Origin of the sequence: Niabella soli DSM 19437 (genome assembly GCF_000243115.2) — a bacterium.
GTDB lineage: Bacteria > Bacteroidota > Bacteroidia > Chitinophagales > Chitinophagaceae > Niabella > Niabella soli.
Genome location: NZ_CP007035.1, coordinates 4,036,334 through 4,497,706 on the forward strand (window position 1 = coordinate 4,036,334; position 461,373 = coordinate 4,497,706).

General features: G+C 45.5%; 352 protein-coding genes and 1 tRNA gene (1 of these 353 running past the window's edge). 214 read left to right on the top strand and 139 right to left on the bottom strand.

The genetic code is table 11. From position 1 onward, the window contains the following. Both NIASO_RS16975 and NIASO_RS16980 read right to left on the bottom strand, forming a co-directional pair. Positions 1-1,342, bottom strand: partial view of an aldehyde dehydrogenase gene (locus NIASO_RS16975; protein WP_008587962.1) — the 5' portion only. Its footprint begins 32 nt before the window's first position; 1,342 of the gene's 1,374 nt are visible here — the first part of the coding sequence; it begins with the start codon at positions 1,340-1,342; its stop codon lies off the left edge, out of view. A 131-nt stretch (positions 1,343-1,473) separates the two neighbouring features. Further along, positions 1,474-2,190, bottom strand: coding sequence for a class I SAM-dependent methyltransferase (locus NIASO_RS16980; RefSeq protein WP_008587963.1), 717 nt, complete (start codon positions 2,188-2,190; stop codon positions 1,474-1,476). A 252-nt stretch (positions 2,191-2,442) separates the two neighbouring features. On the opposite strand from NIASO_RS16980, the gene NIASO_RS16985 reads away from it, so the two are divergent. From NIASO_RS16985 to dprA, 4 genes are all read left to right on the top strand, one after another. Then, complete coding sequence (locus tag NIASO_RS16985; protein ID WP_008587965.1) at positions 2,443-3,291, top strand: AraC family transcriptional regulator; 849 nt, start codon at positions 2,443-2,445, stop codon at positions 3,289-3,291. A gap of 79 nt (positions 3,292-3,370) precedes the next feature. Next, positions 3,371-4,699, top strand: coding sequence for an amidohydrolase (locus NIASO_RS16990; RefSeq protein ID WP_008587966.1), 1,329 nt, complete (start codon positions 3,371-3,373; stop codon positions 4,697-4,699). A 174-nt stretch (positions 4,700-4,873) separates the two neighbouring features. After that, a complete protein-coding gene (locus tag NIASO_RS16995; RefSeq protein ID WP_245605200.1) occupies positions 4,874-6,157 on the top strand; it encodes an MFS transporter in 1,284 nt (427 codons plus the stop codon). Between the two features lie 69 nt (positions 6,158-6,226). Continuing rightward, positions 6,227-7,327, top strand: coding sequence for a DNA-processing protein DprA (gene dprA, locus NIASO_RS17000; protein ID WP_008587970.1), 1,101 nt, complete (start codon positions 6,227-6,229; stop codon positions 7,325-7,327). Positions 7,328-7,577: 250 nt separating this feature from the next. On the opposite strand, the gene zwf is transcribed toward dprA, so the two are convergent. Beyond that, entirely contained in the window at positions 7,578-9,107 is a 1,530-nt protein-coding gene (gene zwf, locus NIASO_RS17005) for a glucose-6-phosphate dehydrogenase (RefSeq protein ID WP_008587972.1), read from the bottom strand. A 211-nt stretch (positions 9,108-9,318) separates the two neighbouring features. Between zwf and guaB the strand changes: the two genes are divergently transcribed. Further along, positions 9,319-10,815: an IMP dehydrogenase gene (gene guaB, locus NIASO_RS17010; protein ID WP_008587973.1), complete on the top strand. Its 1,497-nt coding sequence runs from the start codon at positions 9,319-9,321 to the stop codon at positions 10,813-10,815. Positions 10,816-11,190: 375 nt separating this feature from the next. On the opposite strand, the gene NIASO_RS19980 is transcribed toward guaB, so the two are convergent. Together NIASO_RS19980 and NIASO_RS17020 are read right to left on the bottom strand one after the other, a co-directional pair. Beyond that, complete coding sequence (locus NIASO_RS19980; RefSeq protein ID WP_025299089.1) at positions 11,191-11,832, bottom strand: murein L,D-transpeptidase catalytic domain-containing protein; 642 nt, start codon at positions 11,830-11,832, stop codon at positions 11,191-11,193. A 211-nt stretch (positions 11,833-12,043) separates the two neighbouring features. Next, positions 12,044-13,243, bottom strand: coding sequence for a bifunctional 3,4-dihydroxy-2-butanone-4-phosphate synthase/GTP cyclohydrolase II (locus NIASO_RS17020; RefSeq protein WP_008587982.1), 1,200 nt, complete (start codon positions 13,241-13,243; stop codon positions 12,044-12,046). 418 nt (positions 13,244-13,661) lie between these two features. On the opposite strand from NIASO_RS17020, the gene NIASO_RS17025 reads away from it, so the two are divergent. The 8 genes from NIASO_RS17025 (at position 13,662) to rnhA (ending at position 23,421) form a co-directional block, all read left to right on the top strand. After that, positions 13,662-16,967: a TonB-dependent receptor gene (locus tag NIASO_RS17025; protein ID WP_008587983.1), complete on the top strand. Its 3,306-nt coding sequence runs from the start codon at positions 13,662-13,664 to the stop codon at positions 16,965-16,967. Between the two features lie 101 nt (positions 16,968-17,068). Next, complete coding sequence (locus tag NIASO_RS17030) at positions 17,069-17,482, top strand: hypothetical protein (protein ID WP_008587984.1); 414 nt, start codon at positions 17,069-17,071, stop codon at positions 17,480-17,482. 216 nt (positions 17,483-17,698) lie between these two features. Beyond that, on the top strand, positions 17,699-18,808 hold the full coding sequence (locus NIASO_RS17035; RefSeq protein WP_025299090.1) for a hypothetical protein: 1,110 nt from the start codon (positions 17,699-17,701) through the stop codon (positions 18,806-18,808). Between the two features lie 4 nt (positions 18,809-18,812). Continuing rightward, entirely contained in the window at positions 18,813-20,054 is a 1,242-nt protein-coding gene (locus tag NIASO_RS19810; protein WP_008587986.1) for a DUF4280 domain-containing protein, read from the top strand. Positions 20,055-20,118: 64 nt separating this feature from the next. Then, a complete protein-coding gene (locus NIASO_RS17045) occupies positions 20,119-21,063 on the top strand; it encodes an ankyrin repeat domain-containing protein (protein WP_008587987.1) in 945 nt (314 codons plus the stop codon). A gap of 788 nt (positions 21,064-21,851) precedes the next feature. Continuing rightward, entirely contained in the window at positions 21,852-22,409 is a 558-nt protein-coding gene (parS, locus tag NIASO_RS17055) for a type II RES/Xre toxin-antitoxin system antitoxin (protein ID WP_025299091.1), read from the top strand. Between the two features lie 52 nt (positions 22,410-22,461). After that, a complete protein-coding gene (locus NIASO_RS17060) occupies positions 22,462-22,917 on the top strand; it encodes an RES family NAD+ phosphorylase (RefSeq protein WP_008587990.1) in 456 nt (151 codons plus the stop codon). A 42-nt stretch (positions 22,918-22,959) separates the two neighbouring features. After that, positions 22,960-23,421, top strand: a complete 462-nt coding sequence (gene rnhA, locus NIASO_RS17065) for a ribonuclease HI (RefSeq protein ID WP_008587991.1) — start codon at positions 22,960-22,962, stop codon at positions 23,419-23,421. A gap of 72 nt (positions 23,422-23,493) precedes the next feature. Here the strand turns inward: rnhA and NIASO_RS17070 are convergent, their stop codons facing one another. From NIASO_RS17070 to NIASO_RS17090, 5 genes are all read right to left on the bottom strand, one after another. Then, the gene (locus NIASO_RS17070; RefSeq protein ID WP_008587992.1) at positions 23,494-24,927 is read right to left on the bottom strand and encodes an L-serine ammonia-lyase; all 1,434 of its coding nucleotides are present in this window, start codon (positions 24,925-24,927) and stop codon (positions 23,494-23,496) included. A gap of 315 nt (positions 24,928-25,242) precedes the next feature. Beyond that, positions 25,243-25,809 carry an FKBP-type peptidyl-prolyl cis-trans isomerase gene (locus NIASO_RS17075; protein WP_025299092.1) on the bottom strand — a complete coding sequence of 189 codons (567 nt, stop codon included), beginning with the start codon at positions 25,807-25,809 and terminating at the stop codon, positions 25,243-25,245. A gap of 10 nt (positions 25,810-25,819) precedes the next feature. Next, positions 25,820-26,293: an FKBP-type peptidyl-prolyl cis-trans isomerase gene (locus NIASO_RS17080; RefSeq protein WP_008587994.1), complete on the bottom strand. Its 474-nt coding sequence runs from the start codon at positions 26,291-26,293 to the stop codon at positions 25,820-25,822. Between the two features lie 87 nt (positions 26,294-26,380). After that, on the bottom strand, positions 26,381-26,917 hold the full coding sequence (locus tag NIASO_RS17085) for an FKBP-type peptidyl-prolyl cis-trans isomerase (RefSeq protein ID WP_008587995.1): 537 nt from the start codon (positions 26,915-26,917) through the stop codon (positions 26,381-26,383). A 35-nt stretch (positions 26,918-26,952) separates the two neighbouring features. Then, positions 26,953-27,267, bottom strand: a complete 315-nt coding sequence (locus NIASO_RS17090; RefSeq protein ID WP_008587996.1) for a hypothetical protein — start codon at positions 27,265-27,267, stop codon at positions 26,953-26,955. A 206-nt stretch (positions 27,268-27,473) separates the two neighbouring features. Between NIASO_RS17090 and NIASO_RS17095 the strand changes: the two genes are divergently transcribed. Beyond that, the gene (locus NIASO_RS17095) at positions 27,474-28,352 is read left to right on the top strand and encodes a hypothetical protein (RefSeq protein ID WP_008587997.1); all 879 of its coding nucleotides are present in this window, start codon (positions 27,474-27,476) and stop codon (positions 28,350-28,352) included. Positions 28,353-28,740: 388 nt separating this feature from the next. Here NIASO_RS17095 and NIASO_RS17100 read toward each other — a convergent pair whose 3' ends face one another. Beyond that, a complete protein-coding gene (locus tag NIASO_RS17100) occupies positions 28,741-30,201 on the bottom strand; it encodes a S41 family peptidase (protein WP_008587998.1) in 1,461 nt (486 codons plus the stop codon). A 141-nt stretch (positions 30,202-30,342) separates the two neighbouring features. On the opposite strand from NIASO_RS17100, the gene NIASO_RS17105 reads away from it, so the two are divergent. The 6 genes from NIASO_RS17105 to NIASO_RS17130 all read left to right on the top strand — a co-directional run bounded on the left by NIASO_RS17105 (position 30,343) and on the right by NIASO_RS17130 (position 39,015). After that, positions 30,343-32,670 carry an NADP-dependent malic enzyme gene (locus NIASO_RS17105; RefSeq protein ID WP_025299094.1) on the top strand — a complete coding sequence of 776 codons (2,328 nt, stop codon included), beginning with the start codon at positions 30,343-30,345 and terminating at the stop codon, positions 32,668-32,670. A 24-nt stretch (positions 32,671-32,694) separates the two neighbouring features. Then, positions 32,695-33,432: an MlaE family ABC transporter permease gene (locus tag NIASO_RS17110; protein WP_008588000.1), complete on the top strand. Its 738-nt coding sequence runs from the start codon at positions 32,695-32,697 to the stop codon at positions 33,430-33,432. Between the two features lie 18 nt (positions 33,433-33,450). Continuing rightward, positions 33,451-34,344 carry an ABC transporter ATP-binding protein gene (locus NIASO_RS17115; protein WP_008588001.1) on the top strand — a complete coding sequence of 298 codons (894 nt, stop codon included), beginning with the start codon at positions 33,451-33,453 and terminating at the stop codon, positions 34,342-34,344. A gap of 56 nt (positions 34,345-34,400) precedes the next feature. Then, on the top strand, positions 34,401-35,276 hold the full coding sequence (sucD, locus tag NIASO_RS17120; RefSeq protein ID WP_008588002.1) for a succinate--CoA ligase subunit alpha: 876 nt from the start codon (positions 34,401-34,403) through the stop codon (positions 35,274-35,276). A 235-nt stretch (positions 35,277-35,511) separates the two neighbouring features. Next, positions 35,512-35,907 carry a response regulator gene (locus NIASO_RS17125; protein ID WP_008588003.1) on the top strand — a complete coding sequence of 132 codons (396 nt, stop codon included), beginning with the start codon at positions 35,512-35,514 and terminating at the stop codon, positions 35,905-35,907. 183 nt (positions 35,908-36,090) lie between these two features. After that, positions 36,091-39,015: an FAD-binding and (Fe-S)-binding domain-containing protein gene (locus NIASO_RS17130; protein ID WP_008588004.1), complete on the top strand. Its 2,925-nt coding sequence runs from the start codon at positions 36,091-36,093 to the stop codon at positions 39,013-39,015. Between the two features lie 289 nt (positions 39,016-39,304). Here the strand turns inward: NIASO_RS17130 and NIASO_RS17135 are convergent, their stop codons facing one another. Further along, complete coding sequence (locus tag NIASO_RS17135) at positions 39,305-40,210, bottom strand: ribonuclease Z (RefSeq protein WP_008588005.1); 906 nt, start codon at positions 40,208-40,210, stop codon at positions 39,305-39,307. 27 nt (positions 40,211-40,237) lie between these two features. Beyond that, complete coding sequence (locus NIASO_RS17140) at positions 40,238-40,639, bottom strand: STAS domain-containing protein (protein WP_008588007.1); 402 nt, start codon at positions 40,637-40,639, stop codon at positions 40,238-40,240. A 93-nt stretch (positions 40,640-40,732) separates the two neighbouring features. On the opposite strand from NIASO_RS17140, the gene NIASO_RS17145 reads away from it, so the two are divergent. Continuing rightward, positions 40,733-43,264 carry an ATP-dependent Clp protease ATP-binding subunit gene (locus NIASO_RS17145; RefSeq protein WP_008588009.1) on the top strand — a complete coding sequence of 844 codons (2,532 nt, stop codon included), beginning with the start codon at positions 40,733-40,735 and terminating at the stop codon, positions 43,262-43,264. Positions 43,265-43,378: 114 nt separating this feature from the next. Here NIASO_RS17145 and NIASO_RS19815 read toward each other — a convergent pair whose 3' ends face one another. Further along, entirely contained in the window at positions 43,379-44,245 is an 867-nt protein-coding gene (locus NIASO_RS19815; RefSeq protein WP_052356561.1) for a polysaccharide deacetylase family protein, read from the bottom strand. 462 nt (positions 44,246-44,707) lie between these two features. Between NIASO_RS19815 and NIASO_RS17155 the strand changes: the two genes are divergently transcribed. Next, positions 44,708-45,211 (top strand): GNAT family N-acetyltransferase, encoded by a 504-nt coding sequence (locus NIASO_RS17155; protein WP_008588013.1) that lies wholly within the window; start codon positions 44,708-44,710, stop codon positions 45,209-45,211. Between the two features lie 76 nt (positions 45,212-45,287). Then, complete coding sequence (locus NIASO_RS17160) at positions 45,288-45,662, top strand: VOC family protein (RefSeq protein ID WP_008588015.1); 375 nt, start codon at positions 45,288-45,290, stop codon at positions 45,660-45,662. Between the two features lie 86 nt (positions 45,663-45,748). Here the strand turns inward: NIASO_RS17160 and NIASO_RS17165 are convergent, their stop codons facing one another. Genes NIASO_RS17165 through NIASO_RS17175 form a run of 3 tightly spaced genes read right to left on the bottom strand, consistent with a single transcriptional unit; the run spans position 45,749 to position 48,074 of the window. Beyond that, positions 45,749-47,107, bottom strand: coding sequence for a DUF4153 domain-containing protein (locus NIASO_RS17165; RefSeq protein WP_008588018.1), 1,359 nt, complete (start codon positions 47,105-47,107; stop codon positions 45,749-45,751). A gap of 51 nt (positions 47,108-47,158) precedes the next feature. Continuing rightward, positions 47,159-47,446, bottom strand: a complete 288-nt coding sequence (locus tag NIASO_RS17170) for a winged helix-turn-helix domain-containing protein (protein ID WP_008588020.1) — start codon at positions 47,444-47,446, stop codon at positions 47,159-47,161. 13 nt (positions 47,447-47,459) lie between these two features. Next, positions 47,460-48,074 (bottom strand): hypothetical protein, encoded by a 615-nt coding sequence (locus tag NIASO_RS17175; RefSeq protein ID WP_008588021.1) that lies wholly within the window; start codon positions 48,072-48,074, stop codon positions 47,460-47,462. Between the two features lie 284 nt (positions 48,075-48,358). Between NIASO_RS17175 and surE the strand changes: the two genes are divergently transcribed. Beyond that, positions 48,359-49,147, top strand: coding sequence for a 5'/3'-nucleotidase SurE (surE, locus tag NIASO_RS17180; protein ID WP_008588023.1), 789 nt, complete (start codon positions 48,359-48,361; stop codon positions 49,145-49,147). Between the two features lie 127 nt (positions 49,148-49,274). Beyond that, positions 49,275-50,420, top strand: a complete 1,146-nt coding sequence (gene lpxB / locus NIASO_RS17185) for a lipid-A-disaccharide synthase (RefSeq protein ID WP_008588025.1) — start codon at positions 49,275-49,277, stop codon at positions 50,418-50,420. Here lpxB and NIASO_RS20595 read toward each other — a convergent pair. Both NIASO_RS20595 and NIASO_RS17190 read right to left on the bottom strand, forming a co-directional pair. After that, positions 50,406-50,573 (bottom strand): DUF6728 family protein, encoded by a 168-nt coding sequence (locus NIASO_RS20595; RefSeq protein WP_008588028.1) that lies wholly within the window; start codon positions 50,571-50,573, stop codon positions 50,406-50,408. The genes lpxB and NIASO_RS20595 overlap by 15 nt on opposite strands. A 411-nt stretch (positions 50,574-50,984) precedes the next feature. Further along, positions 50,985-51,461, bottom strand: coding sequence for a DinB family protein (locus NIASO_RS17190; protein ID WP_008588030.1), 477 nt, complete (start codon positions 51,459-51,461; stop codon positions 50,985-50,987). Between the two features lie 137 nt (positions 51,462-51,598). Between NIASO_RS17190 and NIASO_RS17195 the strand changes: the two genes are divergently transcribed. Continuing rightward, complete coding sequence (locus tag NIASO_RS17195; protein ID WP_008588032.1) at positions 51,599-53,071, top strand: glycine--tRNA ligase; 1,473 nt, start codon at positions 51,599-51,601, stop codon at positions 53,069-53,071. A gap of 31 nt (positions 53,072-53,102) precedes the next feature. Then, positions 53,103-53,984 (top strand): hypothetical protein, encoded by an 882-nt coding sequence (locus tag NIASO_RS17200; protein WP_008588034.1) that lies wholly within the window; start codon positions 53,103-53,105, stop codon positions 53,982-53,984. Here NIASO_RS17200 and NIASO_RS17205 read toward each other — a convergent pair. The 8 genes from NIASO_RS17205 to NIASO_RS17245 form a co-directional block, all read right to left on the bottom strand. Then, the gene (locus NIASO_RS17205; protein WP_008588035.1) at positions 53,947-54,897 is read right to left on the bottom strand and encodes a sugar phosphate isomerase/epimerase family protein; all 951 of its coding nucleotides are present in this window, start codon (positions 54,895-54,897) and stop codon (positions 53,947-53,949) included. The genes NIASO_RS17200 and NIASO_RS17205 overlap by 38 nt on opposite strands. 105 nt (positions 54,898-55,002) lie before the next feature. Next, positions 55,003-55,503, bottom strand: coding sequence for a PH domain-containing protein (locus NIASO_RS17210; protein ID WP_008588039.1), 501 nt, complete (start codon positions 55,501-55,503; stop codon positions 55,003-55,005). A gap of 12 nt (positions 55,504-55,515) precedes the next feature. Continuing rightward, on the bottom strand, positions 55,516-56,778 hold the full coding sequence (locus NIASO_RS17215; protein ID WP_008588041.1) for an alpha/beta hydrolase: 1,263 nt from the start codon (positions 56,776-56,778) through the stop codon (positions 55,516-55,518). A gap of 9 nt (positions 56,779-56,787) precedes the next feature. Continuing rightward, positions 56,788-57,390: a hypothetical protein gene (locus NIASO_RS17220; RefSeq protein ID WP_008588043.1), complete on the bottom strand. Its 603-nt coding sequence runs from the start codon at positions 57,388-57,390 to the stop codon at positions 56,788-56,790. Then, positions 57,387-57,653, bottom strand: a complete 267-nt coding sequence (locus tag NIASO_RS17225; protein ID WP_025299097.1) for a DUF2089 family protein — start codon at positions 57,651-57,653, stop codon at positions 57,387-57,389. Before NIASO_RS17225 ends, NIASO_RS17220 begins: the two co-directional genes overlap by 4 nt. Positions 57,654-57,962: 309 nt before the next feature. Further along, positions 57,963-58,742: an MBL fold metallo-hydrolase gene (locus NIASO_RS17235; RefSeq protein ID WP_008588050.1), complete on the bottom strand. Its 780-nt coding sequence runs from the start codon at positions 58,740-58,742 to the stop codon at positions 57,963-57,965. Positions 58,743-58,830: 88 nt separating this feature from the next. Further along, the gene (locus NIASO_RS17240; protein WP_008588052.1) at positions 58,831-59,193 is read right to left on the bottom strand and encodes a four helix bundle protein; all 363 of its coding nucleotides are present in this window, start codon (positions 59,191-59,193) and stop codon (positions 58,831-58,833) included. Positions 59,194-59,277: 84 nt separating this feature from the next. Beyond that, the gene (locus tag NIASO_RS17245) at positions 59,278-59,580 is read right to left on the bottom strand and encodes a hypothetical protein (RefSeq protein ID WP_008588054.1); all 303 of its coding nucleotides are present in this window, start codon (positions 59,578-59,580) and stop codon (positions 59,278-59,280) included. 222 nt (positions 59,581-59,802) lie between these two features. Here NIASO_RS17245 and NIASO_RS17250 point away from each other — a divergent pair, with 222 nt between their 5' ends. The 6 genes from NIASO_RS17250 (at position 59,803) to gyrB (ending at position 67,153) form a co-directional block, all read left to right on the top strand. Further along, positions 59,803-61,029, top strand: coding sequence for an HD domain-containing protein (locus NIASO_RS17250; RefSeq protein WP_025299098.1), 1,227 nt, complete (start codon positions 59,803-59,805; stop codon positions 61,027-61,029). Between the two features lie 23 nt (positions 61,030-61,052). Further along, the gene (lpxD, locus tag NIASO_RS17255; protein WP_008588057.1) at positions 61,053-62,099 is read left to right on the top strand and encodes a UDP-3-O-(3-hydroxymyristoyl)glucosamine N-acyltransferase; all 1,047 of its coding nucleotides are present in this window, start codon (positions 61,053-61,055) and stop codon (positions 62,097-62,099) included. A 72-nt stretch (positions 62,100-62,171) separates the two neighbouring features. Further along, positions 62,172-63,575, top strand: coding sequence for a bifunctional UDP-3-O-[3-hydroxymyristoyl] N-acetylglucosamine deacetylase/3-hydroxyacyl-ACP dehydratase (locus NIASO_RS17260; RefSeq protein WP_008588058.1), 1,404 nt, complete (start codon positions 62,172-62,174; stop codon positions 63,573-63,575). Between the two features lie 336 nt (positions 63,576-63,911). Next, the gene (locus NIASO_RS17265) at positions 63,912-64,325 is read left to right on the top strand and encodes a DoxX family protein (RefSeq protein WP_008588061.1); all 414 of its coding nucleotides are present in this window, start codon (positions 63,912-63,914) and stop codon (positions 64,323-64,325) included. 55 nt (positions 64,326-64,380) lie between these two features. Beyond that, a complete protein-coding gene (locus tag NIASO_RS17270; protein ID WP_008588063.1) occupies positions 64,381-64,800 on the top strand; it encodes an SRPBCC family protein in 420 nt (139 codons plus the stop codon). Positions 64,801-65,173: 373 nt separating this feature from the next. Further along, positions 65,174-67,153, top strand: a complete 1,980-nt coding sequence (gene gyrB, locus NIASO_RS17275) for a DNA topoisomerase (ATP-hydrolyzing) subunit B (RefSeq protein WP_008588067.1) — start codon at positions 65,174-65,176, stop codon at positions 67,151-67,153. A gap of 103 nt (positions 67,154-67,256) precedes the next feature. On the opposite strand, the gene NIASO_RS17280 is transcribed toward gyrB, so the two are convergent. From NIASO_RS17280 to NIASO_RS17290, 3 genes are all read right to left on the bottom strand, one after another. After that, a complete protein-coding gene (locus tag NIASO_RS17280) occupies positions 67,257-69,884 on the bottom strand; it encodes a TonB-dependent receptor (protein WP_008588069.1) in 2,628 nt (875 codons plus the stop codon). After that, on the bottom strand, positions 69,884-70,801 hold the full coding sequence (locus NIASO_RS17285; RefSeq protein WP_008588070.1) for a GLPGLI family protein: 918 nt from the start codon (positions 70,799-70,801) through the stop codon (positions 69,884-69,886). The genes NIASO_RS17280 and NIASO_RS17285 overlap by 1 nt, the downstream gene beginning before the upstream one ends. Positions 70,802-71,107: 306 nt before the next feature. Next, the gene (locus NIASO_RS17290; protein ID WP_008588072.1) at positions 71,108-72,259 is read right to left on the bottom strand and encodes a tetratricopeptide repeat protein; all 1,152 of its coding nucleotides are present in this window, start codon (positions 72,257-72,259) and stop codon (positions 71,108-71,110) included. A gap of 127 nt (positions 72,260-72,386) precedes the next feature. On the opposite strand from NIASO_RS17290, the gene NIASO_RS17295 reads away from it, so the two are divergent. The 24 genes from NIASO_RS17295 (at position 72,387) to NIASO_RS17410 (ending at position 105,134) form a co-directional block, all read left to right on the top strand. Then, positions 72,387-72,590 carry a hypothetical protein gene (locus NIASO_RS17295; RefSeq protein ID WP_008588074.1) on the top strand — a complete coding sequence of 68 codons (204 nt, stop codon included), beginning with the start codon at positions 72,387-72,389 and terminating at the stop codon, positions 72,588-72,590. A gap of 225 nt (positions 72,591-72,815) precedes the next feature. Continuing rightward, a complete protein-coding gene (gene pelA / locus NIASO_RS17300; protein WP_008588076.1) occupies positions 72,816-73,973 on the top strand; it encodes a pectate lyase in 1,158 nt (385 codons plus the stop codon). A gap of 134 nt (positions 73,974-74,107) precedes the next feature. Beyond that, positions 74,108-77,344 carry a SusC/RagA family TonB-linked outer membrane protein gene (locus NIASO_RS17305; RefSeq protein WP_008588077.1) on the top strand — a complete coding sequence of 1,079 codons (3,237 nt, stop codon included), beginning with the start codon at positions 74,108-74,110 and terminating at the stop codon, positions 77,342-77,344. Between the two features lie 8 nt (positions 77,345-77,352). Beyond that, positions 77,353-79,200, top strand: a complete 1,848-nt coding sequence (locus tag NIASO_RS17310) for a RagB/SusD family nutrient uptake outer membrane protein (RefSeq protein WP_008588079.1) — start codon at positions 77,353-77,355, stop codon at positions 79,198-79,200. A gap of 17 nt (positions 79,201-79,217) precedes the next feature. After that, the gene (locus NIASO_RS17315) at positions 79,218-80,843 is read left to right on the top strand and encodes a DUF4957 domain-containing protein (RefSeq protein ID WP_008588081.1); all 1,626 of its coding nucleotides are present in this window, start codon (positions 79,218-79,220) and stop codon (positions 80,841-80,843) included. 83 nt (positions 80,844-80,926) lie between these two features. Continuing rightward, on the top strand, positions 80,927-81,679 hold the full coding sequence (locus NIASO_RS17320) for a rhamnogalacturonan acetylesterase (protein ID WP_008588083.1): 753 nt from the start codon (positions 80,927-80,929) through the stop codon (positions 81,677-81,679). Between the two features lie 18 nt (positions 81,680-81,697). Further along, positions 81,698-83,011, top strand: coding sequence for a glycoside hydrolase family 28 protein (locus NIASO_RS17325; protein WP_008588085.1), 1,314 nt, complete (start codon positions 81,698-81,700; stop codon positions 83,009-83,011). Between the two features lie 8 nt (positions 83,012-83,019). Beyond that, positions 83,020-84,366 carry a nucleoside hydrolase-like domain-containing protein gene (locus tag NIASO_RS17330; protein ID WP_008588086.1) on the top strand — a complete coding sequence of 449 codons (1,347 nt, stop codon included), beginning with the start codon at positions 83,020-83,022 and terminating at the stop codon, positions 84,364-84,366. Between the two features lie 146 nt (positions 84,367-84,512). Further along, positions 84,513-85,511, top strand: a complete 999-nt coding sequence (locus NIASO_RS17335) for a pectinesterase family protein (protein WP_025299100.1) — start codon at positions 84,513-84,515, stop codon at positions 85,509-85,511. A 37-nt stretch (positions 85,512-85,548) separates the two neighbouring features. After that, on the top strand, positions 85,549-86,511 hold the full coding sequence (locus NIASO_RS17340) for a pectinesterase family protein (protein WP_008588090.1): 963 nt from the start codon (positions 85,549-85,551) through the stop codon (positions 86,509-86,511). A 51-nt stretch (positions 86,512-86,562) separates the two neighbouring features. Further along, positions 86,563-88,185 (top strand): glycoside hydrolase family 43 protein, encoded by a 1,623-nt coding sequence (locus NIASO_RS17345; RefSeq protein WP_008588092.1) that lies wholly within the window; start codon positions 86,563-86,565, stop codon positions 88,183-88,185. 230 nt (positions 88,186-88,415) lie between these two features. After that, positions 88,416-90,059 (top strand): glycoside hydrolase family 28 protein, encoded by a 1,644-nt coding sequence (locus tag NIASO_RS17350; protein ID WP_008588094.1) that lies wholly within the window; start codon positions 88,416-88,418, stop codon positions 90,057-90,059. Between the two features lie 6 nt (positions 90,060-90,065). Further along, positions 90,066-91,982, top strand: a complete 1,917-nt coding sequence (locus NIASO_RS17355) for a glycoside hydrolase family 88/105 protein (RefSeq protein ID WP_008588095.1) — start codon at positions 90,066-90,068, stop codon at positions 91,980-91,982. Between the two features lie 2 nt (positions 91,983-91,984). Then, positions 91,985-93,505, top strand: a complete 1,521-nt coding sequence (locus tag NIASO_RS17360; RefSeq protein WP_008588097.1) for a tagaturonate reductase — start codon at positions 91,985-91,987, stop codon at positions 93,503-93,505. Between the two features lies 1 nt (position 93,506). Further along, positions 93,507-95,156: a UxaA family hydrolase gene (locus tag NIASO_RS17365; protein ID WP_008588099.1), complete on the top strand. Its 1,650-nt coding sequence runs from the start codon at positions 93,507-93,509 to the stop codon at positions 95,154-95,156. Positions 95,157-95,279: 123 nt separating this feature from the next. Beyond that, positions 95,280-96,695, top strand: coding sequence for a glucuronate isomerase (gene uxaC, locus NIASO_RS17370; RefSeq protein WP_008588100.1), 1,416 nt, complete (start codon positions 95,280-95,282; stop codon positions 96,693-96,695). Between the two features lie 71 nt (positions 96,696-96,766). Beyond that, positions 96,767-97,519, top strand: a complete 753-nt coding sequence (locus tag NIASO_RS17375) for an SDR family oxidoreductase (RefSeq protein ID WP_008588102.1) — start codon at positions 96,767-96,769, stop codon at positions 97,517-97,519. Between the two features lie 51 nt (positions 97,520-97,570). After that, positions 97,571-98,401, top strand: a complete 831-nt coding sequence (gene kduI / locus NIASO_RS17380) for a 5-dehydro-4-deoxy-D-glucuronate isomerase (RefSeq protein ID WP_008588104.1) — start codon at positions 97,571-97,573, stop codon at positions 98,399-98,401. A 101-nt stretch (positions 98,402-98,502) separates the two neighbouring features. After that, positions 98,503-99,528 (top strand): sugar kinase, encoded by a 1,026-nt coding sequence (locus tag NIASO_RS17385; protein WP_008588106.1) that lies wholly within the window; start codon positions 98,503-98,505, stop codon positions 99,526-99,528. Between the two features lie 45 nt (positions 99,529-99,573). After that, complete coding sequence (locus tag NIASO_RS17390; protein ID WP_008588107.1) at positions 99,574-100,026, top strand: YhcH/YjgK/YiaL family protein; 453 nt, start codon at positions 99,574-99,576, stop codon at positions 100,024-100,026. Position 100,027: 1 nt separating this feature from the next. Then, entirely contained in the window at positions 100,028-100,690 is a 663-nt protein-coding gene (locus tag NIASO_RS17395; RefSeq protein WP_008588109.1) for a bifunctional 4-hydroxy-2-oxoglutarate aldolase/2-dehydro-3-deoxy-phosphogluconate aldolase, read from the top strand. Positions 100,691-100,696: 6 nt separating this feature from the next. After that, positions 100,697-102,067, top strand: a complete 1,371-nt coding sequence (locus tag NIASO_RS17400; RefSeq protein ID WP_008588110.1) for an MFS transporter — start codon at positions 100,697-100,699, stop codon at positions 102,065-102,067. Positions 102,068-102,124: 57 nt separating this feature from the next. Next, positions 102,125-102,463, top strand: coding sequence for a cupin domain-containing protein (locus NIASO_RS17405; RefSeq protein ID WP_008588112.1), 339 nt, complete (start codon positions 102,125-102,127; stop codon positions 102,461-102,463). A 40-nt stretch (positions 102,464-102,503) separates the two neighbouring features. After that, complete coding sequence (locus NIASO_RS17410; protein WP_008588114.1) at positions 102,504-105,134, top strand: glycoside hydrolase family 2 protein; 2,631 nt, start codon at positions 102,504-102,506, stop codon at positions 105,132-105,134. 584 nt (positions 105,135-105,718) lie between these two features. On the opposite strand, the gene NIASO_RS17415 is transcribed toward NIASO_RS17410, so the two are convergent. The 6 genes from NIASO_RS17415 to NIASO_RS17440 all read right to left on the bottom strand — a co-directional run bounded on the left by NIASO_RS17415 (position 105,719) and on the right by NIASO_RS17440 (position 112,277). Beyond that, positions 105,719-106,309: an NAD(P)H-dependent oxidoreductase gene (locus NIASO_RS17415; protein WP_008588116.1), complete on the bottom strand. Its 591-nt coding sequence runs from the start codon at positions 106,307-106,309 to the stop codon at positions 105,719-105,721. Positions 106,310-106,383: 74 nt separating this feature from the next. Next, positions 106,384-106,917, bottom strand: a complete 534-nt coding sequence (locus tag NIASO_RS17420) for a Crp/Fnr family transcriptional regulator (protein WP_008588117.1) — start codon at positions 106,915-106,917, stop codon at positions 106,384-106,386. Positions 106,918-106,991: 74 nt separating this feature from the next. Further along, positions 106,992-108,770 carry an AMP-dependent synthetase/ligase gene (locus tag NIASO_RS17425; protein ID WP_008588119.1) on the bottom strand — a complete coding sequence of 593 codons (1,779 nt, stop codon included), beginning with the start codon at positions 108,768-108,770 and terminating at the stop codon, positions 106,992-106,994. Positions 108,771-109,103: 333 nt separating this feature from the next. After that, positions 109,104-110,117 carry a tetratricopeptide repeat protein gene (locus tag NIASO_RS17430; protein ID WP_008588121.1) on the bottom strand — a complete coding sequence of 338 codons (1,014 nt, stop codon included), beginning with the start codon at positions 110,115-110,117 and terminating at the stop codon, positions 109,104-109,106. A 323-nt stretch (positions 110,118-110,440) separates the two neighbouring features. Further along, complete coding sequence (locus NIASO_RS17435) at positions 110,441-111,661, bottom strand: DUF1015 domain-containing protein (protein ID WP_008588123.1); 1,221 nt, start codon at positions 111,659-111,661, stop codon at positions 110,441-110,443. Positions 111,662-111,674: 13 nt separating this feature from the next. Continuing rightward, positions 111,675-112,277, bottom strand: coding sequence for a DUF502 domain-containing protein (locus NIASO_RS17440; RefSeq protein WP_008588125.1), 603 nt, complete (start codon positions 112,275-112,277; stop codon positions 111,675-111,677). Positions 112,278-113,165: 888 nt separating this feature from the next. On the opposite strand from NIASO_RS17440, the gene NIASO_RS17445 reads away from it, so the two are divergent. From NIASO_RS17445 to NIASO_RS17460, 4 genes are read left to right on the top strand one after another with little or no spacing between them, the layout of a single operon-like run. Beyond that, positions 113,166-113,810 carry a TetR/AcrR family transcriptional regulator gene (locus NIASO_RS17445; RefSeq protein WP_008588127.1) on the top strand — a complete coding sequence of 215 codons (645 nt, stop codon included), beginning with the start codon at positions 113,166-113,168 and terminating at the stop codon, positions 113,808-113,810. Next, positions 113,797-115,170 carry a TolC family protein gene (locus NIASO_RS17450; RefSeq protein ID WP_008588129.1) on the top strand — a complete coding sequence of 458 codons (1,374 nt, stop codon included), beginning with the start codon at positions 113,797-113,799 and terminating at the stop codon, positions 115,168-115,170. Before NIASO_RS17445 ends, NIASO_RS17450 begins: the two co-directional genes overlap by 14 nt. A gap of 29 nt (positions 115,171-115,199) precedes the next feature. After that, a complete protein-coding gene (locus NIASO_RS17455) occupies positions 115,200-116,402 on the top strand; it encodes an efflux RND transporter periplasmic adaptor subunit (protein ID WP_008588130.1) in 1,203 nt (400 codons plus the stop codon). 45 nt (positions 116,403-116,447) lie between these two features. Next, on the top strand, positions 116,448-120,137 hold the full coding sequence (locus tag NIASO_RS17460) for an efflux RND transporter permease subunit (RefSeq protein WP_008588132.1): 3,690 nt from the start codon (positions 116,448-116,450) through the stop codon (positions 120,135-120,137). 472 nt (positions 120,138-120,609) lie between these two features. Here NIASO_RS17460 and NIASO_RS20245 read toward each other — a convergent pair whose 3' ends face one another. The 8 genes from NIASO_RS20245 to NIASO_RS17500 all read right to left on the bottom strand — a co-directional run bounded on the left by NIASO_RS20245 (position 120,610) and on the right by NIASO_RS17500 (position 126,464). Beyond that, positions 120,610-120,795 carry a hypothetical protein gene (locus NIASO_RS20245; RefSeq protein WP_008588134.1) on the bottom strand — a complete coding sequence of 62 codons (186 nt, stop codon included), beginning with the start codon at positions 120,793-120,795 and terminating at the stop codon, positions 120,610-120,612. 132 nt (positions 120,796-120,927) lie between these two features. Further along, positions 120,928-121,260: an RNA recognition motif domain-containing protein gene (locus NIASO_RS17470; protein ID WP_008588136.1), complete on the bottom strand. Its 333-nt coding sequence runs from the start codon at positions 121,258-121,260 to the stop codon at positions 120,928-120,930. Positions 121,261-121,465: 205 nt separating this feature from the next. After that, positions 121,466-121,912 carry a 50S ribosomal protein L9 gene (gene rplI, locus NIASO_RS17475; RefSeq protein WP_008588138.1) on the bottom strand — a complete coding sequence of 149 codons (447 nt, stop codon included), beginning with the start codon at positions 121,910-121,912 and terminating at the stop codon, positions 121,466-121,468. A gap of 144 nt (positions 121,913-122,056) precedes the next feature. Further along, positions 122,057-122,320: a 30S ribosomal protein S18 gene (gene rpsR / locus NIASO_RS17480; RefSeq protein ID WP_008588140.1), complete on the bottom strand. Its 264-nt coding sequence runs from the start codon at positions 122,318-122,320 to the stop codon at positions 122,057-122,059. Between the two features lie 3 nt (positions 122,321-122,323). Continuing rightward, positions 122,324-122,680 (bottom strand): 30S ribosomal protein S6, encoded by a 357-nt coding sequence (gene rpsF, locus NIASO_RS17485; RefSeq protein WP_008588143.1) that lies wholly within the window; start codon positions 122,678-122,680, stop codon positions 122,324-122,326. A 400-nt stretch (positions 122,681-123,080) separates the two neighbouring features. Then, the gene (locus NIASO_RS17490) at positions 123,081-123,638 is read right to left on the bottom strand and encodes an REP-associated tyrosine transposase (protein WP_008588145.1); all 558 of its coding nucleotides are present in this window, start codon (positions 123,636-123,638) and stop codon (positions 123,081-123,083) included. A gap of 163 nt (positions 123,639-123,801) precedes the next feature. Next, positions 123,802-125,499: a single-stranded-DNA-specific exonuclease RecJ gene (recJ, locus tag NIASO_RS17495; protein WP_008588147.1), complete on the bottom strand. Its 1,698-nt coding sequence runs from the start codon at positions 125,497-125,499 to the stop codon at positions 123,802-123,804. A gap of 2 nt (positions 125,500-125,501) precedes the next feature. Then, positions 125,502-126,464 (bottom strand): polyprenyl synthetase family protein, encoded by a 963-nt coding sequence (locus NIASO_RS17500; protein ID WP_008588149.1) that lies wholly within the window; start codon positions 126,462-126,464, stop codon positions 125,502-125,504. A 186-nt stretch (positions 126,465-126,650) separates the two neighbouring features. Between NIASO_RS17500 and NIASO_RS17505 the strand changes: the two genes are divergently transcribed. Then, positions 126,651-128,201 carry an OmpA family protein gene (locus NIASO_RS17505; RefSeq protein WP_008588154.1) on the top strand — a complete coding sequence of 517 codons (1,551 nt, stop codon included), beginning with the start codon at positions 126,651-126,653 and terminating at the stop codon, positions 128,199-128,201. A 556-nt stretch (positions 128,202-128,757) separates the two neighbouring features. Here NIASO_RS17505 and NIASO_RS17510 read toward each other — a convergent pair. Together NIASO_RS17510 and gltB are read right to left on the bottom strand one after the other, a co-directional pair. Next, the gene (locus NIASO_RS17510; protein WP_008588156.1) at positions 128,758-130,263 is read right to left on the bottom strand and encodes a glutamate synthase subunit beta; all 1,506 of its coding nucleotides are present in this window, start codon (positions 130,261-130,263) and stop codon (positions 128,758-128,760) included. A 47-nt stretch (positions 130,264-130,310) separates the two neighbouring features. Continuing rightward, positions 130,311-134,828: a glutamate synthase large subunit gene (gltB, locus tag NIASO_RS17515; protein ID WP_008588158.1), complete on the bottom strand. Its 4,518-nt coding sequence runs from the start codon at positions 134,826-134,828 to the stop codon at positions 130,311-130,313. Positions 134,829-135,195: 367 nt separating this feature from the next. Between gltB and NIASO_RS17520 the strand changes: the two genes are divergently transcribed. From NIASO_RS17520 to NIASO_RS17530, 3 genes are read left to right on the top strand one after another with little or no spacing between them, the layout of a single operon-like run. After that, a complete protein-coding gene (locus NIASO_RS17520; RefSeq protein WP_008588160.1) occupies positions 135,196-135,693 on the top strand; it encodes a hypothetical protein in 498 nt (165 codons plus the stop codon). A 12-nt stretch (positions 135,694-135,705) separates the two neighbouring features. Then, positions 135,706-138,438, top strand: a complete 2,733-nt coding sequence (locus NIASO_RS17525; protein ID WP_008588162.1) for a family 78 glycoside hydrolase catalytic domain — start codon at positions 135,706-135,708, stop codon at positions 138,436-138,438. A 33-nt stretch (positions 138,439-138,471) separates the two neighbouring features. Continuing rightward, a complete protein-coding gene (locus NIASO_RS17530; RefSeq protein WP_008588164.1) occupies positions 138,472-138,984 on the top strand; it encodes a gluconokinase in 513 nt (170 codons plus the stop codon). Between the two features lie 296 nt (positions 138,985-139,280). On the opposite strand, the gene NIASO_RS17535 is transcribed toward NIASO_RS17530, so the two are convergent. After that, on the bottom strand, positions 139,281-140,639 hold the full coding sequence (locus NIASO_RS17535; RefSeq protein ID WP_008588167.1) for a M20/M25/M40 family metallo-hydrolase: 1,359 nt from the start codon (positions 140,637-140,639) through the stop codon (positions 139,281-139,283). A gap of 438 nt (positions 140,640-141,077) precedes the next feature. Here NIASO_RS17535 and NIASO_RS17540 point away from each other — a divergent pair, with 438 nt between their 5' ends. The 15 genes from NIASO_RS17540 to NIASO_RS17610 all read left to right on the top strand — a co-directional run bounded on the left by NIASO_RS17540 (position 141,078) and on the right by NIASO_RS17610 (position 166,888). After that, positions 141,078-144,278, top strand: a complete 3,201-nt coding sequence (locus NIASO_RS17540) for a SusC/RagA family TonB-linked outer membrane protein (protein ID WP_008588170.1) — start codon at positions 141,078-141,080, stop codon at positions 144,276-144,278. A 65-nt stretch (positions 144,279-144,343) separates the two neighbouring features. Continuing rightward, positions 144,344-146,248, top strand: a complete 1,905-nt coding sequence (locus NIASO_RS17545) for a RagB/SusD family nutrient uptake outer membrane protein (RefSeq protein WP_025299104.1) — start codon at positions 144,344-144,346, stop codon at positions 146,246-146,248. Between the two features lie 22 nt (positions 146,249-146,270). Continuing rightward, entirely contained in the window at positions 146,271-146,996 is a 726-nt protein-coding gene (locus tag NIASO_RS17550; RefSeq protein WP_008588172.1) for a DUF3823 domain-containing protein, read from the top strand. A gap of 31 nt (positions 146,997-147,027) precedes the next feature. Next, positions 147,028-147,411, top strand: coding sequence for a hypothetical protein (locus NIASO_RS17555; protein ID WP_008588175.1), 384 nt, complete (start codon positions 147,028-147,030; stop codon positions 147,409-147,411). A 167-nt stretch (positions 147,412-147,578) separates the two neighbouring features. Then, complete coding sequence (locus tag NIASO_RS17560; RefSeq protein WP_008588177.1) at positions 147,579-151,097, top strand: VCBS repeat-containing protein; 3,519 nt, start codon at positions 147,579-147,581, stop codon at positions 151,095-151,097. Between the two features lie 92 nt (positions 151,098-151,189). Continuing rightward, positions 151,190-152,506: a vanadium-dependent haloperoxidase gene (locus tag NIASO_RS17565; protein WP_025299106.1), complete on the top strand. Its 1,317-nt coding sequence runs from the start codon at positions 151,190-151,192 to the stop codon at positions 152,504-152,506. 115 nt (positions 152,507-152,621) lie between these two features. Then, positions 152,622-152,999 (top strand): hypothetical protein, encoded by a 378-nt coding sequence (locus NIASO_RS17570; protein ID WP_008588181.1) that lies wholly within the window; start codon positions 152,622-152,624, stop codon positions 152,997-152,999. A 26-nt stretch (positions 153,000-153,025) separates the two neighbouring features. Next, a complete protein-coding gene (locus NIASO_RS17575; RefSeq protein ID WP_008588183.1) occupies positions 153,026-153,436 on the top strand; it encodes a hypothetical protein in 411 nt (136 codons plus the stop codon). Positions 153,437-153,817: 381 nt separating this feature from the next. Continuing rightward, positions 153,818-154,987: a glycoside hydrolase family protein gene (locus NIASO_RS17580; protein WP_008588185.1), complete on the top strand. Its 1,170-nt coding sequence runs from the start codon at positions 153,818-153,820 to the stop codon at positions 154,985-154,987. A gap of 537 nt (positions 154,988-155,524) precedes the next feature. Beyond that, the gene (locus tag NIASO_RS17585) at positions 155,525-158,719 is read left to right on the top strand and encodes a SusC/RagA family TonB-linked outer membrane protein (RefSeq protein WP_008588186.1); all 3,195 of its coding nucleotides are present in this window, start codon (positions 155,525-155,527) and stop codon (positions 158,717-158,719) included. An 11-nt stretch (positions 158,720-158,730) separates the two neighbouring features. After that, positions 158,731-160,689 carry a RagB/SusD family nutrient uptake outer membrane protein gene (locus NIASO_RS17590; RefSeq protein ID WP_008588188.1) on the top strand — a complete coding sequence of 653 codons (1,959 nt, stop codon included), beginning with the start codon at positions 158,731-158,733 and terminating at the stop codon, positions 160,687-160,689. A gap of 36 nt (positions 160,690-160,725) precedes the next feature. Further along, complete coding sequence (locus NIASO_RS17595) at positions 160,726-162,201, top strand: sulfatase family protein (protein ID WP_008588190.1); 1,476 nt, start codon at positions 160,726-160,728, stop codon at positions 162,199-162,201. Positions 162,202-162,239: 38 nt separating this feature from the next. Beyond that, positions 162,240-163,547 carry an alpha-L-fucosidase gene (locus NIASO_RS17600; RefSeq protein WP_008588192.1) on the top strand — a complete coding sequence of 436 codons (1,308 nt, stop codon included), beginning with the start codon at positions 162,240-162,242 and terminating at the stop codon, positions 163,545-163,547. Positions 163,548-163,568: 21 nt separating this feature from the next. Next, complete coding sequence (locus NIASO_RS17605) at positions 163,569-165,170, top strand: sulfatase family protein (RefSeq protein ID WP_025299107.1); 1,602 nt, start codon at positions 163,569-163,571, stop codon at positions 165,168-165,170. 53 nt (positions 165,171-165,223) lie between these two features. Next, a complete protein-coding gene (locus tag NIASO_RS17610; RefSeq protein ID WP_008588196.1) occupies positions 165,224-166,888 on the top strand; it encodes a beta-N-acetylhexosaminidase in 1,665 nt (554 codons plus the stop codon). Here NIASO_RS17610 and NIASO_RS17615 read toward each other — a convergent pair. After that, positions 166,885-167,745 (bottom strand): AraC family transcriptional regulator, encoded by an 861-nt coding sequence (locus NIASO_RS17615; RefSeq protein ID WP_008588199.1) that lies wholly within the window; start codon positions 167,743-167,745, stop codon positions 166,885-166,887. The genes NIASO_RS17610 and NIASO_RS17615 overlap by 4 nt on opposite strands. A 132-nt stretch (positions 167,746-167,877) precedes the next feature. Here NIASO_RS17615 and NIASO_RS17620 point away from each other — a divergent pair, with 132 nt between their 5' ends. Genes NIASO_RS17620 through fucP form a run of 4 tightly spaced genes read left to right on the top strand, consistent with a single transcriptional unit; the run spans position 167,878 to position 171,489 of the window. Then, positions 167,878-168,633, top strand: coding sequence for an SDR family NAD(P)-dependent oxidoreductase (locus tag NIASO_RS17620; protein ID WP_008588201.1), 756 nt, complete (start codon positions 167,878-167,880; stop codon positions 168,631-168,633). A 22-nt stretch (positions 168,634-168,655) separates the two neighbouring features. Then, on the top strand, positions 168,656-169,879 hold the full coding sequence (locus NIASO_RS17625; protein WP_008588203.1) for an enolase C-terminal domain-like protein: 1,224 nt from the start codon (positions 168,656-168,658) through the stop codon (positions 169,877-169,879). 25 nt (positions 169,880-169,904) lie between these two features. Beyond that, the gene (locus NIASO_RS17630) at positions 169,905-170,249 is read left to right on the top strand and encodes an L-rhamnose mutarotase (RefSeq protein ID WP_008588205.1); all 345 of its coding nucleotides are present in this window, start codon (positions 169,905-169,907) and stop codon (positions 170,247-170,249) included. Further along, complete coding sequence (fucP, locus tag NIASO_RS17635) at positions 170,239-171,489, top strand: L-fucose:H+ symporter permease (RefSeq protein ID WP_025299108.1); 1,251 nt, start codon at positions 170,239-170,241, stop codon at positions 171,487-171,489. Before NIASO_RS17630 ends, fucP begins: the two co-directional genes overlap by 11 nt. Here fucP and NIASO_RS17640 read toward each other — a convergent pair. From NIASO_RS17640 to NIASO_RS17650, 3 genes are all read right to left on the bottom strand, one after another. After that, positions 171,444-171,722 carry a GIY-YIG nuclease family protein gene (locus NIASO_RS17640; protein WP_008588209.1) on the bottom strand — a complete coding sequence of 93 codons (279 nt, stop codon included), beginning with the start codon at positions 171,720-171,722 and terminating at the stop codon, positions 171,444-171,446. The two genes, fucP and NIASO_RS17640, sit on opposite strands and share 46 nt — an antisense overlap. Before the next feature lie 66 nt (positions 171,723-171,788). Then, positions 171,789-172,040, bottom strand: coding sequence for a GIY-YIG nuclease family protein (locus NIASO_RS17645; protein ID WP_008588211.1), 252 nt, complete (start codon positions 172,038-172,040; stop codon positions 171,789-171,791). 13 nt (positions 172,041-172,053) lie between these two features. After that, positions 172,054-172,127 (bottom strand) — tRNA-Arg (locus tag NIASO_RS17650). A gap of 383 nt (positions 172,128-172,510) precedes the next feature. On the opposite strand from NIASO_RS17650, the gene NIASO_RS17655 reads away from it, so the two are divergent. The 7 genes from NIASO_RS17655 to NIASO_RS17685 all read left to right on the top strand — a co-directional run bounded on the left by NIASO_RS17655 (position 172,511) and on the right by NIASO_RS17685 (position 178,912). Continuing rightward, the gene (locus NIASO_RS17655) at positions 172,511-173,926 is read left to right on the top strand and encodes an anthranilate synthase component I family protein (RefSeq protein WP_008588213.1); all 1,416 of its coding nucleotides are present in this window, start codon (positions 172,511-172,513) and stop codon (positions 173,924-173,926) included. A gap of 114 nt (positions 173,927-174,040) precedes the next feature. Further along, positions 174,041-174,610: an anthranilate synthase component II gene (locus NIASO_RS17660; protein WP_008588215.1), complete on the top strand. Its 570-nt coding sequence runs from the start codon at positions 174,041-174,043 to the stop codon at positions 174,608-174,610. Between the two features lie 160 nt (positions 174,611-174,770). Continuing rightward, the gene (trpD, locus tag NIASO_RS17665; protein WP_008588217.1) at positions 174,771-175,763 is read left to right on the top strand and encodes an anthranilate phosphoribosyltransferase; all 993 of its coding nucleotides are present in this window, start codon (positions 174,771-174,773) and stop codon (positions 175,761-175,763) included. Positions 175,764-176,010: 247 nt separating this feature from the next. Beyond that, positions 176,011-176,799, top strand: coding sequence for an indole-3-glycerol phosphate synthase TrpC (gene trpC / locus NIASO_RS17670; RefSeq protein ID WP_008588219.1), 789 nt, complete (start codon positions 176,011-176,013; stop codon positions 176,797-176,799). Positions 176,800-176,825: 26 nt separating this feature from the next. Next, positions 176,826-177,431 carry a phosphoribosylanthranilate isomerase gene (locus NIASO_RS17675; RefSeq protein WP_008588221.1) on the top strand — a complete coding sequence of 202 codons (606 nt, stop codon included), beginning with the start codon at positions 176,826-176,828 and terminating at the stop codon, positions 177,429-177,431. A gap of 122 nt (positions 177,432-177,553) precedes the next feature. After that, positions 177,554-178,177 (top strand): GNAT family N-acetyltransferase, encoded by a 624-nt coding sequence (locus NIASO_RS17680; RefSeq protein ID WP_008588223.1) that lies wholly within the window; start codon positions 177,554-177,556, stop codon positions 178,175-178,177. Continuing rightward, positions 178,178-178,912 (top strand): lysophospholipid acyltransferase family protein, encoded by a 735-nt coding sequence (locus tag NIASO_RS17685; RefSeq protein ID WP_008588225.1) that lies wholly within the window; start codon positions 178,178-178,180, stop codon positions 178,910-178,912. Between the two features lie 397 nt (positions 178,913-179,309). Here the strand turns inward: NIASO_RS17685 and NIASO_RS17690 are convergent, their stop codons facing one another. Further along, complete coding sequence (locus tag NIASO_RS17690) at positions 179,310-182,096, bottom strand: putative LPS assembly protein LptD (protein ID WP_008588227.1); 2,787 nt, start codon at positions 182,094-182,096, stop codon at positions 179,310-179,312. Between the two features lie 169 nt (positions 182,097-182,265). On the opposite strand from NIASO_RS17690, the gene NIASO_RS17695 reads away from it, so the two are divergent. The 3 genes from NIASO_RS17695 (at position 182,266) to NIASO_RS17705 (ending at position 186,365) form a co-directional block, all read left to right on the top strand. Beyond that, on the top strand, positions 182,266-183,282 hold the full coding sequence (locus NIASO_RS17695; protein WP_044046348.1) for an N-acetylmuramoyl-L-alanine amidase family protein: 1,017 nt from the start codon (positions 182,266-182,268) through the stop codon (positions 183,280-183,282). A 154-nt stretch (positions 183,283-183,436) separates the two neighbouring features. Further along, positions 183,437-184,420 carry an MlaD family protein gene (locus NIASO_RS17700; protein WP_008588230.1) on the top strand — a complete coding sequence of 328 codons (984 nt, stop codon included), beginning with the start codon at positions 183,437-183,439 and terminating at the stop codon, positions 184,418-184,420. Between the two features lie 19 nt (positions 184,421-184,439). Continuing rightward, positions 184,440-186,365, top strand: coding sequence for an OstA-like protein (locus NIASO_RS17705; protein WP_008588232.1), 1,926 nt, complete (start codon positions 184,440-184,442; stop codon positions 186,363-186,365). Between the two features lie 54 nt (positions 186,366-186,419). Here the strand turns inward: NIASO_RS17705 and NIASO_RS17710 are convergent, their stop codons facing one another. Together NIASO_RS17710 and NIASO_RS17715 are read right to left on the bottom strand one after the other, a co-directional pair. Continuing rightward, positions 186,420-186,893 (bottom strand): methyltransferase family protein, encoded by a 474-nt coding sequence (locus tag NIASO_RS17710; protein ID WP_008588235.1) that lies wholly within the window; start codon positions 186,891-186,893, stop codon positions 186,420-186,422. A gap of 139 nt (positions 186,894-187,032) precedes the next feature. Further along, positions 187,033-187,248: a hypothetical protein gene (locus NIASO_RS17715; protein ID WP_008588237.1), complete on the bottom strand. Its 216-nt coding sequence runs from the start codon at positions 187,246-187,248 to the stop codon at positions 187,033-187,035. Positions 187,249-187,696: 448 nt separating this feature from the next. Between NIASO_RS17715 and NIASO_RS17720 the strand changes: the two genes are divergently transcribed. The 6 genes from NIASO_RS17720 (at position 187,697) to NIASO_RS17745 (ending at position 194,400) form a co-directional block, all read left to right on the top strand. After that, positions 187,697-188,566, top strand: coding sequence for an EcoRV family type II restriction endonuclease (locus NIASO_RS17720; RefSeq protein ID WP_008588239.1), 870 nt, complete (start codon positions 187,697-187,699; stop codon positions 188,564-188,566). Further along, the gene (locus NIASO_RS17725; RefSeq protein ID WP_025299111.1) at positions 188,556-189,482 is read left to right on the top strand and encodes a DNA adenine methylase; all 927 of its coding nucleotides are present in this window, start codon (positions 188,556-188,558) and stop codon (positions 189,480-189,482) included. The genes NIASO_RS17720 and NIASO_RS17725 overlap by 11 nt, the downstream gene beginning before the upstream one ends. Positions 189,483-189,652: 170 nt before the next feature. Further along, entirely contained in the window at positions 189,653-190,846 is a 1,194-nt protein-coding gene (gene trpB / locus NIASO_RS17730) for a tryptophan synthase subunit beta (RefSeq protein ID WP_008588242.1), read from the top strand. Between the two features lie 16 nt (positions 190,847-190,862). Further along, positions 190,863-191,633 carry a tryptophan synthase subunit alpha gene (gene trpA / locus NIASO_RS17735; protein ID WP_008588244.1) on the top strand — a complete coding sequence of 257 codons (771 nt, stop codon included), beginning with the start codon at positions 190,863-190,865 and terminating at the stop codon, positions 191,631-191,633. A 173-nt stretch (positions 191,634-191,806) separates the two neighbouring features. Next, positions 191,807-192,883, top strand: coding sequence for a TlpA disulfide reductase family protein (locus NIASO_RS17740; protein WP_025299113.1), 1,077 nt, complete (start codon positions 191,807-191,809; stop codon positions 192,881-192,883). Positions 192,884-193,200: 317 nt separating this feature from the next. Next, positions 193,201-194,400 carry a carboxypeptidase-like regulatory domain-containing protein gene (locus tag NIASO_RS17745; RefSeq protein WP_008588248.1) on the top strand — a complete coding sequence of 400 codons (1,200 nt, stop codon included), beginning with the start codon at positions 193,201-193,203 and terminating at the stop codon, positions 194,398-194,400. Here NIASO_RS17745 and NIASO_RS17750 read toward each other — a convergent pair. The 7 genes from NIASO_RS17750 to NIASO_RS17780 form a co-directional block, all read right to left on the bottom strand. Then, complete coding sequence (locus NIASO_RS17750; RefSeq protein WP_008588249.1) at positions 194,397-195,026, bottom strand: TMEM175 family protein; 630 nt, start codon at positions 195,024-195,026, stop codon at positions 194,397-194,399. The genes NIASO_RS17745 and NIASO_RS17750 overlap by 4 nt on opposite strands. A 20-nt stretch (positions 195,027-195,046) precedes the next feature. Then, positions 195,047-195,565, bottom strand: a complete 519-nt coding sequence (locus NIASO_RS17755) for an O-acetyl-ADP-ribose deacetylase (protein WP_008588251.1) — start codon at positions 195,563-195,565, stop codon at positions 195,047-195,049. 9 nt (positions 195,566-195,574) lie between these two features. Beyond that, complete coding sequence (locus NIASO_RS17760) at positions 195,575-195,919, bottom strand: tRNA-binding protein (protein WP_008588253.1); 345 nt, start codon at positions 195,917-195,919, stop codon at positions 195,575-195,577. A gap of 25 nt (positions 195,920-195,944) precedes the next feature. Then, positions 195,945-196,412, bottom strand: a complete 468-nt coding sequence (locus NIASO_RS17765) for an SRPBCC family protein (protein WP_008588255.1) — start codon at positions 196,410-196,412, stop codon at positions 195,945-195,947. A 72-nt stretch (positions 196,413-196,484) separates the two neighbouring features. Then, positions 196,485-197,342 carry a hypothetical protein gene (locus tag NIASO_RS17770; RefSeq protein ID WP_008588257.1) on the bottom strand — a complete coding sequence of 286 codons (858 nt, stop codon included), beginning with the start codon at positions 197,340-197,342 and terminating at the stop codon, positions 196,485-196,487. A 54-nt stretch (positions 197,343-197,396) separates the two neighbouring features. Further along, positions 197,397-197,747, bottom strand: coding sequence for an MmcQ/YjbR family DNA-binding protein (locus NIASO_RS17775; protein ID WP_052356563.1), 351 nt, complete (start codon positions 197,745-197,747; stop codon positions 197,397-197,399). A gap of 33 nt (positions 197,748-197,780) precedes the next feature. Next, positions 197,781-198,347: a hypothetical protein gene (locus NIASO_RS17780; RefSeq protein WP_025299116.1), complete on the bottom strand. Its 567-nt coding sequence runs from the start codon at positions 198,345-198,347 to the stop codon at positions 197,781-197,783. 64 nt (positions 198,348-198,411) lie between these two features. Between NIASO_RS17780 and NIASO_RS17785 the strand changes: the two genes are divergently transcribed. The 4 genes from NIASO_RS17785 (at position 198,412) to NIASO_RS17800 (ending at position 204,061) form a co-directional block, all read left to right on the top strand. Further along, a complete protein-coding gene (locus NIASO_RS17785; RefSeq protein ID WP_025299117.1) occupies positions 198,412-199,080 on the top strand; it encodes a YceH family protein in 669 nt (222 codons plus the stop codon). Between the two features lie 177 nt (positions 199,081-199,257). Then, positions 199,258-199,530 carry a hypothetical protein gene (locus NIASO_RS20250; RefSeq protein ID WP_157547265.1) on the top strand — a complete coding sequence of 91 codons (273 nt, stop codon included), beginning with the start codon at positions 199,258-199,260 and terminating at the stop codon, positions 199,528-199,530. Between the two features lie 532 nt (positions 199,531-200,062). Next, positions 200,063-202,339 carry a TonB-dependent receptor gene (locus NIASO_RS20600; RefSeq protein WP_008588268.1) on the top strand — a complete coding sequence of 759 codons (2,277 nt, stop codon included), beginning with the start codon at positions 200,063-200,065 and terminating at the stop codon, positions 202,337-202,339. A 27-nt stretch (positions 202,340-202,366) separates the two neighbouring features. Next, on the top strand, positions 202,367-204,061 hold the full coding sequence (locus NIASO_RS17800; protein WP_008588270.1) for a PepSY domain-containing protein: 1,695 nt from the start codon (positions 202,367-202,369) through the stop codon (positions 204,059-204,061). Positions 204,062-204,268: 207 nt separating this feature from the next. On the opposite strand, the gene secA is transcribed toward NIASO_RS17800, so the two are convergent. Further along, entirely contained in the window at positions 204,269-207,592 is a 3,324-nt protein-coding gene (secA, locus tag NIASO_RS17805; protein WP_008588272.1) for a preprotein translocase subunit SecA, read from the bottom strand. Positions 207,593-207,791: 199 nt separating this feature from the next. On the opposite strand from secA, the gene NIASO_RS17810 reads away from it, so the two are divergent. Both NIASO_RS17810 and NIASO_RS17815 read left to right on the top strand, forming a co-directional pair. Continuing rightward, complete coding sequence (locus NIASO_RS17810; protein ID WP_008588273.1) at positions 207,792-208,697, top strand: lysylphosphatidylglycerol synthase transmembrane domain-containing protein; 906 nt, start codon at positions 207,792-207,794, stop codon at positions 208,695-208,697. Between the two features lies 1 nt (position 208,698). Continuing rightward, positions 208,699-210,648: an LTA synthase family protein gene (locus NIASO_RS17815; RefSeq protein WP_052356567.1), complete on the top strand. Its 1,950-nt coding sequence runs from the start codon at positions 208,699-208,701 to the stop codon at positions 210,646-210,648. Positions 210,649-210,911: 263 nt separating this feature from the next. Here the strand turns inward: NIASO_RS17815 and NIASO_RS17820 are convergent, their stop codons facing one another. The 7 genes from NIASO_RS17820 to NIASO_RS17850 all read right to left on the bottom strand — a co-directional run bounded on the left by NIASO_RS17820 (position 210,912) and on the right by NIASO_RS17850 (position 216,417). Then, complete coding sequence (locus tag NIASO_RS17820; RefSeq protein WP_008588278.1) at positions 210,912-212,660, bottom strand: ArnT family glycosyltransferase; 1,749 nt, start codon at positions 212,658-212,660, stop codon at positions 210,912-210,914. A gap of 120 nt (positions 212,661-212,780) precedes the next feature. Continuing rightward, positions 212,781-213,170: a DUF1634 domain-containing protein gene (locus tag NIASO_RS17825; protein ID WP_008588280.1), complete on the bottom strand. Its 390-nt coding sequence runs from the start codon at positions 213,168-213,170 to the stop codon at positions 212,781-212,783. A gap of 5 nt (positions 213,171-213,175) precedes the next feature. Then, positions 213,176-214,012 (bottom strand): sulfite exporter TauE/SafE family protein, encoded by an 837-nt coding sequence (locus NIASO_RS17830; RefSeq protein WP_008588282.1) that lies wholly within the window; start codon positions 214,010-214,012, stop codon positions 213,176-213,178. 34 nt (positions 214,013-214,046) lie between these two features. Continuing rightward, a complete protein-coding gene (gene fabD, locus NIASO_RS17835) occupies positions 214,047-214,937 on the bottom strand; it encodes an ACP S-malonyltransferase (RefSeq protein WP_008588284.1) in 891 nt (296 codons plus the stop codon). Positions 214,938-214,962: 25 nt separating this feature from the next. Beyond that, positions 214,963-215,559 carry a GTP cyclohydrolase I FolE gene (folE, locus tag NIASO_RS17840; protein WP_008588287.1) on the bottom strand — a complete coding sequence of 199 codons (597 nt, stop codon included), beginning with the start codon at positions 215,557-215,559 and terminating at the stop codon, positions 214,963-214,965. Positions 215,560-215,577: 18 nt separating this feature from the next. After that, positions 215,578-215,985 (bottom strand): 6-pyruvoyl trahydropterin synthase family protein, encoded by a 408-nt coding sequence (locus tag NIASO_RS17845; protein ID WP_008588288.1) that lies wholly within the window; start codon positions 215,983-215,985, stop codon positions 215,578-215,580. Between the two features lie 24 nt (positions 215,986-216,009). Then, positions 216,010-216,417, bottom strand: coding sequence for a 6-pyruvoyl trahydropterin synthase family protein (locus NIASO_RS17850; RefSeq protein ID WP_008588290.1), 408 nt, complete (start codon positions 216,415-216,417; stop codon positions 216,010-216,012). A 122-nt stretch (positions 216,418-216,539) separates the two neighbouring features. On the opposite strand from NIASO_RS17850, the gene mqnB reads away from it, so the two are divergent. Then, the gene (gene mqnB / locus NIASO_RS17855) at positions 216,540-217,193 is read left to right on the top strand and encodes a futalosine hydrolase (protein ID WP_008588291.1); all 654 of its coding nucleotides are present in this window, start codon (positions 216,540-216,542) and stop codon (positions 217,191-217,193) included. Further along, a complete protein-coding gene (locus NIASO_RS17860) occupies positions 217,190-218,005 on the top strand; it encodes a 1,4-dihydroxy-6-naphthoate synthase (protein WP_008588294.1) in 816 nt (271 codons plus the stop codon). The genes mqnB and NIASO_RS17860 overlap by 4 nt, the downstream gene beginning before the upstream one ends. A gap of 66 nt (positions 218,006-218,071) precedes the next feature. Here NIASO_RS17860 and NIASO_RS17865 read toward each other — a convergent pair whose 3' ends face one another. From NIASO_RS17865 to coaBC, 3 genes are all read right to left on the bottom strand, one after another. Next, on the bottom strand, positions 218,072-218,881 hold the full coding sequence (locus NIASO_RS17865; RefSeq protein WP_008588296.1) for an aminotransferase class IV: 810 nt from the start codon (positions 218,879-218,881) through the stop codon (positions 218,072-218,074). Between the two features lie 158 nt (positions 218,882-219,039). After that, positions 219,040-219,432 carry a DUF4296 domain-containing protein gene (locus NIASO_RS17870; protein WP_025299118.1) on the bottom strand — a complete coding sequence of 131 codons (393 nt, stop codon included), beginning with the start codon at positions 219,430-219,432 and terminating at the stop codon, positions 219,040-219,042. Between the two features lie 3 nt (positions 219,433-219,435). Continuing rightward, positions 219,436-220,650, bottom strand: a complete 1,215-nt coding sequence (gene coaBC / locus NIASO_RS17875) for a bifunctional phosphopantothenoylcysteine decarboxylase/phosphopantothenate--cysteine ligase CoaBC (RefSeq protein ID WP_008588299.1) — start codon at positions 220,648-220,650, stop codon at positions 219,436-219,438. 51 nt (positions 220,651-220,701) lie between these two features. Here coaBC and NIASO_RS20260 point away from each other — a divergent pair, with 51 nt between their 5' ends. Beyond that, on the top strand, positions 220,702-220,848 hold the full coding sequence (locus NIASO_RS20260) for a hypothetical protein (RefSeq protein ID WP_008588301.1): 147 nt from the start codon (positions 220,702-220,704) through the stop codon (positions 220,846-220,848). Here the strand turns inward: NIASO_RS20260 and NIASO_RS17880 are convergent. The 5 genes from NIASO_RS17880 to NIASO_RS17900 form a co-directional block, all read right to left on the bottom strand. After that, positions 220,845-221,186 carry a DNA-directed RNA polymerase subunit omega gene (locus NIASO_RS17880; protein ID WP_008588303.1) on the bottom strand — a complete coding sequence of 114 codons (342 nt, stop codon included), beginning with the start codon at positions 221,184-221,186 and terminating at the stop codon, positions 220,845-220,847. The genes NIASO_RS20260 and NIASO_RS17880 overlap by 4 nt on opposite strands. Then, the gene (locus tag NIASO_RS17885; protein ID WP_008588305.1) at positions 221,161-221,979 is read right to left on the bottom strand and encodes an outer membrane protein assembly factor BamD; all 819 of its coding nucleotides are present in this window, start codon (positions 221,977-221,979) and stop codon (positions 221,161-221,163) included. Before NIASO_RS17885 ends, NIASO_RS17880 begins: the two co-directional genes overlap by 26 nt. Positions 221,980-222,079: 100 nt before the next feature. After that, positions 222,080-222,883, bottom strand: coding sequence for a uroporphyrinogen-III synthase (locus tag NIASO_RS17890; RefSeq protein ID WP_008588306.1), 804 nt, complete (start codon positions 222,881-222,883; stop codon positions 222,080-222,082). Between the two features lie 35 nt (positions 222,884-222,918). Further along, on the bottom strand, positions 222,919-224,352 hold the full coding sequence (locus NIASO_RS17895; RefSeq protein WP_008588308.1) for a DUF4271 domain-containing protein: 1,434 nt from the start codon (positions 224,350-224,352) through the stop codon (positions 222,919-222,921). 621 nt (positions 224,353-224,973) lie between these two features. After that, positions 224,974-226,881 carry a S9 family peptidase gene (locus NIASO_RS17900; protein ID WP_025299119.1) on the bottom strand — a complete coding sequence of 636 codons (1,908 nt, stop codon included), beginning with the start codon at positions 226,879-226,881 and terminating at the stop codon, positions 224,974-224,976. Positions 226,882-227,107: 226 nt separating this feature from the next. Between NIASO_RS17900 and hemW the strand changes: the two genes are divergently transcribed. Continuing rightward, complete coding sequence (hemW, locus tag NIASO_RS17905) at positions 227,108-228,229, top strand: radical SAM family heme chaperone HemW (protein ID WP_025299120.1); 1,122 nt, start codon at positions 227,108-227,110, stop codon at positions 228,227-228,229. A 63-nt stretch (positions 228,230-228,292) separates the two neighbouring features. Here hemW and NIASO_RS17910 read toward each other — a convergent pair whose 3' ends face one another. The 8 genes from NIASO_RS17910 to gpmI form a co-directional block, all read right to left on the bottom strand. After that, complete coding sequence (locus NIASO_RS17910) at positions 228,293-229,333, bottom strand: NAD(P)H-dependent glycerol-3-phosphate dehydrogenase (protein ID WP_008588316.1); 1,041 nt, start codon at positions 229,331-229,333, stop codon at positions 228,293-228,295. A 148-nt stretch (positions 229,334-229,481) separates the two neighbouring features. After that, complete coding sequence (locus tag NIASO_RS17915) at positions 229,482-230,240, bottom strand: SDR family NAD(P)-dependent oxidoreductase (RefSeq protein WP_008588317.1); 759 nt, start codon at positions 230,238-230,240, stop codon at positions 229,482-229,484. A 145-nt stretch (positions 230,241-230,385) separates the two neighbouring features. Further along, positions 230,386-231,183 carry an alpha/beta fold hydrolase gene (locus NIASO_RS17920; protein WP_008588320.1) on the bottom strand — a complete coding sequence of 266 codons (798 nt, stop codon included), beginning with the start codon at positions 231,181-231,183 and terminating at the stop codon, positions 230,386-230,388. Next, entirely contained in the window at positions 231,183-232,760 is a 1,578-nt protein-coding gene (lnt, locus tag NIASO_RS17925; RefSeq protein WP_008588322.1) for an apolipoprotein N-acyltransferase, read from the bottom strand. The genes NIASO_RS17920 and lnt overlap by 1 nt, the downstream gene beginning before the upstream one ends. Positions 232,761-232,890: 130 nt before the next feature. Beyond that, positions 232,891-234,696, bottom strand: a complete 1,806-nt coding sequence (gene uvrC, locus NIASO_RS17930; RefSeq protein ID WP_008588323.1) for an excinuclease ABC subunit UvrC — start codon at positions 234,694-234,696, stop codon at positions 232,891-232,893. Further along, a complete protein-coding gene (locus NIASO_RS17935; RefSeq protein WP_008588325.1) occupies positions 234,697-235,701 on the bottom strand; it encodes a PDDEXK nuclease domain-containing protein in 1,005 nt (334 codons plus the stop codon). A 63-nt stretch (positions 235,702-235,764) separates the two neighbouring features. Then, complete coding sequence (locus tag NIASO_RS17940) at positions 235,765-236,253, bottom strand: heme-binding domain-containing protein (RefSeq protein WP_008588327.1); 489 nt, start codon at positions 236,251-236,253, stop codon at positions 235,765-235,767. 117 nt (positions 236,254-236,370) lie between these two features. Next, the gene (gene gpmI, locus NIASO_RS17945; RefSeq protein WP_008588329.1) at positions 236,371-237,915 is read right to left on the bottom strand and encodes a 2,3-bisphosphoglycerate-independent phosphoglycerate mutase; all 1,545 of its coding nucleotides are present in this window, start codon (positions 237,913-237,915) and stop codon (positions 236,371-236,373) included. A 362-nt stretch (positions 237,916-238,277) separates the two neighbouring features. On the opposite strand from gpmI, the gene NIASO_RS17950 reads away from it, so the two are divergent. From NIASO_RS17950 to NIASO_RS17960, 3 genes are all read left to right on the top strand, one after another. Further along, positions 238,278-238,670 (top strand): DUF4783 domain-containing protein, encoded by a 393-nt coding sequence (locus NIASO_RS17950; RefSeq protein ID WP_008588330.1) that lies wholly within the window; start codon positions 238,278-238,280, stop codon positions 238,668-238,670. A 66-nt stretch (positions 238,671-238,736) separates the two neighbouring features. Next, positions 238,737-239,594 carry a carboxylating nicotinate-nucleotide diphosphorylase gene (nadC, locus tag NIASO_RS17955; RefSeq protein ID WP_008588332.1) on the top strand — a complete coding sequence of 286 codons (858 nt, stop codon included), beginning with the start codon at positions 238,737-238,739 and terminating at the stop codon, positions 239,592-239,594. Positions 239,595-239,718: 124 nt separating this feature from the next. Beyond that, the gene (locus NIASO_RS17960; protein ID WP_008588333.1) at positions 239,719-240,063 is read left to right on the top strand and encodes a translation initiation factor; all 345 of its coding nucleotides are present in this window, start codon (positions 239,719-239,721) and stop codon (positions 240,061-240,063) included. 254 nt (positions 240,064-240,317) lie between these two features. On the opposite strand, the gene NIASO_RS17965 is transcribed toward NIASO_RS17960, so the two are convergent. Further along, positions 240,318-241,403, bottom strand: coding sequence for a Fic family protein (locus NIASO_RS17965; RefSeq protein WP_008588335.1), 1,086 nt, complete (start codon positions 241,401-241,403; stop codon positions 240,318-240,320). Positions 241,404-241,723: 320 nt separating this feature from the next. Then, on the bottom strand, positions 241,724-244,498 hold the full coding sequence (gene acnA / locus NIASO_RS17970; protein WP_008588337.1) for an aconitate hydratase AcnA: 2,775 nt from the start codon (positions 244,496-244,498) through the stop codon (positions 241,724-241,726). Between the two features lie 72 nt (positions 244,499-244,570). Between acnA and NIASO_RS17975 the strand changes: the two genes are divergently transcribed. The 4 genes from NIASO_RS17975 (at position 244,571) to NIASO_RS17990 (ending at position 246,985) form a co-directional block, all read left to right on the top strand. Next, entirely contained in the window at positions 244,571-245,146 is a 576-nt protein-coding gene (locus tag NIASO_RS17975; RefSeq protein ID WP_008588338.1) for a Crp/Fnr family transcriptional regulator, read from the top strand. A 63-nt stretch (positions 245,147-245,209) separates the two neighbouring features. Then, a complete protein-coding gene (locus tag NIASO_RS17980) occupies positions 245,210-245,620 on the top strand; it encodes a DUF4267 domain-containing protein (protein WP_008588340.1) in 411 nt (136 codons plus the stop codon). Then, positions 245,607-245,936, top strand: coding sequence for a hypothetical protein (locus NIASO_RS17985; protein ID WP_008588342.1), 330 nt, complete (start codon positions 245,607-245,609; stop codon positions 245,934-245,936). The genes NIASO_RS17980 and NIASO_RS17985 overlap by 14 nt, the downstream gene beginning before the upstream one ends. Before the next feature lie 86 nt (positions 245,937-246,022). Further along, positions 246,023-246,985 (top strand): helix-turn-helix transcriptional regulator, encoded by a 963-nt coding sequence (locus NIASO_RS17990; RefSeq protein WP_008588343.1) that lies wholly within the window; start codon positions 246,023-246,025, stop codon positions 246,983-246,985. A 28-nt stretch (positions 246,986-247,013) separates the two neighbouring features. Here the strand turns inward: NIASO_RS17990 and NIASO_RS17995 are convergent, their stop codons facing one another. The 4 genes from NIASO_RS17995 to NIASO_RS18010 all read right to left on the bottom strand — a co-directional run bounded on the left by NIASO_RS17995 (position 247,014) and on the right by NIASO_RS18010 (position 250,456). Continuing rightward, complete coding sequence (locus NIASO_RS17995; protein ID WP_008588346.1) at positions 247,014-247,508, bottom strand: DinB family protein; 495 nt, start codon at positions 247,506-247,508, stop codon at positions 247,014-247,016. 73 nt (positions 247,509-247,581) lie between these two features. After that, complete coding sequence (ilvA, locus tag NIASO_RS18000; RefSeq protein WP_008588348.1) at positions 247,582-248,814, bottom strand: threonine ammonia-lyase IlvA; 1,233 nt, start codon at positions 248,812-248,814, stop codon at positions 247,582-247,584. 33 nt (positions 248,815-248,847) lie between these two features. Next, a complete protein-coding gene (locus NIASO_RS18005; RefSeq protein WP_008588349.1) occupies positions 248,848-249,666 on the bottom strand; it encodes a hypothetical protein in 819 nt (272 codons plus the stop codon). 76 nt (positions 249,667-249,742) lie between these two features. Then, the gene (locus NIASO_RS18010) at positions 249,743-250,456 is read right to left on the bottom strand and encodes a hypothetical protein (RefSeq protein ID WP_008588351.1); all 714 of its coding nucleotides are present in this window, start codon (positions 250,454-250,456) and stop codon (positions 249,743-249,745) included. A gap of 321 nt (positions 250,457-250,777) precedes the next feature. On the opposite strand from NIASO_RS18010, the gene NIASO_RS18015 reads away from it, so the two are divergent. Further along, positions 250,778-251,104, top strand: coding sequence for a hypothetical protein (locus NIASO_RS18015; RefSeq protein ID WP_008588352.1), 327 nt, complete (start codon positions 250,778-250,780; stop codon positions 251,102-251,104). Positions 251,105-251,109: 5 nt separating this feature from the next. On the opposite strand, the gene NIASO_RS18020 is transcribed toward NIASO_RS18015, so the two are convergent. From NIASO_RS18020 to NIASO_RS18070, 11 genes are all read right to left on the bottom strand, one after another. Then, positions 251,110-252,546: an ATP-binding cassette domain-containing protein gene (locus NIASO_RS18020; RefSeq protein WP_008588354.1), complete on the bottom strand. Its 1,437-nt coding sequence runs from the start codon at positions 252,544-252,546 to the stop codon at positions 251,110-251,112. A gap of 104 nt (positions 252,547-252,650) precedes the next feature. Then, on the bottom strand, positions 252,651-254,132 hold the full coding sequence (gene ilvC / locus NIASO_RS18025) for a ketol-acid reductoisomerase (protein WP_008588356.1): 1,482 nt from the start codon (positions 254,130-254,132) through the stop codon (positions 252,651-252,653). 41 nt (positions 254,133-254,173) lie between these two features. Continuing rightward, the gene (locus NIASO_RS18030; protein WP_008588358.1) at positions 254,174-254,635 is read right to left on the bottom strand and encodes a DinB family protein; all 462 of its coding nucleotides are present in this window, start codon (positions 254,633-254,635) and stop codon (positions 254,174-254,176) included. A gap of 3 nt (positions 254,636-254,638) precedes the next feature. Next, positions 254,639-255,016, bottom strand: coding sequence for a glyoxalase superfamily protein (locus NIASO_RS18035; protein ID WP_008588359.1), 378 nt, complete (start codon positions 255,014-255,016; stop codon positions 254,639-254,641). A gap of 11 nt (positions 255,017-255,027) precedes the next feature. After that, positions 255,028-255,615 carry an acetolactate synthase small subunit gene (gene ilvN, locus NIASO_RS18040; RefSeq protein WP_008588361.1) on the bottom strand — a complete coding sequence of 196 codons (588 nt, stop codon included), beginning with the start codon at positions 255,613-255,615 and terminating at the stop codon, positions 255,028-255,030. 23 nt (positions 255,616-255,638) lie between these two features. Beyond that, positions 255,639-256,220: an O-methyltransferase gene (locus tag NIASO_RS18045; protein ID WP_008588363.1), complete on the bottom strand. Its 582-nt coding sequence runs from the start codon at positions 256,218-256,220 to the stop codon at positions 255,639-255,641. A gap of 49 nt (positions 256,221-256,269) precedes the next feature. After that, positions 256,270-258,048, bottom strand: coding sequence for a biosynthetic-type acetolactate synthase large subunit (gene ilvB, locus NIASO_RS18050; protein ID WP_008588365.1), 1,779 nt, complete (start codon positions 258,046-258,048; stop codon positions 256,270-256,272). Positions 258,049-258,109: 61 nt separating this feature from the next. Beyond that, positions 258,110-258,631, bottom strand: a complete 522-nt coding sequence (locus NIASO_RS18055; RefSeq protein WP_008588367.1) for a DinB family protein — start codon at positions 258,629-258,631, stop codon at positions 258,110-258,112. Between the two features lie 84 nt (positions 258,632-258,715). Beyond that, positions 258,716-260,398: a dihydroxy-acid dehydratase gene (gene ilvD, locus NIASO_RS18060; protein ID WP_008588369.1), complete on the bottom strand. Its 1,683-nt coding sequence runs from the start codon at positions 260,396-260,398 to the stop codon at positions 258,716-258,718. Between the two features lie 50 nt (positions 260,399-260,448). Continuing rightward, the gene (locus NIASO_RS18065) at positions 260,449-261,438 is read right to left on the bottom strand and encodes an isocitrate/isopropylmalate family dehydrogenase (RefSeq protein WP_008588371.1); all 990 of its coding nucleotides are present in this window, start codon (positions 261,436-261,438) and stop codon (positions 260,449-260,451) included. A 20-nt stretch (positions 261,439-261,458) separates the two neighbouring features. Further along, positions 261,459-262,619 (bottom strand): 2-isopropylmalate synthase, encoded by a 1,161-nt coding sequence (locus tag NIASO_RS18070; RefSeq protein ID WP_008588373.1) that lies wholly within the window; start codon positions 262,617-262,619, stop codon positions 261,459-261,461. A gap of 190 nt (positions 262,620-262,809) precedes the next feature. On the opposite strand from NIASO_RS18070, the gene NIASO_RS20375 reads away from it, so the two are divergent. Then, on the top strand, positions 262,810-264,375 hold the full coding sequence (locus NIASO_RS20375; RefSeq protein ID WP_025299123.1) for a hypothetical protein: 1,566 nt from the start codon (positions 262,810-262,812) through the stop codon (positions 264,373-264,375). 36 nt (positions 264,376-264,411) lie between these two features. Here NIASO_RS20375 and NIASO_RS18080 read toward each other — a convergent pair whose 3' ends face one another. Continuing rightward, a complete protein-coding gene (locus NIASO_RS18080) occupies positions 264,412-264,771 on the bottom strand; it encodes a hypothetical protein (protein WP_008588378.1) in 360 nt (119 codons plus the stop codon). A 347-nt stretch (positions 264,772-265,118) separates the two neighbouring features. On the opposite strand from NIASO_RS18080, the gene NIASO_RS18085 reads away from it, so the two are divergent. Further along, positions 265,119-266,540, top strand: coding sequence for a tetratricopeptide repeat protein (locus NIASO_RS18085; protein WP_008588380.1), 1,422 nt, complete (start codon positions 265,119-265,121; stop codon positions 266,538-266,540). A 323-nt stretch (positions 266,541-266,863) separates the two neighbouring features. Here NIASO_RS18085 and NIASO_RS18090 read toward each other — a convergent pair whose 3' ends face one another. The 4 genes from NIASO_RS18090 to NIASO_RS18105 all read right to left on the bottom strand — a co-directional run bounded on the left by NIASO_RS18090 (position 266,864) and on the right by NIASO_RS18105 (position 273,676). After that, a complete protein-coding gene (locus tag NIASO_RS18090) occupies positions 266,864-270,760 on the bottom strand; it encodes an AsmA family protein (RefSeq protein WP_025299125.1) in 3,897 nt (1,298 codons plus the stop codon). Positions 270,761-270,980: 220 nt separating this feature from the next. Next, positions 270,981-273,104 carry a methionine--tRNA ligase gene (gene metG / locus NIASO_RS18095; protein WP_025299126.1) on the bottom strand — a complete coding sequence of 708 codons (2,124 nt, stop codon included), beginning with the start codon at positions 273,102-273,104 and terminating at the stop codon, positions 270,981-270,983. A gap of 123 nt (positions 273,105-273,227) precedes the next feature. Beyond that, complete coding sequence (locus tag NIASO_RS18100; protein ID WP_008588388.1) at positions 273,228-273,467, bottom strand: type II toxin-antitoxin system RelE/ParE family toxin; 240 nt, start codon at positions 273,465-273,467, stop codon at positions 273,228-273,230. Continuing rightward, positions 273,461-273,676 (bottom strand): hypothetical protein, encoded by a 216-nt coding sequence (locus NIASO_RS18105; protein ID WP_008588390.1) that lies wholly within the window; start codon positions 273,674-273,676, stop codon positions 273,461-273,463. Before NIASO_RS18105 ends, NIASO_RS18100 begins: the two co-directional genes overlap by 7 nt. Before the next feature lie 105 nt (positions 273,677-273,781). Here NIASO_RS18105 and NIASO_RS18110 point away from each other — a divergent pair, with 105 nt between their 5' ends. From NIASO_RS18110 to NIASO_RS18120, 3 genes are all read left to right on the top strand, one after another. Continuing rightward, complete coding sequence (locus NIASO_RS18110) at positions 273,782-274,810, top strand: S66 peptidase family protein (RefSeq protein WP_008588392.1); 1,029 nt, start codon at positions 273,782-273,784, stop codon at positions 274,808-274,810. Positions 274,811-274,823: 13 nt separating this feature from the next. Beyond that, positions 274,824-275,738 (top strand): S66 peptidase family protein, encoded by a 915-nt coding sequence (locus NIASO_RS18115; RefSeq protein ID WP_008588393.1) that lies wholly within the window; start codon positions 274,824-274,826, stop codon positions 275,736-275,738. 426 nt (positions 275,739-276,164) lie between these two features. After that, complete coding sequence (locus NIASO_RS18120; protein WP_008588395.1) at positions 276,165-277,412, top strand: dicarboxylate/amino acid:cation symporter; 1,248 nt, start codon at positions 276,165-276,167, stop codon at positions 277,410-277,412. Between the two features lie 69 nt (positions 277,413-277,481). On the opposite strand, the gene NIASO_RS18125 is transcribed toward NIASO_RS18120, so the two are convergent. Continuing rightward, the gene (locus NIASO_RS18125; RefSeq protein WP_008588397.1) at positions 277,482-279,626 is read right to left on the bottom strand and encodes a cation:proton antiporter; all 2,145 of its coding nucleotides are present in this window, start codon (positions 279,624-279,626) and stop codon (positions 277,482-277,484) included. A 433-nt stretch (positions 279,627-280,059) separates the two neighbouring features. Here NIASO_RS18125 and mraZ point away from each other — a divergent pair, with 433 nt between their 5' ends. From mraZ to ftsZ, 13 genes are all read left to right on the top strand, one after another. Then, positions 280,060-280,509, top strand: a complete 450-nt coding sequence (mraZ, locus tag NIASO_RS18135) for a division/cell wall cluster transcriptional repressor MraZ (RefSeq protein ID WP_008588399.1) — start codon at positions 280,060-280,062, stop codon at positions 280,507-280,509. A gap of 37 nt (positions 280,510-280,546) precedes the next feature. Further along, positions 280,547-281,500 carry a 16S rRNA (cytosine(1402)-N(4))-methyltransferase RsmH gene (gene rsmH / locus NIASO_RS18140; RefSeq protein ID WP_008588400.1) on the top strand — a complete coding sequence of 318 codons (954 nt, stop codon included), beginning with the start codon at positions 280,547-280,549 and terminating at the stop codon, positions 281,498-281,500. Between the two features lie 109 nt (positions 281,501-281,609). Continuing rightward, positions 281,610-281,957 (top strand): FtsL-like putative cell division protein, encoded by a 348-nt coding sequence (locus NIASO_RS18145; RefSeq protein WP_008588402.1) that lies wholly within the window; start codon positions 281,610-281,612, stop codon positions 281,955-281,957. A 9-nt stretch (positions 281,958-281,966) separates the two neighbouring features. Further along, positions 281,967-284,099 carry a penicillin-binding protein gene (locus NIASO_RS18150; protein WP_008588404.1) on the top strand — a complete coding sequence of 711 codons (2,133 nt, stop codon included), beginning with the start codon at positions 281,967-281,969 and terminating at the stop codon, positions 284,097-284,099. A gap of 8 nt (positions 284,100-284,107) precedes the next feature. Further along, a complete protein-coding gene (locus NIASO_RS18155; protein WP_008588406.1) occupies positions 284,108-285,568 on the top strand; it encodes a UDP-N-acetylmuramoyl-L-alanyl-D-glutamate--2,6-diaminopimelate ligase in 1,461 nt (486 codons plus the stop codon). 123 nt (positions 285,569-285,691) lie between these two features. Further along, complete coding sequence (gene mraY, locus NIASO_RS18160) at positions 285,692-286,969, top strand: phospho-N-acetylmuramoyl-pentapeptide-transferase (RefSeq protein ID WP_008588408.1); 1,278 nt, start codon at positions 285,692-285,694, stop codon at positions 286,967-286,969. Positions 286,970-286,972: 3 nt separating this feature from the next. After that, positions 286,973-288,310 (top strand): UDP-N-acetylmuramoyl-L-alanine--D-glutamate ligase, encoded by a 1,338-nt coding sequence (murD, locus tag NIASO_RS18165; protein WP_008588410.1) that lies wholly within the window; start codon positions 286,973-286,975, stop codon positions 288,308-288,310. A gap of 15 nt (positions 288,311-288,325) precedes the next feature. Next, positions 288,326-289,663, top strand: coding sequence for an FtsW/RodA/SpoVE family cell cycle protein (locus tag NIASO_RS18170; RefSeq protein ID WP_008588411.1), 1,338 nt, complete (start codon positions 288,326-288,328; stop codon positions 289,661-289,663). Between the two features lie 4 nt (positions 289,664-289,667). Further along, complete coding sequence (murG, locus tag NIASO_RS18175) at positions 289,668-290,744, top strand: undecaprenyldiphospho-muramoylpentapeptide beta-N-acetylglucosaminyltransferase (protein ID WP_008588413.1); 1,077 nt, start codon at positions 289,668-289,670, stop codon at positions 290,742-290,744. A 1-nt stretch (position 290,745) separates the two neighbouring features. After that, positions 290,746-292,149 carry a UDP-N-acetylmuramate--L-alanine ligase gene (murC, locus tag NIASO_RS18180; protein WP_008588415.1) on the top strand — a complete coding sequence of 468 codons (1,404 nt, stop codon included), beginning with the start codon at positions 290,746-290,748 and terminating at the stop codon, positions 292,147-292,149. A gap of 23 nt (positions 292,150-292,172) precedes the next feature. Next, entirely contained in the window at positions 292,173-293,567 is a 1,395-nt protein-coding gene (locus tag NIASO_RS18185; RefSeq protein ID WP_008588417.1) for a cell division protein FtsQ/DivIB, read from the top strand. Between the two features lie 24 nt (positions 293,568-293,591). Next, a complete protein-coding gene (gene ftsA / locus NIASO_RS18190; RefSeq protein ID WP_008588419.1) occupies positions 293,592-294,980 on the top strand; it encodes a cell division protein FtsA in 1,389 nt (462 codons plus the stop codon). A gap of 199 nt (positions 294,981-295,179) precedes the next feature. After that, the gene (ftsZ, locus tag NIASO_RS18195; RefSeq protein ID WP_008588421.1) at positions 295,180-297,066 is read left to right on the top strand and encodes a cell division protein FtsZ; all 1,887 of its coding nucleotides are present in this window, start codon (positions 295,180-295,182) and stop codon (positions 297,064-297,066) included. A gap of 132 nt (positions 297,067-297,198) precedes the next feature. On the opposite strand, the gene NIASO_RS18200 is transcribed toward ftsZ, so the two are convergent. From NIASO_RS18200 to efp, 5 genes are all read right to left on the bottom strand, one after another. Further along, entirely contained in the window at positions 297,199-297,846 is a 648-nt protein-coding gene (locus tag NIASO_RS18200; RefSeq protein WP_008588423.1) for an NADPH-dependent F420 reductase, read from the bottom strand. Between the two features lie 96 nt (positions 297,847-297,942). Beyond that, a complete protein-coding gene (locus NIASO_RS18205) occupies positions 297,943-298,401 on the bottom strand; it encodes a hypothetical protein (protein WP_008588424.1) in 459 nt (152 codons plus the stop codon). Between the two features lie 132 nt (positions 298,402-298,533). After that, positions 298,534-299,874 carry an acetyl-CoA carboxylase biotin carboxylase subunit gene (gene accC, locus NIASO_RS18210; protein ID WP_008588426.1) on the bottom strand — a complete coding sequence of 447 codons (1,341 nt, stop codon included), beginning with the start codon at positions 299,872-299,874 and terminating at the stop codon, positions 298,534-298,536. 114 nt (positions 299,875-299,988) lie between these two features. Next, on the bottom strand, positions 299,989-300,462 hold the full coding sequence (gene accB, locus NIASO_RS18215) for an acetyl-CoA carboxylase biotin carboxyl carrier protein (protein WP_008588427.1): 474 nt from the start codon (positions 300,460-300,462) through the stop codon (positions 299,989-299,991). Positions 300,463-300,657: 195 nt separating this feature from the next. Further along, the gene (gene efp / locus NIASO_RS18220) at positions 300,658-301,224 is read right to left on the bottom strand and encodes an elongation factor P (RefSeq protein ID WP_008588429.1); all 567 of its coding nucleotides are present in this window, start codon (positions 301,222-301,224) and stop codon (positions 300,658-300,660) included. A 369-nt stretch (positions 301,225-301,593) separates the two neighbouring features. On the opposite strand from efp, the gene NIASO_RS18225 reads away from it, so the two are divergent. After that, positions 301,594-302,682, top strand: coding sequence for an outer membrane beta-barrel protein (locus NIASO_RS18225; protein ID WP_008588431.1), 1,089 nt, complete (start codon positions 301,594-301,596; stop codon positions 302,680-302,682). A 490-nt stretch (positions 302,683-303,172) separates the two neighbouring features. On the opposite strand, the gene NIASO_RS18230 is transcribed toward NIASO_RS18225, so the two are convergent. Then, the gene (locus tag NIASO_RS18230) at positions 303,173-303,637 is read right to left on the bottom strand and encodes a GNAT family N-acetyltransferase (RefSeq protein WP_008588433.1); all 465 of its coding nucleotides are present in this window, start codon (positions 303,635-303,637) and stop codon (positions 303,173-303,175) included. Between the two features lie 157 nt (positions 303,638-303,794). On the opposite strand from NIASO_RS18230, the gene NIASO_RS18235 reads away from it, so the two are divergent. The 10 genes from NIASO_RS18235 to NIASO_RS18280 all read left to right on the top strand — a co-directional run bounded on the left by NIASO_RS18235 (position 303,795) and on the right by NIASO_RS18280 (position 316,399). Continuing rightward, the gene (locus tag NIASO_RS18235; protein WP_008588434.1) at positions 303,795-305,639 is read left to right on the top strand and encodes a type VI secretion system Vgr family protein; all 1,845 of its coding nucleotides are present in this window, start codon (positions 303,795-303,797) and stop codon (positions 305,637-305,639) included. A gap of 5 nt (positions 305,640-305,644) precedes the next feature. Further along, entirely contained in the window at positions 305,645-307,057 is a 1,413-nt protein-coding gene (locus NIASO_RS18240) for a hypothetical protein (RefSeq protein WP_008588436.1), read from the top strand. Beyond that, positions 307,057-307,419, top strand: coding sequence for a hypothetical protein (locus NIASO_RS18245; protein WP_008588438.1), 363 nt, complete (start codon positions 307,057-307,059; stop codon positions 307,417-307,419). The genes NIASO_RS18240 and NIASO_RS18245 overlap by 1 nt, the downstream gene beginning before the upstream one ends. A 159-nt stretch (positions 307,420-307,578) precedes the next feature. Further along, a complete protein-coding gene (locus NIASO_RS18250) occupies positions 307,579-308,421 on the top strand; it encodes a hypothetical protein (protein WP_025299130.1) in 843 nt (280 codons plus the stop codon). Next, the gene (locus tag NIASO_RS18255; protein ID WP_008588442.1) at positions 308,414-308,887 is read left to right on the top strand and encodes a DUF4280 domain-containing protein; all 474 of its coding nucleotides are present in this window, start codon (positions 308,414-308,416) and stop codon (positions 308,885-308,887) included. The genes NIASO_RS18250 and NIASO_RS18255 overlap by 8 nt, the downstream gene beginning before the upstream one ends. A 10-nt stretch (positions 308,888-308,897) precedes the next feature. Continuing rightward, positions 308,898-311,108: a M23 family metallopeptidase gene (locus tag NIASO_RS19820; protein WP_008588444.1), complete on the top strand. Its 2,211-nt coding sequence runs from the start codon at positions 308,898-308,900 to the stop codon at positions 311,106-311,108. Then, a complete protein-coding gene (locus NIASO_RS18265; protein WP_008588447.1) occupies positions 311,095-311,988 on the top strand; it encodes a hypothetical protein in 894 nt (297 codons plus the stop codon). The genes NIASO_RS19820 and NIASO_RS18265 overlap by 14 nt, the downstream gene beginning before the upstream one ends. A gap of 19 nt (positions 311,989-312,007) precedes the next feature. After that, entirely contained in the window at positions 312,008-313,555 is a 1,548-nt protein-coding gene (locus NIASO_RS18270) for a YifB family Mg chelatase-like AAA ATPase (protein WP_008588449.1), read from the top strand. Positions 313,556-313,597: 42 nt separating this feature from the next. Further along, positions 313,598-314,521, top strand: a complete 924-nt coding sequence (locus tag NIASO_RS18275; protein WP_008588451.1) for a hypothetical protein — start codon at positions 313,598-313,600, stop codon at positions 314,519-314,521. A 75-nt stretch (positions 314,522-314,596) separates the two neighbouring features. After that, on the top strand, positions 314,597-316,399 hold the full coding sequence (locus NIASO_RS18280; RefSeq protein WP_025299133.1) for an ABC transporter ATP-binding protein: 1,803 nt from the start codon (positions 314,597-314,599) through the stop codon (positions 316,397-316,399). A gap of 116 nt (positions 316,400-316,515) precedes the next feature. Here NIASO_RS18280 and NIASO_RS18285 read toward each other — a convergent pair whose 3' ends face one another. Both NIASO_RS18285 and glmM read right to left on the bottom strand, forming a co-directional pair. Continuing rightward, positions 316,516-317,643, bottom strand: a complete 1,128-nt coding sequence (locus NIASO_RS18285; protein WP_008588454.1) for a cysteine desulfurase family protein — start codon at positions 317,641-317,643, stop codon at positions 316,516-316,518. Between the two features lie 200 nt (positions 317,644-317,843). Continuing rightward, a complete protein-coding gene (gene glmM, locus NIASO_RS18290; protein ID WP_008588456.1) occupies positions 317,844-319,232 on the bottom strand; it encodes a phosphoglucosamine mutase in 1,389 nt (462 codons plus the stop codon). Between the two features lie 603 nt (positions 319,233-319,835). On the opposite strand from glmM, the gene NIASO_RS18295 reads away from it, so the two are divergent. Then, the gene (locus NIASO_RS18295; RefSeq protein WP_008588458.1) at positions 319,836-320,453 is read left to right on the top strand and encodes a phosphatase PAP2 family protein; all 618 of its coding nucleotides are present in this window, start codon (positions 319,836-319,838) and stop codon (positions 320,451-320,453) included. After that, positions 320,453-321,748 (top strand): hemolysin family protein, encoded by a 1,296-nt coding sequence (locus NIASO_RS18300; RefSeq protein WP_008588460.1) that lies wholly within the window; start codon positions 320,453-320,455, stop codon positions 321,746-321,748. The genes NIASO_RS18295 and NIASO_RS18300 overlap by 1 nt, the downstream gene beginning before the upstream one ends. A 204-nt stretch (positions 321,749-321,952) precedes the next feature. Here NIASO_RS18300 and NIASO_RS18305 read toward each other — a convergent pair whose 3' ends face one another. Further along, entirely contained in the window at positions 321,953-322,480 is a 528-nt protein-coding gene (locus NIASO_RS18305) for a DUF6702 family protein (protein WP_008588462.1), read from the bottom strand. A gap of 59 nt (positions 322,481-322,539) precedes the next feature. Here NIASO_RS18305 and NIASO_RS18310 point away from each other — a divergent pair, with 59 nt between their 5' ends. Both NIASO_RS18310 and NIASO_RS18315 read left to right on the top strand, forming a co-directional pair. Beyond that, positions 322,540-323,121, top strand: coding sequence for a HupE/UreJ family protein (locus NIASO_RS18310; protein WP_025299134.1), 582 nt, complete (start codon positions 322,540-322,542; stop codon positions 323,119-323,121). Positions 323,122-323,130: 9 nt separating this feature from the next. Beyond that, complete coding sequence (locus NIASO_RS18315; protein WP_008588466.1) at positions 323,131-325,491, top strand: M1 family metallopeptidase; 2,361 nt, start codon at positions 323,131-323,133, stop codon at positions 325,489-325,491. 360 nt (positions 325,492-325,851) lie between these two features. Here NIASO_RS18315 and NIASO_RS18320 read toward each other — a convergent pair whose 3' ends face one another. The 5 genes from NIASO_RS18320 to NIASO_RS20460 all read right to left on the bottom strand — a co-directional run bounded on the left by NIASO_RS18320 (position 325,852) and on the right by NIASO_RS20460 (position 329,448). Beyond that, positions 325,852-326,730 carry a TraB/GumN family protein gene (locus NIASO_RS18320; protein WP_008588468.1) on the bottom strand — a complete coding sequence of 293 codons (879 nt, stop codon included), beginning with the start codon at positions 326,728-326,730 and terminating at the stop codon, positions 325,852-325,854. A 107-nt stretch (positions 326,731-326,837) separates the two neighbouring features. Continuing rightward, on the bottom strand, positions 326,838-327,704 hold the full coding sequence (locus tag NIASO_RS19825; RefSeq protein ID WP_008588470.1) for a DUF6515 family protein: 867 nt from the start codon (positions 327,702-327,704) through the stop codon (positions 326,838-326,840). Positions 327,705-327,907: 203 nt separating this feature from the next. Next, positions 327,908-328,453 (bottom strand): hypothetical protein, encoded by a 546-nt coding sequence (locus NIASO_RS18330; protein WP_008588472.1) that lies wholly within the window; start codon positions 328,451-328,453, stop codon positions 327,908-327,910. A gap of 63 nt (positions 328,454-328,516) precedes the next feature. Continuing rightward, entirely contained in the window at positions 328,517-328,810 is a 294-nt protein-coding gene (locus NIASO_RS18335; RefSeq protein WP_211139871.1) for a hypothetical protein, read from the bottom strand. Between the two features lie 248 nt (positions 328,811-329,058). Beyond that, positions 329,059-329,448, bottom strand: a complete 390-nt coding sequence (locus NIASO_RS20460; protein WP_008588476.1) for a hypothetical protein — start codon at positions 329,446-329,448, stop codon at positions 329,059-329,061. 627 nt (positions 329,449-330,075) lie between these two features. Here NIASO_RS20460 and NIASO_RS18350 point away from each other — a divergent pair. Next, positions 330,076-330,330 (top strand): hypothetical protein, encoded by a 255-nt coding sequence (locus tag NIASO_RS18350; protein ID WP_008588477.1) that lies wholly within the window; start codon positions 330,076-330,078, stop codon positions 330,328-330,330. 242 nt (positions 330,331-330,572) lie between these two features. Here the strand turns inward: NIASO_RS18350 and NIASO_RS18355 are convergent, their stop codons facing one another. Further along, positions 330,573-331,748, bottom strand: a complete 1,176-nt coding sequence (locus NIASO_RS18355; protein ID WP_008588480.1) for an acetyl-CoA C-acyltransferase — start codon at positions 331,746-331,748, stop codon at positions 330,573-330,575. Positions 331,749-332,081: 333 nt separating this feature from the next. Between NIASO_RS18355 and NIASO_RS18360 the strand changes: the two genes are divergently transcribed. From NIASO_RS18360 to NIASO_RS18380, 5 genes are all read left to right on the top strand, one after another. Then, positions 332,082-332,771 (top strand): DeoR/GlpR family DNA-binding transcription regulator, encoded by a 690-nt coding sequence (locus tag NIASO_RS18360; protein WP_245605201.1) that lies wholly within the window; start codon positions 332,082-332,084, stop codon positions 332,769-332,771. A gap of 22 nt (positions 332,772-332,793) precedes the next feature. Continuing rightward, positions 332,794-336,237: a SusC/RagA family TonB-linked outer membrane protein gene (locus NIASO_RS18365; protein WP_008588485.1), complete on the top strand. Its 3,444-nt coding sequence runs from the start codon at positions 332,794-332,796 to the stop codon at positions 336,235-336,237. A gap of 10 nt (positions 336,238-336,247) precedes the next feature. Further along, positions 336,248-338,089, top strand: a complete 1,842-nt coding sequence (locus tag NIASO_RS18370; RefSeq protein ID WP_008588487.1) for a RagB/SusD family nutrient uptake outer membrane protein — start codon at positions 336,248-336,250, stop codon at positions 338,087-338,089. Positions 338,090-338,238: 149 nt separating this feature from the next. Further along, positions 338,239-341,403 carry a SusC/RagA family TonB-linked outer membrane protein gene (locus NIASO_RS18375; protein WP_008588489.1) on the top strand — a complete coding sequence of 1,055 codons (3,165 nt, stop codon included), beginning with the start codon at positions 338,239-338,241 and terminating at the stop codon, positions 341,401-341,403. 20 nt (positions 341,404-341,423) lie between these two features. Further along, positions 341,424-343,448, top strand: coding sequence for a SusD/RagB family nutrient-binding outer membrane lipoprotein (locus NIASO_RS18380; RefSeq protein ID WP_008588491.1), 2,025 nt, complete (start codon positions 341,424-341,426; stop codon positions 343,446-343,448). Between the two features lie 86 nt (positions 343,449-343,534). Here NIASO_RS18380 and NIASO_RS18385 read toward each other — a convergent pair whose 3' ends face one another. The 3 genes from NIASO_RS18385 to NIASO_RS18395 form a co-directional block, all read right to left on the bottom strand. Continuing rightward, the gene (locus tag NIASO_RS18385; RefSeq protein ID WP_008588493.1) at positions 343,535-346,393 is read right to left on the bottom strand and encodes a DEAD/DEAH box helicase; all 2,859 of its coding nucleotides are present in this window, start codon (positions 346,391-346,393) and stop codon (positions 343,535-343,537) included. Positions 346,394-346,592: 199 nt separating this feature from the next. Further along, on the bottom strand, positions 346,593-347,705 hold the full coding sequence (locus NIASO_RS18390) for a carboxylate-amine ligase (RefSeq protein WP_008588494.1): 1,113 nt from the start codon (positions 347,703-347,705) through the stop codon (positions 346,593-346,595). 122 nt (positions 347,706-347,827) lie between these two features. Then, entirely contained in the window at positions 347,828-348,775 is a 948-nt protein-coding gene (locus NIASO_RS18395; protein ID WP_008588496.1) for an ATP-grasp domain-containing protein, read from the bottom strand. A gap of 259 nt (positions 348,776-349,034) precedes the next feature. On the opposite strand from NIASO_RS18395, the gene NIASO_RS18400 reads away from it, so the two are divergent. The 4 genes from NIASO_RS18400 to NIASO_RS18415 all read left to right on the top strand — a co-directional run bounded on the left by NIASO_RS18400 (position 349,035) and on the right by NIASO_RS18415 (position 356,677). Then, positions 349,035-349,856, top strand: coding sequence for an alpha/beta hydrolase (locus NIASO_RS18400; RefSeq protein ID WP_008588497.1), 822 nt, complete (start codon positions 349,035-349,037; stop codon positions 349,854-349,856). Between the two features lie 295 nt (positions 349,857-350,151). Continuing rightward, the gene (locus NIASO_RS18405) at positions 350,152-352,215 is read left to right on the top strand and encodes a thioredoxin domain-containing protein (RefSeq protein WP_008588499.1); all 2,064 of its coding nucleotides are present in this window, start codon (positions 350,152-350,154) and stop codon (positions 352,213-352,215) included. Continuing rightward, a complete protein-coding gene (locus tag NIASO_RS18410; protein ID WP_008588500.1) occupies positions 352,202-352,768 on the top strand; it encodes a DUF1543 domain-containing protein in 567 nt (188 codons plus the stop codon). Before NIASO_RS18405 ends, NIASO_RS18410 begins: the two co-directional genes overlap by 14 nt. A 564-nt stretch (positions 352,769-353,332) precedes the next feature. Continuing rightward, positions 353,333-356,677 (top strand): vitamin B12-dependent ribonucleotide reductase, encoded by a 3,345-nt coding sequence (locus NIASO_RS18415; protein WP_008588503.1) that lies wholly within the window; start codon positions 353,333-353,335, stop codon positions 356,675-356,677. Positions 356,678-357,250: 573 nt separating this feature from the next. Here NIASO_RS18415 and NIASO_RS18420 read toward each other — a convergent pair. Genes NIASO_RS18420 through NIASO_RS18430 form a run of 3 tightly spaced genes read right to left on the bottom strand, consistent with a single transcriptional unit; the run spans position 357,251 to position 359,418 of the window. After that, positions 357,251-358,192, bottom strand: a complete 942-nt coding sequence (locus NIASO_RS18420) for a hypothetical protein (protein WP_008588504.1) — start codon at positions 358,190-358,192, stop codon at positions 357,251-357,253. Beyond that, positions 358,167-358,871 (bottom strand): hypothetical protein, encoded by a 705-nt coding sequence (locus tag NIASO_RS18425; RefSeq protein ID WP_008588507.1) that lies wholly within the window; start codon positions 358,869-358,871, stop codon positions 358,167-358,169. Before NIASO_RS18425 ends, NIASO_RS18420 begins: the two co-directional genes overlap by 26 nt. Further along, positions 358,864-359,418 carry an RNA polymerase sigma factor gene (locus NIASO_RS18430; protein WP_008588509.1) on the bottom strand — a complete coding sequence of 185 codons (555 nt, stop codon included), beginning with the start codon at positions 359,416-359,418 and terminating at the stop codon, positions 358,864-358,866. Before NIASO_RS18430 ends, NIASO_RS18425 begins: the two co-directional genes overlap by 8 nt. Positions 359,419-359,585: 167 nt before the next feature. On the opposite strand from NIASO_RS18430, the gene NIASO_RS18435 reads away from it, so the two are divergent. Further along, positions 359,586-360,893, top strand: a complete 1,308-nt coding sequence (locus tag NIASO_RS18435) for a sensor histidine kinase (protein ID WP_168128497.1) — start codon at positions 359,586-359,588, stop codon at positions 360,891-360,893. Positions 360,894-360,972: 79 nt separating this feature from the next. On the opposite strand, the gene NIASO_RS18440 is transcribed toward NIASO_RS18435, so the two are convergent. Further along, positions 360,973-361,194, bottom strand: a complete 222-nt coding sequence (locus NIASO_RS18440; RefSeq protein ID WP_008588513.1) for a PspC domain-containing protein — start codon at positions 361,192-361,194, stop codon at positions 360,973-360,975. Positions 361,195-361,324: 130 nt separating this feature from the next. On the opposite strand from NIASO_RS18440, the gene NIASO_RS18445 reads away from it, so the two are divergent. The 4 genes from NIASO_RS18445 to NIASO_RS18465 all read left to right on the top strand — a co-directional run bounded on the left by NIASO_RS18445 (position 361,325) and on the right by NIASO_RS18465 (position 367,060). After that, on the top strand, positions 361,325-362,836 hold the full coding sequence (locus NIASO_RS18445; RefSeq protein ID WP_008588515.1) for a TlpA family protein disulfide reductase: 1,512 nt from the start codon (positions 361,325-361,327) through the stop codon (positions 362,834-362,836). 90 nt (positions 362,837-362,926) lie between these two features. Beyond that, complete coding sequence (locus tag NIASO_RS18450) at positions 362,927-365,200, top strand: aconitate hydratase (protein WP_008588517.1); 2,274 nt, start codon at positions 362,927-362,929, stop codon at positions 365,198-365,200. A gap of 137 nt (positions 365,201-365,337) precedes the next feature. Then, on the top strand, positions 365,338-365,820 hold the full coding sequence (locus NIASO_RS18455) for an energy transducer TonB (RefSeq protein WP_008588519.1): 483 nt from the start codon (positions 365,338-365,340) through the stop codon (positions 365,818-365,820). Between the two features lie 217 nt (positions 365,821-366,037). Continuing rightward, on the top strand, positions 366,038-367,060 hold the full coding sequence (locus tag NIASO_RS18465) for a radical SAM/SPASM domain-containing protein (RefSeq protein WP_008588524.1): 1,023 nt from the start codon (positions 366,038-366,040) through the stop codon (positions 367,058-367,060). 47 nt (positions 367,061-367,107) lie between these two features. Here NIASO_RS18465 and ychF read toward each other — a convergent pair whose 3' ends face one another. Further along, positions 367,108-368,205 carry a redox-regulated ATPase YchF gene (gene ychF, locus NIASO_RS18470; protein WP_008588526.1) on the bottom strand — a complete coding sequence of 366 codons (1,098 nt, stop codon included), beginning with the start codon at positions 368,203-368,205 and terminating at the stop codon, positions 367,108-367,110. Between the two features lie 207 nt (positions 368,206-368,412). Here ychF and NIASO_RS18475 point away from each other — a divergent pair, with 207 nt between their 5' ends. Next, positions 368,413-369,816, top strand: coding sequence for a nucleoside recognition domain-containing protein (locus NIASO_RS18475; RefSeq protein ID WP_008588528.1), 1,404 nt, complete (start codon positions 368,413-368,415; stop codon positions 369,814-369,816). Between the two features lie 397 nt (positions 369,817-370,213). Here the strand turns inward: NIASO_RS18475 and NIASO_RS18480 are convergent, their stop codons facing one another. The 3 genes from NIASO_RS18480 to NIASO_RS18490 all read right to left on the bottom strand — a co-directional run bounded on the left by NIASO_RS18480 (position 370,214) and on the right by NIASO_RS18490 (position 372,658). Further along, a complete protein-coding gene (locus NIASO_RS18480; RefSeq protein WP_008588530.1) occupies positions 370,214-371,128 on the bottom strand; it encodes an extracellular catalytic domain type 1 short-chain-length polyhydroxyalkanoate depolymerase in 915 nt (304 codons plus the stop codon). A gap of 57 nt (positions 371,129-371,185) precedes the next feature. Then, positions 371,186-371,656 carry a hypothetical protein gene (locus tag NIASO_RS18485; RefSeq protein ID WP_008588531.1) on the bottom strand — a complete coding sequence of 157 codons (471 nt, stop codon included), beginning with the start codon at positions 371,654-371,656 and terminating at the stop codon, positions 371,186-371,188. Between the two features lie 117 nt (positions 371,657-371,773). Then, complete coding sequence (locus NIASO_RS18490; protein ID WP_008588535.1) at positions 371,774-372,658, bottom strand: OmpA/MotB family protein; 885 nt, start codon at positions 372,656-372,658, stop codon at positions 371,774-371,776. Positions 372,659-373,131: 473 nt separating this feature from the next. Between NIASO_RS18490 and thrA the strand changes: the two genes are divergently transcribed. The 44 genes from thrA to NIASO_RS18715 all read left to right on the top strand — a co-directional run bounded on the left by thrA (position 373,132) and on the right by NIASO_RS18715 (position 450,232). Then, the gene (gene thrA / locus NIASO_RS18500; RefSeq protein WP_008588536.1) at positions 373,132-375,588 is read left to right on the top strand and encodes a bifunctional aspartate kinase/homoserine dehydrogenase I; all 2,457 of its coding nucleotides are present in this window, start codon (positions 373,132-373,134) and stop codon (positions 375,586-375,588) included. 64 nt (positions 375,589-375,652) lie between these two features. Next, a complete protein-coding gene (locus NIASO_RS18505) occupies positions 375,653-376,579 on the top strand; it encodes a homoserine kinase (protein WP_008588537.1) in 927 nt (308 codons plus the stop codon). A 121-nt stretch (positions 376,580-376,700) separates the two neighbouring features. Continuing rightward, the gene (gene thrC, locus NIASO_RS18510; RefSeq protein ID WP_008588538.1) at positions 376,701-377,996 is read left to right on the top strand and encodes a threonine synthase; all 1,296 of its coding nucleotides are present in this window, start codon (positions 376,701-376,703) and stop codon (positions 377,994-377,996) included. 519 nt (positions 377,997-378,515) lie between these two features. Next, positions 378,516-378,965, top strand: coding sequence for a MaoC family dehydratase (locus NIASO_RS18515; protein ID WP_008588539.1), 450 nt, complete (start codon positions 378,516-378,518; stop codon positions 378,963-378,965). After that, positions 378,958-380,133 (top strand): ABC transporter substrate-binding protein, encoded by a 1,176-nt coding sequence (locus NIASO_RS18520; protein WP_008588540.1) that lies wholly within the window; start codon positions 378,958-378,960, stop codon positions 380,131-380,133. The genes NIASO_RS18515 and NIASO_RS18520 overlap by 8 nt, the downstream gene beginning before the upstream one ends. Next, a complete protein-coding gene (locus NIASO_RS18525; protein ID WP_008588541.1) occupies positions 380,115-381,257 on the top strand; it encodes a CaiB/BaiF CoA transferase family protein in 1,143 nt (380 codons plus the stop codon). Before NIASO_RS18520 ends, NIASO_RS18525 begins: the two co-directional genes overlap by 19 nt. A 1-nt stretch (position 381,258) precedes the next feature. Next, positions 381,259-382,434, top strand: coding sequence for a CaiB/BaiF CoA transferase family protein (locus NIASO_RS18530; protein WP_008588542.1), 1,176 nt, complete (start codon positions 381,259-381,261; stop codon positions 382,432-382,434). A 15-nt stretch (positions 382,435-382,449) separates the two neighbouring features. Beyond that, complete coding sequence (locus NIASO_RS18535; RefSeq protein ID WP_008588543.1) at positions 382,450-383,295, top strand: amidohydrolase family protein; 846 nt, start codon at positions 382,450-382,452, stop codon at positions 383,293-383,295. Position 383,296: 1 nt separating this feature from the next. After that, complete coding sequence (locus tag NIASO_RS18540) at positions 383,297-384,325, top strand: L-rhamnose/proton symporter RhaT (protein WP_025299139.1); 1,029 nt, start codon at positions 383,297-383,299, stop codon at positions 384,323-384,325. A gap of 2 nt (positions 384,326-384,327) precedes the next feature. Beyond that, positions 384,328-385,392, top strand: a complete 1,065-nt coding sequence (locus NIASO_RS18545; protein WP_008588546.1) for a Gfo/Idh/MocA family protein — start codon at positions 384,328-384,330, stop codon at positions 385,390-385,392. A 138-nt stretch (positions 385,393-385,530) separates the two neighbouring features. Further along, positions 385,531-388,269: an alpha-d-galacturonidase gene (locus tag NIASO_RS18550; protein ID WP_008588547.1), complete on the top strand. Its 2,739-nt coding sequence runs from the start codon at positions 385,531-385,533 to the stop codon at positions 388,267-388,269. A 386-nt stretch (positions 388,270-388,655) separates the two neighbouring features. Next, positions 388,656-390,209, top strand: coding sequence for a glycoside hydrolase family 28 protein (locus NIASO_RS18555; RefSeq protein WP_008588548.1), 1,554 nt, complete (start codon positions 388,656-388,658; stop codon positions 390,207-390,209). A 224-nt stretch (positions 390,210-390,433) separates the two neighbouring features. Then, complete coding sequence (locus NIASO_RS18560; RefSeq protein ID WP_008588549.1) at positions 390,434-393,274, top strand: glycoside hydrolase family 95 protein; 2,841 nt, start codon at positions 390,434-390,436, stop codon at positions 393,272-393,274. A gap of 329 nt (positions 393,275-393,603) precedes the next feature. Then, positions 393,604-397,134, top strand: a complete 3,531-nt coding sequence (locus NIASO_RS18565; protein ID WP_008588550.1) for a malectin domain-containing carbohydrate-binding protein — start codon at positions 393,604-393,606, stop codon at positions 397,132-397,134. Positions 397,135-397,147: 13 nt separating this feature from the next. Then, positions 397,148-399,835 (top strand): alpha-L-rhamnosidase, encoded by a 2,688-nt coding sequence (locus NIASO_RS18570; protein WP_008588551.1) that lies wholly within the window; start codon positions 397,148-397,150, stop codon positions 399,833-399,835. Further along, positions 399,835-400,932, top strand: a complete 1,098-nt coding sequence (locus NIASO_RS18575; RefSeq protein ID WP_008588552.1) for a glycoside hydrolase family protein — start codon at positions 399,835-399,837, stop codon at positions 400,930-400,932. Before NIASO_RS18570 ends, NIASO_RS18575 begins: the two co-directional genes overlap by 1 nt. A gap of 37 nt (positions 400,933-400,969) precedes the next feature. Continuing rightward, the gene (locus NIASO_RS18580; protein ID WP_008588553.1) at positions 400,970-403,378 is read left to right on the top strand and encodes a glycoside hydrolase family 2 TIM barrel-domain containing protein; all 2,409 of its coding nucleotides are present in this window, start codon (positions 400,970-400,972) and stop codon (positions 403,376-403,378) included. A gap of 761 nt (positions 403,379-404,139) precedes the next feature. After that, on the top strand, positions 404,140-404,826 hold the full coding sequence (locus NIASO_RS18585; RefSeq protein ID WP_008588554.1) for a DUF3826 domain-containing protein: 687 nt from the start codon (positions 404,140-404,142) through the stop codon (positions 404,824-404,826). A 29-nt stretch (positions 404,827-404,855) separates the two neighbouring features. Further along, the gene (locus NIASO_RS18590; protein ID WP_008588555.1) at positions 404,856-408,197 is read left to right on the top strand and encodes a SusC/RagA family TonB-linked outer membrane protein; all 3,342 of its coding nucleotides are present in this window, start codon (positions 404,856-404,858) and stop codon (positions 408,195-408,197) included. 144 nt (positions 408,198-408,341) lie between these two features. Continuing rightward, a complete protein-coding gene (locus NIASO_RS18595) occupies positions 408,342-410,315 on the top strand; it encodes a RagB/SusD family nutrient uptake outer membrane protein (RefSeq protein ID WP_008588556.1) in 1,974 nt (657 codons plus the stop codon). Positions 410,316-410,388: 73 nt separating this feature from the next. Next, complete coding sequence (locus NIASO_RS18600; protein WP_008588557.1) at positions 410,389-412,020, top strand: pectate lyase family protein; 1,632 nt, start codon at positions 410,389-410,391, stop codon at positions 412,018-412,020. A gap of 156 nt (positions 412,021-412,176) precedes the next feature. Further along, positions 412,177-413,814 carry a pectate lyase family protein gene (locus tag NIASO_RS18605; protein ID WP_008588558.1) on the top strand — a complete coding sequence of 546 codons (1,638 nt, stop codon included), beginning with the start codon at positions 412,177-412,179 and terminating at the stop codon, positions 413,812-413,814. 119 nt (positions 413,815-413,933) lie between these two features. Beyond that, positions 413,934-417,053 carry a DUF6298 domain-containing protein gene (locus tag NIASO_RS18610; protein WP_008588559.1) on the top strand — a complete coding sequence of 1,040 codons (3,120 nt, stop codon included), beginning with the start codon at positions 413,934-413,936 and terminating at the stop codon, positions 417,051-417,053. A 273-nt stretch (positions 417,054-417,326) separates the two neighbouring features. Next, positions 417,327-418,349, top strand: a complete 1,023-nt coding sequence (locus NIASO_RS18615) for a LacI family DNA-binding transcriptional regulator (RefSeq protein WP_008588560.1) — start codon at positions 417,327-417,329, stop codon at positions 418,347-418,349. A 186-nt stretch (positions 418,350-418,535) separates the two neighbouring features. After that, positions 418,536-421,724, top strand: a complete 3,189-nt coding sequence (locus NIASO_RS18620) for a SusC/RagA family TonB-linked outer membrane protein (protein ID WP_008588561.1) — start codon at positions 418,536-418,538, stop codon at positions 421,722-421,724. Between the two features lie 24 nt (positions 421,725-421,748). Next, positions 421,749-423,812 carry a RagB/SusD family nutrient uptake outer membrane protein gene (locus NIASO_RS18625; RefSeq protein ID WP_008588563.1) on the top strand — a complete coding sequence of 688 codons (2,064 nt, stop codon included), beginning with the start codon at positions 421,749-421,751 and terminating at the stop codon, positions 423,810-423,812. 249 nt (positions 423,813-424,061) lie between these two features. Continuing rightward, positions 424,062-425,450 (top strand): glycoside hydrolase family 140 protein, encoded by a 1,389-nt coding sequence (locus NIASO_RS18630; protein ID WP_008588565.1) that lies wholly within the window; start codon positions 424,062-424,064, stop codon positions 425,448-425,450. Positions 425,451-425,609: 159 nt separating this feature from the next. Then, entirely contained in the window at positions 425,610-426,536 is a 927-nt protein-coding gene (locus tag NIASO_RS18635; protein ID WP_025299143.1) for a glycoside hydrolase family 43 protein, read from the top strand. Between the two features lie 85 nt (positions 426,537-426,621). After that, entirely contained in the window at positions 426,622-428,460 is a 1,839-nt protein-coding gene (locus NIASO_RS18640) for a sialidase/neuraminidase family protein (RefSeq protein WP_025299144.1), read from the top strand. Positions 428,461-428,846: 386 nt separating this feature from the next. Further along, entirely contained in the window at positions 428,847-430,262 is a 1,416-nt protein-coding gene (locus NIASO_RS18645) for an L-fucose/L-arabinose isomerase family protein (RefSeq protein WP_008588570.1), read from the top strand. A gap of 50 nt (positions 430,263-430,312) precedes the next feature. Further along, entirely contained in the window at positions 430,313-431,137 is an 825-nt protein-coding gene (locus tag NIASO_RS18650; RefSeq protein ID WP_008588573.1) for a transketolase, read from the top strand. A gap of 114 nt (positions 431,138-431,251) precedes the next feature. Beyond that, positions 431,252-432,220, top strand: a complete 969-nt coding sequence (locus NIASO_RS18655) for a transketolase family protein (protein WP_008588575.1) — start codon at positions 431,252-431,254, stop codon at positions 432,218-432,220. Between the two features lie 45 nt (positions 432,221-432,265). After that, entirely contained in the window at positions 432,266-433,213 is a 948-nt protein-coding gene (locus NIASO_RS18660) for a D-ribose ABC transporter substrate-binding protein (RefSeq protein ID WP_008588576.1), read from the top strand. A 20-nt stretch (positions 433,214-433,233) separates the two neighbouring features. Then, positions 433,234-433,869, top strand: coding sequence for a DUF2291 domain-containing protein (locus NIASO_RS18665; RefSeq protein ID WP_008588579.1), 636 nt, complete (start codon positions 433,234-433,236; stop codon positions 433,867-433,869). Then, complete coding sequence (locus tag NIASO_RS18670) at positions 433,856-435,361, top strand: sugar ABC transporter ATP-binding protein (RefSeq protein ID WP_008588582.1); 1,506 nt, start codon at positions 433,856-433,858, stop codon at positions 435,359-435,361. Before NIASO_RS18665 ends, NIASO_RS18670 begins: the two co-directional genes overlap by 14 nt. Positions 435,362-435,369: 8 nt before the next feature. Next, complete coding sequence (locus tag NIASO_RS18675; protein WP_008588583.1) at positions 435,370-436,350, top strand: ABC transporter permease; 981 nt, start codon at positions 435,370-435,372, stop codon at positions 436,348-436,350. Positions 436,351-436,484: 134 nt separating this feature from the next. Continuing rightward, positions 436,485-437,969 (top strand): FGGY family carbohydrate kinase, encoded by a 1,485-nt coding sequence (locus NIASO_RS18680; RefSeq protein WP_008588586.1) that lies wholly within the window; start codon positions 436,485-436,487, stop codon positions 437,967-437,969. A 10-nt stretch (positions 437,970-437,979) separates the two neighbouring features. Beyond that, positions 437,980-439,512, top strand: a complete 1,533-nt coding sequence (locus tag NIASO_RS18685) for an MGH1-like glycoside hydrolase domain-containing protein (RefSeq protein WP_008588587.1) — start codon at positions 437,980-437,982, stop codon at positions 439,510-439,512. After that, positions 439,509-440,957 carry a sialate O-acetylesterase gene (locus NIASO_RS18690; protein WP_008588588.1) on the top strand — a complete coding sequence of 483 codons (1,449 nt, stop codon included), beginning with the start codon at positions 439,509-439,511 and terminating at the stop codon, positions 440,955-440,957. The genes NIASO_RS18685 and NIASO_RS18690 overlap by 4 nt, the downstream gene beginning before the upstream one ends. A 168-nt stretch (positions 440,958-441,125) precedes the next feature. Then, complete coding sequence (locus NIASO_RS18695; RefSeq protein WP_008588590.1) at positions 441,126-443,894, top strand: glycoside hydrolase family 2 protein; 2,769 nt, start codon at positions 441,126-441,128, stop codon at positions 443,892-443,894. A gap of 9 nt (positions 443,895-443,903) precedes the next feature. Beyond that, complete coding sequence (locus tag NIASO_RS18700) at positions 443,904-446,627, top strand: alpha-L-rhamnosidase (RefSeq protein WP_008588592.1); 2,724 nt, start codon at positions 443,904-443,906, stop codon at positions 446,625-446,627. 7 nt (positions 446,628-446,634) lie between these two features. Continuing rightward, positions 446,635-447,288 carry a DUF3826 domain-containing protein gene (locus NIASO_RS18705; protein ID WP_008588594.1) on the top strand — a complete coding sequence of 218 codons (654 nt, stop codon included), beginning with the start codon at positions 446,635-446,637 and terminating at the stop codon, positions 447,286-447,288. A 252-nt stretch (positions 447,289-447,540) separates the two neighbouring features. Then, entirely contained in the window at positions 447,541-448,659 is a 1,119-nt protein-coding gene (locus tag NIASO_RS18710) for a sialidase family protein (RefSeq protein WP_044046831.1), read from the top strand. A gap of 13 nt (positions 448,660-448,672) precedes the next feature. Next, the gene (locus NIASO_RS18715) at positions 448,673-450,232 is read left to right on the top strand and encodes a sodium:solute symporter (protein ID WP_008588598.1); all 1,560 of its coding nucleotides are present in this window, start codon (positions 448,673-448,675) and stop codon (positions 450,230-450,232) included. 172 nt (positions 450,233-450,404) lie between these two features. Here the strand turns inward: NIASO_RS18715 and NIASO_RS18720 are convergent, their stop codons facing one another. From NIASO_RS18720 to NIASO_RS18735, 4 genes are all read right to left on the bottom strand, one after another. Further along, positions 450,405-451,562 (bottom strand): alpha-hydroxy acid oxidase, encoded by a 1,158-nt coding sequence (locus NIASO_RS18720; protein ID WP_025299145.1) that lies wholly within the window; start codon positions 451,560-451,562, stop codon positions 450,405-450,407. Between the two features lie 246 nt (positions 451,563-451,808). Next, a complete protein-coding gene (locus NIASO_RS18725) occupies positions 451,809-452,678 on the bottom strand; it encodes a sugar phosphate isomerase/epimerase family protein (RefSeq protein ID WP_008588604.1) in 870 nt (289 codons plus the stop codon). 358 nt (positions 452,679-453,036) lie between these two features. After that, positions 453,037-454,434 (bottom strand): alpha/beta hydrolase family protein, encoded by a 1,398-nt coding sequence (locus tag NIASO_RS18730; protein WP_008588606.1) that lies wholly within the window; start codon positions 454,432-454,434, stop codon positions 453,037-453,039. A 106-nt stretch (positions 454,435-454,540) separates the two neighbouring features. Beyond that, on the bottom strand, positions 454,541-455,482 hold the full coding sequence (locus NIASO_RS18735; RefSeq protein ID WP_008582678.1) for a dihydrodipicolinate synthase family protein: 942 nt from the start codon (positions 455,480-455,482) through the stop codon (positions 454,541-454,543). A gap of 845 nt (positions 455,483-456,327) precedes the next feature. Here NIASO_RS18735 and tnpA point away from each other — a divergent pair. Beyond that, entirely contained in the window at positions 456,328-456,789 is a 462-nt protein-coding gene (gene tnpA, locus NIASO_RS18740; RefSeq protein ID WP_008582677.1) for an IS200/IS605 family transposase, read from the top strand. 458 nt (positions 456,790-457,247) lie between these two features. On the opposite strand, the gene NIASO_RS18745 is transcribed toward tnpA, so the two are convergent. Further along, positions 457,248-457,469 carry a hypothetical protein gene (locus NIASO_RS18745; RefSeq protein ID WP_008582676.1) on the bottom strand — a complete coding sequence of 74 codons (222 nt, stop codon included), beginning with the start codon at positions 457,467-457,469 and terminating at the stop codon, positions 457,248-457,250. 206 nt (positions 457,470-457,675) lie between these two features. Here NIASO_RS18745 and NIASO_RS18750 point away from each other — a divergent pair, with 206 nt between their 5' ends. Continuing rightward, positions 457,676-460,171 carry an L-rhamnose mutarotase gene (locus NIASO_RS18750; RefSeq protein ID WP_008582675.1) on the top strand — a complete coding sequence of 832 codons (2,496 nt, stop codon included), beginning with the start codon at positions 457,676-457,678 and terminating at the stop codon, positions 460,169-460,171. Positions 460,172-460,260: 89 nt separating this feature from the next. Continuing rightward, complete coding sequence (locus NIASO_RS18755; RefSeq protein WP_008582674.1) at positions 460,261-461,334, top strand: Gfo/Idh/MocA family protein; 1,074 nt, start codon at positions 460,261-460,263, stop codon at positions 461,332-461,334. The last annotated feature ends 39 nt before the right edge of the window (positions 461,335-461,373 follow it).

Genomic DNA, 461,373 nt, shown 5'->3' on the forward strand with positions numbered 1-461,373 from the left:
CTTTTAGCGGTGGATAGGCGAGGGGAATATCCGGCCACGCCGTTGTTCTTAAAACACTTTTTATATGACTGAAGGTTTCGAAGGAATAGCGCCCGTGATAACGCCCAATGCCGCTGTTGCCGCGGCCTCCAAAGGGAAGGTGCTTGTTCAGGTAGTGCATGCCGGTAGTATTTACGCACCCTCCTCCAAAAGGAACGGCCTGCAACCATTGTGCAGCTTCTTTTTTGTTGTTGGTAAAAATATAAAAGGCTAGCGGGTTCTCGTGTTGCTGCATCATATTCCTGGCTTCTTCATCCGTTGTGTAAGGGATAACCGGGAGCAAAGGCCCAAAGATCTCTTCCCGCATTACAGGGGCGTTCAACGATGGGTTGTCAATAATTGTGGGGGCAATAAATAATTCTTCTTCATTATGCTCGCCACCATGGAGGAGCACTTCGTTTTCCATGAGCTTTTTCAGGCGGCTAAAATGATTGTGGTTGACAATGCGGCCAAAGTCATAACTGGTAATGGGGTTCGGGCCGTAAAACTGTACAATTGTTTCCTTCAGCAAACCGATGAATTCATCTTTTACGGAGGTATGTACCAATAAATAATCGGGCGAAATGCACAATTGCCCGGCATTGGAAAACTTAACGTTCGCAATACGTTTGGCTGCTGTTTTTAATGAGGCGTTTGAGGTAACGATGCAGGGGCTTTTGCCGCCCAGCTCCAGCGTTACCGGCGTTAATTGCGCAGCGGCTTTCTGGTAAATGATCCGGCCCACCGCTGTGCCCCCGGTAAAAAAAACATGATCGTAGCGAAATGCATCCATCAGTTCGGGAATAACCGTAGCGCCTTCTCCCGGAGCGTATAAAATGTATCTAGGGTTAAACGTTTCTCCAATGATGGTGCTCATAACTTTTTCAGTAGCACCGGCCAATTCGCTTGGTTTTAGTACCACACAATTGCCCGCGGCAATGGCGCCGATCAGCGGCATAAAAAGGAGCTGGAACGGGTAGTTCCAGGGGGCAATGATCAATACGACACCTAAGGGCTCGGGGTACAGGAAGCTTTTCCCGGGAAAGTTAATGAGGTTGGTAGGTACGCTTTTCGGCTCCATCCAGTCTTTCAGTTCTTTCAATGTTGCGGCAATTTCAGAAAGTACCATGCCTGTTTCTGTTATCCAAACTTCTTCTTTGCTTTTATGCAGATCTTCAAACAGGGCGGCATTCAACGCTGCTTCATGTTTCAGGATGCTTGCTTTTAATAGCTGTAGTTGTTCCCGCCTGAAATCAAAAGAGCGGGTGGCGCCGGTATTATAAAAACCGCGCAGGGCATTGAGCTGATTGGTGAATCCGGTCATGGTTGATTCCGTTTAGCTTTTGCAGGTATCTGCTGAGCAAATGTCGATAAGATTTTTAAAAGGATCAAAAGAAGCACACTAATTCTATTGGTCTCCCCGTAGCAGCAATAAGCAACGCAAGCAAGGCGCTTTTATTTGAATGCCACAAACGAAGCAAAACAAAGATTTTTATGAAGAATATCCACTGATCTGAAACCCGCTTGTTTAAGCAGATTGGCCTGATACATCACACTCCGGGGACTGTCTTCCTGTTCAATATAAGCAAATACCTGGTCGCGGTAGGTAGCGTCTTTCAATGAAGCCAGGTAATGACCATAACGTTCTTTAAAAAGTAATCCTTGTATCGCCGGGTGCTCCTGCGCCACCAGGTCAAAGATCCAGAGGCTCCCTCCGGGTCTTAACAAATGGTATAAACGGGCAAAAGCGGTTTCCCAATCGACATCATCTCTTAAATGATGGAGGACGGCCGTTGCAATAATAGCATCAAAGCTGTTTTCCTCAAGCGGGATCGTCCTGAAATCGCCTTTTACCGTTTGTACCATGCCGGTAGTTAATGGCTGTATGCGCTCCCGTGCTTTATCCAGCATAGGCTGGCTCAGGTCTGCAAGCGTTATATCAGGATTGGTGATCATTTTGCTTAAGAGCTTCACCGGGTAATTTCCTGCACCGCAACCAATATCCAATATTCTTTTTGGATGCGGATCCATCGCGGCAATGCCATCGGTGATCAGTTCCATTGTAAAGCTGGCATCCAATGTAGTTTGCTGGCCGGTTTCCAGGTTGGAGAAACGCGCCACGTCCTTGTCGAACCGGGCTTCAATTTCCTCGATTGTCGATTTGTTGTGCATCTCTTGTTTATTTAGAAATCAAAAGTAGGCTGCCGATGCTACTTTTGAAATACTATTTTTTGTTACTCCTTAAAGGATGGATACTATTTTTCTTTTGTCACAGCAGCACAGACACATTGAGCATTGCTGCGATTCACTGGGGCTGAGGCTTTCTATAATGAAGAACCTGTGCTTAAAATTGATAGCGGTTAGTGTTCAGAATAATGTTATGCTCAATGAGTAAAGATTGCTGAAATACCGTATCTTTCATAAGTGAGGATAAATGACCCGTTTCCCATTCTTGGAATTAAAGAATTCAATGATCAACAACAGGCTGATGACAGTTTGTTGTACCATGAGCTGCATGGGGAGCGGATCATTGAAAAGCCGCATAAGCATGATTTTTTTATTTTTCTCCTGTTTGAGAAAGGTAGTGGTGTTCACGCTATTGATTTTATTGACTATAAAGTAAAAAACCACCAGATGCACCTGCTTTTTCCAGGCCAGGTGCACAGTTGGCATCTGGGGAAAAACACGTCGGGCTATCAGTTGATGATCAGCCGGCCCATTTTTGAAACCTTTTCGGATTCTCTGAGTTTTTCATTTATCCTGCACCAGCATCACCCGGTCATTGATCTTCCTGGCCAGGTTTTTCAGAAACTATTATATGAATTTCTGGCTGTCAAAGAGGAGTTGAGCCAAAAGCCGGTGCAATGGGGGGTAGTAAACCTCCGGATACGGTTGATAGCTCAGTTTATATACCGGGAAGCCGAGAAAAAATTTAAAGAACTGGAGGTATACCTTACCAAACCTATCTTATATAAATATCACACCCTGGTGGATCTTTATTTTAAAGAACAAAAATCAGTGGCGTTTTATGCAAGCCAACTGCATATAACGCCCAACTATCTTAATATCCTTTGCAAACGGCATTTTCATGTGCCAGCCATGTTCCTGATCCAGAACCGGACGATCCTGGAGGCAAAAAGGCTGATGAAAGCATCCGACCAATCGGTAAAGGAAATCGCCTATGAACTGGGCTTCAGTGACCTTGCCTATTTTTCTAATTTCTTTAAAAGTCAGACGGGGCTGTCGCCCCGTGATTTCCGGGAGCGGTTATAAATCTTACAAGTAATGGAATAAATGCCACATCCGTAGCGTACCGTTGGAGAGGTAATTTTGTATAAAATTTTTACGCTATATGACTCCCAGATCCATTTCCAGGAAGAATTTTATAAAAAACTCCTCTGTACTTTTAGCCGGGGCAGGTTTGCTGGCTACAGGCTCTGCGGGGGCTACCAACGATAAGCCGGTTACAACGGTGGGTAAAACCCTGCTGTTAAAAAATGTGCGGCTGGAAACCGGCTTTGAATATGAAGAAGGAGAAGTGGTGCATACCAAAACCGATCTGTTCCTGGTGGAGATAGCTGAGGGAAAAATAAAAGCAGTGTTACCCAATAAGCCGGACGCCAAAGCCATTGATGCCAGGGGCGCCCTGATGCTTCCGGCGTTTAAGGATATGCATATTCACCTGGACAAAACGTTTTACGGCTTACCCTGGAAGGCGCATTTGAAAAAAAACAGGTCGGTAAAGGATATGATCGCCTTTGAACAAAAAGTGATCCCGGAACTGCTGAAAACTTCTACCGCCCGGTCTGAGCTATTGATAGAATTGTTGCAATCCAAAGGAACCAGTTTTGCCCGGAGCCATGTAAATATAGAACCCACCTCAAAGCTGGATTCCCTGACCCACCTGCAAAAAGCGCTGGAAAATAAAAAGGATTCTTTTGGAGCAGAACTGGTAGCCTTCCCGCAACATGGGATTTTTTATACGGATTCTGCTGCGCTAATGAAAGAGGCGGCGCAGACGAATATTGATTTTATTGGCGGACTGGACCCTGCCACCATCGATGGCAGCATTGAAAAAAGCATGGACTTTGTGGTGCAACTGGCGCTGGATCATAATAAAGGGATCGATATTCATTTGCATGAAGTGGGTGAATCGGGATTGAAAACAGTGGAATACCTGATTCAAAAGGTAAATGAGAACCCGGTATTAAAGGGCAAGACCTTTGTGAGTCACTGTTTTTGCCTGGCTAAGCTGGATCAGTCAAAACTGGAAGCAACTGCGGAAAAGCTGGGCGATGCAAAAATGGGGATTATGTCCACGATTCCCTTTGGAAGCACGATTATGCCTATCCCAACGCTTTATAAATATGGGGTAGATGTACGTGCGGGCAACGACTGTATTATCGACCACTGGAGCACTTTCGGATCGGGAAGCGTGCTGCAAAAGACCAATCTTGCCGCACAGTTATATGGATATCGTACAGAATTTGATCTGTCAAGAATATTAAAGCTGGCTACACATAATATACTCCCGTTGGATGATAAAGGTAACCGGCAATGGCCTGTGGCGGGTGATAAAGCTGACCTGGTACTGGTAGCCGCCAGTTGTTCTGCGGAAGCGGTGTCCCGCATAGCGCCGGTTCAGTCGTTAATTTACAATGGATCTGTTGTGTTTGGATAATTGAATATCCAGGATAATAAAATCTGGTTAAAACTAAGGTGAGATGATACAGCTAATGGCTGTTTCCTACTGTTCAAATAAGAAAAAGCCCTCCGGGGCTTTTTTGTTTTAGTTATAAATTACACAATAAATGGCATAAATCCTGCATCAGGGCGGATTTATCAATAAGTAGTTTTGCAGGTATTTATTGATATGGACAGTGCAACAAACAATATCGCAGCTATTTCTTCTGAGAAGCGGGTTCTGCTCGTAAAAGGGAAAAGAAAACCGCCTCCGGACCTGGCTCATCCGCCGCTTACCCGTGGTACGCTTTGGCTGATGACCATAGCAACCGGAGTTGTGGTGGGGAATAATTATTACAACCAGCCGCTATTGGGGTTAATGGCGAAGGATTTTGGTGTTACCGAAAGCCATATCAGCAGTCTGGCAATGCTAACCCAGCTTGGGTTTGCCTTTGGGCTGTTGCTGATCGTTCCGTTGGGCGATATGGTGAAAAGGAAACGGCTGATCCTTTTTGATTTTCTGTTAATCATTGTTTCGCTGTTGGGTATGACGTTTGCGCCAACCATAGGCTGGTTGTTGGTTGCGGGGTTTATGGTGGGTTTTACTTCGGTACTTCCCCAACTGTTTGTGCCGATGGCGGCCGAGTTGGCCAACCCCGAAAAACGAAGCGCTGCGATTGGAATGGTGATGAGTGGATTGCTGCTGGGTATTTTATTGTCGCGGGTGATAAGTGGATTTGTGGGGGATCTGTGGGGCTGGAAAGCGATGTTTTATATTGCTACGGTTTGCATGGTGGCGCTTGCCGTTCTGGTGGCGGTTAAACTGCCGGAAGTGCCTCCGCATTTTAAAGGCAGCTATCGCTCATTAATGCAATCACTGTTGCAGCTTACCCGGACGCAGCCCGTATTGCGTCTGGCGGCCTTTCGCGGGGCAATGGGCTTTGCAGGATTTAGTGTTTTCTGGACTACTCTTGTCTTTCACCTGGAAAATGCGCCCTTCCATGCAGGGGCCGCTATTGCCGGCTCCTTCGGGATAATAGGAGCCGTGGGCGCGCTGGCCGCTGCTGTAGTGGGCCGGGTGGCAAAAAGCGTGGAGCCATTCCGGATTATTTTATATGCTGTTCTTATGTTAACAGCAAGCTGGGGTATTTTCTATATCGGAGGCTATACCTATATCGGACTGGTCCATGGTGTTATTTTACTTGACCTGGGTTTGCAGTCGATGCACATCATGAACCAGTCGTCATTTTTTTCATTGGGGCTGGGCGCGGCCAACCGGTTAAATACCGTTTATATGGTCAGCTATTTTATGGGCGGCGCTGCCGGCACCTGGCTGGCTGCAAAAGCCTGGAAGTATGCACAATGGGATGGGGTGGTGGCTGCGGGGGTGTTTTTTACCCTGCTGGCATTGGCGGCACATTTATTGTACGGCCGCAAACAGAAAGTGGCGATCTAAACGGGTCCATGTTCGGGTTCTATTGTGCAAAGATGTAATTTCTTTGTATCTTGTTACAAAGATAACCTGATGAAACACCCGTTATATTACCGTATTGCGCTTACGTTGGTGCCCCATATCGGCCCTGTAATAGCCCGTCTTCTATTGCAGCAGTTGTCGCCTGAAGAAATTTTTACGGAGAAGCGATCCGTTTTGGAGCGCATTGAAGGGTTAGGGAAAATGCGCTCGTGCTGCATTAAGCAATTTTCCGATTTTGAAAGAGTGGAAAAAGAGATCGCCTTTATTGAGCAGTATAAGATCAGCCCTTTGTTTATTACTGATGCTGCTTATCCGCAGCGGTTACTGCAGTGCTATGATGCGCCAACAATGCTCTACTACAGGGGTATCGCGGATCTGAATACTTCAAGGATTGTGGCTGTTGTGGGCTCCCGCATGCACACGGATTACGGAAAAGAAATTTGCGGAAAACTGGTAGGCGATCTGGCAGACAGTGGAGTGTTGGTCGTTAGCGGCCTTGCCTATGGGATTGATTCCCTGGCGCATAAGTGTGCGCTTGACGCCCAATTAAATACGGTTGGTGTACTGGCGCACGGACTGGATAAGATCTATCCGCCGGGTCATACCACTATGGCAAAGGAAATGATTGAGCAGGGCGGCTTGCTGACCGAGTTTGAAACAAAAACAAAACCCGACCGGCATAACTTCCCCAGCCGGAATCGTATTGTGGCCGGAATGAGTGATGCTACCATTGTTGTGGAAACGGATGTTAAAGGGGGCAGCATGATCACCGCCGAATTAGCCAATGGGTATAACAAGGATGTTTTTGCATTTCCAGGCCGGGTGGCTGATAAAAAGAGCAGCGGTTGCAATTATCTTATAAAAACCAACCGCGCGAACCTGCTTACCGACGGTAAACAATTGCTGGAAACGATGGGCTGGGCGCCACTGAAAACGAGAACAGCAAAAAGGCAAACGCGGGAGCTGTTTATTAATTTGACATCCGAAGAACAACTGATCATCGACCTGTTAAAGAAAAAAGACAAGGCAGATATTGATGAGATCCATTTAAAATCAGGGTTGAGCAGCAGTACCGTTGCCGTTGCCATGCTGAACCTGGAGCTGCAGAATGTGATCCAGGCGTTGCCGGGGAAAATGTATAAGTTGCTTTAAAACAAAAAAGCTGTTTCAGCCGTGAAGCCGGTAAAACGGGAAGCTCATTTCTAAGGCTTCCCTTATATATAGAAGTTGTTTAAACCTTTGGAAACGGTAATGTTTCCCGCAGATATCTACGCCAATTTTTTGCGCAGATTTTCGCAGAAAATCAATCTGCGAGGATCTGCGGTGTATTCAGTCTGCCTATAATCAGCGGGAAATTAGACATTCCTCAATTTTTTTTTAAAGGCTAAACGGCTTCATGGTTTTATTCCTTTCCTTTTCTTTTCGGCGGCAACGTGATCCAGTTCCTGCCTTCGCGCGCGATCAGTGCTTCGGCATCTTCCGGCCCCCAGGTGCCCGGAGCATAGTTGGGGAAATCAACCGGCGGGCGGTTCTCCCAGGTATCCAGGATGGGCTCAATAACCTCCCAGGCAACTTCCACCTGGTCGCCCCGCATAAACTGTGTAGGGTTGCCCATTAAGGCATCCAGCAATAAGGTTTCGTAAGCCTCCGGCTGCGGTTCGTGATAACTGTCAGCATAGCTGAATACCATGTTTACCGGGTTCAGCGACATCGTTTGTCCCGGGCGCTTAGCCTGGAATAATAAGCGGATATCTTCTTCCGGCTGTATGCTGATGGTAAGGCGGTTGGCACGCCAGGTTTCAGTGGCCTCCGGGGGGAAAGCATATTTGGGCGCTTCCTTAAACTGGATGGTAATGAGCGTGGTTTTTTCAGTCAGGTATTTTCCGGTACGCACATAAAAAGGAACCCCCTGCCAGCGCCAGTTATCGATATAAAATTTAACGGCTGCGAATGTGTCTACGTTTGAGTTGGGTGCCACGCCCTTTTCTTCCCGGTACGCTTTTTCCTGCTGCCCCTGTATCCAGCCGGAGGAGTATTGCCCGCGAACGGCATACCGTTGTACTTCTTCTTTTTTTATTTTGCGGATGGCATTCAATACATCCGATTTTTTATTGCGTATTTCATCGGCTTCAAAGGAAACCGGCGCCTCCATGGCTACCATGCACAATAATTGGAGAATATGGTTCTGCACCATATCGCGCAAAGCGCCCGAGCGTTCGTAATAACCACCCCGGTCTTCCACACCAACAGTTTCCGCCGCGGTGATCTGCACATGGTCAATATAATTCCGGTTCCAGATCGGTTCAAACAAAGCATTGGCGAAGCGCAACGCCAGGATATTTTGCACGGTTTCTTTTCCGAGGTAGTGGTCGATACGGTAGATCTGGCCCTCATCAAAAAGGTTGGTCAGCAATTTATTCAATTCCTGGGCGCTCTTCAGGTCATGTCCAAAGGGCTTTTCCACCACGATGCGCGAGCGGAGGATATCTTTTGCTTTGGTTAATTTGTTCAGGTTGGTTGCAATTTCCGGTACCAGTTGCGGGGCCACAGCCAGGTAAAAAAGCACATGCGCGCTCACCTTCCAGCTAGTTTCATAATTGCTGATTATGGTGGCGATGCCTTCATAATCGGCAGGATTATCCACATCCATCCTTAAGTAGGAAATGCTTTGCGCGAATTTTTCCCAGCTCCCGTTCTGATCATCCTTTCTCCGCGAAAACTCGTTAATACCATTCAGCAGGTGCTCCCGGAATTTTTCATCAGAATAATCGGTTCGCCCTGTTCCCACAATGGCAAATTGCCCGGGCATTAAGCCATCCATCCAAAGATTATAAAGAGCAGGAGTCAATTTACGCTGATTCAGGTCGCCGCTGCCGCCAAATATAAAAATGATGGTAGGCTCCGGCTTTTTAGTATTATAGTTTTTTACCATGATCGTATACGCTGAATTAATAAATACAGTGTACAAAAGTAGGGCTAAAACAAATTGATCAGCTATCTTATCCTATTATTCTGATAGAATAGTGTGCTGACAACGATTGCGTAGAGCCGTAAACATATGTTTGTTATGTAACAGAATTGTAAATCTTCCTCGGGTATCCAAAATTCATCATTTCACATTTTCTTTTCCCTTACCTTTGCACATGGCAACAAGAAAATCTTCTGCAGCTACTGCAAACAATTCCAAGATCGCCTTTGAGGGCTTAACTTTTGATGATGTTTTACTGGTTCCGGCTTATAGCCAGGTGTTACCGCGCGAGGTAGACACCCGTACCCGTCTTACCAAAGACATTACCCTAAATATCCCTATTTTATCAGCAGCAATGGACACCGTTACCGAAGCGGCGCTGGCCACGGCTATTGCGCGGGAAGGCGGCCTGGGCATTTTGCATAAAAATATGTCTATCGAACGGCAGGCAGAACAGGTGCGCAGGGTAAAACGGAGTGAAAGCGGACTGATCCTGGACCCGATTGTGCTGCAGGAAGATGCCGTTATCGGCGATGCCTTACAACTGATGGCAGAAAATAAGATCGGTGGTATCCCTGTGGTAGATAAGAATAAAAAACTAAAGGGCATTTTAACCAACCGGGATCTGCGTTTTGAAGATAACCCCGCGCGCAAGGTGACCGAAGTAATGACCAGTGTGAACCTGATCACCGCACCGGAAGGAACGGATCTGAAAAAAGCCAAGACGATCCTGCGCCAGCACAAAGTGGAAAAATTGCCCGTAGTAGATAAGCAGGGAAAACTGATCGGGTTGATCACGTATCGTGATATCTTACAGGTAACTTCTTTTCCTAATGCCATAAAAGATTCATTTGGGCGATTGCTGGTAGGCGCCGGGGTAGGTATCACCGGCGATGTGCTGGATCGCATTGACGCCTTGCAGCACGTAGGGGTAGATGTAGTGGTGTTAGACAGTGCGCACGGACATACAAAAGGAGTGCTGGATGCGCTTAAAAAAGTAAAAAGAAGTTTTAAGAAATTAAATGTGGTGGCGGGGAATGTGGGCACTGCAGCAGGCGCCATTGCCATGGCCGATGCCGGCGCAGATGCGGTGAAGATCGGTATTGGCCCGGGATCTATCTGCACCACCCGAATTGTTGCAGGTGCGGGTATGCCGCAATTGACGGCGATTATGGAAGCCGCTTCCGGACTGAAAAAGAAAGGTATTCCGCTTATTGCTGACGGGGGTATCCGCTACACGGGTGATCTTGTAAAGGCTTTGGCGGCTGGCGCCGATTGTGCGATGATGGGAAGCATCTTTGCGGGTACAGAAGAAAGCCCGGGTGAAACCATCATTTTTGAAGGCCGTAAATTTAAAGCGTACCGCGGTATGGGATCGCTGGGCGCAATGGCCAAAGGCAGCAGCGACCGTTATTTCCAGGATCCGGAAGATGATGTTAAGAAATTTGTACCCGAGGGTATCGAAGGGCGGGTGGCCTATAAAGGAACATTGAAAGAAGTCATTTACCAATACACCGGTGGCTTACGTGCCGGCATGGGTTATTGCGGCGCCAAAAATATTGCAGCGCTCCAGAATGCAAAATTTGTAAAGATCACCAACGCCGGTATGAACGAAAGCCATCCGCATGATGTGGATGTTACGAAAGAAGCGCCGAACTACTCAAGGAAATAATTTGGGGTGAATAGGTAGTAGTGAGTGGTGAATGGGGCGGTTTCATTGGGCAATATCGTTACACAAGAATTTGGCTACTCCCCTGGGAGCTATCTGTTTATAGCTTCGTTGAATGACATGGGTTCGGGCTCCATAGGTGCCCCGTGTTCGATTTGATTTATACAAACAAGATTTTTCTACAAACGTTGGCTTCTTTGAGGAAGAGAACCGATCTGGTTTCATTGGAGCGACGTGATCCGGGCGAGCAACACCTCTCAATCCTGTTGAGATGAGGTCATTGGTAAACAACGTAGGTATCTCTGCCCCATCGGGGCAGCCGGTCGGTAGCGAATAAGATTACACGGAGTATTGCGGCCCGTTAGGGCCGCATGGTGGCTACCTCGATTCATAAACACTAAGAAGGATGGGGTCCTTCGACGTATCAATAATCTTTTGCAATTTTTTCAGGAAGCCCCTGCTTACCATGGGGCAGCCGTCGCTCTGGCAGATCTCATAAGCTACTTCTGTTTCCGGCACACACTCATAAGCATGCAACACCACATGACGTTCCAATGCGTTATTATTAGTGCTGTCCATACCATACAACGTATATGCAAGCCCGAACCGCCCGTAGTAAGGTTTCCCTATTTTATAATTTCCAAGCGAAGTACACATCCCACCCGGGTTGTTGCTGTATCTTCTTCCTTCCAGCCACTTTTCACCGCATCGCCCGTGGGCAACCAGGCCTGCGCCGATGAGGCTGTCCTTTTTAAGATCATAAACGAAAAAGCGGTTTTTTGAGGACGGTAGTTGCATATCTGCTATGAAAACTACAGTACTATTATAATGCCTTTCGGCAATAATTTTTTTTATTGATGCAAGTCTTACCGCAGTGGGTTTATAGGGCACAATAGCACCTGAAGAAGGTTCCGGAGTTTCTGAATAATGTATAGCCTGAGGTCTTGATATAGCCGATTTATAATAGTAAAAACCACAGGCAAGCAACAGGATGCCAAGAGCGACAATTATTTTATTCATGCAGGAAAGCTATTTACGGATAGACGTAACGGGCTGTGGATTCCATAAATAGTAATTGATTTGGTCGCTAAAAGCGACAGCAGAAGGCTTCGAGACCAAAAGTCTCGAAGAGCATAGCAACATAATGTTGCAGGTAAGTATAACGACGCGAAAAACGTCAGACGTTAAACGTCAAACCAGAGACCTGTAACCAGTAACTTGTAACCGTGCGTTAAAACTCGTGGCCCAGTTTCTCTTTCTTCGTGCGCAGGTATTTTTCGTTATGCTCGTTCGGCGTAATTACAATGGGCACACTTTCCACAATTTCCAACCCGTAGCCGTTCAGGCCGATCCGTTTGCGGGGGTTATTGCTCATCAGGCGCAGCTTGGTTACATTCAGATGCCGTAAGATCTGTGCACCCACGCCATAATCGCGCTCATCCATTTTAAAACCCAGGTGCAGGTTGGCTTCTACGGTATCCATGCCGTTTTCCTGTAATTTGTAAGCCTTCAGTTTGTTCATTAAACCAATGCCGCGGCCTTCCTGGTTCATATAAAGGATAATGCCCTTCCCTTCCTGCTCTACCATTTGCATGGCTTTATGCAACTGGTCGCCGCAATCGCAGCGCAGGGAGCCCAGGATATCACCGGTAAAACAGGAAGAGTGCACCCGTGTGAGTACCGGTTCGTCCTTTTCCCATTCGCCTTTGATCAGGGCCAGGTGCTCGTTATTGCTGTTTTTATCTTTAAAAGCCACCAGGGTAAAATCGCCATATTTGGTAGGCATGTTTACACGTACGATTTCTTCGATCAATGAATCGCGCTTCAGCCGGTATTCGATCAGATCTTTTATACAGATCAATTTCAGGTTGAATTTATTTTTTACCTCGATCAGGTCTGGCAGACGGGCCATGGTACCATCATCATTCATGATCTCTACCAATACAGAACCATAGGGGTAAGGGAAACCCGCCAGGCGGGCGAGGTCCGTAGCCGCTTCCGTATGACCCACACGGCGTAATACGCCGCCTTTTTTAGAGCGGAGAGGGAAAATATGCCCGGGACGGCCCAGATCGTCCGGGTTGGTAAAGGGATTATTCAGCGCCTCAATGGTCTTGGCCCGGTCGGATGCCGAAATACCGGTGCCGCAGCCGTTACCCAACAGGTCAACCGAAATAGTGAAAGCGGTTTCATGCAGTGCCGTATTATTGGTAACCATGGGCGAAAGCTTCAACTCGTCGCAGCGCTCTTCCGGCAACGGGGCACAGATGAGGCCCCGGCCGTTTTTTGCCATAAAATTCACAATTTCAGGTGTTATGGTTGCCGCGGCGGTGATAAAATCCCCCTCATTCTCACGGTCTTCGTCGTCCACTGCTATTACCAATTGCCCATTCTTTATGGCCTCAATAGCCGCTTCTATAGTATCAAACATATAGTTTATAAATATTTATGCAAAGATAACAAATGTGGGGACGTTATAGTTCATGGTCAATGGCTTCATTGCCAGTAGTTCATAGTCAATGGTCAATCAATGAATTATCAATATAAAATATTCAGGGACTATCCGTTCAGATGCTTTTTACCCCAAACAAGAAATGAAAAATAAGAAATAAGGAACGAAAAAGGGATTTGCATCAGGTTAGAAATTTCCATTCCCCAAACCCGATTTACTTTAATATTTCTTATTCAATATTCTTTATTCTACATTCCCCGCCCCTTGTTTTGACACTATTTTATTGACCTGCATCAAGATTCTAATTTGTTAAGGAGCTGGTTACAATTTGTTAACATTGGGAAAGAAAATGTTAAAGTTTATTGCTTTTCTTTGCGCCAATATCAAAATGTAAACTATGATTAAGAAAATTTATTTACTATTAATTTTCGCCCTCTCCTCTACAATTTTAATTAACGCCCAGGTTACCACCAGTAGTATTACAGGTAAAGTAACGGATGCTTCGGGGGCAGGTTTGCCCGGAGCCACTGTAATAGCCACTCATGAACCATCAGGGACTGTTTATAGTGCCACAAGCCGCTCCGGGGGATTGTTTGATCTGCCGGGGTTAAGGATCGGCGGGCCCTATACGGTGAAAGTGTCTTATGTTGGACACAATGAAGAAACGGTTAAGGATATTTCCCTGCTTTTGGGAGAGCCGTTTCAGTTAAATGTGACCCTGACAAATAGTGCCCAGGGGCTTTCAAATGTAACGGTTACTGCTAGCGCCAGAAAAGGGGCTACCCTGAAAACAGGAGCCAGCACTGTTGTAACTACCGCTCAGTTATCTTCATTACCCACAATAAATCGTTCTCTTTCTGATTATACCCGGGTAACACCCCAGGCAAATGGAAATGGATTTGCGGGAAGGGATGGCAGGTATAATAACCTGCAGGTTGACGGTGCTAATCTGAACAACAGCTTTGGTTTGAGCAGTGATTTTACTCCCGGAGGGGGAGCCTCTCCCATATCAGTAGATGCGTTACAGGAGGTTTCTGTAAATATTGCCCCTTTTGATGTACGTCAGTCGGGCTTTACAGGTGCCGGGATCAACGCAGTTACCAAAAGCGGTACGAATACATTTCATGGAACCGCGTATCATTTTTTCAGAAATCAAAACCTGATGGGTAAAAAAATTAATGGGCAGGAACTGACTAAAACGCCGCTGAGCAACAAGATTTATGGGGGAAGTTTAGGCGGGCCTATTATCAAAAATAAATTGTTCTTTTTCGTAAACGCAGAATACGAAACCAGATCCGTTCCGGGAATTACATTTGTAGCTACCGGATCTAATAATTCAGGAACGAAGTCTAATACAAATATTAATGATCTGAAGGCGGTCTCTGATTTTGTTAAAGCTACTTATGGATACGACCCGGGCGTATACGACGGCTTCCCAAATTTTGATTCCAAAAACACGAAGATCCTCGCAAAACTCGACTGGAACATCAACGCAAAACACCGGTTGACTGCTAAATACACCGATTTAAACGGCAGTGATGTTAGCCCGTTAAATGGAAGCAGTGTTCCTCAAAACGGGAATATTTTTGTAACCGGTCAGTCATCATCGTTATCCAGGCTTCCCAATAACCGCTTCAGCACGGGCTCAATGGGATTCTCTAATTCTAATTATGGAACGAATCATATTGTCAGAACCGCTTCATTAGAATTAAACAGCAGGTTTAGTAACAAGATCGCCAACCAATTCATTGCTACCTACACTAAAACGAATGATACAAGAACCGCTCCCGGCGGGATTTTCCCGACAATTGATATTTTCAACGGACAGGGACAGAACTATATCAGCCTGGGTACCGATCCGTTTACCAGGAATAACATACTCGACGGTAAAGTTTTAAATTTTACAGACAACTTTACTTTATATAAAGGGGCGCACACTTTTACCGCCGGCTTGACATATGAATACCAGCAGATCCGTAATATGTTTATGGGTGGTTCGAACAGCCATTACGTATTTGACAGTTTGGGCGCGTTCCTGAACCAGCAGCAACCCCGATATTATGGTTATACCTATTCGCTGGTGCCGGGGGAATCAGCGGTGTACTCTGCAGACCTGCAACTGGGGCAATTGGGTGTATATGTACAGGATGAGTATCGGGTAAATAATAACTTTAAACTTACCTACGGTGTCAGGGTTGATAAGCCGATCTATTTGCAAGACCCTATTGGAAACCCTGCCATCGATGCGCTTTCGCTGCCCGACGCAAACGGAAATATGGTTAATTATAATACCGGTAAATGGCCCACAAGCAAACCCATATTTTCTCCTCGTGTAGGATTTAACTGGGATGTAATGGGTGATAAGTCCCTGGTGGTACGGGGCGGTACCGGTTTGTTTACCGGCAGAATTCCTTTTGTGTTTTTAACAAACATGCCTTCTAACAATGGTATGTATCAGAGCTCGGTTTTCTTTAACACAAAAAGACAACTCGACTCGCTGGGAATTACCAAATTTGATCCCAACCCAGATGCCTATGCATCTAAATTTACAACAACGGCCAGCAATAAGGTTCCGGGAAGTTTTGTTGTAATTGACAAGAACTTTAAATTCCCTTATGTATGGCGTACCAATATTGGCGCCGATAAGCAATTTGGCAATGGGTTTACCGCTACTGCGGATCTGATCTTTACAAAAGACATTAATGCAGTAGTAATGCGGAATCCTAATTTAAAAGCACCTACCAACCAATATACGGGGCCCGATAATCGCTTCTATTACCCCGGAGCAGCACCCACTTATTACAGCGGAATAGGGACGCCTATTGTGTTAGAAAATACAAAGAAAGGATATGCGTTCTCCGCCACCGGACAGATCTCAAAAGCCTTTAGAAATGGATTCTTTGGATCTATTGCCTACACCTATACAAAAGCTGAAGAAGTAAGCCCCAACCCCGGCAGCAGGGCTTCATCCGCCTGGCAGGCAATAGCAAATGTAAACGGGCCCAACGATCAGGTTTTAGGCGCCTCTCAATATGCTATACCCCACCGGATCGTTGCTAACGCATCTTATAAAATTGAATATGCGCAGCATTTTGCCTCTACTTTCTCGTTGGTGTACCAGGGCAGCAACCGGTTCCTGATCAATTACCTGACCTCAGGATCTGTAGTGCGGGATGGTAATGCAGAGTTGATGTACATCTATAAATCCGGGGCTGATGTTCCCTTTGTTCCTTACACGGTAACCGACAAAGATAGTAAAGGCAATGTACTGGCTACAAGAACTTATACGGTAGATGATCAGAGGGCCGCCTATGATAAATATATTGCAAGCAGCAAATACCTCTCAGATAACAAAGGGAAATATGCCGGCAGGTACGGACAGACTGCACCATGGTATCACCAGATCGATTTCCGGTTCCTGCAGGACTTCTTTATTAAAACTTCGGGAGGTACCAAACACAACCTGCAGTTTAGCATGGACATCTTTAACCTGGGCAATTTAATTGCCAATAAGTCAAAGAATTTCGGATACCAGCAAACTACAACTATTACGAATCCGCTGATATATAAGGCTCCTGTTAATCAGGCCCCCACATATACCTGGAGTGAATATAACAAACAACTGGTAACAACCCCGTTCCAGGTAGATTACAATACTAACAATCTTTGGTATATGCAACTTGGGTTGCGGTATACTTTCTAATTACAGAGCGGCAACGTTCTTTTTTAAACCGGCTCCGGCCGGTTTTTTTTGTGCATTGTTGCATCTAATTGAGTTTGCGCGTTCTACGGTATAAATTTCTTATGAAACCCTTCTTTTTATACGCATTGCTTGCCCTCATTGGCACCCTGTTTATTTCATCCTGTAGTAAAGAAAAAGAATTTGGAAAAAGTGCTTATGGCAAATGGGAATTAAAAACGGTTGTGTCTTTTTACCCGGCCCAGTTCAAACAATACGCAACCGGGAACGGCAATTACCTGGAACTCACCCAAACCGGTACATTGAACAGATATGAAAATGGACAGCTCGTTCTCTCCACGCCCTATTCTATACAAAATAAAAAGTTAACCTGCACCCTCAACGGGAAAGGAAGTTACTGGGCGCTGGTATATGATAATACAGAAGAGGAAATCGCCGTTCAAGCTGACACCCTTACTTTGTCAACACCCCGCTGCTGGGCAGACGGTGGTGTTACCACCTATGTTAAAGTTCGTTAATTTTCCCGCAGTAGACCGTTTTATTAACCCATAGAAGAGAGGAGCGGAGGATGCGGAAAGCGCCTTGCTCCGTAAAGCTCCGGGCACTCTGTGTCGCTCCTCTGTTGTCTGTGGTTATATTGCCGGATTTTGCTTTGAACTTTGTAAAAGAATGTCTACTTTTAATAGCGCACCGGCTCGCCTTTAGTTGTTGTGTCGAACCGCCGCCCTGGATAAATGAAAAATACAGCAATCGCTATGCAGGAAAAGTGCCCTCACTGTAAACAATTTTTTCAAATAGATAAAGCTACAAAATGGCTTATTGACCGGGCTGTTCAAAACAATCTGAAGGATATAATAATCAATTGTACTGTTTGCAATAAACAGGTAACGCTGGCGCTTCGGCAACCGGCATCAGGGGCTGCAGATGAGAAAAATAAATACATTGGCCCCTGCAAAATAAATAGTGCAGCAGAGGTGCCCCACAACGATAATAAAACACTACATCCCCCGGAAGTAAACGTAGTTGGCTGGCAGCAACCCAATAGATACCTGGTTACGGTCGCTTCCGCGGTAAATTTCTTGTCGGGCACCATTGCACAAAACGAAAGCGAGTTGCTTTGGGAGGTACACTCCAGCGCAGTTCCTTCCGACCAGATCCTGCTTAAGCAGCTATCTAAAAAAGTGATTGCGCAGGATAGCCAGATGAAAGCATTCTCGACAATCCTCGATATTGCCAATGAGCCGGCTACGGCGTTGCATTTCAGGATCAATGCAGAAGGCTGTTTAACAGCGCTGCTCAATGCCGGAGCCATTCAAAAACAGTGGAACGGTATAAAATTTGCGCAATTACAGGAACATATTTTAAATAACCCCTGGCTGCCGGAAGTGATAAAAGGGTTTGATGAAGAGTATGCGGATTTTTTGAAAAGTGTTCAACGCAATCCATTGTATTACCTTTTCTTTTTGCCCACTGGAAAAATGGAGCGTGATTGCAGGGAACCCCGGTCATTGGGGGCAAACTGGCAGCGGTTATCGCAACTGTTTGCACCCCACTTTGTAGATTTTGCCCCGTATTATACTACTGAAGTGGGGGCCGGGCATGTCGATGTGCATCTTCAAACCAGGGCGGATACCCAGTGGCTGATGCCGGAATTTGAAAAACTATTTCAGGAGAAATATGCTGCGCCAACGCAATTGCCTTTGGCGTATAATTTTTATCTCGAAGGGCAGTACCGGTTTTTGGATAAAGGGTTGTTGCAAAATGGGAAAATCCTGATAAAAGAACAAGCCAATGATCATTTTTTCACAACGAATCAATATACTTTTAACCTGTTAAACGAATAATACCATGGGGCAGCTATATGTACCTGAAGGAACATGGGTGTTGTGCAGTGAAGGTAAAAAGATCGCGCGCATCCAGGTCAGCAGCCAGGCTACCATAAGGATCGATGGTGGCAAACTGGCGGCCACTGAGGCCGACCGTTTTGATGGCAACTTTGTCTGTTTCAAAATGGTAGCAGCCGGTGCGGTTATTGGCGCCGTGGTGGGCGCTGCCGTAGTAGCCAGCGGCGGCAGTTTGCTGGCCGTTGCGGCCGCAGGGGCTGCAGGAGCGGCCGCCGGAGCTGGTGTGGGCGGAATAGTAAGCAGCCTGCCCAGCATCTGCAGCCTGCTTTGCAAACCCTCTGACTGGACGGTGCTGCATCCGGAGGCAAGGTTTAGCGGTAAGCGCGCCTTGTTGCAAAAAGCCACGCTGAGTTGCCTGCTGGGCGGCACCGTGTCTATGAAGCTGCCCAATTACCAGGAAAGTATTGATATGGGACTGCTGGCTGGTGAAAGCGTATATAAAGATCCGGATAAGGGAGAAGCCTCCGATGATACGCCCTATCTTACACAGGATGAAAAAGACATGATCAAAAGCTATCACCGGCTGAGCGATAAAGAAAAACGGGCATTGGGACTAAATCCTAAATTATTTGGCGATCCGTCCGTATCTGATTACCACGCCGATTTATATAAAAAGGATGGGAAATATGTGCTGGTATTCCGTGGTACACAGAGTTTAAAAGATGCGGTAGAAGATGGGAAACAAGGAACAGGGATGAGCTCAGACTATTATAATAAGTCGGTACAGTTGGCTAAAGAAATGAAAAAAACAGGATTATTTACCAGTCAAAATACAATTATTACCGGCCATTCACTGGGTGGTGGCATGGCCGCCACAGCCGGTGGCGCTACCGGTTTTCCTACCTATACCTACAATGCGGCCGGAGTGCATGATGCCACATTGAACCGAAACAATATACGTCGTTCCGATATGCAGCAGGTGCAGGCTTATAATTCTAATAACGATCCGTTGAATCAGGCACAGGATCACCGCGAGATGATCCTGGGAAATATGGGTTGGTTTGGCGGCGGGGTGATGCTTACCGGCGGCCTTCCACGGGCTGCGGGCCAGCGTATGGAACTGGACACAGGTAAGTTCGTATTACAGGGGCAAAGTGGCGGTCATGCGGCTATTAATGCGGTGCGGGTACTAGAACAGGAGGCGAAAAAAAGCGGCGGTCAAACAGTTGTCGCTAAAACACAATAATTAAAAGCCCGTCTATATGATTAAATCTATCATTATCATTTCATTATTCTTAAATGTCGGATGTATGTCAGGTGTAAAACAGGATAACAATAAGGGACCAGTCAGAGAACAGGATAAAATGAAAAAAGACAACCCTCCCGAAAAATTCTTTAAAGGGGAGGATTTAAAAATGGCGACTGCTATTTATAAAAACGATAATCAGACAATAGAGAACCTGGTGAAGCAGGAACATTTTAATGTAAATGGAAGAGGCAGCGTCATTATCCCAAGTTATTCACCCACAGACACCGTTCGGTATACTTATCTGAATTATGCAGTAGTGATCGGGGCCTTGCCCGCTGCAGAAAAGTTATTGCAGTTAGGTGCAGATGTAAATCTCGTTGCTGTTAATGGAGGAGGCTATAATGCCAACATAAATATGGCTTGCAGCAATCGGAATAAAGAGATGATACGGCTCTTGATTCAATCTAAAGAGAACCTGAACCCGGAGTTTTGCGACTCACCGATTAATGATCTGCTAATTGGAAATGCTGATAAAAGTTTAATTGATTTATTGCTGAACAGTGGAGCGAATATAAACTATCAGTCCTACGTTGGCGGCGGAGTGGCTGTTTCAACTGCATTAAATCTGGACAAGTTTGATTTTGTAAATTATTTTCTGGATAAAGGCGCTGATCCTTCTATTAATGAATATTCCGGCACCAGTTTGGCTTTGGAAATACAATCGGAATTAGCCGAAGGCAGACTTGCGGCTAATGGTTTGAAAGAGTATACCCAGCTAAAGGAACGACTGATAAATCAGTTTCATATAAAATTCCCTGTAAAAAGAGAGTATCGAAAAGGGCAGGAAGCTTGTATTAAACGATATGAAAACCTTTCGCAGGCGGATAAGGACTTCCTGGGGAAAGACGAGGCCGAGAGAATAAATTTATATAAAGAAAATCTTTCTAAAAATATTACGATAACCGGCCAGTCGATAGACAGTTTTGAAGCGGCAGGTGTACAATAGTAAATCCAGGTATACAGTGGATAAGGAAGCAACACAATTCATAAGCCGCTGGGGAAAACATAAGGGAGTGGCTGGTTGTATTAAATACATAGTGCGCTACTTTTTGATGGGATTAATAGCGAGCCCGCTGGTATTGACATTGCTCAATAAGGATATTTGGAAACAACTTAAAGAAAGTGGATTGAAGGAGAGTTTCTTGCCTATAGCATTTTTATGCTTGATTTTTTCAATTTTCCCCGCCATTGCCGCGGGCCTTATTATCTGGAATAAGAACAACAGGCGACACAAATTGCTGACGGTAAACGCAGGCAGATACAAAAGTGCAAAAAGACACAAAATCTTAGAAAATGCCAAATGGCTGGCGAAGGATAAAATATGGTACAGGGCGATTGAGCTCAGCATATTTCCTGCTGTGCCTGTTGCAGTACTTTCATTTAGTCTTCTTTTGGTCTATAATGCTCCACCCTACTATTTGTATCCTTTTTTTGCCTGCTGCGCACTGCTGGCTTTCCGGATAATTTATGAAATAATCCGGGTATGTTTGAGACGAGGGAATAATCGCAGGTCGACAGTGCCAGGTATTGTAAAAACAATATTTATAATATTAAGTTCCCTGGTTGTATTATCCTTGTTAAACCTGTTTTTTATTAAAATAAATATTTGAGCATGTGGTGGTACGCTGCAGTTTCGCTGTTGACGTGTTGATTCTAAGCAAAATAAACCGCCCATGATCAATTCCATAACCTCAATCTTCAGGTGTGCATAAAAAAAATTGCAAACCCGGACAAATGGCCGTAATTTTGGGACAAATAAATAAAATGAAATCGCCCAGGCAAAAACGTAAATCTCCTAAAGAGCAACCTGCTAACGTATTGCAGGAGCCTGCTGTGGCCTACGGTATTGCCCAAAGCCGCCAGGTCCGCAATTCATTATCCTTAATGGGCCTGGCAGATATCGCTGCTTATAAAACCATTCAAAGCACAACAGATTTCATCGAACGCATACGGGAGGGGCTTCCCAAAAAGGCACTGGATCATCTTTCTGAAATAGCAGGGCTCACTGATATTGAAATGGCTGGCATCATCCATACTTCTGACCGAACCCTGCGTCGCTACGCTGCTTCGCAAAAACTAAACGCAGAACAATCCGAGCGTATTATAGAACTGGCAAGGTTATATACAAGAGGTGCGGATGTATTTGACGATATCGAATCTTTTAAAATATGGATGGCTACACCCGTTGATGCACTGGGAGGTAAAAAACCTAAAGTTTTTTTAGATACTTCCATGGGCATAGAATTATTAATGGAAGAGCTGGGGCGCATAGAGCAGGGTATTTTTGCATAGGGTCTGCCTCCGGCAATTGCTGATTGAATGAGTAGCCTCTAACGCTAAAGGAATGAAAGTATACCGGATTAGTAAATGTAATTATATTGACGATCTGAGCGGTGCGGGTGCAGCGCGCTTTTCAGGACGCTGGCATTCGAAAGGAACTTATATTTTATATACTGCGGCTTCAGCAGCTCTCGCGATGCTGGAAAGCATCGTGCATATTACGACCCTTGTTAAACCGGAACTTTGCATCGTTTGCCTCGACGTTCCGGAAGAAAAAATACAGACCCTTTCACTTGCGCAACTTCCCAATCAATGGTTTGTAAACCCTTCGCCCGATGTATTGAAAAGCGTGGGCGACAGGTTTGTAAAAGAAGGCATATACCTGATGCTGAAAACGCCTTCTGCCATAATGCCCGAAGAACATAATTACCTGATTAATCCTGCGCACCCTGATTTTAAAAAAATAAAAGTGATGTATAGCCGGCAGATCCGTTTGGATGAGCGGTTATTCAAAAATTAAAGAAGCTTTAAAAATTTCCCGGGCAGCTTTTATCTTTGCCCAATGCAGGGTAATGGCATTACTATTTACACAGATGGTTCCTCCCGCGGCAATCCGGGCCCGGGCGGTTATGGCGTTTTATTAATGTATGGTAAGCATGTAAAAGAATTATCGGGCGGGTTTAAAAAAACGACCAATAACCGGATGGAGCTGCTGGCGGTGATAGAAGGGCTGAAGGCATTAAAAACGGCCGATATCCCCGTTACGATTTATTCCGACAGCCAGTACGTGGTAAATTCCGTTACAAAGGGATGGCTGAATAACTGGATACGGACGGATTTTAAAGGCGGGAAAAAGAATAAAGACCTGTGGACAGCATACCACCAGCTTGCGAAACAATTCCAGATAAAATTTGTTTGGGTAAGGGGTCATGCCGACAACCCGTATAATAACCGTTGTGATATATTGGCCACAACCGCAGCGGATGGAAAACATCTGGTTGTGGATGCGGGGTTCGAGGGGTAAACGCTTAAGGCGCAACGCTCAATACTGATACAAACAACGGACCTGTAACCTGTAACTAGTAACTAGTATCCGTTAGCACTCCGGCAGGCTCAGCGGAACGTGCACGGCCAATCCTCCATCAGCCGTTTCCTTATATTTAAAATTCATATCCTGCGCGGTGTCCCACATCGTTTTTATTACTTCATCCAGGGACACCCGGGCAAAGTCCGGCGTGCTTTGCAAGGCCAGTTGGGAAGCGGTGATCGCCTTAATGGCGCCCATGGTATTGCGTTCAATACAAGGTACCTGCACCAGACCCCCGATCGGGTCGCAGGTCATGCCCAGGTGGTGCTCCATGGCAATTTCAGCCGCCATCATAGCCTGCTTCTGTGAACCGCCAAGCGCTTCCGTCAACGCTGCGGCAGCCATTGAAGAAGATACGCCAATTTCAGCCTGACAACCGCCCATAGCGGCGGAAATGGTTGATTCTTTTTTAAAGATACTTCCGATCTCAGCAGCCGTCATCAGGAATTTATTGATCTTTTCCTGGATATTGGATGCGTCCGAGCAAAAAATAAGGTAATAATGCAATACTGCGGGTATGACGCCGGCGGACCCGTTGGTGGGAGCCGTAACCACACGGCCGAAGGAGGCGTTCTCCTCATTTACCGCCAAGGCAAAACAACTGACCCAATCCAGCGTATAACGAAAGCTGCTGCCGCCATTCCGGATCCCGGCAATCCATTCCTCATAATTAGCGTAAGCTGCGCCGCCGATCAATTTTTTATTTAGCGAGGCTGCCCGTCGTCTTACGTTCAATCCTCCAGGTAAAATACCGGTTTGATGGCACCCCCGGTAAACGCAGTCGCGCATGGCCGCCCATATTTTCTGTAGCCCTTCATTGGTGGCGGCTTCGCTGCGCCAGGCCTGTTCATTTTCATTGACGATCTCGCTGATGCTTAGCCCTGTTTTAATACACCAACGTAACAGATCGTCTGCATTGTCGATGGGAAAAGGCAACAGTACATCATTGTTTAAAACGGTGTTTTCGCCTTCTTCTTTCACAAATCCGCCTCCAATAGAATAATAGGTTTTGGCAATAGCTTCACCATCCTGCAGTGTCGCCAGGAACGTCATTCCGTTAGAATGATAGGGCAGTGTTTCTGTATAAAGAAATTCAATGGCAGCATGCGGATCAAAGGAGATCTCCTGTACGCCTCCAAGCAATAATTTCTTTGTTCCCCGGATCGCAGCAATAGTGGAATCGATCTTGTCCACCGCAAAGCTAACCGGGTCATAGCCACAGAGGCCCAGTTGTACGGCTATATCCGTACCATGGCCCATACCTGTTTTGGCAAGGGATCCGTAAAGTAGTATGCTGAGCTCCCGCACTTTTGCCAACTGCGCGCTGTTTCGTAAAAATGCTAAAAAACGCTCTGCCGCCCGCCAGGGACCCAATGTATGAGAGCTGGAGGGCCCAACACCAATTTTCAACATATCAAAAACCGAGATCGGTTCGTATTGCATAAACAGAATTTTAGAAGCTAAATTACGGTAAAGCAGGGTATTTCACGCGGCGGCGCAGAGGAGCGGTGACGCGGGGGCGCAAAAAAAGGAAATGTTACTTTGATCGTGAAAAGTCAAATGATAAATGTGAGTTGCTCACGTCTATCGTTTCCCGTCTCCCGATATTTGGTGTTGCACGCAAGGACGCAAAGGAGCAAGGACGCAGGAGCATTTTAAAAATGAAGTGTTGCGTTAATCGTGAAATGTCAAACGGCAGACGTGAATCGCTCACGGCTGTCGTTTCTCGTTTTTCGATACGTTACGATTGCCAGATAACTAGTTCCCTACTTTCACCAACTGTATATTAAAATACAACGGCTGGTTGGCCAGCACGCCACCGTTCGGGTTGCAGCCGTAGGCAAGCGAAGACGGAATTATAAGCCGGATCTGCCCGCCCTCTTTAATTTTCGGAAGCCCCTGTTGCCAGCCGGGGATCAATTGGTTTAGCGGAGGAGTGGTCACGCCGTCCGGGTAAGCCGCGTAAGTGGAATCATAGGGGCTCCCATTCATGTAATAGGCAATATATTTCACGGTAAGTGTGCTGCTGCCCGTGGGCGCAGCGCCCGTGCCGGCATTTACAATCTCGTAAAACACGCTGTCTGTATTGCTGGTGGTATCCATTACAAAAGCACTGTCCCGTACCATGGCTTTCATAGTATCCAGTTCGTTGGCAATAGGAACCGGTGTACAGGTTGCCGTATCTTTTTGTTTCAGGCATCCGATCACCAGGATCAGTCCGGCTACAACAATAAAGACAGCAGCATATTTTTTTATCGGGATCATTAAACGCATCGATTGTTCACCCGCTAAATTACAGGAAACATTTTTATTGGAGGTTATCATGCCCCCGGTCTTATTTCGACCTGGCGCCCAGTAATTCTATATAAAAGTACAGCGGCTGATTCGGCGCAATAGGTCCGCTGCCGGTACAACCGTAGGCAAGGGAAGACTGCATGATCAATTTTATCTTGCCTCCTACTTTAATTTTCGGAATGCCAATCTGCCAGCCTTCAATCAGCTCTGATAGCTTAAAGGTAACGTTATTGGCGGCATCGAACTGCTGCCCGTTTGACACCAGCCTTCCTACGTAATTGATAGTAATTGAATCTGTTACTGCCGGCTGTGCCCCCGTGCCCGGGTCTATTATCTGGTATAAAATACCCGTTGCATCCTGTTGAACGGCCATAGCACTGTCTGCCGCAAATTTCTGCATGGCCGGCATTTCCACGGCTACCGGCTGGGGAGTGCAGTTTCCCATATCACTACTTTTTATACAACCAACAACTATAAGGGCTGCAACAACTCCTAAAACGAGCAATTTTCTCATGTGTTTAATAAATTTTATATCAATACCTCCCTGTTATCCAGGCACAGGGTGGGTTTTTGTAGGCGGCTATTATTATTTTCCGGGCAATTAAAAGGACGAAGAAGCCATGCCTTTTAACTGAAAAGTATAAATTAACTGGGAATTTGCAGGTAAATTGGTTCCTGTATTACATCCGTAAGCATTGGAAGAAGGGATGATGATGCTTATGGAACCACCATTCGTAATTTTCGTAAGCGCATAATACACTCCCAAAGGATAGCCTTGTGCTGCATATTCTGATAATTTGTGTGAACCGCTTTGCGTAGTGGCTGAATCGATCAGTGTTCCGTCCAAAAGGTGGGTTTCAAAATGGAATGCCACAAATGAATCTGCGGAGGGTGTGTTAGCGCCGGCGCCGGGGATCAATGCAGGGCTCGATACACCGTAATAGGCACCCGCCTGGTCATCAAATTGGTATTGGCTTGCCTGCCCGCTGGTTTGCAGGAACGCATCAATAACTGCCCGGTCCTGGGTTAAGGTTAATCCATTGGTACACGCGGTAGATTGATTTGTTTTCATACAGGAAGCAAGGGTTACTACAGTTGCCGCAACAGCAATCAAGGGCATTAAAAACTTTTTTTTCATTTGTGATTTTTTATAATAAATTAATTATCAATAAATTATTTTTTCTCTTTACGGGCTAATAATTCTTTGTAATAGTTCTCATTAATGTCCCACTTGTGGTAAGACGAGAAGATGGCCGTAAACGCAACAATGATAATGCCGGCAATTAATAAAATAAGTATTAACGAAGGGTCGGCATTGGCATCCATTGCCGCTCTTTTATACCAGCCACTAAAAAAATTAATAAAAACGGCAATAACCAAAATAAGGCCCAGGGGGGTACTGATTAATATATTTTTTAGTGAACGCTTCTTTTTTAAACGATTGGCCTCCCAATATTTCATAAACGCTTCCTCTTTTTGCGTATACATGGCTCAAAGGTAATAAATCAGCAATTGCATACTATTTTAGGGACGGTAAATTATTTTTATGTGAAAAGGAAAAAGTGAATAGTAAATAGTGAATGGTCAATAGAATCCGGGCCGCCTGATGAACGGGATTTTTGTTCCTGGCCTGGAAACTGTGAATTTTGTAGTTACGACAATTCTTTTTTATATTGCAGTTCAATCGTTTGTTTGTGAAACTATCCCCTTTATTAGCACAATACCTCTTAACCCACAAAGAGTTAAGTTTACCAGGACTAGGCACTTTTCATGCTGAAGCTTACGGCGGTCCCGAAACGGCAACTGTGACCTTTGAACAGCAACCTGTAAGTAAATTTGACGAACGGGTGGTAGCGTATATTTCCGAAGAAACAGGCAAAATGAAAGTGCTGGCTGCTTCAGACCTCGAATCACAACTGGAGGATGCCATGCAATTTCTGAATACAGGGAAGCCTTATCTTTTTGCCGGCATCGGGACCCTGTTGAAAAAATCGGGTGGCATTTATGAGTTTGTGGCCAATACACAAACGGAGCCTCCGAAAAAGAAAGATATTCCTTTTACAGAGAGAAATACCGTGCCGCAATCCTATATCGAGGAAAAGGCAGACAACAGCAAGCCTAAAAGACCCGCCGTTTTTATTCTCATAGCGCTTGTTGTAGTGGCTATCGCCGCCTCTGTTTGGTTTTATTCAAAAACGACAACGCATAAAGAACCCCAGCAGGTTGCTGATACTACCAACCAAGCGGGTACATCACAACCGGAGGCGGAAAAACCTGCTGATGACACTTCAGGTAAAAAGTCTGCTCCGACCCAAACAACCGTTGCTGCAGCATCTCAGGCAACTGCAACGGCTCCCGGGATGATCACCTATATCCTGGAAACCACAAAAGAGCCCCGGGCATCTAAACGTTACAACCAGCTAAAGAAAATAGATTGGCCCGTGGAACTGGAGAAAACCGATTCGCTTCATTATAATATATTAATGAAGCTGAACACCCCGATAGTGGACACCGCCCGTGTGCGGGATTCGCTTACTGTCATTTCGGGGAAGAAAGTAACTATACGGCATTAGATTTTATATAACCGCAAGGGCGCCAGGATGCGAAGAGGTTTGATGCCTCACTAATTTTAGAAGTCCTCTGTGATAATCCGGGTAACCCGTGCGCTATAATAAATGTTGCTTGTTTGTTCTTATGCCCTTTTCTCACAGATTTCACAGACTTCCACAGATTTTTTAAGTTTTCTTTCTGTGAAAATCCGTGAAATCTGTGAGCCAAATAATAAATATTGCTTTTGTATTCGTTTTGCTTTTTCTCACAGGTCCGCAGATTTGCACAGATTTAAAAAACCTTCCTGAAGATCCACGCGATCTGCAGGAGATTTTTCGACCTGCTTCATTATGCTTTTGCTCCCCGCGTGTTTGCTCCTTTGCCCCGATGGCTATCGGGACCGCGTGAAACCTAGCGCTGGAAATGTCTCCGGGTTTCAATTGCTCCTGATATATTTCGCGGATTGATCAACCGGTCGTTGACGAGAACCGGAGCGGAGCCACTGGATATGCCTGTTTGTTTTGATGCCAGTTTGGGAGTGGTCTCCACGGAAAAAGCACCATTATTATTGATCCCCTGAAGCGCTTTGGCCAGGCAGGATTCCGTTACATCGCCCCAATCCTTGTTGAGGCCATCCGCCACCGCCGCATTTACATCCGGCGAAAAGCCATCATAATAATTGCCTTGCCCCAGCGCATTTACACTTTTAAAAGAAACCGGGAAAATGTACCAGTCTCCAACCGGGATATTAAAAAAGCCCACAGCCTTACCCGTGGTTGCAGAGGGGCCCACCAGCTTTATGTTCATAAAAGGTTTCAGGCTGTTGATCAGCAATTCACTGGCAGATGCAGTGCCCTTCGAAACAATGACATACAACGTACTCAGGTTTAAATTTCCTTTTTTATTAAACCGGTCAATTGTATTATATCTGGTATATCTATCATTGAACTGCTCCCGGTTCATCACCTGCCCGTTGCCGCTGTTGTTGACCAGGTAATTCGCCATCAACTGCTCCATCCATACATAACCGCCGCTGTTATAGCGCAGATCCAGGATCAGGTTGGATATGCCTGCGTTGCTAAAACCGGCAAAAGCCGCTGCCAGGTTATTTACAACGGATGCAGAATCTCCCAGGAAGCTGTTATATACCAGGTAGCCTACTTTTCCTGCGGGCTGATTGTAAATGGTATCCATGTAAATGGGCTGTTGCTGGTAAGTGGCAGCATTTAATGTGAGTTGCTGGCTGCTTCCGTCAGGCTTTTTAAACGTGATAGTGGTTTTTGAACTATTGAAAACAGCGGCTACAATTTGTTGAATACTAGCGTCACTGGTGTTGATGGCGGATACCCCCTGTATGGCGGTGATCTGCCAGCCCCTGTGGATGCCCGCAGCAGCGGCCGGCGATAGTTTTTCTACTGATTTTACGCGGAGATCAGTGGACGTCATAAAAAAGATGCCCAGTCCGAAATCGCCTGCAATCCCCTGGCTGATATTATCCCATTCGGACTGTTTAATGGCGAAACTCCAACGGTCCACGTTTCTGATCACATTAGAGGGCAGCACCGTATCCTTACTGTAATTTTTAATATAATTCATCACCGAAAAGTAATTCGCCACCGAATCGAGGCTTGAGAACGGCATGGAATTCATCGTTCCCGGTAATTGCTTATACCATAAATAAATGTCCCTGCTGTAACCGATCGCAGTATCAATAATCGCCTTGGTAATGCCGTCCGCATATTGGATGGAAGCAGGCGTTGTGGGCGTGGACCGGGGCTGAATGCTGTCATTATTATTTTTGCTGCAGGAGCTGATCAACAGAAAACTTAAAAAAGCTACCAGGCAGACGGATTTTACTTTTACAGAAGCCATAAGGTTAATTTATACAAAGATATTATCTCTACAGTCATAAATATAGCGTAAAAAGGCAGCAGTAAAAGATGAAAAGGCACAATACCAAATACTTTATTTTTGCAGCGGAGAAGAACGCTGCAATCGCAAGTACAATACTATATGGCAAAAACTGATTTAAGAAAAGAACTGGCCCTTAATTATCATGCAAAGGGAAGACCGGGAAAAATAGAAGTGGTTCCCACGAAAAAGGCAAAAACCCAGCGGGATCTTTCCCTGGCCTATTCTCCCGGGGTGGCGGCGCCTTGCCTGGAAATAGCAAAACATCCGGAAGCTGTTTATAAATATACGGCCAAAGGAAACCTGGTAGCGGTGATCAGTAATGGCACGGCAGTGCTGGGGCTGGGCAATATCGGCCCCGAGGCCGGCAAGCCGGTGATGGAGGGGAAAGGCGTGTTGTTTAAGATCTTCGCAGATATTGATGTGTTTGATATAGAGATCAATGAAAAAGACCCTAAGAAATTTGTAGAAATTGTAAAGGCGCTGGAGCCCACTTTCGGAGGGATCAACCTGGAAGACATAAAAGCGCCCGAATGCTTTTATATAGAACAGGAGCTCGTAAAACAAATGAATATTCCCGTGATGCATGACGACCAGCACGGGACGGCCATCATTAGTGCGGCTGCTTTATTAAATGCACTGGAGATCCAGAAAAAGAAAATTGAGAAGGTCCGGTTTGTGGTCAGCGGTGCCGGCGCTGCCGCCATGGCCTGCGTACGGTTATACCAGGAACTGGGCGCCCGGCCCGCTAATTTCCTGCTATTTGATAAGGATGGTGTGCTGCATAAGAATCGTGCGGATATTGATGACATGCATCGGCCTTTTGCCAATGCAACAACAGCAATTACGCTTGCGGAGGCAATGAAAGGAGCGGATGTATTTCTGGGGCTAAGCGCCGGGAATATTGTAAGCGGCGCTATGGTTAAAAGCATGGCAAAAAACCCCATTGTTTTCGCTATGGCGAATCCTGATCCTGAGATCTCCTGGGATGAGGCCACTAAAGTGCGCAAAGATATTATAATGGCGACAGGCCGCAGCGATTACCCCAATCAGGTAAATAATGTATTGGGCTTCCCCTATATTTTTCGCGGTGCGCTGGATGTAAGGGCTAAAGTGATCAATACAGAAATGAAGCTGGCCGCTGTTAAAGCGCTGGCCTCGCTGGCAAAAATGCCCGTGCCGGATGCGGTAAATAAGGCCTATAACCAGGACGTGATCGCCTTTGGGCCCGATTATATTATTCCCAAGCCGTTTGATCCGCGACTGTTGCCCGAAGTAGCGCTGGCGGTGGCAAAAGCGGCCGTGGAATCGGGCGTAGCCCATCATCCCATTGAAGATTGGGATCAATATGCCTTAATGCTGGAACGGCGGTTGGGACTGGGTAACCACGTGCTGCGGACCATTGGTGCGCAGGCCCGCCAGAATCCCAAACGGATTGTTTTTGCCGAGGGCGAGAATGTTAAAATATTGAAAGCGGCGCAAATTGTACTGGATGAAGGGATCGGGTTCCCGCTGCTGATCGGCGATAATGAGGAAATAACAAAAATTGCGGCTGAAAATAGTATTGATATATCCGGAATGACGGTCATTAATCCGCGCAGCGAAGCGATGGAGGAAAAACGGAAAGAATACGGCGCGCTTTTTTTCGATATGCGCGCGCGCAAAGGATACACCCGGGATGAGGCCTTTAAGTTAATGAATGAGCGGAATCATTTTGGGTGTATGATGGTGGAGCAGGGCGACGCAGATTGTATGCTGGCCGGCCTGACCAAAAAATACGATGAAGCCATACGTCCGGCACTCCAGATCATTGGAACGGAACCGGGGGTGAATCGTGTAGCAGGGATGTACCTGGTAATGACAAAAAAAGGCCCTTTATTTCTTGCAGACACCACGGTAAATTTCAACCCGAGCGCGGAGGAATTGGCGGAAATAGTGCTGCTGACGGCCCGCGAGGTAAAAGCGTTTAACCTGGTGCCCAAAATTGCCATGCTCAGCTATGCAAATTTTGGAAGCAGTAATTCACCGGAGGCCAAACTGGTATCAAAAGCCCGGGCCCTGGTAAAGGAAAAAATGCCGGACCTGATCGTGGACGGGGAAATGCAGGCGAATATTGCCCTGAATAACGGATTGCTAAAGGAAATGTATCCTTTTAGTGAACTGAGCGGGCATGAGGTGAACACATTAATCTTCCCTAACTTAGCGTCCGGAAATATCGCTTACAATATTCTGCTGGAAATAGGCTCTACAGATGCGGTGGGCCCTATTTTGATGGGTCTGAAAAAGCCGGTGCATTTGCTGCAACTGGGAAGTACGGTGAGCAGTATCGTAAATATGGCGATGATCGCCGTAACAGAAGCGCAGGTGAAATCGCAACAAAAAGACAATAATCCTAAAGAAGGAAAACGGCTATTAAAGAAAAGGCAATAACCTGCATCATCAAAAAATAAACCATTGAAGATATTAAGAGAGTTTGGAGCGTTTATCAGAATGGCCGGCGGTATGTTCCGCAAACCGGAAAATGCCCGGATGTACTGGAAACAGTTTATGTTACAGTGCAATGATATTGGCATCGGTTCGCTGGGTATCATTTGTATCATATCTGTTTTTATTGGGGCGGTATCTACCCTGCAAACGGCTTACCAGTTGGTATCGCCCATCATTCCAAAATCAACTATTGCACAGATCGTTCGGGATACCGTGATCCTGGAGTTTGCGCCTACCTTAAGTTGTATTGTGCTTTGCGGCGTAGTGGGTAGCAAAATAGCCAGTGAACTGGGAAATATGAGGGTAAGCGAACAAATAGATGCCCTGGAAATTATGGGTATTAATACCAAGGGATACCTGGTTTTGCCAAAGATCCTCGCCGGGTTGGTTACCATTCCCCTGCTGATCATGCTGGCCATGATCCTGGGTATCTGGGGCGGACGGCTGGCGGGTACAGCGGCGGGGATCATTGATCCCACTATTTTTGACACGGGTCTGAAGATGGCGTTTAAGCCCTACAATGTTTATTTTGCCTTAATAAAATCAGTAGTATTTGCTTTTATCATTACGGCGATACCGGCCTTTTACGGGTACACGGTAAAAGGCGGCGCCCTGGAAATTGGTCACAGCAGCACAAGAGCGGTAGTTGTGTCCTGCGTATTGCTGTTGTTGGCCGATTACGTATTATCCGCCCTGCTCTTATAACCCGGTAACCTCATTTGTATGATTGAATTGAAAGATCTGAAGAAGAGTTTTGAAGATAAAGCAGTATTGAAGGGGGTCAGTATTGTAATGAATGATGGCAAGTGCAACCTGATCATCGGAAGCAGCGGTAGTGGTAAAACGGTATTGATGAAGTGTATGGTGGGACTGCTGAAGCCTACTTCAGGAAATGTGTTATATGATGGCGCCGATTTTGTGAACCTGAACGATAAGGAGCAAAAGGCTATCCGTGAAAAGATCGGTATGCTGTTCCAGGGAGGGGCTTTGTTCGACAGCCAAACGGTAGAACAGAACGTAATGTTCCCGCTGGATATGTTCACCACCGATAAATATTCAAAAAAAAGAGAGCGGGTAAAACAGGTGCTGGACCGGGTACAACTGAAGGAAGATGCGTATAAAAAATTTCCATCAGAGATTAGCGGCGGTATGCAGAAACGCGTGGCCCTGGCCCGGGCCATTGTGCTCAATCCTAAATATCTTTTTTGCGATGAGCCCAACTCGGGCCTTGACCCGCAGACGTCCATGGTAATTGATAAACTGATTCATGAGATCACCCGGGAATATGATATGACAACAATTGTGAACACCCATGATATGAATAGTGTAATGGAGATCGGCGATCATATCATCTATATGCACCAGGGCGAAAAAGAATGGGAAGGGAATAATAAGGAAATTATATTGAGCGATAACGAAAAATTGAATGGCTTTATTTTCGCCTCTGAGTTTTTGCGCGATGCCAAAGCTATGCGTACCATCCAGGAAACCGGCAAGATCCCTGAAAATGTACAGGGCGGCATTAAAGATGCCATTGAAGAAAAATTTAATATTGATATCGATAAGGACGGGCATATTGGCTCGCCTACCAAGGGAAATGTCCCGCCAAAAGAATAAACAGGGTATAGTGCAAACCCTTAAATTTGCAATTCCAATAAAATAATTTATCAGCTATGGCAGTTTTGGTCAATAAAAATTCTAAGGTACTGGTTCAGGGATTTACCGGCACGGAAGGCACCTTCCACGCTACACAAATGATAGAATACGGTACCAATGTAGTAGGAGGCGTAACACCCGGTAAGGGCGGAAGCACGCACCTGGAGCGCCCGGTTTTTAATACGGTTGCCGAGTGTGTACAGCAAACCGGAGCCAATGTAAGTATCATTTTTGTACCGCCGGCATTTGCGGCAGATGCCATTATGGAAGCGGCTGATGCAGGAATTGAGCTGGTTGTTTGTATTACGGAAGGCATCCCGGTTCAGGATATGGTGGCCGTTAAGAACTTTTTACAAGGCACAAAAACCCGGTTGATCGGGCCTAACTGCCCCGGTGTGATCACTGCTGGTGAGTGTAAAGTAGGTATTATGCCCGGATTTGTATTTAAGCAGGGACGCGTAGGTATTGTTTCAAAATCAGGAACCCTTACCTATGAAGCCGCAGATCAGGTGGCTAAGGCCGGATTGGGTATCAGCACTGCCATCGGTATTGGCGGAGACCCCATCATTGGAACCACCACAAAAGAAGCCGTGGAATTATTTATGCAGGATGACGCAACCGATGCTATCGTAATGATTGGCGAGATCGGTGGGGGCATGGAAGCCGAAGCGGCCAGATGGATAAAAGAAACCGGCAACAAAAAACCTGTAGTGGGTTTTATCGCTGGTCAAACCGCACCTCCCGGTCGTCGTATGGGACATGCCGGCGCTATTGTAGGCGGAGCAGAAGATACGGCGGCTGCTAAAATGAAGATCATGGGTGATTGCGGTATTCACGTAGTAAGCAGCCCGGCGGATATTGGTAAAACAATGGCAGCGATTACTAAAAAATAACTTAAAAAAATGTTGATACGAAAAGCTCCGGTTTGCGGAGCTTTTTTTAATACCGGGCTACAACAGTTTAAAATATCGCTTTTTTAATATACTTTTGACTATCCCTCAGAACACTTAATTGCTTTCGTTGATGTATAAGAAGAAAAAGATATTCCGGCTTTTGAATACTACTTTGGTAATTGCACCGGATTTGAGTAACACGATGATGATATGGCGTTTAGATAACTCTCTATAAATGGAAGCAGGAAAAAAAATATTTATTATTGACGATGATCCGATACACCGGCTTTTGATGAGCAAGCTTTTCGAACGGCAGCCCAAAAGCTGTAAGCTTTCTTTTTTTGAAAATGGTCAGAAAGGGCTTGCCGCTTTGGAAACAATAATTGCAGAAAAAACCGAAGCGCTCCCCGATATTATTCTTCTGGACATAGAAATGCCCTTAATGAACGGCTGGCAGTTTATGGACAAATACAGTGCCTTGCCCGGGGAAATAAAAAAGCAGATACGTGTTTATATGGTTAGCTCTTCCTTTTCCGATCAGGATCAGGAAAGGGTAAAAGACTATCCGGATATACAGGACTATGTGGTAAAACCCCTGCGCATGGAAAAAATTATAGAGCTCCTGGATTGAATCCGGCGCCGCTCCCGGCTTCCGCCGGTGATTGTATCTGACCTGCTTACCCCCTCCGGATAAATATGGGCTGTGCGCTTAAGGGCCTGTACGCATAAAATTTTTCTATTTTTTTGCTGCAGGTGCGAAACTTTTTATAGGCGCAGCACAGATCGTTTATCTTTAATGATCGAAAAAGCAATTATGGATTTTAAAGAACTGGAACAAGGTTTTGCCGGTGAACTTTTTTACGGCAACAATAGCTTGCATCACGCGCAACGGATGGTATACGCCACTGATGCTTCCGTTTACCAGGAACTTCCCTTAGCAGTAGCCCTTCCCAAAACGGAGGAAGATTTGAAGGCATTGATCCGCTTTGCAACGAAAGAGCACATCTCTTTAATACCCCGGGCTGCAGGCACTTCGTTGGCAGGCCAGGTAGTGGGTAACGGGATAGTGGTGGATATCTCAAAATATTTTAAAAAGATCATCGAAATAAATGCCAGTGAACGATGGGTGCACCTGCAACCAGGAATTATCCGGGACGACCTCAATGCTTTTTTGAAACCCTATGGACTGTTTTTTGCCCCGGAGACGTCCACTGCCAGCCGGGCTATGATCGGCGGTATGATCGGTAATAATTCCTGTGGGCTGCATTCCATGGTTTGGGGCGATACCAGGAAGCATTTGCTGGAGGCAAAAGTGTTGCTCAGCGATGGAGAGAAAGCGCTTTTCAGGAATTATAGCGATCAGGAAATTAAAAGTAAGGCCGCGCAGGAAACGCTGGAAGGGGCTATCTACCGGCAACTGGCAGATGTACTGGATAATGAAAATAATAAGACAACGATTAAAAATAATTATCCCAAACGTTCGCTGGCGCGAAGAAATACCGGTTACGCGCTGGACGTTTTGCTGGAAGAACGGGAATCAGGTGATGGCGGCTTTAATCTTTGTAAACTGCTGGCGGGTTCGGAAGGAACGCTGGCTTTTGTAACGGAAGCCAAACTGAACCTGCTTCCCTTGCCGCCTGCCAAAGACGCATTGGTTTGCATTCACTGCTCGTCGCTGGGCGAATCGCTTCACGCAAATAATATTGTTTTGCAGCACGCGCCCATGGCATCGGAACTGGTGGATAAATATATTATGGATTTTACCAAAGGCCATCCAGTGTATCATAATAACCGGTTTTTTATTGAAGGGGAGCCGGAAGCCCTGCTGATGGTAGAATTTATGGAGGATACGGATGAGGCGCTGGATATAAAAACCAACCGGCTGATTGAAGATCTTAAAGAAAAAGGATTAGGCTATGCTTACCCCGTGATCAAAGGCGCTAAAACCAAGCTGGTATGGGATATCCGCAAAGCGGGTTTGGGCCTGATCCGGAATATGCCCGGAGATACCCAGCCGGTGAACCTGATCGAAGACTGCGCAGTGTCGCCGGAAGACCTCCCCGCCTATATTGCGGAGCTGCAACAATTATTGGATCAGTACGGATTGTCCGCATCTTACTATGCCCATGCCGGCGCCGGTGAACTGCATGTGGAACCAATGATCAATTTAAAAACGGCACAGGGAAAAGAAACATTCAGGGACCTGCTGAAAGACACCGTACCCCTGGTTAAAAAATACAACGGGTCTTTAAGTGGCGAGCATGGCGACGGTCGCTTACGCGGGGAATTTATTGCAGCCGCCATGGGGGCCGATGTCTATGCCTTGTTAAAGGGGGTAAAGAATATTTTTGATCCGGAAACCATTTTTAACGCCAATAAAATTGTAGATACGCCCAAAATGAATGAGCAGTTGCGCTATGCCCCGGACCAGCAACAGGTAGCCATTGAAACGCTGTTCGATTATTCCGGTCAGGAAAATATACTGCGGTTAACCGAAAAATGCTCCGGTTCGGGCGATTGCCGGAAATCGCATGTAACAGGCGGTACCATGTGCCCCTCCTATATGGCAACCCTGCAGGAGAAAGATACTACCCGTGCCCGTGCCAATATCTTACGACAGTTTTTGACGAATGCCGGAACGGGCGCGCCCTTTAATCATCCGGAAATAAAAGAAGTGATGGATCTCTGCCTGAGTTGCAAAGCCTGTAAGTCGGAATGCCCGTCCAGCGTGGATATTACCAAATTAAAAGCCGAATTTCTGCAGCATTATTATGACGCGAATGGCGTCCCTTTCCGCTCCCGGCTGATCGCTTCGTTTACCCAATCACAAAGACTGGGAATTAAAATCCCTGGCATTTACAATGCCGTTGTAAAAAATAAATTACTATCCGGTATTATAAAAAAGATCGCGGGATTTGCACCGGGCCGGTCCCTGCCGGAAGTGGGAAAAACCACTTTGCGCAATTGGTTTGAAAAATATCAAAGACAGCAACCGCAGCGCTTTGAACGCAAGGTGTTTTTGTTTTGCGATGAGTTTACCAACTATAATGATGTTGCTATTGGGAAAAGGACCATACAACTTTTAAATGCGCTGGGTTATGGAGTAGTAATACCGCCTCATAAAGAAAGCGGTCGCACCTGGTTGTCAAAAGGATTGGTTCGCAAAGCGAAAGAAATAATCACCGGTAATGTGCAGCAATTATCCGCACTGGTTACGGCCGGTCAGCCGCTGATCGGCATAGAACCCAGTGCCCTGCTCACATTCAGGGATGAAGCGCCTGAGCTAGTGCCCGCGCATTTAAGAAATGAAGCAAAACAATTGGCTGCCCATAGCTTTTTAATTGAGGAGTTTTTAGCAGGGGAGTATGAAAAGGGCGCGATCCGCGAAGAGCAGTTTACCACTGAAAAGCGCATGGTAAAACTGCACGGGCATTGCTATCAGAAATCGTTTGGTATTGTGCCATCAGTTCAGAAGATACTGAGCATCCCTGTAAATTATTATGTGGAGCAGATCCCTTCCGGCTGCTGCGGTATGGCGGGCTCCTTTGGATATGAGAAAGAACATTATTCCCTGTCTATGAAAATAGGAGAGCTGGTCTTGTTGCCCGCTGTTCGCGGTGCGGATGCAGCTACTATTATTGCTGCTTCAGGAACCAGTTGCCGTCACCAGATCAAAGATGGAACGGGGCGCAAAAGCCTGCACCCGGTGGAAGTGTTGTGGGAGGCGCTGAAAAAGTAATGCTTGTTACTTTAATTAAAAAGTAGATTATCTTCCCTCCAAATATTTAACTATTGAATTTCCCTGCTTACCTGCATTTTGGATCGAGTGTGCCGATTGGTTTTTCGATATGCAGTAGCATGAGTTAATTTAAAAGTATTTTTTAGCCGGTAAGGCGGCGAGACGGTAAGTCTTAGGCGATTGAAAACAAAATCTTCCCTCTTTCCGAATTCCCGGCTGCCCTGTATTCCACGGCACAAGAGTGCGACGCAAGGAGGATGATAGCAGCACCGCAGCTCGGCCCATAAATTTAAGGCAGCATATAACAAACGCCTTCCAGCGCCAGTTCCGTATTGGGGAATATTTCCCGGGCCTCTTTTTCAAATTCGTTCAGCTCATCATAGCGGCTGCTAAAATGCCCGATGAGCAATTTTTTTACACCGGCTTTTTTGGCAATGGCGGCTGCCTGTTTGCTGGTGGAGTGAAAACGTTTTATAGCCTGGTCTTTAAAATTTTCTAAATAGGTAGTTTCATGATAGATCATGTCGGCGCCTTTTATATCCGGGATAAAGGATTCATCATATTTGGTATCGGCGCAAAAGGCATAGGTTTTCCCTTTCGGCGCTTCAAAGGTGAGGATCTCGTTTTTGATCAACGTTCCATCAGGCGCTGTGTAATCTTTACCCATCTGTAAATTCTCGAACCAACTGTAATGAATGTTGTGCTCTTTTACCGCATCGGGATTAATGCGGCGGGGTCTTTTCTTTTCCCGGAAAACGAACCCGAAACATTCTATGCGATGGTCCGTTTTAAAACAACTGACTTCCACCTCGCCAACCGTCAGCAAATACCCGGGTTGCTGAATGGCGTGAAAATGTAAGGGGTAGGACAGTTGGGTATCTGCCGCGGCAAACTGTAGTTGCAGTATTTGTTGCAAAGCCGGTGGCGCCACTACATGTAAATCCTGGTACCTACCCAGGAGGGCGAAAGAATTAAGCAGCCCCACCAACCCAAAATAGTGATCACCGTGCAGGTGCGAAATAAAGATGTGTGATATTTTACTGCGGCGTATTTTGTAATTGATCAATTGTATCTGGGTACCTTCGCCACAATCGATCAGGAATTTACGGTTGGGCATTGTTAACACCTGGCTGGTCGGATGCCGGTCGAACGCGGGTACCGCTGAATTATTTCCGAGTATGGTAACGCCAAACATTTTTAAACCTTTTTGGTTTTTATTTGTTTAATCATCCGTGTCGCTGAATTCAATATCTTCGGTGTCTAATAATTCCCTTTCAATTTCTTCCATTTGCACAATATCCCAGGCCTCGCTTTCGGTGGGGGCTATATTCAGCAGGTCGTCCAGTTCATGCTCTGACAAAAATGCGGTAACGTTCTTTTGCAGGTTACAGGAAACAAACGAAGCATTGTTTTCGTAGAATTGTTGCTGTATTTGCAGCAATTTGGCCGCTGCGGCGGCGTCTATCGCTGCCACCTGCTGCAGGTCCAACACCACATTTTTCACATCGTTTTGTAAAAAAGGGAGCAACGCTATTGCCATGCCATCTGTCATAGTAGCAGATAATGCGGGCTCAATTGGCGTGATGACGTGAAATTTCTCTTTGGTATCTATTTTGACCTGCATATAGAGTGAATTTGGGATAAATATGCTTAAATTACAAGTAAATTTACGACCAAATATATTTGTTAATATTGTAAATAAACACTTTAACCGAATATGGATAATAATTTTTCATCTCAGGTAAAAGAAATTATTTCTTACAGCCGTGAGGAGGCCCTAAGGCTGGGGAATGATTTTATTGGCACGGAACACCTGCTGCTCGGATTGATCCGGGAAGGAGACAACACGGCCATCCGGATTCTGAAAAGCTTTAGTGTTGATATTTTTGAACTGCGTAAAGAAATTGAACTGGCCATAAAGGACAAGACCGGTAAAAATATTGCAAACATTAATAGCCTGCCGCTGACCAAACAGGCGGAGAAAGTAATACGGGTAACCGTCCTGGAAGCAAAGGCCTTAAAAAGCAACCAGGTGGAAACGGAGCACCTCATGCTTTCTATTTTGAAGAACAAGGAAAATATCGCAACACAAATCTTAAATCAATTCGACGTGGATTATGATCTGTTCCGGCAGGAGTTAGGCATTGTAAAATCAGGCGGTGAGCCGCGCGCAGAATTTGGTGAGGAAGGCGAAGAGGAATTTGAAGAAGAAAAGAAATATACGCAATCCAAAGGCAGTGCTGCAAAGGGGGCAGCTAAAAGCAAAACACCCGTGCTGGATAATTTTGGCCGGGATGTGACCAAGCTGGCAGAAAGCGGCAACCTGGATCCCATCGTAGGGCGCGAAAAAGAAATCGAACGCGTATCGCAGATCTTGAGCCGTCGTAAAAAGAATAATCCCATCCTGATCGGAGAGCCTGGTGTGGGTAAAACCGCTATTGTGGAAGGGTTGGCGTTGCGTATTGTACAACGGAAAGTGAGCCGGGTGTTGTTCGATAAACGGGTGATTTCGCTGGACCTGGCTTCATTAGTGGCTGGTACAAAATACCGCGGTCAGTTTGAAGAGCGCATGAAGGCCATCATGAACGAGCTGGAGAAGAACCGCGATGTGATCCTGTTTATTGATGAGATGCATACCATTGTGGGCGCAGGCGGTGCGAGTGGTTCGCTGGATGCCAGCAATATTTTTAAACCGGCCCTGGCGCGTGGCGAACTGCAATGCATTGGCGCTTCAACGCTGGATGAATACCGTATGTATATTGAAAAAGACGGAGCGCTGGATCGTCGTTTTCAAAAAGTGATGGTAGACCCGCCCAGCGTGGAAGAAACCATACAGATACTGAACAACATCAAATCTAAATATGAAGATTTTCACAGCGTTACTTATAGCCCCGAAGCTATTGATGCCTGTGTGAAACTGAGCGACCGGTATATTACGGACCGGCTGTTGCCGGACAAGGCCATTGATGTAATGGACGAAGTGGGGGCAAGAGTGCATCTGAAGAATATAAATGTTCCGCAGAATATTGTAGAGCTGGAAAAGAAGATCGAAGATATTAAGGAAGAGAAAAATAAGGTGGTAAAAAGCCAGAAGTTTGAAGAGGCCGCTTCCCTGCGGGATACGGAAAAGAAACTGGCAGAAGACCTGGAGCGCGCGAAAGCCGCATGGGAAGAAGAAAGCAAGCACAAACGCTACCCGATTGATGAAGAGGCCATCGCTGAAGTCATCAATATTATGACGGGCATTCCGGTGCGGAAGATGGTGGAAGCAGAAACCGAGAAGTTGCGTAAGATGTCGGATGATATGAGGGGGATGGTGATTGGCCAGGATGAAGCCATTTCCAAAGTGGTAAAAGCAATACAACGGAACCGGGTGGGATTGAAGGACCCGAAGAAACCGATCGGTACCTTTATTTTCCTGGGACCGACAGGGGTGGGCAAAACAGAACTGGCCCGTTCCCTGGCGCGCTACCTGTTTGACTCGGAAGATGCGTTGATCCGTATTGACATGAGCGAATACATGGAGAAATTTACGGTAAGCCGTTTGATCGGTGCGCCTCCGGGATATGTGGGATATGAAGAAGGCGGACAATTAACCGAAAAAGTACGCCGGAAACCTTATAGTGTAATCCTGCTGGACGAGATCGAAAAAGCGCATCCGGATATTTATAATATTTTATTGCAGGTATTGGATGATGGTGTGCTGACAGATGGGTTAGGTCGTAAGGTCGATTTTAAGAATACGATCATTATCATGACCTCCAACATCGGGGTGCGGCAGTTAAAAGATTTTGGCGCCGGCGTTGGTTTTGCAACTTCTGCAAGAGTGGAAAATGAGGATGAGGAAAATAAAGCGGTGATCGAAAAAGCGCTGAAGCGTACGTTCTCTCCGGAATTTCTGAACCGTATTGATGATGTGATCATCTTCAACAGCCTCACCAAAGAGAATATCTTCAGCATCATCGATATCTCTATGAAAGGCGTATTAAAACGTGTTGAGAATTTAGGGTATGGGTTGGAGCTGAGCGAAGAAGCCAAAAGCTTCCTGGCGGATAAAGGGTATGATCAGCAATTTGGCGCCCGTCCATTACACCGCGCCATCCAGAAATACCTGGAAGATCCGCTGGCTGAGGAAATTCTTAACATGCATGTAAAACCCGGTGATATACTGCTGGTGGATTTTGATAAGGAGAAAGACAAATTGTACTTCACTATCAAAGATGCCAAAGAAAGCCACCAGGAGGCATAGAGAATGATGTAGTAAGAATAGCGCATTTAGAATATAAAAAAACACCCCGTGGTTGCGGGGTGTTTTTTTGCCGTTGGCAAAATAAACCTGTGAGGTCTTTGAGACCTCACAGGTTTATTTTTTGCGGTTCTGCACAGACGGGTAGTGGTCGATGGTTTCAAACACATTGCGGGGGTCCTGTTTCAGGATAGAAATAAATTTACGTAATGAATCGGTGTAAGGTGCCTTGGCGAACATACGGTCGTGCGCCAGCAACACAATGGCGTTGGGCTGGTAGGTATATTCCTGTTCAAATCTTTTGTTGATCTGGTCGGCCATTTCCTGAGCCCCTTGCTTAGGAATACTACCTCTTATGAACTGCCATTCCACATCCCAGCCGATCAGCGTGTAACCGAGTGAATCTAACGCTTTAGCAACGGTTAAAGATGATTTCGGTCCCTGCATTTCACTGCCGGAGGCCCAGGTATTCATACCCGGCAGGCGGGCAATTTTTAATTTTATCTTGAGATCTGTTTGTGCCTTCAGCATGTCGGCAACTGCACTGTCGGGGTTGCTGTAGAAGCGCTTATAATTATCCCTGAAACCATGGGTAGTGCTATGGTTGGCGGTAATAAATTCGGGGTAGCTGTTATTCAGGGAATCTGCGATCCTTCTGCGGTAAGCATCGATGCCCAGATTAAACCCTACCATAAAGAAGGTGGCTTTTACCCCCTCTTCGTGAAATATATTTTTACAATTAATAGTTCCCGGAGGTTGCGGTCCGTCGTCAAATGTGAGAAATATATAGCGTTTGTCTTTCTGATAGGTAATGGGCTTCCCGATATTGGATAAGGCCGCCGCGCTGGAATCGGTTTTTGTGGAATCTTTTCCATCCCCGGTTTTCTTACCGGAGCCATTACAACCTGTATTTCCGATCAGTAAGGCAGCACCTGCCACCATAGCCAGGGATGCATTTCTCAACAAATAAAAAAATCGTAACATAAGGGCATTTATTTCTGACTAAACTATGCCTTTTTTAGCGCATAAAAAAATCTTGCTTTTACGATGAGGTGATTTGTAAGAGCTTGTACAGATCTGAAACGGCTGCATTATTTTTCGCAGGCAGCCAATATAGGCTGCTGAAATGCCCGGCCTATGTTAAATGCCGCTCATTAATAAAAGCGGTTTTATCCTTGTAAAACCCAAAACTTTGAGCAAGCAATTGGGGCAGGGTTTCTTCCTTTATAAATTCGGGGCCTTCTTTCCCAAAATGACGCTATCGGACATATGCTACTTTCTTAAAGTATATTAGACGCCGGGTTGTATTTACAGATTCTAAAAAGCTTCTTAAAGAATCCAAAGCGGCAAAGAATAGGCGTTGTTACACAGATTTTTCTAAAAAGTAAAAGAGGTTATTCATAAATTTAAAGAGTATTAATATTGAAAATATAGCAATTTCTTCGAATGAAAGATTATAATTTAAGAACCGGAACTATAAAGGACCTGGACCAGGTAAGAGATCTTGCGATCAACTCCTGGAGCCGGTTTCAGTATGAACTTATGGAGGAAAACCGGGCACAGTTGCTTAGCGGCATCAACAATGAAAAAACCTACCTCGGCCTTTTTGATACTGCAGACTGTATTGTTTGTGAAACAAAGGACCAGGATATTGTTGGTATGGTATTCCTGGTTTCCAGCGGTCACCCCACTGATATCTATCCGGGGGACTGGTGTTATATCCGTTTTTTGACAGTTAGCCCGGAACATGAGGGTAAAGGCATTGGCAGGTGGCTGACACAAAAATGTTTGGATAAAGCTAAAAGCAGGGGCGAGCATACCATTGCCCTGCATACGTCTGAACTAATGAATAATGCCCGCGCACTTTATGAGAACATGGGTTTTGAAATTGTAAAAGAAATAGCGCCCCGATTCGGGAAACGCTATTGGTTGTACAAACGGGTATTATAATTTAACAATTTAACAATAGACTGCGGTTCATTTAATTTCTAACTTGTAAAAAGAAAGTTAGATAATAAGTTTCGGTATGAAGGATGAAATATTTATAAGCAGGATCGTTCCTAATATTTACTCAAACGACCTTGAAAAAAGTAAAATTTTTTACGGAAGTTTTTTAAATATGAAGATCGTAATGGATCACGGATGGGTAATCACTTTTGCCTCCTTCAAGAATCCGCTGGCACAGGTCAATATTTTAGATAACCAGGGCAAGCCTGCATTAGACAATGCGCGTATCTTTTTATCTGTTGAAGTATCGGATGTCAATAAGATGTACAAAAAGGCAAAAGAAGCCCATATGGAAATAGTATATCCTATTACCGATGAGGCCTGGGGGGTGCGCCGTTTTTTTGTAAAAGATCCCAACGGCGCTACTATAAACCTGGTGGCACATAAAAGTTGATTTATTTTCTTAACACCAGTATCATCAGCACTACAATAGTTGCCATCAGTGTGAAAAGGATAAGCAGGTTCTTTGCTTTCATCGGCTTAGGGTTTTAAAAAAAGGTAATACAGGTGCTGCGATAAAAATGGCTGCCGCAGTTCATCTGATTTAAGACGCATAAAATCGGTATTGGGCAAAAACCCTTTATTATACAGCAACTGTTTATTGTACGGAAGACTGATGGCGTAGTCTTTGTCGAAGGAAGCGGCATGATTGAGATTGTACCGGGTTACGATCCAGCTCCAGTTTACAACTGCGCCAATGATCAGCGTGCCATAGATTACCCACGCCATCCGGTTAAGCAGGTAAATATTGGTTTTTTGCCTCCGGATCTTTAATGCAGTATAAACCAACCCCAATACAGCCAGAAAAAGAAACAGGTATACCCCGATTCTTTTAAGGGTTAACCCATAGCTATCCACATATTGATTGTTCTTTAAAACAACGGTTCCTGCCAGCAGCATATTAAGTACGATCCATATAAAAGCATACGTTTTCAGCGGCCCGCTATTTTTAGAAAAGTTCAACGCACCTTTAAAGAATAACATAATTACTGAAATGGCCATTGCAATTGAGAAGATCAGCAGGTAAACCCGCTCATGCAAAGACTGACTGAGGCTATTTCCGGATGGGTTGCCACGGAATTGCTCTATACTATAAGTAACAATAAAAAAGATTACAAGGAGGTTGAGTGCAATTAAAGAGATCTGTCCGCTTTTTTGATAGAACTGAATATCTGTCGCTTCAGGGTCTGTGGCGGCATTGCTATATGAAGGAGGAAAGGCATCCTGCAAATATTTGTCCTGCTTTAATAACAGGTCGGGCACCCAGTAATGCATAAACGAAAACATCAGGAAGAAACCCATTATTGTTAAAAAAGACAGTTGGAAAAAGTTGACATTCCAGTTAATGAAAAAGAAAGATTGAAATAAATCGCTGCTGGAGGTGTATACAAGAAGGAAGCTGGCAATTAAGGCCGCGGGAACAAGAAAATAATAAAGTATTTTCTTATAAACATCAGCAGACAAACCAGGCCCTGACGGCAGCCATTTGTGTAAAAAAGGAGCCCTGAATAAAAAACTGGCAAAGTTGAGCATGCTTGCAAAAGGAATCAGCAACAGGTTGGTTGCGGGGGCGTATAGTTTGCAGGAGATGATCGCTAATGAGCAGAATATTGCGGCAAACGAAATAAAATCGCCGTACCAGGCAAAGGCGCCCGCTGATAGCAGTAGCGCCGCAGTTGCCGCCCAAAATGGCTTTGAACGGTTAGCCTTTGGTGTTGTTATCAACAGCAACAACCAAAGGGCTATCGAGAAAACGCTCAGATTTAATCCGATTTCCTGGTTGTAAAACAGGATGACAAACAGGACAACGCCCGATAATAAGGCAATAGTTTTTTTCATTGTTTTATTTTTAAAAGTACTTTATATTTCAAAGTTTATGGTTAAAAAAATTTAGTTTAATAATTTGCCCAGGGCATTAATGTGTTGTATAAAAGCTTCCTTACCCGTTTTGGTAACCTTGTACGAGGTTCTGGGTTTTTTGCCAATGAACTCTTTTTTCACTTCAATATGGTTTTTGTTTTCCAGTGCGGTGATATGGCTGGCCAGGTTGCCATCAGTAACGCCCAGGTGTTCCTTCAGTTCGAGGAAATCGACCCAGTTGTTGACAACAAGAACCGACATAATGCCCAGCCGCACCCGGCTTTCAAAATCTTTATTTATCTGATCAATAATACCCATGTCCTGCCAATTGCTATTTGTATTTTTTATACATCAGTAAACCATAAATGATGTGCAATACTCCAAATCCCAATGCCCAGAACACCAGGCCGTATCCGGGAATAAAACTCGCTATCAGGCCCAGGAATACTTCGCAGATCCCCAGGTATTGGATGTCGGAATACGTGTATTTGGATGCATTAATTAAAGCGAGACCATAAAACAAAAGTGTAGCCGGGGCTATCAGACCAAACAGATCGTGATAAAACAGTGCCAGGCAAAACAACCCGCCGGCAGCAAGGGGAAGAAACAACTGCACCAGCAACCGTTGTGTGGTGGAGGTCCATATTTTTAACCCCTGTTTTTTTGTTTTCTGAACGGTTAGCAAAATACCCGCTCCTACTGCGGCAACTAAAATAATTATAGCCAGTATAAGCAGGCGGATTCCCAGATCATAGGTATATCCATAATATCCTTCGCCGGGTAAATAATTGACACCCTGTTGCTGCAATAGTTTGCTGGCGATAAAAGCCCCGATCAGGGCAATGATTCCCGCTGCCACACCCGAAAGTCCATTCAGTGAGATAAAACGCGACGATCGCTCCATCATCTGGCGGATGTGTTGTAAATCATCTTTTGGATTGTTCATTTTAAAAGTGCTTTGAGATACAAAGTAAATGCCAACGGCTTATATTTCAAAATTTATTTTGATGAAGTAGGCCGTAGGGGGTTATGCTGTCGGCCCTCCCCGGGAAACTTCTGGAACCGTTCTCTATTAATTGGAGACCGCCTGTCTGCCGTGTACCATTGGTCAGGATTACAGGAGTGTCTGATTATGGTTTAAGGGTAAATCTTGATCATTTGGTGGGTAATTTTTTATTATAAAAAAACTCGTAAACTGCTTCCTGTCCTTTTCAGTTATTTTTGCATTCTATGTCAGTTAAGCAAGCAAGCAAAAAAGAAAAACCCATCATCCTGATCACAAATGACGACGGCGTTTCTTCTTTGGGAATCAGGAGCCTGGTGGAGGCAATGGACGGGTTGGGCAAAATTGTAGTAGTGGCCCCGGATAAACCACAATCAGGAATGGGGCATGCGATAACCATTGGGCATCCGCTGCGATTGTACGAAGTAGAGCTGTTCGAGGGTGTTAAAGCATACTCCTGCTCCGGCACACCGGTTGACTGTGTAAAGCTGGCGGTTGATAAAATTCTGCACCGCAAACCGGATATCTGCATCAGCGGTATTAATCACGGCTCCAATCACAGCATTAATGTCATTTACTCCGGAACGATGTCGGCCGCTATGGAGGCTGCGATCGAAAGTATTCCCGCGGTTGGTTTTTCATTAATGGATTATGGCGCCGAGCCCGATTTTACAGCCTCCAAACAGTATGCGCGCCTGATCGTGGAAAAAATGCTGCAAAAGAAATTGCCCCGGCACTTTTTATTGAATGTAAATATTCCGAAAGCATCCCCTGATGAATTAAAAGGATACAAGATCTGCAAACAGGCATATGCTAAATACCAGGAGAAATTTATCGAGAGAAAAGATCCGCACGGTCGTAGTTATTACTGGCTCACAGGCGAATTTGTAAATTTTGATAAATCGAAGGATACCGATGTATGGGCCCTTGCCAACGGATATGTAAGCGTGGTGCCGGTAGAATTTGATCTTACGGATTATAGTCTGAAAGAAAAGCTGGAAAAAGACTGGAGGTAGGTAATGTGGAAATTTGAGAATATGAAAATGTGAAAATGGTTCATCGCTGATGGCAAATAGTCTGAATGCTAATGGCTATTGTCTAATAGTGCATCCTTATTAAGCGTTCTGCATCAAAAAGTAAACATTGAGCAACAATAAACACAAATACTATATCATCGCAGGCGAGGCTTCCGGTGATCTGCACGGAGGCAACCTGGTGGCGGCATTAAAAGCATTGGAACCTGATTGCGAAATGCGCGGTTGGGGCGGCGATAAAATGCAGGCAGCGGGGATGGAAGTGGTAAAGCATTACAAGGACCTTGCTTTTATGGGTTTTGCGGAAATAGTGATGAACCTGCGCACCATTCTCCGGAATCTTAGTTTTTGCAAGAAAGATATCTTGGCATTTAAGCCGGATGCGTTGATATTGATAGATTACCCGGGTTTTAATTTGCGCATTGCCCAATGGGCCAAAAGCCAGGGCTTAAAAGTGATCTACTATATTTCACCGCAGGTATGGGCCTGGAAAGAAGGCAGGGTGAAAATGATGAAACGCTGCATTGATAAAATGCTGGTCATTCTTCCGTTTGAAAAAGAATACTACCAGGCTAAATGGAACTGGCAGGTTGATTATGTGGGGCACCCGCTTATTGAAGAGATCGATCAGAAAAAGAAAAAAGGAACGGATCTGGTTATAACAGATGCCAATGGTCAACCCGTTACCCGGCCGGTGATCGCACTGCTTCCCGGCAGCCGCAAACAGGAAATTGAAAAAAAACTGCCGGTAATGCTGGCGGTCAGTACCCATTTTCCCGGTTATCAGTTTGTGGTGGCGCAGGCGCCGGCGGTTGACGATGCCTTTTATGAGCAATTCACTGGGAAATATCCGAATGTAAGTACCGTCAACAACCGCACTTATGATGTATTGCTGCAGGCCACCGCGGCATTGGTTACTTCCGGAACGGCAACGCTGGAAACGGCTTTGTTCGGGGTGCCCGAAGTGGTCTGTTACAAGGGGTCGGCGATCAGCTACCAGATCGCTAAACGGGTGATCAGTATTAAATACATCTCTCTCGTCAATTTGATTATGGATAAGGAAGTGGTGAAAGAACTGATCCAGGATGCTATGAATGAAAAGAATATTATTGCCGAATTACAGGCGCTACTGTTCGATGAACAACGGAAAGAACAATTACAAAAGGACTATGAAAAATTGCACCAGGTTTTGTCTGCGGGAGGCGATGCTTCGCGCCAGGCGGCGGAAATTATTGTTCAATCAGTGGCGCAGTAACGTCTTAACAATAATAATGATAAGGGCGATGATAAAAAGTAAAAGGCTTAGCCGGTTAATTCCGTGCATATAGCCGATCCACTTGCTTTTCGGTGCATTCGGGTCCTTTTTCTTTAAAAATAAATATTGCGCTATTTGATCCCAGATGCCCATTGTTGAAGTGCGTTTGAGATACAAAGATACGTTATTTGGAAGTTGAGTTTCTGGTCCAAAGTTCCGGTTGCAGGTTTCAGGTTCGAGGCGTGTGCGTGCCTAAAATTTTTTAGAGCCGTAGGCTCTCTTTCTTTATGTAAAGCGGTGCTTTAGCGCAGCTTCGTGCATGAAACAATGAGCGAAGTGCCATCGGCACGGTATATTATGTGCCGAACCTACGGTTCTCCATCTACCTTGACAGCTCCTAAAACGGGTTGAAACCCGCTTTTGAAATATCGGCTATGCCTCTTTTTTTAATTTTGATGCATTTTTATCTTTGCAACCGATCTTTCTGTGATTCTGCGCTTCTGTGGCTGATTTTTTCCGTTGTTTTTATTGTATCGTTAACTCCAAACAATGGAGAGATCCCTCTCATACGGGTTGTTGCAAGAGTTTGTTTAGTAATACGATCTGCCCCAGATGATAATAGATATGCTGGATCATTGCGTTAATATTCCTGTAGTTGCTGCCGTAGTTTTTATTGGCAAAGGGCAGGTGCATACGGTCCGCAGGCATTTGTGCTACCAATGCAACAAACCTTTTGGCATCTGTCCATAATCTGGATTTTAACGCTTCCCAATCCTCCGCCGACCGGATCGCCGGGGCATCAAAACTATTTTGGTCATGTATGTCCAGCTCACCGCCTTCCAGCACTTTTATGATGCCGGCAATGTAATAGTTGATATGAAAAGCAAGCGCTGCAATTGTATTGTGCGCCCCCAGCCGGGCAGTGGCCTGCTGCCAGTTCGTATTTTCCAGTTGTGTTTTGAGGCTGGTGGTAGATACCCAGTCTTTGGTAAAGTGCACTTCTTTGAATTGTTGGGCCAGCGCTGAAGCTAAGTTGACCATATCCGGCTGTTTAATTGCTAAAATTACAGACAAAAAACGGTTCAACGTTCCGGATTCCGGCCAGCGGATCCAACCCGTCAATATTTCAACGGGTTAACCTTTCCCCCTGTCAACTTTTCAACCTAAATTTGCGCCCTATGGCAACTACAGATACAAACCGGTTTCAGGCGATTATTTCGCATTGTAAAGAATATGGATTCGTTTTCCCCAGCAGTGAGATCTATGATGGCCTGCAAGCTGTTTATGATTATGGTCAGTGGGGAAGTGAGTTGAAGAAAAATATCAAGGATTATTGGTGGAAATCCATGACCCAGTTGCAGGATAATATCGTTGGTATTGATGCGGCTATTTTTATGCACCCTACCACCTGGAAGGCCAGCGGGCACGTGGATGGTTTTAACGACCCGATGATCGATAACAAAGACAGCAAAAAACGGTACCGGGTGGATCATCTGATCGAATCGCACACGGATCAATTGAAAGCAGACGGGAAAGAGGCGGAGGCGGAAGCGATCATTAGTGCAATGGAAAAAGCAGATGCAGCGGGCGACCTGGCGGCGCTGAAACAGCTCATTGATGACAACAAAATAAAATGCGGCATAAGCGGTACCGCTAACTGGACTGATATCCGTCAGTTCAACCTGATGTTCTCTACTGAGTTTGGCTCTACGGTTTCTTCGGATGAGGAGAACAATAAAGTGTACCTGCGCCCCGAAACAGCACAGGGTATTTTTGTAAACTTTCTGAATGTGCAAAAAACCGGACGTATGAAAATACCTTTTGGTATTGCGCAGATCGGCAAAGCATTCCGCAATGAAATTGTAGCGCGCCAGTTTATCTTCCGCATGCGCGAATTTGAACAGATGGAGATGCAGTTTTTCATCAAACCCGGCACGCAAAAAGAATGGTACGAATACTGGAAGCAGGCGCGATTGAAATGGCACCTGGAGCTGGGCGTGCCGCAAACAGAATACCGCTTTCATGACCACGTAAAACTGGCGCACTATGCGGATGCGGCCTGCGATATTGAATATAATTTCCCGATGGGCTTTAAAGAACTGGAAGGGATCCATAGCCGTACGGATTTTGATTTGCGTAACCACCAGGAATACAGCAAAAAGAAACTACAGTATTTTGATAATGATATTGATCCCGAAACCGGCAAGCCGATCGGCAATTATATTCCCTATGTGATCGAAACGTCTATTGGTTTAGACCGGATGTTTCTGTCGATGATCTGCGCGGCTTACACGGAAGAAGAGCTGGGCACTCCCGAAAAACCAGACAGCCGTGTGGTGCTGAAGTTTCCGGCGAAACTGGCGCCGATCAAACTGGCAGTGTTCCCCTTAACAAAAAAAGACGGCCTGCCCGAAATCGCCCAGGGGATCATGGCAGCGCACCGGGGCGATTTTAAATGTTTTTACGAGGAAAAAGATACTATCGGTAAACGTTACCGCCGTATGGATGCCTTGGGAGTTCCGTTCTGTATTACGGTGGATCATCAAACCAAAGAAGATAATACGGTGACCGTCCGCTATCGCGATAGTATGCAACAGGAGCGGATCGCCATTGATCAGATCGGTGAACTGGTGCGGAAGGCCTTTCAATAGGGGCGCTATCGATTTATGAAACTGATGGCTAATGATTCAGGACAAAATAACGCAGGTCTGGGTAAAACTAACGGGTAGAAAAATCAAACCTGATGCATATTCATGGCTCAATGGGATCATTGGCGATCAGGATATCATCAGCGATAAATATTTTCAGAATATTGCGAGAGCTGAGGGACTCATCCTGGAAACAAATGCACCTCAAAGTGGATTAATAGATGATATTTCTGTGCTGGATTTTTCCCGGGAGGAACTCGAAAAGTTAAATCCCGTCGTAAAAGATTTCTATGAACATACATCTGATTATGATTTTGAGATCTGGAGTGAGTGGATGGGAATATTTAAGCCGTTTGGAAAACTCCTGACTGTTTTATTCAGTAAAAGACTACAGCAATTAAATGTTCCGACAAACGCCCTTGCAGCCGCAAAAGGCCTGAAAAGTGAAATAGTAAAATTAAAGCAGCATAACAAAGTAGTATGGACGATCTGGTATAGAAAAATAAAAAGCACGAATGATGTGATTTATTCCGGTGTTTACACAACTGCATTTGTTCCTTACTTTAATAAAAATCTTTTAAAAGTAGTGTTCCCGCTGCCGAATGGTAATGCCTCTGTAATTATGACTAAAAAAGTACTGGAGGATGGCTCCTTATTGCTAAGTTCAGATGGCAAAAAGTTTGGTGAGAACGGATTTTATTTCTATCTGACTGATAGAAAGCAAAAGCATTGGGCAAAATTCGTAAAAGCTCTGCACGAATGGATTAAAGTTTATGTAGATGAGGAGGGCGTTTTAAGAACCGACCACGACTTTAAGTTTTATGGAATAAACTTTCTGAATCTCCATTATAAAATGACGAAAAAAATACCACACATTTTTATTCCTTCGGAATCTTCTGTTGCTCCCTTGCTTTAATTCCTGCTTTAATCTCCGACAGGAATCCAGGAACACGGGCAACGGGGTCGTAAGCGATCTTTTGATTGTTGCGGACCTGGGGTAATGTCTCAATCGGTAAATAGCCGCGGTAGCCACTTTTACGGACAATTGCCAATATCCGGCCGACATCCGTTTTTACCGAATTTGTGGCGCTGAAAAGACTTTCTTTAAATTGAAAATTAACGGCATAAGGCATTATTTTTTCTACATCTTTATAAGGGTCTGCTGTTACAAAACTGCCGATATCCACTACTACGCCAAACCATTCCGAGTTAACCAATTTCAATAATTGAATGGTCTCATCCGCTGTTTTAAGAAAGTCTGCATGGTTTTGCACCCCTATTAAAATGCCTTTCTTTTTTGCATAGCTTACACATTCTTTTATGCTTTCAGCCATATAGGCGAGAATGCTGTCCCGTTTATTTTCAAAACCCGCGGGCATATTGCCGGAGAAAATACGCACTACCGGGGCGCCCAGCAATTGCGCCACATCGATCCAGTCTTTTACCAACTGTACATCAGCCGCCCTTTTTTGTGGATCAGGATGGGCAAAATCATTTCTTACCCCCGTACCGCTAATATCCAACCCCAGCAAAAAAGCTTTGCGCTTTATGTTATGGATAAATGCATAGGAGGGTTTGTTGGGATACCCGGGAAAATAATAGCCGGTGAGGTCCACCGCATCGAAGTTGTGGACGGCAGCAAATTCAAGAAGCCCTTCCATGCTCATACCGGAGCCGGGATTTTTCAGCTCATCGTTCAGCAATTTGGAAAAAGAATAGGCGTTCAGACTGGTTTTCAGATGGGATTTTCCCGGCCGGTGCTGTACCGGTTGTGCAGGCAGATTATAAACCAATAAGGATAATAAACAGCAAAGCAGGTTCCCTTTCATATGGAGCATGTTTTAACAATGATGTTCCGTAAATTTCGTATATGCTGCTCGTAAAACCCTGTAAAATTGCGAAAACGTTATCAGGATATATTGGCTCCGGCAGCCCTATTGAATACCTTTTAAAAGATGGTATTCCCGTAAAAAACCTTCAGGATCATCCGGGCTGATCATGATCTTTTTTCCATTTTCCAGTTGCAGGTAAACCACTTTATTCCTTGATGTTAAGTACCAGGTCATCATACCAAAATGTTTGTTCGAAAAACGGCCGTAGTACCCAAACATTCCGCCGCTTCCAAAAACCCGCCACGACCAGCGTAGCAGCTTGGGGTCGATGATGGAGGCGCTGGTAACTGTTGCCAGGGGAAATTGTTTTTTACCAAAAGGCCGGCAAACGGATAGCGCCTCATTGTCGATCCCGTAACGGGTTATCGAAAGGCCGTAAGGCATAACGAGCGCCAGGAACGTGACAAAAATCATAAGCAGGATCCGGATAACACCGGCATCTTTGAGGCTCATCCATATGAACGTGAATATGACCACTACCAGAAGTGTGGCAATCAGAGAAATGATCTTTGTCGTTGTATCGAAAGATGCTTTAAATTTCATAAAAGGATCGTTTTATTTTAATATAAAATCAATCATAGTTTTAACCAATGTCGTGTCTACGGGCAGGTCCGGCCTGGCATACGATCTCATATTTTCCTGTTGTCCTCCGGAAATATCTTTTAGCACATGGTTCATGTTCTCAATAATGACCAGCTCGCTTTTAGGCTGTGCTTTTTTAAGATTTTGCGCATCGGCAACCGAGAGCTGCATATCTTTTGTTCCCTGTACAATCAACGCCGGGATCTTCAGTTTTTTGATGGCTGCTTGTGGATCGTATTGCAGCCATGACGCCAGGTAGGGTTGTACACTGGGTCGCAGCAGCGCAAATAATTGGGGGCTCACCTGGTGTACCAAATGCCCGTTCTTCAAGCTGTCTAATCCGCTGTAAGCCTCTTTGCGCAGCGAGTCCGGCAGGTTTGCCAGTTGTTTTTTTAGTACCTGATCTGCTGGCTCCCCTGCCCCGGCAATTGAAATAAACTGATCGGCAAGGCCATTGGCGGCCTCCATGCCTATTAAGGATCCTTCACTGTGCCCGGCAACGATGATCTTTGAAAAGCGGTTATCTTTTTTCAGTAATTCCAGCCATGCCTTTGCGTCATTGATATTGTCTTCAAATCTTCCATCTGCTTCCGGTTTACCCGCGTCCCTGCTTTCGGCAATACCTCTTTTGTCGTAGCGTACCGAGGCAATGCCCGCGGCTGCCAGTGCCCGCGCTAATTGCAGGGTGCAATTGGTTTTTAAACCCGTATTGTTATTGCCATTGCGGTCTGTAGGGCCGCTGCCGGCAATGAATAATACTACCGGGGCTTTTTCTTTTTTTTCGGGCAGGGTCAGGGTGCCCGCTATTTTTCCTGTGGAGGTGGTTAAGGAAATTGGATGTTCCAGCGGGGATGCCTTCTCTGTAAACGGAAGGGTGGGAACGGGCTCTGCTTTCTTTCTTTTAAAAACAAGTGGCAAACTATTACTCATTTGTGTAAACCTGCCGCTGATGCTGTCGCCAGCGAGCATTCCTTTATAAACCGCATGGATATTCTTTAATTCTATTTGCAATTCATTATTGACGAAAGAGGTCCTGGTTGCGGGCAGGCCACTTGCGCCCTGCGCCGGGCTATCCATCGTTGTTGTAAGACTATCGCCGGAGGCCTGAATGTGTAGTACCAGCGGCAGCTTCATGCCACTGTCAACATTCAGATCTCCCTGCCAGTCGCCGGTAACAGATTGACCATGTATTACCGCAGGCAAAATAAAGGTCAGTACTGTGAGTAAGTGTTTCATAAAAACTGTTTATAGTTTAATAAGTTGCGGATACAAAACCAAGCGGTATACGAGCTCCGACAGGACAAGCGCAATTACAAAAAAGACATAATGCACGGGCCTCTTCGCATACATTGCCGTTTTAAAACCATTTATTAAAACGATAATGCTGTATACGATAAAAGGAAGTATAAGCAGGCCCGCTGTTTGTAATTGCAACAGCGCGTCTTTCCCCAATTGGTTCAGCGCCTGGGGGCCTTTTGTTTGAAGAAGGTTGGTTATTTCAGCAACATCAACAAAACAAAAAAAGATTGCGTAGGTAATGATGACGGGCAGCCTGCTAAAAAGCATTGTATTGCACATGTCGATAAAACGCACCCCTTTGTTAAAGATCCGGCCGGCGATGAAAAGCAGCGCGGCAGGCAGCAATACAACAAGGGCATTTGATAATAATAAAAAAAGAAGGGTTTGCTGTTGGATAAAAGTTCCATGAAAAACGCCGTCATTCGCAACATGCAAAAAATAGCTAATGAGCAGCGAGCCTAAAAAGATGAGCAATGCCGCAAGTAATTGCCCCTTATCTGGAATAACGGCTACCGGATTGAAAATATAGTTCCTTTTCTTTTCAGTCATGGTTGCATTTTTTTTATTTTCTCGATCATATCGTCCATCCGGTTGCGCATGGTAGGGTAGCTGGTATTGGCCTGCCGGGCCATTTCTTTAATACTTCCGCTGGCAAGGAAAAAAGCCATGATAAAATCCTGTTCCTCGCGGCTCAGGTTCAGGTACAGGGGCAGCTCATAATCACCATTTACTTCGGTAGGGCAGTTGCCACATTTTAATTGGCTCACTTTAAGCGGTTGCTCACAACTCGGGCAAAAAACGGGAAGCTTCATTTATTAAAAGTAATATTGTTTTTAATAAAAATAAAAAATATTTTAATTTTATTAAAATTTTGAGGTAAAGAGAAAAACCTGATATAAAAATATTTTTCGGCCGGTAAGGAGGTGAGGCGGCAAGGCTGAGGTAATGGGAGAACAAAAGCTTTCGTCTTTCTGGATTCCCGGCTAATCATTAATATGCCATGTTTTGGCAGGCTCAAAAAAAACATCCCGACAAGGCCGGGATGTCCGTTCATTTTTAGTAAATTTTTTAAATCTGGCTGAGAGGAATCGTTGGACCAAATATAAAGTAGTTTTTTATTTCTATAAAGAAATTTTCAAACCATCATACGCCAGGTTGCGCCCGGGAGGAAGCGTCGCTTCAATTTCCTGGTGAAATCCCATCTGGTGCGAAAGATGGGTAAAATAAGTTTGAGGTATTTCCAGTTCACCGGCCAGGGCCAGCGCTTCTTTCAGTGAAAAATGGGACACATGCGGTTCATGACGTAACGCATTTAATACCAGTACTTTTGATCCACGCATCTTTGCTTTCGACCCTTCATCGATCCTGTTGGCATCGGTTATGTAAGTAAAATCGCCAAAGCGGAAACCCAGCACAGGCATGCGCATATGCCAAACCGGGATGGGTTCTATGCGCAGCTCACCCACAACGAAAGAGGTATTTTCATCGATCCGGTTTAAATTAATAGAAGGAACGCCGGCAATCTTTATGGCGCTGAAAGCATAATCAAATTCCTGTTCCACCCGGCGTTGGGTGGCTTCCGTAGCATATACTTCCATAGCACGCTGCTGAAAATAATTATATGCGCGTACATCATCCAGTCCGGCTATATGATCTTTATGCGAATGCGTAAGTACCACCGCATCCAGCTTCTTTACGTCATGCGTCAGCATTTGCTGTCTGAAATCAGGACCGGTATCCACTACTAAGGTTGTGGCAGGAGATTCTATTAAAATGCTTGTGCGCAAGCGTTTGTCTTTTGAATCCGACGACCTGCAAACGACGCAGTCACAGGCAATCATCGGTACGCCCGAACTGGTTCCGGTACCCAGGAATGTTATGGTAAGGGGAGGATAGTTCATGTTTTATGCTTAATGCTGAACGCTTAATGCTGAACGCTTAATACGCAATGCTCGATGCGTTATGCGTTCGGCATTGAGCGTTGAGCGTTTAACGTTCCCTTCTGACAGCTTTTATCAAGTTAATCAATTTTGCTTTTACTTCTTCTAAAAATAAGCTTAGCTTACCGTATGTTTCTTTACTAAGATATTCCAGGTCAAATGCCAGGAGGCTGGTGTACTCTAATTCTTGCAGTGAACCAAAGGAATTGTCTAAAAAATGCGCAAAATCTTTATCAGTATTCCTGCCACAACCTTCAACAAAGTTCAGAGGAATAGAATAGGCTGCTCTTTTCACCTGGGATTTCAAATCGAATTGTTCGGATCCCGGAAAACATATCAAGACCTCCCTGTAAACAAATAAAGTAAGTTTGTGCGCTTTTTCCCAAACATCGTAATTTTTGTAGTGTCTCATTTATATAGGTTTAATAATTACATTGTGCTGAGAAATTACGCTGTCAATCCGGCATATAATACAAAACGCGGAACGCATTAAGCATTATGCGTTTTGCGTTCCGCCTTCCTCGCTTTCCTTCGCATCCATATTGGCAATGACCTCGGCGTACAATTTTTTCTGGTTTTCGTCCAGCAGCTCCTGGTTGATATCCAGTTGCGGTATAATTTCCACCAGGGCATTGATCCGGCCTTCCGTCTGTAAAAATTTGTTCAGCACCACTACTTTTTTATTGTCCAGAATGCAATAACCACTCTGAAAAGTACCCCGTTCATAACGCAATATATAACCGCATTGTTCCGGAATGGCTTCCAGCTTGTCTAAACCGTTTTGTGTGTATTTAATCATTTTCAGCCTAAGAAGATAAGGTGCAAAGATAATGGTGAATAGTCAATGGTGAATGGTGGGGGTATTCGTTTCGCTTGCAGGCAATGCACCTTTCCAGATATTCCTGTGCAACGGAATCAATTCACAACTGCCTATTGACTATTCACCCCTCCCTGCCACTATGAACCATGAACTATAAGCTATGAACAGGGTATTTCGCTATTTTTGCAATCATCTTTTCAAATGAAGACTGTCCGAAAAATAATTAACGATCCTGTTTACGGTTTTATAACGATCGATCATCCGCTGCTTTTAGCTATTATTTCCCACCGGTATTATCAGCGTTTACGCAATATTCATCAGATGGCGTTTGCCCACCTGGTATACCCCGGAGCGGTGCATACCCGGCTGTTACACTCCCTGGGCGCTTACCACCTCATGTGCATCGCCTTGCAGGAGCTCAAAGGAAAAGGAGTGGTCATAACGGATGAAGAGGAACTGGGGGCAAAGATTGCCATATTGCTGCATGATGTGGGCCATGGCCCTTTTTCCCATGCGCTGGAGCACGAATTGATCCCGGGAGTCCATCACGAAAAGTTGTCGCTGGCTATAATGGAGGAATTAAACGAGGAGTTTAACAATAAGTTAGAAACGGCACTGGCTATATTTACAGATCAACATCCCAAGAAGTTCCTGCACCAGTTGGTGTCCGGGCAACTGGATGTGGACCGGATGGACTACCTGAACCGGGATAGTTTTTTTACCGGCGTGGCAGAAGGGGTAATTGGCTACGACCGGATTATAAAAATGTTGTCGGTTTTGAACGGGAGCCTGGTAGTGGAGGAAAAAGCCATTTATTCTATTGAAAAATTCCTGTTAAGCAGGCGGTTAATGTACTGGCAGGTATACCTGCATAAAACGGTGGTGGCGTCTGAGAAGATGCTGGTAATGATTATTCGCCGGGCAAAGGAATTGATCCGAAATGGCGTCCAAGTTACGGCCGCCACGAAGGCGCTGGAGCATTTTTTGCATAGGGGAGCGGTTCCGGGTATGGAGGATAAGCGTCAGTTGCTGCAGGACTTCTGCAATATGGATGATCATGATATGATGGCTACTATAAAAAACTGGTGTTCGCATCCCGACAAAGTTTTGTCCCGGTTGAGCACGGACCTGGTTGAAAGGAGGATCATGCATATCAAATTACAATCCCATCCCTTTGAAGAAAGCTTCCTTTTGCAAAAAAGAAAAGAAGTGGCGGCAACATTAAAGGTGGATGAAGAGGAGGCGGCGTACTTTGTTTTTTGGGGGGAAGCCAGCAACAGGCTTTATAATCCGAAAAATGAAAATATTACGATCCAGTACAAAGATGGCAGCCTTAAAGATATTTCGGCGGTAGACAATGCGCTGATTAACAGCAATACAAGCACGGCCGTTAAAAAATATTACATTTGTTCCTTAAGAATAAGCTAAATAGGTATTTATAATAATAAAATATGACGTTTACAGCAGCGCAGATTGCGGCCATGATCAATGGCGGGGTAGAGGGAGACGAAAATACCTCGGTGGGGAATTTTGGTAAAATTGAAGAAGCCAAAGAAGGGCAGTTGAGTTTCCTGGCGAACCCCAAATACGAAGAATACCTCTATGAAACAAAGGCCAGTATTATCATTATTAATGATAACCTGGAGCTAAAGAAGCCCGTTGCGGCTACGCTTATTCGCGTAAAAGACGCTTATTCTGCGTTTGCGGTATTATTAAGCAAATACCAGGAATTGATGCAGCAACAATTGAAGGGCATCCAGGAACCTTCTTATATTGCAAAAACGGCCACTTGTGGAGCCGACATATTCGTTGGGGCATTTGCTTATATCGGCGAAAATGTATCCATCGGCAACGGGTCTAAAATACATCCGGGCGCTTATATTGGCAATAATGTAACCATTGGAAATAATACCACTATTAACCCGGGGGTAAAGATCCTGTATAATTGCCAGGTGGGTAACAATGTTACCATTCACGCGGGCACTGTTATTGGCAGTGATGGGTTTGGATTTGCGCCCCAGGCCGACGGCACTTTTTCAAAAGTGCCCCAGATCGGCAATGTAGTGATCGAAGATAACGTCGAGATCGGGGCTAATGCTACCATTGACCGGGCTACCATCGGATCAACGATTATTCACGCCGGAGCCAAACTGGATAACCTGATACAAATCGCCCATAACGTAGAAATTGGCAGCAGCACGGTGGTTGCGGCCCAGGCAGGCATCAGCGGCAGCACCAAGGTGGGTAAAGGAGTTATGATCGGCGGGCAGGTAGGTATTGTAGGCCACCTTCATATTGGGGACGGCGCCAAGATCAACGCGCAAAGCGGCGTAAGCAAAGATATCGATCCGGGCAAGGCCGTTACCGGTTCTCCCGCGTATGACTATACTTCTGCGTTGAGAAGCCAGGCCCTGAACCGTAAGCTTCCCGACCTCGAAAAACGGTTAAAAGAGATGGAACAGGAACTGAATCAGCTAAAAAAAAGCCACGAGATATAGCTGTGGATTACTAGCGTTCATTATTGCCCCCCAATAAATTTATAAATATATTTGCGCCCACAATTCAGACAGATGGATAATAATTTCAACCCGGACAAACAACATACATTAAAGCAAACAATAAGCATCAGCGGCACCGGGTTACACACGGGTGTTTTGGCGGATCTTACCCTGAAACCTGCCAACGCAGGATTTGGGGTTCAGTTTCAGCGGGTTGATCTTCCGAATAAACCGGTTATCAAGGCGGATTGCGACCTTGTAACGGATACCAGCCGCGGAACTACCCTGGAAGCCAATGGTGCCAAAGTAAGCACGGTAGAGCACCTGCTGGCCGCCTTGGTAGGAATGGGGCTGGATAATGTGCTGATTGAAATTAACGGACCGGAAATCCCGATCATCGATGGCAGCGCCATGCCTTTTATTGAGCTGATTGAAGAAGCGGGCGTGGAAGAGCAGGATGCTGCTAAATTGTGGTATTCTATTGACGAGAACCTGTACCTTACCGATGAAGAAAAACGGGTGGAGATGGTGATCATGCCGGCCCGGGAATACCAGATCACCACGCTGATCGATTTTAACTCTCCCGTACTGGGCACCCAGCACGCAGAGCTAAAGACCATGAAAAATTTTAAAGAAAAAATATCCACTTCGCGAACCTTTTGCTTCTTGCATGAACTGGAAATGTTATTGCAGCACAACCTGATAAAAGGGGGCGATGTAAATAATGCCATTGTAATTGTTGACAAGCCCATCGGAGATGAAGAGTTAGGGCGCCTGAAAAAGATCTTCAACAAGGATGATATCGAAGTAAAAAGCGGAGGCTATTTAAATAACCTGGAACTGCGTTTCCCGAATGAACCCGCCCGACATAAGCTGCTGGATATTGTGGGCGACCTGGCGTTGATCGGTTATCCCGTGAAAGGAAGAGTGATTGCCAACCGGCCGGGGCACAGTACTAATGTAGAATTTGCCCGCATCATTAAAAAGCATATCAAAGCGAACAAGCACCTGAAAGGAGTGCCCAATTATGATCCTAACGTGCCCCCGGTATACGACCTGAACTATATTGAAAAGACCCTGCCGCATCGCTTCCCGTTTTTGCTGGTGGACAAGATCACCGAACTGACCGATGAACGGATTGTAGGCGTGAAGAACGTAACATTTAATGAATGGTTTTTCCAGGGGCATTTTCCCCAGAACCCGGTAATGCCGGGCGTGCTGCAGATTGAAGCGCTGGCCCAGTGTGGCGGTATCCTGGCGATCAACCTGGCGGGAGAGGGCAAGTATGACACTTATTTTCTGAAAATCGACAACTGCAAATTCAAACAAATGGTGAGGCCGGGCGATACCATGATCCTTAAAATGGAATTATCGGCCCCCATCCGCAGAGGTATTTGTGAGATGCGAGGCACCGTTTATGTGGGCAATAAAGTGGCCACGGAAGCAGACCTGGTGGCCCAGATCGTTAAGCGGTAATGAATTTTAGGCGCGTTTTTTGGTCGGGTAAAGCGAGGAGACCATTAAAAACAAAGCCTTCCTGTGTCCCGCATCCCGATGGCAATCGGGAGCGGATCTTCACCTAGGTGAAGCGCGAATCACACTTTTTTCCTCTGCGAAAATCCGCGATGTTTATTTTTAAAATAAATTAATTCGCTAATCTGCGCAGATCGTTTATACAGCGCTCGTCTGCGAAAATCTGCGGGAACTTTGTCGTAAACCGCCTTTTCAATTGTCGTTTTTACACAAGGATTCTGGAACTATGTTGTTGTAGGTTTGTATCGTTAAACAGATCATAAATCAAAAACAACAACAATGAAAACTACAAAAATTCTTTACTGGACATTTACCGGTATCATCGTATTACTGGACGGTGTGATGCCTGCACTTACCTCAAACACAGAATTGGCCAGGCAGGGGATCAGCCATCTGGGCTATCCTGATTATTTCAGGGTGTTGCTCACGGTCTTTAAAGTAACCGGCGCCTTAATTCTGATCCTGCCCTTCCTTAAAGGGCGTATAAAAGAATGGGCCTATGCGGGATTCACTTTTAATTTTATAAGCGCAGCGGTGTCCCACACAGTGGTTGACGGGTTCGGCGGGCAAGCGCTATTCCCGCTGGTGGCATTGGCTATTCTGGCGGCGTCTTACTTTTATTATCATAAATTACGCAGTACCCAAACCGGACGCAGCGAGCAAACATCCGCGCAATACAGCTTTGGCAGTTGATTTGCTGTTTTAAACCAGGAACCTTAAAAAATAATTTACTCAAAAACAAAGTACAATGGAACCCACAAAAATTACAGTAGCTGCAACGATTAACGCGCCGGTAGCAAAAGTTTGGGAATACTGGACAGAGCCGGAACATATCAGGAAATGGAATAGTGCTTCTGATGACTGGCATACACCCCGCGCCGAAAATGATCTTCGGGTGGGAGGGGCTTTTTCCTCCAGGATGGAAGCACGGGATGGCAGCATGGGCTTCGACTTCGGCGGCATTTATGATGTTGTGCTCCTAAACAAAGAAATCGCTTATACTATGGGCGATGGTCGCAAAGTACAGATCCTTTTTGCCAGTGAAGGTAACCACACTTCCGTTACCGAAACCTTTGAGGCGGAAGCAACCAATCCCATAGAAATGCAGCAGGCCGGCTGGCAGGCCATTATGGATAATTTTAAACGGTATACGGAGGAGCACCGGTAATCAGGCGGAAGTAATTTTATTTTAACGCCGCGATGGCCAGAGCAGCGGTGCTCAATTCGGTGGTTTTGTTGCAGGCGATTGTCAGAAAAAGTACAATACAAATCAGCAGATGGGCTGTTTTCATATGACATTGTTTTAAATTATAATGGCTGTTTTCAGTGAAAAACAACAGTCGGTGAAGCGGCTCACCCGAAGCCTGTTTAAAAAGTTCGTTGAAGTATGGGTTCGATTCGTTGTAATAAGTTGATTATCAATATATATTTTATGACAAAGTGATTGATAAACAAGCAGGTTTCTGATGCAAAAAAACCAGCTTTTTTCCGTAAATTTGTAAGCTACATCGATTAGGATATATTAAATTTTTTTGTACTTTATGAGCGAAGCATTACAAGGACCCGAACCCATGGAAACACCGGCATATGGAGCAGATAGTATCCAGGTACTGGAAGGATTAGAAGCCGTACGCAAACGCCCTGCCATGTACATTGGCGATATTGGGGTGAAGGGATTGCATCACCTCGTATATGAGGTGGTAGATAACTCTATCGATGAGGCTTTAGCAGGCTATTGCAAGAATATAATTGTTACCATTCACGAGGATAACTCTATTTCTGTTGAAGATGATGGCCGGGGTATTCCCACAGGTATCAATCAGAAGCAGGGTGTAAGCGCCCTACAGGTGGCCATGACGATATTGCACGCGGGGGGTAAATTTGATAAGGGATCATACAAAGTATCTGGCGGATTGCATGGAGTAGGGGTGAGTTGTGTAAATGCATTGAGCACGCGCATGCATACCGTGGTTTGCCGCGATGGGAAAATATTTGAGCAGGAATATCATATTGGGGTGCCCGATTATCCCGTGCGGGAGATCGGAACTACTGAAAAGCATGGAACCTTCCAGCAGTTCTGGCCCGATGGCTCTATTTTCATGACCACAGAATACAAGCGGGAGATACTGGAAGGGCGCCTGCGCGAACTGTCTTACCTGAACAAGGGAATTTCCATTAACCTGATCGACAAACGGGAAAAAGACGACAACGGCGCTGAGATCAAAAAGATATTTTACAGTGAAGGCGGTATCGTTGAGTTTGTGGAAATGCTGGATAAAAGCGCCGGCAGGAACGGGCTGATCCCAAACATACTGAGCGTTGACGGGCACGATGAAAACAGTAATGTTGCAGTTGAAGTGGCGCTTACGTATAACGATTCCTTTAATGAGCACATTTATTCCTATGTAAATAATATCAACACCATTGAAGGCGGTACGCATGTAACCGGGTTCAGACAGGCGCTCACCCGGGTTTTTAAAACATACGGAGATAAGAACGGCTTTTTTGAAAAAGCCAAAGTAGCTATTGAAGGGGATGATTTCCGTGAAGGCCTGAGTGCTATCATTTCTGTAAAAGTGCCGGAGCCTCAGTTTGAAGGCCAAACCAAGACCAAGCTGGGTAACAGCGAAGTAAGTGGTGTGGTGCAAACCACGGTGGCCCGCGTGCTGGAAGCATTCCTGGAGGAAAATCCCAAGGATGCAAAAAACATTATTAATAAAGTGATCCTGGCGGCGCAGGCAAGAGCGGCGGCAAGAAAGGCACGGGACCTGGTACAACGTAAATCTGTTTTAAGCGGCGGCGGTTTACCAGGGAAGCTGGCAGATTGTTCCGACAGAGACCCGGGACGCTGTGAGCTGTACCTGGTGGAAGGAGATTCCGCAGGTGGAACAGCCAAACAGGGGCGTGATCGCAGCTTTCAGGCTATTTTGCCTTTAAGGGGTAAGATCCTGAACGTGGAGAAAGCCATGGAGCACAAGATCTATGAGAACGAAGAGATCCGGAATATTTATACAGCGCTGGGCGTAACCGTGGGCACACCGGATGATCCGAAGGCGTTGAACCTTGAAAAACTACGGTATCACAAACTGATCATCATGACGGATGCCGATGTAGACGGAAGTCATATTGCCACGCTGATCCTCACTTTTGTTTACCGGTATATGAAGGAGTTGGTGGAGCAAGGTTATGTATACCTGGCGCAACCGCCATTATACCTGGTAAAAAAAGGAAAAGAAGCGGCCTATGCTTACAATGAAGATCAGCGGAAGGCATTGGTAGAACGTTTAGGCGCCGGACGTGAAGATTCTGTAAATATTCAGCGGTACAAAGGTTTGGGAGAAATGAACGCCGAGCAATTATGGGAAACCACGATGGACCCGGATAGAAGAACGCTGAAACAGGTGACCATTGAAAGCGCCGCTGAAGCAGACCGTGTATTCAGCATGCTGATGGGAGATGAAGTAGCGCCCCGCCGCGAGTTTATTGAAACTAACGCGAAATACGCGAAACTGGATATTTAAACAGGGCTGCGCTAATAACCGGGAAGCCGGAAAAATCGGAAAGGTTTTGTTTTTCCATTACAACTGACTTCCCGCCTCACCGCTTCCCGGCGATGCCAGGTTTTCAGAAATCGAAAGAAGTCATTAGTGAAATCGTTCTGGGCCGGAGATGATAACTGATAGTATTAATGCTATTGGTGCCGACATCAATCATTTCATAGGAACGCACATTTGCAATGTTCGTACAGGCCAGGCGTATCAAAAGGCTTTTTTTCTCAAATTTATATTGGAGATAACTGTCAAGAAAAAGACTGCGGACGGCGGAGCTGCCTCTATGTAAGGATTGGTAATAATTGTTGGTAAAATTAAAGCTGAACCGGTTGAGGGGATAAAGCGTCAGCCCGGAATGCAGGTTCCATTGCCGCACTTCCTGTTGCAGAAAGCCTGTTTGCTCAGATGCCGTGGTGTATTGCATATACTTGCCGTTTATAGTGAATTGCAGCCATTTCAGAACCGTTGGGGTTACCTGCAACCCGGTGGTTTTTACAACGGAAACAACGCGGAATAATTGTTCATTCTGTAATAGCTGCGTTTTAGTTGCAGACAGTGCAGCGTCTACTGCAACAGTTGTATTCAACGCAAAAATATATTTGCTGACCCGGGCCGTTGTGCCTGCAGCCTGACTGTAATTAATAATGGGCAATGCTTTTACCAGGGTCATATTGTTTTGCAGCGTAGTGCTGTACAAAAAATAATTTTTGGTTGGCGCAAAGGTCAGATTAATGGTCGCAAAAAATGCTTCGATCACCCGTTTATAGTCAAAGCCGCCGGAAAAGGTATGCGCGCGGCTCATGAGGTAGGGTGTTTCATAAGAGGCAAAACTCCGGTATCCGGAAATAATAGCGCCCCCATAAATTTGTTGTACCCCCGCGGTTTTGTTGGCAAGCGTATAGTCCAGATAGACTGTATTTTCTTTTCCCGTTTTATATTCCCAATGAAGCGAGGGCTGGAAAACCAGCCGGGTGCCTTTATCCTGATTCGTAGCTACGAAATCATTATAATATCGATAATGCTGCCAGCTTACCGGCACGCCCAGGATCAATTTACTTTTATATCCGTTATATGTAAGCGTGGCTTGCGCAAATAGTTCGTTTTTCCTCCAGTTAACAGCGTTTTCAAACCCTTCAGGAACCGTGGTCTGAGCGCTTTGCTGCGTCAATGTTGCAGCGGATTGCAATTGTTGCGACTGAAGGAACAATCCGGTAGTCAGACCCAATACCCAGTTTTGAAAAACCCGGTTGTAAGCCACCTGGCTGGTGTTGCTGAGGTTTTTCAGTTGTTGATACTGGTTTGTTTGCAGATACGGAATGCTGTCATTCAATACATTTTGCAGAATGCCCGGAGTAAGAATAAGCAACTGCGGGTTAACGGAATAGGCAAAACTATTTTCGTAATTAATAATATGCATTTTCCGGATCATAAGGTATCCGCTGAGTGTGTTACTGAAACGGGTAGTGGTTGCGCTGCTGTTTTGAGTAATGGGCGAATTGCCGGTATAGGTGCTGCCTGAATTGGTGTTATTGTTCCGCGAAAAGTTGGTTGCGGAGCTGAGATAATTTTTTGGGCTATTGATGTCCAGGGCGATATTCAAGTTGAGCGAACCTGCGTTGTACTGCTCCTGGTTCAGTTCTTTGTAAAAGATGCTATCGCTGCCGGGAAGATAATAAGTGGATGTCAGTTGGTGGTTGGTTTGCTGATTTTCTTTGTTGTACGTGGCGTTTATTTTTATTGCTGTGTAGGGAGTTACTTTCAAGAGGTTATTGGCGGAAAATAGTTTGCTCCGGTTATAAAGCACCCTGTCTTTGCTGATGCCCTCCGGCCCCTGTAGTCCGGACACACCGGTTTCGAGTGAATAATCCGACCCCGAATTGTTGAGCTTCGCAGTATTGATCGCCTTATATTTCGTTTTAAAAGCCATGCTTTTAGCTTCCAGGTTATAGGTAGCGGGCAATCCACCACTGGCTTCAATAGTATTCAGAAATTTCAGCTTGCTTTTGTTTTTAAGAAGGATATTAATTGCAGCCCGGTCCGAAGGAACAATTCCATTCAGCATTTTCACATGCTGGTTGTGCTCAATAACCTGAACCTTGTCTACATCGGCAACGTTTATATTTTCTGTAGCGATCGTATACCGGTCATCGAGTAAATTATCTCCTTCGATATAAAACTTATTGATCGCTTTTCCCTGGTATTTTATAACGCCGTTCTCCCCTACTTCTATGCCAGGCAATTTTTGGATGATATCTTTCAGGTGACGATCGTTTCTGTCTGTAAAATGTGCGGCGTCATAACTGAGCGTATCGCCCTTTTGTACAATGGGGCGCTGTTTACCCGTAACAATAACACCAGGGAGGGTATGGACATCTGCAACAGATAGCATCCTGAATTTCAATTGTGCCATTGATGCTGTCAGGATCGTTTGTTGTTTCAAAAAGCCCGCCGCGTTTACTTTGATGGCCAGTGTTTGCGGCCGGAACAGTTCTTTGCTATCGACCAGGAAGTTTCCGTGCAGGTCGGTAGCCGTAAACAGGAGACCGGCATTGTCGCGGAGTCGTACCAGGCTCACGATGGCATCAGGAATGGCCTTGCCCAAGCTGTCCGTTACCGTTCCGGAAATATGCAGGTCATTTTGCTGCGCAACTGCACGAAGCAACAACAAAAGCAGTGGCAGCAGGAACAGGGCTTTTTTCATTAATCGTTTCGCAGATCGATCGGGTTATTTAGTGTAATATCCGATGGATCAGTTTTGCTTTTTCTGACGGACACACTTTTGATCTTAGAAACATCAAAACCATCCAGCGGGCTGCTTTTGGGTTTGGGAATGCCGCTCATTTTCTTTCGATTGGCATCGATAAATGCCTGCGGGTTGCGTTCATAGGCTTCTTCCGCTTTTGCAAAAGCCTCGGAGGTTACGGTTTCGGCATTTGCAGGAAGTCCGAATGGAGGGATCCCCGCATTAAAATCTTCCACCCGGTTTAAGGTATATACAATCTCTCTTTTTTCATCATAGGCTTCCAGGATCAGGCCCGGCAGACCGTTGAGCCGCCGGGGACCAAAACGATAAGGCAGGTCGGCACAGAACCAGGCCGTATAACGCCGCCCGTAACTTTCGCCCGTGGCTTTCTGGCAGATAAAGCCCTGGATCGTTTTTGTAGAATCGGTGACCGACCAATGGATAGCCGGGCGCTTGGCCGGGATAATGAATGCTGTGCCGGCCAGGTTGCGTAGTTCGTCAACGCTGGTTTTGCCGCTTCTTTCTGTAAAAAACTGATTATTTGTGGTTGTTTTTCCTGTAAGCACAACGTCCACATGATCGGGATCGGGCGCCTCCTTAAAGGCTTTTGCCACCTGGCTGTAAGTGGCGGAATCGCTTTCCTTTTTTGTATAGCTTGAGTAAAGACTGCTGCTTTTATCATAATCCAGCTCAAATGTTTCGGTATAAAAATAACTCCGGTGCGCCGTATCTTTCATATAGCTAAAATTATAAATTACCCTGCCCAGTGCGGTTTTAAACGGGGCGCCGGCTTTAGTTTGTGCCGAAAGGGCCGTATGAAGTAACAGCACCGGGGCCACCAAAAAGGTTTTGTTGAATCTTACAGTTTGCCTCATAGTTTTTACTTATTTATCGCAATTATACGAATAATTCGTAATTCTATGAAATTGTATTAGTGTATTAAACCGTTACTAAGTATAAACTTTTATGCACGTGTTTTTATAAAAATGTTGTGCCGTTTTTTTTATAAGCGCAGCTTTTTAGAGCGCATCATTTTACAAAATTCTGTTGGGTCAGATTGATGTGGTACTGCCGGGCAAACTGCTGTTGTGCCCGTAAAAATCTCTTATCCAGGGCCACCCTGTGTTTCCGACTTTCAACTAATATTGATTGGGCTGTTTGCTGGTCGGCCGGGGAGGGGTTTATCTTTTCCGGGGAGGCAAAAATTCCTTAATGTATTGGGTAATGGCTACCTCATCGGGGTCGGAAGGCCGGGGGCACACCACCCGGAACTTCTGGTAGTATACCGCTGCCTTTGCGGGATCATGAAGGTGTTTATCGTATACCTTCCCTGCAAAAAACAGATCGATCGGATCATGGAAAAGATAATAAGCGGTATCATAAAAAGCTACCGCCTGTTTATAGTTCTTCAGAGCAGTGGCGTTATTACTCATTGCCCGCAGGTAGGTGACCGCCGTCTCCTGTATATTTAATTTTAAACATTCGGAAAGCAAAGAATCGCTGGCCTTATAATTCTTCCTGGTGGCATAGGCAAGAGCGGCGCCGTATGCAATACTTTCCGCCATCATATTTTTTAACCCCAGCCATTTATACAGGCTGATGACGCTGTCCGGATTATTGGTATTAAGATAACTGTATAGAAGGCTTATATACGGGAGTGGAGCATCTGCCTCCCTTCGCCGGTATAGTTCCCCCCATTGTATAGCCTCTTTGTACCGTTTTGCATCAAAGCAGAGGGTTATTTTCTGTCCAATGACCGGGTCATAAGTAGTGTCCTGCTTAAGAAAGAGATCAATAAGTTTTTCCGCTTCTGTTTTTCGCTTCTGCACTTTTAAATAAGCGGCCAGGTCGTACACCACCCTGCCTGATGCAGGACTTAGCCTGTAACTTTTTTGTGCATAAGAAACAGCCGAGTCTGTTTGATTCAGACGCGACCACTGCCGGGCGCCGGCCAGCCAGTATTTATAACTGTTGGGCAAAAGCAGCGTTAGGTTTTTATAATAAAATAAAGCACTGTCATAGTTCCGTTGCTGCTCAAAGAGCATTGCCAGGTATAGTTGCGGAACAGGTAGCGCGCGGTCTTTGTGATAGAGCGCAGTAAAAATTGCCCCGGCTTCTTTTGTCTGACCATTGATATAATTAGCATAACCCAGGTCAAAGAGGTATTCTGCGTCGGTATTTGGCGGAATGCTTTTTAAATAGGCTAACGCCTGCTCATTGTCCAGGTCCTGGTAAAAGCGCTGCAATTTCGACCGGTCATAAGAGGTCTGTCCAGGGCAATAAATGTCAAACAGTATGATAATCAATAAAATAAATATGGCATGTAGTTTCATAAATAATAGCTTTTCCAGGTAAATATAACTAAAAAATTAGTTGTACTATTGTTTTCCCGCAGATATTTAAAGGATTCTTTAGATAAAAACCCGTAATTTCATTTTTTTAAATCAAAAATTATTAATTATGGCAGATGCAACTCTTACAGCTTACAATGTGAAAACAAAAGAAAAGAATGTTCCTATCCAGGATGCTGTAATTTCCCGCACGGCTAAAGGCGGATACATCGCAAAAGGACATGATGGTAAAGGAAATAAACTGACTTCTCTTTTAGGTGAGGAAAAAGCGCTGGCCGCAATAAAAGCGGGCAACGCAAAACAAGACTGGTAAAGAATAAATGAATCGATAAAAACCCGCTTCCGGATTAGTCCGGAAGCGGGTTTTCTTTTACACCCAGGCACCCGCCGGCTCCCGTTTTATCATTCTTTGTATGGCAACGATTGCGTAGATTTTTGAGGCGGAGCTATCAATTTATTTTATTTTAGCCGGGATTGCTGCTGGATAATCAGGTGTATAAATCAAACCCGAAGAGTTTATTGCTTAAGCGATTGCCGTATGAAAGGAAAATTGTTTACATTTTTTTGTTTGCTGCTGGCGGGCAGCGTTTATGGTCAGACCGTACAAATCGATCCTGAGCCTTTTGGCGATAATGCGCGGCACTGGTACGGTATTGCCGATAAAAAGAACGTGATCAACGCCAGTCCGGGGAAACCGGCCTATAAGCCCACTGATGTAGCTGCTATTGCCGACAATATATTATTGTTTCAAAAGGATAATGGCGGCTGGCCCAAAAACTATGACATGTTTGCGATACTAACTGATGCGCAGCAAAAAACAGTTGCCGCAGCCAGGCATATCCTGAACACCACTTTTGATAACGGAACGGGTTATACACAGATAAGGGCATTGGCCATAGCGTATGGTGCCACAAAAGAGGGAAAATATAAGGCAGGAGCAGCAAAAGGGTTGCAGTACATCCTGTCGGCCCAATATAATAACGGCGGTTGGCCGCAATATTATCCGCTCGAAAATAATTACAGCCGGTGCATTACCTATAATGACGGCGCTATGGAAGGGATTATGCGCCTGCTGAAAGCGATCAATGATAATGACCCGCTCTATGCGTTTGTTGAAGGAAACCTGCGTGCACGGCTGGCAACGGCTTATGAGAAAGGGATCGATTGTATCCTTAAAACACAAATTGTTGACGGCGGGGTGTTAACCGGCTGGTGCCAGCAATACAATGAGGTAACGCTGCAGCCCGCCTGGGCGCGCAAGTTTGAGCCACCCAGTATCTGTAACGGGGAAAGCGTGGGCCTTACACTTTTTTTAATGAGCATCGATCATCCCGATCAGCGGGTGGTGCATGCCGTGCAAAACGCGGTGCAATGGTTTGAGGCGTCCAAAATATACAATACGCGGGTGCAAACGGTCCGGGCGGAAACAATGAATACGCCCTTCCGGGTTTCAAAAACGGATAGGGTTGTAGTTGTGGACAGCGCGGCGCCGCCCATCTGGACGCGTTATTATGAGTTAAAAACACACCGGCCGTTGTTTTGTAACCGGGATAGTAAAGTGGTGTACAGCCTTGCTGAAGTAGAGCGGGAGCGTCGCGATGGCTATGCCTGGTATACTTATGGGCCCCAAAAGGCATTGGAGCAATATCCTAAATGGCAAAGGAAATGGATGCCAGCGGAAGTTAAAAAGAAATAAACGGAATGACCAAAACCGGCTAATGGCCTTATTTAACGACGATTGCGGGAACAATCCTACTATGCAGTAGTTAAAATTTTTAGACTTGTTTTATGAAACCGATTGCATTATTAAATGGATAAAATAGATGTCATATGAATAAAAATTTCTTATTGCTTTTTATGCTTTTCTTTTTGTGCAGCGGAGCTTTTGCGCAGACGAAAAGTATTAATGGAACGGTGCTGGATGAAACCGGGCAGCCGCTTCAGGGAGTGACCGTTTCGCTGGTAAACTCTTCTGTTGCCACGCAAACGGACGCCAACGGTAAGTTCAAGATCAAGGTACCGGACCCGGGAACTCCCGAACTACGCTTTAGCTCTACAGGATACGTATCCCAAACGGCAATTGCTGTCGGGAACATGACAATCGGTCTCATTAAAGATATTATTGCCGGCGATGAGGTGGTTGTAATCGGTTACGGAACAGCAAAGCGAAAATCATTGGCAGGAGCGATCAGTTCAATTAAAGGCAGTGAATTGGAAAAAGCCCCTGTTGTAAATGTGGCTGAAGCGTTAACAGGGCGCCTGCCGGGCGTAATGGTGACAACCGTTGACGGCGCTCCAGGCGCTGAAATTGTAATCCGGGTACGGGGCGGTGGTTCCATTACACAGGATAATTCACCCCTTTATATTGTGGATGGATTTATTGTTGATAATCTGAATGATATTGCGGCTTCCGACATTGAATCGATTGATGTGTTAAAAGATGCTTCTGCCACGGCTATCTATGGTTCCAGGGGGGCTAATGGTGTTATTATTGTAACAACCAAAAAACCCAAGGCGGGCAGAACGACTATCAATTACAATAATTTTTTCCAGAGCAAGTATATGCCCAGGGAATTAAAAGTACTTTCTCCATATGAATTTGCCTTAATGCAATATGAATACGGGATGGTTAGGGGTACCAGCTCTGATGAGTATAAGAATTTTACGAAATATTTTGGGGAGTATGATGATCTGGAGCTTTATAAATACCAGGCCGGAACCAACTGGCAGCAAAAGTTGTTCGGTGGAGCGATCAGATCCTCTCAACATAATATTTCAATATCCGGCGGCTCAGAAAAAACAAAAGTAAGTTTGGGTGGAACCTATAATAATGATGAAGGGCTGATGTTGAATTCAGGTCAGAAAAGGCTTTATTTTAACTTTAAGCTGAACCATGAATTATATAAAAATCTGAAACTCGACCTGTCTGCCCGCTTCACCAATACCGTAATTGATGGCGCCGGTACCTCGGGTTCTTCCAGTGTGCGCATTTCGGATGGTATTCAAACAAGACCAATAAACGGTTTGGCGGATCAGATCGTGCTTGATCCGATATCGGCATCAGACGGCGAAGATGATTATGATAATTTCCTGAGGAGTATGATAAACCCGGTGGACCTTGCCAAGCAGGATTACCGGCAGCGCGCCAGCCGCGATTTGAGCCTTGGAGCGGCATTAACCTACAATCCGTTAAAGGTGCTGAACCTGCGCTCTGAACTGGCGGCTACGCTGCGCACCGGCAGAAACCTCCGGTACTGGGGGCCACTCACGGGTGAATCGCGCAATATTGGAAATGCACTGCCGTTGGGGGAAATCAGTACGGCCAATTCTGATGCATACCGCTGGGTAAATACGGCTAATTTAAATATTATCAAAAATAAAAAACATGAGTTAACGGCGCTTTTAGGCCAGGAGCTCAACTTTGCCACCGGCCGCAGTTCCACTAACAAGTCAACAAATTTTGAATTAGGCACCTCGCCGGATGTATTATTTGCCAATATGGCGCTTGGAACCCCCTACCTGGTAGAAACCCGGGAACTAAGGGGAGAGAATATGCTTTCGTTTTTTACCCGGGCTAACTATACCTTCATGGGTAAGTACATCTTATTCGCCACCTTAAGGGCCGATGGTTCCAGTAAGTTCGCTCCCGAGAACCGCTGGGGATATTTTCCTTCCGCTGCAGTGGCCTGGAGGGTGATCGATGAGAAATTTATGAAGGACGTGTCTTTTGTAAATGATCTGAAGTTGAGACTGAGCTACGGCCAGTCCGGTAATAACCGTATTACCAATGATGTTTGGCGTTTTTTATTCGGGCCCAGCCAAAACAGAACTTATGGAGTTGGAAATGTGTCTTCACCTTATTACAATTTCATCAATACCTCATTGCCTAATCCAAAACTGCAATGGGAAACCACCGTTTCAAGAAATGCGGGACTGGATTTTTCCCTTTTTAATAATAAACTGAGCGGAACGATTGATGTGTATAAAAACACCATAAAGGGATTGATCATTGATAATGCCATTCCGAAAGATGCCGGTTTTTCCACCCAGTTGATTAACCTGGGGCAAACTTCTAATAAAGGATTTGAAATCGGGTTAAATGCTCCGGTTATTACAAAGAAAGATTTTACCCTGAGCGCCTCCTTTAATATCGGGCGTAATATACCCCGGATCGATAAACTGGATGGTAACGATACCCGGTTCTTTGCCTCTAACTGGGCGGGAACGGATTTAAAAACACAACAGGATTATTTATTGAAAGTAGGAGGTACCATAGGCCAGATTTATGGTTATGTAGCAGATGGATTTTATACTACGGATGATTTTGAATCTTATGATCCGGCAACCAGACAGTATAAGTTAAAAAAAGGTATTCCGGCTGCAACCATTTTAGGCGGCACTATCGGCGTGCGCCCGGGTACCATGAAGCTAAAAGACCTGGATGGTGATGGACAAATTACAGCCGATAAAGACCGACAGGTGATCGGTAATGCCATTGCTAAACACTCCGGCGGCTTCGGATTAAATGCACAATACAAAAATTTTGATCTGAGCACCTTTTTCAATTGGGTATATGGAAATGATATTTACAACACCGGGCGCATCCAGTACAATATGTTGTATCGTACCACTTTGGGCAATATCTCTGACCGGATGAATTCTGACAACCGGTATAAATACATTAATGACCAGGGCCAACTGGTAAGCTCACTGGAGGACCTTGCGGCCCTGAACAAAAATGCAAAAGTATGGTCGCCATTTTCAATGGGCACGGCTTCCCCCGTTATTACAACCGATGCTATTGAAGATGGTTCTTTTCTGCGCCTGACTTTTGTAACGGTGGGTTATACCCTGCCCAGGAAGCTGACCTCCAAAGTGGGTATCTCCACGCTTCGCTTCTTTGGGACCGTTTACAATGCCTTTGTGTTTACCAGTTATACAGGTTACGATCCGGAAGTGTCTACAACCCGTAGCAGCGCATATGCTGCTTTAACACCCGGGGTCGACTATTCGGCCTATCCCAAGAGCAGGACCTTCACTTTCGGTTTAAATCTAAACTTTAAATAATAGCAGCTATGAACAATAAATTACTCATATATACGCTGGCAGTTTTTTGTATTGCCACTGCAGCCAGCTCCTGCAAGAAATTTTTAGATACAGATTCACCTTCGAATTTTACCCAGGAATATATTTATGCCAACCCACAGGAGGCCGTAAAAGGAGTGTATGCAAGCTATGCCTTGTTTAACCAGGATGCCTTCACTTCCCGTTTGTCCGATTCATTTATACCCAATACGGATGTGGAAGTAGGCGGTGTGGGCGCCGCTCCGGATAATTCCCGCCGGGATATCTGGGCGATGGAAACCACCGATGCCAACGGGGATTTGTCAACCGTTTGGGGAAACGGGTATAATGCCATTAACAAAGCAAATATTGCAATTGAAGGGATCGGGCAATCGCCCATGGCTAATGACCCCGATATGAAACAGTTGCTGGGAGAAGCCAAAGCGCTGCGGGCACTATGGTATTACTGGCTGATAAATTATTGGGGCGATATTCCTTTTCGTATAGTACCCAGCCGTGGCGGAGACGATTCAAAGATCTATTTACCCCGTACCGGCCGGGATTCTATTTTAACCTATTTGATCAAAGATCTGATCGGTGTGGAAGGCGGAATGAAGCCGGCGGCAGAATTGCCTTTTGGTGTGGAGCGGATCAGCCGGGAATTTGTTCAGGGCCTTATTGCCCGTTTGGCGTTGTGCCGCGGAGGTTACTGGTTGTACCCCGATATGGTCATGCGCAGAAAAGATGATTATAAAGAATATTATCAGATTGCCCGCGATTATGCCTACAAAGTGGTGCATGATTGGGGCCGTACCCTGAATCCATCCTTTGCTGCGGTGTTTGACAATGAGAGCAAATGGGTGGTGGATAGTAAGTCCGATATATTATATGAAGTGGCCTTTCCGCAAGGGTTTGGAGATGTGGGCTGGAATATAGGGGTAGCGGTGGATGCCGGCGACCATGTTTACGGGTCGGGGTCCACTTATAAACCGTTGAACCCGGCCTATGCGTATAGCTTTGATACGCTGGATACCCGGCTGACCAAAATAGTATCCTTTGTTAAATATGATAAAACATTGACTCAGACGCCTATTGCTGTTACTGCCCTGGGAATAGGAAACTGGAGCCGGCTTTTAATACCCGCCCCTTCGGGCCCTACATCAGCAAAAGGCACCGGGATCAACTGGCCCATTATGCGTCTGTCTGATGTAATGCTGATGCTGGCGGAAGCCGAGAACGAATTGAACGGCGGCCCAACCGGTGAAGCTATTGAAATGCTGAAGACGGTGCGTAAAAGGGCTTTTAACAGTGCCTACTGGCCGGAAAAAGTTGATGCTTATGTGGCGGGCGTTTCTACTGGCAAAGATGCTTTCTTTAATGCACTGGTCAATGAAAGAGCCTGGGAGCTTGGCGGGGAATGTATTCGCCATTATGACCTCATCCGCTGGAATCTTTTTGGTAAGAAGATTGCAGAAACGAAACGGCAACTGGCACAGATGGGAGAGAATACTTTTAACGGGGCCGGCCCCTATGATTATTTGCCCGATTACCTTTATTACCGGGTAAGGGCCGATAAAACCATTGAATGGTATGGGGGTATTTTTAGAAAGGTTGCTGCACCGCCCCCTTTAAAGGATAGCCCGGCTAAAGGGGATAACCCCAATGGCTATACCCGCGTTACCTGGATGCGGGGGTTGTATAATGCCACAACCGCCGGTCCTGCCGACTATATCCTGCGGTCCTGGAGAGGCTATAAGGATGATGCCGGCAATGCCCCTGTACCCTATATCCTGCCGCTGCACAGCTCCACGGTCAGTGATAGCAGAGGAATGTTGAAAAATGAAGGTTATAACTTCTAACCCTAAAATTGTATGAAATGAGAGAAAGATCATTTATTAAATATGTATTGATTTCTACAGCATTCGCCGCAATACTGGTGGCTTCCTGCAATAAAGAATGGAAACCCGAGCTGGCGGGGGACGCCCCCCGGCTGTTCAGGCCTGTTATAAAAGGCAGCCTGGCGGCTCTTGGAAATTATATTGATGTGGCCTGGCAGCAAAGCAAGGAAACAAATAAATACAAGGTAGAGTTAAGTATTGATTCATTTAAGACCGTTGCCAATACTTTAGACGTTACAGATACTACGGCGGCAACGATCGACAGTCTTTTATGGGAACAGCTTTACGAGGTTCGGGTAACAGCCCTGCATCCGACAGATCCTTCCAAAGATTCGCGCCCGGCCGATTTTGGGCAGATCAAAACACCCCGGTTTCCAACAATTGTGGAAACCCCGGCTTCTTCCGATGTGGGCTGGACCAGTATTTTATTTAAATGGAGGAACGAAGGAGACCCGGTAACCACCGTAAAAGTGATCAACCCGGATAATAAGAGCGTTATTAGCACCGTAACATTGTCCGCAACGGATATATCCAACGCGTATCTGTTAATTGATGGATTGAAGCCGGCGACTTCTTATACGGTTGAATTGTATAGCGGAACCAAATTCAGAGGCGGCAACAATTACACAACCAAAGAGCAGCTATCCGGAATAATCCTGGATCTGCAGCGCGTGGATCCGGCTACCGTTAATTTAGGTTCAATTGTGGATACGGTAGCTGCCGGCACTACCATTATTCTGAAAAGGGGCGCCACCTATGAGCTGCCTTCGGCGCTGACGTTTTCAAAATCGCTGGGTATAATGAGCGGATCAGATCCGTTGGTTTCAGCCAAAGCTAAGATTGGAATTACGGGGATCAGCAATTTTAATATAGCAGCGAATGCAAATATTGCAAAGCTGGCATTTACCGACCTGGAACTATATTCAAACGATGCGGCGGGAAAATACCTCTTTAACCCAAGCGGCACAACCGTTAATATTGATGAATTGCTGTTTGATAACTGTATTATTCGCGATGTACGCGGGGTAGGGCGTTTCAGAGGGGCAATTGTAGTTGGCAAGTATACGATTGAGAATTCAATAGTTTACAATATTGGCGGTTACGGTGTAATGACGGTAGATGATGCCACTGCAGCCGTAAACAACTTTACTTTCAATAATTCAACGATCTATAATGCAGATAAATTTGTTGTCAGTAAAAATAATTCCCCGGGAAAAATAATTATAAGTAACAGCACTTTCTATAATGCAGTATTAGCAGGCGCATATATTGTAGATTATAATGGCACAACCCTTTACCCGAAAAGTGGTATCGAATTCAATAATGTTATTTTGGGAAGGGCAAAAGGCAGTACGGCAACACCTCCCGCTTATGATATTTACGGATTCCGTGTTAATACCGCTACGGTTATTTTGTCTTCAGGAAATTATACCACATCCGATTTTGTGTGGAAAACGAGTACATCGGCCATGACGCCCAGCTACACTCCTTATACTAAAACAAGCGCAGATATTTTTACTGCCCCGGATGCGGCAAATTTTCTTATAAAGGATAACGGTTTTCCCGGTAAACAAACTTCCGGAGATCCGCGCTGGAGGCAATAAGCGTGCGCTTTTGTAAGAAACAATTAGCCTTGCAACGACGATAACCGGCAATCAAAAAAAGTAGTATTAGATTTGTAAATAAAATGAATAAAAAAATACGGACAATTCTTATCGCCATTCCGCTGTTGTCATTTTTATTGCCCCCTAAAAAGATAAAGATCTTCCTGGCAGGGGATTCAACAATGTCAGTAAAAGAAACAAAAGCCTACCCTGAAACGGGCTGGGGCATGCCCTTTGTATATTTCTGGGACAGCACGGTGCAGGTGGTGAATCTTGCCAGGAACGGACGGAGCACGTCCTCGTTCCGTAAAGAAGGCTTATGGGATCAGATCATGAAAGACTGCAGTGCGGGCGATTATGTGCTGATCCAGTTTGGGCATAATGATGAAGTGCCTACAAAAAAAACGTATACAACGGAGGCTGAATTTAAAAATAACCTGGAGCGATTTGTGGCTGAAGTGCGGGCAAAAAAAGGACAACCGGTTTTGATCACGCCTGTGGCCAGAAGAAAATTTAATGCGGCAGGGAAAATTGAGGGAACGCATGAAGTGTACTCGGCTATTGTGCGCAGCGTTGCCACTGCGTTAAAGGTGCCGCTGATAGACCTGGATCACCAGGCGCAGGAATTGTATCAGCAATTGGGAGTCGAAAATTCGAAGCTCCTGTTTAACCATTTGCAACCAGGCGAACATCCCAATTATCCCGGGGGGAAAGCGGATGATACGCACTTCAATGAACTGGGGGCCCGCAAAATTGCGGAACGGGTATTGGCAGATATTCGCACCCTGCTGCCGGGCCTGGCGGAGCACATCATAAAACCGGTAACGAAGAAATAGCAATAAAAAATCTGTATCATGAAAACAGGCTGGTGTATCCTCTCTTTTCTTTTCAGTAGTTTCTTTTTTAACCAACTGTATGGCCAGGCAAATTTTTCAGCGCCGGAGCTGCCGCATATCTCCGGTAAAAAATTTAGTATAAAGGATTTTGGCGCAATTGCCAATAACAGTACAGATAATACCGGCGTAATACAACAGGCCATCGATGCGGCTGACAAAGCCGGCGGAGGAACGGTTATCATTCCGCCCGGCATTTATTTATGCGGTCCTTTGCAGTTTAAAAGTAGTCTCAATTTCCGGATTGATTCAGGCGCCGTACTTCGGTTATTGCCTATGGACAGGTACCCTGGCGGCACTAAATCAGGAACGGATTTTATCAGCGGTTCAAAGCTGCACGATGTGGCCATCACCGGCAGCGGCACTATCGATGGGCAGGGCGCTCCGTGGTGGCCGGCCTATAAAGATAAAGGCGTAAAACGTCCCCGGATGATCGCCCTGCAAAATTGTGAGCGGTTATTGATCCGGGGGGTAACCCTTATGAATGCGCCCATGTTTCATATTGCGATCAGCGGAAAAGCTACGAATAATGTTACCGTAGATAAAGTAACGGTTCGGGCACCGGCTTCAGACGATCCGCTGAACCCAAGCCATAATACAGATGCATGTGATGTGTCAGGAAATAAAATACTGATCAAAGATTGCGATATCAGTACCGGGGATGATAACTTCACCTGTGGTGGCGGCACCTCCAACGTGCATATTCAAAATTGTAAATATGGCTATGGTCATGGATTGTCGATAGGCAGTTATACCAAAGGCGGCGTTAGTAATTTTTTGATCGAGGATTGCAGCTTCACCAATACCGAATGCGGCATCCGCATAAAATCGGACCGCGACCGCGGCGGCGTGGTGCAAAACCTTACTTACCGGAATATTAAAATGGAGAATGTGGGGATGCCTATATTGATATACGGCGCTTATATGGCAAAGGAAAAGGAATTCAGGAACCTGCAAAAGATCACACCCGAAATAGCGGCTGGTTATGCCAGGGAACCATTGACGGATTTAACACCCGTATATAAGGATATTACCTTCGAGAATATAACCGCCACCACGCAAAACGGAAAACGTGCGGGGCTCATTTGGGGACTGCCGGAAGCGCCCGCATCCAATATTGTTTTTAAGAAGGTGACCATCACGGCAAGCGCCCCGTTTGGTGTTTTCTTTGCAAACAAGGTGCGGTTTGATGACTGTGCGCTCACCACCAAAGAAGGATTAAACAAAATAGCCACTACCAACGCGGCCGTGGTATTCGAGAGCAGAAAGAGATAAAGGAGTTTATGACAAAACATAAAATATTTTGGACCACGCCAGTTGCTAACGGGCCGGGAACCAGTATCAGGAGATGGGTACTGGCGGGCATTATGGTGTTGTTGGGTGGTCCGGCGCCGGCACAACAGCCTGTTCCTGAAAAACCGCGCCTCCTCATAAGCACAGACATTGGCGGTACCGACCCCGATGATAACCAGTCGATGGCCCATTTCCTGATGTATAGTAATCGGTTTACTACCGAAGGGCTGGTTTCCTCCCCATCCTACGGAAAGGGAAGCAAGCAGGAATTGTTACGTATGATCGATTTGTACGAAAAGGATCTGCCTGCCTTGCAGAAAAATGAAAAGGGATATCCCTCGCCTGCGGCATTGAGAACGGTTTGCAAGCAGGGCAGGCAGGGGCCTGCTCCTTATGCAGGCTATCGTACGGCCACCGAAGGCTCTGACTGGATCATACAGTGCGCCCGGAAGAAAAGCCCGCGATCCTTATGGATACTGGTTTGGGGCGGATTGGATGATTTGGCACAGGCATTACACGACGCCCCGGATATCCGGACAAAAATTAAAGTATACTGGATCGGCGGTCCCAATAAAAAATGGAGCGCCAACAGCTATGCCTATATCGCTGCTAATTTTCCGGATCTGTGGTTTATTGAATGTAACGGATCCTACAATGGCTTTTTTTCCCGTAACAATACGGTTGAAAAATTAACCAATACCAATTATTATGATAATTACATAAAGGGGGCCGGTGCCCTGGGAAAAGATTTTAAAAATTATTATAAAGGACACATAAAAATGGGCGATACCCCTTCCCTGCTGTACCTGATGGATGGTGCGCCCGGTAACCCGTTTAAGGAAAGCTGGGGTGGCAGCTTTACAAAAATTATGCATAGCCCCAGAACGATCTTTAACCGGAATACCACTATCGCTGATACCGTAACGATCTATTCAGTGCTTGAGTTTCATTTCAAAGGGCCGAAAACGAATGTGGGGAGCAACAAGCCTTGTTTTACGATGACGGTTCAGGCGGGTATTGGCGAACAGCAATGGGAAGGTTTTTATCTGGGTGATGGGGCTTATGTTGTCCGGTATTGTCCCAAGCAATCGGAGGTGCTGACCTATAAGATAACTTCCGCTATTCCGGAATTTCCGGAGCAAAGCGGACAATTGGTGGTAGATAACACCTGGCCGGGGAAAGGCGGTCCGGCTGATTACCGGCTGGGGGATAACTGGTATTCGGACCGTGCCGGTTCGAACTTGTTTGATGAGGGCTGGCAGGGGGCTAAAACGGTAAGTAAATGGCGCAACGACGCGCTGCTGGACTGGGCGAAGCGCTGGGCCCGACTTCAATAAAATAGGACCAAAAAATATAAGTAAAAATGACCCATAAAGGAAATTGTTTAACAACACCACGGCAAAAAGCCCGGATATGTACTGCTGTACAAGTGTGCGACGCAAGAAAAAACAATAGGACCATTGCTGCCGGGCTCATACTATTTATGATACTGGCTATAGTGCCGTTTTATAATTTGAAAGCGCAAACCGCAAACCCGCATCAATACAAGTACACGTTTACCGTTGCCAAAGATGGCAGCGGTGATTTTAAATATATACAGGATGCTATTGATGCCATGCGTGTTTACCCGCTGGCGCCGATTACCTTGTATATAAAAAACGGAGTGTATAATGAAAAGATTGAACTGCCTGCCAATAACACGGACGTAACGTTTATTGGCGAAAGCGTGGATAAAACAATCATTTCTTTTGGCGATTATTCCGGGCGGGGGAAGCTGACCACTTTTACTTCTTATACGGCTAAAATATCCGGCAATCGCTTTACAGCGATGAACATTACGTTTGAAAACAATGCCGGGCGGGTAGGGCAGGCAGTGGCATTGTATGTGGATGCAGATAAAGCATTGTTCCTGAACTGTAAATTCCTGGGGAACCAGGATACGATTTTTACAGCCGGTGAAACAGCGCGCCAGCTTTTCCGGAACTGCTATATCGAAGGAACAACGGATTTTATTTTTGGCCCCGCTACTGCAGTGTTCCAGCATTGTACCATTAAAGAAAAATCCAACTCTTATCTTACTGCAGCCAGCACCACACCGGGCAATCGATTCGGTTATATACTGCTGGATTGCAAAGTGATTGCCGACAACGGGGTTAGTAAAATATACCTGGGCCGTCCCTGGCGCGCGCATGCCAAAACCGTATGGATCCGGTGCGAACTCCCTGCAGCCATTGCACCCGCCGGCTGGGAAAACTGGGGGAACCCCGAAAATGAGAAAACGGCCTTCTATGCAGAATATAAGAACACAGGCCCGGGGGCAGTTGCCACCAAACGCGCGGCCTGGAGCAAACAGCTAAGCGATAAGGAAGCCAAAGAGTACAATCTGGAAACAATTTTTGCCGGCTGCAACCCGGCTTTGCCGGGGGAAAAGGATTGGTACCTGCAGCAATTAAAACCATTTACCTGGCCCGCAAAAAACTGAGAAAAAGAATTTTTAAGGCCCTTACCATTTATATAAGATGTTTCGAAAATTACTGTTGATTATTATTGGCTTGTTGATTACCGCCATCAGTTTTGCGTCGAAGCCTGATTTTACAGTGGCCGCGGATGGCAGCGGTGATTTTAAAACCGTGCAGGAGGCAATCAACGCCATCCCTGATCTCAGAAGAACGCAAACAGTTGTATACATTAAAAATGGGGTGTATAAAGAAAAACTTACACTGCCCCCTAATAAAATAAATGTAAAGTTTATGGGCGAGGATGTAGCAAAAGTGATCCTGACCTTTGACGATTATGCCAGCAAGAAGAACCGGTTTGGTGAAGAGATCGGCACCAGTGGTTCGGCATCGTTTTTTATTTATGCGGATAATTTTACGGCGGAGCAGATCACCTTTCAAAATAGCGCAGGCCCGGTAGGGCAGGCAGTTGCGGTGCGGGTGGCGTCTGACAGGGTCCGCTTCATCAACTGCAAATTCCTCGGTTTCCAGGATACATTATATACTTATGGTAATGGAGCGGCAAGCCGGCAATACTATAGAGATTGCTATATAGAAGGAACGACCGATTTTATTTTTGGCGCCGCCACGGCCGTGTTTGACCGCTGCCGGATCTATGGTAAAAAAGGCGGGCAGTATCTTACCGCTGCCAGCACGCCGGATACGTCGAAGTACGGTTATGTGTTTATCGGGTGCGATATTTCCGGTGACGCAGGGAAGGCGTCCTACTACCTGGGCCGCCCCTGGAAACCCTCGGCCCGTACGGTTTTTATAGGGTGCCATCTATCGGATATCATAAAACCGGAAGGTTGGCATAACTGGGGTAAACCGGATGCGGAGCAAACCACGTTCTATGCGGAATATAATAACCGCGGCGCCGGAGCCAACACAGCTAAACGGGTGCAATGGGCGCACCAGCTTACGGAAGCAGCCGCAACGGCTTACCAGGTACAAAATATTTTAGGTGGGTGGGTCGTGGGAGATTAACCGCCCGCCGTACAGGCATTTTTAGGATGATTAAAAAAAGAAGTAGTCGGAATGAAAAAAAATACCCTGATCGTTTGTTGCCTGCTGGCATCGTTATGCTTACGTGCACAGCAACCCTATGTATCGAAAGTATGGGCGCCGGATAACGGGAATGGCACTTATACGAACCCCGTCATTAATGCGGATTATTCGGATCCTGATGCCATACGCGTGGGGGATGACTTTTATTTGATCGCCTCCAGTTTTGATGCGGTGCCGGGCCTGCCGGTATTGCATTCCAAAGACCTGGTGAACTGGACGATCATCGGGCATGCCTTAAAACGTCAGCCTCCTTTTGATGTGTTTGACAAAAATCAGCATGGTAACGGGGTATGGGCACCGGCGATCCGGTATCATAACAATGAGTTTTACATTTATTACCCCGATCCTGATTTTGGTATTTATGTAACCAGGGCGAAAAATATCATGGGCCCCTGGAGTGACCCGGTATTGGTGGAAGGGGGCGCGGGACTTATTGATCCCTGCCCGCTTTGGGATGATGATGGTAAAGCCTACCTGGTGCATGGTTATGCCGGCAGCCGCGCGGGCATCAAAAGCGTTATTGTGGTAAAGGAAATGAATGCTGAAGGAACCAAAACTATTGATGCGGGCGCCATCGTTTTTGATGGGCACCCGCAGGATCCTACAGTAGAAGGCCCCAAGTTTTATAAAAGGAATGGCTATTACTACATTTTTGCTCCTGCCGGCGGAGTGGCTACGGGCTGGCAACTGGTGTTGCGCAGTAAAAACGTGTACGGACCCTATGAGCGGCGTGTGGTGATGGCCCAGGGCAAATCAACAGTGAACGGTCCGCACCAGGGAGCCTGGGTAACCACGCCAACCGGCGAAGATTGGTTTCTGCATTTCCAGGATAAGGGCGCCATTGGCCGTGTGGTGCATTTACAGCCCATGCACTGGAGCAACGATTGGCCGGTGATTGGCAGGGATATAGATAAAGATGGTATTGGCGAGCCGATTGCCACCTTTAAAAAACCGAATGTTGGTAAAACATACCCGGTGCAAACCCCGGCAGAATCGGATGAGTTCAACGACAAAAAAATGGGATTTCAATGGCAATGGCAGGCAAATCCAAAGGCCACCTGGAGTTTCCTGAACCCGGAGGCAGGCGTATTGCGCATGTACGCGCAGGTATTGGCCCCCGAAGCCAAAAGTCTTTGGAACGTCCCGGCTGTTTTATTGCAGAAATTCCCGGGCGATGCGTTTACAGCCACCACTAAAATCCATTTTACACCTAATGAAAAAGTAGTGGGGGAAAAGGCCGGCCTTACCACAATGGCACTGAGTTATAATAACATCGCCATTAAGAAAAAAAAGGACGGGTTATATATTGTATATGGAAAATGTAAGGGAGCTGATAAAGATAATCCCGAAATAGAAACAGAAATTGCCAAAGTAAGCACCGGGGACGTTTATTTCCGGCTGGAATTTAACCGGGATACCACCTGTCGGTTCAGCTATAGCCTGGATGGCGAGCACTTCAAAAAAGCGGGCGACGCCCTGAAGGCGGTTCCCGGCAAATGGATCGGGATCAAGATGGGATTATTCATAACCAGCCCCACAAAAATAAATGACAGCGGCTTTATGGATGTGGATTGGTTCCGGGTAGCGAAATAGTGAAAGATAAGAAGTGAAAAGTACGCGCCTGTCGCTTATTGCTCACGTTTACTTTTCACCTTTAACGGCTCCCGTTCAAGCCCCGGATGGAATATTTTCCTGCGTTGCTGTACTTTCCTATAATGATAACGTTTGCGTAAATAAATCGCTATAATCCGTTCCCTACCATAGTATTTAACGTTAACTTGAGCCACTATCGAAGCTTGTAACTATTGAATAAAAAGTGCCGGATGTTAAAATATTGTCTTTTCTCTTTTTTGTTATTGACCGCATTGAATGCCCGGAGTCAGGCTGTATGGAAGCTTCCGGAGGTTGCTCAGACTAAATTTAGCGGATCGGTTTACCCCATAACCAAATTTGGCGCAGTTCCGGACGGTTATACCTTAAATACCAAAAGCATTCAGGCGGCTATTGATGCCTGTACGGCTAAAGGCGGTGGAGTGGTTGCGGTTCCCCCGGGGTTATGGCTAACGGGGCCTTTGACGTTAAAATCAAATGTAAACCTGAACCTTGCTGCGGGGGCTACCTTATTGTTCACAAAAGATAAAACACAGTATCCCCTGGTAAAGGCCAACTGGGAGGGCTTTGAACAAATGAGGAATCAATCGCCCATTTCTGCGAAAAATGCGGTGAATATCGCCATCACCGGCAACGGGATCATCGATGGGAACGGGGATGCCTGGAGGATGGTGAAAAAAGATAAATTAACCGAATCGCAATGGAAGAACCTGGTGGCTTCCGGCGGGGTGCTGGCTGAAGGCGGCAAAACCTGGATGCCCTCAGAAAGCTATGCAAAAGGGAATGCGATGAAAGACCCGGGCCGCCTGTCGCCTGATAAGGATGCGGCCTTCTATCAATCCGTAAAAGATTTTTTCAGACCCAACCTCGTGGTGCTTACCTCCTGTGATAAAGTGTTGCTGGAAGGCGTCACTTTTCAAAATTCTCCCGCCTGGTGCCTGCATCCGCTGATGAGCAAAAATATTACGGTGCGCAATGTGTTTGTGAAAAACCCCTGGTATGCGCAGAATGGCGATGGCATTGACCTGGAAAGCTGCAGCAATGTGCTGATTGAGAATAGTAAATTTGATGTGGGTGACGACGGGTTATGTATGAAGAGCGGACGTGATGCAGACGGACGGAAGCGGGCTATGCCAACAAAAGATGTAATTATAAGAGGATGTACCGTATATGCGGCGCACGGCGGCTTTGTGGTAGGAAGTGAAATGAGCGGCGGAGTGAATAATGTATATGTAAGCAATTGTACTTTTATCGGATCAGATATCGGGCTGCGTTTTAAAACAACCCGCGGCCGGGGCGGTATTGTTGAGAATATTTTTATAAAAGACATTTTCATGAAGGATATCCCGGGGGATGCGGTGCTGTTCGATATGTACTATATGGCAAAAGACCCGATAGCGCTGGCGGGGGAAAAGCGGGAATTGCCAAAAGTGGAAAAATTGGCGGTTGATGAAACAACGCCTCAATTCAGGAATATTCAAATAAGTAATATTTATGTGAACGGAGCGCAGCGGGCGGTTTTCCTAAGAGGATTGCCGGAAATGGCAGTAAAGAATATCAGCATCAGTAATGCGGTATTCCAGTCGAAGCAGGGTATCGAGATCCAGGAATCCGCTGGCATTCAATTTAAAAATGTGCAGGTATATTCCGGCAATACTAACCCCGTGGTGGATATTATCAACAGCCGGGACATCCGGTTTGATCAGTTTAAGTATAGCAATAACGCCAAAACCCTGTTGCGCCTGAGCGGAAGTGGGGTTGGTAATATTGGATTTCAAAATACCGATTATAAAAACGTAACGAATAAAGTAGAGGCTACCCTGGGAGCATCAGCGGCCGCCGTTTCTTTTAAATAGATCCCTATGCGAAAGTTATTTTTCATTGTATTGATCCTTGTGGCACAGCAACTGCAGGCCCAGGAACCGTCTTATGCGCAGCGTATGGCGCTGACGGCGATGCACCTGTGGCCCGACTCTTTCTCCGTAACACCGGGCAAACCCTCCCGTTGGAGTTATGACCAGGGTGTGATCCTGAAAGGCATTGAAGGCATCTGGTTGCAAACCGGCGATCCTAAATGGTTCAGCTACATTCAGCGTTCCATGGATCATTTTGTAAGCGAGGACGGCGCTATTAAAGATTATAACCCGGAAGCGCATAATATTGATTTTATTAATAACGGTAAATTATTGCTGACGCTATACCGGGTTACGGGAAAGGAAAAATATAAAAAAGCAGTGATGCTGCTGAGAGACCAGTTGCGGACACAGCCCCGTACAAAGGAAGGTGGCTTCTGGCATAAGAAAATATATCCCTGGCAAATGTGGCTGGACGGGCTGTATATGGGACAACCCTTTTACGCGGAGTACGCAAGCGTGTTTGGTGAAGATTCGATTTTTAATGACGTTACCCGCCAGTTTGTGTTAATGGAAAAAAATGCCCGTGATCCTAAAACCGGTCTTTTATATCATGGTTACGATGAATCCCGCAGCCAGCAATGGGCCGACAAGAAAACAGGATTATCGCCCAACTTCTGGGGACGGGCCATGGGCTGGTATGGTATGGCCCTGGTGGATGCCCTGGATTATTTTCCTGAGAACCATCCGGGTAAACAACAGCTCATCGATATATTAAAAAGATTGGCTACCGCTGTTGTAAAAGTACAGGATCCTAAAACCGGGTTGTGGTATGATATTGTGAACCTGCCGGATAAAAAACCGAACTATACGGAATCTTCAGCCTCTGCAATGCTGGTATATACGCTGGCAAAGGGTGTGCGCAAAGGCTACCTTTCTTCTGCTTACCTGGCAAATGCAAAAAAAGGCTTTGAGGGCCTGGTAAAAAATAAACTCAGTGTGGATAATAATGGTTACACCAACCTGGAAGGAACGGTTTCCGTTTCGGGATTGGGCGGTAAACCTTACAGAGATGGTAGCTTTAATTATTACATGAGCGAAAAAGTAGTGCAGAATGATCCTAAAGGCATGGGCGCTTTTATCCTGGCGGCAGATGAGGCAGCCTTAATAAATAATATACCCCTTGGCGCCGGCAAAACAATACTGCTGGATAATTATTTTAATAACGAATGGAAGAAAGGCCCCTTGGGAAAACCCGAATCCTGGCATTATACCTGGAACGACCGTTCTAACGGTGGTTATTCATTTTTAGGCAACATTTTTGAACAATACGGAGCTGAGCTGGCCACGCTAAAAGCCGCGCCTACGGCGGAAAAGTTGAAAAACGCATCGGTATATATTATTGTAGACCCGGACACAGATAAGGAAACCGAACACCCCAACTATATGAACGAAACGGACGCCGGAGCCATAGCGCATTGGGTAGAAGGCGGGGGCGTTCTGGCACTGCTGGCCAATGATGCGGGCAATTGCGATCTGCAGCATTTTAATATTCTCGCAAAGAAGTTCGGAATACAGTTTAATGAGGATAACCAGCTCATGGTTAAGAATAACGACTATGAAATGGGCAGGGTAAATGTACAACAGGGTAATATTATTTTTAAGAATGCTAAAAATGTGTATTTAAAAGAGATTTCTTCTTTGAATCTTTACAAAAATGCTTCGCCAGTGCTGAAATCAGGGAATATGAATATAATGGCCGTTGCCCCCTACGGCAAAGGAATGGTTTTCGCCCTGGGCGATCCCTGGATCTACAATGAATACGTAGACGGAAAGAAGCTGCCCCTTAAATACGAAAATTATAAAGCCGCACAGGATTGGGTGCGCTTCCTTTTAAACAAAGCAAAAATTAAAACTAAGAATTGATAATGCAGCTTTCCAAAACCAGTTTATCAGCAATAAATTCCCAAACCCCAATGGTAATCCCCGGCGAAGAGCTGTTTGGGCTTCCGGAGAAAGTGTTACAGTTTGGAACCGGCGTTTTGCTCAGAGGCTTACCTGATTATTTTATAGACAAGGCAAATAAACAAGGAGTTTTCAATGGCCGGATCGTGATCGTAAAATCGACAGACTCCGGCGGTACTGATGCTTTTGCCACACAGGATGGGCTGTATACACAATGTGTACGGGGCCTGGAAGATGGAAAAGTGGTTGAAGAGTATGTGATCAATGCTGCCGTTAGCCGGGTGCTTTCCGCGAAAACAGAATGGAATAAGATCCTGGAAGTAGCCATTAATCCGGACCTGCAATTGGTGATATCAAACACTACGGAACTGGGCATCGTTTCCAGCAACGATAAGGTAACGGATGCGCCACCGGCATCGTTCCCCGGCAAATTGCTCGTTGTTTTATATGAACGTTTTAAAGCGCTGGGCGGAACGGAGGCCCCCGGACTTGTTATTGTTCCTACGGAACTGATCGTGGATAATGGCAAAAAATTAAAAGCGATCCTGCTGGAGCTGGCGCAGCAAAATAACCTGGGCAATGATTTTATAACCTGGATCGAAAACAAAAATGAATGCTGTAGCTCATTGGTCGATCGTATTGTACCGGGCAAACTGGAAGCGGCCGATGAAAAGGCCACTACTGAACTGTTGGGTTACCAGGACGACCTGAAATTTATGAGCGAAGTCTTTCGCCTCTGGGCAATAGAATCCGGAAGTGAAAAAGCAAAAGAAGTACTATCCTTTGCCCGCGTGGATGAGGGTGTGGTGATCGCTCCTGATATTGAAAAGTTCCGGGAACTGAAACTGCGCTTATTAAACGGTACGCATACCTTGTCCTGCGGCCTGGCCATACTGGCGGGCTTTGAGACCGTTAAAGAAGCCATGGCCGATGAAGCGTTTGAAAATTATATTCAGGAATTAACCAAAAAAGAGATAGCTGTCGTTCTGGAGCAAAAAGGGATCCCCCTGGAGGAATCCTTTGCCTTTGCTGATAAAGTGATCGAACGGTTTAAAAACCCCTATCTCGATCATAAATGGATCAGCATCAGCTTTGCGTTTACGTCAAAAATGAAGATGCGTAACCTGCCGTTGATTCAATCGTTCTATACCAAAAATGCACAGGAAGCAACGGCAATGGCATTGGGCTTTGCCGCTTATCTGTTATTTATGAGAACAGATAAGGAAGGCGATCATTTTGTACATAACAACAACGGAAAGGCGCTTACACTTAATGACGATAAGGCAGCGGTGCTGGCGGCTTTATGGCAGGAAAATGATCCCGAAGCGCTGGTAAGCGCTGCGCTGGCCCAAACGGGGCTGTGGGGTGCGGATCTTAACACGATTCCCGGTTTTGCGGAACAAACTAAATACTGGTTATTAACGTTAATTAAAGATGGGGCTGGCGCCACATTAAATAAATTTGCAGCAATGGAGGTAAAATAAAATGCAAAGAATAGTTTTAAAAGTTCACCCGAAAGATAATGTTATTGTAGCCCTGCAGGACCTTGAGAAAGGCCAGGAGGTTACTTACGATGGTAAATCATACGTTTTGGTTGAGGATATCCCCGCAAAGCATAAGTTTTTTATGAACGACATGCAGGCCGGCGATGAAATCATTATGTATGGCGTGTTGGTTGGCAAAGCCCAGGAGTTCATACCTGCGGGCGGGCGTATGACCACTGCCAATACCAAACATGCCGCCGATCCTTTTGAATACCGGCCCTATCATTACACCTGGACGCCCCCGGATGTTTCCCGGTTCAAAGACCGAACGTTTAACGGCTATCACCGTGCCGACGGAAAGGTAGGAACGGCTAACTACTGGCTGTTCATGCCTACTGTTTTCTGCGAGAACCGGAACCTGGATGTCATCCGCGAAGCGTTGCACAATGAATTAGGCTATGCCGTAACAAGCAAGTATAAAAAATATACCCACCATTTGGTTGAGGCCTTTAAAAATAACGAGGATCTTTCCAACCTGACACTCAATGCACTTCCTGCCGGAGCAGGTAATGATGGAGGGCGTTTATTTAAAAATATAGATGGTATTAAATTCCTGAATCACCAGGGAGGTTGCGGCGGTACCCGCCAGGATGCCGGAACCTTGAGTAAATTACTGGCCGCTTATGCGGATCATCCCAACGTGGCGGGGGTTACGATCCTGAGCCTGGGTTGTCAGAACCTGCAGACCAAACAATTACTGGAAGATATTAAATTAAGAAACCCTTCTTTTGATAAACCGTTGCTGGTTTTTGAACAACAGCAATCACAAAGCGAAGAGCAGTTGGTAAGTGACGCTATTCGCAAAACATTTGAAGGGTTGATTGAAGCAAATAAAATAGAGCGGCAACCCGCTCCGCTGACGGCATTGACAGTAGGTGTTAAATGTGGCGGCAGCGATGGGTTCAGTGGTATCAGCGCCAACCCGGCGGTAGGTTATACCAGCGATCTTTTGGCTGCACTGGGCGCAAAAGTATTGCTGGCGGAATTCCCGGAATTATGCGGGGCAGAACAACAACTGATCGACCGCACCATTGATGAAGCGGCGGCACGTAAATTCATTCACTTAATGACCACTTACAACGACCAGGCCATAAGCGTGGGATCGGGATTTTTCATGAATCCTTCCCCCGGTAATATAAAAGACGGACTGATTACGGATGCTATTAAGAGTACAGGGGCTGCAAAAAAAGGCGGCACCTCACCCGTAGTGGACGTGTTGGATTACACGGAACCGGCTTCCAAACCGGGTTTGAGCCTGGTGTGCACACCGGGTAATGATGTGGAAGCCACCACCGGGAAAGCAGCATCCGGCGCCACACTCATTTTGTTTACAACAGGATTGGGTACGCCTACCGGCAACCCGGTTTGCCCAACCATTAAATTGGCCACTAATTCGTCTCTTGCGCGCAGGATGAGTGATATCATAGATATCAACACCGGAGGTATCATTGATGGAGAAAAAACAATTGAAGAAATGGGCGAAGAAATACTGGAGTATTGCATCAAAGCCGCCAGTGGTGAAGTAATTCCCAAAGCAGTATTATTAAATCAGGATGACTTTATCCCCTGGAAAAGAGGCGTAAGTCTGTAGAAATTTTTATTGAACCGGCTGTAGTGCCGCTAATTGCTCTGTTGGAGCTTGTCCCGCTGAAAGCGGGATCGCACTCCGATAGCTATCGGAATCAGCTACAGCATATAAACCAGTCAGCAGGAAATGAAACAGTTTTTAGACGACAACTTCTTATTGGAAACAAAAACAGCGGAGCGCCTCTTTCACGATTATGCCAAACAGATGCCCATAATCGATTATCACTGCCACCTCCCGCCGCAGCAGATAGCGGAGGACGCGCAATTTAAAAATATTACCCAGGCATGGCTCTATGGCGATCACTATAAGTGGCGGGCTATGCGCACGCATGGAGTTAACGAGCGTTATGTCACCGGCGATGCAACGGATGAAGAGAAATTTCTGAAATGGGCGGAAACGGTTCCGTACACCATGCGGAATCCGCTGTACCATTGGACGCACCTGGAATTGAAACGCTATTTTGGCATTGACGAAATTTTAAACGGAAATACCGGCGCGGCTGTTTACAAAGAAGTTTCTGATAAGATCAGTAGCAAGGAATACAGCGTACGCAACCTGCTGCGCAACATGAATGTGAAAGTGGTTTGTACCACAGATGATCCGGCAGATACACTGGAGTTTCACCAACAGATCAAAGCGGATGGTTTTGAGATACCCGTTTACCCCGCCTTTCGCCCGGATAATGCCATGAATGTTTCGGCACCGGAAACCTTCGCCGCTTATGTTAAAAAGTTAGAAGCAGTGGCGAATGTTTCCATCAGCGATCTGGATACCTACCTCCAGGCTTTAAAGAGCCGCCATGATTTCTTTGCGGAAATGGGTGGTTCGGTATCGGATCACGGACTGGAATATATTGATGCGGCGGATTATACGGAAGCGGAGATCCGAGCTATATTTAGTAAGATCTTTAGCGGTAAGGCGCTGAATGCAGAAGAACAAGTGCAATTCAGATCGGCTATGCTGGTGTGGTTTGCCGAATGGGATCATGAGAAAGGATGGGTACAGCAATACCACGTTGGAGCCTTGCGCAACAACAATTCGCGCCTGCTGGCAAAATTAGGTCCGGATACCGGCTGGGATTCTATCGGGGACTTCCCGCAGGGCAGGGCCTTGTCAAAATTCCTGAACGGACTGGAAAAGAACAACCGTTTGGCAAAAACCATCCTGTATAATCTGAACCCTGCCGACAATGAGTTGTTTGCAACGATGGCGGGTAACTTTAATGATGGTACCGTTGCAGGAAAAGTGCAGTGGGGCTCCGGATGGTGGTTCCTGGATCAGAAGAACGGTATGATCGATCAGATGAACGCTTTATCCAATATGGGACTGATCAGCCATTTTGTGGGGATGCTCACCGATTCCAGGAGCTTTCTTTCGTTCCCGCGGCATGAATATTTCAGAAGAATATTGTGTAATTTGTTTGGAAACGATATCGAAAATGGCGAACTTCCGGGCGATATAGAATGGACGGGAAAAATTGTCCGGGATATCTGTTTTAACAATGCCAACGAATATTTTGGATTTGGGGCAGCGAACAGTTAATAGATAATAGCTCATAGTTCATGGGCTATGAACCATGAACTATAAACAATGAACTATAAATAAAAGAAAGGATGTTTGATCTTACAGGAAAAACGGCTTTGGTTACCGGCGGCAACAAAGGGATTGGAAAGGGAATGGCGCTGGGACTGGCCCGGGCAGGTGCAGATATTATCGTAGCGGCACGCAGTGTAGAAGCGGGTTCTGAAATTGAAACCGAAGTAAAAAAACTGGGCAGAAATTTTAAATACTATAAAATGGACGCTTCGGACCGGGAAAATGTATATGCTTTTATAAAGCAGGTACTGGCGGAAAATGAACGGATCGATATCCTGATCAATAACGCGGGTACCATTATGCGGAAACCGGCGGCCGAGCACCCCGATGCATATTGGGATAGCGTGCTTTCCATTAACCTGGATACGCCTTTTATTTTAGCGCGGGAATTGGGCAGGCACATGATTGGCAATGGGTCGGGCAAGATCATTTTTACCTGCTCCCTGTTAAGTTTCCAGGGCGGTATTAATGTACCCGGCTATGCAGCCAGCAAGGGTGCGTTGAGCAGCCTGGTAAAGGCGTTGGCCAATGAATGGGCATCAAAAGGGGTAAATGTGAACGGCATTGCTCCGGGGTACATTGCTACGGACAATACGCAGGCCCTGCGGGATGATCCCGACCGTAGCAAATCGATCCTGGACCGCATTCCGGCAGCCCGCTGGGGCACCCCGGAAGATTTTGCGGGTCCCGCTGTGTTTTTGGCATCGGATGCCGGCAGTTATGTGCACGGAACGATCCTGACGGTGGACGGTGGATGGATGGGGCGGTAGGAATGTAAAATGTAGCATAAAGAATTAGAAATAATAAATTAGAAATAAGAAATGGAACTACGTTATGAGCACAGTCCGGCGGAAACAAAAACAATGACCACGGAACAGTTGCGCGAAAGTTTTTTAGTAGAGAACCTGATGCAACAGGATAAACTGACATTAGTGTACAGCATTTACGACCGCCTGATCGTGGGAGGCGTAAAACCCGTTGCAAAGGCAGTTGTATTAAAAAATGAAGAGGAATTAAAGTCGGAATTTTTCCTGCAGCGCAGGGAAATGGGGGTGATCAATGTGGGGGGCAATGGCGTTATAACGGTTGATGGTAAAAAATATGCCCTGGGTAAAAAAGATTGCCTGTATATAGGACGGGGTGCAAAAAAAGTAAGCTTTAGCAGCGCCGGGAAAAAAGCTCCCGCGTTGTTTTATATTTTATCCGCGCCGGCTCATAAAGAATATCCCACTACAAAATATACCAAGGAGCAGGCAACGCCGGTGAGCCTGGGCGATATTACAACATCGAACAAAAGAACCATATATAAGTATATTCACGAAGATGGAGTCCAGAGCTGCCAGTTGGTGATGGGACTTACCGTTTTGGAAACAGGTTGCGTATGGAATTCTGTGCCGCCGCATACTCATACCCGTAGAACGGAAATTTATTATTATTTTGACTTGCCGGAAGACCAGCGCCTGTTTCACATGATGGGTGAACCGCAGCAAACGCGCCATATTATCATGAAGAATAACGAAGCGGTTATTTCTCCGCCCTGGAGCATGCACTTCGGTTGCGGCACCTCCAACTATGGATTTATCTGGGGTATGGCAGGAGAGAATAAGCAGTATACGGATATGGATCCCGCGCCGGTACCAACATTGCAATAGTCAATAGTCAATGGTGAATAGTCAATGGTGAATGAAAAACCATTGATTCAAGAACTATTGATTTTCAAATTTTCAAATTATCGAATTTTCAAATTAATTAAATGTCTAAAAAGATTGTTACACTCGGAGAAATAATGTTACGCCTGTCTACTCCCGGCTTTGAACGTTTTGTTCAGGCCGACTCTTTTGATGTTACCTATGGTGGCGGAGAAGCGAACGTGGCGGTGGCGCTTTGCAATTATGGGTTGAACGGATCGTTTGTTTCAAAAGTACCGGACAATGCAATTGGCCAGGCCGCCATCAATCATTTAAGACGCTATGGCGTAAATACCGATTTTGTAGCACGCGGCGGCGAACGTTTGGGGATCTACTTCCTGGAAACCGGTGCTTCCATGCGCGCTTCACAGGTGATCTACGACCGCGCAGGTGCGGCCATTGCGGAAGCGGATGCCGGTGAATTTGATTTTGATAAAATACTGGAAGGGGCAGATTGGTTTCATACTACCGGTATTACACCAGCGCTGAGTGATAAAGCAGCCGCATTAACCGAAGCAGCGTTGAAAGCGGCAAAGGCGAAGGGGATTACCACCAGCATCGATCTGAACTACCGTAAAAAATTATGGAGCAAGGAAAAAGCCCGCGAAGTGATGAGCGAGCTGTGTAAATATGTAGACGTATGCATCGGGAACGAAGAAGATGCGGAAACCACATTGGGTTTTAAGGCAAAAGATACGGATATCACCAAAGGAGAACTGAACCTGGAAGGGTATAAAGATGTGATCCGGCAGATGAAAGAAAAATTCAATTTTAAATACATCGCCTCTTCTTTACGCGAAAGTTATAGCGCCAGTGATAATGGCTGGAGCGCCCTGGTATCGGATGGTTCCGAGTTCTACCATACCAAAAAATATAATGTGCGTATTGTAGACCGTGTAGGCAGTGGCGACAGCTTTGCCAGCGGGTTGATTTATGGCCTGGTTACCGGTATGAGCATGGCGGACGCCGCAGAATTCGGTGTAGCGGCCTCTGCATTAAAGCATACCATACCCGGCGATTTAAATCATGCCACTTTAAGCGATGTAAAAGGACTGATGAAAGGGGATGCCAGCGGACGCGTACAACGCTAACGAATCTTAAATTCCACATTCCTTATTTTACATTTTACATTCCCCATGGTAATAGATACTTTACATAACGCAGCCCGCTACGAAAGCCTGCACCCCTTGTTTAAAAAGGCGTTGGACTATATGCGTCAGACAGACCTTTTAAACACGGCAGCCGGCACTTACAGCGTAGAGGAAAATACGATCAAAGCAATTATATCCGAAGCGCCCGGCAAAAAGCAGGAAACAGCCCTGGAAAAGTTTGAATGCCACAACCGGTTTATTGATATCCAGTATGTGATCAGCGGCACCGAACAGATGGGCTGGAAGCCCCGTCCCGATTGCAAAACACCCAACGGTGATTATAACCCTGAAAAGGATGTGCAGTTTTTTAAAGAGATGCCGGATCTATATTTTACACTGCATCCGGGGCAGTTTGTCATCTTCTTTCCCGAGGATGTGCACGCGCCTATGATTGGCGATGGGATCATTAAAAAATTAGTAATGAAAATAGCTTTATAAGATGGCTGTACAACAAACAATAGATACGATTATTGAACAGGGGATGTTGCCCCTGTATTTTAACGCTGATGAAACCGTAAGCGTGGAGGTATTGCGCGCTTTATATAAAGCAGGCGTAAAAGCGGTTGAATATACCAACAGGGGCGAAGCTGCTTTTTCAAATTTTAAAAGGCTGGTAGAAGTCCGCAATAGCGAAATGAAAGGGTTATTGCTGGGTATCGGAACGGTTAAAAACCGCCAGGATGCCGACAATTATTTTAACGCTGGTGCGGATTTTTTTGTAAGCCCGGGATTTGTTCCGGAAATTGCAGCCTTTGCCATAGAAAAAAATATTTTTTATGCACCAGGTTGCATGACCCCTTCTGAAATAATCGCCGCTGAAAATGCAGGCGTTAAATTCATTAAACTGTTTCCCGGCGATATGCTGGGGCCAAAATACCTGACCACTATTAAAGATATTTTCCCTAAACTGTTATTTATGCCAACAGGCGGTGTTGATACTACAAAGGAAAGTATTGAAAGTTGGTTTAAAGCAGGAGTATGCGCCGTGGGAATGGGAAGCAAACTGGTTAGTAAGCAATTGATGGCAGATAAAAATTATGGGGCTATTGAAACCGCTACCAGTGCTGTTTTGAAAACGATTCACGAAATCAAAAATAATTAATAAAAAATGCAGCAAGCCATAGGAAAATACAGGTGGACCATTTGCGCCTTATTGTTTTTTGCGACAACAGTAAATTATTTGGACCGGCAGGTGTTAAGTTTATTAGCGCCACAGCTATCGCATGAGTTTGGATGGTCCAACAGTGATTATGGAGATATTACAGCGGTTTTCCAGTTTGTATATGCTATTTCAATGCTGTTTGCGGGAAGGCTGGTGGATAAACTCGGCACAAAATGGGGCTATGCATGGGCGCTGATCATATGGTCTATCGGCGCTATTATGCATGCGGAATCTATAAATGTTGGTACAGGGTTGCAATCGATGCTGGGATGGGCAGGCCTGGCTGCGGTACCAGTATCGATCATTGGTTTTATGGCCGCACGTGCCGTATTAGGATTCGGGGAGTCCGGTAACTTTCCCGCCGCTATTAAAGCCACCGCAGAATACTTTCCAAAGAAGGAGCGTTCCCTGGCTACCGGTATTTTTAATTCCGGCTCCAATGTGGGTGCTATTTTAGCGCCGTTGACGGTGCCCTGGATTGCAAAGAACTGGGGTTGGTACACTGCTTTCTTATTTATCGGTGCAATCGGCTTTATCTGGTTACTTTTTTGGTTTTATTTTTATGATACGCCGGCAAAGCAAAAAAGACTTTCTCCGGAAGAACTGGCCTATATCCAAAGTGATGAAGACGTAAAAGTAGACCAGAACGAAAGTTCGCAGGAAGCAACCAAAGTTCCCTGGTTTAAATTGCTGGGATACAAGCAAACCTGGTCTTTCGCCGTGGGCAAATTTCTTACAGACGGGGTATGGTGGTTTTATTTATTCTGGTTGCCTAAATACCTGGAAGCGCAGTATAATATTAAAGGCACCGAACTGGCATTGCCGCTGTTTGTTCTGTACAGCATGACTATGGTAGGCAGCATAGGGGGCGGATGGTTCCCGGTGTATTTTATACGCAAAGGATATCAGGCCTATGATGGCCGTATGAAGGCGATGTTGCTCATTGCGGTCTTCCCATTAGTGGTATTGCTGGCGCAACCCCTGGGGCATATGGGCAGCTACTGGATGCCGGTATTGCTGATCGGCATCGGAGCTTCAGCGCACCAGGCCTGGAGCGCCAATATCTTTACTACGGTTTCTGATATGTTCCCTAAAAAAAGCGTGGCATCCGTTACCGGCATTGGCGGTATGGCTGGTGGCATGGGCGGCGTGTTGATTTCGCTAATAGCCGGAAAATTATTTGATTACTACCATGCGCTGGGTCATATAGAAACCGGATACTCTATCCTGTTTACCTTTTGTGCATTGGCTTATCTGATAGCCTGGGTCATTATGAAAGCGCTGGTGCCAAAGTATAAGCCCATTACTGATTTGTAATACGAATTTGAAATTAATTTATCCCGGTACCTGCCGGGATCTTTTTTAATACTTATTATGACACAACCTGTTTTTTGTAACGACGCATTAATAGAATGGACCGATTTAGGCGAAGGCGTGAAAAGAAAAATAATGACCTGGGATGAACGCATTATGATCGTGAAAGTAGCATTTGAAAAGGGGAGTATCGGAACGGTACATCAGCACATCCACACCCAGATGACCTTTATTGAAAGTGGGCGTTTTGAAGTGGAAATTGACGGGCAGAAACAGTTGCTTTCAAAGGGCGATGTATTCCGTATTCCCGCCAATGCCCTGCACGGCGTGGTTTGTATGGAAGCCGGTGTTTTAATTGATGCGTTCAGTCCCATCCGGGAGGACTTTTTGACCTCCTAGAATATTTTACCGGACGACCGTTTTGTTTTAATTTGCTGTAATGAAACAGCGTTTTTTACTGCTTTACCTTGCCTGCCTGATTGGTTATTATGGAACGGGCCAGGATGTATATGAATTAAATAGCGGATGGAAATGTTATCAAGCCTCCGAACTTGCTGCAACACCCGAACAACTATCTCAAAACTCCTACGCTATCGATTCCTGGATGCCTGCTGTTGTTCCGGGAACGGTGCTCACCACTTTGCTGGAAAACAAAAAGATCCCCGACCCTTTTTACGGGATGAACAATAATAAAATTCCGGATATCTATAATGTAGGGAAGGCCCGGTATACTTATTGGTTCTGTAAAGATTTTAAGGAAGCGATTCCTTCTGGTGACGGACAGGTGTGGTTGAATTTCCGGGGGATCAATTATAGTTGTGAAATTTACCTCAATGGAAAAAAAGTAAACAAGCAAACCTTTAAAGGCATGTTCCTGCGGCAGCGTTATAATATCACAAGGCTTTTAAATAAATCCGGGAACAACCGCCTGGCCGTGATCGTATATCCGCCGGATGCTGTGGGCAATCCTAATGGGGGCCAGGGAGGTGATGGCACGATTGCCAAAAATGTAACGCATCAATATGTTGCCGGGTGGGATTGGATCCAGCCCGTCCGTGACCGGAATACCGGTATCTGGGATAAGGTAACCATTGAGAAAACAAAGGCAGTTATTATTGTCGATCCTTTTGTAAGAACAGAAGTACCCGGCATCCGGAAGCCGGCAGGCGCGCAGGCTCCCGCCTTCATACATACGAGTGCCACCCTTGAAAATGCCAGCGCTGCAACCGTTTCCGGCATTTTAAAATATGAGATCAATCATCAGCAGGTGCGTCAGCGCGTTACCTTAAAGCCCTTTGAAAAAAAGGAAATGCAGCTTCCGGTGATCGAAATTAAAAATCCCAGACTCTGGTGGCCGAATACATATGGCCCTCAAAATCTTTATCCGGCAGCTTTTTCATTTATCAAATCCAATAATGAAATTTCAGATAGCCGCAATGTAGCAGTGGGTATCCGGGAAGTGAAGAATATATGGAACAATCACACACGCAGTATGGAAGTGCGGGTAAATGGTCAGCCGGTTTTTATAAGAGGAGGCAACTGGATCGTATCCGACGAACTGCTGCGGTTTAGTAAGGAGCGATACGATGCCGAGATCCGGTTGCACCGGGATATGGGGCTGAACCTGATCCGGGTTTGGGGCGGCGCCTTAACCGAACGCCCGGAGTTTTATGAAGCCTGTGATCGCTATGGCTTTTTGGTAATGCAGGACTTTTGGGGCTCGGGTGATTGTAATGGCCGTTGGATGGACCCCAAAAAACTGGAGGACCAATGGACACGGCGTAATTACCCCGATGATCATTCGCTGTTTATTGAATCCGCAGCGGACATGATCAGGATGATCCGCAATCATCCTTCACTGGCCATTTGGTGCGGAGGCAATGAAATAGTGCTGGCTCCGGATCTTTTTCATGCGTTGAAGGATTCTTTAATGCCCAAACTGGACGGCACCCGCTGGTTTATCGATTACTCCAACTCCGACAGCATGTCGTACAACGCCATCGGCAATAATGGCGACGGACCTTACGGGATACAGACGCTGCCTTATTTCTGGAACTATCGCACCTGGCCGTTTAATTCCGAAATCGGCTCTGTGGGAATGGGTGATTTTGCTTCTTTAAAAAGATTTATTCCTGAGAACAACCTCGTGATACCTTCCGAAAAAACAGGATCGGAAACCGTAAATGATTCGGTATGGACCTATCATAAATACATTGGCTATGGCAAATTTATTGAAGCCTATGGCGCGCCAAAAAACCTGGAAGATTTTGCCAATAAAGCGCAGTTGGTCAATTATGATCAGTACCGCACGCTGATGGAAGGGTTTATCGGTCATCAGTGGGATTGGTATACCGGTCTCATCATCTGGAAAACACAAAACCCCTGGACGGCCTTGCGGGGGCAGATGTATGATTATTACCTGGATCCCAATGCCTGCCTGTATGGATTGCATACCGCGAACCAGCCGCTGCACGGTATGTTCAGCTTTGGCGATAGCTCCATTTACATCGCCAATAATACCTGGGAGAAAAAAGATAACCTGATGCTGGTGGTAAAAGCATTCAGCATGGAGGGAAAAGAACATTTGATCACACAGGTCTTTTGCGAGGCCATTCCGCAAAATACAAAACGGATCCTATCTGTAAAAGCAGCCATTAAAGCAATGGGTAAAAATGAGGGAATGTTCCTGACGATTCAGTTGCTGGATATGAGCAAGACGATTATTGATGAGAACACCTACTGGCTGCCTGACCAGAGTGGTAACTACTCCGGGCTTAATAAAATGCCTGCGGCGCCCTTAAATATTCAGTGTAAGAAAGCCGGAGCGGGTAAGCTTGAGGTACAGCTTCAAAATCCTGAGAACGCGCCCCTGGCTTTTTTCAATCGGCTTTCAGTTGTTGATCCCAAAACGGGTAAGCGGTTACTGCCTTCGTTTTATAGCGATAATTATGTAACGGTGTTGCCGGGCGCCCGGAAGCTGATTCATATTGATTATCCGAAAGGCCCCCAAGCAGTAGCGGTATCCGTAGCGGGATGGAATGTAAAGGAGCAGTTGATCAGTATAAACTGATGGTAGCACCTGCTCGACATTAAAAAAAACGTATTACTATGTTATTTCACCATCTTTTTATTCAGTCTGTTTGTCAATTCTAAAAACTCCAGAAACGCATATTATAATAACCCGCCATCCATTTTATTAAATACCCACGGGCATGTTGATTGCAAAGGATAGTATTGCCGGAACGATTTATAAGCCGGGCCCGCCCGGATAAACCGGTCGGACGGGCCTGTGGCTCTCTGGTTCTGCTTACGCACAGGTTAACAAGGAACTGAAGTCCCTTGTTAACCTATTAAACCGAGGCTACGCCTCTTGTATGTTCGTGGGTTGGGTGAGTTCTGATCCGGTACAATGACATTCCTTGCGCCACGGAAAGTCAGGGGCTTGTTCATCAGCTCTTCAATCCGGAATTTATTCCGGATTGAAGAGCTGAGCCGAGAATTAAGTACCATCGGCACGCCCCATTTGAATTTGAAAATAATGCCGGGCTGCAGGAACCCTGCCTCTTTTCTCAATTGTCTGCCACCATGCCCAATTGATAGCAATGGGAGCGGGACGCCTAAGCTTATTATGATAATTTTGATGCCGGTTCATTATTAATTTAAAACGGAAAAGCGCTTTTCCAGTTGGATCAGCCATTGTTTTCTTTTCTTATCAGAAGTGGATTTTACCATGCTTAAGTTGATCCACTTCCTGTTTTTATACCCCATTTTCCAAAAGGTACCGGTAATGACGGCTTTGCGGATGGCATTTCCGAAAACGAGCCGGTATAATAAGCCGGGCGTATTCATGGTAGTAATCACCGTAACGCTTTTTATTTTTTTGAAAAGCGGAAGCATCCGGTAGCCGCCTGCACTATATTCATAAGCCACTCCCGGGAAAATGACTTTGTCAATAAACCCTTTTGTCAAGGCAGGCATCAGCTCCCACCATATCGGAAAGATAAAGATCAGATGATCTGCCTGGTCCAGCCTTTTTTTGTATCCGATGACCTGGGAGTCAACAGGCTGCCGCTGTTTAAATGCCCGAAGGTCGTCTGCCGTCATAACAGGGTTAAACCCTTCCTTATCCAGGTGGATCAGGTCGGTTGTGCATTGGGCGCGGGCCAGTCCTTTTATAACTGCTTTCAGAACGGCGTTGCAATAACTGCCTTCATAAGGGTGGTTGAAAATAATGGCTGCGTGCATACTTGTATTTTTTTAATAAGCACAAAGGTGCGCAGGCCGGAACGGCCATACGATAACAATTGTAAAGAAATGCTTCAGCGCCGGTTGCGGATCCTGCTAAGCGATACGGGCGTGATGCCCAGGTAGGAGGCAATATAATGCTGCGGAACACGCTGCAGGATCTCCGGCTGCTGTCGGATCAGTTCTTCGTAGCGTTTTTGAGGATTGTCTTTAATGCGCGAAAGAAACAACTGCTGGTAAAAAATCAATCGGAGAAAGGTATGCTCCTGCACTTCATTCCTTAACACGGAAGAATTGTCTAAAATAAATTGAAAATCCTTTTTTGATATACTGTGGATGACAGAAGGCTCAATGCTTTCCAGGTTAAACAGGCTGGGTTGATTGGTCCGGAAGCTTTCTACAGAAGAAACACCTGCTCCTTCAAAGAAAAATTGGAAGGTAACATCCTTGCCATTATTGTTAAACCATAACCGCAAACAACCCTTTTCAATGTAGTAGGCTGTTTTTGAGAGCTGACCTTCCCGCAATAGCAGGGTTTTTGCCGGGATCTCCCGCCGCTTAAAAAGATGACGGAACGGCTCCCACGCACCATTGATGGCTTTGTTCATAGAAAAAAATTTAAGGATTGCTGACAGGCTAAAACGGGCATATTCTTATGCTGCAGGAACCCGGCGGAAGCCAATTAATCGTATAACTCATCAATTTCTTTCCTGAATTTTTCCAGGATTACTTTTCGTTTCAAACTGAGCTTGGGTGTCATTTCCCCGGTTTCTACGCGCCATTCATCCGGTAACAAATGAAATTTCTTTATTTGTTCCACATGGTTAAAGCCGGTATTATGATAATCGATCACCGACCGGAACAACGCGTGTACCTGATCATTTTTTACGATTTCCTCCTTGGTGCCGATATCAAGCTTTTGCTCCCGCATCCAGTCCATTACTGCCGGAAAGGAAGGGACGATCAGGGCGCTTACAAATTTTTTATCATTGCCAATGACCATGATCTGTTCAATAAATTTGCTTTCCTTCATTTTGTTCTCTATCGGCTGCGGGGCTACATACTTTCCGCCACTGGTTTTCAACAATTCTTTTTTCCGATCGGTGATTTTCAGGTACCGGCCTTCAATCCATTCTCCGATATCGCCGGTGCACAGCCACCCATCCCGTATTACTTCAGCCGTAAGCTCCGGGCGCTTATAATAGCCTTGCATTACACAGGGACTTTTTACCAGTATTTCACCATCTTCGGCGATCATGGTTTCTATACCCTCAATAGCGGGCCCCACCGTGCCTATATAATTGTCTGCCTTCCGGTTAATACAAATCACCGGGCTATGCTCGGTAGGACCGTATCCTTCAAAAACGGGAATACCCGCCGCATTAAAAATGCGCAATATTTTTTCGGGCGCCGCAGCGCCACCGGTGATAATAAACTGGACATTGCCGCCCAGCGCTGCGCGCCATTTGCTGAACACCAGCCTGCGGGCGATGCTCAGCTTTTTATTATACAGCCAGCTCTTGTTCACACGGTTATCATATTGGGTACCCAGGTTCACGCTCCAATAAAACAATGCTCTTTTTATGCCCCGTAATTCTTTGCCCTTGGTCATTATTTTTTCATACACTTTTTCCAGCAAACGCGGTACGGTAGCAAAACCATCGGGTTGCACTTCTCTCAAATTGTCGGCGATGGTATCCATACTTTCTGCGTAATAAATACCAATACCGCTAAACAGATAGATATAAGTAACCGTCTTTTCAAAAATGTGGTTAAGCGGCAGAAAGCTCAGGGCCTTTGTTTGGGGTTGATCCGGAAAAGGAAAACTTTCTTTTGAAAAAAATATATTACTGATAATATTAGCGTGGCTCAGCATCACTCCTTTGGGTGTGCCGGTAGTACCAGAGGTGTAGATGATGGTGGCCGTATGCGTTGGCGTGATAGTTTGTTTTATGGCGGTCAGTTCCTGTTGCTCCGTTTCGCTGAGTGGCGCTATCAATTCCGAATAATGCGTGGCACCATCAATAGGGTCAAACGTGTAAATACCCTGGAGAAAATCATTTTTTACAGACCGCACTTTCTCCAGGAGCTCTTTATTGCTTACAAAAATAAATTTCGCACGGGATTCATTTAAAATAAACTCCAGTTCAAGCGGGTTGGTTGTGGGATAAATGGGAATCAAAATGGCGCCTGTCTGCTGCACTGCCAGGTCAGTAAAGATCCATTCAGGTCTGTTTTGGCTGATGATAGCGATCTTATCGCTACCCTCGGTTGACAGATCATTTCCTGAAACTCCTTTTTTGATCAGGCCTGAAGACAGTTGATCTACAACGATGCTCACCTCCGCCGTTGAATAGGCCCGCCATTGTCCGTTTATTTTGGCATTGAGCATATTCGGTTTCGGAAATTGCTGAAGTTGGTTCTCAATAGCGTCAAATAAACGGAAAGCAGGAAACGTCATTGTTATTCATTTAATGATTCTATAAACAATATAAGCAAAATATCTCTTAAGAACTTTCTAAACTTGTTTTTAACCAAAAGCTGCCCCGCACAGTAGCGAACGAAAAACCCTGTACCGGCATTCCGGTCGGTCGGGCGTTAAGGGTAAAGGCGTTTTCTTAAAGAGCTTAATTCTTAATGGTTCAAAAAACTTTCGATGTGAGGCTTTTTAAAGAACTTTAAAATAAAAAACCACTTCGGGATAGAAGTGGTTCAAAAAATTGATAAATGCAAGGGTTATTATTGAAAAACGCGCTCAGTACTTTGCGCCAGAGACGACATTGATTAGGCCGCCCTATTTATTGGAATATACCTGGCCCGCAGGCATCTTAAATATACGCGAGGTATGAAAGGCGGTGAACTTGTCGTATTCATCCTTATGTGCTGCAGCCCATGCTTCAAAGTTGGGTTGACTGGCAACGGGTCCAAACATCCATTGATTATACGAATCGAAGATGCCGTCCTTCATCAGTTGTTGATGCATTTCAAATAAACGGAAAGGATATTGTTTCGCAAAATTGTTCATCCAGTCCAATACAAACCGGGTGCGGATCATAGCCAGCGTTTCGGGTGTTAACCCCTGGGCGCTGATACCGGATTGCCGGGCAAAGGTTTCCAAAACCGCCTTGGCAAACGGGTTTTTTTCACGCGAAGCCGCTTGCGACAGATCAGAACTGAATAGCTGTTTATAAGAATCCAGCACCATCTGTTTGATACTATTGGATTTGGGATTAAGGCTTTGCATATTCGCATAAATCTCGCCATATAATGCCGCCCAAAGTTTTCCTTCCGGTTGTTTGTAATAGTAAATGGACGCGTTATAATAATTGTCGGCGTAAGAGGGAGCAATCTCCATCCCTTTTTCCCATTGGGAAATGGCAGCCGACCCGTTCTTCATCGCATCCAGTACCTCGCCGTATTCACTATAAAGCGGACCCGCCTTCGGAAATTTGGAGATCCCGGCTTTGTAAACCTTTTCGGCTTCTTTGGCATTTTCTGTTCCGCGATAAAGGGTTCCGGCTAGCTGATAGACTGCTACATCCGCGCTATCCGAATTCAGTACCGGTTTTATTACTTCCAATCCCTTGGCATAATCTTTCTTGTAATAATAAGCAAGCGCCAGGTCTTTTTGAAGGTCGGTGTTGTTTTGATCGGTTTGTACCGCTTTATTTAATACCATAATGGCATTGTCCATATCCCCGGACATCATAAATTTTCGGGCATTTTCACGTACGGTTGCCACATCTTCCTGGCCAAAAGCTATAACGGATCCCATTAGAAAAAGGACCGCAGTAAATACTTGTTTCATCTAGTGTAATTTTAAGTAACTGATTACCAATTTATTCTGACAATATATGAGCTGTTAAGCAAAAAGTGAGCCGAACAGTTGTTTAAAGGACGCAAAATTAAAATAAAGGGTGGTAGCATAACGATTTTTATTTTTTATAACAAAAAATTACCGGGCGGCCGGGGGCATTAATTTCGTTGTTCAGTGCTGCAGTATGATTGAATTTTGAAGTTTTTAACCACATAAGATAGGGTTGACAGATAACAGGAACATAAAGCGCATTAACACTGAGGCCGGCTTGCAAAACAAGCCTTTCCGTCTTCCGGATTCCGGGCCGTCATAACTCAAAACAAATGCGTCAATAACCCGTCCCTTAATTTGGGTTCAAACCAGGTGCTTTTTGGTGGCATTACGGCGCCCCTGTCAGCAATGGCAAATAGTTGCTGAATGCTTACTGGATACAGGCTAAAAGCGACCTGCATTTCACCGTTGTTTACCCGCCGTTCCAGTTCCCCCATTCCCCGGATGCCACCCACAAAGTCAATACGTGTATCTGTTCGCTGGTCTTGAATAGCCAATAGCTTTTTCAGTATATTTTCGGAAAGGATCGATACATCTAACACACCCACCGGATCTTCGGAATAACTGCCGCCGCGGCTTTTAAGCGTGTACCAGTTCCCTTCCAGGTACATGCCAAATTCGTGCGGTGCTTCGGGGGTAACAGCAACAGCACTGGCGGCAACTTCAAAGTCTTCCTGTAAAGCTTTTATGAATGTTGCTGCAGCATAGCCGTTCAGATCTTTCACCACACGGTTATAATCCATAATGGCAAGTTCACTTGCAGGAAAAATGACGGTGAGAAAAAAAGCTGCTTCAGGATGATCCGGCAGCGCTTTGCTTACTTTGGCCGCAGAAGCTGCGCGATGATGGCCGTCTGCAATATAGGTGGCGGGAACCTTGTCTTTAAACAGGCGGGTAATAGTAGTTATAATTTCCGCGGCGTTAACAACCCAAACCGTATGTTGCACACCGTCTGTTGCGGTAAAATCATACGCCGGCTGGTGGTTGGTTTTCCAATCGCTGACCAATAGATCCAGCGCCGCTACATTCTTATAAGCCAGGAACACCTTGCCGGTTTGCGCCCCGATCGTTCGCATATGATCAATGCGGTCCTGTTCCTTTTCCGGCCGGGTAAATTCATGTTTTTTGATCAGCCCGTTTTCATAGTCGGCCACAGAGGAGGCTGCCACCAGACCTGTTTGGCTTCTGCCGTTCCAGGTCAGCCGGTAAATATAATAGCAAGGTTGCGCTTCCTGGAAAAGGCGTCCCTGTTTGATAAAAGCATCCAGGTTTTCCCTGGCTTTTTCATAAACTGCTTTGCTGTGCACCGGCGTGTCTGCGGGCAGGTCTATTTCCGCTTTCGTAATGTGCAGAAATGAGACCGGGTTGTTTTTTGCCAAAGCCCTCGCTTCCCCGCTGCTTAAAACATCATAGGGGGGTGAAGCAAGCTGAGCGGCAATTGCTTTGTCTGGCCGCAGGGCCGAAAACGGTTTGATCGTTATCATAATTCAATTGTAGTTATGCTTTCTTTGTATCCATCTCCACAACACCGCCGGTAACGGTGTATTTCATGGCGTCGCCGGCACTGATATTGTCTATGATTTTTACTTTTGCTCTGGGTAAAATATATAACTGACCCGAAAAAGCGTAAGAATGGGGCACATAAACGCCGATCATATCATCGCCTAAATGAAACTTCTCCATCATTTCGTCGGTAACAAATCCCAACACCCACACATCGCTCCCAAATATATTGGCCAGTACCGGTTGCGTAAATTTTTTCTTATCGCCGGCAAAGGCGCGGAAAAAATCTTTAGCCGAAGTGTAAAGGATCTTAATGCCGGGGGTACGCTCCAGCCAGTGATCCAGAAAATTGAGCAGGGCCTCCATTATGATGGAGCTGCTGACCCATCCGATAAAAAAGATAAAGGCAATAATAATAATAAAGCCCAGACCGGGAATGCCGATAAAAGGCCGCAGGAAATTATCCACCCAGTTAAAAAACAGGTACAGGATGTAAATAGTGAGGGCGATGGGCGCCAGTATAATAAGCCCCTGTATAAAATAACGGAAAAGCTTTTTTACGAAACCATCGTCGTCGCTGTTTTCAATTGATGCCATAGTGGAACAAAAATAAATGGTTTTACTTGCAAACCGGGTTTTCAGGTATTAGGATATTCCCGGGTTCTCACAGATTGCTCAGATTTACACAGATTTTTGAAAGCCCCCGCTGCGTCGTTGCTCCGTTGCGTCGCTGCTGCTAATAATAAACCGGTGTCAATTTTATTAAAATACTTGTGATGCTGATTGACGGATGGGGTATCGCTGCAGGATCAACTTATAGGCCGAGCCGATGGCTCTCTACTTTTAGTTGCGCGCTTTTAACAAGAAACTAAAGTTCCTTGTTAACCCATTAAACCGAGGCTACGCCTCTTCGACGTTTACTGACTGGAGGTTTCAACTAGTTTAATCATATGCTCAATGTGACAGAAAGCCAGAGGCTTGCGTTCTTCAGGTTACTTCGGAATTTATTCCGAAGTAATGAGCCAAATATAGGGGATTGAGTGCCATCGGCACGACCCATTTCGAAAGCAACCCCAGGCCTGCTATTGCTCTTAGCTAACGAGCACCCCACTTGCTTTGATCACAATGAAGGAGAATCCATAAGTCCATTATGATAATTTTGATACCGGTTTATCATAAAAACTAAGCAACTCACAAAATTGCTCAGGTTTACACAGATTTTTGAAAGCCCCCGCTGCGCCGTTGCTCCCTTGCGTCGCTGCGAGAAACCCTTAGCACTTTTGCGTGGAATCAGTGCGCTTTATACCCCATCTCGCACGAAATACATAAAAAAGTAAATACCCGGCTTTCACCGGCAAAATTATGCCGTTCACCGGTATCGATGGGGGCGTCAGGAAGGATCGGGATAACTTCGGTTAAGTTTTTTGAAAATTCCACTCAGGAAACTTTGATTGTGCTAAAAGTTTCCATAGTTTCGCCGCGCAAATGGAAGAAATAAGCGAGCATAAATTACGGATACGGGAACAGGCCCTCCAACTGTTTTTTCAATACGGTACCCGCAGTGTTAGTATGGACGACATTGCGGGGGCTGTGGGCAGCAGTAAAAAAACCATCTACCAGTATTATACAGATAAGGACGACCTGGTGAGCGATGCGATTGAAAACGTACTGCTTGATAATTGCCGGGAATGTGAGTCGGTGATAGCCATTGCTGATAATGCCATTCATGAAGGGTTTCTGGCTATTGATCAAACCTCGCAATTGTTCCGGAGCATGAACCCGGTGCTGATGAATGATCTGAAGAAGTACCATGCTGCGGCCTATAAAAAGTTTATAAACTATAAGGGCGAGTTCATTTATCAGATCATTGTCAATAATATGAAACGGGGGATTGCAGAGGGGCTGTACCGGGAGGATCTGAATATTGAAGTGATGGCGCGCTTTAGAGTGGAAAGTATTATCATACCCTTTCTCCCGGATTTTTATGGCAAAGTGCCCACCGGTCTTTTTGAAGTGCAGCGGGAACTGTTTTATTTCTTCCTCCACGGAATGGCCACCATCAAAGGACAAAAGTTAATAGAAAAATATAAAAAACGTAAACCAAAAAACAGTTCAGATGCAAAAGATTAGGTTGATCGTATTAGCGGCTGCAGGACTGTTTGCACTATACCATGCAAACGCCCAGGACAGCAGTCATTATTTTAGTTTACAGCAGGCATTGGAGTATGGCCGGCAGCATAATGCACAGGTGAAAAATGCTTTGCTGGATATCCAGTTACAGGAGCAGGTAAACCGGGAAGTAACCGGGAGCGCTTATCCGCAGATAAGCGGCCGGGCCGGCATTACTGATAACGTAAAAATTTCCAAGATATTTCTTCCCGCAGGCTCACCCAATTTTTTTGAAGGCAGCAGCACGCCCTTAACTAAAGATACGTACGTTTCGGCAGCGCTTTTTTCTGCACCATGGAGCGGGGTTGCAGGGGTTACGCTTACGCAACTCTTGTTTGACGGACAAGTATTTACCGGCCTTCAGGCGAGAAAAACATTGATCAATTATAAAGAAAAAGCGGCCGATGTAACATTTGAACAAATAAGACTGAACATCGCCAAGATCTATTACCAATTGGTTGTGAGCAAAACGCAATTAGCCCTGATTGACAGCAATCTTTCTTTTGTGCAAAAGAACATTCACGATACCAAAATTATGTATGATAACGGTTTTGCGGAGAATGTGGATATAGATAAGCTGACCGTTACGCAGGCCAACCTGCTATCGCAAAAAAAACAGGTAACCAATGCCACTGCAAATGGTTATTTGGCATTAAAAATGTTAATGGGGATGCCCATGAAGGAGGAGCTGGTACTTACCGATGAGCTTACTGATGACAAATTAAAGGAAGGGATAATTGAAAGTGTTACAGCGTTTGATTATAGCCAGCGAAAAGATTTTCAGGCGGCCGTATTGGGCAGAAAACTGAACGAGTTGGAAATACAACGATATAAATATAGTAAGATTCCTTCCGTTGCGCTGAATGGCTCCTGGGATTATATGACGCAGACCAACAGGATGCCTAAAATGTTTAATGGCACCGCAGAATGGTATCCTGTTAGCTCGTTATCCCTTAATATCAACATCCCTATTTTTAACGGGTTTGCTACGAATGCGAGAATCGCACAGGCAAAAATCAAACTGCAGCAAACGGAAAATCAGATCGATGCGCTTAAATTAACTATTGATCAGGAGCGGGAATCTGCAGTAAATACTTTTAAATCAGCCATCACTGACATGGATTACCAAAAGCAAAACATGCAATTGGCTGAAAAAGTATACAACCAAACTAAAAAGAAGTATGAAACAGGAACGGGGAGCCAGTTGGAGATTGACAACGCACGGGTACAATTGCAGGCTGCTCAAACCAATTACTACACTGCATTGTATAATGCGATCATTGCCAAAGTAGATTTCTTAAAAGCAACAGGTAAACTATAACCGACAAACTAAACAATAAAATAAGTTTTATGAAAAATGTATTGCGCTATTCGCTGCCGTTTATGCTAATCGTTTCATTGGCCGCTTGCGGTGGTGGAAAGGAAAAAGGAAAAGTGGGCGACCTGAAGGCGAAGATCGAAAAGCTGAAAGGAGAGCAGAAAAAAACGAACGATGAATTAGCCTCATTAGAAGCACAATTGGAAAAATTAGAACCCTCTGCTGTAAAAGCAAAGTTCATATCCGTGGCAACCATTGGCAGTGGCAATTTTGATCACTATATAGATCTGCAGGGAAAAATTGATGCAAAGAACAGCGGCTATGTGGCTCCTAAAGGGCAACCGGGCGTAGTAAGGGCGCTTTATGTAAAGCAGGGCGATCGCGTTAGCAAAGGACAACGGCTGGCCAAACTGGATGATGCTGTACAACGCCAGGCGGTAGTGGCTGCAGAAGAGCAGTCAGGCGTTGTAAAAGCGCAGTTGGGTCTTGCGAAAACAACTTACGAGCGATACAAAAATCTTTGGGCAAATAATATTGGCAGTGAAATGAATGTAATAAATGCCAAATCCCAGGTAGATGCTTTAACCAGCCAGTTGCGTGCGGCGGAAGCACAAATACAGCAGGCAAAAGAAGCGCTGAGCTTTACAAATGTGACGGCTGATATCAGCGGTACGATTGACCAGGTGAATGTGCGGGTAGGCGAGATTTTCGCGGGCATGGCCGGAACCGTTCCCCAGATATCTATCGTAAACACGGGTGTTTTAAAACTGGTGGTTAATGTTCCGGAAACCTATATCGATCGGGTAAAACTGGGCACTCCTTTAAAGATCACCCTGCCGGATGCGAATAATAAAGAATTTCCCGGTAAGGCAAGTGTGGTAAGTAAATTGATTGATCCTACCACACGTTCTTTTTATGTAGAAGCAACCGTGCCGCAGGACCCCGCCATCCGCGCCAATCAGTTGGCTAAAGTTCAAATACGGGATTACGCTACTTCCAATGCTATTACCATTCCGGTAAGTACACTGCAAACAGACAACGAGGGCAAATTTGTTTTGGTGGCCGTTAAAGAGGGCAATAACCTGGTGGCACGGAAAAAACGGGTGGTGGTTGGAGAATTGTATCGCGATCAGTTGGAAGTAAAATCCGGTTTAGCCAATGGAGACCAGTTAATCACTGAAGGATTTCAGAGCCTGCATGAAGGGCAGGTGGTGACCACCCAGGCTTCAAATTAAAATTCAATAAGCGGCACGCGAGTGCCTGGCAAATAAAATAACTTTATGAGTGCTTTAGAAAATTTTACTGGAAAGTTTAAGGAGTTCTTCCTTACCAGTTGGGCGGTGAAGAACCGTACCACGGTATACCTGATGATCCTGATGGTTTCCCTTTTTGGCGTGTATAAATTTGTAACCACACCAAAAGAAAGCTTTCCTGATATTGTAATACCGAATGTTTATATATCCACCATCTACGTCGGTAACTCCCCAAAAGATATTGAGAACCTGGTTACCCAACCCATCGAAAAGCAATTGAAGGGGATGACGGGCATAAAGGTTTCCAAAATTACCAGCAGCTCCTTCCAGGATTATTCCATGATATTAGTGGAATTTGGTTCCGATGAAAAAGTAGATGTGGCCGTTCAGAAAGTAAAAGATGCGATCGATAAGGCCAAACAGGACCTGCCTACGGACCTTACCCAGGAACCTACGGCATTGGAAGTAAGTATGTCCGAAATGCCGATCATGTATGTAAACCTGAGCGGGGATATCGATAAGATCCGGCTGAAGGAATATGCAGATAAAATGAAGGACCGCATTGAGGAACTGTCGCAGATCACAAGAGTAGACCTGGTGGGTGCGCCCGAGCGGGAATTTCAGATCAACGTCGATAATGCAAAAATGCAGGCGGCCGGCGTCACTTTTGATGATATTTCCAATGCGGTAAAAGCGGAGAACAATGATATATCCGGCGGCTTGCTGGAGGTAGGGAATATGCGCCGCAACCTGCAGTTAAAAGGACAGTTTAAAACAGCCGGTGATATTGAACAGGTGATCGTCCGGAATAATACCGGTAACCCTATTTATCTGAAAAATATTGCAAACATTAAAGACACTATCAAGGAAACAGATAGTTATGCCCGCCTGGATGGCAAAACGGTACTAACCTTAAATATTATCAAACGAAGCGGGGAGAACCTGATTGAAACCGTTGACGCCGTTAAGGCCATCAGCGAGGATATGAAAAAGACGGTGTTCCCGCAGAATTTGAATGTAACGGTTACCGGTGACCAGAGTATTTCCACAAAAACCTCGTTTAACGACCTGGTGAACTCCATTGTTATCGGCTTTGTGCTGGTGCTAATTATCCTGATGTTCTTTATGGGATTAACCAATGCCTTCTTTGTGGCATTAAGCGTGCCGCTGAGTATGTTTGTGGCATTTGTATTTCTGCCATTGGGTGAATTGTTTATTGGCGGCCATATTACGCTGAACTTTATGGTGCTGTTCGCCTTATTGTTTGGCCTGGGAATCATCGTGGATGACGCCATCGTGGTAATTGAGAACACGCACCGGATCTTTACGGAGGCCAAAGGAAAGCTCGATTCGCAACGTTCGGCCATGGCCGCAGCAGGCGAGGTATTTGTTCCGGTGCTGGCCGGTACCTTAACCACACTGGCCCCCTTCTTCCCGCTATTATTCTGGCCGGGGATCATCGGTAAGTTTATGATCTACCTGCCATTGATGCTGATCTTTACGTTAGCTGCATCCCTGATCGTAGCCTTTTTAATGAACCCGGTATTTGCGGTTGATTTTATGAATCACGCAGAGAACCCGGAACATAAAAAGAAATCCGACGTGTTCCGGTCCCGGCCGTTCATCACGATGGTGATCATCGGTATTTTCTTTGATCTGATCGGATTGGCGTTTTTCAAAAAAGGAAGCACGGCTTTCTTTATAGGCAACCTTAGCTTGTTTTTGGCGTTGCTCACTGTTTTGTACACCTATTTTATTGAAGATTGGATCCATAATTTTCAAAACCGGGCCTTGCCCTGGATCATGGGGCATTATGAAACCTTGCTACGCTGGGCATTGAAGGGCTGGCGGCCGGTATGGCTTTTATTGGGCGCCTTTGGATTGTTGGTCTTTTCATTTATGCTCTTTGGCGCCTCGGCAGGGGCCGGAAGAACCAAAGTGGTATTCTTCCCGTCCTCCGATCCTAATTTTATTTATGTGTACCTGAAATTGCCCAGTGGAACGGATGTGAAATACACAGATTCAATCACCCGCACCCTGGAAGCCAAGGTAAATCAGGCGTTGGATCAGGATCCGTTAAAAGGGAAAAAGAACCACGTGGTAGAAAGCGTTATTGCCAACGTGGCGGTTGGCGCTGCCGATCCCAACAGCGGCGATCGCAGTACGCGTAGCAACCTGGGGCGTATACAGGTGTCGTTTGTGGAGTTTGAGAAGCGGCATGGAGTAGGTACAGCACAGTACCTTACAAAAGTGCGCCAGGCCATTAAAAATATCCCCGGCGCTGAAATATCGGTGGAGCAGGAAAAGAATGGACCTCCTACCGACCCGCCGATCAATATTGAGGTGGCGAGTGAGCAATTTGATAACCTGATTCCTACGGCCGTAAATCTGAAAAATTACCTGGATAGTTTGCAAATACCCGGGGTAGAGGAATTGAAAATGGATGTGGACCTTACCAGTCCGGAAGTAGCGCTGAAAGTGAACCGTGAACGGGCTTTGAGCGAGGGGGTTTCTTCTTACCAGATCGGCATGCAGATACGGACCGCACTCTTTGGAAATGAGGCCAGCAAAATAAAGAACGGGAAAGATGAGTATAAGATCTATGTGCGTAATACGGAGCTGCAAAGAAAGAACCTGACCGACCTGCTCAATATGAACGTGGTATTCCGCGACATGGCTACCGGCAAGGTAAAAAGCGTACCGATCAGTTCCGTTGTGGATGTGGATTATACCAATACATTGGGAAGCGTACAGCGTAAGAACCAAAAGCGGATGATCACGCTGCGCAGTAACGTTCTGGAATCGGAAGGCTATACGCCTACGGCAGTGAACGCGCAGATTAAATCGGCAATCGATAACTTCCATCCAACGGGAGAGGATGTAACGATCAAACAGACCGGTGAAGGCGCACAGCAGGCAGAAACGGGGGCCTTCCTTGGGAACGCATTGCTCATCGCCCTTGGGCTGATCTTATTGATCCTTGTAGCCCAGTTTAACTCCATGAGCAAATCGGTGATCATCCTTACCGAGATCATATTTAGTATCATTGGGGTGCTGTTGGGCTTTACATTCACCGGAATGGCCGTGTCAGTGGTAATGACGGGTGTGGGTATTCTTGGCCTGGCCGGTATCGTAATCAAGAACGGGATCCTCGTAATTGAGTTTGCCGATGAGTTGCGGGCCCGTGGATTAAGAACCCGTGAAGCCGTGATACAGGCCGGTAAAACACGGATCATCCCGGTATTGCTAACGGCTATGGCGGCCATCATGGCGCTGATCCCGCTGGCAGTGGGATTCAATATCAACTTTGTAACAATGTTCTCCGAGCTGAATCCGAAGATCTTCTTTGGGGGGGATAATGTGATGTTCTGGAAGCCGCTGTCCTGGACGATCATCTTTGGTTTGGCCTTTGCGTTTTTCATGACCCTGGTGATGGTGCCCAGCATGTACCTGATCGCTGAGCGCTTGAAACGCCCGATGCGGAAACAATATGGAGGGAAGTGGATTTCTTTTCTGGGGATCCCTCCGTTTACATTGATTTTCGCCTATTTGGCCACCGTAACTACCATGTTAAAGCCACTTCAGAAATTTTATGGCTTTAACAAAAAGGTGATGCAGGTTGCGGCTGTATTAGTGATACCCTTTCTCATATTATTGTTTATCTACTATATAGGAAGCTTTTTCAAGTGGATTAGAAAACGGAGATCTAAGGGATAATCGAATCAGGCTCATCTAAAGCCTTTGAAGGGAATCATGGATAAATTCTCATAAACAGATTGCTTTCGATAACAACCATTAACCTAAGCATAACAAGAATGGTGGCCGCAGTGCCGCCATTCTTTATTTTATATAGAGCCGATAATCCAAAGCCACGTACGAATCATTAGCCGGGAATGCGGAAAGTAATCGTTCAGCGCTTACCGTCTCACCGCATTGCCGGCCGGGAAATATTTTTTAACCACGGCCAAACAAGATGATAATATAAAGCGTCGGGGAACCAGGACCGTAGCGTTTGTTTTATTCCACCGGAACAGCCTGGTGGTAGGCTTGCTGGGATTCCAAATCATTTGGTGTGCCGTGGGTACATCCCTTTATTAGGAAAATGATCGCCGGGACTGTGTTCAAAATTAACTACCTGCCTCGCCCAAAAGCATCAACATCCGGGAAAATCAGTGCTTCAGCGCCTCTGTTATCCAAAATAGCCGGCGCTTACAAAAGGCCGGATGTTATTCTCCTGTTGCTGCGGTATCTGTATTTGGGTAAAAGGTCTTCTGGGCCGGCGTGGCCGATGCCTGGGGGGCAAACAGGAACTAAAGAAGGTGGCCAGAAAGACAAAGATTGCGAGCGTGCGCAAAATGTTGCTAGGTCGTTTCATAAAATCCTTTTTAGAAGAATAAATTTACTCCTTTTTAAAAGAACGGATTTGCATTTTAACGTATTGAATTACCCATAGCAAAAAAAGCTCCTTTGAAAAAGGAGCTTAATAAGTTCAGTAAACATAGCTGAATTAATAACGATCACGGTAGCCACCGCCACCGCCTTTGTAACCGCCGCCGCTGCTGCTTCTTTTCTTGTAGCCGCCGCCGCTGTTACCGCCTTCTTTTGGACGGCTTTCGTTTACAACGATATTTCTTCCATCAACTTCAGTGCCGTTTAATGCTTCAATGGCTGCTTTTGCTTCTTCGTCAGTAGCCATTTCTACAAAACCGAAACCTTTGCTGCGGTTAGTGAATTTGTCTGATACAATTTTTGCTGATGTTACTTCTCCATAGGGAGCAAACAAGTTTTGTAAATCCTGGTCTTTCAGGTTCCAGCTAAGGTTTCCTACGTAAATGTTCATTTTTTTGAATTTTTTGAAAATAAAGAGAGTGCTAAAACAGTACCAAACCCAATGAACATTTATAATATTCAGAAACTTTTTTACTGAAAGAACACCATAATTCTATATCAAATATAGTGCAATTTATGATGAAGCGCATTTTTTTTAAGAAAATAACAAAAAAAACACACCCGGGAGGTGTGTTTTTAAAAACTTCAAAAGCAGGTTATTCTGCAACTACCTCAAAATCTACCTCAGTAGCATGACCGCTACCAAAATCGATAGTAGCTTTGTAAGTGCCTAATTCCTTGATCTCATCGGAAATATGGATCTTCTTACGGTCGATTTCATAACCTTTTTGTTCGCGGATCGCCCGGCTTAACTGCAGGGTGGTAACGCTACCAAATATTTTACCGCTGGTTCCTGTTTTCGCGCCCAGTTTTAAAGGACCTTCTTTCAGTTTGGCAATTACGCTGTTGATCTCAGCCAGCATTGCGGCTTCTTTCTTCCGGGCCTGTTTCAGGCGTTCTTCCAGTTGCTTTTTATTGCTGCCGTTGTTCTCTACCGCTAATTTGCGGGGGATCAGGTAGTTACGGGCATATCCGTTTTTTACGTTTACTACCTCGTTGGCAGCGCCCAAATTATCTACATACTGAATTAAAATTACTTCCATTGTTGTTTTTTTAGTTCCCGGAGCCCAATCGGTGATTGTGACTGTCTGGCACCGCAGCGCCATTAGGGAGGGTTACTAATCGGTTCATAGTCGATAGATCATAGCTCATAGTACTGCTATGAACCATGATCCATCAGCTATTGTCTATTTCAAAAGATCTGCTACATAAGGCAGTAAAGCCATTTGACGGGCTTTTTTAACTGCATCAGAAACACGACGCTGAAATTTGAGGCTGTTTCCTGTTAAACGGCGGGGTAACAATTTACCTTGCTCGTTCAGGAATTTTTTCAGGAACTCTACGTCTTTGTAGTCTACATAGCGGATGCCATATTTTTTAAAGCGACAAAACTTTTTAACACGCTTGTCGGTCTTAATGGCCGTCAGATATTTAATTTCATTCTTTGCCATAAATTAAGCCTCCACTGCTTTTTCGGTTCCTGTTTTAACGCCACTATTCTTTTTTGCATTATACTCAACGGCGAATTTATCGAGTTTAGTGCAGAGATGACGAAGCACAGCTTCATCACGCAGAAGCTGGATCTTCAGCTTCTCATTGAAGTCGGATGGCGCAGTGTATTCCAATACCCAGTACAAACCAGTGGTTTTTTTCTGGATAGGGTACGCCAGTGATTTCAGTCCCCATGGGTTTTCGTGCACGATAGAGCCACCTGCTTCAGTTACCAGACCGGCAAATTTCTTCTGAGCAGCTTTAAACTCATCTTCGCTTAAAACCGGGGTAAAAATCACCATCAATTCATAATTGTTCATTACCCAAATTGTTTTTAAAAAATAAAATAATTACCCCTCAGGGATTCCTAAGGGGCTGCAAAGATAGGCTTTTTGTTTAAAAGTTGATAAATTGACGTGTTGATAAGCCCGTGTCAACTTTTAAACTTATAACTGCTCAACTTTCCGGGGCTCCCGGCTGCGGTGCATTTCCCGGCTTCCGTTCCCGCTGCTGCGGGCTCCGGCATCCCCGCTTTGGCGGGGAGTGCTAAACCCTCCGCATCGGGCAGCCCTTCATCTGTTTATTAAAGCTCTAGCCCTCCCAAGCCTTAAATTGATTGGAAATCAGATTATTGCATCTTTTCCGGCGAAGCCGAAGCTCTCCGAAGCTCTTCGAGACTTGCAGTCTCGAAGCCTTATTCTATCGCTTTTAGCGATAAAACTAAAACAATAAATCTATTTCTATTATCCCTTTCTTACCCTGGTAATCTCCTGCACTGCTGTACAGATAATGCTCCGGAGCCGCAACCAACCCTGCTCTCACCGGATTTTCATGAATATAGTTGAGCTTGGTCTTCAAAAAGGCCTCGGAATAAACCACTTCCGGATGGTTATTACCTGTCCACACTTTAAAGTAGTCGTTGGCATTGGTTCGCTGGGCATAGAAGCCGAATAAATATAAAAGCCAATCCCGCCGGCTTTCCGGCTCTTCCTCAATTGATTTAGTGATGGCCTTGCTGGTATGTGTTTTAAAATCACGCACCACATCACTTAAATTATTCTCCCTTGCCGTCCAGATAAAATGGGCATGATTCGACATGATTACATAAGCGCCTATTTGCAAGCCCTTATTCAACCGGCAGAATCTTAAGCTATTAATGATAATATCACGAAAACGCTGTCGTGTAAAAACATCAACCCAGCCCATGATGGTGAAGGTGAGGAAATGTGTAGCAGACTGATCCCTGATTTTGTGGCCTTCGGCGAATTCATAGCTCATAACATAGGTTTGTTTAAAGGTAATGCAAATAATTGCCAAAGGCAATAAAATAATGCTGCGAAACTGCAAGTTTCGCAGAGCGGCAGCAACATTAATGCTCTTCGAGACTTGTAGTCTCAAAGCTCTATTCTATTGCTTTTAGCGATTAAAACTACCGGCAAATTTACACCTCAGCAAGCCTGATATCCTCCACCCGCAATTGCAGGCTTTTTTGCCCCTGCCATTCGTTTTCGTCAATTTTAAATACAAGGTCAAAAGGATGTCCGCTTTCGATAATCGGTAGTTTGTCTGCCAGGTTAAAGCCAATTCCTGTAAGGGGCACCCCATCCTGTTGTACCACAAAACGCAGGTGTTTTTCCTTTACCACTTTGCTGCCGGCATCTTTAACGTTGCGGGCTATAAAAACGGGAGTCATGTTTTCGGGGCCAAAGGGCTCCATTTGCTTGATAATATTGTAAAAGGCAGGGCTGATGTCTTTGAACTTTATTGCGGCGTCAATCAGCAGTTCGGGGATCAGTTGGTCGTCCGAAATGGTAATAGAAACGATCGCTTCAAATTTTTCACGAAAGGCTTCGATGTTGTCTTTGCTAAGTGTAAGTCCCGCTGCGGCAAAATGGCCCCCATAGGCGATTAAATACTCTCTGCAGGCATGAATGGCTTCATAGAGATTAAAGCCCGGAACACTGCGGGCGCTACCGGCGGCGTAAGCGCCGCTTTCTGTCAGTACAACTGTTGGCCGGTAATGCCGTTCGATCAGCCGTGAGGCAACAATGCCCACTACGCCTTTATGCCAGTGCGGCTGGTACACAACGGTCGATTTTCTTGAGGTCCAGGATGCATTTTGGGCAATCATTTCGAGTGCTTCTTCCGTAATTGCGGCGTCGGCCTCCTTGCGGTCGCTGTTGTCGCTGTGCAGGAGTTCGGCATAGGCTAATGCCTCTTCATAGGTTCCGGCAACAAATAGTTGCACGGCTTTTCTTGCGTCGTCCATACGCCCGGCGGCATTCACCCGCGGTGCGATCATAAACACAAGATTATGTATGTGGAGTGGGAGTTTGGCTCCGCTTAAAAAGGCAAGCGCCTTTATTCCGGGATTGGGTTCTTTATTGGCCACTTCCAGCCCGTGAAAGGCAAGAATGCGGTTTTCTCCCGTAATGGGAACAATATCCGCGGCAATGGCGGTAGCTACCAGGTCGAGGTATTGATAGGAAAAACTCTGGGGTAATCCCAGTTTTTCAACAAGGGCTGTAATCAGTTTAAATCCAACGCCACAGCCGCAAAGTTCTTTGTAAGGGTAGGGGCAGTCCTTTTGCTTAGGGTTTAGTACCGCTACGGCCGCCGGAATTTTTTCATCAGGTAAATGGTGATCGCAGATGATGAAATCAATTTCCAGCGTGTTGGCATAATCGATCAGATCGATTGATTTAATACCGCAATCCAGGGCTACCACCAGCGTAAATCCATTTTCTTTGGCAAAATCGATGCCTGCCTTGCTGATACCATACCCCTCTTTATAACGGTGAGGTATATAAAAATCCAGTTGCTGTGTTTGGGTGCTCAAAAACCGGTACATTACGGCCACGGCTGTGGTCCCATCTACATCGTAATCGCCAAAAACCAGTATTTTTTCACCGGCGCTAAAAGCCTTTAAGAGGCGGTTTACCGCGTGGTCCATATCCTTCATCAGCCATGGGCTGTGCAGGGCCTCCAACTGTGGTCTGAAAAATTCTTTAGCGTTGGTAAAGGTGGTAATTCCCCGTTGGGTTAATATACGGCAAAGAACGGGGTGTATTTTTAATGCATCTCGAAGTGTTTGTACGGCCGCTTCATCGGCAGGTGCAATGTGCCATCTTTTTTCCAAGGTTAGTATTTTCTTTCGGTTACATAATTAACCAGATCAATGAGCCCGCGTTTGTATTCATTATCGGGGCAGGTATCCAGTATATTTAAGGCCTCTTGCTTAAAGGTATACATTTTTTCAATAGCATAGCTGATGCCGCCGGCCTCTTTTACTGTGTCCAGCACCCACTGTACCTTTGCGCGGTCGTTATTATTGTTCTTCACAATAGTAATGATCTTTTGCCGGGTGGATTTGTCAACCTTATTTAAGGTATAGATCAGCGGCAGGGTCATTTTTTTCTCCTTAATATCATTTCCGGTGGGTTTGCCCACATCTTCGCTGGCATAGTCGAACAGATCATCTTTAATCTGAAAAGCGATCCCTGTTTTTTCGCCAAAAAGCCGGGCTTTTTCGGTGGCTTCTTCGTTCTCCGTAACCGACCAGGCACCCGCACTACAGGCGGAAGCCAATAACGAGGCCGTTTTGTTCTTGATAATGTCGTAATAGATTGATTCTTCCAGGTTCAGGGAACGTGCTTTTTCCAACTGCAGCAGCTCTCCTTCAGCCATTTTCTGGATGGCATCCGACATAATTTTCAGCATTCTGTAATCTCCGTGCTCGAGTGAGAGGAGGAGGCCGGTAGCAAACAGATAGTCGCCCACCAGCACGGAAGCTTTATTTTTCCATAAGGCATAAGTGGAAAAAAAGCCTCTTCTTTCATAGGAATCATCCACCACATCATCATGCACCAGGGATCCCGTATGCAAAATTTCAACTAATGATGCCGCCCGGTAAGTAGCCTCTGTGGTAGGGCCAAAGAGCTTTGCCGAAAGGAAAACAAACATGGGTCGCAATTGTTTGCCCTTGCGTTTGACGATATAACGCATAATCCGGTCCAGCAGGGGGGTATTGCTTTTAACGGCCTTTTTAAAACGCTCTTCAAAGTTTTCTAATTCTACCCCTATAAGGGCGGTGGGTAATTGCATTACAAATTAAAATTAGGGGCAAATCTAGCAATTTGCGATGATTAAAGTACTCATTTTTAATCGAAAACGCATGCTGTATTTTAGGAAATTTATTATTTTTTTTGGTTAAAAATTTGTTTATATAAGAAATGGCTTTAAATTTGCTATTCATTTTAGGAAATCGTTTTTAAATCTTAATCCTTAGTTATGACAAGCAAAAAGTACACATTATTGGCAGGTTTAGGCTGCCTGATTGCGTCTACCGGGTTTTCTCAAGTAAGCCCTACGCACCCGTACACTGCGCCACACCCGCTGTACGGTACTTATTCTGTTACTGACTCTAATTATTATTCTGGCAAGCGTTTGCAACAGCATAATGATTTTATGGTTGGTACCAGCGATTATCCCGCTAAACCTAGAGATATGTGGGAGTTAGGTATTAAAGGTGGATCATTTTTGATATTAGGTGATATGCCGGCTAATCCAGCCTCTTTTGGTTTTGGTGGTCATATCCGTAAGTCTTTAGGACATGTGATGTCTCTGAGACTGGAGTATGTTTACGGTGTTGCTAAAGGTGAATCTTACAACAACGTAGGCGGTTGGAACCCCAACTACAAAACTACAGCTCAGGAACTTTCTTTACAGGCATTGTTTAACATCCACAACATCCGTTTCTACAAAGATCATACAAGCATGACTTTGTATGGTATCGCTGGTTTGGGTGTAAATACCTGGAGAGTAAAGTACAATTCAACAGTTAACGTACCCGGTGCAACAAGCTACGATCAACAAAAAGATGTTGTAAAGCAAGTTAGAGATGCGATCGGTGGTAACTATGACGCAAGCTACTATACTACCAACGCCCGTTGGTCTAAAATGTTTGCTGGCCGTTATGGCCCCACTGCTACTGCAGGTTTAGGTATCGCATTCAGACTGAGCGACAGGGTTAACCTGGCTATTGAAGATCGTCTGATCGTTCCGTTTACAGATATGTATGATGGGTACAGCGCTGCATCTTTTGGCAACAAAAACCAGGACTTCGCAAATTACGCATCTATCGGTCTGAACTTCAACCTGGGTAACAAATCAAAAAGAGTTGAGCCTCTGTACTGGTTAAACCCATTGAACTATGCTTACGGCGAGCTGCGTCGTGTTCCTGAGATCATTCTGCCTGATTCTGATGGTGATGGTGTAACGGATCAATTCGACCAAGAACAAACTCCTGCTGGTTGCCCTGTTGACACTCATGGTGTTAGCCGCGATACAGATGGTGACGGCGTTCCTGATTGTAAAGATAAAGAACTGGTTACTCCTACTTACTGTCAGCCAGTTAATGCTGATGGTGTTGGTAAATGCCCTTGTCCGGAAGGATGCGGTGTTCAACCTGCAACTGAGTGTGCTACTTTATTAGGTGCTTTACCTAGCGTACATTTCGCTAACAACTCTAATACTCTTTCTGCTGACGCTCAGTCTAGCTTAGCTACTGTAGCTTCTAAATTAAGAGCTAATCCAAATTGTAAAGTGGTTGTAGTTGGATATTGCGCTGCTACTAAGAAACAACAGCAATTAAGCTGGGATCACGTAAACAAAGTGATCACTCACTTACAAGAAAAAGAAGGCATCAGCGGAGACAGATTTATCTTCTCTTCTGGTCAGGAAGGTGGAGATTGCAACACAGTAGACATCCGTGCTGCTGCTCCTGGAGAAGATGGACCCAACACAGTGGCTCCTCCTCATCCAAATCTTCGCAAAAAATAGTAACTTTTTGCTATAACAAATACAAACCCTCTCGCCTTGGCGAGGGGGTTTTTTGTTGCCCGGAACTTTCGTTTTACAAGAAATCTGTGGCCCGGACGGCTGCTAAAGATAACGGATCATGCCGCACTGCGCCACAGGAATCAATTTGGGAGATTAAATTTGATTATCAATTAGTTGTGGCGTCGGCGAGGACTCGGGATAAGAATAGATCCTGAAGCAAGTTCAGGATGACAGGTTCAACTCCTGCAAGACTTAGCTAATCGCGGAACGTTGATAATGGCACAGATTGGTAAAGGATTTTTGGTCGGAGAACAATAAATCAAAGCGACAGAAAGATAAAAACTTCCTGTGCATCTCGGTTATAATGAACCGGTATCGAAACTCGGCCAGTAATGATACTGATTGTGACATTGGCCATGGTTTGTGTCATGACAAACCACTTGAGATTCGGTATTGTAATAAAATTGATGCCGGCCTATTCTATTATTGATCAATAAGGCTTAGAAGCATAAAAAAAGGGTGGCAGAACCACCCTTTTTGTTGTCGGTAATCTGTTTTATTCGAACGATAATAATACAGATTGTTCTTTTGATTCTAACACGGAATGTCCCATCAAAAACTCATCTACTTTCCGGGCGCATTCGCGGCCCTCACTGATGGCCCACACCACCAGACTCTGCCCTCTGCGCATATCGCCGGCAGCAAAGACCTTGGGGATATTGGTTTTATATTGTTGTTCAGAAGCCTTTATGTTGCCCCTGTTATCCAGCTCCACATCCAGCTCCTGTAAAAGCCCTTCATGTTGAGGATGTACAAATCCCATGGCCAAAAGTGCCAGTTCGCAGGGCATTTCCCTTTCTGATCCCGCTACTTCAACAAATTGCGCCGGTTTGCCGGGTTCCGGGGTTTTCCATTCCAGATCCACCACTACCAGTGATTTGAGGTTTCCATCCGCATCGCCTTTAAATTCCTTAGTGGCGATAGACCAATGACGGCTGGCTCCTTCCTCGTGACTGGTAGTCGTTTTCAGCAACATCGGATAAGAAGGCCAGGGCATGGCTTCCGTACGCTCTTTGGGTGGCATCGGAAGCAACTCAAACTGGGTTACAGAAGCCGCTTTATGCCGGTTGCTGGTGCCAACACAATCGCTACCGGTATCACCGCCGCCAATTACCACCACGTTCTTTCCTGTTGCCAACACCTCTTCTGGAAGAATATTGCTTTCCAGATCTTTATGCGCCAGGAAGTCCTTACCATCCACCCGCTTATTGTTCTGTTTCAAAAAATCCATTGCGAAATGTACGCCTTTAAAAGCCCGCCCCGGAATGGGCAGGTTCCGGGGAACGGTGCTGCCACCGCATAAAACGATCGCATCGTAATTCCGGAGCAGGTCGTGAATGCTAACATTTTTACCAACATTCGCATGGCATTGAAATTCAATACCTTCTTCTTTCATAACCTCGACGCGACGGTCGACCACCCATTTTTCCAACTTAAAGTCGGGGATGCCGTAGCGCAATAGCCCGCCGGGTTTTTCATCCCGCTCAAAAACGGTAACGGCGTGGCCAGCATAGTTCAACTGGGCAGCCGCTGCCAGGCCGGAAGGCCCGCTGCCTACTACGGCCACTTTTTTCCCGGTGCGGACATTCGGCCCTTTTTTTGAAACAAAGCCTTTCTCAAAAGCTATTTCAATAATATGTTTCTCGATCTCCTCAATAGCCACGGGTGGCTGATTGATCCCCAGTACGCAGGCCGATTCGCAGGGGGCCGGACAGATCCTGCCGGTGAATTCAGGGAAATTATTGGTGGATGTAAGAATATCGTATGCTTCCTTATATTCTTTGCGATAAATTGCGTCGTTAAACTCGGGAATTACATTACCCAGCGGACATCCGCTATGACAAAAAGGAACGCCGCAATCCATGCATCGCGCAGCCTGGTTGTTTAATTTATCCTCCGGGAATAATTCTATGAACTCCTTATAATGTTGTACGCGTTCTGCTACTGCTTTTTTCCCCGGAGTCTCTCTTGAAAATTCTAAAAATCCTGTTGGTTTACCCATTTTGAAATTTCTGATTGCTTATTTTAATTTCTGATTTTCTGTTGCAGTTATGCTAATTGTGCTGCTGCCGCTTTTGCCAGCATTATTTTTTTGTATTCAGCAGGGAACACTTTTATAAAGTTCTTTAGCTGGTTATCAAAGTCGTCCAGGATGAATTTGGCTACGGGACTTTTGGTGTATTGATAATGTTTGGATATGAATTCCTGCAGGAACAGGATATCATCATTTTCAACCACCGGGTCCAGTTCCACCATTTCCTTATTACAATTGCCAGCAAACTTCTGGCTGGCATCATATACATAAGCGATACCCCCGCTCATACCGGCGGCAAAATTTCTTCCCGTATCACCAAGAATGATGGCGCGTCCACCGGTCATGTATTCGCAACCGTGGTCGCCTACGCCTTCCGTAACTACTGTTGCTCCGGAGTTGCGGACAGCAAAGCGCTCACCCGCTTTTCCGCGGATAAAGCCCTGGCCGCTGGTAGCTCCATAAAAGGCCACATTGCCAATGATGCTGTTTTCCTCCGCTACAAATCCGGCATTTTTGTCGGGGTAGATGATCAGCTTCGCGCCACTTAATCCTTTACCGAAATAATCATTGGCATCGCCCTCCAATTCTAATGTAATGCCTTTATTACAGAATGCTGCAAAGCTTTGCCCGGCGGTACCTTTCAATTTGATATGAACGGTATCTTCCGGCAGTCCTTCGGAACGATATTTTTTGGTGATCTCGTGCGAAAGAATCGTTCCTGCGGCGCGATCGGTATTTACAATATCGAAGGATGCTTTTACTGCCGCGCCTTTTTCGATGGCCGGTTTGGCTGCTTCCAGGAATTTCCAGTCCAGCACGGATTTCAACCCATGATCCTGTTCTTCTGCATTAAACAAGCCTACATTTTCTTCTTCTTTTTCGCGGTACAGGATCGGCGACAGATCCAGGTTCTTGTATTTCCAGTGATCGATACCTTCCCGTACTTTTAAATCGTTCGACTGTCCGATCATTTCCTCAACGGTTCTGTAACCCAGTTCGGCCATTACTTCCCGCAAATCTTCTGTTAAGAATTTGAAGAAGTTTACGACATGGTCGGGGTTACCGGTGAATCTTTTTCTCAGTTCAGGATCCTGGGTAGCCACACCCACAGGGCAGGTGTTTAAATGACATTTACGCATCATAATACAGCCTTCTACAATCAACGCTGCGGTGGCCACACCCCATTCTTCTGCGCCCAGCATAGCGGCGACAACAATATCGCGGCCGGTGCGCATTTGTCCGTCGGTTTGCAACACCACGCGGCTGCGCAATTTATTTTTTACCAGGGTTTGTTGCGCCTCGGCAACACCTAACTCCCAGGGAAGGCCTGCATGACGAATCGAACTGATAGGAGAGGCGCCTGTGCCACCATCATGACCTGCGATCAACACCACATCGGCCTTGGCTTTGGTAACACCCGCCGCAATAGTGCCTACACCTGCCTTGCTCACCAGCTTTACATTAATGCGTGCATGGCGGTTGGCATTTTTAAGATCGAATATTAACTGGGCCAGGTCTTCGATAGAATAAATATCGTGATGCGGTGGCGGAGAGATCAATCCAACTCCGGGAGTCGCATGACGGGTCTTACCGATCCAGTCGTCTACCTTATCGCCGGGCAACTGTCCGCCCTCGCCGGGTTTTGCACCCTGCGCCATTTTTATCTGTAATTCATCGGCCTCGGTCAGGTACAGACTGGTAACACCAAAGCGGGCGCTGGCCACCTGTTTGATGGCGCTGCGCATACTGTCGCCGTTTTCCAGGCGGGTATAACGTGCTTCATCTTCACCACCTTCACCGGTATTGCTTTTGCCGCCCAGGCGGTTCATGGCAATAGCCAGCGTGGTGTGCGCTTCCCAACTGATAGAACCAAAGCTCATGGCCCCGGTGGCAAAACGTTTGTAGATCTTTTCTGCAGGTTCTACTTCATCAATAGAAATAGGTTTTCTGCTGCGTTTAAAGTCCAGCAGCCCCCTTAATGTTATTGCTTTAGTAGTTTGATCGTTCACCAGCTTGGTGTACTTTTTAAAGATGTTGTAATCGTTCATCTTTGTTGAGTACTGCAGCAGGTGGATCGTTTGCGGGTTAAAGAGATGGGCCTCACCTTTCCGCTTCCATTGGTAAAAACCGCCGGTGGGTAGCTGATCCACGGGGATCGGCTTCTGGCTGAAACCAAAATTGTGTTTTGCCAGCGCCTCACGGGCCAGCTCATCCAGCCCCATACCCTCAATACGGGAAGTGGTCCCGGTAAAATATTTAGATACCACCGCGTTGTTGATGCCGATGATCTCAAATATCTGCGCGCCCTGGTAGGATTGCAGGGTAGAGATGCCCATTTTTGAAAATACCTTTAAGAGCCCGTCACTAATGGCCTTGATATAGTTCTTATATAATGTTTCTAATGGAATATCTGCCTTTATTTTTCCGGCTTCTTTCAGATTGTGGATCGTGGAGAAAGCCATATAGGGATTGATAGCAGTAGCACCGAAGCCTAACAGGCAGGCAAAATGGTGCACTTCCCAAACATCACCGGCTTCTACCACCAAACCCACTTTACCCCGCAGTCCTCTTCGTATTAAATGATGATGAACCGCTGCTATCGCTAACAGGGAAGGGATCGGGGCATGCTGGCTATCAATGGCCCGGTCCTGTAATACCAATACCTCAAATCCATCATTTACCGCATCTTCGGCATAGGCGCAGATACGGTCCAGCCCTTTTTCCAAAGATCCGGGTTTGCCATCCGCCCTGAAATAACATTGCAGGGTCTTGGCCTGGAACGTACCGGTATCAATGCTTCTGAGTGTTTCCAGTTCAAAATTATTCAGTACGGGCTGCTTCAACGCCACCACATGACAATCCATTTCATCTTCGATCAACAGGCTGCCGTTATTCCCGACAAATGTTGCCAGGGACATTACCATACGTTCCCGGATAGGGTCGATAGGCGGGTTGGTTACCTGGGCAAATAATTGTTTAAAATAAGAGCTCAGGTGCTGCGGCTGATCGCTTAAAACAGCCAGCGGCGTATCAACACCCATGGCGCCGATCGGTTCTTTCCCGTGCAGGGCCATCGGTGCAATGATGTTCTCTATGTCTTCAGAAGTATAACCAAAAGCTTTCTGATAGCGAAAGATCTGATCTTCACTCAGGTCAGTGAACATCACCCGCGGCACGGGCAGTTCGTTCAAGCGGATCTTATATTTGTTCAGCCATTCGCCATAAGGTTTTTGTGAGCAGATATCTCTTTTCAGCTCTTCATCGCTAATGATGCGCCCCTGTTCCATGTCCACTACAAACATTTTCCCTGGCTGCAGGCGTCCTTTTTCAATAACAATACTTTGGTCAACCGGCAGTGCGCCTGTTTCAGAAGCCATAATTACGCGACCATCATTGGTAACGCAATAACGCGAAGGCCTTAAACCGTTACGATCGAGGGTAGCGCCAATAATTTTTCCGTCCGTAAACGAAATGGAAGCCGGGCCGTCCCAGGGTTCCATCAAACAGGCATGAAACTCATAGAATGCTTTTTTAACCGGGTCCATATCCTCATTGCCATCCCAAGCTTCGGGGATCAGCATCATCATTACATGTGGAAGGGAGCGGCCGGTAAGCGCCAGCAATTCGATCATATTGTCTAAACAGGCAGAATCGCTCTGGTCGTTGCTTACGATCGGAACCAGCATATCCATTTCTTCTGGTGTGAACAAAGGCGATTCAAAGCCCTGTTCGCCGGCACGCAGCCAGTTCAGGTTTCCCTGTAAAGTATTGATCTCACCGTTATGCGCGATAAAGCGGAAAGGCTGCGCCAATCTCCAGGATGGGAAAGTATTGGTAGCGAAACGGGAATGCACCAGTCCGAAAGCACTTACGGTTCTGTTATCGGTAAGGTCCTTATAATAAGGGCGTACCTGCAAGCTGGTCAACTGTCCTTTATATATAAGGGTGCGGCAGGAAAGGGAATTGATATAAAAACCAATCGGGTCTTTTTTCACCGTATTGGTCGTCATATGCGTGGCATATTTACGCAATACAAATAATTTGCGTTCAAATTCCTCTGCTGTTTTTATTTTATCGGGCCTTTGAAGAAAAACCTGCTCAATATCGGGTTCCACCGCCAGCGCTGAAGAGCCGATCCCATCGGGGTTTACCGGTACATTCCTCCAGCGGATCACTTTCATGCCCATTTTTTCCGCTGCGCGGGTGAAGATATCGCGGCACTCTTCCCGTTTTTTAATATCCTTGGGAAAGAAGATCATGCCCACCGCATACTCTTCAATCGCAGGCAACGTAATGCCCAGTTGCAGGCACTCATCATAAAAAAGCTCATGGGGTATCTGAATCATAATACCCGCGCCATCACCTGTATTGGGCTCGTAGCCGCAGGCACCCCGGTGGTCCATATTCTCTAAAACAGTGAGCGCATCTGAAATGGTCTGGTGGTTTTTATTACCTTTAATATTGGCAACAAAACCAATGCCGCATGCATCACGTTCAAATGAAGGGTCGTATAATCCTTTTCTTTCTGTCATGTTTTTTAAACAAACGGTTTTAATAAAATAAGTTTGGCTTTTCAATACAGAGTGGGCAATCGAGCCATGTAAGTTAATAAAAAATCTGTTAATTTAGACATCCGCGCCTATTAATGAATGAAAAATTGAAAAACTTCAAAAATAAATGGCATTTTATTGATCATTTTAAATGATTGTAGCGCTTCTGTTGCTGCCCTGTTTACCCCCCGGGCAATATTGAAAATCATCGGATAAATGCAAAATTTGTGGGGTTTATTGGCTATTTTTAGTGCGAATTCGATAAGAATAATGACGAAGCCTGCTCAATGCACTATTAAAAAAAATAGTTCAGCGCAATTTGCAATACCTCAGGCATAAATTTCTACCTATGAGTTTTTTTGATTTTCTAAACGGAGCTAATAATAACGGTAAAAAAGCAGCATATGATAAAGCGCCCGGATCCTGGCAGGATACCAGTCTTGAAGCGGAAATGCGGACATTGGCACAGGAATTTTTGAAAAAATATACCGTTCCATACGGGGGGTTGGATTTTTCAACAGAAAGTCTGAAGGTGTTGGATCAATTGCTTGACGATGCCCGCGGGTTTTATGCCGAAATGAGTGGGGAGCAACAACGAAAAATTATTGAAGGCGCAGGGGCTTATATTTTTGAGGTGGCAAGAAAAAATGTGGGGGGTACGTATTATTGGTATCAAAAGCTGGATCAGCCGGTGCTGGTGACCGGTCAGCCTAAATTTGAAGCGGCCATATTAACATTTAAACAAGTGCGGCAACGCCTTGAAAACGGGAAAGATGATAGTATACCTGTTTATTTTGAAAGCTACCTGGAGGGGGTACGGCAACATCGTTCAGCGATTGTCATTTAGTATTTTAAATCAGTGAAAATAAGGACGCGTTTTTTTTATACGATTGTTTTGCTGTGCGCTTTTTCATTGCTGCAGGCACAGGAAATTAAACTAACAAAACTTACCTGCGAGTATGCTGAAACCCCTATGGGTATTGATATTTCCCGGCCGAGGTTGGGCTGGCAATCAATATCAGAAGGTAAAAATAAAACACAGTCGGCCTATGAGATTATGGCGAGCGACCGGCAGGGGATGATTGAAAAAGGACGGGGAACGATATGGAGCACCGGCAAGGTGCAAAGTGATAACAGCATTTGTATAATATTTAATGGCGCCGCGCTAAAATCGTTTACAAAATATTACTGGAAGGTACGAGTGTATGATGAAAAAGGCAAACCTTCTGCCTGGAGCAGTTCCTGGTTTGAAACGGCTATGCTGGCTCCGGCAGACTGGCAGGCCCGCTGGATCACTGACGGGAAGCGGATCCCCGAGCGCGATGAAGATTTTTACAAGGACGACCCGATGCCGGTATTCAGGAAACAGATCCTTGTCAAAAAAGCAATCCGTTCTGCACGTTTATATATCGCCGGCGCGGGTTATTTTGAGGCCTATCTGAATGGGGAAAAAATCGGAACAGACCAATTGGCTCCTGCATGGACTAATTTTGACAAGCGGGTTTTGTACCGGACCTATGATATTACCAATCAGCTAAGACGCGGGGAAAATACCGGAGCTTTATTGCTGGGAAACGGCTGGTACAACCCCCTGCCCCTGCGCTTTTGGGGAAGATACAACCTGAGAGATGTGTTGGCGACCGGGCGCCCAACGGTAAAAGCAGAATACCGGATAACTTATACTGATGGCAGTACGGAAACGGTAATAACGGATGCGTCCTGGAAATGGACCTCAGGTCCCGTGGTGCGGAATAATGTTTACCTGGGCGAAACGTTTGATAATAACCGCGGGATGACCGGCGCCTCCTTACCCGATGTGGGTAATAATGCAATAGTGGTTACTGGCCCAAAAGGCAGATTGGAAGCGGATCTGCAACCTCCTATACGCGTGAAAAGGGTCGCCAAACCCATTGCGGTAAGAGCGGTTGGGAACGGTAAATATGTGGCCGATATGGGTGAAAATTTTGCCGGTGTTGCGCAAATACACGTGAAGGCTCCTAAGGGATCCAGGATAACCCTTCGTTACGGCGAGGATATTAATAAAGACGGGACCGTGAATGGAATGACGGCCGTAGCGGGTCAGATCAAACATGGCAATGGCGGACCCGGCGCGCCGGAGATTGCCTTCCAGGAAGATCATTTTATTGCGGCGGGCAGTGGTATTGAAAGCTGGCATCCGCGCTTTACCTTTCATGTGTTCCGTTATGTGGAAATAACCGGCTGGCCCGGGGTGCCAACAACTGCCGATATTGAGGGGCTGCAAATGAACGCAGACGTTCCGGTTGCCGGTCAGTTTATTTGTTCAAATCCGTTGCTGAACAAGATTCAGGATAATGTGTTGCGTACTTTCAAAAGCAACCTGTTCAGTGTGCAGTCCGATTGTGCTGGTCGTGAAAAATTTGGTTATGGCGGTGACCTTTTTTGTACGCTGGAATCCTTCAGCTATAATTTCGGTATGCATAATTTTTACCGGAAATCCTTGCAGGATTTTGCCGATGATCAGCGACCGTTGGGCGGTATTACAGAAACCGCGCCTTTTGTAGGATTATATGATAAAGGACCGGGGGATCAGTCTGGCCCGCTGGGCTGGCAATTGGGCTATCCCTATCTTATAAAAAAACTATATGAGTTTTATGGGGACAAGGAAGTTATTGAAAGATATTATCCCTCCCTTACCCGGCAGATCCGTTTTTTGATAGACAGCGCGAAAGATAATTTGTATTACCATGATATTAGCGATCATGAGTCGTTGGATGAAAAACCGGAAGCGTTAACGGCATCGCTGTTTTATTATCATCATATGCAACTGATAAAAGAATTTGCCGGATTGCTGGATAAAAAAGAAGATGCGGCCCGGTATGCGGCACTGGAAGAAAAAATAAAAGCAGCGATCGTAAAGAAATTTTATAAGGGTAATGGTGTGTTTGACAATAATACAGAATCGGCCCAGTTGTTTTCGCTATGGTATGCATTGCCGGATGAGAAAGAAAAGCGATTGACAACGCAACAATTGATAAATGCTTTTTCCAAAAAAAACAATCATGTATCCACCGGGATCTTTAGCACCAAAATGTTATTTGATGTGCTGCGTAATATGGATAAAAATGAACTGGCATATACTATCGCCAATCAGCAGGACTTCCCCGGCTGGGGTTATATGGTGGAAAAGGGCGCCACCACTATTTGGGAAACCTGGAAATATTCAGATAATACCTATTCCCAGAATCACCCGATGTTCGGGTCTGTAACGGAATGGTTTTATCGTTCGCTGTTAGGCATTAACAGCACGGCGCCAGGCTTCAAAGCTTTTAGGATCCAACCCCAGCCTGTCAGATCCCTTCAGTTTGCAAAAGGCTATTATGAAACACCCTATGGAAAAATAGGCAGTAACTGGCAATGGAAAAATAATTTGTTTACTCTAACAGTAACGGTGCCAGTGAATACAACCGCTGTAATATGGATGCCCTCAGACGATGCGGGCATTTTGGTAAATGGGAAACGGGGAAAAGATAATCCGGGAACCAGCAGACATTATAAGAAGTACACGGTGGGATCCGGTAGTTATACCTTCTCGAGTAGCCTACATAAATAATTTTTAAATAATTGGCCGTATCTTGAGCAGCCTATGCAGGGTAAGACCATCATTATAATGGGCGTTTCGGGTAGCGGTAAATCTACCATTGGGCAGGCGTTGGCCGATGTGCGCGGTTATAGGTTTATGGATGGGGATGATTTGCATCCGCCAGCAAATATAAAAAAAATGCATGCCGGTATCCCTTTAGCAGATGAAGATCGCTGGGGTTGGCTACATAATATTGCATCCAGGGCATCGGAACTAAACGCGCATAACATAACTGCAGTTATTGCCTGTTCTGCACTAAAAGAAAGTTACCGAAATGTATTGCGCCAGGGGATAAATGATCTTTTATTTTTTTATTTGAAAGGCTCTTTTGAACAGATACACAAATTTCTTGAGTCAAGAAGCATGCATTTTATGCCCATTGATTTATTGAAAAGCCAGTTTGATAGTCTGCAGGAGCCTGCGGCTGATGAGCGGGATTGTATTACCATTCCGGTTACTTCGCCTGAACAGGAATTAAAGGAAATGCAACGGAGTCTTGATCTCAGCGGTTTTTAAGCAGCAAGATAAAAAGGTGCTGTAGTGTTGTCAGAATGACATATTTTCAATAGCACAACCGATCAAAAATCCCAATCCACATCCAACAATAATATATACAATAAGAAGAATGATCTCCTCAGTATTTGATCGGGTTAGTTTAAAGGGGTTAAGCATCTTTGCTTTTGGAAAAAACGACATTGCGGTTTAAAGTTTAGCCGGCGCAAAGATAATAAACGGAAAATTATTGACGGCAATTATTTGGCTTAGTTACACACATACGGGAAAAATAATATTGAACAAACGTAAGCGAGTGTTTATTTTTTTGATGCCGGTTTTACTACAACCGGCAGGCTTTCGTTGCCCTCTGTATTAACTGCCTGCACTGCAAAAAAATAATTGTCTTTTGAGTAAGGAACGGTAATCGATTTGTTTTTGGTGAAAAATTTCTTTTGCCAAACCGGGCTGCTGGTTTCGCGCATCAGTAAATAAAAACCGGAGCTGCTGCCCGTCGCCGGATCATCCCATTGCAGGGTAGTGGAATTTTCCAGGCCTTTCATTATATACCCGGGTTGTTGCGGTTTTGCCGGGGCCCTGGCAAGATTGGCCAGTGTGGCCAGGTTCAGGGCTGTGTTCTTTCTAAGGTATTCAAAGTCCATAAATTCAGGAAGATCACCATACTGGATCCCGTTTTGGGTACGGATATCCTGGTGCTGATGTGTGAAATTCTCATTCATTTCAGTGATGCGTACCGCGGTATATCCTTTCTCTACAAAAGGACTATGATCGCCGCCCCTCAAAAACCGGTCATTCCTGTAAATTAATTTTACGGTCATATTATCAACATACCGTTCGCCCACTTCTTTAAAGTATCGTGCCAGTTGCCGGGCGGCGCCGTCATTTTCCAATCCGTAGGATCTGATCTCCCTGGCAGTTGCAGCCGACAGGGTTGCCGGAATGCCTTCGCTGAAAACCCGCACTTCAGTATTGTTGATAGTATTGGTTTCATTGCTGTTATTGCTGCCAATAATATCATTGTTCAGCAGCGCCTCCAACGGCCAGTTTTGCGTTGCTACTTTACCGGCCATAAATGTAGCGCCCAGCAGTCCCTGCTCTTCGCCGGAAGTAACCACAAAAATAATGGTGGCAGGAAAAGCCTCCCGGCTCATGACACGGGCGCATTCCATAATGGCTGCCACGCCACTTCCATCATCGTTTGCTCCGGGCGCAACCCCCACGGCGTCCATCACATCAGTGCGGCGGCTGTCTAAATGAGCGGTCATCATAAAGATGCGTTTATCTTTTGGTGCAGTTCCTTTTAATACCGCTACAACATTGCCCAGGGTAAGGGACTTGTTTACCCGTTTGCCGTCCGGCTGGTACGTGATGGTATCCAGATAGGCTGATAACCGCCCGCCGGAATTTTTTGCGAACTGCTGCAATTGGTCAAGCACCCATTTTTGAGCTGCCCCGATGCCTTCTTTGGAATTGTTCCGGACACTTAGGGTATGCCTTGTTTTAAATCTGATCAGCGAATGAACATAGCCCTTTAAAGAGTCCGAAGAAACGGCGGCCACCATCTTTTCAATGACGGGGTCTTTACGGATGATCGTTTGGGCGCAGGCAATAGTACCCGTAAAAACAAGGATTGACAGGAGGACAAAACCGCTTTTCATTTCTATGTTTTTAGTATGCTTTGATCTTCATGCAGCTTGGAGTAATCAAAAATAGCGAAAAGCCGGTTGCAATAATGGGGGATTTAGATTCAGATGAATACAGGGCAGACTGCTTCCAGCATTTATCAACCCGGCAATTATTTGAGACAAAATGAGGAAAAATCGAGACAAAATGGCGTTTTATTTTTTGAAAACTGATTTAATATTGTTTTAACAAATAGCGATTAGAATAGTGACGATTGTATTTGCAGCTTCAAATAAATTTTAGGGATAGCAGATCCACGCCTTTAAATCAGGATTAGCAGACGCGCACAGAAGGCCATAAACGAACCTTACAGGTTTGCCGGCAGGGGTATGTGTTCTTACAAGTGAATTGCCGGAGAGGCCGCGTTTTCCCGGAACAGGAAAATAACAATTTCAATTTTTAAATGCCTGAATATGAGTAAATTTCTCGTTAAATTATCACTGACTGTTATAATGATGGTATCCGTTTGCGTTGCCTTTGGTCAAACCAAAACGATTACGGGAACAGTGACGGACTCGGCCGGAGCGCCCTTATCAGGTGCTTCCGTAACCATTAAGGGAACGAGTATTGGAGCCAGTACCAATGCAAACGGAAGGTTTTCATTAAACAGCACCCGCAGCGATGGAACTATTATTGTATCCTACGCGGGTTATAAAACACAAGAGGTTGCTTTTGCAGGGACGGGGGAATTGAAGGTGCAGCTTACCCAGGAAATAAAAGCAGGCGAGGAGGTGATTGTAATCGGGTATGGAACCAGGAAACGGGAAGCAATCAGTGGGTCGGTAGCTTCAATTTCATCAAAAGATATTGGTAATACGCATGCGGGCAGCCAGGTCAGCAATACGCTGGCAGGTAAATTGCCAGGGCTTTCTTTTAGGCAGGCAGATGGAAGACCGGGCGCTGCTGCGGGCCTGCAGATCAGGAATTTTGGTCCGGCTTTATATGTAATAGACGGGGTGCAGTCCGACGAAAACTCCTTTAACAGCTTAAACGGAGAAGATATAGAATCCATTTCTATTCTTAAGGACGCATCTGCTGCTGTATATGGTTTGCGTGGCGCTAATGGCGTGGTATTGGTGACCACCAAAAAAGGAAAGCTGGGTCAAAAATCCACCATCTCTGCTAACCTTTCTTATGGCATTCAGAATATGTTCCGGTTTGCAAAAGTGCTTACCAGCGCCTATGACTATATGCGTTACAAAGCTGAGGGCCAGATAAATTCAGGGACCTCCGGAAATGTTTTTGGAAAAACAGATATTACAGACCAGGAACTGGCGAAATACAAGGCGGATACGGGTTTTAACTACAAGAGCTTTGACTGGCCCTCCTTTATCTTTAAAAAGAACTCTCCGCTAACCAGCGTCAATGTGAACGCGACGGGCGGCAGTGATAAGATCACTTACTACATTTCAGCAAACAATCTTTTTCAAAATTCATTGTTAGGCCGGGAGTATACCTTCAGGCGCTCCAATATCCAATCAAATGTTTCGGCAAAAATTGCCAATGGATTAAAAGTAGGAACGGAGATCTTCGGTAATGATGAATTAACGCAAAACCCCGGCGTGCCGGGTGTGGATGATTATTGGCAGGGGCTTTTTGCTTCTTTAAGAAACCTGCCCACGGAAAGGCCTTATGCCAACGATAACCCCAATTACCTGAACCATATTTCAAATGACGAATCGAACTGGGCCTTTGATGATTTTAAACATTCCGGTAAATACCAGGATGAAATTAAAAGAATACGGATCAACTTAACGGGCGAATACCAGGTGCCTTTTATCCAGGGCCTCACCATCAGCGGATTGTATTCCTATTACTGGCAGAACCAGATGCTGAACAATCATGAGTTTACCTATGATACCTATACCTATGATCCAACTACCGCTCAATATAACCGTACAGGGGGCAGTACGAATCCCTGGCGGGAAAGAAGGCAAACCAATGATTATACCACTTCAACAAATATTAAACTGAATTATAACCGCAAGTTTGGTGAGCACACTATCGAAGCCACTTTGGTAAACGAGCGGATCAATGAGCATTACCTGATGAACTGGATCCATTCGGTTCCGCCATTAAATACATTGGACCTGATCTATTTTTCACAGGCAGATCAATATAATGATGTGGATCAAACGCTGGCGCGGATCGGGTATGTGGGCCGGCTGAACTATAATTATGCAGATAAATATTACCTGGAACTGGCAGGCAGGCGCGACTTGTCCAGCTTGTTTCCTCCGGATCATCGTGTGGGCTATTTCCCTTCCGTTTCCGGTAGCTGGCGGGTTACGCAGGAAAAATTTATTCAGAACCTCCTGGGCGGACGATCAGTGCTTTCCGATCTGAAATTCAGAGGCTCCTATGCGGTGCTGGGGCAGGATGGTCTTACTGTTGCTACCGATAAAAATTCAGGACAGATGGGATATTTTAATCCACTTATACCTTACTTTGCTTATGTGCCGGGCTATACCTATAATGTGGGCAGCGCGGTATTTGGCGGACAATTTACACCAGGTTCAAGAGACAGAGGACTTCCAATTACAAATGTTTCATGGGTAAAATCCAAACTGTTTAACCTGGGTATGGATGTAGCGCTTTTCAATAATAAACTATCTGCTACTTTCGATTATTTCAGACGTGAACAGACCGGCCTCCTGGCTTCAAAATACACAGTGTTGTTGCCCTCGGAAGTTGGATTTAACCTGCCACAGGAGAATCTGAATTCGGAGATCATTACCGGTTATGAAATGTCGGCTACCTACAGGAATAATTTTGGACCGCTAAATTACAGCGTAGCCGCTAATTTCTCTTATGCAAGACCGAAATATGGTGATGTGTATGCACCAAGGTGGAACAACTCTTTAGACCAATATTTCCCGGGTGGGAACAATACGCCGGGGCGTTACAGAAGAGCCGACCAAACCTGGGGCTATATTGCCCTCGGACAGTTTACGTCACAGGATCAGATCAATAATTACCCGGTGGATATTGACGGCAAGGGAAATAAAACGCTGCTTCCCGGCGATCTGATCTATAAGGATCTGAATGGCGATGGTAAAATTGACATTAACGATCAACGCCCGATAGGTACCGGCACCGGTCAGCCACTTTATAATTTTGGATTTAATCTTTCTTTAAACTATAAGAATTTTGATTTCGTGGCTGTTCTCTCGGGCGCAGCCGGTTACACCTGGACCCAACAATGGGAGGCGCTTTGGCCTTTTCAGAATCAGGGCAACCTGAATACGATCTTTACCGACCGTTGGCACCGGGAAGATTTCAGGGACCCCAACAGCCCCTGGATACCGGGCAAATACCCTGCACTCAGATTTTCGGACCAATCGGGACTTAGCAATTACTCCACAACATCCACTTTCTGGACACATAACGTTAAATACCTCAGGGCAAGAACCATTGAACTGGGTTACAGTTTTGCAAGAGATTGGATGCGCAGAGTCGGGGCTACCCGTGGACGGATTTTTGTAAACAGCTATAACCTGTTTTCATTAGATAATTTAAAACAGTACAATGTAGATCCGGAGGTACAGGGCACCAATGGCCTGCAGTATCCTCAAACCCGGAACTTCAATTTTGGTTTTAATCTCACTTTTTAAAGGCCGGATACTGTTGGTACTATTGAATGAAAAATAAATTTAAAATGACTACACAAAATATAAAAATGAGAAGAATATTATTAGGCGCCCTGATGATCATGATAATATTTGCCGCCTGCAAAAGCGATAAAAGCTTTTTGGATGTGCCGCCAATCGGGATTCTTCCGGTGGATCAGTCCTTTAACGATCAACCCACAATAGTTTCCATTTTGGCTGATTTGTACGACCGTGAAAATGACCAGGTAAATACGAATAGCGACCGAAGTGATCTGAATGATTGGGCAAACTTTGTTGATTTTGGCGAAGCCTTTCCGTCGGACGACAACTTAAGCTCTGTTCAAAACACTAATTGGGGTTATGGGCAATGGAGCGCCTGGGACTATGGTTATATCAGGGACCTGAATTTGTTTATTGAGCGGTTAGATTCTTCCAATGCCAGCGGCATTCTGGCCGCTAAACCAAGGTTCAATGCAGAAGCCCGTTTTTTAAGGGCCAGCTATTATTTTGAATTGGTGAAGCGCATGGGCGGGGTACCCCTTATTCTTAAATCGATGTCTTATAACGTGGGTGATGATGTTACGAAACTCCAGGTCCCCAGGAGCAAGGAGTCGGATATTTATGATTTTGTAATTAGCGAAATGGAGGCAATAAAAAATAATTTACCCGATGACGCCACCATTAAAGACCGGGCTACAAAGGCGGCGGCGCTGGCTACAGAAGCCCGTGCAGCCTTGTTCGCCGGATCAATTGCAAAATATGGAGTGAGTACGCCCGGGGTATCGCTGCCCGGAGGCGAAGTGGGTATTCCGCAGTCCATGGCAAACGGCTACTATCAAAAAGCGCTTGCAGCGGCACAGGAAATTATAAGTGCCAATAAGTATAGTTTGTATATGAAAAGGCCGGATGATTTGTCTGTGAACTTTTCGCAACTCTTTACCGATAAGAATGGTAACCCTGAAACTATTTTTATAAAGGATTATAAATTAAAAACCACAAAAACACAGTCTTATACTTTAAGAAATCAGCCCCATTACCAGTCGGAAGAAGCGGGAGAATCGGGCCGGTTGAATCCATCCCTTAACCTGGTAGAATCCTTTGAAAAGCTGGATAACACGTTTGCGCCTATACCCATTACTGATGGAAGCGGCAATCCCATTGTTTATAGTACTCCGATACAGGCTTTCGCGGGAAGAGATGCCCGGCTCGCAGGCACTGTTATGTTGCCGGGTTCTAATTTTAAATATCCTACCGATATTTGGGCGGGACTTATTCTGCCGAATGGCAGTATTTTTAGCGGCAACTCCGCGGGACAATTGTTAACACCTCCCGGGGCAAGTGCTCCTGTGCAGGTAGTAGGGAATGATGGACCGCTTTCACTTAAATTCGTAACACAAACCGGGTTTTATGTAAGAAAATATATGGACCCCGCACCGGGTAGCGGCGGCAGAGGAACGGGTAGTGAGGTTCCTTATATCAGGTACCGGTTTGGCGAGGTCTTGTTAAATGCAGCGGAAGCAGCTTTTGAACTGGGGCAGCCTGACGTGGCAGCAGGGTATATTAACCAGATCCGGAGAAGAGCCGGCTTTACCGTCGATCTTACACCTGCGCAAATCAGTTTTGACCGGATCGTGCACGAGCGCCGGGCCGAGCTTTCCTTTGAAGGACATATTTTGTGGGACATGAAACGCTGGCGTTTGGCCACCACTATGTGGGATGGTGTACCTATGTCGCAGGCTGATCTGCTTTCTAATATCGGGACCTCCACCAAGCGCAATACACAACCTTATGGTTTGTGGCCCTACAAAATTTACAACCCGGGCAATGCCAACAATGGTAAATGGATCTTTAAAATTGTGCTGCCGCAGGCTGTTACTGCCGCCCGGCAGTTCAGGTTGGGCAACTATTATTCTAAGATTGATAATAATATTATTTCCAACAACCCGAAAATAGTGCCCAACCCCAACAACTAATTAAACAATAAAAAATAAACAGATGAAACCATTATCATTTATATGCCTGATTGTGTTGTCAATGTCAGCAATGTATGGTTGTAAGAAATATGATAACACGCCCGCGCCATCCGTCACTTTAACCGGAAGGCTGGTATATAATGGCGATTCTATCGGTGTGGCGGATAACCAGGTACCCCTGCAGCTCTACCAATACGGATTGGGCAAAGTAGGGCCAATCAACCTTACGTTTACGCAAAGCGGCGGCTTTTCTGAGCTTTTATTTGCGGGAAATTATAAGCTGACCATTCCTAGCGGCCAGGGTCCGTTTTTATGGAAAAAGACGGCCGCTGGCAACCCTGATAGTTTATCCGTGACCGTTAACAACAATATGACGGTAGACGTTCCGGTGACGCCCTACTATATGATCCGCAACCCGCAAATTTCAAAATCGGGAACGAATATCGTAGGTACTTTTAAGGCAGAGAAAATTGTTACGGATGCCAATGCCCGCAACATAGAGTTTGTAGCAATTTACCTCAATAAAACCACGTTTGTTTCTAATATTTCGGATCAGATCATGGTAAATGCCGACGGTTCCCCCGCGCAAATGAAGCAAACTACAATAGCCGACCCTAACAATATCAGCCTTTCCGTAGCGATACCAGCGATGCCCGTTACCCAAAACTATGTTTTTGCCCGGATGGGAATAAAGATTGCCGGAGTGGAGGATATGATTTTTTCTCCCGTAACAAAAGTTTCGTTGTAAACGCTATTCAATAACCTGAAAATTTTGTTTTATGAAACATCTATTTGTTGTTGTATTTGTAATTGCAGCATTGGTTGCAAATGGGTCATCTAATTTAAGTTTAAAACAACGGCGTTCCTATGACATAACAATTACCTGTTCAAATAGTACTTATTACCCGGCCGTGTTTTCAATTTCTAATTCGAGCGGATTCTATACTTCGGTAACTGTTCAACCGCATTCCACAAGCAATGCAACGGTTTCTTCGGGCGCCTATTATAACGTTTCAGCTTATGTGGATTACACTCCTAATCCCAATGATCCTAATGGTACCTATAGCTTCTGGTATTATGCAGGAAATCAGTCTTATTACGGCTCTTCAGCTTATTTTTTAAATGTTGATTTTAGCTCTTCACAATCTATTAGTGTTAATTGAAGATTTCAAAAATAATTTCTGTAAATTTTCATCTATAAAGATCATTCCGGCCGGTTACAAACTATTGTACCGGCCTTTTCAGGCCTGTAAGAATAATTGTGTTTAACTTTATTAGCTGTTATTGCTTTAGCCACATGTACTATTTGCTAAATAAAAAGTGCGGAATATTGTTTCTTTTATTTTTGGGTGCTTTGTTTGGCAGCAGGGCCCAGTCTCCATTATTCCGTTTGCTGCCTTCCAAAGAAACGGGTATTACGTTTAATAACCAGCTTACCGAAACAGATAGTCTTAATATTTTAAGCCAGGCCAATATTTACAACGGCAGCGGAGTAGGTATTGGCGATTTTAACCGTGACGGCCTGCCGGATATCTATTTCGCCGCCAATAGGGTGTCGAACAAACTATACCTGAACAAAGGCGGGCTGCATTTTGCCGATATTACCCGGGAATCAGGAACGGAAGGTGCAGGCCGGTGGTGTACGGGCGTGTCTGTAGCCGATATCAATAACGACGGCTGGCCCGATATTTATGTTTGTGCCTCTTTCATGAAAAACGATATACAAAAAAGGACGAATTTATTGTACATCAATCAGGGGCTTAATGCAAAGGGTATTCCGGTGTTTAAAGAATCGGCAAAAGAATACGGCCTTGCTGATACAGGGTTTAGCACACAAGCTTATTTTTTTGATTATGATAGAGATGGCGACCTGGATGTTTACATAGTAACCAATGAGCTGTATGACCCGAAAACACCGATCCGCTTTCGCCCGAAGGTTACGGATGGGTCCGCCCGGAACACGGACCGCCTCTATCGCAATAATGGCAACAATACCTTTACAGATGTGTCAAAGCAAGCGGGTATTACCATTGAAGGGTGGGGGCATGCAGCCAGCATTACTGATATTAACAGGGATGGTTGGCCGGATATTTATGTGTCGAATGATTTTGTTGCCAACGATATCTGTTATATCAATAATAAGGACGGCACTTTTAGCGATCAGTTAAGCAGCTATTTTAAACATACTGCCTGGTATGCCATGGGAACGGATGCCGTGGATATCAATAACGACGGCTACTCGGATCTTATTTCACTGGAAATGCAGCCGGAAGATAATATGCGCAAGAAACGTATGTTTGGCGGTAATGAGTACTATAATTATACCAATGCGGGAAAATACGGATACACCCATCAGTATGTGCATAATGTGCTGCAGTTGAATTCGGGGCCAACGCCATTGGGGCACCCGGTTTTCAGCGATATAGCTTATATGGCGAATGTATACCAGACCGATTGGAGCTGGTGCCCGCTGGTAGCGGATTTTGATAATGATGGCTATCGCGACCTGATCATTACGAACGGCCTTCCCCATGATGTCACGGATCTGGATTATATAACCTATAACAATGGTATCCGGGACGGCAGCGAAAATTTCTCTTTAAAGAATGCAGCATTACTGCCGGTTGTGAATATTCATAATTATGCTTTTAAGAATATTGACGGGCTTAATTTTACCGATAAATCCAAAGACTGGGGATTTACGAATACTTCGTTTTCAAATGGCGCGGCTTATGCTGACCTGGACAATGACGGCGACCTGGATGTTATCATCAATAACCTGAATAGCCCGGCTTTTATTTATGAAAATACGGGTAATAAAAATGCAGGCAATTATTTAACAGCAACACTAAACGGCAATCCCAGAAACAGCCCGGGCATCGGCGCTACCCTGCATTTATACTATGCGGGGAAACAGTTGTATTACGAGCACTATCCTGCGCGGGGCTATCTTTCCACAGATGATGCAAGAGCGCATTTTGGATTGGGAAGTGCAAAGAATGTTGATTCCATCAGGGTACAATGGCCCGATGGAAAGATGCAGGTGTTAAAAAATATCCCCGTTAATCAATCGGTCACAATAGCCTATAAAGACGCGCAGTTACAGGGAAACATACGGGTAACAACCGTATTGGATACTTCATTATTGGTGAACGCCGCCTCCCGTTATGCTATAAAATACAGGCATAATGAAGAAGACTTTGTCGATTATGATATCCAGGTAACCCTGCCGCATAAGTTAAGTCAGTATGGGCCGGGTATTGCCGTGGAGGATATTGATGGTAACGGGTATGATGATTTTTACATTGGCGGAAGTTCGGGCACGCCGGGTATTTTCTTTATGCAAAATGAAAAAGGAAAATTTATTCCGGACAGTTCAAGGCTTCTGAAAAAGGACGATTCCTTATATGAAGATATGGGGGCATTGCTTTTTGATGCCAATAATGATGGCAAACCCGACTTATACCTGGTGAGCGGCAGCTACGAAATTCCACCCGGTAACGTTATTGCTTCCGACCGGCTTTTTATAAATGACGGCTCGGGAAAATTTATCAAGACAACCGGCGCGCTACCTGTGGATACGGCCAATGGCTCCTGTGTGCGCGCAGCGGACTTCGATGGCGATGGCTGGCTCGACCTCTTTGTCGGCGGTCGTAGTGTATCCGGGGCCTACCCGCAGGCGCCCCGGAGTTTTTTATTAAAAAATGATCATGGAAAGTTTGTGGACGTTACGGCAGCCTGTTGTCCGCAACTGAGCAATCTCGGAATGGTTACGGATGCGCTGTTTACCGATTTTGACAATGATGGGAAAACAGATCTTGTGGTGGTGGGGGAATGGATGGCGCCAACTTTTTTAAGGAACACAGGCACTTCTTTTGTACCCGTGTCTACCGGTCTTGAAAAATATAAGGGTTGGTGGAACAGCATTGTGGCGGCTGATTTTGATAATGACGGCGACATGGACTATGTGGCGGGAAACCTGGGACTGAACAGTAATTATAAGGCCTCGGCAAAAGAGCCCATGACGCTGTTGGCAAAGGATATGGATAACAACGGGTCGCTCGATCCGATCGTTTTTTGTTATATGAGGGCTGCGATAACCGATAGCACACGAAAGCCTTTCCCGATGTGCACCAAGGACGATCTTGCAGGGCAGGTGCTGAGCATGAGAAAAAGATACCCCAGTTTTCAAAGTTATGGGGCGGCGTCTATGGACGAACTGTGGCCGGTAAAAGACCGCGCGGGAGCAATACAGTTGCAGGCCACTGAAATGCGCACGATGTATTTTGAAAACGACGGCAAAGGGCATTTTACGGCGAAGCCCTTATGTATGCAGGCACAGGAGGCGCCCGTTTATGGCATGCTGGCAAAAGATGTAAACAATGATGGTAATCCCGATCTTTTACTGACGGGTAACGATTATGGTATGGATCCTTACAGCGGCAGGCATGATGCGTTCAATGGCTTATGTCTTTTGGGCGATGGTGCGGGCTCCTTTACTCCTTTAACGGTGACGGCCAGCGGCTTTTTCGTAAAAGGGGATGGAAAAGGAATTGCTGCAATTCATACTGCCGGTGATGCAGAAGCAATTATAGTTACTCAAAACCAGGATAGCTTATTGCTGTTTGCGGCTAATCCCGTAAAAGCAGCTACTCCAAAAAAATGGATCCATTTATTGCCGGGCGATTTTTCTGCCGCTGTTTTGTTAGACAATGGAAAAACAAGGAAGATGGAATTTTATTATGGCTCCACTTACCTGTCTCAATCCTCAAGATCGCTTCCGGTAGACAGTAATATGCGACAAATAATTATTACCGACTTCAAAGGCGTTAAACGAAAAGTATTGTGAGTAGGGTTGTAACATACAGGAAATTAAATAGGTTACTCCGCATCGTTGTCAACACTTCGGACAAGTTCCTGAAGAGAAAAAATTGTATACAGATGGTGGCCTTACTGGTAACAATGGTTATGGGGTTAGCGGCCCACAGCCAGCCTCAATGGCTGCGAAAGACAGAAGATCCTGAGTATTTGCATCGTGCAGTGAAACTGCTCACAGATATTATGGTGCATGATATTTATTCCCCGCCTGTGGCAAGTCGTACCTATGCTTATGTTAGCGTTGCAGCCTACGAAACGCTGGTGCCTTCCAATAGCAATTATGTTTCGCTTGCCGGCCGGGTGCACGGTTTACAACCCGCGCCAGCGCCCGTTCCTGCTGTGCAATACAGTTTTACCCTTGCGGCAGTACAGGCGATGCTGACAGTAGGCAAATCGATGGTGATATCCGAAGCGGTAATGGATAACTTCCGGCAAACCGTTATTCAAACCATGAAGGCAGATGGAATGCCCGGCAGTGTAATGGATAGCTCGTTGGCGTATGGAAGCCGGGTAGCGGCACATATACTTTCCTGGGCAGCGGCCGATCATTACCTGCAAACACGTTCTTTACCCAAGTATGCGGTGAACAATGCGCCGGGGTATTGGAAGCCCACTCCTCCGGCGTATATTAAAGCGGTGGAACCGCACTGGAACCAGCTCAGACCTTTTTTGATAGACGCGGCGCAATTTAAGCCTTCGCCTCCGCCATCATTTTCAACCGATACCGCCAGCCGTTTTTACAAAGAAGCAAATGCCGTTTATTATGCCGGGAAGGGGCTTACCTCCGAACAAACGGCCATTGCAAGTTTTTGGGATTGCAATCCGTTTAAGGTAAATCTGCGCGGGCACGTGATGTTCGCCACAAAAAAAATATCGCCCGGTGGGCATTGGATCAATATCACGGCGATGGCATGCCGGCAGTTGCAGAAAGATGTGGTAGCTACTGCGGAAGCCTATGCATTTGCGGCCATTGGCATCGCCGATGCATTTATCAGTTGTTGGGATGAGAAATACCGCAGTAATGTTATTCGCCCTGAAACCTATATCAATCAATATATAGATGTTGACTGGCTGCCATTATTGCAAACGCCTCCCTTCCCGGAATATACAAGCGGGCACAGCGTGGTATCGGCCTGCGCCGCAGAAATATTGACTTCGTTATTTGGCGATCATTTTAGCTATGTGGATGCTACAGAAACGGAATTTGATCTGCCGCCCCGCAGGTTTTCATCCTTCCGCCAGGCCGCAGAGGAAGCGGCCATCAGCCGTTTTTACGGAGGTATTCATTATATGCCTTCTATAAAAAACGGGTTGGATGAGGGTACGGCGATAGGGAAGTATGTGGTGGAAAAATTAAATATTAAGCAAGGAACTTTTTAATCGCAGTAACAATACTTGGAGATCCCTCAAAAAAGAGCATAAATGATAATTCTCTCATCTTTTTAACACTAGGGGTATGCTCCGTTTTTTATTACCTTAGCCGAAACGAACTGTTATGATAAAAACGATTATTGCCGTTTTGGTTGTATTCCCCATGTTTTCCCTTGGTCAAAAACTTACAGTAGTAGCGGACGATCCACGAAGCAAGGAGGCGTTTATAAGGCAGCTAAAATATGATGGGTACAAAATAGATAGCATAGATTTCGATTATTCGCTGAATTATTTTGTTACAGGGCAATACAAGCTGGTTGCTTTCAAAAAACCGTATCAAGCGTATGCGACAATAACAGATAAGAAAGGCAAAGAAATAACCCGCTCCAAAGAAGTTAAAACCAATCCCGCCGCCCTCAATGGGTTTAACGCTGCCTATGGTATGGCCAATATGATTATAAAAAGGTATTTGCCTGGGATGCTATCGCAATTAAAGAAATAAGCTGCTTAACAATTAAAACTACATAAATGAGAAAACGATCGAAACTTGCCGCTATCGTAGCGGCAGCATTACTGCTACAGAGTTGCGCAACTATTTTTACCGGATCGCGCCAAAAATTCACTATTGCAAGTACACCCAATGAAGCGAAAATTTCAATCACTAACATTGACCAGAAGGAAGTTTTTACTGGCGTAACGCCCGCTATCGTAAAACTAAAAAAAGGTGCTGGGTTCTTTTACAAAAATGAGTATCTGGTTAAACTTTCCGCTGACGGGTACGAAGAAAAAACAGTACCTATTAAGTTTGGCATTAATGGCTGGTACTTCGGTAATATTTTAATTGGAGGGGCCATTGGGATGGTAATTGTTGACCCAGCTACGGGAGGCATGTGGAAGGCCCGAAAAAGCGATATTAATGAAGAACTAAAAAAAAAGTAACATTATAGCCACCCGAAACGGTGGTTTTTTGTTGACCGAGCTGGAATGAATAAAACCGGACGCTGCGGCTATGGAAACAGGTGTTTTTTACGTTATTTGTCTGCAAGTGCCAAAGCAAAAGAGCATTTACAATGGTGTACGTGCTTGGTTACAAAAGTGATCCGGATTGAACCTTGTTGTGTTTAAGCAACTTTATTGCTTAGTATATAGCCTAATCGTAAAAAATTGATGTTTACTGTTTTGTAATAATTTTTTATTTTTAAAATCTATCTTTATAATTATCAAAGCAGTTACTGTACTCGAACATTCATCCTAAAGGTTCAATGAAAGAGGTCATAGTAAAAAAATCTTACCTTCCGTTCCCAAAAAGAGATTACAGGAATGAGGAAAATTGCTTATGTTTTTGCGTTACTTTTTTTGAATGCTTTGACAGCCGCTGTTAAGGCACAGGATGATCTTGATTTGCAGTCAATGTTGCAGAAGGAGATTAATCCATCCCAGCTATTTCTATCTGATTCGTTTTATACCTGGTGCAGTAGTGTTGTAAAAGGTGAAGATGGGCGATATCATATGTTTTACTCCCGCTGGCCGCATGGCAGCCGGACGCTAGACGATGATTCGCTGAACTATATTTTTAATGGCTTCAGCGGCTGGCTGAAATATTCGGAAATTGCTTACGCTGTTGCCGATCGGGTGGACGGGCCTTACCATTACGTAAAGACTATTTTAAAGGGAAGCGGGGCGCCCGGCGCATGGAACCGGTATACGATGCATAATCCACAAATAAGGAAATTCGGAAATTATTATTACCTGTATTATATCAGTAACGCATTTGATTCCTCATTTCATTTTACTGATAACCGGAAAGTAAGCGGCGATTGGCTACACTGGCTGAAGTATAATTGCACGCAAAAAATTGGCGCGTTGAAGGCTGCCTCTATCAACGATCTTGTTAAGGGCAATTACACGATGATCCCTGAGCCGTTAATGCAGCCGGACAATGTGCATACATTTGAGGTAGCCACCAATCCCAGCGTAACACAGGGTCCGGACGGAAAATATTATATGATATTCAAATCCCGCAAACCCAATGTGGGCAATATGACCATGTGGATGGCGGTAAGCGATGCCCCCGACCGTCCTTTCAAGTTGCTGGGGCAGGTATTCACCGATGCTTCGCTGGCCTGTGAAGACCCTTATCTGTGGTATGATAAAAAAAGAAAACGTTTTTATGCCGTGGTGAAATACTTTTCAAATAATAAGGTATTGGCACCGCAGTTTGGGGCGCTTGCATTAGTTACTTCCGCTGACGGTCTACATTGGCAGGCTGCCAGACACCCGGTCGTGTCTTTAAGAAACCTGAAAATAAAAGGAAAGCCTGCAACAGCATTAGCGCACCTGGAACGACCTTTTGTTTTGCAGGATAAGAACGGAAAGCTGCAAGCTTTGTTTGCTGCCGCATCCGTAAAAGAGCCGTCAAAAGAAAGTACGCCCATTGTTGACTTTGAATATAATAGTTTCAATGTTTGTTTTAAACTGTCCGGGCAGTAGGGGTCAATCCTGGCATTAATTTCTGCTTTTCTGACGGAGGACCGGATACTTCTGATAACTATTTGCTGATCACTTTCAAGATACTTAGTAGCCATCGCAAATAGCAACCACACTGCGTAATATTGGTTGGTATAACGAAACCCTTTTTAGTCAACCCCCCTTTTTCTTTTATATAAAACGCAGGCTGCTTACCGTTTTTTTAAGAATCCAACAAGGGTATAATGCTATTATTTTTCTTGAGCTATTACCTATTTATTCTTTATTTTTTAATTATTGGCTATTTATGATAAAATAGTGTATGTATTGGTACAGATACGAAACGATTGGTATTGAATTTTATTTTCCTTTGTACTGGAATTGATTGATTGCTGCGACGTATTGCCGGAGTTATTGACGTGCCAAAATAGATTGTTCAGCTCGCTAATGGTTGGTTTTTCTGAGTGGGAGTTTTGTGTGGACCATTGTGCTGATTGAAAAAACAAGGTATCTGCTGATTCGCAACGTATTTTATTTAATCACACATACAGTATACAAATTATGGGAAAAGGAAACAAACTGTTGCTCGCTTTTTTAATGCTCCTGAGCACGCTTGCTGTAAGCGCCCAGAATCCGGCAAAGAAAAAGATATCAGGTACTATAAGAGATGAAAGCGGGCAGCCGCTCACCGGTATTACGGTTGCGGAAAAAGGGACCAAAAATACGGTAATGACCGGTGCCGGAGGCGCCTATACCATTGCCATTAAGCCAGAGGCAACTATTGTGGTTACCGGTATTGGTTATGAGACCACAGAGGTCCGGCTCACAACCGATCAAAACGTTCTTGACATCACGTTGAAAAAGGATGTAAAAGGGCTGGAAGACGTGGTTGTTGTGGGGTATGGTTCGCAAAACAAAACCAAAGTAACGGGAGCTGTCAGTACCATAAAAATGGAAGGAGTGCTGGGCGACCGGCCTGTAAGCAATTTGGGTGTTTTATTGCAAGGGGCAAGCCCCGGACTGCAGGTTACCATTAACTCCGGCAAACCCGGAGCCTCTAGTTCCTGGAATATCAGGGGCGGCACAGATTTTGGCAGTGGTACCACTTCAGGAATTAATTCCGGTGGGCCGTTTATCCTGGTGGACAATGTGCCCTATAATGGGCCTACTAATTTGCTGGACCCGAATGATATTGAAACGGTTACTGTGTTAAAAGATGCAGGAGCCGCTGCTATTTATGGCGCCCGGTCGGCGTTTGGAGTTGTATTGATTACAACCAAATCCGGTAAAAAAAATACCAAAACACAGTTTAATTACAGTGATAACTTTGTGATATCGACCCCCATAAATCTTCCTCAGAAAGCTACTCCGCTGCAGCAGGTGCAGGCCTGGATTGATGGTGGGATGGCTTCTGTATACAACGGGAATCAGAATCTGGCCACCTGGACGGAGTTTCTGAAAGAGTATGATGCGGATCCGTCGAAATATCCTTTAGGTTATACCCAGGCGAACGGCGTTTTTTATCAACTTAAAGCAACGGACCCGGTTAAGGATTTATTAGGGAATCATGCCTTTCAGCAAATGCACAACTTTTCCGTAAATGGGGGGACGGAAAAAACAACTTACCGTCTGTCTTTAGGTACGACCAATGAGAACGGTATTCTTGTTCCACAGGCGCACCAGGATAATTTTAGCCGTTATAATATCAAATCTATCGTAACCTCTGATGTGGCTTCCTGGCTGAACATGCAGTTGGATGCGAATTATAGCAGCTCAAATACGCTTGCCCCTTTTTATACCAATGCGTTTGGCAATGCCGTAAATTTACCTTCTGCACTGGCGACGGACTCTATTCCCGGGTTACCCGGAATACTGAATACCGCGAAAAACCAGATTATGGCTACGGCGCCTACAACGACGCGTTATGATGATATACGCATCACCGGACGTGCTGTTATAAAACCTGTAAAAGGAGTTACTATAACCGGAGAGTATACCATTGATAATAACTTTAATAAAGTAACAACCTATGACAAAAAAGTAGGCGGTTTCATAAACCCTTATGGCTATACTGCAGAAACGATCGGGTCTGATAATTTTTCGAAAAGCAATGCGAGCACCCGTTACAATGCGCTGAATGTTTTTGGGAACTATGTAAAGGCAATTGATCGCCATAATTTTACGCTTACAGCAGGCTATAACCAGGAAGAAAATAACTATGAAATTCAATCTACTACGGCATCCGGTATGCTAAGCCCCGATCTGCCTTTTTTATCGGGTACCACCGGGTTAATTCCTTTTAAGGCTTCGGATAATTATCTGGACTATGCTACCCAGGGTTTTTTTGGGAGACTGAATTATGACTTCGGCGGCAAATATTTATTCCAGGTGAATGGCCGTTATGATGGATCTTCTAAATTTCCGAAGGGAAGTCGCTGGGGTTTTTTCCCTTCCGTGTCTGCAGGATGGAGAATAACTGAAGAGGAATTTATGCAGCGGCTGAAGCCCTATTTGAACGAGCTGAAGTTGAGGGCTTCTTATGGTTCCGTAGGAAATCAGAATATTAGTGACTACCAGTTTTTTGCCGGTATGACTTCCTATATCCCCAATTGGTTGTATAATGGCACTCAGGTAGGTACTTTAAACCCCCCGATACTGGTTGGCAATTTTACCTGGGAAACCGTGGCTACTAAGGACTTTGGAGTTGATTTTGGATTTTTAAGGAACCGACTGACGGGTGCATTTGATTGGTATCAGAGAGATACAAAAGATATTCTTACCACCAATCCCACACCCCTTCCCGTGCTATTGGGTACCGGAGCCCCTTTGCAAAATGCCGGATCATTGCGCACAAAAGGATTTGAGATTCAGTTGGGATGGAAAGATAAAATAGGGAAAGTAGGCTACTATATTAATGGAAGTTTATACAATTATAATTCAGTTGTTACCGGAGCCAATAACCCTAAAAATGTTATTACAAATGGTACTTTGTATAACGGCAAGCGCATGGGTGAAATTTGGGGCTATGTTACTGACCGGTTTTATACAACAGATGATTTTGTAGATGGTACATTAAATGCAAACCTGAGAGGAGGTACCTTAAAGCCGGGGATTCCCAAGCAAAACGGGCAGGCGCCTAATCCGGGCGACATTGTTTATAAAGATTTTGACGGAAACGGGGTTATTACCAGTGGCTCCGGCACATTGGATGATCCCGGAGATTACAAAATTATCGGAAACAGTACCCCTCAATATCAATACGGGGTTTCAGGCGGAGTGTCCTATCGGAACGTTGAATTTTCATTCGTAATTACAGGAGTAGGAAAACAGGATATCTGGCAGAATAATACTTTGGCCTTCCCAAACCAATGGTTGACCTATGGCGCCTTGTATTCCAATCAACTGAATTATTGGACGCCTGCTAATACCAATTCTTATTATGGGCGGATTTATACTGATAATGTGAATAGCCCAAACCAGGGGTATAACCAGATTGTGCAGACGAAGTTCTTATATAACGGTGCGTATATGCGTATTCAGAACTTATCATTAAGTTATAGTATTCCGCAGCCGGTAATAACAAAAGCTCATATAAACAAATTGCAGGTATTTGTTAGTGTAGAAAATCCATATACGTTTACCCATATGCCCAAAGGAATGTATCCGGATATTGCGGTGCAGGGATCAACGGCAGGCGGGGGATTAGGATACCCGTTTATGCGTAAAACTTCTTTTGGTGTAAATGTTTCATTTTAAATTATATTGTTATGTTAGGAAATAGATTCAAAATTAGCATAATACTTATCTTTCTTGTTTTTTGTAGTTGTACTAAAAATTTTCTGGATAAAAAGCCGGCCAATCAACTTACGGCGGAAACGGCTTTTGCTACTTATCAGAATTTTCAAACCTATGCATGGGGTTTGTACGATTATTTTGCTGGCTATGGTAATTCAGGGGCAACGATGCCGCCGGCTTTTAACAGCCAGGAAAATGCCAATTCCGATAATATCAGTAGTGGCACCCAGTCTGCCTACGCCAATCAATCTAAATTAGCTCCTTCTGCCGCGGGTGGCAATACCGGTTCTCTGGAGATAGCGCAATGGAATTTTTCTTATGTAAGAAGGGTGAATATTTTGCTGGACAATATTGATCAGTCATCTATGTCGCAGGCCGATAAAGATCACTGGCGCAGTGTGGGATATTTTTTCAGGGCCCTGCGCTATTATGACCTTATTGCTGCCTTTGGCGATGTACCCTGGCTGGAGCACGCGCTGTCAGATACATCCACAAGTGTATTGTTTGGCAGCCGTACTCCGAGAGATGAAGTGGCACAGCATGTACTGGATAATTTAGTATGGGCTGAAAGTCATATTAAACCTGCCGGCGAAGGGGCAAAAACAAATACGATCAACCAGGATTGTGTGCGCTTCCTGCTGTCCAGGTTCGGACTGTTTGAAGGTACGTGGCGAAAATATCATGGATTGACGGGGGCGGATCAATACTTAGAAGCCTGCAAAACCTATTCGCAAAAACTGATCGCATCCTATCCATCTTTGATGAGCAACTATGATGATGTATATAATTCAGAGGATCTTAGCGGCGGTAAACCCGGTATTATCTTATATAAACAATATGTAAATACTATATTCAATAATCCGCAGGTAACCCGTTATACTGCAAGCACCTCATGGAACTGCGAAGTACCAAAAAATGCAGTGGAAAGTTTCCTTTGCACGGACGGAAGACCCGTATCCACCAGTAGTGTGTATAAAGGCGACGATTCTATTTATGCGGCGTTTAAAAACCGGGACCGGCGTTTGTACTATATGGTAGTGCCTCCTTATAGTGTTAAATTCATCAATACATCAGTTACGAACCAGGCGGGGAATTCAGATAACCTATGGGCCTATGACCCCAATCCGGATCATGGCTATTTTATTCATTATATGAACGACTCTATTGCCGGTAATGTAGGGAAAAAACTTCCTGCGCTTTCTCAGACTGTTGACATGAAATCCGGAAATGTGATCCCTAATTTTCCTCATTTTTCCTCTTATACTGTGGCGCTTAGTCATCTTCCCACTGCAGCGGTGGGCATCAGCCAGATGGTTGGTAAACTGGGATATTTTTTCTGGAAGTTTTATAATCGCCTGCCGATGGATGGGAGCTCTAATTATGGAGGTACACAGGACTGTCCGCTCTTCCGGATAGGAGAAGTAATGGTAAACTATGCTGAAGCGATGTGGGAGCTGGGTGCATTTGATCAGGGAATTGCAGATCAAACCATCAATGTATTGCGCAAAAGAGCTAACCCCACCAGTTGGCCCGCTATGAAAATGACAGTGGCGGCTATTGATGGTGGGTTTGATTTAAACAGGGATCCCTCTGTAGATCCGGTTTTATGGGAGATCAGAAGAGAGCGCCGCGTGGAGTTGTTTGGCGATGGATTCCGGTTTAATGATTTAAAACGATGGGGCAAGGGCGCCTATATGAATACCACATTACTTGGGGTTAAAATTTATGACAAAAACAAGATGTATCCCAATATTAAGATCGGGTCAACAACCCTCAACAACACCAATATTTTGATTGATGGCGGAGGGAACTCGGGATATGTAAAAAACCTGCCGGCGCCCATCGGTTGGCTGGATAAATATTACCTGGAACCGATCCCTCTTCAGGAAATAGCAATTAATCCGGATCTTTCTCAGAATCCGGGATGGTAGTAGTGCTATTCATTTATGATTTAAAACATTTATTCTATGCGAAGGTTGTATGTTTATTGTTTACTGCTGCTGCTGGCTGTTAACAGCAGAAAATTATCCGCGCAGGCGCCTCATTCGTCTACCAGTAAACCCAACATCATCATCATCCTGATGGACGATATGGGTTATGGTGATCCTGAATGCTATAATGGCTCCGGCTATCATACACCAAGCATCAACAGGTTGGCGGCAGAAGGCATGCGGTTTACCAACTTTTATGCAGCGCAGGCTACCTGTACGGCATCCAGGGCTGCATTGCTTACGGGGTGTTACCCAAACCGCATAGGAATCTCTGGCGCCATTATGCCGTGGGCAAGTATGGCTTTAAATCCGAAGGAAGAAACGATCGCTTCCCTCCTCAAAAAAAATGGTTATAAAACATCGATGATAGGGAAGTGGCACCTGGGCGCTAAAGCTCCCTATTTACCTATTCATTATGGGTTTGATGAATATTTGGGTTTGCCCTATTCAAATGATATGTGGCCGGTGGATTATGATGGAAAGCCGGTTACAGATCCTGCTAATCCTAAATTCAAATATCCTCCATTGCCTTTACTGGAGGGCGACAAACCTATCAGGTACATCAATACATTAGAAGACCAGGGCGAACTTACAGGCATTTATACGCGCAGAGCTTGCCAGTTCATAAAGAAAAATAAAAAACAACCCTTCTTTTTGTACCTGGCAAATGCAATGGTGCACGTGCCCATTTATGCGTCCAAAAGGTTTTTAGGGAAAAGTGGCGTCGGCCTGTTTGGAGATGTAATGATGGAAGTGGACTGGTCCATTGGCGAGATCATGAAAACATTGAAAGAGGAAGGGTTGGATAAAAATACTTTAGTTGTTTTTACGAGCGATAACGGTCCCTGGCTCACCTTTGGAGATCATGCGGGAAATACCGCCGGATTAAGAGAAGGTAAAGGCACTAGCTGGGATGGCGGCCAGAAAGAGCCCTGTATTATGCATTGGACCGGCACTATTCCTGCCGGAACTATTTGCAGCAATCTGTCTTCAACTATAGATCTGTTACCCACTATTGTAAAACTTACAGGCGCCTCCATGCCTGCCAACAAAATAGATGGGGTGGATATTTCTTCTTTATTGCTGATGAAACCCGGCGCTAACCCCAGGGATGAATTTGCTTATTATTATCACCGGAACAACCTGGAAGGCGTGCGGAAAGGCAACTGGAAGCTGGTGACGCCGCACAGAAGCCAAACCTATAAAACGTATATGCCGGGAAAGAACGGCTACCCCGGCGGCTATGCGGAAGTAAATGTGCCCGGGGCCTTATATGATTTGGCGCATGACCCGGGAGAAACACAGGATGTGCAAAATGCCCACCCCGAATTGATGAAAGAATTGGAAGCGCTGGCAGATAAATACCGTAAAACGTTGGGCGATGATATTACAAAGTCACCCTGTACGGAATGCCGGCCCGCTGCGCAGATTAACAGCGGAGAAAAAAAGTAAAAAGGAATTATACGAATGACTTAGCTAAAAACATTTCAATGAAAAAGAATTTTGTCTTTGCCGCTTTCCTGCTGTCATTATCTGGCGCTCTGTTCGCGCAGAAGCAAAATGCCCAAATGCGCCGCACCGAAACAAAGGAAGTTAAAGATTTTATGGATTTGCGTTTTGGGATGTTTGTGCATTGGGGACCGGTTACGTTGAGGGGAACGGAAATAGGCTGGTCAAGAAATCACCAGGTTCCGCAAAATGATTATGACAGCCTTTATAAAGAGTTTGACCCGGTTCTTTTTAATGCAGATGATTGGGTAAAGACTGCAAAGGAAGCAGGTGTGAAGTATTTAGTGATTACTGCAAAGCACCACGATGGTTTTTGTCTGTGGCCTACTGCTTTTACCGATTATAATATTGCACATACACCGTTTAAGAAAGATGTGGTAGGCGCTTTGGCAAAGGCGTGTAAGCAGCATGGAATTAAATTTTGTATTTATTATACCGTGTTGGATTGGTACGATAAAAATTATCCCCTGCATAACGATGGAAAAGGAGAAGACAAAAATGCGGATATGGGAAAATTTATCTTGTATATGAAAAATCAATTAAAGGAATTAGTTACAAACTATGATCCTTATATGATTTGGTTCGATGGTAATTGGGAAAAGCCCTGGACGCAAGCCGATGGTAAAGAAATCTACGATTATCTCAAACGATTAAACCCACGGTTGATAATCAATAACAGGTTAGGAAAAAATGAGCATGATAAATTAACCGCCGAATCAGTTGGCGACTATGCCACTCCCGAGCAAAAGATTGGTGCTTTGAATATGGACTTTCCATGGGAGTCCTGCATAACCATCTGCAAGCAATGGGCATGGAAACCCAACGATGCTATGAAGCCGTTAAAAGAATGTATTCAAACGTTAGCCTGTACCGCCGGAGGTAATGGAAATTTGTTATTGAATGTTGGTCCAATGCCTGATGGAAGAATGGAGTTGCGTCAGGTAAAAAGATTACAGGAGATGGGCGGCTGGTTGCAGCATTATGGAGAATCTGTTTATGGCACTTTAGGAGGGCCTTATGTCCCGGATTCTGTAATGGCAGCTACGCGTAAACAAAATAGGATATTTATTCATCTATTTAAAAACTTCAGCGGCCAACTGAACCTGGCGGCTGTTCCCAATGTGCAGGTCGTAAAAGCATATTGGCTAAAAGGAATTGCAGTTAAATTTAAGCAGGGCGAGAAGGGTATTACATTAGAATTACCGCAGATCTTGCCAGATGAAAATGACGCGGTCTTAGTGTTGGAAATGAATAAAAATGTAGAGCAGGCCAACATAATAGAAAAATAGAATTCAGCTAAATCTAAACGTATGCACTTATTGAGCGCAAAGGGTTTACATATAAAAAACGCACTGTTACTCTTTTTTGTTTTCGCGACTTTTTTTACCAATGCGCAAACAAAGCGACCGAATATTTTAATCATAGTTTCGGATGATCATGCCTATCAAGCCATCGGAGCTTATGGCTCCCCTTACCACGCTACGCCAAATATTGACCGGCTGGCAGCCCAGGGGGTTACATACGCCAATGCGTTTGTAACGAATTCACTTTGCGGCCCCAGTCGCGCCTGTCTGCTCACCGGGAAATACAGTAATATCAACGGGTTTAAAGATAATTTCTCTCGTTTCGATGCTGCTCAACCTACATTTGCAAGCTATCTTAAGCAAGCCGGTTATCAAACGGCCTGGATAGGTAAATGGCATCTTGAATCGATGCCACAACATTTTGATTATTTCAAAATATTACCAGGGCAGGGATATTATTACAATCCCAACTTTATAGATATGAAAGGTGACACAGCAACCATGCAGGGTTATTGCACCAATGCGATTACTGACCTTACTTTGAATTGGTTGCAACAGCGCGATACGGCAAAACCCTTTTGTATCGTCGTTGGAGAAAAAGCCACACACCGCTCATGGATACCCGATACAGCCGACTTTGGCGCGTTTGATAAAGTGGATTTTCCACTACCGGTTGATTTCTACGATGATTATAAAGACCGCTATGCGGCAAGTGTAAATGACATGAACATCGCACATTCCATGCGTTTGGGTTATGATCTGAAGATGGCTGCCGATACAGGCTTTGGTAAGGATAATTATACGAGATTCACTGTCTCCCAGAAAAGATATTTCGATAAATATTACGATTCAATTTATAGTGATTTTAAGTCGAGGCACCTTTCGGGAAGGGCCCTGGCGGAGTGGAAATACCAGCGCTATATGCGTGACTATTATGCTACAGGGTTAAGCCTTGATCGTAATATTGGCCGCATAGTGGATTACATCGATAAGAACGGGCTGGATAAGAACACCATTGTAATATATACTTCGGATCAGGGAATGTACCTAGGCGAGCATAATTTTTTCGATAAAAGATTCATGTACGAAGAATCGTTTAAAACGCCGTTCATCGTTCGTTACCCGCAACTGATAAAGCCCGGCAGGGAGGATAGCACCCTGGTGATGTTGCTGGACGTTGCGCCTACTTTAGTGCAACTGGCAGGGTTGCAAGTGCCGCCAGATATGCAAGGCAAATCACTAATTCCGGTATTTAAAGGCAATGGGAAGCATTTCCGTTATGAAGTGTTTTATCACTATTACGAATATCCCAACGAACATAATGCGCTGCCACATTTTGGCATACGCACACACCGTTATACACTGATCCGTTTTTATGATCCTAAGAAAAGGCAAAAAAAAATTAATGAGGGGTCGCTGCTGATTAAAGACTACAATCCTAAAGATTACTGGGAATTGTATGACCTGGAAGCAGACCCACATGAAGTACACAATATCTACGGGAAAAATAAAAATTCAGTATTGGTAAAAAAATTAAAAGAAGATTTGAATAGCCTTATAAAAAAATACCACCAGGCAGATGCAGAGACGATCCTGTCCGGGAAGTAGGTGGGCCAATTGTTGCAAGGTATTCGGTAGTTCAAATAATAAAATCTATACAATTGAAACTGTTTGCATCTTTTTTTCTTTTTATCCCGTTTTTTATTCAGGCACAAACGGTTAACCTCATTCCTAAGCCGGCTTTTGTAAAACAGGAAAATGGAACGTTTGTACTTAATGCAGAAACGAAAATTATTGTGAGGGATAACAGGCTTTTTAAAACTGCCAAATTATTCAACGAATACTTAGCGCAGTATTATGGGTTTAAAATTGCTGTAGTTGCCAGGGGAGAAAAAAATACGCAACGGGATATTGTTTTGCAAATGAAAGAAACAGGCAAAAGCAAAGTGCCGGGGGGATATGCGCTTCATCTGACCAGTAAGCAAGTCTCGATCACCGGTAATGATCCCGAAGGGGTGTTTTATGGCGTTCAATCACTTATTCAACTGCTTCCTTTTGAAAAATCCGGAAAGCTGGCATTGCCTTGCGTCAAGGTGATGGATACGCCTCGGTTTGCTTATCGTGGATTAAATATCGATGTTTCGCGCCATTTCTTCGATGTGGCTTTTATAAAAAAATACATTGATCTGATGGCCTTGTACAAAATGAACGTATTTCACTGGCACCTGACCGATGATCAGGGCTGGCGAATTGAAATAAAGAAATATCCTTTGCTTACCCAAACCGGATCCCTAAGGAATGGTACCATTAAAGGGCATTATCCCGGAACGGGCAATGACAACCAGACCTACGGGGGGTACTATACACAGGAGCAAATAAAAGAAGTGGTTGCCTATGCTGCGGCCCGGTATATTACCGTAATACCCGAAATAGAAATGCCGGGGCATAGCAGTGCTGCCATAGCGGCGTATCCTTCATTGAGTTGTTTTCCAAACCGGACAACAGCGATCCCGCTCAATATGGTTGCGCTAAAGACGGTGCAGCAGGCACAGGATGCCGGGCGCAAGAAATTTGTACAGGAAACATGGGGTGTTTTTGATGATGTTTATTGCGCAGGCAAGGATTCGACGTTTATTTTTCTTCAGAATGTATTGGATGAGGTGCTCTCTCTTTTCCCCTCAAAATACATTCATATCGGAGGAGACGAATGCCCTAAAACCGACTGGAAGCAATGCCCGCTGTGCCAGAAAAGAATGAAAGAAAACCATTTGAAAGACGAGCATGCGCTGCAGAGTTATTTTATTCAGCGAATAGAAAAATACCTGAACAGCAAGGGCCGCCAGATTATTGGATGGGACGAGATTTTGGAAGGAGGGCTGGCACCCAATGCAACGGTGATGAGCTGGCGGGGTGAGCAGGGTGGGATAGAAGCTGCAAGACAACATCATAATGTTGTTATGACGCCTTCCAGCTATTGTTATCTGAACAGGTCCGGATTGAGAAATGACGACTCCTTAACCGCTGGCAATTACCTGCCCATTGATAGAGTATATAATTACAACCCGGTTTCGGATTCTTTGACAAATGAGGAGTCAAAATATATTATTGGCGGGCAGGCAAGTTTATGGACGGAATATATTGCGAATCCTGCTAAGGTAGAATACATGATACTTCCCCGTTTAAGCGCGATGAGTGAAGTGCTATGGACGGATATGAAGCATAAGAATTGGGATGATTTTAAGAAAAGGATGTTGCAGGAACAAAAACGGTATGAATGGCTGGGATTAAACTACAATCATAAGATCACGGAAGCGCTGTTGCGCTAAGTATTAATCATTTTGCGGTATTCATTCGGTTGTACATCTTTTAGTTTTTTAAATAGTCGATTGAAATGGGTGATATTGTTGAACCCGCTTTCATAACATATTTGTTTAATGCTTTTTTCACCTTCCGACAAAAGCTTGCAGGCATATCCTATTCTTAGCTCCGCAATAACCTGGCTGTAGCTCTTCCGGGTGCAGGATTTAAAATACCTGCAAAAAGAATTAGTGGTTAGGTTGGCAATAGCCGCAACATCCTTTATATAAATATTTGATTTGAAATGTTGCAACGTGTAGTTGTAAACTTTAGTAATGCGTTCTGATTGGGTAAAGATATTATCGTGGTGATAGGCCGAAGAGATATGAAGGCTTCTTTTGCAGGAGGCTATGCTTATCAAAAGTTCTAATAGCAAAATAACACGCCGGGTATCGGTTGCTGCAATAAGTGTTGTAAGAATGCCTTTGGCTTCAATAGTTTTATTGCCTCTGAACACAAGACCCTTTCTGCTTTTTTCCAATAAGGCGGCAATATATTTGTTCTCCGGTATGGATAAAAAGTCTTTTCCCCAGAAGTCCCCTTTGAATTGTGTTAGCTCGGTATAAGATTTTTCTGGCGATTCCGTGGTGTATTGCGTATCAAATTTCCAATAATGCGGCAGGTAGCTTCCGATAAAAACGAGATCACCCGGTTTGAAATAGTGGACACCATCGCCTGCAAACAGAGTGCCCGATCCTTTTATGACGTGTATCAGTTCAAATTCAGGATGGTAATGCCAGCTATTGTTTTTGTACGACTTGCTATCAGAGCGGGCGCTGAAAGAGATAGCTGGTCCGGATGTGATTTTAAGAAGGATCGGTTTCATGCTATGGCATTAGTTATTCTTTTTAGATATAAAAATAGCATAATCTGGATAAAATAATGTTAGCTATGGAAAAAATTTGAAATCGTTTTGTAAAGAAATTATCTTTCTTTGTAAACGTAAATAAGATTTGCTATGCTTTTATCAGGTAACGTTATTATTGTTACGGGAGGTGCCAGCGGCATTGGACAGGAGTGTGCTAAAGCTTATGTGAAGGAGGGAGCGCAAGTGGCCGTTTTAGACCTTCAGGAAACGGTGCCAGACCGTATGGCCGGAGACGAGCCGGTTTTATATGTACAGTGCGATGTTTCGGACGAAGCGCAGGTTGCTGCCGCTGTGGAAAAAGTGATAGCCCGTTTCGGGAAAATTGATGCGGTGCATAATAACGCGGGTATTGCCAGCCCTTCTAAAACCTTGCACGACACAACCGTCTCAGAATGGCGCCGGTTTATGGATGTCAACCTCTTTAGTATATACTTTACCACAAAATATGCGCTGCCGTACTTAAAGATAACCAAAGGCTGCATCCTTAATACCAGCAGTATGGTGGGTGAAATTGGCCAGGCGCAGCACGCTGCTTATGCTGCAAGCAAAGGGGCGGTGAATGCGCTTACCAAATCAATGGCGCTGGACTATGCTCCAATGGGGATCAGGGTAAATGCAGTTGCCCCGGCAGGTGTGTGGACGCCTGCCTTAAGAAAGTGGGCTACGGAGCAGCCGGATGCGGGCAGTATAGAAACCTACCTGGATGCTATTCACATATTGGGCTACTGCCCCGGAGGCGATGTGGTGGCGGACGCCTGTGTTTTTTTGATATCGGGGAAGGCAAGGTTTATAACGGGGTGTATTATGCCCGTTAGCGGGGGAGCAGAGCTGGGGTATAGAAAATAAAAGAGCTTAGATAGTTATTATTATGATTAAAAGGGTAGCGGTAAAGGACAGGAGATTTGTATTGCAAAATGGCGCGGGCAGCGATGCGGTGCACCGGGATCCTGTTTACTCGTATGCTGTTACAGAACTTATTGACGACAGTGGGGTCAAAGGCTCGGGTTTTGCCTTTACTTTAGGGGCCGGCAATGACCTGGTTTGCAAAGCCGCGGCTTTTTATGCCGAACAACTAAAAGGCCTGGATATTGAAGAAGTAATGGCTGATTTTGGCAGTTGGTTTTACCGGTTTTCCAATGAGCAGCAGTTCCGGTGGCTGGGCCCTCACAAAGGCGTGGTGCATTTAGCCCTGGCATCGGTAACCAATGCCTGCTATGATTTGTGGGCACGGAAGAGAGGGGTGCCGCTTTGGAAATTATTAACAGACTTAAGCCCCGGGCAACTTGTAAATACGCTGGATCTCAGCTATATGGAAGATGAACTGACGAAAGAAGAAGCGTTAGCCATCATCGGCGATGAGCAGAAGACCATGGAAGACAGACTGCCTGTTTTGAGTAAGGGCTATCCGGGGTATGATACTTCTATCGGCTGGTTTAATTATACTGATGATAAAGTAAAAGAAAACTGTAAAAAAGCAGTAGACAATGGTTTTACTGCAATGAAACTGAAAGTGGGTTCCTCCAACCCCGAACGCGATGTACGCAGGGCACATATTGTTAGGGAAGTGGCCGGATGCAATGTGAAGGTAATGCTTGATGCTAACCAGAAATGGAACCTGCCGGAGGCATTAAAAATTTGTAACGCCCTGAAAGATATGGAGCCCTATTGGATTGAAGAGCCTACCCACCCGGATGACCTGTATGCGCATAAAACGCTGGCGGACGCCATCAGGCCTGTAAAGCTGGCCCTGGGAGAGCATGTACCTAATCGTGTGCTCTTTAAAAACTTTCTGCAGGCGAAATGTGCAGGGTTTATGCAGGTGGATGCCGTGAGGGTTGGAGGGGTAAGCGAATTTATTACAGTAAGTCTCTTGTGCAAAAAGTATGGCATACCGGTAGTGCCGCATGTCGGAGACATGGGGCAGCTACATCAGCACCTGGTATTGTTCAATCATATTAAATTAGGACATGAGGCGCTGTTTTTAGAGCACATACCCCATTTGAAACAGTATTTTGTAGAACCTGTACAAATAGAAAAAGGCGTTTATATAACACCACAGGAACCAGGTAGTTCCTGCGATTTAATAGAATAAATTTTTTAATTATTCCGCATTTATTATGAAACGATTTTGCCTCACGCTGGATTTAAAAAATGACCCTGAACTCATTAAAACGTATGAGCACTATCATTCCAGGCAGGCCATCTGGCCGGAGGTCATTGAAGGTATAAAGGCCTGCGGCATATATTCCATGGATATCTATCGTGCTGATACAAGGCTGGCAATGATTTTAGAGGCACAGGATGACTTTGAATTGGACGCGGGATTCGCAAAAATGTCGGAATTGCCCAGGCAAAAAGAATGGGCCGCTCTAATGAACCGGTTCCAGCAAAAGCCGCCTTTTGCAAAACCGGGCGAACATTGGGTGCCTATGCAACAAATTTTTGAACTGTATGGCGAATAAGAGTAAAAGCGCATCCCAATACATGGTACCCTTGCTTATAGTAATGGGGCTGATGTTTTTCTGGAACCTGAGCCGGAACATCAATGATATCTTAATCCCGCATTTAAAACGGGCCTGCCAGTTAACAGACTTCCAGTCTTCTTTGGTACAATCAGCTTTTTTTGGAGCCTATTTTTTATTGGCTATACCGGCCGGTCAGTATATTCATAAAAAAGGGTACCGGGCCGGAATGATTATGGGCTTGCTGATAGCTAGTGTTGGAGCTGCATTGTTTTATCCTGCTGCGGAAACCAGGCATTACCCCGTTTTCCTTGCTGGTTTATTTGTTATGGCCGCGGGTTTTACTTTTCTGGAAGTGACAGCAACACCTTATATCTCCAAATTAGGCAATCCGGATGAGGCTTCCAGCAGGCTGAGCCTGTCCGCAGCCATCGGCTCTGCAGGGGCAACCCTTGCACCTTATATAGGATCGCTTTTGTTATTGCATAAACAGGATATTTCTGAAACAACAATACGGAGCTATTCCCCGGTACAGCTAAAGGTGTTTTTAACATCGGAGGCCAATCTCGTTAAACTGCCCTATCTTTCACTGGCGGCTTTATTTTTAATAGTAGCCGTTGTGTTGCGGTTTATTAAATTGCCGGCAATTAAGGATGAAGCCGCTCATCAATATTCATTTAAAAAAATATTTAGTTACCCGCACACGCTCTTGGGCGTAGTAGGCGTCTTTTGCTATCTTGGTGCTGAAGTAGGAATCGTCAGCTTTTTAATCCGGTATTCCAAATCGTTTCATCTTGCGGGATTGACAGAGCAGAAAGCTGCCTTATTTATTTCGCTGTTTATGGCTTTGGTATTAGCAGGCAGGCTGCTGGGCGCTTATATTTTAAAGAGAATAGCGCCGCCAAAAATGCTCGTTGTTTCAGCAGGTGGAGCTTTGTTGCTTGTGATTTGCGCTATTGCAGTAAACGGATATCCCTCTTTGTTTTTACTGGCGTTTGTGGGGCTCTTTACTTCTATTATGTACCCGGTTATTTTTATCTTAAGTATTAAGGGTTTGGGAAATTATACCAAAACAGCTTCATCGCTGCTTATTATGGGCATCGTAGGAGGCGCACTAATACCGCCACTGATGGGTCTGATTTCTGATAATGTAGGTATCAGGTGGGCTTTTCTTTTTCCTGCGTTGTGTTATGTTTATGTTGTGTATTTTGCTTTGAAGGGGCACCGGGTAAAAGTATAGAATGTCATAGATTTTGCGCTTTTCCATCGTTTAATTTCTTTTTCTCTTTTCTGGGCTTCTTCTTTAGATTCATAGATTTCCGAGAAAACACATTTCCAGTCCTTTGCTCTGGCAGTAAATCCCGAATGGTTGGTCAAATGCTTTTGCAGGCGCTGCCCTAAAAGCCCTGAAGTGAAACCGATATAGAATTTATCGAGTGTAGAGGAATAAAGGATATAAAAGGTGTAAGGCATAGCAAGGAGTTTGTGACCCGGATTGGATTCGAACCAATGACCTTCCCGCCTTAGGGGCGGGATGCGCTATCCAGCGGCTATCAATGCTGCAATGCGTTTAGAGCTTTTCCATCGTTTAATTTCTTTTTCTCTTTTCTGGGCTTCTTCTTTAGATTCATAGATTTCCGAGAAAACACATTTCCAGTCCTTTGCTCTGGCAGTAAATCCCGAATGGTTGGTCAAATGCTTTTGCAGGCGCTGCCCTAAAAGCCCTGAAGTGAAACCGGTATAGAATTTATCGAGTGTAGAGGAATAAAGGATATAAAAGGTGTAAGGCATAGCAAGGAGTTTGTGACCCGGATTGGATTCGAACCAATGACCTACTGCTTAGAAGGCAGTTGCTCTATCCAACTGAGCTACCGGGCCAATTATTTTTTATTGTGAAGTCATTAGTTATTGACCGAACCAATGACCTTCCCGCCTTAGGCGCGGGGTGCTCTATCCTCCCGGTGGCTATCAGGAGAGCCATCGGACCCTGACTCCCAGGGGTGATGGAGGCGCAAATATAGACCAAAAATCCCTTTTTTTGATAAACAAGGCCTTAAACGCGTAAAAAATTTGCTGATTTTATTTTTGGAATTTATATTTGCTGCAAATGAATTTTGTAAAAAACAATAATTGGTGGTGGCATAACAACGCTTTCGGGGTGCTGTAATGCTATTGTCCAGTATTGTAACAATATATTCAAACCCCGGTGCTACCGGGGTTTTTTGTTGATCGCTCTCAAACAGAACAAAGAAATAAAACGGATGAAAAAAATAAAAATTATAACTGAAGTGCAAACAATGCTGGCGGATGTTTTTACGCCCGTGGGCATTTACCTGCGCCTGCGCGACCGTTTTCGCGACACCATCATGCTGGAAAGCGCCGATAATAATGCCACTAACAATAGCTGGTCTTTTATTGGCGTTAATGCTATCGCCGGCATTGAAATGATTTCCGGTGATACGATCGATTGTAAATTGCCGGGCCAGACCGCTGAAAAAATACAGCTTTCCGGATCCCGGAAAATAGCGGAGGTGCTGGCAGGTTTTATGGATCATTTTGAAGTGGAGCCCCACGAACAAAAGGAAGCGCGTTATGCCCAGGGGGTATATGGGTACACCACTTATGACGCCATCCAGTTTTTTGAGACCATCCCCGGCAGCCGTTTTAAAAACAGCGCGGCAGATATTCCTTTATTACGCTATCGGTTGTATCAGTATATCATTGCCATTAATCATTTTAAAGACCAGTTGTTTTTGCTTGAAAATAAAATAGCAACTATTAAAAGCGAAAAAGAAGCGCTGCTGTCGATTTTGAAAGGAAGAGATGTTCCGGTCTATCCGTTTAAAGCTATAGGAGCGGAGGCGTCAAATATGACCGACGAAGAGCATCGCGCTATGGTGCGTAAAGGAATTGCGCATTGCCACCGCGGCGATGTATTCCAGATCGTATTGAGCCGTCGGTTTACCCAGCAATTCAGCGGGGATGAATTCAATGTGTACCGGGCCCTCCGCAGCATCAACCCGTCACCATATCTTTTCTTTTTTGATTATGGCGATTATAAATTAATGGGCTCTTCACCAGAATCGCAATTGATCATCCACCGGGGGAAAGCCACCATACATCCGATAGCCGGCACTATTAAACGCACGGGCGATGATACAACAGATGCCGAGCAGACCCGCATCCTGGAAGCGGATCCGAAGGAAAATGCAGAACATGTAATGCTGGTAGACCTTGCCCGCAACGATCTCAGCCGTGGCTGCAGCGATGTGCACGTAAGCCATTTTAAAGAAGCGCATTACTATTCGCATGTCATCCATTTGGTAAGCGAAGTAAACGGAACCGTTCAGGCGCATACCAATCCTTTTGATCTGTTTGCAAAAACATTTCCGGCGGGCACTTTAAGCGGCGCCCCCAAAATAAAAGCCATGGAGCTGATCAGTTTATTTGAGCCCACCGCACGCAGTTTTTATGGTGGCGCCATCGGCTTTATGGGCTTCGATGGCAGTTGCAACCAGGCGATCATGATCCGCAGCTTTTTAAGTCGTAATAATACTTTAACCCGCCAGGCTGGCGGCGGTATCGTAGCTGCCAGTAATCCCGAAGGCGAGTTGCAGGAAGTGATCAATAAACTCGGCGCTTTAAAAAAGGCCATCGTGGAAGCCGAAAATATTTAATAATTTCTTAATGAGCCCAACAACAGTACATATGGCATCCCCGTTGCGTCGCACTCTTCGGCTGCAGAATATATATCAATCCATTTACGATTCACTAATTCACTATTCACAGATATGAAATTACTCGTTTTTGATAATTACGATTCCTTTACCTACAACCTGGTGCATATGGTGGAAAAGATCCTGCATCAGAAAGTAGAAGTGCACCGTAATGACCAGATCCCTTTGGAAGCTATAAAACAATATGATAAAATAATTTTATCGCCGGGCCCCGGCATCCCCTCGGAATCGGGATTGTTATTACCGCTGATCAAAGAGTATGCAGCTTCCAAATCCGTACTGGGCGTGTGTTTGGGCCAGCAAGCTATTGGCGAAGTGTTTGGCGGGTCGCTGTATAACCTGCCCCATGTCTATCATGGAATTGCCACCAATTGTAAAATCATAAAACGTTCCGGGAACCTTTTTGACGGCATTCCGGACGGGTTTGAGATCGGGCGTTATCATTCATGGGTGGTGGCTCCCGAAAATTTTCCGGCCGACCTGGAAATTACAGCGGTGGATGATAATGATATGATCATGGCACTACGGCATAAACAATATGATGTGCAGGGGGTGCAGTTTCATCCGGAAAGCGTGTTAACCCCACTGGGGGAAACGATCATACGGAATTGGCTGAAGCAGTGAAGAGCCAATAGTTCATAGTCGATAGCTCATGGTACAGCTCCGTAGGAGCGAGATATTTGTAGCCGCATCGCGGCGATACATAGATAGGATCGGGACGATGAAGGGTGCGACGCAACGAAGCTGATAGTAGCATTGCAGCCGGCATAAAAAAATGAAAAAAATGAAAAAAATATTATCGATATTATTTGAGCACAAAACGCTGGACCGGTCGACCGCCCGGGAGGTGTTGGTGAATATTGGCAAAGGGGTTTATAATGAGCACGAAGTAACAGCATTTATGACCGTGTACCTGATGCGCAGCATCACCCTGCAGGAACTGCAAGGGTTCCAGGAAGCACTGCTGGAACTCTGTGTGCCGCTGGATTTTGGCGGAATCGATACCATTGATATTGTAGGCACCGGTGGCGATGGGAAGAATACGTTTAACATTTCCACGCTGTCCTGTTTTATTGTTGCCGGCACAGGACATAAAGTGAGTAAACACGGAAATTATGGCGCTTCCACGGTTAGTGGCGCATCCAACCTGGTGGAATCCCTGGGGTATAAATTTAAGAATGATCAGCAAACCCTGCAGCGCGAACTGGAAGCTGCGGGCATTTGCTTTTTGCATGCCCCGCAGTTTCATCCGGCGCTGAAAAATGTAGGTCCCATTCGCAAAAACCTGGGGCTGCGTACGTTTTTTAATATGCTGGGCCCCCTGGTAAACCCGGCCTTTCCGTCCTTTAGTATTATTGGTGTATACAACCTGGAAATGGCGCGGCTGTACAATTATCTTATGCAACAACAGACAAAGAATTTTGCTATCGTTCACGGACTGGATGGATATGATGAAATTTCATTGACGGGGGATTCCAAAATTATTACAGTTGCCGGGGAGCGTATCTTATCTGCTATGGAGCTGGGTGGCAGGGAAGTAGGTCCGGAATCAATTAAAGGCGGCGATACCGTAGCGGCAGCGGCAAAAATATTTTCGGATATCATACAGGGGAATGGCACGCCGGAACAGGAAGCGGTGGTGCTGGCAAATGCTGCCGTGGCGCTGGAGGTAACGGGTGCCTACCCGGATTATGCAGCGGCATTTGATGCGGCAAAAGAAAGCCTGCGGGCAGGTAAAGCGTATCAATGCTTACAGAAATTAATTGCATTGCAGTAAAAAAGGGGCAATAGTCAATGGGGAATAGTGAATAGGGGCAAGCGCAAAATCGACGAGCTAAAAGAAATGTAAAATAAAGAATATTGAATTTAAAAGGGCGGACAATAGCAATGTAAATTTATGTCAATGCCACTCTTCTTTGTTTGTCTCGTTTTACAACGCCCCGTAGGGGCGTCCGGTTGGTAGAAAAAATGATTAAATAAATTAACAGCGTGCCGTAGTTACGCAACAACAGGTTTTTAAGGGTATGAATATATTAGATACGATCATTGCGCACAAAAGAACAGAAGTGGCCGCACGGAAGCAACAAACAGCGTATAAAATGCTGGAAACAACAGCGGCCTTTCAGTTGCCGGTGCGATCGCTGGCGGCATCACTGCAGCAGCCCGGCAGCACGGGTATTATAGCAGAGTTCAAGCGCAAATCACCCTCCAAAGGATTTATCAATAAAGAGGCAGATGTGGCAACGATCACAGCGGCGTATAGCCGCTTTGGTGCTGCGGCGCTTTCGGTTTTAACCGATGAAAATTTTTTCGGTGGCTCCCAGAAGGATCTTGTTATTGCCCGGGAGCAGGCGATCCCCATTCTGCGAAAAGATTTTATTATTGATGAATACCAGATTGTAGAGGCAAAATCTATAGGGGCTGATATTATATTGCTGATTGCGGCTTGTTTATCTCCGGCCGAGGTAAACCGGTTGGCGAACTTTGCAGCTTCCCTGGGATTGGAAACGATATTGGAACTGCATGCGGAAGAGGAGTTGGGACATATTTGTAGTGCCACCCGGATTGTGGGTATTAATAATCGCGATCTTAAAACTTTTAAGGTAGATATTGACCGGAGTTTGAAAATGGCGGAACAGATTCCCGGCGATCGTATTAAAATTGCAGAAAGCGGCATCGATAAGATTGAAGATATTTTACTGTTCCGTAAAAACGGCTTTAAAGGATTTTTGATCGGTGAATATTTTATGAAACAGGAAAATCCGCCCATGGCATTTGAAAATTTTGTAACCCAATTACAGGCGCAGCAATGAACGCTCCTTTGATAAAAGTTTGTGGGATGACGCAGTTGCAGCAGGTGGCGCAACTGGCAGCGCTGGGCGTAGATTATGCAGGGTTTATTTTTTACCCGGCTTCGCCGAGATATGTTGCAGGAAAAATAGAACCTGCGGCATTAAAGGCGCTGGCCGGTATCAAAAAAGTTGGAGTATTTGTTAACGCAACTGTTGAAACGATACGGGAAACAGTAGCAGCCTACGGACTGGAGGCTGTTCAGTTACATGGGGAGGAGACGCCGGAGTTCATAAGATCATTGAACATAAATGCGAAAATTATTAAAGTGTTCCGCCTAAAAGGAGATGAGGATATTGCAGGTCTGACTGACCCTTTCGAAAAAGAGGCTGCCGCTTTTTTATTCGATACTAAAGCGAAAGAATATGGGGGCACGGGTCAGAAGTTCGACTGGTCGGCCCTGCGCTCGGCTGTCCTGGGAAAATCCTGGTTCCTAAGCGGCGGCATCGGACCAAAAGATATAACAGATTTGAAATCGTTCCTTGCGGATCAGGAAGTGTATGCGCTGGATGTGAACAGCCGGTTTGAAACAGCGCCGGGTATAAAGGATATGGGATTGATTGAAAAGTTTATAAAGGGATTAAAAGGGGAATAGTGTCGCCGAAGGCGACAAAATAATTACGCGAGACTACAAGTCTCGCGCAGCGTCTCTTACGTGCCGTTTTACCGCCTTCCCGGCAAAAAATATCTCTTAGTCGTTAAAGCAATAAACAAAAAATGACAGTAACTGATATTTTTTTAGAAACCTCGAAAGTCTTTTTAAGGCCGGTGCAGCCAGTGGACTACGGGTCCTTTTGGGCATTAACAAGTCTGGATAAAGACATGTGGGAATACTTTTCCCTTAACCTGAGCCTACCGGTACAGTTGGAAAAATGGATCGCAGAGGCGGTACAGGGTAAAAACGCCGGCACCCGTTTGCCGTTTACGATAATTGTAAAAGCCACGGGTTCCGTCGCTGGCAGCAGCAGTATCGGCAATATAGCGTGGTACGATAAACGCGCAGAGATCGGGTGGAGCTGGCTGGCGCCCACATTCCGGGGGACGGGTATTAATTTTCATGCAAAATTCTGTTTATTATATTACGCTTTTGAGGTTATGAACATGGAGCGCGTCGAATTTAAAACCGGCGTGCAGAACCTAAGGGCGAGGCGGGGGTTGGAAAAAGTGGGTGGTGTGGCCGAAGGCGTTTTGCGGAGCCACTCCCTGCTGTGGAACGGCAACCGTAGAACCTCAATCTACTATAGTGTTTTAAAGGATGAATGGGAAGGGTATAAAAAAACTATTTTTGCTGATCTCATGGATTCCTTTAAATGGAGTTCAGCGGCTTCAAATAATGAATGAATGAATATCCTTAAAGAAATTGCGGGCAGGCTGTGCGCGGCATGGGCGCTGGTGACCTTTATTATTACTTTTATCCTTGTACTGCCATTTGCATTGCTTTCCTATTTATTTAAGGAGCCTGCCTCCACGGCCTACTTTATACAAGTGTCGAAAGTGTGGATGCATATCTGGATGTTTATCATCGGGTGCCCGGTAAAAATACGGGGCACTGAAAATTTTCAAGAGGGGATGGGCTATATCGTTACCTGTAATCATAATTCATTGCTCGATATTCCATTGTCTTCGGCCTTTATTCCCGGTCCCAATAAAACGATCGCCAAAAACAGCTTTGCAAAAATTCCCATCTTTGGCTGGTATTATTCCAAAGGCTCGGTATTGGTAGATCGTAAAAGTGAAAAGAGCCGGAAACAAAGTATCGAAAAAATGAAGGCCGTTTTAAAGGCGGGGATGCATATGTGTATTTATCCCGAAGGCACGCGTAACCGCACCAGCGCACCGCTAAAGCCTTTTTATAACGGCGCTTTTAAGCTGGCGGCCGATACCGGTCACCCGGTTATCCCCGGCGTGATCATCGGTACTAAAGAAGCAGTGCCTTTGAACAAACCCTTTTTCTTTTTGCCCCGCACGCTGGAACTGCATTTTTTAAAACCGGTGGAAGTGAGTGGGAAAGGTGCGGCAACGTTAAAGGAAGAAGTGTTTGCTATTATGACCGGTTATTTGCGCGACAGGCAATAGGGAAATGTGAAAAGTCAATGGCCCATGGTCAATAGTCTATGGAAGGAACCTTGAACTTTGAACGCAGAACGCGCAATGCGCAACGCAAGATCCAGAAACCTGTAACCTGGAACGGCAGTTAACGCCAAACGATAAACAATAGACGAAAAACTGTTTCGGAAGCGAGTCCCCAACATTAAACCTTGAACGCTAAACGCGGAATGCGCAATGCTGAACGCATATCCAGAAACCAGCATCCAGTAACCTGAAACCTGGAACAATAGTTAACGATAAACAATAAACGAAAAATCGTTTCGGAAGCGAGTCCCCAACATTAAACCTTGAACGCTAAACGCGGAATGCGCAATGCTGAACGCATATCCAGAAACCAGCATCTAGAAACTAGGAACCAGCAACACTAATAGCTTGGTCCTCCGTTATAGAAGGAGCGGTTGCGGTTGATCTTCAGATCCTGTAATATCCCGGCTTTCGGGCTGATGGTAAAATTGAAATACCGGTAAATGCCCACAGGTGTCACATTTACGGATAACTGCCAGCAGTGCAGGTCCCTGGAAATGGCCATGCTAAAAGTCTGGATCTTGTTGGTAGCAAAATCATAATAGCCGTTTACACTAAAATTCCATTTGGGCGTTAAGTTAAAGCTGCCGCTGAAACTGCTGCTGGAAGTAATGCCATTATATCGCGATGCATAGGAGCCGGTAATGCTGCTGGGCTTTGTATAAGTGAGCGAGTACGAAACGTTTACCGACCATTGGGTATTAAAATCGACAAACTCCGCGGGGTTTTGCTGCATATATTCCAGCAGCCGCTGCCGGTCTCCCTGCAGCATAGGATCATTCATTTGATTGTTAATAGCCTCCTGTCGTTGCTTGGCTTTAGCAGCGTCCTTGGGCTTACTTTGGAAGCTGGTGCTCAAAGATACACTGGCATTGGTCAGGGTACCTATATTGAACCGCCGGCCTTCCCAGGCATAATATTTTGTGGGGGCGCCGTTCGCATCCAGCCGGTAAGGCATTATCGTTCCGTTGGCGCTCAGATTTATTTTATCAAACAGGTTGGTTCTGAAATACATACTGAAAGGAGAAAGCTTCATGGAATCCGCAAACATGTTATAGGAGGAAGTGATCCCGAACCCATCGATCAGCCGCACTTTTTTAAACCCGTTCTCATCTACCTTGGAGCTGGTCACGGTACCATCAGCCGCGGTGTCAGCATCGCTCTGTTTCTTGCCTTTCTTGGCGCGCACTTTCATCTCCAGGTTATTATCCAGCCCAAAATTGATACCCCCAAACTTCCGGGCGGTGAAAATACTTATGGGTGCTGCACCAATGCCGGCCAGTTGGTCGTAGTAATAGACCGATTGCTCCCCGGTTTTTTTATCTGTTACCGTTACCTTTTGGTAATTATCTTTATTCAGATCCGGTGTATAGCTTAAGGCCACCGTTGGCCGTATCACATGCCGTATAAAAGTGTTATTCTTAAATTTATAGGTTCCGTAAAGGGCTGAGTTAAAGCTGATGCCCATGCTCATCTGGTGCCGCAGCGACATAGCATTGCTGGCTACACCTATAACAGTATCTTGTATGAATTCGTATTTCGTTCTACGGTTCATAAAAGTCTGTGAATAAGAAATGGACGGGGAGATCATAACGGCACCGCCTAAAATAGGAGGCAAGGAAAGCGAAATCGGTATGCTTTGGGTGCCGTTGAACTGCAAGGTATCCCACATACGCTGAAATACGCCCCGGTAGCGCCCTTCCCGCCTTAGCTGGGCTTTAACGGAGTCTGAATATTCATAAAAAGGAGCTGCTGTCTGAAAACCCACCTGGTAGCCAATCCCTAACTGTTCGTACCACTTCTTGGGGCCAACAGCCTCTTTTTTCTGCAGCGGGTATAAGGTGTTTACCGTAAATGCGGCATTGGGAAAATTGATCGTCACCAGGCGCGCCGCATTATTCTGGTTGTGGTTGGCGCTCACCGTTAGGGAAAAGGGTTTGTCCTGCCAGGTTTTGGAATAGGTAATGGAGGAACCTGCTGTATTATTAAAATTCATCAGGTTACTGTTGGGAATATTCTCATTATACCGGGTAGAGCTCATATTTACGTTGGCGGAAAAGTTCGTACCCGGCCTTGCCCGGCTGTCGGACGAATGCGCCCAGTTGAGCGTGTAGGTTTTGGTGCTGTAATAATCCGGATCGCCTTTGAAATTACGCTTGGTAGCCTGCAAGCCAAAATTCAGCGAACCCTGGTATTTATAACGTTTCCGGTAGGTGGGCTGTATGTTGCCCGACCAGCTTCCATAGGAATAAATATTGCCATATACCTGAACATCCCAATTATCATTAATTACTTTATAATAACCCAGGCGGGACAGCCCCAACCCCTGCACATCGTTGCGTTCAAAAGAAGGGGATAAGATGCCGGAATGCCGCCCCTGGTACAACGGAAAAATTCCAAAAGGCAAATAAACAGGGATCGGCACGGAGTCAAACTCGGGCCGGATGGCGCCTGTTACCGCTAATTTTTTGTTAATGATTTTTGACTTACGCGCGCGAAAACCGAAATGGGGATGATCCAGGTTACAGGTGGTAAAAAATGTTCCCTGGCTGTACATAGTCCGTTCATCCACCTTTTTTACAATATCAGAATGCACGAACATATCGCCCTGCTGGGTAATGGTTCCCTTGGTGATCCCCTGCTGCGTTTTGAAGTTATACTCCATATGCTCGCTCTTAAACTCGTTATCAGCCTGCTTCATATCAGCATAATCGCTAATTTCTCCTGTGCTGTCCCTGCCGGCTTTGGCAGAGATCATATGTTTCTCCTGGTTTATGGAAATAACAGGTGCCGTTAAGGTCATATCCTGGTATTCGGTTTTCGCCTTCCCGTAAAGATCCATGGTCTTTGAATCCATAAATCCGACAATGGAATCCTGTGCGTAGTATTTAACCGGCCCGCTCAGGGTGTCTTTCGACATTTTTAAAGAAAAGGTGTCTGCTCTTGGCTTTTTAGCCGAATCTGTTGTCAATTTAGAAGAATCGGTTATCTTTATTGTGTCTTTACCAGGCAGCGTATCTTTTATGGATTTTTTCGGAATCGTGTCTTTCATAAAAAAGAACGGGGGGGCATCAACATCAGCCCTTGAATTAATGGCAAAGTTTTTTTTAACGACTATCAATATCATAGCCGTTAGAAACAATACAACAAAATAAAATCTTTTAAATTTGCGCATTAAGGTTTGCTCCAAAGTACGGGCAAATGTATAAATAACATAGTAAAGATTTTGTGAAGCTTCTAAATTAAATATTCTAAATTCAGCGATATTCGTTTTGCTTCCTCAGATTAGATTTAGTATGAAACAGATTTTATCTTCAGCATTGGCATTGTTTTTCTCGGTTGGCTCTTTAGTAAACGTTTCGGCACAGCAAAATGCTCCAACTGCAAAGTCCGGCGCCATTAAAACAATTATAGTAGATGCCGGCCATGGCGGTCCCGATGTGGGCGCCGAGGGCACCCAAACCAACGAAGCAGCTATAACGCTGCAGGTAGCCCGCAAGCTGGCTACTGTAATGCGTACGGAATTAAAAGGGATTAATATTCTTGAAACCCGGACCACATCGGCGTTGCCGGGTGGTTTAACCAACGCAAAAGCGGCCAACCGTTACCGGGCCGATTTTGCAAACCGGAACAACGGGGATCTGTTTATTTCGCTGCACTGCAATTCGGCAGGCAGAAAGCCCGGCGGCTGGTACATACAGCGGGTTATTGGCAGAAAAGCGCACACCAGGACCATTACTGTGGGCAAAGGCCGGCATAAAAAACATAAAAAACAAACCTATTACACTAATATATACGAGGATGTTTGGGTAGAGAATAAAGCCCGCGGAACTGAAACCTATATCTGGGCGGTTGGGAAAAACGATCAGAAGGTAAATTCTATGAAAAATGTCGATGACGAAGACAGTAACTATTACAATGAAGAAACCGGTGGTGGAGCAGATGCCCCTTCCATGCCGGATGCCAATGACCCTGCAGAAAGGGTGCGGATGCTGATCTATGCGCAAAACTATTTCCGGAAGAGCTATTCCCTCGCCAGCCTGGTTGAGAAAAACTTTGTTCAGGACGGCAGGCTGAGCCGTGGCGTTCAGCAACGGAATCATAAAGGCATTTGGGTGTTGCAGGCTACAGGTATGCCCAGTGTACTCGTGGAAATGGGTTTTATCAGTAATAAAGAAGACGAAGCCTTTTTGATGAGCACCGCCGGACAAGACGAGATCGTAAACAGTATTTTAGCCGCCGTGAAAACATATGTTGATAAATACAGCACCGTCAGCCCGGGCTCCCTTGCAATAAATGGCGGGGCTCAATAAGCATTCCCTCCTCGGTTAGCGGGTTCGTATATAAAGAATTAACGATTGCTCTGTATAGTTTTTTACTTAAATAAGCTGATTTTTAATTTTTTCGGTCGTTATTTGCAATATAATTCGAACGGCGCAACCGGGAGCGTTATTTAAACCAATTTTCATGAAGGTATCAAATGAATTGAAAGTGGGCATTATGGCCGTAGTGGCCATAATTGCACTGATTTTCGGGTTCAGGTTTTTAAAAGGAAAGGATGTATTCAACCATAATCCAAAACTATATGCCATTTTTAAATCGGTAGGCGGTCTGGAAAAATCTAACCTCGTAAAAATTAATGGATTGGCGGTAGGATCGGTTTACCAGATCGAACCGGCAGATCCGAATATTACCAATATAAAAGTTACGATCAGCCTTACTCAGGATGTGAATATTCCTGATAATTCGGTGGCGTATATTTCGGGCAGTTTATTGGGCAGCTCAGAAGTGGTGATAGAAAAAGGGACCAGCAAAACATTTCTCAGCGATGGCGGCACGCTTAAAACCCGTGCAGAAGACGGCTTGCTGGGTAATCTTTCTTCGGAAGCCAAACCGCTGATGGGTAAGGTAAAAACAGTAGCAGATTCATTAACGCTTCTGCTTTCGAATGTAAATAATACACTGGACGCACCCACCCAACGCAATCTCCAGGAAGCTATTGCCAACCTGAAGTATACTATTGCGTCGCTAAACCTGGTCCTCACAGGGGTTCAAAAGCCATTGGCCGCATCACTCAGTAACCTGAGCACCTTTACGGAAGCATTAAAAAGAAATAACGGTCAAATAGATACGGTATTAGGCAATGCAAACCGGTTCAGTAAAAATCTTTCGGAGTTGCAGTTGCAGCAAACGATGGATACGTTGAATGCGACGGTTTCCGCGCTGCATCACACCGTAAATCAATTGTCCAACCCCAATGGAAGCATTGGTGCCCTGATGAACGACCGGCAGCTATATAACCGGTTGAGCCAGATCGCGCTAAGCGCCGAAATCCTGCTGGACGACATACGCGTGCACCCCAAGCGATACGTTAATATTTCAGTATTTGGGAAAAAGAACAAGGCTGGCGAGCTGACGGCTCCTGCCATAAAGGATTCCATTCCCAAATAATCACTCACCTTTGTATAAAATGCAACGTCCCATTGGTTTATTAAAATTCGGGTTCGCCTTTTTGTTGCTTAGTGTGGCAACGGTGGTCTTTGGGCAAAAGCCGGTGCCCCCAGGCAGTGGCGGTCCGATTGATATTATCCATGCAGACAGCATTTCGCTCAAAAAAGTAAACGATAGCACCAATCTTACGGTTTTAAAGGGGGCAGTGCTCCTGAAACAGGGCACTACCACTTTTAAATGCGACCGTTGCGAAAAAAATGACCGTGCTAATACATTTGAGGCCTGGGGCAGCGTACATATCATTGATAATGATACCACCCATATTTATGCAGACCATTTACGGTACCTGATCGCAAAACAGATCGCCTACCTGGATAAGAATGTAAAATTAACGGATGGGCAAACAACGTTGACAACGCCTGATTTGACCTACAATATGGCTACCAAGATCGCCACTTATACCAATGGCGGTAAAGTAGTGAATAAAAAAACGGTGATCACCAGCAAGGAAGGCCTTTATTATACAGACATGAAGGATGTGTACTTTAAGAAAAATGTGCTGGTAAATGATCCCGCCTATAAAATAACAACGGATTCCTTGCTGTATAACACGGAAAGCCGGACGGCCCGCTTTATTGCCATGACCAATATTAAAGATAGTGCCAACCGCTCTATTGATACGAAAGACGGCTTTTATGATTTAAAAACCGGCGAAGCACAGTTTGGTCAGCGCCCGTTTATCAATGACGGGAAGGGTACCACGTTAAATGCGGATAATGTTTCGCTAAACAATAATATCGCTAAAGCGGATGGGTCGGCGGTCCTCATCGATACGGTGCGTAAAACCACCGTTATCGGCAATCTTATCTATCAGAACAGGAGCACCGATGCGTTCCTGGCCACGCAAAAACCGCTGATGATCATCAAACAGGGGGCGGATTCCCTTTATGTAACGGCAGATACACTTTTTAGTGCGAAGCTTACGGATCTCTACGTAGTATCGCCTGCATTGGGCGGTGATAGTATAAAAGTAAAAAAGGACACTGCTATCAAAACGGATAGTTTAAACCTGAGCGATAGTATGCAGCGCTATGTACGACCGGTACCGGATGCGAAGGCGCTGGCAGCGGCCATCGAAAAAAATAATTCAGACGCCGTATCAAAAAAGACAATTGTATTGCCTTCTTCAACAGATCCCGATCAGAAGGCCCCGGCGCCTGATATCGTTGCCCTGGCTCCCATAAAAACCATACCAGGTCGTATACAGGAAGAGCCGATACTGCCATCTGTAAAGCCGGTTCCCATAGCCAATGCCGGGGCTTCAGGAAAAAAAGGCCCGCCTTCCGTCAAAACAGAAAAGCCTGTGGCTGCCAACGACAGCACCAACCGGTATTTTGAGGCTTTTCATAACGTAAAAATTTATTCCGATTCGGTGCAGGCCGTTTCCGATAGCCTGTTCTACTCTTTTAAAGACTCTACCTTCCGTTTATACCAACGCCCCGTAATTTGGGGAAAGAACAGTCAGATCACGGGTGACACCATCCTGTTGCATACGAAAAATAAGCAAATGGATCGATTGGAAGCGTTTAAGAATGGCCTGATGATCAATCATGTGGAAGGACAGGCCTATAACCAGATCAAAGGCTCCCGGATCGATGGCTATTTTACCAATGGTTCTATGGATTCGATGCGCGCCAAAGGATCGGTAGAATCGCTATACTTTGTGCAGGATGACGACAGCGCTTTTGTTGGGATTAACGAAGTCACGGCAGATATCCTGGACGCTTATTTTGCGGAAAAAAAGTTGAAGAAGATCGTTTTCAGAAGCGAGGCAAATGCCACTTTCTGGCCCATACGCAGCAAATCGCCGGAAGAGACCCGGTTAAAAGGATTTACCTGGCGGGAAGCGGAACGGCCCAAGACCAAATACGATCTGATGCAATAGGATGGGGCCTTGGGAGGTGTTGTCTGATAAGTCAGTTTTGTCCCGGAATATATTTTATAACCATCTTCTTACCCGTTTCTTGTAAGCCAGGAATTGGTTTCCAAAGGCGCGTTCTAAATACTTTTCTTCCCTTTTGATTACATAGGCCTGGATGATAAAAATCAGCAACGGCACTAAGATCAGGTGCCACCAATTGCCAATAAAACAGACCAGTCCCAGGTACACAAACAGGAGCCCCACATACATGGGATTCCGGGATATTCCATAGATCCCCGTTGTTTGAAGCGAGGTAGCTGCTTTTATCAGCACTACCGTATTCTTTGTTTTGAAAAATGTTGTGAGGCTGCTTGCCAGGAAAAAAAGGGCAGCAATAAAAAGTAAAACCCCTGCTAACCCGGCGGGCTTTGTGTGAAGCATCGCGTCATCAATATTGAATTTTTTTTGCAGGAATACAGCGGCTATAAATATAAGTACATAAAGCAAAGGAGGTGGAATATAAACACCCGGACTATCCTGTTTTACCTTCATAAGATCTGGTTTAAAAAATCGATCAAGACGATCGCAATTACCGGTTTGGGCAGTTTTATTTGATGTGATTAAAATCCTTTAATGGTGCGAACTGCATATAGGCCCCCCTCCGGTTGTTACAAACGCGAATTCAATGCCGTTAATTGGTTGCCCCTTCTGCTTTTTTATCCGTTACGATATAACATTCCCGGCCTTCAATAATTTCAATGTGCCAAACCCATTCTTTAATATTAAAACTGTTGCCGTTCTCGGCCAAATGGGAAATGGCGTCTCCTGTAAAACTTATATTCATATTTATAAAAGCGGAACGGGCATCCTTCGGCTGGTTGATTATATCATCATATACCAGTCTCATTACCCTGCTTTTAAATGTGTTCTATTAAATATACGAAATTTTGGGGCCGATTAAAAATGTATTTTAGTTAAATGTATATATGTTTATGAATCATTTATTTAATTACGGGAGGAAGTGAATAGTGAATGGTGAGGGGTGAATGGACGGAAGTTTATTGCCGAATTATTTCGAATAGTTTAGATGATATCGATCAGAATAAGATTGAATTTTGTAAATGTTATCTGAATAGTTAACTTTGCCGCGTGACCTTTGAACGCCAAATATTTACCTATAAACGTTATTTTCTGGATTTTCTTTTTTTCGATGAAAGGAATTTGATAAGGTAGCTTTTAACAACAGGAGCAGATTTAGTTAGAAAGAAACGAGAATAAATCCATTGATGGCAATGCTATTAAGTATTCCCGGCAACTCAAAAGTGAATATCTTTGATGCCAAACATTGAGCAACAATGACAAAAGATGAATTATTATTAGCCCTGCAAAAAGAAGTTGAAACTTACAATAATGTTATAGCAACAGAAAAGGGCGACTGGATTGTAAAAGGGTTTATTGACATCTATAAAAACGTTTATACCATATCCATTGATACTAAAGTTGTTTCGAAAGTTATGGAGATTTTGTTGATACCAGCCTTTGAAAAATTCGCGCAAAAAAATGACCTGAAACTTGAGCTTCCACCTCAGCAAAATTTTTATCCTGACCTGACTTTTACTTGTAATAAAACAGGCGAACGTTTTGCAGTTGATATTAAAAGCACGTTTAAAGACTCGACAAACAAAATAAAAAGCATGACGTTGGGTGCTTTCACAGGTTATTTTCGCAATCGAAAAAGCACAAAGAATACGTTATACCCTTATGGATCTTATTCTGCACATTTAGTTTTAGGTGTTATCTATTCTCAAATTGAAGAAAACCCAAATGAAAAAACAATCTATTCAATAGATGAACTGGATAAAATTGAATCAGTAATCAAAGACTTCCATTTTTTTGTTCAGCCTAAATACAAAATTGCATCTGCCAGTCCAGGGAGTGGCAACACAAAAAACATAGGCTCTACAAACAGTATTGACAAGTTGATAAAGGGTAATGGTGTGTTTTCAACATTAGGAGAGGAAGTCTATGATGATTATTGGATCTATTTTCTTACAAAAGATATGGCCAAGGCTTTGGAAATTCCACGGCCATACACTAATTTGAAATCATATTTGGAATACAAGCAAAGAGGGATAAACGTACTGGAAGCTCATCAAGAAGAAATTATTAATTTAAGCGAAGAAGACGATTCCCAAATAGAGACAGGAAGCGACAATGACGAATAAAAAAGTAATAGTCCCACCAATTAAAAGCCAAGGCATTAAAACTAAGTTAGTGCCGTGGATAATGGAACTTGCGCCAAAAGCTGAAGGTAAATGGATTGAACCTTTTCTGGGAACTGGCGTTGTCGCTTTTAATTCGGGGTACGAAAAAGCAATTCTTAATGATACAAATCCACATATTATTACTTTCTATAAAGGCATCCAGCAAGGCGAAATAACCGCTCCATTAATGAGGCATTACCTGGAGCAAGAAGGAGAATTATTAAGCAAGGCAGGTGATAACGGATATGATCATTATAGAAAAGTAAGAGCACGATTTAATCAAGAATTTTCGCCTTATGACTTCATTTTCTTGTCCCGTGCTGGGTTTAATGGAATGATGAGGTTTGGGAAAAAGGGGAATTGGAATATTCCTTTTTGTAAAAAGCCAGACCGTTTTGCGCAAGCCTATACAACAAAAATTACAAATCAAGTTTCAACGGTTTCAAAAATTATACAACCTGAGCCAAATTGGATATTTCATAACAAGTCATTTTCGGAAATCATTCCGCTTGCAACCGAACAAGATATTATTTACTGTGACCCCCCCTATTATGGGCGCTATGTTGATTACTATAATGGCTGGACAGAACAGGATGAGAGACTTCTATTTAATCTACTAAGTGAAACCAAAGCAAAATTTATACTTTCTACATGGCATCATAACGACTGGAGAGAGAATGAAATGATTGCAAAATTTTGGAGTAAATTTAATATTGTGACAAAAGACCACTTTTACCATTCGGGTGGCAATATTGAAAATAGAAGAACTATAGTTGAAGCTCTCGTTTGCAATTTCAATGCTGACAATATTCAAGATCACAATCATGGACAAAAAGAAAAAGTCCCGTCTGCACAATTAAGCCTTGAATTAACGTAGAAGAATTATATACCGCTAACAAAGGCTTTCCTTATGTATTTTAATGATTTTTGCGATTTTGTATTTTTCGTTAAGTCAGTGCAGTTTTGCCTAAAATAGCCATTTCTTACAACCATAAACTGCCCGATTTAACGTACCTTTACCCTTCACAAAATCAGCGTATTTAATTAATGGCGATATCTTATAAACAACCGGATGAGCATGGTTATTATGGTGAATTCGGCGGGGCTTTTATCCCGGAAATGTTATACAGGAATGTGGAGGAGCTCCGGGAAAATTATTTAAAAATTATAGAAAGCGCCTCCTTTCAGGAGGAGTATAAACTCCTGCTGTCGGATTATGCCGGCAGGCCCACACCGCTGTATTACGCAGCGCGCTTAAGTGAAAAATATGGCACCAACGTCTATTTAAAGCGCGAAGATCTTTGCCATACCGGTGCGCACAAGGTTAATAATACCATTGGGCAGATACTGGTGGCAGAACGTTTGGGGAAAAAACGGATCATTGCCGAGACCGGAGCCGGTCAGCACGGGGTGGCCACCGCAACCGTTTGTGCGCTAAAAGGACTGGAATGTATCGTTTATATGGGCGAAAAAGACATTGAACGCCAGGCGCCCAATGTGGCCCGCATGAAAATGCTGGGTGCTTCCGTTGTGCCGGCCAAAAGCGGCAGCAAAACACTGAAAGACGCCACCAATGAAGCCATCCGAGACTGGATCAACAATCCAAATGATACTTTTTATATTATCGGAAGTGTGGTGGGGCCGCATCCTTATCCGGATATGGTAGCCCGCTTTCAAAGCGTGATCAGTAAGGAAATACGCGCGCAGCTCCAGGAAAAAACTGGTACAGAATTGCCCACTGCCGTGCTGGCCTGCGTGGGCGGGGGCAGTAATGCGGCGGGCACTTTTTATCATTTCCTGGACGAGCCGTCGGTAGATATTATTGCCGTGGAAGCCGCCGGATGCGGTATTGATACGCATATGAGCGCCGCTGCAACCCAGTTGGGTAAGCCGGGGGTTCTGCATGGAAGCAAAAGTTACCTGATGCAGACCGCAGACGGGCAGGTGGAAGAGCCTTATAGTATTTCGGCCGGACTGGATTATCCGGGCATTGGACCGATGCACGCCAATTTATTTGTGACGGGGCGCGGGCAATTTTTAAATGCTACTGATAAAGAAGCATTGCAGGCGGCCTTTGAACTGGCAAAACTGGAAGGAATTATTCCCGCTTTGGAAAGCGCGCACGCCCTGGCCGCGCTGAATAAGATCTCTTACACAAAGAACGATACCGTTGTGGTTTGCCTCAGCGGGCGTGGGGATAAGGATATGGATACTTATATGCGTGAAATGCAAAATTATTAAAGAGGAGCCGAGAGTTATGTCAAGACTGAAAACGCTTTTTGAAAAGAAGCCAGCAAACGTTTTAAATATTTATTGCACCGCCGGGTACCCGGAATTGGATAGTACCTTATTGATCATGCAGGCATTACAGGAAAACGGTGCTGATATTATTGAATTGGGCATGCCCTATAGTGACCCGCTGGCAGATGGGGAAACGATACAGAACAGCAGCGTTGTGGCTTTGAAGAATGGAATGACTATCGCAAAATTGTTTGAACAGCTAAAAACGATGCGCAGTACCGTTACCATCCCGGTAATTCTTATGGGCAACATAAACCCGGTACTGTTATACGGTTTTGAACGCTTTTGTGCCGACGCGGCGGCTGTTGGGGTAGATGGACTGATCATCCCGGACCTGCCGCCTTATGAGTTTGAAGCGCTTTATAAACCCACCGTGGAACAACAGGGGCTTGATTTTATTTTCCTGGTAACACCTGAAACATCTGCGGAGCGTGTACGGATGCTGGACGGGTTAAGCAGCGGTTTTCTGTACGCGGTGTCCTCTTCTTCCACTACAGGAAAAGATAAGGACTTCGCCGAAGTAGAAGCTTATCTGGAACGACTGAAGGGCTATCACCTCAACAACCCGGTACTGGTTGGGTTTGGCATTAAAGACAAAACCACTTTTTCAAGAGCCGCCAAACATTCCAACGGCGCTATTATCGGTTCGGCCTTTATAAAAGCGTTGGAAGGGAAAACGGATGTTGTAGCGGTTACTAAAGATTTTGTAACAGCAATACTGGATTAATATTTTGCTAAAAAAATGAGGCTGCAATAGGCTTAACCTATCAATAGAGGCAGACAATCAATCACTTGTATTAAATTTTAACCTTAAGGTTTGTTTTGGGATTTTCTTAATGAGAAAAACGAAACAAATAAACCGTAATCTTGTTTTAAGAGAACAAAAATCTATGTATGCGAATGAATAAAATTGGCCTTTTGTTGGTAATGCTTTTCCCGGTTGTGGCACTGGCGCAAAAATTAACGCTTAGCGGAACTATTGAGGGAATGCCCGATAATACCAAGATCATATTATTAGACCTGGAAAAATCATCAGCGATCCTGGCGCAAACGACGTCAAAAAACGGCAGTTTTACTTTGGATAGTAAAGTGGACGGCCCTTCTATTTTGGGGCTGATGGCGGGTGACTCCCTGAAAACAGCGTTATTTCTTGCTAACGATGCTGTGAAGGTAACCGGGAATATGCGGCAGAAGATGGACGACTGGAAGTTTACCGGTTCAAAAACCCAGGATGATTTCTCTGAATTTCAAAACATTTTCGTGCCCAAATTTGAGCGGATTAATCAACTGGGCATCGCGGCACAATCCGGCACCGGTGGTGATAGTGTTACCAATGCGATGAAAACCGTGACCGATGATATTGAGAAAAGTGTGGATGCTTTTATTGCGAAACACCCTGCGTCACCGGTAAGCGCAATGGTATTGCTGTCTACCATCGGTTTTTCCGATGATGTTGCATTGTTGGATAAACGGGCCGGCTCCCTTTCAAAAGAAGTGATGAATACGGGCATTGGCCGTCAGTTGCAAAAGGCAATGGAGGACGCCCATTTTAACGCGGTAGGTACGGTGGCCGCTGATTTTACACAGAAAGATGCAGCAGGTAAAGATGTTTCTTTAGCACAATTCAGGGGAAAATATGTGCTGGTTGATTTTTGGGCCAGTTGGTGCGGACCCTGCCGCCGCGAAAACCCCAACGTGGTAAAAATGTATAACAAATACAAAGGCAAGAACTTTACAGTGCTGGGCATATCATTGGATGAAGAAAAAGATGCATGGCAGCAGGCAATTAAAAAGGACGGCCTGACCTGGACACATGTCAGCGACCTGAAGGGCTGGGAAAATGCCGTTGCGCAGCAATATCGTATTACCGCGATCCCGAGGAATTTTTTGATCGGCCCCGATGGAAAAATACTGGGAAAAGACCTGCGTGGCGAAGAGCTGGAAAATAAGCTGGCCGAAGTTTTGGGGAAGCCTTAACGGCTACCCGCGGGTTTCGCAGCTTTTGGTCTCTTGCAGAACGATGAACGCTCCCGTTTCAACTGTTGATTGTAGTGGCGAAGCTGAAGAGTGCGATCCCGCTTTTGTCCTACATGTGGACACAACTGATCTTTCCGTAGCTGGTGCTAAAATGCCCGGAGGGCATAATGTACATAGCCCGCAGCGTTAGCTGACTCCAAGTATGGCTGATAGTAGCACAAAATCCCGCGACGTGGCAATCGTATATATTTTTGCAAATACAAATATTTTTATCTACGAATTATTCGTAGATAAAAAAGGAATACTATATTTGATCTATGAAATGCGGGTTTACGATCTTATTCCTTTTGTTTTGCTCTTTTGCGTTCCCGCAGCAATCCATAACGGGCGCCGTAGTACCCGAAGAAGGCGGCCAGCCGATAGCCGGGGCCAGCGTCTTTGTTAATAATACTTCCATCGGTACCACCACTAACAATGAAGGGCAATTTCAACTGAATAATATACCTGCGGGAAAATATGACCTGGTGGTTTCCTGTGTAGGGTATGAATCGATCGTGTATGCGCTGCAACCGGGAGCGCCGCCATTAAAAGCACGGTTTGAATTAAAACATAAAATAACAGCACTCGAAAATATAACGGTGGGTGGGTATATAACCGAGACCTGGGCAAAATGGGGCAAGGCATTCTTAGAATCTTTTTTGGGGGTTACTCCGGTTGCCCTGCGGTGTGTGTTGCTGAACAAAGAGGCTTTGCATTTTCGGTTTTATAAAAAACAGAATATGCTGGAAGTGGTTGCCGATGCGCCTTTAGAAATAGAGAACCCGTTATTGGGATACCACCTGCAATATGAGCTCCAGGATTTTCGGATACAATTTAAGGAGCATAGCTCTTATTATGCCGGGTATGTTTTTTTTACCGACCGGAAAAACGCAACCAACCGGTCGATAAAGGCGCGCAGAACAAAAACCTATTACGGGTCCGGGATGCATTTTATGCGGGCCTTGTATGCCGGAAAATTAAAGGAAGAGGGGTTTTTAGTAAGAAGAATGACCCGGGTATATAATACCGAAAAGGAACGGGTGCGTGCATTGTTTAAAAAAGAGATCCGGTTGGGAAAGGATATTACACTGCCCTCAAAGAGCGGTGATCCGTATGATTCGGGCAGCTACTATAAAACAGTGCTGCAACAAAAGGATTATGAAGATGTGTATGCGGCAAAAACAATCAATACAGATAGTGTTTTTGTGCGAAAACAGGGAGCGAACCACCTGGTATTTTGGAAAAATTTTCTTGCAGTTACCTATACGAAAGCGCTGGAAGATCCCGCATACCTCAGCTATATAGCAGAAGGGAGGAAACCCATTCCTCAGCTTTCATTACTGCAATTACCGTTGCAGGAGCCTTTATTGATCGATGCAAATGGCAACTGGTCGCCGACGGACAATATTTTGTCTGCGGGCTACTGGTCCTGGAGCGATAAGGTAGGTACGATGCTGCCCCTGGATTATGAGCCCTAGCGCTTCGTTTTTCTACCTGAAAAAAACACGAATGCGTAGTTTAATTGTATGGCAATGATGACCCCGATGCTCAAATAAGGGCTGATGAAGCAAAGTAATGCTCCGAAAAAATAGAGTGTCTGTGCAATGATGATGCGTTGCCGGATGCCGGGCCCCGCCTGCTTTTTTGTTTCATCAGATACGAAGTTATGCTTGCAGGCATAGGCCCAGTTAATATACAATAGCAATCCCATCAAAAAAATATTCAGCCAATAGATCCCTATGGGGAATTTATAGTTGATATGGTCTCCCAAAAATGCGGTGGAAAAAGGCAGTAAGGTTACAAAAAGTAAAAACAGCAGGTTGATCCAGCTTAAATTACGGTCGCTCTTTTCAATAAGCCTGAATTGCGCTGCATGCCCCGTCCAGAAAATACCGGCAGTCATAAAACTTAAAAAATAAACAAGAAATTTTGGCATCAGTGCAAGAAAGGAATGGGCCAGTTCTTTGTCTGAAGTAAACCCTTCTGCAAGCGGCACCCTGATTTCCAGAACGAGCAGCGTCATGGCTACCCCAAAAACGCCATCACTTATAGCAATAATACGCGCTGTGTCCTGGCCTGCAATTTTGTTGTAGCTGGTCATCATATTGGGAATGGTTTATAATGTTATCTTTTTGCTTCAAGCGCTGTTTTTACCAGGGTTTCATTTTCTTCGTCAAAGCAAACAAAAATCACCTCTTTAATGCCCCTGTTCGTTGCCAGGAACTGCTGCACCGCCGTAACGGCGATGGTTGCGGCTTCTTTTTTGGGATAACCATAAATGCCGGTACTGATATTGGGGAACGCAACGGAGCGGCAATGATGCTGGGCGGCAAGTTCCAGGGAATTGATATAACAGGCATGCAGCCGTTCGGCCTCGCCTTTGAGGCCGCCGTTCCAAACAGGGCCCACCGTGTGGATCACGTACCGCGCGGGTAATTTTCCGGCAGTTGTTATCACCGCCTCGCCGGTTTTGCATCCGCCTTGTTTTGCCACTATTTTTCTGCAGGCTTCCAGTATTTCCGGGCCGCCTGAACGGTGTATGGCGCCATCCACACCTCCTCCTCCCAGCAGGGAAGTATTAGCGGCGTTTACAATAACGTCCGCTGCAACTTTTGTAATATCCCCTTTTATTATCTGTATCATATTGTAGTTTTACCCGATCCTTAAACCATTGGGTACTGCTGCATCGGGCGCCAGTAAGGTGATCGTATTAGCTTCCCCGACCGTACCTAAAATCAAACATTCGCTGAAGAAATTGGCAATTTGTTTGCGGGGAAAATTCAACACAGCAATTACCTGCCTGCCAGGTAAATCTTCGGGTTGGTACAGCTTTGTTATCTGTGCGGAGGATCTGCGGATGCCATAAGCGCCAAAATCAATGGTTAGCTTATAAGCGGGGTTGCGGGCCTCTTTAAAGATTTCCGCGTGGGTAATCGTCCCTACGCGCATTTCTATTTTTGTGAAGTCGGTCCAGTTGATCAGCGGTTCTGTTTCCATAGTTGGAGAATTGATACAAGATTTTTTATTGCAGCCCTTTTGGAAAACGGTCTCCGACTAAATTGAGCCGGATGTCTTTTTCCAATAAGGCTTTCAGCGCCGCTAAAACCAGTGTAAAGCCTTCAGTGGAGTCGCGTACCTGTGCAATAAGCTGAGCTGCATCCCCCTGAAATCCGCTGTTGACAATACTTACAAAGGTTTGATCCTCACCGAGGGCCGTAAACGCCCAGGTTACCTGGCTTTTTTGGGAGTAATTGCCCCATTCAATTTCGATCTTTTTATCGACCTCAATATGTGTAACGTTTACAGTAACGGAATGATTATACATTTCCCAGGTCCACTCAATGGTCTTTCCTTCTTCCAGCCGGCCGCTGCTTTTGGTGAACCATATTTTTGTGGTTATCTCCGGATCAATAAAAGCATCAAAAACTATTGCTACCGGTTTCCGGATCAGCATTGCTGCTGCGGCATAATATTGTTCAGAGTCTTTCATTTGAATAATTTAATTAACAGGAATATAACGAAAGTTAAATTTTTTTATTGAAAGATTATGAGGAATACTACATCAGTCACACGGAATACCAAAAAGGTCCAGCCCGGCTCCCCAGAAAACAGTGAGGGAATCATTGGCCACTTTCTTAAAGATCGTACGCGAAGGGAAAAAATACATGCGTTCATTATTCCTGTCTCCGTCCGTCATAGTAAAATTGTCGGTATAGGTGAAATATAAAGAATCCAGGTCGGCAAAAGTTTTAGTGGGCACGTAATTCATATTGGGATAATCATCTGGTTGTGTTTTCAGCCATTGGGCAATGCTTTTGTCGATCTGCTGATAGTTTTTATTGTAGTGGAGGGGCAGTTGCTGATAGGAGGCCAACAGCGGTTTCCCAATGCCTGCTGTGTCCTGGGGCGCTACTGTCAAAATAACAACATTGCTCATGCACTCGTCAATTGCATATAAAACATCCTGGTAACGGAATTTCTTTATACCGTTGGTGCCATACAGATACATTCCGTTGGGTATTTTTTGCCGGATCGCTTTTTCCAGTTCTTTGTTTTTTTCAATAATATAAGGGCCGGTGGTATCTACTACAATGCAATCCGGGCAAGGCTTGTACAATCCCGGTGCCACAGCATCCGGCTGTGAAGTAAACAAAACGGCAGAGTCTCTGAAGGCGATCGCATTAAAAGCGGAGTCGATGGTATTAGGCGGAAAATTATTGAGCTCTATAGCAATGCCTATGATATGGGGGGAAAGATTGTAAACCGCGAAAATAGCGGTGTCAACCTTTAATGCATCGGGCCTGCGCGCAATAGCAGCATCCTGCTTTTCATCCGTTGTTTTAGCGCTGTCAGATCTGCACGAAAAAATAAGCGATGTCCCTACAATGATTAGCGACATTGCCCGGCGCATTCTCTTCATAATACGGAATTTGATGCAAAATACTGCATTTGGTCAACTATTTGTTTGCTCTGGTCAGATCCCCGTTTTTTTGGGGTACATGATTTCGTTGTAGGCGGATAATAGTGCTTCTGTTACCCATTCCTTTTTTACTTTATCCAAAACAAATGTGGTAGCGCCCTTTGCTCCCCATTTGTTAGGAACGGGATAAATATATTTTTTATCCATTTTACAAAATAATACCTGCTCTGCCGGCGTCAAAAATATATTCGCCGTATTGTCCTTGTTAAGATAGGTTGCAAACATACGCTTACCGGCTACTTTAAAGCCGATGCGCTCGAAATGAGGGTGCTGCTCTGTTCCCGGGAAAGCAAGTGCTAACGCCGTAAACATTTTTTCTGTGATCATACTTTTTTTTGTTTCCATTAATAGCTATTACCGCTACTATCCGTTTTGGTGTTACACAAAATAATGCTGCAATATGTAATAGATCTCATAAAGAATAAAGAAGGCTACCAACCCGTACTGGAATCGTACGCTGCGGCTGCGCATCCCAATAATACACAAAACAATATGCAACAGGTTACGCACAGGGTATTCCCATTGAAGGGTAAAAAAATATTGTTTGCCTTTTAGCAGGGTATCGGCAAAATCGGCAATAAAGATCACGATCAAAAAAGAAAAGAACCATTGCTTTTTGGAGAAGAAATAATCCTGGAAGCCTTTGTATTCGTTGATCGAATCCGGGAAAATAAGCACACAAAACGCATAGTACAGCGCCGTGTAAAGGATCAGGAAAAAATATTCCAGGAAATTCCAGCTTTCCACGCCTTTCAAACGGGCTTCCCACCACCAGAAATGGATGATCAGCAGGAAGGCATAAAACACCCAAAGCAGGTGCAGGGGGTAGGGCTTGGTGAGTTTGTTATGATCAATAAGTTTAACTGTATTCTTTAGCAACTGCGCTACACTAAAGCCCAGTATAATGCTGATCATTGTTCGTACATGGGTGAATGTTTCTTCCATAGTGGTCAAGAGGTTCGTTAAACAGTGTTGTGTCAAAACAAATTTATTTATTTTTATGCGATATATGAACAATGAACCCACAGCAATTAAAACAATACCTGTGCTGGACAGCGAGGAGCTGCGTGTATTAGGCGCATTGATGGAAAAATCCAAAACAACGCCTGAGTATTATCCCATGACCTTAAATGCGCTCACGGCGGCCTGTAATCAAAAGACCGCCCGTAACCCGGTGGTGCAGTTTGAAGAAACAACCGTAACCCTGGCACTGGACCGACTGAAACGGCATGGCCTGGCAGCAACCGTAACGGGTGGCACCAGCAGGGTGGTGAAATACCGGCACACAATAGCCCTGCAGTATTCCTTTACACCAGATGAACTGGCGGTGCTTTGCCTGCTTTTCTTAAGAGGTCCGCTCACCCCCGGTGAGCTCAACAGTAATGCGGGCCGGCTGTATGAGTTTGATGATCTGGCGGAAGTGCAGTCTGTGTTGGAAAAATTAGTTTCATCAACTGCCCCCTATATCCGCCAGCTAACACGGCAGCCGGGGCAAAAAGAAGCCCGCTACATGCATTTATTTGGCGATCCTGCGTTAGTGGACACTTATGTAGCTGAAACAAATGTTCCACCCGTTCAGGCCAACAATAACCTTGAAGAACGGTTAGCTGCGGTAGAACGGGAGCTTGCAGATCTGAAAGTGGCTTTTGAAAAGCTGATGAAAGAATGGACGGGCTAGGGAATGACCGGCATCGGCCTTTTTTTAACGGACGGCAACTTTTTCAATTTATTATCAGTGTATCTTTGCAGCCTTGTGCAGAAAGTGATCGCTGTAATATTATTCATTGTTTTTCTCCTGCAGGCGTTTAGTCAGGGTTTTTACTGTTTAGATTATATTTTCAGAAAAAAGGCCTACATGGCAAAATGTATTAATAAAAGCCGGCCACTGCTGCATTGCGATGGAAAATGCTTACTGATGACAAGGATCCGGGAGCAGGAAAAGAAAGAAGCACAACAGGCCCCTGAGATGAAAATCGCAAAGCAGGAACTTGTCGCATTCCAGCCATCTTCTACAATTGATGCTCCTTTCTTCCAGACTTATCATAGGGTAATCTATCCTCCGGGAGTTGCCAAAAGCCCTGTAAAACGCTCCTATTCTATATTTCACCCACCCTGCACTCTTTCCTGATATCTTTAGTTTATTGCCGGAATGCTGCACGTTATAACCGTCAATGGCGCTGCATGTATTTATCCCTTGGTCGGGGTAGCTCGTCTGTTAGGGCTACTGCAATGCAATGTTGCTCCTCCGGCTGTTTTGGGTTTAACAACTTTATCAGGACGACGGGTCTTGTTTAATAGGCGCGTCATCCCTTACTTCTGTTACGTTAATCGCAAAAAGTCATCCAGCGTTAATGACTTGCAGTGCCAGGTCATTGAGGCGATGACACATTAAAGGATCGTCATTTCGATAAATTCGCCAAAGGAGGATGAAGAGAAATTTCAACCTGAAAGAACGAGATTGCTCCGCTTACTTCTCCCGACTTTCGCGCCGACGAAAGTCGGGATTCGCTCCGTCCAAACGACAATAATATCGATGATTGGTTTTTATGATTTTAAGAGATGTGTCATCCGATAGCTATCGGGATTGAAACGGGAGTGACTCACGGTTTATCATTTGACCTTTCCCGATTCGCAATTAACATAACGCTACCTAATTATACATGAACAAGATTTTTTTATTGCTCTTTTTGCTGCCGGTGCCCGTCACTCTACTGGGGCAACGATTGCTGAAGGGAACTGTATTTGATGCAGATACGAAAGAACCGTTGGGTAACGCCACTGTAACGGCCGGCGGGCATAACTTTCAGCCCGATGCTAATGGCATATTTTATCTTGATGACCGCACTAAGGTATTTGATGTGAGTTGCTCAGGCTACATCAGCGAGCATCTTTTCCCGACACAGTTGTCGGTAGGATTGCAAAAAAAAGTAGCTGCTATGGATGAAGTAGTGGTTACCGGCAGCCGTACCGCCCAGCGGCGCAGCGAAGCGCCGGTTGCTATTACAAGCATCAGCAAACAGGTAATGGAAGATACCAAAGCCCAGCGTATGGACCAGTTACTGAATAAAGTAAGCGGTGTTTTCATGGTCAGCTTGGGCAACGAACAACACGAGATGAGCATTCGCCAGCCGATGACCACAAAGAGCCTCTTTCTTTACCTGGAAGACGGGTTGCCCATCCGCACTACCGGTGTTTATAACCATAATGCGCTGCTGGAGATGAACCTGACTGCCGCGCGCGCTATTGAAGTGATCCGGGGACCTGCTTCTGCCTTATATGGAGCCGAAGCGATAGGAGGCGCTGTTAATGTTATTACCCAGGCGGCCCCTGCGTTTACAAATGGTAGCGTTAGTTTACAATTAAACAACGCCGGCTATAAGCGGGCTGACGTGCAGGCGGGAACCACCGTTGGGAAATGGGGATTTATAGTGAGCGGTTATTATGCTGATAAAACCAATGGCCCTGTCGCATTTAGTGATTTTCATAAAACGGCGCTGACCCTGCGCAGTGACTACCGGCCCAATGCGCATACCACCTGGACGAATACTTTGTCCTGGATCGATTATTATAGTGATATGACGGGAGCGCTTGATAGCATTAAGTTTGCGCGCAGGGATTATAGTTCGTTGCAAACCTTTACTTACCGTAAAGTAACGGCACTAAGGTATAAATCGATGCTTACCCAGCGCTGGAACCCCAACAGCTCAACAACGATTGCGTTGCTTTACCGGAATAATTCGGTAGGTCAGAATCCTGCCTATGCTATTGCAAGCACTCCGGATCCTCAAAAATTCAAAGGGCAGGTCAATGAAAATGCATTCCGCACCAATGCGCTTTTTGCCACGCATAGCCAGCGTTTTAAATGGCTGCAAAGCAGGGTAGCAATAGGGGGAAGTATCGACTTTAGTCCGCAGGATTACTATGCGAAATTTATTTCGGTAAACAAAGATTTGAATACGGGGCAATACAACAGTTACACCACCCCGGCAACGGATTCTTTTCTGAGTAAATATAATACTGGCATTTTGAATATGGCCGGCTATTTTAATTATGAATTGAATCCGTTTAAGCGCCTGAAACTGATCATGGCACTGCGCTATGATGTGTTTAAATATTATTTTATAAATAACCTTCCGGCGTCTGCCAGTGTGCGCACTGCATCAACCGTTACTACGTTCTCAAGAATAACACCCAAGCTGGGGTTAACTTATAATTTTAAAGGCATTGGATTTTATGCCAATTATGCGCAGGGCTATGTGCCGCCGCAATTAACCGACCTGTACAGCAGCGTAAAAGTGGCGCCCTACCTGCTGCCACAGACTTTTTTTAATTACGAAGCAGGTGGTTGGCTGACCTTGCTACAAAATAAATTATATGCAGACTGGAGCATCTACCGGATGGATGGTACAAATGAGATCATTTCAGTGCGGCAGTCAGATAATTCTTATGTCAATGAGAATGCCGGCGCCACGCGGCATACGGGCATTGAGTATGGTGTTACCTATCGCCCGGTTCCCGCACTTTCCATCCGCTTCAGCGGCACCAATGCCAAACATACTTTTATAAAAAATAACATTAAAGGGGTGGATTATAACGGAAAGGAAATGAGTGGGGCACCCCGGTTTACCGGTAATGCGGAAGTTATTTATAAACCTCCTTTTTTAAAAGGGCTGTACCTGAGCGGCGAATGGCAGCACCAGGGACGCTATTTCATGGACGATCTCGACGCCTATCGTTACCAGGGTTTTGATGTTATCAATTTCCGGACGGGCTACCAGTTAAAAAGAGTGGGTGTATGGGTAAATATATTGAACGCGGCTAACCGGTATTATGCAGTGTATGCTTCCAAAAACGCCACTGCATCCGGCGCTGCGGCGTATAGTTATAACCTCGGCGATCCAAGGGAGATCACGTTGGGCATTTCTTACAGGCTTTAATATAGTTCTTTATCAATTTAAATAGTCATGCGAAAAAAAATATATAAATGGCACCGGCGCTGTGCAGTGATCATTGCGCTGCCCGTTGTGTTGTGGGCGCTCAGCGGGTTTATGCATCCTATCATGACCAACATACGCCCAAGGGTGGCAACACAATTGTATGAACCATCACCTATTGATCCTTCACAACTGACCGTTGCGCTCAGCCAAGCCTTGCAAGCCAACGGGATTACAGCGTTTAGCAATGTTCATATTATTCGCATGGGCGGACAGCAATTTTACCAGGTGCTCGTAGATGCTGCGCACAATGATATCCGGTATATAAGCACGGTTTCCGGACGGCAGTTGGCAAACGGTGATCAATTGTATGCACAGTTCCTGGCCCGCAAATTTCTTACCGGCTCCGGAAATACAGTGGCGCCGGAACCACAGGCTTTGTCGGATCATGATTGTTGTATGAGCGCGGCGTTAAATATCCTGAACAGCAAAGGAGCCGCGATACTGAGTGTTGAAAAAGTAAATGATTTTAAAGGGGAGTATAGTTATATCAACCGGTTGCTTCCGGTATATAAAGTAGGTTTTAACCGGCCGGACGGGATCCGTATTTATGTGGAAACAGCTTCCGGAAGCTACGCCTATGCGGTGGATAATAAAAGAGCGGTGTTTGACAAGATCTTTGGATTACTGCATACCTGGAACTGGATGAACGCAATGGGGAAGACGAAATATTTTATAATGGTACTGGTTACGGCGCTGGCATTGCTGACCACGATAATGGGTTTGTATATTTTTTTTACCACCAAATCGAAAAAGGCCGGGAGCCCCGCATCAAAAGCAAGGCGAAGCCACCGGTACACTTCTCTGGCTGCCTCTTTGTTTACGTTGATGTTTAGTTTTAGCGGTGGTTTTCACGCACTAAAAGCCCTTTGGCCGCAGCAGCAGCATTCAGTTGTTGCGCATACGTTTATGCCCACTGGCGTGGATATTGATTTTAGTAAAATGATGGCACTTACTAAAGGTGATAGTATCAGTGGCTTGTCTCTTTGTTCGATCCATAAAAGGAACTACTGGAGGATACAGCTATCTGATAAAAAGAAAGCAGCCAACGGTCGCTCAGATCTTATGAAGAATAAGTCCGTCCGGTATCGCCCGCCTTTGTATGTGGAGGCGGCAAATGGTGTTTTGCTATCAGGTGGTGACAGCTTATATGCACGGTACCTGGCGCAGGCATTTAATCAAAATAAAGGTGCTGCAATTAATCGCGTTTCCCTGGTTACAAAGTTTACCAATGAATATGGGTTCATTAATAAACGGCTGCCCGTATGGCGCGTCTCTTACAATACCAGGGGAAATCAACACCTTTATATTGACACAAAAGCCGGCGTGCTTGCCGCAAGGGTAGACGACAATGATATGGCTGAGGGCTATAGTTTTGCATTGCTGCACAAGCACCATTTTATGGATTGGGCCGGGAAGGCCACCGGGGATGTCAGCACGATGATCGCGGCAGGTCTTCAGGTGCTTCTCGTGATTGTGGGAATATTTTTGTTCATCCGGACAAGAAAAAGAACGCGGATCGGTAATACTACCGCAGCACAAACAAGAGGGCAAACAAAAGCTGAAGGGTCAGCGTCGCGCTTTTATGGCAACTATAACACCCAGGCTGTACAAGCACAGAAACAAAGTAAGGATGATAATTACAGCGGTCATAACCAGCTATAAATCCAATACCAGGCCAAAAAAAGAAGATAGCTGTAATTTTGGCTTTGTGAAAGAAGACATATTAAAACTCTGTTTTATGTGAGCACTGTTGTGCAAAAACCAAATTCCTGAGAATCAGTCTTTCGCGTAAAAGTGGCCACCACAGGCGCTTTTCATAAAAAAGTTAAAAAATCCCCGCTTTTTAGGGCGGGGATTGCAATTTATTGTTTATTCATTTCTGCCGTGGCAATTTTTATATTTTTTGCCGCTTCCGCAAGGACATGGGTCATTCCGCCCCACTTTAGGTCCTACCCGGATCGGTTCCTGTTTTACTGCAGGTTGTTCGGGGTCAAAATAGTCTTTTTCGTTGGCGGCATAATCTTCGCCGGCTGCTTCTATCTGGTCCTTATTTGCGCGCATCTTGCTGAGGTCTGTTCTTTGTTCACGGCCTTCTTTAATTTGCGGCGCCTCTTCCTGTGCGGGAAGGTTGGCCTGCGTAAGGAAAGAGATGATGTCCTTATTTAAAGCCGTGGTCATGTTATTAAATAACTGGAACGCCTCTACTTTATAAATCACCAGCGGATCCTTTTGTTCCAGGTAAGCCGTTTGTACGCTTTGTTTCAGATCATCCATGGCCCGCAAATGCTCTTTCCAGGCATCATCGATCACCGCCAGGGTAATGGATTTTTCCATACTGGATACCAGCTCCCGGCCTTCAGAAGTGATGGTTTTGTCTAGCGGTGCCAGTACATTGATGGTCTTGCGTCCGTCAGTAAACGGAACGATCACGTTTTCGATATGCGCACCCTGTGAAGTACGGATATCGCGGAACACCGGTACGGCCTGGCTTTGCACGCCACCGTTATGATCGGCATAACGGGTAAGTGCCTCGGCATATAGCTGATCCGCCAGCTTGGATGGGTCTGTTGTATGGAAGGTTTCTTCATTAATAGAAGTGTCCATTCCAAAATTTACGATACAGGCCAGCTTAAACCCTTCAAAATCTTCCTGTTCTTTAAAGGAAGTCGCGAGGCTTTCTGCTACAATAGAAAACGCATTGTCGATATCCAGTGATAAACGATCGCCAAATAAGGCGTGATTCCGTTTTTCATAAATAGCATTCCGCTGTTTATTCATTACATCATCATACTCCAGCAAGCGTTTACGGATGCCGAAGTTATTTTCTTCCACTTTCTTTTGCGCACGCTGAATACTGTTACTGATCATGCTGTGCTGGATCACATCGCCTTCTTTATACCCCAGTTTATCCATCATACCGGCAATACGCTCGCTACCAAACATGCGCATCAGGTCGTCCTCCAGTGATACATAGAATAAAGAACTTCCCGGATCACCCTGGCGACCCGCACGACCGCGTAACTGGCGGTCCACCCGGCGGCTTTCATGGCGTTCGGTACCTATAATGGCCAACCCCCCGGCTTCTTTTACGCCAGGCCCCAGTTTGATATCCGTACCACGGCCCGCCATATTGGTGGCGATGGTGATGGCGCCGGCCAGGCCCGCTTCGGCAACGATCTCGGCTTCCCGCGCGTGCTGCTTGGCGTTTAAAACATTATGGGGGATTTTTTTCTGCTGCAGCATCCGGCTCAGTAACTCACTGATCTCAACCGAAGTGGTACCCACCAGCACCGGCCTTCCTTCGCCGCGCAGTTTTTCAATTTCGTCGATAACCGCTTTATATTTCTCGCGCTTGGTTTTATATACCAGATCCTGCATATCCTTACGGATGATCGGAACGTTAGTGGGGATGGTAACTACGTCCAGCTTATAAATGCTCCACAGCTCACCCGCCTCCGTTTCCGCGGTACCGGTCATACCCGACAATTTGTGGTACATCCTGAAATAGTTCTGCAGGGTGATGGTAGCGTAAGTTTGGGTGGCCGCTTCGATCTTCACGTTTTCTTTCGCCTCCAGCGCCTGATGCAACCCATCAGAATAACGGCGGCCTTCCATGATACGGCCGGTCTGCTCATCTACGATCTTGATCGCGCCATCAACAATTACGTACTCATCGTCTTTCTGGAACAGGGCATAGGCCTTCAGCAATTGCTGTACGGAGTGAATGCGGTCGGCTTTTTGCGAATAATCATTTAACAAAGCCTCTTTCTGCTTTAATTTTTCTTCGGCAGCGGCATCGCTTTTTTCAACATCGGCCAATGTAGCACCTATATCGGGCAATACAAAGAAATCAGTGTCTTCCCCTACCTTAGTGATCATGGCCAGCCCTTTTTCGGTCAGATCTACCGAGTTGGTCTTTTCATCGATCTTAAACAGCAGGTCTTCGTCCACTATTTTCATATTGCGCTCTTGCTCCTGCAGGTAATAGTTTTCCGCTTTTTGCATTTTTACTTTTACCCCCGGCTCACTTAAATATTTGATCAGCGGGCTGTATTTTGGCAACCCGCGAAAAGCACGGTATAAATACAAGCCACCTGTTTTGGGATCGTCTTCCCCTTTTTCAAAAAGGCGTTTGGCTTCGTTCAGGTTGTTCCGTACAATGCGCTCCTGTTCCCGGTACAATTGTTCTACCCGGGGTTTGTGAATATGGTATTGCTGCTCATCTGCATGATCCACAGGACCACTAATGATCAGCGGCGTACGGGCATCATCGATCAATACGCTATCCACCTCATCCACCATGGCATAATGATGTTTCCGCTGCACCATTTCAGAAGCATTGTGCACCATATTATCCCGCAGGTAATCAAAACCAAATTCATTATTGGTACCATAGGTGATATCGGCCATATAGGCATTGCGGCGTTCGGCGGAGTTGGGTTGGTGTTTATCGATACAATCCACCCGCAGGCCCAGCCATTCAAACACCGGACCGTTCCACTCCTGGTCGCGACGGGCCAGGTAATCGTTTACGGTAACCACATGCACGCCTTCGCCGGCAAGGGCATTGAGGTAAGCCGGCAGCGTGGAAACCAGCGTTTTACCTTCCCCGGTAGCCATCTCAGCAATTTTGCCCGAATGTAAGACCGAACCACCGATCAACTGTACATCATAATGCACCATGTTCCAGGTGATTTGTCCTCCGGCGGCTTTCCAGGTATTTTTATAGATGGCGTCATCACCATTAATCGTAATATATTCTGCTTTTTGGGCCAGCTCCCGGTCCAGGTCTGTTGCTTTAGATACCATCTCCGGATTGCCGGAAAAACGACGTGCGGTTTCTTTAACAACAGCAAAAGCCTCGGGGAGAATTTCCTCCAGCACCTTCTCAATTTCCTTATCCCGGTCTTTTTTTAATGCATCCACCTGCTGGTAAATAGCATCTTTTTGCAGCAGGTCTTCGTGGGGCAGCTCATCGGCCTGCCGGTTCAGGTCAGCAATTTTACCATCAATTTCGGTAAGCCGTTCGTTGATGCGGCTGCGGAATTCCTGGGTTTTATTACGCAACTCATCATTGCTAATCGACTGGTACTGAATGAAATTTTTGTTGATTTGCTCAACAACAGGCGAAATCTTTTTAACGTCTTTTTCAGATTTGCTGCCGCCAAACATTTTTGATAAGAACTCGAACATATCTTTTGCGTATATTTTTATAAAGTTTGTATCCCTTCAAAAACAGTGCTATACCTGTTTTAAGCCATTTTGACAGCTCTCTACGAGCGGGGTGCAAAGATACGGAACTTTAGGGTTTGTCGTTCGATGTTCAGATCTTTGCATGTGAGCCCTTGACTATTAACTATTAACTAATTAGCGCTAAGTTTGTAGCTAATTTATGGATGGAAATAACGGAAAAAAAGCCTGGTCTGTTTTAAAACCGCTGTTAAAAGTTGGCTTTACCATTCTTGCGCTGTGGCTGGTATACACAAAAGTGGATATTGCTGCATTGCAACGGTTATGGAAGGAGGCCAATCCCTGGTGGCTGGGGCCGGCTGTTACCGCCTTTGTAATTTGCCAATTGGTTACTTCTGTGCGGTTGCTTCATTTTTTCCATAATATAGGATTACCCATCAGCGCGCGCTCCAATTTCCGGTTATACCTTTTGGGGATGTTTTATAATCTTTTTTTGCCCGGGGGGATCGGGGGCGATGGCTATAAGATCATTGTACTAAAACAACGTTATCCTTTCACTACGCGTAAAGAAGTTTTTTCGGCTGTTTTCTTCGACCGCCTGAGTGGCTTGTGGGCGCTATGTTTACTGGTAGCATTATTCAGCACGGTGTTGCCGCGTATTCAGCAATACAGCCGGTGGATCCTGCCGGCAGTAGCGGTGGGTACGGTTATATACTATGGCGTGCTGCGCCGTTTTTTTAAAAAGATAAGCCAGCATTTTGTCAGGATACATTTAATAGCATTGGGTACGCAGTTGCTCCAGTTGGTAACCGTAGCTTTTATTTTAAAAGCCCTGGGATGCTCAGCAAGCTACTGGCCTTATTTTGTCATTTTTCTGGCTTCTTCGCTGGCATCGTTGTTCCCGTTCAGCATAGGGGGATTGGGCGCACGGGAAGTAGTCATTGTTTGGGGGGCCACTACCCTGGGGCTTGATAAAGACCTTGCTGTTTCTATAAGTCTTAGTTTTTATATTATTACCATGACAATGGCGCTTACGGCCATCCCTGTTTTATTCAGAAAAGAACAGGTGCAGCCGGAGGCAGCCAGTGAACAAACGACAAATGCCTGATATGACCAAACGAAAGCATACAATTGAATGGGGCTATTACGCCGTATTGGCTTATCGCCTGGCCCTGGTGCTGCTGCTGTTTTTGATTTGCAGATTCCTCTTCTACTTTTTGAACAAAGGATTATTCCCGGACATTGTTTTGAGCGACTGGGGGAAGCTGCTACAGGGCGGGCTGGTTTTTGATGTGGCCGCGCTCTTTTACTGGAACAGCCTGATGATCGTATTGATGACCGTGCCGGTTCCTTATTCGATCCGGACTGGCAAGGGATATCAAAAATGGGTTCGATGGGTTTTTTATGTGTCTAACGGAGTAGCGTTATTATTAAATGCTATCGATTTTATTTATTATCGCTTTACGCTGAAGCGGACCACCACTACCGTGTTTAACGAATTTTCGCATGAACAGAATACGGGCAGCCTCGCGTTGCATTTTTTGATTACGTACTGGTATGTTGTGCTGTTGTTTGCTGCATTGCTGGTGTTGATGGTGTGGCTGTATAACAGGGTAACGATCCGGGAACGCCGCTGGCCACTTTCGAAACGAACCTATTATATTACGGCGTCATTGGTGTTTATTGCAAGTATTGTATTAGCCATTGGCGGCATTAGGGGCGGGTATAAGCACAGCACGCGTCCCATTACCATAAACGATGCTGGCGAATACGTGAAGCGCCCGCATGAAGTGTATCTTGTGTTGAACACCCCGTTTGTTTTTATACGTACTATTGGCGTTAAACCTTTAAAAGAACTGCATTATTTTTCGGATGCGGAATTGGAGCAAATTTATACGCCGCTGCATTATCCCAAAGACAGTCTGCCTTTTGTCCGAAAGAACGTCGTGGTTATTATTTTAGAGAGTTTTGGTAAGGAATCGATTGGGTTTTACAACAAGGATCTGGATAACGGCACCTATTCGGGATTTACGCCTTTTCTTGATTCGCTGGCGTCGGTGAGCAAGGTTTATTGGAATTCATTTGCCAACGGGCGTAAGTCGATCGAAGCCATTCCTTCGTTATTGGCCAGTATTCCCGGCGGCCAGGATCCGTTTGTATTGACGCCTTTTGTTTCGGACAGCACCAAGAGTTTGCCCCGTTTGCTTGCCGAAAAAGGATATCATACTTCGTTCTTTCATGGCGCGCCTAACGGGTCGATGGGCTTTTTGTCGTATACTAAAATGATCGGCATCGAACATTATTTTGGTAAAAGCGAGTATAATAATGATGCCGATTATGATGGCATCTGGGGCATCTGGGACGAACCTTTTTTCCAGTTTTTTGAACAAAAACTCAGCGGCTTCCCGCAGCCTTTTTTTTCCAGCATATTTTCGGTTTCCTCGCATGACCCGTTTAAAGTGCCGGCGCAATATACCGGTGTCTTTAAAAAAGGGCCGTTGCCGGTTATGGAATGTATCGGGTATACTGATATGGCCTTGCGCAAATTCTTTGCAAAGGCGCAGCAGCAGCCCTGGTTTAAGAATACTTTATTTGTGATTTCTGCGGATCATGCAACAGTTACCTATCACCCGGAATACAAGAATGCCTGGGGCGATTATGCCATCCCCATTCTTTTGTATGCGCCGGGCGACAGCAGTTTCCGCGGTGTGGACCCCGGAGTGATCCAGCAATTGGATGTGATGCCAACGGTACTGGATTACCTGCATTATGATAAACCTTACCTGGCATTTGGCGAAAGCGTATTGCACCGGTCAGGGCCCGGGTTTGCCTACCAGTATTCGGGTGGCTACCGCTGGATCAATGGCACGAACCTGCTTTTCTTTGACGGAAATAAAGCCACGGGTCTGTTTAACTACAAAGCGGACCCGTTGATGAAAAAAGATATCTTCAAAGATTCGGCGCAGTTGGTACCCGGTATGGAACAGCAGCTTAAGGCTTTTATACAGCAGTATAATAACCGTATTATCAGGAATCAGTTGATTGCGCCTGGCAAATAATGATGGCAGGTCGGAACAAAGCTTTCAATTGTTTTTGGAACGTCAATGTCATTACATTAAAAAGTTGCGTTGCTCCGTCAGGAGCCGCGTGTTTATAGCATGTTTGGGGCAGAAGATCAGGGCTCCATCGGAGCCTCGTGTTTTACGCGGCGCCTAACGGAGCCGCCCTCTTAAACGAAAAATCATTCTACAAACACAGTGCTCCTACGGAGCCAAATTGAAAGGGAACAGAATAGGATAAACAAAAAGTTGCAGAATACTCACTACTTCACCTTAATAACATAAAAATTACTCGCGAAATTACCGGGGATAAATCCGTTTACAATAGAGAACAGGAGTCTGTAGGCGCCCGGTTTCTCCGGCGTTGTTACTGGTATCCGGATCCGCATGCTGGCACCCGGCGCCAGGGATTTGTGTGGGATTATGAAATGCTGATCGGAATTGATAAAATTATATTTCTCTATAAAAAATGCGTAATCGATAAAAAGTTTGGGATCAGGCGTGATGGCTGCCGTTCCTTTATTGCTAAGCGTTATCGTTAATAGCAACGTCTGCCCTGGTTGCGCAGTTTCAGGTGCATGCTCCAATGCTATTCTCAAAGGCTGTATACACACATAACGGTCTATCGGCAGTAAACGCCCGGAATTATATTCGTTTTTAATGGTGGTACCTGAACCTGGCAGCAGCTTGTCGTTTTGTGTGTAATACAAAACGGGCTGCCCGTCAAGAAAGCAATCCGTGGCAATATTGAAATGGGTTTTGCGGTAGCCTTTGTCGTTATAGCCGAAGGTTTGCGCATCAGGGTGATAATATTGATACAGGGACGGAAGCGCATAGGAGCTGGCGAAGACAACGGGTGTTTTGCCGGCTGTGGAATAAACCTGGTCTGCCCATGTTTTTGCATAAGAAAACGAACGGAAATGTTCAATAAGATTAGCTGGCCCATCCGGGATAAGAAAAATAATACGTGCCAGCAGGATCAGGCCTATGTTCACGTATGCGATCTTAAAGAAAATGGTTTTGAACCGTTCCGTGCCATTAACCAGCAGCAACAGGAACAAAGCAATATAGGAAACGCCTGCGATCAGCGTCCAGTGCGGTTCTACCGTGTTTTTAAAAGAAGATATCAGAAAGAATCCGATAGTGCCGGCAAACATAAAGACGTGTGCCCGCATCAGCCGGTCTTTTATTTTTAGTTTTCCTATAACGATAAAGAATACCACGGAGGTCAGGGGCCCCCAGATCAATAGCTGGCCCAGCAGGTAGTCGGTGGTAAAGCTGAACTCGTATTGCTTGGCAATGCGTTCCACCAGGTGAAAACGGACGGTGGCCCAGTCGTGATTATACTGCCAGTACAGGTAGGGCAAAAACAATAAGGTCACCAATGCCACGATCAGCCAGAAATATTTATTAAGGAGCAACCGCGGGTTGGAAAGTACTACAAAACCTACCAGCAAAATACCATGGTATTTGCTGTAGAACATCCCGGTTATAGCGATGACCAGCCACAGGCTGTTGCCAAAGTTTTCTTTTTCGAGAAAATACTTATAGCGCCAGAAGAACAGGGCGGCAAAGAAAAACAGGCAGGCATCGGGGGTGGTTATAAAAGCATATACATTTAACACCAGGGTGGCGGCATATACAATGATGAACCATTTTAGTTTTTGCAGATATGCTGGCAGGCCTTTATAAATAAGGCCAATCGTTAGTGTCGATAAAAGGATCGTGCCCAGTCTTGTAAATAGAAATCCATGCCCAAAGCTTTCCCCCAACCGGATGGAAAGGGCCACCATGGGTGGATGATCAAAATAGCTCCATTGCAGTTTTCGAGATAAAAGCCAGTAATAAGCCTCATCACCATCTAAACCCATAAAAGCGGCCTGGATGCAATTGATAACAAACCAGGCAAGCATAAAGCCGAGAAGAATGCGCTGCTCATTTTTGGCGCCCCCGGGGGCTGCAGACCCTCTATTTAGTTCGGCAACGCTACTGCTGCCTGCTGATTCGCTCATATATGCTGATCGGTTTATGCGAAAATACTAAATGAGGCTGATACCGTATTTTAAGGATCGGTTAAGTGTTGACGGCAACGGATCTTTTTGCCACTAACAGGCAAACAATCACTTTCCGTTTTAATGGCTGTAACCCAATATAACGCTTGTAGCAATGATGGCGATAACAATTAAGGTGATGGCCACGTACAAATAATCCTTCTCCGCAAGGAAAGAGAATAAGGACAACACCAACCGCAGGGCGGGGGTTAAAAAAAGGATAATAATGCCTGCAAAGATGATTGACCTGCCGCTGCCGGCTTTCAGGCCTTCAACAATTTCTTTAGCCAATTGCCCCAGGTTTTTGTCCTGTTCAATAAACTGTTCGTAGTGCACGGTTTCATGGGCATGCCGGCTCAAATAAAAGCCACCACCTATCGCAGCTACGGTTAGTGCCAGCAACACGCCGTAACGTAGCAGGTTGCCGATGATCGTTTGTAAAGTTTTATCTGTAAAATTATTTTTTTGCATAAGGATTACATTTTACCAAAAAGACCGTTGTAGATCATATTTATTGCCAACAGCAAAATAAGAATGGCAAAGAAAAGCCGCAATTTTTGAGGGTTAGACCGCAGGAGGATACGGGAGCCGGTCATGGAGCCAAACAACACGCCAATCATTGTAGGCATGCAAATAGCGGGCTGAATATATCCTTTTTGTAAATAGATAACGGTGCTGGCGATGGCGGTAACACCCATCATAAAATTGCTGGTGGTGGTAGATACCTTAAAGGGGATTTTCATGATATTGTCCATGGCAATAACTTTAAAAGCCCCTGATCCAATGCCTAAAAGTCCTGACATCATGCCGGCCAATCCCATCATGCCAAAGCCGCCCAGCACGTTTTTTGTTCCGTATGCGATTGGCTTGCCGTTTTCATCGGGATAACTGCCGTTTAATTTCAGTTTTTGCGCCAGGGGGCTGGAACGGGTCAGCAGATGCTCTTCTTTTTTTCTTAAGGAATTGATAGAAGAGAAGATGAGCGTTAAGCCAAAGAGCACGGCTATTAACGAGCCGGGAGCAATGGAAGCGATCAGGGCTCCTGATACAGCCCCCAGCGTGGTGGCTATTTCAAGGAAAATACCCAGCCGCATATTGGTGATGCCCTCTCTTACATAGGCCGCGGCAGATCCGGAGGAAGTGGCAATTACGGAAACCAGCGCCGCACCAATAGCGTAATGGATATCTACCCCCAGGCCGATCGTTAAAAGCGGAATGATGATGATGCCGCCGCCCAGTCCCGATAAAGAACCGATCGTTCCGGCAGCAAAGGCGCCCGCAAACATGATCAATGTAAATAGCAATACTGTCATCTTCCTTTATTTATTCTACAAAAAAAATGGGGTTTTAACTAACCCCATTTACTTCAACTTCTTTATTTATTTTTTGTATCAGCCCCTGTAACACTTTACCCGGCCCCGCCTCCGTAAATCGGGTTGCGCCATTGGCGATCATTTCCTGTACGCTTTGGGTCCATCGTACCGCACCGGTCAATTGAGCAATAAGGTTGACCTTGATCTCCTCCTTATCCATAACAGGCTTGGCAACCACATTCTGATAGATCGGGCAGGCCGGTTGGTGAAACGATGTTTTTTCAATGGCCGCCTGCAATTCCTTGCGTGCCGGCTCCATCAGCGGGGAATGAAAGGCGCCGCCCACCGGCAATATCAGCGCCCGCTTGGCGCCTGCAGCTTTCATACGCTCCACGGCAATGTTAATGCCGTTTAAGGTGCCGCTGATTACGAGCTGCCCGGGGCAGTTGTAATTGGCAGGAACTACTATTTCACCTGTTTCCTTCTGTATCGCTTTGCAGATCTCTTCAACTTTTTCATCAGGAAGGTTCAGAACAGCCGCCATCGTGGAAGGTTGCAGCTCACAGGCTTTTTGCATGGCATTAGCCCGTACGGCTACCAGTTGCAGTGCATCTTCAAATGCCAGAACGTTATTCGCCACCAGGGCGGAAAACTCACCCAGCGAATGCCCGGCTACCATGTCCGGGTTATTATCTTCCATTGCTTTATAGGCAACGATCGAGTGCAGAAATACCGCCGGCTGTGTGACTTTTGTCTCCTTCAGCTCATCGGCTGTGCCGTTAAACATAATATCGGAAATGCGAAACCCTAATACTTCATTACCCTGCTCAAAAAGTCTTTTTGCAAAAGTGCTGTTTTCATAGTGCTCTTTTCCCATCCCCGTAAACTGCGATCCCTGCCCGGGAAATACCACTGCATGCTTCATATTCACTAAATTTATTTTGGTTGTTTTAACTTAAACGTGCGCTGATCAGTTTCATAAACTCACTCCGGGTGGAATCCTTTTCAAACTCCCCGAAGAATGCCGAGGTGGTCGTTTCCGAGTTTTGCTTCTGCACACCGCGCATCATCATACACAGGTGTTTGGCTTCTATCACCACGGCAACACCCAGCGGGTTCAGCGTTTCTTTAATAGCATTCATAATTTGTACGGTCAGGCGCTCCTGTACCTGCAACCGGTGCGAAAATACATCTACTACCCGCGCTATTTTACTCAAACCGGTGATCCACCCGTTGGGGATATAAGCCACATGCGCTTTTCCAAAAAAAGGCAGCATATGATGTTCGCAAAGACTGTACAGTTCAATATCCTTTACGATGATCATTTCACTTACCTCCTCATGAAATTTGGCGGAATTAATGATGGCATGCGCATCCATATAATACCCCTGGGTAAGCACCTGCATGGCCTTGGCCACCCGCTCGGGCGTTTTCAGCAGGCCTTCACGCTCCGGATCTTCACCGAGGTGCGCAATAACACTTTGGTAGTTCCCGATCAGGGCATTGGTTACCGTTTCATCATATTGTTCTGTTCTTTTATATGCCATGCTCCTGATAATTTAATTTCAAGCCGGATATTCAACAAAATTTCTTGGCGTTTCATACAAACGGATCTGTAAATCATGCTCCGGGTTAATATGCGGCCGCAAAATAGTATAAATAACGATCGCAATATTTTCAGCGGTCGGATTCATCGTTTTAAATACTTCAGTATCCAGGTTCAGGTTGCGATGATCGAACTGTTCTAACACCTCCTTATTTACCAGGGCGCTCAGTTGTTTCATATCCATTACAAACCCTGTTACCGGGTCCACTTCCCCCGTAACTTTTATTTCCAGTTCATAATTATGACCGTGATAATGAGGAAGCGAACATTTGCCAAAAACCTTTTCATTGGTAGCATCATCCCACGCAGGGTTAAATAACCGGTGCGCAGCGTTGAAATGTTCTCTTCTGAAAACAGCGACCTTCATATTGGATAAACGTAAGTAGCAAACTTAACCAAAATACTCCACATAAATTCTTGGGGTTTCATAGAGTTTTATGCAATGTAACAACACGCCCTGGGGTAAATGCGGCGCAAGCTCCTTCCAGATGCCAATGGCCAGGTTCTCGGTACTGCACAATTTCCCTTTCATAAAATCAACATCCTCATTCAGGTTCCTGTGGTCCAACTGCTCTATTACCCGCTCTTTGATCAGCTCACTCAGCTTTTTTACATCATATACAAAACCGGTATCCGGATCTGGATCCCCTTTTATGGTTATATAAAGTTCATAGTTATGGCCATGCCAGTTTTTATTGGCACATTTTCCAAACACCTGCTCATTTTGTTCTTCTGACCAATTGGGATTGAAGAGTTTATGCGCGGCATTAAAATGTTCTATTCGCGTGAGATATACCATAGAGGCTGCAAAATTATCGTTTTTTAAGAAGATAAGGAGCGTTAATTATTTTAAATGAGGCAGCTTTGGTAAATTTGCCGGGCAGCAAACAATCTTTTTGATTGTTTTATTGTTAACGTATTATGAATGTATTAGTTGTAGCAGCAACAAAACTGGAGATCCCGCAGGTGTTGCAATTTTCAAAAAAACAGCCGGCCGTTGATGTTTTAATAACGGGAATCGGGGAAGTAGCTACCACTTATGCGATTACACAGGCACTGGCCAGGAAAAAATATGAGTTGCTGTTGCAGGTAGGGATCGCCGGTAGCTTTTCCAGAATAATGCCCTTAGGATCGGCAGTGGTAGTAGGTGCTGATTGTTTTGGCGACCTGGGTGTGTTTGAAGGGAAAGCGTTTCGTTCCGTTTTCGACCTGGGACTTACCTTGCCGAACGAAAAGCCTTTTAACCAGGGAGCGTTGCAAAATCCTCATAAACGCCTGTTAAAGGATACCGGGCTGCCGGTAGTAAAGGGGGTAACTGTAAACGAGATAACAACAAACAAAAAGACAAGGGATTATTTTGCGGGGAAATTGGAGGCGGTTGTTGAATCGATGGAAGGCGCTGCCTTTCATTATGTGGCGCTTAAAGAAAAAATACCCTTTCTCCAGTTGAGAACGATCTCAAACTATGTGGGGGAACGGGATAAAACAAAATGGAAATTAAAGGAGTCTGTCGACGTGCTGAATAAAACTGCAGAACAGTTCTTAGTACGCCTGACAAAAAAAGTACACGAATGAAATTAAGAATTGGGTTTTCCCCCTGTCCGAATGATACATTTATTTTTGATGCGCTGGTAAATGGTCAAATTGATACGGGGGACCTTGAATTTGAAACGGTATTGGAGGATGTGGAAACGCTTAACCGATGGGCACTGGAAGGGAAACTGGATATTACTAAACTTAGCTTTCCCGCTTACTTTAAAACGGCGGGTCATTATGAGTTGCTCAGGGCCGGCAGTGCGTTAGGAAAAGGGGTGGGGCCATTGCTGATCGCTAATAGCAATAAAAAGTTTGCTGAAGCCGATATAAACAAGGCAAAAATACTGTTACCCGGCATTAACACCACGGCTCATTTATTATTTAGCTTCGCCTACCCCAATGCAAAAAATAAAACCTTTGGTGTTTTTCATGAGATAGAAGATGGGGTAAAAAGCGGCGATGCAGATCTGGGGGTCATTATTCATGAGAACCGCTTTACCTACCAGGACAAAGGACTTTTTAAGGTGACCGACCTGGGAGAATACTGGGAAACAAAGATGAAGGCACCTATTCCACTAGGGGGGATCGTGATAAGAAAAGACCTGGGCAGGGGATTGTATAATGAAGTGAACGCGCTGATAAAAGAAAGCCTCGAGCATTCCTTTACTAATTACCCGGCGATTACCGAATATGTAAAAGAGCATGCCCAGGCGATGAGTGAAACGGTGATGCGCAAGCATATTGACCTTTATGTAAATGACTATAGTCTTGATCTGGGTGCAGACGGCAGTAAAGCGGTGGAAACACTTTCGGGAGTGTACCAGAAAATAGCTGCTGCGAGTGAAGCATAAGGCGCAGGGATAGTTGCGCTGATCCGCTCGTTCTCCGCGATCTATTGCTATAATAAATCATAAACGCTATCCAAAAGGATCCCTGCCTTTTGTGAAAAATTGCCTGCGGGTAAGTGTATCGGCATATATACGATCGTCAAGTTGCTGCACCCGTTGAACACCTCTTAATGCATTGGTAAGAAAAATTTCGTCGGCCTCTTTGAGCATTTCAATAGTACAGGATTGCTCCCGGATTAACGGATCCTGTTCCAGTAAAAAAGACCGGAAAACGCCCGCAATACATCCATCCTGCAAAGGCGGCGTTGCGGTTATTCCATCTTTTATCCAGAACATATTTGAAATGATCGATTCAATAATTTGCCCGCCGGTATTCAGGATCAGGCAGTCGTTCAGGCCCCGTTCGGTGCAATATTGACCCGCCCTGCTGTAAATAAAAGCGCTTGATAATTTCAGGGAGGAATAAGGCGAGGCTTCTTTTTGCAGTTCCCGGTACAGCCCTAATTTCAGGCCGGAGGCTGCCGTTTGTGGTGTGTAAGCGGTTGCCTCGATCAGGTAATGCAAGGCAGTATGCTCAAACAGGGTACCTTCCCCATGCGAAAAGGAAAGGCGCACTCTCGCATTGTTACTGCAATTATTTAAGGCGCATAATTCCAGGATCTGGCCGAATAAAGCATCAAGGGAAACCGGTAATTCATATCGCAACAGCATCAGGCTTTTTTCGATGCGGGCCTTGTGAAATACATGTAAGGGGATCTTCCCGTTAAAAACCCTTATGGTTTCGAAAAAACCATCGCCATAGCGATAACCTTTATTCGCCGCATGAATAACGGGATCAGTTGCCGTTGCAAATTTTCCATTAACACATAAAAAGTTCATAAGGCATTTTACTTGGAATAATTCCACCAAATAGATATACTGGGTTGGCCGCTTTCAAGAATACATACACGTTGAAATACATAAGTTTTTATGTTTCCTGTTTTATGATCAAACGCTGTGTGCCTATGCGGTTTATATTTGGTGATAATGATCATCTGTTATTTGATGGCCTGCGCCGCTCTTGCGGAGTCGGAAGTGTTAGGCCGAAGCCCCTGTTCTTTGGTTTGCCGGCTCTTTATCGAATCCAGCATCGCGATGTAAACATCCGGTCGCTGTTGATAGTAATCAAGACTGTTAAAGAACTCTTTTTTGGTTACTTTGTGCAAGCTGAATATTTTGTTAAGCACTTCCTGGTTAACCGCCGCGCGATTAAGTTGCGGATATTTATAGTATATGTTACTGTTAACGAAATCACTCCCTTTCGCAACATCCCACAATACGGCTTCCATCTTGTCCTGCGGCAAAATTCCTTTTGGGCGCCCGCAGGCGGTCATCAGAAAAAAGCCCACAGATAGCGCCAAAACTCGTTTTATAAAAATAGGTTGCTGCATTTTTTAAACTGTTTGAACTGCATGGTCGTGTAATACCGCGTCAATAATATCCCGCGCAATTTCATTTTTTGATTTTGTATCGAAGGAGTATTTTTCGCCCTTCCCCGAATAGATGGTTATTTTGTTGCTGTCTGCGCCAAATGCAACGCCGTCATTTAAAGAATTCATTATGATGTAATCGGCGTTTTTTTTCCTAAGCTTCTCCAATGCGTTGACTTCCTCGTTATTGGTCTCCAGCGCAAAGCCCACCAATAATTGGTGTGCCGATTTGAGAGCGCCCAGACTGGCAAGAATGTCTTTGGTTTTTACCAGGTTCAGGTCCAGGCCGCCCTCCTGTTTTTTTATTTTAATATCGCTTACCCGGGCAGGCCGGTAATCCGCAACAGCAGCGGCCATTATTGCAATATCGCTTGTTTTAAAATGCTCCAGGCATGCCTGGTACATTTCTTCGGCGGCAATAACGTTTATCACCGTAATGCCCAGCAGGTCCTGTTTCAGGATCTCAGGGGCAGGCCCCAGTACCAGGGTTACATCGGCCCCGCGCCGCCGGCATTCGATGGCGAGCGCATAGCCCATTTTCCCGGAAGAATGATTGCCGATAAAACGCACCGGGTCAATCGCCTCATGCGTTGGGCCGGCAGTGATCAATATTTTTTTCCCGGAGAGATCCTGTTGTTGCCTGGCGGCGAAAAAAGCCTCTATATACCGGATGATCTGCTCCGGTTCTTCCATCCGCCCCTCGCCAATAAGCCCACTGGCCAGTTCGCCATGATGGGGCGCCAACACTATATTGCCAAACGATTTTATAGTTTCGATATTTTTCTTTGTGGCGGGATGTTGCCACATGTCTTCATCCATTGCAGGCGAAACCATCACCGGGCAGGTTGCCGAAAGATACACCGATAACAATAGGTTATCGCAATGCCCGTTTGCCATTTTTGCAAGCGTATTGCAGCTCAGCGGGGCAATAAGCAGCAGATCGGCCCACCGGCCCAATGCCACGTGGTTGGCCCAGGTATTACCGGTGGCCAAATCCGTCAATACTTCTTTTTTTGAAAGAGTAGCAAGGGTGAGCGGTGTAACAAATTCTTTTGCTGCAGGGGTCATGATAACCTGCACTTCGGCTTTTGCTTTCACCAGCAGCCGTACCAGGTGCACTATTTTATACGCCGCAATGCTGCCGCTGACGCCAATGAGTATTTTTTTTCCTGCAAACATTTTTCAAAAATACGCTTTCAATATTGAATATTCATCTCCCCAAAACTGCCAATGAACAAAATCAAAAAATATAAACAACTATTCCCGTCTTCCCGCTTTACCGGCAAAAACGCTTTTAGTAACGGATTAAAAACAAAAAAACCACAGCAAACCATGTTCACTGTGGTAACTATTTATAAAATAATGTATTGCAACTAGCTGAACAATTCGTCCTCTGCTTTACGATAGTAGATCTTATCATCTAAAAATTCCTGGGTAGCCAACAGTGCCGGGTTCGGCATTCTTTCATAAGCCCGGGAAATCTCGATCTGCTCTTTATTTTCGTGAATCTCTTCCAGTGTATCGGTGTGACTGGCAAATTCATCCAGTTTATTATGCAACTCTTCTTTGATGGAAATATTGATCTGATTGGCACGTTTGGCAACAATGGAAATAGACTCGTAAATATTACCCGTCTTGTTTTTTATTTCCTGCAGGCTTTTTGTTTCAACACTGCTGGGGGTGCCTACGCTAAGATGCCTTCTTAATTTGCTCATTATGATTTAATTTTTGTATTTGTGAATTGGAAAGTTCCGAGTATTTCTCAACATCAGCCTTATATTTACTATCTGGGAACCGGTCTAAAAATTCCTGGCATTTGGTAACTACATCGGTAAAACGCTCTGCCTTTTTATCCATAACACTTGCTTCTGCAAATTGATAATAAGCTTTTACAGACTGGAGTTTGTATTCATCTGCATTGCTGGATTCAGGAAAGTTTTCAAGCAAAGTAGCAAAACTTACACCGGCAGCCCGGTAGTAGCCCATGTCGTAATAAAGCTTTGCGCTCTTATAATCTTTAAGTTCTTTTTTCTTCCATAATTCTTCCACAATCCGGTTGGCATCTGCCAGGCGCACGGAATTCGGATGGGTGTTAATAAAGGTCTGCATCGCGCCAATTGCCTTATTGGTATTGGTTTGATCCAATTCCGCTTTTGGAGACTGCAGGTAAAAGAGATAGGCCCTCATGTATTCCATTTCTTCATACTTGGGGCTATTGGGAAAGCTTTCCAGGAAGGTCTTGAAATAGTTTTCCGCCATGGTATAATCCTTCTGGTAATACGCGGCGTACGCATACTTATAATAAATATCCTGGTATTGCGGTGTTGTTTTATAATAGGGGAGAATGTCTTCGTATACCTGCTGGGCTTTCCCGTATTTCTTTTTTGCATAAAAATCCTCCGCCATTTTCAGCTTGTAGGCGGGATCTTTACTTTTTAAAATTTTATTCATGCCGGGCCCGCAGGACGACAAAAAGAACAACGTAAAAATGAATACGAAAAATCTCATAAAGTGTGCAAAGTTAACTATAACCCTGCAAATATTAATAAAAACCTTAGCCACTCAAAAAATGAGTAGTTAAGTTTTTGATAAAGAGGCTGGTGCGGTATTATTTCCCGTGGGATGCCGATAAAAACTGATCCAGCGCCGTGATCATGCTGGGCGTTTTGGGCGAAGGTGCCGTTATAACCGGTTTTAAACCGGCTTTTAGCGCAGCATCCTTGGTGTTGTCTCCAAAAGTGCCGATCACCGTTTTATCCTGCTTAAATTCAGGGAAATTGTCAAACCAGCTTTTAATGCCGCTGGGAGTAAAAAAGCAAAGGACGTCAAATTTTTTGCTTTCAAGCGTCTTTTTTACGTCATTGCTCCTTGTACGGTACATAAAAGCGAGATCAAAAGTGCATTCATGCTGCTTTAACCAGCTTATTATTTCATTATCTTGTTGATTCTCAGAGCAAACGTATAAAAAATTGAGATTCTCTTTGTGTTTATTGATCACATCCAGCAGGCTTTTATTGCTGCCGTCCGCCCCGTAAAAAACTTTTCGTTTGCGGTAAAGGATAAATTTTTGCAGGTACAGCGCAACGGCTTCCGTAATGCAAAAATATTTGGTATCCTGCGAAACGCTTATTTTCATTTCCTCACAGGTTCTAAAGAAATGATCGATAGCGTTCCTGCTGGTGAAAATGACGCCGGTATAAGTAGCAATGCTGATCTTTTGCCGTCTGAAGTCTTTTCCGGAAATAGGTTCCAGCGCAATCAGGGCCTCAAAATCGAGCGTAACATCGTATTTCTTTTCAAGATCGAAATAAGGTGATTTTTCGGTCTTCGGTCTTGGCTGGCTGATGAGTATGTTCTTAACTTTTCCAGCGTCGCGTTTCGAAAGGGGTTTCGTTGCTAAGTTACTTGACATTAAATTTCCTAAATTGGGTGCAAAGGTAAACTATTCTATTTTAAAAAAAGTAAAATAAACTTATAGATAACAAACGCCGGCAATAACTCAAATGCGGCAAAGTACAAAAGAAAATGCAGCAGGTTGATGCGTTTGTTTTTTTGTACCATTTGTACGGTCACCAAAAAGCGATAAAGGAATAAAGCACCCAACATCACCCAGCTCAGGGCCCAGGTGATCGTTTTTATTCCCGTTCCGCCCAATGCCACAATTATAATTACCGGTAGCAGAAAAAGCGTGATGATCTTATTTACCAAAAAAATAAGAAAGATATAGGCATCGGTCAGATTTTGCATATTGAACAGCCAGCCGATGAGTTTTAACAAAAAGAATTTTGCCAGATAGATGAAAGCAATAAAAATCACCGCCACACTAAAGAGCTGCCATATGGGGTAATCTATTTTCTTTAAAGGCAACTGCTGCGACAGTAAGGTGAGATAAAAACCTGCAACCAGTGTAAATAAAATGTTGAATAAAAAAGAGGGTAGCGTATCCTGACTTAATTGTTGCTGCAATTGCCGTTGCTTTAGCGTACGCTTAAAGAACAGCGTGGTAAGGTCCTCAAAATATTTGGAAAAGGAGGTCTTAAAGCCTGCAAACAATAGTAAAATACCTGCCAGGGTATAGAAATAAATCTCTTTTCCGGGATGTGGCGCACGTATGCTATAGGGTGTGATAATGGGCTTTTCGGCCATTGCAAAGTAGGGGTGTTTGGAAAGGATCTTCCAGTAAAGCCTGTAATTATGGATCAACTCGGCCAGTTGCCTGTTCTTTTGCAGGCTATCGGCTATTGCCGCTTTAAGTTTTGCCGAATCGACCGCCTGCGTCGTGTCCTTTCGATGATGGATGGCGATGGAGGGGGTCGTTTTTGACAGCGAGTCCTTTTTTATATGGTGCGGGCGCGCCGTTGCCGGGACCAGTCCTTTTTTTAAGGATGTTGAATCGCGCCGCAACTTATGCGGTTGCGGGCTATCTGCCAGTTTTTTTGCAGTAAGCGAGTCCTGCGGTAATACAGGTTTTGCACGCTTTTTATGAACCGGCTTTACAGCATGTTTTGTTGTATCGTTTTTGGGCAACAACACATTTCTTTTCGTTTCACTGTCTCCGGTTACTTCCTTTTTTTTAGGGGTCGATTTCGTTGCCGTTTTTGATGAAGACTCGCCCGGAACTGCTTTCCGGGTTGCCGGTTTTGTGGTTGATTGACCTTTAGTTGCTTTTTGCGTTGCCGGTTTTGACGATTGTTCTTTTTCTTTAACCGGTTTTTGTGTTACCGTCTTGTTGTCGGTCTGTTTGGCTGCCGGCTTTTTTTGTGCCGGCTTTGCTTTCGGTTTGGCTGTTTGCGAGCGGTGTTTTACACTATCTTTCGTCTGCGCCTGCAAACTGCTTCCAAAAAAGAGGGTACAAAATAATATGATCAATATCCGGGTCAACCTACAATGCCTTTCTGCAAAAATAGTACCCCTGTGTTAATAAAATTGAAAAAGATGCGGGACTGTGGCGTGAACGCATGCAAAGCCGCGAATGCACGAATAATTAGCTATTCGTGCATTCTGTACAACAAAACCGTTGAAATTAATTTTTTTGGCCCGCAGATTTACGCATCCCGGTAGCTATGGCATGTGCGTCAAGATAAAGAACACAATTCAGGCGCTGTAAGCGCCGCGTGTTTATAGTATTCATGATCATCTACGCAACGCATCGGCTCCGTCAGGTGCCGCGTAAACACGGGGCGTCCTACGGAGCCCGAACAAATGCCATTGCGATTGCTATAAACACAACGCTCCTAACGGAGCGGAAATGGCTCAAATACTGGGTATAGTTGCAGTTCCAGCAGATTGAATCTAGCGCTTAGCTTGACGTACATGCGATAGCTATCGGGACCGCTATCGACGCGGCGCGGATTATCCTTCATTCTTCTGCGATATTCTGCTTCCGATAAATCGGAATGCGGGAGACCTTTTGTCCCGCTGATCTGCCGGGATAAGTTTCGTTGTATCCTTAAATCATGCTGCAACGCAGAACAATCGAATTCGTGGCTGTTATTTAGCTTTTCAAAGGGTTTCCTTCAGCCACCCAAAGAATTCGCGCTGCCAGGTAAGTGCGTTTTGCGGTTTTAAAACCCAATGGTTTTCATCGGGGAAATACAGGAATTTACTTTTAATACCTCTTAACTGTGCGGCCTGGAAAGCGCCTTGTCCCTGCTCAATGGGCACGCGATAATCTTTACCTCCCTGAACGATCATAATAGGGGTATCCCAATTGGCTACGAAATTAGAAGGGGATGCTGCATAGGAGCGCTGGGCCGCAGCATTATTCTTTTCCCAATAATAGCCGCCCTTTTCCCAGTTTTCAAACCACAGCTCGTCAGTAGTGCCCGTCATGCTTACAAAATCAAAAACACCGTCGTGGGCAATAAAAGTTTTAAAACGTTTCTGATGCCGTCCTGCCAGTTCAAAAACTGAAAATCCTCCGAAACTGGCGCCCACAGCGCCACGACGGTCCTTATCAACAAAGGGCTCTTTTGAAATATCATCAATAGCGTCCAGGTAGTCCTGGATCACTTTTCCGCCCCAGTCCTTGCTCACTGCTGCATTCCATTCGGTGCCAAAACCCGGCATCCCGCGTCTTGAGGGAACTACTACTATATATCCTTGTGAGGCGATCAGTTGGAAGTTCCAGCGATAAGAAAAGAATTGTGTGGTTGCCGATTGGGGGCCGCCCTGGCAATATAAGAGTGTCGGGTACTTTTTGTTTTTATCAAAATCCGGCGGATAAACGATCCACTCCATCATTTTTTTATTGTCGGCCGTTTTTATCCAGCGGCGCTCAGACTTCACTTTTGCGATGTTCTGATAGGCATCATCGTTTACATGGGTCAGTTGTGTTAAGCTGCCCGTTTTAATGTTGAGCTTATAGACCTCCGCTGCGCGGGAAATGTCTTCTTTTGCTACGATCAGCTCATCACCCGTCTGGGCAACGATTTTATTAATATCAAAATCTCCCTTTGAAAGCTGCTGAATACGGGGCAGCATGCGGGTTAAGCCGATATCATTAACGCTGAACACCTGTTCTGTTCCGTTTACAGGCGCGATAAAGAACAGGGTCTTTCCGTCATTCCCCCAGATAAAGGACGAAACATTGATCTGGTCATTATGGCCGGTAAGGTTTACGGTATTGCCTTTCGTTTGAACCACCAGGTCATTTTTATCCGCTTCATATCCTGGTGTTTTCATTTGCAGCCAGGCCATTTTACCTTCTTTATTAAAAGCAGGAGATACATCATAGCCTTTATTGCTTTCAGTGAGGTTTTTTGTTTTCCCGGTTTCAATATCGTATTCAAAGATGTCGGTATTGGTGCTTACGGCGTAGGCGGTCCCGAATTCTTTTTTCGTAACATAAATGATCTTTTTGCTATCCGGCGACCAGATAAAATCTTCGTCCCCGCCAAAGGGCTGCTGCGGGCAGAAATAGGGTTCATCCGGCATAATATCTTTTTTTTCTCCCGCTTTGCCATTGGCATAGGGTGCAAAAAACACATGGCTGAGGTTCCCGTCGAACCATTGATCCCAATGACGGTAGTTTAGTGAAGTATATACCTGTGCCGTGGTTTTAGTCAGCTCCGGGTAGATGTCTTTTCCCAATACCTTTTTCAGTTTTACATCGGCATTGCTCAGGATATATTTTCCATCCGGGGAAATGCGGTCGTTATCCGTCAGGTTTGCGATATCGGCAACTTCCGTAGCTGCACCGCCGGCTAGCGGGATAGAATAGTTTTTGGAGTCCATTTTGTTCTCCGAGATGTTGGGGGTGCTTACTTTATAAATGAGCGACTTTTTATCTTTGGTAAGCCCGATGGGACTTACTCTTCCCAGTTTTAAAAGTGTTTCAGGAGACAGTGGTTGCTGTGCATTAGTTTGGAGCATAGAAAATGCAAATAGGGTGATCAATAACTTTTTCATCGGAGAAAATTTGCACAAATGTAGTATTCTTTGTGTATGCTTCAAGGCCATAAGCCGGGAAGGCGGCGAGGCGGTGAATCTGAAGCTGCCGAAAAACAAGACCTGTTTAATCATTGCCGGAGACTTTTTAATCTGTGAAAATCAGGGGAATCTGTGAACCCTGATTAGATTCTTTACCCGGATCCATATCATTTAGTTTAATTTTGACCTTTACAAATAATTTGTTTTGGCTGGTATTTATATTCATATTCCCTTTTGCAAACAAGCCTGTAATTACTGCAACTTTCATTTTGCAACTTCTTTACTTCATAAGGAAGAAATGGTAAAAGCCATTGTCGCAGAAGTGCGCCTGGCGGCGACGAATCGCTTTATTAAGCCTGAGCCCATCGAAACGATTTATTTTGGCGGCGGAACTCCCAGTTTACTGGAGGCGGTTGAAATGGAAGCAATACTTCAGGCAATTTATCAACAACATACAATTTCCGAAAATGCAGAAATAACCCTTGAGGCAAACCCCGATGACTTGAATGACGAAAAGCTAAGGGCATGGAAAGCTGCCGGGGTGAACCGGTTGAGTATCGGCATTCAGTCTTTTTTTGAAGAAGACCTGGTATGGATGCATCGCGCGCACAATGTAGCGCAGGCAAAAGAAGGCGTGCAACTAGCGTTGCGCTATTTTGATAATATAACGATCGACCTGATTTACGGCGTACCGGGGCTCACGGACGAACGCTGGCAACAAAACGTGGAAATGGCTCTGGCGTTTGGGGTGCCGCATCTGTCCTGTTATGCGCTTACGGTGGAACCCAAAACGCCCCTGGATAAGATGATCCGGAGGCATGAAAAGAAAGATGTTGATGGAGGCAAACAATCGGATCAGTTTTTATTGTTGATGCACTGGCTGGAGCAGGCAGGTTACGAACATTATGAGATCTCCAACTTTGCAAGACCGGGTTTTCGCAGTCGCCATAACAGCGCCTACTGGAAAGGAGTGCCTTATTTTGGACTGGGACCTTCGGCACATTCCTTTAACGGGAGGGCACGCAGGTGGAATATTGCCAACAATCAAAAATACATCCAGGCAATTGTTGCGGGACAACTGCCTTTTGAGGAAGAGCGGTTAACGCCGGTTCAAAAAACAAATGAGCTGATCATGATTGCCCTGCGGACTGCTGAGGGAATTGACACTACCCGGTTTGCGGAAGATGAAAAACTGCAGGTGCTACAACAAGCCGGTAAATATTTAGCACGTGGATGGTTATTGCAAACGGACTATTTTCTGCGACTGACGAATGAAGGAAAACTATATGCCGATGGGATTTCTGCCGATCTGTTTTTGGAAGCGTAGAGATCCTTCGACTTCGCTACGCTGCACTGAGGATGACGACGTTCTTTTAAAGAATGGATGGTGTTAGATCAAAAATGCTTCAATCTCCTCAAACCCTTTTGCGGGGGAGAGGCCTTCCCAAAGCATGCGATAAATAGTAGTAGCTATCGGCATTTCAGCGCCCACCGATTTATTGATGGAATAAATGCACTTTGATGCATTGTAGCCTTCCGCTACCATTCTTAATTCCAACTGGGTGGCTTGCACGCTATAGCCCTTGCCGATCATGTTGCCAAAGGTACGATTGCGGCTGTGCAAGGAATAGCAGGTTACCAAAAGATCGCCCAGGTAAACAGAGGCCGAATAATTGGCATATTTTTTTTCCGGGGAAGCAGTGTCTGTATGTTCGCCCACTACTATATGTTCCGCGCCCAGTTTACGCAGGAAGCCGGCCATTTCATCTGCGCTGTTAGCAATGTATACGCTTTGAAAATTGTCTCCATAATCCAGGCCATGCGCGATGCCCGCTCCTAAGGCGTAAATATTTTTTAGCACGGACGCGTATTGTACGCCCAAAATATCCGTATTAACCACCGTGTTGATAAAGGGCGATTTGAAATGCTCCGCTATTTTTAAAGCCATTGATTCGTCAATGCCCGAAAAAGTGAGATAAGAAAGTTTTTCCGCAGCAACTTCTTCCGCATGACAGGGGCCTAATACCGCAAAATAGTTTTGCAGGGGAACCTCGAAGTGCTGTTGCAGGTATTCATTCACCAGCATGTTGGCTTCGGGCAAAATTCCTTTTATTGCCGAAAGGATTTTTTTGTTCTTAAAAGCGGTTGGGGGCAGTTCAGCTAAGGTCGTTCCGATATATGCGGAAGGCGTTGCCAGGATGAGCACATCTGATTTATCTGCAACGGAAGCCAGATCAGTGGTAAGATGCAGCGACTGCGTATTCAAAATAGCTGCGGTCAGGTGTTTCGGATTATGATGCCGTTGTTTGATGAACCCGATGGTAGTATCATTACGCAGGCACCAGTTTACCTTATGTCCGTTATCTGTTAAAATTTTAACCAGGGCTGTTGCCCAACTGCCGCTGCCGGCTACTCCGAATTTTATTGCCAAATGCTAACTGTTTTTGAGCACAAAGGTACTTAATGTCAAATTAATTGTAAGGCAGCGTATGAAATCGTGAGCAATGAAAGGAGAAATGAGAGCTTCCGGTGTTTCACTCCCGATAGCTATCGGGATGATCTTTCACGATTCATCGCCATCAGTTCTTAACGGAGTAAAAAGAGTCTGCCTGTTGGGTACAGGTGATCACCAGGTCGTTAATGCAAACGTGATCAGGAAGAGTAGTGCAATAAAAAATGGTTTCAGCAACATCCGCCGCTGCCAGGGGAATCAGGCCCTCATACACTTTATCGGCTGCGATGCGATCTCCTTTGAAACGTACCATTGAAAATTCGGTATCAGCGGCACCGGGATGGATCGCTGTTACTTTAATGTGATAAGGCAGCAGGTCGATGCGCATGGCATGAGAGAGCGCGTCCACCGCATGTTTGGTGGCACAGTACATATTGCCCTGGGCATATACATATTTAGCAGCAGTGGAACCCAGATTAATAATATGCCCTCTTTTGTGCGGAACCATCAGTTGGGAAACGGCCTGTGCCACATAAGCAAAACCTTTAAGATTGGTATCGACCATGGTATCCCAATCGTCTAAGCCGGCTTTATCAAAATCATCTTTTCCTGCAGCCAGTCCCGCATTATTTATTAATACGTCTATTTTTTTCCATTTTCCCGGGAGGGTATTGATGCTGCCAAGAACAGCATCCCGGTTGCGTACATCAAAATGCAAGGGCAAAACGTCTATGTTGTATTGCGCAGCTAGCTCGGCGGCCAGTTGCTCCAGGCGCTCCAGCCTTCTGCCGGTGATGATCACATCATATTGGTTGGCTGCAAATTTGCGGGCGCATGCAGCACCAAAACCCGCCGTGGCTCCCGTGATAAAAACAATTTTATTCATAGCAAATAGATTTAAAGGGGATGATAAAAAAACACTTTTTGGCCGGTAAGGCGGTAAGTTTTAAAAAGTTGAGCGGCAATTTTTCCGGCATCCGGGCTTCCAGGCTTTTGATGGCCCCATTTAGTAATGCAAAGGAACGGATCAACTATTTTAGGCTCATTAAAAAGGCTTCGATAGCAGCATTTGCTGCTGCCGGTTCCTCCAGCATGCCCATATGGCCTGATTGGTGAAGCACATTGATATGGGAAATACGCGGCATGGAAGCTTGTTTCAGAATATCTTCGAAAGAAATGACGTTGTCCTTTTCACCAATAATAAAGAGCACAGGGAGCTCTGTCTTCGAAAACAGGTCGATATGCTCCGGCCGGGCGATCATGGCTTCATAGTAGGCCTTCAGCGCCGCTTTTGAAAAATGGGGCAGCGATTCAGTGAAAGAGGGTATCAATCCGGGATTTTGTTCTTTTGTTGTATCGGAAAAGAGATTCGGTATCGTTGTTTCCAGAAAAGCCCGGGCGCCGTTTTTTTCGATAAAGGCAATGCCTTTCCTCCGGGTTTCTTTTTTGGCTTCGGTGTCTGCCGCTGCCGTGGAATGAAATAAGCCAAAGCCATCCAGTAAATGCGGATATTTTTCAACAAAGGCCATAGTGGCGTAGCCGCCCATGCTGTGGCCGATCAGCACCACCGAATCAAGCTCCTCTTCATCAAGGATCAGTTGCACTGTATCGGCAATACCCTCCATACTTACATCAGCCGTAAGCTCCGAATCACCACTTCCGGGAATATCAGGGATGATCACCTGGTAATTGCGTCGCAGATAGGCCGCCTGGTTCTCCCAAACAGTGCCATCTTCACCAAATCCATGCAGCAATACCACAGGAAGGCCTGCACCTTCTGTTTTATAGCTGATCAGTTTATTGTCAATTGTAATTGTTTTCTTTTCCATCAGGCGGATTTTTTTCTTATCATTTGATAACATAAAAGTAATAAGAATCCGATAGTTAAAAGGGTTATAATTTTCGATAACCAATCACCATGTTTGGTGTAAAAGGTTTCAGTAACAAAAGCAGCCACTGTTTGTTTTAATATGCCTTTTGTGTTCCAGGGTAGTTGTTTTATCACATTCCCAAAAGGGTCGATGAAACAACTGATGCCCGTATTCGCACTGCGTACTACCCATTTCCTGCTTTCAATGGCTCGTAGCCGGGCGTATTGCATATGCTGTTTATAACCCTGTGTGTTGCCCCACCATCCATCATTAGTAATGACTACAATAAGATCTGCCCCCTGGCGATTAAATTTCGACAAATGATCCCCGTAGATACTTTCATAACAAACGGCCGGACTTATGTTAAAAATGTGATTGCTGGTATGCAATACTTTTTCGGTGGTATCAGCCGCGTATCCCCCGCCGGTGCCGCCAAATTTTTCAAAAACCGGCGCCATAAAACTTAAAAAGCCGGGCAGTACCTCCACGCCGGGCACCAGTTTTGATTTATGATAGATCTGTGCGCCGCTGCTATCAAATAGAGCAGCGCTATTATAACCTTCTACAAAAGAACCGTCCGGTAGCGGCACGGCAAACCGGCTTACTTTAGTTGGGAACTGTTTTCTCCCTTCAAGTCCCGTCAGCAGGTTGAGGTTAGGATTGCTCTTCAGAAAAGCCCAAAGGGGGTTCAGGAACATATTCTGTTTCAACTGATCTTCAGCTACTATATAAGGAACGGCCGTTTCGGGCCATACTACCAATGCAGTGTTGACATCTATTGCTTTTTGCGACAAGGAAATTAGTTCATGCAGTTGTTCTTCCTGTTTGCCTGCAACAAACTTATCATTATAAGGATCATAATTCGGTTGCACTGCTACCACATTATATTTATTATGCAGCAGCGTCAGGTTTTGTTTTGCGAGAAGTGACAGCGCCAATGGTATACAAAGCGTAGCCACCCATGCCACTGCCAGTCTAAAATACCCGGCGCTCCGGCCCTCTTCCTGGTATTTCATGAACACATTAAAAACAAGTACATTACTGAGCAGCACCCATAAACTGCCACCCGCGGTGCCGGTATATTCGTACCACTGTACCCAGGTGGGGTGCGCTGCGAATACATTACCCAAAGAAAGCCAGGGCCAGCTCAGGTCCCAGTTCAGATGAATGAACTCGTAGGTCATCCAAAAGGCGATCAGCGCCAGGCCGGACACAACGCGATTGAAATAATTTTTTGTAAAATAATAAGCTATCCAGGGAATACACATCAGCAGGCTGTTTGCCATAAACGCTCCAATGCCGCCCGGCACACTGGCTTCGGCCACCCACCAGGTGGTCAAGACGTTCCAAAGGAGCATTGTGAGGTAAGTATAACCAAAAAAATTCTTCCAGGAATCAGTGTTTTCAGCAACAAAAAACAGGGGGACCCAGGCCACAAATATCAGCAGCGTTAAAGGAGATGTAGGCCAGGCAGCCCAAAGCATAAGGCCTGCGATAACGGATCGGATGAGTCCGGTGTATTTTGTTGCGCTCATTTTTAAAAAGTGTCTTATTTCAAAAATATCTCCTTTTTTGAAATAGGAAGTATCGTTATTTCAATTTATGCTCATTTTTTGAAATAAGGAAGGGTCTTATTTCATTTTTAAGCAATTTTAAGGGGAGTGATCAGGAGTTATTACTAAAATAATTAGTGACTATCTGCGCTTTTGCGTTCCCAATAACGGCGGCCAGTTCATCCAATGTTTTCTCTTTGATATTTTTCACGGATCTGAATTCTTTCAACAATTGATCGGCCGTGTTTTTGCCAATTCCTTTAATGTCCTCCAGCTCGTTCTTAAAAGTGCCTTTGCTTCTTTTTTGCCGGTGAAAAGTGATACCAAAACGGTGCACCTGGTCGCGGATAAAACGGATCAGTTTTAAACTACCACTGTTATAAGGCAATTTTAAAGACTCCTGGTCGCCGGCAAAGAAAAGCTCTTCCACATTTTTTGCCAGCCCCACCAGGGTAATCGTTCCCTGTAATTCCAGCTCTTCAATGGCTTCAAGTGCCGCGCTCAGTTGCCCTTTGCCGCCATCGATGATCACCAGTTGCGGCAGTGATTCTTTTTCCTCCGATAAGCGTTTATAGCGGCGGTACACGGCTTCCTTCATGCTGGCGAAGTCGTTAATGCCCTGCACCGTTTTTACATTAAAATGCCGGTAATCTTTTTTACTGGGCACTCCGTTCCTAAAGCAGACCATTGCCGAAACCGGGTAGCTTCCCTGGAAATTGGAGTTATCAAAGCATTCGATGTGCACCGGCAGTTCGGGCAAATGCAGATCCAGTTGCAGTTGCTCCAAAACCTTTACATGATCTACATTCCGGTTGATCTTGATGCGGTCCTTGTTTTTTATTTCCTCAATAAAATAGTTGGCATTTTTTTCGGAAAGTTCCAACAATTTTTTCCGGTCGCCGGCTTTGGGCACCACCAGTTCCACATCAGCCTCCGGGTATTCTATCTCAAAGGGTACCACAATTTCGGGAACATGGCTATTGAAGGTCATGCGGAGCTGACTGATGGCATAGGCCAGGATCTCTTCCACCGGCTCATCCAGGTGCGTTTCCAGTTTGTTGGTTTGGGTTTGCACGATAGTGCCGTTCCGGACCATCAGGTAATTGACATAGGCGATGGATTTTTCTTTAATAATAGAGAATACATCTTTGTCACCACCTTTAATGCCGGTAACTACTGACCTGGATTGATAGTACTCTTCAAGGTATTCAATTTTCTTCCGAACCTGCTCTGCTTTTTCAAACTCCAGTTGTTCCGCATGTTGTTTCATTTCTTCTTTAAAATAGCGGATCACCGGCGTTAAATTGCCTTTCAGCAGATCACGGATGCGACTGATATTATTTTGATAGTCTGCTGCCGTCTGCAATCCTTCACAGGGCCCTTTGCAATTGCCCAAATGATACTCCAGACATACTTTGAATTTCCCTTTCTCAATATTTTTTGGAGTAAGATTCAGAGAACAGGTACGCATAGGAACCGTACGCTTAATGAATTCCAGCAGCTCCCGCACTTTAAAAACGGAAGTGTAAGGCCCCAAATATTCCGAACCATCGGCAACCGGCTGGCGGGTTAAATAGATGCGCGGGAAGTTTTCATTTTTAATGACGATATAGGGGTAGGATTTACTATCCTTGAGGTTGATATTGTATTTGGGCTGGAATTGTTTGATGAGCGAATTTTCCAGGAAAAAAGCATCGGGCTCACTGTTAACAATGGTGAATTCGATCTTTTCAATACGCTGCACCAGCTCATGCGTTTTGTAAGTGGTAAAGGTTTTATTGAAATAAGAGCTTACCCGTTTGCGCAGGTTTTTGGCCTTGCCCACATAAATGATCTTCCCGGCGTCATCAAAATATTTATAAATGCCCGGCTCCTGTGGTATGGTGGATGCTATGGTTGAAAATGTTTCCTGTGTCATTTAGTTGCTGCCTAATATCGCTTTTACATTTTTTTGTAACTGTTTCTTGTCAGGCAGGTAAAGTTGGTACTTTGAAACAAAAATTTTGTTGGAAATACCCCCCGTCGCAAATTCAACCAGTACTTCGTCTTTCTCGGCTGAAAGAATGATGCCGATGGGTTCATTATCACCTTCAACATTTTCTTCTGTTTTGAAGTAGTTGAGGTAAAGGTTCATTTGCCCGATGTCGCCATGCTCCACTTTTCTTATTTTAAGATCTATCAACACAAAACATTTCAAAATACGATGGTAAAAAACCAGGTCGATGTAATAGTGCTTATTACGAAGGGAGATCTTATATTGGCGAGCTACAAAAGCGAACCCTTTGCCCAATTCAAGCAAAAACAATTGAAGATTATCAATGATCTTTTGTTCAAGGCCTTTTTCCGTCATGCGGTGGCTTTGCGGTATTTTCAAAAAATCCAAAACATACGGATCTTTGATGGCTTCTGTTGGTTCAGAAACAATACGGCCTTTCTCTGAAAGTTGTAAAACTCCTTTTTTGTCTTTGCTCAACGCCAGGCGTTCAAACAGGGAGGAATCAATTTGTCTTTCCAGTTCGCGATAACCCCAATTTTCATGAGCAGCCTGCTTCTCATAAAAACTCCGTGCAGCATCGTCCGAAATGCCCAACAGTGTTACAAAATGTGTCCAACTCAATTTGGCAGGCACTGCCTGCCATTTCTGATAGGTAAGGTAAAAACGCCGCATATCAAGAATATTCCGCCTGCCAAATCCTTTACTGTACCGTTGGGTTAAATCTTTTGAAAGCCTTGCCAGTAGCTCACTTCCGTACTCTGCCCGTTCCTTTCCGCGCTGCTCATATTCCACTATGTGCCTGCCAATTTCCCAATTCGCTTTAATCAATCCGGTGTTTACTGCTTTAAACGCATTTTGTCTCGCCTGTTCAATAGTCAGGCCAATGTTATCAAGTAACTGGTTGTATTTAACTGCTGCTGGTTTCATGGTTATTTATCGCCCCTAGATTTTTGTACTTTTTCAATTAAGAAAACTGAAGTTACGAAAATCCTATTTCTTCGGTCTTACCAGGCTGTCCTTTGGGTACTGCGCTTCCATGGCGGTTTTTGCGGTATTTACCCAGGCATAGATCTCTTGTTTTTCAGCATCGGTCAAAATAGCATCTTTATGGATCCAGGTATAGGATTCCAGCGGCATGTTGTTTTTCTTAACCTGCTCGGCTACTTCATCCAGTTTATGATATTGCTTCCACGCAGGTTGAGTGGTAAAATCATCAAAATTAAAATGCCTTTTGCCATTTCTGATATGATTGTCCAGCAACCAATAAACCGGCTGCACATGGTTATACCAGGGGTACACCGTATTGTTGCTATGGCAATCATAACAGGCTCTTTTTAAGATACTGTTTACCGATGCCGGTATCGGGTATTTAGCAGTAACTGCATTCGGAAAGCTCCCGGAATGCTCATTTTTTGCAGGGCGGATGAACTGAATGCCGATCAATACGATTAAAACAATTAGCAGGATTTTCTTTAACATGAAAAGTCAATGGTGAATGGTGAAAAGTGAATGAACTGATACTGGATGCTTGATACCCGATACCCGATTCAAGCCAGTATCCAGCATCGAGCATCAGGAATCTAATTCAACTCAAAATCAGGATAGTGAATTTCTGTCAACCAAAATATCCCCAGTCATCTCTTTGGGAATCTCCAGCCCCATAAAGGTCAGTATCGTGGGGGCAATATCACCCAGCTTTCCTTCTTTGATCGTTCCTTTCCAGTTGTTGTCGATGATAAATAAAGGGACAGGATTCATAGTGTGCGCCGTATTCGGACTGCCATCTTCATTAACCAGGTAATCGGAGTTGCCATGGTCGGCAGTCAGGAAGATCACATAATCCTGTTTCAAGGCTTCTGTTATGACCTGCTCTACACAATGATCCACCGTTTCGGCAGCTTTTATGGCTGCGGCGAAAACGCCGGTATGGCCCACCATATCTGCGTTCGCAAAATTCAGCACAATAAAATCTGCGGTTTTGTTATGAATTTCCGGCAGGATCGCTTCGGTTAATTCATTCGCGCTCATCTCGGGTTGCAGATCATAAGTGGCTACCTTGGGGGATGGTTTTAAAATGCGGTTTTCGCCTTCAAACGGTTTTTCCCTGCCGCCGCTGAAAAAGAAGGTTACATGCGGGTATTTCTCGGTTTCTGCAATACGGATCTGTTTTAAATTATTGGCTTCAATTACTTCGCCAATGGTTTGTGTAAGATCGTCATTGCGGAATAATACGTGTACATTCTTAAAGGTATGGTCGTACACCGTCATGGTTGCATAATACAACTCCAATGTGTACATGTTATAATCCGGATGATCCTGTTGTGTCAATACTTCTGTGATCTCGCGACAACGATCGGTGCGGAAATTAAAGCAAAGCACCGCATCACCATTTTTGATGGTGGCAACCGGGTTATTGTCGGCGTCTACTATCACGGTCGGTTTTATAAATTCATCCGTGATATCGGCCGCATAACTGTTTTTAATAGCCTCGATGGCTGAAGTTGCAGTGTTGCCTTTCCCGTTTACCAACGCATCATAAGCCAACTGCACGCGCTCCCAACGTTTGTCGCGGTCCATGGCATAATACCGGCCGTCAACGGTTGCAATTTTGCCCACACCGGTGCTATCCAGGTGCTGTTGCAGGTCTTCAATAAAACCCAGTCCGCTTTTGGGATCGGTATCTCGTCCATCTGTAAAGGCATGGATATACACATCGGACAAACCATTGTCCTTACAAATGTTAATTAGCGATTTTAAATGATTAATATGAGAATGCACGCCGCCGTCACTTACCAGGCCCAGCAGGTGCAGGGGTTTGTTGTTTTCTTTAGCGTAGGAAATAGTATTCAGTAACTCGGGGTTGGCAGCGAGCTCACCAGTCCGGATCGCTACGTTAATGCGCTGTAGTTCCTGATAAACAATGCGTCCGGCGCCCAGGTTCAGGTGACCCACTTCCGAATTTCCCATCTGGCCTTCCGGCAATCCTACCAGTTCTCCAAAAGTGGTGAGGGTAGTATTGGGATATTTATTATATAGTGATTTTGTAAAAGGCACATTGGCATTCTGGATGGCATCCGCGGATGCAACTTTTCCGAGCCCCCAGCCGTCCATTATCAGTAAAATCGCTCTTTTTTGTGACATGAATTAGTTTATTTTAAATTACGAAGCAGTAAAGTTAAACATTCTGCATCGATTTAGTTCTTTTATTAGATGCCCGGCTGTAGTGCTACTATTGAGCTTCCTTGCGTCGCACTCGTCAGGGTTCGGTGCATAGCCCGACCAGGGGAAAGTGACTAAGAAGTATTTATCGGCCGGTAAGGCGGTGAAACGGTAAGCTTTGAGCGGTTGAAATCAGGGCCTTTCCGTCTTTCCGAATTCCCGGCTAACGATTAGCACACGCTTTTGGGTTAGCTCCAAAGAAATTTTTCAATATATTCGTGATCAGTACCAATAAAGAAAGAGCAAAAATTGATTCGACCATTAGGAACATAAAAAAATTACAGATGAAATATTTATTACGATTGTCATTTATTGCGTTGATGGCTGTTCTTTCGGTCACGGCCCTGCACGCACAGAGTCTGGATGGCGTTATCAGTGGTTTAAAATCCGGCAATGCCGCCCAGGTGGCCGGTAATGTGGGTAACTCGATGGAGTTTACCGTTGCAGATAAAACCAGCACCTACAACAAAGCAGATGCAGAAAAAGCCTTAAAGGATTTCTTTGGGAAAAATACAGCCAAAGGTTTTGAGCTGAAACACAAAGGCAGTGCCCCTAATGGGAATTATGCTATTGGTACCCTGCAAACATCCGGGGGCAATTACCGGGTGAATATCTTCATGCGTAAAGAAAAAAGCGGCGAAGTGATCAAAGAACTGCGTTTCCAGTTGATCGAGTAAGATTTCTATGAAAATTTAAATGATAAAAACAGCCTCTCTATTCGGGAGGCTGTTTATTTTTACGTTATGGAACAGTTTGATGAAAAATTAGATCATCTGATCAAAGAAGCTTTATTGGAGGACATTGGTGCGGGCGATTATTCCACGCTAAGCTGTATTGATCCGGCGGCAAAAGGCCGGGCGGTTTTAAAAATAAAACAAGACGGCGTATTAGCCGGGGTGCAGGTAGCGGAAAAGATACTGAAATATAAAGAGCCGGATAGTGCGGTTACTTTTTTTATGCAGGATGGCGCTGCCATGAAAGCCGGGGATATTGCTTTTGAAGTGACGGCCCTGGAGCATACGATTTTACAATGCGAGCGGCTGCTGCTGAATTGCATGCAGCGGATGAGCGGCATTGCCACACTCACCCATCAGTATACAGATAAACTGAAAGGCTATAAAACCCGGTTGCTGGACACCCGGAAGACCACGCCCAATTTCCGGTTGCTGGAAAAGGAGGCGGTGCGTATTGGCGGCGGCGTTAATCATCGGTTTGGATTGTATGATATGATCATGCTGAAGGATAATCATATCGACTACGCAGGGGGCATCGAAAAGGCGATCAATAAGGCTTATGATTTTGTACAACAGAATAACCTGGGCATTAAGATCGAAGTGGAAACGCGCAGCATAGCTGATGTGCACAAAGTTTTGGAAACCGGCGCGGGCAAGGTGTTTCGCATCATGCTCGATAATTTTTCACCTGAATTAATGACGGAAGCGGTGAAGATCATCGACGGTCAGTTTGAGACGGAGGCCAGCGGCGGCATTAATTTAGATACCATTGAGACCTATGCGGCAACGGGTGTCGATTATGTAAGCGTGGGGGCATTGATACACCAGGCGCAAAGTGTGGATCTGAGCCTGAAGGCAAAAGTTTAAAGGCTCGTCATTTCGACGGAACGGAGCGTAGCGCAGTGAACGGAGAAATCTCGCTGTTTCAGAATGAGATCCCTCTCTTCGTTCAGGATGACGGTAAAACTTGGGATGACGATAAAATAATACAATGGCAAAAAATAAATCGGATCAGCAGGGGTTTGTGTATAGTACCAATCCTGATTTTAAATTTCAACCGGAAGCAGATCAAAGCGATACTTTACCGCCCGCGCAACAAAGGCTGCGGATACAACTGGAAACAAAGCATCGCGGCGGAAAGACGGCCAGCATCCTAATTGGATTTGTTGGTAAGGAAGAAGATCTGCAGGACCTGGGTAAAAAATTAAAATCGTTTTGCGGTACCGGCGGTTCTGCAAAAGACGGGGAAATTATTATACAGGGCGACCATCGCGATAAGGTATTGCAGTGGCTGTTGAAGAACGGTTATACGCAAACAAAGAAAAGCGGGGGATGAGTAGCTCTAGAGTTTATCTGTAGCTTTTCTGGTAGTACTGTGGCTGGTCCCTCCAATCCCTTTTTATGTCACACCAGGCAATTTGTGGGACAGGGCGACTTAGGGGACGGGCAGTTGCCTGTGTGTATGTACTTGATGGCCTGAGATGCTCAAAGCCCATGATTCTACCATTTATAATTTTGTTGACATTCTTATAAATAAAGAAGCCGACACTATGAGAAAAGCCATTAATTAAAAACTAAAACCTGGCAACTTTATTTATTTTCAAGAATCTTCAATAGCTTTTGATTGAGATATAGCTTTTCTTTTCCGACTTTAACGGATTGGAGAATGCCGTTTTCTTCCAATGCGATTAAATAATTTCCTACCGTTTTAGCGTTTCCGATGTTTTCGTCAACCAGGTTTTGACGTTTTGTATATGGTAACCTGAACAAAATTTCTACTAAATCTTTTGAGTATATTTTTGGTAATTTAGTTTTGATCTTCTTCGCCATTTCATCCATTGCTTTAATGATTTGATTTAGGCGTTCCAATCCTTTTGAAGCGGTTTGCTCAACCATATCCAGCATATATAGGATATAGTCTTCCCAATTTTGATTTTCGGTTACCCCCCGCAATTTTACGTAATAATCGTTTTTGTTTTGAATGATATATTCGCTTAAATATATTGCAGGCACCTCCAGTAACCCGGAAAGCTTTAGATACAGTAACAGCAAAATTCTTCCTGTTCTTCCGTTTCCATCAATAAATGGATGGATTGCTTCGAACTGATAATGTAATAAAGCCATTTTTATTAGGGGGTCAATTTGGTTTTCTTCATTAATAAACTTTTCCAAGTTGGTTAGCTTTTCTCGTATAATTTTTTCTCCATTGGGTGGCGTGTAAATGATTTCTCCTTTGGCATTTGCTAAAGCTGTGCCGGGAGTAACTCTGATAGCAGCATCGTTTTGTTTAATACACTGAACAATTTTGATACAAAGATTTCTAGTTATAAAAGGCCTAATTTTTAGTGCCTTCAGGCCCAACCAAAGTGCTTCTTTATAATTCAGTACTTCTTTTGTAGCGGAGTTTTCAATTTTCTTTTCCGCAACAAATGATTGGTATAGTTCATCGTTTGTTGTTATGATGTTTTCGACCTCAGAACTCGCTTTTGCTTCTTGTAAATATATTGTGTCAAGAAACAGGGTAGGGTTGGGTAGATTCAGTAACGTTCCATTTAGCTGAGCCAATGCACGGCCTGCTGAAATGGTTTTACGTAATATGTTTTTTGTCTCAATATCCGCTTCGGGTGGTAATAGAGGCAAATCATTAAATGGTATTTTGCGATTGAATTTATTCATTGCTTCAAGAGTAAGTTTTGCCCATGTTTTCTTTACAAGTGTAAAAATAGTTAAAAATCGCCCTCGTTTTTTATATTAGGGTAAAGATTACTCTTGTTGGGGTTTTTATTTGGATCGGGATGGTATTTCTTAAAACAACAATACAGGAAAACGGCGGCTGTTTAATCGCTGATAGGATTACTGCAGTTCAAGTGTGTTCCGATGGTTATCGGAACAAGCAAAGCCGATAGTAGCATCCCGAAAGCATTCGGGACTGGGAGCCTAATGTGAATACCTGTGAGGTTTCCTCCACGGCGGACAGGTTCAAAACCTAACAGGTATTAATTATTCCTCAAATACTCCCTTAGCACGTACTGCAATATGCCATCGTTCTTATAATATTCAATTTCAATAGCAGAATCCAGTCGGGCTTTTACTTTAAAATTGGTTACAGCGCCGCCAGGGTGGACGGCTTGCACGTCCAATAGTTTATGTGGCGTAAGATTGTCGGCAAGACCAGTAATGGTGTATGTTTCCGTTCCATCCAAACTCAATGATGCGGCGTTTTGTCCGTCCACAAAAACCAGCGGAGCCACACCCATGCCCACCAGGTTGCTGCGGTGGATGCGTTCGAAACTTTCGGCAATTACGGCCTTTATACCCAGGAGAAAAGTGCCTTTTGCCGCCCAGTCTCGGGAAGAGCCGGAACCATATTCTTTCCCGGCCAGCACAATCAGGGGTGTTTGATCTTCCTGGTAGGCCATCGCCGTATCAAAAACGGTTTTTACTTCGTTCGTAGGGAAGTAGCGGCTAAACCCGCCTTCCTTATCGGCTATTTTATTTTTGATCCGCACATTAGCAAACGTGCCCCGCATCATTACTTCATGATTGCCCCTTCTTGATCCGTAGGAGTTAAAATCAACTTTCTCCACTCCATGTGCCATGAGGTATTGACCCGCAGCGCTTTCGGGCTTAAAGGATCCGGCGGGGGAGATGTGGTCGGTGGTAACCGAATCGCCCAGGTATAATAATACGCGCGCATTTTTAATATCGGCAACCGGGGCCGGGGTTTCCTTCAGGTGCTCAAAGAAAGGCGATTCTTTTATATAGGTGGAGCTACTGCTCCAGTGATAATTTTCACTCAAACTTACTTCCAGTTGCTGCCAGTCGGTAGAGCCATCAAAAATAACATCATAGACTTCCTGGAAATCTTCCTGCTTCACGCATTCATTAATGGTGTTGAGGATCGTTTCCCGGCTGGGCCAGATATCTTTTAAATAAACAGGGTTACCATTGGGATCATATTCCAGCGGGTCTTCCAGCAGGTTAATATCTACCCGGCCCGCCAGTGCATAAGCCACTACCAGCATGGGTGACATCAGGAAATTCATTTTTACCTGCGGGTGTACTCTCGCCTCAAAATTCCGGTTGCCGGAAAGCACGGAAGCTACTACCAGCTCACCTTTTTCCACCGCTTCAGCTATCTGCGCGGGCAGGGGACCCGAGTTTCCAATACAGGAAGTACAACCATAACCCACAGTGTGGAAACGCAACGCATCCAGATCCGTATTTAAACCCGAACGCTCCAGGTACTGCGTCACTACCTTCGAGCCGGGAGCTAAAGAAGTTTTAACCCATGATTTAGTGCGTAAACCCTTTTCTACAGCATTACGTGCCAGCAAGCCCGCGCCTACCATCACGGCAGGGTTGGAGGTATTCGTACAACTGGTGATAGCGGCAATAACGATGCTGCCATCGCTGAGCACATATTCCTGGTTTTTGTGTTTGATGCGTACAGACTGAATAGATTCGGTGGTAACCTCATGTGGGGCGCTGCCTTCCACGGGTACTTTGCCAAAAGTAAATTCCGTTCCGGAGCCGCCTTCGGTTAACCAGGCCGATTCCCTGCGCTCGGTTACAGATTGGTAAACCCGATTATGCTCCTTATTCAAAAGATCGGCAAATTTTGTGGAGAGCTCCTTTACAAGTATTTTATCCTGCGGACGTTTCGGGCCGGAAACAGTGGGGTCCAGTGAGGAAAGATCAAACTCAACCACTGAAGAATATGTGATACTCTCATTCCCCGTGCGCCATAATAAATTTTCCTTGCAATAGGTTTCCACGATTTTTATCTGCTCCGCAGAGCGATTGGTGGAGTGCATGTATTCCAGCGTACGATTGTCGATCGGGAAATAAGTAACCGTGCAGCCAAATTCCGGCGACATATTGGATATAGTAGCGCGATCGGTTACGGTCAGGTGGTCCAGCCCGTCACCAAATACTTCTACAAATTTTCCCACTACACCTTTATCGCGCAATACTTTTGTAATCGAAAGTACCATATCTGTTGCGGTGCACTGGTCGGGAATTTTACCGGTTAATTTTAGTCCGACTACTTCCGGACAGGTAAAAAAGATCGGCTGGCCCAGCATGGCCGCTTCCGCTTCAATACCACCCACACCCCAGCCAATAACGCCGATCCCGTTCACCATGGGCGTGTGCGAATCGGTACCCACCAGGGAATCAGGGAACAGCCATCCATCGCGCTCTATAATGCCTTTGGCGAGGTATTCCAGGTTTACCTGGTGACAGATGCCCATGCCCGGCGGTACCACCGTAAAATTGTTTAATCCTTTTTGCGCCCACTTCAGCAGCTCATACCGCTCTTTGTTCCGCTCGTATTCCAGATCCACATTCCAGTTATAGGAATAGTTAGTGCCAAAATAGTCCACCTGCACGGAGTGATCAATAACCAGGTCTACCGGGATGGCGGGGTTAATCTTTTGCCCGTCCTTGCCATGCCGAACAAATTCGGCTCTTAAAGAGGCCATATCTACTACAGCAGGTACGCCGGTGAAATCCTGCATCAGGATGCGCGCGGGCTTGAAGGGGATATCTTTATCTGCTGGCGCCGGCGACCAGTGGATCAGCGTTTGAACGTGCTCATCGGTAATGCCAAAGCCGTCATAATTACGCAGCACGTTTTCCAACAAAATACGAATGCTAAAAGGAAGGTGGGCAACAGAACCTTCCGGCAGTTCTTTTAAGGAACTGTACTGATGACGTTTGCCATTTATTTCTATTGCTGTCCGGGATTTTGCTTTTGATGTGCTCATGATCTATTGCTTCTATTGAAACAACAAGTTACTACAAAAAAAGGTTTTATTTTGCTGGTAAAAGCTTCTTTTATGCATGATTTGGTAATTGCGGCCATTGGTCGTCTTATAGAGCTGAATGAGGAGGAGAAAATATTTATAAAAACGATCTTTAAAGAAAAAAGCGTAAAAAAAGAGGAGTTCTTTTTAAGAGAGGGTGTTGTTTGCCGGGAAGTGGGTTTTATCATAAAAGGCATGGTACGCTATTACATTAATAAAGGCGGCGAAGAAAAAATTTATGGATTTGGAAAAGAAGGCGATTTTGTTTGTAATAATGAAAGTTTTCTAAGCAGACAGCCTTCCAGTAAAAATATTCAGTATATAGAAGATGGAGTGCTGCTGATGCTTTCTTATGACAACCTGCAATTGTTTTATAAAAAAGTGCGCGGTGGTGAACGTTTTGGCCGCTTAATAGGCGAATATCTTTTTGTAGAAGCGCTTCGCCAGATCACCTCATTGTATACCGATTCTGCAGAAGAACGCTATCTTAATTTTTTACAACTATATCCCGGGTTGCAGCAGCGTATTCCGCAATATTTTATTTCTTCTTTTGTGGGCGTAAAACCGCAATCGCTTAGCCGTATAAGAAAAAGATTGTCGATTAATTAACCTGGGTGCATCATGCCCTCCGGTTATTGCTGTTGCTTTGCATAATAATAAAATAATTATGCAATGAAAACAATTACACAGAAAAGCATTTTTGCACTGACTCTTATTACAGGGTTTACGCTGGTTTTTATCGGTATTCGCTTTTTAATAGCGCCATGGGCCGCTGAGCTGGCTTTTGGCATTCATGTGAATACCGGAGGCGATTATTCCTTTCAGTACATTAAAGGTATACGGGATCTTTTTAGCGGCGTTATTCTTTTGCTGCTGCTTTTTACGAGGCAATACCGGGCGTTGGGGTTGATTCTGCTTAGCAGTATGATGGTCCCCGTTACTGATTTTAGAGTGGTGCTGGCGCATGCTGATTTTGAAACGGCAAAATTGTACCCGCATCTTATTGCCATACTCCTTGGTCTTTGTCTCGGGCTGTATTATTTAGTAAACAATTCAAAAAATAAAAATCATGTGGCTCTTTAATACTGTTTTGATCTTACATTTTCTGTCTTTTCTGACTTTTGCTGCTACACTAGCGGCGCGATTTCCTCAAAAGGAACGGAGACTTTATAGGCATACTCTTTTTCTGGGCATCGCTATATTGGCTACGGGATTGGGTATGGTAGCTATAACATATCCTGCTGTTCAATACAATAAAATTGTTCCAAAGTTGCTTCTTTTTGTTGCCATCAGCATATTGTGCGGTATTTACAATAAAAAGGTTGTACCGGCGGGTGTTTATTATACGATGATTGGGCTGTTGGTGCTGGCAAGTGTTATAGGTGTGGCGCGGTTTTAATGAAACAGGATCCTGTTTGCAGGCCGGCATAGTTGTATTTTTCTTACTTTGAGCTCAAAATACCATAGTGTTTACTATTTTGCATCATGGCCACCGAACCCATAAATAAATTTGATCGTATCGTTTCGATCCTGATCCAGTTACAATCGAAGCGGATCGTAAAAGCCCAGGATCTTGCCGATCGGTTTGATGTAAGCCTGCGCACCATCTACCGGGATATACGCAGTTTACAAACAGCCGGTGTGCCTATTTCCAGCGAAGCAGGAGTAGGCTATGAATTGGTGGAGGGGTACCGGTTGCCTCCTGTTATGTTCACCCGGGAAGAAGCTTCCAGTTTTGTGGCGGCAGAAAAGCTGATGCAGAAATTTATCGACAAGCGCTTGCGGGATCATTTTGTCGCGGCCATTACCAAAATGAAAGCAGTATTGCGTATGGCGGAGAAGGATTGGATCAGCAGTATCGAATCACAAGTGTTGGTGAGAGGCGGGCAACATATTTTTAACGAAAAGGTGCCAGAAGCTTTGTCGGTATTATTTGATAGCCTGGCGCAAAAAGTGCAGTTGGAGATCAGCTATAAAAAACTGGAATCTGATAAAGCGGAAAAGCGACAAATAGAGCCGGTAGGCGTCTTTCATGAAAACAATTTTTGGTATTTAATGGCCTGGTGTCATTTGCGGAGCGACTACCGCCAGTTCCGGACGGATCGCATCCAGGCGATCCGGAAGCTGGATAGCGCTTTTACAAAAGAGCATCCCGAGCTGGAACATTTTTTAACACAACCCAAAGATGGCCCCAGGACGAAAGTGCGCATCGTTGTGGACCTGCAAATAGCAAGATATCTGGACCGCCAAAAAGAACATCATGGCTTTGTAGCGCAAGAAAATACCCCAGAGGGTATTGAAATGACCTTCATGTGCCGCTATGCTGAAAATGATTTTGCGCGCTGGTTCCTTACTTTTGGTGATTATGCTAAAATACTGGAGCCGGAAACGGTGAAGCAAGCCGTGCGAGAGATCCTGGCAAAACAGTTGGAGCATATAGACCGGTGAGGTTTTAGCAACCTCGCAGGTCTGCTTGTCAGGCCTGCCGCTCCCAAAAGAAAGGCGGCTGAATGCCTAAAGCTCTCAGGTATACATAGCCCTGCGCCCGGTGATGGATCTCATTATCTATGAAATAAAGAATATTTTCATAAATAGGGAATTCATATTGGCCGAAAAGCTTGAATGTTTCTGAAAAACCTTCTTCAGGAATCTGGTTAAAATAGCCATGGATCGTTGCTGTTTCCTCGTCCCATTTTTCCAGCAACTCTTTTTTAGTGTTTACAATAATCCCCTCTTCATTGTAGGAGTTGGTATTTCGGCTCACGATGTTTTTTAAGGCCGGACCTCCAATGGCCAGTAATTCTACAACCAATTTTGCAAAAGGGCGCATGCCGCCTACAGAGAATTCAAAAAGCTCTTTTTCGGGAAATGCTTCAATGGTTTTCCGGGTTAGATGACGATGGCCCAGCCAATGCCTTAATAATTGTTCTTTGTTGATTACTGATTCCTGTGTGGTTGTTGCGGTTGTCATAATTTTTGTTTTTGTTTAATAATCCAAAACTAAAACGGGGTGGTGACAACAGGTTGTCAGCAGGAAAAGTATTTTATACCAGGTAACTGAATAAAGTATTGTCCTTATTCAATTCCGTAAATTCTATCTGGCTTTTGGTAAGTCTCCCGATAAAAGGTTCGTAGTCTTCCCGGTTTTTTAATTCAATGCCGATCAGGGCCGGGCCACTTTCCTTATTGGTCTTTTGCATGTATTCAAAACGGGTAATATCATCGTCGGGACCCAGTATGTTGTTCACAAACTCTTTCAGGGCCCCCGGCCGCTGCGCGAAATTGATCAGGAAATAGTGTTTCAATCCTTCGTATTGCAGGCTGCGTTCCTTGATCTCCTGCATGCGGTCGATATCATTATTGCTGCCGCTTACAATGCACACCACATTTTTGCCTTTGATCTGTTCTTTAAGCAGGTCCAATCCTGCTATGGACAGGGCTCCGGCGGGTTCGGCTACTATGGCATCTTTATTATAAAGTTGTAATATAGTAGTACAGATCTTCCCTTCGGGCACCAGCAATACATCGTCCAGGATGCTTTTACAAATAGAAAAAGTCAGATCCCCAACCCGTTTTACGGCAGCGCCATCAACAAAACGGTCAATACTGCTTAGGGCTACCGGATGCCCGGTCTTTAAGGCTTCGGTCATCGATGGGGCGCCCAGGGGCTCCGCACCAATAATTTTTGTTTTGGGGCTGACTGATTTTAGATAGCTACCTACTCCGGCACATAATCCGCCGCCTCCAATGGGTATAATGACGTAATCAATGTCTTTTAGCGCTTCTGTTATTTCCCGCCCCACGGTTCCCTGGCCCTCAATAATTTTTTCATCGTCAAAAGGGTGGATAAAGGTCATTTGGTGCTGGTTGCAATAGGCAATGGCCGCGGCAGCACAATCATCATAAGTATCTCCAACCAACTGAATGGTTATATGGTCCCCGCCAAACATATTGGTTTGCTCCACTTTTTGATTGGGCGTCGTAATGGGCATAAATACCACGCCCTTAATGTTCAGTTGCTGGCAGCTATAAGCAAAGCCCTGGGCATGGTTACCAGCGCTTGCACACACCACGCCTTGCTGTGCCCGTGTTTTGGGCAAAGAGGATATAAGATTATAGGCGCCGCGCAATTTATAAGAACGGACGATCTGCAGGTCTTCCCGTTTGAGATAAACCTTGCAATTGTATTGTTTTGAAAGGTTCTGGTTGTATTGTAAGGGGGTGTGGATTACAATGCCTTTTAATCTTTCTGCTGCTTTTTCAAATTCGATGCTCATACCCCCAAAGGTAGAAAAGGAACGGCAGTTTTTTTAAAGTTTAAAACCAATACCCAGTGTCATGTAAAAAAGGTTTTTACCCGTTTCCCCTTCTAATAAGTTTTGAGGCATTACATAAGAGGGAATTGCGGTAATATAGAATTTCTTTACTACGGCAACCAGCGGAACCGATGCCTCATATGCTAAAATATGGAAGCTACTGTACGTTTGGGTAGTCTGCTGCTGCGATATGGGTTGTCCCAGGAATTTTTTTTGCTCGATATAGGTTTTAGTAAATTTTTGCGTGCCTGCATACAGGTACGCAGAGGGATCAATAGCAAAGGCTACCGGGCTGCCCGCTTTATGGATAATAAAAATATGATCAAGCCCCAAAGTGGCGCCAATATCCGTTTGCCCGCTGCTGAATTTCAGATCACCTCCAACGTTTATATTTACCGCCGTGGAATACGTGGCATTGATACCGGTTTGCGCCTTTAACGCCGACTGGGGCAACTGGGTATTGTCCCGGTACAGGATCTGCGAATAAAAAATGTTCCCGTTAAAATGCCTGGAAGGTTTGAAGCGATATCCGCCTTCTATTATAGTGCCGGCATAAGTGGTGCCCACGGACTTATTTTGGAGGAAAATGAAGTTGCTTTGTATATACAGCCCGTTTTTTAACTGGTATCCGATGTTTGGGAGGAGTGCGCTGCTCCTCAGGCTGTCCGTTCTTCCAAAATAGTGCAGTCTGGACTGAAAATTAACGCCAACGGTTAATTCATTGTGCCGGGTACTATCTGTCTGACTAAAAGCTAATGCGGGCGCTAATAAAAGCCCCCATAGAAGAAGCCTTTTTCTGTTCCGGAGAAGCATATGTAAAAAGTTAGTGTATAAAATTTGCCCTCTTTGAATAAGAGGGCAATTATTACGATATGTCATGTAAGCCGTCTTATTTAGCTTTTACATCGCCGGAAGCACTTACCTTAACGTCTGCGGATGGCTTTACGCTTTTAGCTTTTGCTGCGCCTTTTTTTACAGCTTTTGAAGTTGCCTTGGCAGCGGCGGCTGTTTTATTTGTTGCCGCTTTTGTGCCGGATTTGGCGTCATCTTTCATGGATGTTGCTGTTCCCTTAACCTTTGATCCGTTTGTTTCAACGGTAGCGCCGGTAGCGGTGCTGGTACCTGCTGAAAGGGCTCCCTGCTGCACTGCGGAATTTTGATTTGCATTTTCTGTCGCATGCTCATTGGCATGCGCTGCTGCATTTGTTTGTCCGTTAGCGGATGCTTCAACCGATACCGGGCTTGGGCTGCCGGCATTCGCATTTACATCCGTACTGGTGCTTGTTTGCGCTGCTGCACCTGCGTTTGCTGCATTGCTGGCTGCTGCTGCTGTTTTTTCTACCGCGGTACTTGTGGCCGCTTTTGTTTTTTCCACGGCGTTGGAAGTGGCTGCTGTGGTCTTACCTATTGCCGTTGAAGTGGCCGACGATACTTTTGTTGCCGCATTGGTGGCTGCACTGGCGGCCTTGGCTGCAGTGGCCGCAGAAGATACAGAGCCGCCTACAGATGCTTTAACAGCGGATCCCACGCCTACTTGCGCATGCGCAGCATTGAATGCGAGTATAGAAAATGCTGCCAGGGAAAGTTTCATAATCTTTTTCATAAAAACGGATTTTTGATTTTTTAATTTATTATACTAAAATAATTTTTCAACTACTATGCCAAAATTGGGATGGAAAAATGAAGCCTTCATGAAGCCGGCGCTAATCGCTTAATATCAACTGTGTTTATGGTGCAACCTGCTAAAAGGATTAACAGATTCTTAGCGGATATTTTTTTTCTGTCGTGCGCAGCGCCGGGAAATACAGTGGTGGTCAGGTTTTCATCAAATTTTCATAAATGGGTGGTGTAGCTATTGCAAAAAAAATTACTGAAAACTGTTGCATTCAGAAGGAATGGATCGTCTTTGTATAAAATTGCCAAAATGAAGAAAATACTGACTCTGATCTTGCTGTTTTTAACCATTAGCTGCGGCAAGAACAATGAGACAGATCTTACTGCCTGCGATCAACAAATGATCGCAAAATTCAAAAATGAAGTTACCTGTCCCTATGATCCGCAAATGTCTCGGTTTCTCGGTAAAGGCATGTATAGAGGTCAGTTAGTCTATTTTATTGATATTGTCTGCATTGCCTGTAATACGGCTCCGCCCCCAAAAGTGTACACCTGTTCCGGAGCTGAAATACCGGTTACTAATTTTTATAATACAGTAACGGGAAGAATAAGGGTCGATGCCTGTGGCAATAATTGATGCGATCAGAACGATTCGTTTAAGATCATTTTACCCTGTGCTAATACCAGTTTATGAGTGAGGCATGAAGGTAGCTGCGATTCAAAATGGCCTACATAAATAATGGTGACGCCATTTTTACTGATAAGATCTACCAGGTGATTAAAATATTGGGTTTGCTGCTGGTCCAGCCCCTGGCAGGGCTCATCCAATACTAATAATTGGGGATTTTTTATAATGGTACGCCCCAGGAGCGCCAGGCGCTGTTTGCCCAGCGGAAGTGTTGTTAATAATTCATTCCGCAGATCAAACAGGTCAAGAAATTTTAGTAATTCCTCTAATTGTTGCTTTTGTGCATAACGTAATTGCTGATACTGCCCATTGCTGTCGAAAAAGCCCGAAGCGAGACTTTGGGCAACGGTTGCATTCGCATCAAAATACCAATGCAATTCGGGCGATATAAGCCCGATGCGCTTTTTAATATCCCAAATGCTTTCGCCGCCTCCCCGTTTTACGCCAAATAAGGTAATGTGATTAGCATAAGCCTGTGGATGATCGGCAGTGATCAAACTTAACAGTGTAGATTTTCCGGAACCATTAGGCCCCTGCAACAACCAACGTTCGCCCGCTTTTACCTGCCAGTCAATGTTGGATAATACATATTTTTCATCGTAGCGCACGGCAACATCATGCATCCCGATGATATCGCGCGAGGTGTACTGTGGCGGTGTTACCAGGAAGGAGGGGAGTGGCTTTGCGGGCCTTTCTGTCGTGGACAATACTGCGCCGGCGGGTACTATACGGCCTTCTTTCAAAGTGATAAAATGGGAAATGCATTCCGGCAACCCGGTATCATTGCTGATGAGCAGTAAAGCGCCGCCCGCGGTTGTGTAATTATTTAGAAGTGCATTCAGGTTTGCACGCGATTTGACGTCCAGCCCCGTGTAAGGCTGGTCGATGATCAGCAATTGCGGACGCAGCCACAAGGCTTTGATCAATTGTAGCTTCTTGTGCTCGCCGCTTGATATTTCAAAAAGCTGCTCGTCTAAAACCTCGCGGTAGTTAAGCGTTGTAAGTAACTCCTCCAGGCGCTCTTTGTTTAACCCCTGTTCCTTTCCATATTGCTCCAGTTCATGGGCAACGGTAATAGTATCTTTTCTCTGGTAATGATTATAACGCTGCTGGTAATAAAAGTTTCGATCTCCCTCCAGGTTGGTAAAACGGTACCAGCTTTCTACAAAAAGTACTTCCGCCGGCAGTGGGCTTTGTGGATTAAAATCGATCTTAAGCTGACCGGTGGAGCGAAGTTGTCCGCTGACCGCTTTGCCCAGCGTGGTTTTGCCGGCTCCGCTTTGACCCTGGATCACCCAGCCTTCACCTGCGTTAACGGTAAAGGAAAGGTTGTGCAGCACGGTTTTTAGTCCGTAATGCACGGAGAGGTTTTCTATATTGAGCAATGCCATTTTTACGCGGTTTTTATGGTGCAGAAAAAAATTGCGCGCCGGTGGGCGCGCAATTAAGGAGTAAGACCTATGAGGTTTTTTAAACCTCATAGGTCTGTTTAGCATTACGCGGTTTTAATCGCTTTCATTGCGGTCATTGCCTTGCGCAATTTCCGGCCTACGATCTCTACAGGGTGGTTGCGGATGGCCTCATTGATCTCCACCAGTTCCTGGTTGTCTACGGAGCCGTCTTTGCCTGCGTTGTAATTTTTACCCACCAGGTCGGTATCAACGGTTTTCATGAAATCGGCCAACAGCGGTTTGCACGCCTGGTCGAACAAATAACACCCATATTCCGCAGTGTCGGAAATAACGCGGTTCATTTCAAACAATTTTTTACGTGCAATGGTATTGGCAATTAAAGGCGTTTCGTGCAGCGACTCGTAATAAGCAGATTCGGGTTTGATACCGGCTTCCACCATCGTTTCAAAAGCCAGTTCCACACCTGCTTTAATAAAGGCTACCATCAACGTGTAATTGTCAAAATATTCCTGTTCGCCTATTTTTACGTCGCCGGCCGGTGTTTTTTCAAATGCGGTTTCACCGGTCTCTGCACGCCATTTTAATAAGTTGGCATCGCCATTGGCCCAGTCTTCCATCATTACCCGGCTAAAAGTGCCGCTCATGATGTCATCCTGGTGTTTCTGGAACAGCGGACGCATAATTTTTTTCAGTTCCTCTGAAATCTTGAAGGCTTTGATCTTTGCGGGATTGCTTAAGCGATCCATCATGCCGGTAACACCGCCATGTTTCAGGGCTTCGGTCACTACTTCCACACCATATTGTACCAGCTTGGAAGCATAACCCGGATCAATTCCTTTTTCGATCATTTTATCAAAAGAAAGGATGGAGCCGGTTTGCAGCAGGCCGCATAAGATCGTTTGCTCGCCCATCAGATCCGATTTTACTTCTGCTACAAAAGAAGATCGTAATACCCCTGCGCGGTGTCCACCGGTGCCTACACAATACGCTTTTGCCTGATCAAACCCTTTTCCTTCGGGATCGTTTTCAGGGTGCACAGCAATCAGCGTGGGAACGCCAAAACCGCGTACATATTCGGCTCTTACTTCACTGCCGGGGCTCTTGGGTGCTACCATGATCACGGTAATGTCCTTGCGGATCTGCATGCCTTCTTCAACAATGTTGAAGCCGTGAGAATAAGAAAGGGTAGCGCCCTGTTTCATCAATGGCATCACGGCACTTACCACACTGGTGTGTTGTTTGTCCGGGGTCAGGTTAATCACCAGGTCTGCACCGGGGATCAGCTCATCGTATGTTCCTACAATAAAATTGTTGTCGGTTGCGTTTTTCCAACTGGCTCTTTTTTCTGCTATGGCTTCTTTACGCAAGGCATAAGAAACATCCAGACCACTATCTCTTAAGTTTAAACCCTGGTTCAGGCCCTGTGCGCCGGCACCAACGATTACGATTTTTTTCCCTTTTAGTGCATCCACGCCGTCAGCAAATTCGTCATTGCTCATAAATTCAGCAACGCCTAATTGATTTAATTGCTCTCTTAACGGTAGTGTGTTAAAGTAATTTGCCATTGTTTATTCTTGTTTAAAGTGTTTGTTTTTTTATTTATTAGCTATGCTGCCAATATACGTTTATAATCTTTTATGATCTGGAAATGTGCCGTATCGTGCGCGGCCACCGTTGCCAGCATTTCATCAATCGTGGTAACCGGCACCCCAAACGTGTCAGTAGTATACGGAGTGACCGTTTCAAATTTTTTTTTATCAAGCGCATCTTTTACTGCCTGGGTAAAAGTATCCGATAAAAGGATCAGTTCCTCCAGCTCTTCCTGTGTGGTAGGCGCTGAGGGTTTGGTGCCTTTCCTGTATTTATCCTGCAGGGGAATTACAAAGGCGGTATCTGCACCGGTAACCTTAAATACCAGGCTGTAACCGCTTACGATCAGGTGGCCAAAATTCCAGGCCATACTGTTATTGAATCCTTCGGGTATTCTGTTTAAATCTTCCAGGGAGGTTTCTTTCACCAGGCGGATGGCTTTTTTTCGAATACTATCTATAATATTTAATGTGTACATGAACTATTTTTTGTTGTCATTGATTCTTTCGTTGAAAGAGATCCGGTTATTGAAAGGATCGTTTACAATAAAACTGAGCGCTTCATAGAAGGTTTTTTCCAGTCCCGGCCGGTTGTATTTGTAGTTTTTATTGATCAGTTCCTCATGATAGGCCGCCACTCCTTCACACCATATAAACACATGTGAACCGGGGGTCCCATCGCCATGATGCTCGCTTAAATGCAATACAATGCCGTCGCGTTCCACTTCAAAATACACGGGGGTATTGGGTTCAAACCGGTGCTCCCAGTTGATGGTAAAGCCCAGCCAGTCTACATAAAACTCCACGGCTTTATCGTAGTCGAAGATGCGCAACATGGGGATTACTTTTTCTACTTTCATAACAGATGTATTTACATGCTGAATACAGTAGCGTTCTGGCTCAGGAATTCGTTCTCAATAACTTCTTCCCCCGGTTGCTTTGCCTCGAACTCTTTTATTTTTTTATGGAAACCTTCGCTGTCTTTAATAATGGCTACCCGTGCGCCCCGTACAAATTCGATCAGGCCATAATTTTCAAATACCTTCACCAGTTTGTCGGTCTCCTCCCGGTGACCGGTGCACTCAAATACGGTATAGTCAGTATTGATAGAAACCACGCGGGCTCCGTATTCCCGCAGGATACGCTCCACGTTCATTTTTTCGGTAACCTGGCTGGTAGGTACTTTGTATAATGCCAGTTCCTGCCACACAATTTCATCATTAAGATGGTAATAGGCTTTTAATACCTCCACCTGCTTTTCAATTTGTTTGCAAAGTTTCTTTACCACTTCTTCTGTTTCATCAATAAGGATATTAAACCGGTGGATGCCCGGTATCTCCGATGAAGAGGTGTTCAATGCATCGATATTTATTTTTCTTCTGGAAAAAATAATGGTGATGCGGGCCAGTAATCCAATCTGGTCTTCTGCGTAAACGGTGATCGTATATTGCTGTTTCATTCTTATTGCTTATTTGTAATTTCTTATTTCTTATTTTTTATCGCGATGATGATTCCGGTGGACCAGGCTAGTTTGGTTAGGATAACATCCCTGCGCTGCTCCAGCATTTTTATAAAATCCCCGACTCGTTCGGCATGCCCTTCCGGCCAGTTGGGCTGCGGAAGCATATCATCAATAAAATAAATACCGCCGGGGTTCAATAACGCAACCGTCTCTTCAAACAGGTCGTATTTACCAGGCATGGCATCGGCAAATATAAGGTCGAATGATTCGCCTTTGTAGCTGTTGATCCACTCATAACCATCGGCGCAAACAAATTGTACACGGGTGTCGGGTAACTGTTCCTGTGCTACGGCAAGCAGCAGGCCGTTGTTCTCAACTGTAATCAACTGCGCCCTGTTGTCCATTCCGCTCAGGATCCAGGAAGTGCCCAATCCGGTTCCCGTTCCCAGTTCGAGGATGCGGCCCCCGGGTTTCGATGCTACCAGGGTTTTTAGTAAAGACCCGGTCTGTAAATCAGACGGCATATCAAACCCCAACGCTTTTGTTTTGAGCGCTATTGCGGCATATCGAGCCGGGATATCTTTAACTATATTATCCGTCATTTTTACAAAACTGAGTATTACCTATTCCCCACTCACTATTGACTATTCATTATTTTAACCTGATTTCGGCCACACTACTACCCTGGGGTACCATGGGAAATACGTTATTCTCTTTACCCACCATCACTTCCAGCAAATAGGAACCTTTATGATCGAGCATTGTTTTTAAAGCTGTTTTCAGCTCGGAACGCTGATCGATCGACTGTCCTTCAATTCCGTAGGATTTGGCGAGCATCACAAAATCAGGGCTGGTGATGTTTACAAAGGAATAGCGTTTGTCGTTGAACAACTGCTGCCACTGGCGTACCATTCCCAGGAACTGGTTGTTCAGGATAAGGATCTTTACCTCAGCACCAAATTGCATTATAGTGCCCAGTTCCTGTAAGGTCATCTGGAAGCCACCATCACCTATAATTGCCACTACCGTTCTGTCCGGTGCCCCGTATTTGGCACCAATAGCAGCCGGTAAGCCGAAGCCCATGGTTCCCAGGCCGCCGGAAGTGATATTGCTGCGGGTTTTATTGAATTTTGCATAGCGACAGGCCACCATCTGGTGTTGGCCCACATCGGTAACAACTATAGCATCGCCTTTGGTCAGTTCATTCAACGCGGCTACCACTTCCGCCATCGACATAACATCCCCCCCGGGGTGCATTTCAGGCTCAATGCATTCTTTTAGTTCTTCCTTTGCATATTTTTTAAATTGTTTCTGCCATTTTGAATGGTCCTTTGACTCGATCAGTTTGGTAAGCAAGGGTAGTGTTTCCTTGCAATCACCCCAAACGGCAACCGTGGTTTTTACGTTCTTATCAATTTCCGCAGGATCAATATCCAGGTGGATCACTTTAGCCTGTTTGGCATATTTATCCAGCCGGCCGGTTACGCGATCATCAAATCGCATACCTACCGCAATCAACACGTCACATTCGTTGGTCAGTACATTAGGGCCATAATTCCCGTGCATACCCAGCATACCTACACCCAGCGGATGGTCGGTGGGAAGGGCACTTTCACCCATGATGGTCCAGGCCGCCGGCAGGTTACCTTTTTCAATAAAATTTTTGAATTCTTTTTCCGCCTGCCCCAGGATAATCCCCTGGCCGAAAATAACAAAAGGCTTTTTGGCGCTGTTAATCAGCTTTGCTGCTTCGGCAATATATTCTTTCCGTATGATCGGCTTAGGCCGGTAGCTGCGCACATGGTGGCACTGCTGGTAGCCAGGATATTCAAATTGCTGGATCTGCGCATTTTTGGTAATGTCTACCAATACAGGGCCGGGGCGCCCGCTCCGTGCAATATGGAAGGCTTTTGCCAATACAGATGGAATTTCTGTTGCATCTGTAACCTGGTAGTTCCATTTGGTCACGGGCATGGTTACATTGATTACATCGGTTTCCTGGAAGGCATCCGTGCCTAACAGGTGTGCAAAAACCTGGCCGGTGATGCAAACAATGGGAGTGGAGTCTATTTGCGCATCGGCCAAACCAGTTACCAGGTTGGTGGCGCCGGGACCGCTGGTGGCAAAGGCTACGCCTACTTTTCCGCTGGTGCGGGCAAAGCCCTGTGCCGCGTGTACGCCTCCCTGTTCATGCCGCACCAGGATATGTTCTAACTGATTGGAATAATCATACAGTGCATCGTAAATAGGCATAATAGCGCCGCCGGGATAACCGAAAATGGTAGAAACGCCTTCTGCGATGAGCGCCTCCAGCACCGCCTGGCTTCCCGAAAGGGTGGTTCCTCTTTTTATTACTTTCGGCGCTTTGGCCGGAGCGGGTTTTGTTTTTGCCTGTTTTTTTGCTTTATTTTTTATCTGGATCGTTTCCATATTTTAATTTTTTCTCTTTTTAATGTTATCAGCTGCAGTGCATAACTGAGCTTTAGTTGTGTCACTCACTTGAACTTTCTGTTCTCTGCTGGGCCAGCCGGTAAAAACCCATCAGGTCCGTTGACTGAACGCCGGTAAAGCCAACCTGCCGCAGCAGGGTCACCAATTGCCCCCTGTGGTAGGTGGCGTGGTTGACGACATGCGCAAAGAGCTGATAGTAGGGTATGGAATGGGCTTCCCCGTTCTGTCTTTTAAAATCAAGCGGGGTATATAATAAGGCTTCATCAAACCCTTCAATAAATGTTTGGAACGCTGCCGAAGTTTGTTTCCAAAGCGCTACATGCGCTGCTTTGCTTCCTTCAAAAGCCGTTTGCAGCCACCTGACTTCAGAGCGCTTTTGAAACCGCTCCACCCAGGCATTTTCTGCGCTTATCATATGCAATACCGTATCCCGGATACTGGTAAAGCTGCTGACAACAGTACGGTTCCATTGCTCGTCGGTCAATTGGTCGATCCAGCCGCAGGCAAGGGTATTGGCCCATTCATTAAACGCCGCCAATTCTTTAAAATATTGCTTGGTCATAATTATTTTAGACATTTACCACTTCGCCATAGGGATCACATTTATCTCTCCCTCATTTCCACATTTTCACATTTCCACATTTGTTTAGTCCTCATCTGTTACACATCCCTGAGAAGCATCTTTTACGAGTTTTGCATATTTGTACAGGATCCCCCTGTTTACTTTTAACGGAGGCTTTGTCCAACCGGCCTTACGTTGTGCAATTTCTTCATCAGATACCTTTAGCGTAATCGTATTATTGACAGCGTCAATTTCGATAACATCATCATCATGCACAAAGCCAATTAACCCGCCTTCGTAAGCTTCGGGGTTAATGTGCCCCACCACAAAACCGTGCGTGCCCCCGCTAAAGCGCCCATCGGTGATCAATGCCACGCTTTTGCCCAGGCCGGCGCCAATGATGGCGGAAGTGGGCTTCAGCATTTCGGGCATGCCGGGCGCCCCTTTGGGGCCTTCATTTTTAATAACGACAACATCCCCGGCTTTAACCTTGCCGCTGGAGATACCGGCGATCAGGTTTTTTTCGCCATCAAACACACGGGCAGGTCCGGTGAATTTTTCACCTTCTTTGCCACTGATCTTTGCCACGCTTCCTTTTTCTGCCAGGTTGCCATAAAGGATCTGCAGGTGACCCGTTGCTTTCAGCGGACTTTCCAGCGGATGAATGATGTCCTGTGTTTCAAAATCCAGATCGGGCACTGCTTCCAGGTTTTCTGCAATGGTTTTACCGGTAACCGTCAGGCAACTGCCGTCAATCAATCCTTTTTGCAACAAATATTTCATTACAGCCGGCACGCCGCCTTTTTTATGGAGGTCCTCCATCAGGTACTTCCCGCTGGGTTTAAAATCAGCCAACACCGGAATGCGGTCACTTACCGCCTGGAAATCATCCTGCGTGAGGGGGATATCCACGCTGCGGGCCATGGCCAGCAAATGTAGTACTGCATTCGTGCTGCCGCCCAGTACCATGATCACCGTCATGGCGTTTTCAAAAGCCTGGCGGGTCATGATATCGCGCGGTTTAATATCTTTTTCCAAAAGCAGCCGGATCGCTCTACCGGCGTCTTCACATTCTTTCTTTTTCTCTTCGCTCAGGGCGGGGTTGCTGCTAGAGTAGGGAAGGCTCATGCCCATCGCTTCAATGGCAGAAGCCATAGTGTTAGCGGTGTACATGCCGCCGCAGGCCCCGGCGCCCGGGCAACTTTTTTGAACAATGGCCTTAAAATCGGCTTCATCCAGTTGCCCCGCAATTTTTTGTCCCAGTGCTTCAAAGGCTGAAATAATATTCAGGTCCTGTCCTTTATAATGGCCCGGAGCAATCGTTCCCCCATATACCATGATGGCCGGCCGGTTCAGGCGGCCCATGGCCATTAATGATCCGGGCATGTTTTTATCGCAACCCGGAACGGTGATCAAAGCATCATAATACTGTGCGCCACAAACGGTTTCTATAGAATCAGCAATCACATCACGGCTCACCAGTGAATACCGCATGCCGTCGGTACCGTTGCTCATACCATCACTTACACCAATGGTGTGAAAGGTAAGCCCCACAAGCCCCTGTTGCCATACCCCATCCTTTACGTGCTGCGCAAGGCCGTTCAAATGCATGTTACAGGGATTTCCGTCGTAGCCCATGCTTACAATACCTACCTGCGCTTTTTTCAGATCTTCTTCGGTAAGGCCGATGGCATATAGCTGTGCCTGTGCAGCAGGCTGGGTAGGATCCTGTGTAATCGTCCGGGAGTATTTGTTCAGCTCTGTCATTATTTTTATTTAGGTATTATGTATTAAAATTGAAGCAATAGAAAGGGTCTTTATATAATCGTCGATTTTTGTAACGCCATATTTTCACCCTTGGCAAAACCAGGGATTGATCCCCGGATAAAATCGCTGACCAGATCTCCGATGGTACTGGTGGAATAATTATTTACGATATCTATGTCTTTTGCTACAAAACCATGCAGCAGCGTCCAGTTAACTGCTGTGCGCACAATATGCGCTTCTTCGGGCATATTAAAAAGATTGAGCATCATAGCCACAGAAAGGATGCTTCCAACGGGATTGGCCTGGCTTTTTCCCGGCGCACCGGTGCTGCAACCAAAGGCTGGTCCAAAGAATGAAGTGGTTTCGGTTGCCAAAACACTGGGGATCATTGCCGGTGTGCCGGAGAGGGCGGCTGCCTGGAGAAACAGGTAGTTGCCCGCTGCAGTATCGGTAATGATAATATCAAAATCTGCCGGATGATGTAACAACTTGTTGATCGCGGCCTCTACAGATAGCTGCTCCACCATAATAGTACTATAGGTCTTTTGGAACGCAGCGGTTATTTGCTGCCATGCAGTTGTGACGCCGTCATTTGTGGGCTCAACAATAGTTACTTTTTGCTTTCGGGCGGCTGCCTGTTCAAAAGCCGACTGGGCAATCCGCTGCCGGCTTTTTTCGTCTGCCGCGGCTACGGGCTCCTGGTAGATCAATAAATTAACACCGTCGCTGTATTTGTTTTTTAAAGGCGACAAATGATGGAGGGAATGATAAACCGTAACGGGTTGTGCAATGGCAAATACCTGGAAAGCTTCTTTAATAGCTTTTGCAGCAGTGTCGCTCGAAAACAGCACTGCATCGCTTTGAGCAATGGTGCTTTTGTCGTCCGAAGTAAAATAGGACGGCGGGCTATCCGGCGCCAAACGGCTGATCTCAAAATGATGATCATACTGTTCACCAACAGCGTTCAGGATTTTAACCGCCTGCTCCATCACTTCGGCGGCGGCTCCTGATTCTTCTATGATCGTAATTCTTTTTTTCATGTTATGAAACGGAGTGACGTTTATTGCGCTGTGCTTACTTTGTCTGCCATCTCCCTCAGATCACTGTCCTCTACCTCTTTTTTCGCATCAGCAACATTTAAAAACTGCTGGTACAATTCATCTACCTGGTTGCGGTCGAACTCATAGCCCAGGTTCTTAAAGCGGTAGGCCAATGCACTGCGGCCACTGCGGGCAGTTAATACAATGCGGGAAGTATCTGCGCCAACTTCATGGGGAGCGATAATTTCGTAAGTGGATGATTCTTTAAGAAAGCCATCCTGATGTATGCCTGATGAATGAGAAAAGGCGTTGTCCCCGACGACCGCTTTATTGGGCTGCACCACCATACGCATGGTATCGGCCACATTACGGCTTATCGGCAATAGCTGTGTGGTGTCGATACCGGTATAAAGATCCAGCTCCGGATGCTTTTTAATAGCCATCACCACTTCTTCAAGAGAGGTGTTGCCCGCACGTTCGCCAATTCCGTTAATGGTGCATTCAATCTGGCGGGCCCCGGCAATGGCGCCGGCTATAGAGTTGGCGGTTGCCAGCCCCAGGTCATTATGGCAATGACAGGAGAAGATGGCTTTATCGGCGTTGGATACATTATTTAAAAGGTAGCTGAATTTTTCGGCGTACTGGTGGGGCAGGCAGGAACCGGTGGTATCGGGTATATTTACCACTGTTGCTCCCGCAGCAATAACAGCTTCCACCAGTTGGGCCAGGAATTGCAGATCGGCCCGGCCGGCGTCTTCTGCAAAGAACTCCACATCCGGAACCAGGTTGCGCGCCAGCTTCACCGCGGCAACCGCACGCTCAATTATTTTTTCCCGGGTGGTATTGAATTTATACTTGATATGGTTGTCGGAGGAACCGATGCCGGTATGGATACGCGGTCGCACCGCGGGTTTCAGGGCTTCTGCAGCTACCTCAATGTCTTTTTGTACTGCACGGGTCAGCCCGCAAACAGTGGCATTTTTTACAACGGTAGCGATTTCATTTACCGACGCAAAATCACCAGGGCTTGAAATCGGGAAACCGGCTTCAATGACATCCACTCCAAGAGCTTCGAGTTGGAGCGCCAGTTTCACTTTTTCATCGGTGTTCAGTTTACAACCCGGCACTTGTTCGCCATCTCTTAATGTAGTGTCAAAAATAAAAACCTTGTTATCCGCCATAATTCAATTTATTTAATTTAGAATTGTTATTTTGTCCGCAACCTTCGAAACAGATCATTATATTACATTTAAAAGTAAGAATAGATTTTAAGATTTGAAAGTCAATTTGTTGCGTTTGTTACATTGAATAAATAAGGCTGTTTAATTATAAATAACTGATAGTCAGTGCTAAAAGGAGGTGTAAATTACGATGCCCAGTAGGTCTACAGATGCATTGTTCCAATTAATAAAATCGCTGGAAAAATCTGAAAAGCGGAACCTGAAGCTGTTTGCCGGCCGGAACTCGGGCGCGGAGGCCTTGAAAAGCATGCAATTATTTGATGCGTTGGATAAATTGCCGGAATATGATGAAAAATTGCTTTTAAAAAAAGTGCCCTCTGTAAGCAAACAACAACTATCCAATACAAAGGCATTGTTATATAAACAGATCCTCGGAAGTTTGCGCATCATCCGCGAGGATATGAATGTGGATATGCAACTGCGGGAAATGATGGACAGCGCCCGGATCCTCTTTAACAAGGGGCTGTACCTGCAAACATTGAAGGTCCTCGATAAAATGAAGGAGCTGGCGAGAAACTATCACCAGCTTACTTATTTGCAACAGGCGCTATTTTTTGAAAAAAAAATTGAGGCCTTATTTATTACCCGGAGCATTCAGAACCGTGCGGATGAATTGACGGAAGAATCCAATGCCATATCGGAACAAATTGCAAATGTGAACGTATTGTCCAACCTGGCGCTGCAACTTTACAGTTGGTATATTCAAAACGGTCATGCCCGTAATGAGAACGATATAAAAACCGTAAAATTATTTTTCGAAAAAAGCCTTCCTAAAAATGCAGCGGAGTTAAAGGGTTTTTATGAACAACAATATTACTATCAGAGTTATGCCTGGTATGCCTTTATAAAGCTGGATTTTCTGCTATTTTACCGGTACACCCAAAAATGGGTGGATGCCTTTGCCGCCAACCCGCAAATGATACCGGTAGAAACCACTATGTATGTTAAAGGGGTGCATAACCTGATGAGCGCGCATTTTGATCTGATGAACCGCGATGGACTGGCGGTTTGCATCAACCAATTCAAAAAATTTGTGCAAACGCCTTTGGTTCAGGGCAATAATAATAACCGCATTACCGGGTATGTGTATTTATATACGGCGGTTATTAACCTGCATTTTCTGGAAGGAACCTTTAACCGGGGGCTGAAAATGGTGCCCTACCTGGAAGAAATGCTTATTGCACACGGACAATACCTCGACCGGCACCGGGTGATGGTGTTTTATTATAAGATCGCGTGTCTTTATTTTGGCAGCGGCGATAATAAAAAAACGATCGATTATTTAAATCGGATCATTAACCAGAAAGATGACCTGCGCACCGACCTGCAATGCTATTCCCGGTTGCTGCATTTGATTGCGCATTATGAGTTGGGCAATTTCAATTTACTGGAATATCTCATCAAATCGGTATACCGGTATATGGCCAAAATGGAGAGCCTGAGCAAGGTGGAGGAGGCGATTTTTCATTTTTTAAGAAATGCATTTAAGTTCAACGCCAAAACGATCCGGCCCGAATTTGAAAAATTATTAACAAAGCTGAAACGCTACCAGCATAATCGTCTTGAGGCACGGGCTTTTGCTTACCTGGATGTGATCAGTTGGCTGGAAAGCAAACTCTATGGCATCAATGTACAGGATGTGATCCGCAAAAAGTATTTGCGCGAAACCCGGAGCACAAAAAAAATCGCTCCGTAAGAAGCGATTTTTTCTTTTGTACGAAACCGGTTATTATTATTTAGAATAATTTCTGAGGGTTTCGTTCGGATTAAAGGTAAATCTGTTCAACACCACCTTCTTTTGATAAGGAACAATATAGGTATTCTGCCCCTTTTGATAAGAGATGGAGGTGTTCAAATTAATATAATTATTCGTCGACGTCTCAGGCGTTAACAGCTTATCGCCCCTGAACTGGAATTTGGAACGCAGGGAGAAAGCGTTTAACTGACTGTTAAATGAATTGTCATAATATCCATTTTTGGACTTTTCTTTTCCCCGGTCGAAATTATCAGGAGAAGATTCTTCGGCAGCAAAAGAAAAACCCCCTAAAACCAGGACGAACAATGCGCTAAGCAAGAAGGTTTTTAACATCATAAAAAAAATTTATTAATTAAACTAATACAAAAGTATAACATAATCCTAAAACTGAAAAATTTTAAATTTTATTTAACCTAAGGAAAATAATATTTTACAGATAACTGTTTGATATTGATTTTATTGCATTTTTTTCATTTAATAACATCAAAAATGATTCCAAAATTAACAAAGTGTTGATATTCATTTTTTTACAACTATGCAACAAATAAATGGCCGAAAGCTTCTTATCTAAAAGTTTTGCACATCAGAGGAAAACTTGTAGGTAGAGGCAATAAAAATATTTACCTATATTGAAACAAAATGCGGTTTTTTGTGGTTTTGATAATAAGTAAAAGGAATGGGACATGAGAGAGTATTTTCACCAAAGCGAGGAGCGCAAAGATGATATAGAAGAGTTGTTGCAACGCTATGAAGACCTCAGGAATGGGAATTCCACTTCTTATCTGGAAGAAGAGTCTTTTGAACGGATCATCAACCATTTTGAATCTAAAGAGGCCTTTAAAAAAGCATTGCAGGCTACAGAAATGGCTATCGGGCAGTTCCCGTATTCAGCAGGATTGCTTATAAAAAAGGCAGACCTGGTGTTGAATAACCGGGAATATGACACGGCGCTGGAATTACTGGATAAAGCGGCAATTTTTGACGGCAATAATATTGATATCTATATCCTCAAAACAGAATCGCTGTTGGCGCTGGACCGGCAGGAAGATGCGGTAGCCCTACTGGAAGAAGCGCTTAATCTTTTTGAAGGCGAAGAAAAAGTGGACCTGCTGTTTGAGTTGGCGGATGTATATGATGATTATGAGGATTTTGAAAAAGTGTTCGACTGCCTTAAATGGATCCTGGAACTGGAACCTGCCAATGAAGAAGCGTTATATAAGATCTGCTTTTGGACGGACTATACCGGGAGGAATGCAGAAAGTATCGAACTGCATCAGAAAATAATTAATGAACATCCTTACAGTGAATTGGCCTGGTTTAACCTTGGAGCCGCTTACCAGGGAATAAAATTATATGAAAAAGCAATCGACGCGTATAAATATGCGATCGTTATTGATGAAAAATTTGATTATGCCTACCGCAATATCGGGGATGCATATATACGGCTTAGAAAATACAGGGATGCGATTGAAAACCTCGAACGCGTGCTGGAACTGGCTAAACCGGAGGATGTTATTTACGAGGCTATCGGTTATTGTTACGAAAAACTGAAGAACTATGCGCAGGCCCGGTTTTATTTCCGTAAAGCATCACACCTTAATGAAGACAAAGGCGCATTACTATACAAAATAGCGTTAACGTATTATAAAGAAGACAAGTTCGAGTTATGCGCACGCCAGTTGGAGGCTGCACTGAAAATTAAGAATAATAACTCCGAATATTTACTACTGTTGGGGCAGAGTAAACTGGCCCTGGGGCTCGACAAGGAAGCACTGCAGTATTTTTTAAATGTAGTGCGGCTGCGTCCGAAACAACTGGCGGGCTGGGAAGCGTTATTTATTGGTCTTTACAAGGCGGAATTCTTCGAACAGGGTTTGATGCAGCTTAATAACGCGTTTCTGAGAATGGGGGCAGACAAGCCTTTGTTTCATTATTACAAAGCACTCTTTTATTTTGGGCTGAATCAGCCCAAGCAGGCGCTGATCGAATTTGAGGCGGGGTTGGTTGGGGCGCCGCGTCTTTTAAAAAGAATTCTTGAAGTGGAACCTGAGCTGTTGCAGCGTTCAACGGTCAATGCGCTTATTCTGAAGAATAAAAAGAAATAAGCGGGAGCTAATGTAGAATAAAAAATATTGAATAAGGAATGTAAAAGTAGATCGGGTTTCAGCAATGAAAATTTCTAATCTAGCGGGATGTTCTTTCTCATTTCTTATTCTATATTTCCATAAGCACGAAATCCCTCTCTTCGTTGCCAATGACATATGTTTTTTAGGTTATGAAAACCAATCATTAATATTGTCGTCGTTTCGACGGAACGCAACCTAGTGAAGTGAACGGAAAAATCTCGTTCTTTAATAATGAGATTTACCTTCGGTGAAAAAGTTCTCTTCATCCGCCATTGGCGGACTCATCGAAATGACCAGCGCGCTTAATGCGCCTTAATCCCCTCATGGTTTTTTATTGCCCCTTTAAAATACTTCCGTTGCTTCTTTTTTACCCCCGGTATCCCAACTCCGGATTTGATCCCGCTCAATGTTGTTTTGATCAAAAAGTTAATCGGCGATTTATCCTTTAAACGTTCAAAGAAAACAGGAGAGCTTTTCCCCGCGTTATTCCTTCGCAATATGAAGGTGTTCGCCACCCAGCTAATGATCTTATTCTTTAAACGCTGCTGAGCAGGGTCGTTGCTGTTCATGAGCCGCATCCCCAGCCCCCGGTAGTACATTCGCATCGTTCCCTGTGCGAAATTGTTGTTGCCTTTGGCTGTTAGGTTAAGACTATCCAGGTATCCGCCTGAAACCCCGGCGCCTGCCAGGGGAAGTAACACCGAGTTCCACTGATCCAACTGCATCGGGCCGGTATGCAATTGCATCAGAAAGGGACTAAAGGCATTGGTATAAGATTCCTGCACCTGCAGTCTTGTGTTTAGCGTGCCCAAAACATCTGCGCTGGCATAAATGAGCAGGCTGTCATGCGGCCGGAGATCATAATTTTTGATATGGTAAAAACCGGCGTCAAGATGCTCAACCGGAATGATACCCATTCTTCCTGTTTTGGCATTCACTTCCCGGTATTCTACATATGTATTGGAAAGCTGTACCGAATCGATCGCCAGTTTTACAGGCACTGAAAGGATGAGATCAGTTGGCAGCCGTTTGTATTTCGGAGCGTCGGGCTGTGTTTTATCTTTGACGGATAGCAGCCGGGCCTCGTCAACCTTTATGCCTCCGATCATCAGGATGCTGTCCGTGCCATAAATTGAGGTGTTGATGGGTCCGCCTGTAATAGTGCCGGTTTTTAAACTGAGATAATCGCCAGGGAAAGCTTTTTTCCTCAGGTAAGCAGCAAGGTCCTGGTTCGGACGCAGGTCAAGCGAGTCCGCCTTAAAAAAGCCATTTTTTAAATTCAGCTTATGCCATTGCAACCTGTTTTTAGGTGTTATAAAGATTCCTGAAGTGTTGCTCATGGTTAACCCGGTGCTGGCTTTCAGGATTTCGCCTGCATTGTTTATGGTTTTTGAACTTAGATAGATATTGCCTATCGCGCCAGAATCCAGTTTCAGTATGGAATTGTTCTTCCCCAGGCTGTCAAATACAAGAGGGTTCATGCTGTGAATACTTAGCAAGGTGTTCCAGTTTATTTGATTGTTACCGCTGCTTCTTTCAGCCCGAAGATTGTTTAGCTGTATATCCAGCTTATTGGAATCTGTTGCATATCGTTTCCCGTTGCTGTTATTGATAAACTCAAAGCCGGTGAGGTATGCCTGTACCCGGTCTACATTTAAAACTTGCTCAGGAGTGGACTTAAAATTGAGAAGGTGTAAAAAACTATTTGCGGCCGAACCATCCCATTTAACCGTATTGGTTTCATTCTTTTTATTCACAAACCGGATCGCTACTTTGGGGCGTTCCAACAGGGCATCTCCAAGGGTAAGTACCCTTGATTTTTTTTTCTGTTGTTGTGAAGAAGAGTCTTTCCTGCTGAAAAAGGCCGTTATGCCTGGGTCGGAAAGCCTTAATTTGTTTAGGGTAAGGTCGCCATCCATGATGCGGCTGATATCCGGGACGACCGCAATTTCAGGTATCCTTATCCGGACCGAATCGGGTCCGGATATTTTCTGATAGAAAAAATTTTTGAAATTGCCACGCTCTTTATCATGGATCGTCATTCCTTCTATGGACAAGCGGGTGTCGGGTGCGGTCATTAAAAAATCTTTTCCGGAAAAGGAAAGCCTTTCTATTAATAGCCCCGCTTCTTTTCTTTTATAGATCTTTTCTGCAGCTACGGCGCCTAAAACCGCTGTTATTTCTTTATCGCCTTCATAGATATGCAGGGTTGTATTTTTTGCATCAAGATCTTGAATGCGCAAAAAAAGTGGGGGGGCTTTTTTTTCAGGATGAGGTTGAAGCGCCTTATGGTAGTTGATCGAAGCATTTGCCCAGCTTACACCCGACAAAAGCAAGCTTCGTTTAATGCTGTCCAGGATCAGATCATGGATCACAAGGGTGCGGGCTGCGGCATCCAGCCGGGGGCCTTTTAAATTAAGCGTCGCCGCCCGTATGCCATTGGTGTTATCCATTTTTACATCGCTCAGTTCGGCGGTTACATCGTTCTTTTTGAACAGCGCTTTTGAAAAGGTAAAGCTGCGCACGGAGTTCTGGATGTTTTTTACTTCTTTGGAAGCGGTGAGTTTATCCGGAATGACAGAAAGGCTGGCATTATTTAATTTGAGTGTGGCGCCGCTGTGAAAATTCAATAATATATTGCCGTTCCGGATATTCAGGGCATCAAGGTTCATTACTTTTCCCACATCGCTTAAGGTTTGGAAGATACTTTTTCTGCTGCCATCCTTGCGGTGCGGAACGGCATAAACTATATCCGGATTAATAAATACAGCGCTGCTGGCATTGAATTTATTATCATAAATGAGCGATTCCCAGGAGAGCCCTTTTAGCTCAAATTGCGGCATGCTGAGATCGTTGATCGTTTGGCCATTCTTAAACTCCCGTAACCGGAATTTTGTAAGATAAATAGCATCGTTAAGAAACTGTATGCTGTCAAACGATGTGGCATAACGCCCGTTTTGCAGGGAGGTTTGATAATTGTGCAGGGTCATTATAAATTTGTCCACCTTTACGGGTCGCTCATAGTTCTGGCGCACCTGGAACCCCTGCAGTTCGAAATCATTGTCATTCGAAGTAAAAGTGTTGGCCTTTCCTTTCCGGATCGTATTGATGTTCAGGTATCCATTTTGAACCACCACATACTTAAGCATAATGTCCCCCACGAGCTGCTGGATCAGGTCATCGATCCGCTGAATACGTTTGGTATGTTTTACCGTTTTCTGGTCGGCATCAATATCCAGGTAGATTTTTGGATTAGCCGCAAATGCAGAGTCGGCTTTTATTACCTCGGAATAGAACAGGGTATCAAAATTGATATTGGTAAGACGCAGGCTGTCAAAGTAAACCTTAAAAGCCGTTTTGGAACTATCACCCTTGATGCCGCGTATGGAGCAGCTATCAAATTCCACCCGTTTGTCCTGCAGCGTAATTTTAAAGTTTTTGAAGCTGATCGTATGCCGGTTCCCCGGAAGGGTGAGGTTCTGGTCATGTGTTTGAATAGCGATATCATCCGTGAACAGGATCTTGCCCTGCTTTTTTTTGTGGGCCCCTGCCGTGGTGCTGTCCACACGCAGGCCATCCAGCCGGATATGGATCTTATTCAGAACGAAGGGGGTTTCGTTCGGCCGGGTGTTATCGATAAGCGACAGGGCGCCGTCGTCCAGGAGGAAGCGGTTTATCTTTAATACATTGATCGCATCATTGATTGACTTTGCGATGCGTCCCATTTCCTTTGAAACAGTAAAGTGCTCTTCTATAGTGGAATCGGCAGACCCTTTTTGTCTCGCTGTTTTTATGCGGTGTTGTAATTTGGTAAGGGTTACAGAAGGGGAAAACAGGTGTATAGAATCAATCAGGATCTGTTTACTGAACAACAAGGGTAAAAATCCCTTTGCCTTTACCGTAATCCGTTTTATATTGACGTTATAAACAATGCCGGTCGAACTGTCTGTTGAGTAGAAAACGGCTTTATTGAATTCAAGTTTGTTTTTAATCCAGTTGAATTTGAATTTTTCAACTTTGAGCCGCAGTTTTCCTTTCGACTGCTGCTCTACGATCTGTTCAATTACATCTTCGGCATGTTCGATAAACCAGAAATTAAAAGCAAGAAGGACGGTTGCAAAAATGCCCAGGGCCATCAACCAGGTGTGATACCGCTTCCTTTTAAATTTTAAATTTCCTAAGATGATTTCTTTATCCAAGCCGGGGCTTTTTCTTAAAAATAGCGAAAAATCGCCGAAGGCGGACTATGGACGAAAAGGAAAGGGGCGGTGTCAAAGTAAAGAAACCGTCATATCGACTACAACGAAGTGAAAGGAGATATCTCAAGGTCAATTCATTTCACCGGAGGAGATTCCTCGGCTCCACTACGTTGCGCTCGAAATGACGGCCTCCATATGGGTACTGAAAATAGTTTAAAGCCTAACTGATCGCTGCTCCGTCGGGCGCTTCATCACCAGCCGCTACAAACACGAGCTTACCGGCTGCATCTTCTGCCATCAGGATCATACCATTGCTTTCGATGCCGCGCATTTTCCGCGGAGCCAGGTTGGCTACCACCACTACTTTCTTCCCGGGTAATGCTTCCGGCGAAAAATGCTGCGCGATCCCGGAGACGATCACTCTTTTTTCGAAGCCGAGATCTATTTCGAGTTTTAATAATTTATCCGCTTTTGCTACTTTTTCTGCGCTGAGAATAGTACCGGTGCGCAAGTCTATTTTGGAAAAATCATCGAAGACGATTTCAGGTTTGATCCCGGTAGCTATCGGGACTGCCGTTTGCCGTTTGCCGTCTGTTGCTTCAGGCTTGATAGATGCAACCGGTTCCGGCTGCTGCTCGCTGCCTGCTTTCAGCTTTTCCAGTTGCGCTGCTATCTCCGCGTCCTCAATTTTCCGGAACAATAATTCCGGGGCGCGCAACGTGTATCCTACGCTCAGTAAATTGATTTTACCCGCGTTTTCCCAGTCCAGCATACGTTCCACTACTTTCATCATGTACAGCATTTTTCCTGCAGCGGTGGGAAGGAAAGGGTTGATAAGGATCGCAAGGTTCGCCGTCAATTGTAAGCAAAGATGCAAACAGTTGTCTATTTTTTGCTGGTTACGCTCACGCTCAGGGTTATCCGCCGTTAGGTGTTTCGCCACGATCCAGGGCTCTTTTTCCTGCATGTATTTATTGCCCTTACGCGCCAGGTCGATCACTTCAAACAGGGCATCGCGGAAGCGGAAGTTGTCGAGCGCGGTTTGCACGCGGGCTACAGACTGTTGTATATCCGAGATGATCGCCTTGTCCGTATCATCCAGCGTCGCTGCATGCAACGGAGGCACTTTGCCGCCACAGAGTTTGTGCATGAGCACGAAAGTGCGGTTGACGAAGTTCCCGAAGATCGATACCAGTTCATTGTTATTGCGGTCCTGGAAATCTTTCCAGGTGAAGTCATTGTCCTTGGTTTCAGGGGCATTGCTGCAAAGCACGTAGCGTAGCGCATCTTCGCAGCCCGGGAAATCTTTTACATACTCGTGTACCCATACCGCCCAATTGCGACTGGTAGAAACCTTTTGCCCTTCAATGTTCAGGAATTCATTGGCAGGCACGTTGTCCGGCAGCACAAAATTGCCATGCGCTTTCAGCATGGAAGGGAAGATGATACAGTGGAAAACAATATTGTCCTTACCGATAAAATGGATCAGACGGGTATCTTCTTTGCACCAATAATCTGCCCAGTTTTCGGTTAGTTCTTTTGTGGCCGAAATATAACCGATCGGCGCATCAAACCAAACATACAATACTTTTCCTTCCGCATCCGGCAAAGGCACTTTAATGCCCCAGTTGCTGTCGCGCGTCATGGCACGCGGCTGCAAACCATTGTCCAGCCAGCTTTTGCACTGGCCGTATACATTGGCTTTCCATTCTTTATGGTCTTCCAGTATCCATTGTTTCAGCCAGGGCTCATAGTTTTGCAGGGGGAAATACCAGTGTTTGGTTGTTTTTTTTATGGGAACTGCATCGCTCAGGGTGCTGCGCGGGTTAATCAGTTGCTCCGGTGATAAAGAACTGCCGCATTTTTCGCATTGATCACCATAGGCATTGGGATTACCACATACCGGGCAGGTACCAGTGATATAGCGGTCTGCCAAAAAGGTGTTAGTCTTTTCATCATAAAACTGTTCGGTTTCGCGCTCTTCAAAAAGCCCCTTATCATATAGTTCTTTAAAAAAAGCAGCGGCTGTTTCATGATGGATCTTGTCGGAAGTACGGGCATAAATATCAAAGGAAATGCCCATCTGTGCCATACTTTCTTTGATCTGTGCGTGGTATTTATCCACAATATCCTGTGGGGTAACGCCTTCCTTCATTGCCCGGATGGTGATCGGAACGCCATGTTCATCGCTGCCACCCACAAATTTTACATCCTTTTTTTGCGCCCTTAAGTACCGGGCATATATATCCGCCGGAATATAACATCCCGCCAGGTGCCCGATATGGATCGGTCCGTTGGCATAAGGTAAAGCGGCGGTAATTAATGTTCTTTTGAAATCTTTCATTTGAATGAACCTGAATTTAGCCTGCAAAGGTACGATGAATTAGGCTATCTGCCTTAAGGGTGGGAGTTTGGTCAGTAATATAAAGGTGATCTGCTGGTATGCCGCATACGAACAATACGTATTTCATGCTTCATAATGCGATAGGAATACCCTGAATTTGAACTGTTCAAATGCCCGCCAGTTCCCGTCATTGTTCTTTTTATATTTGTCAGGAGGATGTATTTCCGGGTGTTTGGCTAATGCAATACTGAGATCAATCAATTGATCGCAAACGTTAGCGGCATTTTTCGGAGAATCCTGATAAATGTATTCATAAGCTCTTAAAAGTTCTGTCATGGCCCGCTTGCTCCAAACGGTTACCATTTTCCAGCCTGCTTTTTCAAATCCGCAGCAGTAATAAAATGTCCTTGCTCTATTTCGTCATTACCGGCTTCTAAATCATCATTATATTCTTCCAGGGTCTGTGGTGTCTCTTTAGACTTGTAGCCAATGCCCATTAATTTAAACGTGTGCAGCAGCCATTCCCGCTTTGAGGAATCATTTATATTGTCGAAATTGATTATTAATTCCATAATGACTGTTTGTTAAAGATGTTTAAGAAGCGTTCTCATCCGCCTTGACAAATTTTCCAAATTTTCCTTAAACAGCGTGTCGTACTTTCATTTATCTTAGCCTTTATGAACCGTAAAACCTTTGTCCAGTCTTCTCTTGCCGCCCTGGCGGCTGCCGGACTGCCCACGGCTGCTGTTAAAGCCAGGGCTACAAAGCCGGAGTTACCTGCAAAACTGCCTCCCTTTTTAAAACCGGGTGATATGATCGGCATTACTTCCCCAGCAGGATATATTCTGCGGGAGGGAATCCTGCCGGCGGCCACCTTAATGCAACAGTGGGGGTTTAAAATAAGAGCCGGCGACACCATCGGGAAACGCGATTTTACTTTTGGCGGAACCGATGCGGAGCGACTGAATGATTTTCAGAAAATGCTGGACGATCCGGAAATAAAGGCCATTATGTGCGCCCGGGGGGGATATGGTTCGGTGCGCATTGTGGATGGTATTAACTGGTCTGCATTTAAAGCGAATCCGAAATGGATCATCGGCTTTAGTGATATTACGGTTCTGCATTCCCATATCAACCGCAATTTCGGGATTGCTACGATTCATTCAAAAATGTGCAACAGTTTTCCCGATGTGTGGGATACTGCAGACCCGTTGCAAAAAGATACGATCGAATCCATACGAAAAGCGCTTACCGGTGAAAGGATGCAATATGCAGCCGAGGCTTTTAACAGTTTGAATAAACCCGGCACCGCAACCGGTGCTTTAGTGGGAGGGAATTTGAAAACGCTTGAAACGCTGGCAGGATCTGCATCTGATATTAATACCGATGATAAGATCCTTTTTGTGGAAGACACAGGCGAATACCTGTATAGTATCGACCGCATGTTCTGGAACCTGAAACGTACCGGGAAATTATCGAAGCTCGCCGGACTGGTGGTGGGGGGCATGAAACTGAAGCAGGATCCGCTGGATGAACAGTTCGGGAGAAGTATTTATGATATTGTACTGGAAAAAGTAAAGGAATATAAATACCCGGTTTGTTTTGATTTTCCCGTGGGGCACCAGATCGATAATTATGCGCTGCGTTGCGGCACGCCTCACCAACTGAATGTGACCGTTAAAAGCGCTACTTTAAACAGTTTATAAAATTGAGATCAAGATGCCTGTACAGCAACCTCCTTTTTTAAAAAAGGGCAATACCATCGGGATTGTTTGCCCCTCGGGGTTTATGGAATTTACAAAAGCAGCCGAATGTATCCGGACGCTTCAACGCTGGGGCTTTAAGGTAAAGACCGGCAGCACGCTGGGTGGTGATTCCACTACTTATTTTTCGGGAACGGATGAACAACGCCTTGAAGATTTTCAGCAAATGCTGGATGACGACACGGTACAGGCCGTCCTTTGTGGCCGGGGGGGGTATGGCATGGGACGCATTATCGATCAAATCAATTTTAAAAAATTCAGGAAAAAGCCCAAATGGGTGATCGGCTACAGCGATATTACTATTTTTCACAGTCATGTTTATTCAAATTTTAAAATAAGCGGTTTGCATTCACCCATGGCGGCGGCCTTTAATGATGGCGGATACCGCAATAAATATGTACGCTCGCTGCAGGATGCGCTTTTAGGTGAAAAAGCGATTTACAATACAAAGCCGTCGAAATATAATCGCCGCGGAACCGTGGAGGGCAGGCTGTTGGGCGGCAACCTCACACTGTTGGTAAATGCGGTGGGCACAAAATCGGACCTGCAAACAAAAGGTGCTATTTTATTTATTGAAGACATCGGGGAGCAGAAATATTCTATTGACCGCATGCTATACCAGTTAAAACGCAGCGGCAAGTTGAAGCAACTGGCCGGACTGATCTTTGGCGGGTTTACGGATCTGGGCGATACTACAAGACCCTTCGGACAAAGCATTCAGGAGATCTTGTGGAATATGGTTAAGGAATATGATTACCCGGTCTGCTTTGATTTCCCGGTGAGTCACGATAAAGAAAATTATGCGTTGAAAGTTGGAGGCTATTACCAATTATCTGTAAACGGAGACGGAGTGCAGTTGTGTGAACGATAACCGCTAGCTAACGGGTATTGTGCACCGGGGCAACAACATTTTGCAACGGTTCGGCTGAACGGATGCAGGAATATCCTTTACGCGGAACAAACACAATAAAAAAATTTCCTTGAGGGGCGCCGTCAGGCGCCAGGTGTTTATAGAATGGGGCATTATTTTAATATTCCGGCTCCTGCCGGAGCCGCGTAAACATGGAACACGGGGCTCCTACAGAGCCCGGATTTGTATGCCGCATCGTGCTAGAAACACGCTGCTCCGCAGGAGCAACAAAATTGTTCCGTTTCCCCAGATTTCCGGCTGGCTATTGGTTTGCGACTTTTGGTCGACCGCAAAATGTTATGTGCCCGGCCCGATTTGTGTTCGTAGCATTTAACGATTTTGTCTATTTTTACTTACTCCTAATATTTTAAACATACCGCATTATATATGGAACCCTTTTCAGCAAAACAAGTATGGAAGAATTATTCAGGGATCCTGCTGTTGCTGCTGGGGATGCTCGTGGGGGGCTTTACGGGAGCGCTTTTTCCGGGCGTCGCCGGCTATTTAAAACCGGTAGGGGATATTTTTTTGAACTTACTTTTTGTAACGGTGGTGCCGCTGGTCTTCTTTGCCATTGCTATATCGGTCGCCGCAATTGAACAAAAAAATAAACTGGGAAAAGTATTGGCAATAATGGCGTTCACTTTTCTCGTGTTTATTCTGCTGGCGGCGTTGTTTACAATGGGTATGACCTATGTGTTCCCCGTCGGAAAGATAGGCGTGCAGGCAGCCGTGGCGGATCCGGCGATTGGGGAGCAAAGATCATGGGGCGCTATGCTGGTTGATTTTTTTACCGTTGGGGAATTTTATATGCTGCTCTCCCGGAAAAGCATGCTGGCATTGCTGGTGTTTTCTTTTTTGTTGGGAACAGCGGTGCGGAAGTCGAATCAACTGGCAAAACCTTTTTATGATTTCCTGGTTGCCGGCAATGAAGTGATGAAGCAACTGTTATTGTTAATCATGAAAATTGCGCCCATTGGCCTGGGCGCCTATATAGCTTACCAGGCGGCAGACCTCGGTCCGCAGTTATTTGGTTTTTATGCCCGGCCGATGGCTTTGTATTACGGCACGGGCATCCTGTATTTTTTTATTTTTTTTACACTCTACGCGTTCGTCGCCAACGGAGGCTTGGGGGTGCGCTTATTCTGGAAGAACAATATTGTGCCCTCCCTTACTGCGGTCAGCACCTGTAGCAGTTTGGCTACCATGCCGGCAAACCTGATCGCCGCGGAGCGGATGGGCATCCCTTCTTCCATAGCCAATGTTGTCATTCCTTTGGGGACCACGTTGCATAAGAACGGGTCTTCTATTTCTTCTGTGGTTAAAATATATGTGGTGTTCCAGATGCTGGGATGGGATTTTTTCGATCCGAAAAGTCTTGTAATTGCGCTGGGCATCACAGTGCTGTGCAGTATGGTGGAAGGGGGCATCCCCAACGGGGGGTATATCGGTGAGCTGCTCATGATCTCCGCCTACCACCTGCCCACGGAAGTAGTGCCGGCGGTGATGATCATCGGCACGCTGGTAGATCCGCTGGCTACGGTGCTCAATGCTACGGGCAATACGGTTGCCGCGATGGTGGTAACACGATTGTCGGGTGAAAAGTTTTCGCCACAAAAATTGGGTAGTGGTTAGCCGGGAAGCCGGAAAAACGGGAAGGCTTTGTTTTATTTACCGCCTTGCCGCCTTTTCGGCCTAAATACTTTATCTCCTGAAAATATTCCCGATCCCTTTTCCGATCCGCTGAATGGCTTCTATTCCTTTGGTGATCGGTTCGTTGGTTACTTCAGAAAAATTATCAATACTACTTACAAGATCATATTGTTGCGGGAACAGCACCATCTTGTTGCAACCTTCCAGATGCTTTTCCATTTTGCCGGGCAAACTATCAAGCAGATAAAAATGAGAAGCGGATCCACGTCTTGCCGAAATAAGCACAAAAAGGTCATCAGCCCTGCTGTTTTTTGTGAGGCTAACAAAATCATCCCAATCCGTAAACAACTCGGTACTTACGGTTATGTTGAGCTTGTTCTTTTTCAAATAACTCATCAATGCCTGGGCGGTTGCGGCGTTCGAAAATAAATGAACCGGCGCGCTTAACTCCAGCGACAGCAATGCGATTTTATGTACCCAAAACATAAAAGAGGGCTCAAATTCCGCCAGGGGCGGTACTGCAAGCGGAATGCGTTTTATGGTGACCAAAGGATTCTCAAATCCGCAGATAAAAGTGGTCTTGTCGGACCCTGACAGGATATTGTCTAGTTTTTCCCCGGTGAGCCGGCTGAGCAAACCCGCATGCCTCGGCCATCCCAATACAATGATATCAGCCATTATCTCCTTGGAAATCCGGATGATGCCACTGGCAATATTATGATCAATAGTGGTAACCACGTTCACTTTGGTTTCTGATGCTGAGGCCTGTTTTACATACTCTTCGAGTTTGGTGCGTGCCTTGCGAATGTTGACTTCTGCCTCTGCGTTATTGGACACTACGGAAAGGATCGAAATAGGGTTGGATGATTTTTTGTTTTTTAGCAGGATCGAAAATTCAAAAAGTTTTTCAAAGTTTTCGATCTCTGCGATGGGCACCAGTATGTGTTCATCTTCTCCGTTCGTAGCGGGGTTCGCTTCTACCGCTTCATCTTCTGACTCTATGATAATTTTTTTTGCCGCTTTTTCTGTAGCAAAGGACGCCACAATGCAGGTGATCAGGATCAGTATGATGGTGCCGTTCAAAATATTTTCATCCAATATTTTAGCATTGTAACCCACTAGTATTACGGCCAGGGTGGCGGCAGCATGGGAACTGCTTAACCCGAAAATAAGCTGTCGCTGGGCGGCAGAGTACCGGAATACTTTTTGCGTAAGGAAGGCGGCCAGCCATTTGGAACAGATCGCCACAGTGGAAAGTGTTCCGGCGATGATCCACGCCATGGGGCCGTTTAACAGCACGCTTACGTTTACGATCATCCCTACACTGATCAGGAAAAAGGGTATGAATAAAGAATTGCCGATAAATTCGATACGGTTCATCAGTGCCGAAGAATGCGGGATCAGCTTGTTTAGCGCCAGTCCTGCGGCAAAAGCGCCGATGATGGCCTCCACGCCGGCAACCTGCGCCAGGAAGGCCGCAAAGAATACAACGGACAACACGAAAATGTAGTGGGAATGTTTTTCGCTTTCCAGTTTGCGGAAAAACCATTTTGCGATGCGGGGGATTAAGAAAAATACGATTGCTGAAAAAATTGCCAGGGAAACCCCCAGCCGTATCCAGAACTGGCTGTTCAAATTGCCGTGGCTGTTACTCATGACCACCGCCAATATGATCAGCACCGCGGTGTCGGTTAATATGGTTCCTCCCACTGTTACGGCCACCGCCTGATTTTTTGCCACGCCCATTTTGCTTACGATAGGGTAGGCAACAAGTGTGTGGGTGGCAAACATGCTGGCTGTAAGAAAGCTGGCGTTAAAATCGTATTTCAACAAATAATAGCAAACCGGAAAGCCCACCAGTATAGGAATAATAAAGGTAAACAGACCAAACAATGCACTCTTACGCTGGTTGGCTCTGAACTCATTCATATCCAGTTCCAGGCCGGCAATAAACATGATATATAATAAACCGATGGTGGAGAAAAGGTTGATGGCGGAGTTTTTCTCCAGGATATTGAGCCCGTGCGGACCAATAACAACCCCCGAAATGATCAACCCGATTATACCGGGGATATTCAGCTTTTTCAGCAATATAGGAGAAAGCAGTATGATCAGCAGGATGAGCGAGAATACGAGCACTGGGTTTTCGAGCGGCAACTTAAATTCATGCAGCAACTTGCTAAAAAACTCATTCATTATCTGATATTTAGTTTGTCCAGGATTGGTGGATAGATCCGGATTCCCGATAAACCAGCAAAAATACTTGCTTCGGTTTATATGACCTTCTTTTAAACGTAACCATATGATTAATATTATCTGGCGCAGGTATAAAATCAATATTCCTGTAGATGTGGATAAATTGCACCAGGTATAATGTATTTAAAACTAATAATTTATATTACTTTTATGCCTTAAATTCATCGTTTGCTCACCTGTTATCCACATTAAAAGCACACATATGCACATTCGTTTTGCTGTTTCCTGTGTTTTATAGCCTGAAACCCTTTGCTGTACTTGTTTTTACCGGTTTTTAATTTGTGGATAAATGAATCTGTTCTAAATTTGGTCAATAAGTGGGAAAAAGTGTTATTTTGTGTTAGAATAGTGAAATTTTAAAAAATCCAGGTTTATGACAGGTTTTCTCGGCGAATTCGAGGCAACTATAGACGCAAAAGGACGTTTCCTGCTGCCGGCTGGCTTTAAAAAGCAGCTTCAGCCGGAGGATGCTGACCGTTTTGTCATCAACCGGGGCTTTGAAAAATGCCTCAGTCTTTATCCGCTCAGCTCCTGGAGCCCCCTGGCTGAAAAGATCAATGCACTGAATGATTTCGATCCGAAGACCCGCGCCTTCAAACGTTACTTTTTAAATGGTGCCACTCTTGTAGAGCCCGATAGCGCCGGCAGGTTATTGCTGCCGGCTAACCTGAAAGAGTATGCGTTGCTTGAAAAGGACATTGTGCTGGTACCCGCCGGCAACCGTATGGAGATCTGGAATACCACTAAATACAAAGAGTTCTTTGATTCTTTCTCACCCGAATCCTTTAGCGACCTGGCAGCCCAGGTGATGGGAGGTGTTTAGTTGACAGGTGAACATGTTTAAAAGTTGACAAGGAAAAATGAGTAAACAAAAAAAAGAGATACTACCTGTCAGCGCGTTAACGGATCAACCGGAAACTTACCATATTCCTGTGTTGCTGCACGAAACGATCGAAGGCCTGCATATTGTGCCCGATGGTATTTATGTGGATGCAACCTTCGGCGGCGGCGGACATTCGGCTGCGATACTGAAAGCGTTAGGCCCCAAGGGGCGGCTGGTGGCTTTTGACCAGGATGCGGATGCTGCGAATAATTTGCCTGCAGATGAGCGGGTGTTATTTGTGCCGCAGAATTTTCGCCACCTGAAGCGTTTTCTGCGCCTGCACGGGATCAGTAAGGTAAATGGCCTGTTGGCGGACCTGGGAGTGAGCAGTCACCAGTTTGATGAGGCTGCACGCGGGTTCAGTATCCGTTTTAACGCGGACATGGATATGCGGATGGACAGAAGGCAGTCCCGGACAGCGTTTGACGTAGTGCAGACGTATTCTGAACAACAGTTGCATAAGTTATTTGAACAATATGGAGAGGTGACGAATGCGAAAACGCTGGCACGCGCCATCGTGGAGATCAGAGGCCGGGTATCGTTAAAAACGACGGAAGGCTTTAAGAACGCGTTGCGGCCGGTAGTGAAAGGGAATCCGAATAAATATTTTGCCCAGGTGTTTCAGGCGCTGCGGATTGAAGTGAACCAGGAGCTGGAAGCATTAAAGGAACTGCTGGAGCAGGCAAAGGAAGTGGTACAGGCTGGTGGGCGGATTGCAATTATTACGTTCCATTCGCTGGAAGACCGGCTGGTGAAAAAATTTTTCAGGGACGGTGGATTCGATCAAAAGGATGATAATCCTTTCATACAGCACCCTACTGAAAAGGTATTTAAAATAATAACAAAGAAACCGGTAGAAGCAGGGGAAGAAGAATTGAAGAAGAATACAAGATCGCGGAGCGCAAAGTTGCGGGTGGCAGAACGGGTTTAGTTCATAGTTAATAGGTCATAGATACTGGATGGTAGATGCTGGATACTTGTTGTCAGGTCAAGATCGAGAATCCAGGATCAGGTATCAAGAATCGAGCAAATAAAAGAAAGTGGCAGAAAAAAAGGAAAAGGAATTTAAGTTGAACTGGAAGAAGGTGCTGAACTACCAGTCGATTGTGCGGCAGGTACCTTTTCTGTTTTACCTGGCTTTTTTGGCCATCGTGTACATCTACAACGGGCATATGGCCGATAAAACGGTACGCAAGATCAACGCTACCGCAAAGGAGGTAAAGGAATTACAGTGGGAATATAAAAGCTTGAAAAGCGAGGTGATGTTCCGCAGTAAACCCAGCGAACTGACCAAAGCCCTGCAACCATTGGGGTTGAACGAATTGCAGGAGTCGCCCTACGTGCTGAAAGATTCGTTAGAACAATATATGCAAACCGTAAATAAATAGGAACAGGCATTGGAAATTAAAAAGGACATATTGTGGCGGGTGTATCTCTGTTTTATAGGGATTGCCTTATTGTCTGTTATTGTATTCGGCAGGGCAACCTATATTCAGCGGATACAGGGTGATCACTGGCGCAGTATGGGCGACAGCATGCACCAGAAAATTGTGGAGATCAATGCCGATCGCGGTACCATTTTCAGTGAGGACGGCCAGATGCTGAGCACCTCGCTGCCGCAGTTTGATGTGTACATGGATTTTATGGCCGACGGGTTACGCGATAAAAATGGAAAAGTATATAAAGAGAATATCGACTCCTTTGCCATAGCCATGGCGGATCATTTTAAAGATAAAACGGCAACAGTATACCTGAAGGAATTTAACGCTGCTTATGCTAAAGGGAACCGCTATTATGCGTTAAAGAAAAAGATCTCCTTTGAAGATTATAAAGCATTGCGGGATTTTCCGCTGATCCGTTTGGGCAAAAATAAAAGCGGGATCGTGGTGGAAGAAACCAGCAAACGCATTGCTCCATTCGGCTTGCTTGCCAACAGAACCATCGGGCTGAGTAGGGAGTACGTGAACAGTGATGGCAAGATAAAGAAAATGAACGTAGGGCTGGAAATGAGTTACGACAGTTTACTCAATGGCCAGAACGGCCAGCGCGTCATGCGGTTTATTTCCGGCGGCGCTGTTCCGGTGGAAGGCTTCCAGGTAGAGCCGGAGAACGGCAAGGACATTTATACGACGATCGATGTGAATATGCAGGATATCACCGAAACAGCGCTGCTGCGTATGATGCAGGCCAGCAGGGGTGAATACGGAACGGCAATTGTGATGGAAACGAAAACCGGGAAGATAAAAGCCATTGCCAACCTGGGGCGCAATCCAAATGATACTACCTATTGGGAAAATGATAATTATGCGTTACGGGTTACCGAGCCCGGTTCTACCATTAAAATGGTGACCTTTCTTGCTGCAATGGACAAAGGATCTTCTAAACCCAGCGATCTTGTAGAAGTGGGCAGTGCCGGGCGCATGCAGGTGGGGCCACGTATGGTTACCGACGCGGAACGGATGCCTAAGCCGGTGCTGACCATTGAAGAATGTATAGCCCACAGCTCCAACGTAGGCATGAGCAAAGTAGCGTTGAAAGCATTTGGGTCAAGACCTTCAGAATTTGGAGAGTATTTACATAAATACCACATGGATACCCGCTCACCCATAGACCTGGCCCATGTGCCAAGACCCCGGGTGGCACCATTGGCAGTGGATCATGGCGGGCTGATGAATATGCTGACCATGAGCTTTGGCTATGCGGTGCAGGTAAGCCCCCTGCAGGTATTAACCTTATACAATGCGATTGCGAATGATGGCGTAATGGTGAAGCCCTACCTGGTAAACAGCATTTTGAACCAGGGGGTGGTTGTAAAACAAATGCACCCGGAAATAATGCTGGATCCCATTTGCAAACCATCTACTTTGAAGGCTGCTAAGGAAAGCCTTGAATTAACAATAACCGAAGGTACCGGTAAGCCCGCCTTTAAAGATATGCCGTTTAAGGTAGCAGGTAAAACCGGAACGGCACACGTGGCGGATGGCAATATTAAATATGCGAACAATGTATACCAGGGAACATTTGTCGGTTATTTCCCGGCAGATCATCCCCAGTATTCCTGTATTGTGGTGATACGTACCCATCCGGGCGCCAGCACGCACTATGGCGGGCAACTGGGAGCGCCGGTATTCCGGGAGATCGCCACGAAGATCTACAGTATGTATGTGGATCGTAAAACACCGAAGAGTTATGAAGGTGCAAAGGATAGCAGCACGTATTTCTACGCGGGAAGCGCAAAGGCAATGGAGAATGTGTTGAATATGTTGAAGGTGCCTTTTGTGGATTCGGTACGGAGCGATCAATGGGTAACCATGTACGCCAACCGGTTTAAACCCGTGCTTACGGGAAACACAGTAAAAGGATCGGTGATGCCAAACGTTCAGGGAATGGGCTTAAGAGATGCGATAGGGTTGCTGGAACGTATGGGGCTCCGGGTAAAAATACAGGGAAGCGGAAAAGTGGCAGGTCAATCCATTGCCCCGGGTACTTCCTTCACAAAAGGACAGGCGGTTATTTTAAATCTGGCATAAACAAAAACGTGCAGTTAAGCGAACTACTATATAAAACCAAATTACAATCGGTAAGCGGGAATACTGCGCTGGATATTACTGCGGTTTGTATCGACTCCCGGAAGATAACGCCCGGATGTGTTTTTATAGCCGTGCGGGGTGGGGTAGACGGGCACCAGTTCATTGACAATGCGGTTCAAAATGGCGCTATAGCGGTTGTTTGCGAAACGCTGCCGGAAAACAGGAAAGAAGGCGTTGTATATGTTCAGGTAGAAAGCAGCGCAGCAGCAGCGGGCATCATTGCCCATAATTTTTATGGACGCCCGTCGGAAAAGCTGAAACTGACCGGTGTTACCGGCACCAATGGCAAAACAACCATTGCAACGCTGCTGTATAAATTGTTCAGCAAGCTGGGCTATGCCTGCGGCCTGATCAGCACGGTTCAGAACCTGGTTGGCAACGAGCTGCTGGAAGCTACGCACACCACACCAGACCCCGTTAGTTTAAACCGGCTGCTGGCCTACATGGTGGAGCAGGGTTGTGCGTATGCTTTTATGGAAGTAAGCTCCCATGCTATTCATCAGCACCGGGTGGCAGGGTTGGAGTTTGCCGGGGCGGTCTTCAGCAATATCACACACGATCACCTGGATTATCATAAGACCTTTGATGAATACATCCGGGTAAAAAAAGCCTTTTTTGATGCCTTGCCGAAACAGGCATTTGCATTAACGAATATTGACGACAAGCGTGGCCTGGTGATGACCCAAAATGCCAGTGCAACCGTTAAGACCTATAGTTTAAAGGCGGTCAGCGATTTTAAAGGGAAGATCATTGACAATAATATTATGGGCCTGCACATGATGGTGAACGACCAGGAAGTGCATTTCCGTTTGATCGGGGAGTTTAATGCCTATAATCTGCTGGCGGTATATGGCGCGGCTGTTTGCCTGGGCGAAGACAAGCTGCAGGTGTTGCAAACCCTCAGTATGCTGAGTGGCGCGGCCGGCCGGTTCGATTATATCATTTCAGCAAAAGACAAAGTGATCGGCATTGTTGACTATGCGCATACCCCGGACGCCCTGCTGAATGTGCTGGCTACTATAAAAAAACTGAGAAAAGGATTTGAGCAGGTGATAACTGTGGTAGGCTGTGGCGGCAACCGGGATAAAACGAAGCGGCCCATTATGGCTGAGGTGGCCTGTGAATACAGCGACCGGATCATTCTTACCAGCGATAACCCGCGGAACGAAGACCCGCAGGATATTATAAGAGATATGGAGGCGGGTGTGAACGCGGGGTGCAGACGAAAATGTCTTTCGATTGTAGACCGGAAGGAAGCGATTAAAACAGCCATAAGCCTGGCAAATGCCGAAGATATTGTATTGGTTGCCGGTAAGGGGCATGAAACCTACCAGGAGATCAACGGCGTGCGGAATCATTTTGACGATAAAGAAACGGTTAAAGAAATATTTGAATTATTGGAGAAGTAGCGGTGGGTTGATAAGTTGAAAAGTTTATAGGTTAACAAGGTTAAACCCTTGTCAACATTTTAACCTGTAAACTTTTAAACTCAACATTGGCACATTATCACATTAGCTAATTAGCAAATTAATATGTTGTATCATCTGTTTGAATGGTTTAAGTTACACGGGATCAATTTTCCGGGGAGGAATCTGATGGACTTTATCACCTTCCGGGTAATGATGGCGGTATTGTTGGCATTGACCATTACACTCATATTTGGTAAAAGGCTGATTGAGATATTGCGCAGGAAGCTCGCCGGTGAAAGCGTGCGCGACCTGGGGTTGGCAGGTGAACAGGCAAAAAAAGGAACGCCTACAATGGGCGGACTGATTATCATTTTGGGCATACTGGTGCCCACGCTGCTTTTTGCAAGATTGGATACGGTATATATCCTGTTGATGTTATTTGCAACGATCTGGTTAGGGGCGGTTGGATTTACAGATGATTACCTGAAGCTGCGTGCAAAAAGAATTGCCGCTGAAAAGGGCGAAGTGTATAAAAAAAGCGATAAAGACGGGCTGGCGGGTAAGTTTAAAATTTTCGGACAGGTAGTACTGGGCATCACCGTTGGGTCTGTTTTGTATTTTAACAGCAATGTGAAAATATGGAGGGAATATATCGGTACGCCGGGTTCTAATGAAACAGAAGTGATCACCAAAACGGTAAACAATAAAACAAAACATTTTGTACCCAGTAAAGATCCCATAACAACGATCCCTTTTGTAAAGAACCATGAGTTTAATTATTCCAGGTTATTGCCCGAGGCCGTACGGCCCTATTCATGGGTATTGTATATAGCTATTGTGGTATTTATAATTGTTGCGGTTTCAAACGGGGCGAACATAACAGACGGGCTGGACGGGCTGGCTACCGGAACGTCGGCCTTGATCGGGGTGATGTTGGGCATTTTCGCCTATGCCAGCGGCAACTTCAATTTTGCAGACTACTTAAATATAATGTATATCCCCAACCTGGGTGAGTTGTCCATTTTTCTGGCAGCGATGATCGGGGCCTGCGTCGGCTTTCTTTGGTACAACTCGTATCCCGCGCAGGTATTTATGGGTGATACGGGAAGTTTAACATTGGGGGGGATTATCGCATCGATCGCAATTATTGTGCACAAAGAGTTGCTGATCCCCATTTTTTGCGGGGTTTTTCTGGTGGAGAATGTCAGCGTGATGTTGCAGGTAGCCTATTTCAAATATACAAAACGAAAATATGGTGAAGGGCGCAGGATCTTTTTGATGAGCCCGCTGCACCATCATTACCAGAAATTGGGATACCATGAATCAAAGATTGTAACCCGGTTCTGGATCGTGCAGATCATGTTGGTAGTAGTGTGTATTGTAACCTTAAAGCTGCGGTAGGCAATGGCGAAGCGTTTAGTGATATTAGGAGGCGGAGAAAGCGGTGTGGGTGCGGCTTTGCTGGGAAAGCAAAAAGGGTATGATGTTTTTTTATCCGATGGAAGTTCTTTGAAAGAAGTATATCGTAACGAATTGCAGCAGGCGGCAATTGACTGGGAGGAAGGCGGGCACACAGAAACATTGATATTGAACGCTGATGAAATTGTGAAAAGCCCGGGCATCCCTGAAAAAAATGAACTGGTTAAAAGAATACGGGCAAAAGACATTCCGGTGATCAGCGAAATAGAGTTGGCGTATCGTTTTGCAGGTGACAGCCGGATCGTGGCCATTACCGGGAGTAACGGTAAAACCACCACCACTTCGCTGATCCATCATATTTTAAAGACCGGCGGTCTGGATGCGGCGCTGGTGGGCAATATTGGCGAATCATTCGCCAAACAGGTGGCATTGGACCCCAAACCGGTTTATGTGGTGGAGGTGAGTAGTTTTCAACTGGATGATATTGACCGCTTCCGGCCTTATATCGCAGTATTGACCAATATCACAGAAGATCACCTGGATCGTTATGAATACAATTTCAATAATTATATCGCAAGCAAGTTCCGGATCATAAAAAATCAGGAGGCAACCGATTATTTTATATACAACGAAGATGATGAGGTAACAAAAGCGTCATTAGACAAATTTAATATTCAATCAATTCAACTACCGATTAGCATGGAGAATGAAAACAGCGCGGCTTTTATTAAAGATGGGGATATGTACATCAGGACAGGCGAAGATTTCATAAATATGAGCATTTATGATTTTACGCTCAAAGGTAAACACAATCAGTATAATACTATGGCGGCAGGCGTTACAGCGGCAACAATGGATATCCGGAAGGAGAAGATCAGGGAGGCGGTGCAAACCTTTCAGAACCTGGAACACCGCATGGAACATGTGGCTACGATACGCGGGGTTGAATTTATCAATGATAGCAAGGCTACCAATGTAAACTCTACCTGGTATGCTTTGGAGAGCATGACAAAGCCTACCATATTGATCCTGGGTGGAGTGGATAAGGGTAACGACTATTCAACGATGACAGAAATGGTAAAAGAAAAAGTAAAGACCATTATTTGCCTGGGCGTCGATAATAAAAAGATCCATGAGGCGTTTAGCGGGATTGTTCCGAATATTATTGATACGGCCAGTGCGGCAGAAGCAGCCGGTGCAGCCTTTGCGCACGCAGAAAAAGGAGATGTGGTGTTGTTAAGCCCTGCCTGTGCCAGTTTTGATTTATTTAAAAATTATGAAGATCGCGGTACACAGTTTAAACGTGCAGTGATCGATTTATAAAACGGATAGTTTACAATGTCAGCTACAGCAGAAATAGCAGTGGAAGAAAAAAGCGCCCGGATAAAGAGCTGGAAAGGCGGACTGGATCAGCATGCCCGGGGTGACAAAGTGATCTGGGCGCTGGTGGTATTATTAACATTAGTATCGTTGCTGGCAGTATATAGCGCAACAGGCTCTTTGGCTTATAAGAAATATAAAGGCAATACAGAAGTTTACTTATTTAAACAGGTGGTCTTTATCCTGCTGGGTTTTGGTATTGTTTATTTCGCGCACCGGGTCAACTATACCATTTATTCAAAAGTAGCGCGGATACTCTTTATCCTCAGTATTCCCCTGCTGGCTTATACTTTGTTCTTTGGCGTAAAGATGAATGAAGGCAGCCGCTGGATCCGGGTGCCGCTGATCAATATGACGATGCAGACATCGGATCTGGCCAAACTGGCCTTGTTTATGTACCTGGCGCGGTTGCTCAGTCGGAAACAGCAGGTGATAAAGAATTTCAGAAAAGGATTTATCCCCGTCATTTTACCGGTAGGGGTTACCTGTTTGCTGATCGCCCCGGCCAATCTGTCCACCGCATTATTACTGGGGGCCAGTTGCTTGATGTTATTGTTTATCGGACGTGTCAGTCTCAGGCATATTGCATTGGTTATTGCCCTTGCGTTAATTCCTATTATTATGCTGATAATGGCCGCAATGGTACAGCATAAAAAAGGCGGAACGGCAACAGCAGCAACTCCCACAGAAACAGTTAAAAAATCAGGCAGCGGACTAACGGGAAGGGTAAGCACCTGGGTCGGCCGTGTTGAGAATTTTATATATGGCGGTAAAGAAGCGGATAATGATGAGATGTACCAGGTGAACCAGGCCAAGATCGCTATATCAAAAGGAGGTCTTTTCGGGGTAGGGCCGGGGAACAGTACCACAAGGGATTATTTGCCGCAGGCCTATAATGACTTCATTTTTGCGATCATCATCGAAGAATACGGATTACTGGGCGGTGCGTTTATACTTTTTGTGTACGTGGTATTCCTGTACCGCTGCATACGGATCTTTAAAAGATGCCCTTTTGCATTTGGCGCATTTCTGGCATTAGGACTGAGCTTTACGCTGGCCATACAGGCAGTGGCGAATATGGCAGTGACGGTAAACCTGTTCCCGGTAACGGGAGTAACCCTTCCGCTGGTAAGCATGGGCGGTTCCAGTTTTCTGTTTACCTGCCTGGCTATCGGGATCATATTAAGCGTGTCGAGAAATGTGGAAGGCATAGAACAGCCAAAAACGGCAACAGTAGCAGATCCGGTGGTAGCTGAAGCTGAACCGGAAGTAGAACCTGAAGCAATAAATGAGTAAAAAAATGATTATAGCAGGTGGCGGAACCGGCGGGCATATTTTCCCGGCCATCGCTATTGCCCATGCGCTGCAGGAAAAAGATCCATCGATCCGGATCTTATTTGTTGGAGCAAAGGGGAAAATGGAAATGGAAAAAGTGCCGCAGGCTGGGTACAAGATTGAAGGGTTAGATATTGCAGGGTTCAATCGCAGTTCTTTGATAAAAAATATTTCACTGCCGGTTAAGCTGATCAAAAGCTTCATCCAGGTGAAAAAGATCTTTAAGTCGTTCCGGCCGGATGCGGTAATTGGGGTTGGGGGTTATTCTACCTTTCCCGTGTTGCGTTATGCGCAATCAAAAGGAATACCAACGTTTATTCATGAATCCAACTCCTTTGCAGGCAAGGCAAATATCCTGTTAGGGAAGAAGGCTACTACGATATTTACTGCAACAGACGGAATGGAAAAATTTTTCCCGGCGGCTAAAATTATCATAACCGGCAACCCGGTACGGCAGGCAATCGCCTCTATGAATATAAGCCGAAAAGCAGGACTGGATTTCTTTTCTCTGCCGGAAAATAAGCTGACGGTGTTGGTGATTGGCGGCAGTTTGGGCGCGAAATCAATTAATGAAGCGATCCTTGCACATTATAAAGAGCTGTTGGGTGCGGGATTGCAGTTGATCTGGCAAACAGGCAAAACACTTGCAAAAGAGGCGGCGGAAATAGCAGTAGAGCACAGGGATATTTGGGCGGCCCCGTTTATTACCGAGATGCAGTATGCCTATGCGGCGGCCGATATTATTATGGCACGCGCCGGGGCGATGACGGTGGCGGAAATAACGGTGGCTAAAAAGCCGGTTGTTTTTGTGCCATACCCTTTTGCGGCAGAAGACCATCAAACGATGAATGCGTTGCAGTTGGTTAATAAAGGAGCGGCCTGGCTGGTGAAAGATAGCGACGCGAAGGAGAGCGCTGTTGCAAAAATAATTGAACTGGCTAAGGATGCGGCCACCCGGAATTATATGGCGGAAGTGCTGGGGACATTGTCCATAACCAATGCAGATGAACGGATTGCCGGTGAAATTTTAAAACGGATATAACGTGGAAGCAAAGAAAATAGCGGATATAAAAAGAATTTATTTTATCGGGATTGGGGGCATTGGGATGAGCGCAGTAGCCCGCTATTTTCATTCAAAGGGAATCCGGGTAAGCGGTTATGATAAAACAGAAACGCCGTTAACAAAGGCCCTGGTGGCAGAAGGAATACCGGTTCATTATGAAGATGCAGTTGAGCAGGCTCCGAAAGATGCAGACTGGGTGGTGTATACACCCGCTGTTCCAAAGGAGCACACCGAGCTGAATTTTTATAAAGAAAACGGTTATCCCGTAATGAAACGCAGCGATGTGCTGCAGCAGATCACAGAAAGTTCTTTTAATATATGTGTGGCCGGAACGCATGGCAAAACCACTACCACCACGATGATCGCGCACCTGTTGCGGGACAGTGGGTATGGTTGTAATGCATTCCTTGGCGGTATTGCGGCAAATTATGACACGAATTTCTGGAGCGATGCAAATGATGTTTGTGTAATTGAAGCCGATGAATACGACCGCAGTTTCCTGAAGCTGAGCCCGGATATTGCAGTGGTTACGGCCATTGACCCCGATCACCTGGATATCTACGGAACAGAAGAAAATGTGCGTAAGGCATTTGCTGAATTTGCACAACGACTGAAACCGGGAGGCCTGTTGATCCGCAAGCTGGGTATTGGAAAAGAGTTGAGCGCGGCCCGCATATGGCAGTATAGTTTGCAAAATAACAGCGCTAATGCCTACGCGGCCAATATCGAAATAAAAGGGGGGGGGTATGTTTTTGATGCGGTACTGCCCACACAGCTCATCGAAGGAGTTCAATTGCATATGGGCGGTATGCACAATATTGAGAATATGATCGCCGCCATTACCGTGGCAAGTTCTTTAAATATTGATAAGGATAAAATTAAAAAAGCAGTAGCGTCCTTTAAAGGAGTGAAGCGCCGGTTTGAATATATCATTCCTCCTGATCCGGAAGACGGGAATGGTCTTGTTTTTATTGATGATTATGCGCATCATCCGGAAGAATTAAGGGCGTTGATAAATGGTGTAAAAACATTATTTCCAACAAGGAAATGTACACTAATTTTCCAGCCACATTTGTACAGCCGTACAAAAGATTTTGCCCTGGAATTTGCTGCTGTTTTGAGTTTGGTGGATAAGGTTATCTTATTACCCATTTATCCTGCAAGGGAACAACCGATCCCCGGAATTGAAAGCAATATCATTGCTGAAAAGATGGAAGGAGGTGACCCTGTAATCATGACGAAAGACGAACTATTGCATTGGGTTGGAAATGATTTTTTGAAGGAAGGAAATAAGGAGTTGGGAGACGTGATCATTACCGCCGGTGCGGGAGATGTGGATAAGCTGGTAGGAGTAATAAAAAACAGTTTAGAAAAAATAAAGTGAATACGAAACGGGCAATAAAGCGAATGTTATTAACACTCATGTGGCTGGGTGTGGGTATAATAATGTTTACGATAGTGGCAGCGGCTATGCGGGTGCAGGATGACAGTGTTTGTGCAGGTTATGATATTAATATAAAAGGCGCCGGTGGCGGAGGAAGTCTTTTTACCTCAGAAGCGCAGATCATAAAGTTGTTAAAAGAGGCGGCTCACGGGGACATCAAAGGGGAGCGCAAAAGCGGGTTCAATTTGCCGGGCATTGAAGATCTTTTGGAACAAAGCTCCTGGGTGTACAATGCTGAATTGTATTTCGATAATAAGGATATACTTCGGGTAAATGTAACCGAGCGCAGGCCCCTGGCGCGGGTATTTACAGCAGGTGGTCAGTCGTTTTATATTGATGAGGCCGGAAAACAGATTCCGCTTTCTGATAAGGTTTCATTGGATGTGCCCGTATTTACCGGGTATCCCAATAACAAGATCATGAAGGCATCAGACAGTTCTTTGTTAGAAAATATGATTGCGGCGGCATCCTTTATCAATAATGATTCCTTTTGGGTGGCCCAGGTGTCTCAGATCGATATTCATCCGGACGGCAAGGATCGATGGGATATGCAAATGATCCCGGTTGTGGGAAATCATCGGGTGGATTTGGGTGATGGAAGTGAGATCGCTTCAAAATTTCACCGCCTGTATCTGTTTTATGACCAGGTGTTGAAACGCACGGGGTTTGATAAATACAAAACGGTAGAGGTGCAGTATAATGGGCAGGTAGTAGGCGTTAAAGGAACCTACACAAAGCTGGACTCTATCCAGTTGCGTAAAAATATCGAGCAGTTATTGCAGCAGTCCCGGAAGGCAAATGACCTGATTGAAGTGGCGCCTGCTGTAGCCGGAGTAAAAAGGATCGAGGTGGATACTGCGGCGGAAGCGAAACTGGTTTATGGTCAGCCGTTGAATGATGATGGTTTGGATACGCTGGATCTAATGCCGGTAGGAGATAAATCTCAGGTAAGCGCTTCTGAGGCGGTTGCAGCGCCGCCCGTTGTAGTGCCTGCGGGGCAGCCGCTTAAAAATGCGGAAGAAGGCAAAGAGGTTGTTAAAAAAACAGCGCCAAAAAGGTCAGAAGAAAAAGAACCCGTGCATAAAAAGACAGCACCGGCAAAAAAAGCAGTAAAGCAGGCTCCGGCGCGTGTAACGAATACGAAAGAAGCGCATAAAAAGCCGGCTGAAAAGAAAGTTGTTGCAAAGTCCGCGCATACAACAGCAAAAAAACCGGCAGTGAAGCCCAATGCCACCCGAAAAGAGCATTCAGCAAAACCGGCAACAGGCAAGGGAACGTCTAACAAAAAAGATGTAAAAAAGCCCGTTGCAAAGCCGGCCGCGGATAAAAAAAAGACGACAAAGAAAAACACTGATTAAATAAAACAACTAAAAACGAAGTATATGAACGCTGAACAACCCATTATCGTTGGACTGGACATAGGAACCACCAAAATTGCTGTAATCGCCGGACGGAAAAATGAATTCGGGAAGCTGGAGATCCTTGGCTTTGGAAAGGCCAACTCCAATGGAGTAAAGCATGGCCAGGTCCTGAATATTGACGAAACGATTAAAGCGATCAAGATGGCCCTTGATAACTGCCTGTCTGTAAACCCTAATTTAAACATCGGTGAAGTGTATGTCGGCATTGCCGGGCATCATATAAAAAGCCTGCAGACAAGAGGTGATATTGTTCGCGAAAATGAAGAGGAAGAAATTACCCAGGCGGAAGTGGACCTGCTGGTAAGCAAACAATACAAAACCTATATTCCGGCGGGTGATCAGATTATTGATGTTATCCCCCAGGAATACACTGTAGATAATATGCCCAATATCGTTCGGCCCATCGGCTATAGCGGTGTAAAGCTGGGCGCAAATTTTCACATCATCACCGGTGATAAAAATGCCATTCGAAATATCAACCGCAGTGTTGAAAAGGCGGGGTTATATACAAAGGACCTGGTGTTGCAACCGTTGGCTTCTGCAGCAGCCGTAATGGGGCAGGAAGATCTGGAGGCCGGGGTGGCGATTGTTGATATTGGCGGCGGTACCACTGACCTTGCCGTATTTGCCGATGGCGTTTTGCGGCATACTGCGGTGATCCCGTTTGCCGGAGAAAATATCACTAATGATATAAAAACAGGTCTCGGCGTATTAAAAAGCCAGGCCGAACAAATGAAAACGCAGTTTGGCAGCGCACTGGCAAACGAAGCAAAAGCAAACGCTTATATCACCATTCCCGGGTTACGGGGCATGCCGGCAAAAGAGATCAGCGTAAAGAACCTGGCCAATATCATCCAGGCAAGAATGAGCGAGATCCTTGATTTTGTTACCTATCACTTAAAGCAGATCGGTATGGATAACCGCCAGCTCAATGGAGGCATTGTTCTTACAGGAGGCGGATCTCAATTAAGGCACCTGATCCAGTTAACAGAATATGTAACCGGCCTGCCCGCACGTATCGGTTTACCAAACGAGCATCTGGCTGCAGGTCATATAGAAGAGCTGGCGAAACCTACTTATTCCACCTGTTTGGGACTGATCTTAAAAGGATACGATGATTTCGAAAATAACCGCAAAGTATTTGAGAAAAGCTTTATCACCGTGCAGGTACCGCAGGACCTTATTAAGCAGGCCGCAGTTGCCGAAGTGGCCGAAGTAGCAGTAGCCTCCGGTGAAGAAAACAGTGCAGCGACTACCAGTAAAAAACGTCAGCCACTGAAGAATTTCTGGGATCAGTTTAAAAACGGTATTATCGAAATTTTCAAGGAAGAAGAAGACGGTCATTTATAATTTTTTACAGCCCTGTACTCTTTCTAAAAGGTGTGGAAGGAGTGCAGGATCTATAGTTCTTTTTAATTGTTTTATTTTTTTCAACTATAACTCCTCATCTCCAATGTTTTTATCATTGATAATAATAGGGAAATGAGGCCTAACCCATTTACTTAACAGGTTCTCACAGGAGGGTGTGAGCCACAAATTTTTTTAACAGATGATACATTTTGATCTACCCAAAGAACAGTCATCCATTATCAAAGTCATCGGTGTTGGCGGTGGCGGCGGTAATGCCGTTAACCACATGTACAGTCAGAACATCGACGGCGTAAACTTTATTATCTGTAATACAGATGCACAGGCGCTTTCCAACAGCCTGATCCCCAACCGCATACAGTTAGGGCCGCAACTGACCTCAGGTTTGGGCGCCGGCGCTAATCCTGAAATCGGCCGCCAGGCAACTGAAGAATCGCTGGAAGAGATCAAGCGTATTGTGGAGGTGAACACCAAGATGGCATTTATCACTGCCGGAATGGGCGGTGGTACCGGCACGGGTGGTGCACCTATCATTGCAAAAATTTGCAAAGACCTGGGCGTGCTTACCGTGGGTATCGTAACGATGCCTTTTGCCTATGAAGGGAAAAAGCGGCACAAACAGGCAGAGGAAGGGATCAAGATCCTGAAACAATATGTAGATACTTTGCTGGTGATCAGCAATGATAAATTGCGGCATCAGTTTGGTAACCTTAAAATGCGCGAAGCATTTGAAAAGGCAGATAACGTGCTGGCAACGGCGGCAAAATGTATTACCGACGTAATCAACAGCACCGGTCAGATCAACGTTGACTTTGCGGATGTTTGTACCGTTATGAAAAATGGCGGGGTAGCTATACTGGGTAGTGCGGCTGCATCCGGCGAAAACCGTGCGCAGCGTGCCATTGAAGAGGCCCTGAACTCACCATTGTTGAATGATAACGATATCCGCGGAGCCAAATGGATCCTCATCAATATCAATTCAGCCGAAGGCGATTCAGAATTTACAATGGATGAGGTGGAAGTAATTCAGGCGCACCTGTTGAGCCAGGCGGGTGAAAACACCGATGTAATTCTTGGGCTGGGGTATGACAATTCGCTGGGAGATGAGATCGGTATTACATTGATTGCAACCGGCTTTGAGAATAAAGACCCCTTTGTAAAACCGGTGCTGAAAAAAGAAGAACAGGCAGAAGGTAAAATTGTAATGACCTTAACGCCGAATGATTTGGTTGCATCTAAAAACGGGAAAAAAGTAGCGCCGCAGGAGGTGGTGGAGCATGAACTGAAGGAAGCAGAAAAAAGCCTGGGGCTGCAGGTAGATCCGATGATGCCACAATTAATTGACGAACCGTATGCAGAAGCCCCGATGCCGACATTGGATGATATCTCCGATATGGATTTTGCGAGCAATGCAGATGTTCATTATACCTTGTCTGCAGCGGACAATGAGAAAGTAGGCGCCAATGCGGAACCGGAAAAAGAAGTAGTGGTTGAAATAGTTGCCAACGAAGAAGACGAGGCTTTTTATTCTCCGGCAACACCCAGTGAAGACCGTGTGCTGGCGCAGCCCGAAATGAAAGAGCCCGAACCCGAAAATGATTATTCCGCAGGAGTGGGCGTACGCAGTTACCTCGCAAAACCTTCTAATATTTATGCGGAATCAAAAAAAGAAGAGATAGTTGCCAAAGCGCAGGAGCCTGCTGCCAGCGAAGAAAAAATGGAATTGGTGGAGCGCGTAGCGCCCCGGAGAGAAGAAGCGCCGGCAATGGTAAAAAATGAGGAACCCATACAGCCGCAACTGACAGCGGAAGAAGAAATGCTGCAGCAAAAACGTAAACAGGTAGAACGCTTGCAAAAATTGCGGAACCTTTCATTCAATGTTAATGGAAGTGATCCCAATAGCGAGTATGAAACCGTTCCCGCGTACATACGGCGGAATATGGAGTTGCAGGATAACAGCAACCACATTGAAAGTTACTATAGCAAGTTTGAAGTGAGCTCCGATGATAACAATCAGGGTCAGATCAATACCATTAACACCTTTCTAGATGGTAAAAAACCAGACTGATTTCTGTGAAAATTCAAGAGGAGTTTGGGTGTATAGTTTATAGTTGTAGCCCCGGTCGTTATCTACCGGGGCTTTTTAGTGACACTTGCAAAACCGCTTTGCCGGCACCGGCGGGTGGTGCAAAACATTTTTTTAGGTCTTCAGCAATTTGAATGCATGCGACCATTGATTATGAAGAAAACCAGGGATGCACCACAACATACAAAGGGGCTCAATGGCCCTTGCTGCTTCCACTTTCCCCATGTCTTCCGTTTCCCAGCCAAAAGCGGTTAAAATAGTTGTTACAGTTTTTTTAGCAGCATCATTGTTGCCGCAAATGAACATAGTAGGTTTTCCCTCTTTAAAATCGGGCTTATACATACGCGCATTGCCTACACTGCTGAAGGCCTTTACTACGCTTGCATAGGGAATAATTGCCTGGATCTTTTCCATCAATGATTCCTCCAATGAGGTAAAAAAATGAAGCACGCCATTCACCGGAGCATCGGATGAGATGGGATTGGTAACATCGATTACAATTTTATTGCTGAAATTATTTTTGCCGGCGGTAGCAATAGCTTCCTCCGCAACGGCACCTGAAACGGCCAACACAACCAGCTCTGCAAATACTGCTGTTTCAGCAAAAGTACCAACCGTAATTTCCGGATTTTCATTTTTGAATTTTACAATAGCTTGCTTTGAAGTGTTTCGGGTACCGAGCATTGTTTCATGCCCTTCGTTGGCAAAAGCTTTTGCCAATGTTTGACCCACATCCCCCGAGCCTATGATTCCTATTTTCATTTTTAATGTTTTAGTGATGAATAAATTGCACTAAAGCTACGAAGGAATTTTGTGAGGCTAATTAATTTTGGATTGCGCCGACCAGCAATGCATTCATTACCTGTTGAATTTCCATTTATACCGGCGGTAATAAAACACCATTATAAAGGTGATACCGAAACAACAGACGAACAGCAAAAGCCGGGCTCCGGCAATGGTCATAAACACCTTATTAATGTCAAGGATCGCTTCAAAGATTTTATCGCATTTGCTTAATACATACCCGGTAAGAAAGCTTCCCAGTATTTTAGAGAATTTGCCCAGGTCCGTTTCATCCGATTTGTTCATAGGCGTTGAAACGATGGCAATGATCCAGCCAAGGATATAGCCAAAAATGCAGATAAGATAAGTGATCGGGTAAACGGCAGGATCTGGTCCCACCCGGTAGGCCAGGTAGATCAGCGTAATTCCGATAATACAGCCGGAAATAGCCGTTGCGGCCAAACTATAGCGCGAAGCTCTTTTGGCCGATGGCGCCGGATCATCGGTAGCTGCCGTGTTAGTATTGGGGTTCATGTTTGTATGATTTAGAGCTGTGCAAAATCCTTTCTATAAAAATAGCCAGGATCAGCGGCTAAATCAATGACCATTTTTGGCGATGCCAAAAATAGACCTATAAGGTTTTTAAAAACCTTATAGGTCTGTCCTTTATTTCTTCATCACAAAACTTTCCATGAACTTGGTGTTGAAGTTCCCGCTGCGGAAATCCTCGTTCTGCATCAGTTGTAAATGGAAGGGAATAGTTGTTTTAATGCCTTCGATCACATATTCGCTTAATGCACGATACATGGTGTCGATAGCTTCGTTGCGCGTACGTGCAACGGTGATCAGTTTCCCGATCATTGAATCATAATAGGGAGGAATGGTATAGCCGGCGTAAACATGACTGTCTACCCGAACGCCATGTCCGCCTGGTATGTTCAGGTTGGTGATCTTTCCGGGTGAGGGGCGGAAGTCATTGTAAGGGTCTTCCGCGTTGATGCGGCATTCGATCGCGTGCATCTGGGGATAATAATCGGCCCCCGACACTTTTTCACCCATTGCAATTTTTATCTGTTCCTTGATCAGGTCAAAATTGATCACTTCTTCCGTAACGCAATGTTCCACCTGAATACGGGTATTCATTTCCATAAAGTAGAAATTGCGATGTTTATCTACCAGGAATTCGATGGTTCCCACGCTTTCATAACCAATGGCGCCGGCTGCCTTTTTTGCCGCCTCGCCCATGGCATGGCGTAATTCATCCGTCATAAAAGGAGAAGGAGATTCTTCTACCAGTTTCTGGTGCCGGCGCTGGATGGAGCAATCTCTTTCGCTCAAATGACAAACGGTGCCGTACTGATCGCCGGCTACCTGTATTTCAATATGGCGGGGCTCTTCTACAAATTTCTCCATGTAGATGCCATCATTTTTAAATGACGCGGCTGCCTCCACTTTTGCAGTGTCATACGCGCGCTCCAGTTCCGACTCTTCCCAAACGATCCGCATCCCTTTACCACCGCCACCGGCTGTCGCTTTTAAAATAACGGGATAACCGATTGATTTTGCTTCACTTTTGGCATGGTCCAGGCTTTTCAGCAATCCTTCGCCACCAGGCACTACAGGAACGCCCGCCTTGATCATCGTTTCTTTGGCGGTGATCTTATCGCCCATTTTGTTGATCATATCGCCCGTAGGGCCAATGAATTTGATCCCGTTCTCGTTGCAGATCTGTGCAAACTTTGCATTTTCGGCCAGGAAACCATAGCCCGGGTGCACTGCATCGGCATTCGTGATCTCCACGGCCGCCATAATATTGGGTACATTCAGGTAGGAATCAACGCTCGCAGGTCTTCCGATGCATACGGCTTCGTCGGCAAACTTTACGTGCAGGCTTTCGCTGTCAGCAGTAGAATATACAGCCACCGTCTGAATACCCATTTCCCGGCAGGTCCTTATAACGCGCAGGGCAATTTCACCTCTGTTTGCGATTAATATTTTTTTAAACATTGAACGAATTTGAGAATTTGAAGATGTGCTAATTTTAAAATTTAAGCCAATCCAAAAACGCTGAAAACAGCGGGGCTATTTTCAAATTTTCAAATTGGCAAATTTTCAAATTGATTATGGTTCTACGATAAATAATGGCTGATCAAACTCAACAGGAGAAGCATCGTCTACCAATACTTTTATAATCTTTCCGCTTACTTCACTTTCGATTTCGTTAAAAAGCTTCATTGCTTCAATAACGCAAATTACCTTACCCGGTGTGATGCTGTCGCCCTCTTCAACAAAATTGGGTTTTTCCGGAGCCGGTTTGCGGTAAAAAGTACCGATCATCGGGCTTTTTATTGTGATCGTATTAGAAGGGATTTCGGTTGCTTTGGGGGCTAATGCAGGAGCAGTTGGTGTGTTTTGAGGCGGAAGCAGTGCCGGCGCCTGCGGCTGGTAATGAACAGGTGCCGCTGCTACTACCTGTGTGATCTGTTCTTCCTTCTGGCGGATGGAGATTTTGAAATCCTTTTGCTCAATGCTCAGTTCGCCAATATTGGATTTGTTAATCATCTTGATTAACTCCTGAATTTGCTTAAAGTCCATATTTCTTCAAGATTTTAATGAGTTTGGAGTTTGGTTCCTTTTGTTGTAATTAAAAGAAAATTAGTAAAAAAGCGTGAAAAGCTAAGGTAAGCAATTCAACATCATATTTCGGCGATTTTAGATAAAAAAACCTCCGTTTAAAAGAAAAATGGCTTAAAATCGGGTAATTTAAGCCATTTTCAACCAGGTATTGTATTAATCCTTTACGCGCTCCACGTATTCACCGGTTTTTGTATTCACACGTATCAGTTCTCCTTCATTTACAAACAGGGGAACGCTTACGGTAGCACCGGTTTCAACAGTAGCAGGTTTTAAAGTGCGGGTGGCGGTATCGCCTCTTAATCCCGGTTCGGTATACGTTACCAGCATCACAATTTTATCAGGAAGCTCAACGCTTACCGGCAATTCTGTTTCAGTATTAATGGCAATGCCTACTTCCTGTCCTTCTTTCAGAAATTGCGGCGCATCGATCAGGTTCTCCGCCACGCTCATTTGCTCAAAAGTATCGTTGTCCATAAAATTATAGCCTGTTTCGTCCTGGTACAGGTACTGATAGGCTCTTTTTTCAACACGAACAGGGAAAATGGTATCGCCGGAATTCCAGGTCTTTTCAATAGTACGGGTATTATCAACCCCTTTTAACTTCGCCCAAACCTTAGCGGCTGCGCGGGCGGTTTTGTTTTCGCCAAACTCAACTACTGAGTAAAGATTGCCATCAAGCTTTAAGATCATGCCCCGGCTTATGTCTGCTGTATTTGCCATTTAATTTTTTTTGTCCGAAGAACCCCTTCGGGAAGGCGGCAAAGATAACTGAAGTCGGCAAGTTCACAAATTCTACGGTTAAAAATGTGACTGGCCTGTTACAACTATATAAATTATTATTTAAAATATATGAATAATTATTGTTTAAAATTGTATTTAAATATATATTTACTATTATTATTTATAATTATTATTAATTTATTATGTATGATAATATATTTTTTGTAGTAAATAATTTATATTTTTAAAATTATAATATGATTATAAAATAATGCGCAATCACATTTATAACCCCTGTTAAAGCACTTCTAGATCATTGTCGTACGAAAAAATGTAACCAATTTAATAAACAAATTAAATTTTTATTTAATGAGAAGGATTTTATTGCTCACAAAAACCATTCTTGTATCAGGAGCGCTGCTGGCGCAGGACACTTCGGATTCGCTCACTAAGAACCAGGAAGAAAAGCCGCTGAAGATATCCGGTTCGGCAGACGTGTATTATAAATATGATTTTGCCAAAACTAAAGCCAACTCCCTCACCAGTTTTACGCAATCGCATAACCAGTTTGCCCTGGGCATGGCCAGTATTAAAGCGGCCTATACGTTAAAAAGGGTGAGCATGGTGGCAGACCTTGGTTTTGGCCCCAGGGCGAAAGACTTCGCCTACGCGGACGCAGGCATTACGCAGGCAGTAAAGCAATTATACATCAGCTACAGCCCTGCGGAGCATTTGACGCTTACCGCCGGTACCTGGGCAACGCATGTGGGCTATGAAGTGCTGGATCCACAGAACAACCGCAACTACAGCATGAGCTATATGTTTACCAACGGACCTTTTTCGCATACGGGCGTTAAGGCAGAATATAGCGCGGGCAGGCATGGGTTTATGATAGGAGTTTCTAATCCGGCCGACTACCGCACTGTGCCCGATGATAAGATCAACCGGAAATCGCTGATCGCACAATACAGCTATACCTCTTCCGATGTATTTAAACTGTATCTGAATTATGTGGGCGGAAAAACAGTGGATACTTCAAGGGCGGACCAGGTTGATCTGGTGGCCACAGGGAAGTTCAGCGATAAGTTTTCATTGGGGGTGAACGCCACTTATGCTTCGGTATGCCTTTGGAATAGCACAACACAAAAAAATGATACCGGCAAACCCTGGTGGGGAACGGCGTTATATCTGAATTACGACCCGGTGCAATGGTGTGGCATCACACTCCGGAACGAGTTTTTTAACGACCATAACCACTTAAAATCTTTAGGAACGGCCGCTGCGGGGGATAACATTTTCGCCAGCACGCTTACGGCAAGCTTTAAAAAATCCGGGTTTATTTTTATGCCGGAGATCAGATGGGATCATGTAAATAAAAAGGCATTGTTCACAGACAGCCATCAGCGCGCTACTGCCAACGACTGGAATGTGCTGTTTGCGGCGATTTATTCTTTTTGATTGGGTTGCCGGTCCCGAATGTTTTCGCATGTGCGCCAAGATAAGGAAGGCGACTCAGGCGCTGTAAGCGCCGAGTGTTTATAGTATTCATGATCATCTACGCAACGCATCGGCTCCGTCAGGTGCCGCGTAAACACGGGGCGTCCTACGGAGCCCGAGTAAATACTATTGCAATTGCTATAAACACAACGCTCCTAACGGAGCGAAAATGGCTCAAATGCTGGTGTAGTTGCAGTTCCAGCAGATTGAATGTCGCGCTTAGCTTGACGCACATGCGAATGTTTTCGGGATGCTACTATCAGCATCGTTGTGTCACTCCCTTCAGTTGCAGTACTGCTATGAACGCTGAATGCTGAATACATAATGCTTAATGCGGGGTCAGAAGCTGCGGGACGATTTCCCGCTGATGTGCGCAGATTTTATTCGCTGGTTTACGCAGATAGGGCCCTTCCGTCGCGTTTCATTTGCGCTGATCTGCAGGAACCTTTTCTCATTGCACATCAACCGCACAGTTGATCCATTCTCCGTCAAAGCTGGCCCCGTATTTTTTATAAAAATTGATCGCCGGTTCATTCCAGTCGAGCACCTGCCAGCAAATGCGGTTGAATCCTTTTTCCCGGGCTTCGGCAAATAGCCGGTCAAACAACCGCGCGCCTATTTTATGTCCACGCATAGCTTCGGTTACCAAAATATCTTCCAGGTATAGAGCCTGCCCCTTCCAGGTAGAAAAGCGGATATAATAAAGGGCAAAGCCGTGTATTATTTCCCCTTCAGGAGTAGGGGTAGTTGCTACAAACGCCCACCAAACCGGGTTGGGGCCAAAACCGCTTTCGGTAAAATGTTCCAGAGAAACAGTTACCTCCTGCGGCGCTTTTTCATAGGTTGCCAGCTCCTGTACCAAATCCAAAATACGCGGGCAATCTGAAGCAACCGCTCTTCTAATTGTTATTTCCATTGTTGCAAAGTAGGGATTTTTTCTTTTGCCACTAAAACTCTGTGTTTCAGTGGTTCAGTGACGTTTGTCAATTTTTATCGGCAAACTGGCTTTTTTATCGTACATTTAGTCTGCTAAGAGCATATAACCTATTTAACCACAGACAAACCCTCATGCTATGCCCCAGTTAACCCAACCTATGTTCAGCATTAACGGTACACCGTTGCTGCAGTTTACTTCCTTTTGTTTACGACAAAGTATTTTCGATCATCATCAATTTACACTGACGGTTCCTGCCCAGGCAATTGATGGCAAGGCCGGAATGTTTACCCGCTCCGGGGATATGATCGGTGGTAGTTTCGGCGCGCGGATCGATGGGGTGGGGCTTTCGGGAACCGTACTTTTCAACGGCATCATTACCGGTGTGGAAACGGCGCGGTTCACGGGTCACCAGGGTGATGTGCTCATCACAGGTAACAGTCCTACCATCATAATGGACAGCGGCCCGCATTGCAAAAGCTGGGAGAAAAAAGCGATCAAAAATATTGCACAGGATGTGCTGAAGTTTTTCCCCCAAAACCTGCTCGAACCCCAAGTGCAGCCGTTATATGGCGCAACACTGGCCTATACCGTGCAGTATAAAGAAACGGCCTGGCAGTTTTTAAAACGGCTGACCGCCACTTTTGGGGAATGGTTGTTTTGGGATGGCAGAAACCTGGTGATCGGCCCTCCGCGCGACAGCAAAAAAACGTCGCTGGTATATGGACAGCATTTAAGCCGGTTTAACGTTGCGCTACAGGCGCGGCCCACTCAAATGCAATTGATGGCCTGGGATTATTTAAACAGCAAAATATATACAAGTGAACCGCAGGGCGTGGAGCAAAAAGCCGGCCTGAATGGTTGGGGCGAACAGGTGTATAAAGCAGCCCGGACGGTATACGGTACCCGACCCAAACAATGGAATAACCGGTTTTTGACGAATAAGAAACAACAGGATGATCTCGTGAATTTGCACAGCGCAATGGAAAGCAGCAAGCTGGTACGGTTCAATGGCCAGAGCGGCCACCCCGGCGTGGCCATTGGCACCCGGATCGATGTGAGCGGCAACAATGTTTTTACGACGGGCAACGAAGGGTATGGAGAATACCTGGTAACTGCTGTCAACCATTATGCAGATGGCCAGGGGCATTATGAGAATGATTTTACTGCGGTACCCTCAGGTATCAAAGTGCCGCCGGTAATAGTACCAGCGGACCCCGTCTGTGAAACGCAAAGCGCTATTGTGACGGATAATAACGATTATAATGGCCTGGGCAGGGTGCGGGTGAAATTTCACTGGATGAACGGATCGGAGCAAACGCCCTGGATCAGGGTGGCAAGCCCGCACGGCGGGGGTTCCAAGGGGCATTTTTTTATGCCGGAGATTGGTGAAGAGGTAATGGTTGGTTTTGAGAGTGATAGTGCCACCAAACCTTATGTGATCGGCACCGTATACCACGGCGCGGCAAATAACGGTTTCAGCAATGCCGGCAATGATATTAAAACTATTCAAACCCGGAGCGGCACCAAAATACGGATGAACGATGCTGAAGGTTCGGTATTTGTGGAGGATCCCAGCGGCAATACCTGGTTTATGGATGGCAAAGGAAATATCAATGTGAACGCGCCGGAAACGATGACATTTACGTGTAAGAATATGAACATTAATGTGCAGGAAAATATGAGCACTTATGTGGGGCAGGACAATTCGCAGACCGTTGGTATGAATAATACGATTGGTGTGGGGGCCAACCACAGCGCCAGTGTGGGAATGATGAACAGCCTTACAGTAGGTGGTGATAGCCTGCACACGATCACTGGCACTTTTACAGAAATGATCGAGGGGGATTTTATCTCGGAATCGAAGCAGGAGCGAAAGGAGATCAGTGAAAAGGGGATTGAGATTTCAAGCAATGACAGCATTGCCAAGCACGCTCAAAAGGAAATTCACAATAACAGCTTTGGAAACACAAAAGCCAACTAAAACCCATGAGCCACACAAGATATGTAAAAGGAAAAATCGTTAAGCGTACCGACGGCAGGCATAATATGTATGCACAGGAGTCGATCGTTTTTAACGCGGAAGACACTATTGATGAATGGGGAAAAGAAGGGGGCACGAGGTTTGGAGAGCCAGAGCGCTATCAGGGAAGGGACCAAGAATTTGAGATTACTTTTTCATTAGACAAGTCCGATAAAACATTTGTACCGCTGGGCGTATTGGACTTTAAAAATAATATTGAAAATGGATATTTTAAATTTAATTACAGCTTGTTTGGTGAAAGTATAGATTCGCTTGAGTTTAGAATATTGGATGATAATGGAAACGCCCTTTATATTGAGACCAATATTAAGCCCGTGACCATTCATGCTGATCAAAAACAATCGTTTCTGAATGATATGAAATCAAAGGCAAAACAAATTTCGGACCCAAGTGTAAAGAAAAATATTTTCGATATTAATTATGTATTACAGTCCTATACAGGAGTATCTGGCTATACAGAACCGGGGCACTACTCGATATATTGGGACGGGTTTACAGTAGATAAAGTATATGATAGCAGAAGTATTGCTGGGAAAAGATTGAAAGCAAAAATTACTGCCACAAAAAATGGTGTTTCTAAAAGTCTGGAACAAGAATTCTTTGTTGTGCCTAGTGATGTAGATTGGGTTGATGTGAGAATTGATAGGGCAAATAAGATGATAAATATTGATCTGAAAATTAATCTTAGAAATGGAGGCGCCGAAGGGCTAAACAAAGATGGCGATGTGTCAAAAGAGGCAGTTGATTACTATCACAAACCTCCATTAAATAAGCAAGCTGTATCCTATCAGGATTTAGAGGAGTATGCATTGGATGGAGTTGGGCAGTTTTGGTCGAGACATTCAGGGAATATTGGAAAAGGAATAATGATCGGAAAGGATCTGTATCAGGTGTTTGTAAGAGCAAATTCAGATGAGCATGGAATGTTAGCTCCCCGAATTATTTATCAAACAAATCAAGAAGAGGGAAGGTCCAGAAATTGGGAATTATCACGGATTTTATATTTTGCGGATGGATATATATATCATCCCGGATGGGGAAAATATCCCGGTTCCATTATTTTTAATACAAAAGGGTGGATGTTTGGTTCTAATATCCCGGATTTTAAAATGACCGCTGCACATGAAATCGGACATCAAATTCTATTAAGCTATGGTGGACAGGACTATTCTAAGAGCCACAAGAAATCTTCTACTATTTTTACACAAAAGGTGCTTGATGACTCCCCGTCTATTCCAACTGCTGGTGAAATTGACCTGATGAAATACTATCAAAATTATTATGATATTTCAAGAACTATAGCTGCGGAGTTTGATGTTGCAAAATTGATTTGGTTAACAAAATTAAAGATTCAGTAATGAAATATATAATCAGCCTCATGGTTCTTATGTTAACACTAGCTTGTAGTACTAAGCAATTTCTGTATCGTAAACCTGTTATAGGGTACGTTTATATAAAGGGTCATGCGGTTACTGCACTATCTGTACGCTATGACTCAACAGATGTTTTAAGTAGACAGGATGTTGTAACAGACTTAAATGGACGGTTTGTAATGCCCAAAGTTGTATTAAAAAATTATCAGGAGTTCAGGCGTATGAGTTCAAGAATTAATTCATGGCTGAATTTTTATAATAATGGGGGAAAAATATTTAGCATTGATCTTAAAAAATATGATCTGTCAAATGATACCATCAATGTCGGTAAAATAAATATTGAATGATATCGGTTCAGGGTTTAGATGCAGAGAGAGGAAAAGTTGAAAAAAAAGTATCAGAAAGAAGCAAGGCCATAAAGGAAGCCGGTTGACAATTAAGCGCATTTCGGAAGTAGCTTAACTATCCTTAATCCTTCATGTTTTAATTCCTTGATAAATGTAATCATGATAAAAGAAAAAAAATATCAGGATTGGCGATTTTTACAACAGTGGCCGGAAAGCCTGTCTCCTGGCAAAAGCTTTTATTATGATTATTGTGTAAGTACCGGCAATGAAGCAGCGGAGCAGTTCACAGCCACTATCAGGTTGACGGCGATTGTGGGCCAAGATGGTATAAGAAAAGGAATAATTTACGAGAGGGCTCCTATACTGGGTGGTAATATGAACCCATTCCTGGAGCTGGCTTATTTTTCAGGCAAATGCTTTTATCCGGTTCAGCTTTTTCAAAAGAACAATGAATGGGAGGTTGTAAATATAAATACGCTAAATGAAAACTGGCGGCAGATAAAAGAGCAATTATTGCTGGAGTTCGAAGGGGCTGTGACCGCTTCGGTGATCCGGCAGACAGAAGCTGTTTTGGAAAACCCCGTGCTGCTTGGAAAAATTTATGATGAAGACCTGTTTCTCAAGCTGTATTTTTTCTTGATCCGTGAACAACGGGCAACGGATACCTTCTTTCAATTTAGCCTGCCCCTGGTTCCAGATGCAGATGCTGTGTCGTTTAAAGGAATGCCTTCAGTTACATCAATTGAAGAGGACCTGATCTCGCTGTCCTTCGATGCGGAGTGTATGGACACCAGAACCCACGGAGCATTGATCTATGGGAAATGCAGGAGTGCATCCGCTACCCGGAATGAGTTAGCTGTTAAAGGCTTGGCCAGGTTCCGGTACCAGTTAGATGCGGGAACCTTGTTAATTAAAAAGATTACGGCCAATATTGAATTAAGTGAACCGTCCGGGGCACCAAAGTTCTGGCAAATAAAAATAAACACCTATAACTATGAATGAAAAACATGTAGTCGTGCAGGGGGCACTTTGCAAATGTCTTTATGGAACAGTTCCCGACGGGCTTTCTGTTCAATCGCATCACAAAGAAATGGCTAATGATGGAAGCGGGTCAAAAAAATTAATAGCCACCACAAAAGATACGGGTGCCACATTTAAAAACAACAGTTTTGGTTCCTGTGCTAAAATGAACCATAAGCCATGTAAACCGCTGGTACAGCAATGGGTGAATTTTTATGAGCGGGTAACGCTTACACACGGAGGAAATATTTTATTGGAAGACAGTAAAGCAGCTTGCGCCGTTGCGGGCGATGCCTGCATAAGTATTGCCTGGCATGGGCAAACAGGCGTTCCGGCCGCAAAACAGGCGGAGCAGTCAGATGAGTGCATGCTAAAAGAATGGAATCCTGCGATCAGCAAAGACGCAATTGAAGCGGAGCTAAATGAACATAATTGGGAAGCCCTTTAAATACCATCCTATGAGTACAAAAACAGGTGTGGCAGGCATCAGCGGAAACCACCATCCCCGTATAGGCGATAAGACGTCTTTTGATATAACGGGCTGGTACCCGGACACCCCGGCGCATTTGCGCCATGAAAAAAACATCACCTGGGAGCTTTTTAAGCGGCGCGATGACGGCCACTATACCACTACGGGTATCAAAAAGAAAGGAGAAAGTTTTTTCATCTTTGGGCAAACGGCTTTAGGACATCAGTACCGGGTGGAAGGCTATTTAACTCAACCCGAAGGAAGAGCACCCATGGCGATGGACGTGGTACCGGTTGATACCAATACTCCACATTTTACAGGGATTGAGATCTATGACGCCGCCGGCAACCGGGTAAAAGGCCCCCTGCAATATGGAATGAAAGTGAAGATAGTGGTATTGTCTGTAGGGATGCCCGGCAAAAATATCAAGATCAGTTTATGGGAGGATACGGGACCCAACTGGCCAAAGCTGCCCCACTATGCCGAAGGGGTTAAAGCTACCATCAATAAAAACGGGGTGGCAAAAGCAGAATTTGTTTTGAAGCCCGATTTTAAAAAGCTGACCGCCGCCGCAGATCAGTTGCATGCCTATTACATAACGGTGGAATACTGGAGCAGTCCGGATAAAAAGGCATTCCTGGCAAGTGATCATATCAACCTGATAAATCCGGATTTTCGGAAATACGACTTGTTTGAACGACCGAAGCCTGTAAAGACCGCCCTGCCTTTAAAGACACAACAGCAGGTAAAGGACCACCTGCCCACACCGGCGTTAAAAGCAACGGACTGGACGGAAAGCCCGTTATTCATTGCCGGCAGCGCCTTCCGTCAATGGACGGTGGCCAAGGGGAGCCAGAAGTATATGGTGGGAGGGAAGGAGACCGCAAGTAAAAATACAAAGTGCTTGTGTGAGGAATATGATTTGATTTGGGGAGACAAAGTATCGTGCGGATTTAGAAAAAAGGTTGTAGAAATTTCTAAAGAAATTTGGCCAAATGACTACCGGAATATGGCTAACAATTTAATGGCATGTATGGCTTTAGAAACTGGCGGAACTTTTAATCCACATGATTCCAATAAAAACGGGTATTTTGGTCTTATTGGATTTGGTGATGGGAGTGTAATGGATATTGGCACTACCCGTGAAAATATTATGACAATTGATGGAATATCGCAGTTGAATTGGGTTAAAAAAAGACTTCAGTATGTTCAGAAATACTTAATGAATAACGGGAAAGGAGGTGTTCTGCGAGACTTTACAGACCTTTACTTAGCAGTAATTTATCCTACAAAATCAGGATTACTCCAAAATGAAGATGCAAAAACAAAGATAATCTTCGATGCGTCTATAGACAAAAAGCATATGTTGGAGTACCGACAGAACCCGACATTTATGAAAGAACAAGGAGAATATAATAATAAACAGGAAGTCACATTTAAGCGAAGAGGAAAGGATGGTGAACTAAAAGATGTAACAGAGGTGTTACGGGGGTATGCTGAGGAAACTAAAGGGAAAACCTATCGATGGGAAATAACTGCTACTGTCGAAAGCTGGCATGAGAATGGGAAAAACAATAAAATAAATGTTTTCAGTTGTAAAGAACAGGAGCAAGACAGTAAATCTTCACAATGTCCTACTGACTGTTCGCAGTGTTTTGACTATGCCGATGTGTGGAATAATCCTGAAATCAGTGATGATAATGGTGGTAAAAACAATAATCGTTTTGGGTTTAATTCTAGTAGGGGGCACAAGGGCATTGATATTTTGTCTGGGCCTATGTATAAGACTGTACATTCGCTGATGTGTGGTGAAGTGGTTTCGGTGGTTGATACTTTTAAGACCAATGAATATAAAGAGCATAGTTTGGGGAATACACTTATGATTAAGTCTAAGGATAAAAATGGGAAAGAGGTTTTTATTTTGTACTGTCATCTCGATAAGATTTATGTTAAGAAAGCACAGAAAGTTAAACATGGGCAAGCAATAGCTCTTTCTGGTTCTACCGGAAATGCGTCATATGCTGGTCTGGCTAACGGTAAACCTGAGCACGGCATAAATAATAAATATTGGCACTGTCATATTGAAGCCGCAACAAAAGGAGAAGGGTATAATAATTTTTATTCGTTAGGAAGCTTTCGTATAAAAGCTGAAGATTATATGAAAACGAAATTTGATAAAAATGGAAATGCGATTAAATAAATCAATACTGCTTTTTTTTGTGTTGATCTTTTCCCTTTCATGCAATGGAATATCGCAGGCTGATAGGGGAAAAAATGAATTGGATAGTCAGTATAAGCATCCGGTTGATTTTTTGGACAAAAAGTATAGTTCAAAATATCAACTAATTATTGACGAATCTAATATATCTGATCATCCCTTTTTTAGTTATTTGGATTGTAAGAAAGAAGGATATTTTGTCGTGCATTATGTTCCGAAGTCAATAAAATTAAGAAATTTCTGGAAAAGCAAATTTTATGAGAATACGCGTTTAGATACTTATGATTTTGATAAAGATGATCAAAAGATCAGAAGCTTATTAAATAAGGATCTAAAGAGTTATAATATTTTCTGCGTCTATTTGAGCACCGAAGAATTGGATTCGAACGGAGATTGTACAAAGGAGACCGTTCATGCCAAAAAGGATGCAATCTCCCTTTTCTATATCTACAATCAGGATGATGGTAAATGGACAGAACTCAAAAGGCTGAAAATTGTAATGCTTCCTCCTTATGTCAACGACAGTTTTTTTGTACGTCAGTTCCCGGCCTTTTTCAACGTTGACAATAGCAATGTCAAAATTCCTAATAATATCTATGGTTTTTGCCATCCTGATATTCGAACGGATACAATTAAATCTGAAACTTGCTACGATATTAAAATTCAGGATACGGCTGCTATAGTTAAAGGAAACACATTAGAACACGTTGGTGAGTATAAGTTGTATTATACTAAACTTGGCGAAGCAGAATTAAGGAATTCAGAAGAGGGTGAATACGTTTTTAAAATAAGAAAGGATGGCGATGACTACTGGGTAATAGAAAAAGATGCTAGCCAATGGTACAAGTTAAAGAAGGAATAAAATAACCTATCTTCATAACATGTTGGTGAAAGTTAATGGTAGTGCGGTTTATGGCGTTGAAGCAATACCGATTATTGTGGAAGTAAACTGGATGGGCTCCGGAAAAGATCCTATGATTGTCGGCCTGCCCGATAATGCCGTAAAGGAGAGCCTGCAGCGCATAGAAAGTACTTTTAAAACGAACGGCTTTGAAATGCCACGCACCAAAATAGTAGTCAACATGGCTCCCGCAGACATTAAGAAAAGCGGTACTGCTTTTGATCTTCCCATCGCCATTGGAATATTAGCCGCATCAGAACAAATAGAAAATGCAGCAGCCCTTGCTAATTACGTGATCATGGGGGAACTGAGCCTTGATGGTGCCGTGCGGCCGATAAAAGGGGCATTGCCCATTGCCATCCAGGCACGCAAACAAGGGTTTAAAGGGCTCATTGTACCAAAGGTTAACGCGCGGGAGGCGGGTATCGTAAATAACCTGGAAGTATTTGGGGTGACAGATATCAATGAATTGGTCCGTTTTTTTGAGGACGGAGAAAAGGGTTTAACGCCGGAGGTAGTAGATACAAGGGATGAGTTTTTTCATTCTCAGTACGATTTTGAAATCGATTTTGCAGATGTAAAAGGCCAGGAAAACATAAAGAGAGCCATGGAAATTGCCGCGGCAGGCGGACATAATGCCATTCTGATTGGCCCTCCCGGGGCGGGCAAAACCATGCTGGCGAAGCGATTGCCTACCATCCTTCCGCCACTTACCTTGCAGGAGGCCCTGGAAACAACAAAGATCCATTCGGTAGCCGGTAAACTGCCGGAGAACGCCACGCTTATTTCCCGGCGGCCTTTTCGCTCACCCCACCACACGGTTTCCGACGTGGCTTTAGTGGGGGGTGGAGGAAACCCGCAACCCGGTGAGATCTCTTTGGCACATAACGGCGTGCTGTTCCTGGATGAACTGCCGGAGTTTAAACGAAGCGTACTGGAAGTAATGCGGCAACCCATGGAAGAACGCCGCGTTACCATTTCCCGTGCAAAAATGGCCATCGATTTTCCCGCCAGCTTTATGCTGATCGCCTCCATGAATCCCTGCCCCTGCGGGTTTCATAATCACCCCGAACGGGAATGCACCTGCCCTCCGGGTGCCGTGCAAAAATACCTGAATAAGATTTCGGGGCCATTGCTGGACCGCATCGATCTGCATGTAGAAGTAACGCCTGTTCCGTTTAGCGAATTGTCGGTCAAGAAGGAAGAGAAAGGCTCTTCGGAGATCCGGGAAAGAGTGATCCGCGCCCGGGAGCTCCAGGCGGAACGATACAAGGAAACGCCGGGTATTTACTGCAATGCTCAGATGAGCAGTAAGCAATTAAAAGAAATAGCTGTTATTGATACCATTGGTCATGCTTTATTAAAAAGGGCCATGGAAAAACTGAACCTTTCGGCCAGGGCTTATGATCGTATCCTTAAAGTATCCAGAACTATAGCCGACCTCGAAGAGTCGGAAGTGATTAAACCGGAGTATCTTGCAGAAGCGATCCAATACCGCAGCCTGGACCGGGAAGGCTGGAGTGGATGAAAAATAAAGAATAATAAATTTAGAACAAGGAATGTAAAGGATATGAATAAGAATTATTTTATTGCCATATGTGTTGTAATGCTTTTTTGCAGCGGTGCAGCGGCACAGGTTCACAAAGGGGAATCAGCCGTTGCGTACAATATTCCTTTTCATCTTACCGGTCATAACAATATTGTGATCAGCGCTGTTATAAACAATACGGATACCGTTAACCTGATGCTTCATACGGCGTCAAGCGATATTACATTAACGAAAGAGGGGCTTGCAAAAACAAAAACGATAAACATAACGGGCACTGTAGATAGCATAAAAAGCTGGGGCGGAAGCACTAATTCCTCTGGCTATAGTACCGGCAACAGACTTCAGTTGGCAGGCCAGCATTGGGACAAGGTTACGATTTGGGAAGATGAACTTTCCGGTCAGCAGACCGATGGAAAGATCGGCCTTAATTTTTTTGACAAAAAAATACTCGTATTTGATTTTGATAAAAACCAATTGACGGTAAAAAATGAGTTGCCCCGGAAGATAACCGGTTACCAAAAATTGAGACTGAGAGTGGCAAATGATAATTTGTTTATTAAGCTGATCTGCAAGGCGGGAGATGAAGCGTTTGAAAACGAGTTTCTGATCCATTCGGGGTACGGGGGCATCCTTTTGTTTGACGATGCAACAGTTCAAAATTACCGTCTTGATAAAAAGATTAGGATCACCGGGCGAAAACAATTGAAAGACGCATACGGAAATGTTTTAACAACCGTAAATGGGATTTTGCCACATTTGAATATGGGAAAGGTATCTGTTAAAAATGTTCCGGTTGGTTTTTTTACAGGTGCCATCGGAAGACAGCAAATGAGCGTTCTGGGAGGAGGGCTTTTAAAAAAATTTAACTTTGTTTTGGATAAAGAGCGTCAGAATTTATACATCAGGCCGAATCACTTTTACAATGCTCCCTTTCCGGCTACATAAACCTTAACCTAAATTATTTGTTATTAAAAATCCTTGATGCAACTTTGCATCTCGGGATTTTTAACAAGAAAGTATATGCGCATTCTTCTTCAATATTTAAAACCCTATAAATGGCTGGTGGCGCTGGCTTTGTTACTGGCGGCCATCAACCAGGTATTCTCGCTTTTTGCACCCATGATCAGCGGGCGGTTGCTGGACCTTTTCGCCAACCATCCGCATCATTTTGATAAGGCAAAAACCATCCCGCGCAGCGGCCATGAATATTTATTCGGCGGTAACGGCTATCGAGGTCTGATTTTCTTTTTATTGCTGTTAATTGGTACGGCCATGGTGAGCCGCATTGCCAAAGCCTTCCAGGACTATTTTGTAAATGTGGTGATCCAGAAATTTGGCGCTACCATTTTTACAGATGGACTAAAACATTCCATGCGGCTGCCCTATCAGGATTTTGAAGATCAGCGCAGTGGCGAGACACTTTCCATATTAACAAAAGTGCGTACGGATACGGAGAAATTTATTACCAATTTTATTAATGTGTTTTTTGCGATTATTGTCAGTATCGTTTTCGTGTCCATCTACGCCTTTCAGTTACATTGGGCCATTATGCCGGTGTATACGGTGGGCATTTTTGCCATTGCTGTTGTTACCAGTTTATTGAGCAAGCGCATCAAAGTGATCCAGCGGCGCATCGTTTCAGAAACAACAGCGCTGGCGGGCACTACAACGGAAAGCCTCCGGAATATTGAAATTGTGAAAAGCCTGGGATTGACCGAGCAGGAAGTGAAACGGTTAAATAACAACACTTTTAAGATCCTGGGGCTTGAGCTCAAAAAAGTAAAGAGTATCCGGGCGCTGAGTTTTATCCAGGGTACCATGGTTAACTTTTTGCAACAGGTTATTGCTTTCACCCTGCTATGGCTGATCTTTGGCGATGCCATTACACCGGGGCAATATTTATCGCTTTCATTTTACGGGTTCTTTATTTTCGGGCCGATGCAGGAAATGGGCAATATTATCATTTCTTATCGTGAAGCAGAGGCCTCGCTAAATAATTTTCATAACCTGATGTTACGCAAGGCGGAGCTGAAACCGCTTATGCCGAAGCATATTGGCCTGTTGGAACGGTTGCAATTTAAAACGGTGGCTTTCCGGCACCAGACGGCCCACTTTAATGCGCTGAATAATATTTCCTTTGATGTGAGCAAGGGTGAAACGATTGCTTTTGTAGGGCCGAGCGGTTCGGGGAAAAGCACCCTGGTTAAGTTACTGGTGGGCCTGTACCGGCCGGCAAAAGGGACCATTAATTATAACGGCATCGATGGAAATGATATTGACTTTGACGAGTTACGCCGGCAGTTGGGTTTTGTAACGCAGGACACACAGTTGTTCGCAGGCCCTATTAAAGATAACCTACTGTTTGTAAATCCCCGGGCAACGGAAGAACAGTTGCAGGCTGCATTGGAAAAAGCCAGTTGCCTGAAGTTACTGCAGCGCGCCGAAAATGGAATGAATACAGTTATTGGAGAAGGCGGATTGAAATTAAGCGGTGGCGAGCGTCAGCGTATTGCTATTGCCCGCGCCCTATTGCGTAACCCGCACCTGCTGATATTTGATGAGGCTACTTCGGCCCTCGATTCTATTACGGAGGAGGAAATAACCAAAACCATACGGGATGTGTCTTCCAAAGGCAACCAGATCACCGTTTTAATTGCCCACCGGCTGAGCACTATCATGCACGCCGATCGTATCTATGTTTTGGAGCGCGGCGATATTGTTGAAACGGGTAATCATGATGAGTTGCTGGAGCGTAAAGGGCTGTATTATGCGATGTGGCGGCAGCAGATAGGCGAGCGGCGGAAAGAAGTGCTGGTCGGTTGATATGTTAACAAGTTTATGGGTTGACAGGGCCCTTCAACCATCGTTGGTGTGGTGTGCGGAAAGAGTGTACGGGGCTCCTGTAAACCTATCAACATTTCAACCTGCCAACTGATCGTTTACATCAACTCCTTCAGCTTTTCAATCGTATAATCAACCTCTTCCTTTGTATTATACTTACTGAAAGAAAAGCGTACGGGTACGGTATCAGCACTGTTATTCAGGGCTGCAATTACGTGTGACCCCTGGCTGGCCCCGCTGCTGCAGGCGCTTCCGCCGGAAACACAAATGCCATTAATATCCAGGTTAAATAACAACATCTCCGATCGGTCTGTTTTTGGAAAAGAAGCACTCAGCACGGTGTACAGGCAACTGCCGTTATAATCGCCATTGAATGTCACCAAGGGGATGGCTTCCTGCAATTGTCCGATCATATAGGCTTTCAGCTCTTTGATATAAGCCGATTCCTTTTCATAATGGGTCATGGCGGCGTCCAGTGCTTTTGCAAAGCCAACGATGCCATAAACATTTTCGGTGCCCGCACGCATATTACGTTCCTGGCCGCCCCCATAAATAAAGGGTTTTATTTGCAGCTTGCTGTTGACATACAAAATGCCGGCGCCCTTAGGACCGTGAAATTTGTGCCCGGAGGCCGAAATAAAATCAATGTCGATCCGTTGCAGGTCAATCGGGTAATGCCCTACGGTCTGTACGCAATCGGAATGAAAAACAGCGTCATATTTTCTGCACAATGCACTCACCGCATTAATAGAGAGCAAATTTCCTATTTCGTTATTGGCGTGCATCAGGCTAACCAGGCACTTTTTACCAATGGTGGCCAGTTGCGCTTCCAGATCTTTTAGATCTACATGTCCGTTGGGCAATAACTTCACCAGACTATGGGTAATGGCGTTTCCATCGCAGTAATGTTCCACCGTATGTAGCACGGCATGGTGCTCGATGGGCGAGGTGATGATGTGCGTGCAACCCAGGTCGCGAAGGGAAGCACTGATAGCGGTATTATTGCTTTCCGTGCCGCCGCTGGTAAAGAATATTTCGCCGGGTTTTACATTTAAATGTTTTGCCACGGTTTTGCGGGCGGTTTCCACTGCAAGCCGGGTCTCCCGTCCGTACGAATACACGGAAGAGGGGTTTCCAAAGCTTGTGGTCATATAAGGGAGCATTGCATCCAGCACTTCTTTATCCAGGCTGGTGGTAGCGGCATTGTCTAAATAAATTATTGTCATCTAACGTCCTCCTTTTACCCGGGTTGTCTCTCCCCGTAAAAAATGAGCCGCAAAGTTACGAAAGCCTTGGCATATGATTTTTGTAGACTATGCTCGGGGTTACAGGTTGCTGGTTACAAGTTTTTCGACTCTGGATTCTGGATACTCGATATCGGAGCATCGAGTGTCTTGTATCAAGCATCCAGAAACAAGCATCCGTTCTACATATTCTCCTTAATATCCTGCATCAGCTTATGGGCAATGTTTTTGGCTTTTACCTCGTAGTCGCTCTCCGAATAAATGCGGATGATGGGTTCGGTATTGGACATGCGCAGATGCACCCAGTCGTCGTCAAATTCAATTTTCAGCCCGTCTTCATCATTTACCGGCAGTTTGCTGTATTTCTGTTTGATCTTGGTGAGGATGGTGGGAAGATCCGTTCCTTTATCTAATTCAATTTTATTCTTACTAATAAAATAATCAGGATATAAGCGTCGCAATGATTTGATACTTCCTTTTTGTGTGGCCAGATGGCTCAGGAATAATGCAATGCCGATCAGCGCATCACGGCCGTAATGAAAATCGGGTACAATGATACCACCGTTGCCCTCGCCGCCAATAACCGCATCTACTGCCTTCATTTTCGTCACCACGTTCACCTCGCCCACGGCGGAAGGGTAATAAGTGCCGCCATGCTTTAATGTAATTTCTTTTAAAGCCTTGGTGCTGCTCATATTGCTAACGGTATTTCCTTTGCGTTGCGAAAGAATATAATCTGCAACGGCTACCAGCGTATATTCTTCACCAAACATACTGCCATCTTCGTTTACAAAACAAAGACGGTCTACATCGGGGTCCACAGCAATACCGAGGTCTGCTTTTTCCCTTACCACCGTACTGGACAACTCTGCAAGGTGATCGGGTAGGGGTTCCGGATTATGTGCAAAATTCCCGGAAACGTCACTGTTTAACACAATAATATTGGTAACCCCCAGCGCTTTTAATAAGGCAGGTACAAAAGTAGCGCCGGTAGAATTGATGGCGTCCACTACTATCTTAAAATTCTTTTTAGCAATAGCATCTTTCTTTACCAGGGCATAGGCCAATATGGCGTCAATATGCTTTTGCAGGTAAGAATCATCCTGTTTAATAGTACCCAGTTTATCAACCGCTACAAAGTCAAAATCTTCAGCGGCGGCAATTTCCAGCAATTGCTTGCCCAGCTCTGCAGAAATAAATTCGCCCTCGCTATTTAAAAGTTTTAAAGCATTCCATTCCTTGGGATTGTGGCTGGCGGTAAGGATAATACCTCCTTCTGCTTTTTCCCTTGGCACGGCAATTTCTACCGTAGGGGTGGTGCTTAGTCCCAAATCAATAACATCGATGCCTAATGCATTTAAGGTTGCGGTAACCAGGCTGCTCACCAGGGGGCCGCTAATGCGTCCATCCCGTCCTACTACCACTTTTATTTTCTTTCTGCTGCCGGCAGCTTTCCGGAGAATAGTACCGTACGCCGCTGTAAATTTCACAATATCAACTGGTGACAGCGTCTCACCTGTTTTCCCGCCAATGGTTCCACGAATTCCTGATATGCTTTTTATAAGAGACATGTTCTGTATGATTTCCTTTTACGGCCATAAGCAGCCGGGGAGCAAATTTACGGATGGGCGGTTATATTTAGGGACTTGTGGATAAGATTGACGCCCGTTGGCGTGATGGATAGTTGTTGTTGTTTAATAATCAGTATCTTACGGGAGATAGCCGGATTTGGGTATGAGAATGCTAAACGCTTAACGCTTAACGTCCAACGCGTAATGCTTAACGCTTGTAACCCGAAACCTGCAACTTGAAACGATAGCAAACGTCAAACGAGAGACTATAAACTGGAAACCGTTCCGGAAGAAAGTCCTCAACATTAAACTTGAACCCTGGAAGCTGAATGCGCAACGCACAACGCCTGTAACCTGCAACGATAACAAACGTCAAACGATAGACGCGGGAAACGATAAATTGCGGTACAGGACGAACTTTGAGTGCGGAACACTAAACGCTGAGCGCCCGACCATAAACTATCAGACATTCCCCCAAGTTTCACATTTCAACATCACCACATTCCTACATTTGAGTTCTTATTTGTTATTCGGTTCTCGAAACCAGTACCCAGAAACCTGCAACCTGCAACCAGTCTCCTCCCTAATCCCTACATTTGCAGGATGGCCTGTTTCCTGTATATACCGCTCCCCGACTGGTTTGTAAAACCGGATCGCTGGTTGTTTGAGCTGGTTAATGTAAAAATGGCAAATCCTTTTATGGATGGCGTAATGCCATTATTCAGGAATCCGTTTATCTGGGCGCCGCTTTATCTTTTTGCGATAGCCTTTGTACTGATAAATTTTAAGCAGAAAGGCGCCTGGTGGCTGTTGTTGTTTATTTGCACGGCAGCCAGTACTGATCTGATCGGGGTGCATGCTTTTAAAGATGTTTTTGAGCGGTTACGGCCCTGCAATGACCCTGTAATGACTGGTCATGTAAGAATGGTATTGGGTCGCTGCTCCGGCGGGTTCAGTTTTGTATCGAACCACGCCATCAATCATTTTGGCATTGCCACTTTCTTTTTTGTAACCTTCCGGTCTTTTTTCCGCTATGCATGGGTGTTGCTGGTGTGGGCAGGCATTATCGGCTTTGCCCAGATCTATGTGGGCGTACATTATCCTTTTGATGTACTTGCGGGCTCCCTCCTGGGCGTTCTTATCGGGGTATTCTGGGGGAACCTTTTTAATAAAAGATTTGGATTTGTTATCTTCGATAAGCAATCAACTCAATTAGATTAATGGAATTATTTATAATAGCCTTGTTGATTTTACTCAATGGACTATTTTCTATGGCTGAAATAGCCCTTGTGTCAGCCCGGAAAGCACGATTGGAGGCGCAGGCAGCTAAAGGCGATAAAGAAGCGGAAGAAGCGCTTAAGCTGGCCAATCATCCTGATATTTTTCTTTCCACTGTGCAAATAGGCATTACGCTTATTGGCATCCTTACCGGTATTTATTCCGGGGAGAAGATCACCGGGCATATTGTCGATTTTTTGAACAAATTTCCTGCTGTTGCGCCATACAGTAAAGGGGTGGCCACCACTACGGTGGTGATCCTGATCACCTATTTTACACTTATTTTCGGTGAGTTGGTGCCCAAGCGCATCGGCTTGTCCCGCCCCGAGAAGATCGCCAAATTTGTGGCGCGCCCCATGCGGCTGATCAGTATGATCACCTATCCGTTCATATGGCTGCTGACCAAATCCAGTAGTTTGATCAGCAAACTATTAAACATTAAAACGGAGGACAACCAGGTAACGGAAGAGGAAATAAAAGCCATGATCAATGAGGGAACTGAGCAGGGAACGCTGGAAGAGACCGAGCAGGAGATCATTGAGCGGGTATTTCACCTGAGCGACCGGAACATCACCTCACTGATGACCCACCGCAGTGATATTGTGTGGTTTAATGTGGATGATACGGAGGAAACGATCCGGGAAAAGATCCTGAGTGAACCACATTCTATTTACCCCATTTGCGACGGGGAGATCGACCATATTAAAGGGGTGATTTCTTTAAAGGATCTGTACACCAATAAACATACGGTTCCGCTGAAAGACCTGATGCGGCCGGCACTTTTTGTTCCTGAGAATAATACAGCCTTCCGGGTAATGGAAAAGTTTAAAGAATCGCAACTGCATTCCTGCTTTATTGTGGATGAATATGGCAGTGTGCTGGGGATGATCACACTAAATGATATCCTGGAAGCGATCATCGGCGATATGCCTGAGGAAAATGAGGATGACTATGAAATAACCGAACGGGAAGACGGGTCGTTCCTGGTGGATGCACAGATCCCGTTTTATGACTTCCTGTCTTATTTTGATAAGGCGGAATGGATGAACGAAGGCGAACAGGAATTTGATACGCTGGCGGGATTCATCCTGCACCGGTTAAAACAGATCCCGGTCACGGGTGATAAGCTGGACTGGAACGGATTTGACCTGGAGATCGTGGATATGGACGGCCACCGGATCGATAAAGTACTGGTAACGATCAGCCAGGAGCTAAGGGATGAGATGGAGGAGGAGTAAGCGAGTTACAAGTTGCAGGTTTCGGGTTACAGGTGTTGAGCGTTCGGCGTCCGGGGTGTAAAAGTTTAAGGTTCAATGTTCGTTCCGTAACGCAATTTATCGTTTATCGTCTGACGTTTATCGTTAGGCGACTGTTTCAAATCACCGGGGTTCCGCATTTGGCATTATGCGTTCAGCATTGCGCGTTTTGCATTCAGCATTCCGCTAAAAACTAAACCCCACCTTCCGTTCGGGATAATTCAACTTACTGCTTTTCCGGTTTCCGTTCACAATGAAATGTACAATGTTCAGTTGGTCTTCAAAAAGATCATACAGAATGGTATTTTCCACCGTGATATTTTTAGCATCGAAATTGGGCGCGGCTGCCGTTGTGTAAATATATACGGCCTCGTGGTCCACTTCCCAGCCAAAAAATTTAAGGGGCAGCAACCGGCCGTTGGTGCGTACGCTTAAATGTGTGGTAATATATTGCGTTACCAGCCCGTTCATCTGTGGTTTTAAGGTTTTGTTATTAAAATCTGCTTTTGTCTTATAGAGGCGTTCCAGCACTTTTTCAAAGTCGTCCGTAAAGATCTTGCTGCTGATTTCCAGCCGGTTCTCTTTGGCATTGTATTCGATCTCCGAAGCGCTTACATGAAAAGGATGCAGGGCAGTGGAACTGAAAGAACCTCCGGTCACCAGCAGGGAAAGCACCAATAAAAAAAAGCGCCATTTATTGATCCATTTAGCCATTAATATATTTCATTTAATAGTGTAAAGATGGTTAATTATATTTGATCGTTGTCTGTCATATGAATAGTTTTATTTTCTATTTTGCTGAAGGGTGGAAACACATCATCAGTTGGGATGCTTTGGATCACCAACTGTTTATAGTAGCATTAGCCATAATTTACACGTTCCGGGATTGGAAAAAAGTGCTGGTTCTGGTGACCGCTTTTACTATTGGTCATTCGGTTACCCTGGCATTAAGTGTTTTCGATATTATTCGTGTTCCATCTGCCTGGATAGAGTTCCTGATCCCGGTAACAATCCTGATCACTGCACTCTGGAATATGCTGCGCGGGAAGCAGTTGAAAAAAATAAATGGTAATTATTTTATGGCCTTATTTTTTGGATTGATCCACGGCCTGGGTTTTGCCAATGCGCTCCGCATCATGATCGCCGGCGACCAATCCATTGGCATGAGCCTGCTGGGTTTTAACCTGGGCCTGGAAGCGGGACAGGTGCTCGTCGTTTTCCTGATCCTCGTGGTTTCGAAACTAATCCTCGATACTATAAAAATTCCTCAACAAATCTATATTTTTGCGGTTTCCGCAATAGTTTTCCTTTTATCGGTAAAGATGGCTATTGAGCGAATCCCTTCATTGAGTTAAACTGAAAAAATGAGAAAAATTCTTTTGGCTATTGTTTGTTTTTGTGCGGTACAATCCCAGGCGCAAAATATTCAGAATAATCCCCAAAGCAACCATGGTAACAAGTTTGAGCAACTGGGCACCATATTACCTACCCCTAATGAATACCGTACTGCCAGCGGCGCCCCCGGCCCAAAATACTGGCAGCAACGCTGCGATTATGTGATCAAAGCCACGCTGGATGAAAAAAATCTGAAGCTGACGGGTAGTGAAACCCTTAATTATTTTAATAACTCACCAGACCCCTTAACCTATATATGGATCCAACTGGATGAAAATGAGCATAGCAATATTAATAATGCTGACTACCAGAACAGTTCCGTGTTGCCGGAAGCCATTACCGATAAAATGGTGGCAAAAATGGACGCAGACGCCGGGCCGGATAACGGCTACGGGCATAAAATAAAGGCGATCACCGACATGAGCGGGAAAGCGATACCGTACACCATCAATAAGACGATGATGCGGGTAGACCTGCCGGCTCCACTGAAACCGGGTCAGCGTTTTCAGTTTAAAATAGATTGGTCGTATAAGATATCCGATCGCATGGCCTATGGTGGCCGTGGCGGGTATGAATATTTTCCGGGGGATGGCAATTGCCTGTTTACAATGACCCAATGGTACCCCCGGGTTTGTGTGTACAGCGATTTCCAGGGCTGGCAGAACCACCAGTTTACCGGTAGGGGAGAATTTGCGCTGACCTTCGGCAATTTTGATGTGGAAATGACCGTACCCGCCGATCATATTATCGGCAGCACCGGCGAATGCCAGAACTATGCGCAGGTGTTATCAAAGACACAAATGGAACGCTATAAACTGGCATCCAATGCTAAGGAGCCTGTTGAGATCGTGACGCTGGAGGAAGCCACTGCCGCAGAAAAAAATAAAAGCGCTCAAACAAAGACATGGCATTTTAAAGCCGATAATGTGCGCGATTTTGCGTGGACAAGCTCCCGTAAATTTATTTGGGACGGTATGCCACAGCTTATTAATGGCAAAAAGGTCATGTGCATGAGCTTTTATGGAAAAGAGGCCTATGGCTTGTATCGTAAATTTTCAACCAGGGCGGTGGCGCACACGATTAAAACCTATTCTTCTTTTACCTTTCCTTATCCCTATCCCGTGGCGCAAAGCATAGAAGCCGCTAATGGGATGGAATATCCCATGATCTGTTTCAACTACGGGCGTACAGAAAAAGACGGCACCTATAGCGAAGCCACGAAGAACGGGATGCTGGGCGTGATCATTCACGAAGTGGGACATAACTTTTTCCCGATGATCGTAAACAGCGATGAACGCCAATGGACCTGGATGGACGAAGGCCTGAACACTTTTGTGCAATATCTTACGGAAGAGTTATGGGATAACAAATTTCCGAGTAAACGCGGACCAGCCTGGGCCATTGTGGATTATATGAAACTGCCTAAAAACCAACTGGAGCCCATAATGACCAACTCAGAAAATATTGAGCTGTTTGGTCCGAATGCTTATTCCAAACCGGCAACCGGACTGAATATTTTGCGGGAGACCATTATGGGCAGGGATTTATTTGATTATTCCTTTAAAGAATATGCGCGTCGCTGGGCCTTTAAGCATCCTACGCCTGCCGACCTGTTCCGGACAATGGAAGACGCCAGTGGCGAGGATCTAGACTGGTTTTGGCGGGGCTGGTTTTACGGGATAGATCCGGTTGATATTTCGCTGGACTCAGTAAAATTTGCTAAAGCCGATTTGAACAGCCCACTACCCCAACCCAGAAAAATAGTGAAGAAGATGGATGCACCGGAGGTGAATGCCTTCGAGGATATTTCCAAGATCCGGAACAGGGAAGACAAGAAAATAACTTTTTATACGGATACCGATAAGGGTGCGCGCGACTTTTACTGGCGCTATGACCGTGGGCAGGAAAAATACGATTCCACTAAAAAAGTAACAATAGAACTACCTCAGACCGTTGATGCGTTAACACCGGAAACAAAACAAAAGCTTGGCGACAGTTATTTTTATGAGCTCAGCCTTTCTAACAAAGGCGGAATGGTAATGCCGGTCATCATTGAATGGACGTTTAAAGACGGTTCAAAAGAGACAGACCGCATTCCCGCGCAAATTTGGCGGCATAATGAGCAGAAAGTAAAGAAACTCTTTATGAAGCATAAGGAAGTAGCAGCTATTCGCCTGGATCCTTTGCGTGAAACAGCGGATATTGATGAGTCGAACAATGTATGGCAAACCCTGCCAGCGCCAACGAAATTCAAAGCCTACTCGCAAAAGCAGGCAATGGCCCGTGGACAGAGTTTTGGTACCAACCCCATGCAGCAGGCAAAGCAATAGAAGAACGCATTATCGTCATTTCGACGCGTCCGCCTAAAGCGGAGGGTTGCCAATGACATATGTTTTAAGTTATGAAAACCAATCATTAATGTTGCCGTCGTTTCGACGGAACGAGCCCCGGCGAAAGTCGGGAGAAGTGGCCGGAGAAATCTCGTTCTTTAATGATGGGATTTACCTTCGGTGAAAAAGTTCTCTTCGCCCTCCTTCGCCTGGCTCATCGTAATGACGGTACAGGCAATGCTGGTCTTTGTCTGAAATAATGCAGTTTTCTATTTTATGCAAATCTGAGGGATCTCCTGTGAGAACTTTTGCGTCTTTACGTGCAGCAAACCTGGCGTATTTGCCAGCAATCAAAATCTCCTAATTATACACCGGAGTAAGGGTGTATCCTTTTTTTTGCAACAGGCTGATCAGCCCATCGGCGCCCCCTAGGTGGCCGGCGCCCACGGCAAAAAGGGTAGGGCTGTTTTTCATTTTCCCGGGCATAATAGCAACCCAGTTTTTGTTGCGTTTTTTTAGCAGCTTTATTTCGTCGGCTGTGCTCATAAAGCGGGGATCATTCATAAGGGCTGTAAGCTTCGGCAAATTTTCGTTCCGGTAATCCAGCACTAATTGTTTGGTGAATGCCGGTGCCGTTTTCATGTCCTGCATGGATGCAATCAGATCATCAATGGTATTCGTTGATTGAATTAATCCGATCTGGAAATCGACCGATTCCAGGTGATCCACCTGCAGGGAATAGTTCTGTGCTATAGTATACAGTTCCGGCTCCATCATTTTCATACCCGATGCATTGGGGCAGTTAAATGTTTTCACCGTCAAAATAGACATCAGGCCGAAGGGGGAAGTATAGCTTAATGCATCCCGCGTCAGGTTATTCTCTTTAAATAAACTGTCCAGCAATTTTAACTTACCGGGTTTCAGGGTATCCAGGATCCCCGGAACCGGCTTCGTTAGCTCAATAAGCTTATCGCTTCCCTGAGTATTATTAATATCCGCTTCAAACGTGATGGTTCTTACCAGTTGCATCACCGCCTTAACTTTGGGTTTGATCTCGAAATCTTCGCCGCAGGCAATATGTAAGGTGCCCAACAGGTACGACGGCGCATTTAAATGATTCCCGGTGATGCGCCACAGTACGGAATTGGCTTGCGTTGTTTGCTGGCCGCTGCCAACCGCGCAGCGCAGCATCAATCCTAGCAAAATAAAAAGGGTTGGTATATTTCGCCTGTAAATCATACCTCAAAGTTATTTATACAGTAACCAAATGGAATCATAAAAAAGCGGCCCCCGGGGCCGCTATACCACTTTTGCTACAACAAGCGCCAAACGCGCGTTAAAATAGTTTACCTTTTATTATCTGTTACCTCATAAACGGTCTTCCCCTCTACTGTTACCGTTTTATAATAGGTTCCGGCGGGCGATACATATACCCGTTTGCCGTCCAGGTTTACCGCTTTGCTGTTTTTAGGCAATTGATCAAACTGGTCGCCCACCTGTGGCCGGTTATCATAAACGGCATTTGTATCGTCATTGCCATTGTTCTCCATCGGGGCTGTATTTTCCTGGCGGTTATTGTCATCACTATTATAATTATAGTCCGGCGTCTGCTGCAGGGGCATATCGGACCGGTTGTTATTTGGGTCTTCGCGGTAATTCTGATTGTTTTCTGCGCCTGCACGGGCCTTGTCTGCTTCATCCAGGTTCAGTTCGCCATTGGTGCCTATCACTACATAATACTTATGGCCGTTACCATCTATATCCGGCGAAAAATACGTGCCATTGAATTCATAGTAGTTCTGCCCGTTGATCTTTACGAGGCGGGTACCTCTTGGTAACCGCTCCAGTGTGCCGCCCAACGGAGGAGCCACTACTTCATATCCCTGGTTATTTTGGACATAGTAGGTATTATCATAGTAATAATAAGGAACCCCGCCAAAGTAAAAACGGGAATAGCCAATTGGCAGCGATCCATAAAAAGCACCGATAGGGAGCCCAAAGCCGAAAGAAAAACCAGGACGCCCATAACCATAATAAGGACGCACGGGGCCATATCCTCCAATCCCGATACCTACAGATACCCTTGGGGCCGACCGGTAATGGTAGTACCTCGGCCGGGGCGCATGTCTTCTGTATTGAGCAAAACTGCTGTTGGCTAACAGAAGCAAGGCTCCTAAAAGAAACATGCCAAATTTTATAATATTCTTGTTCATGGTTTTTTAGTTGTACTAATTTGACGCTGAGAATTAAAAAAAGTGCAGCCGGATACCAGTGGGAAATGATAAAAAAAAGCTAAAATTGATCTGTGTGACAAAAGCCCGCCTACTGGATGGAAGCTTTCGAAAAGACCCTTGCGCAAAATAAAAGCCGTAAAACCATTTACAGGTTTACGGCTTTGAAAAGCTTTTGCTGATGGTTACCTGCGACGGCCGCCACCGCTGCCACTGCTGTATCCGCCGCCTCTTCCCGAACTACCGCTGTATCCACCACTGCTGCGCATAGGGGGAGCGCTGTAAGAGCGTTGTGGCGCTGTCTGCATCCGTTGTGTCTGCATCCGTTGTGGAGGCGCTTGTTGCACCCTGTTACTATTGTTCCGCGGGCTATTAACAGTTGTATTTGCCCGGTTATTGCTGTAGTTCCGGGAGGCATTTGCATTTGCATTCGCCCTGGAGGTGCTGACCCTTGCCCGGGAATCATTCTGACCATAGCGTCCGTAAGACCTCCGGTAATAGCGGCCATTATTATAATAATAATTATTGTAACCGCCGCCATAATAGCCGTAATAGCCATAATAGCCGGGCCAGTAACCATAACCATAGTAGCCGGGGTAATATCCGTAATCGTCATAGTATCCATCATTATACGGATAATAGCTGGATGCACAGGAACTGAACCCCACTACTACCAAAACTGCCAGTCCCAAATAGGTAGCCTTTGTTTTTTTGAATATTGAAGTTTTCATTTTTGAAAATTGGATTTTATATTGTAAAGTTAAACTTTTTATTAAAAGTGAACCCCGCAACTATTAATCCCTGTACCGGTTATGCCCCCTTCCCCTGTAGCCATAATATTTTTTAGCCTGGCCGGGAGGCATATGGCGATAACGGTAAGAATAATAATTTCCATAGTAGCGCGGACGGTAATGCCTGTGATGATAATAGGCCGGTCTGTAACCTGAATAATATACTATGCTCACAGCGGGACGATGCGGACGATAATAATGGCGGGAATAATTTCTTTCATACCGATAATGCTGCGCATTTGCCCGGAGCGTACCAAAGCCCACCAACACCAGCGCCAACATAAGAATAAGTTTCATTTTCATAATAAATATTTTTAAGGTTACTGATTAAAGCACTGCTACTTGTTAGACGATGTAAAATTGCTGATCGGTGTTAATGAAAAGAAAATGTTTAAACGCTAATTGTAACAGGATAAGGAAAAGCCGCCTCAAAAAAATTATCGAAAACACTGCTCTGGATTTTAGACCAGAAATGCCAGAGGGAGTTTAATGCAATGCTTTCTAAATAAGTTTTTGAAACGGCTTTTCATCAGGGGTAGCAGCTATTAATACCCTAACAGGGATCCTAATACATTGGTCAGCGTATTTGACTGATAATAGCCCTGGTTGTAGTACCGGTTGTCCTCATACCGGTATCTTTTTTTCTGTTGACCCGGAGCAAAATATTTTGCTGATTTATACCCATATATTTTTTTGGCCTGGCCGGGAGGCAGACTGCGATAGTACCCATAATCATTACCCCGGTAATACCGACGGCGGCCGCCCTGGTCATCATCGTCATCCCTGTCGTGGCGGTAGCCATAATTGCCCCGGCGTTCATACCGCCTATCATCATGATCTTTGTGTTTATAATAACCCTTACCCTGTGCCTGTGCAGGCTGTACGGCGCCGAAGACGGCCATAGCCAATGCGAATAAAAAAAGTTTTGATTTCATAATTACGGATTTTGAGATTAAAAATTGCTTTACAACACAGACGCAAGTTTACAACCAATGGGTGTTAAGGAAAACGCAATTTTAATGGCTGGAAACGCGTATGCTAATTTGGCTTTGTTGCTGCCTGGATGAGATCCTTCACTCCGCTGCGCTTCGTTCAGGATGACGTTTACGTTGTGAGGAGTGGTTCAACCTCATAGGCGGGGGTGCTATAGTTGTAAAATGGCGCTAACTTAATACCGGAAAGAACAGCAAATGCTCCCAGTAGTACTGAAGCTGATCCCGATAGCGGCCCTATCGTGTGGACACAAAATATTGCTTTTTATATTTTTCTACTTTTTCCCCGATCAATCGGGGCCAAAAAGTAGCGCAAAAAGGGCAGGGTCAAACGAACGCCTCTGGCCGTTTGACCGCCCACGCCCACGAACCTACATTACGAAAAGTGGCAGCAAGGCCTTTTTGAAGGGGTTGGTCGAAGCCCCCGCTGTTTGATTGTTGTTCAGCCTTCCCTGCGCTGATTTTTTCCCTGCATAATTTGTCTGAATACAAAACATCCGTTGGGTAAAAAATAGGCACCCTGGATCCGTTGATTCCCGAAGTTGCAATTACGTAAAAGAAATACCCACGATGAAAAACAGTTGTTTGTTCCGAACGGATGCGGCTTGGAAGGGGTTTCGCCGGACAGTGAAAGAACAAATCAAGCGGAATGGCGGTTTTGACGCCGCGGGCGACTTTTCAAAAATAGAAAAGCAGGGAGGCGTCATAACCAGGCCTGTAGCGCAGATTGGTTCGGTTCCGTCGCAGCCCGGCCACGAAACAGGCGGCGGAATTCACCTACCGGCGGAAAAAGATTTTTTGCTCCACTTTTTTATTCCCGATTGATCGGGATAAAAAGTGGAAATATGCAATTAGACAACACTCTATTCATCTTTTTCGATGATTATTGGAAAGAGTACACATCTATAGATCTCACCCACAGGTCTTAAGCCGGCCCCTCCGGGGAATATTAAATAAGGAATAAAGAATTTTAAATGTAGCAGTGAATTATCTTTTAGAAATGAAAACTTCTAGTCTAATGGGATGCCCCTTTCTCATTCCTTATTTTTCATTTCTTATTCTATATTTTACATTCTCTCAATAATGCCTGCAATGCCCTGCCCGCCGCCAACACAGGCGGCTACCATTCCGTATTTTTTGTTGAGGCGTTTCAGATCGCTGAGGATCTGGACGGTCAGTTTGCAACCGGTGCACCCCAGCGGATGGCCCAATGCAATGGCCCCGCCGTTAATATTTACTTTTTCCGGATCCAATTGTGCTTGTTGTATTACCGCAAGGGATTGAGCGGCGAAGGCCTCGTTCAATTCGATAAGGTCGATGTCGTTTAAAGACATACCTGCGCGGCTCAATGCTTTAGGAATGGCGTGTACCGGGCCGATGCCCATAATGCGTGGATGCACGCCGGCTACTGCGGTGGACACTAATCTTCCGATGGGGTTTAGCTGCAGTTCGTTCATCATTTTTTCGCCCATCACTATTACAAAGGCAGCGCCGTCACTTGTTTGCGAGGAGTTGCCCGCCGTTACCACACCATCAGCGGCAAATACCGGTTTCAGTTTTTGCAGGGCCTCCAGGGAAGTGTCGGCGCGGGGCCCTTCATCTGTATCAACGGTAAATTGTTTTACCTGTCGTTTTCCTTTTTCATCAATAGTAATCGCTTCAACGTTGACGGGCAGAATGCCTTCTTTGAAATAACCATTACTGATGGCGTTGATTGCTTTTTTGTGCGAGTTCAGGCTGAAGGCATCGGCTGCTTCGCGGCTAATATTAAATTCTTTGGAAACGGCCTCGGCGGTAAGCCCCATGTTCAGGTAATAATCCGGATCGTCGCTGGCGATCTGGAAGGAGGGGACGGTTTTCCAGCCCGATGCCGGTACCATGCTCATGCTTTCGGTGCCACCGGCGATGATACAGTCTGCCTGGCCGGTACGGATCTTAGCGGTGGCGATGGCGATCGTCTCCAATCCTGAGGCACAATAACGATTAACGGTAGCGCCCGGTACTTCAATACCCAGGGCACGGGCGGCAATGATGCGCCCCACCTGCAGGCCCTGCTCCGCTTCGGGCACGGCATTACCCACGAGCACATCGTCTACCTGTTTAGCATCCAGTTGGGGTACGGCGGCCATAAGGCCTTTAATAACAGTTATGGCCAGGTCGTCCGGGCGATAAAAGCGGAACCCGCCTTTTTTGGCTTTTGCCACCGCGGTGCGATATCCCGCAACAATATAGGCTTCCTGCATATGAGATGATTAATATTTGAAATAATTAGTTGTTTATGCAACTTTTATTACCAAATATAATGATTTTTTGAGTTACCAGTTATCAGTGCTGAACGCGTAACGCGTAATGCATAACGCTGGTTCTATTACAGACTGGCGTTTAGCATTCAGCGTTCAGCATTCCCGCGTTTGCCCGCCGGTAAATGCAGGATTTTCTTTTTTTTTGCATGTTTTTTTTGAATTTTGCATGTTTTTGCTGTTTTTGTATTTATCTTTAAAACAAAATTAACAGCCTTGCTGAAGAAAGAACGACAAGCTTACATACTCCACCGGCTCAATCTGCATAATAAAGTATTGAGTACCAAACTCGGTGAGGACATGAAGGTTTCTGAGGATACGGTGCGGAGGGATCTGCAGGAACTGGCCAATGCAGGGAAGCTGATTAAAGTGCATGGCGGGGCGTTATCGTTGGCGTTCAATGAAGTTCAGTTTACTAATGGAACCATCTATTCTCAATCGCAGAAAGCAATAATTGCGCAGAAAGCCATTGGGCTGATCAAAGAACAGATGTACGTGCTTACAAGCGGGGGGACCACTATTATCGAAATGGCTAAACAACTGCCGCCGCATTTGAAAGCAACGTTTATAACGGGGAGCATACCGGTGTTGAATGCCTATGTGTCGCACCCGAACATTAACGTGATCGTGGTGGGCGACCGGGTAAACAAGGAAGCGCGGATCACCGTAGGGGCGAGTGCCATAGCAAAGATCAGGGAAGTAAATGCAGATTTATGCATCCTTGGTACCAACGCCATTGACCTGCAAAGGGGGATAACGGACAGCGATTGGGAGGTGGTGGAATTAAAGAAGGCGATGATTGCTTCATCAGCAAAAACAGTTTGCCTGACGATTGCGGAGAAACTGAATTCTTTTGAAGCGCTGCAGGTATGCGGGTTACAACAGATCGACTATCTGGTAACCGAGCTGGACCCGGACGACAAATTGTTACGCCCCTATGTGAAAGCAGGGGTGACGGTTTTATAGAAAAAAACATAAAAATAGAAATATGCAAAAGATCAAAGCTTTTCTTGTACTGCTATTGCTATCCTGTTGGGTATTGCCTGCTGCCCTGTTTGCCCAAAAGCAAACAATATCGGGTAAAGTAGTGTCGGATGACCAGACGCCGCTGGCAGGGGTAACTATATCCGTTAAAGGGTCTACAATAGCGGCCCTGACCGATAACAGCGGTGCCTTTTCCGTGCAGGCTTCCGTGGGACAAACATTGGAAGTGAGCTATGTCGGTTTTAAGACCCAGTCATTTGTAATAGCCAACGGCAAGCCGGTACAGATCACATTGTCCAGGTCTTCAGAAAAATCGCAGTTGGATGAAGTGGTGGTGGTGGGGTATGGTACGCAAAAGAAAGGTAATCTTACCGGAGCGGTAGCTACCGTTGATGTGAATAAAACACTTACCGGCCGTCCCATTGCGGATGTGGGCAGAGGGCTGCAGGGCGCTGTGTCGGGCTTAAGCATAACGATCCCCAGTGGGGAAGTAGGTTCTGATCCGTTAATTAAAATAAGAGGTCAGATCACTTCTTTTCAGGGTTCTACCAAGCCGCTGATCTTATTGGATAACGTTGAGATACCCAGCATACAGGTGGTAAACCCCAATGATATTGCCTCTATAAGCGTTTTAAAAGATGCTGCTGCTGCATCGATATATGGTGCTAAGGCCTCCAATGGGGTTATTCTGATCACCACCAAAAAAGGTTCCGGCACTTCCAAGCCGCAGATCAATTATTCCAATAACTTTTCCTGGCAAAATGTATGGAAGGACCTGCAAATGGCAGACGTAGATGCCCTGAAGTATACCATTGATGCAACAAGGCGCATTGGTATTACCACTCCCGTAGGGGCCTTTTATTATGTGGACAGCGCCAGCTATATGAGAGCGGTGGCCTGGAAACAAAAATATGGCAGCACCATCGGACCCGATGATCCAACCGTTTTTGGCCGCGACTGGTATGTGCAGGGAGCTAATAACCAAAAAATGGGTGTAAGAACGTACAATCCGTATGACTATATGGTAAAGGAATGGGCGCCTACGCAGCAGCATGATATTACTATCGGCCAAACCCTTGGGAAAACTTCTTATAATATTGGATTGGGTGTACTGGATCAGAGCGGTATGATAAAGCCGGCAAAAAAAGATGAGTTTACCCGGTATAACGCCTCGTTGAGAGTGTCAAGCGAGTTAAACAAGTTTATAACGGTAAGAGCTGGGGCCATGTACTCCCGGAGAAATAAAGAATACCCATATATAACAAGTTCCACCACCGCCGATCCCTGGTTATACCTGTATCGCTGGTCCCCGGTCTATCCGTTTGGGGATGACCAAAATGGTAACCCCATACGTAGCCCTGTGAGTGAAGCCGCAGCCGCTAATACTGCTAATATTTTGCAGAACTATATGAATATCAGTTTAGGATCCACACTCAATTTTACCAAAAACTGGAAATTTGATTTTGACTATACTTACACCAGCCAGGAAGAAATATGGAGACGACCCGGAACAAGATATACAGCAGCCAATTCATGGGTGGCCCCCAAAGCCCGCGTGGATGCCAACGGGCAGCCGGTGTATGTAGACAGCACAGGAGCCGTTGTACCGGGTACGACTCCCGGTGCGATACGGGCATTTGACTTATCGAATGATATGTATACCGCGCTGGGTGCTAATCCTGATCACCTGTTCCGCCAGGTTACGGACTACACAAGCAGTACGATAAATGCTTACACTACTTACAACTGGAATGTAAACCAGGATCATAATTTTAAATTTATTTTAGGCCTTAACCGGGTTGCTGCTAACACGGAATGGCAATCTCAGCAAGTAAACCAGCTAACAGACATTAATAATCCGCAATTCAATTTTGCAGTAGGGGCGCCTCCTATTGTTTTTGGCGATAAAACATGGGAGTCGCAATTGGGCTATTTTGGACGGGTCAACTACGCGTATAAGAACAAGTATCTGTTTGAAGGCAATTTGCGTTATGATGGATCCTCTAAATTTCCATCGGAGCTTTGGTGGAGATGGTACCCTTCATTTTCTGCAGGTTGGGTGATCAGCGAAGAGAAATTTATGGAATTTGCAAAGCCGGTGATCAGCTTTCTTAAATTCAGGGGATCCTGGGGAACCATCGGGGACCAGACGGTACCCAATACTTTTTACCTGCCGTTAATGACAAGCGGCCTTACCAGTTGGATAGGAGCCAATGGACAAAAATCACCCTATGTGGGCACCCCTCAGGCGATAGTAAGAGATATAACCTGGCAGGATGTTGAAACCAAAAATTTTGGGATAGATCTGGGGTTACTGCAAAATAAAATAAATGCAACCTTTGATATTTATCAGAGAAATACCAATAACATGATTGTTCCAATGGAGGGTATTCCGCTAACCTTTGGGACCGGCGCCCCCCAGGGTAATTTTGGTTCTTTATCAACAAACGGATGGGAATTAAGCCTGGATTTCAATCACCGGTTTGAAAATGGTTTGGGAATTAACCTGCGGGGAAATATTTCCAATTCAAAAACTAACATAAAACAATACGGTTCTTCCACGCTTGTTAATGGTAATTATAACGGGAAAGATATCGGAGAGATCTGGGGCTACCGCACGGACCGGTTGTATCAGAAAAGCGACTTTGATTTAGATGCGAACGGAAATCTTCAGTTGATAACCCTCACGGCAAATGATGTACCTGCTAAATATGTGGGTAAAAAAGCATACAAATTAAAGGCCGGGGCCGACGGGCAAAAGCCGGTATACCAGGTTTTTTTACAGAACTCATCCAACTTTTATTTTGGGCCGGGGGATGTCAAATTTAAAGATTTGAACGGCGATGGCATTATCGACAACGGAAGCGCGTCATTAACAGACCATGGAGATCTGGCTGTTATCGGCAACTCTAACCCAAGATATGAGTATGGCTTTAGATTGGGAGCCGATTATAAGGGAGTGGATTTTAGCGTATTCTTTCAGGGAGTAGGCAGCCGCCAGGTATGGGGCGATGGATTTCTGGCGATACCGGGTTATAATTCATCCGATGGTGCAATGCCCGAAGCCATTGCAGGCAATTATTGGACCCCCGCTACTCCTAACGCGTTTTATCCTGCTGCGTATAACAATGCCGGTAGTAATAGCGCTAATAATATGCAGGTGCAGGACAGGTACCTGTTGAATATGGCTTATTTCAGACTTAAAAATCTGACGATCGGCTATTCCCTGCCGCAAAATTTATTAAAGAAGATATGGGTTAATTCATTTAGAGTATATGGCGCATTAGAAAACTTTTTTACCTGGGATCATTTGCGGGGTCTGCCTATAGATCCTGAAAGCATCAGCGGGTATTCTATGTGGAATACTTCCAATTATAATTTGGGGCGTATCGGAGAAGGCGTTCCGGCATTTAAAAGTATTTCTTTTGGCGTTCAGTTAACCTTTTAAATCAAATACAATGAATAACTATAAATATATCTTTGGTTTTTGTATAGCGAGCCTGTTTTTTGTTTCCTGTAATAAGGATTTATTAGACCGGCCTCCTTTAACCAGTTATATAGACGACCCGTCTAAATTCTGGAGAGGCGAGGATGATATCCGTATGTTCGCCAATGGGTTTTATACGAATTATTTCAATGGCTATGGTCAAAGTTTCACCTGGGATTATGCGCCAGCTATGGGCTATAATTTTAATGATGATGTAACGGGTAAAAATGTGCAATCAAATTTTGAAAGCACCATTCCTTCTTCACGTGGCTCCTCTTCTGAAGGAGCTGCCTGGATGTCGCAATATGCAGGTCCTACATGGGATTTTGCCTGGGTGCGGAAAGCGAATCTCTTTATTAACCGGGTGGATAGTGTTGCCAAGCCAAAAATTACAGATGAAGCCTATAAACATTGGAGCGCCGTGGCCCGGTTCTTCAGAGGGTACGAATATGCGCGCCTGGTGAGCGTATTTGGCGATGTACCGTATTTCGATAAGGTAATTTCTGAAACAGACCTGCCAACATTATACAAGGACAGGGATAGCAGGGGAGTGGTAATGGATAAAGTATACGACGATTTTAAATATGTTTTGGCCAATATCAGAACGAATGATGGGGCACAATATTTAAACCAGTATATAGCTGCTGCCTTTATTTCAAGGTTTATGTTATTTGAGGGAACTTATGAACATTACCGGGGTATGGACGTGGCGAGAGTTCAAAAATACCTTCAGTTTGCGGTTGATGCAGCAGCGATTGTGATGAGCAATCCGGCGTATAAATTTTCAAGTGATTTTAAAGCCCTTTTTGCATCAGATAATTTGGCAGGCAACCCTGAAGTCCTTTTATACCGGGCTTATGATGCCTCTTTGCAGGTAACCCATTCGATCGGTTCTTACTCTAACGGAACAGAAACCGACGGAGTTGATGGAAATCTGGTCCTGATGAAATCTTTTATTGCTACTGACGGACAGAACTGGCAAAATTCAACGGTTCCTAATGCAGCCAGCTTTTCGATGGCCGATCTTATTAAAACAAGGGACCCGCGTTTTGAAGCCTCTTTTATTGATAAGGTTAATCCGGCTTCTGCCACTCTTTTATACCAGTATAAATTCGCATCAAGAGACGCGATTACTTACATTGGTAAAACTTATCCGGCGGCCTGGGGTAGCAATACCAATACAAGCGATGCGCCGGTGATACGTTTAGCCGAGGTGGTGCTAAACTGGATTGAAGCAAAAGCTATACTGGCCCAAAACTACGGCGGCCCGGCAGTAACACAGGCCGACCTGGATAAATCTATTAATGCAATCCGCGATCGTCCTCTGGATGCTGCCGCTGCTGCAAAAGGCGTGCAAAAAACCGCTCATTTACAATTGGCTTCATTGCCCAATGACCCTGCAAGAGATGTAGACGTGCCGGCGCTGATATGGGAAATACGCAGGGAGCGGCGTATGGAGTTTGCGTTCGAAGGTTTCCGTTTGCTGGATCTGAAAAGGTGGAAGAAGCTAAATTATATGGATTACAGTACCAATGCGGATTACTTCCTTGGTCCCTGGGTTAATATCCCTGCTGAACTTCCAACAGCATTAACCACCGCAACAAAAGGAACGGTGAAAGTAAAAAAAGCGGATGGTAGCATTGTTACCTGGGATGGAACGAACGCAAGCGCAATGGTAGGTTTTTGGGTGGTGCAGAATGGCCAAAACCGGCTGGGTTTCTCTGATAAAAATTATTTGTCACCTGTAGGTACCCAACAAATAAACGAATATAAGAACAAAGGATTCACGCTCACCCAGACAACGGGCTGGTAACAGGAAAATTATTGACTGAACTGGGTAGGATCAACAGCCGTAACCAGGATAAATAAAAACAGGCGCACCCTGAGCCGAGATTTAACTGATTCGTAAGGCAGGGGTAATGGTTGGGTGGCTTTTATACAAAAAAACAAAAAAGTAAAGGTATGAGAAAACGGAAGCTTTTTAGTTGGATCATGTTGGTGTTATTCGGCATGATTACGAACAATCTGATAGCTCAAAGAACCTCCATTAGTGGAACGGTGCTATCTGATGAGGGTACGCCGCTGGCAGGCGTAACGGTAGCAGTAAGCGGCACTTCCAGGGCTACAACTACCAATAGCGACGGTAAATTTACCATTGACGCGAGCGGAAACGCATTGCTGGAATTCAGCTATGTAGGGTATACAACGCAAAAAATAAACGCCAGGGCGGGTATGGAGGTGCATTTGTCAAAAGGAGCCTCCGGCCAGTTAAGCGATGTGGTGGTTACGGCAATGGGTATTAAAAAAGAACGAAAAGCCCTGGGCTATTCTGTGACGGAACTGAGCGCGCAAGAGTTGATGAAAAATAAAAATACCAACGTTGTTAATTCTTTAGCGGGTAAGGTTCCGGGTGTAAACATTACGCAGTTTAGTGGTTCTGCGGGCGCGGGGGCATCAATCACGATCCGTGGTGGTAACTCCACATCAGAGGGCCGCCAGAATCAGCCGTTATTTGTTATCGACGGTATTATATATGACAACTCCACTACAGTTACCGGTAATACAGGTACCGATGGTTTGTCCCGGAGCAATACCACGTATTCTAATCGCATCATGGATGTTAACCCCGAGGATATTGAAAGCCTTTCGGTTTTGAAGGGAGCAGCGGCCGCCGCGTTATATGGCTCCCGTGCGGCTGACGGTGTGGTGATCATTACTACAAAAAAAGGAGCAGAAGGCCGGGTTACGGTTAGCGTGAATAGTAAAGTGAGCACTTCCTGGGCAAATAAGCTACCCGAATCTCAAACGGTATTTGGTAATGGAACCAATGCTGCCAACGGTGTTCTTAATACGACTACCTATAGTAACTGGGGACAAAAAATTCCGACCGACAGTACGATATACGATAATGTGGGTAATTTTTTTCAAAACGGCATCGTGTATGATAATAACGTAAACGTAACAGGCGGTACCAAAAACGGCTCTTTTTATTTGTCGGCGTCTAACTATGACCAAACCGGGATTGTTCCTAACACCGGTTATGATAAAACTACTTTTCGCTTTAACGGGGAACAAAAATACGGGCGCCTGACGCTGAATGCCAACGTTGCCTATTCTATTGCCAACACTAACCGGACATTGACTACTGCCGGATTGTGGTCGGGTGGGGGCTATAATGGTGTAGGTAGTATGCAGGCTTTGTATACCTGGCCTCGTACGTTTGATATCAGGAATTATATAAATCCGGACGGCTCACAACACCGGATATTTGGCGGAACGCTTCCTTTGGAAGGCGATATTGACAACCCTTACTGGATTATTAACAAGGATAACTTGACCTCTCAAACAAAACGTTTTACCGGGGGCGTAAATGCTAATTATAAAGTGGCCGATTGGTGGGATCTTATTGCCCGCCTGGGTTATGACCAGTATGCAACGAATGATTATACCTATATCGCTCCAGGTTCTGCGGTAGCGCCATTGTATCAAAACGGCCGCCTGAGCAAAGACCTGGTTGACTACACGTATATTACCACAACTGTAATGAGTAATTTTCATAAAACATTTGGTGATTTTGATACACACCTGATGTTGGGTACTACATCGGAAAATACCCAAATAGGCAATCAGAATCATTGGGGCTATAACTTTATTACAGCGGGTACGATCAGTTTTAATAATATAGCCACAACCAATAAGTTTTTTACTGATGCTACAACAAGAAAGCGACTGGTAGGCGCTTATGGCGAAATTGGCGTATCATACAAGAATATTGCATTTCTTACTGCAACCGGGCGTAACGACTGGTCGTCTACCTTACCCATAGAGAACCGGTCTTATTTTTATCCTTCTATTAGCGGCTCTTTTGTGTTTACAGAGTTATTGCCCAAGAATGATATTCTCTCCTTTGGTAAAGTGCGGGCAAGCTGGGCACAGGTAGGTAAAGATGCCAACGCCTATGCTACGAATACTTATGTAAATCCTCCTTATACTATTGGCTCTTTTACTGCGGTGGGGAATCAATGGGCAGCAGGCAATCCTATTTTAAAACCCGAAATTCAAAATTCATGGGAAATTGGAGGGGAGTTCCGGTTCCTGAAAGGTCGCATTGGTTTGGATTATACCTACTATCATAGCCAGACAGAGAATCAGATCGGACAACCGCGTTTGGCACAATCCGGAGGGTTTATTTTCAGCACCCTTAATTCGGGTTCTGTTATTAACAAGGGTATGGAAATTGCGCTTACGGGAAAACCGATTGTACAACAGGATTTTGGATGGGAAACAATGCTTAACTTTTCCTATAATAAAGGCCGGTTGGGCGCCTTTATACCAGGCATAGCTTATTTTTACCCCACTGATGCCCAGTTTGGAACGGTGAAAGCTGCTTCCATTCCCAATGGTGGTTATTTTCTTGGAATGACCGGTCAACCCTATTTGCGTGAACTGGATGCCAACGGCAAAGAAATTCCGAACGGGCGTTACCAGGTTGATCCTACTACCGGATTGTATAAGCTGAACACGACTAACCCGGTTGTGGGTAATCGCGAGCCTGATTTTATTGCAGGTTTCAACAATACGTTGCGGTACAAACACCTTTCATTGTCTTTCCTGCTTGATATCCGCAAGGGCGGCGATGTATACAATGGTACCGAGTATGCGATGGTCGTGAACGGGTTGAGCAAAAAAACATTGCTGAATGACCGGCAATCGGTAACGGTAACCGGCGTTAACAGCCAGACGGGCCAGGATTTCACCCAAACATATCAGGCGGGTCAAACCTATACAATTGGTGGAAAAACCTATGCCGGAACCTATATGGTTCAACAGTATTGGGCTAACTACGCGGCCAATTCCCTGAATTTTATTACTTCTGTGAACTGGCTCAAACTGCGCTCCCTGTCTATGACGTACGACTTCTCTGATATGCTGAAGAATAAAAAAGTTATTAAGGCGCTTTCTGCAACGGCCGTAGGTACCAATTTATTTACCCTTACCAATTACAAAGGGATGGATCCCGAGGTAAGCGCTGCAGGTGGCACCGGAGGTTCCGGCTCTACCGGTATTGATTATTTAGGTGTGCCCGCAGTTGCAAGTTTCACATTCGGGGTAAATCTTACATTTTAACTAATGCAAAAAGGTAAATTATGAAACAATTAAAATATATCATACTCGGTTGTATATTGGTATCAGGGCTGGCTTCCTGTAAAAAGTGGCTGGATGTGAATACGGATCCGGATAATCCGAATAACCAAAGTGTGTTAATTGAGAACCGGCTGCCATGGATCGAGCATTTTTATCAATATTCGTCGGGGGTTACCAATTTTCGTACGTCGTGCCAGTCGGGAGTTTATTACAGTACTACCGCCGGCGCCAATACTTTTAGCACCACCTGGCAATGCTCCAGCGCTAATTCAACCACTCCTTATCAAACCTGGTTTGTTGCGGTATCTTCGAATGTAGTTGATATGTATAACGCCGCCCAGAAAAAAGGAGCCTATCATTATATGGGGGTGGCTGATGTAATCAATGCATTAGGTTTCATGGAAATGCTTGATCTTTATGGTGAGATGCCTTTCACCGAGGCTGCAACCGGAAACCCAAGTCCCAAGCCTGATGATGGCAAAACGATTTTTAACGGATGTATGGCCAAGTTAAATGAAGCCATCGTTCTGTTCAGCAAAGCACAGGAAGCAGGGGCGCCGGCGCTTACCACCGGAGATATGTGGAATACGGCCGGCGACGTAAACAAATGGATAAAACTAGCCTGGGGATTAAAAGCCCGTTACATGCTCAAATTATCGAAAAAGACAGATTTGTATAACGCAGATTCTATATTGTATTGTTTGTCAAAAGGACCGCAATCTATTGCCGATAATGTAGTAGGACCTGGCTTAAATAATAGTACCGTAACCGACTACCTGGTGGGAGATCCTGTTGTAACCAATGGTAATTTTGATTATGCGGGATACGGCAGTTCCAATCGCATTGCTCAGTTCTATTATAACCTGCTCACCAATATGCGCGCTGCTGGTATTAAGGATCCCCGTATGACGAAAATTGTACCCGCAGCCATGTCTAACATTAAATTAGATGCTAATGGGAAAGTGGCCTCTTATACCTGGAATCGTTCTGTGGGCGTTGATTCTTATGGTCCTTCCACCCGTTTAGTAAAAGGAGGGCCGGCCACTATTGCAACCACAAGTTATGCCGCCGTAAGTACAAATGTTAAGTACACGATCGCAGACGCGACAGAACGTGCCAATTTTATTGCTGCCCAAACTGCAGCGGGACGCGCGTTTACCAACAGTGGAAACGATGTAACAGTCACCTACGCTCCGGGTTCCCTTTATATCAACAACACTAATTATCTGTATGCCGGGGATACTGTTTATGTAAACCTGCGCAGCAGCGCTATGGCCACATCCGGAATCCCTGCCCAGGGTGCCCTGGACGTGAATTGGTATCCTGCTGCTGCCAGTGCACTTGGCGCCACACCTGCTGTTGCAGTTGGGTTTAATGCCGGAGCGATCGGCTCTACAGGTTCGTTCCAGATCCGCCCGGTTTCCGATCAGGAGATACTCACCTACCATGAGATGTGTTTTATTAAGGCAGAAGTGTATATGCGAAAAGGAGATGCTGGCAGTGCTTATACAGCGTACAGGGCAGGTATCCAGGCGCATTTGGATATGATGCAGGCCAAATTATCCCAATGGCAGGCCGCCCAGTATAATAATCCTGATATGTGGCCAATGGACCCGACTGCCATCAGCACTTATCTTTCCAGCGCTGCGGTTTGCCAGGGTGCAGGGGATCTGAAAATGGCCGATATTATGCTGCAAAAATATATTGCTATGGGTTGCAGTATTGAGAACTGGAATGATATGCGCCGGTTCAACTTCAGCGCAGGTAATGTGGGTGGCTTTGGTGTGGTTTATCCTGGTTACCAGCGGGGGCCGTTATTTACCGGCCAGGCACAGCTCACCGGCGCGGGGGCTACCGATGCCCGGTATTGGATGCGCCGCTGGATGCTGCCGCCAACCTATGAAATAAATTATAACTCCGTAAACACACTAGCTTTAAATCCCCATGCAGCCGACCCCAATATCTGGAGTATGCCGGTTTGGTGGGATTGTGCTACCGATGCGGAATATTACGGATATCTTAAGTAGTAAGGGAAAAGAAGCAACACCCATCTGCTAAAATATAAAAGAGGAAGCCGTAGCAAAATAATTTTGCTGCGGCTTTTTGTTCCCGCTTACCCAAACAACCATTCCACATCTTCCTGGCTGAGGCTTTTCATAAAGCCTTCATCCGTGCTGATAAGATCAGCGGCAAGGTTTTGTTTGCGCTCCTGGAGCCTGAGGATCTTTTCTTCGATACTATTGCGACAGATCATCTTATAGGCAAAGACATTTTTTTGCTGGCCGATGCGGTGCGTGCGGTTGATAGCCTGCTGCTGCACCGCTTCGTTCCACCAGGGGTCAAATAAAAATACATAGTCGGCTGCAGTAAGCGTCAGGCCTGCGTTCCCGGCCTTCAGACTAATGAGGAAGAGGTTGGTGGTATTGCCGGGTTGTTGAAAGGTCTCCACCATTTGGGCACGTTGCGCCGGCGGGGTTTGCCCGTCAAAATGAAAATAAGAAATGTTGTTCTGATCGCAGGTTTCGGCTAAAAGATCCAGCATGCGCGTAAACTGGGAGAAAACCAATACTTTGTGTTGAGAGCGTATTGGCTCCAGTTCGTCAAACAGTATATTCATTTTTATAGCATCCGAACTAAAGGCGGCTGCCTCTTCCACCAGCAGCGGACTGTTGCAGATCTGTCGCAGTTTTAAAATTCCCTGCAATACGTTCAACTTACTTTTAGCAATGCCATTGGTTTTGATGCCTGAAAATACTTCACCACGGATCTGTTCCTTTACCTCCTCATAGGCGGCCCGCTGACTTTCGCCCATATCGCACCAAAGAATGGTTTCCATCTTTTCGGGAAGATCGGTGGCTACCTGCTCCTTGGTGCGTCTTAGTACAAAAGGCGCGATCAGTTTTTGTAATTGCTGTTGCTTCACTTCATCGGCATAGCGGTCAATAGGATCGGCGTATTCCCGCTTAAAAAACTCCCGGGAGCCAAAAAGTCCGGGCAATACGGTGTTTAGTTGCGCGTAAAGGTCAAATGTATTATTAACCACCGGCGTTCCACTTAATGCAAAGAAAAGATCGCCCCGCAGGTTGCCGACGGCCCGGGTTATTTTAGCCGCCGGGTTTTTTATATTATGACTTTCATCAATAAAAACGACTTTATAAGGAATGACAGCGAACCGTTCTTCTGCCGCACGAAGCGTACCATAGCTGGTGATAATAACCTGTGCAGCCGGATCATCAATAGTAGCCGTGCGCTGTGCGCCGTGATACACGACAGTGCGTAAATGTGGTGCAAATTTTTTTAGCTCCTGCTCCCAGTTATAAATTAGTGAGGCCGGACATACAACCAAAGCCTGTGCCCCCGGGTGTTCTTCCAGTATTTTGGTAATAAAGCAGATCGATTGCAGCGTTTTGCCCAATCCCATATCATCCGCCAGGCAACCACCGGCGCCTGCTGCTGCCATCAGGCACAGCCAATCGTAGCCTTTTTGCTGATAGGACCTCAAACTTGCATTAATGGAAGCGGGCACAGGATGTACGGTCTGGCCCTGCTGCCACTGTTGCCAGCGTTGCCACCACGTCGTTACTTCCCCTTCTGTTGGGCGGCCGGTCTGTTCGGAAGCTTGCAAGGACAATTGCAGCCAGCGGGAAACAACCAAATGCTGTTTGGTGACTTTGCCATGTTTGATAAGCGTTGCGTATTGTTGCATCCAATCAGCGTTGAGCAATCCCAATGAGCCGTCTTTCAGCAATACGGCTGTTTGCCCGCCCCATAATACTTTTTGCAGTTCGGCTGTCGAAAGCGTTTCTTTTCCAAACTGCACGACTAATTTGTAGGTGCAGGAACGGCCGTCTTCCGTAACCAACTCCATATCGGTTTCAGGAAGATGTTGTGAGTAGCGGAAATGTTTTAACAGGTCCATGCCCGCCAGCTCGATGCCTGAAGTCAGCAATTGATGATAGGCCCTGGGAAACCATTGCCGTTTTTGGGCTTCGGCAAATGAAAGATAATAATAGCCCCTTTTTTGATCGGCGAATTTGGGGTGCAGGGAAAGCAGGAGGGTTGTTAATTTTTCTTCGGCAGCTTTATTCCGGGAAATGATCAGCGCGGTATCTTTTTGATGAATAGTGGTTTCAGGCTCCCAATCGCCCTCCACCAGCCAGCCATCGTACAGCCACTGCGGAGTGAACATTAAAAAAGAGTCGTTTAGCTCGCTTAGCAGCACGCGCGGTTGCGGCAACACCTCAATTGTTTCCTTGCGTTCCCATTCATTACGGTTTACAGGGTATTTATCCTGTAAGGTGTCCAATATCAGACCCAATTGATTTTTATCTTTGAATTGACTGTAATGGAGCAATTGTGCTTCCAGCCAATCCAGTGTTTGTGCATCGCGGAGCGGAAGAAAATAATAGTTGTTGTCTTTTTGGATGAAGAAGGCATCCCGTTGAAAAGCGTTCAGCGGATAATCTGAATTCTTTAATTCAATGATTGTTTCGATAACATAATGCGCATCTTCCCTCGCCACATTAAATTTAAGGAAGGGGCGTTCCATGCAGAGTTGGCAAGGCGCCGTAATCATTCGCCCCCCTGCCCCCGGGTAGGTATGGTACCATTTAATAGTACCCATAAAAGGCTTCAGTTCCCGGAACAGATCATATTGATGCCGGATTAATTCTTTTTTTTGGAAAGCAGGGTATGCTAAATCATTTTGTTGCGCATCATATAATTGTTTAATGGGGACCGTTGTTTTCATCATCGATTCCTCACTAAATAAATTAAAGAGTTTTAGTAGCTTATCCGGTAGCCTGCCGAAGGCTCCTATAGCAAGCCGGGAATTGATGGGTTCTGTTTTATATACTGGCGGATGAATGGTTTTATCTACCGTCAGAATTTGTAATAACCCTTTCTTTTCACCGGTTTTGCCGGGTGATAATAGTAATGCGCTTGTTTTTTGATCTGTTATGCTCGGCTTCATCTGCTTCCTGTTGTTGTCCTGTTCCCATTGGAGGTTGGGAAACCGCACAAGATAGAAAAAGATGCTGAGCCGCGGGTAAAATAAAAAGGACGGGGCTGAAATATTGCTTCATACTATTGTTCCTCACAGATTCCGCAGATTTGCACAGATCATAAAAGCCTTCTGTGAGAATCCGTGCAATCTGTGAGCTCCTCTTCTGCTACTGTGCACCCTCTAAAAAGCTTTCGCTGATATACCTTCCCACATCGGTCAGGTTTTTGGTTTGTTCAAAGATCGCCAACTGCCGGTCTGCCCCCGTGCCCCGTTCTAAAATTTTATGCACATAATCGATGCGGTGGCGACTGCCCAGGTGATCGATAACAGGGTCCAGGAAATCGAGCAATTCATAGATCAGGGCCCGGGTGTTTACTTCTTCTTCCTTTCCAAAATCGATCAGGTGCCCATCGATACCATAGCGGCTTGCCCGCCATTTGTTTTCATTAATCAGCGGGCGTGAATATTGAATATAGTTCATATTCTTGCTGCGCAACATATAAATACGCGCGCAAACTGCCTGGAACAAAGCTGCTATCGCGATGGTTTCATCCACCGTCATCGGTATATCGCAAATGCGAAATTCAACAGTATTGAAAAAGGGGTGTACCCGCAGGTCCCACCAGATCTTTTTGGCATTATCGATACAATTGGTTTTGATGAGCATTTTCACGTAGTTGTCATACGCTTCAATGCTTTCAAAAGCATCGGGTATGCCCGTTCGGGGAAATTTATCAAAAACCTTGGTGCGGTACGATTTATAGCCCGTGGTTCTTCCTTCCCAAAAGGGGGAATTGGTGCTCAGTGCAAAAATATGCGGCAGGAAATAACGTGTTGAATTTGCGATGTGATTGGCCAGCTCCCGGCTTTCCATGCCCACATGCACGTGCAGGCCGAAGATGAGGTTACTGCGGGCAGCCTCCTGGAGCTCGTTTACAATTTCGTTATAGCGGATATGATCGGTGATCAGTTGTTTTTCCCAATGGCTAAAGGGGTGGGTGCCCGAAGCGCCCAGGGTAAGGTCAAGCGACCCGGCAATATCGGAGATGGTCTTTCTCAACAACGAAACATCTTTGAACGCTTCGTCAATGTCCTGGCAGATATCAGTACCAACTTCCACTACAGCCTGGTGCATTTCCGCCTTTACCTTATCCTTGATGATCTTTTGTCCCTCCTGTACAATGCGCTGCTCGTGGCTCTTCAGCTCAAAGGTATCCTTATCCAATACCATGTATTCTTCTTCTACCCCAAGGGTGAATGTTTTATAATTGATGCTCATTTTATTAATGTGAGAATGTGAGAATGTGAAAATGTGGGAATTTGAGAATGAATTGATTTTTGTAAATGTGCGTATTTATTTGAACGAGCGCATAATTATCACATTACCACATTTTCAAATTTTCAAATTAGTCTTCCGGCGCTTTCCTTCACATACCTCCCCCAGGTAAGGTTGTCGGTGCCCGGCTGGTTGGCCTGTGCCTTTTCTATTGCATAGTTAGCGGCCGTTTCCACTACCCATTCAAAATTTTCAGCGCCCACGCTTTTGATATCGGCATCCGGCGCCGGGTTACAAAAGTCAATGGCATAAGGCACGCCGTTCCTCAGCGCCAGTTCCACCGTATTAAAATCATATCCTAAATAACTGTTGATCTTAAGAACGATCTCAGTCATTTCCTGTAATTTTTCCGGTGTCGGAGAGAAGTCGGCTACATAACGCAGGTGATGGGGGTTACGGGGTTCGTAAGGCATAATGCGCACATATTTTCCGCCGATGCAATAACAGCGATAATACTCTTCAAATACAATTTCTTCCTGCAGCAGCATTACCAGTTGGCCGGTTTCCCGGTGCTTTTCGAAAAATTCTTCTTTATCATTTAATCTGTACACATGCTTCCACCCGCCGCCTGCGAAGGGTTTCATATAAGCGGGAAATCCTACTTCATTAAAGATCGCTTCCCAATCCAAAGGATAGGCCAGGTTGCTGAATGAGGAATCAGAAGTATCGTCGGGGTGCTCATTGGAAGGGATGATGGCGGTTTTCGGAACCGGAACGCCTATCTGTGTCATCAGGCAGTTGTTAAAATACTTATCGTCTGCGCTCCACCAAAAGGGGTTGTTGATCACCGCAGTACCCGTGAGTGCTGCATTCTTTAACCAGGTGCGGTAGAACGGAACATCCTGGCTGATGCGATCAATGATCACACTGTAACCCGATGGCTGGCCCTGCAATGCCTTATCGATCCGAACGGGCTCGGCCATGATACCCTCTATATTTTTGCTGTTCACCCGTTGTACAAATGCTTCGGGAAATGAACGCTCTTTTCCAAAAAGAATTCCGATTTTTTTCATTTTTTATTTTTTTAATGGTCAGAGATGTTTTTAATGGAACAGAAAAGTCTCTGGCTCCTTTCGGTTATTTAATTTTTTAACAGGTGAAGATAAAAAGAGCAGTCGGTGAATGTCTTCATTAATGCCGCTTTCAAAGGCATCGTATTTATGACAACTATTCAATTGTCAATATAAGCCATTCCGTATTTATCCGCAAAAAAATATTATAGGCTCAGGAAATTCCAGATCCGGAAACCGGTATTTTATTATTTTTGAGCGGATGAGTATCGTTAATGAATTGGACTATCGGGTAGAAGGGGCATTGTTTACCTCCACCTGTCTGAAAAGGGATGTTATCCTGGATTTTTACCTGCCCACAGGCGTGGAAGATTTGTCGGAGCTCAGTCTTTTACTGATCAACGATGGACAGGACCTTCAAGCGATGGATTTTAAAACGATTCTTTCTGATCGCTATTCCGGCGGAGCGATTGGCCCCGTGCTTTGCGCCGGTATTACAGCAGGCGCTGATCGCAAACGGGAATATGGCGTTGCCGCCACCACTGATTATTTGGGGCGGGGCGACCGGGCAGGTAGCTATACAACTTTTATTATTAATGAACTGCTGCCGTTTATTGCTGAAAAATACAATGTAAAAACATTCAGGGATAAGGCCTTCGCCGGTTTTTCGCTCGGCGGCCTTAGCGCCCTGGATATTGTATGGAATCATCCGGAGGTATTCTCAAAAGCGGCCGTTTTTTCGGGATCATTATGGTGGCGGAGCATCGATCAGGACGATCCGGCCTATGACGATGACAAGGACCGCATTATGCAACAACAGATCCGCAACGGTGCCTATGCGCCGGGGTTGAAATTTTTCTTACAATGCGGCTTATTGGATGAAGCTCAGGATCGCAACAATAATGGTATTATCGACGCCGTGGACGATACCCGTGATACTGTAGCAGAACTTATGAAAAAAGGGTACCAGCCTGAAGATCTTTTTTATCTGGAACTGGACGAGGGTAAGCATGACGTGGCTACCTGGGGCAAGGCGATGCCGGTTTTCTTGGAATGGAGCTGGCCGGGAGGAAATCAAAAATAATAAATAAAGAATATAAAATGTAGAAGTGGCTTCCAGGATTATGATTCCGTTCAATTCACTGATATATCGTTTTCGCAACAGACCCTGGTTTTAGAATGGCATTAAATTCCGATGGTTTTACATTTAAAATTCTGAATTTAATATTTTCAATTGCGAACCACTCTATAGCGGCGCAAGCTTTGTAGAAAAATGTTTCACAAATGATTTGGCGTGCCGTAGGTGCGCCACGGCAATGCGAAATAATTAATGTTTACATTCGTAATTCAAAATTCGATATTTTATATTTTGCATTCCAATGTCTAATCATCTTATACACGAAACAAGCCCGTATTTATTGCAGCACGCGCATAACCCGGTGGATTGGTATCCCTGGGGAGAGAAAGCCTTGCAAAAAGCAATTAATGAGGATAAGCCCATCCTGGTAAGCATCGGCTATGCAGCGTGTCACTGGTGCCATGTAATGGAACGGGAAAGTTTTGAAGATGCAGCAACGGCGGCCCTGATGAACGAACATTTTATCAATATAAAGGTAGACCGGGAAGAACGCCCGGATATCGATCATATTTATATGGATGCGGTGCAGACCATGACAGGAAGTGGTGGCTGGCCGCTGAATGTTTTTCTTACGCCGGATAAAAAGCCTTTTTATGGCGGTACCTATTACCCGCCCGTATCCTATGCCAATCGCCCCTCCTGGAAAGACGTGTTAACGGCAGTGTCGGATGCTTTTCAAAATAAAAGAACGGCGATTCAGCAACAAGCCGAAGGACTAACACAACAACTGGTGGATGCCAATTCGTTTGGGATCGGTGACGGATCAGGGGCGGATTTTCTGCGGGATGAGGTGGATGCAGCCTGCTCAGCTATTTTAAAGCAGGCCGATACTAGTTGGGGCGGTTTTGGCCGGGCGCCTAAATTTCCGCAAACCCAAACGATCCGGTTTCTTTTGAGGTATCATTATGCTGAAAAGGATCGTCCTGATAGCTTTGCCGATAACGCCCTGCAGCAGGCATTGCTGAGTCTGGATAAAATGATGGAAGGAGGGATTTATGACCAGGTGGGCGGGGGCTTTGCGCGTTATGCAACGGATACTGAATGGCTGGCGCCCCATTTTGAAAAAATGCTTTATGATAATGCATTGCTGGTCGTTACTTTAAGTGAGGCCTACCAGGTTACCCGGGATGAACGGTATCGCGGCTGCATTGAGCAAACAATCGCATTTATTGAACGGGAGTTAACGGATGCCAGCGGTGGATTTTACGCAGCCCTGGATGCAGATAGCGAGGGAGAAGAAGGTAAGTTTTATGTATGGAGTAAAAAAGAAATAGAGGAACTGCTACGGGAAGATGCCGACCTGTTTTGCCGTTATTATGATATAACCGAAAGCGGGAACTGGGAGGGGAAGAATATCCTGAGAATCCTGACTCCGTTGAAAGAATTTGCTGCAACGAACGAGATCAATGAAACCCTACTGGAGGCGCTGTTGGAAAAAGGGCGGCTGCAATTGCTTGTTGCCAGGGCACACCGGATCCGCCCGGCATTAGATGATAAAATAATTTTGGGGTGGAACGCGCTCATGAACACTGCGTACAGCAAGGCTTTTGAAGCCACCGGCAATGAGGCTTATTTGCAGCGGGCTACGGATAATATGCGGTTTCTGCTGAATGCTTTTGAAAATACAGACGGCAGTTTTGCTCATGTGTGGAAAGCGGGCGTTGCAAAGTACCCGGCATTTTTAGATGACTACGCCTATCTTATAGAGGCCCTCCTGCAGTTGGCGCGCGTAACGGCCGATTACTCTTATCTGGAAAAGGCGCGGGCGTTGTGCCAGGGAATACAGGAACATTTTGCTGAATCCGAAACGGGCTACTTCTTTTACACGCCCCAAAACCAGGGGGATGTTATTCTTAGGAAAAAAGAAGTGTATGATGGCGCCACGCCATCAGGTAATGCAGTGATGGCGGCTAATTTGTTGCACCTATCGGTATGTTTTGATTTGCCGGAATGGCGTGTGCAAGCGGAGCAAATGATTGTGCAACTGGCAAATGCGATCATAAAATATCCAACCTCTTTTGGCGCCTGGATGCTGGCTTTTTATAGGGTGCAGCAGGGGAGCAAAGAGATAGCATTGATAGGTGATTATAAAAGCAGTTTGCAGGAATTACTGCACCATTTTTTACCCGGTGCAATTATTATGGCGGGGCCGAACGCCGATGCACACTATCCTTTATTGGCTGATAAGCGGGCCGGAAACCCTTTGCTGATCTATCTTTGCGAGCACTATGCCTGCCGGCAACCGGTGGATAACCTTACCGAATTGTTTAACCTGTTAAAAATGCATGATAATGGAAGGGTATAAACTATTTTACCTGTTGCTGGGGTGCACTCCTCCCGGGAGACATACAGAACAGCATGATGTGTTTTTTTGTATTGGCAAAAGCCTGGCCGAACTTGTTCCACACATCCATGCGTTCTGGCCGGAAGCGGAAGGCAAGATTCACATCGATGCCTGGCGGGAAGTAAATACCGTAAAGGGTTATAAAATAAGTGTAACAGCACGTGGAACGCAGGCGCCAAAATCAGCGCAATTGTTTTTTATAAACCTGGGAGGCTACCAACCGGGAGTATTTGAAGAATACCATTATAAATTACTGGCGGTGGCAAAGAACCTCGGCGAGGCCGTACAACAGGCAAAACAAACTTCTTTTTACAAGGAATACAACGCCGCAGCGCAGGCAGCAAGTCATGTTGATAATAAATACGGCGTGGATGTAGATGAAGTGTTTACGGTTGAAGACATCCTGCCTGCCGCGCAAAAAAAGCAATTTGCCCTAACCCTGCAGCAGGAAGAACAGCTAACAGAAGATACCTTGCGTATCGGCTATTTAAAATTGTCGAAACTGGAAGTTTGATCCTTTTTTAGGATGAACGCCTAAATCCAAAAGCGGCCATCCCGATAGCTATCGGGACACGAATGAATAAGCTAATGGAGGTGTTTTCAAAGAAAACAGACACGAATATTACGCGCCTTTGACGCACTTTGTGGCCCGCAGATTACGCATCCCGATGGCTATCGGGAGCGCCGATGGCGCGGCGCGGATTACACTTCATTTTTCTGCGAAAGTTTGCTCCCGATAGCCATCGGGATGCGGGAGACTTTTTTGGCCACTGATCTGTAGGAATCATTTTCGTTGTATCCTTAAATCATGCTGCAACCCTCCGCCTCTGGAGGATTCGTGGCATTCGACAATAGCATTACAGACATTAAATTGGCATACGATACCAGCCATTTTGTTCGTCCACCCCGGATCCTTTTTTCAAGGTTTGAGCTGCTGACCGGTCAGGAGGCCGGTCCCTGTTGCTTTTGCTGAATTTATCCACAACTGTGCATATTTAGCACTGGGAAACATGGCTTTGCTAAGGTAAATTCGTTAACCACACATGGTTTCTAAACTTAACCAACCAAACGTAAAAATATGGCGCCATCTAAAAAACAAAACCACAAAGGCCTGAGCTTTACCAGGAAGTATACTCAGGAAGGAATGAGTCCCTACGATCAGTTTAAATATGATTTTCGTACTTCTGTGATCAAGAACCCCAGCGGCGAGGTGGTCTTCCAGATGGATGATGTGGAGGTTCCTCAGCAGTGGAGCCAGATCGCAACAGATATATTGGCGCAGAAATATTTTCGCCGGGCAGGCGTGCCGCAAGCCGATGGCACAACCGGCAGGGAAAAAAGCATTAAACAGGTAGCGCACCGCCTGGCCCATTGCTGGCGCATGTGGGGTGAGCGGTATGATTATTTTGCATCTGCCGGAGATGCACAGGTTTTTTACGACGAGCTGGTGTATTCTATCTTGAATCAATCCTGCGCGCCCAACAGCCCGCAATGGTTTAATACCGGTTTGCATGAAGTATATGGAATAAGTGGCAAGCCCCAGGGGCATTATTTTGTGGATCAGCGGGACGGGCAGTTAAAAAAGTCAACATCGGCTTACGAGCGGCCGCAGCCGCATGCCTGTTTTATTTTAAGTGTAGAGGACGACCTGGTGAATGATGGCGGTATTATGGATCTGTGGGTGCGGGAAGCACGCATTTTTAAATATGGCAGCGGTGTGGGCACCAATTATAGCAGCATCCGCGGTGAGGGCGAAAAGCTCAGTGGGGGTGGCACTTCCAGCGGGCTGATGAGCTTTCTTAAAATAGGCGATCGTGCCGCAGGGGCCATTAAGAGCGGCGGCACTACCCGCCGTGCAGCCAAAATGGTTTGCCTGGACCTGGATCACCCGGAAATTGTGGATTTTGTAAACTGGAAAGTGGAAGAAGAAAAAAAGGTAGCGGCTCTGATTGCTGCCGGTTATTCTAACGATTATGAAGGCGAAGCTTATCGCACGGTAAGCGGGCAAAACAGCAATAATTCGGTTCGCATTCCTAATGCATTTTTTAAGGCATTAGCGGAAGAGGGCGACTGGGAATTAAAAGCCCGGAGCACCGGGAAAACGATGCGCACGGTTAAAGCTAAAGACCTGTGGGATCAGATCAATTATGCCGCCTGGCGTTGTGCGGATCCGGGTACCCAGTTCGATACAACCATCAACGAATGGCATACCTGCCCGGAAGGCGGCCCCATCCGCGCCAGCAACCCCTGCAGTGAGTATATGTTCCTGGATAATACGGCTTGTAACCTGGCCAGTGTAAACCTGCGCAAATTCTTTAATGAAACGGATAATCTTTTTGATGTATCGGGTTTTGAATACACCTGCCGTCTTTGGACGGTGGTGCTGGAGATCTCTGTATTGATGGCACAATTTCCCTCAAAAGAAGTAGCGCAACTGAGTTATGATTACCGCACGCTGGGATTAGGGTATGCCAATATCGGCTCGATGCTGATGGTAAATGGTATTCCTTATGACAGTGATGCAGCGCGCGGGATTGCCGGAGCCATTACGGCTATTATGACCGGTGTTGCGTATGCTACCTCTGCGGAGATGGCAGCTAACCTCGGCGCCTTTCCAAAATACGAAGAAAATAAAACGCACATGTTGCGGGTAATGCGCAACCACCGGGCTGCGGCTTATGATGCTGGTGAAGCTTATGAAGGCATCCAGATCAACCCCCAGGGAATTAATGCCACCTATTGCCCGGATTATTTATTAACCGCCGCAACCAAAGCCTGGGATAATGCGGTACAGTGGGGCGAGCAACATGGGTACCGCAATGCGCAAACCACTGTTATTGCGCCCACGGGAACCATTGGCCTGGTAATGGATTGTGATACCACAGGGGTAGAACCTGATTTTGCATTGGTGAAGTTTAAAAAACTAAGCGGTGGTGGGTACTTTAAAATTATTAACCAAAGTGTGCCGCAGGCCTTGCGCAGATTGGGCTATAATGAGAGCGAATCCGAAGCCATTGTCAACTATGCAAAAGGCCATGCTACCTTAAATGAGGCTCCCTATATCAATAGGGATACACTCATCGCCAAGGGCTTTACCGCAGCAGAAGTGGATAAACTGAACGCCGCCATGGCAACAGCCTTTGAAATTTCTTTTGCTTTTAATGTGTTTACGCTTGGGGAAGCCTGCTTGCAGCGCCTGGGATTCAGCCCCGATCAATACAATGATTTTAGTTGGAATATGCTGAACGCCCTGGGTTTTTCAGATAAAGAAATTGAAGCCGCTAATATCTATGTGTGCGGTACCATGACGATTGAGGGCGCGCCTTATCTGAAAGAGTCCGACTATCCTGTTTTTGATTGTGCCAATAAATGCGGGCAAACCGGCCAACGCTATATTCATGCGCACGGTCATATCCGGATGATGGCGGCTGCACAACCCTTCCTGAGCGGGGCGATCAGTAAAACCATCAACCTGCCTAATGAAGCAACGGTGGAAGAAATCGCAGATTCTTATAAATTGAGTTGGGAGCTGGGGCTGAAAGCCTGTGCGTTGTACAGGGATGGCTCTAAACTAAGCCAGCCTTTGAGCAATAAAGCCGACACCAAAAAACAGAAGGAAGCCACGGAAGAAGTTATAGCCGAATCGCCCATTGTTGATTTGGGAAAACTGACGATTGATGAATTACTGGAGGAAGTGAACCACCGGGTGCAGAACAGCAAAGACACTTCTTTAAAACGCCAACTGGCAATGATCGTTGAGCGGCGCTCGCTTCCGGCTAAACGCAGGGGCTATACCCAGAAAGCAAAGATCAACGGCCAAACCCTGTTCCTGCGTACCGGGGAATATAGTGATGGTACTTTAGGCGAGATCTTTATTGACATGGCAAAGGAAGGCGCTACCATGCGGAGCATGCTCAACTGTTTTGCAATCGCGGTTTCTATAGGTTTGCAATACGGCGTTCCCCTGGAAGAATTTGTAGAAAAATTTGTATTTACCCGGTTTGAACCTGCGGGAATGGTGCAGCACCCCAATATAAAATCGACCACATCCATTATTGATTTTATGTTCCGTGCGTTGGCTTATGAATATCTGGGCCGTGCAGACCTGGTGCATGTGTTGGATAAACCAAACGAGACTGTCTTGGAGGATGAGGTGGATAATGATGAAGCGTGGAGTGAGCGTACGCCAACAATTGGCGAAAGGGTGCCGGAGTTAAGTGAAGTAAGAGTGGTGGGACGCGTGGCACCCAAACCCGAAGTGGTAGCACACACGCATGTGCATAACGGCCTGGACGCCGTTAACAAGGCAGCAGCTTCCATGCAATCGGATGCGCCGGCCTGCAATGTTTGCGGACATATTACGGTAAGAAGCGGTACCTGTTATAAATGTATGAACTGCGGCAATAGTTTGGGTTGCAGTTAACGGGAGGTACTAAAAAAACAAAAGCCCTGCACTATTTAAAAATCAGTGCAGGGCTTTTTTATTGGCGGCCTACGGGTTTTCCTTCAGTGCTTCTGTGTTTCATAATGAACCGGTATCAAAATTATCCTAATGGACTTATGGATTCTCCTTCATTGTGATCAAAGCAGGCGGGGTGCTCGTTAGCTAAGAGCAATAGCAGGCCTGGGGTTGCTTTCGAAATGGGTCGTGCCGATGGCACTCAATCCCCTATATTTGGCTCATTACTTCGGAATAAATTCCGAAGTTACCTGAAGAATGCAAGCCTCTGGCTTTCTGTCACATTGAGCATATGATTAAACTAGTTGAAACCTCCAGTCAGTGAACGTTGAAGAGGCGCAGCCACGGTTTAATGGGTTAACAAGGAACTTTAGTTTCTTGTTAAAAACGCGCAACTAAAAGTAGAGAGCCATCGGCCCGGCCTATAAGTTGATCCTGCAGCGATACCCCATTAGTCAATCAGCATCACAAGTATTTTAATAAAATTGATACCGGTTTATTATCAGTGGCAAAAAAATACGACGGCGTAAAAATCGCCTACCGGATCTCTATATTACTATAACTGCTTTTTATTGAAAAGCTGGACGCGCCGTTTCCGATAGTGGAGGTAAAGGACCGGGTAAAAGTAGGGCCGTACCGCGTCTCTTTTGTGATGTCCTGGATGTTGATGGAAGAGCGGTTCTTCAGATCAGAAAAACTATTACGGATGCTCAAAGTAGTATTTAAGTTCGACGGAATATTCAGGATCATATTGGTATAGGAAGTATTGAGCTGCACATCCCGGGTATTCCGGTCGAACCCGATCTCCGAGTTCTTGCAAAATTTAAGTGTTGCCTTTACATCTCCCGACAGGGCGTCTATTTTAACGGTTGAAAACTCTACGGTAAGATCCGGGTCGATAATTTTTTTGGATAGCAACTTCCCGAACTTAACGGTAATGCCCTTGTTTTTTGAAATAATGCCGGTTGTCAGATCGCCGAAAGATTCATCAATATGTAAGTCGCCCCGCCAGTCCGGTACCAATACGGGGCCAAACTTGTTGGTGATTTTTAATGAGGTTGTTTCCGGAAGGTACACCTCGTAATTGATCTCCATAGAAGAAGAGCTGTTCCGGTATTCTTTTTTATTACCGGAACTGGTATAATTGTTATTATTATTTGAATTTATTTTGGTTTCGAAACTGATGGTAGCGCCGTCATTCGAAAGAATACGGATCCCATCTAAAATGTCCTGTGTTTTTGCTTCCTGGTTCGATTTTGCAGTGATGGTCACATCTACCTTAACCTCGCCCCGGCGCCAGGTATGAATAACAATTCTTCCAAAGCTGTTTTTTAAGGAGACTTCTTTATTGCCTGCCAGCGAATAGGTTTGCGTAAAGGTCTTCTTCTTTTCAAATTCAAAATCATCTGCTGCAACTGCCTGCCGGGTGATAAAGATCAGCAGTAACAGTACGCTAAATATTTTTAAACTGCGCTTCATTTTTTTGTTTTTTGATTTTTTTTGTAATTTCCAATTGCTTGTTCAACACCTCTGTTTGTAGCTTCAGGTTCTCAATCATAGCGCTTAACAGTTGTTCACTGTTGAGTCCCTCATCATATTGTTTTTTAAGGGAGCTGTAAGAACTGTTCAGTGTAGTAAGGTCCTGGGAAAACTGTTCAAATAATTCGGGGTGGTTATTTTTTAACGTAGCAATTTCCTTTTGTTTAATTTCTATCAGGCGGGCATAGTGATACAATTCTTCTTTTGCTGTTCCATCCGGTTGTACATTTTCAACCGTAACATTATTTTGCTTAGGTTCCTGTTCGCCCCGCTGTTTGGGATGGTTTTCCCCGTGGGCCAGGGAGGGTTGTGTTGCTTCCAAAGTATCCCTGCCCGGTTCCTGTGTGTTGGTATCCTTTTCGTTGGGCGCCTGTAATGCAACCGGCATGGCCGGATCAGAGCGGTGCTGCCAATAAGGGCGGCTTAATACGCCGGCAGTGATAATGATCATAGCGGCGGCGGCCCATTTCCACCAATTAATTTTAACCACCGGGGCAGGATCAGGGGTTTCCATTCCCTGCATTTTTTTTTCCAGACGCTTCCATAAGGCCCCGGAAGGCTCATGGTCGTCAAACGCCTGTTTATTCTTACGTATAAAATCTTCCAGTTTATTACTCATTCGGGGTTGTATTTAATATGTCCAGCACCTTTTTCTTTGCGCGATGGTAGATGGTGCGCACATTATTATGGGAAATGTTTAATAGTGAAGCGATTTCTTCCTGCTTCAGCTCATCAATAACAAACAAATTAAAAATGACCCGGTAGTTGTCGGGCAACATTTTTATCGCAGCTTTTATGCGAACGATATCTGATGCAAAGGCCTCTTCATTAACAGCGTCCGCATCAGTGATGCTGGCATTACTGAGGTCCTTATCTGTCCAGTTTATTTTTTGCTTCCGCAGCAGGCTGATCGATTTGTTAATAACGATCCTGCGCAGCCAGGCCTCAAAAGAACTTTTATAGGTAAAGGATTCCAGGTTGTTAAAAGCATCTATAAAGGCTTCCTGTACCATATCTTCCGCGTCCGCTATATTATTTAAAATGCGCATGCTGCTGTTCAGCATGGGTTTCGCATAACGCTCATATATTTCAAAATAGGCCGATTTGTCGCCTTTTTTACAAAGTTCAACTTGCTCATCTATTGCTATTGCTAAAGCCTGGTTCAAACGTAATTACTGTTCTTTTATTAATAATAGTAAAAACTTTCAAAATGTTACACTTTTTTCGGATTACTTTTGTTGTAGATTTAGAAAGAATTGAGCATTTGGTAAAATTTACTGCTTTGGGAAATACAGCCTGTTTGGCTGACTAATACGTTTTGTTTTTTATGTATATGAAAATCAGTCAATTATTCCGCCGCTATTGGGTCGGGATTGTCAATATGGGTATTGAGCCCGATTTGCCACTGCTTGAATCCCGTCGCGTTCAGTTAATGAATATGCTGGCGGCCATTGCACTGCCCCTTGTATGTTTTTATCCTTTTTTGAATTGGATGCAGGGGCGCTATTTCCTTGCAGGGATCAATATCATTAACCTGCTGTCAATGTTGATGGTGCTGGTCTTTCATAAAAAGCACCGGTATATGGCCGCCCGGTATAGCCGGATCGGTTGCTGTCTTTTTGTTTATACCATTTCAGGCTGCTATTTTCATACAGGGGCAGAATATTATTTACTGAATACCCTGGTGCTTACGATCATCATATTTGACAATAAATGGGTTATAGCGATTCTCAGTTCGCTTATCATTACGGCAACGGTATTGTCGTTAACCTTCCCCAGTCCGCTGCAAATAGGATCGCCGATGGGTACCGGCAGGGTGTGGAGCAATATTGCATTGTCGATGCTCTTTACTGTGCTGGCGTTGTACTTCTTTAAAAGTATTCAACAGGATTATCAGCAGGCAATCGAAAAACAAAAACAGACACTGTTCCACATGAATCAGGATAAAGAAAAATTATTTTCCATTATTGCGCACGATATCCGTAGCCCCCTGGCAAGCCTGGAAGTACTGATGGACCAGTTTCAGGATGGCATGTTAAATGAGGCAGAACTAAATGAGGCTTCTTCAGTGATCCGGAGTCGCGTGGCAGGGCTCAATAAAACCATGGATAACCTGCTTCGCTGGAGTACGATCGGGATGAAGGGCATAAAAACGCACGCGGAGCATTTTTTAATTTTGCCCGTTGTAGAGGAGGTTATTCAGCTTTTTAAAGCGGTAGCTGCACAAAAGCGGATACACATTGAGGTGCAGGGCGATGAGGAGTTGGCGGTTTATGCAGACCTGGACCAGGTTTCGGTTATCCTGCGTAACCTGGTTAGCAATGCATTGAAATTTAGTTATGAAGACGGCAGGATCGTCATTACGGCGGATAAAATAGAAAACCAGGTATGGCTCCGGGTGGCCGATGAAGGCGTAGGGATGGATGAACAACGGGCCAAAGCATTATTCGCGGGACTGCAACAACCGGGATTTGGAACACATGGCGAAAGAGGTACAGGCCTGGGATTATTATTATGCAAGGAATTTGCCCAGCGGAATAAAGGCGCTATACATGCAGAAAGTGAGGAGGGGGTGGGTACTACTTTTACGCTAACACTGCAAAAAGGCAGGATGGTTAGTGAAAAGGTTCCTATAAACTGACGCCTCTTGAATGCCAAACGCTCAACGCGTAATGCAAAATGCCAACGCTAACGCAACCTGAAACCTGTAACCAGCAACTCTACAGATAATACCAAGGATTTCTTTTAGAAGAATTGATGTAATTTTTTACATTTTTGAAAAACGCCAGCACCAGGTAAATAATGATGGGGGACCCCATTGTTAACACCGAAGTGTAAATAAAATACTGGCGGATACGGCTGGGGGAGATACGCAGTTTGTTCCCGATAGAAGAACAAACGCCGAACGCATTCCATTCAACAAAACTTTTAAGACGGTTCATAGTTAGGGTATCAAAATTGATACTGCAAAAATATTTAATATTTAATTAAATGACAATAATAATTGTTAATTAATGCTTTTTAATTATCTTTCTACAAACACAAAACGTTGCCATTCAAAAAACTAACAAAATGAAGCATCTTTTTTTGATGATTTTTCTTTCTGGGCAATTACTTCATGCCATGGGCCAGGAAGCAGTCATTGTTGCGCGCTTCGGCAATATGAATGTAAAACAAATAGAAGTGCTTAACAATGATTATTCAAATCCTGAGGTCCTGTTTAAAAAAAGGTATTGGTCGGCGCCGCTCCGGGAAGGGGAAGTGATTCAAAAGTTCTCGTTGGCAAAACCAACGTTTATAGTCCTTGATTATGAAGATGTAACTATAAAAAAGAGTTCCCGCTATCAATTCCTGTTAACACCCGGCGATAGTTTGTTGTTTACCGTAAACCGGCAGCAAGCGGATTATTCAATAACGGTTACCGGCAGAGGAAGTGAGAATAATCAACCGGCAATCCAGGGAATTTACAATAGTCTAGATCTGAAATCGTATGCAAGAGATTCCCTGCCAGAGCGGGTGCTTCAGGCGCTTTCGAAACAGAACGACAGAAATAAAATGGTGACACATGCCTATATTGACAAATATAAACCCACCCAGGCATTCGTGAAGCTGCTGCAATTGCATAACCGGTATTTTCCGGTTTGGGAATTTATTCAATTTAAAGGCCAGCAAAAATTTTCAGCCGGTGAGGCCTTTCGTCGCAACCAACAGACCTGGCAAACCGAAGAAGACGCGCTGGTGGCTGCGAACCCACTAAATGACCCCCAGGTATTGGATATTCCGGATTTTGTTTATTTTTTGCCGATGTACGTTTTTAGAAAGAAAGAGTCTTTATGGGAGGAAAGCCATAAAAATCCGGCTTCTTTTTATAAAGACTGGTATCATACCAGTGAACAGGAGGGGAAGAAGCTATTTCTAAGCGATATGGAAAATGATTTGCAGGAAAGGATCATCAATAGATATTTCCACGGGCAAACGGCGGAGTTCCTGTATGGGGCGCTTTTAAAGTCTACGATGAATGACAAACAAGAAAGTGTTCCCGAAATTTTTGAGCGCTTCAGACGAAAATTTCCAAACAGCGCCTATTTACCTTACCTGGAGCCCTACGTAAAAACGGTAAAGGAACAGGAAGCCCGGCCGCTTACCAACAAAATGGTATTAATAGAGAACCCGGATTCGTTAAAAACATTTGATGATTTGCTGAAACTGGTAAAAGGTAAAGCGGTATTACTGGATATGTGGGGCACCTGGTGTAGCCCCTGCAGACAGGAAATTCAGGAAAACAGTGCACCACTTAAGGAATATTTTAAAGATAAAGAGCTCAGTTTTGTATATGTGGCCAATCATGATCAGGCCAATATTGAGAAATGGGAAAAGCTTATTCCTTATTATAGCCTTACCGGTCTGCATATCCTGGCCAGCCCTGGTCTTACGAAAGATATTATGGATAAGGTAAAAGGCACCGGCTTTCCGACGTACATAGTAATAAAACCAGACGGGAGCTACGAGCTGGCGCGCAGCCAATACCCTATGAAACGAAGCGTTCTTATAAAACAATTGGAGGAGGCCTTATCCTCAAAATAATACGGAACCCTGCAGGAATTGATCCCGGATTTTAGACTAAATTTTTGTAAATTCGCGCCAATTCGTTCACATCCAATTAAATATTTTTCTATGGCATTTGATATCGACCTGATTCAGAGGGCTTACGCGGGGTTTGCAGCTAAGGTAAATGAGGCGCGCAAGTTGGTAAATAAACCCTTAACCTATACCGAAAAAGTATTATATGCGCACCTGTCGGCTCCCGCAACAAAAGCGTATCAGCGCGGCGTCGATTATGTTGATTTCGCTCCGGATCGCGTTGCCATGCAGGATGCTACCGCGCAAATGGCGCTGTTGCAGTTTATGCAGGCCGGGCGCGATAAAGTGGCTGTTCCCTCCACCGTACATTGCGATCACCTGATCATGGCGCAAACAGGAGCCGGTAAAGATCTGGCCATTGCCAAACAGGAAAGCAGCGAAGTGTTTGATTTTCTTTCTTCTGTATCTAATAAATACGGTATCGGTTTCTGGAGACCCGGGGCGGGTATCATTCACCAGGTGGTATTGGAAAATTATGCCTTTCCCGGCGGGATGATGATCGGTACCGACAGTCACACGGTAAACGCCGGCGGATTGGGGATGATCGCCATAGGCGTAGGCGGAGCCGATGCATGTGACGTAATGAGTGGTCTTCCCTGGGAATTAAAAATGCCCAAACTGATCGGGATCAAATTAACCGGTAAATTAAACGGCTGGACCGCTGCAAAAGACGTGATCCTGAAAGTGGCCGGCATCCTGACCGTAAAAGGCGGAACCGGTTGTATCGTGGAATATTTTGGCGAAGGCGCTCAATCACTTAGCTGTACCGGCAAGGGCACTATTTGTAATATGGGCGCAGAAATTGGGGCTACCACCTCTACTTTTGCCTACGATGATAGCATGAGCCGCTACCTGAAAGCCACCGGGCGCGAAGATGTGGCTGCTGCTGCTGATGCCATCAAAGATCAACTGACAGCAGATCCCGAAGTATATGCCAACCCCGAACAATATTTCGACCAGGTGATCGAAATTAATTTAAGTGAGCTGGAACCCCACCTGAACGGACCGTTCACACCGGATCTGGCTACGCCGATCTCTAAAATGAAAGAAGTGGCCAAAGCCAACGAATGGCCAACAAAAGTAGAAGTGGGTCTGATCGGGAGCTGCACCAACTCTTCTTATGAAGATATCGGTCGTGCCGTATCACTGGCAAAACAAGTGGCGGAAAAAGGGCTGAAAACAAAAGCAGAATTTACGATTACACCAGGCTCCGAGCAGGTGCGCTATACTATTGAGCGCGATGGGTTCCTGGATACTTTTGCCAGCATCGGTGCTACCGTATTTGCCAATGCCTGCGGACCTTGCATTGGTATGTGGAACCGCGTGGGGGCCGACAAACAGGAAAAGAATACCATCGTGCACTCGTTCAACCGGAATTTTGCCAAACGTGCCGACGGTAACCCGAATACTTACGCTTTTGTGGCTTCGCCTGAACTGGTAACGGCACTGGCCATTGCCGGGGATCTTACTTTTAATCCGCTTACAGATACATTGGTAAACGAAAAAGGAGAAACCGTTAAACTGGATCCTCCCACAGGTGACGAACTGCCTGCAAAAGGATTTTCGGTAGATGATCCCGGGTACCAGGCTCCCGCCGCAGATGGCTCTGGTGTGGAGGTGAAAGTGGCTCCGGACAGCAAGCGTTTGCAATTGTTAGATCCATTCCCAGCATGGGAAGGAACCGATCTGAAGGGATTGAAATTGCTGATCAAAGCAAAAGGAAAATGTACAACGGATCATATTTCCATGGCCGGCCCCTGGCTAAAGTTCCGCGGCCACCTGGACAATATCTCCAATAACCTGCTGATCGGCGCCGTGAATTTCTTCAACGACAAAACGGACAGTGTAAAGAACCAGTTGACGAGCGAATACGGTCCTGTGCCGGCAACGCAACGTGCGTATAAAGCGCAGGGGGTCGGTACGCTGATCGTAGGCGATGAAAACTATGGGGAAGGCAGCAGCCGCGAGCATGCCGCTATGGAGCCCCGTCATTTAGGTGCCCGTGCGGTGCTGGTAAAATCCTTTGCCCGTATCCACGAAACCAACCTGAAAAAACAGGGGATGCTGGCATTGACGTTTGTAAATAAAGAAGATTACGATAAAATACAGGAAGATGATACTATTGATATCATCGGCCTTACTGAATTTGCACCGGACAAACCGTTGACCATCGTGTTGCATCACCAGGACGGATCTACAGAATCTTTCCCTGTAAATCATTCTTACAATGCACAGCAGATCGAATGGTTTAAGGCAGGTGCCGCATTAAACATTATCCGCAGGGAATTTGCTGCAAAGCAGCAATAAACCAATAAGGTTTTCCGCCACAGCGGACAAGCCAACCTTATTGGTTTCTCCTGAAAACGGCCTCATCGGGGCCGTTTTTTATTTATGTAGCCCATATGGAAATGCGCGGCTTTTAGCTCTAAGCTTTAAAACTCAGCATGAAAGTGATCATAATTATTTTCGGCATATGCGTTTTAAATGCCTGCAAAGGAAAAGAGCTAAAAAAAGTACGGGGTAGCTATATCTCTTCGGTAGCAGATACAACTAAGATTGGGTGCAACTGCTTTTTTGAATCTTTTAAAAAAGATGCCAATGGCGATACGATTTTCAGAAAAACAACTACTGATCCGGTGTTTCCATTTGGAAGCGACTCATGCGCTCGTTTTCTAAACAAAAATATTAATCCGGCTATGCCGAAAAAGCTAGGAGCTCCGGCAGGCACATACCTGGTTGATGTAAGGCTTGTAGTGAGTAAAAAAGGCGGAATAAGCCAGTTGACAGCTCTAACAAAAAACGGGTATGGAATGGAGAAGGAAGTGGTGCGTGTTGTTAAAAAACTAAAACAATTTAAACCGGCTGAATTGAATGGACGTAATGTAGCGGCATATAAAGACGTTTTCTTTAGATTTAACGTTAAATAGGCTGTAAATATTAGGAAGAAGATATGCATCGAAATGCATCGTTTACCAATATAAAAGGAAGATTCACTGATTGTACAAATTTTCACAGAACGTTTTTAAAATCTGTGCAAATCTGCGGAATCTGTGAGCAAAAAAAAATCTCATTGAGCCCGGTCCTGCTGGGTTTTATCCATCTTTTATTTATTGTGTATATTTGCAGTTTCAATTACATCGCACAATGAATTGGCCCGATTCACTTAATTTACTGAGCAAACTCACCCCCCGGCGTGTCTGGAACGGACTGAAAGTATACAGCAGCTACCAGGTGGGGCGTCTTTTGAAAAAAGATATTCAGTGGGGATACCCTGTTTCTGTTTCCTTTGAGCCAACAACCAGTTGTAACCTGCGTTGCCCCGAGTGCCCCAGTGGCCTGCGGGCTTTTACCCGGCCAAAGGGTATGTTGCAGAAAGATTTCTTTACAAAAACGATTGATGAAATTCACAAAGAACTGCTGTACCTGATCTTTTATTTCCAGGGCGAGCCTTATTTGAACCCTGGTTTCCTGGATATGGTCCAATATGCTTCCTCCAAAAAGATCTATACTGCCACCAGTACCAACGGGCATTATATGACCAGTGAAATGGCGAAGCGCACCGTTGAAAGCGGTCTGGACCGGTTGATCATTTCTTTAGACGGAACCACGCAGGATGTATATGAACAGTACCGGGTGGGAGGGAACATCAATAAAGTGCTGGATGCTGCGCGCCATATCGTAAAATGGAAAAAGGAGCTTAAGAGTAAAACGCCCTATGTTTTCTTCCAGTTCCTGGTAGTAAAACCCAATGAGCACCAGATTGAAGACGTAAAAAAACTGGCCGAAGAGATCGGGGTCGATGATATCCGCTTTAAAACAGCGCAGGTATACGATTACCAAACCGATCCCAATCAACTGATCCCCACCATCAATAAATACCGGCGCTATAAAAAGAATGACGATGGAACCTATTCCACTAAGAAAAAAATAGCGGGCAGTTGCTGGAAAATGCACCACGCCAATGTGATCACCTGGGACGGTCTGGTAGTGCCCTGTTGTTTTGACAAAGACGCTACGTACCGGTTAGGTAATTTAAAGGAGCAATCTTTTAAGGAGATCTGGAACAGCGGCCCGTATAAAAAGTTCCGCAAGGACCTGAGCAGCGGCCGGGGAAATATCGAGATCTGTGCCAACTGCAGTGAGGGCACCCGGGTTTGGGAGGACTAACGAAAAGACCTGCGAGGTTTCTAAAACCTCACAGGTCTCCCATACGTTTACACGTTAAACCGGAAGTGCATAATATCCCCATCCTTCACCAGGTATTCTTTTCCTTCAATACGCAGCTTGCCGGCATCGCGGGCGCCGGCTTCCGACTTATACTTTACAAAATCGTTATAGGCGATCACCTCCGCTTTAATGAACCCTTTTTCAAAATCGGTATGGATCACCCCCGCGCACTGTGGTGCTTTCCAGCCATTATGAAAGGTCCAGGCGCGTACTTCCTGCACGCCGGCGGTAAAATATGTGTTTAACCCCAGTAGCTGGTAAGCCGAACGGATCAGGCGGTCCAGGGCAGGTTCTTTCATTTTATATTCATCCATAAATAAAGCCTTATCGTCCGGGTCTTCCATTTCAGAGATCTGGGCTTCTATAGAATTATTCATGATGATCACTTCTGCCGCTTCGTTCTTTACCGCTTCTTTCAGGGCTTCTGAAAATTTGTTGCCGGTATGCATGGAAGGTTCATCTACATTGGCTACATACAGCACGGGTTTGTCTGTAAGCAGGAACAGGTCAGCAACAACGGCTTTGTCTTCTTTGCTCAGCTCCAGGGAGCGGATGCTTTTACCCTGCTCCAGGTGCGCTTTGCAGCGTTGCAGTATTTCTACTTCCACTTTTATCTTGGAATCTGTTTTGGCTTGTTTTTCCTTTTTCTGCAATTGTTTTTCTACACTGTCCAGGTCTTTTAACTGCAGTTCGGTATCAATAATTTCCTTGTCTCCCACAGGATTGATCGCACCTTCATCACGCAGGATGTTTTCATCTTCAAAACAACGGATCACGTGAATGATCGCATCCACTTCGCGAATGTTTGCCAGGAACTTGTTGCCCAGGCCTTCGCCCTTGCTGGCGCCGCGCACCAGGCCCGCAATGTCCACGATCTCAATTTGCGTGGGCACGATCCGTTCAGGCACTACCAGGGTGGTTAATACATTCAAACGTTCGTCTGGTACATTCACTAACCCCACGTTCGGTTCAATGGTACAAAAACGGTAATTGCTGGCCTGCGCCTTCGCACTATTGCTCACCGCGTTAAATAAAGTGGATTTGCCCACATTTGGTAGTCCTACAATGCCTGCCTGTAATGCCATATGTTTGAGTTACTAGTTATCAGTTAATAGTTTTCAGTCATCAGCTATTAGCTATCACAAAACTGAAGACTGATAACTGACACCTGAAAACTGATTTTTAGCGCGCAAAGGTACAACTAATATCCCTGTTTTAAAATAATATGCTAACTTTCGACCTGTTTTACTCCCGATAGCTATCGGGGCTACATTCAATATTTTACATTTTCAATGGCATTAAGCAGAATTTGGTCGGCATTTATACTGGTGGCATTAGCGGTTACGCTGGGACGATACTTGTTTCAACCGGGGCAGGAACAGCTCTTTAGCCAATTGGTGACGGGCAGGAGTGGCGATACCACAATGGTGCGCCCCATCGATTCACTGGCCGTGCCGGTAACCGTCCGGCAGCAGCTCAGCGATGCGCACCCCGTGGCGGTGTGGGAAAATGTTAATGTCACAAAGGACAAAAGTGGCTCCTTCCGGGTGTTTAAACTACAGAACGCTAATGGCGTTTTTGAAACAACAAAGGATGCGGTAAACCTCTGCCTGGGCCTGATCGGTATTATGGCGCTCTTCCTGGGGTTTATGAATATCGCGGAAAGAGCAGGGGGTATCCGGTTCCTGTCAAGGATTATCGGCCCTTTTTTTTCAAAGATATTTCCTGATCTGCCAAAAGATCATCCCGCACTGGGGCATATGATCATGAATTATTCGGCTATTTTACTGGGATTGGATAACGCCGCTACGCCTTTTGGAATAAAATCGATGGAAAGCCTGCAGGAACTGAACCCCAGTAAAGAAACCGCCAGTAATGCTCAGTTAATGTTTTTGTGTTTGCACGCGGCGGGCTTAACACTGATCCCCACTGCAATCATTGCCGACCGGGTTACGTTAAAATCACAATTTCCTACGCAAATATTTATTCCCTGCCTGATCGTTGGGTTCGTGGCGGCCATTTCAGCGCTGATCCTGGTTTCAGTTAAACAAAAAATAAAGCTTTTTCAGCCGGTGATCGTCCTCTGGATTGCCGGGATCATTGCGGTGATCACGGGTTTGATCTTATACGTGCGTACTCTGGATGCCAAAGGTGTGCAGGTGTTCTCCCTTACATTAAGTAATGCGCTCATTCTCTTGCTTTTTCTTTTGATTCTTGCCGGTGCCATTTATAAAAAAACACCCATTTTTGACGCTTTTGTTGATGGCGCGAAAGACGGATTTGAAGTGGCTGTAAAAATTATTCCTTACCTGGTTGGATTATTGGTTGCCATTAGCCTGCTACGCAACAGCGGCGTATTCGACTTTGTAATGGATGGGGTAAAATACCTGTTTCATGGGTTGGGTGGGGATCCCCGCATTGCGGATGCTTTACCCACGGCCTTACTGAAGCCATTTAGCGGCAGCGGCACCCGCGCCATGATGATCGATACCTTAAAAGTGCATCATCCGGATTCGTTTGTGGGCAACATGACCTCGGTCTTCCGGGGGGCATCGGATACAACCTTCTATATCATCGCCGTGTATTGCGGTGCCATTGGGATAAAGAACACCAGGTATGCAGTAGGGATCATGCTGCTGGTGGACCTCATTGCCGTGCTGACTTCAATAGGGGTGAGTTATATATTTTTTAGGTGACGGTGTTGGGGTTTCACGCGGAGGCGCAGTGGGACGCCGACGCAAAGGGTTTCGCGGAAGGAAACAGGGACGCAACGAAAAATTTCCGTCATGTCGACCTTGGGGGAGACATCTCTACGAAATCTTGCTCGCGAAAGGTACACCCCTGGATGCTCATTCCGGAACAATGTTTTTATTGAGCCCCCCTTACGCTGGTCGAAGTAACGACAAACATACGTGCTAAGGATTTCACGCAAGGACGCAGCGGTGCAACGACGCAAAGGGGTAAACTCATTCTTCGCGGCCTTAAATACAAGGCATGCAATAAGGAGCATGCTGTTGGAGGATTTAATCGCAGTGCTAACCCCGAAGGGTAAGTCATATATTCTTTAAATAATTGCTTCTTCCGAATGCTTTTTCAAAGTGTATATTTTTGGAAAAAACTCCATAGTAGATTATCTGCATTTATCGCAGTCGATGGCGGATCTGCATTGGGGTTGTCAGACTGGCCTCCGGGCCATGAATGACCACCATCATTAGTGAGATATAATTGAACTGTAGCCTTGCTGCTGCAGTTTACCCACTGGCGAAAAATATAAGTATTGAAATTTGTTGTTTGCGGAGGATTGCCACAGGCATTTATCGCAGCCCAGACATTCAACACAGAATCAACGGGAGGATAATAAGCGCCTGTTATTCCAATGCCACCGCTAAAAGGAACTTTTTCATCTAATGCTGAATGCATATGCAAAACAGGAACCGGACGGGACGGATGTATGGCCGCTGTTACAACCATTGTACAGCTATTTACTGCAATTGCCGCAATTTCATCGGATAACTCACTTGCCAAACGATAGGCAAGCATTCCGCCATTCGAATGCCCGGTAACATAAATCCGTGCCGGATCTATTTTATAATTCGCTTTTAAAAAAGCGATCAATTGTTTTATAAATCCGACATCATCAATATTATCGGCCTGAGCTGCTCCACAGCAGGAACCAGCATTCCATGATCTGTTTTTCGCCGGGCCGGGGAAACCATCGGGATATACTATGACAAAATGCTCGGCATTTGCTTTTTCAGTAAGCCCTGTTTTTGATTCAAATTGCAGGCCGCCGCCGCCGCCGCCATGCAATGCAATCACTAATGGAAAACTACCATTTTTGTAATAATCCGGAGGGAGGTTTAATAAATAAGTTCGTGAAATGCCATTGCTTGCTATAGTACCATTAATACGGTAAATATTGTCTTCTGCGGAGTTCCTTTTTTTACAATAGCCGAAGCAAAGCAACAGGAAACAGGCAACAAAAGATAAAGTAGTAAAGGGTTTCATAAATAGCGAGGCATTTCAATACGCCCCACAGCTATGACCAATTTACTGACTCAGGGTTTAACCCTGCCCCGGATTTTCGTTTTGCAGGGTGGCTTTATCACCTCCAGGACCCGGTTGTGTGGAACTGCCGGTTACGATGAAGTATAGCGCAATAGCACAAAATCCCAGCCAGTATAAGTAAACTCCCAAATGAAACCGTTCGCCCAGCCAGCGATGCGCAAGATCCGTTCTGAAATTGGAATAGGTAAGATACAATCCTGCAAGAAAAAGCAACAGGAAGGCGAGCAATATGCTCAAACGCTTTACCCCACTGCATTTGCGGTCGGCTATAAACAAAATCCCCAGGACCACTAATTGTGCACCCAGGCACACCAGTCCGGATTGCCACCATACTTTGAAGAATTTATAACTGGTGTAAAAAGTGTTGACACCCGCACGCCCCACCAGCGATATGCCCGAGGTTAACACACCAGATAAAAAAGCAATAATAAGGATGATGCCAAACAGAACAGTATAATTTCTTTTCATCCGTTGATTTTTATTGTAAAATTAGGAGGACGTTATTTAAAAAGGTGTTATGACGGCATAAAAAAGCCGCCTGTTTAAGACGGCTTTCATTTATAATCTGATTGCTGATTTGGATGATCATTTGGCGGGGGGCGCTGCTTGTGAGGCAGGTGCCGGTGTAGTTTCAGGCGCTTTATCGATCAGCTCCATAAATTGATCCAGCTTGGGAGTAATGATGATCTCTGTTCTCCTGTTTCTTGTTTTGCCCGCATCCGTAGTATTATCCGCTACCGGGTTGTATTCACCACGGCCGCCAACGGTCAGGCGTTTGGGATCCACACCGTAGGTATTTTGCAACGCCTGCACCACGGAGGAGGCCCGCAGGGAGCTCAGGTCCCAGTTGTTGCGGATATTCGGACGATTGATGGGCACATTATCCGTATTACCCTCCACCAATACTTCATAGTTTTTGTAATCCATGATGATCTTGGCGATCTTGCTTAAAGTGGCACCGGCAGTCTCAGATATTTCGTAGCTGCCGGATTTGTACAGCATATTATCGGATAATGAAATGTATACTACCCCTTTTAACACTTTAATGTCCACATCTTTTAACTCATCCCTGCTCAGCGAACGGGTAAGGTTGTTGGTAAGCACCATCAGCAAAGAGTCGCTTTTATTCTTTTCATTTACCAGGTGCTGGATGTATTTGTTGGAGGAGTTGATCTCGTCCACCAGTTTGGAAATATTCACATTGCCCTGGGAAATACTTTTATCAAGCGATCCCTGGAGCACGGCCAGCGCCTTTTTTAACGAAGCGTTGTTGGCCCGTTCCTGTGCCAACTGCTCTTCCAGGCTTTTAACACGTTGCTGGCTGGCAGCAAGATCAACCTGACTGGTTTGATAACGCTGATTCAGGCTGGAATAATCACTCTGCAGGGCTGTGAATTTCTTATTACTTACACAACTGGAGAAAAACAAAAGGGTGCCTGCAACGGCAGGTAAAAATAATTTAAGATTCATAATGGATTATTTCTGTATTCAGATTTATTTGAATATGCCCAATACTAACAAAAGCGGTGCCTAAATTAAAAAGGCCGGGCCAGACTGGCGTACCGCTTTTGTATTTTAAGAAATCATTATATAATACGTCAAACGATTTCCGCTCTTACTAAGTTGATGCTTTTGCTAATGATTTCGTTGCAAATACTATAAAATACCGGCTGAATTCGTTGTTTTCTACTGATTGCGCTTTTTTGATTAGAATTTTTCAAAAAAAACAGGGCTCTTGCAGATAGTATTAATTTCTGTCTTATATTGCGGAAGTATTTTACAAAATGCAGCATAATTTTCAAAATATTCAAGTAAGCAGCTGTTTCGTTAACGGAACCACCACCACCATTATCACAACCCCTTGAGGGTTGTAAACTGCTATATTACCATCGGGCCTCCGGCCGTTTTTCAAGATTTTTTCTTTTACTTTCTAAATTAATTTCATGCATGTTCTCAAATTTGGCGGCTCTTCCGTAGCCAATGCCAGCAATATAAAAAGGGTTGCTGCCATTGTAGATACTATTGCTAAAAACGATATGGCCATTGTGGTAGTATCTGCCCTGGGCGGTATCACAGATCTGCTGTTGCAGTCAGGAAAACAGGCGGCGGCCGGCAGTGAGGTATACAAGGACTATATAGCAACAATTGAACAGCGCCACTTTGAAGCGGTAAAAGAGTTGATTCCTGTTGCTTCCCAAAGCGCTTTGTTAAGCCTGGTAAAAAAAACGATCAATGAGATCGAAGATGTTTGCAGTGGTATTTTTTTATTGAGCGAAGTGACGCCCAAAAACCTGGACCGGCTGGCGGCCTACGGCGAGTGGCTTTCCTCACAGCTTATTGCCGCTGCCTTTAAGCAGGAAGGCGTACAAACGCAGTGGAAGGATGCCCGGGAATTTATTTTCACCAACAGCGACTTCACCAATGCAGAAGTGAATATTGCCGCGACCGAAAAAGGGATCCGGAAATATTTTAAAGAAAATAAAAGTAACGTGTTCGTTGTGCCGGGGTTCATTGCAGCAGACTCCAACGGGGTCACCACAACTCTGGGAAGAGGGGGTTCTGATTATACCGCTGCATTGATTGCGGCGGCATTGGATGCAAATTCGCTGCAGGTTTGGAAAGACGTAAGTGGTATGATGACGGCAGACCCGCGCGTGGCGCCCAATGCAAAAGTAATTGAGCGCATCTCCTACAGCGAGGCGATGGAGCTTTCGCATTTTGGGGCGAAAGTGCTGTATCCGCCTACTATACAGCCGGTGATGGCTAAAAACATCCCCCTGCACATCAAAAACACCTTTGCTCCTGAAATGCCGGGAACCGTTGTAGGTGGTGCGATGAAAACACAGGAAACGATTCGGGAACATATTGTAAGCGGCATATCCAGCATCAGCAATATTGCGTTGCTGAGTTTGGAAGGCAGTGGAATGATCGGTATTCCCGGATTTTCGAAACGCCTGTTTGAAGCGTTGAGCAAAGAACGGATCAGTGTGGTATTGATCACACAGAGTTCCTCCGAACATTCAATATGTGTGGCTATTGACCAAAAATACCTGACAGTGGCGAAAAAGGCGGTGGATAAGGCCTTTGCCGATGAAATTACCTTGGGCAAAGTAGAACCGCTGAAGGAAGAAACACAGTTGTCCATTGTAGCCCTGGTTGGGGAGCAAATGAAAAGCTTGCCGGGGGTAAGCGGTAGAATGTTTGGCGCTTTGGGAAGAAACGGTATTAATATCCGCGCCATAGCACAGGGCTCCTCAGAAAAAAATATCAGCGCTGTTATTGCCACTGATGATGTGCGCAAGGCGATCAATGTATTACATGAAGAGTTTTTTGAAACCGTTTATAAACAACTGAATCTTTTTATTGTGGGGGTGGGAAATGTGGGCGCCAAACTAATGGAGCAATTAAAACAGCAGCACGCCTTCCTGAAGCAGCACATGAAATTAAATGTGTCTGTTATCGGGATCAGCAACAGCAAAAAGATGCTTTTTAAAGAATTCGGTATATCGCTGAGTGGCTGGAAGGAATTACTTGCGGCCGGGGAGCCCGCGTCATTGCCCGATTTTGTACAGGAAGTGCTTCATCGGAATTTGCGCAACACTATTTTTGTCGATATCACCGCCAATACCGAAGTAGCAAAAGTGTACGGAAAGCTGTTGCAGAGAAGTATATCAGTCGTTGCCTGCAATAAAATTGCCGCAGCCTCCCCTTTTCCTGAATATAAAAAACTAAAAGAGCTGGCGCATATACACAATGCCCGGCTTTTGTTTGAAACCAATGTTGGGGCTGCATTGCCGGTGATCGGCACGCTGAACGATTTAAGAAGAAGCGGGGATGAAGTAAGAAGTATAAAGGCAGTGTTAAGTGGTACGTTGAATTTTGTTTTTAATAATTACGACGGTACAAGGAAGTTTGCAGATGTGGTAAAACAGGCGCAGGAGGAAGGATATACCGAACCGGATCCGCGTATGGACCTGGGAGGTGTGGATGTAATGCGGAAGATCCTGATCCTGGCCCGCGAAGCGGGATTTGAAATGGATATGGAAGACATCGTCAATAATTCCTTTATGCCTGCTTCCTGTATGCAGGGCTCCGTGGCTGAATTTTACAAATGTATGGAAGCAGAAGAAGCGCATTTCAAAAAATTGCTGACAGCGGCGGAAGCGGAGAACAGTAAACTTAAATTTGTGGCGTCGTTTGAAAATGGGAAGGCATCGGTGGGTTTGCAGCATATCAAACCGGGTGATGATCTCTACCACCTCTACGGGAAGGATAATGTAGTGTTGTTTTATACCGCCCGTTATACAGAGCAGCCCTTGGTGATAAAGGGCGCCGGGGCAGGAGCTGATGTTACGGCCAGTGGTGTTTTTGCTGATATTATGCGGGCCGCAAATGCGTGAGGGAAGGAAGTGAATAGTCAATAGTTAATAGTGAATAGTGGTTGATTGATAAATAAATTTATTAATGGAATCAATAAAAATAAAAGCTCCGGGAACTGTGGCCAACCTGGTCTGCGGATTTGATATCCTGGGCCTGGCGCTAAATGAGCCTTGTGATATTATGGAATTCCGCTTGCTGGATGAGCCCAAAGTGATCATTCACAACCGTGATGCTTATAACCTGCCAACGGACCCCGAACAGAATGTGGCGGGAGTGGTATTGCTGGCCGCTATTGAAAAAGCGGGTGGCACTATCGGGTTTGAAGTAACGATCGAGAAACATATCAAACCCGGAAGCGGGCTGGGGTCCAGCGCGGCCAGCGCCGCAGGCGCAGCGGTTGGGGCAAATAAGTTATTAGGCAATCGCTTTTCAACGGATGAGCTGATCCAGTTGGCGATGATCGGAGAGAAACTGGCAACCGGTGTTAAACATGCGGATAATATCACGCCCTGCATCCTGGGTGGCGTTACGCTGATCCGGTCCATCCTCCCCATCGATATCGTTCCCCTGGCTTCTCCCGACCTGTATGTAACCGTGGTGCACCCTCAAATTGAAGTGCGCACGTCGGATGCAAGGCAGATCTTAAAGCAACTGATCTATTTGAAAGATGCGATCAAACAATGGGGAAATATTGCGGGACTGGTGGCGGGGTTTATGCGCAACGACAAGCAATTGATCGGCCGCTCGTTGGAGGATGTAATTATAGAGCCGGTCCGGAGCATTCTTATCCCCGGGTTTGACGAAATAAAAGCGAAATGCAAACAAGCGGGCGCTTTAGGTGGCGGCATTTCAGGATCCGGTCCTTCCATATTTATGCTGAGTGAAACGGAACAAGTAGCTCGGGAAGTAGGCAGGATCATGCATGGGATTTATGAACGGATCGGGGTAGAGAATAATGTTTATGTAACAACGATCAGCAACGAAGGGGTACGGGTAGTGGAGCATGAATAGGCAATGGTCAATAGTGAATAGTATATAGGTAGTAGGGAATATTGGGCATTCTGCGTTTTGCATTAAGCGTTCAGCATCCAGAAACCAGTATTCAATATCCAGAAACAAGTAACCAGTAACAATGAACTATTATAGTCTGAATCATAAAGCGCCGGTTGTTAATTTTAAAGAAGCGGCTATTCGCGGACAGGCACCAGATAAGGGATTGTATTTTCCTGAGAAACTGCCGGTAGTCGGCCAGGAGCTGATAAAAAATATTGAAGCAACGGATGAGGCGGAAATCGCGTTCCGCGTAATTAAACCCTATGTAGGCGGGACCATTCCTGATGACGCGCTGTATCAGATTGTTTCGGAAACGGTAAATTTTCCCTTTCCTTTACAACAGGTTACCGATCGTATTGCCGCGCTTGAACTGTTCCACGGACCCACACTTGCTTTTAAAGATGTGGGCGCGCGTTTTATGAGCCGCTGCCTGGGCTATTTCCTGAAAGATGAAAAAAAACATGTTACGGTTTTGGTGGCTACATCCGGAGATACCGGTGGCGCGGTTGCCAGTGGCTTTTATGGTGTGGAAGGCGTCGATGTGGTGATCCTTTACCCAAAAGGCCGGGTAAGCCCGGTGCAGGAAAAACAACTGACGGCACTTGGAAAAAACATTACGGCACTGGAAGTAAATGGCAATTTTGACGATTGCCAGCGCCTGGTAAAACAGGCTTTTATTGATGCGGACATTAATACAAAACGTTTTCTTACTTCCGCTAATTCTATTAATGTGGCACGGTGGCTGCCGCAACAGTTCTATTATTTCTTTGCTTATAAGCAATGGCCCGACAAAAAAACAGCACCCGTAATAACCGTGCCCAGCGGCAATTTCGGGAATATATGCGCGGGCTTACTGGCAAAGATTACCGGGCTGCCGTTGGGTCATTTCATAGCCGCCTGTAACGCCAATGATGTGGTTCCGGAATTTTTGCAAACCGGAAACTGGCAACCTAAAAAAGCCGTGGCTACTTTGTCTAATGCAATGGATGTGGGGGATCCCAGCAATTTTGTACGTATCATGCAATTGTTTGACCGGCAAATGGTGAAATTAAAAGATATCCTTTCGGCTCAAAGTATCTCTGATGCAACCACAACCGATACGATCAGGGAGGTGTTTAACACAACCGGTTATATCCTGGATCCGCATGGGGCGGTTGCCTTTAAGGCTATTGAGCACTATCTGTCGGATCATAAACAATCAAAAGGCTTTATTTTAGAAACGGCGCACCCGGTAAAATTCCCGGATGCTGTTCAACAGGCCACCGGTAAAGAAGTCCCCGTGCCCGAAGCATTGCGATCGCTGATGCTGCAACCCAAACATGCTGTTGCTATGCAACCGGATTTTGAGGCCTTCAAAGCATATTTACTGGATTAATGACAATTATTGAACACCAATGCACGAATGGGGTTGAACATAAATAACAGCATTTGCATTTAATAATGTTTGCCTCCGATTTGATTCGTGCATTCTGTACAACGAAATCGTTTAGACTGATTTTAAACCCCGTCCGAACGGAGCTCATCCGGGCGGACACATAGCCACAGTAGAAATCATAGCGTTTAAGGCGGCATAGAATCCCCGCTATGGCGGGGAACATAGCTGACGTGTTTTTATGTCCCCTGTTATCTATATATCCTATGTATCTATCCCGCTGTGCGGGACAAGTTATGGTTTAAAAAATTTCGTTGTATCCTTAAATCATCCTGCAACGCAGAACGATGGAACTGTGTCCGCCTCCGGAGGATTCGTGGCATTGTCCATCCCCGGCGCCTGTAGTAAAATTTTCCATTACTATAGTGAATCCTAACATTTTCCGGCAAGGGGATTCGATCTACTTTCGATCTGTTGGCTGATGAAGGTATAAATGCCATCAGCCCCTTTAAATGCTGTCATATGGCTGTGAAAATATTTTTCGAAGAATTTATAACAGGAGCGCAACGTACAACTACCGGCAGAACCATTACGGAGGCTGATATTGTTTTACATGCCGGTCAGACAGGTGATTTTTACCCGCACCATATGGATGCGGAATGGTGTAAAACGCAGCCTTTTAAGCAGCGGATAGCACACGGAACCCTTATTTTTAGCGTAGGGGTAGGATTGACGGCGGGTGTGATCAATGATGTGGCGATGACCTATGGATATGAACGTTTGCGTTTTTTGACTCCCGTTTTTATAAATGACACCATTACAACAACCATAACCATAAAAGAAAAGCGGGACCATAAAAAACCCGGATTCGGCATTGTTACAGAGTTGTTGGAAGTATACAATCAGCATCGGCAGTTGGTATTGGTTTGCGAACATTTATTGTTGGTGCAAAAAAAGGAATTGCATGGATAAGGTGGTGCTTAAAGGGATTGCGTGGGATCATACACGTGGTATTGTGCCTTTACAGGCCGCGGGGCAACGCTATAGCGAACGGCATCCGGGCGTTGAGATACGATGGGATAAACGCAGTCTACAGGCTTTTGCCGATTATTCTATCGAAAGCCTGTCAAAAGAGTATGACCTGTTGATCATTGACCATCCCTGGGTGGGCAGCGCGGCTGTTACGGGGTGCGTAGTGGCATTGGATGATTATATTCCGAAAGATGCTCTTGCGGTACTGGAAGCGAACAGCGCCGGCGTTTCGCATAGTAGTTATCACTATGATGGCCGGCAATGGGCGCTGGCTATTGATGCGGCAACCCCTGTAGCCAGTATGCGCACCGATCTGTTGGCAGCAAATGATCTTGCCGCGCCCGAAACATGGGAGCAGGTGATAGCCCTGGCAAAAAAAGGAAAGGTTGCGGCACCCGCTATTCCTATCGACCTGCTCATGAACTTCTATACTTTTTGTATTGCAGAGGGCGAAGAGCCGTTTGATGGTGATGTGGTTGTGTCGGAAGCAACAGGGACAAGGGCTTTAGATACAATGAAAGAATTATATACGGCGTTGGCCCCGGGCTTTTTTAATATGAACCCTATCCTTGTGGCAGAAGTCATGAGCAATACAGACGATTATTACTATTGCCCTTTTGCCTATGGCTATTCCAATTATTCAAGAAAGCAATACAGTAAAAATATATTGACATATGCTGATGTGGTTACGTTCGGTAATAAACCGTTGCGGACCACTTTGGGCGGAACCGGCATAGCGGTAGCTGCAGAAAGTTTGCATAAATCGATTGCGGCAGCCTTTGCACAATTTGTCTGCTCCCCCGGGTGGCAGGCGTCCGAATATATTTTATCTGGCGGGCAGCCGGGATATGCATTTGGCTACCAGGACCCGTTGAATAACCAGGTTTGCAACCGGTTCTTTACAAATACAAAGGCAACGCTAGACAACGCCTACCTGCGTCCCAGGTACCACGGCTACCTGCAATTCCAGGAGGAAGGCGGGTTCTATATACAGGAATTTTTAAAAGGAAGGATACAATCGGCTTCATTGGTGCTAAATAAATTGAATCTGCTGTATACTGAAAGTTTACAAAAATCAGATAAAAACCTATGCAACAACAGCCGTTAAAGGGATTAGTGGTATTGGAATTTGGCCAGTATTTATCCGGGCCTTCCGCTGGTATGCGTTTGGCTGATCTGGGTGCCCGGGTGATAAAAATCGAACGGCCACGGGGGGGGGACCCTTGCCGGCAACTGGCAGTAAAAAATTTATGGGTGGGAGAGGATTCGCTGAATTTCCATGCGATCAATCGAAATAAAGAGAGTTTCACAGCCGATCTGAAAAATAAAGAAGATTTTGAGCTGGTTCAGAAATTGATCCGCAAGGCGGATGTACTGACGCATAATTTCAGACCGGGCGTGATGGAGAAGATCGGATTGGCTTACAAGGATGTGAAAGCGCTTAATGAAAAAATTATCTACGCGGAAATATCCGGCTTTGGTCGTAAGGGCCCCTGGGCGCAGAAACCGGGTCAGGATCTGTTGATCCAATCACTGTCGGGGCTTACTTACACCACGGGCAATTCCGGTGCAGCACCGGTTCCTTTTGGTTTGTCTGTTGTAGATACGATCAGCGGTAATCACCTGGTGCAGGCAGTACTGGGCGCGCTCATCCGCCGGCAAAAAAAAGGGGTAGGCGCTTATATCGAACTGAGTTTGTTAGAGTCTGCGATCAGCCTGCAGTTTGAATTGTTTACTACCTTCTTTCACAAACAGGAGGGTATTCGCCGCAGTAAGATAAATAATGGCAATCCCTTGCTGGGCGCGCCTTATGGCGTATATAAAACGGCCGATCATTTTCTTTCATTAGCAATGATGGACCTGCAGCAACTGGGAGAAGCTTTGGGTAGTGAAGCGTTAAAGAAATATGGCCCCGGGGATGCTTTTAAAAAACGGGATGAAATAAAGGCATTGGTTGCTGCGAAACTTCGGACAGGTACTACGGTATATTGGCTGGAGCGGTTGCGGGAAAAGGGATTGTGGGCTTCAGAGATTTATAACTGGAATGACCTGCGGCAATCTGAGGGTTACCAGGTTGTCCGGATGGAGCAACAACTGCAGGTAGGTCAAAAAACGATTACGACAACACGATGCCCCATCCGGCTCAACGGAGAAAAAATCAATTCGTCAAAACCCGCACCCGCACTGGGGCAGCACAGGACGGCGATTATAAAAGAATTATTGGAGGATTAAGATGCTTTTTTTGGAAGACATATTAGTGGTGGATTTCAGCCAGTTTTTATCGGGCCCGTCAACTTCTTTAACCTTAGCAGATATGGGTGCTCGGGTGATCAAGGTGGAGAAACCGGGTACGGGTGATATTTGCAGGGAATTATATGTGTCGGACGTAATGATCGACGGAGAGTCCTCTATTTTCCAGGCGATCAATCGCGGCAAGCAAAGCTATGTGGCCGATCTGAAAAGTGAAGCCGATCTTTTTAAAATAAAAAAACTGTTGCAGCAGGCCGATGTGGTCATTCATAATTTTCGTCCGGGCGTCATGGAACGGCTGGGGCTGGGTTATGAAACGGTAAAAGCGATCAATCCTTCGGTGGTATATGGGAGTATAAGCGGTTTTGGCGAAGAAGGGCCGTGGAAGAAGCTTCCGGGCCAGGATCTGTTGTTACAATCCATTACAGGGATCAGCTTATTGAATGGAACGGCTTACGAAAATCCTATGCCCATGGGGGTTTCTATAGTGGACATTTTATCCGGCACACATCTGGCACAGGGGATCTTATCCCTGTTGTATCAGCGCGCGGTTTCCGGCCAGGGCGGAGCGGTAACGGTGAGCATGCTGGAAAGCGCGCTCGATTTTCAGTTCGAGGTGCTGACGTGTTATTATAATGATGGTAACGAATTGCCACTGCGTAGTGCGGTGAACGGTGGCCATCCCTATGTGGGCGCGCCGTATGGTATTTATAAAACAGCAGACGCCTGGCTGGCGCTGGCAATGACGGATATTGTAAACCTGGGGAAATTACTGGGATGTGCCGCATTAACGGAATATGTAAATAAAAACGATTGGTTTGAAAAGCGGGATGAGATTAAAGCGATATTGGCCGCGCACTTGAAAACAGGGGCAACTAAAGAGTGGCTGGAAATGCTAGAGCCCGCGGATGTGTGGTGCTCGGAAGTATTGAGTTACGGAGCGTTGCGGAAGCATCCGGCCTACCGCGCGCTGGATATGGAAATGACGGTTACCAATAGTAAAGGTACCCGCATCACTACTACCCGGAGCCCGTTTAAAGTAGATGGGGCACTGCTTACAGGAACAATCGCCGCGCCTTTACTGGGAGAACACACCCTTGCTATTGATAAAGAATTTGGGCTAAATCAATTGCAAAAACAGGATGCCGTTGTATCTTAGGTGATAAAAAAAATAATGATGATCATTGATACACATATACATATTTGGGATACAGGGAAATCGACCTACAGTTGGTTGTCCGGGGCACCTGAATTATTGAAACGTACCTATACGATCAAAGAGCTGGAGACGCCGAGAAAACAAGCGGGTATTGATGCAGGTATTTTTGTGCAGGCAGACGTACAACTGGAAGATTCTTTTCATATGCTGGAAGTGGCCAAAAGAACAGACTGGATCAAAGGTGTGGTAAGCTGGTTGCCCCTGGCGAATACTGAAAGAACAGATCAGTTATTAAACGATCGTCTGTTGCACGATGAATACTTCGTGGGGGTGCGCCATCTGATCCATGACGAGGCCGATCCGGAATGGCTGCTGCAGGAGCCTGTTATTGAAAGCCTGAAATTATTGGCCGCGCATAATATTCCGTATGATGTGGTGGGGATTCTACCGGCGCACCTGGAAACGATTTTGAAAGTGGCCGAAAAAGTGCCGGACCTGCGTATGGTGTTTGACCACCTGAATGCGCCGCCCATACAGGAGGGGTATCGGTTTGGCCGCTGGGGTGAACTGATGGGGGAAGTTGCTTCCAATAAAAATATGTATGCAAAGATTTCCGGCCTGGGCACGGTTGCCGGTAGCGACCGGTTTAACGCCGGTACACTGAAACCTTATATAGAATTTATTCTCAAAAATTTTTCAGCCGATCGTTGTTTTTGCGGAGGCGATTGGCCGGTATCCTTACTGGCGGCAGATTACGTTACCACCTGGAATATCTATAAAGAAGTACTAACAACTTTATTGGATGGTAGTGAACAGGAAAAACTGTTTTCGGGTAATGCCATTCAATTTTATAACCTCTAGCATGCAATTATTCAATGGTATATTTTTTCACGGCGTGGGCGCTTCATCAGCGGCACTATGCTATACCCCTGAGAAAAAGGTAAAGGGATGGTCCTGGCAAACCTATTGGCTGGCACAGGCATCCGTATGCTGGCTGTTATTGCCCGTAATTGTCGCCCTGCTTTCCATTCCCTCATTGACAGCAGTATTGCACGAAGCGCCCGCCACGGCCATGCGTAATTCCTTTTTATTGGGGATGGCCTATGGTGTGGGCGGAACGGCTTTTGGGGTCGCTATTAAATACATCGGGTTCTCTCTGACCTATGCAATTTCTGTGGGCCTTTCCTGTGTGCTGGGCACGCTGTTGCCGCCCGTGATGGACGGAACTATCGGGGAGGTGACGAGCGGACGCGGCGGCGGCTGGATCGTTACCGGGGTATTTCTTGGGGTAGTAGGTATTGCCTTTTGCGGGTTGGCCGGTTGGCTCAAGGAAAAAAAAAGTAATGGATTGCAACCCGGCTTCTCCTTAAAAAAAGGGCTGCCTTTATGCCTGCTGGCTGGCGTCCTTTCTGCGTTTTACGGCTTTGCGATCAATGCCGGCAAGCCCATATCGGACATTGCCGCAAAATATGGCGCGGGTAATTTCCAGGTGAATGTTGTTTACATTTTCTCAAATACGGGCGCCTTTCTTACCACTTTATTCTATACAGTTTATCTGCATAATAAAAATAAAACCTGGGGACAGTACACCAACAGCGTTGTGAAAAAAGGGTTGTCTTTAAATTATTTGATGGCATTGCTTACCGGGGTGCTTTGGTACGGGCAATTTTTCTTTTATGGGCTGGGACATATACAACTGGGCCGGTACCAGTTTTCAAGCTGGGCTATTCATATGATCCTTTTGGTCTTTTTTAGTTCATTGGTAGGCCTGGTGCTAAAGGAATGGAAAGGAACTACCGGCAGCACAAAAGGAATGCTGGCAGCGGCGCTGCTGGTATTGTTGCTGGCCGTCATTGTATTAACCTACGGTAATTATTTAGGAGGAATTTAATCATGGCTGAAAAGCGCACACCCATATGTATTATTGGAGCAGGGGGCATTGTTAAGGATGCGCACCTTCCTGCCTATAAAATAGCGGGGTTTACCGTCGGCGGCATCGTCAACCGCAACCGGCAAAAAGCGGAGGTATTGGCAACTGAGTTTAGTATTCCCCATGTATACGACACATTAGAGGCGCTGGTGGCGGAATATGGAACAGATGTGATCTATGATTACGCCTTGCCGGCATCCGAAACGGTGCCTGTCTTACGTCAGTTGCCTGATAAAGCAACGGTATTGATCCAAAAGCCATTGGGCGAAAGTATTGAAGAAGCCCGGGCGATCCTTGACCTGGCACATGCAAAGCAACTGAATGCGGGAGTGAATTTTCAGTTGCGTTTTGCTCCGAATGTGACCGAGGCAAAAAAAATGATACGCGAGGGGGTGATCGGAACCCTTACAGATATTGAAGTGTATGTAAATGTTTATACGCCCTGGAACCTTTGGTCCTTTCTCTTTGGCAAACCAAGGATGGAGATCAATTACCACAGTGTACATTATATTGACCTGATCCGGTCGTTCCTGGGAAATCCGGATACCGTGTATGCTAAGACCTTTAAGCATCCCGACTCGCCTGAGCTGGCATCTGTAAAAAGCACGATCATTATGGATTACGGAGATAGCATCCGTGCGGTTATTCATACGAATCACCATCATGATTTTGGTTATAAGCACCAGGGGGCGCATATAAAAATTGAAGGCACCCTGGGCGTTATAAAAATGAGTTTGGGGGTATTGATCGATTATCCGCACGGCGTGCCGGATACCTTTGAATATGCTGTCGTTGATAAACAGCCGGTTCAATGGCAATCAAAACAGATAGAAGGAACCTGGTTCCCACATGCGTTTATTGGAACCATGCAGCAAATGATGGATGCGAAAGAGGGCCGCATCGAACGGCCGGAAAATAATATTGACGACGCTTTTGAAACCATGCGGTGTGTGGAGGCTGCCTACGTAAGCAGCGCACACGGAGGAATACCACTTAAGGAAGTAGGAGGCGCCCCGGAGGAGGCTTAAATGAATCGTGATTTCGACGAGTCCGCCGAAGGTGGATGAGGAGAAATCTTATGCTCTTGGAATGACAGCGCCGTTCGCTTCGCTCCGGTTTGTCGGAGAGAAATTAACAATTCCTTTTTAATAATATTACGAGAAGAAATGAGAATATTGATAATCGGGATCATCCTTTTTTTTATTATCGCGCCGGTAAAGGCAACGGCAGTAAAAAACAAAGTAGCATTGGGAGTGGCCGCCAATGCGGCGCCCCGTGTGCAGTTTGGCGTGCAATATCTGCAGGAGGCGCTTAAAGCAACAGGCTACGAAGTCCATATTGTTGCGCCAGGAACAAAACCCGGAACCGGGCAGTTTATATTGATTCAAACGCCTGCGGATCGCGCACCTGTAAAAAAAGAAAGTTTTACGATCAATGCGGTAAAGCAATATATCACGATCAAAGGAGGCGATGCATCCGGTACCATGTACGGCTGTTTTGAGCTGGCGGATCGGATCAAACGTTCAGGGACTATTCCACAGGAGCTTACTTTCACAGATGCACCGGAAATGGTGCTGCGGGGACAGTGCATCGGCCTGCAAAAACCTTATTACCTGCCGGGGCGCAATGTGTATGAATATCCCTACACCCCGCAAACTTTCCCCTGGTTTTATAATAAAAAATTATGGATACAGGTGCTGGACTCCATGGCGCATAACCGGATGAATTCCCTGTATCTCTGGAACGGTCATCCTTTTGCCTCACTGGTGCGGCTCAGGGATTATCCTTACGCGGTGGAAGTAGACGACGCTACCTTTAAACTGAATGAAGAAATGTACCGTTTCCTTACAACGGAAGCGGATAAAAGAGGCATTTGGGTGATCCAGATGTTTTACAATATTATCGTTTCAAAACCCTTTGCAGAGAAGAATCATTTAAAAACACAGGAACGCGAACGACCGATCCTTCCCATTATTGCCGACTACACGCGAAAATCCATAGCGGCCTTTGTTGAAAAATACCCGCATGTGGGGTTGATGGTTTGCCTGGGAGAGGCGATGCAGGGCATCGGGAATGACGATATCGAGTGGTTTACGAAAACCATTATCCCCGGGGTAAAAGATGGATTAAAGGCCCTGGGTGAAAAAGACCCCTCAGTTGCGTCAGAAGAGCCGCCGATCGTATTGCGTGCGCATGATACCGATGCTCCTTCTGTTATGAAGGCAGCTTTACCGCTGTACAAAAATTTATATACCGAAGCCAAATTTAATGGTGAGGCATTGACAGATCCCCGTCCCAGAGGCCCATGGGCAGCGCTGCATCAAACGCTGAGCAAGCTGGGAAGCGTGCACATCGCAAACGTACATATCCTGGCGAACCTGGAACCCTTCCGGTATGGAGCGCCGGATTTTATACAGCAATGCGCTATCGGAATGAACGAAGTGTTGGGGGCGCATGGATTGCATTTGTATCCTGAAGCTTCCTACTGGGATTGGCCGTACACTGCCGACAGTATTAAAAACGGAAAACGATTATTACAGGTAGAGCGGGATTGGGTGTGGTACAAGGCCTGGAGCCGCTATGCATGGAAATCAAAACGGCCGGGCAATGAAGAGGCTGATTACTGGAGCCGGCTGATGGGCGGACAGTTTGGAGTAAGTGAAGAAAAAGGGAAAGCTATTCTGCGCTCCTATGAAGCAATGGGGCTGATTGCGCCCAAGTTGCTGCGCCGGTTTGGTATTACAGATGGCAATCGCCAGACATTGACACTGGGCATGCTGATGACGCAACTCATCAATCCATACCGCTACGGGCTGTTTACTTTATTGTACGAAGGCGAAAGCCCTGAAGGGGAGATGCTGACGGAGTATGCGGATAAAGAATGGAACCACCAGCCACATATCGGCGAAACTCCTGTGCAGATTGCAAAAGAAGTACGCAAACATGGTGATGATGCAGTGGCGGCGCTTCAGGGCCTGGATAAAACTATCCTGAAAAATAAAGATGAATTTGCCCGCATTCAAAATGATGCGGCCTGCTATCGGGCGCTGGCGTATCATTATGCGGCAAAAGCAGAAGCGGCTTTATTTGTATTGCGGTATAAATATTCCAATGACCTGAAAGATCTGGATAAAGCGGAACCATTATTAAAAGAAAGCCTGAACTGGTATGAGCAGTTGGTGCGTCTTACCAAAGGCAGCTATCTTTATGCAAACAGCATGCAAACGCAGCAGCGTAAGATCCCGATCAGGGGCGTGAACGGAACCTTCAAAACATGGGCGGAAGTACTCGTGCCCTTTAAACAGGAATATGCCCATTTTGAAAAAGCGCTGGATTCATTAAAGGCGTCCTCTAAGTTAGGGGCTGCTAACAGAACTGCATTAAAAAATGCGGCTGTACAATTACAGGGCGATTATGACCGGTTTAGGATCGACAGCCTGAGCGCTGTTTTTAAAGATACAGCGTTGGCCATTCGCTCCTATGCACCGGAGCTAAAAGGGTTGATGGGTGTCAAAATGGCCTTTAAGCAACAGGTAAAAGAGCCGGCCGCTATTTCTTTTACTAATGCTAAGCCGGTAAAAGTGCTGGTGGGCTTCTTTAAACAGCAGAAGGCCGCGTTTACAAAAGATACGGTTTATCTGAAAGCGCCGGAACTGGAAACCAATGCGCTGGCGAATGATTACGGCCAGGCAGATACAAGGATCGCCAATGCGTTGGTGATCCCGGGCATGCCGCCGGTAGATATTCACGTATATGAATTTAAAGCCGGTACTAATACATTAAAACTGGAACGCGGTGTCGCATTGATTTTGGGGTTTGTTGACGGCGATAACCTTGTTCCTGTTTACGATGCCGGATTATTTGAGAGCGGCAATAAAAAGCAGGTGGACTGGTTATTTGAATAAGCTTCAGCAACGCGTCATTTCGATGAATCCGTCGAAGGCGGACGAAGAGAACCTTTTCACCGCAGGTAAATCTCGTTGTTCGGGGATGAGATCCCTCACTGCGTTGCCAATGACAGATTACATTATGTATTGAAAACCAATTACACTTTTCGTCGTGCCGAGCGCAATGCAATGGAGCCGAGGCATCCCTGTGATGCCAAACTGCCCTGTAATTGAGAGACCCTTCCGCTCCGTCCCGAAAGCTTTCGGGACTGCGGTCAGGGTGACGAAAGAATATTATGTCATCGCCTTATTGTTTTTGCCCGCCTGAATGATCGCAGATCGAACAGGCAGCGCAAATAAATAACTCGGGATGACGTGGATAAAAATGAATAGAAGCAAAAAGGATGCATAAGATTTTTTTAATAGCGGTTGTTGGTTGTTTTGCCATAAGCGCAGGTGCGCAGTCTTATTTTGATGTTACAAAATATGGCGCAAAGAAGAATAGCAGTATCAAAGCAACAAAGGCAATCGAAAAAACAATAACGGCTGCTGCGGCGGCAGGTGGCGGAACCGTTTATTTCCCGGCAGGGAAGTACCTTACAGGCCCAATCCATTTAAAGAGCAATATCACGATCCTGATTGATGCAGGGGCAGAACTGCATTTCAGTGATGATTTTGATGATTACCTGCCGATGGTGGAGAGCCGTTATGAAGGAGTGGATGTAACCAGCTTCTCGCCTTTGTTCTATGCCAATGGTGTGGAAAATATCGCCATCACCGGAAGAGGGGTTATTGACGGGCATGGAAAAAAATGGTGGGATTTTGTAGAAGGTTATAAAGAAGGGCAGCCCCGCACTAAATGGCAGTTGGAATTTGACCGGCGGAATAAAAACATTTTATTGCCCGATGACCCGCGTCAAATGAAGCGGGGCTTTTTACGGCCGCCATTTATCCAGTTTCTGCACTCCAAAAATATCCTGATCGAAGGTATAATGATCCGCAATTCGCCCTTCTGGACGATCAACCCGGGGTTTTGTGAAAATGTAACGGTTCATGCGGTAACCATCAATAATCCGGGCAGCAATGCGCCCAACACGGACGGCATCAATCCTGAAAGTTGTAGCAATGTGCATATCAGTGATTGTCATATCAGCGTGGGCGATGACTGCATCACCATTAAATCGGGAAAGGACATTCCCGGGCGCTCCAAAAACCGCCCGGCGGAGAATTATACGATCACCAATTGTACCATGTTGCGCGGGCACGGTGGGGTAGTGATCGGTAGTGAAATGAGCGGAGGGGTAAAAAAGATTGCCATCAGTAATTGTATTTTTGATGGCACAGACCGGGGGATCCGCATCAAAACTGCACGGGGCCGGGGTGGCGTGGTAGAGGATATCCGTGTCAGCAATATTGTGATGAAGAATATTGCTGAGCAGGCGATTGTTTTGGATATGGAATATGCCAAAGGTGCGGAAGAACCCGTTTCCGAAAGGACGCCCACATTCCGGAATATCCGCCTGAGCAATATTACGGCTTACACGAACCAGGCCTTATTGATAAATGGGATTAGGGAAATGCCCGTGTCGGGCATCAGTCTGAATGACGTGGTATTCGAAGCCCGTCAGGGTATCGTGTTAAAGAATGCTGCTGATATATCATTGAATAACGTAAAAATTAGAATCCCTGCAGGAACAGCGCTGAAAGCGGATCAGGTGGAACGCCTGGATGTCAATAACTTTGAAGCAACAGTGCCTGCTGGCGATGCATTTGTCCTTCAACTGAACGATGTAAAAGGAGCTCGTATACGAAACTGCTGGCTCCCTAACGATAGCGCGAAATTCGCAGCCGTTACTGGTGCTCAAACGCGGCAAATCATTTTTAAAAACAACGATGGTAAAAACGGACAGGTGTTCATGGGCAAGGAGGTGAACGGTGCTGAGGTTGTAAAAGATTAAATTGAAATTGGGTTGAATGAATATCTTTATTTTTGACCGGTTTCATAGGGTAGTGTGACTAAAAAGATGAACGAGAATTTGGCTCCGTGGGAGCATTGTGTTTGTAGAATGATCGTCGTTTTAGAGAACGGCTCCATAGGAGCCGTGATTTTCGGTACCCAACATGCTATAAACGCGGTGCTCCTGACGAAGCAACAGGTTGGTAACAAAATAAAAATTTACGAATGAAGAATAGCAAAACGATTTTGTTTCTGGTTGCCGTTTTTGTGGCGGTGCAGTTGCCCGCGCAGGACCTGAAGCTTTGGTACCAGCACCCTGCCAAAGAATGGGTGGAGGCCTTACCCATTGGTAACGGGCGGTTAGGAGCAATGGTCTTTGGAGGTGTGCAAACAGACCGGGTGCAGTTCAATGAAGAAACCCTGTGGTCTGGCTACCCAAGAGATTATAATAAAAAAGGAGCCTACAGGTACCTTGATTCTATAAGAGGGTTGCTTTTTGCCGGTAAACAAAAAGAAGCGGAGGACCTGGCGGGGCGTGAATTTATGGGCCTGAAATCGGCCGACGGCGACCGGCAGGCGTGGATCAAAAAACAAAAAGAAGTACTGGATCAACGATCGAATCCCTCACAGACGCAATACAATGATCTGTCCTGGAAGCGTATACACCAACCCAATTATGACGGATGGGAAAAGGAAGGACTTGGAGAACTGGATGGTGCCGTATGGTTGCGAAAAACCTTTGACCTGCCTGAAGGCTGGAAAGGAAAGGACCTGGTGCTGGATATCAATAAAATTACGGATCTCGATTATACCTATGTAAACGGAGTGCTGATCGGCAGTCAGGATAATGATGCGGCACGCAACTATAAAATCCCAGCATCAGCCTTAAAAGCAGGAAGGAACTGTATTGCGATACTGGTGCTCAACTTTGCAAACAAAGGCGGGATACTGGGGTATAAGGATGCCGGCAAACAAATTGGGATCTATCCCGTTAAGGGAAATGAAAAAGATAAATTGTCTTTAAACGGGCAATGGAAGTATTTGATTCAAACAGACCAGGTGCCCGCCGTAGGAGAGTTTCAGGCAAGGTACCAGCCTTTTGGGGATGTGGTTTTTCATGTTAATGCAGACGAAACAAAAGTTAAAGATTACCGCCGGGTACTGGACCTGGAAACAGCGGTGCTCACTACTGCCTACAATTACAATGGCGTTGATTTTAAACGAACCTATATCGCCAGTCAGCCCCAACAGGTGCTGGCCGTGAACTTTACGGCAAGTCGCCCGGGCTCGGTGAGCTTTGAAACCGAATTGACCAGCCCGCACCAACATTTTATTGTGGAGGCTGTTGACCAGCAAACATTGGTGCTGAAGATACAGGTAAAAGACGGCGCGCTGCGGGGCGAAAGCTATGTGCAGGTTCGGGTTACCAAAGGATCTGTCGCGGTAAAGGATAATAAACTAATTGTTAGTAAAGCCGATGAGGCCACTGTCTTTATCGCGGCAGCTACCAATTTCAAAAATTTTAAAGATGTGTCCGCGGACCCATCGGCGCGCTGTAGAGCAGCAATAAAGGGCATACAACAGCAATCGTTCGCGTCGGTGTTGAAAGCACATGTGAAGGAATACCAGCAGTATTTCAATACACTGTCCGTAAATTTTTATGGTCAGAAAAATCAGCCTTCGGCCAATGAATCCTTACCCACAGATCTGCGGCTGGAAAAATTTGCCCGTTCCGGCGACCCGGAATTCGTGGCCCTGTACATGCAGTACGGTCGCTATCTTTTAATAAGCAGTTCCCGCCCGGGCACCTATCCTGCTAACCTTCAGGGAATTTGGAACGAATTATTATCACCCCCCTGGGGTAGTAAGTACACGACAAACATTAATGCCGAGATGAACTACTGGCCGGCGGAGCTGCTGGGCTTATCGCCCTTGCATGATGCGTTATTCAAAATGGTGGAAGAGCTGGCAGTATCAGGAAAAGAAACAGCGAAAGAATATTATAACGCGCCGGGATGGGTATTGCATCACAATACAGATCTGTGGCGGGGTACGGCCGCCATTAATGCTTCCAATCATGGTATTTGGGTAACGGGCGGCGCCTGGCTTTGTTCGCATCTATGGGAGCGCTACCTGTTTACAAAGGACGAGCGGTTTTTAAAAGATACGGCATACCCGATCATGCGGGAGGCGGCTTTGTTCTTCAATCATTTTTTAATAAAAGATCCCGTAACGGGCTACCTGATCAGCACCCCCTCCAATTCGCCCGAACACGGAGGGTTGGTTGCCGGCCCTACCATGGATCATCAGATCATCCGGGCATTATTTAAAAGCACCATCGAAGCCTCTCAGATTTTGAAAACAGATGCGGCATTACGGAAGGAGCTGGAAGAAAAATATCCGCGGATCGCTCCCAATAAAATAGGTCGCTTCGGACAGTTGCAGGAATGGATGCAGGATGTAGACGATACCACCGATAAACACCGTCATGTATCACACCTCTGGGGTGTTTACCCGGGCAATGAGATCAATTGGGAAACGGCTCCGGAACTGATGAAGGCCGCCCGGCAATCGCTTATCTATCGGGGGGATGCGGCTACGGGATGGAGCCTGGGCTGGAAGATCAATTTATGGGCACGGTTTAAAGACGGGAATCATACTTATAAACTGATACAAATGCTACTGACGCCTGCCGGGAGAAGCGCAGGAAGTTACCCGAATTTATTTGACGCCCATCCCCCGTTTCAGATCGATGGCAATTTTGGCGGCGCTGCGGGTATTGGTGAAATGCTGTTGCAATCCCATACTGCATTTGTTGATATTTTACCGGCCTTGCCGGATGCGTTGCCCAATGGCCGCATCAATGGGATCCATGCCCGCGGCGGACTGATACTGGACATCGCATGGGAACAAAAACATTTGACCCAACTGAATATAAAAGCAATCGCGGACGGATCGGCTCAACTGCGATACATGGGTAAGGTACTTCCGTTTAATTTTAAAAAAGGAAGACAATACAGTGTGAGCGCGGATTTTAAACGGGTCGTCGAAAATGAGAAACGATAAATACGACGTTGAATGCTGGCTTTGGAGTTCTCACAGATTCCTCAGATGTACACAGATTTTAAAAGCCATCTGTGCAAATCCGTGTAATCTGTGAGCCATTGACTTAGTATTTGTCGCTCACATACAAGACCAGAGAGCACAGTGCCCCACCTTTGTAATCCTCTGAGTCTTCTCTGTGGTTAAAAATTAAAATTCCCGCTTTTCCGTCTTCCCGGCTGATAATTAGTGGACGCTATCGCTATAATAAAAAACTACATCAGGATAGTGGTTTTTTGCAGCCTGCCCTAAAAAAAATAGACAAACTTTAAGGTTTTACAATTAAAGAATGTATGAAGGCGGTTGCAATGCTTTATAAGATCCGGTGGAGCGCTATTTTGATAGCGTTTCAGTTTCTTTTAAGCAATACAGCGGTCGCACAGCCCCGCGACACGATTTCGTTAAATGAAGGCTGGGTCAGTATTAAAGCGGCCACAGGATCACAAAAATATACAGGATTTGAAAAGCCCGGTTATTCCACAACCGGCTGGAAAAAGATAACCGTCCCGCATAACTGGGATGATTACTATGGATACCGGCGGTTGCTGCACGGAAATTTGCATGGCAATGCCTGGTATAAGAAAAAGTTTACGCTTAAGAAACAAAGCGGAAAAAGATATTTCCTTTTTTTTGAAGGAGTGGGTTCCTATGCCACCGTTTGGGTAAATGGTATAAAAATAGGGACGCATGCGGGGGGACGCACCACCTTTACACTGGATATAACGGATGCCGTGAAACAGAATGGCGTTAATGATCTTGCCGTACTGGCAAAACACCCGGCGGGCATTACCGATCTGCCCTGGGTTTGTGGTGGCTGCAGTGAGGAACGCGGTTTTTCGGAAGGATCGCAGCCAATGGGTATTTTTCGCCCTGTACATTTAATTGTTACCAACCCCGTTTATATCGCGCCTTTTGGCGTGCACGCCTGGGCGGATATAAAAAAAGAGCAGACTAAATTATTTGTTGACCTCACGATTAAGAATACAGGCAACCCGTCTGTTGCTGCACAATTAATTACACTGGTAAAGAACCGGCAACAGCAGGTGGTTGCGGCCGATAGTCAGCAGGTGCAGTTAAAAATGGATAATATAACCCGGCAGGTGTTGTTGGTAAAGCAACCGGAATTATGGTCGCCGGCGCATCCGTATCTGTACACAATTGAAACGATAATAAAAACAGGTGGTGTGGAAGCTGATAAAGTAAGAACTGATTTTGGATTCAGGACCATTCAATGGAAAACTTCCACCCACCAGTTTTTATTAAACGGGCAACCCGTATTTATAAATGGTATTGCGGGGTATGAGCACCAATTGGGACAGAGCCATGCTTTTGCTGATGAAGAAATTGATGCAAGGGTGAAATGGCTGCAGGCTGCGGGTTTTAATGCTTTTCGCGACGCGCATCAACCGCACAACTTAAGATACGGCAGTTTGTTTGACCAGAAAGGGATCCTGTGGTGGCCACAGTTGTCCGCACATATCTGGTACGATACGCCTGCCTTTCGGGATCAGTTTAAGGCGTCTTTAAAAGAATGGATAGTGGAGCGCAGGAATGATCCGGCGGTGATATTATGGGGGCTGCAGAATGAAAGCAAACTGCCGGAGGATTTTGCAAAGGAATGCACCGAGCTGGTCCGGAGCTTGGACCCTACGGCATCTGTAGAGCGGCTGGTAACCACCTGTAATGGCGGAAAAGGAACGGATTGGGACGTGCCGCAGAACTGGACCGGAACCTACGGCGGGGATCCGGATACATATGCACAGGATCTGAAGAAACAAGTGCTGGTTGGTGAATACGGTGCCTGGCGGACCATTGATCTGCACTCGGATAACAGCAAGCGGCAACCGGCTTCTTATCCGGAAGAACAAATGGTGGCCCTGATGGAAAAAAAACTGCGCTTAGGTGAACAGGCAAAGGATAGTAGTGCCGGCCATTTTTTCTGGTTGTTGAATTCGCATGATAACCCGGGACGGGTGCAGGGCGGAGAAGGATTCAGGGGAATAGATCGTATCGGGCCGGTAAATTATAAAGGGATGTTGACGCCCTGGGAAGAACCGACGGATGTGTATTATATGTACCGCTCTAATTATGCGCCCAAAAAAACAGACCCGATGGTGTATATCGCTTCGCATACCTGGCCCAACCGGTGGATAACACCGGGGACCAAAGATTCGATAGTGGTGTACTCGAATTGCGATGAAGTGGAGCTGTTTAATGATATGGAAGGGTCTTCATTGGGCAAACAAAAAAATAAGAGACGGGGCTATCATTTTCAATGGGATCAGGTTCCGGTCCGTTACAATATTTTATACGCCGTAGGTTATGTAAACGGAAGAGCCGTGGCACGCGATACCATTGTATTATATCATTTGCCAAAAGCGCCTCACTTTGATCAATTGTACAAAGGCGCACAGAATATAACAGCATCCCAAAAAGGCTATCAATATGTTTACCGGGTTAATTGCGGCGGCCCCGATTACATAGACGAAAATAAAAACACCTGGCAGGCCGACCGTTCGTTACCTTCTGAAAACGAACGTCAAACTTTAAACATCAAACCTCAAACAAATTTCTGGGGTTCCGTTTCCTGGGCGGATCGCTTTCCGGGTATGCCGGCGGTATTCGCCAGCCAGCGACGCAGTTTTTCTCCGGTAAAGGGAACCCGCGACTGGTCGCTGTTTCAGCAGTTCCGGTATGGTAAAGCGGATTTGAATTATACCTTTCCGCTGCCCGACGGGAATTATATCGTAGAACTCTATTTTACAGAACCCTGGCTGGGTATAGGCGGTGGTATAGATGCAACCGGAATGCGACTGTTTGATGTGGCATTTAATAATGAAGTGGTGCTGAAGGATCTTGATATCTGGAAAGAGGTAGGGACCAATACAGCCTTAAAAAAAATAGTTCCGGTAACAGTGACTGGGGGAAGACTGGTGATTTCCTTTCCGCATTCCAAAGCGGGGCAGGCGCTCATTTCCGCTATAGCAATTGCCACCCGGGCAAACAACATGCGATCCGCAGCTACTTTTGAAAATATAACCAATCTTAAAGGCGATGGAATCATGCAGCGTACATGGCTCGACATAGGAGACGCACCTTTTGCAAATGAAAAAATTCAGATCCATCAACTACCACCGGAGCTTTTTGCAGCAGACTGGATCCAAACGAACAGGAAGCAAACAAAAGAACTGTCGTTTAAGGTTCGTCTGCCATCAGACATTTATAAGGCTGTATTTCCGGAGCTGTCAGCCAGAGCTTCGGCCGACGGGTTTAACAACACAGGTGAATGGATAATAACGGATGAAGAAGGAGGAAAAAAATATGCAGTATATAAGAAACGGATGGCTGCCGGCGAACAAATTTCAATAAAAGGGTCAACCGGTTTTTTAACGGCAATAACACCTGCCTCAACCATGCAGCCCGCGTTCGATCTGAAGCCGGTTACCTCATATAAAACGGATGGGGCTGTTACAGGGCCAGGCATCACAAAAGCCGAGTTTTCAGGTGCACCCAGGCTGGCTGTTCAAACCAATGACAGTACTTCTGTAAAATGGTCCATCAAAACAGGTGTAGCCGATATTTATAATATAACACTGAAATATTATTGGCCAAACCCCGGGGCGGGTACTGCGCTGCTAACGCTCTTTGATGCAGGAGGCAACAGGATGGTGGAGCAGGAAATCTCCCTTAAATTTACGCAGCCGGGCAAATGGATGCTGGCAACTGTTAACACCGGCACTATGATCAATGCGGGGCATTATAGGGTGCGTGTAGCCTTAAAGAATGCAAAGGGGTTGGTGGTGTCTAATATTGAGGTCCAATAAAATGCTATTATAAATGAAACGATTGTTGTTGGGAACTTGCTTCTTATTATTAATTATGGCAGTGCAGGCGCAATTGCAGCCGGTGCGGTTGCGTTGTGAGTTCAGAGTGGATCCCCTTGGCGTAGACGTGCAGCGCCCCGGCTTAAGCTGGGAGCTGAAAAGCGGCAAAAAAAATGTAGGTCAGTCGGCTTACCGCATACTGGTGGCAGATGCGCCGGGTTTACTTTCAAAAGAACAGGGGAATATCTGGGATTCAAGAAAAATAAATGCGGAGGCTTCTGTCCAGGTTCCATATAATGGTAAACCGTTGCAACCAGGCAAAAAATATTACTGGAAAGTAATGGTCTGGAATGAAAAGAACACGGCGTCTCCCTTTAGCAGTGTTGCCTCCTGGCAGATGGGATTATTAACAGATGCCGATTGGTCCGGCGCCCGGTGGATCGCTTATGAGGAGTTGCCGGATTCAAGCGTCATTCTTCCGTTTGCCCATGGTAATGGTAAAAAGGCCTGGGGGCAGCGTAAGGATGTGTTGCCTTTGTTTCGCAAATCATTCGGCATAAAAAAAGCAGTGACAAGCGCTACCGTTTTTATCAGCGGCCTGGGGCAATTTGAAATGAGCATCAATGGAAAAAAAGCCGGGGATCATTTCCTGGATCCCGGGTGGACGCAGTTTTCCAAAAAGGCACAATATGTAACGTTTGATGTTACCAAACAGCTCCGGCGGGGAGAAAATGTTATTGGGGTATCATTGGGCAATGGCTTTTATTATATTCCCGGTGAGCGCTACCGGAAACTAACCGGTGCTTATGGCTATCCCAAGATGATCGCAAAAATCCGGGTGCAATATAAAGATGGATCTGAACAGACGATCGTTTCCGATAATAGCTGGAGCACCGCGCCGTCTCCCGTTTTCTTTTCCAGTATTTATGGTGGCGAAGATTACGACGCCAGCAAAGAAAAATCGGGCTGGGACCAAAAAGGATACAACGATGCCGGTTGGAAAAGAGCCGTGGTTACTACAGGCCCGCCAAAGCTTGTTGCGCAGTCTGCCGCACCGGTTAAGGTGATGCAGGTGTTCAACCCCGTTAGTAAAAAGGAATTGTCAAAAGGAGTATGGGTATATGACCTGGGACAAAATTTTTCCGGGATACCCTCAATAAAAGTTTCCGGGAAAAAAGGAGATACCGTCCGGTTACGACCGGCGGAACTCATCAATGCCGATGGCAGCGCCAATCAGAAAGCCACAGGAGCGCCTCATTATTATACCTACGTTTTGAAGGGGACAGGCATAGAAGAATGGCAGCCACGTTTCACGTATTATGGGTTTCGTTATGTACAGGTAGAAGGCGCCACGCCCCATGCCGGCAATACAGGGCTTCCCGTTATAAAAAAATTAAAAGGCCTGCATATCCGCAACAGTGCTGATGAGATTGGATCCTTCAGTTGTTCAAATGCATTGTTTAACAAGACGAATGATCTGATCCGCTGGGCCATTCGCAGTAATATGGTAAGTGTTTTTACCGATTGCCCCCACCGGGAAAAGCTGGGCTGGCTGGAGGAAACCCACCTGATGGGCGCCTCTGTACAGTATAATTATGATATCGCCGCATTGATCAAAAAAGTAGTACATGATATGATCGACGCGCAAACCCCTGAGGGATTGATACCGGATATAGCCCCCGAATATGTACATTTTGACGGTGGCTTTCGTGATTCGCCCGAATGGGGAAGCGCCGGGGTGATCTTTCCCTGGTACGCGTTTCAATGGTATGGCGATACGGCTATTTTGCGGGATGCGTACCCGATGATGAAGAAATATGTGCACTATCTTAAAGGGAAAGCAAAGGGTCATATTTTATATTTTGGTTTGGGCGATTGGTTTGACCTCGGCCCTAACCGGCCGGGTGTTTCGCAATTAACACCGGAGGGCGTTACCTCAACGGCTACCTATTATTACGATCTGACCATCCTCTCCAAAATAGCGCGTGTATTAGGGTATAAGAGTGAGGTTCCTTTTTTTGAAGATTGGGCACAAACAGTAAAAATGGCCTTCAATAAAAAGTTCTTTAACACAATCACAAAGCAATATGCAACGGGCAGCCAGGCGGCGAACGCCATGGCCTTGTATATGGGGCTTGTGGAGCCCCGGGATCGCAATGCTGTTGTGCAGAACCTGGTTAAGGATATCCGGGCGCACAACAATGCGCTTACAGGCGGTGATGTGGGGTATCGGTATGTGTTAAGGGCCCTGGAAGATGCGGGCTATAGTGATGTGATCTATGATATGAATAACCGGAGTGATGTGCCGGGGTATGGATACCAATTAGCCCATGGGGCAACAGCGCTTACCGAATCCTGGGCTGCCCTGCCTTCTGTTTCCAATAATCATTTTATGTTAGGGCATTTAATGGAATGGTTCTATTCCGGCCTGTGCGGAATCAGGCAGGCGGAAGGATCCGTTGGGTTCAAAGCAATAGAAATAAGACCGCACCCGGTGGGTAGCATCACCCATGCGCGCGCGCAGTATCATTCGGTATATGGTCTGATTGAAGCCGGATGGAAAAAAGAAGGCAGACAGTTTACGGTTACGGTATCCATTCCTCCGAATACGACGGCTACAGTTTATTTTCCGCCCGGCTATGATCAGCAGCAAAGAAAAATTGGTTCCGGAACATACAGCTTTACAGTAAAATTAAAATAATGCGAAAGATAAGCCTGGGGCTGATAGGAATATTTTTATTCAATATAACAATTGCGCAGCGCAAAGTGCCGCAAGTGGAAATGCAGAAAATTTATGAGGAAATAAAAACGCCTTATAAATACGGGCTGGTGGTATTGCCCCCGGATACTACGCAGAAAGTGGATTGCCCAACGGTATATAAACAGGGTAATACCTGGTATATGACCTACGTGGTTTTTAATGGACACGGTTATGAAACCTGGCTGTCGGCCAGCAAGGACCTGTTGCATTGGAAAACATTGGGTAAACAATTAGTGTTTACCCAAACCGGTTGGGACGCCAACCAGGAAGCGGGGTACAATGCATTAGTGGATACCCGCTGGGGCGGCGATTATAACCTGGGGAAATTTGATGGAAAGTACTGGATGTCCTATATCGGTGGGGCTACTGCAGGATATGAGCCGGAACCCTTATCGATCGGAATGGCTTATACGACCCGGCCCCCCGTACAGGCATTGCCCTGGCAAAGGCTGCCGGCGCCGGTATTGAGTACACAGGACGCTGATGTAAGATGGTGGGAAAACCGGCATAAACTTTTTAAGAGTTATGTAATAGAAGATAAGGCCCACCATACGGGGCACCGGTTTATTATGTATTACAATGCAGTCGGCGATTCATTAAAGGATAATAAGAAAACGCGATGGTATGAACGCATCGGCATGGCTGTATCTAATGACATGGTGCATTGGAAGCGCTATCTGAAAGATCCGGTAGTGCACCATCCCGCAGGGATCACCGGTGATCCCATGCTTCAGCGCATCGGCCATCTTTGGGTAATGTTTTACTTTGGGGCCTTCTGGACAGACCGGCCGGGCGCTTTTAATCGCTTTGCCTGTTCGTATGATCTGATTCACTGGACCGACTGGACAGGGGATAACCTCATACAATCATCAGAAGACTATGATCAAAAGTATGCGCACAAATCGTTTGTATTAAAACATAACGGGGTGGTGTATCATTTTTATTGCGCGGTGGATGCCAGAGATCACCGGGGTATTGCCGTAGCTACATCGGTGGATAAGGGAAGAAGTAAAATCGGGTTTATCAACGGCCTGTGAGGTTTCAAAAGCTTCCCAGGTATTCACAATCAGCATTATGAAATATATAGTACAGTTAGGTATTTGTTTGTTAGGGATAATAGGTGTTGTAGCCGCGCAGCAATCGCCCCGCAAGGTGATTGATTTTAATAAGGGCTGGCGCTTTCAGATGGGCGACGAGGCCGGATGGAAAAAGGAGTCGTTTAAAGATGAAACCTGGCGTTTGCTGGACCTGCCGCATGATTGGAGCATTGAAGGGCGTTTTGCTGCAACGAACCCTGCAGGCAATGCGGGCGGTGCGTTGCCGGGAGGCATTGGCTGGTATCGTAAAACATTTACAACAAATGCAGCGCCCGGAAGTCGGGTCAGCATTGAATTTGACGGGGTATATCGCGATGCGGAAGTATGGATCAACGGGCAATACCTGGGTAAATGGCCTTATGGCTATACCTCTTTTAGTTATGACCTGACGCCCTTTGTAAAATACGGTGCTCAAAAGAATATAATTGCCGTGAGGGTAGACAATAGTCAGCAGCCTAACTCAAGATGGTATTCGGGTTCGGGTATTTACCGGGATACAAGGCTGGTTATTACAAAAAAGGCCGCATTTGAAAAATGGGGCACTTTTATTACTACCCCGCAGGTGCATGAGCAGAATGCGTTATTCAGCGCAACAACAACGTTGTTAAATATCAGGAAAGGGGATAGATCAGTTGACCTGCGTTGTGAGATCTATGACCCATCGGGTAATAAGATCGCAACGGCGCTTCCAACGGGAAGCTGGAAGAATGACAGTGTATGCACCCTGCAAACGGAAATAAAACAGCCCCAACTCTGGTCCGTAAAAAGTCCGCAGTTATATAAAGCGGTATTTAAAATGAGTATAGCGGGCAAACTGATGGACCAATGGCAAACCACCTTCGGTATCCGGTATTTTAATTTTGATGCAAAAAAAGGTTTTGCCTTAAATGGTGAGCCGATGAAGATCCTGGGCGTTTGTATGCACCACGACCTGGGAGCCCTGGGGGCAGCTTTTAATAAGTCGGCAGCCAAACGCCAGTTGCGCATTCTGAAGGAGATGGGCGCCAACGCGATCCGTACGGCGCACAATCCACCGGACCCGCAATTCCTGGATCTGTGCGATGAAATGGGCTTTTTGGTGATGGACGAATCCTTTGATATGTGGGCTAAAAAGAAAAACAAGTATGATTATTTCAGCGATTTTCCGGCCTGGCACCGCAAGGATCTCGAACATATGGTAAAACGGGACCGGAATCATCCCAGTGTTTTTATGTGGAGCATAGGTAATGAAATAAGGGAACAGTTTGATTCCACCGGTATCACCCTGGCGAAGGAACTGGTGGGTATCGTTAAAGAGCTGGATCCTACCCGGCCGGTTACCTGTGCGCTAAGCGAAAATGATCCGGCGAAGAATTTTATTTATCAATCCAAAGCATTAGACGTTATTGGGCTGAATTATCATATTGATTCCTATGCAGCATTTCCTGTAAACTATCCCGGTGAAAAATTTATTGCCGCAGAAACGGTTTCCGGTCTGGCCACCCGCGGGCATTACGACGGTCCTGCGGATTCTTTGCGCAAATGGCCGTCATCTTCCAAATTTAAATATGTTGAAAACGGTAACCCGGATTTTACGGTTTCTGCTTACGATAATGTAGCAGCTTACTGGGGCGCCACGCATGAACAAACCTGGCGCATTATAAAAAAGTATGATTACCTGTCTGGTGAGTTTGTGTGGTCTGGTTTTGATTTCCTTGGTGAACCCGTACCGTACCCTTACCCGGCAAGAAGTTCCTATTACGGGATCGTTGACCTGGCTGGTTTTCCAAAGGATGTATATTACATGTACCAAAGTGAATGGACGCAAAAACCGGTGCTGCACTTGCTGCCGCACTGGAACTGGAACAAAGGGCAGACGGTGGATGTAATGGCCTATTATAACAACGCAGATGAGGTGGAACTTTTTTTAAATGGAAAAACATTGGGCCGTAAAAGAAAGGCGGACACTTCCTTTCACGTAACCTGGCACGTACCCTATACACCGGGAACGTTAAAAGTGGTGTCCTATAAAAACGGGAATACGGTACAGGAACGAACGGTGAAAACAGCCGGAACACCGGCCCGGATAGAGCTGACGGTTGAAAATAAAAATATTCGTCTGGCGGATAATGAATTGTCTTTTGTTTCCATCCGCATAGTGGATAAAGAGGGCAATTTAGTACCAATGGCGGATAACCTGGTTAAGGTTACTACCACGGCAAATGCAAGGGTGGTGGCGATGGATAACGGCTACCCCGCAGATCTGGAACCTTTTCAAACCAACCGGCATAAGGTGTATAACGGGCTGGGGCTGGCAATGATAAAAGGGCTGAACAAAGGGACTGCGACGATTCGTGTTACGGCGGATGGGTTAAAAGCTACATCAAGCTCAATTATTGTAGAATAATTGCCTGATTATTGCTACGATGATACATTAAGGCATCGTCATTTCGATGCGCCCGACGCAGGAGGGTGAAGAGAAATCTCAATATTAAAGAACGGGATTCCTCTGTTCACTCCTCCCGGTTTTCGTTCTGTTGTGTGGACACATGCCCTGAGTTTGTACTCAAATTGATCTTTCTGTAGTAATTACTGAAGTACCCGAAGGGTGCAATGTGCATAACCTTCAGCGTTAGCTGGGGGGCAACAAATAGGCAGCGAGCGGCCCCCGGATGGGGTCGAATCCGCTACTACATCTGCCGCCCCTGGCCGCGCCAGGGGCTATTCACATTGCGCCCTCCGGGCTATACCTGCTTTATTTCAATAAGTATTCGTTATTCAGTTGTCGTATATCCGGCGAATCTAAAGTGTCAGATTATTTATCGATCTTTCATAACTTAAAAACATATGTCATCGGCATCTGGCATATCTTTCTTTCTGATGTAGTTTTAAAATCTAGTTAGAATTAAACGTAAATCAGACAAATAATATATTACATATTAGCCGTTTCTGAAATTTCTTTCGCGCCCCCGCTAACAGCGGGGGCGCTTTAGTAATGCGCTAAAAGGCTTTGAAAGCTTCTCGCCTACCGAACGCAAACCATTGCGTAAAATAGGAAAATATTCCATTTTCTTAGCGAAACATGACATTGCTTGTTCTTACCAGACGTTCTATTTTTAACGTCGGTTTCAGGAAATTATTTTTTTAAACTTCTACAACGGTTGTAAGATGCTCTGGTTATTTAGAAAGGAAGGCTTGCGTTTCATTGGAAAATTTGCTTTAACAGGAATGCTGATCATTGGGGTAGCCCACGCGCAATCCGACGAGGCAGCAATCGCCTATAAAAAAAGTATAGAGGCCCGTGCGTATAAAATTGTTACACCGTTAGACTTGAAAGATTCTGTAAAATTTTATAAGGTGCGGGATGTAGTTGCCAAACAATATATAGAGCTGAGCGCCATTGATGCGCGGGATGCCGCTGCGGTAAAAACAATTAAGAACGCCGCGAAAGATAAAGCGGCAACAGATGCAGCGCTGGCCGACCAACAGAAAAAACTAACTGCTGAAAAAACACAGCAACATAAGGTTTATTTAACGCAATTATCAAAATACCTCGATGCCGGGCAGATCGATGTCATCAAAAACGGCATGACCTATAATGTATTGCCGCTTACTTACAAAGGGTACCTGGAAATGATCCCCCGGTTAACCACTGAAGAGAAACAATACATTATGAATGCCCTGGTAGAGGCGCGGGAGTTGGCCATAGATGCGGGGTCCTCCGAAAAGAAACATGCCTGGTTTGGAAAATACAAAGGGCGGATCAATAACTATCTGTCTTCACATGGGTATGATGTAAATAAAGAAAGCAAAGCGTGGCAGGAACGTATGAAAACACAACAGGCACATAAATAAACAACAAAAACAAAAAACCAAAAAGCCATATGTTTTACAAAACAATTTTAAAGGTCGCGTGCGTTGTACTGACTATCTGTTGGGGACTACAGGCGCAGGCGCAAACAAAAACGATCTCGGGCCAGACTGTAGACGATTCTACCGGAGAGGTCATTTCCGGTGTTACCATTAAAGTGAAAAATGGTCCGCAAACTGCTGTCTCCAATAGTCAGGGGATTTTTACAATGAATATATCCGCCGCCGGCGCAACCTTACAGTATTCACACATCGGATACGAATACGGTGAGCTGCGGGTAACCCCCGGGGATTCCATCCGGATAAAAATTAAAAGACAGGAGAACAAGCTGGATGAAATAGTGGTAATCGGGTATGGTACCCAAAACAAAAGAAATATTACAGGATCGATAGCCACTATTGACCCCGCAGCGGTTGCGGATAATCCCGTAGCCTCCATTACAGAGGCCTTGCGCGGTCAGATCCCGGGCCTTAATGTGTCGGGGGGGAGTACCCGCCCGGGTACGTTAGCAACCCTTGATATACGGCAACAGTTCAACTGGGGTAAGGATAACGGTAATAACCTCCCCCTGATCGTAATTGACGATGTAATACAGGTTGATCCTCAAACAGGTTTGAACAGCCTGGACCGGTTCAATCAGTTGGATCTGTCTGAAGTTGAAAGTATTACTGTTGTGCGTGATGCCGCAGCGGCCATTTATGGTTCACGAGCCTCTCAGGGCGCCTTGATCGTAAAAACCAAAAGAGGAAAAATAGGCGCTCCGCGGGTGACTTATAATGCAAAATTTGAAACCAACAATGCGGTAAGTCACGCTAAAGTGATGAATGCAAGACAATTTGGCGAGTTCTCCAACCGTTTTGGAAGAGCTGCGGGCTGGAACACAAATAACCTGTATACAGACAATGAATTGGCTTCGATGGATTCTTTAAATTATGACTGGCTGGCTAATGACTGGAGAGCAGCTAATGCCATGCAACACTCTTTAGATCTTAGTGGCGGCGCTGAACGGGCTACTTATTTTACCGGGGTGTCCTATTATACCCAAAGCCCCAACCTGGGCTCACAGGATTTTAAAAGATGGACCTATAGGGGAGGTACCGATGTAAAGTTGTTAAGCGGCTTACGTTTAGGCGTAACAATTGCAGCAGCTAATACCAATCTGGAAAAGTCATTTAGTAAAATAAACTTTAGTGATGGTTTTGCGGTTGGCGGTGAACAAAATGATTATAACGTTTTATTACACATGCCTAAGTATATTCCGTGGTCATATAATATAAATGGGATGGATCAGTATATATCACCACCCCTAAGCTCAAACAGGTTAGGTAGCGCCTCCGGAAACAATTCCTTAAGTAACTATAACTATTATGCCTTAATGAATAATGGGTCCAAGACTACTAATAAGCAGTTTAATTATAATGTTAACTTCTCATTGCAGTATGATGTTCCGTTTATTAAAGGCTTAGCGTTTAAAGTAAACTATGGCTTGTCGCAGGCATCTGGCAACACTGAACAGAATATGTTCCCTATTTTGTTATATCAGAACAAGGACATCACGTCTGCCGGACAGCATTTATTCTCTGAAGTCGATCCTACCCATTGGGCTGCAATAACGAACAAGGCCAATACACGCGTTACCTACGACAACACTACTTCTAAAAATGAACAATCCAACTTTTTTGTTACATATGATAGAAAATTTGGAGAGCATAGCCTTTCCGCAATGGCTTCGGTTGAAAGAGCGACTAATAGTGGGGAAGACAGGTACCAAATATATGACACGCCTAATGCGGATATTTATAATGGTACTTCAATATCTGCGGGAACGCTTAATACATCTAATACGATTACCTATCGTTATGAGGGAGGCTCTTTATCCTACCTGGGCCGTTTGAACTACAGCTTTAAGAACAGGTATTTGTTGCAGTTTGTTTTCAGGTCTGATGCCTCCACTGTTTTTGCTCCTGAGAATTACTGGGGATTTTTCCCGGCACTGTCTGCAGGATGGGTGATGTCTGACGAGAAATTTATCAGAGATAATCTTCCCTGGGTCAATTTTTTAAAGATCCGTGCTAACGTTGGTCATACCGGAAATAATAACATTAAACCCTGGAAGTGGTTACAGGTTTACGGGGCACAAACAGATAAAGGTTTTGGCTTTGGCAGCAATGGCGGAATGTACGTTACAGGCCTGACCCCGGGCGTTACGCCTAACCGGGAGGTTAGATGGGATAATACCCTGCAACGAAACTTTGGACTGGATATGGCTTTTCTGAAGAATCGCCTCTCCGTCACCTTCGATCAGTATTTTAATTCTACCCGCGATATGTTAACCGATATGTCGAAAGCACTTAATTCTCCTATCTCCGTTGGTGGTGCATTTGCCGAGCAAAATTTTGCCGCTGTAAATGCATGGGGAACGGAGCTTTCTGTTAATTGGAAGGACAATATAGGCGACTTCAACTATTCTATTGGTGTTAATACAGGCTTCAGCAATTATAAAACGGTTAAATATTTTGATCAGGCCTTTAACTATCCTTCTATAACAAGTACCGCCAGGGCTATCGGCAATTATGCCTATGCGCCGGTGTGGGGTTTCAGCACATGGAAGCAAACATCAGGCGGGGATGGTATATTACGTACGGATGCCGATATTGATAATTACTGGAACTATCTGACCCAAAATGCTGCGAATTCCGGCATTGCAGGTGCAGCGCCCAATTTTATGGGGATTACCACAAAATCGGCTATGAAAAAGGGAATGTTAGTGTATCAAGATGAGGCTGGGGCATTGGACGCAAACGGTAAAACAATTGCAGGTCCTAATGGTAGCGTTCAGGAAGACGAGGACTATGTTAAATTAAGAAAATCGAACAGAAGCTATGGGCTTACAACTAATATCAGTTTAGGCTGGAGGAACCTGTCGCTCCGTACACAAATAGCTACATCCTGGGGTGGAGACAGGATGCTGGATTATATTAAACAGGGAACTTCAAGCACTAATGCCATGTGGTCTCAGCCGATTTACCTGGTTAATATGTATGACTCTACTACCAATCCAAATGGCAGATATCCTAATCTGTATTATTATGATGCATTTGGGGGAGCAAATTCTGATTTTTTCATGTTGCCAACATTCAGAATGGTTGTCCGGAGTTTAAGTGTTGGGTATGCCTTGCCTGTGGCCTGGGTTAAAAAAGCAGGTATTCAAAATGCAAGGGTTTATCTTTCGGGGAATAACCTTTGGGACCTGTATAATCCTTATCCTAATAAATACCGCAATATGTACGATGATCCAAAGTCAGAGTACCCGACATTGCGAACCTGGGCTTTGGGACTTAGTGTGGGATTTTAAAAATTTAGTTTAAGTTTTTAGCACTCGAATATTATTATGAAATGAGCTGTGCCGGATCTTATACACGTGATAAAAATATATTTAGCAGGACAATACGCTGCATAGTTAATCAGGTGGGCGTGGCGAAATCAAAAAAACAGACAAATGAAAAATAGAATATTATTTCTGCTGGCTTCCGTACTGCTTCTTGTCGCGGCAGGTTGCAATAAAAAATTTTTGGAAGATATGAAGCCCTATAATTCATATGGCGAAGACCAGGTTTTCTCCAATGAAACGCTGGCCGGCTGGTATATTGACAGGGTTTATAATTATTATTTTGTAAATTACAGAAGCCCTTTGCAACAGGTAGTAGGGTCCTATACCACAGACAGGTCGCAAATGACCGAAGAGTTGGGAGGAACCGTCAACAAATACACGGACCCTGGCCGTACCCTGCAGTTGGCAAAAGATGCTGATGGCTATTACGGCACCACTACATCCAGCATTAATAATAACCCTTATACACGTATCCGTTTTTGCAATGATATCATTGCAAAAATGGATCAGCCGGTTACGGGTAATTTATCAGCAACCTTTCGCCAAAGAGCAAAAGGCCAGATGTTCTTTTTAAGGGCCTTGCAATACTTTGACCTGGTAAGGGTGTATGGTGGTGTACCGATTGTATTAACGGTTCAAAATGCCAGTACCAGCGATCCATCTATACAAATACCCCGTTCTAAATCATCAGAATGCTTTGTACAGATTGTAAAAGACCTGGATTCTGCGGCAGCTTTGCTGCCCATGAAATGGGAGGTGCCGGCTACAGATTATGGCAGGCTGACTGCTGCGGGAGCCCTGGCAATGAAAAGCCGGGTATTGCTGACAGCAGCAAGCCCTTTATTTAATAAGGATTGGGATAATACCGGCAGCGATAAATGGCAGGCAGCTTTGCAGGCTGGGTTAGATGCTGAAACCAAGCTGACGGCGGCTGGCTACGGTTTGTACGGCTCAACCGCCAAAGACTGGGCACAAATGACGTATGCACAAACGGCTGCATTTAATAAAGAAGCTTTGATGGTATTCCTGTTTAGTACCAGTCAGATCTCATCCTCCGGATATAATAATGGCTGGGAGAATTCAGTAAGACCTACCGACTACAAAGGCTCGGGCAATGGTATTTCGGCCACCAAGGAAATGCTGGATTTATTCCCGCTTGCCAATGGGCTGCGCCCCACAGCGGCTAATGGCTACGTGGATACGTTTTTCTTCGCAAACAGGGATCCCCGTTTCTACCGGACCTTCGCTTTCTCTGGTTCTAAGTGGGGTATTAAAACAAATGCCAATAAATCTACCTGGTTTTACAGATGGAAACCAAGTGCAACCGGATCACCTGCCTATTATGGAAATAATCAGACCAGCAGCCCTGCAGTAGTGTATAAAATGTCGAACCCCGCCGCCGACAGCACCGGGTATACCTACTCCAATACCAGCATATTTGAATACCGGTATGCTGAACTTTTACTGAATATAGCTGAATGCTATGCTGCTAAAGGAGATGTTGGCAATGCCCTCACTTATCTGGGAAAGATACGGGCACGGGTAGGAATACCTTCGGCGAATAATTACGGTATTGGAACACCGGCCGATAAGTATGCTGCTATTGAAGCCTGTCTTTATGAACGCCGGATAGAACTGGCTTATGAAGGTAAGCGCTTCTGGGATGTACAGCGCTGGATGTTATATGATAATACCGATAATAGTGGTAACTCTGTAACAAAATTGGGACTTAAGCCCATAAACGGCACATCACGTAATGGCTACTACTGGCAAGCAAAAACTTATGTTGCCAAGGATCCGCTATCCGCTACCGACAGAAATATATTAATAGATCCGGATGCCTCAAATTTTAGTACCCAAATAGAAAACCTAAAGGCAGTTTATAATAAATGGTTTGTTATGACGCCATTAGATAAACCTATGGACCAGGTAAATAATACACCAGTGACTATATTATTCCGTCCAAACTATTATTTGTCGGGTCTTGGTACATCGCCATTGAGCAGTAACCCCTGGTTGCAGCAAACCATTGGATGGCAGGATTATTCCGGAGGCGCGGGTAATTTTGATTATCAACAATAATGAACAATATAATAAACTAATACTACTGGCTGATTAATTTAAATGTTTAATAAAAAAACGAACAACGTTAAAGATGGATTTTAAAAAAAGTGTACTGGCCGTTATTAGTATGGGTTTATTTTTTACATCCAATGCCCAATATCCCCAGGTATCAAAAGAAGACCAGGAGAAGGCAAAGGCGTTAATGGATGCTGCGGAAAAACATTCAGACAGTATGTGGGCCATTGCCTACCCCATTATAAAAAAAGAAGCAACAGAAGGCAGACCCTATATTCCCTGGGCTTCCCGGTATGATGAATTGCCCCATGCGGATATTCCTGCTTTTCCCGGAGCGGAAGGGGGTGGAAAAGTGGCCCGCGGCGGACGCGGCGGACGGGTGATTGTGGTAACCAACCTTAATGACGACGGGCCGGGAAGCTTTCGCTGGGCCTGTGAGCAAGGCGGAGCCCGGATCGTCGTGTTTAACGTGGCCGGCATTATCCGCCTGAAATCTCCTGTTATGGTGCGTGCTCCCTATATCACCATAGAAGGGCAAAGCGCGCCGGGCGATGGTATTTGCATTGCGGGTGAAACCGTGTGGCTCAACACCCATGATGTGATCATCCGCTATATGCGCTTTCGCCGGGGCGAAACCTGGGTGGGACGCAGGGATGACGCTATCGGTGGCAACCCGATCGGAAATATTATGATCGACCACGTATCGGCCACCTGGGGGCTGGATGAGAATATGAGCATGTACCGCCATATGTATAACGACAGTACCGGGAAAATTGAAGATAAGTTTGGGACCGTAAATATCACCATCCAGAACTCCATTTTCGCAGAATCCCTGGATACCTGGAACCATGCTTTTGGCAGCACCCTGGGCGGCGAAAATTGCAGCTTTATGCGGAACCTCTGGGCGGATAATACCGGGCGTAATCCTTCTGTAGGTTGGAATGGTATTTTTAATTTTGCAAACAACGTAGTGTTCAACTGGGTGCACCGCTCCATTGATGGCGGTGATTACCGGGCCCAGTTCAATATCATCAATAATTATTTTCAGCCGGGGCCGGCAACGCCTAAGAACAGTAATGTAGGGCACCGGATCCTGAAACCTGAAAGCGGCCGCAGTAAATTAAAATACCATGTATATGGCCGCGCTTATGTAAATGGTAACGTTATGCAGGGTTATCCTGAAATCACAAAAGATAACTGGAATGGCGGCGTACAGGTAGAAGAGGAGAAAGATGCGGGTGAATACACGCCTTATATAAAGCAGTCAAAGCCGCTTATAATGCCGCAACTGACCCTGGTGGATGCACAAACTGCCAGAAGCTTTGTATTGGCAAATGCCGGTGCTACTTTACCAAGGAGAGATGCTGTGGATACGCGTATTGTAAAACAGGTGGAAACCGGGAAGATCAATAATGTACCGTCCTGCCCGCTGCCAAAAACGCAATTTGTACACCGGCGGCTGCCCATTGATTCCTACAAAATCGGCATCATTACTGATCCCTGCCAGACAGGGGGCTACCCCGAGTATAAGGGAACACCTTATAAGGACTCCGATAATGATGGGATGCCGGACGATTATGAAAAGAAAAACGGGCTGAAGCCTAACGATGCATCCGACGCTGCTGCAATAGCAAAGAACGGGTACAGCAATATTGAAAATTATTTGAATAGTTTGGTGAACGTAAAGAATGTTGTGCCGGCAAAATAGATTAAAGCGCCGTCATTTCGACGAAGGTTTCTGAAAGAAACCGAGGAGAAATCTCGTTGTCGAAGCACGGGATCCCTCACTTCGTTCGGGATGACGGCGGGGAATAATGATGGGTGATTGGTACACCATCGCAGATTACATAAATAAAAATAAATAATGAACAGGAATTGGTTATACATGATTGGCTTTACAGGGATGCTGTTTTTTCAAAAGCAGGCAGCGGCTCAATATCCGGTGATCCCGAAATCAGTGGAAGATTCAGAGGCGGCTGTTATGGCCAGATACCAGAAGCTTTCTGATCAGGCATGGGCCAAAGCGCTCCCGGTTGTTGAGGGGGGAGAGAAAGCCGGCAAACCCTACAGGCCCTGGGCCTCAAAATCGTCCGACCTTTTAAAAGCGGCGATCCCGGCCTTCCCGGGTGCACAGGGTGGCGGCGCCTATACTTCCGGCGGGCGTGGCGGAAAAGTGTTTGTGGTTACTAATCTTAATGACGACGGACCGGGAAGTTTTCGCTGGGCCTGTGAACAGGGTGGCCCCCGCATTATTGTTTTTAACGTGGCAGGCATCATTCATTTAAGCCGCCCGCTCAACATACGGGCGCCCTATATAACCATAATGGGACAAAGCGCGCCGGGCGATGGGATCTGTATCGCAGGAGAATCCGTATTGATCGATACGCATGATGTGATCATCCGCTTTATGCGTTTCAGAAGAGGACAAACGGAAGTTACCAGAAGAGATGATGGGTTGGGCGGTAACGCTGTCGGCAATATTATGATCGATCATGTTTCTGCCAGTTGGGGATTGGATGAGAATATGAGCATCTATCGCCATGTATATGAACGGCAATCCAATGGAAAGGGCGAAAAATTACCAACGGTAAATGTAACCATACAAAACTCCATTTTTTCAGAAGCGCTGGATACCTGGAATCATGCTTTTGGCAGCACCATTGGCGGCAGGAACAGTACTTTTATGCGTAACCTCTGGGCAAATAACGTGGCCAGAAACCCTTCAGTAGGGATGGACGGTGATTTTGGGTTTGCCAATAATGTGATCTTTAACTGGTGGAACCGGAGCGCTGATGGCGGTGATGATAAATCGCTTTTTAATTTTATCAACAACTATTACAAGCCGGGGCCGATCACTCCAAAGAATCAGCCCATTGCTTATCGTATTTTAAAACCCGAATCCAGCCGGTCGAGAAAAGATACCCTGATCTTCGGAAAAGCGTATGTGAACGGAAATATTGTAGAGGGAAATGAAAAAGTTACGAAAGACAACTGGGCCGGAGGGGTGCAGTTGGAAGATAAGGCGGATGTTGCTGCGGCGCTGAGCCGGATCAGAGTGGACAAGCCCTTTCCGATGGCGACCTTCCCCATATTGAAAGCAACACAGGCATACGATTATGTATTAAAAAATGCGGGCGCGATATTGCCTGTACGGGATGCAGTGGATCAGCGGGTAGTGGAAGATGTACGAACCGGTAAGATCACGTATAGCAAAGATGCAAAGCCGGCCCCCGTATCCAAATACCTGAAGCGCAGGCTGCCGCTGGATTCTTATAAGGACGGGATCATTTCCGATATCCAACAGGTGGGCGGTTACCCGGCTTATAAGGGTACGCCTTACAAAGATTCCGATAATGACGGAATGCCGGATGAATATGAAAAGAAAAATGGTCTGAATCCCCGGAACGCTTCAGATGCCCCGGCCCTTGCGGCAAATGGGTATAGTAATGTTGAAAACTACCTGAACGGTTTAGTGAATCTTAACACAGTAACACCCCGGTAATCCGGGGTTTCTTTATTCGGAAGCATTTTTTCTGTGCTTCAGTTTTTTAGTGGCCGGCTTTTCACCATGGCGGCACTAAAAACCACGGGGAAAATATTATATTGATTAAAAGTATTATTTTGAAAGCAACACTTCTTTTAATAATTGCATTAGCTATTGGGTTGACTGCTCCGGCACAAAAGCCAAAGCCGCCCAAACCAATATTGCCGGTTACGGCAGAAAAGGGAAAGCTGGTATACACGGCGGATTCCGTTACAGGCGATCGTATTCCCGATTACTCTTATTGCGGATATAAAGCTTCGGATACCCCCATTCCCTTTGTTCCGGTAAAAGCGGTTGTACCGGTTACGCAAGGCGATGCTACTGCTCTTATACAATCGGCCATTGATTATGTGTCTGCACTAACACCGGATAAGAATGGCTTTCGCGGAGCCGTATTGTTACAAAAAGGGGGCTACAGCGTATCGGGGCAGTTAGTTATAAAGCAGTCTGGAGTAGTGTTGCGGGGCGCCGGGGCAGCAGGGCAAACAACGCTTTTTGGTAAAGGCGCCGGCAGGGAAGCGCTGATCCGTGTGTTTGGAACGGATGACCGGGTAAGAAAAAAGGAAATAGATATTGCCCAGGATTATGTGCCGGTAAATGCCCATTCCTTTTCTGTAGCGGATGCCGGCACTCTTAAGGCCGGAGACGATATCACCATAAAGCGGCCTTCAACATCTGAATGGATCGACCTGCTGGGGGTGCGGAGCTTTGGCGGCGGGCTTTCGGCATTGGGTTGGAAGCCAGGTGAAGTGGACCTGAACTTTGAAAGAAGCATAACAGCGGTTGCAGGAAATAAAATAACGATTGATGCGCCGCTTACCAATTCCTTTGATAAAAAATATGGCGGCGGTACCGTGGCGGCTTTTACCTGGCCGGGGCGGATCAACACTGTTGGCATTGAAAATATTACGCTGGTATCGGATTTTGACAAACACTATCCGAAGGATGAAGACCACCGGTGGATGGCCATCACCATGGAGAATGTCCGGGACGCCTGGGTGCGCCAGGTTTCGTTTAAACATTTTGCCGGCTCCGCCGTATACCTCCTGGAAACGGCAAGCCGGGTAACCGTTGAAGATTGTATTTCCGAAGAACCGGTCTCCGAGATCGGCGGACAGAGAAGGTATACCTTTTTTACAAGAGGACAGCAAACCCTGTTCCAGCGCTGCTATGCAATTAATGGTTATCATGATTTTTCCGTTGGCCATACAGCCGCCGGTCCCAATGCTTTTGTGCAATGTTATTCGGAGCGTCCCTATAATTTTTCCGGTACCATTGATCGCTGGGCCTCGGGGGTCCTGTTTGATGTGGTAGTGATAGACGGCGATGCGATACGTTTTGGGAACAGGGGCCAGGACGGCCAGGGCGCCGGCTGGTCGGCTGCCAACAGTTTACTCTGGAACTGTAGTGCAGCGCGCATTGATTGTTATAAGCCGCCTACGGCGCAAAACTGGGCCCTGGGTTCCTGGAGCCAGTTTGCGGGCGATGGGTACTGGGGAGAATCGAACAATACGCTTACTCCCCGCAGTTTTTATTATACCCAATTGCGGGAACGGTTGGGCAAGCCTTCCCCGCAGCAATCATTTATCCTGGACGTGGAATCAGAGGCCTCCAGCAGCCCGTCGGTTGCGGTGGCGCAGCAATTAACAAAAGAAGCGTCAAAACCAAAAATGCAGCTAGTGGAGTGGATCCGGCAGGCTGCTGCACATAACACGATCAGTACAGAAGCAAAGGGAGCAAAAATTATAACAAAAACCGCTAAAGACGGAGAACGGGTACATGCGCCAGCCGCATCAATGCAACTTCAGAACGGGTGGCTGGTTGACGGAGCCGGGAAAGTGCTGACCGGGGGGGTGCAGGAAGTGCCCTGGTGGAACGGCGGCGTGGAGGCCAAAGACCTGGAGCAGGCCAAACGCAAAATGGCGATCACCCGCTTTGTGCCGGGACGCATAGGGCCCGGGCTTACCGATAACCTGCAGGATGTGGTGGATTCAATGAAGGCAAATAATATTATAGCCCTGAACCAGCACTATGCCTTATGGTATGAAAGACGGCGGGATGACCACGAGCGCATCAGGAGAATGGATGGTGAGGTATGGCCGCCTTTTTATGAGCTTCCTTTTAAGCGGACGGGAATAGATACAGCATGGGATGGGCTGAGCAAATATGATTTGACCCAATACAATCAATGGTTCTGGACCCGTATGCAGCAATTTGCTGCCTTAGCCGGGCAGGAGGGAAGAGTTTTGCTGTATCAGAATTATTTCCAGCATAATATTATAGAAGCCGGGGCGCACTATGCAGACTTTCCCTGGCGTACGGCCAACAATATTAATCACACCGGCTTTAATGAACCGGTAAATTTTGCGGGGGATAAGCGCATTTTTTATGCAGAACAGTTTTATGATGTACAGCAGCCGGAGCGCCGGAAGCTGCATCAGCAGTACATCTGGAAATGCCTGGATAATTTTAAAAATAACAGCAACGTTATACAATTTACGGCAGAAGAGTTTACAGGGCCCCTGCATTTTGTACAATTCTGGCTGCAGACCATTGCTGATTGGGAACAAAAAAATAAGAAAGAATACATTGGACTGAGCACTACTAAGGATGTACAGGATGCGGTATTAAAGGATCCGAAGTACGCGGCTATAGTAAACGTTATTGATATTAAATACTGGCATTACCAGGCAGACGGATCTGCCTATGCTCCGGAAGGAGGCAGGAACCTGGCGCCCCGCCAGTGGGCACGTTTATTAAAACCCAAGGCCAGTTCTTTTGAACAGGTGTACCGTGCGGTGCAGGAGTATCGCCTCCGGTACCCGGGCAAAGCCGTAATGTATTCTGCGGATGGCGCCGATAAACTGGGCTGGGCTGTTTTTATGGCGGGAGGTTCTCTTGCGCTGTTGCCGGAAGGAACGGATAAGAACTTTTTGACGGCGGCTACGGAAATGACACCGGTGGCCGCAAATGAGCGCGGGCATTATGTACTGCAGGGCAATAAAGGAATGATTGTATATAATAACACGCCGGGTAAAAGTCTGGTCAGCGCTCCGTTACTGCAGGGAAAAGTAAAAGTGCATTATATCAGTGCTAAAACCGGAAAGCTGCTAAAAACAGAACCGGTGACCGTTGAAAATAATAGGCTCTCGCTAACCTTCCCTGATGATTCGGGCATTGCATGGATTAGTCAATAAGGCATCAATGTTGTTTTTAATCTATAAAAATACCTGAAGGGGCCTCAATGTGAATAACCTCTAACCGCGGTCGGAGCTCAATAGAACGTAGGTTAAGGCCGGCCAAAAAGCCAGGAGCCAATGATTGGCCGGGAAATCGAAAAGGTCGTATTTTTCAATTGGTATAATTTACCGTCTTGCCGCCTTACCGGCAAAGTAAATGAATGAAAAGTTGGAAAAGTCAAAAAGACTTTTTAAATTTGAAAACGTTTACATTTTAACGAATGCTTTTTAATGGCCGCTAATATCAAGTCAGGTTTAAAAGAAGTGGCGCGTAGCGCAGGCGTTTCTATCGCAACGGTTTCCCGGGTGATTAACGGGGAAACGGTTGTAAAGGAAGCAACCCGCCTTGCGGTGAACAGCGCCATCAAAAAACTGGGCTACCGGCCGAACCGGGCTGCGCAACGACTCCGCAGTACACACCGGTCCCGGAAGCTCATTGGCCTGCTGATACCGGATATTCAGAACCCTTATTATATCGATATTATCAGCGGGATCGAGTCCTATGCATCGGCCCATGGGGCCACCATTATTATCGGAAACTTTTCCCAGGATGCCCAAAGAGAAAGGATCTATATAGATACTTTAAGAAGTGAATCGGTGGACGGCTGCATCGTGGCAACCACACCCCGCACAGAAAAATATGTTGAAGGCCTGATCCGGGATGGGTTTCCCGTTGTCTGTATCGATCGCGGGTTAAAAAATCTCAAAAGCGATGTAGTCAAATCTGATAATGAAACGGGCGCTTTTGCCGCAACCGAGCATCTTATTAAACTGGGACATAAGCGGATTGCCCATATTGCCGGGGACCTGCAGATCCCTACTTCGCATGAGCGCATTGCAGGATATAAGGCCGCGCATCAGCAATATAAATTGCGGGTAGATGAAGGGCTGATCATCAGCAAACATTCCAATTACGAAAGCGGCGTGGAACTGGCGCTCCAGGTATTAAAAATGAAAAAAAGACCCACCGCCATTTTTACGGGGAACAATCTCCTTACACTTGGGGTGCTGGAGGTATTGCATGGCCATGCCATTAAAATACCGCAAGAGATTGCAATGGTAGGTTTTGATGACGTGTATTGGGCCAATTCCTTAAACCCCGCCGTTACTGCTGTTAAACAGTTCGGATATGAAATTGGCCACCAGGCCATTGAATTATTGTTTAAAAGAATTGAGGAGCCACAGCGTCCGCCGGTGAGTCATATTGTAAATACACAGTTAATGGTTCGCAAATCCTGCGGAACGGGAAGTTGATTTTTTTTTGAAATAAAATGTAAACGTTTTCATAGTAACTGCCAGTCTGTAAAACTGGTATCCTGATCGTTCGGAATAGAAAGAGCGATTGTCATCATAAAGTATTTAGAAAAGGTCTGGGTCGGTTATCCCTGATAATGAACCCAAAAAGGCCAATTGCCATAATAGTATAAAAATAACAAGCACATGAATCCAAAACTCATTTTCAGACTTGCTTTACTTGCAGTGTTTTGTACCTGGTGCACAACTGCCGTTTATGCGCAAACACGCGTTATTAACGGTACTGTCACAGATAAAGCTACCGGGCTGCCACTAGCAAATGCAACAGTCGTGATCAAAGGGACCAACCGCGCCCTGCTGGTAGGGGCGGATGGAAGTTTTACCATCAACGAAGCACGGCCCGGAATGGTCGTGACGGTCAGCTATTCAGGGTATGCTTCGCAGGACGTTACCATAAAAGATCAGACCGAACTCTCTATCGCGTTAAGCAGTGTTGCCAGTAACCTCGACGATGTGGTGGTGATCGGCTACGGGACAGTAAAAAAACGCGACCTGACGGGTGCCGTGGTGTCGGTAAAAAGCGCGGAGATTACTGCCCGGCCCGGCCCCAATCCCATGGAGTCATTGCAGGGAAGGGTAGCGGGTCTGGATATCACCCGCTCCTCAGGTCAGGCCGGAGCGGGAGTGAACATGCAGTTGCGGGGTAACCGGTCCTTTACCGCCAGTGGTACCCCCCTGTTTATAATCGATGGCTTACCGGGCGACTATGCTACCTTAAACTCCTATGATATTGAATCCATAGAAATATTGAAAGATGCCTCATCAACTGCGGTGTATGGTTCTGCCGGATCAAATGGGGTGATTATCATCACAACAAAAAAAGGTAAGGCCGGAAAAATAAATGTTGATTTCAATACCTATTATGGTTATAATGGCTGGTCGGTTACACCAAAAATGCGTACGGGCGATGCCTATCTGCAAACCAAACGGGATGCTTATAAATATGTATGGGATGCAACTAATAACAAGTGGACCACCACCGGGGCGCTCTGGCAATCGCCGGCAGATGATGAAAAGATCTTTGGCACCGACCGGTATGCTATTTTTAAGACGGGCAATTTTGTAAACTGGGCGGATGAATTTCTGCAAAAAAATGCAGCCACTCAAAATTATAGCTTGAGCGTTTCCGGAGGAACGGAGAAAACCAAAGCTTACGCTTCTTTTAACTATACGGATGAAAAAGGCCAGTACAGGGGCGATGAATATAAGCTCTTCTCCACAAGCATGCGGATCGATCATAAGGTAAGAGACTGGATCACGATCGGAAGCACGGTTCAGGCGTCTTATGTAGACAGGGATAAAGCCCAGGACAAACTGGAAAACGCCCTGGTAACCGATCCTCTTGTAAAACCTTACAATGACGACGGTACCTTAAATACAAACCTTGGGAATAACGTATACAATCTTTTACTCAACTATCAACCGGGGGTATATGCCAACGTGGACAACAACCTGAAGCTTTTTGTAAATCCCTACCTGGAGATCAGGCCCATAAAAGGCTTAAGCTTTATCTCTCGTGTGGGTACCTGGCTTACGTATTCCAATAACTACCAGTTCGACGGTATTGGTTCGGTAAATTATACCTACGGGAATGCCGGCATCGCTAAGGCACAGATTACCCAGAACCGGTCATTGGGCTATCAATGGGAAAATATCCTGACTTATAATTTCAAAGTAGCAAACGATCATGATTTTACCCTTACCGGAGTAAGCTCCTGGTATGATAACAAAAACACGTTTACTATAATGAATCAGAGTAATATACTGTCCAATAATTTTAAGTGGTACAATTTCAGAGGCGATGTCAATACAACATCCTGGTCTTCTTACAATATGTCAAAAACCCTTGGTTTTGTTGGCCGTATCAATTATTCTTATTTAGGAAAATATCTTTTATCAGCTTCCGTTCGTCGCGACGGGGCTTCAGCTTTGTATGTAACCAATCAGTGGGATAATTTTCCTGCAGCGGCTGCGGGCTGGAGGATCTCCGAAGAGCCGTTTATGGAAGGTACGAAGGATTGGCTGGACAATCTTAAATTACGGGTAGGCTGGGGCGTTACGGGAACGGCTAAGATCGATGCATATAGTTCTGTCAATACCCTTGAGAGCAGCAATATGTCATTAGGCGGTGTAGCGCAACCCATTTATCGCAGTTCACCATTTATTACCAACCCTAATTTAGGATGGGAAAAATCGTACAACACCAATATTGGTGTGGATGCTACGCTTTTGAAGAATCGTATTGATCTGGCACTGGATCTTTATAACACAAAAACCAACGGCGTTATCTGGAATGTTCCTTCTCCCATAATCTACGGAACGTATAAGCCCGGTACCCAATACCAGACCTATCTTAATATATGCCAGACCCTGAACCAAGGCCTGGAGCTGTCCGTGAATACCCGGAACATCGTTAAAAAGAATTTTGAATGGACCTCTTCTGCAGCATTTGCCTATAATAAAGAAAAAATCCTTAAGCTGATCGGTGGCGTTGCCAATAACATCACCAATGATGTATACGCCCTTACAATTGGCCAGCCGGTGAATTCCTTCCGGAATTATAAGCTGGATGGCGTTTGGCAGATAGGAGAAGAAAGCGATGCCGCCGTGTTTGGAAAGCGCCCGGGCGATCTCAAAGTAGACGTTCCCGGCATGACGCGCCTGGATAATGGAGTATACATGAAAACGGCTGCTGATGGCACAAAAAACTATTACTATACTGATCTTACAGCGGCGCAGCAATACAGTTCCGGTCTTACCGCCGCCAGCTCAAAGTATACTTACAGTGCCAATGATTACCAGGTGCTGGGCCACAACTCGCCAGATTGGTCGCTTGGGTTTCAAAACGGGTTCAAATACAAGAATATTGATCTGACCGTGTATGCTTATTTCCGCTGGGGACAGATGATCAACTACAATATGCTCGGATGGTATCAACCCAATGGCTTTGCCACCAATGCAAGCCCTTCAAGAACCATTCCGGAATATTTTAACTACTGGACACCGGAAAATCCATCCAATGATTTCCCGGTTATGAATTATTTATCGACGAGTTCTACGATGACAGGTTTTTCAGGCCTCACTTATGTTGATGGTTCTTTCTTTAAAATTAAGAACATCACCGTGGGGTATACCCTGCCGGCAAATCTGGTGAAAAAATTCGCGCTTCAGAAGTTTCGTTTATATGGCACGATCACCAATCCGCTGGTCCTGGCAAAAAGCCCTTTATTGAAGCAATATGACCCTGAAATGAACGGGGCGCTCAGCTATCCGCTGACTAAGCAGGTGGTAGTAGGATTGAACGTGACATTTTAATCGTTGAATTATTAAAAAAAACACATGAAAACTAATTTTATAAAAAGAGTAAGCTATAAATACGGGTGGGTACTGCTTTTAGCAGTGTATACGTCCTCATGCAGTTTAAAGGAATACAACCCTTCTGCTTTATCTGAAGATAATGTACTGCGCAACTTCGATGGCTGGAAAGCCTATCAGTCGAACTGTTATACCGGCCTCTGGGGATCGCTGATCGGCATGCCTTACGGTATCGTATCTGAAGCCGGTACCGATCTGTGGACCTTTCCTTACGGAAACCATAATCAGTACAAGGATCTGTTGGCTTACGAAGAATTTACAACCAATTCCGGTATCGTAAGGAATGTATGGGATTATGCCTGGGGATCCATAAAAGACTGCAATAAAACAATTCAGCTCGTACCGCAATTGACAGATGGAAATGCTGAGGATATTAAAGTGTTGACGGCAGAGGCGAAACTTTTAAGGGCCTATTATTATTCTGTACTGGTCGCGCAATTCGGAAAGGTTCCTTTAATCCTGGTTGATAGTCCTGTTAAAGATCCCAACCCCAAACGGAATGATATCGCTGAAATTTATGCCCAGATCGTTTCCGATTTGAGAACCGCTTTTCAGGATCTTCCGGTAACCCCTTATGGAGGCAATGCAGCGCGGGTTACCAAAAAAGCGGCATTCGGTCTTTTGGCCCGTGTATATGCGCAAGGAGCCGGTGAGGGGTTGAATGAAAATGGAAAATCGTATTGGGTGCGCGCCAAAGAAGTGGCCGACAGCCTCATCAATAACGCCGGCGCTTACAACGCTACTTTATACAATGATTTTTCAATGGTGTTTGCGGCAGCCAACAACCGGAAAAATGCAGAGGCTTTGTTTACCGCCTATGGGTTGGATCCGTATGACGCCTCTTATGATTATTTTACAGGCAACTCCAAACCCAATATTTACCTCCATTATTATCCCAAGCTGGATGATGCATTTGGAACTTCCGACGTTTTTAAAAGAAGCGTAAACTCCAATACCTCAAACGCCTACTACGGGCGCCTGAACCAGCAATTCATCGCTCCCACGAAATACCTGGTAGACTGTTTTAATGCTCAATATGATAAAAGATGGGAGAATACATTTGTTACGGCATTTGCTAATTATTCCGGTGTACAGGCCATTACAAGTTTGGGTACCGGCGTTCCTTCTCCGGCAAATGTGACCTACAATGCCGCCACGGTTACGCTTACCGCTGCCATGTGTACAAAGTATGGCATTGATGCGGCACATGTAGGAGAAAAGATCTATCCCTATGCGGACGTAAATACCCGTAATGCATCCAAAAATGCCACCTGGCAATACATCCCGATGATCTGGAATAAAGGAGCGCATGCCGGCGCCACTTCAGATCTGTCTACCATCCCAAATGCCAATGTGCATCCTTATCCGCTGGCTCCTGACGAAGACCGGTTTTTCGCTTATTTGAGCAAAGACCCGCTGACGGCTGCCGACAAAAAGACCCGCAGGTATGTTACCGTGAATATTAATGACCTGTTTGACCTGTCCGCAGATCCAACAGGGAGTACTTATAAAAGTGTTACCACCACTAACGGATTCCCTTCAGCAAGCCTGGCCAACCTGTTCCCTGCTATGATGAAGTTTAACCACAATTTCGACGGCGGATGGCTGGGGGGTAATTTTCAGCAAAAGCTGGGAAACATCATGATTATGCGGATGGCCGAAGTATACCTCATTGCTGCCGAAGCAACCTTGCACGTAAATAATGACGGGGCCGCTGCCGCCAACTATCTGAATGTATTGCGTAAACGCGCCTGCCGGAACGCTGCAGACTTCAACACCGGCACCGGTATGCAACTGGCAACAGCAACCATGAACGATGTTTTTGATGAATATGCCCGTGAACTCTGCGGTGAATATAACCGTTGGGCACTTTTAAAACGCAATAAAGCATTTGAGACCCGGCTGCAGAATTACAACAGGACCGCTTTTGCAAATTTTGTTGCCGCCAAGCATTATAACCGCCCCATTCCATTTGCTTTCCTGAACCAGATCAACAATGCAGATCAGTTTGGGAACAATGGATATTAAACAGTAGACAAGCTGTCCGTGCCCGTGCAATTTGAACGGAGTGCGGATAGCTTTTTTGGAGTGATAAGCAGGATGGAGAAAACGGTTAAATTAATGGAAATAATTGTTGATACGGCTGTTTTCCCTGGCTTTCGTTTTATCTTAGGCAAGCGCCCATAGGCCGGCATTGGTTTGTCCCATACAAACTATCCGGAAGTATTCATATTACTGATATTTAAAATAAACAGAACCTTCGATTTTACTACTATTATGAAACGATCCCTTGCGATAGTCTTTTTATGTTTCTTTTTTTCGGTTGCGGTTCGGGCGCAGCAAGGGCTGCCGGTGCAGGTAGCAGCCAACCGGCATTATTTTCAGACGGCCGACGGCAAACCCTTTTTTTGGCTGGGCGATACCGGTTGGCTCCTGTTTGTAAAATGCAACCGCCAGGAAGCGCTGCATTATCTGGATATACGGAAACAACAGGGGTTTAATGTGATCCAGGTAATGGTGCTGCATACGGTAACCGCTAAAAATGTTTACAGCGATTTTGCCGTGGCAAACGGTGATGTTTCAAAACCGGTAGTAACCAATGGTGCAGACTTCGGGGATAGCACGCAATACGACTTCTGGGATCATGTTGAATTTATTATCAGCGAAGCCTCAAAAAGAGGGATCTATATGGCATTGGTTCCGGTATGGGGCAGCGACGTAAAAGGCGGAAAAGTAAGCGTGGAGCAGGCAAAAGCGTATGCCCGGTTCCTGGCAGGCCGCTTTAAGAAATATACTAATATCATCTGGATGAATGGGGGCGATATACCGGGGGATGAACATATGGAGGTATGGAATGCCATCGGAACAACCTTAAAGAAATACGACCCGGCGCATCTGGTTACATTTCATCCACGCGGACGCTATACATCATCAGACTGGTTTCAAAAGCAACCCTGGCTTGATTTTAATATGGCGCAAAGCGGCCACCGGACCTATGCCCAGGATACCAGCTTGCAGGAAAAACACCGGTTTGGTGAAGATAACTGGAGATATATAAAACTCGATTGGTCGTTGGCGCCCACCAAACCTGTTTTGGATGGAGAGCCTTCTTATGAACATATTCCCTATGGACTGCATGACAGTCTGCAACCCAGATGGGACGCGGCAGCCATAAGACGCTATGCTTACTGGAGTGTATTTGCCGGCGCGGCTGGTTTCACCTACGGCGATAATGCCGTAATGCAGTTTCATACTATTAAAGAGGGTGCCGGCAGTTTCGGGGTAAGAGAAAACTGGCAGGATGAATTGACCGCCGCAGGCGCCACACAGATGCGGTTTGTAAAGGAGCTGCTGTTATCCCATGATTACTTCAGCCGCGTGCCCGCCCAGGAGTTGATCGTAAATAATAATCAAACAAAATACGATTATATACTGGCCACAAAAGGTAAAGGATATGCAATGGCCTATTCGTATACGGGGAAGCCGTTCAGGATGGATCTGGCGAAGCTCGGATTTAAACCCGCGAAAGCGAAATGGTATATTCCTGCGAGCGGAAAATATATACCGGCGCAACTGAACCGGACAAAGGGGGTCGTGCAATTTGACCCCCCTGCGGCGAAAGAGAATGTGGATGGAACAGACCGGGTTTTGGTGTTGGAAAAATAATCATTGTTTAGAACCCGCCGTCGTTTCGATGAGTCCGCCGAAGGAGGATGAAGAGAAATTTCGTTTTTTAATGACTTTAAAAGATATGTCATTAGCAGCGGGCGGAGAAATGGCTGATTGTCACAATTGTTTAACTCAATACAAATACAAAAGAATAAATTGAAAAAGATTCTGGCTATACTTTTAATAACCATTGTCATGAGCTCCTGTTCCAGCAGGGCTTATTTATTCACCTCCTTTCATGAGCCGGCAGATGCCGGATTAAGGATGTTGTACAGTTATGACGGCTACCGCTGGGAAGATTTTAATACCGTTTTCCTGAAACCCGGAGTGGGTAATCAAAAAGTAATGCGCGATCCTTCAATGGTTCAGGGACCAGATGGAACCTTTCATCTGGTATGGACCAGCAGTTGGCGCGATGATAAGGGGTTTGGATACGCTTCTTCAAAAGACCTGATACATTGGAGCGAAGAGAAATTTATACCGGTAATGGAGCATGAACCGACAACGGTAAACGTTTGGGCTCCTGAACTATTTTATGATGCGCCCCGCAAACAATATATTATCATATGGGCCAGCACGATACCTGGCCGCTTTGAACGGGGACTGGAAGAGGAGCGCAATAACCACCGGATGTATGTGACCACTACCAAAGACTTTGAAACCTTTACGCCGGCAAGATTATTCCTGGATCCGAAATTCAGTGTCATTGATGCCGAAATTGTCCGGAGGGCTAAGAATGATTATATTCTGGTTTTAAAAGATAATACGCGGAACGAACTGGATATTAAAGTGGCATTTAGTAACAGCCCGCTGGGCCCCTGGCGGAATATATCAAAAGCCTTTACGGAAAAATATACAGAAGGACCCACAACGGTTAAAGCAAAAGATCAATGGCTGATCTATTATGATGCGTACCGGAAAAAGACCTATGAAGCATCCGGCACCAAAGATTTTATTCATTTTGAAAATGCCAACAGCAGGATCAGCGTGCCCCAGGGCCATAAGCACGGAACGATCGTTCCCGTGAAGAAGCAGGTGGTGAAGCGATTAATAAAACAATTAAAAACAGCAAATAGGTCATAGCTAATGGTTCATAGGTCATGGTATCTTTCAAATGAAAATCGCCCATGAACTATAAGCTATGAACCATGATCTGAAACACAGTAAGATGAAAAGAACATTGAGTATAGTATGCGGCTTGTTTTTTTATACAGGTGTGCTGCACGCCCAGCAGGATACAGTGCGCTACACTGGCGAAACTTTATCCAACGTCGATTATCACCACGGGCAATTGACGCCCGCCGTCGGGGTGCATAATATACAGGTGTTCCGGGCCAACCGGGAGCATCCGGAATGGGCGGGTGGCCTCAACTGGACCTATAATCACCAGCCCATGCTGGTATACTGGAACAACAACTTTTATCTTCATTTCCTGAGCGATCCCATAGGGGAGCATATAGCGCCGGGGGCTACTTTCCTGGTAACTTCCAAAGACGGATATCAATGGTCGGATCCTGTAGCCCTTTTTCCGGAATATAAATTGCCGGACGGCTTTACAAAGGAAGGACGCAGTGAGGTAACGCATAACAGCTACGCCGTAATGCACCAGCGGATCGGGTTTTATATTTCAAAAGAAAAGCGCTTGTTTGCATTGGGGTTTTATGGAATTGCCCTGGGCCCGCATGATGATCCGAATGATGGCAACGGCGTGGGCCGGGTGATCCGTGAAATAAAAAAAGACGGCAGCTTTGGCCCCATCTATTTTTTAAGATACAACCACCGGTTCAGTGAACAGAATACAAATTACCCGTTTTATAAACACGCAAAAGATAAAGGCCTACAGGCAGCCTGCGAGGAAATTCTATCTAACCCCTTATTAATGCAGCAGATGGTAGAAGAAGCGGACCGGAATGATCCGTTGATACCACTGAAGAGAGAACTGAAAGCATTTTCCTATTATCATTTGCCCGACGGGCGGGTGGTAGGACTCTGGAAAAATGCATTGACCAGTATTTCGGGTGATAATGGGAAAACCTGGAAATATAATCCGCTGAGAGCGCCAGGCTTTGTGAATTCGAACGCAAAAATATGGGGACAAAAAACCAGCGACAACAAGTATGTAACAGTATATAATCCCTCGGAATTCCGGTGGCCGCTCGCATTGTCTGTAAGCAATAACGGGCTGGAGTATAAAAACCTGCTCTTGGTAAACGGGGAAATCACCTCGATGCGGTACGGTGGCGCTTATAAAAGTTATGGTCCGCAGTATGTGAGAGGGATACAGGAGATCAACGGCCAGGGGCCCGATGGAAAGATCTGGGTAGGATATAGTATGAACAAGGAAGATATTTGGGTGGCCTCCATTCCGGTTCCCGTGCGAAGTGAAGTATCCGGTAATGTGAATGACGATTTTTCACAACTGAAACCGGATACTGAATTAATCAACTGGAATACCTACAGTCCGCTTTGGGCGCCCGTTGCCATAAAAACCGTGAACGGGAAAAAAGTACTGAATCTTAGGGATTGGGATCCGTTCGACTATGCAAAAGCGGAGCGGGTGGTTCCGGAATCACCGGCAATGAAAATTGCATTTGATATAACTCCGGCGCAGACAGCAAATGGCCGGCTGGATATTGAGCTGCAGGATGCCCGCAATACGCCCTGCGTGCGGATTTCATTTGATTCAACAGGGTCAATTATTACGAAAGCAGGATACCGGGACCGCTCGATCACAAAATACGAAGCAGGAAAAAATTACAGGTTTGTTATCGAGGTTGATGCAGCAAAAAGATTCTATACCATATCGGTCAATGATTCCAAACCCCTGAACGGTATTTTCTTTGCCCCGGTACACAAAATTCATCATGTAACGTTCCGGACCGGTAGTGTGCGCAGGTTTCCTGATGCAGATACGCCTACCGATCAGGATTATGACCTGCAAAATGCCGGGGCAAAAGCCAAAGAGGCAGGCTATAGCCTGCGTTATTTCAGTGCCGAAGCAAAATAAAAAAAGACGGTTATTTCGTCATTTCGATGAGCCCTTCGCAGAAGGACGAGGAGAAATCTCGTGCTCTGGTAAAGTGATTTTTCCCGTTTCCCGGTTGTCGCATATTGTTAAAACTTGCAATTGATTTTTATGAGGGTGGAGGTGGCTTGTAATGCGCCGCATACGTTTGCATAAAAAAGTAATATACTCCATCAGCTTAATTATATAGTACAACCAATGCTGTAATAAGTAGAATAATTTTATTCGGATATAAAAAGACAAACAAATAACAAAAGCCGCGATTGCTTTTTTAGATAAGATCTTCTTACAGTCATTATGGATCGAACGATGTTTTAATGCCTTCAGATCAGTATAAAGTGCTCGCATCGCATAAAATAAATAATAAAATGGCAGATACTCCTGTTTCCACGCTTGGCGTCATCATTGGCAACCGCGATTTTTTTCCTGATAAACTGGTGGCGGAAGCACGTACTGAATTGATCGGATTATTCAAACAGCTAAACATTCGCGGTATATTTTTAGCCGATGCGGATACCAAGCTCGGTGGAGTGGAAACCTTTGCAGATGCACAGAAATGCGCTGCCCTGTTCCGTCAGCACCGGGAAACAATAGAAGGTGTTTTGGTAGTGCTTCCCAATTTCGGAGATGAAAAAGGCGTGGCCGAAACGCTAAAACTGGCAGGACTCGATGTTCCGGTGCTGGTGCAGGCCTATCCGGATGATCTGAATAAACTCGATGTGGTGAACCGGCGGGACGCCTGGTGTGGTAAAATATCCGTATGTAATAATTTATACCAGTACGGGATCAAATATACCCTTACCTCCAAACATGTGATCCGGTTAAATGATCCGGTATTTCAAAAAGATCTTTTGGATTTTACATCGGTATGTAAAGTGGTAGGGGGATTAAAAAAGGTGCGCATCGGGGCCGTAGGAGCCAGACCCACTGCATTTAACACCGTTCGGTACAGCGAAAAAATTTTACAGCGTAATGGTATCTCCGTAACAACGGTTGATCTTTCCGAGATCCTGGGTAATGCCAATAAATTAACGGCGAATGATCAGGTGGTGAAGGATAAGTTGGAACAGATCCATGCGTATACTTCCGTAGGGAAAACACCCAGCGAAAAATTAGTCCAGATCGCGAAGCTGGACGTAGTGCTGCGGGCCTTTATGCAGGAAAATGCACTGGACTGTACAGCGATCCAATGCTGGACCTCCTTACAGCAAAATTACGGCTGCAATGTTTGTACCAGCATGAGTATGATGAGCGAAAATATGTTGCCCAGCGCCTGTGAAGTAGATGTGACGGGCACCCTGAGTATGTATGCGCTGCAATTGGCAAGTGGCGCTCCAAGTGCGCTGGTAGACTGGAATAATAATTATGCTGATGATGAAAGCAAATGTGTATTGTTTCATTGTGGCAACTGGGCCAAATCCTTCCTGCCGGATATCAGTATCAGCACGGCGCCGATTTTGGGTACTTCTGTTGGTACGGAAAATACCTATGGCGCGCTGGATGGTCGCACACCCGCTATGCCATTGACGTATGGGCGGATCAGTACAGATGATTGCAAAGGAGTGATTAGGGCTTATGTGGGTGAAGGAGCGTTGACGGATGATGAGCTCAAAACCTTTGGTAACCGCGCTGTGGCGCAGATCAATAATTTACAGGGGCTGATGCACTATATATGCCGGAATGGTTTCGAACATCATGTAGTGATGAATGCCAGCAAAACAGCCGGCATTTTAAAAGAAGCTATGGAAAATTATTTGGGTTGGGATACACATGTGCATGAATAATAATAAGTGAACAGTGCTGACATTGAATGTTGAACCCTGAACAATTGAGCATGACAACAAAAGAATTAAAACAAAAGTCCGCGGAGTATCGTAAAAAGATACTGAAATACATTGTAAAGGCAAAAGCGGGTCACACCGGCGGAAGCTTATCCTGTACAGACATTCTTAATGTTTTGTACAATGAGATCATGAACGTATCTCCCGGAAATTTTTCTTCGCCCGACCGGGATCGGTATATTCAAAGTAAGGGTCATACCGTTGAAGCGTTGTTTGTGGTGCTCGCCGATAAAGGATTTTTCCCGGAAGAAGATCTGAATACGTTGTGCCAGTACCAATCACATTATATCGGCCATCCTACCCGCAAAGTGAAGGGCGTGGAGCAAAACACAGGCGCCCTGGGGCACGGCCTGCCCATCGCCGTAGGCACCGCTATCGCGGGAAAGCTGGATGGTAAAGACTATAACGTATACACCTTAATGGGCGATGGAGAAATGCCGGAGGGTAGCAACTGGGAAGCCGCACTGACGGCTGCTCATTACAAACTGGATAATCTTTGTGCTATTGTTGACAAAAACAGTTTGCAGATAACCGCGCCAACGGCTGATGTATGCAATACGGATCCGCTGGATGAAAAATGGAAAAGCTTTGGCTGGGCCGTAAAGGAAGTGGAAGGCAATGATGTTGAAGCGTTAAAAAGCATGCTGCAGCAGCACCCTTTTGAAGCCGGCAAACCCAGCTTACTCATTGCGCACACTACTAAGGGTAAGGGGGTGAGCTATATGGAAAATGTGTTGAAGTGGCATCATGGCGTTCCGTCAGCCGAGGAATATGAACAGGCCATCAAAGAGCTGGATCAGGTATTGACGACCTTATAAAATATAAAATTTCTTCCCTGGTTCGCCGGGAAGCCGAAAAGTCGGGAAGATTTTGTTTTTCAATTACCGCTTTACCGCCTTTCCGGCCGAAAATGAAAACAGATATATAAAACGATGGCAGAACAAATTAATACAACATCCTGCAAGCCCAACCTGGAAGTGTTTTCGGAAACCCTGCAGCGGCTGGCGGAAACCGACCGCAATATTGTTGCCGTAACCAGTGACAGCCGCGGTTCGGGCAAGCTGGTGCCTTTTGGAAAGCGTTTCCCAAAACAGATCGTTGAAGTGGGCATCGCCGAACAAAACCTGGTGGGAGTGGCAGCGGGACTGGCCTCCTGCAATAAAAAAGTATTTGCCACCTCACCCGCCTGCTTTCTTACGGCCAGGGCACTGGAACAGATAAAAAATGATGTGGCTTATAGCAACAATCCTGTAAAGGTTATCGGGATCAGCGCCGGTGTCAGCTATGGCGCACTGGGCACAACGCATCATAGTTTGCACGACTTTGCCGCGCTCCGGGCCATCAATAATATTATTGTAGCAGCACCCGCCGATAACTGGGAAACGGAACAGGCCATTGAGCTGGCGGCAAAAACGGAACTGCCGGTATACCTGCGGTTTGGCAAGAAGCCCATGCCGTTTTTAAAGGAAGCTTCGGAGGAAGTATTTGCATTTGGCAAGGGGCGTGTTATTGTAGAAGGTGATGCGATTGCCATCATCGCCTGTGGTGAAACGGTGCAACCGGCATTGGAAGCAGCGGCTTTGTTGCGGGAGGAGAACATTGCGGCTACTGTTGTGAGCATGCATACGATAAAACCACTGGATGCAGAGTTGCTTTCGGCTGTTGCCCGTAAATGCAAAGCAGTGCTTACCGTGGAAGAGCATAGTATTTACGGAGGGCTGGGGGAAGCCTGCGCTTCCTGGTTGCTGCAGCAGGGTATTTGCAGGCCGTTTAAAATAATGGGTATCCCTGATGAATATACGGTTACCGGTTCACAGGGTGATATTTTCAGACACTACGGGATCAGTAAAACGGGCATCGCTGATGCGGCCCGGGCACTGGTCCAGGTGGCAATACAGTAATCGACAGGTGTGGACAACGGCACTACAAAAATAAATACCCGAGTAATGAAACAAACGATTGGCAAACTGTTGATGATTTGCTGCACTATTTTCCTGTTGGGAGCGTGTGGGCAAAAGCACGATGCATCAAAACAGAAAAAAATCGCGATTGTGATCTCGACCCTGAACAATCCCTGGTTTGTATTTCTTGGGGAAAAGGCGGCAGAAAAAGCACAGGCCCTGGGCTATGAAACCAAATTGTTCGACTCTCAGAATAATACGGCATTGGAAAGCGATCATTTTGATAATATCATCGTGCAGGGTTATAATGCTATCTTATTTAATCCTACGGATGCGGACGGATCGGTAGCGAATGTGCAGAAGGCAAAGGCTGCCGGAATCCCGGTATTTTGCATGGACCGCGAGATCAACTCCCTTACAGCGGCTACTTCCCAGATCCTTTCCGATAGTTATTCCGGTGCGGTGGCGCTTGGGAAATATTTTGTGCAAACATTGCACAAGAAGGGCAATTACGTAGAGCTCCTGGGGCTGGTGGGCGATAACAATACCTGGGCTCGCTCCAAAGGATTTCACAGTGTGGTGGATCATTACACGGGGTTAAAAATGGTGGCGCAGCAAAGCGCGGATTTTGACCGGAATAAAGCAATGGAAGTAATGGAATCGATCCTTCAGGCGCATCCGGATATTGACGGGGTGTTTTGCGGTAACGATGCCATGGCCATGGGCGCTTATCAGGCGCTGCTTACAGCCGGGAAAGCTGCGGAAGTAAAAGTATTTGGATTTGATGGCGCCGATGATGTGATCAACGCCATCAGGGACGGCAAAGTGGCGGCCACCGGTATGCAGTTTCCCGCGGTAATGGCGCAAACGGCGGCTGTATTTGCGGATGACTATATCAAAGGAAAGCGGTCGTTCCCCCAAAAAATACCGGTTGCCGTAGAGCTCGTTACCAATAAAAATGTAGATGATTATGCGGCCTATGGGAAAAAATAAAACGATAAATAATCGACGGAGTGAATAAATTGCTTAAATATGGAATCGGGATCCTGCTGGTTGCTCTTGCAGTGTATAATTCCGTTTATATTAAAAAACTCAGTAGTGTCCGGGCCTCCCCGGCAAAACTGGATACGAAAAGCTATGTAGATCAATTGTGGAAAAACCGGTTGCCCGCTAAACTGGACAGTGCGATTGATATCAATATATTAAAAAATGCCCTGGAGACCGTTGGTAGCAAGGCTTTTGATCAGTACACCAATGCCCTGGCGATCGGCAATTACCGGTATGCGCTCGTAAAAGGCGCCGCCATTGTAGATAGTGTGCACGAAGATGAACTGTTGATTACCCTACAATCAACGCAACCGCTTAAAGCCATCCTGCAAACCGAATTTGTTTACGGGAATACACTTCGGGATGCTTCGCGATTGGTTGACCTGACGACTTTCCCCAATACCAATGACCTGAACAGTATTTCCGAAGCCATGAATGAAAGAGTGCGCAATCAGATCGCATCGGAATGGCGGCCACTCCTGAAGCCCGGCACCCGGTTCGAATTTACAGGCGCCATAGAATTAAACAAAGAACATCTTCATTTTGATAATATTGAGATCATACCGGTACGCATAAAAATATCCTCCGATGCTGGTCGCTAAAAATATAAGCAAAAAATTTTCCGGTATCACCGCGTTGGATAAGGTGAACCTGGAGCTGTTGCCCGGTAAGGTAAATGCCATTATCGGGGAGAACGGCGCCGGTAAATCTACCCTGATGAAGATCTTCTCCGGTGTATATACAGAATACGAGGGAACGCTGATCTATAAGGGAGACGCTGTCCGGTTTGCTTCAACAAAAGATGCGGAAAAGGCCGGGATCGTTATCATTCACCAGGAGCTGAATCTGGTGCCCCAGCTCACCATTACCGAAAATATCTTCCTGGGCCGTGAGTTGATCAACCCCTTTGGTTTGCTCGATAAACCAAAAATGAAAAACGAAACCAGCCAGTTACTGCAGCGCGTAAAACTGGAGTTGTCTCCGGATACACCCGTTCATAAATTAAAGGTGGGGCAACAGCAGTTGGTAGAGATCGCCCGGGCGCTTTACACGAATGCGGAGTTGATCATTATGGATGAACCTACTTCCGCAATTACGGACCGGGAGGTGGAACATTTGTTTAAGATCATCGATGAATTGAAGGAAGCGGGTAAAACGATTGTTTATATCTCTCATAAATTGAAAGAACTTTTTTTAAAAGCCGACCGGTATATCGTATTGCGTGATGGCACTACGGTGGCTTCCGGTGATATGAAAGAGATTACCCAGGAAGCGTTAATTGAAATGATGGCCGGGCGAAAAATTATCATCCAGCGAAACGATACGCCTGTTGATTGTACCGAACCGTTGCTGGAGGTGAAAAAGATCAGTCTTAAAAATCCTGCGGCACCGTCGGCCTGGCTGGTAAAAGATACAAGCTTCACGGTACACAAAGGAGAGATCCTGGGCGTATATGGATTGATGGGCGCCGGCAGGACCGAATTGATGGAAACCCTTTTCGGCTTGCATCCCAAACTAAGCTCTGGCACCATGCAGATTGGATCTTTAAAACAAATACCCCGGTCTCCGGCTGGTGCTGTTGCAGCGGGTATCATGCTGGTTCCGGAAGACCGCAAGCTGCAGGGACTTTGCCTGGATCTGGCCGTGCGGCCCAATACAAGCATCACCGTTTTGGATGGATTGCAGGCAAAAGGATTGATGATCAATAAAACAAAGGAACGTTCGCTTGTAAATGAGTATATCAGGCAATTAAATATAAAGACGGCCTCGCAGGAAACCCTGTCGCGTCATTTAAGCGGCGGCAACCAGCAGAAAATCGTTATCGCTAAATGGCTGGCCAAAAAGCCAAAAGTGCTGCTGCTGGATGAACCCACACGAGGCATCGATGTGGGGGCGAAAGCAGAGTTATACCAATTGATAAAAGCGCTGGCCGCTACAGGAGTAGGGGTTATTGTTGTTTCTTCGGAAATATCCGAGATCCTTGCGCTGGCACACCGCGTATTGGTAATGTGTGAAGGGGAGCTTACCGGAGACCTCCCTGTTGCGGAAGCAAGTGAATCCGGATTATTACAGTTAGCCATTCATAAAAATTAATTTCAGGAATGTCGGAAGCTACTATTACCTATAAGCAGCGGATCAAAAGCCTGCAGTCGTTAATCGCACTGGTGGTATTATGCATACTGCTAAGTGTGCTTACAGATAAATTTTTTACGGCAGATAACGGGTTAAATATCCTGCGGCAAACGGCCGTCAATATTTGTGTGGCTACCGGTATGACCCTGGTGGTGTTAACGGCGGGGATTGATCTTTCGGTAGGCTCCGTACTGGCGCTTTGTGGGGCTATTGCGGCCGGGCTGCTTAAAAACGGATGGACATTTCCATCTGGTGATATGTATGTCGGGTTTACGATTTTTGGTGTGTTATTGGCAGCAGTGCTAGTGGGCAGTGTATTGGGGTGGTTTAATGGTTTTGTGATCACAAAATTTAAAGTGCCGCCCTTTGTGGCAACACTGGCGATGCTTACGATTGCGCGCGGACTCACCATGTTGTACACAAAAGGACAGCCCATCAGCAACCTGGGGCCAAAATTTGCTTTTATCGGCGCCGGCTCCTTTTTGGGTATCCCGGTACCGGTCTGGATCGCGCTGCTGGTGGTATTGTTGGCGGCTTTTATAACAAAGCAAACCCGGCTGGGCCGGTATATTTATGCCATCGGCGGCAACGAGACCGCTGCAAAATTTTCAGGCATCAATATCCCGAAAGTAGTGATAATGGTATATGCCCTGGCAGGCATGATGGCAGCTGTGGGCGGCATCATCGTTACTTCCCGGCTCGATTCTGCACAACCTAATGCAGGGGTTAGTTACGAACTGGATGCTATTGCGGCGGTTGTTATCGGCGGCACATCGTTGAGCGGTGGTCGCGGTACGGTTTGGGGCACGGTTATGGGCGCTATTATTATCGGCGTACTGAACAATGGCCTGGTATTATTGAACGTATCTCCGTTTTGGCAGCAGGTGGTAAAGGGTGGCGTAATTCTGCTGGCGGTTATTATTGATAAGATTGGTAATAAAAATGACTGATAAAATATTGGACCCGACTTCAGGTCAAATGGCATCAATCTGGAGCCTGTCCCGCAGAAGGCGGGATCGCACAGCGTCGGCTGTGTTGCATGGGGCAGCGGATATACTTACCATAAAGAATTAACAAATCATAAATGTCTTTTATTCTTTCTATAGATCAAGGTACAAGCGGCACCAAAACGTTGGTAGTGGATGCATCGGGGCAGGTACTGGCCAGGGGCACCAAACCGCTGCACACCCATCATTTCGGTGAGGGGTTTGTAGAACAGGATCCCATGGGAATTTATGAAAACGTTGTTGCTTCGGTAGCCAAATGCCTGGATGATCTTTTGTCTAATGGAGGTGATAAAAATGCCATCAGCGCTATCGGGATCTCGAATCAGCGGGAAACCTTTGTACTATGGGATAAGCAGGGAACACCGCTTTGCCCCGCTGTGGTCTGGCAGTGCAAACGCTCGGTGGCCATCTGTGAACAATTAAAACAACAGGGATTGTCGGAACAGATAAATGCAGCAACGGGCCTGGTCATTGATCCTTATTTCTCTGCAACCAAGTTGATCTGGCTGGTGCAGCACAATGCAATCATAAAGGAAAAAATACAGCAGGGAGAGGTTTTTTTTGGAACGGTTGACACCTGGGTGCTGTATAAATTAACCAACGGCGATAGTTACTATACAGATCATACCAATGCGTCACGCACCTTGTTTTTTAATATTCACTCGCTGCAATGGGATCAGGAGCTGTTGCAATTGTTTGGACTTAGTAATATCCGGCTGCCGGAAATAAGACCCTCATCAGCGCATTTTGGTGACACCAGCATAAATGGATTATTAAAAAAAGAGATACCGGTGACAGGTATGATCGGTGATTCCCATGCCGCTGCTTTTGGTGAAGGCTGCTTTACGGCGGGTTCGGCTAAGGCAACATTGGGAACGGGCTGCAGCATTTTAATGAATATTGGCAACCGGCCCCTGGCTTCAAAAAAGGGAATGGTTACGACCATAAACTGGAGCATAAAAGGCCGGGTGGATTATGCATTGGAAGGCGTGATCGTGACCTGCGGTGCTACGCTGGAATGGCTGAAGAATGAACTGCAATTATTTGAAGACAGCCGGATGACGGCTGCCATGGCGGAATCCGTATCTGATAACGGGGGCATTTACCTGGTACCTGCCTTCAGCGGGCTGGGTTCCCCGCACTGGCAAATGAACCGGAAGGCCTCCCTGACGGGGATGAGCTTTAGCACTACAAAAAATCATATTGTACGGGCCGCGCTGGAATCGGTAGCCTACCAGGTAAAAGACGTGATCGCGGCTATGGAAATGGATACGGGGATCGCATTAAAAGAATTGATGACGAATGGTGGGCTTACAGCTAATAATTTTGTAATGCAGTTTATGACGGATGTGCTGGATAAACCGGTTTATCAAAGTACTATGGCCGATGTATCGGCCCTGGGTGCGGCTTACATGGCCGGATTGGAAGCTGGGATATTTAGCGGCCTGGAAACATTGATGGGCCTGGAAAAAAATAAAAAACAAAACACTCCTTCCGTGGGAAAGGCATTAGCAAAGGAAGGATATAAAGGCTGGCGGGATGTCATCGCCGGAAAAATATAAATTGAGTGTAATGAGGATAGATAAATTTATAACAGGATTGCTGGGAATGTTTATGGCTGTACAAGGCGCCGCGCAGCCACTGGTGCTCCGCGATGCGGATTTTAAACACTATGTGGACCGGTTTAACACCTTGCCGCAGGAAACCGTTGTTCAGCCCATTCCGGATGCGGCCTCCTGGAACTGGATGCAAAAAAATATTCCGCTGTTTAGTTGCCCCGACAAAAAATTTGAAGAGATCTATTATTTCCGCTGGTGGACCCTGCGTAAACATATCATACAAACACCACAGGGATTTGCCATTACAGAGTTTTTAATAAAACGCTCGTATGCAGATAAGTATAATTTGATCAGCAGCGGCCTGGGGCATCATATTTATGAAGCGCGCTGGCTGCACAATCAGCAATACCTGGATGATGATCTGCTGACCTGGTACCGCGGTAATGAGGGAAAGCCGTTAAAGAAATTGCGGTTTTACAGCAGTTGGAACAGTGATGCCATTTATAACCGGTTTTTGGTAAACGGCAATACCGCATTTGTGAAAAACTTGTTACCCGATCTGCAGGCGGATTACCAGGCATGGGAGGATGAAAAAAGATACCCTGGTGGTTTGTTCTGGCAATATGATGTTCGGGATGCCATGGAGGAAACCATCAGCGGCGGACGTAAAGAAAAAAATCCGCGGCCTTCGATTAATGGCTATATGTACGGGAACGCTAAAGCCATCTCCGCAATTGCAATGCTGGCGGGTAATACCACATTGCAGCATTTATATCAGGAAAAAGCGGATACCCTAAAGAAATTAGTGCAACGCAATTTATGGAATAGCAAAGCGCAGTTTTTTGAAGTGCGCAAACAGCCGGCAGATACCCTGGCCAATGTGATGGAGGAGATCGGCTTTATTCCCTGGTATTTTAATATGCCCGACGCCTCTTATAGCAGGGCATGGAGCAAACTGATGAGCCCGGCGCATTTTAATGCACCTGCCGGTATTACCACCGCTGACCGGAGCCATCCGGCGTTTCGTACGCATGGCTGCTGCAAATGTGAATGGGATGGTGCCGTGTGGCCTTTTGCAACAGCGCAAACACTAACCGCCATGGCTAATTTGCTGAATAATTATAGACAGGCTTACGTATCAAAAAAGGATTATTTTCTTCAGTTGAAAAAGTATGCGGCAGCACAGCATAAAAACGGGGCGCCTTATATCGGCGAGTATATGGATGAAAAAACCGGGCAGTGGCTTACGGCAGATGAGCGGGGTCGTTATTACAATCATTCTACTTTCAATGATCTTGTAATTACCGGACTGGCAGGACTGCGCCCCCGCGCGGATAACCAGGTTGAAGTAAATCCTTTGCTGCCAGCCGGTACATGGGACTGGTTTGCCCTGGATAATATTTTATATCATGGAAAAATATTAACGATTATCTGGGATAAAACAGGAAAAAAATATCATAAAGGGAAAGGCTTATCCGTTTGGGCGGATGGGAAATTAGTGGGCCGTTCAGATAAATTGGGTATTGTAAAAGGCATCTTGAAATGAGATATAGATGGATCATAGGACTAGTAATATTGCTTGGCACACAGGCAAGAGCGCAGCTTTCCGTTGCAAAGATCATCGGGAATAACATGGTGTTGCAACAGGGACAACCAGTTGCAGTATGGGGCCGTGGAATACCCGGGAAACAGGTTGCCGCAACATTTAAAGGACAAAAAGCAACTACAGCGGTAAAGGCCGACAGCAGTTGGAAAATTGAGCTGCGTCCCTTGAAGGCTTCTTTTGATCCTGCGGTGCTGGAAATTGTTTCGGGGCAGGAAATAATAAAACTCAATAATATTCTTGTGGGAGAAGTATGGCTGTGCTCGGGGCAGTCTAATATGGAATTCGCCATGCGCAAGATCGGCAAATTGCAATCCCCTCCCGGAGCCGGCTGGCCGGTAAAAGAGCTGGAAACGGCGCATAATAAAAATATCCGCATCTTCCTGGTGGAACGAAAAAAAATGGCTCCGGACCTTACGCACGCCGGATGGTCCGTTGCGGAAGATGATGCCCTGCGCAGCTTTTCTGCTGCCGGTTATTTTTTTGGCAAAGAATTGCAAGCCAAATTAAAAGTGCCGGTGGGCATTATTTCAGCAGCCATACCGGGGAGCCGGATAGAACCCTGGATGCCCCGCGAAGCTTTTACGGTATTGGATTTTTTTAAAAAGCAAACAGACAGTACACATAAGATTGACGGGGATCCCGGTAAATTCTACAATACGATGATCCGACCGCTGATCCCTTTTGCGTTGAAAGGCTTTTTGTGGTATCAGGGAGAATCCAATTGCTTTCTGAATGAGCGGCTGCAATACACTTACAAGATGAATGCGCTGATCAATTACTGGCGTAAAGAATGGCGCAATTCCGCATTGCCATTTTATTATGTGCAGATTGCTCCGTATTATTATTCGAAGGCCAAGGATCGACCTTATACGGTTTTTAGCGAGCCCGAATTTTGGGAAGCCCAGCAGGCGGCGTTGAAAATACCGAATACGGTAATGATCAATACAATGGATCTGAATGATAACCCCGCAGACCTGCACCCGGTTGATAAATGGGATTTGGGCAAACGCCTGGCGCAGTCGGCTTTAAGTAAAACCTACCATGCATCGGCTGCAACACCCATGGGGCCTGTGTTTAAGACGGTAATAATAGAAGGTGCAGCTATGGTGATCAGTTTTGATTATACGGGGAAGGGACTGGTCAGCAGGAATGGAAAGCCGCTGAACTGTTTTGAAATGGCAGATGAACAAGGGCAGTATGTTCCGGCAACAGCAGTTATAAAGAATAACAAAGTTTGGGTTTCCGCTGCGGGTATAAAAAAACCGGGCGCGGTACGCTTTGCCTGGCGGGAGGACGCCAGGCCCAACCTGTATAATAAGGATGGGTTGCCGGCATTGCCGTTCCGGACCGATAGTAAATTGATGGCGGCGTTTAAGCCGGAATGACGCTCTGCGAGACTTGTAGTCTCGCAGCACTATTCTATCGCCTGAGGCGATAAAATAATTACTTCGGAACAGTATGTTCCGAAGAGCGCATTGCCGGGACTTGCACTACAGATGAAGTGAGTGACACAACGAGGCTGAGCGATGCACAGAAGCTTACAAAATAAAAAAATGAAACGCATTATTTATATGCTTTTTTTGATCCTTGCAACGCAGGCAAATGCACAACAAACCGAAGTGCAGTATTTGTCTGGAAAAGGAAATAACGATATGGTGCAATGGGATTTTTATTGCACGGGTGGAATGAATGCCAATAAATGGACCACCATTGGCGTGCCCTCCTGCTGGGTGTTACAGGGTTTTGGGAAGTATAATTACGGGTTTGCAAAAGACAGCGCCAAAGGAAAAGAAAAGGGTTTATATAAACGCAGCTTTACGGTACCGGCCGGCTGGAAAAATAAAGTAATCAATATTGTTTTTGAAGGAGTGATGACCGATGCCGAAGTTAAAGTAAACGGGACGTTGGCAGGCCCTATACACCAGGGCGCTTTTTATGCGTTCCGGTACGACATCAGTAAATTATTAAATTATGGTAAAGACAACCTGCTGGAAGTAGCGGTAGCCAAACATTCGGCCAATGAGTCGGTAAATGCGGCCGAGCGCAAAGGCGATTTCTGGATCTTTGGCGGCATCTTCCGGCCCGTTTGGTTAGAGGCATTACCGCCAACACATATTAATGCAGTTAAGATTGACGCGCGTGCAAACGGTTCCTTTGCAGCAGTGGTGCAAACCAATGCATCAGGAAGGGAGCGCATGCGTTTTGAGATCTATGACAGCAGGAATAACAAAGTGGGCAGTTACGGCGCGCAAAATGCATCTGATCTTAGAAAGGGAAACTTTTTTGCACAAGGGCAACTGAACGGTATAAAATCCTGGAGCCCGGAAGCTCCCAACCGGTATAAAGTGGTTTTTACTTTATATAAGAACGGGCAGGTGGTGCACCGGGTATCACAAAAATTCGGATTCCGTACAGTGGAGCTCAGGCAGCGCGATGGTATTTACATCAACGGCGTTAAAGCAAAATTCAAGGGGATCAACCGGCATTCCTTCCGGCCGGAGACCGGTCGCACCATGAGCCTGCAAAACAGTATTGAAGATGTGTTGCTGATAAAGCAAATGAACATGAATGCGGTGCGGATGAGCCATTACCCGCCGGACGGGCATTTCCTGGATGTATGCGATTCGCTGGGCCTGTTTGTGATGGATGAACTGGCCGGCTGGCACGGGCATTATGATACGCCAACGGGAACAAAATTGTTAAAGGAAATGATCGACCATGATGCCAATCATCCTTCTGTTGTAATATGGTCGAATGGAAATGAGGGCGGGCACAATTTTGACCTGGATCCGTTGTTTACCCGTTTCGATATACAACAACGGCCGGTAGTGCATCCCTGGCAATTGTTTAACGGTATTGAAACACAGCATTACCGCCAGTATAATTACGGCGTGGGCAATTATGATCAGGGTCATGATATCGTATTACCCACAGAGTTCCTGCATGGACAGTATGATGGCGGCCATGGCGCCGGATTGGAAGATTACTGGGAAAAAATGTGGCGGGATCCCCTGCATGCCGGCGGGTTTTTATGGGATTTTGCAGACCAGGCCGTGGTGCGTAAGGATCTGAACGATTCACTCGATACTAATAAAGGGAATGCTGCGGATGGCATCGTAGGCCCGCATCATGAAAAAGAAGGAAGTTTTTATGCAGTGAAACAAATATGGAGCCCGGTGTATTTTGAGCGCAGGGAAATAACGCCGGAGTTTGATGGCCGGTTTATTCTTGAAAATCGGTATTTATACACCAACCTGGACCAATGCAGCTTTAGCTGGAAACTGGAAAAACTGACATTGAGAAAAGGAACAATAACCGGTGTCTCAAAAGCACCTTCAGTGAAACCAGGTAACAAAGGTATTTTACAGGTAACGCTGCCTGCGGGATGGAATGGCTACGATGTGCTGTACATAACGGTTACAGACAATCATAAACAGGAACTGTTTACCTGGAGTTTTCCGATCAGCCGGCCCGCTAAAATTACCGGAGCACTTGTAAAGGGCAGTACAGCTAAACAGCCGGTTACTATTGCAGTGGAGGGTACTCTTTATAAAGTGCGTGTGGGTGCCATTACACTAACATTCAATAAAGCGGATGGCTTATTAAAAGAAGTTCAGAATAGTAAAGGACTGCTTCCCTTATCGAACGGCCCGGTGATCGCCGGTGGCGCTACCAATTTTGCAGACCTTTCCTATCATTATGATTCGGCAAAAAATCTGGTACTGGCTTCTACGTATCATAAAAAGAATAGTTTTAATACCTTGCAATGGACTATTCATACCAATGGATGGGTGCAACTGACCGTAAATTATTTCCCCGATTCTTTGCATACAAAAATGCTGGGGATCAATTTTGATTTTCCGGAGAAAGAAATGCGCTCGGTAACCTATATGGGCAACGGCCCTTACGGGGTGTGGCGCAACCGGATGCAGGGAACTTCTTTGGGTATCTGGAATAAAAAGTATAATAACACCGAAACGGGCGAGACCTGGAACTATCCGGAGTTTAAAGGATATTATTCCGGTTTTTATTATGGACAGTTTAACAGTGGTGTACAAAGCTTTACTGTAGCTACTGAAACAGAAGATCTTTTTCTGCGGCTCTATTCCGCCAAATGGCGAACAGACCCCTGGCACAACTATGAGCCCTGGTTTCCCAAAGGTGATATTTCCTTTATGCAGGCGATCCCTTCTATCGGTAATAAAACCCAGACCCGGGAAACTACCGGCCCAATGGGCTTAGATAATATTTATTACGACTATGATAAAGATCCGGGCAGGGCATTGAAAATGACATTGTGGTTTGATTTTAATTCAAAATAGTAATTGATAATGCGGTTCAGATTTATACTGTTTTTTGTTGGCGTTGCTTTTGCTGCCCGGGCCCAGCTTCAGGTGCAAAATCTTACAATAGAGCAGCAGGCCTCCCCAATTGGTATTGCTACTTTACAACCGCGCTTTAGCTGGCAACTAAGCTCAGATAAAAGAGGGGTAAAACAAACTGCTTATGAAATACTGGTGGCAAGCTCTAAAGCGGCTCTTGAAAAGAACATAGGTGATGTATGGTCGTCCGGAACAGTGAAAAGCGATAACACATTGTTTGTGCATTTTAGCGGAAGTTCATTACAAGTCAACCGGTATTATTATGTAAAAGTGAAAGTGATTACAAATAAAGGCGAAGAAGCGTGGAGTAAGCCTGTGTTTTTTACAGTTGGATTGGTAAAGCAGTCAGAATGGAAAGCAAAATGGATTGGGCACGACGGGGGCTTTGGGTGGGATAGCATTACACAGTGGTCGCGGCTTTCGGCGAGGTATTTTCGAAAAGAATTCCCCGTCGCCAAAAAAATTAAAAAAGCTTTTGTAAATATCGTTGGGCTGGGTATGTATTCGTTACTGATCAATGGTAAAAAAATAGGCGATGCAGTGCTGACGCCGGCCCCGACCGATTATCGTAAAACTGTACTAAGTAATACTTACGATGTGACGGAACATATTACTACCGGCAATAATGCCGTGGGCGTGGTATTAGGGAATGGCCGCTTCTTCACCATGCGCCAAAATTATAAGCCGTATAAAATAAACAATTTTGGCTTTCCGAAGCTATTGTTTCAATTGGATATTATTTATGAAGATGGAACGAATGAAACAATTGTTTCCGATCAAAGCTGGAAGTTTACGGCAGATGGACCTATTCGTACCAATAACGAATATGATGGCGAGGAATATGATGCTACAAAGGAGTTAGGAGCCTGGTCGTCGGTAAATTATGATGCTGCCAAATGGATACAGCCGCAGCTCGTTGCGGCGCCTGCAGGGCAAGTGCGGCCACAGCCCAATCCTTCTATGAAAGTGATGGAAAAAATTCAGCCTAAGTCCATTAACAGATTGAGGGATGGCATTTACATTTTAGATATGGGGCAGAATTTTGCTGGCTGGCTGCAGATCAAAGTGAACGGTAAAAAAGGCGATAAGGTAAAAATGCGTTTTGCTGAGAGCCTGCAGCCGGACGGTGCCTTATATGTTGCCAATCTCAGGGATGCAAAAGTGACAGATATGTATACCTTAAACGGCGGGGGAGAAGAAGTCTGGCACCCGCAGTTTGTGTATCATGGTTTCCGGTATGTGGAAATAAGCGGCTGGCCGGGAACGCCCGATGTGAGCGACTTTGAAGGACAACTGGTGTATGACCAGATGCAAACGGCGGGACAGTTAACAACCTCCAATGCAACCATCAACCAGGTTGTAAAGAATGCCTGGTGGGGCATTGCGTCCAATTATAAGGGGATGCCGGTAGATTGCCCGCAACGGAACGAGCGCCAACCCTGGCTGGGCGACAGGGCGCAGGGCGCATACGGGGAAAGCTTTTTGTTCAATAATGCAGCGTTTTATGCAAAATGGTTAGATGACATTGAAGCAGCTCAAACGGCAGCAGGAGCCATACCCGATGTGGCGCCTGCTTTCTGGAATTATTATAGTGATAATGTTACCTGGCCGGGTACCTATATTTTGGTTGCCGAAATGTTGCGCCAGCAATTTGACGATACCCAAAGCATCATTAAACATTATCCGTCCATGAAAAAATGGATGCTATATATGAAGAACCGGTACATGAAAGATTTTATTGTTACAAAAGATAAATATGGCGACTGGTGTGTACCGCCTGAAGATCTGAAAATGATCCGCTCGCAGGATAGCACCCGAACTACAAAAGGGGCCTTGCTGGCCACAGCGTATTATTACAGGCTTTTGGGGCTGATGCAAAACTTCGCAGCCATAGCAGGCCATCCTTCCGACGGCGCTGAGTACGCCCGGCTGAAAGAAAATATCCGGACGGCATTTAATAAGAAATTCTTCAGGGCCGACAGCAACCAGTATGACAACGGCACGGTTACGGCCAACCTCCTTCCCTGGTATTTTGGGATGGTTCCTGAAGATAAAAAGCAAGCGGTTTTTACCAATATCATTAAAAAGCTTAATGCAGATAAAATGCATATCAGCACCGGGGTGATCGGCACACAGTGGCTCATGCGCGGGCTTACGCAGAATGGTCGCTCCGATGCGGCGTATACCCTGGCATCCAATAAAACCTACCCGAGCTGGGGCTATATGGTTGAAAACGGTGCCACAACTATTTGGGAGCTATGGAATGGAAATACCGCCAACCCACAGATGAATTCTCAAAATCATATTATGCTGCTGGGCGATCTGATGATTTGGCTGTTTGAGGATCTCGCAGGTATTAAATCAAAGGCGCAGGGCTTTAAAGAAATTGAGATGAAACCGGCCTTTAGAAATGATGAAAACATTTCGGCAGCGTATAAAAGCGTAAGAGGCGAGATCGTCAGTAACTGGACTCAGGAAAACGGAAAACTAAAATGGACCATTACGATACCGGCCAATACAGTAGCAAGGATATACGTTCCGGCAAAATCCAGGAAAGAGGTAAAAGAATCCGGAAGGATGATTGATGAAAAGAATGCTGTTAAATTTATAACCATGAGTGGGGGCGATGCCATATTTGAGATGGGCAGCGGCATTTATCACTTTACAAATTAAAAATGATATGAATTTTAAAAAAATGATTGCGGGTTTATTGAGTCTGAGCTTTTGTATATTGTTACATGCCCAGGCAGCCGATCCGGATGCTGAAACCCAAAAGAAAGCTTCGGAATGGGTAGCCGCATTGTATTTAACGGATGCGGCAAAAGCCGATCGGGTGCAGGCTGCTATTGCAACCCATCTTAATGCGGTTAAGGACTGGCATAATACACATCCGGTAAAACAAAACCCCGGAGGGATCAACCCGGCTACCGGAAACGCCTTTAGTAATTTGGATTGGGAAGTGATCTATTGTTCTCAAAAACCAAAAACAGTTCGCGAAAACCTGATGCGTGTTTTAAATGCTGAGCTGACACCCGAACAGATTGAACAGGTATTTGATAAGTATACGGTTGGTAAAGTAGCCTTTACTTTAAAAGGATACGAAGCCATTGTGCCTGATCTTACAGAAACAGAGCGTGGCGAAATAGTAAAAAATCTGAAACAGGCGCGCGATCAGGCGATTGATTATAAGAGTATGAAAGAGATCTCTGCTATATTTGAGATCTATAAAACAAAATGCGAGCAATACCTCAATAATAACGGCCGTAACTGGAGGCAGTTGTTTAAGAACTATGTAGATAAGGTGAAGGCAGAGAAGGCAAAGAAAAAGGGTTGATGCAGTTCGATACGACGAATTAATTGAGCTCTTTTCGAATGACAGTTCGTCGTCACCTCGACCGGAGCGGAGAGGTCTCTACGGTATCATTCCGGCATAAGGAGTTTGAAATTTGTTTGGTGACGCATGATGCCATCTGCACTACAGTACAAGAGTGCGATCCCGCCTTCAGCGGGACAGGCTCCAGAATAATGCTGCCATTGGCACTTTCGCCAGGGTAAAAATAAAAAGTAGATTAAATAATAAATGATGATGAAAAAAATAAATCTGTTAACCGTTTGTCTTTTGTTGATAACGGTTTTTGTTACAGCACAAACCAACCGCTGGAAGCAGGGCATCCTGGTAGACGAATTTATTTACGATACGGCCTCCTTTCCGCAGGCGCATGCCTCTACTATTGCAGAAACGCCCGATGGGCTGATCGCTGCCTGGTTTGGTGGTACCAAAGAAGGTAATAAAGATGTATGCATCTGGACCAGTCGCCTCGTAAATAATAAATGGACGGCCCCTCAACTAGTCGCGGATGGTATATTGAATGATTCCACCCGTTACGCCTGTTATAACCCCGTGTTGTATTATGCACCTACGGGAGAGTTGCTGTTGTTTTATAAGATAGGACCTAATGTGGCGGGATGGACCGGCTGGATGAAGCGTTCAAAAGATAACGGGAAAACCTGGAGCCCGCGGGAGGCGCTGCCGGAGGGTTATCTGGGGCCCATTAAGAATAAACCCGAACTCATTAACGGGGTTTTGGTTTGTCCATCCAGTACGGAAGTTGGCGGCTGGAAAGTGCATTTTGAATATACAAAGGATTGGGGCCACACCTGGACAAAATCAGCTCCTATCAATGATGGCAAAACTTTTTCCGCGATTCAGCCCTCTATTTTAAAATATAAGAATGGTGCGCTGCAGGTGCTGGGACGTACGCGGAATACCGTCATTTATGAAAGCTGGAGTAAAGATCACGGCAAAACATGGTCGCCCATGACGGCCCTGGATCTGCCCAATAATAATTCCGGAACAGATGCCGTAACATTAAAAGACGGCCGCCAGTTATTGGTATACAATCATGTATTGCCGGACTCCACCTGGGTAAAAGGAAAGGGGCCCAGAACGCCGCTGAACGTAGCCGTTTCAAAAGATGGTAAAAACTGGTATGCCGCGCTGGTGCTGGAAGATTCACCCATCAGCCAGTACTCCTACCCGTCGGTGATCCAGGGCAAAGATGGTATGGTGCATATCGTATATACCTGGCGCCGGCAGCGGATAAAATATGTAAAAATTGATCCGTCAAAGTTGAAGCTGACACCTATAAAAAATAAAAAATGGCCGGGAGCGGCGGTGCTAAAGGGAACGGTAACCGACGATTAATAAAAATAGCCGTATGAAGCATATACCCTTACTGGATCTGATCATTATTTTGCTGTACCTGGCCGCTATGGTATGGATCGGTTTTTATTTTTCCAAAAAGAATAAAAGCGCCGACCAGTTTACCAAAGCATCCGGTCGCATTCCCGGCTGGGCCATCGGGCTTTCCATTTATGCTACGTTTTTAAGCAGTAATACGTTTTTGGGTGTGCCGGGTAAGGCTTTCGGATCGAACTGGAATGCTTTTGTATTCAGCATCTCCATGCCTTTTGCCGCAATATTCGCAGCTAAATATTTTGTGCCGTTTTACCGGAGCACGGGAGAAGTATCTGCCTATACGCATTTTGAAAAACGCTTCGGCCCCTGGGCCCGTACCTATGCAGTGGTCTGTTTTGTGCTGACGCAATTTGCAAGAATGGGTTCCGTATTCTTCGGCATGGCATTGAGCCTGCAGGCATTGCTGGGCTTTTCAATGGCCTCCATTATGGTGGTGATGGGCATCTGTATTATTATTTATACAGTGATGGGTGGAATGGAAGCAGTGATCTGGACGGAAGTAGTACAGGGTATTTTGAAAACCCTGGGAGCCTTGCTGATCCTTTATCTCATTTTGCGGGAGATTCCCGGCGGCATCGAAAAGGTAGTTGCCATTGGAAAAGCTCATCATAAATTTAGTTTGGGCGACGCTTCCTTTGACCTTACCAAATCCGGTTTCTGGGTGATCTTATTATATGGTTTTTTTATCAACCTGAACAATTTTGGAATGGACCAGAACTACGTGCAGCGTTATCATACGGCCAGCAACAGCAGGGAAGCAAAAAAGTCTGTCTGGTTATGCGTGGCGATGTATGTGCCGGCATCCTTATTGTTTTTTATTATTGGTACGGCGCTTTTTGCCTATTACCAGCAGCACCCGGAACTGACGACTGAGATCACGCGCATGGTGGCAACGGAGCGCCTGGGTTCGGGGGCCTCCCCATCAGCGATAAATACCCTGGCTGCTTCTCTGCAACCCGCGGATTATGGTGATAAGGTGATGCCGCATTTTATGGTGTACAAGATCCCGCAGGTATTCCTGGGGTTGATCATTGCTGCTATATTATCTGCGGGGATGAGCACGATCAGCTCCGGGATGAATGCCTGTGCCACGGTGTTTACAAAAGATATTTACAAACGCTATTTTGATCCGGCTGCAGAAGGGAAAAAAGAATTAAAGATCCTGTACTGGGGCACCGTTATTTTTGGATTGATCGGGCTGGGTACGGGGCTAGCCATGCTGGGTATTAAGAGTGTGCTGGATGTGTGGTGGGAGTTGTCCGGTATTTTCTCCGGGGGGATGCTGGGTTTGTTCCTGCTGGGACTGATCAGTAAAAGAACAACCGGCGGGCAGGCAGCTATTGCCGTAATAGCGGGCGTGCTGGTGATCCTTTGGTTTACGTTTTCGTCGAAAATACCGCCGGCTTATGCATATTTAAAGATCGGCCTGCATATTAATATGGTGATCGTGGTAGGCACGCTGACGATTTTTGGGGTGGGGTGGTTGTTGTCGTTGCGGAAGACAAAGGCAGTATCATAACGGGTTTGAGGTCACAACTGTGACCTCAAACTTTCCAGGAACGTCATTTCGACAAGTCCGCCGAAAACGGATGAGGAGAAATCTCGTTGTTTAAGAATGAGATTCCTCCTTTCACTGCGTTACAGTCGGAATGACGATAATAACGACGATAAGTGCTCACATCGGGCTGGTCTTATGGTATCAACGTTCCAGGAAAATCATGAATGGTTTCGCAGCAAAGCTGCTCCATCACCTGTTTTAGTTGCGCTTTAAACATAGCAATGGTATGATCACCACCGGATGTTCCCAGTGCGCCCACGCCATACATAAAAGGCCGGCCCATAAAAGTGAAGTCGGCGCCGCGGGCCAGCGACCGGCCAATATCCGGGCCTGAGCGGAGCCCGCTGTCGATCATTACCTTGTATTTCGATTTAAATTTATCTGCCAACCCTTTTAAGGGCTTGATGGTAGATTCACCGGCATCGATCTGTCGACCGCCGTGGTTGGAAATGATGATGCCGTCCACTCCAATGCCAGCGCATAGCTCCGCATCGTGTTCGTTCACTACACCCTTTACCACCAGCTTGCCTTTCCATTTATCCCGGATTGCGGCCACTTTATCCACATCTACCCGACCGGTAAACGTAGCGTTCATAAACTTGCCCAGTTGTTTCATGTCCATCCCCTTTTTCATATAGGGCTTTAAGGTGGCAAAGGAAGGAATGCCCACGCGGAGCGTTTCCAATCCCCATACAGGGTGCATTGCCGCCTGAACGAAATTATTGATGGTATTTTTGGGCGGCATGGAAAGTCCGGCTTTGATTTCCCGATAGCGCAAACCAAAAGAAGGAACGTCAATTAAAACTACCAGTACCGGACAATTTACAGCTTCCAGCCGGCGCAAAATATCATCGCGGAGTTCGTTCTCTGTTGGATGGTATAGCTGGAACCAGAACTTGCTTTCAGAAAGTTCGGCAATACGTTCGATACTGCTGGTGGAAACGGTACTCAGAATATAGGGAATGTTATGTTTTAAAGCTGCTTTGGCCAGTATTTCCGGGGCATTGGGCCACATCAGCCCCTGCAGGCCTACCGGTGCAATACCGAATGGGGCGTCGTAAACATGACCGAATAATTCGGTACGCATGTCAACACCCTTATGTTTTTTAAGATATTGCGGCATCAGGAAGACGTGCTTAAAATCTTCTTCATTCCTCCAAACATTTAGTTCATCATTACAGCCGCCTTCCAGGTAATCAAATGCAAATTTGGGCATTCTTTTTTTTGCCTTTCTTTTTAAATCGGCTACTGATGGATATTGCGGGTTATATCGGAGTAAATTTGTGCTCATAATTTTATATTGGCGAAGAAAAAGAATCAGCAAGATTAACAAATAATTTCCGATTTCCTGTCCTGTACCATCCGGCAAGGGTGTTCCTTGAATAAATTGTTGTATAAATGGTAAAAAGGATTTATTAGAAGATTCCTTATCCGTTTTGGGTGACAGAGTGACTTGTGGGACTAGTTAACATTGGAGTAGGTCGCACCAGTCGCTTGAGTCCCACCAACTAGCCACACGGTTGCTCAACTACCTATCTCATTTTGTAACTTCCTGGAACACCTTCTTCAAATAAGCCACATTGGTGCCGTAATTATATTTTACATCTCTCGGGTGCAGTGCGTCGCGCGACCGTTCTACCACCAGCCATCCGCTCCATTTCATTTGATCCAGCGTTTTTTTCACTTTGTATAAATCGATCTGCGGATCGTTCTGGAGCCATACACTGTCTTTATTAGTGCAATGGATCATGGCAATATTCTTTGCTCCCAATATTTTTAGTTCTTTGTAAAGATCCCGGCCCTCTTTCAGTGGATTTGAAAAATTAAAATAGATCTTTATTGCCGGAGAACCAATTTCTTTGAGGAGCGCTACTTCTCCTTTTGCGTCAAGTGCTGTTTCAATAGCAATGGTCACACCGGTTTCCTGCGCCATTTTGCCGGCTTCTTTTAAACGGGCAACAACCGCCGGTCGCTTTTCCGGGTTTTTTTTCAGATCGCATTGTATCCCTAAAGGAAGGAACGCTGTTTTAACATTCATCTGTTTCATCGTTGTAATACATGCCGCTATCGACTCTTTATAATGCTCCCTTCCACAAAAGGATTGTGCATAATAGCCCGTCATGGCCAGCGAGGGGATTTCCAGGTTCAATGCCCTGGCGGTTTGCAGGTATTTCTCCCGTACGGAATCTATCGCCAGCTTATTATCAAAGGTTTCCCGGTTGCCCAATCCGCCCATGTCAATTTCAATGCCATCGGCATGCAACTCTTTTGCGAGCGGCAGGGCGCCCAACTTCTGACGTTTTAACAACATCAGGTCGATCAGCGCAATTTTATATTGCTGTGTTTTCTGGGCGATACCCGTTATAGGCAAAGCAATAATAAGGAGGTATAGGAATGCTTTTTTCATATTATGTGAATTATGTTTTTCTCACACCTGCCCGTTCAGTCAGGCGGGGATTCCGCAGATTTGCACAGATTTTAAGCCTTTTGTGATAATCCGCGTCGTAAGTGAGCTATATAAATACTGCTTTTGTACTCGTTCAGTCTTTTCTCTCACAGATTCCTCAGATTTTAAAAGTCTTCTGTGATAATCCGTGTAATCCGTGAGCCATATATAAATATTGCTTTTGTATTCGTTTTTTTCTCACAGTCCGCAGATTTACATAGAGTTTAAAGCTCTTCTATGATAACCAGCGAAATTTCATCTACAGTCGAAAAAGCATTGCGGGCGAAATGACGATGAACTATAAACCATAAACCATGAACTATTTCACCGCTGCTTCAAAAACTTTTTCCAAATTGTCGAAACCCTTTACTGCGCGGGCAGGTAACTTTTCTCCATGATCCCCGAACACATATAATTTTTTCTCGTCTTCAATGGTAATGTCCGATTCATCTATAACGCCCTTTTTGTCTTCAATGGCTTTTATATTCAATCCCAGGTACCGTGCCATAAAGTGATATACGGCGGTTCTTTTGTTGATGCCGAAATCATGTTTTTCGGTGGGTAGATGCACATTCTGCAGATCTGCTTTCTTTCCATACCAGCTATACATTTTTTGCAGATAAGGAAAATCATGTTCGGGCATTTTATCTGTCCAGTCGCCGCCATCGCTCACCAGCAATTGCGGACGTGGGGCGGCCATTGCAGCGATCTCTACATTATCAGTGCCCCCACCGCAACTATGAATATCCATGCCACTCTCACAGGGGCAGCCGCCATAGAAATAAGAAGAAACAGAAACTACAGGTGCCGACACTTTTATGCGGTCATCAATGGCGGTCATTAATTCGGTATGACTGCCGCCGCCGGAGCCCCCTGTGATGCCTACTCTTGTGGTATCTGCATCTTTTAAAGCCAGCAGATAATCCAGGATGCGGATGGCGCCCAGTGCCTGTATGGTCATGGCCAGACTGCGGCGATGGTCTTCCGGTTTAAACTGTAATAAGGATTCACCCCAGGCAAAGAGATCATAACTAAAGGCCATGGCGCCCATTTTTGCTAGCGCAGCGCAGCGGAGCTGGCAATCGGGGCGATAGCGTTGTTGTTGCCAGTGCCCATCTGGGTTCAGGATCACAGGGATCTTCCCTTTGTGGGTTGCAGGCTTGTATAGGGATCCGTTGATCCATACACCGGGTAAAATTTCCAGGGCAATATTCTCTATTGTGTAACCATTGTATTTCCGGATGGGAGTAGTAACGGGTTCGCTGATGGGCCATGCCGGTAATTTAGCCAGTTGCAATTTTTCAAGAATGCATTGTTTTAATTCTTTTTTCCGGGCCTCCCATTCCGACAAATTTTTATACTGGGCCGCAATGCGGTCCAGCTCGGCCCAGCCGTCAGCTACAGCCCAGCGATAGTACTCATAATCGCCGATCTTATATTTTTTGTCGCCATCCTTTTTTACTTTCAGATCAAAAGGTGCTAACACGTTGTTTAGTGTTTCTTCTACATCCGGGCGAAAACGCCAGCGGGCATAGTTGAGCACTTTTCCTTTTACCAATGAGTCCGGATAGCGGATGGCAACGCCATAGCGCGTTTCGATATTCTTTAATACCTGGGCTAACGGCTCCGCATATTTGTTATCTGTATTCTCCTGTGCCTTTGCAAAAAAGCTGAACAAAATTCCCCAAAGTAGAAGAGTGCGACGCAAGTAAAGCATAATAGTAATTCTGAAGCTGGCGAAATAATTAAAAAATCAATTTAATAGATGGTGAGAGAAGACACTCACCATGGCGGCGGCTCGTGGAGACACACGCCACAGCAAATTACAATCCCACCGGCTGAATTCCCAACCGGTTGCACCAGCCCAGGAACCGGTCGTAGAGTGCATCTACTTCCTTTTTCTGATCCGGCGTCAGGTGCAGTGCATAGGCCCGGCTGATGGTACGCACCGGTAGTCCGCGCTTTTCCAGAAAATATTTGGCGCTCATGGGGTAGGCCTGGTGGATCATCGGGTCCACGCTTGCAAGTTCTGCCTGCAGCCATTTTGCCGTTTCCTGTTGCCCGGGATTGTTGGCATTTTTTACCATCCACACCAGCACCTCCGGATAAAAATTTCCGGATATAGACGACATTCCCTTTGCGCCCTGTTGCATGCTGAACAAGGCGTTGGGCGTGTGCGCATCATAAAACTCAAGGGGACTGTTGGAAGCTTTTAAGACTTCCAGTTTGGCCTGCACATTCTCGTGCGTGATGGATGTATCTTTATGATAGATCAGCCGGCCGGATTCTAAGAGTTGTTTAAAAATATCCGCGCCCAATATACGTTTGTAAGGTGCCGGGCATTCATAGATGCCCAGCGGAATATCGTTTGTAAGGGCAAACATTTTTTCAAAATTGCGCAGTAATACTTCATCTTCCTCGTCCACCTTCGCAAAGTGCCCGCTGATCATAATAACGGCGTCAACACCGGTATCGTAGATCTTCTTTGTAAACTGTGCTTTGTCTTCTACTGTAAGTCCGAAGGAACCCGTGGCCACCACCGGCACGCGCCCATTCACACATTTTACCACATGATGGGTTAATGCCAGCCGCTCTTCTTCCGTGATACTAAACATTTCACTGCTGAGACAGTTGGCGAAAAAGCCCTCCACACCTGCCTCCAGGTAAAACGCCACCAGCTCGGTTACGGCGTCATAATCGATTCCCGCTTTCAGATTAAAGGGCGTGATCATTACGGGTACAAACTTTCCTGCAATCGCTTCCATACATCATTTGTTTGAGGCCGATAAAGTTTGTACATTTTTTTATGTATCGACTGCACGATCGTACTAAAAAGATGTAGGATTTTGTTATTTTTTGGGAGCGGGCGCAGATGTGCCGTGCCGATGGCACTCGATGTGCAGGGGGGCGGTCTTCATCCCCGAATGAATTCGGGGTTGGCAAGATGCGCCAGGCCGATGGCCTTTTGTTTTGTGGAGAGCGATAAGTGGCATTGCGTTGGGCACTATGATAGTTTTATATTGGAAGCGTTCGTGCAGATGTGCCATGCCGATGGCACTCGATGTGCGTGGGGCGGCCTCTATCCCCGAATGAATTCGGGGTTTGCGAGATGCATTAGGCCGATGACCTTTTGTTTTGTGGAGAGCGATAAGTGGCATTGCGTTGGGCACTATGATAGTTTTATATTGGAAGCGTTCGTGCAGATGTGCCGTGCCGATGGCACTCGGTGTGCGTGGGGTGGCCTCTATCCCCGAATGAATTCGGGGTTGGCGAGATGCGCCAGGCCGATGGCCTTTTGTTTTTGAGGAGAGCGATAAGAGGCATTGCGTCAGGCACTATGATAGTCTTATATTGGAAGCGTTTGTGCAGATGCAGGATGCCGATGGCATTCGATGTACGGTAGTTTGGCCTCTTCTTCCGGAATAGGTTCCGGAGTTGGGAGATAAGCAGGCCGATGGCCTTCGCTCTTCATGAGGATAAGGCAAGAGGCGTAGCCTCGGGTAGTTAACAACAGCGAACTTCAGTTCACTGTATTACAAAGTAGTGGAGACCTGAGAGCCGTAGGCTCGGAACATGTAGAAAATACTATTTTTATGAAAAGAAAAGCCATATGGCAAACACCTATCACAAAGTCTATATTCAGGCTGTTTTTGCGGTAAAGTATCGTGCAGCTCTTCTGCATGCGTCCTGGAGGGAACGGTTGCAGGCCGTTATCGGTAACCTGATTAATGAAGCCAATTGCAATACCTTGATTGTAAATGGTGTGGAGGATCATATGCACTGTTTTTTTAAGCTTAGCCCTGTGGTTTCGATATCGGAACTTATGAAAACGGTAAAGGCAAAATCCTCCAAGTATATCAATGATCGTCATCTTACGCGGGAACGATTTGAATGGCAACGGGGCTATGGAGTATTTTCCTATAACCAGCGGGATGTGGATATGATTTACAGGTATGTGCAACGGCAGCAGGAGCGTCATCAGGCGAAAACATTCCTAGGTGAATACCTGGAATTGCTCAAAGAATTCGAGATTTCTTACGATGAGCAGTATCTTTTTCATGAGTTGTTATGATATGTATCGTGCCTACGGCACTCAGTCTGTTGCAGCGGGTTCCGTATCCGGAATGAATTCCGGAGTTGAAAGATAGGCAGGCCGATGGCCTTATTTTATCATTGAGATACGAACAGGATAAATAGTATTGATCAGCCTGATGTTTTTAGTTTTGGCATATAGGTATCGTGCCTACGGCACTCAGTCTTCAGTAGCTGGCTCTATCTCCGGAATAAATTCCGGAATTTGGAGATGAACAGGCCGATGGCCTTCCTTGTTACCATTGAAGTCATGTAATGTTTACTATATGCATGCTGCCCACGATGTTGGCCTCCTATCGGTAAAGCGGGTCAATAGCCGTCGATTTAACAATGCACAGAAATGCGAGAGGCATCGCCTCGACTCATTATTAACAGCGAATTAAAATTCGCTGCATGGGATAAACGATAGAAAACGAAAGAGCCATAGGCTCGACCCATTTACAAAATACCGCCCCCAATCATCAACCGGAAAATGCCCACGACGATCACAATAATGCTGAGTGTTTTACCGGCGGAAGAATTACCGATAGCAGAAAAGATCAACGCTAAAATGCCAAAGGGGATCACCAGCCAGTATAGCCAGCCCAGCAGGGGTATAAAGGCAATAACCGCCAGCACGCTGGCTATGAGGGCAAACAGAACACCGAATAATTTCATCATGTTGTATATGTTTTATGATAATGCAAAACTAGTAACAACGGGTACTTGAAGCCAATGCTCATCGGCAAAATAATTAATAATGCCGGTGAAAGGTAATATTCTTCCCTTTAGTAAAATTTTCCAGTATAATAGTGATTACAGGCATCTGCATAAGCCTGCTTTAAAGTACATTTATTCTTTGTTTAAAATAATAAAAGAGTGCCATAGTGAAACGGTTGGACGCCGCTTTAATTACAATTTTTCTTCTTGTTGCTTCGCTGTATAGCAAAGGACAGGTTTATGTTGCGCCTATAGGGAATGATACCGGCGATGGCTCTGTAACGGCACCTAAGGCTACATTGAATGCAGCCATACGGCAGGTGCGGGAAGAACGGCGGTTGAAAAAAGAAAAAACCGTTGGTAAGATCCTGCTCCGTGGTGGTACTTACTATTTAGATGAACCGGTATATCTGAGGCCGGAAGATAGCGGTACCCCCTCTGATCCGCTGATAATAGCCGCCGCCCCCGGACAAACACCTGTTTTGAGCGGAGGTATTTTAATAGAAAACTGGAAGAGAAGTACAGGGCCGGTTAAAGACCTGCCGCAGGCTGCACAGGGTAAGGTCTGGGTGGCTGATGTGCCCGCTACTGCGGGAGCTATCCCATTTCGCCAGTTGTGGGTAAATGGCAAAAAAGCAATAAAGGCTAAAAGTGCGCCGGGCAATAGTATGCAGCGCATTCTGAACTGGGATAAGAAAACGGCAACGGCGATTATTCCACTGCATCCGTTTGAACATTTGGAGGTAACCGACGGACTGGAGTTTTTTATTCACCAGTGGTGGGAAGTAGCCAGCCTGCGCATCCGCAAACTGGAGAAAGCAGGCGACAGTTGCCGTGTTTATCTTTACGAACCCGAAAGTCGTATTCAGAATGAACACCCCTGGCCCGCGCCCTGGCTTTCAAAAGAAACAGGTAATTCCGCTTATTATCTGAGCAACTCCCTTTCTTTTTTAGATGAACCTGGGGAATGGTATTACAACACTGCTACAAGAAAGCTTTATTATTACCCGCGGGCGCAAGAAGATATGACCACTGCGGAAGCGGTAGTTCCCTTTTTGGAAAATATTTTTGTGGTTGAGGGAACACCGGGGCACCCGGTGGAAAATGTAGTGGTTAAGGGCATCCGTTTTGAGCACAGCGCCTGGAACCGGCCTTCGCTGCAGGGACACGTGCCGCACCAGGCCGGCTTGTATATGACCGATGCCTATAAATTAAAACCAGCCGGTACACCCGAAAAACCATCGCTGGACAACCAGGCCTGGGTAGGGCGTCCGGAAGCGGCTGTTGCGGTTTCGTTTGCAAAAAATATCCGTTTTGATGATAACCGTTTTGAGCACCTGGCAGCAACCGGTCTGGATTTTAAAAAAGGAGTGCAATCTTCCGCCATTACCGGCAATCTCTTTAAAGATATTGGCGGCACAGCCATCCAGGGCGGCTATTTTGGAGATGACGGTGAAGAGATACATAAACCTTATAATCCTGCCGACCAGCGAGTGGTTTGTGAAAACATCACAATTATCAATAACCTCATCACGGATGCTGGTAATGAAGACTGGGGCTGCGTAGGCATCGGCATGGGATTTTCGAGGAATATAATGATTGAACATAATGAGATTGAAAATGTCCCCTACTCTGGGATAAGTATGGGCTGGGGCTGGACGCCTGCTAAAAATATAATGGAGCAGAACCGCATCCGGTTTAACAAAGTACATCATTACGGCCGGACCAATTATGATTGCGCGGGCATTTATACCCTGAGTGCACAGCCGGGAACGATAATAGAGGAAAACTATATTGATAGCATTTATAAAGCGCCCTATGCGCACCTGCCCAACCATTGGTTTTATTTGTATACCGATGAAGGCTCTTCGGGTATTAATGTGCGCAACAACTGGACACCCGCTCAAAAATATTTGCAGAATAATAATGGTCCGGATAATCATTGGGATAATAATGGTCCGCAGGTTGCTGCAACGGTGAAAACGAACGCAGGGCTCGAAAGTAATTACCGGGCATTGCTAAAAGAAAAAACAAGCGGCAGCGTTCACCAGGATATCAATAAACAACGGAAAGAGCTGATCGAACTGGTGAGCAATAGTAAAAAGACCATTGATGTAAAAAAACTGGAAGCATTCCTGAAGGGGAAAAAAGTGCAGCAGGAGACGATCAGTAAATGGAATAATCATGTTGTAGTATATGGGTTTGTAGCAGATGCAAATGGATTGCGGGGACAGCTACAAAAGTTATTTCCGGATGTAACCGTTAAAGTGTACCAGGACCTGGTGTATGAATTTGACCGGCTGGAACGTTGCCCGGATGCAGGCATAGCAAAGGATTGGACGGACATTATTATGACGGCCAATCTGGTTGCCGATCCCAAAAAGCAACAGGAGTATCTTGATTACCATGCCACACAATTTGAAAAATGGCCGGAGCTTTCCAGAGGGTTTTGCAACGCCGATTTTCAGCAATTACGCGTGTTAAAAAACGGGAGACAATTAATGCTGGTGATCAGTATTCCCAAAGGGAAAATGCTGGACGAGCTGAACCCCAAAACAACGGAAAATAATCCGCGAATGAATGAATGGAACAAAATCATGAGCGGCTACCAGGAAGGGATTAAGGGAACAAAAAAGGGAGAAACCTGGGTGCTGTTTAGGTGAATGGTGAATAGAAAATGGTGAATAGAAGCGCCGCAGGCGCGCAACATTTGTAGATTCGGGCATAAAATATTTTTAATAAAAACAAACACATGTTGAATATCGGGATTGTAGGATTAGGGGAGGGCCGCAGCACCATGTCGGCCGCATTGCAAAGCAAAAAATTACGGTTGAAAATGATTTGCGATGCCAATGAAGAATTATGCAAACAGCGCTGCAGGGAATTCCGGTTTGACCGGTATACCACGCGTTATGAAGAGTTGTTGAATGATCCGGATATTGATATCGTAGCCATTTACACACCCGATCATTTGCATGCACAGCACGTGCAATTGGCATTGGAACATGACAAACATGTAGTGTGCACCAAACCCTTTATCGATAATCTTGCGGATGCGAAAGCGTTGCTGCAGCTACAAAAGAAAACCGGCAAGAAAGTCTTTGTAGGTCAAAGCTCCCGTTTTTTTGAGCCTTACAAACGGCAGCGGTCTGATTTTGAAAAAGGCCTGATCGGCGAGCTGATCACCATTGAAAGTCATTATAATGCTGACCATCGTTGGTTTTTAAAAAAGAAATGGGCATTGGAAAAATCGTTTAAATGGTTATATGGCGGATTGAGTCACCCGGTTGATTTTATCCGCTGGTACCTGCCGGATATTGAAGAAGTAATGGGGTATGGGATGATCAGTGCCAATGGTAAAAAAGCCGGATTGAAAAACGAGGACACCATGCACTTTATTTTCCGCAATAAAGACGGACGGGTGGCCCGGGTGAGTGGTGCCTACACCGGTCCGGTGCAACCCACGGCTCGCGAGAGTGAGATGAGCTGCATCCTGCGGGGAACGGAAGGCGCCAGCCAGGCAGACTATCATGAGCTGCGGTATGCCATCACCAATAAGAAAGGCGATCAGCAATTGATTACCTGGGGTGATGAGCAGTTGAACCATTATTTCCGTTTCGAAGGACAAAGCCACCATGCAGGTGAGTATCAGAATTACCTGGAATATTTTGCAGACAGCATCGCCAACAATACGACGGCCTATCCGGATATGCGTGAGGGGATCGGCACAGTGGCACTGTTGCAGGCGATGGATGAAAGTTTACAAACACGGCAGCCGGTTCAGATAAAGGCATTGCTGAAGCAGTACGGGCTGGGGAAGTTGTAGAAATAGTGAATGGGAAATAGTGAATGATGAATAGGAGCT

Bases quoted from the DNA above. Each gene is read 5' to 3' on its own strand.
- NIASO_RS16980 (WP_008587963.1), bottom strand. From the start codon at position 2,190: ATGCACAACAAATCGACAATCGAGGAAATTGAAGCCCGGTTCGACAAG.
- NIASO_RS16990 (WP_008587966.1), top strand. From the start codon at position 3,371: ATGACTCCCAGATCCATTTCCAGGAAGAATTTTATAAAAAACTCCTCT.
- dprA (WP_008587970.1), top strand. From the start codon at position 6,227: ATGAAACACCCGTTATATTACCGTATTGCGCTTACGTTGGTGCCCCAT.
- zwf (WP_008587972.1), bottom strand. From the start codon at position 9,107: ATGGTAAAAAACTATAATACTAAAAAGCCGGAGCCTACCATCATTTTT.
- guaB (WP_008587973.1), top strand. From the start codon at position 9,319: ATGGCAACAAGAAAATCTTCTGCAGCTACTGCAAACAATTCCAAGATC.
- NIASO_RS19980 (WP_025299089.1), bottom strand. From the start codon at position 11,832: ATGAATAAAATAATTGTCGCTCTTGGCATCCTGTTGCTTGCCTGTGGT.
- NIASO_RS17020 (WP_008587982.1), bottom strand. From the start codon at position 13,243: ATGTTTGATACTATAGAAGCGGCTATTGAGGCCATAAAGAATGGGCAA.
- NIASO_RS17025 (WP_008587983.1), top strand. From the start codon at position 13,662: ATGATTAAGAAAATTTATTTACTATTAATTTTCGCCCTCTCCTCTACA.
- NIASO_RS17030 (WP_008587984.1), top strand. From the start codon at position 17,069: ATGAAACCCTTCTTTTTATACGCATTGCTTGCCCTCATTGGCACCCTG.
- NIASO_RS17035 (WP_025299090.1), top strand. From the start codon at position 17,699: ATGAAAAATACAGCAATCGCTATGCAGGAAAAGTGCCCTCACTGTAAA.
- NIASO_RS19810 (WP_008587986.1), top strand. From the start codon at position 18,813: ATGGGGCAGCTATATGTACCTGAAGGAACATGGGTGTTGTGCAGTGAA.
- NIASO_RS17045 (WP_008587987.1), top strand. From the start codon at position 20,119: ATGTCAGGTGTAAAACAGGATAACAATAAGGGACCAGTCAGAGAACAG.
- parS (WP_025299091.1), top strand. From the start codon at position 21,852: ATGGCCGTAATTTTGGGACAAATAAATAAAATGAAATCGCCCAGGCAA.
- NIASO_RS17060 (WP_008587990.1), top strand. From the start codon at position 22,462: ATGAAAGTATACCGGATTAGTAAATGTAATTATATTGACGATCTGAGC.
- rnhA (WP_008587991.1), top strand. From the start codon at position 22,960: ATGCAGGGTAATGGCATTACTATTTACACAGATGGTTCCTCCCGCGGC.
- NIASO_RS17070 (WP_008587992.1), bottom strand. From the start codon at position 24,927: ATGCAATACGAACCGATCTCGGTTTTTGATATGTTGAAAATTGGTGTT.
- NIASO_RS17075 (WP_025299092.1), bottom strand. From the start codon at position 25,809: ATGATAACCTCCAATAAAAATGTTTCCTGTAATTTAGCGGGTGAACAA.
- NIASO_RS17080 (WP_008587994.1), bottom strand. From the start codon at position 26,293: ATGAGAAAATTGCTCGTTTTAGGAGTTGTTGCAGCCCTTATAGTTGTT.
- NIASO_RS17085 (WP_008587995.1), bottom strand. From the start codon at position 26,917: ATGAAAAAAAAGTTTTTAATGCCCTTGATTGCTGTTGCGGCAACTGTA.
- NIASO_RS17090 (WP_008587996.1), bottom strand. From the start codon at position 27,267: ATGTATACGCAAAAAGAGGAAGCGTTTATGAAATATTGGGAGGCCAAT.
- NIASO_RS17100 (WP_008587998.1), bottom strand. From the start codon at position 30,201: ATGGCTTCTGTAAAAGTAAAATCCGTCTGCCTGGTAGCTTTTTTAAGT.
- NIASO_RS17105 (WP_025299094.1), top strand. From the start codon at position 30,343: ATGGCAAAAACTGATTTAAGAAAAGAACTGGCCCTTAATTATCATGCA.
- NIASO_RS17115 (WP_008588001.1), top strand. From the start codon at position 33,451: ATGATTGAATTGAAAGATCTGAAGAAGAGTTTTGAAGATAAAGCAGTA.
- sucD (WP_008588002.1), top strand. From the start codon at position 34,401: ATGGCAGTTTTGGTCAATAAAAATTCTAAGGTACTGGTTCAGGGATTT.
- NIASO_RS17125 (WP_008588003.1), top strand. From the start codon at position 35,512: ATGGAAGCAGGAAAAAAAATATTTATTATTGACGATGATCCGATACAC.
- NIASO_RS17130 (WP_008588004.1), top strand. From the start codon at position 36,091: ATGGATTTTAAAGAACTGGAACAAGGTTTTGCCGGTGAACTTTTTTAC.
- NIASO_RS17135 (WP_008588005.1), bottom strand. From the start codon at position 40,210: ATGTTTGGCGTTACCATACTCGGAAATAATTCAGCGGTACCCGCGTTC.
- NIASO_RS17140 (WP_008588007.1), bottom strand. From the start codon at position 40,639: ATGCAGGTCAAAATAGATACCAAAGAGAAATTTCACGTCATCACGCCA.
- NIASO_RS17145 (WP_008588009.1), top strand. From the start codon at position 40,733: ATGGATAATAATTTTTCATCTCAGGTAAAAGAAATTATTTCTTACAGC.
- NIASO_RS19815 (WP_052356561.1), bottom strand. From the start codon at position 44,245: ATGTTACGATTTTTTTATTTGTTGAGAAATGCATCCCTGGCTATGGTG.
- NIASO_RS17155 (WP_008588013.1), top strand. From the start codon at position 44,708: ATGAAAGATTATAATTTAAGAACCGGAACTATAAAGGACCTGGACCAG.
- NIASO_RS17160 (WP_008588015.1), top strand. From the start codon at position 45,288: ATGAAGGATGAAATATTTATAAGCAGGATCGTTCCTAATATTTACTCA.
- NIASO_RS17165 (WP_008588018.1), bottom strand. From the start codon at position 47,107: ATGAAAAAAACTATTGCCTTATTATCGGGCGTTGTCCTGTTTGTCATC.
- NIASO_RS17170 (WP_008588020.1), bottom strand. From the start codon at position 47,446: ATGGGTATTATTGATCAGATAAATAAAGATTTTGAAAGCCGGGTGCGG.
- NIASO_RS17175 (WP_008588021.1), bottom strand. From the start codon at position 48,074: ATGAACAATCCAAAAGATGATTTACAACACATCCGCCAGATGATGGAG.
- surE (WP_008588023.1), top strand. From the start codon at position 48,359: ATGTCAGTTAAGCAAGCAAGCAAAAAAGAAAAACCCATCATCCTGATC.
- NIASO_RS20595 (WP_008588028.1), bottom strand. From the start codon at position 50,573: ATGGGCATCTGGGATCAAATAGCGCAATATTTATTTTTAAAGAAAAAG.
- NIASO_RS17190 (WP_008588030.1), bottom strand. From the start codon at position 51,461: ATGGTCAACTTAGCTTCAGCGCTGGCCCAACAATTCAAAGAAGTGCAC.
- NIASO_RS17195 (WP_008588032.1), top strand. From the start codon at position 51,599: ATGGCAACTACAGATACAAACCGGTTTCAGGCGATTATTTCGCATTGT.
- NIASO_RS17200 (WP_008588034.1), top strand. From the start codon at position 53,103: ATGATTCAGGACAAAATAACGCAGGTCTGGGTAAAACTAACGGGTAGA.
- NIASO_RS17205 (WP_008588035.1), bottom strand. From the start codon at position 54,897: ATGAAAGGGAACCTGCTTTGCTGTTTATTATCCTTATTGGTTTATAAT.
- NIASO_RS17210 (WP_008588039.1), bottom strand. From the start codon at position 55,503: ATGAAATTTAAAGCATCTTTCGATACAACGACAAAGATCATTTCTCTG.
- NIASO_RS17215 (WP_008588041.1), bottom strand. From the start codon at position 56,778: ATGAAACACTTACTCACAGTACTGACCTTTATTTTGCCTGCGGTAATA.
- NIASO_RS17220 (WP_008588043.1), bottom strand. From the start codon at position 57,390: ATGACTGAAAAGAAAAGGAACTATATTTTCAATCCGGTAGCCGTTATT.
- NIASO_RS17225 (WP_025299097.1), bottom strand. From the start codon at position 57,653: ATGAAGCTTCCCGTTTTTTGCCCGAGTTGTGAGCAACCGCTTAAAGTG.
- NIASO_RS17235 (WP_008588050.1), bottom strand. From the start codon at position 58,742: ATGAACTATCCTCCCCTTACCATAACATTCCTGGGTACCGGAACCAGT.
- NIASO_RS17240 (WP_008588052.1), bottom strand. From the start codon at position 59,193: ATGAGACACTACAAAAATTACGATGTTTGGGAAAAAGCGCACAAACTT.
- NIASO_RS17245 (WP_008588054.1), bottom strand. From the start codon at position 59,580: ATGATTAAATACACACAAAACGGTTTAGACAAGCTGGAAGCCATTCCG.
- NIASO_RS17250 (WP_025299098.1), top strand. From the start codon at position 59,803: ATGAAGACTGTCCGAAAAATAATTAACGATCCTGTTTACGGTTTTATA.
- lpxD (WP_008588057.1), top strand. From the start codon at position 61,053: ATGACGTTTACAGCAGCGCAGATTGCGGCCATGATCAATGGCGGGGTA.
- NIASO_RS17260 (WP_008588058.1), top strand. From the start codon at position 62,172: ATGGATAATAATTTCAACCCGGACAAACAACATACATTAAAGCAAACA.
- NIASO_RS17265 (WP_008588061.1), top strand. From the start codon at position 63,912: ATGAAAACTACAAAAATTCTTTACTGGACATTTACCGGTATCATCGTA.
- NIASO_RS17270 (WP_008588063.1), top strand. From the start codon at position 64,381: ATGGAACCCACAAAAATTACAGTAGCTGCAACGATTAACGCGCCGGTA.
- gyrB (WP_008588067.1), top strand. From the start codon at position 65,174: ATGAGCGAAGCATTACAAGGACCCGAACCCATGGAAACACCGGCATAT.
- NIASO_RS17280 (WP_008588069.1), bottom strand. From the start codon at position 69,884: ATGAAAAAAGCCCTGTTCCTGCTGCCACTGCTTTTGTTGTTGCTTCGT.
- NIASO_RS17285 (WP_008588070.1), bottom strand. From the start codon at position 70,801: ATGAGGCAAACTGTAAGATTCAACAAAACCTTTTTGGTGGCCCCGGTG.
- NIASO_RS17290 (WP_008588072.1), bottom strand. From the start codon at position 72,259: ATGAAACTACATGCCATATTTATTTTATTGATTATCATACTGTTTGAC.
- NIASO_RS17295 (WP_008588074.1), top strand. From the start codon at position 72,387: ATGGCAGATGCAACTCTTACAGCTTACAATGTGAAAACAAAAGAAAAG.
- pelA (WP_008588076.1), top strand. From the start codon at position 72,816: ATGAAAGGAAAATTGTTTACATTTTTTTGTTTGCTGCTGGCGGGCAGC.
- NIASO_RS17305 (WP_008588077.1), top strand. From the start codon at position 74,108: ATGAATAAAAATTTCTTATTGCTTTTTATGCTTTTCTTTTTGTGCAGC.
- NIASO_RS17310 (WP_008588079.1), top strand. From the start codon at position 77,353: ATGAACAATAAATTACTCATATATACGCTGGCAGTTTTTTGTATTGCC.
- NIASO_RS17315 (WP_008588081.1), top strand. From the start codon at position 79,218: ATGAGAGAAAGATCATTTATTAAATATGTATTGATTTCTACAGCATTC.
- NIASO_RS17320 (WP_008588083.1), top strand. From the start codon at position 80,927: ATGAATAAAAAAATACGGACAATTCTTATCGCCATTCCGCTGTTGTCA.
- NIASO_RS17325 (WP_008588085.1), top strand. From the start codon at position 81,698: ATGAAAACAGGCTGGTGTATCCTCTCTTTTCTTTTCAGTAGTTTCTTT.
- NIASO_RS17330 (WP_008588086.1), top strand. From the start codon at position 83,020: ATGACAAAACATAAAATATTTTGGACCACGCCAGTTGCTAACGGGCCG.
- NIASO_RS17335 (WP_025299100.1), top strand. From the start codon at position 84,513: ATGATACTGGCTATAGTGCCGTTTTATAATTTGAAAGCGCAAACCGCA.
- NIASO_RS17340 (WP_008588090.1), top strand. From the start codon at position 85,549: ATGTTTCGAAAATTACTGTTGATTATTATTGGCTTGTTGATTACCGCC.
- NIASO_RS17345 (WP_008588092.1), top strand. From the start codon at position 86,563: ATGAAAAAAAATACCCTGATCGTTTGTTGCCTGCTGGCATCGTTATGC.
- NIASO_RS17350 (WP_008588094.1), top strand. From the start codon at position 88,416: ATGTTAAAATATTGTCTTTTCTCTTTTTTGTTATTGACCGCATTGAAT.
- NIASO_RS17355 (WP_008588095.1), top strand. From the start codon at position 90,066: ATGCGAAAGTTATTTTTCATTGTATTGATCCTTGTGGCACAGCAACTG.
- NIASO_RS17360 (WP_008588097.1), top strand. From the start codon at position 91,985: ATGCAGCTTTCCAAAACCAGTTTATCAGCAATAAATTCCCAAACCCCA.
- NIASO_RS17365 (WP_008588099.1), top strand. From the start codon at position 93,507: ATGCAAAGAATAGTTTTAAAAGTTCACCCGAAAGATAATGTTATTGTA.
- uxaC (WP_008588100.1), top strand. From the start codon at position 95,280: ATGAAACAGTTTTTAGACGACAACTTCTTATTGGAAACAAAAACAGCG.
- NIASO_RS17375 (WP_008588102.1), top strand. From the start codon at position 96,767: ATGTTTGATCTTACAGGAAAAACGGCTTTGGTTACCGGCGGCAACAAA.
- kduI (WP_008588104.1), top strand. From the start codon at position 97,571: ATGGAACTACGTTATGAGCACAGTCCGGCGGAAACAAAAACAATGACC.
- NIASO_RS17385 (WP_008588106.1), top strand. From the start codon at position 98,503: ATGTCTAAAAAGATTGTTACACTCGGAGAAATAATGTTACGCCTGTCT.
- NIASO_RS17390 (WP_008588107.1), top strand. From the start codon at position 99,574: ATGGTAATAGATACTTTACATAACGCAGCCCGCTACGAAAGCCTGCAC.
- NIASO_RS17395 (WP_008588109.1), top strand. From the start codon at position 100,028: ATGGCTGTACAACAAACAATAGATACGATTATTGAACAGGGGATGTTG.
- NIASO_RS17400 (WP_008588110.1), top strand. From the start codon at position 100,697: ATGCAGCAAGCCATAGGAAAATACAGGTGGACCATTTGCGCCTTATTG.
- NIASO_RS17405 (WP_008588112.1), top strand. From the start codon at position 102,125: ATGACACAACCTGTTTTTTGTAACGACGCATTAATAGAATGGACCGAT.
- NIASO_RS17410 (WP_008588114.1), top strand. From the start codon at position 102,504: ATGAAACAGCGTTTTTTACTGCTTTACCTTGCCTGCCTGATTGGTTAT.
- NIASO_RS17415 (WP_008588116.1), bottom strand. From the start codon at position 106,309: ATGCACGCAGCCATTATTTTCAACCACCCTTATGAAGGCAGTTATTGC.
- NIASO_RS17420 (WP_008588117.1), bottom strand. From the start codon at position 106,917: ATGAACAAAGCCATCAATGGTGCGTGGGAGCCGTTCCGTCATCTTTTT.
- NIASO_RS17425 (WP_008588119.1), bottom strand. From the start codon at position 108,770: ATGACGTTTCCTGCTTTCCGTTTATTTGACGCTATTGAGAACCAACTT.
- NIASO_RS17430 (WP_008588121.1), bottom strand. From the start codon at position 110,117: ATGAAACAAGTATTTACTGCGGTCCTTTTTCTAATGGGATCCGTTATA.
- NIASO_RS17435 (WP_008588123.1), bottom strand. From the start codon at position 111,661: ATGATAACGATCAAACCGTTTTCGGCCCTGCGGCCAGACAAAGCAATT.
- NIASO_RS17440 (WP_008588125.1), bottom strand. From the start codon at position 112,277: ATGGCATCAATTGAAAACAGCGACGACGATGGTTTCGTAAAAAAGCTT.
- NIASO_RS17445 (WP_008588127.1), top strand. From the start codon at position 113,166: ATGGAAGAAATAAGCGAGCATAAATTACGGATACGGGAACAGGCCCTC.
- NIASO_RS17450 (WP_008588129.1), top strand. From the start codon at position 113,797: ATGCAAAAGATTAGGTTGATCGTATTAGCGGCTGCAGGACTGTTTGCA.
- NIASO_RS17455 (WP_008588130.1), top strand. From the start codon at position 115,200: ATGAAAAATGTATTGCGCTATTCGCTGCCGTTTATGCTAATCGTTTCA.
- NIASO_RS17460 (WP_008588132.1), top strand. From the start codon at position 116,448: ATGAGTGCTTTAGAAAATTTTACTGGAAAGTTTAAGGAGTTCTTCCTT.
- NIASO_RS20245 (WP_008588134.1), bottom strand. From the start codon at position 120,795: ATGAAACGACCTAGCAACATTTTGCGCACGCTCGCAATCTTTGTCTTT.
- NIASO_RS17470 (WP_008588136.1), bottom strand. From the start codon at position 121,260: ATGAACATTTACGTAGGAAACCTTAGCTGGAACCTGAAAGACCAGGAT.
- rplI (WP_008588138.1), bottom strand. From the start codon at position 121,912: ATGGAAGTAATTTTAATTCAGTATGTAGATAATTTGGGCGCTGCCAAC.
- rpsR (WP_008588140.1), bottom strand. From the start codon at position 122,320: ATGGCAAAGAATGAAATTAAATATCTGACGGCCATTAAGACCGACAAG.
- rpsF (WP_008588143.1), bottom strand. From the start codon at position 122,680: ATGAACAATTATGAATTGATGGTGATTTTTACCCCGGTTTTAAGCGAA.
- NIASO_RS17490 (WP_008588145.1), bottom strand. From the start codon at position 123,638: ATGAGCTATGAATTCGCCGAAGGCCACAAAATCAGGGATCAGTCTGCT.
- NIASO_RS17500 (WP_008588149.1), bottom strand. From the start codon at position 126,464: ATGCAATTACCCACCGCCCTTATAGGGGTAGAATTAGAAAACTTTGAA.
- NIASO_RS17505 (WP_008588154.1), top strand. From the start codon at position 126,651: ATGACAAGCAAAAAGTACACATTATTGGCAGGTTTAGGCTGCCTGATT.
- NIASO_RS17510 (WP_008588156.1), bottom strand. From the start codon at position 130,263: ATGGGTAAACCAACAGGATTTTTAGAATTTTCAAGAGAGACTCCGGGG.
- gltB (WP_008588158.1), bottom strand. From the start codon at position 134,828: ATGACAGAAAGAAAAGGATTATACGACCCTTCATTTGAACGTGATGCA.
- NIASO_RS17520 (WP_008588160.1), top strand. From the start codon at position 135,196: ATGAGTTTTTTTGATTTTCTAAACGGAGCTAATAATAACGGTAAAAAA.
- NIASO_RS17530 (WP_008588164.1), top strand. From the start codon at position 138,472: ATGCAGGGTAAGACCATCATTATAATGGGCGTTTCGGGTAGCGGTAAA.
- NIASO_RS17535 (WP_008588167.1), bottom strand. From the start codon at position 140,639: ATGAAAAGCGGTTTTGTCCTCCTGTCAATCCTTGTTTTTACGGGTACT.
- NIASO_RS17540 (WP_008588170.1), top strand. From the start codon at position 141,078: ATGAGTAAATTTCTCGTTAAATTATCACTGACTGTTATAATGATGGTA.
- NIASO_RS17545 (WP_025299104.1), top strand. From the start codon at position 144,344: ATGAGAAGAATATTATTAGGCGCCCTGATGATCATGATAATATTTGCC.
- NIASO_RS17550 (WP_008588172.1), top strand. From the start codon at position 146,271: ATGAAACCATTATCATTTATATGCCTGATTGTGTTGTCAATGTCAGCA.
- NIASO_RS17555 (WP_008588175.1), top strand. From the start codon at position 147,028: ATGAAACATCTATTTGTTGTTGTATTTGTAATTGCAGCATTGGTTGCA.
- NIASO_RS17565 (WP_025299106.1), top strand. From the start codon at position 151,190: ATGGTGGCCTTACTGGTAACAATGGTTATGGGGTTAGCGGCCCACAGC.
- NIASO_RS17570 (WP_008588181.1), top strand. From the start codon at position 152,622: ATGATAAAAACGATTATTGCCGTTTTGGTTGTATTCCCCATGTTTTCC.
- NIASO_RS17575 (WP_008588183.1), top strand. From the start codon at position 153,026: ATGAGAAAACGATCGAAACTTGCCGCTATCGTAGCGGCAGCATTACTG.
- NIASO_RS17580 (WP_008588185.1), top strand. From the start codon at position 153,818: ATGAGGAAAATTGCTTATGTTTTTGCGTTACTTTTTTTGAATGCTTTG.
- NIASO_RS17585 (WP_008588186.1), top strand. From the start codon at position 155,525: ATGGGAAAAGGAAACAAACTGTTGCTCGCTTTTTTAATGCTCCTGAGC.
- NIASO_RS17590 (WP_008588188.1), top strand. From the start codon at position 158,731: ATGTTAGGAAATAGATTCAAAATTAGCATAATACTTATCTTTCTTGTT.
- NIASO_RS17595 (WP_008588190.1), top strand. From the start codon at position 160,726: ATGCGAAGGTTGTATGTTTATTGTTTACTGCTGCTGCTGGCTGTTAAC.
- NIASO_RS17600 (WP_008588192.1), top strand. From the start codon at position 162,240: ATGAAAAAGAATTTTGTCTTTGCCGCTTTCCTGCTGTCATTATCTGGC.
- NIASO_RS17605 (WP_025299107.1), top strand. From the start codon at position 163,569: ATGCACTTATTGAGCGCAAAGGGTTTACATATAAAAAACGCACTGTTA.
- NIASO_RS17615 (WP_008588199.1), bottom strand. From the start codon at position 167,745: ATGAAACCGATCCTTCTTAAAATCACATCCGGACCAGCTATCTCTTTC.
- NIASO_RS17620 (WP_008588201.1), top strand. From the start codon at position 167,878: ATGCTTTTATCAGGTAACGTTATTATTGTTACGGGAGGTGCCAGCGGC.
- NIASO_RS17625 (WP_008588203.1), top strand. From the start codon at position 168,656: ATGATTAAAAGGGTAGCGGTAAAGGACAGGAGATTTGTATTGCAAAAT.
- NIASO_RS17630 (WP_008588205.1), top strand. From the start codon at position 169,905: ATGAAACGATTTTGCCTCACGCTGGATTTAAAAAATGACCCTGAACTC.
- fucP (WP_025299108.1), top strand. From the start codon at position 170,239: ATGGCGAATAAGAGTAAAAGCGCATCCCAATACATGGTACCCTTGCTT.
- NIASO_RS17640 (WP_008588209.1), bottom strand. From the start codon at position 171,722: ATGCCTTACACCTTTTATATCCTTTATTCCTCTACACTCGATAAATTC.
- NIASO_RS17645 (WP_008588211.1), bottom strand. From the start codon at position 172,040: ATGCCTTACACCTTTTATATCCTTTATTCCTCTACACTCGATAAATTC.
- NIASO_RS17655 (WP_008588213.1), top strand. From the start codon at position 172,511: ATGAAAAAAATAAAAATTATAACTGAAGTGCAAACAATGCTGGCGGAT.
- NIASO_RS17660 (WP_008588215.1), top strand. From the start codon at position 174,041: ATGAAATTACTCGTTTTTGATAATTACGATTCCTTTACCTACAACCTG.
- trpD (WP_008588217.1), top strand. From the start codon at position 174,771: ATGAAAAAAATATTATCGATATTATTTGAGCACAAAACGCTGGACCGG.
- trpC (WP_008588219.1), top strand. From the start codon at position 176,011: ATGAATATATTAGATACGATCATTGCGCACAAAAGAACAGAAGTGGCC.
- NIASO_RS17675 (WP_008588221.1), top strand. From the start codon at position 176,826: ATGACGCAGTTGCAGCAGGTGGCGCAACTGGCAGCGCTGGGCGTAGAT.
- NIASO_RS17680 (WP_008588223.1), top strand. From the start codon at position 177,554: ATGACAGTAACTGATATTTTTTTAGAAACCTCGAAAGTCTTTTTAAGG.
- NIASO_RS17685 (WP_008588225.1), top strand. From the start codon at position 178,178: ATGAATATCCTTAAAGAAATTGCGGGCAGGCTGTGCGCGGCATGGGCG.
- NIASO_RS17690 (WP_008588227.1), bottom strand. From the start codon at position 182,096: ATGATATTGATAGTCGTTAAAAAAAACTTTGCCATTAATTCAAGGGCT.
- NIASO_RS17695 (WP_044046348.1), top strand. From the start codon at position 182,266: ATGAAACAGATTTTATCTTCAGCATTGGCATTGTTTTTCTCGGTTGGC.
- NIASO_RS17700 (WP_008588230.1), top strand. From the start codon at position 183,437: ATGAAGGTATCAAATGAATTGAAAGTGGGCATTATGGCCGTAGTGGCC.
- NIASO_RS17705 (WP_008588232.1), top strand. From the start codon at position 184,440: ATGCAACGTCCCATTGGTTTATTAAAATTCGGGTTCGCCTTTTTGTTG.
- NIASO_RS17710 (WP_008588235.1), bottom strand. From the start codon at position 186,893: ATGAAGGTAAAACAGGATAGTCCGGGTGTTTATATTCCACCTCCTTTG.
- NIASO_RS17715 (WP_008588237.1), bottom strand. From the start codon at position 187,248: ATGAGACTGGTATATGATGATATAATCAACCAGCCGAAGGATGCCCGT.
- NIASO_RS17720 (WP_008588239.1), top strand. From the start codon at position 187,697: ATGACAAAAGATGAATTATTATTAGCCCTGCAAAAAGAAGTTGAAACT.
- NIASO_RS17725 (WP_025299111.1), top strand. From the start codon at position 188,556: ATGACGAATAAAAAAGTAATAGTCCCACCAATTAAAAGCCAAGGCATT.
- trpB (WP_008588242.1), top strand. From the start codon at position 189,653: ATGGCGATATCTTATAAACAACCGGATGAGCATGGTTATTATGGTGAA.
- trpA (WP_008588244.1), top strand. From the start codon at position 190,863: ATGTCAAGACTGAAAACGCTTTTTGAAAAGAAGCCAGCAAACGTTTTA.
- NIASO_RS17740 (WP_025299113.1), top strand. From the start codon at position 191,807: ATGAATAAAATTGGCCTTTTGTTGGTAATGCTTTTCCCGGTTGTGGCA.
- NIASO_RS17745 (WP_008588248.1), top strand. From the start codon at position 193,201: ATGAAATGCGGGTTTACGATCTTATTCCTTTTGTTTTGCTCTTTTGCG.
- NIASO_RS17750 (WP_008588249.1), bottom strand. From the start codon at position 195,026: ATGATGACCAGCTACAACAAAATTGCAGGCCAGGACACAGCGCGTATT.
- NIASO_RS17755 (WP_008588251.1), bottom strand. From the start codon at position 195,565: ATGATACAGATAATAAAAGGGGATATTACAAAAGTTGCAGCGGACGTT.
- NIASO_RS17760 (WP_008588253.1), bottom strand. From the start codon at position 195,919: ATGGAAACAGAACCGCTGATCAACTGGACCGACTTCACAAAAATAGAA.
- NIASO_RS17765 (WP_008588255.1), bottom strand. From the start codon at position 196,412: ATGAAAGACTCTGAACAATATTATGCCGCAGCAGCAATGCTGATCCGG.
- NIASO_RS17770 (WP_008588257.1), bottom strand. From the start codon at position 197,342: ATGAAGAGAATGCGCCGGGCAATGTCGCTAATCATTGTAGGGACATCG.
- NIASO_RS17775 (WP_052356563.1), bottom strand. From the start codon at position 197,747: ATGGAAACAAAAAAAAGTATGATCACAGAAAAAATGTTTACGGCGTTA.
- NIASO_RS17780 (WP_025299116.1), bottom strand. From the start codon at position 198,347: ATGGAAGAAACATTCACCCATGTACGAACAATGATCAGCATTATACTG.
- NIASO_RS17785 (WP_025299117.1), top strand. From the start codon at position 198,412: ATGAACAATGAACCCACAGCAATTAAAACAATACCTGTGCTGGACAGC.
- NIASO_RS20250 (WP_157547265.1), top strand. From the start codon at position 199,258: ATGGCAAAATGTATTAATAAAAGCCGGCCACTGCTGCATTGCGATGGA.
- NIASO_RS20600 (WP_008588268.1), top strand. From the start codon at position 200,063: ATGAACAAGATTTTTTTATTGCTCTTTTTGCTGCCGGTGCCCGTCACT.
- NIASO_RS17800 (WP_008588270.1), top strand. From the start codon at position 202,367: ATGCGAAAAAAAATATATAAATGGCACCGGCGCTGTGCAGTGATCATT.
- secA (WP_008588272.1), bottom strand. From the start codon at position 207,592: ATGTTCGAGTTCTTATCAAAAATGTTTGGCGGCAGCAAATCTGAAAAA.
- NIASO_RS17810 (WP_008588273.1), top strand. From the start codon at position 207,792: ATGGATGGAAATAACGGAAAAAAAGCCTGGTCTGTTTTAAAACCGCTG.
- NIASO_RS17815 (WP_052356567.1), top strand. From the start codon at position 208,699: ATGACCAAACGAAAGCATACAATTGAATGGGGCTATTACGCCGTATTG.
- NIASO_RS17820 (WP_008588278.1), bottom strand. From the start codon at position 212,660: ATGAGCGAATCAGCAGGCAGCAGTAGCGTTGCCGAACTAAATAGAGGG.
- NIASO_RS17825 (WP_008588280.1), bottom strand. From the start codon at position 213,170: ATGCAAAAAAATAATTTTACAGATAAAACTTTACAAACGATCATCGGC.
- NIASO_RS17830 (WP_008588282.1), bottom strand. From the start codon at position 214,012: ATGACAGTATTGCTATTTACATTGATCATGTTTGCGGGCGCCTTTGCT.
- fabD (WP_008588284.1), bottom strand. From the start codon at position 214,937: ATGAAGCATGCAGTGGTATTTCCCGGGCAGGGATCGCAGTTTACGGGG.
- folE (WP_008588287.1), bottom strand. From the start codon at position 215,559: ATGGCATATAAAAGAACAGAACAATATGATGAAACGGTAACCAATGCC.
- NIASO_RS17845 (WP_008588288.1), bottom strand. From the start codon at position 215,985: ATGAAGGTCGCTGTTTTCAGAAGAGAACATTTCAACGCTGCGCACCGG.
- NIASO_RS17850 (WP_008588290.1), bottom strand. From the start codon at position 216,417: ATGGTATATCTCACGCGAATAGAACATTTTAATGCCGCGCATAAACTC.
- mqnB (WP_008588291.1), top strand. From the start codon at position 216,540: ATGAATGTATTAGTTGTAGCAGCAACAAAACTGGAGATCCCGCAGGTG.
- NIASO_RS17860 (WP_008588294.1), top strand. From the start codon at position 217,190: ATGAAATTAAGAATTGGGTTTTCCCCCTGTCCGAATGATACATTTATT.
- NIASO_RS17865 (WP_008588296.1), bottom strand. From the start codon at position 218,881: ATGAACTTTTTATGTGTTAATGGAAAATTTGCAACGGCAACTGATCCC.
- NIASO_RS17870 (WP_025299118.1), bottom strand. From the start codon at position 219,432: ATGCAGCAACCTATTTTTATAAAACGAGTTTTGGCGCTATCTGTGGGC.
- coaBC (WP_008588299.1), bottom strand. From the start codon at position 220,650: ATGTTTGCAGGAAAAAAAATACTCATTGGCGTCAGCGGCAGCATTGCG.
- NIASO_RS20260 (WP_008588301.1), top strand. From the start codon at position 220,702: ATGAACAAAATCAAAAAATATAAACAACTATTCCCGTCTTCCCGCTTT.
- NIASO_RS17880 (WP_008588303.1), bottom strand. From the start codon at position 221,186: ATGAGCAAATTAAGAAGGCATCTTAGCGTAGGCACCCCCAGCAGTGTT.
- NIASO_RS17885 (WP_008588305.1), bottom strand. From the start codon at position 221,979: ATGAGATTTTTCGTATTCATTTTTACGTTGTTCTTTTTGTCGTCCTGC.
- NIASO_RS17890 (WP_008588306.1), bottom strand. From the start codon at position 222,883: ATGTCAAGTAACTTAGCAACGAAACCCCTTTCGAAACGCGACGCTGGA.
- NIASO_RS17900 (WP_025299119.1), bottom strand. From the start codon at position 226,881: ATGAAAAAGTTATTGATCACCCTATTTGCATTTTCTATGCTCCAAACT.
- NIASO_RS17915 (WP_008588317.1), bottom strand. From the start codon at position 230,240: ATGAATAAAATTGTTTTTATCACGGGAGCCACGGCGGGTTTTGGTGCT.
- NIASO_RS17920 (WP_008588320.1), bottom strand. From the start codon at position 231,183: ATGGAAAAGAAAACAATTACAATTGACAATAAACTGATCAGCTATAAA.
- lnt (WP_008588322.1), bottom strand. From the start codon at position 232,760: ATGAGCGCAACAAAATACACCGGACTCATCCGATCCGTTATCGCAGGC.
- uvrC (WP_008588323.1), bottom strand. From the start codon at position 234,696: ATGACACAGGAAACATTTTCAACCATAGCATCCACCATACCACAGGAG.
- NIASO_RS17935 (WP_008588325.1), bottom strand. From the start codon at position 235,701: ATGAAACCAGCAGCAGTTAAATACAACCAGTTACTTGATAACATTGGC.
- NIASO_RS17940 (WP_008588327.1), bottom strand. From the start codon at position 236,253: ATGTTAAAGAAAATCCTGCTAATTGTTTTAATCGTATTGATCGGCATT.
- gpmI (WP_008588329.1), bottom strand. From the start codon at position 237,915: ATGTCACAAAAAAGAGCGATTTTACTGATAATGGACGGCTGGGGGCTC.
- NIASO_RS17950 (WP_008588330.1), top strand. From the start codon at position 238,278: ATGAAATATTTATTACGATTGTCATTTATTGCGTTGATGGCTGTTCTT.
- nadC (WP_008588332.1), top strand. From the start codon at position 238,737: ATGGAACAGTTTGATGAAAAATTAGATCATCTGATCAAAGAAGCTTTA.
- NIASO_RS17960 (WP_008588333.1), top strand. From the start codon at position 239,719: ATGGCAAAAAATAAATCGGATCAGCAGGGGTTTGTGTATAGTACCAAT.
- NIASO_RS17965 (WP_008588335.1), bottom strand. From the start codon at position 241,403: ATGAATAAATTCAATCGCAAAATACCATTTAATGATTTGCCTCTATTA.
- acnA (WP_008588337.1), bottom strand. From the start codon at position 244,498: ATGAGCACATCAAAAGCAAAATCCCGGACAGCAATAGAAATAAATGGC.
- NIASO_RS17975 (WP_008588338.1), top strand. From the start codon at position 244,571: ATGCATGATTTGGTAATTGCGGCCATTGGTCGTCTTATAGAGCTGAAT.
- NIASO_RS17980 (WP_008588340.1), top strand. From the start codon at position 245,210: ATGAAAACAATTACACAGAAAAGCATTTTTGCACTGACTCTTATTACA.
- NIASO_RS17985 (WP_008588342.1), top strand. From the start codon at position 245,607: ATGTGGCTCTTTAATACTGTTTTGATCTTACATTTTCTGTCTTTTCTG.
- NIASO_RS17990 (WP_008588343.1), top strand. From the start codon at position 246,023: ATGGCCACCGAACCCATAAATAAATTTGATCGTATCGTTTCGATCCTG.
- NIASO_RS17995 (WP_008588346.1), bottom strand. From the start codon at position 247,508: ATGACAACCGCAACAACCACACAGGAATCAGTAATCAACAAAGAACAA.
- ilvA (WP_008588348.1), bottom strand. From the start codon at position 248,814: ATGAGCATCGAATTTGAAAAAGCAGCAGAAAGATTAAAAGGCATTGTA.
- NIASO_RS18005 (WP_008588349.1), bottom strand. From the start codon at position 249,666: ATGCTTCTCCGGAACAGAAAAAGGCTTCTTCTATGGGGGCTTTTATTA.
- NIASO_RS18010 (WP_008588351.1), bottom strand. From the start codon at position 250,456: ATGAAAAAGATTATGAAACTTTCCCTGGCAGCATTTTCTATACTCGCA.
- NIASO_RS18015 (WP_008588352.1), top strand. From the start codon at position 250,778: ATGAAGAAAATACTGACTCTGATCTTGCTGTTTTTAACCATTAGCTGC.
- NIASO_RS18020 (WP_008588354.1), bottom strand. From the start codon at position 252,546: ATGGCATTGCTCAATATAGAAAACCTCTCCGTGCATTACGGACTAAAA.
- ilvC (WP_008588356.1), bottom strand. From the start codon at position 254,132: ATGGCAAATTACTTTAACACACTACCGTTAAGAGAGCAATTAAATCAA.
- NIASO_RS18030 (WP_008588358.1), bottom strand. From the start codon at position 254,635: ATGTACACATTAAATATTATAGATAGTATTCGAAAAAAAGCCATCCGC.
- NIASO_RS18035 (WP_008588359.1), bottom strand. From the start codon at position 255,016: ATGAAAGTAGAAAAAGTAATCCCCATGTTGCGCATCTTCGACTACGAT.
- ilvN (WP_008588361.1), bottom strand. From the start codon at position 255,615: ATGAAACAGCAATATACGATCACCGTTTACGCAGAAGACCAGATTGGA.
- NIASO_RS18045 (WP_008588363.1), bottom strand. From the start codon at position 256,220: ATGACGGATAATATAGTTAAAGATATCCCGGCTCGATATGCCGCAATA.
- ilvB (WP_008588365.1), bottom strand. From the start codon at position 258,048: ATGGAAACGATCCAGATAAAAAATAAAGCAAAAAAACAGGCAAAAACA.
- NIASO_RS18055 (WP_008588367.1), bottom strand. From the start codon at position 258,631: ATGACCAAGCAATATTTTAAAGAATTGGCGGCGTTTAATGAATGGGCC.
- ilvD (WP_008588369.1), bottom strand. From the start codon at position 260,398: ATGACAGAGCTGAACAAATACTCCCGGACGATTACACAGGATCCTACC.
- NIASO_RS18065 (WP_008588371.1), bottom strand. From the start codon at position 261,438: ATGAAAAAAAGAATTACGATCATAGAAGAATCAGGAGCCGCCGCCGAA.
- NIASO_RS18070 (WP_008588373.1), bottom strand. From the start codon at position 262,619: ATGGCGGATAACAAGGTTTTTATTTTTGACACTACATTAAGAGATGGC.
- NIASO_RS20375 (WP_025299123.1), top strand. From the start codon at position 262,810: ATGCCCAGTAGGTCTACAGATGCATTGTTCCAATTAATAAAATCGCTG.
- NIASO_RS18080 (WP_008588378.1), bottom strand. From the start codon at position 264,771: ATGATGTTAAAAACCTTCTTGCTTAGCGCATTGTTCGTCCTGGTTTTA.
- NIASO_RS18085 (WP_008588380.1), top strand. From the start codon at position 265,119: ATGAGAGAGTATTTTCACCAAAGCGAGGAGCGCAAAGATGATATAGAA.
- metG (WP_025299126.1), bottom strand. From the start codon at position 273,104: ATGAAAGATTTCAAAAGAACATTAATTACCGCCGCTTTACCTTATGCC.
- NIASO_RS18100 (WP_008588388.1), bottom strand. From the start codon at position 273,467: ATGGTAACCGTTTGGAGCAAGCGGGCCATGACAGAACTTTTAAGAGCT.
- NIASO_RS18105 (WP_008588390.1), bottom strand. From the start codon at position 273,676: ATGGAATTAATAATCAATTTCGACAATATAAATGATTCCTCAAAGCGG.
- NIASO_RS18110 (WP_008588392.1), top strand. From the start codon at position 273,782: ATGAACCGTAAAACCTTTGTCCAGTCTTCTCTTGCCGCCCTGGCGGCT.
- NIASO_RS18115 (WP_008588393.1), top strand. From the start codon at position 274,824: ATGCCTGTACAGCAACCTCCTTTTTTAAAAAAGGGCAATACCATCGGG.
- NIASO_RS18120 (WP_008588395.1), top strand. From the start codon at position 276,165: ATGGAACCCTTTTCAGCAAAACAAGTATGGAAGAATTATTCAGGGATC.
- NIASO_RS18125 (WP_008588397.1), bottom strand. From the start codon at position 279,626: ATGAATGAGTTTTTTAGCAAGTTGCTGCATGAATTTAAGTTGCCGCTC.
- mraZ (WP_008588399.1), top strand. From the start codon at position 280,060: ATGACAGGTTTTCTCGGCGAATTCGAGGCAACTATAGACGCAAAAGGA.
- rsmH (WP_008588400.1), top strand. From the start codon at position 280,547: ATGAGTAAACAAAAAAAAGAGATACTACCTGTCAGCGCGTTAACGGAT.
- mraY (WP_008588408.1), top strand. From the start codon at position 285,692: ATGTTGTATCATCTGTTTGAATGGTTTAAGTTACACGGGATCAATTTT.
- murD (WP_008588410.1), top strand. From the start codon at position 286,973: ATGGCGAAGCGTTTAGTGATATTAGGAGGCGGAGAAAGCGGTGTGGGT.
- NIASO_RS18170 (WP_008588411.1), top strand. From the start codon at position 288,326: ATGTCAGCTACAGCAGAAATAGCAGTGGAAGAAAAAAGCGCCCGGATA.
- murG (WP_008588413.1), top strand. From the start codon at position 289,668: ATGATTATAGCAGGTGGCGGAACCGGCGGGCATATTTTCCCGGCCATC.
- NIASO_RS18185 (WP_008588417.1), top strand. From the start codon at position 292,173: ATGTTATTAACACTCATGTGGCTGGGTGTGGGTATAATAATGTTTACG.
- ftsA (WP_008588419.1), top strand. From the start codon at position 293,592: ATGAACGCTGAACAACCCATTATCGTTGGACTGGACATAGGAACCACC.
- ftsZ (WP_008588421.1), top strand. From the start codon at position 295,180: ATGATACATTTTGATCTACCCAAAGAACAGTCATCCATTATCAAAGTC.
- NIASO_RS18200 (WP_008588423.1), bottom strand. From the start codon at position 297,846: ATGAAAATAGGAATCATAGGCTCGGGGGATGTGGGTCAAACATTGGCA.
- NIASO_RS18205 (WP_008588424.1), bottom strand. From the start codon at position 298,401: ATGAACCCCAATACTAACACGGCAGCTACCGATGATCCGGCGCCATCG.
- accC (WP_008588426.1), bottom strand. From the start codon at position 299,874: ATGTTTAAAAAAATATTAATCGCAAACAGAGGTGAAATTGCCCTGCGC.
- accB (WP_008588427.1), bottom strand. From the start codon at position 300,462: ATGGACTTTAAGCAAATTCAGGAGTTAATCAAGATGATTAACAAATCC.
- efp (WP_008588429.1), bottom strand. From the start codon at position 301,224: ATGGCAAATACAGCAGACATAAGCCGGGGCATGATCTTAAAGCTTGAT.
- NIASO_RS18225 (WP_008588431.1), top strand. From the start codon at position 301,594: ATGAGAAGGATTTTATTGCTCACAAAAACCATTCTTGTATCAGGAGCG.
- NIASO_RS18230 (WP_008588433.1), bottom strand. From the start codon at position 303,637: ATGGAAATAACAATTAGAAGAGCGGTTGCTTCAGATTGCCCGCGTATT.
- NIASO_RS18235 (WP_008588434.1), top strand. From the start codon at position 303,795: ATGCCCCAGTTAACCCAACCTATGTTCAGCATTAACGGTACACCGTTG.
- NIASO_RS18240 (WP_008588436.1), top strand. From the start codon at position 305,645: ATGAGCCACACAAGATATGTAAAAGGAAAAATCGTTAAGCGTACCGAC.
- NIASO_RS18245 (WP_008588438.1), top strand. From the start codon at position 307,057: ATGAAATATATAATCAGCCTCATGGTTCTTATGTTAACACTAGCTTGT.
- NIASO_RS18250 (WP_025299130.1), top strand. From the start codon at position 307,579: ATGATAAAAGAAAAAAAATATCAGGATTGGCGATTTTTACAACAGTGG.
- NIASO_RS18255 (WP_008588442.1), top strand. From the start codon at position 308,414: ATGAATGAAAAACATGTAGTCGTGCAGGGGGCACTTTGCAAATGTCTT.
- NIASO_RS19820 (WP_008588444.1), top strand. From the start codon at position 308,898: ATGAGTACAAAAACAGGTGTGGCAGGCATCAGCGGAAACCACCATCCC.
- NIASO_RS18265 (WP_008588447.1), top strand. From the start codon at position 311,095: ATGCGATTAAATAAATCAATACTGCTTTTTTTTGTGTTGATCTTTTCC.
- NIASO_RS18270 (WP_008588449.1), top strand. From the start codon at position 312,008: ATGTTGGTGAAAGTTAATGGTAGTGCGGTTTATGGCGTTGAAGCAATA.
- NIASO_RS18275 (WP_008588451.1), top strand. From the start codon at position 313,598: ATGAATAAGAATTATTTTATTGCCATATGTGTTGTAATGCTTTTTTGC.
- NIASO_RS18280 (WP_025299133.1), top strand. From the start codon at position 314,597: ATGCGCATTCTTCTTCAATATTTAAAACCCTATAAATGGCTGGTGGCG.
- NIASO_RS18285 (WP_008588454.1), bottom strand. From the start codon at position 317,643: ATGACAATAATTTATTTAGACAATGCCGCTACCACCAGCCTGGATAAA.
- glmM (WP_008588456.1), bottom strand. From the start codon at position 319,232: ATGTCTCTTATAAAAAGCATATCAGGAATTCGTGGAACCATTGGCGGG.
- NIASO_RS18295 (WP_008588458.1), top strand. From the start codon at position 319,836: ATGGCCTGTTTCCTGTATATACCGCTCCCCGACTGGTTTGTAAAACCG.
- NIASO_RS18300 (WP_008588460.1), top strand. From the start codon at position 320,453: ATGGAATTATTTATAATAGCCTTGTTGATTTTACTCAATGGACTATTT.
- NIASO_RS18305 (WP_008588462.1), bottom strand. From the start codon at position 322,480: ATGGCTAAATGGATCAATAAATGGCGCTTTTTTTTATTGGTGCTTTCC.
- NIASO_RS18310 (WP_025299134.1), top strand. From the start codon at position 322,540: ATGAATAGTTTTATTTTCTATTTTGCTGAAGGGTGGAAACACATCATC.
- NIASO_RS18315 (WP_008588466.1), top strand. From the start codon at position 323,131: ATGAGAAAAATTCTTTTGGCTATTGTTTGTTTTTGTGCGGTACAATCC.
- NIASO_RS18320 (WP_008588468.1), bottom strand. From the start codon at position 326,730: ATGATTTACAGGCGAAATATACCAACCCTTTTTATTTTGCTAGGATTG.
- NIASO_RS19825 (WP_008588470.1), bottom strand. From the start codon at position 327,704: ATGAACAAGAATATTATAAAATTTGGCATGTTTCTTTTAGGAGCCTTG.
- NIASO_RS18330 (WP_008588472.1), bottom strand. From the start codon at position 328,453: ATGAAAACTTCAATATTCAAAAAAACAAAGGCTACCTATTTGGGACTG.
- NIASO_RS18335 (WP_211139871.1), bottom strand. From the start codon at position 328,810: ATGAAACTTATTCTTATGTTGGCGCTGGTGTTGGTGGGCTTTGGTACG.
- NIASO_RS20460 (WP_008588476.1), bottom strand. From the start codon at position 329,448: ATGAAATCAAAACTTTTTTTATTCGCATTGGCTATGGCCGTCTTCGGC.
- NIASO_RS18350 (WP_008588477.1), top strand. From the start codon at position 330,076: ATGAAAAACAGTTGTTTGTTCCGAACGGATGCGGCTTGGAAGGGGTTT.
- NIASO_RS18355 (WP_008588480.1), bottom strand. From the start codon at position 331,748: ATGCAGGAAGCCTATATTGTTGCGGGATATCGCACCGCGGTGGCAAAA.
- NIASO_RS18365 (WP_008588485.1), top strand. From the start codon at position 332,794: ATGCAAAAGATCAAAGCTTTTCTTGTACTGCTATTGCTATCCTGTTGG.
- NIASO_RS18370 (WP_008588487.1), top strand. From the start codon at position 336,248: ATGAATAACTATAAATATATCTTTGGTTTTTGTATAGCGAGCCTGTTT.
- NIASO_RS18375 (WP_008588489.1), top strand. From the start codon at position 338,239: ATGAGAAAACGGAAGCTTTTTAGTTGGATCATGTTGGTGTTATTCGGC.
- NIASO_RS18380 (WP_008588491.1), top strand. From the start codon at position 341,424: ATGAAACAATTAAAATATATCATACTCGGTTGTATATTGGTATCAGGG.
- NIASO_RS18385 (WP_008588493.1), bottom strand. From the start codon at position 346,393: ATGAAGCCGAGCATAACAGATCAAAAAACAAGCGCATTACTATTATCA.
- NIASO_RS18390 (WP_008588494.1), bottom strand. From the start codon at position 347,705: ATGAGCATCAATTATAAAACATTCACCCTTGGGGTAGAAGAAGAATAC.
- NIASO_RS18395 (WP_008588496.1), bottom strand. From the start codon at position 348,775: ATGAAAAAAATCGGAATTCTTTTTGGAAAAGAGCGTTCATTTCCCGAA.
- NIASO_RS18400 (WP_008588497.1), top strand. From the start codon at position 349,035: ATGAGTATCGTTAATGAATTGGACTATCGGGTAGAAGGGGCATTGTTT.
- NIASO_RS18405 (WP_008588499.1), top strand. From the start codon at position 350,152: ATGTCTAATCATCTTATACACGAAACAAGCCCGTATTTATTGCAGCAC.
- NIASO_RS18410 (WP_008588500.1), top strand. From the start codon at position 352,202: ATGGAAGGGTATAAACTATTTTACCTGTTGCTGGGGTGCACTCCTCCC.
- NIASO_RS18415 (WP_008588503.1), top strand. From the start codon at position 353,333: ATGGCGCCATCTAAAAAACAAAACCACAAAGGCCTGAGCTTTACCAGG.
- NIASO_RS18420 (WP_008588504.1), bottom strand. From the start codon at position 358,192: ATGAAGCGCAGTTTAAAAATATTTAGCGTACTGTTACTGCTGATCTTT.
- NIASO_RS18425 (WP_008588507.1), bottom strand. From the start codon at position 358,871: ATGAGTAATAAACTGGAAGATTTTATACGTAAGAATAAACAGGCGTTT.
- NIASO_RS18435 (WP_168128497.1), top strand. From the start codon at position 359,586: ATGAAAATCAGTCAATTATTCCGCCGCTATTGGGTCGGGATTGTCAAT.
- NIASO_RS18440 (WP_008588513.1), bottom strand. From the start codon at position 361,194: ATGAACCGTCTTAAAAGTTTTGTTGAATGGAATGCGTTCGGCGTTTGT.
- NIASO_RS18445 (WP_008588515.1), top strand. From the start codon at position 361,325: ATGAAGCATCTTTTTTTGATGATTTTTCTTTCTGGGCAATTACTTCAT.
- NIASO_RS18450 (WP_008588517.1), top strand. From the start codon at position 362,927: ATGGCATTTGATATCGACCTGATTCAGAGGGCTTACGCGGGGTTTGCA.
- NIASO_RS18455 (WP_008588519.1), top strand. From the start codon at position 365,338: ATGAAAGTGATCATAATTATTTTCGGCATATGCGTTTTAAATGCCTGC.
- NIASO_RS18465 (WP_008588524.1), top strand. From the start codon at position 366,038: ATGAATTGGCCCGATTCACTTAATTTACTGAGCAAACTCACCCCCCGG.
- ychF (WP_008588526.1), bottom strand. From the start codon at position 368,205: ATGGCATTACAGGCAGGCATTGTAGGACTACCAAATGTGGGCAAATCC.
- NIASO_RS18475 (WP_008588528.1), top strand. From the start codon at position 368,413: ATGGCATTAAGCAGAATTTGGTCGGCATTTATACTGGTGGCATTAGCG.
- NIASO_RS18480 (WP_008588530.1), bottom strand. From the start codon at position 371,128: ATGAAACCCTTTACTACTTTATCTTTTGTTGCCTGTTTCCTGTTGCTT.
- NIASO_RS18485 (WP_008588531.1), bottom strand. From the start codon at position 371,656: ATGAAAAGAAATTATACTGTTCTGTTTGGCATCATCCTTATTATTGCT.
- NIASO_RS18490 (WP_008588535.1), bottom strand. From the start codon at position 372,658: ATGAATCTTAAATTATTTTTACCTGCCGTTGCAGGCACCCTTTTGTTT.
- thrA (WP_008588536.1), top strand. From the start codon at position 373,132: ATGCATGTTCTCAAATTTGGCGGCTCTTCCGTAGCCAATGCCAGCAAT.
- NIASO_RS18505 (WP_008588537.1), top strand. From the start codon at position 375,653: ATGGAATCAATAAAAATAAAAGCTCCGGGAACTGTGGCCAACCTGGTC.
- thrC (WP_008588538.1), top strand. From the start codon at position 376,701: ATGAACTATTATAGTCTGAATCATAAAGCGCCGGTTGTTAATTTTAAA.
- NIASO_RS18515 (WP_008588539.1), top strand. From the start codon at position 378,516: ATGGCTGTGAAAATATTTTTCGAAGAATTTATAACAGGAGCGCAACGT.
- NIASO_RS18520 (WP_008588540.1), top strand. From the start codon at position 378,958: ATGGATAAGGTGGTGCTTAAAGGGATTGCGTGGGATCATACACGTGGT.
- NIASO_RS18525 (WP_008588541.1), top strand. From the start codon at position 380,115: ATGCAACAACAGCCGTTAAAGGGATTAGTGGTATTGGAATTTGGCCAG.
- NIASO_RS18530 (WP_008588542.1), top strand. From the start codon at position 381,259: ATGCTTTTTTTGGAAGACATATTAGTGGTGGATTTCAGCCAGTTTTTA.
- NIASO_RS18535 (WP_008588543.1), top strand. From the start codon at position 382,450: ATGATGATCATTGATACACATATACATATTTGGGATACAGGGAAATCG.
- NIASO_RS18540 (WP_025299139.1), top strand. From the start codon at position 383,297: ATGCAATTATTCAATGGTATATTTTTTCACGGCGTGGGCGCTTCATCA.
- NIASO_RS18545 (WP_008588546.1), top strand. From the start codon at position 384,328: ATGGCTGAAAAGCGCACACCCATATGTATTATTGGAGCAGGGGGCATT.
- NIASO_RS18550 (WP_008588547.1), top strand. From the start codon at position 385,531: ATGAGAATATTGATAATCGGGATCATCCTTTTTTTTATTATCGCGCCG.
- NIASO_RS18555 (WP_008588548.1), top strand. From the start codon at position 388,656: ATGCATAAGATTTTTTTAATAGCGGTTGTTGGTTGTTTTGCCATAAGC.
- NIASO_RS18560 (WP_008588549.1), top strand. From the start codon at position 390,434: ATGAAGAATAGCAAAACGATTTTGTTTCTGGTTGCCGTTTTTGTGGCG.
- NIASO_RS18565 (WP_008588550.1), top strand. From the start codon at position 393,604: ATGAAGGCGGTTGCAATGCTTTATAAGATCCGGTGGAGCGCTATTTTG.
- NIASO_RS18570 (WP_008588551.1), top strand. From the start codon at position 397,148: ATGAAACGATTGTTGTTGGGAACTTGCTTCTTATTATTAATTATGGCA.
- NIASO_RS18575 (WP_008588552.1), top strand. From the start codon at position 399,835: ATGCGAAAGATAAGCCTGGGGCTGATAGGAATATTTTTATTCAATATA.
- NIASO_RS18580 (WP_008588553.1), top strand. From the start codon at position 400,970: ATGAAATATATAGTACAGTTAGGTATTTGTTTGTTAGGGATAATAGGT.
- NIASO_RS18585 (WP_008588554.1), top strand. From the start codon at position 404,140: ATGCTCTGGTTATTTAGAAAGGAAGGCTTGCGTTTCATTGGAAAATTT.
- NIASO_RS18590 (WP_008588555.1), top strand. From the start codon at position 404,856: ATGTTTTACAAAACAATTTTAAAGGTCGCGTGCGTTGTACTGACTATC.
- NIASO_RS18595 (WP_008588556.1), top strand. From the start codon at position 408,342: ATGAAAAATAGAATATTATTTCTGCTGGCTTCCGTACTGCTTCTTGTC.
- NIASO_RS18600 (WP_008588557.1), top strand. From the start codon at position 410,389: ATGGATTTTAAAAAAAGTGTACTGGCCGTTATTAGTATGGGTTTATTT.
- NIASO_RS18605 (WP_008588558.1), top strand. From the start codon at position 412,177: ATGAACAGGAATTGGTTATACATGATTGGCTTTACAGGGATGCTGTTT.
- NIASO_RS18615 (WP_008588560.1), top strand. From the start codon at position 417,327: ATGGCCGCTAATATCAAGTCAGGTTTAAAAGAAGTGGCGCGTAGCGCA.
- NIASO_RS18620 (WP_008588561.1), top strand. From the start codon at position 418,536: ATGAATCCAAAACTCATTTTCAGACTTGCTTTACTTGCAGTGTTTTGT.
- NIASO_RS18625 (WP_008588563.1), top strand. From the start codon at position 421,749: ATGAAAACTAATTTTATAAAAAGAGTAAGCTATAAATACGGGTGGGTA.
- NIASO_RS18630 (WP_008588565.1), top strand. From the start codon at position 424,062: ATGAAACGATCCCTTGCGATAGTCTTTTTATGTTTCTTTTTTTCGGTT.
- NIASO_RS18640 (WP_025299144.1), top strand. From the start codon at position 426,622: ATGAAAAGAACATTGAGTATAGTATGCGGCTTGTTTTTTTATACAGGT.
- NIASO_RS18645 (WP_008588570.1), top strand. From the start codon at position 428,847: ATGGCAGATACTCCTGTTTCCACGCTTGGCGTCATCATTGGCAACCGC.
- NIASO_RS18650 (WP_008588573.1), top strand. From the start codon at position 430,313: ATGACAACAAAAGAATTAAAACAAAAGTCCGCGGAGTATCGTAAAAAG.
- NIASO_RS18655 (WP_008588575.1), top strand. From the start codon at position 431,252: ATGGCAGAACAAATTAATACAACATCCTGCAAGCCCAACCTGGAAGTG.
- NIASO_RS18660 (WP_008588576.1), top strand. From the start codon at position 432,266: ATGAAACAAACGATTGGCAAACTGTTGATGATTTGCTGCACTATTTTC.
- NIASO_RS18670 (WP_008588582.1), top strand. From the start codon at position 433,856: ATGCTGGTCGCTAAAAATATAAGCAAAAAATTTTCCGGTATCACCGCG.
- NIASO_RS18675 (WP_008588583.1), top strand. From the start codon at position 435,370: ATGTCGGAAGCTACTATTACCTATAAGCAGCGGATCAAAAGCCTGCAG.
- NIASO_RS18680 (WP_008588586.1), top strand. From the start codon at position 436,485: ATGTCTTTTATTCTTTCTATAGATCAAGGTACAAGCGGCACCAAAACG.
- NIASO_RS18685 (WP_008588587.1), top strand. From the start codon at position 437,980: ATGAGGATAGATAAATTTATAACAGGATTGCTGGGAATGTTTATGGCT.
- NIASO_RS18690 (WP_008588588.1), top strand. From the start codon at position 439,509: ATGAGATATAGATGGATCATAGGACTAGTAATATTGCTTGGCACACAG.
- NIASO_RS18695 (WP_008588590.1), top strand. From the start codon at position 441,126: ATGAAACGCATTATTTATATGCTTTTTTTGATCCTTGCAACGCAGGCA.
- NIASO_RS18700 (WP_008588592.1), top strand. From the start codon at position 443,904: ATGCGGTTCAGATTTATACTGTTTTTTGTTGGCGTTGCTTTTGCTGCC.
- NIASO_RS18705 (WP_008588594.1), top strand. From the start codon at position 446,635: ATGAATTTTAAAAAAATGATTGCGGGTTTATTGAGTCTGAGCTTTTGT.
- NIASO_RS18710 (WP_044046831.1), top strand. From the start codon at position 447,541: ATGAAAAAAATAAATCTGTTAACCGTTTGTCTTTTGTTGATAACGGTT.
- NIASO_RS18715 (WP_008588598.1), top strand. From the start codon at position 448,673: ATGAAGCATATACCCTTACTGGATCTGATCATTATTTTGCTGTACCTG.
- NIASO_RS18720 (WP_025299145.1), bottom strand. From the start codon at position 451,562: ATGAGCACAAATTTACTCCGATATAACCCGCAATATCCATCAGTAGCC.
- NIASO_RS18725 (WP_008588604.1), bottom strand. From the start codon at position 452,678: ATGAAAAAAGCATTCCTATACCTCCTTATTATTGCTTTGCCTATAACG.
- NIASO_RS18730 (WP_008588606.1), bottom strand. From the start codon at position 454,434: ATGCTTTACTTGCGTCGCACTCTTCTACTTTGGGGAATTTTGTTCAGC.
- NIASO_RS18735 (WP_008582678.1), bottom strand. From the start codon at position 455,482: ATGGAAGCGATTGCAGGAAAGTTTGTACCCGTAATGATCACGCCCTTT.
- tnpA (WP_008582677.1), top strand. From the start codon at position 456,328: ATGGCAAACACCTATCACAAAGTCTATATTCAGGCTGTTTTTGCGGTA.
- NIASO_RS18745 (WP_008582676.1), bottom strand. From the start codon at position 457,469: ATGATGAAATTATTCGGTGTTCTGTTTGCCCTCATAGCCAGCGTGCTG.
- NIASO_RS18755 (WP_008582674.1), top strand. From the start codon at position 460,261: ATGTTGAATATCGGGATTGTAGGATTAGGGGAGGGCCGCAGCACCATG.